Origin of the sequence: Spiribacter halobius (assembly GCF_020883455.1) — a bacterium.
Classification (GTDB): Bacteria; Pseudomonadota; Gammaproteobacteria; order Nitrococcales; family Nitrococcaceae; genus Sediminicurvatus; species Sediminicurvatus halobius.
Genome location: NZ_CP086615.1, coordinates 677035 through 1130712 on the forward strand (window position 1 = coordinate 677035; position 453678 = coordinate 1130712).

General features: G+C 70.3%; 407 protein-coding genes, 4 tRNA genes, 1 other RNA gene and 1 pseudogene (1 of these 413 only partly in view). 248 read left to right on the forward strand and 165 right to left on the reverse strand.

Annotated features, from left to right (window positions below; translation table 11 throughout):
* Positions 1-166 carry the final stretch of an acetoacetyl-CoA reductase gene (gene phbB, locus LMH63_RS03130; RefSeq protein ID WP_109680311.1) on the forward strand. The gene continues 581 nt to the left of window position 1, outside the view, so the window shows 166 of its 747 coding nt (coding positions 582-747); its start codon lies off the left edge, out of view; the stop codon is at positions 164-166.
* 386 nt (positions 167-552) lie between these two features.
* Here phbB (LMH63_RS03130) and LMH63_RS03135 read toward each other — a convergent pair whose 3' ends face one another.
* From LMH63_RS03135 to LMH63_RS03145, 3 genes are all read right to left on the reverse strand, one after another.
* A complete protein-coding gene (locus LMH63_RS03135; RefSeq protein WP_109680310.1) occupies positions 553-1590 on the reverse strand; it encodes an alpha/beta fold hydrolase in 1038 nt (345 codons plus the stop codon).
* Positions 1587-2348, reverse strand: a complete 762-nt coding sequence (locus LMH63_RS03140; protein WP_109680309.1) for a poly(R)-hydroxyalkanoic acid synthase subunit PhaE — start codon at positions 2346-2348, stop codon at positions 1587-1589. Before LMH63_RS03140 ends, LMH63_RS03135 begins: the two co-directional genes overlap by 4 nt.
* An 80-nt stretch (positions 2349-2428) precedes the next feature.
* Entirely contained in the window at positions 2429-3847 is a 1419-nt protein-coding gene (locus LMH63_RS03145; RefSeq protein ID WP_109680308.1) for a M48 family metalloprotease, read from the reverse strand.
* A gap of 151 nt (positions 3848-3998) precedes the next feature.
* Between LMH63_RS03145 and LMH63_RS03150 the strand changes: the two genes are divergently transcribed.
* A complete protein-coding gene (locus LMH63_RS03150) occupies positions 3999-5135 on the forward strand; it encodes an AI-2E family transporter (protein ID WP_109680307.1) in 1137 nt (378 codons plus the stop codon).
* A 272-nt stretch (positions 5136-5407) separates the two neighbouring features.
* On the opposite strand, the gene LMH63_RS03155 is transcribed toward LMH63_RS03150, so the two are convergent.
* Together LMH63_RS03155 and LMH63_RS03160 are read right to left on the reverse strand one after the other, a co-directional pair.
* On the reverse strand, positions 5408-6694 hold the full coding sequence (locus LMH63_RS03155; protein WP_109680306.1) for a PhoH family protein: 1287 nt from the start codon (positions 6692-6694) through the stop codon (positions 5408-5410).
* A gap of 231 nt (positions 6695-6925) precedes the next feature.
* Positions 6926-7459 carry a glycine cleavage system transcriptional repressor gene (locus LMH63_RS03160; RefSeq protein ID WP_109680305.1) on the reverse strand — a complete coding sequence of 178 codons (534 nt, stop codon included), beginning with the start codon at positions 7457-7459 and terminating at the stop codon, positions 6926-6928.
* A gap of 166 nt (positions 7460-7625) precedes the next feature.
* Here LMH63_RS03160 and dapA point away from each other — a divergent pair, with 166 nt between their 5' ends.
* From dapA to msrQ, 6 genes are all read left to right on the forward strand, one after another.
* Entirely contained in the window at positions 7626-8501 is an 876-nt protein-coding gene (gene dapA / locus LMH63_RS03165; RefSeq protein ID WP_109680304.1) for a 4-hydroxy-tetrahydrodipicolinate synthase, read from the forward strand.
* Positions 8498-9097: an NlpB/DapX family lipoprotein gene (bamC, locus tag LMH63_RS03170; RefSeq protein WP_109680303.1), complete on the forward strand. Its 600-nt coding sequence runs from the start codon at positions 8498-8500 to the stop codon at positions 9095-9097. The genes dapA and bamC overlap by 4 nt, the downstream gene beginning before the upstream one ends.
* Before the next feature lie 61 nt (positions 9098-9158).
* Positions 9159-13061 carry a phosphoribosylformylglycinamidine synthase gene (purL, locus tag LMH63_RS03175; protein ID WP_109680302.1) on the forward strand — a complete coding sequence of 1301 codons (3903 nt, stop codon included), beginning with the start codon at positions 9159-9161 and terminating at the stop codon, positions 13059-13061.
* A 132-nt stretch (positions 13062-13193) separates the two neighbouring features.
* Positions 13194-14216, forward strand: coding sequence for an IS110 family RNA-guided transposase (locus LMH63_RS03180; protein WP_109680427.1), 1023 nt, complete (start codon positions 13194-13196; stop codon positions 14214-14216).
* A 644-nt stretch (positions 14217-14860) separates the two neighbouring features.
* On the forward strand, positions 14861-15838 hold the full coding sequence (gene msrP / locus LMH63_RS03185; RefSeq protein WP_109680416.1) for a protein-methionine-sulfoxide reductase catalytic subunit MsrP: 978 nt from the start codon (positions 14861-14863) through the stop codon (positions 15836-15838).
* Positions 15838-16494, forward strand: coding sequence for a protein-methionine-sulfoxide reductase heme-binding subunit MsrQ (gene msrQ, locus LMH63_RS03190; RefSeq protein WP_109680415.1), 657 nt, complete (start codon positions 15838-15840; stop codon positions 16492-16494). The genes msrP and msrQ overlap by 1 nt, the downstream gene beginning before the upstream one ends.
* A gap of 45 nt (positions 16495-16539) precedes the next feature.
* Here the strand turns inward: msrQ and LMH63_RS03195 are convergent, their stop codons facing one another.
* The gene (locus LMH63_RS03195) at positions 16540-17532 is read right to left on the reverse strand and encodes an IS110 family RNA-guided transposase (RefSeq protein ID WP_229332711.1); all 993 of its coding nucleotides are present in this window, start codon (positions 17530-17532) and stop codon (positions 16540-16542) included.
* A gap of 865 nt (positions 17533-18397) precedes the next feature.
* Positions 18398-19267, reverse strand: coding sequence for an ATP-binding protein (locus LMH63_RS03200; protein WP_109680370.1), 870 nt, complete (start codon positions 19265-19267; stop codon positions 18398-18400).
* Positions 19268-19322: 55 nt separating this feature from the next.
* On the opposite strand from LMH63_RS03200, the gene LMH63_RS03205 reads away from it, so the two are divergent.
* The 8 genes from LMH63_RS03205 (at position 19323) to LMH63_RS03240 (ending at position 25248) form a co-directional block, all read left to right on the forward strand.
* Positions 19323-19886 carry a gamma-glutamylcyclotransferase family protein gene (locus LMH63_RS03205; RefSeq protein ID WP_109680371.1) on the forward strand — a complete coding sequence of 188 codons (564 nt, stop codon included), beginning with the start codon at positions 19323-19325 and terminating at the stop codon, positions 19884-19886.
* Complete coding sequence (locus LMH63_RS03210) at positions 19883-20191, forward strand: putative signal transducing protein (RefSeq protein WP_109680372.1); 309 nt, start codon at positions 19883-19885, stop codon at positions 20189-20191. The genes LMH63_RS03205 and LMH63_RS03210 overlap by 4 nt, the downstream gene beginning before the upstream one ends.
* A gap of 22 nt (positions 20192-20213) precedes the next feature.
* Complete coding sequence (locus LMH63_RS03215) at positions 20214-22118, forward strand: ATP-binding cassette domain-containing protein (RefSeq protein ID WP_109680373.1); 1905 nt, start codon at positions 20214-20216, stop codon at positions 22116-22118.
* Positions 22111-22836, forward strand: a complete 726-nt coding sequence (locus LMH63_RS03220) for a pseudouridine synthase (RefSeq protein WP_109680374.1) — start codon at positions 22111-22113, stop codon at positions 22834-22836. The genes LMH63_RS03215 and LMH63_RS03220 overlap by 8 nt, the downstream gene beginning before the upstream one ends.
* A 251-nt stretch (positions 22837-23087) precedes the next feature.
* Positions 23088-23726: a carbonate dehydratase gene (can, locus tag LMH63_RS03225; RefSeq protein ID WP_109680375.1), complete on the forward strand. Its 639-nt coding sequence runs from the start codon at positions 23088-23090 to the stop codon at positions 23724-23726.
* On the forward strand, positions 23723-24202 hold the full coding sequence (gene ybaK / locus LMH63_RS03230) for a Cys-tRNA(Pro) deacylase (RefSeq protein ID WP_109680376.1): 480 nt from the start codon (positions 23723-23725) through the stop codon (positions 24200-24202). The genes can and ybaK overlap by 4 nt, the downstream gene beginning before the upstream one ends.
* Before the next feature lie 22 nt (positions 24203-24224).
* A complete protein-coding gene (locus LMH63_RS03235) occupies positions 24225-24740 on the forward strand; it encodes a Slp family lipoprotein (protein WP_109680377.1) in 516 nt (171 codons plus the stop codon).
* A gap of 13 nt (positions 24741-24753) precedes the next feature.
* Positions 24754-25248 carry a Slp family lipoprotein gene (locus LMH63_RS03240; RefSeq protein WP_109680378.1) on the forward strand — a complete coding sequence of 165 codons (495 nt, stop codon included), beginning with the start codon at positions 24754-24756 and terminating at the stop codon, positions 25246-25248.
* A 556-nt stretch (positions 25249-25804) separates the two neighbouring features.
* Here LMH63_RS03240 and LMH63_RS03245 read toward each other — a convergent pair.
* Together LMH63_RS03245 and LMH63_RS03250 are read right to left on the reverse strand one after the other, a co-directional pair.
* Positions 25805-26419 (reverse strand): LysE family translocator, encoded by a 615-nt coding sequence (locus tag LMH63_RS03245; protein ID WP_109679413.1) that lies wholly within the window; start codon positions 26417-26419, stop codon positions 25805-25807.
* Position 26420: 1 nt separating this feature from the next.
* Positions 26421-27131 (reverse strand): alanyl-tRNA editing protein, encoded by a 711-nt coding sequence (locus LMH63_RS03250; RefSeq protein ID WP_109679412.1) that lies wholly within the window; start codon positions 27129-27131, stop codon positions 26421-26423.
* A 103-nt stretch (positions 27132-27234) separates the two neighbouring features.
* Here LMH63_RS03250 and LMH63_RS03255 point away from each other — a divergent pair, with 103 nt between their 5' ends.
* From LMH63_RS03255 to LMH63_RS03270, 4 genes are all read left to right on the forward strand, one after another.
* Positions 27235-28632, forward strand: a complete 1398-nt coding sequence (locus LMH63_RS03255; RefSeq protein ID WP_109679411.1) for an aminotransferase-like domain-containing protein — start codon at positions 27235-27237, stop codon at positions 28630-28632.
* A gap of 565 nt (positions 28633-29197) precedes the next feature.
* Positions 29198-30490, forward strand: a complete 1293-nt coding sequence (gene fadI / locus LMH63_RS03260; protein WP_109679410.1) for an acetyl-CoA C-acyltransferase FadI — start codon at positions 29198-29200, stop codon at positions 30488-30490.
* The gene (gene fadJ / locus LMH63_RS03265; protein ID WP_229332712.1) at positions 30490-32661 is read left to right on the forward strand and encodes a fatty acid oxidation complex subunit alpha FadJ; all 2172 of its coding nucleotides are present in this window, start codon (positions 30490-30492) and stop codon (positions 32659-32661) included. The genes fadI and fadJ overlap by 1 nt, the downstream gene beginning before the upstream one ends.
* Positions 32662-32791: 130 nt before the next feature.
* Positions 32792-34009, forward strand: coding sequence for an ABC transporter substrate-binding protein (locus LMH63_RS03270; protein WP_109679409.1), 1218 nt, complete (start codon positions 32792-32794; stop codon positions 34007-34009).
* A gap of 373 nt (positions 34010-34382) precedes the next feature.
* On the opposite strand, the gene LMH63_RS03275 is transcribed toward LMH63_RS03270, so the two are convergent.
* From LMH63_RS03275 to LMH63_RS03290, 4 genes are read right to left on the reverse strand one after another with little or no spacing between them, the layout of a single operon-like run.
* Positions 34383-35315, reverse strand: a complete 933-nt coding sequence (locus LMH63_RS03275; RefSeq protein ID WP_109679408.1) for a branched-chain amino acid ABC transporter permease — start codon at positions 35313-35315, stop codon at positions 34383-34385.
* Positions 35315-36178 (reverse strand): branched-chain amino acid ABC transporter permease, encoded by an 864-nt coding sequence (locus LMH63_RS03280; protein ID WP_229332713.1) that lies wholly within the window; start codon positions 36176-36178, stop codon positions 35315-35317. Before LMH63_RS03280 ends, LMH63_RS03275 begins: the two co-directional genes overlap by 1 nt.
* Positions 36179-36207: 29 nt before the next feature.
* On the reverse strand, positions 36208-36912 hold the full coding sequence (locus LMH63_RS03285; RefSeq protein WP_109679407.1) for an ABC transporter ATP-binding protein: 705 nt from the start codon (positions 36910-36912) through the stop codon (positions 36208-36210).
* On the reverse strand, positions 36909-37691 hold the full coding sequence (locus LMH63_RS03290; RefSeq protein ID WP_109679406.1) for an ABC transporter ATP-binding protein: 783 nt from the start codon (positions 37689-37691) through the stop codon (positions 36909-36911). Before LMH63_RS03290 ends, LMH63_RS03285 begins: the two co-directional genes overlap by 4 nt.
* A 330-nt stretch (positions 37692-38021) precedes the next feature.
* Here LMH63_RS03290 and LMH63_RS03295 point away from each other — a divergent pair, with 330 nt between their 5' ends.
* Both LMH63_RS03295 and LMH63_RS03300 read left to right on the forward strand, forming a co-directional pair.
* Complete coding sequence (locus tag LMH63_RS03295; protein WP_109679405.1) at positions 38022-38576, forward strand: hydrolase; 555 nt, start codon at positions 38022-38024, stop codon at positions 38574-38576.
* 20 nt (positions 38577-38596) lie between these two features.
* Positions 38597-38983: a CBS domain-containing protein gene (locus LMH63_RS03300; protein WP_158280412.1), complete on the forward strand. Its 387-nt coding sequence runs from the start codon at positions 38597-38599 to the stop codon at positions 38981-38983.
* 49 nt (positions 38984-39032) lie between these two features.
* On the opposite strand, the gene LMH63_RS03305 is transcribed toward LMH63_RS03300, so the two are convergent.
* Together LMH63_RS03305 and LMH63_RS03310 are read right to left on the reverse strand one after the other, a co-directional pair.
* Positions 39033-39512 (reverse strand): FKBP-type peptidyl-prolyl cis-trans isomerase, encoded by a 480-nt coding sequence (locus LMH63_RS03305; protein ID WP_109679403.1) that lies wholly within the window; start codon positions 39510-39512, stop codon positions 39033-39035.
* 85 nt (positions 39513-39597) lie between these two features.
* Positions 39598-39948 (reverse strand): PilZ domain-containing protein, encoded by a 351-nt coding sequence (locus tag LMH63_RS03310; RefSeq protein WP_229332714.1) that lies wholly within the window; start codon positions 39946-39948, stop codon positions 39598-39600.
* A 251-nt stretch (positions 39949-40199) separates the two neighbouring features.
* On the opposite strand from LMH63_RS03310, the gene LMH63_RS03315 reads away from it, so the two are divergent.
* The 6 genes from LMH63_RS03315 to LMH63_RS03340 all read left to right on the forward strand — a co-directional run bounded on the left by LMH63_RS03315 (position 40200) and on the right by LMH63_RS03340 (position 49240).
* Entirely contained in the window at positions 40200-40523 is a 324-nt protein-coding gene (locus LMH63_RS03315) for a PilZ domain-containing protein (RefSeq protein WP_109679402.1), read from the forward strand.
* A 217-nt stretch (positions 40524-40740) separates the two neighbouring features.
* Positions 40741-41631 (forward strand): DMT family transporter, encoded by an 891-nt coding sequence (locus LMH63_RS03320; protein ID WP_308443949.1) that lies wholly within the window; start codon positions 40741-40743, stop codon positions 41629-41631.
* 277 nt (positions 41632-41908) lie between these two features.
* A complete protein-coding gene (locus tag LMH63_RS03325; RefSeq protein ID WP_229332715.1) occupies positions 41909-43999 on the forward strand; it encodes a S9 family peptidase in 2091 nt (696 codons plus the stop codon).
* A 136-nt stretch (positions 44000-44135) separates the two neighbouring features.
* Positions 44136-45038, forward strand: a complete 903-nt coding sequence (locus LMH63_RS03330) for an alpha/beta hydrolase (RefSeq protein ID WP_109679400.1) — start codon at positions 44136-44138, stop codon at positions 45036-45038.
* Between the two features lie 78 nt (positions 45039-45116).
* Positions 45117-46301: an EAL domain-containing response regulator gene (locus LMH63_RS03335; RefSeq protein ID WP_109679399.1), complete on the forward strand. Its 1185-nt coding sequence runs from the start codon at positions 45117-45119 to the stop codon at positions 46299-46301.
* A complete protein-coding gene (locus LMH63_RS03340; protein ID WP_158280411.1) occupies positions 46298-49240 on the forward strand; it encodes an ATP-binding protein in 2943 nt (980 codons plus the stop codon). Before LMH63_RS03335 ends, LMH63_RS03340 begins: the two co-directional genes overlap by 4 nt.
* Positions 49241-49382: 142 nt before the next feature.
* Here LMH63_RS03340 and LMH63_RS03345 read toward each other — a convergent pair whose 3' ends face one another.
* Genes LMH63_RS03345 through LMH63_RS03365 form a run of 5 tightly spaced genes read right to left on the reverse strand, consistent with a single transcriptional unit; the run spans position 49383 to position 55193 of the window.
* On the reverse strand, positions 49383-50903 hold the full coding sequence (locus LMH63_RS03345; protein WP_109679397.1) for a malonate--CoA ligase: 1521 nt from the start codon (positions 50901-50903) through the stop codon (positions 49383-49385).
* Positions 50900-52261: a malonyl-CoA decarboxylase gene (locus LMH63_RS03350; protein WP_109679396.1), complete on the reverse strand. Its 1362-nt coding sequence runs from the start codon at positions 52259-52261 to the stop codon at positions 50900-50902. Before LMH63_RS03350 ends, LMH63_RS03345 begins: the two co-directional genes overlap by 4 nt.
* Before the next feature lie 22 nt (positions 52262-52283).
* Positions 52284-53606 carry a TRAP transporter large permease gene (locus tag LMH63_RS03355; protein WP_109679395.1) on the reverse strand — a complete coding sequence of 441 codons (1323 nt, stop codon included), beginning with the start codon at positions 53604-53606 and terminating at the stop codon, positions 52284-52286.
* Positions 53606-54214, reverse strand: coding sequence for a TRAP transporter small permease subunit (locus tag LMH63_RS03360; protein WP_199225703.1), 609 nt, complete (start codon positions 54212-54214; stop codon positions 53606-53608). The genes LMH63_RS03355 and LMH63_RS03360 overlap by 1 nt, the downstream gene beginning before the upstream one ends.
* Complete coding sequence (locus tag LMH63_RS03365; RefSeq protein ID WP_199225702.1) at positions 54192-55193, reverse strand: TRAP transporter substrate-binding protein; 1002 nt, start codon at positions 55191-55193, stop codon at positions 54192-54194. The genes LMH63_RS03360 and LMH63_RS03365 overlap by 23 nt, the downstream gene beginning before the upstream one ends.
* A gap of 144 nt (positions 55194-55337) precedes the next feature.
* Here LMH63_RS03365 and LMH63_RS03370 point away from each other — a divergent pair, with 144 nt between their 5' ends.
* Positions 55338-56036 carry a GntR family transcriptional regulator gene (locus tag LMH63_RS03370; protein WP_109679394.1) on the forward strand — a complete coding sequence of 233 codons (699 nt, stop codon included), beginning with the start codon at positions 55338-55340 and terminating at the stop codon, positions 56034-56036.
* Here the strand turns inward: LMH63_RS03370 and LMH63_RS03375 are convergent.
* The 3 genes from LMH63_RS03375 to dctP all read right to left on the reverse strand — a co-directional run bounded on the left by LMH63_RS03375 (position 56026) and on the right by dctP (position 58298).
* Positions 56026-56577 (reverse strand): DUF2058 domain-containing protein, encoded by a 552-nt coding sequence (locus tag LMH63_RS03375; RefSeq protein ID WP_109679393.1) that lies wholly within the window; start codon positions 56575-56577, stop codon positions 56026-56028. The two genes, LMH63_RS03370 and LMH63_RS03375, sit on opposite strands and share 11 nt — an antisense overlap.
* Positions 56578-56744: 167 nt before the next feature.
* Positions 56745-56921, reverse strand: a complete 177-nt coding sequence (locus LMH63_RS03380) for a hypothetical protein (protein ID WP_158280410.1) — start codon at positions 56919-56921, stop codon at positions 56745-56747.
* Between the two features lie 363 nt (positions 56922-57284).
* Entirely contained in the window at positions 57285-58298 is a 1014-nt protein-coding gene (gene dctP / locus LMH63_RS03385; protein WP_109679392.1) for a TRAP transporter substrate-binding protein DctP, read from the reverse strand.
* Positions 58299-58457: 159 nt separating this feature from the next.
* Here dctP and LMH63_RS03390 point away from each other — a divergent pair, with 159 nt between their 5' ends.
* Positions 58458-59075: a TRAP transporter small permease gene (locus LMH63_RS03390; protein ID WP_229332716.1), complete on the forward strand. Its 618-nt coding sequence runs from the start codon at positions 58458-58460 to the stop codon at positions 59073-59075.
* A 42-nt stretch (positions 59076-59117) separates the two neighbouring features.
* Positions 59118-60404: a TRAP transporter large permease gene (locus LMH63_RS03395; RefSeq protein ID WP_109679391.1), complete on the forward strand. Its 1287-nt coding sequence runs from the start codon at positions 59118-59120 to the stop codon at positions 60402-60404.
* A 3-nt stretch (positions 60405-60407) separates the two neighbouring features.
* On the opposite strand, the gene LMH63_RS03400 is transcribed toward LMH63_RS03395, so the two are convergent.
* On the reverse strand, positions 60408-61304 hold the full coding sequence (locus LMH63_RS03400) for a DMT family transporter (protein WP_199225701.1): 897 nt from the start codon (positions 61302-61304) through the stop codon (positions 60408-60410).
* 284 nt (positions 61305-61588) lie between these two features.
* Here LMH63_RS03400 and LMH63_RS03405 point away from each other — a divergent pair, with 284 nt between their 5' ends.
* Positions 61589-62683 (forward strand): MBL fold metallo-hydrolase, encoded by a 1095-nt coding sequence (locus LMH63_RS03405; RefSeq protein WP_109679390.1) that lies wholly within the window; start codon positions 61589-61591, stop codon positions 62681-62683.
* On the opposite strand, the gene LMH63_RS03410 is transcribed toward LMH63_RS03405, so the two are convergent.
* Together LMH63_RS03410 and LMH63_RS03415 are read right to left on the reverse strand one after the other, a co-directional pair.
* A complete protein-coding gene (locus LMH63_RS03410) occupies positions 62647-63081 on the reverse strand; it encodes a hypothetical protein (RefSeq protein ID WP_109679389.1) in 435 nt (144 codons plus the stop codon). The two genes, LMH63_RS03405 and LMH63_RS03410, sit on opposite strands and share 37 nt — an antisense overlap.
* Positions 63082-63357: 276 nt before the next feature.
* Entirely contained in the window at positions 63358-63930 is a 573-nt protein-coding gene (locus LMH63_RS03415; protein WP_109679388.1) for an SHOCT domain-containing protein, read from the reverse strand.
* Between the two features lie 220 nt (positions 63931-64150).
* Here LMH63_RS03415 and LMH63_RS03420 point away from each other — a divergent pair, with 220 nt between their 5' ends.
* Positions 64151-64756 carry a superoxide dismutase gene (locus tag LMH63_RS03420; RefSeq protein ID WP_109679387.1) on the forward strand — a complete coding sequence of 202 codons (606 nt, stop codon included), beginning with the start codon at positions 64151-64153 and terminating at the stop codon, positions 64754-64756.
* A gap of 78 nt (positions 64757-64834) precedes the next feature.
* On the opposite strand, the gene LMH63_RS03425 is transcribed toward LMH63_RS03420, so the two are convergent.
* The 6 genes from LMH63_RS03425 to LMH63_RS03450 all read right to left on the reverse strand — a co-directional run bounded on the left by LMH63_RS03425 (position 64835) and on the right by LMH63_RS03450 (position 71136).
* A complete protein-coding gene (locus LMH63_RS03425) occupies positions 64835-66592 on the reverse strand; it encodes a sensor histidine kinase (RefSeq protein WP_109679386.1) in 1758 nt (585 codons plus the stop codon).
* Complete coding sequence (locus LMH63_RS03430; RefSeq protein ID WP_109679385.1) at positions 66522-67307, reverse strand: DUF2334 domain-containing protein; 786 nt, start codon at positions 67305-67307, stop codon at positions 66522-66524. The genes LMH63_RS03425 and LMH63_RS03430 overlap by 71 nt, the downstream gene beginning before the upstream one ends.
* The gene (locus LMH63_RS03435) at positions 67300-68418 is read right to left on the reverse strand and encodes a glycosyltransferase (protein ID WP_158280409.1); all 1119 of its coding nucleotides are present in this window, start codon (positions 68416-68418) and stop codon (positions 67300-67302) included. The genes LMH63_RS03430 and LMH63_RS03435 overlap by 8 nt, the downstream gene beginning before the upstream one ends.
* Entirely contained in the window at positions 68351-69679 is a 1329-nt protein-coding gene (locus LMH63_RS03440) for a sulfotransferase (protein WP_158280408.1), read from the reverse strand. The genes LMH63_RS03435 and LMH63_RS03440 overlap by 68 nt, the downstream gene beginning before the upstream one ends.
* Before the next feature lie 490 nt (positions 69680-70169).
* Positions 70170-70481 (reverse strand): HPF/RaiA family ribosome-associated protein, encoded by a 312-nt coding sequence (locus tag LMH63_RS03445; protein WP_109679382.1) that lies wholly within the window; start codon positions 70479-70481, stop codon positions 70170-70172.
* A gap of 91 nt (positions 70482-70572) precedes the next feature.
* Positions 70573-71136, reverse strand: a complete 564-nt coding sequence (locus LMH63_RS03450) for an invasion associated locus B family protein (protein WP_109679381.1) — start codon at positions 71134-71136, stop codon at positions 70573-70575.
* Positions 71137-71482: 346 nt separating this feature from the next.
* Between LMH63_RS03450 and LMH63_RS03455 the strand changes: the two genes are divergently transcribed.
* Both LMH63_RS03455 and LMH63_RS19440 read left to right on the forward strand, forming a co-directional pair.
* On the forward strand, positions 71483-72280 hold the full coding sequence (locus LMH63_RS03455; RefSeq protein ID WP_109679380.1) for a DUF3750 domain-containing protein: 798 nt from the start codon (positions 71483-71485) through the stop codon (positions 72278-72280).
* The gene (locus LMH63_RS19440; protein WP_109679379.1) at positions 72277-73041 is read left to right on the forward strand and encodes a hypothetical protein; all 765 of its coding nucleotides are present in this window, start codon (positions 72277-72279) and stop codon (positions 73039-73041) included. Before LMH63_RS03455 ends, LMH63_RS19440 begins: the two co-directional genes overlap by 4 nt.
* Positions 73042-73236: 195 nt before the next feature.
* Here the strand turns inward: LMH63_RS19440 and LMH63_RS03465 are convergent, their stop codons facing one another.
* The 3 genes from LMH63_RS03465 to LMH63_RS03475 all read right to left on the reverse strand — a co-directional run bounded on the left by LMH63_RS03465 (position 73237) and on the right by LMH63_RS03475 (position 76589).
* Positions 73237-75132 (reverse strand): transglycosylase SLT domain-containing protein, encoded by a 1896-nt coding sequence (locus tag LMH63_RS03465; RefSeq protein WP_109679378.1) that lies wholly within the window; start codon positions 75130-75132, stop codon positions 73237-73239.
* Positions 75133-75343: 211 nt separating this feature from the next.
* Entirely contained in the window at positions 75344-76051 is a 708-nt protein-coding gene (locus LMH63_RS03470) for an anti-sigma factor family protein (protein ID WP_109679377.1), read from the reverse strand.
* Between the two features lie 55 nt (positions 76052-76106).
* Positions 76107-76589, reverse strand: coding sequence for an RNA polymerase sigma factor (locus tag LMH63_RS03475; RefSeq protein WP_199225700.1), 483 nt, complete (start codon positions 76587-76589; stop codon positions 76107-76109).
* 149 nt (positions 76590-76738) lie between these two features.
* On the opposite strand from LMH63_RS03475, the gene LMH63_RS03480 reads away from it, so the two are divergent.
* From LMH63_RS03480 to LMH63_RS03490, 3 genes are all read left to right on the forward strand, one after another.
* Complete coding sequence (locus tag LMH63_RS03480) at positions 76739-78181, forward strand: S8 family serine peptidase (RefSeq protein ID WP_146205235.1); 1443 nt, start codon at positions 76739-76741, stop codon at positions 78179-78181.
* A gap of 255 nt (positions 78182-78436) precedes the next feature.
* On the forward strand, positions 78437-79558 hold the full coding sequence (locus LMH63_RS03485; RefSeq protein ID WP_109679374.1) for a hypothetical protein: 1122 nt from the start codon (positions 78437-78439) through the stop codon (positions 79556-79558).
* Positions 79558-80526: an ABC transporter transmembrane domain-containing protein gene (locus LMH63_RS03490; protein WP_109679373.1), complete on the forward strand. Its 969-nt coding sequence runs from the start codon at positions 79558-79560 to the stop codon at positions 80524-80526. The genes LMH63_RS03485 and LMH63_RS03490 overlap by 1 nt, the downstream gene beginning before the upstream one ends.
* Before the next feature lie 395 nt (positions 80527-80921).
* Here LMH63_RS03490 and metH read toward each other — a convergent pair whose 3' ends face one another.
* Positions 80922-84620, reverse strand: a complete 3699-nt coding sequence (gene metH, locus LMH63_RS03495) for a methionine synthase (RefSeq protein WP_109679372.1) — start codon at positions 84618-84620, stop codon at positions 80922-80924.
* 407 nt (positions 84621-85027) lie between these two features.
* Between metH and LMH63_RS03500 the strand changes: the two genes are divergently transcribed.
* The 3 genes from LMH63_RS03500 to metK are packed head-to-tail and all read left to right on the forward strand — an operon-like array spanning position 85028 to position 87913.
* A complete protein-coding gene (locus LMH63_RS03500; protein ID WP_109679371.1) occupies positions 85028-85852 on the forward strand; it encodes a glycine/sarcosine N-methyltransferase in 825 nt (274 codons plus the stop codon).
* Positions 85845-86702 carry a class I SAM-dependent methyltransferase gene (locus tag LMH63_RS03505; protein ID WP_199225699.1) on the forward strand — a complete coding sequence of 286 codons (858 nt, stop codon included), beginning with the start codon at positions 85845-85847 and terminating at the stop codon, positions 86700-86702. Before LMH63_RS03500 ends, LMH63_RS03505 begins: the two co-directional genes overlap by 8 nt.
* Before the next feature lie 50 nt (positions 86703-86752).
* Positions 86753-87913 (forward strand): methionine adenosyltransferase, encoded by a 1161-nt coding sequence (gene metK / locus LMH63_RS03510; protein WP_229332717.1) that lies wholly within the window; start codon positions 86753-86755, stop codon positions 87911-87913.
* A 193-nt stretch (positions 87914-88106) separates the two neighbouring features.
* On the opposite strand, the gene LMH63_RS03515 is transcribed toward metK, so the two are convergent.
* The 3 genes from LMH63_RS03515 to LMH63_RS03525 all read right to left on the reverse strand — a co-directional run bounded on the left by LMH63_RS03515 (position 88107) and on the right by LMH63_RS03525 (position 90923).
* Positions 88107-89039: a carbohydrate kinase family protein gene (locus LMH63_RS03515; RefSeq protein WP_109680345.1), complete on the reverse strand. Its 933-nt coding sequence runs from the start codon at positions 89037-89039 to the stop codon at positions 88107-88109.
* Positions 89040-89151: 112 nt separating this feature from the next.
* Positions 89152-89928, reverse strand: coding sequence for a gamma-glutamyl-gamma-aminobutyrate hydrolase family protein (locus LMH63_RS03520; RefSeq protein ID WP_109680344.1), 777 nt, complete (start codon positions 89926-89928; stop codon positions 89152-89154).
* Positions 89928-90923 (reverse strand): amidoligase family protein, encoded by a 996-nt coding sequence (locus LMH63_RS03525; protein ID WP_109680343.1) that lies wholly within the window; start codon positions 90921-90923, stop codon positions 89928-89930. The genes LMH63_RS03520 and LMH63_RS03525 overlap by 1 nt, the downstream gene beginning before the upstream one ends.
* Positions 90924-91017: 94 nt before the next feature.
* Between LMH63_RS03525 and LMH63_RS03530 the strand changes: the two genes are divergently transcribed.
* Entirely contained in the window at positions 91018-91779 is a 762-nt protein-coding gene (locus LMH63_RS03530) for a proteasome-type protease (protein WP_229332718.1), read from the forward strand.
* Here LMH63_RS03530 and LMH63_RS03535 read toward each other — a convergent pair.
* From LMH63_RS03535 to LMH63_RS03545, 3 genes are read right to left on the reverse strand one after another with little or no spacing between them, the layout of a single operon-like run.
* The gene (locus LMH63_RS03535; protein WP_109680341.1) at positions 91683-92768 is read right to left on the reverse strand and encodes a zinc-binding metallopeptidase family protein; all 1086 of its coding nucleotides are present in this window, start codon (positions 92766-92768) and stop codon (positions 91683-91685) included. The two genes, LMH63_RS03530 and LMH63_RS03535, sit on opposite strands and share 97 nt — an antisense overlap.
* Entirely contained in the window at positions 92768-93700 is a 933-nt protein-coding gene (locus LMH63_RS03540) for an alpha-E domain-containing protein (RefSeq protein WP_109680340.1), read from the reverse strand. Before LMH63_RS03540 ends, LMH63_RS03535 begins: the two co-directional genes overlap by 1 nt.
* Positions 93700-95154, reverse strand: a complete 1455-nt coding sequence (locus tag LMH63_RS03545; RefSeq protein WP_109680339.1) for a circularly permuted type 2 ATP-grasp protein — start codon at positions 95152-95154, stop codon at positions 93700-93702. Before LMH63_RS03545 ends, LMH63_RS03540 begins: the two co-directional genes overlap by 1 nt.
* Positions 95155-95270: 116 nt before the next feature.
* Here LMH63_RS03545 and LMH63_RS03550 point away from each other — a divergent pair, with 116 nt between their 5' ends.
* From LMH63_RS03550 to LMH63_RS03560, 3 genes are all read left to right on the forward strand, one after another.
* The gene (locus tag LMH63_RS03550) at positions 95271-95606 is read left to right on the forward strand and encodes a hypothetical protein (RefSeq protein ID WP_109680338.1); all 336 of its coding nucleotides are present in this window, start codon (positions 95271-95273) and stop codon (positions 95604-95606) included.
* Between the two features lie 343 nt (positions 95607-95949).
* On the forward strand, positions 95950-96393 hold the full coding sequence (locus LMH63_RS03555; RefSeq protein WP_109677435.1) for a DUF411 domain-containing protein: 444 nt from the start codon (positions 95950-95952) through the stop codon (positions 96391-96393).
* A 15-nt stretch (positions 96394-96408) separates the two neighbouring features.
* A complete protein-coding gene (locus tag LMH63_RS03560; RefSeq protein ID WP_109677433.1) occupies positions 96409-97212 on the forward strand; it encodes a M48 family metallopeptidase in 804 nt (267 codons plus the stop codon).
* A 147-nt stretch (positions 97213-97359) separates the two neighbouring features.
* On the opposite strand, the gene purU is transcribed toward LMH63_RS03560, so the two are convergent.
* A complete protein-coding gene (purU, locus tag LMH63_RS03565; RefSeq protein WP_109677431.1) occupies positions 97360-98229 on the reverse strand; it encodes a formyltetrahydrofolate deformylase in 870 nt (289 codons plus the stop codon).
* 373 nt (positions 98230-98602) lie between these two features.
* Here purU and LMH63_RS03570 point away from each other — a divergent pair, with 373 nt between their 5' ends.
* Positions 98603-99436 carry an aldo/keto reductase gene (locus LMH63_RS03570; RefSeq protein WP_109677429.1) on the forward strand — a complete coding sequence of 278 codons (834 nt, stop codon included), beginning with the start codon at positions 98603-98605 and terminating at the stop codon, positions 99434-99436.
* Positions 99437-99504: 68 nt separating this feature from the next.
* On the opposite strand, the gene uvrA is transcribed toward LMH63_RS03570, so the two are convergent.
* The gene (gene uvrA / locus LMH63_RS03575) at positions 99505-102351 is read right to left on the reverse strand and encodes an excinuclease ABC subunit UvrA (RefSeq protein WP_109677427.1); all 2847 of its coding nucleotides are present in this window, start codon (positions 102349-102351) and stop codon (positions 99505-99507) included.
* A gap of 174 nt (positions 102352-102525) precedes the next feature.
* On the opposite strand from uvrA, the gene LMH63_RS03580 reads away from it, so the two are divergent.
* The 23 genes from LMH63_RS03580 to LMH63_RS03690 all read left to right on the forward strand — a co-directional run bounded on the left by LMH63_RS03580 (position 102526) and on the right by LMH63_RS03690 (position 131373).
* Complete coding sequence (locus LMH63_RS03580) at positions 102526-103716, forward strand: MFS transporter (protein ID WP_109677425.1); 1191 nt, start codon at positions 102526-102528, stop codon at positions 103714-103716.
* Positions 103717-103995: 279 nt separating this feature from the next.
* Positions 103996-105720, forward strand: coding sequence for a bifunctional sulfate adenylyltransferase/adenylylsulfate kinase (locus LMH63_RS03585; protein WP_109677423.1), 1725 nt, complete (start codon positions 103996-103998; stop codon positions 105718-105720).
* 46 nt (positions 105721-105766) lie between these two features.
* Positions 105767-106066 (forward strand): EAL domain-containing protein, encoded by a 300-nt coding sequence (locus LMH63_RS03590; protein WP_199225615.1) that lies wholly within the window; start codon positions 105767-105769, stop codon positions 106064-106066.
* Between the two features lie 158 nt (positions 106067-106224).
* Positions 106225-106524 (forward strand): STAS domain-containing protein, encoded by a 300-nt coding sequence (locus LMH63_RS03595; protein ID WP_109677419.1) that lies wholly within the window; start codon positions 106225-106227, stop codon positions 106522-106524.
* 4 nt (positions 106525-106528) lie between these two features.
* On the forward strand, positions 106529-106891 hold the full coding sequence (locus LMH63_RS03600; RefSeq protein WP_109677417.1) for a response regulator: 363 nt from the start codon (positions 106529-106531) through the stop codon (positions 106889-106891).
* Positions 106892-106902: 11 nt separating this feature from the next.
* Complete coding sequence (locus tag LMH63_RS03605) at positions 106903-108918, forward strand: chemotaxis protein CheA (protein WP_109677415.1); 2016 nt, start codon at positions 106903-106905, stop codon at positions 108916-108918.
* Between the two features lie 12 nt (positions 108919-108930).
* On the forward strand, positions 108931-109518 hold the full coding sequence (locus LMH63_RS03610) for a chemotaxis protein CheW (RefSeq protein ID WP_373317898.1): 588 nt from the start codon (positions 108931-108933) through the stop codon (positions 109516-109518).
* Entirely contained in the window at positions 109475-110224 is a 750-nt protein-coding gene (locus tag LMH63_RS03615) for a ParA family protein (protein ID WP_109677411.1), read from the forward strand. Before LMH63_RS03610 ends, LMH63_RS03615 begins: the two co-directional genes overlap by 44 nt.
* Positions 110225-110346: 122 nt before the next feature.
* Positions 110347-112017, forward strand: a complete 1671-nt coding sequence (locus tag LMH63_RS03620) for a methyl-accepting chemotaxis protein (protein WP_199225614.1) — start codon at positions 110347-110349, stop codon at positions 112015-112017.
* Positions 112018-112019: 2 nt separating this feature from the next.
* Entirely contained in the window at positions 112020-112850 is an 831-nt protein-coding gene (locus tag LMH63_RS03625) for a CheR family methyltransferase (RefSeq protein WP_109677407.1), read from the forward strand.
* Entirely contained in the window at positions 112847-113482 is a 636-nt protein-coding gene (locus tag LMH63_RS03630; RefSeq protein ID WP_109677405.1) for a chemoreceptor glutamine deamidase CheD, read from the forward strand. The genes LMH63_RS03625 and LMH63_RS03630 overlap by 4 nt, the downstream gene beginning before the upstream one ends.
* Positions 113479-114555, forward strand: a complete 1077-nt coding sequence (locus LMH63_RS03635) for a protein-glutamate methylesterase/protein-glutamine glutaminase (protein ID WP_109677403.1) — start codon at positions 113479-113481, stop codon at positions 114553-114555. Before LMH63_RS03630 ends, LMH63_RS03635 begins: the two co-directional genes overlap by 4 nt.
* Positions 114539-115738 (forward strand): methyl-accepting chemotaxis protein, encoded by a 1200-nt coding sequence (locus tag LMH63_RS03640; RefSeq protein WP_109677401.1) that lies wholly within the window; start codon positions 114539-114541, stop codon positions 115736-115738. Before LMH63_RS03635 ends, LMH63_RS03640 begins: the two co-directional genes overlap by 17 nt.
* Positions 115739-115765: 27 nt before the next feature.
* Positions 115766-116077 (forward strand): STAS domain-containing protein, encoded by a 312-nt coding sequence (locus tag LMH63_RS03645; protein WP_373317899.1) that lies wholly within the window; start codon positions 115766-115768, stop codon positions 116075-116077.
* Between the two features lie 3 nt (positions 116078-116080).
* Positions 116081-117772: a SpoIIE family protein phosphatase gene (locus LMH63_RS03650; protein WP_109677399.1), complete on the forward strand. Its 1692-nt coding sequence runs from the start codon at positions 116081-116083 to the stop codon at positions 117770-117772.
* A complete protein-coding gene (locus LMH63_RS03655; protein WP_158280327.1) occupies positions 117765-122585 on the forward strand; it encodes a chemotaxis protein CheB in 4821 nt (1606 codons plus the stop codon). Before LMH63_RS03650 ends, LMH63_RS03655 begins: the two co-directional genes overlap by 8 nt.
* Before the next feature lie 401 nt (positions 122586-122986).
* The gene (ssb, locus tag LMH63_RS03660; RefSeq protein ID WP_109677395.1) at positions 122987-123436 is read left to right on the forward strand and encodes a single-stranded DNA-binding protein; all 450 of its coding nucleotides are present in this window, start codon (positions 122987-122989) and stop codon (positions 123434-123436) included.
* A 232-nt stretch (positions 123437-123668) separates the two neighbouring features.
* Positions 123669-124910, forward strand: a complete 1242-nt coding sequence (locus LMH63_RS03665) for a tyrosine-type recombinase/integrase (RefSeq protein ID WP_109677393.1) — start codon at positions 123669-123671, stop codon at positions 124908-124910.
* Positions 124907-126550 carry a tyrosine-type recombinase/integrase gene (locus LMH63_RS03670; protein ID WP_199225613.1) on the forward strand — a complete coding sequence of 548 codons (1644 nt, stop codon included), beginning with the start codon at positions 124907-124909 and terminating at the stop codon, positions 126548-126550. The genes LMH63_RS03665 and LMH63_RS03670 overlap by 4 nt, the downstream gene beginning before the upstream one ends.
* Entirely contained in the window at positions 126543-128555 is a 2013-nt protein-coding gene (locus tag LMH63_RS03675; RefSeq protein ID WP_199225612.1) for a hypothetical protein, read from the forward strand. Before LMH63_RS03670 ends, LMH63_RS03675 begins: the two co-directional genes overlap by 8 nt.
* Positions 128539-129027 (forward strand): protein kinase, encoded by a 489-nt coding sequence (locus tag LMH63_RS03680; protein ID WP_146205180.1) that lies wholly within the window; start codon positions 128539-128541, stop codon positions 129025-129027. The genes LMH63_RS03675 and LMH63_RS03680 overlap by 17 nt, the downstream gene beginning before the upstream one ends.
* The gene (locus tag LMH63_RS03685) at positions 129024-129494 is read left to right on the forward strand and encodes a hypothetical protein (protein ID WP_146205179.1); all 471 of its coding nucleotides are present in this window, start codon (positions 129024-129026) and stop codon (positions 129492-129494) included. The genes LMH63_RS03680 and LMH63_RS03685 overlap by 4 nt, the downstream gene beginning before the upstream one ends.
* Positions 129487-131373 (forward strand): AAA family ATPase, encoded by a 1887-nt coding sequence (locus LMH63_RS03690; protein ID WP_109677390.1) that lies wholly within the window; start codon positions 129487-129489, stop codon positions 131371-131373. Before LMH63_RS03685 ends, LMH63_RS03690 begins: the two co-directional genes overlap by 8 nt.
* A 906-nt stretch (positions 131374-132279) precedes the next feature.
* Here LMH63_RS03690 and LMH63_RS03695 read toward each other — a convergent pair.
* Both LMH63_RS03695 and LMH63_RS03700 read right to left on the reverse strand, forming a co-directional pair.
* On the reverse strand, positions 132280-132510 hold the full coding sequence (locus LMH63_RS03695; RefSeq protein WP_146205178.1) for a hypothetical protein: 231 nt from the start codon (positions 132508-132510) through the stop codon (positions 132280-132282).
* Between the two features lie 110 nt (positions 132511-132620).
* A complete protein-coding gene (locus tag LMH63_RS03700) occupies positions 132621-135584 on the reverse strand; it encodes a P-loop NTPase (RefSeq protein ID WP_158280326.1) in 2964 nt (987 codons plus the stop codon).
* 608 nt (positions 135585-136192) lie between these two features.
* On the opposite strand from LMH63_RS03700, the gene LMH63_RS03705 reads away from it, so the two are divergent.
* Positions 136193-137206 carry an NUDIX hydrolase gene (locus LMH63_RS03705; RefSeq protein ID WP_109677449.1) on the forward strand — a complete coding sequence of 338 codons (1014 nt, stop codon included), beginning with the start codon at positions 136193-136195 and terminating at the stop codon, positions 137204-137206.
* Positions 137207-137310: 104 nt separating this feature from the next.
* A complete protein-coding gene (nadA, locus tag LMH63_RS03710; RefSeq protein WP_109677386.1) occupies positions 137311-138330 on the forward strand; it encodes a quinolinate synthase NadA in 1020 nt (339 codons plus the stop codon).
* Positions 138331-138442: 112 nt separating this feature from the next.
* Here nadA and LMH63_RS03715 read toward each other — a convergent pair whose 3' ends face one another.
* The 3 genes from LMH63_RS03715 to ppsR all read right to left on the reverse strand — a co-directional run bounded on the left by LMH63_RS03715 (position 138443) and on the right by ppsR (position 141150).
* A complete protein-coding gene (locus LMH63_RS03715; protein ID WP_109677384.1) occupies positions 138443-139075 on the reverse strand; it encodes an HAD-IB family hydrolase in 633 nt (210 codons plus the stop codon).
* Between the two features lie 13 nt (positions 139076-139088).
* Entirely contained in the window at positions 139089-139634 is a 546-nt protein-coding gene (locus LMH63_RS03720; protein WP_109677383.1) for a squalene/phytoene synthase family protein, read from the reverse strand.
* 106 nt (positions 139635-139740) lie between these two features.
* Positions 139741-141150 (reverse strand): transcriptional regulator PpsR, encoded by a 1410-nt coding sequence (ppsR, locus tag LMH63_RS03725; RefSeq protein ID WP_109677381.1) that lies wholly within the window; start codon positions 141148-141150, stop codon positions 139741-139743.
* Positions 141151-141701: 551 nt separating this feature from the next.
* Here ppsR and LMH63_RS03730 point away from each other — a divergent pair.
* Positions 141702-141830, forward strand: a pseudogene (locus LMH63_RS03730) (ferredoxin:protochlorophyllide reductase (ATP-dependent) subunit N); the annotation flags it as partial.
* 90 nt (positions 141831-141920) lie between these two features.
* Here the strand turns inward: LMH63_RS03730 and tspO are convergent.
* Positions 141921-142421, reverse strand: a complete 501-nt coding sequence (gene tspO, locus LMH63_RS03735) for a tryptophan-rich sensory protein TspO (protein ID WP_109677379.1) — start codon at positions 142419-142421, stop codon at positions 141921-141923.
* Positions 142422-142824: 403 nt separating this feature from the next.
* On the opposite strand from tspO, the gene galE reads away from it, so the two are divergent.
* The 23 genes from galE (at position 142825) to LMH63_RS03850 (ending at position 171829) form a co-directional block, all read left to right on the forward strand.
* Positions 142825-143805 (forward strand): UDP-glucose 4-epimerase GalE, encoded by a 981-nt coding sequence (galE, locus tag LMH63_RS03740; RefSeq protein WP_109677447.1) that lies wholly within the window; start codon positions 142825-142827, stop codon positions 143803-143805.
* Positions 143806-143919: 114 nt separating this feature from the next.
* Complete coding sequence (locus tag LMH63_RS03745) at positions 143920-145281, forward strand: UDP-glucose dehydrogenase family protein (protein WP_109677377.1); 1362 nt, start codon at positions 143920-143922, stop codon at positions 145279-145281.
* Positions 145278-146720, forward strand: coding sequence for a mannose-1-phosphate guanylyltransferase/mannose-6-phosphate isomerase (locus LMH63_RS03750; protein ID WP_109677375.1), 1443 nt, complete (start codon positions 145278-145280; stop codon positions 146718-146720). Before LMH63_RS03745 ends, LMH63_RS03750 begins: the two co-directional genes overlap by 4 nt.
* Positions 146721-146945: 225 nt before the next feature.
* Positions 146946-148325, forward strand: a complete 1380-nt coding sequence (gene miaB, locus LMH63_RS03755; protein WP_109677373.1) for a tRNA (N6-isopentenyl adenosine(37)-C2)-methylthiotransferase MiaB — start codon at positions 146946-146948, stop codon at positions 148323-148325.
* A 13-nt stretch (positions 148326-148338) separates the two neighbouring features.
* Complete coding sequence (locus LMH63_RS03760) at positions 148339-149319, forward strand: PhoH family protein (RefSeq protein ID WP_199225611.1); 981 nt, start codon at positions 148339-148341, stop codon at positions 149317-149319.
* Positions 149320-149553: 234 nt separating this feature from the next.
* Positions 149554-150000, forward strand: coding sequence for an rRNA maturation RNase YbeY (ybeY, locus tag LMH63_RS03765; RefSeq protein WP_109677370.1), 447 nt, complete (start codon positions 149554-149556; stop codon positions 149998-150000).
* A gap of 226 nt (positions 150001-150226) precedes the next feature.
* Positions 150227-151114: a CorC family transporter gene (locus LMH63_RS03770; protein ID WP_109677367.1), complete on the forward strand. Its 888-nt coding sequence runs from the start codon at positions 150227-150229 to the stop codon at positions 151112-151114.
* 40 nt (positions 151115-151154) lie between these two features.
* Complete coding sequence (lnt, locus tag LMH63_RS03775) at positions 151155-152660, forward strand: apolipoprotein N-acyltransferase (protein ID WP_229332719.1); 1506 nt, start codon at positions 151155-151157, stop codon at positions 152658-152660.
* A gap of 464 nt (positions 152661-153124) precedes the next feature.
* Positions 153125-153643: a zinc ribbon-containing protein gene (locus LMH63_RS03780; protein ID WP_109677365.1), complete on the forward strand. Its 519-nt coding sequence runs from the start codon at positions 153125-153127 to the stop codon at positions 153641-153643.
* 413 nt (positions 153644-154056) lie between these two features.
* A complete protein-coding gene (gene leuS, locus LMH63_RS03785; RefSeq protein ID WP_109676132.1) occupies positions 154057-156648 on the forward strand; it encodes a leucine--tRNA ligase in 2592 nt (863 codons plus the stop codon).
* Positions 156632-157150 carry an LPS-assembly lipoprotein LptE gene (locus tag LMH63_RS03790; RefSeq protein WP_109676130.1) on the forward strand — a complete coding sequence of 173 codons (519 nt, stop codon included), beginning with the start codon at positions 156632-156634 and terminating at the stop codon, positions 157148-157150. The genes leuS and LMH63_RS03790 overlap by 17 nt, the downstream gene beginning before the upstream one ends.
* Before the next feature lie 211 nt (positions 157151-157361).
* On the forward strand, positions 157362-158402 hold the full coding sequence (gene holA, locus LMH63_RS03795; RefSeq protein ID WP_109676128.1) for a DNA polymerase III subunit delta: 1041 nt from the start codon (positions 157362-157364) through the stop codon (positions 158400-158402).
* Complete coding sequence (locus tag LMH63_RS03800; protein ID WP_109676126.1) at positions 158399-159682, forward strand: glutamate-5-semialdehyde dehydrogenase; 1284 nt, start codon at positions 158399-158401, stop codon at positions 159680-159682. Before holA ends, LMH63_RS03800 begins: the two co-directional genes overlap by 4 nt.
* Positions 159679-160344 (forward strand): nicotinate-nucleotide adenylyltransferase, encoded by a 666-nt coding sequence (gene nadD, locus LMH63_RS03805; RefSeq protein ID WP_109676124.1) that lies wholly within the window; start codon positions 159679-159681, stop codon positions 160342-160344. Before LMH63_RS03800 ends, nadD begins: the two co-directional genes overlap by 4 nt.
* 43 nt (positions 160345-160387) lie before the next feature.
* Positions 160388-160777: a ribosome silencing factor gene (rsfS, locus tag LMH63_RS03810; RefSeq protein WP_109676122.1), complete on the forward strand. Its 390-nt coding sequence runs from the start codon at positions 160388-160390 to the stop codon at positions 160775-160777.
* A gap of 6 nt (positions 160778-160783) precedes the next feature.
* Complete coding sequence (gene rlmH / locus LMH63_RS03815; RefSeq protein ID WP_109676120.1) at positions 160784-161251, forward strand: 23S rRNA (pseudouridine(1915)-N(3))-methyltransferase RlmH; 468 nt, start codon at positions 160784-160786, stop codon at positions 161249-161251.
* Positions 161252-161285: 34 nt separating this feature from the next.
* Entirely contained in the window at positions 161286-161900 is a 615-nt protein-coding gene (locus tag LMH63_RS03820) for a Maf family protein (RefSeq protein WP_109676118.1), read from the forward strand.
* A complete protein-coding gene (rng, locus tag LMH63_RS03825) occupies positions 161897-163363 on the forward strand; it encodes a ribonuclease G (RefSeq protein ID WP_109676116.1) in 1467 nt (488 codons plus the stop codon). Before LMH63_RS03820 ends, rng begins: the two co-directional genes overlap by 4 nt.
* Before the next feature lie 22 nt (positions 163364-163385).
* Positions 163386-167120 (forward strand): YhdP family protein, encoded by a 3735-nt coding sequence (locus LMH63_RS03830; protein ID WP_109676114.1) that lies wholly within the window; start codon positions 163386-163388, stop codon positions 167118-167120.
* On the forward strand, positions 167113-167934 hold the full coding sequence (locus LMH63_RS03835; RefSeq protein WP_199225574.1) for a carbon-nitrogen hydrolase family protein: 822 nt from the start codon (positions 167113-167115) through the stop codon (positions 167932-167934). The genes LMH63_RS03830 and LMH63_RS03835 overlap by 8 nt, the downstream gene beginning before the upstream one ends.
* A gap of 40 nt (positions 167935-167974) precedes the next feature.
* Entirely contained in the window at positions 167975-169435 is a 1461-nt protein-coding gene (gene tldD / locus LMH63_RS03840) for a metalloprotease TldD (protein WP_109676110.1), read from the forward strand.
* 588 nt (positions 169436-170023) lie between these two features.
* Positions 170024-171382 (forward strand): metalloprotease PmbA, encoded by a 1359-nt coding sequence (pmbA, locus tag LMH63_RS03845; RefSeq protein WP_109676107.1) that lies wholly within the window; start codon positions 170024-170026, stop codon positions 171380-171382.
* A 120-nt stretch (positions 171383-171502) separates the two neighbouring features.
* Entirely contained in the window at positions 171503-171829 is a 327-nt protein-coding gene (locus LMH63_RS03850) for a type 1 pili tip component (protein ID WP_109676105.1), read from the forward strand.
* 52 nt (positions 171830-171881) lie between these two features.
* Here the strand turns inward: LMH63_RS03850 and LMH63_RS03855 are convergent, their stop codons facing one another.
* From LMH63_RS03855 to LMH63_RS03885, 7 genes are all read right to left on the reverse strand, one after another.
* Positions 171882-173009, reverse strand: coding sequence for a TRAP transporter substrate-binding protein (locus tag LMH63_RS03855; RefSeq protein WP_146205166.1), 1128 nt, complete (start codon positions 173007-173009; stop codon positions 171882-171884).
* A 62-nt stretch (positions 173010-173071) separates the two neighbouring features.
* The gene (locus LMH63_RS03860) at positions 173072-173908 is read right to left on the reverse strand and encodes a symmetrical bis(5'-nucleosyl)-tetraphosphatase (protein ID WP_109676101.1); all 837 of its coding nucleotides are present in this window, start codon (positions 173906-173908) and stop codon (positions 173072-173074) included.
* A gap of 879 nt (positions 173909-174787) precedes the next feature.
* Positions 174788-175219 carry a universal stress protein gene (locus LMH63_RS03865; RefSeq protein WP_109676099.1) on the reverse strand — a complete coding sequence of 144 codons (432 nt, stop codon included), beginning with the start codon at positions 175217-175219 and terminating at the stop codon, positions 174788-174790.
* Positions 175220-175723: 504 nt separating this feature from the next.
* Entirely contained in the window at positions 175724-176518 is a 795-nt protein-coding gene (gene rsmA, locus LMH63_RS03870) for a 16S rRNA (adenine(1518)-N(6)/adenine(1519)-N(6))-dimethyltransferase RsmA (protein ID WP_109676097.1), read from the reverse strand.
* Positions 176519-177487 carry a 4-hydroxythreonine-4-phosphate dehydrogenase PdxA gene (gene pdxA / locus LMH63_RS03875; RefSeq protein WP_109676095.1) on the reverse strand — a complete coding sequence of 323 codons (969 nt, stop codon included), beginning with the start codon at positions 177485-177487 and terminating at the stop codon, positions 176519-176521.
* The gene (locus LMH63_RS03880; RefSeq protein WP_109676093.1) at positions 177484-178770 is read right to left on the reverse strand and encodes a peptidylprolyl isomerase; all 1287 of its coding nucleotides are present in this window, start codon (positions 178768-178770) and stop codon (positions 177484-177486) included. Before LMH63_RS03880 ends, pdxA begins: the two co-directional genes overlap by 4 nt.
* 30 nt (positions 178771-178800) lie before the next feature.
* Positions 178801-181026 carry an LPS-assembly protein LptD gene (locus LMH63_RS03885; protein WP_158280282.1) on the reverse strand — a complete coding sequence of 742 codons (2226 nt, stop codon included), beginning with the start codon at positions 181024-181026 and terminating at the stop codon, positions 178801-178803.
* A gap of 176 nt (positions 181027-181202) precedes the next feature.
* Here LMH63_RS03885 and LMH63_RS03890 point away from each other — a divergent pair, with 176 nt between their 5' ends.
* From LMH63_RS03890 to LMH63_RS03905, 4 genes are read left to right on the forward strand one after another with little or no spacing between them, the layout of a single operon-like run.
* Complete coding sequence (locus LMH63_RS03890) at positions 181203-182228, forward strand: aminoglycoside phosphotransferase family protein (RefSeq protein ID WP_109676088.1); 1026 nt, start codon at positions 181203-181205, stop codon at positions 182226-182228.
* Positions 182225-182899: an N-acetylmuramate alpha-1-phosphate uridylyltransferase MurU gene (gene murU / locus LMH63_RS03895; protein WP_109676086.1), complete on the forward strand. Its 675-nt coding sequence runs from the start codon at positions 182225-182227 to the stop codon at positions 182897-182899. Before LMH63_RS03890 ends, murU begins: the two co-directional genes overlap by 4 nt.
* A 21-nt stretch (positions 182900-182920) precedes the next feature.
* Complete coding sequence (locus LMH63_RS03900) at positions 182921-184354, forward strand: glutamate-cysteine ligase family protein (protein ID WP_109676084.1); 1434 nt, start codon at positions 182921-182923, stop codon at positions 184352-184354.
* On the forward strand, positions 184354-185385 hold the full coding sequence (locus LMH63_RS03905) for a M14 family metallopeptidase (RefSeq protein WP_109676082.1): 1032 nt from the start codon (positions 184354-184356) through the stop codon (positions 185383-185385). Before LMH63_RS03900 ends, LMH63_RS03905 begins: the two co-directional genes overlap by 1 nt.
* Positions 185386-185543: 158 nt before the next feature.
* Here the strand turns inward: LMH63_RS03905 and lipB are convergent, their stop codons facing one another.
* The 10 genes from lipB to LMH63_RS03955 form a co-directional block, all read right to left on the reverse strand.
* Positions 185544-186182, reverse strand: coding sequence for a lipoyl(octanoyl) transferase LipB (lipB, locus tag LMH63_RS03910; protein ID WP_109676080.1), 639 nt, complete (start codon positions 186180-186182; stop codon positions 185544-185546).
* Positions 186179-186445, reverse strand: coding sequence for a YbeD family protein (locus LMH63_RS03915; RefSeq protein WP_109676078.1), 267 nt, complete (start codon positions 186443-186445; stop codon positions 186179-186181). Before LMH63_RS03915 ends, lipB begins: the two co-directional genes overlap by 4 nt.
* 19 nt (positions 186446-186464) lie before the next feature.
* Positions 186465-187610, reverse strand: coding sequence for a D-alanyl-D-alanine carboxypeptidase family protein (locus LMH63_RS03920; protein WP_109676076.1), 1146 nt, complete (start codon positions 187608-187610; stop codon positions 186465-186467).
* A 134-nt stretch (positions 187611-187744) separates the two neighbouring features.
* A complete protein-coding gene (locus LMH63_RS03925; protein WP_109676074.1) occupies positions 187745-188611 on the reverse strand; it encodes a septal ring lytic transglycosylase RlpA family protein in 867 nt (288 codons plus the stop codon).
* Positions 188608-189630 (reverse strand): lytic murein transglycosylase B, encoded by a 1023-nt coding sequence (mltB, locus tag LMH63_RS03930; RefSeq protein ID WP_229332720.1) that lies wholly within the window; start codon positions 189628-189630, stop codon positions 188608-188610. Before mltB ends, LMH63_RS03925 begins: the two co-directional genes overlap by 4 nt.
* The gene (rodA, locus tag LMH63_RS03935) at positions 189627-190772 is read right to left on the reverse strand and encodes a rod shape-determining protein RodA (RefSeq protein ID WP_109676072.1); all 1146 of its coding nucleotides are present in this window, start codon (positions 190770-190772) and stop codon (positions 189627-189629) included. The genes mltB and rodA overlap by 4 nt, the downstream gene beginning before the upstream one ends.
* A complete protein-coding gene (mrdA, locus tag LMH63_RS03940; RefSeq protein ID WP_109676070.1) occupies positions 190744-192630 on the reverse strand; it encodes a penicillin-binding protein 2 in 1887 nt (628 codons plus the stop codon). The genes rodA and mrdA overlap by 29 nt, the downstream gene beginning before the upstream one ends.
* Before the next feature lie 4 nt (positions 192631-192634).
* On the reverse strand, positions 192635-193123 hold the full coding sequence (mreD, locus tag LMH63_RS03945) for a rod shape-determining protein MreD (RefSeq protein WP_109676068.1): 489 nt from the start codon (positions 193121-193123) through the stop codon (positions 192635-192637).
* Positions 193120-194061, reverse strand: coding sequence for a rod shape-determining protein MreC (gene mreC, locus LMH63_RS03950; protein WP_229332721.1), 942 nt, complete (start codon positions 194059-194061; stop codon positions 193120-193122). The genes mreD and mreC overlap by 4 nt, the downstream gene beginning before the upstream one ends.
* A 102-nt stretch (positions 194062-194163) precedes the next feature.
* Positions 194164-195207, reverse strand: a complete 1044-nt coding sequence (locus tag LMH63_RS03955; protein WP_109676066.1) for a rod shape-determining protein — start codon at positions 195205-195207, stop codon at positions 194164-194166.
* A 121-nt stretch (positions 195208-195328) separates the two neighbouring features.
* Here LMH63_RS03955 and gatC point away from each other — a divergent pair, with 121 nt between their 5' ends.
* The 4 genes from gatC to hslO all read left to right on the forward strand — a co-directional run bounded on the left by gatC (position 195329) and on the right by hslO (position 199807).
* The gene (gene gatC, locus LMH63_RS03960; protein ID WP_109676065.1) at positions 195329-195616 is read left to right on the forward strand and encodes an Asp-tRNA(Asn)/Glu-tRNA(Gln) amidotransferase subunit GatC; all 288 of its coding nucleotides are present in this window, start codon (positions 195329-195331) and stop codon (positions 195614-195616) included.
* 37 nt (positions 195617-195653) lie between these two features.
* Positions 195654-197108 (forward strand): Asp-tRNA(Asn)/Glu-tRNA(Gln) amidotransferase subunit GatA, encoded by a 1455-nt coding sequence (gene gatA / locus LMH63_RS03965; RefSeq protein ID WP_109676063.1) that lies wholly within the window; start codon positions 195654-195656, stop codon positions 197106-197108.
* A 158-nt stretch (positions 197109-197266) separates the two neighbouring features.
* Positions 197267-198703: an Asp-tRNA(Asn)/Glu-tRNA(Gln) amidotransferase subunit GatB gene (gene gatB, locus LMH63_RS03970; RefSeq protein WP_109676061.1), complete on the forward strand. Its 1437-nt coding sequence runs from the start codon at positions 197267-197269 to the stop codon at positions 198701-198703.
* A 228-nt stretch (positions 198704-198931) separates the two neighbouring features.
* Positions 198932-199807 (forward strand): Hsp33 family molecular chaperone HslO, encoded by an 876-nt coding sequence (gene hslO / locus LMH63_RS03975; RefSeq protein ID WP_373317900.1) that lies wholly within the window; start codon positions 198932-198934, stop codon positions 199805-199807.
* 291 nt (positions 199808-200098) lie between these two features.
* Here hslO and LMH63_RS03980 read toward each other — a convergent pair whose 3' ends face one another.
* The 3 genes from LMH63_RS03980 to LMH63_RS03990 all read right to left on the reverse strand — a co-directional run bounded on the left by LMH63_RS03980 (position 200099) and on the right by LMH63_RS03990 (position 202305).
* Positions 200099-200860 carry a HesA/MoeB/ThiF family protein gene (locus LMH63_RS03980; RefSeq protein ID WP_109676057.1) on the reverse strand — a complete coding sequence of 254 codons (762 nt, stop codon included), beginning with the start codon at positions 200858-200860 and terminating at the stop codon, positions 200099-200101.
* A 273-nt stretch (positions 200861-201133) separates the two neighbouring features.
* On the reverse strand, positions 201134-202015 hold the full coding sequence (gene prmC / locus LMH63_RS03985) for a peptide chain release factor N(5)-glutamine methyltransferase (RefSeq protein ID WP_109676055.1): 882 nt from the start codon (positions 202013-202015) through the stop codon (positions 201134-201136).
* A gap of 23 nt (positions 202016-202038) precedes the next feature.
* On the reverse strand, positions 202039-202305 hold the full coding sequence (locus LMH63_RS03990; protein WP_109676053.1) for a Trm112 family protein: 267 nt from the start codon (positions 202303-202305) through the stop codon (positions 202039-202041).
* A gap of 153 nt (positions 202306-202458) precedes the next feature.
* Between LMH63_RS03990 and LMH63_RS03995 the strand changes: the two genes are divergently transcribed.
* Together LMH63_RS03995 and dksA are read left to right on the forward strand one after the other, a co-directional pair.
* Positions 202459-203529 carry a 3-deoxy-7-phosphoheptulonate synthase gene (locus tag LMH63_RS03995; protein ID WP_109676051.1) on the forward strand — a complete coding sequence of 357 codons (1071 nt, stop codon included), beginning with the start codon at positions 202459-202461 and terminating at the stop codon, positions 203527-203529.
* A gap of 205 nt (positions 203530-203734) precedes the next feature.
* A complete protein-coding gene (gene dksA / locus LMH63_RS04000; RefSeq protein WP_109676049.1) occupies positions 203735-204166 on the forward strand; it encodes an RNA polymerase-binding protein DksA in 432 nt (143 codons plus the stop codon).
* A 219-nt stretch (positions 204167-204385) separates the two neighbouring features.
* Here dksA and prfA read toward each other — a convergent pair whose 3' ends face one another.
* A complete protein-coding gene (prfA, locus tag LMH63_RS04005; protein WP_109676047.1) occupies positions 204386-205474 on the reverse strand; it encodes a peptide chain release factor 1 in 1089 nt (362 codons plus the stop codon).
* The gene (gene hemA / locus LMH63_RS04010; protein ID WP_109676045.1) at positions 205471-206760 is read right to left on the reverse strand and encodes a glutamyl-tRNA reductase; all 1290 of its coding nucleotides are present in this window, start codon (positions 206758-206760) and stop codon (positions 205471-205473) included. The genes prfA and hemA overlap by 4 nt, the downstream gene beginning before the upstream one ends.
* 166 nt (positions 206761-206926) lie before the next feature.
* Here hemA and LMH63_RS04015 point away from each other — a divergent pair, with 166 nt between their 5' ends.
* From LMH63_RS04015 to LMH63_RS04055, 9 genes are all read left to right on the forward strand, one after another.
* Positions 206927-208627, forward strand: a complete 1701-nt coding sequence (locus LMH63_RS04015) for a tetratricopeptide repeat protein (protein WP_109676043.1) — start codon at positions 206927-206929, stop codon at positions 208625-208627.
* Complete coding sequence (lolB, locus tag LMH63_RS04020) at positions 208624-209247, forward strand: lipoprotein insertase outer membrane protein LolB (protein ID WP_109676041.1); 624 nt, start codon at positions 208624-208626, stop codon at positions 209245-209247. The genes LMH63_RS04015 and lolB overlap by 4 nt, the downstream gene beginning before the upstream one ends.
* Entirely contained in the window at positions 209244-210134 is an 891-nt protein-coding gene (ispE, locus tag LMH63_RS04025; protein WP_109676039.1) for a 4-(cytidine 5'-diphospho)-2-C-methyl-D-erythritol kinase, read from the forward strand. Before lolB ends, ispE begins: the two co-directional genes overlap by 4 nt.
* Positions 210114-210188: transfer RNA gene (locus tag LMH63_RS04030), tRNA-Gln, on the forward strand. Before ispE ends, LMH63_RS04030 begins: the two co-directional genes overlap by 21 nt.
* A gap of 73 nt (positions 210189-210261) precedes the next feature.
* Positions 210262-211200 carry a ribose-phosphate diphosphokinase gene (locus tag LMH63_RS04035; protein WP_109676037.1) on the forward strand — a complete coding sequence of 313 codons (939 nt, stop codon included), beginning with the start codon at positions 210262-210264 and terminating at the stop codon, positions 211198-211200.
* Positions 211201-211401: 201 nt separating this feature from the next.
* Complete coding sequence (locus LMH63_RS04040; RefSeq protein ID WP_109676035.1) at positions 211402-212121, forward strand: 50S ribosomal protein L25/general stress protein Ctc; 720 nt, start codon at positions 211402-211404, stop codon at positions 212119-212121.
* A 95-nt stretch (positions 212122-212216) separates the two neighbouring features.
* Entirely contained in the window at positions 212217-212810 is a 594-nt protein-coding gene (pth, locus tag LMH63_RS04045; RefSeq protein WP_109676033.1) for an aminoacyl-tRNA hydrolase, read from the forward strand.
* Positions 212811-212936: 126 nt separating this feature from the next.
* Positions 212937-214028: a redox-regulated ATPase YchF gene (gene ychF, locus LMH63_RS04050; RefSeq protein WP_109676031.1), complete on the forward strand. Its 1092-nt coding sequence runs from the start codon at positions 212937-212939 to the stop codon at positions 214026-214028.
* A 76-nt stretch (positions 214029-214104) separates the two neighbouring features.
* A tRNA-Met gene (locus LMH63_RS04055) sits at positions 214105-214181 on the forward strand.
* Positions 214182-214185: 4 nt separating this feature from the next.
* Here LMH63_RS04055 and LMH63_RS04060 read toward each other — a convergent pair.
* Positions 214186-217050 carry a sensor domain-containing protein gene (locus LMH63_RS04060; RefSeq protein ID WP_109676029.1) on the reverse strand — a complete coding sequence of 955 codons (2865 nt, stop codon included), beginning with the start codon at positions 217048-217050 and terminating at the stop codon, positions 214186-214188.
* Between the two features lie 340 nt (positions 217051-217390).
* Between LMH63_RS04060 and LMH63_RS04065 the strand changes: the two genes are divergently transcribed.
* From LMH63_RS04065 to LMH63_RS04080, 4 genes are all read left to right on the forward strand, one after another.
* Positions 217391-218656 (forward strand): DEAD/DEAH box helicase, encoded by a 1266-nt coding sequence (locus tag LMH63_RS04065; protein WP_229332722.1) that lies wholly within the window; start codon positions 217391-217393, stop codon positions 218654-218656.
* Between the two features lie 116 nt (positions 218657-218772).
* On the forward strand, positions 218773-218961 hold the full coding sequence (locus tag LMH63_RS04070) for a hypothetical protein (RefSeq protein ID WP_109676027.1): 189 nt from the start codon (positions 218773-218775) through the stop codon (positions 218959-218961).
* A gap of 103 nt (positions 218962-219064) precedes the next feature.
* Positions 219065-219436, forward strand: coding sequence for a YajD family HNH nuclease (locus LMH63_RS04075; RefSeq protein ID WP_109676025.1), 372 nt, complete (start codon positions 219065-219067; stop codon positions 219434-219436).
* Between the two features lie 79 nt (positions 219437-219515).
* Entirely contained in the window at positions 219516-220382 is an 867-nt protein-coding gene (locus LMH63_RS04080; protein ID WP_109676023.1) for a PA4780 family RIO1-like protein kinase, read from the forward strand.
* 15 nt (positions 220383-220397) lie between these two features.
* Here LMH63_RS04080 and mgtE read toward each other — a convergent pair whose 3' ends face one another.
* From mgtE to LMH63_RS04150, 14 genes are all read right to left on the reverse strand, one after another.
* On the reverse strand, positions 220398-221756 hold the full coding sequence (gene mgtE, locus LMH63_RS04085) for a magnesium transporter (RefSeq protein WP_109676021.1): 1359 nt from the start codon (positions 221754-221756) through the stop codon (positions 220398-220400).
* A gap of 397 nt (positions 221757-222153) precedes the next feature.
* On the reverse strand, positions 222154-222441 hold the full coding sequence (locus tag LMH63_RS04090; RefSeq protein ID WP_109676019.1) for an HPr family phosphocarrier protein: 288 nt from the start codon (positions 222439-222441) through the stop codon (positions 222154-222156).
* Positions 222431-222850 (reverse strand): PTS sugar transporter subunit IIA, encoded by a 420-nt coding sequence (locus LMH63_RS04095; RefSeq protein ID WP_109676017.1) that lies wholly within the window; start codon positions 222848-222850, stop codon positions 222431-222433. The genes LMH63_RS04090 and LMH63_RS04095 overlap by 11 nt, the downstream gene beginning before the upstream one ends.
* Positions 222847-223704 carry an RNase adapter RapZ gene (gene rapZ, locus LMH63_RS04100; protein ID WP_109676015.1) on the reverse strand — a complete coding sequence of 286 codons (858 nt, stop codon included), beginning with the start codon at positions 223702-223704 and terminating at the stop codon, positions 222847-222849. The genes LMH63_RS04095 and rapZ overlap by 4 nt, the downstream gene beginning before the upstream one ends.
* A gap of 3 nt (positions 223705-223707) precedes the next feature.
* Positions 223708-224526, reverse strand: coding sequence for a hypothetical protein (locus LMH63_RS04105; RefSeq protein ID WP_109676013.1), 819 nt, complete (start codon positions 224524-224526; stop codon positions 223708-223710).
* The gene (gene ptsN / locus LMH63_RS04110; RefSeq protein WP_109676012.1) at positions 224523-224993 is read right to left on the reverse strand and encodes a PTS IIA-like nitrogen regulatory protein PtsN; all 471 of its coding nucleotides are present in this window, start codon (positions 224991-224993) and stop codon (positions 224523-224525) included. The genes LMH63_RS04105 and ptsN overlap by 4 nt, the downstream gene beginning before the upstream one ends.
* A gap of 70 nt (positions 224994-225063) precedes the next feature.
* Entirely contained in the window at positions 225064-225390 is a 327-nt protein-coding gene (gene hpf, locus LMH63_RS04115) for a ribosome hibernation-promoting factor, HPF/YfiA family (protein WP_109676010.1), read from the reverse strand.
* A gap of 20 nt (positions 225391-225410) precedes the next feature.
* The gene (locus LMH63_RS04120) at positions 225411-226883 is read right to left on the reverse strand and encodes an RNA polymerase factor sigma-54 (RefSeq protein WP_109676008.1); all 1473 of its coding nucleotides are present in this window, start codon (positions 226881-226883) and stop codon (positions 225411-225413) included.
* A gap of 147 nt (positions 226884-227030) precedes the next feature.
* Positions 227031-227771, reverse strand: coding sequence for an LPS export ABC transporter ATP-binding protein (gene lptB, locus LMH63_RS04125; protein WP_199225573.1), 741 nt, complete (start codon positions 227769-227771; stop codon positions 227031-227033).
* Entirely contained in the window at positions 227768-228286 is a 519-nt protein-coding gene (gene lptA / locus LMH63_RS04130) for a lipopolysaccharide transport periplasmic protein LptA (protein WP_109676006.1), read from the reverse strand. Before lptA ends, lptB begins: the two co-directional genes overlap by 4 nt.
* On the reverse strand, positions 228270-228836 hold the full coding sequence (gene lptC, locus LMH63_RS04135) for an LPS export ABC transporter periplasmic protein LptC (protein WP_109676004.1): 567 nt from the start codon (positions 228834-228836) through the stop codon (positions 228270-228272). The genes lptA and lptC overlap by 17 nt, the downstream gene beginning before the upstream one ends.
* Positions 228829-229389: a KdsC family phosphatase gene (locus LMH63_RS04140; RefSeq protein WP_109676002.1), complete on the reverse strand. Its 561-nt coding sequence runs from the start codon at positions 229387-229389 to the stop codon at positions 228829-228831. The genes lptC and LMH63_RS04140 overlap by 8 nt, the downstream gene beginning before the upstream one ends.
* Positions 229389-230393 carry a KpsF/GutQ family sugar-phosphate isomerase gene (locus tag LMH63_RS04145; RefSeq protein WP_109676000.1) on the reverse strand — a complete coding sequence of 335 codons (1005 nt, stop codon included), beginning with the start codon at positions 230391-230393 and terminating at the stop codon, positions 229389-229391. Before LMH63_RS04145 ends, LMH63_RS04140 begins: the two co-directional genes overlap by 1 nt.
* Before the next feature lie 17 nt (positions 230394-230410).
* The gene (locus tag LMH63_RS04150; protein ID WP_109675998.1) at positions 230411-231379 is read right to left on the reverse strand and encodes a calcium/sodium antiporter; all 969 of its coding nucleotides are present in this window, start codon (positions 231377-231379) and stop codon (positions 230411-230413) included.
* Positions 231380-231623: 244 nt separating this feature from the next.
* Between LMH63_RS04150 and LMH63_RS04155 the strand changes: the two genes are divergently transcribed.
* From LMH63_RS04155 to hisD, 9 genes are read left to right on the forward strand one after another with little or no spacing between them, the layout of a single operon-like run.
* A complete protein-coding gene (locus LMH63_RS04155) occupies positions 231624-232454 on the forward strand; it encodes an ABC transporter ATP-binding protein (RefSeq protein WP_109675996.1) in 831 nt (276 codons plus the stop codon).
* A complete protein-coding gene (gene mlaE, locus LMH63_RS04160; protein WP_109675994.1) occupies positions 232451-233227 on the forward strand; it encodes a lipid asymmetry maintenance ABC transporter permease subunit MlaE in 777 nt (258 codons plus the stop codon). The genes LMH63_RS04155 and mlaE overlap by 4 nt, the downstream gene beginning before the upstream one ends.
* A gap of 16 nt (positions 233228-233243) precedes the next feature.
* The gene (gene mlaD, locus LMH63_RS04165; RefSeq protein WP_109675992.1) at positions 233244-233714 is read left to right on the forward strand and encodes an outer membrane lipid asymmetry maintenance protein MlaD; all 471 of its coding nucleotides are present in this window, start codon (positions 233244-233246) and stop codon (positions 233712-233714) included.
* Between the two features lie 12 nt (positions 233715-233726).
* Complete coding sequence (locus LMH63_RS04170; RefSeq protein WP_109675990.1) at positions 233727-234356, forward strand: MlaC/ttg2D family ABC transporter substrate-binding protein; 630 nt, start codon at positions 233727-233729, stop codon at positions 234354-234356.
* Positions 234353-234667: an STAS domain-containing protein gene (locus LMH63_RS04175; RefSeq protein ID WP_109675988.1), complete on the forward strand. Its 315-nt coding sequence runs from the start codon at positions 234353-234355 to the stop codon at positions 234665-234667. Before LMH63_RS04170 ends, LMH63_RS04175 begins: the two co-directional genes overlap by 4 nt.
* Complete coding sequence (locus LMH63_RS04180) at positions 234664-234909, forward strand: BolA family protein (RefSeq protein ID WP_229332723.1); 246 nt, start codon at positions 234664-234666, stop codon at positions 234907-234909. The genes LMH63_RS04175 and LMH63_RS04180 overlap by 4 nt, the downstream gene beginning before the upstream one ends.
* Before the next feature lie 4 nt (positions 234910-234913).
* Complete coding sequence (gene murA, locus LMH63_RS04185) at positions 234914-236173, forward strand: UDP-N-acetylglucosamine 1-carboxyvinyltransferase (protein ID WP_109675985.1); 1260 nt, start codon at positions 234914-234916, stop codon at positions 236171-236173.
* Between the two features lie 6 nt (positions 236174-236179).
* The gene (gene hisG / locus LMH63_RS04190; protein ID WP_199225572.1) at positions 236180-236821 is read left to right on the forward strand and encodes an ATP phosphoribosyltransferase; all 642 of its coding nucleotides are present in this window, start codon (positions 236180-236182) and stop codon (positions 236819-236821) included.
* A 22-nt stretch (positions 236822-236843) separates the two neighbouring features.
* Positions 236844-238151 (forward strand): histidinol dehydrogenase, encoded by a 1308-nt coding sequence (gene hisD / locus LMH63_RS04195; RefSeq protein WP_109675981.1) that lies wholly within the window; start codon positions 236844-236846, stop codon positions 238149-238151.
* 183 nt (positions 238152-238334) lie between these two features.
* Here the strand turns inward: hisD and LMH63_RS04200 are convergent, their stop codons facing one another.
* Complete coding sequence (locus LMH63_RS04200; protein ID WP_109675979.1) at positions 238335-239516, reverse strand: S1C family serine protease; 1182 nt, start codon at positions 239514-239516, stop codon at positions 238335-238337.
* 281 nt (positions 239517-239797) lie between these two features.
* Between LMH63_RS04200 and LMH63_RS04205 the strand changes: the two genes are divergently transcribed.
* The 6 genes from LMH63_RS04205 to LMH63_RS04230 all read left to right on the forward strand — a co-directional run bounded on the left by LMH63_RS04205 (position 239798) and on the right by LMH63_RS04230 (position 244477).
* On the forward strand, positions 239798-240556 hold the full coding sequence (locus LMH63_RS04205) for a Nif3-like dinuclear metal center hexameric protein (protein ID WP_109675977.1): 759 nt from the start codon (positions 239798-239800) through the stop codon (positions 240554-240556).
* A 207-nt stretch (positions 240557-240763) separates the two neighbouring features.
* Positions 240764-241354, forward strand: a complete 591-nt coding sequence (gene petA, locus LMH63_RS04210) for a ubiquinol-cytochrome c reductase iron-sulfur subunit (RefSeq protein ID WP_109675975.1) — start codon at positions 240764-240766, stop codon at positions 241352-241354.
* 1 nt (position 241355) lies between these two features.
* Complete coding sequence (locus tag LMH63_RS04215; protein ID WP_109675973.1) at positions 241356-242615, forward strand: cytochrome b; 1260 nt, start codon at positions 241356-241358, stop codon at positions 242613-242615.
* Positions 242615-243346 carry a cytochrome c1 gene (locus LMH63_RS04220; protein ID WP_109675971.1) on the forward strand — a complete coding sequence of 244 codons (732 nt, stop codon included), beginning with the start codon at positions 242615-242617 and terminating at the stop codon, positions 243344-243346. The genes LMH63_RS04215 and LMH63_RS04220 overlap by 1 nt, the downstream gene beginning before the upstream one ends.
* Before the next feature lie 31 nt (positions 243347-243377).
* Entirely contained in the window at positions 243378-244010 is a 633-nt protein-coding gene (locus LMH63_RS04225; protein WP_109675970.1) for a glutathione S-transferase N-terminal domain-containing protein, read from the forward strand.
* Positions 244011-244081: 71 nt separating this feature from the next.
* Positions 244082-244477, forward strand: coding sequence for a ClpXP protease specificity-enhancing factor (locus LMH63_RS04230; protein WP_109675968.1), 396 nt, complete (start codon positions 244082-244084; stop codon positions 244475-244477).
* Between the two features lie 153 nt (positions 244478-244630).
* Here the strand turns inward: LMH63_RS04230 and LMH63_RS04235 are convergent, their stop codons facing one another.
* The 3 genes from LMH63_RS04235 to LMH63_RS04245 are packed head-to-tail and all read right to left on the reverse strand — an operon-like array spanning position 244631 to position 247498.
* Positions 244631-245218: a phosphoheptose isomerase gene (locus LMH63_RS04235; protein WP_109675966.1), complete on the reverse strand. Its 588-nt coding sequence runs from the start codon at positions 245216-245218 to the stop codon at positions 244631-244633.
* 25 nt (positions 245219-245243) lie between these two features.
* The gene (locus tag LMH63_RS04240; RefSeq protein ID WP_109676157.1) at positions 245244-245600 is read right to left on the reverse strand and encodes a YraN family protein; all 357 of its coding nucleotides are present in this window, start codon (positions 245598-245600) and stop codon (positions 245244-245246) included.
* Positions 245597-247498 carry a penicillin-binding protein activator gene (locus LMH63_RS04245; RefSeq protein ID WP_158280281.1) on the reverse strand — a complete coding sequence of 634 codons (1902 nt, stop codon included), beginning with the start codon at positions 247496-247498 and terminating at the stop codon, positions 245597-245599. The genes LMH63_RS04240 and LMH63_RS04245 overlap by 4 nt, the downstream gene beginning before the upstream one ends.
* A gap of 135 nt (positions 247499-247633) precedes the next feature.
* On the opposite strand from LMH63_RS04245, the gene rsmI reads away from it, so the two are divergent.
* From rsmI to lpxC, 19 genes are all read left to right on the forward strand, one after another.
* Entirely contained in the window at positions 247634-248455 is an 822-nt protein-coding gene (gene rsmI, locus LMH63_RS04250) for a 16S rRNA (cytidine(1402)-2'-O)-methyltransferase (protein ID WP_229332724.1), read from the forward strand.
* A 503-nt stretch (positions 248456-248958) separates the two neighbouring features.
* Positions 248959-249316, forward strand: an RNA gene (gene rnpB / locus LMH63_RS04255) — RNase P RNA component class A.
* 300 nt (positions 249317-249616) lie between these two features.
* On the forward strand, positions 249617-250069 hold the full coding sequence (mraZ, locus tag LMH63_RS04260; RefSeq protein ID WP_109675959.1) for a division/cell wall cluster transcriptional repressor MraZ: 453 nt from the start codon (positions 249617-249619) through the stop codon (positions 250067-250069).
* A gap of 69 nt (positions 250070-250138) precedes the next feature.
* Positions 250139-251047, forward strand: a complete 909-nt coding sequence (gene rsmH / locus LMH63_RS04265) for a 16S rRNA (cytosine(1402)-N(4))-methyltransferase RsmH (RefSeq protein ID WP_199225578.1) — start codon at positions 250139-250141, stop codon at positions 251045-251047.
* The gene (gene ftsL / locus LMH63_RS04270; protein ID WP_109675955.1) at positions 251044-251343 is read left to right on the forward strand and encodes a cell division protein FtsL; all 300 of its coding nucleotides are present in this window, start codon (positions 251044-251046) and stop codon (positions 251341-251343) included. Before rsmH ends, ftsL begins: the two co-directional genes overlap by 4 nt.
* Complete coding sequence (locus LMH63_RS04275; protein WP_199225571.1) at positions 251340-253058, forward strand: peptidoglycan D,D-transpeptidase FtsI family protein; 1719 nt, start codon at positions 251340-251342, stop codon at positions 253056-253058. Before ftsL ends, LMH63_RS04275 begins: the two co-directional genes overlap by 4 nt.
* Positions 253055-254536: a UDP-N-acetylmuramoyl-L-alanyl-D-glutamate--2,6-diaminopimelate ligase gene (locus tag LMH63_RS04280; RefSeq protein WP_109675953.1), complete on the forward strand. Its 1482-nt coding sequence runs from the start codon at positions 253055-253057 to the stop codon at positions 254534-254536. Before LMH63_RS04275 ends, LMH63_RS04280 begins: the two co-directional genes overlap by 4 nt.
* Positions 254536-255897, forward strand: a complete 1362-nt coding sequence (locus LMH63_RS04285) for a UDP-N-acetylmuramoyl-tripeptide--D-alanyl-D-alanine ligase (RefSeq protein WP_109675951.1) — start codon at positions 254536-254538, stop codon at positions 255895-255897. The genes LMH63_RS04280 and LMH63_RS04285 overlap by 1 nt, the downstream gene beginning before the upstream one ends.
* Positions 255888-256970 (forward strand): phospho-N-acetylmuramoyl-pentapeptide-transferase, encoded by a 1083-nt coding sequence (mraY, locus tag LMH63_RS04290; protein WP_109675949.1) that lies wholly within the window; start codon positions 255888-255890, stop codon positions 256968-256970. Before LMH63_RS04285 ends, mraY begins: the two co-directional genes overlap by 10 nt.
* A gap of 11 nt (positions 256971-256981) precedes the next feature.
* Positions 256982-258328, forward strand: coding sequence for a UDP-N-acetylmuramoyl-L-alanine--D-glutamate ligase (gene murD / locus LMH63_RS04295; RefSeq protein ID WP_109676153.1), 1347 nt, complete (start codon positions 256982-256984; stop codon positions 258326-258328).
* Complete coding sequence (gene ftsW, locus LMH63_RS04300; RefSeq protein WP_109675947.1) at positions 258321-259514, forward strand: putative lipid II flippase FtsW; 1194 nt, start codon at positions 258321-258323, stop codon at positions 259512-259514. Before murD ends, ftsW begins: the two co-directional genes overlap by 8 nt.
* Positions 259511-260590, forward strand: coding sequence for an undecaprenyldiphospho-muramoylpentapeptide beta-N-acetylglucosaminyltransferase (gene murG / locus LMH63_RS04305; protein WP_109675945.1), 1080 nt, complete (start codon positions 259511-259513; stop codon positions 260588-260590). Before ftsW ends, murG begins: the two co-directional genes overlap by 4 nt.
* Positions 260587-262029, forward strand: coding sequence for a UDP-N-acetylmuramate--L-alanine ligase (murC, locus tag LMH63_RS04310; protein ID WP_109675943.1), 1443 nt, complete (start codon positions 260587-260589; stop codon positions 262027-262029). The genes murG and murC overlap by 4 nt, the downstream gene beginning before the upstream one ends.
* Positions 262026-262919 (forward strand): UDP-N-acetylmuramate dehydrogenase, encoded by an 894-nt coding sequence (gene murB, locus LMH63_RS04315; RefSeq protein WP_109675941.1) that lies wholly within the window; start codon positions 262026-262028, stop codon positions 262917-262919. Before murC ends, murB begins: the two co-directional genes overlap by 4 nt.
* On the forward strand, positions 262912-263850 hold the full coding sequence (locus tag LMH63_RS04320; RefSeq protein ID WP_109675939.1) for a D-alanine--D-alanine ligase: 939 nt from the start codon (positions 262912-262914) through the stop codon (positions 263848-263850). The genes murB and LMH63_RS04320 overlap by 8 nt, the downstream gene beginning before the upstream one ends.
* Positions 263850-264623 carry a cell division protein FtsQ/DivIB gene (locus tag LMH63_RS04325; protein WP_109675937.1) on the forward strand — a complete coding sequence of 258 codons (774 nt, stop codon included), beginning with the start codon at positions 263850-263852 and terminating at the stop codon, positions 264621-264623. Before LMH63_RS04320 ends, LMH63_RS04325 begins: the two co-directional genes overlap by 1 nt.
* A 4-nt stretch (positions 264624-264627) precedes the next feature.
* Positions 264628-265866 carry a cell division protein FtsA gene (gene ftsA / locus LMH63_RS04330; protein ID WP_109675935.1) on the forward strand — a complete coding sequence of 413 codons (1239 nt, stop codon included), beginning with the start codon at positions 264628-264630 and terminating at the stop codon, positions 265864-265866.
* 73 nt (positions 265867-265939) lie between these two features.
* Positions 265940-267088: a cell division protein FtsZ gene (gene ftsZ / locus LMH63_RS04335; RefSeq protein ID WP_109675932.1), complete on the forward strand. Its 1149-nt coding sequence runs from the start codon at positions 265940-265942 to the stop codon at positions 267086-267088.
* A 210-nt stretch (positions 267089-267298) separates the two neighbouring features.
* Entirely contained in the window at positions 267299-268213 is a 915-nt protein-coding gene (gene lpxC, locus LMH63_RS04340; protein WP_109675930.1) for a UDP-3-O-acyl-N-acetylglucosamine deacetylase, read from the forward strand.
* 141 nt (positions 268214-268354) lie between these two features.
* On the opposite strand, the gene LMH63_RS04345 is transcribed toward lpxC, so the two are convergent.
* On the reverse strand, positions 268355-268810 hold the full coding sequence (locus LMH63_RS04345) for a DciA family protein (RefSeq protein ID WP_109675928.1): 456 nt from the start codon (positions 268808-268810) through the stop codon (positions 268355-268357).
* A 109-nt stretch (positions 268811-268919) separates the two neighbouring features.
* On the opposite strand from LMH63_RS04345, the gene secA reads away from it, so the two are divergent.
* The 3 genes from secA (at position 268920) to LMH63_RS04360 (ending at position 274013) form a co-directional block, all read left to right on the forward strand.
* Positions 268920-271661 carry a preprotein translocase subunit SecA gene (gene secA / locus LMH63_RS04350; protein WP_109675926.1) on the forward strand — a complete coding sequence of 914 codons (2742 nt, stop codon included), beginning with the start codon at positions 268920-268922 and terminating at the stop codon, positions 271659-271661.
* An 11-nt stretch (positions 271662-271672) separates the two neighbouring features.
* Complete coding sequence (gene argJ, locus LMH63_RS04355; protein WP_109675924.1) at positions 271673-272887, forward strand: bifunctional glutamate N-acetyltransferase/amino-acid acetyltransferase ArgJ; 1215 nt, start codon at positions 271673-271675, stop codon at positions 272885-272887.
* 133 nt (positions 272888-273020) lie between these two features.
* The gene (locus LMH63_RS04360; protein ID WP_229332725.1) at positions 273021-274013 is read left to right on the forward strand and encodes a Nudix family hydrolase; all 993 of its coding nucleotides are present in this window, start codon (positions 273021-273023) and stop codon (positions 274011-274013) included.
* A gap of 529 nt (positions 274014-274542) precedes the next feature.
* On the opposite strand, the gene yacG is transcribed toward LMH63_RS04360, so the two are convergent.
* The 10 genes from yacG to LMH63_RS04410 form a co-directional block, all read right to left on the reverse strand.
* A complete protein-coding gene (yacG, locus tag LMH63_RS04365) occupies positions 274543-274740 on the reverse strand; it encodes a DNA gyrase inhibitor YacG (protein WP_109675922.1) in 198 nt (65 codons plus the stop codon).
* Between the two features lie 2 nt (positions 274741-274742).
* Positions 274743-275531, reverse strand: coding sequence for a cell division protein ZapD (gene zapD, locus LMH63_RS04370; RefSeq protein ID WP_109675920.1), 789 nt, complete (start codon positions 275529-275531; stop codon positions 274743-274745).
* Between the two features lie 66 nt (positions 275532-275597).
* A complete protein-coding gene (coaE, locus tag LMH63_RS04375) occupies positions 275598-276194 on the reverse strand; it encodes a dephospho-CoA kinase (RefSeq protein ID WP_109675918.1) in 597 nt (198 codons plus the stop codon).
* 3 nt (positions 276195-276197) lie between these two features.
* Positions 276198-277067, reverse strand: a complete 870-nt coding sequence (locus LMH63_RS04380) for a prepilin peptidase (protein ID WP_109675916.1) — start codon at positions 277065-277067, stop codon at positions 276198-276200.
* Between the two features lie 51 nt (positions 277068-277118).
* Positions 277119-278348 (reverse strand): type II secretion system F family protein, encoded by a 1230-nt coding sequence (locus tag LMH63_RS04385; RefSeq protein WP_109675914.1) that lies wholly within the window; start codon positions 278346-278348, stop codon positions 277119-277121.
* A gap of 13 nt (positions 278349-278361) precedes the next feature.
* Entirely contained in the window at positions 278362-280080 is a 1719-nt protein-coding gene (pilB, locus tag LMH63_RS04390) for a type IV-A pilus assembly ATPase PilB (RefSeq protein ID WP_109675912.1), read from the reverse strand.
* Positions 280081-280289: 209 nt separating this feature from the next.
* Positions 280290-282086, reverse strand: coding sequence for an EAL domain-containing protein (locus LMH63_RS04395; protein ID WP_109675910.1), 1797 nt, complete (start codon positions 282084-282086; stop codon positions 280290-280292).
* A gap of 155 nt (positions 282087-282241) precedes the next feature.
* Positions 282242-282520: an HU family DNA-binding protein gene (locus tag LMH63_RS04400; protein ID WP_109676149.1), complete on the reverse strand. Its 279-nt coding sequence runs from the start codon at positions 282518-282520 to the stop codon at positions 282242-282244.
* Positions 282521-282906: 386 nt separating this feature from the next.
* Positions 282907-282983, reverse strand: a tRNA-Pro gene (locus LMH63_RS04405).
* Between the two features lie 28 nt (positions 282984-283011).
* Positions 283012-283989, reverse strand: coding sequence for a polyprenyl synthetase family protein (locus tag LMH63_RS04410; protein ID WP_109675908.1), 978 nt, complete (start codon positions 283987-283989; stop codon positions 283012-283014).
* Between the two features lie 221 nt (positions 283990-284210).
* On the opposite strand from LMH63_RS04410, the gene rplU reads away from it, so the two are divergent.
* The 4 genes from rplU to proB all read left to right on the forward strand — a co-directional run bounded on the left by rplU (position 284211) and on the right by proB (position 287040).
* Entirely contained in the window at positions 284211-284525 is a 315-nt protein-coding gene (rplU, locus tag LMH63_RS04415; RefSeq protein ID WP_109675906.1) for a 50S ribosomal protein L21, read from the forward strand.
* 20 nt (positions 284526-284545) lie between these two features.
* Positions 284546-284806: a 50S ribosomal protein L27 gene (rpmA, locus tag LMH63_RS04420; RefSeq protein ID WP_109675904.1), complete on the forward strand. Its 261-nt coding sequence runs from the start codon at positions 284546-284548 to the stop codon at positions 284804-284806.
* 76 nt (positions 284807-284882) lie between these two features.
* The gene (cgtA, locus tag LMH63_RS04425) at positions 284883-285932 is read left to right on the forward strand and encodes an Obg family GTPase CgtA (RefSeq protein ID WP_109675902.1); all 1050 of its coding nucleotides are present in this window, start codon (positions 284883-284885) and stop codon (positions 285930-285932) included.
* Complete coding sequence (gene proB, locus LMH63_RS04430) at positions 285919-287040, forward strand: glutamate 5-kinase (RefSeq protein WP_109675900.1); 1122 nt, start codon at positions 285919-285921, stop codon at positions 287038-287040. The genes cgtA and proB overlap by 14 nt, the downstream gene beginning before the upstream one ends.
* A gap of 41 nt (positions 287041-287081) precedes the next feature.
* On the opposite strand, the gene rpsT is transcribed toward proB, so the two are convergent.
* Complete coding sequence (gene rpsT, locus LMH63_RS04435) at positions 287082-287348, reverse strand: 30S ribosomal protein S20 (RefSeq protein WP_109675898.1); 267 nt, start codon at positions 287346-287348, stop codon at positions 287082-287084.
* A 212-nt stretch (positions 287349-287560) separates the two neighbouring features.
* Here rpsT and murJ point away from each other — a divergent pair, with 212 nt between their 5' ends.
* From murJ to ispH, 5 genes are all read left to right on the forward strand, one after another.
* A complete protein-coding gene (murJ, locus tag LMH63_RS04440) occupies positions 287561-289126 on the forward strand; it encodes a murein biosynthesis integral membrane protein MurJ (protein WP_109675897.1) in 1566 nt (521 codons plus the stop codon).
* A 48-nt stretch (positions 289127-289174) separates the two neighbouring features.
* Positions 289175-290137 (forward strand): bifunctional riboflavin kinase/FAD synthetase, encoded by a 963-nt coding sequence (locus tag LMH63_RS04445; protein ID WP_109675895.1) that lies wholly within the window; start codon positions 289175-289177, stop codon positions 290135-290137.
* Complete coding sequence (gene ileS / locus LMH63_RS04450) at positions 290134-292959, forward strand: isoleucine--tRNA ligase (RefSeq protein WP_109675893.1); 2826 nt, start codon at positions 290134-290136, stop codon at positions 292957-292959. The genes LMH63_RS04445 and ileS overlap by 4 nt, the downstream gene beginning before the upstream one ends.
* Before the next feature lie 397 nt (positions 292960-293356).
* On the forward strand, positions 293357-293836 hold the full coding sequence (gene lspA, locus LMH63_RS04455; protein ID WP_109675891.1) for a signal peptidase II: 480 nt from the start codon (positions 293357-293359) through the stop codon (positions 293834-293836).
* Between the two features lie 570 nt (positions 293837-294406).
* Complete coding sequence (gene ispH, locus LMH63_RS04460; RefSeq protein WP_109675889.1) at positions 294407-295396, forward strand: 4-hydroxy-3-methylbut-2-enyl diphosphate reductase; 990 nt, start codon at positions 294407-294409, stop codon at positions 295394-295396.
* Positions 295397-295507: 111 nt separating this feature from the next.
* Here ispH and LMH63_RS04465 read toward each other — a convergent pair whose 3' ends face one another.
* From LMH63_RS04465 to LMH63_RS04505, 8 genes are all read right to left on the reverse strand, one after another.
* Positions 295508-296071, reverse strand: a complete 564-nt coding sequence (locus LMH63_RS04465; protein WP_109676147.1) for a GspH/FimT family pseudopilin — start codon at positions 296069-296071, stop codon at positions 295508-295510.
* A gap of 89 nt (positions 296072-296160) precedes the next feature.
* Complete coding sequence (locus LMH63_RS04470; protein WP_109675887.1) at positions 296161-296625, reverse strand: type IV pilin protein; 465 nt, start codon at positions 296623-296625, stop codon at positions 296161-296163.
* 31 nt (positions 296626-296656) lie between these two features.
* A complete protein-coding gene (locus LMH63_RS04480; RefSeq protein WP_109675882.1) occupies positions 296657-297025 on the reverse strand; it encodes a hypothetical protein in 369 nt (122 codons plus the stop codon).
* A gap of 17 nt (positions 297026-297042) precedes the next feature.
* Positions 297043-300777: a pilus assembly protein gene (locus LMH63_RS04485; protein WP_158280280.1), complete on the reverse strand. Its 3735-nt coding sequence runs from the start codon at positions 300775-300777 to the stop codon at positions 297043-297045.
* Between the two features lie 34 nt (positions 300778-300811).
* Complete coding sequence (locus LMH63_RS04490) at positions 300812-301405, reverse strand: pilus assembly PilX family protein (RefSeq protein WP_109675878.1); 594 nt, start codon at positions 301403-301405, stop codon at positions 300812-300814.
* A gap of 7 nt (positions 301406-301412) precedes the next feature.
* Positions 301413-302477 carry a PilW family protein gene (locus LMH63_RS04495; protein ID WP_158280279.1) on the reverse strand — a complete coding sequence of 355 codons (1065 nt, stop codon included), beginning with the start codon at positions 302475-302477 and terminating at the stop codon, positions 301413-301415.
* A 41-nt stretch (positions 302478-302518) separates the two neighbouring features.
* Positions 302519-303049 (reverse strand): type IV pilus modification protein PilV, encoded by a 531-nt coding sequence (pilV, locus tag LMH63_RS04500; protein WP_109675877.1) that lies wholly within the window; start codon positions 303047-303049, stop codon positions 302519-302521.
* Positions 303050-303052: 3 nt separating this feature from the next.
* Positions 303053-303613, reverse strand: coding sequence for a GspH/FimT family pseudopilin (locus LMH63_RS04505; protein ID WP_109676142.1), 561 nt, complete (start codon positions 303611-303613; stop codon positions 303053-303055).
* A 153-nt stretch (positions 303614-303766) separates the two neighbouring features.
* Between LMH63_RS04505 and LMH63_RS04510 the strand changes: the two genes are divergently transcribed.
* A tRNA-Thr gene (locus LMH63_RS04510) sits at positions 303767-303842 on the forward strand.
* A gap of 85 nt (positions 303843-303927) precedes the next feature.
* On the opposite strand, the gene LMH63_RS04515 is transcribed toward LMH63_RS04510, so the two are convergent.
* The 3 genes from LMH63_RS04515 to LMH63_RS04525 form a co-directional block, all read right to left on the reverse strand.
* Positions 303928-304410 (reverse strand): hypothetical protein, encoded by a 483-nt coding sequence (locus tag LMH63_RS04515; RefSeq protein WP_109675875.1) that lies wholly within the window; start codon positions 304408-304410, stop codon positions 303928-303930.
* Between the two features lie 81 nt (positions 304411-304491).
* Complete coding sequence (locus tag LMH63_RS04520) at positions 304492-306003, reverse strand: methyl-accepting chemotaxis protein (RefSeq protein ID WP_109675873.1); 1512 nt, start codon at positions 306001-306003, stop codon at positions 304492-304494.
* A 79-nt stretch (positions 306004-306082) separates the two neighbouring features.
* Positions 306083-306478, reverse strand: coding sequence for a hypothetical protein (locus tag LMH63_RS04525; protein ID WP_109675871.1), 396 nt, complete (start codon positions 306476-306478; stop codon positions 306083-306085).
* A gap of 135 nt (positions 306479-306613) precedes the next feature.
* On the opposite strand from LMH63_RS04525, the gene LMH63_RS04530 reads away from it, so the two are divergent.
* Complete coding sequence (locus LMH63_RS04530; protein ID WP_109675869.1) at positions 306614-307057, forward strand: arsenate reductase ArsC; 444 nt, start codon at positions 306614-306616, stop codon at positions 307055-307057.
* Positions 307058-307084: 27 nt separating this feature from the next.
* On the opposite strand, the gene nadC is transcribed toward LMH63_RS04530, so the two are convergent.
* The 11 genes from nadC to LMH63_RS04585 are packed head-to-tail and all read right to left on the reverse strand — an operon-like array spanning position 307085 to position 315436.
* Positions 307085-307924, reverse strand: a complete 840-nt coding sequence (gene nadC / locus LMH63_RS04535) for a carboxylating nicotinate-nucleotide diphosphorylase (protein WP_109675867.1) — start codon at positions 307922-307924, stop codon at positions 307085-307087.
* A gap of 23 nt (positions 307925-307947) precedes the next feature.
* Positions 307948-309627: a Na(+)/H(+) antiporter subunit D gene (locus LMH63_RS04540; RefSeq protein WP_109675865.1), complete on the reverse strand. Its 1680-nt coding sequence runs from the start codon at positions 309625-309627 to the stop codon at positions 307948-307950.
* Positions 309620-309928, reverse strand: coding sequence for a hypothetical protein (locus LMH63_RS04545; protein ID WP_109675863.1), 309 nt, complete (start codon positions 309926-309928; stop codon positions 309620-309622). Before LMH63_RS04545 ends, LMH63_RS04540 begins: the two co-directional genes overlap by 8 nt.
* A gap of 32 nt (positions 309929-309960) precedes the next feature.
* Positions 309961-311424 carry a proton-conducting transporter transmembrane domain-containing protein gene (locus tag LMH63_RS04550; RefSeq protein ID WP_109675862.1) on the reverse strand — a complete coding sequence of 488 codons (1464 nt, stop codon included), beginning with the start codon at positions 311422-311424 and terminating at the stop codon, positions 309961-309963.
* Positions 311421-312911 (reverse strand): monovalent cation/H+ antiporter subunit D family protein, encoded by a 1491-nt coding sequence (locus LMH63_RS04555; RefSeq protein ID WP_109675860.1) that lies wholly within the window; start codon positions 312909-312911, stop codon positions 311421-311423. Before LMH63_RS04555 ends, LMH63_RS04550 begins: the two co-directional genes overlap by 4 nt.
* Positions 312908-313276, reverse strand: a complete 369-nt coding sequence (locus tag LMH63_RS04560; protein ID WP_109675858.1) for a cation:proton antiporter subunit C — start codon at positions 313274-313276, stop codon at positions 312908-312910. Before LMH63_RS04560 ends, LMH63_RS04555 begins: the two co-directional genes overlap by 4 nt.
* Positions 313273-313737: a Na(+)/H(+) antiporter subunit B gene (locus LMH63_RS04565; protein ID WP_109675856.1), complete on the reverse strand. Its 465-nt coding sequence runs from the start codon at positions 313735-313737 to the stop codon at positions 313273-313275. Before LMH63_RS04565 ends, LMH63_RS04560 begins: the two co-directional genes overlap by 4 nt.
* Positions 313734-314279, reverse strand: a complete 546-nt coding sequence (locus tag LMH63_RS04570; RefSeq protein WP_229332726.1) for a DUF4040 domain-containing protein — start codon at positions 314277-314279, stop codon at positions 313734-313736. The genes LMH63_RS04565 and LMH63_RS04570 overlap by 4 nt, the downstream gene beginning before the upstream one ends.
* A gap of 29 nt (positions 314280-314308) precedes the next feature.
* A complete protein-coding gene (gene mnhG / locus LMH63_RS04575; protein WP_109675852.1) occupies positions 314309-314653 on the reverse strand; it encodes a monovalent cation/H(+) antiporter subunit G in 345 nt (114 codons plus the stop codon).
* Positions 314646-314942: an MrpF/PhaF family protein gene (locus LMH63_RS04580; RefSeq protein WP_109675846.1), complete on the reverse strand. Its 297-nt coding sequence runs from the start codon at positions 314940-314942 to the stop codon at positions 314646-314648. Before LMH63_RS04580 ends, mnhG begins: the two co-directional genes overlap by 8 nt.
* Positions 314939-315436 (reverse strand): Na+/H+ antiporter subunit E, encoded by a 498-nt coding sequence (locus LMH63_RS04585; protein WP_109675844.1) that lies wholly within the window; start codon positions 315434-315436, stop codon positions 314939-314941. The genes LMH63_RS04580 and LMH63_RS04585 overlap by 4 nt, the downstream gene beginning before the upstream one ends.
* Before the next feature lie 193 nt (positions 315437-315629).
* On the opposite strand from LMH63_RS04585, the gene LMH63_RS04590 reads away from it, so the two are divergent.
* The 12 genes from LMH63_RS04590 to arsB all read left to right on the forward strand — a co-directional run bounded on the left by LMH63_RS04590 (position 315630) and on the right by arsB (position 328485).
* Entirely contained in the window at positions 315630-317852 is a 2223-nt protein-coding gene (locus LMH63_RS04590; protein ID WP_109675842.1) for a DUF1631 domain-containing protein, read from the forward strand.
* Between the two features lie 201 nt (positions 317853-318053).
* Positions 318054-318908: a lysophospholipid acyltransferase family protein gene (locus tag LMH63_RS04595; RefSeq protein ID WP_158280277.1), complete on the forward strand. Its 855-nt coding sequence runs from the start codon at positions 318054-318056 to the stop codon at positions 318906-318908.
* Positions 318877-319566: a phosphate regulon transcriptional regulator PhoB gene (phoB, locus tag LMH63_RS04600; protein WP_109675838.1), complete on the forward strand. Its 690-nt coding sequence runs from the start codon at positions 318877-318879 to the stop codon at positions 319564-319566. Before LMH63_RS04595 ends, phoB begins: the two co-directional genes overlap by 32 nt.
* An 86-nt stretch (positions 319567-319652) precedes the next feature.
* On the forward strand, positions 319653-320987 hold the full coding sequence (gene phoR / locus LMH63_RS04605; RefSeq protein ID WP_109675837.1) for a phosphate regulon sensor histidine kinase PhoR: 1335 nt from the start codon (positions 319653-319655) through the stop codon (positions 320985-320987).
* Between the two features lie 139 nt (positions 320988-321126).
* Complete coding sequence (locus LMH63_RS04610; RefSeq protein ID WP_109675836.1) at positions 321127-322140, forward strand: PstS family phosphate ABC transporter substrate-binding protein; 1014 nt, start codon at positions 321127-321129, stop codon at positions 322138-322140.
* 142 nt (positions 322141-322282) lie between these two features.
* Positions 322283-323530, forward strand: a complete 1248-nt coding sequence (gene pstC, locus LMH63_RS04615; RefSeq protein WP_109675834.1) for a phosphate ABC transporter permease subunit PstC — start codon at positions 322283-322285, stop codon at positions 323528-323530.
* Positions 323531-323539: 9 nt separating this feature from the next.
* Positions 323540-324712 (forward strand): phosphate ABC transporter permease PstA, encoded by a 1173-nt coding sequence (gene pstA / locus LMH63_RS04620; RefSeq protein ID WP_109675832.1) that lies wholly within the window; start codon positions 323540-323542, stop codon positions 324710-324712.
* Positions 324713-324766: 54 nt separating this feature from the next.
* A complete protein-coding gene (gene pstB, locus LMH63_RS04625; protein WP_109676140.1) occupies positions 324767-325579 on the forward strand; it encodes a phosphate ABC transporter ATP-binding protein PstB in 813 nt (270 codons plus the stop codon).
* Between the two features lie 20 nt (positions 325580-325599).
* Positions 325600-326322, forward strand: a complete 723-nt coding sequence (phoU, locus tag LMH63_RS04630) for a phosphate signaling complex protein PhoU (protein WP_109675826.1) — start codon at positions 325600-325602, stop codon at positions 326320-326322.
* A 96-nt stretch (positions 326323-326418) separates the two neighbouring features.
* Positions 326419-326772, forward strand: a complete 354-nt coding sequence (locus LMH63_RS04635) for a metalloregulator ArsR/SmtB family transcription factor (RefSeq protein ID WP_109675825.1) — start codon at positions 326419-326421, stop codon at positions 326770-326772.
* A gap of 136 nt (positions 326773-326908) precedes the next feature.
* A complete protein-coding gene (locus tag LMH63_RS04640) occupies positions 326909-327358 on the forward strand; it encodes an arsenate reductase ArsC (RefSeq protein WP_109675824.1) in 450 nt (149 codons plus the stop codon).
* Positions 327355-328485, forward strand: coding sequence for an ACR3 family arsenite efflux transporter (gene arsB, locus LMH63_RS04645; RefSeq protein WP_109675823.1), 1131 nt, complete (start codon positions 327355-327357; stop codon positions 328483-328485). Before LMH63_RS04640 ends, arsB begins: the two co-directional genes overlap by 4 nt.
* Positions 328486-328504: 19 nt before the next feature.
* Here the strand turns inward: arsB and LMH63_RS04650 are convergent, their stop codons facing one another.
* On the reverse strand, positions 328505-329299 hold the full coding sequence (locus tag LMH63_RS04650; RefSeq protein WP_158280276.1) for an HAD-IIA family hydrolase: 795 nt from the start codon (positions 329297-329299) through the stop codon (positions 328505-328507).
* A gap of 230 nt (positions 329300-329529) precedes the next feature.
* Here LMH63_RS04650 and phnD point away from each other — a divergent pair, with 230 nt between their 5' ends.
* From phnD to phnE (LMH63_RS04670), 4 genes are all read left to right on the forward strand, one after another.
* A complete protein-coding gene (gene phnD / locus LMH63_RS04655) occupies positions 329530-330537 on the forward strand; it encodes a phosphate/phosphite/phosphonate ABC transporter substrate-binding protein (RefSeq protein WP_109675821.1) in 1008 nt (335 codons plus the stop codon).
* Positions 330538-330613: 76 nt separating this feature from the next.
* On the forward strand, positions 330614-331420 hold the full coding sequence (gene phnC, locus LMH63_RS04660) for a phosphonate ABC transporter ATP-binding protein (RefSeq protein WP_109675820.1): 807 nt from the start codon (positions 330614-330616) through the stop codon (positions 331418-331420).
* Positions 331417-332220, forward strand: a complete 804-nt coding sequence (phnE, locus tag LMH63_RS04665; protein WP_109675818.1) for a phosphonate ABC transporter, permease protein PhnE — start codon at positions 331417-331419, stop codon at positions 332218-332220. The genes phnC and phnE (LMH63_RS04665) overlap by 4 nt, the downstream gene beginning before the upstream one ends.
* Positions 332217-333035 carry a phosphonate ABC transporter, permease protein PhnE gene (gene phnE / locus LMH63_RS04670; RefSeq protein ID WP_109675815.1) on the forward strand — a complete coding sequence of 273 codons (819 nt, stop codon included), beginning with the start codon at positions 332217-332219 and terminating at the stop codon, positions 333033-333035. Before phnE (LMH63_RS04665) ends, phnE (LMH63_RS04670) begins: the two co-directional genes overlap by 4 nt.
* Positions 333036-333169: 134 nt before the next feature.
* Here the strand turns inward: phnE (LMH63_RS04670) and LMH63_RS04675 are convergent, their stop codons facing one another.
* The 3 genes from LMH63_RS04675 to LMH63_RS04685 are packed head-to-tail and all read right to left on the reverse strand — an operon-like array spanning position 333170 to position 336814.
* A complete protein-coding gene (locus LMH63_RS04675; RefSeq protein WP_229332727.1) occupies positions 333170-334549 on the reverse strand; it encodes a sigma-54-dependent transcriptional regulator in 1380 nt (459 codons plus the stop codon).
* Positions 334488-335930: a sensor histidine kinase gene (locus LMH63_RS04680; protein WP_109675813.1), complete on the reverse strand. Its 1443-nt coding sequence runs from the start codon at positions 335928-335930 to the stop codon at positions 334488-334490. Before LMH63_RS04680 ends, LMH63_RS04675 begins: the two co-directional genes overlap by 62 nt.
* Positions 335927-336814 (reverse strand): substrate-binding domain-containing protein, encoded by an 888-nt coding sequence (locus LMH63_RS04685; RefSeq protein ID WP_109675811.1) that lies wholly within the window; start codon positions 336812-336814, stop codon positions 335927-335929. Before LMH63_RS04685 ends, LMH63_RS04680 begins: the two co-directional genes overlap by 4 nt.
* A gap of 319 nt (positions 336815-337133) precedes the next feature.
* Between LMH63_RS04685 and LMH63_RS04690 the strand changes: the two genes are divergently transcribed.
* Together LMH63_RS04690 and LMH63_RS04695 are read left to right on the forward strand one after the other, a co-directional pair.
* Positions 337134-337667 (forward strand): arsenate reductase (azurin) small subunit, encoded by a 534-nt coding sequence (locus tag LMH63_RS04690; protein ID WP_109676136.1) that lies wholly within the window; start codon positions 337134-337136, stop codon positions 337665-337667.
* Positions 337664-340135, forward strand: coding sequence for an arsenate reductase (azurin) large subunit (locus LMH63_RS04695; protein ID WP_109675809.1), 2472 nt, complete (start codon positions 337664-337666; stop codon positions 340133-340135). The genes LMH63_RS04690 and LMH63_RS04695 overlap by 4 nt, the downstream gene beginning before the upstream one ends.
* Positions 340136-340280: 145 nt before the next feature.
* On the opposite strand, the gene argF is transcribed toward LMH63_RS04695, so the two are convergent.
* From argF to LMH63_RS04710, 3 genes are all read right to left on the reverse strand, one after another.
* The gene (gene argF / locus LMH63_RS04700) at positions 340281-341180 is read right to left on the reverse strand and encodes an ornithine carbamoyltransferase (RefSeq protein WP_109675807.1); all 900 of its coding nucleotides are present in this window, start codon (positions 341178-341180) and stop codon (positions 340281-340283) included.
* 21 nt (positions 341181-341201) lie between these two features.
* Positions 341202-342401 (reverse strand): acetylornithine transaminase, encoded by a 1200-nt coding sequence (locus tag LMH63_RS04705; protein ID WP_109675804.1) that lies wholly within the window; start codon positions 342399-342401, stop codon positions 341202-341204.
* Between the two features lie 124 nt (positions 342402-342525).
* On the reverse strand, positions 342526-342750 hold the full coding sequence (locus LMH63_RS04710; RefSeq protein ID WP_109675802.1) for a hypothetical protein: 225 nt from the start codon (positions 342748-342750) through the stop codon (positions 342526-342528).
* Positions 342751-342942: 192 nt separating this feature from the next.
* Here LMH63_RS04710 and LMH63_RS04715 point away from each other — a divergent pair, with 192 nt between their 5' ends.
* Positions 342943-343716 carry a PHP domain-containing protein gene (locus LMH63_RS04715; RefSeq protein ID WP_229332728.1) on the forward strand — a complete coding sequence of 258 codons (774 nt, stop codon included), beginning with the start codon at positions 342943-342945 and terminating at the stop codon, positions 343714-343716.
* On the opposite strand, the gene LMH63_RS04720 is transcribed toward LMH63_RS04715, so the two are convergent.
* The gene (locus tag LMH63_RS04720) at positions 343701-343964 is read right to left on the reverse strand and encodes a hypothetical protein (protein ID WP_146205165.1); all 264 of its coding nucleotides are present in this window, start codon (positions 343962-343964) and stop codon (positions 343701-343703) included. The two genes, LMH63_RS04715 and LMH63_RS04720, sit on opposite strands and share 16 nt — an antisense overlap.
* A 127-nt stretch (positions 343965-344091) precedes the next feature.
* Here LMH63_RS04720 and LMH63_RS04725 point away from each other — a divergent pair, with 127 nt between their 5' ends.
* The 3 genes from LMH63_RS04725 to LMH63_RS04735 all read left to right on the forward strand — a co-directional run bounded on the left by LMH63_RS04725 (position 344092) and on the right by LMH63_RS04735 (position 347367).
* Entirely contained in the window at positions 344092-345369 is a 1278-nt protein-coding gene (locus LMH63_RS04725) for an HD-GYP domain-containing protein (RefSeq protein ID WP_158280275.1), read from the forward strand.
* A gap of 244 nt (positions 345370-345613) precedes the next feature.
* Positions 345614-346603, forward strand: a complete 990-nt coding sequence (locus LMH63_RS04730; protein ID WP_109675796.1) for a serine/threonine protein kinase — start codon at positions 345614-345616, stop codon at positions 346601-346603.
* Positions 346600-347367, forward strand: a complete 768-nt coding sequence (locus tag LMH63_RS04735) for a M48 family metallopeptidase (protein WP_109675794.1) — start codon at positions 346600-346602, stop codon at positions 347365-347367. The genes LMH63_RS04730 and LMH63_RS04735 overlap by 4 nt, the downstream gene beginning before the upstream one ends.
* Before the next feature lie 377 nt (positions 347368-347744).
* On the opposite strand, the gene typA is transcribed toward LMH63_RS04735, so the two are convergent.
* From typA to LMH63_RS04760, 5 genes are all read right to left on the reverse strand, one after another.
* Positions 347745-349562, reverse strand: coding sequence for a translational GTPase TypA (gene typA / locus LMH63_RS04740; protein ID WP_109675792.1), 1818 nt, complete (start codon positions 349560-349562; stop codon positions 347745-347747).
* A gap of 126 nt (positions 349563-349688) precedes the next feature.
* Entirely contained in the window at positions 349689-351155 is a 1467-nt protein-coding gene (locus tag LMH63_RS04745; RefSeq protein WP_109675790.1) for a TrkH family potassium uptake protein, read from the reverse strand.
* Between the two features lie 3 nt (positions 351156-351158).
* Positions 351159-351830 (reverse strand): potassium channel family protein, encoded by a 672-nt coding sequence (locus LMH63_RS04750; protein WP_109675788.1) that lies wholly within the window; start codon positions 351828-351830, stop codon positions 351159-351161.
* A 212-nt stretch (positions 351831-352042) separates the two neighbouring features.
* On the reverse strand, positions 352043-353017 hold the full coding sequence (locus LMH63_RS04755) for a PA2778 family cysteine peptidase (RefSeq protein ID WP_109675786.1): 975 nt from the start codon (positions 353015-353017) through the stop codon (positions 352043-352045).
* A complete protein-coding gene (locus LMH63_RS04760; protein WP_109675784.1) occupies positions 353017-353424 on the reverse strand; it encodes a PA2779 family protein in 408 nt (135 codons plus the stop codon). The genes LMH63_RS04755 and LMH63_RS04760 overlap by 1 nt, the downstream gene beginning before the upstream one ends.
* Before the next feature lie 221 nt (positions 353425-353645).
* Between LMH63_RS04760 and ttcA the strand changes: the two genes are divergently transcribed.
* A complete protein-coding gene (ttcA, locus tag LMH63_RS04765; protein ID WP_229332729.1) occupies positions 353646-354530 on the forward strand; it encodes a tRNA 2-thiocytidine(32) synthetase TtcA in 885 nt (294 codons plus the stop codon).
* Between the two features lie 364 nt (positions 354531-354894).
* Here ttcA and LMH63_RS04770 read toward each other — a convergent pair whose 3' ends face one another.
* Positions 354895-356118 carry an ATP-grasp domain-containing protein gene (locus LMH63_RS04770; RefSeq protein ID WP_109675780.1) on the reverse strand — a complete coding sequence of 408 codons (1224 nt, stop codon included), beginning with the start codon at positions 356116-356118 and terminating at the stop codon, positions 354895-354897.
* Between the two features lie 250 nt (positions 356119-356368).
* Between LMH63_RS04770 and LMH63_RS04775 the strand changes: the two genes are divergently transcribed.
* Positions 356369-356992: a retropepsin-like aspartic protease family protein gene (locus LMH63_RS04775; protein ID WP_229332730.1), complete on the forward strand. Its 624-nt coding sequence runs from the start codon at positions 356369-356371 to the stop codon at positions 356990-356992.
* A gap of 141 nt (positions 356993-357133) precedes the next feature.
* Here LMH63_RS04775 and ispA read toward each other — a convergent pair whose 3' ends face one another.
* Positions 357134-358018 (reverse strand): (2E,6E)-farnesyl diphosphate synthase, encoded by an 885-nt coding sequence (ispA, locus tag LMH63_RS04780; RefSeq protein ID WP_109675776.1) that lies wholly within the window; start codon positions 358016-358018, stop codon positions 357134-357136.
* Positions 358008-358265 (reverse strand): exodeoxyribonuclease VII small subunit, encoded by a 258-nt coding sequence (locus LMH63_RS04785; protein WP_109675774.1) that lies wholly within the window; start codon positions 358263-358265, stop codon positions 358008-358010. The genes ispA and LMH63_RS04785 overlap by 11 nt, the downstream gene beginning before the upstream one ends.
* A 138-nt stretch (positions 358266-358403) precedes the next feature.
* On the opposite strand from LMH63_RS04785, the gene parE reads away from it, so the two are divergent.
* From parE to htpX, 3 genes are all read left to right on the forward strand, one after another.
* A complete protein-coding gene (parE, locus tag LMH63_RS04790; protein ID WP_109675772.1) occupies positions 358404-360296 on the forward strand; it encodes a DNA topoisomerase IV subunit B in 1893 nt (630 codons plus the stop codon).
* Positions 360297-360471: 175 nt separating this feature from the next.
* Positions 360472-362736 (forward strand): DNA topoisomerase IV subunit A, encoded by a 2265-nt coding sequence (gene parC / locus LMH63_RS04795; protein ID WP_109680047.1) that lies wholly within the window; start codon positions 360472-360474, stop codon positions 362734-362736.
* A gap of 81 nt (positions 362737-362817) precedes the next feature.
* Positions 362818-363702, forward strand: coding sequence for a protease HtpX (htpX, locus tag LMH63_RS04800; protein ID WP_109680048.1), 885 nt, complete (start codon positions 362818-362820; stop codon positions 363700-363702).
* Between the two features lie 206 nt (positions 363703-363908).
* Here htpX and LMH63_RS04805 read toward each other — a convergent pair whose 3' ends face one another.
* Together LMH63_RS04805 and LMH63_RS04810 are read right to left on the reverse strand one after the other, a co-directional pair.
* Positions 363909-365288 (reverse strand): sigma-54-dependent transcriptional regulator, encoded by a 1380-nt coding sequence (locus LMH63_RS04805; RefSeq protein WP_109680049.1) that lies wholly within the window; start codon positions 365286-365288, stop codon positions 363909-363911.
* Complete coding sequence (locus tag LMH63_RS04810; protein ID WP_109680050.1) at positions 365281-366774, reverse strand: sensor histidine kinase; 1494 nt, start codon at positions 366772-366774, stop codon at positions 365281-365283. Before LMH63_RS04810 ends, LMH63_RS04805 begins: the two co-directional genes overlap by 8 nt.
* A 585-nt stretch (positions 366775-367359) precedes the next feature.
* On the opposite strand from LMH63_RS04810, the gene LMH63_RS04815 reads away from it, so the two are divergent.
* Positions 367360-367710, forward strand: coding sequence for a DUF4168 domain-containing protein (locus LMH63_RS04815; protein ID WP_158280472.1), 351 nt, complete (start codon positions 367360-367362; stop codon positions 367708-367710).
* Between the two features lie 175 nt (positions 367711-367885).
* Here the strand turns inward: LMH63_RS04815 and LMH63_RS04820 are convergent, their stop codons facing one another.
* The 3 genes from LMH63_RS04820 to epmB all read right to left on the reverse strand — a co-directional run bounded on the left by LMH63_RS04820 (position 367886) and on the right by epmB (position 372812).
* Positions 367886-369964, reverse strand: a complete 2079-nt coding sequence (locus LMH63_RS04820) for an EAL domain-containing protein (RefSeq protein WP_109680052.1) — start codon at positions 369962-369964, stop codon at positions 367886-367888.
* An 18-nt stretch (positions 369965-369982) separates the two neighbouring features.
* The gene (locus LMH63_RS04825; RefSeq protein WP_109680053.1) at positions 369983-371689 is read right to left on the reverse strand and encodes a cyclic-di-GMP receptor FimW-related protein; all 1707 of its coding nucleotides are present in this window, start codon (positions 371687-371689) and stop codon (positions 369983-369985) included.
* A 73-nt stretch (positions 371690-371762) separates the two neighbouring features.
* The gene (gene epmB / locus LMH63_RS04830) at positions 371763-372812 is read right to left on the reverse strand and encodes an EF-P beta-lysylation protein EpmB (RefSeq protein WP_109680054.1); all 1050 of its coding nucleotides are present in this window, start codon (positions 372810-372812) and stop codon (positions 371763-371765) included.
* 86 nt (positions 372813-372898) lie between these two features.
* Here epmB and efp point away from each other — a divergent pair, with 86 nt between their 5' ends.
* The gene (gene efp, locus LMH63_RS04835; protein WP_109680055.1) at positions 372899-373468 is read left to right on the forward strand and encodes an elongation factor P; all 570 of its coding nucleotides are present in this window, start codon (positions 372899-372901) and stop codon (positions 373466-373468) included.
* Positions 373469-373473: 5 nt separating this feature from the next.
* A complete protein-coding gene (gene epmA, locus LMH63_RS04840; RefSeq protein WP_109680056.1) occupies positions 373474-374424 on the forward strand; it encodes an EF-P lysine aminoacylase EpmA in 951 nt (316 codons plus the stop codon).
* Between the two features lie 126 nt (positions 374425-374550).
* Here epmA and LMH63_RS04845 read toward each other — a convergent pair whose 3' ends face one another.
* The 3 genes from LMH63_RS04845 to LMH63_RS04855 form a co-directional block, all read right to left on the reverse strand.
* Complete coding sequence (locus tag LMH63_RS04845; protein WP_109680057.1) at positions 374551-376560, reverse strand: hypothetical protein; 2010 nt, start codon at positions 376558-376560, stop codon at positions 374551-374553.
* A 247-nt stretch (positions 376561-376807) separates the two neighbouring features.
* Complete coding sequence (gene asd / locus LMH63_RS04850) at positions 376808-377695, reverse strand: archaetidylserine decarboxylase (RefSeq protein ID WP_373317929.1); 888 nt, start codon at positions 377693-377695, stop codon at positions 376808-376810.
* On the reverse strand, positions 377692-378330 hold the full coding sequence (locus LMH63_RS04855; RefSeq protein WP_109680058.1) for an SCO family protein: 639 nt from the start codon (positions 378328-378330) through the stop codon (positions 377692-377694). Before LMH63_RS04855 ends, asd (LMH63_RS04850) begins: the two co-directional genes overlap by 4 nt.
* A gap of 124 nt (positions 378331-378454) precedes the next feature.
* Between LMH63_RS04855 and prmB the strand changes: the two genes are divergently transcribed.
* The 19 genes from prmB (at position 378455) to LMH63_RS04950 (ending at position 401683) form a co-directional block, all read left to right on the forward strand.
* Entirely contained in the window at positions 378455-379372 is a 918-nt protein-coding gene (prmB, locus tag LMH63_RS04860; RefSeq protein ID WP_109680059.1) for a 50S ribosomal protein L3 N(5)-glutamine methyltransferase, read from the forward strand.
* Between the two features lie 124 nt (positions 379373-379496).
* A complete protein-coding gene (gene aroC / locus LMH63_RS04865) occupies positions 379497-380600 on the forward strand; it encodes a chorismate synthase (RefSeq protein ID WP_109680060.1) in 1104 nt (367 codons plus the stop codon).
* 1 nt (position 380601) lies between these two features.
* Positions 380602-381774, forward strand: coding sequence for an MFS transporter (locus tag LMH63_RS04870; protein ID WP_109680061.1), 1173 nt, complete (start codon positions 380602-380604; stop codon positions 381772-381774).
* Between the two features lie 407 nt (positions 381775-382181).
* Positions 382182-383591: a 3-isopropylmalate dehydratase large subunit gene (gene leuC, locus LMH63_RS04875; protein WP_109680062.1), complete on the forward strand. Its 1410-nt coding sequence runs from the start codon at positions 382182-382184 to the stop codon at positions 383589-383591.
* 2 nt (positions 383592-383593) lie between these two features.
* On the forward strand, positions 383594-384247 hold the full coding sequence (gene leuD, locus LMH63_RS04880) for a 3-isopropylmalate dehydratase small subunit (protein ID WP_109680063.1): 654 nt from the start codon (positions 383594-383596) through the stop codon (positions 384245-384247).
* Positions 384244-385326 (forward strand): 3-isopropylmalate dehydrogenase, encoded by a 1083-nt coding sequence (leuB, locus tag LMH63_RS04885; RefSeq protein ID WP_109680064.1) that lies wholly within the window; start codon positions 384244-384246, stop codon positions 385324-385326. The genes leuD and leuB overlap by 4 nt, the downstream gene beginning before the upstream one ends.
* A 67-nt stretch (positions 385327-385393) precedes the next feature.
* Positions 385394-386506 carry an aspartate-semialdehyde dehydrogenase gene (gene asd / locus LMH63_RS04890; RefSeq protein WP_109680065.1) on the forward strand — a complete coding sequence of 371 codons (1113 nt, stop codon included), beginning with the start codon at positions 385394-385396 and terminating at the stop codon, positions 386504-386506.
* A gap of 649 nt (positions 386507-387155) precedes the next feature.
* Complete coding sequence (locus LMH63_RS04895; RefSeq protein ID WP_109680175.1) at positions 387156-390005, forward strand: motility hub landmark protein FimV; 2850 nt, start codon at positions 387156-387158, stop codon at positions 390003-390005.
* A gap of 95 nt (positions 390006-390100) precedes the next feature.
* Positions 390101-390889: a tRNA pseudouridine(38-40) synthase TruA gene (gene truA, locus LMH63_RS04900; RefSeq protein WP_109680176.1), complete on the forward strand. Its 789-nt coding sequence runs from the start codon at positions 390101-390103 to the stop codon at positions 390887-390889.
* 70 nt (positions 390890-390959) lie between these two features.
* Entirely contained in the window at positions 390960-391580 is a 621-nt protein-coding gene (locus LMH63_RS04905) for a phosphoribosylanthranilate isomerase (RefSeq protein ID WP_109680177.1), read from the forward strand.
* Complete coding sequence (gene trpB / locus LMH63_RS04910) at positions 391564-392796, forward strand: tryptophan synthase subunit beta (RefSeq protein ID WP_109680178.1); 1233 nt, start codon at positions 391564-391566, stop codon at positions 392794-392796. Before LMH63_RS04905 ends, trpB begins: the two co-directional genes overlap by 17 nt.
* Positions 392793-393620, forward strand: coding sequence for a tryptophan synthase subunit alpha (trpA, locus tag LMH63_RS04915; RefSeq protein ID WP_109680179.1), 828 nt, complete (start codon positions 392793-392795; stop codon positions 393618-393620). Before trpB ends, trpA begins: the two co-directional genes overlap by 4 nt.
* Positions 393617-394504, forward strand: coding sequence for an acetyl-CoA carboxylase, carboxyltransferase subunit beta (accD, locus tag LMH63_RS04920; RefSeq protein WP_109680180.1), 888 nt, complete (start codon positions 393617-393619; stop codon positions 394502-394504). Before trpA ends, accD begins: the two co-directional genes overlap by 4 nt.
* Position 394505: 1 nt before the next feature.
* A complete protein-coding gene (locus LMH63_RS04925) occupies positions 394506-395804 on the forward strand; it encodes a bifunctional folylpolyglutamate synthase/dihydrofolate synthase (RefSeq protein WP_109680181.1) in 1299 nt (432 codons plus the stop codon).
* 140 nt (positions 395805-395944) lie between these two features.
* Positions 395945-396535 carry an SPOR domain-containing protein gene (locus LMH63_RS04930; protein WP_229332732.1) on the forward strand — a complete coding sequence of 197 codons (591 nt, stop codon included), beginning with the start codon at positions 395945-395947 and terminating at the stop codon, positions 396533-396535.
* A gap of 380 nt (positions 396536-396915) precedes the next feature.
* A complete protein-coding gene (locus LMH63_RS04935; RefSeq protein ID WP_109680182.1) occupies positions 396916-397509 on the forward strand; it encodes a CvpA family protein in 594 nt (197 codons plus the stop codon).
* 5 nt (positions 397510-397514) lie between these two features.
* Complete coding sequence (gene purF, locus LMH63_RS04940; protein WP_109680183.1) at positions 397515-399035, forward strand: amidophosphoribosyltransferase; 1521 nt, start codon at positions 397515-397517, stop codon at positions 399033-399035.
* Positions 399036-399236: 201 nt separating this feature from the next.
* Entirely contained in the window at positions 399237-400439 is a 1203-nt protein-coding gene (locus LMH63_RS04945) for an O-succinylhomoserine sulfhydrylase (RefSeq protein WP_109680184.1), read from the forward strand.
* The gene (locus LMH63_RS04950) at positions 400436-401683 is read left to right on the forward strand and encodes a DUF4147 domain-containing protein (RefSeq protein WP_109680185.1); all 1248 of its coding nucleotides are present in this window, start codon (positions 400436-400438) and stop codon (positions 401681-401683) included. Before LMH63_RS04945 ends, LMH63_RS04950 begins: the two co-directional genes overlap by 4 nt.
* Here the strand turns inward: LMH63_RS04950 and rlmKL are convergent.
* Positions 401637-403844 (reverse strand): bifunctional 23S rRNA (guanine(2069)-N(7))-methyltransferase RlmK/23S rRNA (guanine(2445)-N(2))-methyltransferase RlmL, encoded by a 2208-nt coding sequence (rlmKL, locus tag LMH63_RS04955; protein ID WP_109680186.1) that lies wholly within the window; start codon positions 403842-403844, stop codon positions 401637-401639. The two genes, LMH63_RS04950 and rlmKL, sit on opposite strands and share 47 nt — an antisense overlap.
* Before the next feature lie 340 nt (positions 403845-404184).
* Between rlmKL and proV the strand changes: the two genes are divergently transcribed.
* The 5 genes from proV (at position 404185) to LMH63_RS04980 (ending at position 409568) form a co-directional block, all read left to right on the forward strand.
* On the forward strand, positions 404185-405384 hold the full coding sequence (proV, locus tag LMH63_RS04960) for a glycine betaine/L-proline ABC transporter ATP-binding protein ProV (protein ID WP_109680187.1): 1200 nt from the start codon (positions 404185-404187) through the stop codon (positions 405382-405384).
* A complete protein-coding gene (locus LMH63_RS04965) occupies positions 405384-406229 on the forward strand; it encodes an ABC transporter permease (protein ID WP_109680188.1) in 846 nt (281 codons plus the stop codon). The genes proV and LMH63_RS04965 overlap by 1 nt, the downstream gene beginning before the upstream one ends.
* Positions 406230-406310: 81 nt before the next feature.
* Positions 406311-407174 carry a glycine betaine ABC transporter substrate-binding protein gene (locus LMH63_RS04970; RefSeq protein WP_109680189.1) on the forward strand — a complete coding sequence of 288 codons (864 nt, stop codon included), beginning with the start codon at positions 406311-406313 and terminating at the stop codon, positions 407172-407174.
* Positions 407175-407864: 690 nt separating this feature from the next.
* Positions 407865-409091, forward strand: a complete 1227-nt coding sequence (gene ltrA / locus LMH63_RS04975; protein ID WP_229332588.1) for a group II intron reverse transcriptase/maturase — start codon at positions 407865-407867, stop codon at positions 409089-409091.
* A gap of 201 nt (positions 409092-409292) precedes the next feature.
* Complete coding sequence (locus LMH63_RS04980; protein WP_109676862.1) at positions 409293-409568, forward strand: Lrp/AsnC family transcriptional regulator; 276 nt, start codon at positions 409293-409295, stop codon at positions 409566-409568.
* 177 nt (positions 409569-409745) lie between these two features.
* Here LMH63_RS04980 and LMH63_RS04985 read toward each other — a convergent pair whose 3' ends face one another.
* Complete coding sequence (locus tag LMH63_RS04985; protein WP_109676860.1) at positions 409746-410507, reverse strand: SDR family oxidoreductase; 762 nt, start codon at positions 410505-410507, stop codon at positions 409746-409748.
* Between the two features lie 225 nt (positions 410508-410732).
* Between LMH63_RS04985 and LMH63_RS04990 the strand changes: the two genes are divergently transcribed.
* Positions 410733-411527, forward strand: a complete 795-nt coding sequence (locus tag LMH63_RS04990) for a hypothetical protein (protein WP_146205173.1) — start codon at positions 410733-410735, stop codon at positions 411525-411527.
* Positions 411528-411778: 251 nt separating this feature from the next.
* Here the strand turns inward: LMH63_RS04990 and tenA are convergent, their stop codons facing one another.
* The 3 genes from tenA to LMH63_RS05005 form a co-directional block, all read right to left on the reverse strand.
* The gene (gene tenA / locus LMH63_RS04995; protein ID WP_109676856.1) at positions 411779-412459 is read right to left on the reverse strand and encodes a thiaminase II; all 681 of its coding nucleotides are present in this window, start codon (positions 412457-412459) and stop codon (positions 411779-411781) included.
* A 14-nt stretch (positions 412460-412473) separates the two neighbouring features.
* Complete coding sequence (locus LMH63_RS05000) at positions 412474-415389, reverse strand: sensor domain-containing protein (protein WP_158280306.1); 2916 nt, start codon at positions 415387-415389, stop codon at positions 412474-412476.
* A 509-nt stretch (positions 415390-415898) separates the two neighbouring features.
* Positions 415899-416834: an AEC family transporter gene (locus LMH63_RS05005; protein ID WP_109676852.1), complete on the reverse strand. Its 936-nt coding sequence runs from the start codon at positions 416832-416834 to the stop codon at positions 415899-415901.
* A 386-nt stretch (positions 416835-417220) separates the two neighbouring features.
* Between LMH63_RS05005 and LMH63_RS05010 the strand changes: the two genes are divergently transcribed.
* The 7 genes from LMH63_RS05010 (at position 417221) to LMH63_RS05040 (ending at position 423499) form a co-directional block, all read left to right on the forward strand.
* A complete protein-coding gene (locus LMH63_RS05010) occupies positions 417221-417592 on the forward strand; it encodes a phasin family protein (RefSeq protein WP_109676884.1) in 372 nt (123 codons plus the stop codon).
* A 214-nt stretch (positions 417593-417806) separates the two neighbouring features.
* Positions 417807-419171, forward strand: coding sequence for an SLC13 family permease (locus LMH63_RS05015; RefSeq protein ID WP_158280305.1), 1365 nt, complete (start codon positions 417807-417809; stop codon positions 419169-419171).
* Positions 419172-419192: 21 nt separating this feature from the next.
* Complete coding sequence (locus tag LMH63_RS05020) at positions 419193-419621, forward strand: YqaA family protein (RefSeq protein ID WP_373317905.1); 429 nt, start codon at positions 419193-419195, stop codon at positions 419619-419621.
* 286 nt (positions 419622-419907) lie between these two features.
* Positions 419908-420318 carry a hypothetical protein gene (locus LMH63_RS05025; RefSeq protein ID WP_109676848.1) on the forward strand — a complete coding sequence of 137 codons (411 nt, stop codon included), beginning with the start codon at positions 419908-419910 and terminating at the stop codon, positions 420316-420318.
* 4 nt (positions 420319-420322) lie between these two features.
* Positions 420323-421072 carry a type 1 glutamine amidotransferase gene (locus LMH63_RS05030; protein ID WP_109676846.1) on the forward strand — a complete coding sequence of 250 codons (750 nt, stop codon included), beginning with the start codon at positions 420323-420325 and terminating at the stop codon, positions 421070-421072.
* Between the two features lie 8 nt (positions 421073-421080).
* A complete protein-coding gene (locus tag LMH63_RS05035) occupies positions 421081-422511 on the forward strand; it encodes an RsmB/NOP family class I SAM-dependent RNA methyltransferase (RefSeq protein ID WP_109676844.1) in 1431 nt (476 codons plus the stop codon).
* Positions 422512-422521: 10 nt separating this feature from the next.
* Positions 422522-423499, forward strand: a complete 978-nt coding sequence (locus LMH63_RS05040) for an NAD(P)H-quinone oxidoreductase (RefSeq protein WP_109676842.1) — start codon at positions 422522-422524, stop codon at positions 423497-423499.
* A 166-nt stretch (positions 423500-423665) separates the two neighbouring features.
* Here the strand turns inward: LMH63_RS05040 and LMH63_RS05045 are convergent, their stop codons facing one another.
* The 4 genes from LMH63_RS05045 to zwf are packed head-to-tail and all read right to left on the reverse strand — an operon-like array spanning position 423666 to position 427705.
* Positions 423666-424559 (reverse strand): SIS domain-containing protein, encoded by an 894-nt coding sequence (locus LMH63_RS05045; protein WP_109676840.1) that lies wholly within the window; start codon positions 424557-424559, stop codon positions 423666-423668.
* The gene (gene glk / locus LMH63_RS05050) at positions 424556-425545 is read right to left on the reverse strand and encodes a glucokinase (protein ID WP_109676838.1); all 990 of its coding nucleotides are present in this window, start codon (positions 425543-425545) and stop codon (positions 424556-424558) included. Before glk ends, LMH63_RS05045 begins: the two co-directional genes overlap by 4 nt.
* Complete coding sequence (gene pgl, locus LMH63_RS05055) at positions 425526-426242, reverse strand: 6-phosphogluconolactonase (protein WP_109676836.1); 717 nt, start codon at positions 426240-426242, stop codon at positions 425526-425528. The genes glk and pgl overlap by 20 nt, the downstream gene beginning before the upstream one ends.
* Positions 426242-427705, reverse strand: a complete 1464-nt coding sequence (gene zwf, locus LMH63_RS05060; protein ID WP_109676834.1) for a glucose-6-phosphate dehydrogenase — start codon at positions 427703-427705, stop codon at positions 426242-426244. The genes pgl and zwf overlap by 1 nt, the downstream gene beginning before the upstream one ends.
* A 220-nt stretch (positions 427706-427925) precedes the next feature.
* Here zwf and edd point away from each other — a divergent pair, with 220 nt between their 5' ends.
* The 9 genes from edd (at position 427926) to LMH63_RS05105 (ending at position 437029) form a co-directional block, all read left to right on the forward strand.
* Positions 427926-429788 carry a phosphogluconate dehydratase gene (edd, locus tag LMH63_RS05065; protein WP_109676832.1) on the forward strand — a complete coding sequence of 621 codons (1863 nt, stop codon included), beginning with the start codon at positions 427926-427928 and terminating at the stop codon, positions 429786-429788.
* 4 nt (positions 429789-429792) lie between these two features.
* The gene (gene eda, locus LMH63_RS05070) at positions 429793-430518 is read left to right on the forward strand and encodes a bifunctional 4-hydroxy-2-oxoglutarate aldolase/2-dehydro-3-deoxy-phosphogluconate aldolase (protein WP_109676830.1); all 726 of its coding nucleotides are present in this window, start codon (positions 429793-429795) and stop codon (positions 430516-430518) included.
* A gap of 410 nt (positions 430519-430928) precedes the next feature.
* A complete protein-coding gene (locus LMH63_RS05075; RefSeq protein ID WP_109676828.1) occupies positions 430929-431408 on the forward strand; it encodes an SUF system Fe-S cluster assembly regulator in 480 nt (159 codons plus the stop codon).
* Positions 431392-432840 carry a Fe-S cluster assembly protein SufB gene (gene sufB / locus LMH63_RS05080; RefSeq protein WP_109676826.1) on the forward strand — a complete coding sequence of 483 codons (1449 nt, stop codon included), beginning with the start codon at positions 431392-431394 and terminating at the stop codon, positions 432838-432840. The genes LMH63_RS05075 and sufB overlap by 17 nt, the downstream gene beginning before the upstream one ends.
* 58 nt (positions 432841-432898) lie before the next feature.
* Positions 432899-433654, forward strand: coding sequence for a Fe-S cluster assembly ATPase SufC (gene sufC, locus LMH63_RS05085; protein ID WP_109676824.1), 756 nt, complete (start codon positions 432899-432901; stop codon positions 433652-433654).
* A gap of 13 nt (positions 433655-433667) precedes the next feature.
* Positions 433668-434996 (forward strand): Fe-S cluster assembly protein SufD, encoded by a 1329-nt coding sequence (sufD, locus tag LMH63_RS05090; protein WP_109676822.1) that lies wholly within the window; start codon positions 433668-433670, stop codon positions 434994-434996.
* Positions 434993-436249 carry an aminotransferase class V-fold PLP-dependent enzyme gene (locus LMH63_RS05095; protein WP_109676820.1) on the forward strand — a complete coding sequence of 419 codons (1257 nt, stop codon included), beginning with the start codon at positions 434993-434995 and terminating at the stop codon, positions 436247-436249. The genes sufD and LMH63_RS05095 overlap by 4 nt, the downstream gene beginning before the upstream one ends.
* Positions 436250-436251: 2 nt before the next feature.
* Positions 436252-436698 (forward strand): Fe-S cluster assembly sulfur transfer protein SufU, encoded by a 447-nt coding sequence (sufU, locus tag LMH63_RS05100; RefSeq protein ID WP_109676818.1) that lies wholly within the window; start codon positions 436252-436254, stop codon positions 436696-436698.
* A gap of 7 nt (positions 436699-436705) precedes the next feature.
* Positions 436706-437029, forward strand: a complete 324-nt coding sequence (locus LMH63_RS05105; protein ID WP_109676816.1) for an SUF system Fe-S cluster assembly protein — start codon at positions 436706-436708, stop codon at positions 437027-437029.
* A 136-nt stretch (positions 437030-437165) separates the two neighbouring features.
* Here LMH63_RS05105 and LMH63_RS05110 read toward each other — a convergent pair whose 3' ends face one another.
* A complete protein-coding gene (locus tag LMH63_RS05110; protein WP_109676814.1) occupies positions 437166-438275 on the reverse strand; it encodes a helix-turn-helix transcriptional regulator in 1110 nt (369 codons plus the stop codon).
* A 120-nt stretch (positions 438276-438395) separates the two neighbouring features.
* A complete protein-coding gene (locus LMH63_RS05115; RefSeq protein WP_199225601.1) occupies positions 438396-438629 on the reverse strand; it encodes a DUF1127 domain-containing protein in 234 nt (77 codons plus the stop codon).
* A gap of 101 nt (positions 438630-438730) precedes the next feature.
* On the opposite strand from LMH63_RS05115, the gene LMH63_RS05120 reads away from it, so the two are divergent.
* Positions 438731-439672: a LysR family transcriptional regulator gene (locus LMH63_RS05120; RefSeq protein WP_109676810.1), complete on the forward strand. Its 942-nt coding sequence runs from the start codon at positions 438731-438733 to the stop codon at positions 439670-439672.
* 53 nt (positions 439673-439725) lie between these two features.
* Here LMH63_RS05120 and LMH63_RS05125 read toward each other — a convergent pair whose 3' ends face one another.
* On the reverse strand, positions 439726-440178 hold the full coding sequence (locus tag LMH63_RS05125) for a hypothetical protein (RefSeq protein WP_109676808.1): 453 nt from the start codon (positions 440176-440178) through the stop codon (positions 439726-439728).
* 442 nt (positions 440179-440620) lie between these two features.
* Here LMH63_RS05125 and LMH63_RS05130 point away from each other — a divergent pair, with 442 nt between their 5' ends.
* The 5 genes from LMH63_RS05130 to LMH63_RS05150 are packed head-to-tail and all read left to right on the forward strand — an operon-like array spanning position 440621 to position 445561.
* Entirely contained in the window at positions 440621-442021 is a 1401-nt protein-coding gene (locus tag LMH63_RS05130) for a c-type cytochrome (protein ID WP_109676806.1), read from the forward strand.
* On the forward strand, positions 442021-443820 hold the full coding sequence (gene ctaD, locus LMH63_RS05135; RefSeq protein ID WP_109676804.1) for a cytochrome c oxidase subunit I: 1800 nt from the start codon (positions 442021-442023) through the stop codon (positions 443818-443820). Before LMH63_RS05130 ends, ctaD begins: the two co-directional genes overlap by 1 nt.
* Complete coding sequence (locus tag LMH63_RS05140; RefSeq protein WP_109676802.1) at positions 443817-444485, forward strand: cytochrome c oxidase subunit 3; 669 nt, start codon at positions 443817-443819, stop codon at positions 444483-444485. The genes ctaD and LMH63_RS05140 overlap by 4 nt, the downstream gene beginning before the upstream one ends.
* Before the next feature lie 24 nt (positions 444486-444509).
* A complete protein-coding gene (locus tag LMH63_RS05145; RefSeq protein WP_229332733.1) occupies positions 444510-445223 on the forward strand; it encodes a heme-copper oxidase subunit III family protein in 714 nt (237 codons plus the stop codon).
* An 11-nt stretch (positions 445224-445234) separates the two neighbouring features.
* Positions 445235-445561 (forward strand): cytochrome C oxidase subunit IV family protein, encoded by a 327-nt coding sequence (locus LMH63_RS05150; RefSeq protein ID WP_109676800.1) that lies wholly within the window; start codon positions 445235-445237, stop codon positions 445559-445561.
* A 61-nt stretch (positions 445562-445622) separates the two neighbouring features.
* Here the strand turns inward: LMH63_RS05150 and LMH63_RS05155 are convergent, their stop codons facing one another.
* The gene (locus LMH63_RS05155) at positions 445623-446195 is read right to left on the reverse strand and encodes an NAD/FAD-utilizing enzyme (protein ID WP_109676797.1); all 573 of its coding nucleotides are present in this window, start codon (positions 446193-446195) and stop codon (positions 445623-445625) included.
* Between the two features lie 269 nt (positions 446196-446464).
* Here LMH63_RS05155 and LMH63_RS05160 point away from each other — a divergent pair, with 269 nt between their 5' ends.
* Positions 446465-446905, forward strand: coding sequence for a DUF6789 family protein (locus LMH63_RS05160; protein ID WP_109676795.1), 441 nt, complete (start codon positions 446465-446467; stop codon positions 446903-446905).
* Positions 446906-447220: 315 nt separating this feature from the next.
* Here LMH63_RS05160 and gshA read toward each other — a convergent pair whose 3' ends face one another.
* Positions 447221-448792, reverse strand: coding sequence for a glutamate--cysteine ligase (gshA, locus tag LMH63_RS05165; RefSeq protein ID WP_109676793.1), 1572 nt, complete (start codon positions 448790-448792; stop codon positions 447221-447223).
* Between the two features lie 110 nt (positions 448793-448902).
* On the opposite strand from gshA, the gene mscL reads away from it, so the two are divergent.
* The 3 genes from mscL (at position 448903) to phbB (LMH63_RS05180) (ending at position 451361) form a co-directional block, all read left to right on the forward strand.
* The gene (gene mscL / locus LMH63_RS05170; RefSeq protein WP_199225600.1) at positions 448903-449403 is read left to right on the forward strand and encodes a large-conductance mechanosensitive channel protein MscL; all 501 of its coding nucleotides are present in this window, start codon (positions 448903-448905) and stop codon (positions 449401-449403) included.
* A gap of 93 nt (positions 449404-449496) precedes the next feature.
* Positions 449497-450441: a ring-cleaving dioxygenase gene (locus LMH63_RS05175; RefSeq protein WP_109676789.1), complete on the forward strand. Its 945-nt coding sequence runs from the start codon at positions 449497-449499 to the stop codon at positions 450439-450441.
* A gap of 197 nt (positions 450442-450638) precedes the next feature.
* Positions 450639-451361 carry an acetoacetyl-CoA reductase gene (gene phbB, locus LMH63_RS05180; protein ID WP_109676787.1) on the forward strand — a complete coding sequence of 241 codons (723 nt, stop codon included), beginning with the start codon at positions 450639-450641 and terminating at the stop codon, positions 451359-451361.
* Between the two features lie 34 nt (positions 451362-451395).
* Here phbB (LMH63_RS05180) and LMH63_RS05185 read toward each other — a convergent pair whose 3' ends face one another.
* Together LMH63_RS05185 and LMH63_RS05190 are read right to left on the reverse strand one after the other, a co-directional pair.
* Positions 451396-451692, reverse strand: a complete 297-nt coding sequence (locus LMH63_RS05185; protein ID WP_109676785.1) for an HlyU family transcriptional regulator — start codon at positions 451690-451692, stop codon at positions 451396-451398.
* Positions 451693-452215: 523 nt separating this feature from the next.
* On the reverse strand, positions 452216-452770 hold the full coding sequence (locus tag LMH63_RS05190; protein ID WP_109676783.1) for a carboxymuconolactone decarboxylase family protein: 555 nt from the start codon (positions 452768-452770) through the stop codon (positions 452216-452218).
* Positions 452771-452874: 104 nt separating this feature from the next.
* On the opposite strand from LMH63_RS05190, the gene LMH63_RS05195 reads away from it, so the two are divergent.
* Positions 452875-453522, forward strand: coding sequence for a TetR/AcrR family transcriptional regulator (locus LMH63_RS05195; RefSeq protein ID WP_109676781.1), 648 nt, complete (start codon positions 452875-452877; stop codon positions 453520-453522).
* The last annotated feature ends 156 nt before the right edge of the window (positions 453523-453678 follow it).

A 453678-nucleotide genomic window follows, 5' to 3' on the forward strand; every position in this document is an offset into this window, starting at 1 on the left:
GATTCCGGATAAGGTGCGCGAGGCGATCATCGGCCAGATCCCCGCCGGCCGCCTCGGCGAGCCGCAGGATATCGCCCGTGCGGTGGCCTTCCTGGTGGCGGATGAGGCCGGCTACATCAACGGCGCCAACATTCCGGTGAACGGCGCGCTGTTCTGCAGCTTCTAAGCACGCACCCGGATGGCCGGCCTGCCGACGTCAGCGGCGGCAGGCCCGGTAAGCCAAGCCGGCCGGTGTTGCAGAGCAACATCGGCCGGGGAAAAAAACGGGAGACCTGGTCTCCCCGTTGAGTCAAGGCGCTCTTCTCCTCGGACCCGTCTGATCAGGGCTCAGCTCGTCCGATTTGGAGCGCTTCGGGGGCGATGGCTGCCTTCGCTCGTGTTGTTATGGCGGCAGCCGCCTCTCCTCCTCCCGGCCGCACGCACCTGGGGTTTCCTGGTGCCTCGATCGGCACTCTCTTATCGACCCGGGCTGTGTTTACTGCTGGGCATTGTAGCTGCAGACCCCTGCTCCGCAAGGGTTTTCGTTGCTGCGTCGCAGCAGCGGCCCGGCAGTCATTGCGCGGGCTGGTCAGGTCCAGCGGTGTGCAGCCAATCGACGAGCGCCGGATACAGCTCGCGATGGGCGCGGCCGCCGATGAAGAGCCCCAGGTGACCGCCGGGCAGGGCGTGGTCGCGGCAGGGGCCGCGCACCAGCTCCGTCACGGCCCGCGCCGCCGCCGGGGGCACCAGATGGTCGTCCAGGGCGTAGGCGTTGAATACCGGGCAGCGCACCGCCTCCGGCCGCACCGGCATGCCATCCAGACGCAGCTCGCCCTGGGCGAGGGCATTGCGCTGGTAGATGTCGCGCGCGAACTGGGCAAAGGCCTGGCCGGCCTGGTCCGGGCCGTCGTACATCCAGCGCTCCATGCGCAGGAACTCCGCGAGCGTCTCGTCGTCGGCATCGGCGAGCCGGGCGAGGCCGGCGTAGCGCTCGATGCCGAGGGCGAAAGGCTTGAGCGCGGAGAACACCGCGGCGAGGCCCGGTCCGCTCGGATTGCCCGCGGCGCCGACCAGGGCATCGAAGTCGATGCCGCGGGCGAGCCGCGCCAGCGGGTCCCCCGGCGTGCCGGTATCCACGGGCGTGGCGAGCAGGGTAAGGCTGCGGACGCTGGCCGGTGCCAGGGCGGCATGGCAGAGGGCCAGCACGCCACCCTGGCAGACGCCGAGAAGATGCGGGCGCTGCCCGCCGTGGCGGCCGGCAATGTGCGCCACCGCCTCGGTCAGGTCGCCGAGGATGTAGTCCTCCAGGCCCAGAAACCGGCGCGCGGGACCGGGTGGATGCCAGTCCAGCAGGTACACGCTATGGCCCCCGGCAGCCAGCCGGCGCAGCACTGATCGCTCGGCGCTCAGGTCCAGCAGATGCGGCCGGTTGACCAGGGAATACACCACCAGCAGCGGGGTGGCGCCTGCCTCGCCGTAGCGGTGGAGCACCGCGTTCTCGGTCTCGCCGGCGCGCACGGCAGGGGTGACGCCCTCGCCCGGTTCCGGCAGGCGACCTAGCCGGCCGACCGCCCGGGCCAGGCGTTGCAGGGAGGCGTCCGCCGCGGTCATTGCCCTGGGGGTTCCCCGGCCATCTCCCGGCGCAGGGCGTGGATCTCCTCGCGCAGCGCGGTGATGTCGCGGCGGTGCCGCCGACGCTGCCGCTGCAGCTCGGCGGCGAGGTCGTCCAGGCCACGCGCCGAGGGCAGGCCCAGGGCCTCGAGGCCGTCGTCGGTAATGCTGCGCAGCGTGCCCGTCAGCTCGCTCCAGCGGTTCACAAGGGCGGCCATGGCGGACTGGGTTGCGTCCTCGGCGAGCCAGCGCTCGTACCGCGGCTCGGCGGTGTCGCACCACAGCCGGGCCAGGGTGAGGGCATCGGCGTCCGGCGGTGCCTCATCCAGCGCGCGCCGGTAGGCACCGACGCATTCGCCGGTGAGCACGGTTACCCGGTCGAGGTAGGTGGCCAGGGCCGAGCGGTAAGCCTGCAGCTGCACCGGCAGGCGCGCATAGCGTTCGCTGCGCGCGCCGCCCGGCCCGAGGGGCGGCAGTCCCTCCCGTCCGAGGGGGCTGGCCTGCGCCAGGGCCTCCATGGCCTCCAGCCAGCGCGCGACCCCGGTGTGCAGTGTCTCGGCGCCGGCGTCCTGGCGCTCGCGCGCGGCTGCCAGCGCCGCTTCCACCCGCTCGGCCGCGCTCTGGCCGTCACCCGCGCGCAGCGCCTCGGCACTGTCCTCGAACAGCCGCCATACCCCGAGCGGGTCGGCGGTGTTCGGCCACAGCGCCTCCAGCATCTCGGCCCAGCTGCCCAGGCGTTCGCCGCTCTGCGCCGTCATGAGTGTCCCCAGCCAGAGAGGCCGACATCCTACCACTGGGCGGGTGGCCGCACCGATGCGCAGCAGCACCCGGGTGCCGGCTACCCGGGCGGGGCGATGGCCGACTCCCAGCGCTCGCGCAGGGCATCGGCCCGCGCGCGCTGGCTGCCCGAGGCCGATGGACTGATCCGGTCCAGCTGCGAGAGGCCCGCCCGCAGGTCGCCCTGGACGGCGTAGTACTGGGCCATGGACAGGGCGGACTCGGCCTCGTCGTTGGCGGCGCTGGCCGCGCGGGCCCGCAGCCGCCAGAGTTCCGGGGCGTCGGGATTGTCGCGGGTCAGCTGGCTCGCCACGGCCAGCCCCTGGGCGGGGCGGCCGGCCGCGAGCAGGATCTCCACCCGGCGATAGGCGAGGGCAGGATCCTCGGGGAACAGGCTGAGCCCCTCCTCGAGCCAGTCCAGTGCCTCCTCGCTGCGCTCGGCTGCGCTGGCGGTCTCCGCCAGCGCCAGGTAGTAGGCCGCATGCTCGCCGTCCTGTGCGAGCAGTGCCCGCAGGCGCTCGCTGGCGGCCTCGGTCTCTCCGAGGCGCCGCTGCAGCACAGCCAGCCCGTACTGCGCGCCGGGGTCGTCCCCGGACTTCTCGAGGCGGGCCCGGAAGCGGGCCAGCGCCTCGTCCGGATCCTCGGCGAGCAGGGCCTCGAGCCGGGCGCGCATCAGTGCAAAGCCCGGGCTCTCGAAGGGATCGGACACCGTCATCTCCCGCGCGATGGAACGGGCATCGGCGATGCGCGCCTCGGTAAGGGGGTGGGTGCTCAGGAACGGGGGCGGGGCGCTGCGGTAGCGTCCGCTCTCCAGCAGGGTGGCGAAGAAGTCCGGCATGCCCTCTGGGTCGAAACCGGCGTCCGCGAGCATGCGCAGGCCGACCCGGTCCGCCTCCCGTTCGTGGTCCCGGGAATAGGCGAGCTGGCTCTCGATGCCGCTGGCCATGCCGGAGGTGGCGGCGGCCATGCCGGCCTGGGGGTCCTGGGTGCTGAGCAGCAGCCCCGCGAGGACCAGTGCCGCGGTGCGCAGGCTGGACTGCTGGCCGGCGGCGATGCGCCGGGCGATGTGCCGCTGGGTGACGTGGGCGAGCTCGTGGGCGATGACCGAGGCGAGCTCGCTTTCCGTGCGCGCGGCCGTGATCAGGCCGCTGTGGAGCCCGATGTAGCCGCCGGGCATGGCAAAGGCGTTGATGCGCGGGTCGTCGATGACGAAGAACTGGTACTCACCGGCCGGGGCGCTGCTGCTCCCGGCGATGCGCCGGCCGAGGTCGCGCACGTAGGCGGCTACCGCCGGATCCTCGACCAGATCCACCTCACGCCGGATCTCGCGCATCATCTGCTCCCCGATGCGCGCCTCGTCCGTCGGCGAGAGCACGTCGGCCGCCGGTGTGCCCATGTCCGGGAGCGAGAGGTCGAGCTGGGCCGCCGCGGGCGGCGGTGCCAGCAGCAGTGCAGCGAGTAGCAGAGTGACGATACGCATAAGTGCTGTGCCGTGGGTGCTGTGCGATGGACTCCGGCGGGCCGGGCCACGTTCCCCCGAGGCCGTCGCCTGTGGGAAAGTATAGCGACTGGGCCCGACGGCCGGCGCCGTCTGGCCACGGCAGCAGGGGGCTCCGCGCTTGGCATCGCCGATGTACACCGTCCGGGACTGGATCTATCGCCACCTGAGCGACCCACAGGTAGTGGCGCTCACCGTGGTGCTGCTGGTGGGCTTCGGCATCATCACGTTCTTCGGCAGCATGCTGGTGCCGGTATTCGCCTCGGTGGTGCTCGCCTATCTGCTGGAGGGCGTGGTGCGGGTGCTGGCCCGCTACGGGGTGCCGCGGCGGCTGGCGGTGCTGCTGATATTCACCGTGTTCCTGTTCTGCCTGACGCTGGTGCTGTTCGCCCTGGTGCCGACCATCATGCGCCAGATCCTGCAGCTGGTGGAGAATCTGCCGGCGATGCTGGAGCAGGGCCAGGCGGCGCTGCTGCGCCTGCCCGAGCGCTATCCGCACCTGTTCTCGACCGAGCAGATTTCGGCGCTGCTGGACGGCATCCGGCGCGAGGCGGTGGCCTACGCCCGTGGCGTGGCCTCGTCCATATCGCTCGCCTCGGTGGTGATGGTGCTGACGATCGTGGTCTACGCGGTGCTGCTGCCGGTGCTGATCTTTTTCTTCCTCTGGGACAAGGACAAGATCCTCGGCTGGCTCGGGCGCTTCATGCCCCGCCACCATGGCCTGGCGAGCTCCGTCTGGCGCGAGGTGGATCTGCAGATCGGCAACTACGTGCGCGGCAAGTTCGTCGAGATCGCCATCGTCTGGGCGGGCAGCTACGTGACGTTCCTGTTCCTGAATCTCGATTTCGCCATGCTGCTGGCGCTGCTGGTGGGGCTGTCGGTGATCATCCCCTACGTGGGCGCCACCGTGGTCACCCTGCCCATCGCCATCGTCGCCTACTTCCAGTTTGGCACCAGCAGCGAGTTCGTATGGGTCCTCGTGGCCTACGCCATCATCCAGGCCATCGACGCCAACATCCTGGTGCCGGTGCTCTTCTCCGAGGCGGTCAACCTGCACCCGGTGGCGATCATTGTCGCCATCCTGATCTTCGGCGGCATCTGGGGCTTCTGGGGCGTGTTCTTCGCCATCCCCCTGGCGACGGTGATCCAGGCCGTCCTCAACGCCTGGCCCCGCGCCACCGACGAAAGCCGCGCCGCCGCCCGCGACGACGAGGCACCGCTCCGCCCCCGGGAGATCAAGGCCGACGAGGCCCTGGCGGGCAAGCGCTAGGCAATGCCGGCCCGGTATCCGCGGTGCCGCTAGCGGGTTTGAGGCCGTGCCGGGTGTGTCGTGGGGCGGGAGCGCCCGGGACACGCCGTGAATCCGTCCCTGGAGGCTCGTAGGCGAGATCCCTCTCGCCTACGGTCCCGGCCGCTCCCACCCCACGCCACCCTGCCGGCGCCTGCACCGTCTTCCGCGGGCGGCGATGCCGTAACGCTGGCTGGGGCAAGTGCGTAATCACTTTGAACTTTGAACTGTCAACTTTGAACGCGCAGGCGCTGTCACAGCGCCTGCGAGGCGAAGTCCGCCAGCCGCGAGCGCTCGCCGCGGGTCAGGGTCAGGTGGCCGGCGTGGTCCCAGGGGCGGAAGCGGCGGACCACGTAGGTCAGGCCCGAGGTGGTGGGAGTGAGGAAGGGCGTGTCGATCTGGCCGATGTTGCCGAGGCAGACCACCTTGGTGCCGGGGCCGGCGCGGGTGATGAGGGTGCGCATCTGCTGTGGGGTCAGATTCTGCGCCTCGTCCAGCACGACGTAGCGGTTCAGCAGGGTGCGGCCGCGCATGAAGTTCAGCGAGCGCACCCGGATCCGGCTCTGCAGGACATCCCGGGTGGCGGCCTGGCCCCAGCGGCCGGCGCCGGCCGGCTCGGCGAGCACTTCCAGGTTGTCCATGAGCGCGCCCATCCAGGGCGTCATCTTCTCCTCCTCGGTGCCGGGCAGGTAGCCGATCTCCTCGCCGATGGCGACCGTGGCCCGGGTCATGAGGATCTCGCGGTAGCGCTGGCCCTCCAGGGTCTGGGCGAGCCCGGCGGCCAGCGCCAGCAGCGTCTTGCCGGTGCCGGCCGGCCCGAGCAGGGTGACGAAGTCCACCTCCGGATCGAGCAGCAGGTCGAGCGCCAGACACTGCTCGCGGTTGCGGGCGTGGATGCCCCAGACGGAATCGCCCGTCTCCGTGGTGTCGGGCACCGCCTGCAGCCGGGCGCCGTTGTCGCCGACCGCGACCGCCCGCGCCAGGCGGCCGTTGCCGTCGATCAGGAACTCGTTCGGTGCCACGCCCTCCGCCGGGTGCAGCCAGGGCGGCTCGTCGTCGCCCGGCAGGGCGGCGACCTCGTGCATGCCGGTGGGCAGGAGCTCGGGGTCGTCCAGGCGTGCCTCGCTCTCGTGGTCCTCGGCGTGGACGCCGAGGACCGTGGCCTGGATGCGCAGGTTGATGTCCCGGGCGACCAGGGTGAGGCGCACATCCGGGCGGGTGTGGGCGAGGGTCTCGGCGGCCTCGAGGACAGCGTCGCTGCCCTCGTGCCGGGTCTCGGCGGTGAGGAAGTGCAGCCGCCCGAGGCCGTCGCCCAGAGGCAGGCCGCGCTCCAGCGCCTGGGGTCCGGCGCCGGCCAGCAGCCCGTCCAGGAAACGCGCCGCCTGGAGCGCGTTGCGGGCCTCGTCACTGCTGCCGTGGCGGGCGGCATCCAGCCCCCGCAGCACCGCCAGCGGCAGATAGAGGTCGTCGCCCCCGAACCGGAACAGCGCCGCCGGGTCGTGCAGCAGCACGGAGGTATCCAGCAGCCAGGCCCGCCGCATCAGGGGAGCGCCCCCAGGGGGGTGACGATGGGTCTGGCGGGGGCGGCGTTGGGGGCGTCTGTGGCGATGGTGGCCATCCGGGCTCCTTCGGGGGCGCAGTTCAAAGTTCCGAGTTCAAAGTTCAAAGAGTGCCGCAGGGCGCGGAAGTGCCCGCAAGTCCCGTCCGGGCTTTGAACTTTGAACTTTGAACCTTGAACTGGCTAGCGGGCTGCGGCCAGCGGCCGCAGCCCGCTAGCCTTTCACCGGCTCGATGATCGCGTCCAGGTTGAGCTGGTCGCAGAAGTCCATGAAGTCCTCGCGCAGACGGGCGATGTGCATGGCTGCGGGGACGTCCACCGTCATCTGTACCTGGAACATCGGCGTCCCGGTGTGGGCGGCGGCGTAGCTGGTGGTGGCCATGTCGCGGATGTTGATCTCGCGGCTGGAGAAGAAGTTGGCCAGCTGGTTGACGATCCCCGGATGGTCGATGGAGACCACCTCCACCGTGTACGGCAGAAGGTTGCCCTCGCGGCGGGCCGGTGTCGTGCGCTTGGCGTGCACGGCGAGTCCCAGCCGGCGGCCGACACCCGGCAGGGTGGCCTCGAGCTTGGCGAGCTCGTTCCAACGGCCCTCCACCAGCAGGATGATGGCGAAGTCCCCGCCGAGCACGGTCATCCGGCTGTCCTCGATGTTGCAGCCGGTATCCGAGATCACGCGCGAGAGCTCGTTGACGATGCCCGCCCGGTCTTCGCCGAGCGCCGAGATGACGAGGAAATTGTTCTGCATGCCTGCCGGCGTCGCCCGCCCCGCTGGTGCCCGTTTCAGCCGCGGGAGTGTAGCACGCGCCTGCGGCGCGCAGCCCGGGGCAGCGCCCGTCGGCGCTGCTTGTCAGCCCCGGGCCGCATCGCTACCATCCCGGCTTCTCATCTCATCGTCGTCGGAGGGCAAGCGCATGTTCCGGGGCAGCATGGTGGCGATGGCCACGCCCATGCTCGACGACGGCGCCCTGGACGAGACCGCCCTGGCGCGCCTGGTCGAGTTCCACATCGAGAACGGCACCGACGCCATCGTTGCCGTCGGCACCACCGGCGAGTCCGCGACCCTCGATTATGACGAGCACTGCTACGTCATGCGCCGGGTGGTGGAGATGGCCGCGGGGCGCATCACCGTGATCGGCGGTACCGGCGCGAACTCCACCTGGGAGGCGGTCAAGCTCACCCGCTGCGCGATGGAGGGGGGCTGCGACGCGGCGCTGCTGGTCACCCCCTACTACAACAAGCCTACCCAGGAAGGCCTCTACCGGCATTTTCTCACGGTGGCCGACGAGGTGCCGATCCCGCAGATTCTCTACAACGTGCCGGGGCGCACGGCGGTGGACCTGCTGCCGGATACGGTGGAAAGGCTCGCCAGCGTGTCCAATATCGTGGGCATCAAGGAGGCCTCGGGGAACGTCCAGCGCACCGAGGACATCCTCGAGCGCTGTGGCGACCGCATCGATGTGTTCTGCGGCGAGGATGCCAAGAACCTGGCCCTGATGCTCGCCGGCGCCAAGGGCTGCATCTCGGTGACCGCCAACGTCGCGCCACGGCTGATGCACGAGATGTGCGCCGCCGCGCTGGCTGGCGACCGCGCCGAGGCCGAGCGCATCGACGCCCTGCTCGCGGCCCTGCACAAGGCGCTCTTCGTCGAGACCAATCCGATTCCGGTGAAGTGGGCACTGCAGCAGATGGGGCTGATCGGGCCCGGCATCCGCCTGCCCATGACGCCGCTCTCCGATCAGCATCATGAGACCGTGCGGCAGGCGCTGAAGCTCGCGGAGATCCTGTGACGCGGCGGCCGCTCGCGCCGCCGGCGGTCTTCGTCGGCCTGCTGCTGCTCACCGGCTGCAGCGGCCTGCCGTTCTTCGGCGACGACGAACCCGAGACCGAGGCCGAGCGCCTGTTGCGCCCGCCGAATATCCTCTCCGGGGACGGCGCCGGCGGGGAGCCCGTGGCCGGCGGCGATGGCGGCGACGATCGCGTCCGCGTGGAAGCCCGAAGCGACGACCGTGATCCCACCGAGCTGCTGGACCGGGCCGGCGGCGAGCCGGTGCTGGACAGCGGTCTGCCGCCGGACGTGGCCTGGCGCGTGACCGGGCGCATCCTGCAGCGCAGCGCCTTCGCCGTGGAGGCGCGGGATGCCCAGGCGCGGGCCTACACGTTGCGCTACGATGCCGCCGAGGGGCCGGAAGAAGAGGACGGGTTTTTCGCCTCCCTCGCGTTCTGGCGCGACGATCCGGTGCCACCGGTGGGGCGTTACCGCCTCGAGGTGGCACCGCGTGGCGACGGCTCGCGGCTGCGGTTGCGTACCGCCGACGGCGACCCGGCCAATCCGGGGGTGGCGCGCCAGGTGCTGTCCGTGCTGGCGGAGCGCCTGCGCCCCTGAATCGGATCCGCGCCATTCACCGCCGGCCTCCGGGCCGGCGGTGCTCGTCAGGGATACCGCCATGATCAGCCTGCTCGCCCGTGATGCTCTGCCTGGCTTCCGCCGGCAACGCCTGCTGGAGAAGGCGCGCGAAGCCGCGCCCGCCGTCGCCGCCCTCGAGGCGCGGGAGTGCTACTTCGTGGACACGGAGGAGCGCCTGGACGCTGCCGGAGCGCGGCAGCTGCGCGCGCTGCTCGGCTGCGCGGATGCCGGGCCCGTTCCGGAGGCAGAGCCCGGCAGCCTGCTGGTGGTGCCGCGCCTCGGCACCTTCTCGCCCTGGGCGAGCAAGGCCACCGACATCGCCCACAATTGCGGCCTCAGCGCCGTGCACCGGATCGAGCGCGGAATCCTGTATCGGTTCTCCGACGCCGAGGGGCGGCCGGTGGGCGATGCCGCGCTCAACCGGCTGGCCCCCCTGCTGCACGACCGCATGACCGAGTCCGTGCTGTTCGATGCCGCCGAGGCCGAGGGTCTGTTCCGTACCGAGGCGCCGCGCCCGCTTGCCAGCGTCGATGTGCTCGGGAGCGGGCGTGAGGCGCTGGAGGCCGCGGACCGCGACCTCGGGCTGGCACTGGCCGCCGACGAGATCGATTACCTGCTGGAGAACTACCAGACGCTCGATCGCAACCCGACGGACATCGAGCTGATGATGTTCGCCCAGGCGAACTCCGAGCATTGCCGGCACAAGATCTTCAACGCCGACTGGGTCATCGACGGCCGGCCGGCGCCGCGGTCGCTGTTCGCCATGATCCGGCACACCCACGCCAACCGCCCCGAAGGCGTGCTCTCCGCCTACAGCGACAACGCCGCCGTGGTCGAGGGCGAGATGGCCGAGCGCTTCCTGCCCGATGCCGACAGCGGCCGCTACCGGCGCCAGCGCGAGCCCTCGCATCTGGTGATGAAGGTGGAGACCCACAATCATCCCACCGCCATCTCGCCCTTTGCCGGCGCGGCCACCGGTGTCGGCGGGGAGATCCGGGACGAGGCGGCCACCGGCCGTGGCGCCCGCAGCAAGGCGGGTCTTGCCGGCTTCTCCGTGTCCAGTCTGCGCATCCCCGGCTTCGAGCAGCCCTGGGAGGCGGACCACGGCCGCCCGGCACGCATCGCCTCGGCGCTGCAGATCATGCTGGACGGCCCCATCGGCGCGGCGCGCTACGGCAACGAGTTCGGCCGTCCACAGCTCGCCGGCTACTTCCGCAGCTACGAGCAGAGCGTTCCCGGAGTCAGCGGCCGTGAGCTGCGCGGCTATCACAAGCCGGTGATGATCGCCGGGGGCATGGGCAGCATCCGTCCGGGGCAGGTGGACAAGGGCACGGCGGCCCCCGGTGCGCCGCTGGTGGTGCTGGGCGGGCCGGCGATGCTCATCGGCCTCGGCGGCGGCGCGGCGTCCTCGGTGGCAAGCGGCGCCAGCGAGGAGGCGCTGGACTTCGCCTCCGTGCAACGCAGCAATCCCGAGATGGAGCGCCGCTGCCAGGAGGTGATCGACGCCTGCTGGCGGCTCGGCGACGACAACCCCATCGTCTCCATCCACGACGTCGGCGCCGGCGGGCTCTCCAACGCCCTGCCCGAGCTCCTCGACGATTCCGGCCGGGGCGGGCGCATCGAGCTGCGCACCGTGCCCAGCGCCGAGCCCGGGCTCTCGCCGCTGGAGCTCTGGTGCAACGAGGCCCAGGAGCGGTACGTCATCGCCCTGGATCCGGAGCGGCTGGCGGTGTTCGAGGCACTCTGCGCCCGCGAGCGTGCCCCCTATGCGGTGGTCGGCGAGGCCACCGACGAGCGGCGGCTGGTGGTGGGCGATGGCTACTTCGACAACCTGCCGGTGGACCTGCCCATGGAGCTGCTGCTCGGCAAGCCGCCGAAGATGCTGCGCACGGTCAAGCGCCGGGCGCCCGCGCGCGAGCCGCTGGCGCTGGCGGGCATCGACTTCGCCGAGGCGGCCACCCGGGTGCTGCGCCTGCCCACGGTGGCCTCCAAGGAATTCCTCATCACCATCGCGGACCGCTTCGTCACCGGCCTCGTCGCCCGCGATCAGATGGTCGGCCCCTGGCAGGTGCCGGTGGCGGACTGCGCGCTGACGCTGGCCGACTACGACGGCTACGCCGGCGAGGCGATGGCCATGGGCGAGCGCGGGCCGGTGGCCCTGCTGGATGCCCCAGCCTCGGGCCGACTCGCCGTGGGCGAGGCGATCACCAACCTGATGGGGGCGCCGGTGGGTGCGCTGCGGCGGGTGAACCTCTCCGCCAACTGGATGGCGGCCTGCGGCCATCCCGGCGAAGACGCCCGCCTCTACGACACCGTGCACGCCGTGGCCATGGAGCTCTGCCCGCGCCTCGGGCTCGCCATCCCGGTGGGCAAGGATTCCCTCTCCATGAAGACGGTCTGGCGCGAAGGGGACGCGGAGCGTGCCGTCACGGGGCCGCTAACGCTGGTCATCTCCGCCTTCGTCCCGGTGGCCGACGTGCGCCGGACGGTGACGCCGGCGCTGCAGCCCGGCGGCGCCGGGACGCGGCTGCTGCTGCTGGACCTGGGCGGCGGGCGCAACCGGCTCGGTGCCTCGGCGCTCGCCCAGGTCCATGGACAGCTCGGCGACAGGCCCGCGGACCTGGAAGACCCGGAGGCGCTCGCCCGGGCCTTCGCCGCCGTGCAGGACCTGCTCGCGGAGGGCCGGATTCTCGCCTGCCACGACCGCTCCGACGGCGGACTGTTCACGACCCTGGTGGAGATGGCCTTCGCCGGGCGCTGCGGTCTCGAGGTGGACCTTGCGCCCGCCGGGGCGGAGGCGCTGGCGGCGGGCTTCAGTGAGGAGCTCGGCGTGGTGCTGCAGGTGCACGAGTCGGAGCTTCCGCGGGTGCAGGCGGTGTTCCGGGAGGCCGGGCTCGCCCGGCATCTGCACGACATCGGCACGCCCCGGGACGATCAGCGCATCCGCCTGTGGCACGGCCAGCACCTGCTCCTCGACGACACCCGCGCCGGGCTGGAGCGCACCTGGGCGGAGACGAGCCATCGCCTGCAGTCCCTGCGCGACGACCCCGATTGCGCGCGCGAGGCGTTCGAGGCATTGCTGGACGACGACGATCCGGGGCTGCACGCGGCGCTCTCCTTCGACCCGGCCGAAGACGTGGCGGCGCCCCATGTCACCCGCGGCGCCCGCCCCCGGGTGGCGGTGCTGCGGGAGCAGGGGGTGAACAGCCAGGCGGAGATGGCGGCAGCCTTCGAGCGCGCCGGATTCGATGCCGTGGACGTCCACACGACCGACCTGATAGCGGGCCGCCGGCAGCTGGCGGACTGCCAGGCCCTGGTGGCCTGCGGCGGCTTCTCCTATGGCGACGTCCTCGGCGCCGGTGCCGGCTGGGCGCGCACGATCCTGTTCAACCCGGTCCTGCGCGAGGCCTTCGCGGCGTTCTTCGAGCGCCCCGACACGCTGGCGCTCGGCGTGTGCAACGGCTGTCAGATGCTCGCCGAGCTGCGCGAGCTGGTTCCCGGCAGCGAGCTCTGGCCGCACTTCACCCACAACCGCAGTGCCCAGTACGAGGCGCGCCTCGCCATGGTGGAGGTGGTGGACTCCACCTCGCTGCTGCTGGAGGGCATGACCGGATCGCGCCTGCCCATCGTGGTGGCCCACGGCGAGGGCCAGGCGGTGTTCGCCGCTGACACGGGCCCGCGCAAGGCGATGGCGGCCGGAGCAGTGGGCCTGCGCTACGTCGACGGCCGCGGCCGGCCGGCGGCGCATTATCCGGCCAACCCCAACGGGTCTCCCCTTGGGGTGACGGGCTTCAGCAGCCGGGACGGCCGCGTCACCATCATGATGCCGCACCCGGAGCGCGTGTTCCGCACGGTCCAGCACTCCTGGCACCCAAACGAGTGGGGCGAGGACGGCCCCTGGATGCGCCTCTTCCGCAACGCCCGTCGCGCCCTCGGCGACTAGCGGCCATCGGCCGGGTGTGGGAGATGGAGTAAAGCGGCCTGCGGCTTGAGTGGAGTGGGAAGGAGGAGACAACCTCCCGAGCAGATTCACGAGGTCGCCGAAGGCGCCTCAACGGAAAGGGAGGTTGTCTCCATGCTCTACGCTGGCATCGATGTGGCGAATCGGGCAAGCACGGTTTGCGTGGTGGACGCGAACGCCGAGGTGATCCTCGAGCGCACGGTGGCGACCGAGGCGGGGGCGCTGATGGAGGCGTTCTCGGGCCTTGAGGCGACGCGGGTGGTCATCGAGAGCACGCCGCTAGCGGAGTGGGTGGCGTTGGTGGTCGAGGATGCTGGCCATGAGGCGGTGGTGATCGATGCGCGCTCGGCGAAGCGGCTGATGGATGCCTCGAAGAAGACCGACCGGCGGGACGCCCGGACGCTGGCGCGCATGGCTCAGGCGGGCTGGTACACGGCGGTGCACCGCAAGTCGGCTGAGGCGCGGTTGCAGCGCTCGCGGCTGCAGGCGCGTCAGGGGCTGGTGGAGGCCTACAAGGGCTTCGCGGCGCGGGTGCGGGGGCTGCTGCGCGCGCACGGGGTGCGGGTTGGCCGGGTGAGCAAGGGCGAGTTTGCGCCGCGGGTGCGTGCGCTGTGCGCCGAGCACGTGCCGGGGCTGGCGGCCTACCTGGAGCCGCTGCTCGCGGCCTACGAGCATGCGCTCGGTGAGGCGCGGCGCCTGCGCCGGGAGATCGAGCGCGAGGCGCGCGAGCATGCGGTGGCGGAGCGCCTGGCGAGCGTGCCCGGAGTGGGTCCGCTGGTCAGCCAGGCGTACGTGGCCACCATCGATGACCCGCGGCGGTTCGCCAGTGGTGATGAGGTGGCCGACTACGCGGGGCTCACGCCGCGGATCTACCAGTCCGGCGAGCTCCAGGTACAGGGGCGCATCAGCCGTGAGGGCGACAAGCTCCTGCGCTGGCACCTGGTGGAGGCCGCGCATTCGCTGCTGGTCCGCGGTCGGGACTGCGCGCTCAGGCGCTGGGGCTTGCGGCTTGCCGAGCGCAAGGGCCAGGCGAAGGCGAAGGTGGCGCTGGCGCGCAAACTGGCGGTACTCCTCCACCGGCTCTGGGTGAGCGGTGAGCGCTTCAAGGCCTGGCCCGAGCGGGCGGTGGGTGCCTGATCACGACCGCCGGGAGGTAGCGCAACGCGCAGCACAGCGCTCAAAGCGAGCGCTCAAAGCGAGCAAACAGGTTGGCCGGGGTATCGAGGACGCCGATCCTGCAGACCGCTTGGGGCAGTGACCCCGTGTTTGGGAGATTCCGGACGGCGTTCTCGTACATCCCATCCTGTCGGCGCCCCCACGGGGGCGACCACGTAGAGAAGCCTGAGGCCTCGGCCAGCCTTCCTTTTACAACCCGGGAGGTTGACTCCGGGGGCCGCTTTAGAGAAGCGGTCTCCGACCGCGAGACCGCGCGCAGCCCGGTGACATGGACCTGAAGGCAGCGATGGACGCCGTGCCCGGGCGGGGAGCGGGCGCCTCTCCCGGGACACGGCGTGAATACATCCATGTAGCCTGCACTGCGGCATCCCTGCCGCAGAGCGTCCCGGGAGAGGCGCCCGCTCCCCGCCTGCAACCCGCCGGGGCTGTTTCAGGGCGGGCGGCGCTTCCGGTGCCTGTTACCACGCTGCGCGCGGTCTCGCGGTCGGAGACCGCTCCTACGGGGCATCGGGCGGGCGTGTCCGTAGAAACCCCATGGCGGCGAACTAGAGCGGGGCGGGGGCAGTCCGAAACATTGAATCACCGAGACAGCGGGGCCTGCCATCATGTTGATCCGTATTCCCAGATCGTGGGAGGTCAAACCTTCCGAAATCACGCCGGAGTCTGTGTATCGGGATCGCCGGCGGTTCCTGCGCACGTCGGCGCTGGCCGCGGCGGGTTCCCTGGTAGCGCCGGGCTTCGTTACCGCGAAGCCGATGGACGCCCTGGAGCCGCTGGGGGAGCTGCCGGATAGCCGCTTCAGCACCGACGAGCCGGCCAACGACTACGACGAGATCACCAGCTACAACAACTTCTACGAGTATGGCACCGGCAAGTCCGACCCCATGGCCCGGGCGCCGGAGCTGCTCCAGCATCGGCCCTGGACGGTGGAGGTCACCGGCGAGGCCGAGAATACCGGCACCTATGACTTCGACGACTTCCTGCGGGGGCTGACCGTCGAGGAGCGAATCTATCGCCTGCGCTGCGTCGAGGCCTGGTCCATGGTCGTGCCCTGGGCCGGAGTGCCGCTGGCGAGTGTCCTCGAGCGGGCACGGCCGACCTCGCGGGCGAAATACGTCAAGTTCTATACGCTCCTCGATCCCGAGCAGATGCCGGCCCAGAGCAGCAGCGGCTTTTCCTTCCTGGCGAGCATCGACTGGCCCTATACCGAGGGCCTGCGCATGGACGAGGCCATGAATCCGCTGACCATTCTGGCAACGGGCCTCTACGGTAAGGAGATGCCGTCCCAGAACGGCGCGCCGATTCGGCTGGTGGTGCCCTGGAAGTACGGTTTCAAGAGCATCAAGTCGGTGGTGCGCATCCACCTGCAGGAGACCGAGCCGGAAACCACCTGGAATCTCATCGCCCCCGAGGAGTACGGCTTCTACGCCAACGTCAATCCCAACGTGGACCATCCGCGCTGGAGCCAGGCCCGGGAGCGGCGCATCGGCGAGTTCTTCAAGCGCGATACGCTGATGTTCAACGGCTACGGCGAGCAGGTGGCGGACCTCTACGCCGGCATGGATCTGGAGAAGCACTACTGATGGGCGCAGCCTCGCTGCGAGTGCCGACGCAGCTCCCGCCTCGGGTGCTGCTCGCGCTGCGCATCGTGGTCTTCGGCCTCTGCCTGGCGCCGGCGGGCCTGCTGCTGCGGGATCTGTTTACCGGGGGGCTCGGTGTCAATCCGGTGGAGACGCTGCTGCGTGAGCTCGGCGACTGGGGGCTGCGGCTGCTGCTGGTGACGCTGGCCATCACGCCGTTGCGCTGGCTCACCGGCGCCGCCTGGCTGATCCGGCTGCGCCGGATGCTGGGGCTGTTCGCCTTCAGCTACGTGGTGCTGCACCTGTCCGTGTTCGTGGTCTTCGAGCATTCCCTGCGGCTTGCAGGCATTCTCGACGACATTGCCAACCGTCCCTACATTCTGGTCGGCTTCTCGGCCTTCCTGCTGCTGGTGCCGCTGGCCGTGACCTCGACCCAGGGCTGGATGCGCCGCCTTGGCCGGCGCTGGAAGCAGCTCCACTGGCTGGTCTACCCGGCAGCCATTCTCGGCGTCGCGCATTTCTTCCTGCTGATCAAGGCCAACCGCTGGACCGAGCCGCTGATCTACGCGGGCATCCTCGCCACCCTGCTCGGCTATCGCCTCGCCCGGCGGGCCGGACCGCTGCGCCGAAGCCTGGGCGCTCCGGCTCTGCGCTCATGAGTGTGTGGGCGTTGTCGGCAGCACCGTAGATACTCCCTTGCCGGGTCAAGCCTTCTGCATGTGGTTGCTGCTGAACAGCTGGCTACTGTCGAAGGGCTGTTGGGTGCGAAGGCACGCCCAGATGCCGGTGAGATACTTGCGCATGACCGCGCAGATGGCCTGGATGCGCTTTTTGCCGCGGGCGATGAGCGCCTCGTAGAAGGCCTTGGCGTAGGGATCGTTCTGGATGGCGACCATGGCCGGCATGAACAGCGCCGCGCGCAGGTAGGCGTTGCCGGCCTTGCTGAGCCGCCCGGGGCGGGCGACGCTGGTACCGGATTGGTTGAGGCGCACGTCGAGCCCGGCGTGGCGGGCGACCTGCTTGGCCTTGAGCTGCTCGGGGAGCGTGCAGAGCTCGGCGATGAGCGTGATGGCGCTGACCTCGCCGACGCCGACGGCGGCGGTGAGGGCGCGGAACTGCGCCTGGAGGGTGGCATCGGCGTTGATCAGCTCGAGTGCCGCGGCGCGCAGGCGCTCGATGCGCCGATCGAGCGCGGCGATGCCCTCGCGCTCGTCGTCGATGACCAGCGCCGGCGTGGCCTGCTTGGCGCCGAGGGCGTGGAGGCGGTTCTTCGCCTGGGTGCGCTCGCCGACGAGGCGGTTGACCTGGCGGCCGAGCTCGCGCAGGGCGAGGGCGCTCTCGCGCGGGGGCTGCCACAGGGGCGGGCGCATGCACTCGGCGTAGTCGGCGAGCAGTGCCGCGTCGATGGGATCGGTCTTCGAGCCGGTGAGCTTGAGCTCGGCGAAGTGCTTGAACGCGCGCGGGTTGATCACGCACACGGGCAGCCCCGCCTGGTGCAGCGCGAGGGCGAGATCGAGGAAGTACACGCCGGTGGCCTCGAGCACGATGCGCTCGGGGGCGAGGCGCTGGAGGTGGGCGATGGCGCGGCGATGGCCCTGTGGGGTCTGCTCGAAGCGCTTCGAAGGGCTGTTGCGCCCCGCCTTGCGTGTGACCAGCTCAAAGCTTGCAGCGGCGATATCGACCCCGACGTTGCACATCCTCTTGGCCTCCTGAAGGTGACTGAGAGAGACTGGCTACCAGGCTCCCCGACCTCGCAGTTGTTGCCGCTTCGACCTTGTGATGCGAAGTCCAGCGCGGCTGGCTTCCGGATACTCCTCGAAGTTGGCAATGAGGCGGGGAGCCGCTCTACGTACGAGGTCAGTCGGCGACTGCCTCCAGGTCGGCGCGGCTTCCCCGGTAACCGGTTCGTGAAGCTCGAAAAGCTTCAAGCGCAGCATACAAGGTCGGCATCCGCCAAAGGCGGACGCCGACATCCTTCATCCGCGACGCCGGGGGTTGTCGTGCGCTGGTGCCCGGGGCGGAGCGTGGTGGCCGCTTCCGGGACACGCCGTGAACCCATCCCTGGGGGCTCGTAGCATCGTAGGTCGGCATCCGCCGCAGGCGGACGCCGACATAGGCCTGGCGATGGTGCCATGGGGCGGGGAGCGGTCCCCTCTCCCGGGACACGCCGTGAATCCGTCCCTGGAGGCTCCACTGCGGCATCCCTGCCGCAGAGGGTCCCGGAAGAGGGGACCACTCCCCGCCCACCATCCGCCGGGGCGCATTCAGCGTTACTGGTGACCCGTACTTGCCTCGTGCCGATGACCAAATGCCGTTGGTCGCGGATCAGCCCGGGCGCGTTCGGGGCGGAGCGTGGTGGCCGCTTCCGGGACCGTAGGCGACAGGGATGTCGCCTTCGAGCCCCCATGGATGGGTTCACGGCGTGTCCCGGAAGCGGCCACCACGCTCCGCCCTGGGCACCGAAGGAGCAATCCTGTGCCAGCGCCGCGGACCCGGGATGTCGGCGTCCGCCTGCGGCCGATGCCGACCTACGGCTTTGCACGGCCGCCAGCGCCTGACCGCTCAGGTCAGGCCCTGGCGGCCGGCCCAGTCGCGGGCGAACTGCCAGGCCACGCGACCGCTGCGGGAGCCGCGGGCGAGGGCGAACTGGAGGGCGGCGCGGCGGACCTGCTCGTCCTCGGGATGGGCCTCGGCCCCGAGCTGGGCGAGCCAGGCGAAGCAGATGTCGAGATATCGCTGCTGGTCGAAGGGGTAGAAAGACAGCCAGAGGCCGAAGCGCTCGGACAGCGAGATCCTCTCCTCCACGGCCTCGCCGTGGTGGATCTCGCCGTCGACGTTGCGGGCCTGCTCGTTGTCGCTCATGTACTCCGGCAGCAGGTGCCGGCGGTTGGAGGTGGCGTAGAGGATGAGGTTGTCCGGCGGGGCGGCGACGGAGCCGTCCAGCACCGCCTTCAGGGCCTTGTAGCTCGGGTCGTCGGCCTCGAAGGAGAGGTCGTCGCAGAAGAGGACGAAGCGCTCCGGGCGCTGGTGGACCAGGCCGACGATCTCGGGCAGATCGATGAGGTCGTGGGCCTCCACCTCGATGAGCCGCAGACCCTGCCCCGCATATTCGGTGAGCAGTGCCTTCACCAGCGACGACTTGCCCGTGCCGCGGGAACCGGAGAGCAGGACATTGTTCGCCGGCAGACCGGCGAGGAACTGCCGGGTGTTGCGGTCCACCTCCGCCTTCTGGCGGTCGATGTGCTGCAGGTCCGCCAGGCGGATGTGGTGGGTCCGCGGCAGCGGCTCCAGCCGGCTGCCTCCGGTCCGCCGCCGCCAGCGGAAGGCGACGCCGGCGCCCCAGTCGGGGGCCGGGTCGGTGTCGGGGATGAGCGGCTCCACGCGGTCGAGGAGGGCTTCCAGGCGTCGGGCGAGATCGTCGAGGGCTGTCATGGGCGCTATGTTAGCCTCTCGATCCCGAAGGCCGAAGCCCGGAGGCGCCTGCCCCATGGTCAGCGACCGCCCCTGCTGCTATTTCGCCTATGGCTCCAATCTGCATCCGCTGCGGCTCGGGCTGCGTACGCCTACCGCGGAGCTCGTGGCCGTGGCGGAGCTGCCCGGGCACGTGCTGCGCTTCCACAAGCGTAGCGATGCCGATGGCTCCGCGAAGGCGGATGCCCACGGCACCGGCGAGCCCACGCATCGCCTTCCCGGCGCCGTATACCGTCTCGATCCGGCGGATTTCGCGGCCCTTGACCGGGTCGAGGGCCTCGGCCCCGGTGGCTACGAGCTCGCCCTGGAGACGGTGGAGACCACCGCCGGGGAGGCGCTGGAGGTGTTCCTGTACCGTGCCCTGCCGAGCCATGTGGTCACCGGCTGGCGTCCTTTCGACTGGTACCGGGATCTGGTGCTGCGCGGTGCCGAGTGGCACGGGCTGCCGGCCGCGCATCGGGAGGCGGTCGCCGCGATGCCGGTGCGCCGTGATCCGGACCCCGAGCGTCGCGACCATCACGACCGGTTGCTCCGCGGGCTCGCCGCGTGGCAACCGGGGGCGGGCTACGCGCTGCCATGAAGCGTGTCTACACGGCAGCGGATCCGCTCCTCGTTGGCCACGTCGCGGCCCTGCTGGAGGGCCGCGGCATCGACTGCGTGGTGCGCAACCGGCACCTGGCCGGCGGTGTCGGCGAGCTGCCGCCGAACGAGGTCTGGCCCCAGGTGTGGGTGGCGGACGAGGACGCGTTCGCCGCCGAGCGGCTGGTCGCCGAGCTGGAGTCCGCGCCTGCGCCCGGCACGGGCTGGACCTGCCCGCGCTGCGGCGAGCAGGTCGAGGGCCAGTTCGCGGTGTGCTGGAACTGCGGGGCGGAAGCGCCGGAGTGACGGCGCCTGAGTTGGCGGCCATATGATCCGATTCGAGAATCTCGCCCTGCGCCGCGGACCCGACGTGTTGCTGGAAGGGGCCGATGTGACCCTCCATGCCGGGCAGAAGGTCGGGCTGGTGGGCGCCAACGGCACCGGCAAGAGCTCCCTGTTTGCGCTGCTGCAGGGCGAGCTCGGGGCCGATGCCGGGGCGGTGCACGTGCCCGGGCACTGGACCATCTCGCACATGGCCCAGGAGACCCCGGCGCTGGCACGGCCGGCGCTGGAGTTCGTGCTCGATGGCGACAGCGAGCTGCGGGCCGCGGAGGCGGAGGTGGCCGCGGCTCACGAGGGCGGGGACGGCGAGCGCATCGCCCACGCCCATGCCCGCCTCGAGGCCGCCGGCGGCTATGACGCCGAGGCGCGGGCGGGGGAGCTGCTGCACGGGCTGGGCTTCGCCCCGGAGACGCACCAGCGCCCGGTGGCGGAGTTCTCCGGCGGCTGGCGGGTGCGGCTCAATCTGGCACGGGCACTGATGTGCCCCTCTGATCTGCTGCTGCTGGACGAGCCCACCAACCATCTGGATCTGGAGGCGGTGCTCTGGCTCGAGCAGTGGCTGCGCAACTACGGCGGCACCCTGCTGCTCATCGCCCATGACCGTGACTTCCTGGATGCGGTGGTGGACGGCATCCTCCACATCGAGCACCGCCGGCTGACGTTCTACCGCGGCGGGTACACGGCCTTCGAGCGCCAGCGAGCGGAACGGCTGGCACAGCAGCAGGCGCTGTTCGAGCGCCAGCAGCGCGAGATCGCCCATATGGAGCGCTTCATCGAGCGCTTCCGGGCCAAGGCCACCAAGGCGCGAGCGGCCCAGAGCCGGATAAAGGCGCTGGAGCGCATGGAGACGGTTGCCCCCGCGCACGTCGACTCGCCGTTCCGGTTCGAGTTTCCGCCGGCGCCGCCGGCGGGCAACCCGCTGCTGGCGCTGGAGAATGTGAGCCTCGGCTACGGCGGCAAGCCGCTGCTGGAGGGCCTTCGCCACACCCTGGCGCCGGGCGACCGCATCGGCCTGCTCGGACCGAACGGGGCGGGCAAGTCGACCCTGGTGCGGGCCCTCGCCGGCGAGCTCGAGCCTCTGCGTGGGGAGATCCAGCGCGCCCGGAACCTCGCGGTCGGCTACTTCGCCCAGCATCAGCTCGAGCAGCTGGACCCGGCGGCGAGCCCGGCGCTGCATCTCTCGCGGCTGTCGCCGCGGGCGGAGCCGCAACGGCTGCGTGATTTCCTTGGCGGTTTCGGCTTCCACGGCGAGCAGGCGCTGGCGCCGGTGGCGCCGCTCTCGGGGGGTGAGAAGGCACGCCTGGTGCTGGCGCTGCTGGTCTGGCAGGCGCCCAACCTGCTGCTGCTGGACGAGCCCACCAACCATCTGGACCTGGAGATGCGTCACGCGCTCAACGTGGCGCTGCAGGGCTTCGAGGGGGCGGTGGTCGTGGTCTCCCACGACCGCTACCTGCTGCAGACCACGGTGGCCGATTACTGGCTGGTGGCGGATGGCCGGGTGCGCGCCTTCGACGGCGATCTCGAGGACTACCGCCGCTGGCTGGGTCGTCAGCGGCGGGAGGGCGCCGCCGCGCCGGCCGCGCGCGCCGCGCCCCGGCCGCGTGCCACCGGTCGGCGTGACGATCGCCGCGCCGAGGCACAGCGCCGTCAGGCCCTGCAGCCCCTGCGGCGACGGGTGGAGGATGCAGTGCGGGCGCTGGAGCGCACCCACGGTGAGCTCGCCGAGATGGAGAAGGCGCTGGCCGATCCCGCGCTGTACGCGCCGGAGCGCAAGGGCGAGCTGAACGATCTGCTGCGCCGCCAGGGCCGGCTGGAACAGCGCCGCGACGAGCTGGAGCAGGAGTGGATGGCCGCCGAGGAGGCCCTGGAGCAGGCCCGCGTGGATGGCTGAAGTGCGGCCGCCGCCCTTGCCGGTGCTCTACCGGGACGAACGGCTGATCGCGGTGCACAAGCCCTCCGGGCTGCTGGTCCACCGCACCGGGCTGGACGGCACCCGCGAAGTCGCGCTTCAGCGTGTGCGCGACCAGCTCGGGCAGCGCATCTACCCGGTGCATCGGCTGGACCGGGCGACCTCCGGCGTGCTGCTCTTCGGCCTCGACCCCGGGGCCGCCGGCGCGGTAGCCGAGCGCTTTCGCGAACATCGAATGGGCAAGCTCTACCTGGCCCTGGTGCGCGGCTGGCCGCCGGCGAGCGGGCTCATCGCCCGGCCTCTGGCGCGGCACAAGGGCGGCGAGCCGCGCCTGGCCCGCACGCGCTTCCGTACGCTGACCCGGGTGCAGCTGCCGATTCCGGTGGCGAAATGGCCGACGGCCCGCTATGCGCTGGTGGCCCTGGTGCCGCTCACGGGGCGGCGGCATCAGCTGCGCCGGCACATGGCCGGCATCAGCCATCCCGTGGTCGGGGACACGACCCACGGCGACGGGCGCCACAACCGTCTGGTGCGTGCGCACTTCGACAGTCACCGTCTGCTCCTGCACGCCTGGCGCATCAGCTGGTGCGAGGCCGGCCTGCGCCGGCGGGTGACGGCGCCGCTACCGGAGGACTTCGCCGGACCGCTCCTGGCGATGGGCCTGCTGGATGCGGCAGCGGTGAGACTGGCGAGCGCCTGATCGACATCATGTAGCGTTGCTTCCCCAGCCCGGATATCTTACCGATTCACGGCTGCGGTCGCGGATCTGGCGGGCAGTCCGGCGTTTCGCTCGGTCCGGGTGCTCGACGTACTGTCGAGTACGCCTGCGCGCCCGGACTCTCCCGCGCCTTGTCCTGCCCGCCATCTCCACGCCCTCGCTTCGCGAATCGGTAAGATATCCGGGCTAGGGCTATAGTGCCGTGCGCAGGAAACCGCAGCGAGGTGAGGGTCATGCGGCTGCTGCCCCAGCTCTTCGACAACAACCGGCGCTGGTCGGAGCGATTGCGCGCCCGCGAGCCTGAGTTCTTCCACCGCCAGGCCCGGCAGCAGAGCCCTCCATATCTATGGATCGGCTGTGCCGACAGCCGCGTGCCGGCGAACGACGTGGTGGACCTGCCGCCCGGGGACGTCTTCGTCCACCGCAATATCGCCAATCAGATCGTGCCGAGCGACCTGAACGCGCTCTCGGTGCTTGCCTACGGTGTGGACGTGCTCAAGGTGCGCCACGTCATCGTCTGTGGGCATTACGGCTGCGGCGGGGTGCGGGCGGCCCTGGACTCGGCGCCGGCCGGCCTGGTGGAGCACTGGCTTGGCCACGTCAGGCAGGTCTACCGGCTGCACCGGAACATGCTCGACCCCCTCGAGCCGGAGGCGCGGGTGCACCGCCTCTGCGAGCTCAACGTCCTCGAGCAGGTGCGCAACGTCGCGCGCACGCCCGTGGTGCGGGACGCCTGGGCCCGCGGCCAGCCGCTCGCGGTGCACGGCTGGGTCTATGATCTCGAGGACGGCCGGCTGCACGACCTGGACGTGACCGCCGAGTCCCCTGGCGACTTCGAGGCCGCCTACGACCGGGCGCTGGCGAGGCCATGACCCCGGCGGTGGCCGCTCTGCGCCGGGCGCGCGTGGCCCACCGGCTGCTCGAATACCGGCACGACCCGGCCGTCGCCTCCTACGGCATGGAGGCTGTGGAGGTGCTGGGCCTGCCCGCGGCGGCCGTGTTCAAGACCCTCGTGCTCAGCGCGCCGGACTCTCGGCTGGCCGTCGCCATGGTGCCGGTGACCGCGGAGGTGGACCTCAAGGCAGCCGCGGCCGCCCTGGGCTGGAAGCGGGCGGCCCTCGCCGAGGCGGCCACTGCCGAGCGTGCCACCGGCTACGTCCTGGGCGGCATCAGCCCCTTCGGCCAGAAGCGCCGGCTGCCTGCGGTGCTGGATCAAAGCGCCCGCGCTCAGGCGCTGGTGTACGTGAGCGGCGGTCGGCGCGGCCTGGAGATTGAACTGAGCCCGGCTGCGCTGATCGAACAGACAGGCGCCGCGCTTGCGGCACTGGCGCGTCACCGCGCCCGATGAGGCCAGGCTGGAGCGGGATGCTATGCGTGTCTTCGTTGCCCTGATCACCACACTCCTGCTCGCCGGTTGCGCCAACATGCCCGAGGCGCTCCAGGGCGTGCCGGAGTCGGCGCCGATGCCTGCCGCGGTGCGTGCCGACCCCGATGCCTTCGCGGGCGAGCGGGTGCGCTGGGGCGGGCGCATCGTCGAGGTGGAGAACACCTCCGGAGAGACCCGCATCGCCGTTCTCGCCCGTGCCCTGCAGGGCGGCGGGCGGCCCGGCGACACGACCGCCGGCGGGCGTTTTCTCGCGCGCTTCGAGGGGTTCGTGGATCCGGCGGAGTATGCCGCCGGCCGCGAGATCACCGTGGTGGGCGAGGTCGTAGGCGCCGAGACCCGGCGGATCGGCGACTACCCCTATCGCTATCCGGTGGTGGCGGTGGAGCGCCACGTCCTCTGGGCAGAGCCGGCGCCGGCGCCGCCGCCGCGGTACTATGACCCCTGGTACGGGCCGTACTACAGTCCCTTCTACCCTCATCGCTACCCCTGGTATTACTGATGTCGGGAGAGGAATGGCACCCGTGACTCGAGCCCTCCTCGCCGTGCTGGCCGCCATCGCCCTTGTCGGCTGCGCCACGCCGCCGCTGGATGCGTCGAACGCCGACCGCGACCTGCAGCCCCGGGACGCGGTGCTGGGCGACGGCGCCGAGGGCCGGCGGGTGCTATGGGGCGGCACCGTGGTAGGGGTGACCAACGAGGCCGAGGAGACCCTGCTGGAGGTGCTGGGTTATCCCCTGGCGCGGGACCAGCGCCCGGACACCGACCGCAGCGCCACGGGTCGTTTCCTGATCGTGGAGGAGGGCTTCCTCGACCCGGCGGATTACGCCCCGGGCCGGGAGGTCAGCGTGGTCGGCCCGGTCACCGGTACCCGGGACGGCCGTGTCGGTGAGCATGCCTACACCTACCCGGTGGTGGCCGCCGAGCAGCTGGAGCTCTGGCCCCGCCGCCGGGACACACCAACCCCGCCCAGGGTCCGCTTCGGCGTGGGCGTCATTTTCTCCAACTAGTATCCGTGCGAGCTCGGCTGCACCAGGCGAATGCCGGAAATTGCAGGCGCCTTCACGCGCCGGGGCAGGGCCGGAGCCGGCAGCGCCTCCCGGGACACGCCGTGAATACGTCCCTGTAGGCTCGTAGGCGAGGTCCCTCTCGCCTACGGTCCCGGGAGGCGCTACCGGCTCCGGCCCTTCAACCGCCGTGGCACATTGACGCCTGATAAGCCCCGGCGGGTGAAGGTCCGGGCGTGGTGTCTTCTGCCGGGACCGTAGGCGACAGGGATGTCGCCTTCGAGCCCCCAGGGATGGGTTCACGGCGTGTCCCGGCAGAAGACACCACGCCCGGACCTGCCTCGGCGGCCCGAGCAGCCGCCGCTTTCCGGGCGACACAGGGATGTCTCCACGGCGTGTCCCGGGAGGCGCTGCCGGTTCCTGCCAAGCCTCGGCGCGTGAAGCCTGGCCTTCATGCCCGCAAGGGATTTGCTCGGCATAACCGGGCTCCCAGCGCGGTGTTGCCCATCTAGCCCGCATATCTCCACCCCCATAGGCGTGAAGCGGTGAGATATGCGGGCTAGCGGGCGGCGATGAGCCAAACGCAGCTGGCGGTGAGCAGGCCCATGGTGACGTTGAAGGCCCGCCAGGCGGCCGGAGTGCGCAGGAGGCGCGCGATGGCGACGCCGAAACCCGCCCAGAGACTCACCGAGGGCAGGTTGACCAGGGTGCAGACCACCGCGACCGCGGCGGCGGAAGCGACGTAGCCGTCGCCGGCGAGGGTAAAGGTGCCCACCGCCGTGATCGCCATCACCCATGCCTTCGGGTTCACGTACTGGAATGCCGCCGCCTCGTGAAAGCGCAGCGGCCGGCCCTCGCCGGGGGCCCGCTCCGAAGGCGGCGCTGCGCGGGCAATGCGCCAGGCGAGATAGAGCAGGTAGGCGCTCCCCGCCATCCGCAGCGCGGTCTGCAGCTCCGGGTAGCGGATGAACAGGGCGCCGAGGCCCGCGGCCACGATCAGGATCAGGCTGCAGAAGCCGAGGCTCACCCCGAGCATGTGGGGCAGCGTGCGGCGGAAGCCGTAGTTGGCCCCCGAGGCGGTGAGCATGATGTTGTTCGGCCCCGGCGTCACCGACATGGTGAAGGCGAACAGCGCGAGCGGCAGCAGGAAGCCCTGCACGGTGAGCCCGGTCATGTCACGGGGCCTCGAGGGCGAGGGTCACCCGGCGGTTGCGCCGGCCCTTGCTGCGGATGGCGGTAACGCGAACCGGGCCGATCTCGCCGGTGCGGGCGACGTGGGTGCCGCCGCAGGGCTGGTAGTCCACGTCCTCGCCGATCCGCACCATGCGCAGCTGCCCGGTGCCCCGGGGTGGCTGCACGGACATGGTTCGCACCAGCTCCGGGCGCTGGTCGAGCAGCGTCTCGTCCACGTACTCCACGCGCACCGGGTGGTCGGCGGCCACAAGGGCCCGCAGGCCGGCGGTGAGCGCTTCGACATCGAGCGCAAGGTCCGCGGCGTCGAAGTCCAGCCGGCCCTCGGCCTCGCCGATGGCGCCACCGGTGACGCCGGCGGGAATGAGCGAAACCAGCAGGTGCAGCGCCGTGTGCACGCGCATGTGCCGGTGGCGGCGCGGCCAGTCCAGGCTGACCGTCACGCGCTCCCCTGGCGCAGGCATCCCCGCGTCTGCCGGGAGCACATGGCGCGGCCGGCCGTCGGGGCCGCGCAGGGTGTCGGTGACGGCGACCTCCCCGGCCGCCATGCGCAGGCGTGCCCGGTCCCCGGGCTGGCCGCCGCCTCGCACGTAGCAGACGGTGCGGTCGAGGACGAGGCCGTGCTCGTCCGCCGCCAGCACCCGCGCCGCGGTCTCACGTGCGTAGGGATCCCGGTAGTAGAGCAGCTCGGTCATGGCAGCGCCCTTTTGTATCGATACAAATTGAGAGATATTGGTACGATATTGCGGTCAAGCCAGCTTCCAGCGGCCAAATTTCCGCGTCAAGTGTTTTATTGTAATGAATACAATATGGTGCCCTGAGCTTGCCGCGCGGTCCGGCCCGCGCTACCGGGCGATCGCCGCCGCCATCGCCGAGGCCATCGAGGACGGCCGGCTGGCTCCTGGTGAGCGCCTGCCTACCCACCGCGCTCTGGCCGAGGCGCTGGGAGTGACCGTGGGCACCGTGACCCGTGGCTATGCCGAGGCCGAGCGCCAGGGACTGGTCCGTGCCCGGGTGGGCAGCGGCACCTACGTGCGTGGTGGCGAGGCGGACCCGCCGGAGTTTGCGATTGCCGGGGATGAGGCGGCCTCCAGCCTGATCCCGATGGGGCTGAGCCTGCCCGCACCGATTGCCCGGGAGGGCCTGCTGGCCCAGGCGCTGCGGGAGATCGCCGGCGACCGGGCGGCGCTCGCCGACGCCCTCGGCTATCACCCGGAGGCTGGCATCGCGCGCCACCGGGAGATGCTGGCGGGCTGGCTGCGCGAGGCCTGGGGCGTGCCGGTGGCGGCGGACTCGCTGCTGCTGAGCCTTGGCGGCATGCACGGCGTCTACCTCGCCCTGCAGGCGCTGCTGCGCCCGGGCGAGACGCTGGCGAGCGAGGCGCTCACCTACCCGGGGCTGATCGCCGCCGCCCGGCAGCTCGGGCTGCGCCACGTGGGCCTCGCCATGGACGACGAGGGCCTGATCCCGGAGGCCCTCGAGGCGGCCTGCCGGCAGCAGGGTGTGCGTGCGGTCTACTGCATGCCCAATCAGAACAACCCGACCACGGCGGTGATGTCCGAGGCCCGGCGCCAGGCCCTGCTTACGGTGGCGCGTCGCGAGGGCGTCACCGTGATCGAGGACGACGTGCATTTGGTCGCCGCCAACGAGCGCCCGCCGAACCTGCTGGAGCTGGACCCGGAGCGGGTGGTCTACGTCACCGGCTGCTCCAAGGTGCTCGCCGGGGGGCTGCGGGTGGGGATGGTGCACGCGCCGGCGGCGCTCCTTGCCCGGCTGGCCGAGGTGCTGCGCAGCCACTGCTGGATGGCGCCGCCGCTCAACGCCGAGGTGGCCTGCCGCTGGATCGGCAGCGGTGTGGCCGATGAGCTGGCTGCGGCCCAGCGTGACGAGCTGGGTGGCCGGCAGGCTCTGGCTGCCGAGAAGCTGGCGGGCAGTGGCGCCCGCGGGCAGCCCTACGGCTTCAATCTCTGGCTGCCGCTGCCCGAACCCTGGCGGGCCAGCGCCTTCGTGCGCCGCTGCGAGGCGGAGGGTCTGTTGCTGCGCAGTGCCGAGCCCTTCACGGTGGGCAGCCTGCCCGCGCCTCAGGCGGTACGCCTCAGCTTGAGCGCGCCGGCCTCGCGGGAGGCCGTCACCCGCGGGCTCGATATCGTCCGCCGGGTGCTGGCGGAGGCCCCGCCAGTGCAGGCGCTGGTGTGACAAATGCGCACACACCCCGCCGCAGGAGTTCGGCGGCGCGGGGCGAATGCTGTTCGGTAGCTTGAGATGAGGCCGCAGCTTCACGCGCCGGGGCAAGGCGGGAGCCGGCAGCCCCTCCCGGGACACGCCGTGAATACGTCCGTGTAGGCTCGAAGGCGACATCCCTGTCGCCTACGGTCCCGGGAGGGGCTGCCGGCTCCCGCCCTCGGACCGCCGGGGCGCATCGACGCGTGACAAGCCCCGGCGGTCGAATGGTCGGGTGTGGTGGCCTCTTCCGGGACCGTATGCGGCATGGATGCCGCATTCGAGCCCCCATGGACGGGTTCACGGCGTGTCCCGGAAGAAGCCACCACACCCGGCCCTGCCTCGGCGGCCCGAGCAGCCACCGGTTTCCGCACTGCGAAGAATTCGCCCGGCGCAGCCGGGCTCCTGAGGCGCAGACAACGAGAGGCGGCTGGGTGCCGCTTTGCCTTGGCGGCGCCGCGGCTTGAAACTGCGCGCAGAGCGCGGCCCAATACGCTACCGTACGGCGCGTAGGGCATGAACGTGGAAGAGGGGAGGCGTCATGGCGACTGGCCCAGGCGAGCGGCTCGCGGTGGTCGGGGGGTTGCGCACGCCGTTTGCGCGCCAGCTCACTGCCTACCGGGACATGGACGCCATCGAGCTCGGCACGCTGGTGGTGAGCGAGCTGGTGGCGCGGCTTGATCTCGACCCGGCGCTGGTGGAGCGGCTGGTGTTCGGGCAGGTGGTGATCCGGCCCGAGGCGCCGAACATCGCCCGGGAGGTGGTGCTGGGGGCAGGGCTGGACCCGGCCACCGACGCCTACAGCGTTTCCCGCGCCTGCGCGACCAGCTTCCAGACCGCCGCCGACGTGGCCGCCGCGGTGCACCGCGGGGAGATCGAGCTTGGCATCGCCGGCGGCGCGGACTCCACCTCGGTGCTGCCCATCGGCGTCTCCCGGCGCCTCGGCGGGGCCCTGCTGCGGGCCTCGAAGGCGAAATCCCTGGTTGAGCGGCTGCGGGCGTTCCGCGGCGTGCGGGCCGGAGATCTGGTGCCGCGGCCGCCGGCGGTGCGGGACTACTCCACCGGTCTTGGCATGGGCGACATCGGCGAGCAGATGGCGAAGAGCCATGGCATTTCCCGGGAGGACCAGGACGCCTTCGCCCTGCGCTCGCATCGCATGGCCCATGCGGCGTGGGAGGCGGAGAAGCTGGACGGCGAGGTGATGCACGTCTTCCCGGGGCCAAAGGCCGAGCCCCTGCACCGGGACAACAACATCCGCGCGGATGCGAGCCTGGAGAGCCTCGCCAGGCTGAAGCCCGCCTTCGACCGCCGTCACGGCACCGTGACCGCCGGCAACGCCACCCCGCTCACCGACGGCGCCGCGGCACTCGCGATCACCACGGAAAGCCGCGCCCGCAGCCTCGGCCTCGAGCCGCTGGGCTATCTCCGTTCCTGGGCATTCCGCGCCGTGGACCCCTTCCACGACGGGCTCATCGGGCCGACCTGGGTAACCCCGATGGCCCTGTCCCGGGCCGGTCTGCGACTCGCCGACCTGACGCTGATCGACATCCACGAGGCGTTTGCGTCGCAGACGCTGGCGAACCTGCGCCTGTGGCCGGACCGGCGCTTCTGCCGGGAGCGGCTCGGGCTTGATGACGCCATCGGCGAGGCGGACGAGGCGCGGCTGAACGTCAACGGCGGCTCCATCGCCTACGGCCACCCCTTCGCCGCCACCGGCGCGCGGATGATCGTGCAGACCCTGAACGAGCTGCGCCGCCGTGGCGGCGGCACCGGGCTGGTGACCGCCTGTGCCGCCGGCGGTCTCGGCGCGGCGATGGTGCTGGAGGTGTCCTGATGGGCGAGATGACTGACCGGACCGGAGCCCAGGCACCGCTCACCCTGGAGCGTCGCCACGACGGCGTCGCGGTGATCCGCATCGACACCCCGGGGCACCGCCAGAACACGCTGGACCGGGCGCTGATCGACGCAGCGTCGCGGCTGCTGGATGAGCTGGATGCCGACCGCGGCGTACGCGGCCTCGTGTTCGCGAGCGGCAAGCCCGGCTCCTTCATCGCCGGTGCTGATATCGACATGATCCGCGAATGCCCTGACGCTGCGGCCGTGAGCGAGCTGGCCCGCACGGGCCAGCGCATCCTTGCGCGCATCGCGGCCTTCCGGGTGCCGGTGGTGGCGGCGATCCGTGGCACCTGCCTGGGCGGCGGGCTGGAGCTCGCGCTTGCCTGCCGGGCGCGCGTGGCGAGTGACGAGCCCGCCACGCGGCTCGGTCTGCCGGAGGTGCAGCTCGGGCTGCTGCCCGGAACCGGCGGCACCCAGCGTCTGCCGCGGCTCATCGGCCTGCCGGCGGCGCTGGATCTGATGCTCACCGGGCGGCAGGTGGACAGCCGCCGGGCGCTGCGTCTCGGCCTGGTGGATGAGCGGGTGCCGGCATCGATCCTGGAGGAGGCGGCGGCGCGCATTGCCCTGGGAGATGCGCCGCCCCGGCGGCGCGAGTTGCGCACGCAGCTGGTCCGCTGGGCCACCACCGGCAATCGGCTGGGGCGTCGGCTCGTGCTCGGTCAGGCACGCAAGCGGACGCTGGCGAAGACCCGCGGCAACTACCCGGCGCCGCCGCGCATCCTCGAGTGTGTGGAGACCGGCCTCGCCCAGGGGATCGAGACGGGGCTCGCCGCCGAGGCCGAGACCTTCGGCGAGCTCGCCATGACACCGGCGGCGCGCGCGCTCATCGGGCTCTATTTCGACTCCACTGCCGCCAAGAAGGACACCGGCGCGACCGGCGTCCGCGAGCCCAAGCCGGTGCAGCGCATCGGCGTGCTCGGCGGCGGGCTGATGGGGGCCGGTATCGCCACGGTCAGCGCGGACCGCGCCGGGGTGTCGGTACGCCTGAAGGACGTGCGCCCGGAAGGGCTCGGCAACGCGGTGCGCCATCTCAGGGAGCACGTGGCGGGCCGGCGCCGGCGGCGTTCGCTGACCGACTTCGAGGCCCGGCTCACGGAGCGGCGGCTGACCACCACGCTCGACTGGAGCGGCTTCCGCCGGCTGGACGTGGTGATCGAGGCCGTTTTCGAGGACCCGGAGCTCAAGCACCGCATGGTGGCCGAGGTCGAGGCCAACGGCGGGGCGGAGACGATCTTCGCGAGCAACACCTCGTCACTGCCCATTGCGCGTATCGCGGAGGGGGCGGCCCACCCGGAGCGGGTGGTGGGCATGCATTACTTCTCGCCGGTGGAGCGCATGCCCTTGCTCGAGGTCATCCCGCATGCGGGCACGGCGCCCGAGGTGGTGGCGACGGCGGTCGCCTTCGGCCGCGCCCAGGGCAAGACGCCCATCGTGGTGGGCGACGGTGCCGGCTTCTACGTCAATCGCATCCTCGCGCCCTATCTCAACGAGGCCATGCGCCTGGCGGCGGAAGGCGTGGCCATTGACCGCATCGACGGCGTGCTGCTGGACTTCGGCTTCCCCGTGGGCCCGTTCAAGCTGCTCGACGAGGTGGGCATCGACATCTGCGCCCACGTCGCCCCGATTCTGCACGAGGCATTCGGCGAGCGCATGGCGCCGCCCGCCCAGGCGGCGCGGATGGTCGAGGCCGGCCGGCTCGGGCGCAAGAGCGGCCGCGGCTTCTATCGCTGGCAGGGGCGCAAGGCGGGCCGCGAGGTGGATGATTCGGTCTACGGCGTGCTCGGCGTGCGCCCGGGGCGGACCATGGGGGAGGAGGCCATCGTCGATCGTACGGTGCTGCCGATGGCGAGCGAGGCCGTGCGCTGCCTCGACGAGGGCATACTCCGGAGCGCCCGGGACGGTGACCTGGCAGCGGTGTTCGGCATCGGCTTTCCGCCGTTCCGCGGCGGGCCGTTCCGCTATCTCGACGAGCGCGGCGTCGCCACCGTGGCCGGGCGGCTGCAGGACCTGGAGGCCAACCACGGGGCGCGGTTCGCACCGGCGCCGGGGCTTGCCCGCCGGGTGAGCGAGACGCGCCCCTTCCGGAGCGGCGAGGCGGATGAGCCGTGAATAGGTCAGATATGCGGGCCTCAGAGCGAGAAGGAACCTGCGAAACGGGACACTCGAGTGCTTTGCGCTGCCACCGGCCTCTGCGTATGCTCCAGTCGGAACCCACAGACAACCCGCGGGGGGAGTTGACATGACAAGAACCGGAAAGCTCACGGGGGCCCTCGGGGCCCTGTCCCTGATGGTGGCCGCCACGGGCGTCGCCGAGGCACAGCCACTGCGCATCGGCGCGCTGATGCCGCTGACCGGCGACCTGCAGGCCTACGGCGAGAGCTCGCGTAACGGCGTCCAGCTTGCCGTGAAGGAGATCAACGCCGCCGGCGGCGTGCTCGGCGAGCCCATCGAGCTGCAGATCTCGGATACGCAGACCGAACCACAGGCCGGTGTCGACGCCGCCCAGCGGCTGGTGTCCGTGCAGGGCGTGCATGCCATCGTCGGCGCGCTGTCCAGCGGCGTGACCATCCCCGTGGCGAGCAGCGTCACCAGCAGCGAGGGCGTGGTGCAGATCTCCAACGCCTCCACTTCGCCGGTGATCACGGACCTCGACGACAACGACTTCCTGTTCCGCTCCGTGCCGTCGGACGCCTTCCAGGGCACCGCGCTGGCGCAGGTGGCGATGGAGGAGGGGGTCGACAGCGTCGGTATCCTCTACATCAACAACGATTACGGCGAAGGCCTGGCAGACGCCTTCGAGTCCGCCTTCGAGAGCCAGGGCGGCGAGGTGGTCGGCCGCAGCGGCTATGCCCCGGGGCAGTCGTCCTACCGCGGCGAGCTCGGCCAGGTGTCCGACGGGGATGCTGCACTGCTACTGATCGGCTACCCCGAGAACGGCCAGACCATCCTGCGTCAGGCCCTCGAGGGCGGCCATTTCACCGAGTTCGTCTTCACCGACGGCATGAAGTCCCCCGAGATCATCGAGAACCTCGGTGCCCAGTACCTGAACGGCAGCTTCGGCACCGCCGCCCAGGCCCGCGACGACACCGACGCCGCTCAGCACTTCGCCAGCGCCTACGAGGCGGAATATGGCGAGCTGCCGCCGGTGCCGTACATCGATACCGCCTACGATGCCGTGTACACCATTGCCCTCGCCGCCGAGGCCGCGGGCACGACCGATCCGGAGCTGATCCGCGACCACCTGCGCGAGGTGGCGAGACCCGGTGGCGAGCCGGTGGGCCCGGGCGAGTTCGAGCGTGCGCGTGACCTTCTGAGCCGCGGGGAAGATATTGACTACCAGGGCGCTTCCGGCAGCATCAACTACGATGCCAACGGCGACGTCCCCGGCACCTTCGCCCACTGGGCCATCCAGGATGGTGAGATCGTGACGGTGAAGATCTTCGAGCCGTCGATGTAGGCAGGGTGACTGGTGGGGCCGCGTGTGGCCTCGCCAGCGCCAGTCTGATCAGGGCGCCCCGGCTTCGGTCGGGGCGTCTGCTTTACGACGCATGCGGGAGCATTCGCCGCGGCGTCGCGGGCAGTGCGCACGCCGTGCCCAAGCGGGACGGGGTCCGAGCGCCCGGGACACGCCGTGAACCCATCCCTGGGGGCTCGTAGGCGAGGTCCCTCTTGCCTACGGTCTCGGACCCTCGCACCCCGTCCCGCATCGCGGACGTCGGTGTCCTCTTCCGCGACGGGAGGGGTGTAGGTGTGGCGGAGTCGCGTACGTAATCGGGCGAACCGGTGAGATATGCGGGTTAGGCTAGAAACTGCGCCCTGGAAGGGGCGCCCTATCGGCTGGCGCCCGGCAGCGGCGGGCGCTTCTCCGGCAGCAGGCCGGCGGGGCGGGTGACCAGGATCACCTGCAGCAGGACGCCGATGAGCAGCACGCGGAAGGCGCTGGGGCTGCCGATGAGGGCCTGCGGGATGAGGCCGGCCAGCATCTCGGTGGCGGACCAGATCATCCAGACGATAAGCGCGCCGAGGAGGGCGCCGTTGTTGTTGCCGCTGCCGCCGGCAATGAGCATCACCCAGACGAGAAAGGTGCCGTAGAGCGGGCGGAAGGATTCCGGGCCGACGAAGCCGAGGAAGTGGGCGTAGAGGGCACCGCCGACGCTCATGATGCAGGAGCCGACGACGAAGGCCTCGAGCCGGAAGCGAGCGATATCCTTGCCGGCGGCGGCGGTGGCCGCCTCGTTGTCGCGGATGGCCCGCAGCACGCGGCCCCAGGGCGAGCGGCGGGCGAGCTCCACGAGCACGTAGATCAGCGCCACGAATGCACCGACGATCACGAGATAACCACCGTTGCCGACGCCAAAGGGCTTGGCGACGCCGGGGATGCCGCGCACGCCGTTGGACAGCCAGTCCTCGTTCTGGAAGATCAGACGGATGATCTCGGCGATGCCGATGGTGGCGATGGCGAGGTAGTCGGCACGCAGCCGGGCGGTGATGCGGCCCACCAGGAGGGCCACCGGGATGGTGATGAGCACCGCGCCGATGATGCCGACGAAGAAGGGCAGACCGAAGCCGCCGAGCCAGTCCTCCGAGGGGCCGGTGGTGAGAATGGCCGCGCTGTAGGCGCCGACGGCGAAGAAGCCGGCGATGCCGATGTTGAACTGGCCGGTGAAGCCCCACTGCATGTTCAGCCCGAGGGCCAGGATGGCATAGATGCCCACGAGGTTGAGGAAGAACAGCGCGTAGGAGAGAAGGCCGAGCAGTTCCATCAGAGCGTCCCCCGGATGATGCCCTGCGGGCGCACGATGAGCGTCAGCACCATGATGGCGAAGGCGACCCCCGGCTTGTAGGCCCCCGGGATGATCAGGGTCGAGAGCTCCATCGCGCAGCCGATCACGAAGCCGCCGAGGATAGCCCCGTAGGGCCGGCCGATGCCGCCGAGGATAGTGGCGGCAAAGATCGGCAGCAGCAGGGTCCAGCCCATGTTCGGGTGCAGCCGCGTGTCCATGGCGAGGAACACGCCGGCGGCAGCGGCGAGCGCCCCGCCCACGGCCCAGGTCCACATGATCACGCGTTCTGCGGGGATCCCGGTCACCAGGGCCAGGTCCATGTTGTCGCTCATGGCCCGCATGGCCTTGCCCATGCGGGTGCGGGTGAGGAAGAGGTGGGTCAGCACCACCAGGACCACGGCGGCGGCGAAGATGATCAGGTGATCGGGCTTGAGGGTGATGGGGCCGAAGCGCCAGGGCAGCTGAATGCCGGAGACATACACCTGGTTGCTGCTGCCCCAGATCATCTGCACCAGGGACCGCAGGATCAGCGCCGTGGCGAAGGAGGAGATGAGCAGAATCACCGGCGCGACGCGGCGGATGCGCCGGTACACCACCTGATCCACGGCAACCGCCACGCCGGCGGTCATCAGCATGGCCACCGGCAGCGCGGCGAGCACCGGCAGCCCGAGGGCGCTGACGAAGAGCAGCGCGCTGTAGGCGCCTACCGTCATGAAATCGCCATGGGCGAAGTGGGCGAAGCGCAGGATCCCGAAGATCATGGTCGCGCCGACGGCGCCCAGGGCCAGAATGCTGCCGAGCAGAAGGCCGTTGATCAGCAGCTGCAGGGTTTCGCTCATCATGGTCGCGTTCGCGCTCCGCTGTCTCGGCCTCAGCCGCCGAGGAACATCTCCGCCACCTCGCGGTTGGCGAGCAGGTTGGAACCGGTATCCTCGTAACGGTTCTCGCCGGTGGCGAGGACGTAGCCGCGATCGGCGATGCCGAGGGCCTGCTTGGCGTTCTGCTCCACCATGAGCACGCCGATGCCGAGGGCGTTGATGCCCCGGATCCGCCTGAAGGTTTCGTCGATCAGCTTCGGTGACAGCCCGGCGGTGGGCTCGTCGAGCATGAGCAGCTGTGGCTCCACCATCAGGGCCCGACCCATGGCGACCATCTGCCGCTCCCCGCCGGACATGAGCCCGGCCTGCTGCGCCCGGCGCTCGCGCAGCCGCGGGAAGACCTCGTAGACCTTCTCCAGCCGCGGGCGCAGATCCCCCTTCAGGGCGTAGGCGCCGAGCTCAAGATTCTCCAGCACGGTGAGCGAGGGGAAGACATTGCCCTCCTGCGGCACGTAGGCGATGCCTCGGGTGACCATCTGCTCCGGCGCGGCGTTGGTGATGTCCTCGCCCTGGTAGGTGACTCTGCCGGCGCGCACCGGGACGAGCCCGAACACGGCCTTCATGGCGGTGGACTTGCCGGCGCCGTTGGGGCCGACGATGACCACCACCTCGTCGGCCTCCACCCGCAGGTGCAGGCCCCGCAGGATGTCGACGCCGCCGTAGCCGGCGTAGAGGTCGTCGGCCCGCAGCAGGCTCATGCCGAGGCCCCCGCCTGGCCGCTGCTGCCGCTGCCGAGATAGGCCTCCAGCACGCGCTCGTCCTGGCGCAGGGTCTCCATGCTGCCGGAGGCGATCAGCTCGCCGTTGGCCATCACCATGACCGGGTCGCAGAGGCGGGCGATGAGGTCCATGTCGTGCTCGATGACGCAGAAGGTGTAGCCGCGCTCGCGGTTAAGGCGCTCGATGGCCTCGGCGAGCTTGCCGAGCAGAGTACGGTTGACGCCGGCGCCGGGCTCGTCGAGGAGCACGGCCCGGGCGTCGGTCATCATGGTGCGGCCCAGGTCCAGCAGCTTTTTCTGCCCCCCCGAGAGATTGCCGGCGAGCTCGTCGGCCAGATGGCCGATCTCGAGGAAGTCCAGCACCTCATCGGCGCGGCGCAGGATCTCCCGGTCCTGGCGCACGATTCGTGCCCAGCGCAGCCAGCTCTGCAACAGGCTCTCGCCCTGCTGACCGGCGGGGACGATCATCAGGTTCTCACGCACGGTCATGCGCGAGAACTCGTGCGGGATCTGGAAGGTGCGCACGAGCCCGCGGTGAAACAGCTGATGGGGCGGCAGACCGGTGATGTCCTGCCCATCCAGCGCAATACGGCCTTCGTCCGGCGGGATCACGCCTGCGACGATGTTGAACAGGGTGGATTTGCCGGCCCCGTTGGGCCCGATGAGCCCGGTGATGCTGCCCCGCTCCACGGTGAAGGAGACGTTGTGCACCGCCTGCAGGCCGCCGAAGGCCTTGGAAACGCCGTCGATCTCGATCAAGCCCGTTTCCCCCGCATGCCGGTCGTGTTCTCGAAGGGCAGCCGGCGCTGTCCGGATTACCCGGCCCGTGCAAAAGCCCGCAATTCTATCGGATGCGCGGCGGAGTGCAATGCAGGGGGGCCTTGGGCACTGGGTGCAAGGTAACACTCGGTGGCCTACCTGAGTGCGCGGGCGTTGACGAGTTTGGATCCGCGGCGCCGTCGGCGAGTCTGTGTCCGTGCAGTGTGCGAGGCGGTATCCGCTTCCGCGACGATCTAGCTTGCGCCGGTGACGGACACCGTTGCGTGATCCCCAGGTACCATGGCGCTGGATGCGGTGAGGAGTGTGATCATGAGTCGACTGCTCGAGCGTGAACGCAGCGAGCTGCTGGTCGTGGACGTGCAGGAGCGGCTGCTGCCCGTGATGAGCGACCCCGACGGCGTGCGGGATGCCGTGGCCTGGCTGCTGCGGCTTGCCGCCGAGCTGTCGGTGCCGGTGACGGTCTCTGAGCAGTACCCGCGTGGGCTCGGGCATACCGACCCGGCGCTCAAGGCAGCGCTGGCGCCGGACGCGCGGGTGCTCGAGAAGGAGCACTTCTCCTGTGCCGCCGAGCCGTCCCTGCGCCAGGCCCTGGCCGAGACCGGCCGGGATTGCTTCGTCATCGCCGGTATCGAGGCCCACGTGTGCGTGTTGCAGACGGCCATCGGTCTGGGTGAGGCGGGCTACCAGGTTGCGGTGGTGGCGGATGCCGTGGGCTCAAGGCGCAGCGGCGACCGGGAGCTGGCGCTGGCACGGCTGAGAGAGGCCGGCGTGGACGTGGTGAGCCGGGAGATGGTGGCCTTCGAGTGGCTGCACCGGGCCGGTACCGAGAGCTTCCGTCGGGTCAGCCGGGCACTGCTGCGCTAATGGGGCACATCGCAGAGGTCATGACCCGCCGGCCGGTGGCGCTGGCGCCGGACGATACGGTGGAGACCGCCTACCGCCTGTTCGAGCGCGAGCACTTCCACCATCTGCCGGTGGTCGACGGGCAGAGACTGGTGGGGGTCGTGAGCGACCGCGACGTGCTGCGGGCCGTCAGCCCGTTCCTCGAAACGGGCTCCGAGCGCGACCGCGACCGCTATACGCTGCGTCGCGCGCTGCATATGGTGATGACACGCAAAGTGATCACGGCCTCGCCGCAGGATACGCTGGCCGCCGCCGCGGATCGGATGATCGTGGCACGGGTGGGCTGTCTGCCGGTCTGCGAGGCTGAGCGGCTGGTGGGGATCGTCACCCGCAGCGATCTGCTGAAGGTGCTGGTGGCGGGGCGGTGACGGTGGTGCGGGTGCCGGCGGTGGCCGGCACCCGCACCGGGGAGCCGGGCTAGCCCTGCGTCTCGCCGTCGTGCACGTGGCCGTGCTCGAGCTCCTCCTCCGAAGCCTCGCGCACGTCGGCCACCTTGACCTCGAAATTGAGCGTCTGCCCCGCCAGTGGATGGTTGGCATCCACGGTCACGGTGTCGCCGCTCACCGCGGCCACGGTGACCACCTGGGCGCCGGCCTGGGTCTGGGCCTGGAAGCGCATGCCCGCCTCGACCTTGTCCACGCCCTGGAACATGCTGAGCGGAACGTCCTGCTGCAGGCGGTCGTCACGCTCGCCGTAGGCCTCTTCCGGCGGAATGGTGACTTCCACGTCCTCGCCGGGCGCCTTGCCTTCCAGCGCCTTTTCCAGACCGGGGATGATGTTGCCGGCGCCGTGCAGGTACTGCAGCGGCTGGCCCTCGGGGGAGGCGTCCAGCACCTCGCCGTCGGTGTCGCGCAGCGTGTAGTCGATGGCGACCACCGCGTTCTTGGCAATCTGCATGCTGACCTCAAACCGGGAAATGAATTGATCGAGCAGTTTAACCCCCGCCTCGGGTCACGACCAACACCGCTGCCGATTCCGTCCGTCAGCCGGAGACCGCCAGGCGGTAGCGCTCGGCGAGCTCCGCGATGCGGTCGCGCAGGTTGTCATCCACCTTCAGGAACTGGAGCCCGGCATGGTGGAACACCGCGTTACGCCCCTTTCGGCTCCAGACGCAGCGGCCGTCGACGTCGATGTAGGCATCGCCTTCGATCGGCTCGGCGGCCTCGATGCGTAGCGCGAGGGTCTGTCCCTCCTCGAGCGGCGCGTCCGTCTGGATCATGCCGCCGTCGATGGTGATGTCCGTGAGGTAGCCGATGAGATTGCCGCTGCTGCGGTCGATGACCGGCATGTAGTGGTCCACGACCTCTCTGTGACGGCGCCTTGCGTCCTTCATTGCCTCTCCCGCCAGCTCAGGTACCCAACGTCTCGACCGTAACAACGCCCCCAGAGGCGCGCCGTTACTGCATCTCGTGCTTGCTCGGACACTATGGTCGGCCGTCCGGGGTTTGTCCATATCGGCCACCGTCCGGCGGCAGGGCGCTCGTCGCCGTCGCCCTGCGGTTATGCTCTGGGAGGCGGGTGGAGCCCCGCGGTCGCGAACCGGCGGCCGCGTGACGCGGGGCGCCCGGCACGGGGGGCGGAGCGGTGACGGAGCGAAGGCGGCGGGCGCGGACGGCCCCGGATGCGGTGGTCGAGGTGCGGCGGCGTCCTGGCGGCGAGCCGCTCGGACGCATCATCAATCTCTCGCGCCATGGTTTTCTCACCCTCGGTCCGGCGGCGGTAACCCCCCATCAACGCCTGGCCTTGTGGCTGGAGCTCGGGCCCGGAGAGGGGGAGCCCATTGCCCTGGTGGCCGAGGCGGTGTGGTGCCGGCCCTCTACGCATTCCTCCGAATACGGCGCCGGCTTCCGGATCTGCGAGATCGACGAGGCCGACGCGGAGCGGATCGAGCGGGCGGTGGGGGGTTAAGGAAGCGCTGATCGATCAGCGCTTCCTTCAGCGCCCTTCGGGCGAGTTTCGGGTTTCAGGTTCAAGGTTTAAAGTTCGGCTCATCGCGCGCCTGGCCCGTCGTGACCAGCGGGCTGCTCGAGTGAGGCTGCAGCGCCGGCAGTTGACGAGAAGTTGCCTCGAGTCCCGGCATCGGATGGTCCGGACCTTAAACCCGAAACTCGCCCAGAGCGTAGCCTTGAGCACACGCACCACAGCAATCCCCGGGACCCGACCTACCGACCACGCCCGCGGCATGACCATCGCCTTCTGCGGCGTGCTCGCGATCAGCTTCGATGCGCTGCTGGTGCGGCTCGCCGACGCCGGGCAGTGGGAGGTCGTGTTCTGGCGCGGCTGGCTCATCTTCGCCGCGCTCGCCGTGGTTTCCGTGGTGCGCGGCGAGGCCGTCTCGCTGCCGGCGAGCCGCCGTGGCCGGCTCGCCATCGCCGTGGCGGTGCTGCTGATGGGGGGCAATACGGCGCTGTTCGTGCTCTCGGTGTCCAATACCGCGGCGGCCAATACGGTGGTGATCCTCGCCGCGGCACCTTTCTTTGCGGCGCTGTTCTCCTGGCTTCTGCTGCGGGAGGCGGTGCGGCGGCGCACCTGGATCGCCATCGTCGCGGCCATGACCGGGGTGGTGGTCGTCTGCGCCGGGGGGCTGCAGGTCGGCACCTGGCTCGGCGATTTCTACGCGGTCCTGCTCGCCATCTGCCTCGGCGGTGCGCTGACCCTGCTGCGGCGCTACCCCGGGGTGGGGCGCATCCCGGTGGTCTGCGCCAGTGGGGCGGTGGCGGGACTGCTTGCCTGGCCCTTTGCCGAGCCGCTGGGGCTCGGGCTGCAGAGCTATGCCGCCCTCGGCGTCATGGGTCTGCTGCAGATGCCGCTCGCCATGGTGCTGATGGCCACCGCCACCCGCTACCTGCCCTCGCCGGAGGTCAGCCTGTTCCTGCTGCTGGAGACGGTGCTCGGGCCGGTCTGGGTGTGGCTCGTCCTGGACGAGGGTATCCCGCTGCTGACTCTCTACGGTGGCGCCGTGGTCCTCGCGACCGTTGCCATCCATTCCTGGCTGGCTTTGCGGGATGAGGCCTGACCCGGCTCAGCGTTTTGTGAAGCGAATCGCAGTCCTTCGCCGGCACCCTGGGTAGCGTTCCAGTCGACCGCCGACGGCGGTCAGACGATGCAACCGTTGCTGCGAGTAGCTTTTGGCCCGGTCAATCGACCGGGCCTTCCTTTTGGCGCGCTGCGCGCGCCAGTTCAAAGTTGCAAGTTCAAGGTTCAAAGTAACGGGCAGCCCGGCGGATAACGGCGCCGCCCGATCCGCCTTTGAACTTTGAACCTTGGACTTTGAACGCAACCGAAGGCTGCCCGTGAACGATTCGCACGCACCGACCCCTCCGCTCGCCCCTCGTCGCCCCATCGTCTCCGAACACCACGGCCACCGGCGCGAGGACCCCTATGCCTGGCTTCGGGACGCGGGCTGGCGGGAGGCGATGCGGGATCCGCAGCAGCTTGATCCCGCGATTCGCGCCTACCTGGAGGCCGAGAACCGCTACACCGACGCGATGATGGCGCCCACGGGGCCCCTGCAGGAGCGCCTCTACACGGAGCTGCGCGGGCGGATCCGGGAGGACGACAGCAGCGTGCCGGCGCCGGATGGCCCGTGGGCGTACTACACGCGCTACCGGGAGGGCGGGCAGCATCCGGTGCTCTGCCGGCGGCCGCGGGATGGTGGGGTGGAGACCGTGCTGCTGGACGGCGACGCCGAGGCCGAGGGCAGCGAGTACTTCCGGCTCGGCGGTGCCGACCACAGCCCCGATCACCGGTTTCTGGCCTACGCCGTCGATCGCACCGGGGCCGAGGCCTACAGCCTCTGCTTCCGGGACCTGGCGAGCGGCGCGGACCTGGCGGAGCGTATCGACAATGCCCGCGGGGATACCGCCTGGGCCAGTGACGGGCGCAGCCTGATCTATACCGTGCTCGACGACGAGCACCGCCCGCGCTGGGTCTACCGTCACCGCCTCGGCGACGATCCGGCGCGGGACGTGCTGGTCTACGAGGAGGCGGATCCGGGCTTCTTCCTCGGCGTCGATCGCACCGAGAGCGGACGCTTTCTGCTCATCGACAGCCACGACCACACCACCTCCGAGGTGCGCTACCTGCCGGCCTCCAACATCGCGGCCGAGCCGCGCCTGATCGCGCCCCGGGAGCGGGACGTGGAGTACGAAGTCAGCGACCACGGCGAGCGCTGGCTGATCCTCACCAACGCCGGCGGCGCCGAGGACTTCCGGCTCTGCGAGGCGTCACTGGAGACCCCCGGCCGGGCGCACTGGCGGGATCTGGTCGCCCATCGCCCCGGCTGCCTGATCGAGGGTTTCCTGGTGTTCCGGGACTGGCTGGTACGCCAGGAGCTGGAGGACGCCGAGACCCGCCTGGTGGTGCGCCACCTGGCCGACGGCGATGAGCACGTCATTGCCCAGGACGAGCCCTGCCTCAGCCTCGGCATCGTACCCGGCTACGAGTACGCCACCGACACCCTGCGCTTTGCCTACAGCAGCTTCACCACGCCGGCGCGGGTGTATGACTACGACATGGCGAGCCGTCAGCGGACCCTGCGCAAGGAGCAGGAGATCCCCTCGGGGCACGATCCGTCGGCCTACGTCAGCCGCCGGCTCGCCGCCACGGCCCCGGACGGGGAGCGGGTGCCGATCTCGCTGTTCCACCGCCGCGACCTCGCACCCGGCCCGGAGACGCCGCTGCTGCTCTACGGCTACGGCGCTTACGGCATGAGCGACCTGCCGGCATTCAGCCCGCATCGCCTGTCGCTGGTGGATCGGGGGTTCGTGTACGCCATCGCCCACGTGCGCGGCGGCAAGGAGCGCGGCTATCGCTGGTACCGGGACGGCAAGCTGCGACGGAAGATGAACACCTTCACCGACACCGTCGCCTGTGCCGAGGCGCTGGTGGCCGAGGGCTACAGCAGCGCGGGGCGGCTTGCCCTGCACGGCGGCAGCGCCGGCGGGCTGCTGGTGGGGGCGGTGCTCAACCGGCGCCCGGAGCTGTTCCATGCGGCTGTGGCGGACGTGCCGTTCGTGGACGTGCTCAACACCATGCTCGACCCGAGCCTGCCGCTGACGCCGCCGGAGTGGCCGGAGTGGGGCAATCCCATCGAGGATGCCGACGCCTACTTCGATATCCTCGCCTACTCGCCCTACGACAACGTCGCGCCGCGGCCCTACCCGCACCTGCTGGTCACCGCCGGGGTCTCGGATCCGCGGGTCACTTACTGGGAGCCGGCGAAGTGGGTGGCACGGCTGCGGGCAGAGGGCGAGCCCCCCGGCCGGCTGCTGCTGCGCACCAACATGAGCGCCGGCCACGGTGGCCCCGGCGGACGCTTCCAGTATCTCGAGGAAGTGGCCTTCCGCTACGCCTTCCTGCTTCAGGCCTACGGGCTCGAGTGAGGCGCGCGCCGGCCGTCGGCGCGTCGGCTTGGGCGGGGTGCTGCAACCTGGGCCGCCGCCCGCGGTCTCAGCCCGCGGGCCAGGGCGTTGGCCCGCGGGTGAGGCAAACGGGGCGATGGTGCAGGAAAGATCACTGATGGCGTCCGGGCTTGGCAAGGCAACAGCCCTGTGGCGCGGCCTGCGGCTCTCGGCGCTGGCGGCGACCTCGCTGCTGCTCGGCGGGTGCTCGGGTACGGCGGTGCTCAATGCGCTGACGCCCGAGTCCGGCTATCAGCGCCATGTTGGCCTGGATTACGGCGCCCATGAGCGCCAGCGCCTCGATCTGTATGTGCCGGAGGGGGCGGCGGATGCACCCGTGGTGGTTTTCTTCTATGGCGGGCGCTGGCAGGAGGGCGAGCGTGCGGATTACCGCTTCGCTGCCCAGGCGCTGGCGAGCCGTGGCTACGTGGTCGCCGTGCCGGACTACCGCCTCTACCCGGAGGTGCGCTTCCCCGCCTTTGTCGAGGACGCCGCCGCGGCGGTGGCCTGGATTCACGCACGGGCGGCGGACTATGGCGGCGATCCGGGGCGACTGGTGCTCGCCGGGCACTCGGCGGGTGCTCACATTGCCGCCCTGCTGGCGCTGGATCCGCAGTATCTGGAGTCGGCCGGGCCCGGGCGCGGCGTGGTCCGCGCCTTCATCGGTCTCGCCGGGCCGTACGACTTCCTGCCCCTGCGCGCCGAGGATCTCAAGATCATCTTCGGCCCGTCCGCCGAGCGCCCGCGCAGCCAGCCGATCAACCACGTCGACCCGCAGGCCCCGCCGATGCTCCTGCTGCACGGCCGCGATGATCGCCTGGTGGAGCCCGGCAACAGTCGCCGTCTGGCGCAGGCAGTGACGGAGGCGGGCGGCAGCGCGCGGCTGCGCCTGTTCGACAACCGCGGCCACGTCAGCCTGGTGGCGAGCCTGGCGCGGCCGTTGCGCTTTCACACCCCGGTGCTGGAGGCGATGGGCCGCTTCATCGATGGGCTGGAGGCGCCTGAACGGGAACGGCTTTGATACCCGCCGTCCCTCTGCTCTAATGCCCGCGGGGATCGCTGTTTCCCGAGGGGACTAGGCTAGAGCAAGGAGCGGCGCATGGAGCGCGACATCTGGCGGGGCCAGGTCTACGCCGTGGTCGACGATGACGCCGAGGTGCGGCAGACCCTCGGTCTGCAGCTGCGGCGCCTGGGCGCGGAGGTCGCGGTCTACGACGGCCCGCAGGCGCTGCTCTCCGAGCTGGAGACGGTCCGCCCGCGGGCGGTGGTCATCGATCTGATGCTCGGCCGCCACGACGGCATTCAGGTCCTGCGCCAGCTCGCGGACCGTGACTATCCCGGCTACGTGCTGCTGCTGAGCGGCATGGAGCCGAAGATTATCCGCATCGCCATGCGCGTGGGCCAGACGCTCGGCCTGCGCATGCTGCCGCCGCTTGCGAAACCCTACCGTGCCGCCGCGCTGCAGGAGCACCTCTCCAGCGCCGCCTCGGAGCCGGTGCTGAGCACGGAGGGGCAGGGCAGCGCCGCGGTCAGTCTCGCCGAGATCGATCTCGCGCTCGACGAGGGCGAGTTCGTGCTGCACTACCAGCCCGAATACGATCTCAACAGCGGCACCTTCAAGGCCGTCGAGGCGCTGGTGCGGTGGCAGAACAGGCGCCGGGGGCTGCTCATGCCGGGGCAGTTCCTGCACGCCTTCTCGCCACGGCAGATGAGCAACCTGAGCTGGCTGGTGGTGCAGCAGGCGATACGCGACGCCGAGCGCTGGCGCACCGCCGGACGGCCGCTGAGCGTCGCCGTCAACGTCGGCGCAGACCAGGTCATGGACCCGATCCTGTTCGGCCTGCTCGCGGACCGGCGACGCGCCGACAGCGAGACCGCGCCGCTGGTCCTCGAGATCACCGAGACCGAATCCATGGACGACGAGCTGCTGGGCGGCGAGCTCGCCGCCCGCTTGCGGCTGCATGGCGTGGAGATCGCCGTGGACGACTTCGGCGTCGGCTTCTCGTCCCTGGCGCGGCTGCAGTCGCTGCCCATCAGCGAGCTCAAGATCGACCGCAGCTTCGTGCGTGCCGCCAACGAGGAGCCGGCCGATGCCGCCATCCTGCGCTCGGTGGCCGCCCTCGGCCGCAGCCTCGGCATCCGGGTGGTGGCGGAGGGCGTCGAGAACCTGGCCCTGCTGCCCCTGCTGCGGGACTGCGGCTGCCATCTGGCCCAGGGCTATGCGCTGGCGCGGCCCATGCCCGCGGCCGACATCCTGGCCCTGCCGGAGCACTTGCCTTCGTGAGCGCCACCCAATGGTCCTGGCGGCGCATCTACCGGCGCAATGCGCTGGTGTTCCTGCTGGCGGGCGCGGCGATCGCAGCCTGGGGCTTTGCGACCTTCTCCCTGGATCGCCGCTCCGAGGCGGACGCCGCCTACACTCGCGCCCTCAATCTCGCCGATCTGCTGGCCGAGTACACCGGGCAGCTGTTTCGCGGCATCGACTACGGCCTGGTGGGCCTCGCGGAATCCCTGGACATGAGCCGGCTCGGCGAGCCGAGCTACGCCGGCCCGGCCCACGCCCTGCTGAGCGCGCGGCGCGCGCTCACCGAGGATGTGTTCGCGTTCTTCGTGCTGGACGGTGAAGGGCGGGTGCTCTATAGCTCGCGCACCCCCTCGCCGGAGCCCGTCGACCTCTCCAGCCGCGAGATCTACCAGCGCGCTATCGCCGGCGAGCAGGGTCTAATCATCAGTCGCCCGATCACCGGGGCCGTTGGCTACGCCGAGGGCGAGCCCATACTCAATGTCAGCCGGCCGCTGTATAGCGACGGCGAACCGGTAGGCGTGGTTGCCGCCGCCATCTCGCTCTCGGCCCTGGAGGCGTTCTACGCCGCCCTCGAGCTTGGCCCCTACGGCGCGGTCGGATTGTTCCGCGACGACGGAGTGCTACTCGCCCGCAGCCCGCCGCGGCCCGAGATCATCGGCCGGGATTTCTCGGACGTCCCGCTGTTTCAGGAGCACCTGCCGGCTGCCCCCCGCGGCACCTACTATCGGTCGTACTACAGCGATGGCCGCTACCGCTACAGCGCCTACCGGCGGGCGAGCGGCGAGCCCCTGGTGGCCTTCGTTGGGCTGGATGCCGCGAGCGTGATGGCGAGCTGGCGGCAGCGCACGGCGATCAGCGGCGGCGCGCTGGTGCTGGTGCTTGCCCTGCTCGGCTGGCTGTTCCTGCGCAGTGCCCGTGCCGAGGCCTCGGAGCGTGCGCTGGAGGCGGCCTATGGGGAGCGTCTGGAGACGCTCGCCGGCGAGTCCCGCGAGCTGGTGGCGGCGCCGGACGCGGACACGCTGGCCGGCGGCGTGCTGGCCCTGGCGCTGCGCCTGGTGACGGCGGACCACGCCTGCCTGCGGCTGCGCGGGCTGGGCGCGGAGGGGCATGAGTACCGGCGTTGTGTCGATGGCGACGGCCGGCGGCTCGATGCCGCGGCGCTCCCGGAAGGGGGGTTCGTCGCCAGCGTGCTCGCCGAGGGCAGCCCGCGCCAGCGCATGCTGGCGGACGGGCACTGGCTGGGCGTGCCCGTGCTGACGCCGGACCGGGCCTGCATCGGTGCGCTGGAGCTCTACCGCGGCGGCGGCAGCGCGTTTCGGGACGACGAGTCGCACCTGCTGCAGCAGCTGGTGGCCGTCGCCGGCGCCGTGCTGGAGAACCAGCGGGCACGCGCCGCGGAGCGCCGGGCGCTGGAGGCGAACGTCGCGGCCGCGCGGGAGAAGGAGCGCATCCTCGAGAGCATCTCCGACGCGCTGTTCGTCCTTGATCGCGACTGGCGCTTCACCTACCTCAATGAGCGGGCCTGCCAGCTGCTCGAGCGCGATGACCTGGAGGGCGAGAACGTCTGGGAGGCCTTCCCCGAGGCTCGGGACACGGAAGCGTACCGCCACTATCACCACGCCATGGCGAGTGGCGAGACGGTGAGTTTCGAGTTCTACTACCCGCCGCTGGAGCGGTGGTTCTCGGTGCGGGCGTACCCCTTTGCCGACGGCCTGTCGGTGTACTTCCAGGACGTGAGCGAGCGGGTCGCCATGCAGCAGCAGCTGCAGCAGGCGCAGAAGATGGAGGTCATCGGCCAGCTGACCGGTGGCGTGGCCCACGATTTCAACAACCTGCTGACGGTCATCCTCGGCAACACGGAGATCCTGCTGGAGGAGACGTCGGCGGGCAGCGCGGCACAGGATGCGGCGCGGCTGACCCAGCGCGCCGCGGAGCGCGCCCAGGGGCTGACCCAGCGTCTGCTGGCCTTCGCACGGCGGCAGCCGCTGGCGCCGGAGGCGCTGGATGTGGCCAGGCTGCTGCGGGAGATGGAGCCGCTGGTGCGACGCAGCCTGGGCGAGACGGTGATGCTGGAGACGGTATCCGCCGCCGGCCTCTGGCAGGCCTTTGCCGATGCCGGGCAGCTGGAGGCGGCGCTGCTCAACCTCGCGGTCAACGCCCGCGACGCCATGCCGGAGGGAGGCCGCCTGACCATCGAGGCCGCCAACGCGCATATCAACGAGCGTTACGCCGCGGCCATACCGGAGCTGGAGCCGGGGCAATACGTGGTAGTGGCGGTCAGCGATACCGGTGCCGGCATGGATGACGACACCCGCGAGCGGGCCTTCGAGCCCTTCTTTACCACCAAGGGCAAGCACCACGGCTCCGGGCTCGGCCTGAGCATGGTCTACGGCTTCGCCAAGCAGTCCCAGGGCAACGTGACCCTCTACAGCGAGCCGGGCGAGGGCACCACCGTCAAGGTCTACCTGCCCCGCTGGCACGGGCAGACGGCCAGTGGCGGGCCGAAGCCGCTGGCCCCGCCGGTGCCGGAGGGCAACGCCGGCCGCGGCGAGTGCCTGCTGGTGGTGGAGGACGACCCGATGGTACGCCGATTCGTGGTCAACGCCCTGGCCGGCCACGACTTCCGGGTAATCGAGGCCGCCGATGCCACCACCGCGCTGGAGCAGGCCGCGGCCCTGCCCCGGCCGCCGGAGCTGCTGCTCACCGATGTGGTCCTCGGCGGCGGCATGAACGGCCCGGCCCTGGCGGACCGCCTCACCGACCGCTTCCCCGGCCTGCGCGTGCTCTACATGTCCGGCTATACGGAAAACGCCATCGTCCACCACGGCCGCCTGGATCCGGGGGTGGATCTGCTGCAGAAACCGTTCGGGCGGGCGGAGCTGCTGAGACGCTTACGGACGATCCTCGACCGGCCCTAGGCCGGTCGAGGATCGTTCGTAAGCAGTTCGAAGTTCAAAGTTCAAAGTTCAAAGACCGTCTCAGCACGGTGCGTGTCATCACACCCCGTTGGGCGGGTGTCTTTGAACTTTGAGCTTCGAACTTTGAACTCCGGGAGCGTTTTCAGGACGCGTAAGCGTCCCGAAAACGCTCCCGGAGCTCGTTCTTCTGCACCTTCCCCATGGCGTTGCGCGGCAGGCTGTCGACGAAGAACACGCGCTTGGGCTGCTTGTAGCGGGCGAGCCGTCCCTGCAGGGCCTCAATGACGTCGGCCTCCTCCAGGCTCGCCCCCGGGCGGCGCACGACGACAGCGGTGACGCCCTCGCCGAAGTCGGGATGGGGCAGGCCGATGACGGCGGACTCCTCGACGGCGTCGATCTCGTCGATCACCTGCTCGACCTCCTTGGGGTAGACGTTATAGCCGCCGGAGATGACCAGGTCCTTGTCGCGGCCGACGATGTGCACGTAGCCGCGCTCGTCGATCATGCCGAGGTCGCCGGTGATGAAGAAGCCGTCCTCCCGGAACTCCTCGCGGGTCTTCTCCGGCATGCGCCAGTAGCCGGGGAAGACATTGGGGCCGCGCACCTCCAGCTGCCCCACCTCGCCCCGGGGCAGCTCGCGGCCGGTTTCCCGATCGGTGACCCGCAGCGCCACCCCCGGCAGCGGGAAGCCGACGGTGCCCGCGCGGCGTTCGCCGTCGTAGGGGTTGGAGGTGTTCATGTTGGTCTCGGTCATGCCGTAGCGCTCGAGGATGGCGTGGCCGGTGCGCTCGCGGAAGGCCTCGTGGGTCTCGGCGGTGAGCGGTGCGGAGCCCGACGTGAACAGTCGCATGTTGGCCACGCGCTCGCGATTCAGGCGTTCGTCCTGCAGCAGGCGGGTGTAGAAGGTGGGCACGCCCATCATCGTGGTGCCCTCGCGCATCGCCTCGAGCACGGTGTCGGCGTCGAAGCGCGGCAGGAACAGCATGGAGGCCCCGCTCATCAGGACCACGTTGCAGGCCACGAACAGCCCATGGGTGTGGAAGATGGGCAGGGCGTGTATCAGCCGGTCGGCGGCGGTGAAGCGCCAGCACTCGGTGAGCGCCTCGGCGTTGGAGGCGAGGTTGCCGTGGGTCAGCATCGCTCCCTTGGCGCGGCCGGTGGTGCCCGAGGTGTACAGGATGGCGGCGAGGTCCTCCGCCGCCCGGGGCTCCACGGCCTCGAAGGGGCTGGCCGCCGCCGCGGCCTCCATGACGCTGCCGTCGCGCTTGGTGCCGAGGGTGACCACGCGGGTGCTGCCGGTCTCGCGGGCGATGCGCTCGGCGACGCGGGCGTCCGGCGGGCGGCAGACGAACAGGGCCGGCTCGGCGTCGCCGAGGAAGTAGCGGATCTCCTCCCCGGTGTAGGCGGTGTTGAGCGGCAGCCAGACCCCGCCCATGCGCAGGCAGGCGAGGTAGAGCAGGATCGCCTCGGGGCTCTTGTCCACCTGGGCGGCGACGCGGTCGCCGGGGCGAACGCCGAGATCACGCAGGGTGCCGGCGAGCCGGGCGCTCTCCGCGAGGGCGTCGCGGTAGCGGTAATGCTGCCCCTCGGGGGTGACGATGAAGTCCGCATCGCCGCGTTCCTGCATGCGCCCGGCGAAGCGCTCAAAGAGGTTGTCGCTCATCCCCGCGCTGCCTCCTTCAGGATCTTGCGCGCCCGGCGCGCGAGGTCGCGTACCTCGCTGGAGGTGGCGATGGTGCCGCGCGCGGTGAACTGCTCGTGGTTGCGCTCGATCTCGTCGAGCACGTAGAGGTAGTTGACCATCAGCCCCGCGCCCTGCTGCAGACCCTTCCCCGAGGTGTCGCCGAGCCAGTTGATGCGGTGCAGGCGGGCGCCGTTGCCGAGATGGAAGCGCGCCACCGGGTTCAGCGGCTGGCCCTCCTCGTTGCGGGCGGCCGTCAGGTAATGGGCGGCCAGCGGCAGCATGACCGCCTTGAGCTTGCCGGAGAGGGTCTCGTCACGGTGCCAGTCCGGCGTCTCGAGGCCCGCGAGGAGGGTCCGGGTATCGTCGTCGAGGGGCTCGGACGGGTCGTCGACGAGCTCCTGCAGCCAGCGCCGGAAGCCTGGTACCGGCGAGAGGGTGACGAAGTTCCGCAGGTTGGGCAGCTCCTGGGCGAGCTCCAGCACCACCTGCTTGATCAGGAAGTTGCCGAAGGAGATCCCGCGCAGCCCCCGCTGGCAGTTGCTGATGCCGTAGAAGGCCGCGGTATCGGCCCGCTCCGGGGCGTCCACCGCCTTGTGCTGCTGGTTGAGGATGCCCTGGACCTGATCGGGGATGCCCTTGTGCAGGGCCACTTCCAGGAAGATCAGCGGCTCGTCCCCGATGGCCGGGTGGAAGAACGCGAAGCACCGGCGGTCCTTCGGGTCCAGCCGCCGGCGCAGGTCGCTCCAGTCGCTGATGGCGTGCACCGCCTCGTAGTCGATGATCTTCTCCAGAATCGCCGCCGGGGTATGCCAGTCGATCCGCCGCAGCACCAGGAAGCCGCGGTTGAACCAGGACCCGAACAGATGCGCGAAGTCCGCGTCCACGGCCTCGAACTCCGGGTGCTCGGGGAGCAGCCGGAGCAGGTCCTCACGCATGCGCACCAGCTCGAAGGTGCCGCCGGCGGGCAGGTTGAGCCGGCGCAGCAGCTCCTGACGGCGCGGCTCGCAGGCCTGGAACAGCGCGCTCAGGGACCGGCCGTCGCCACGCTCGCGGTAGGCCTGGTAGGCGGCATCGATGGCGGCCGGGTCGGCGGAGAAGTCCTCCGCCAGCACCTGGAAGAACCGCTCCCGCTCCGCCGCCGGCAGCAGCTCGTAGAGATCCAGTGCACGCTGGGCGAGGGCGATGCTGGAGGCCTCGCCGTCGCTCTCCATGAGCTCGGTGCAGGCCTCGACCATGCCCTGGTGGTCCTTCGGCAGCCGGGCCGCTGCCTGGCGGCGGGAGAGGGCGTCCCGCTGGGTAATGGTCTGGATCAGGTCCTGCAGGAAGCTGACGTTCATTCGGGTCTCCGTGGCGGCTGCCTCAGCCCATCATGGCGCTGGGCAGCCAGGTGGCGAGCCCCGGGAAGAAGCAGAGGATCACGATGGCGAGGACCATGCAGAGGGCGTAGGGCAGGCTGCCCAGCAGCACGTCGCGCAGCGAGATCTCCGGGGCGATGCCGTTGATGATGAACAGATTCAGGCCCACCGGCGGGGTGATCAGCCCGATCTCGAGGTTGATGGTGAGGATCACCGCGAACCAGTAGGGGTCGAACCCGGCGTTGAGGATGATCGGCATGAGGATCGGCGCCGTCATCACGATCACCGCCACCGGCGGCAGGAAGAACCCGGCCAGCAGCAGGAACAGGTTGATCACCGCCATCAGCACCCAGCGGTTGACGTCCATGTCGGCGATGGCGTTGGCCAGGGTCTGGGTGATGAACATCGACGACAGCGCGAAGGCGAAGATCTCCGCGGCGGCGATGATGAGCATGATCATCACGCTCTCGCGCAGGGTGTCGCGGAAGATCAGCTTCAGCGGCTTCCACTGCCACATGCGGTAGATGATCACCGCCAGGGCGATGCACAGGAAGGCGCCGGCACCGGCGGCCTCGGAGGGGGTCGCCACGCCGCCGTAGAGCGTGTACAGGATACCCACCACCACGGCCAGGAAGGGCAGCACACGGACCATCGAGTCGATGTTCTGGCGCAGCGTGCGCTTGACCTGGCTGGCCGCGCGGGCAGCCTCGTCACCGTAGCCGCCGGCGATCTTGCAGGCGATGATCGTCCAGATGATGAACAGCCCCGCCAGCATGAAGCCCGGGATGATGCCGGCGATGAACAGCCGCCCGATGGAGGTCTCGGTGGCGATGCCGTAGACGATCATGGTCACCGACGGCGGGATGAGAATGCCGAGCGTCCCGCCGGCGGCGATGCAGCCGGCGGCCACCCCATCGGGATAGCCCCGGGCGCGCATCTCGGGGATGCCCATCTTGCCGATGGCCGCACAGGTGGCCGGCGAGGAGCCCGAGAGCGCCGCGAAGATCGAGCAGGCGCCGATGTTGGAGACTGCGAGCCCCGCCGGCACCCGCGCCAGCCAGACGTCCAGCGAGCGGTAGAGATCGCGCCCGGTGGGGGACGACGCCACCGCCGCGCCCATCATGATGAACATCGGGATGGCGACGAAGCCGAACTCGGCGATGCTGTCGTAGAAGGTCTCGCCGAAGTAGGTGAGCTCCGGCATGCCGCGGTTGATGACCAGGGCGGCCAGAGAGACTGCGCCCAGGGCGAAGGCGATGGGGGTGCCGATGGCCATCAGCGCGAACAGGGCGATGACCACCAGCAGGCCACTGGTGAGAGGGTTCATCAGAAGTCTCCCCGCAGGAATTCGGCCACGTACTGCAGGCAGAGCAGCGTCGCACTGATGCCGAGCGGCAGCACCGGGATCCACAGCGGCGGATTCCAGACCGTGCCCGTGCCCCAGCCGAGGGTGTAGGCCTCAATGATGTAGTGCCAGGCGGCGTAGGTGAGCGCGGCGCAGAATACGAGGCTCACGAGCGCGCCGAGGCGCAGCATCAGCCAGCGGGCGCGGCCGCCGAGGGCGTCCGGCAGCGCCGTCACCGCCACGTGGCCCCCCGTGAGCAGTACATACGGGGCGCCCAGCAGCATCGCCGCCGTTACCGCGTACACCGTGTACTCCGTCTGCCAGACCGTGCTCTGGTTGAGGATGTAGCGCACGAAGATCATGTGGCAGACGCTGAAGACCCCGGAGATCAGCAGCGCGGTGGCCAGCACGGCGACGGCAGCCGAGACGCGGTCGATGGTCCGGATGTAGGCGCCGGCGAACCCGCCCCGGCGCACCTCGATCTCCGGCTCGGGCATGCCGGTGGCGGCGAGCCCGGCGGAGCCGGTGGCCGCCCCCGAAGGGGCGGCCGTGGCCTCGTCGTCGCGGCTACTCGACTGCGAGGGCCGCATCGATCAGCTCCTGGCCGTTCGGCACTTCCTCGGCGAAGGTCTTGTACGAGCTCTCCTGGGCGAGCTCGAGCCAGGCCTGGTAGTCGTCGGGGGACATGGTGACGACCTCGACGCCGTTCTCGCGGAAGACCTCGACCATGGTCTCGTCGAGCTGGGCGGCCTGCTCGGCGAAGTACTCCTCTGCGGCCTGGCCCGCGGCCATCAGGGCCTCCTGCTGCTCCGCGTTGAGGCCGTCCCAGGTGCGCTCGGAGATCAGGATCGGCTCGTACATGAACCAGAGCGCGTTCTCCCCGGGGGCCGTGAGGCAGGTCACCTGCTCGTAGATGCGATAGGAGACGAACGAGCCCGAGGACGTGTTGGCACCGTCCAGCACGCCGGTCTGCATCGCCGAGTAGATCTCAGAGCTCGGCATGGACGCGATGGAGGCACCGGCCTCGGCCAGGAGCTGGTCGAAGGCGGGGCCCGCGGCGCGCATGGTCTGCCCCTCGACGGTATCCGGCGAGGTGATGCAGCGCTCCTTGGAGGCGAAGCCGCCGGCGAGCCAGGCGTCGGAGAGCACGCGCACGCCGCCTTCCTGGATGACGTCCTTGATCATGTCCATGAACTCGGAGTCATTCAGGCGCTGGGCGCGCTCGTGGTTACGCACCAGGCCCGGCATGAGCGTGGCCGAGAACTCCGGGTGACGGCCGCTGGCGTAGTCCAGCGGGAAGGCGCTGATGTCGAGACGCCCCTGGGCCATGGCACCCCATTGCTCGCGCGGGCTGAACAGGGACGCCCCGGGGTAGACCTGGATCTCCAGGCCCACATCGGCCGCGGCCACTTCCTCGGCGAGGATCTGGACCATCTCGTCGCGCACGTCGCCCTGGCCGCCTGGCCACTGATGGGAGGCGCGCAGGGTGGTCTGGGCGGCGGCGGTGCTGCCGATGGCGGCGGCGAGGGCAAGGGCCCCGGCAAAAGCGAGGTTGGAACGCTTCATCATCTCTCTCCTCCTGGGATGGTTCTGCTCTTCTGTCTGCTCGTATACATCTGCATCGCTGATGTATACATCGGTATAGGCGTGGCTATACTTCCTGTCAACAACGTCTTGTGTTGCGATGCAACCCTCCGCGGCACTGGAGTCAGTATGGGTCAGGATGGCCGCTCGCGCGCGCAGCGCCTGCGCGACGGGCTCGAAGAGGCGATCATCAACGGCGAGCTGCTCCCGGGCGCCCGGCTCGACCCGGAGGCCCTGGCGAGCCGTTACGGCTGCTCGCGCACACCCATACGCGAGGCCATCCAGCAGCTCGCCGCCAGCGGCCTGGTGACGGTGGTGCCCAAGCGCGGGACCTTCGTCGCCGAGCTTGGCATCACCGAGCTGGTGGAGCGGTTCGAGGTGATGGCGGAGCTGGAGGGGATGTGCGGGCGGCTCGCCGCGCGGCGCATCTCACCGGCCGAGGCGGCAGCGCTGCAGCAGGCGCTGGAGGCCTGCGGGGCGGCGGCCGCGAGCGACGATGCCGACGCCTACTACTACGAGAACGAGCGCTTTCATCATCTGATCTACGCCGCGAGCCACAACGGCTTCCTGGAGCGGGAGGCGCGGCGGCTGCACGCCCGGCTGAAGCCCTACCGGCGCCTGCAGCTGCGCCTGCGCAACCGGGTGGCCCGCTCCTACGCCGAGCACGAGGCGGTAGTAGCGGCCATCCTGGATGGCGACGGGTCCGCCGCCGAGGCCGCGCTCAAGGCCCACGTTCTGGTTCAGGGCGAGCGCTTCAGCGACTTCGTCGCCTCCGTGCATGCGCTCACCGGCGACCGCCGCTCCGCGGGCGGCAGCGCTACCACATGAGGTCGTCGGGGATGGGGAAGTCCGCGTAGGCGGGATCCTCCGGCTCGCCGGCGGCGGCATCGGCGGCGGTCCAGGCGATCAGGAAGGGGGCCCGGGCCCGGACCCTGTCCACGATCTCCGCCGGAATCAGGCGGTAACGGCCCCGGGTGCGGGCGATGGCGAGCCGTCCGGCAGCGAGCTCCCGGCGCTGGGCCTCGCTCACCTGGATCTTGCGCACACGCTCGCCGTGCTGGAAGTTGAATGGCACCTCGCCGTCGTGGGGCACCTCGCGGGCGATCACCATTTCCCGGGCGGCGTGCTCGTCGGCCTGGCGCCGGCGTTCTTCCTCCCGGCGGCGGTTGAGCGTGCGGTCCCGTGCCCGCTTGTCCGCCTCGCGCTGTGCGGCCAGGCGTGCGGCCTCGTCCTCGGGCCCGTCAGCGGCCTTTTGCCGGCCCTTTTTGCCGCCGCGCCGCTTCTGGCGCTTCTCGGTGGTCGCGCGGCGCGCGTCCTGCTCGCGGGCGAGTCCGCTCTTGACCAGCTGGTCGCGCAGGCTGTCGCTCATGGGGATACCGTCGTGGCTGCCGGCGGATGGGTATGGATAGCGGTCGGTCCTCGGACCGATGCCGTCAGGCAGAGGGTAATGCGCGAGCGGGGATGAGGGAAGACGATGCCACAGCAGGGTGCCCGTGGCCTTCGGCGGGCACCCTGTCAGGCAGGCTCAGTCAAGGCTCAGGCTGCTGCGGGCAGACCGGCCCGACGCCGGCGCACGCGGTCCATCAGCCGGCTGCAGCCGCGGATGCACTCGGCGAGCACCTCGCCGCGCATCATCTCGGCCTCGAGCCGGACCTCCCCCAGATTGCGCAACCGGACGTCGCCACCGACACCGATTCCGTTGTTCCCACGCATGATCCACCTCCACGATAACGACGCTACGACACCTTGCCGCACGCGGTGACCTTTTACCGCAATGCGGGAAAATCGCTCTACTCAAGCCCCGCCGAGCGGGTGGTCTTTACCCCGCGCAGCGGGCCGCTGCACGGGGTCGGGGAAGGACACCCCGTTTCAAGACGTGAGAATTGTAGCGAGGGAGCTGGTGCCCTGCCTAGGGGGTGACGCGCTGCAACATGCGTCCGGAACGCAAACTGCCTCACAGTCCGACGAACGGCCAATCAAGTGCCGATGGACGGTGGGTTCGCCACGAAAAACCCCCGGCCGCCGCAGGGCGTGCCGGGGGTGGTCGTCAGCGGCGCGGGGCCGCTTGCGACGCCGTTACATGCGGTCCTCTTCGAACAGCTGATCGATCAGATCCAGAAGCTCCTGCCCGCGCTCGCCGACCTCGTCGACGAACACCTGGCGCACCGGCTGGGCGAGCTCCTCGAATGCGGCGCGCTCCTCGTTGCTCAGGCGGATGATCTCGATGTCACTCTCGCTGGTGATGGTGTCCAGACGCTCGTTGTTGAGCTCCTGCTGAACGTCATGGATGTAGCGCACCAGCTCGTCGGTGGTCTCGTCGATGACCTCCCGGTAAGTGTCCGGAAGCCCCTCGTACCAGTCCTGGTTCGCCATCACCGTGGCGATGAACTGCGCCTGGTTGGCGAAGACCATGTAGTCCTGGACCTCGTAGAAGCCCATCTCCTCATGGGCGAACACCGGCTGGATGTTGCCCTCGGCCTGGCCCTGCTGGAGCGCGCTGTAGAGCTCCCCATACTCGATGCTGGTGGGCTGCGCGCCGTAGGCGCGATAGGTCTCGCGCAACAGGAGGTTGTCCATCACGCGGATCTGGACGCCCTCCATGTCCTCGGGCGTGCGGATCGGCTCGTTGAAGGTCCAGACCTGGAAGCCCTCGGGCACGATGGCCAGCGGCACCAGGCCGCGGTCACGGAAGCTGTTCTGCCAGGCGTCGCTCTCGATGAAGGTGTCGGAGTTCAGCTTGCGCGTGGTGACCCACTCATCCTGGGGCAGGATGAAGTTCAGCGAGAAGAGCTGGCTCTCGGGTACGGTGCCGCCGAGGAAGCCGGAACCGAAGGCCAGCTGGATGGCGCCCGCCTGTACCGCGTCGTAGATGTCGGTCAGGCCGCCGAGCTCGCCGTAGGGGAACAGCTGGACGTTGACGTCACCGTCGGTCTTCTCGTTGACCAGCTCGGCGAACTCCGCCGCATACTCGTACTGGACACTGCCCTCGATCTCCTCGAGGCCGAAGCGCCAGGTCTCCTGGGCCGTCGCCGTGCCTGCAAGCGCCAGACCGAGACCCAGCGCCACGGGGTAGGTGTACTGCAACCGCATCGGAACCTCCTTCTTAGGCTCGTTTGATGTCATCGGGAACCGATCATCTTTAACCCTAACACAGCGTTTGCGGGCGTCTACGCGAGCGGGCGACGAGTAGGCAAAGCGTCGGGCGTGGGTTAAGGTCCGTGAACGGCGCATGACACGGTGGGGGACCTCATGACGGCATCGGAAGCAGGTGGCGGGGCGGGAAGGCATGGCCTGCTGCGCGCACTGGCGGCGCTGGACTGGGCCATCGGCGCCATCGAGAAAGGCGTCATCGGCGGGGCGGTTCTGCTCATGGCCGCGGTCATGACCGGCCACGTGCTGGGCCGCACGTTCCTCGGCCAGGGCATACCGGGCACCACCGAAATCGCCGAGCTGCTGATCATCATCATGACGTTTATCGGCGTCAGCTACGGCGTACGCTGCGCGCGCCACATCAGCATGTCGGCGATCTACGACCAGCTCCAGGGCACGGCGCGGAAGGCGCTGCTGGTCACCATCTGCCTGGCCACTGCCATGCTCATGTTCTATTTCGCTTACCTGGCGCTGGACTATACCACCACGATCTACGAGCGGGGGCGCGTCAGCGGGGCACTCACCATTCCCCTGTGGACGGTCTACGCCTCCGCGCCCATCGGCTTTACCCTGGCCGGCATCCAGTACGTGCTGACGGCGGTGCGCAACCTGACCAGCCGCGAAATCTACCGCTCGTTCACCGAGAAGGAACAGTACGCCGAGGTCCCCGTGGAGGGGAACGGGGAAGCCGGCACCGGTACCGGCCAGCAGGGCTGATTCCACGCCCCGAAGGCAAGAAGAACACCAGGAGCTCGCCCCATGCTGACGCTGATGGCCCTGCTGATGATCGTCCTGCTGCTCATGGGCTTCCCCATGATGGTGCCGCTGGCGGCGGGGACGCTGTTCATGATGCTCACGGGGATGACCTTCTTCGGCCCCGACATGAGCATCAGCTGGATGTTCTCCGGCATCGGCACCTGGGTGCTCGCCGCGGTGCCCATGTTCATCTTCGCCGCGGACATCATGACCAAGGGCCACACGGCCAACCGCCTGCTGGACCTGGTTTCCGCGTTCACTGGCCATCTCCGCGGCGGGCTGCCCATCACCACGGCGGCGAGCTGCGCCCTGTTCGGCGCGGTGTCGGGCTCCACCCAGGCCACGGTCGTCGCCATGGGCGGGCCCATGCGCCCGCGCCTGCTCGAGAAGGGCTACTCCGACGGCTTTACCCTGGGCCTGATCGTCAACGCCAGCGACATCGCCCTGCTCATTCCGCCGAGCATCGGCTTCATCGTCTATGGCGTGATCATGCCGAATTCCTCCATCGGCGATCTGTTCCTCGCCGGCATCCTGCCCGGGCTGATGATCCTGCTGATGTTCGCGGTCTACTGCTGGATCTACTCGCGGATCAAGGGCGTCCCGGTGGAAACGCGCACGCCCTGGCGCGAGCGGCTGCTGGCACTGCGCGGCGCAGTGCTGCCGCTGGGGTTCCCGGTGATCGTGGTGGGCGGCATCTACACCGGCACCTTCAGCGCCGTGGAGGCCTCGGCCATTGCCGTCGCCTACGCCCTGATTCTGGAGATGATCATCTACCGCCAGGTCCGGATCCGTGACCTGTGGGACATCGCCCTGTCCACCGGCCTCATCACCGCGGTGGTGTTCATCCTGGTGGCCATCGGCGCGGCCTTCTCCCAGACCCTGACCACCGCCGGGGTGCCGCGGGAGGTGCTCGGGCCCATCATCGACGGCCTGGGGGATTCGCAGTTCCTCGCCCTGCTGGTGATCGCGGCGGCGTTCTTCATCGGCTGCATGTTCGTCGACCCGATCGTGGTGATCCTGGTGCTGGTCCCGCTGTTCAAGCCGCTGGTGGACCAGGCCAACCTGGATCCGACCCACGTCGGCGTGATCGTGGTGCTGCAGGCCGCCATCGGCTCCGCGACGCCGCCCTTCGGCTGTGACCTGTTCACCGCCATGGCGGTGTTCCGGCGGCCTTATCTGGAGGTGATCCGGGGCACGCCGCCGTTCATCCTCATCCTGCTGCTGGCGACGCTGATCCTGATCACCTTCCCGCAGATCTCGCTCTGGCTGCCGTCGCTGGGCGGGCAGTAGCGGTCAGCGCATGGCATCGCGGGGCCGGATGTTGACCAGTGCGACGCCGGCGACCACCACTGCCAGGCCGGTCAGCGCCGATACCCCGAGGCGCTCGTCGAACAGCAGGTAGGCGAAGATCACAGTGAACGGCGGCGCCAGATAAAACAGGCTCGCCACCCGGTAGGCGGCACCGCGCCGGATCAGCGCGAACAGCAGGCCGATTGCTCCCACCGACAGCACCAGCACCAGCCAGGCGAGGGCGAACAGGAACTCTCCGGTCCACTGGATATGCATGCTCTCGGTGGCACCCGCCAGCACCAGCAGGGCCACGCCGGTGACGGCGAACTGTACCGTGCCGCCGGTGCGCAGGTCCGTCACCGGGCAGAAACGCTTCTGGTAGAGCGTGCCCAGGGTGATGCCGAGCAGCGCCAGCAATGCACTCGCCACCGTCGCCGGCGTGGCGTCGCCGGCCTGCAGTCGCCCGGAGATCACGAGCGCGACCCCGGCGAACCCCGCGAGCAGGCCGAGCCACTGGCGGAGGCTCACCCGCTCGCCCAGCGTCGCCCCCGCGAGGGCGGCGGTGAGCAGCGGCTGCACCGAGACGATGATGGCGGTCACGCCCGCGCCCTGGCCGCGGTCGATAGCCCAGAACACGCCGCCCAGATAGACGCCATGCACCAGCAGCCCGGCGACGGCGACATGGCACAGCGCCCGTGCGCCGCGGGGCCAAGGCGCCCGGGTAAGCAGCGCGACGGCGAACAGCAGCGCGGCCGCGAGCACCATGCGCAGCCCGAGGAAGGTCATCGGCTCGGCGTGAGGCAGACCGAGCCGGGCACCGATGAAGCCGGTGCTCCAGAGCAGCACGAACAGGGCCGGCAGGAGCAGCGTGCTGGCAGCGGCGGTTGTGCGCTCGGCCACGGAGGTCTCCGGTGCGTACGGGGCGCACAGGATACCGGGGAACCGCGGACAGGCAACCGCAGCCTATGGTGAGTACGTATCTGCCTCAGCCACTGTTGCGGCATCACCGCCCGCGTCACCCCCGGCACGGCCTTGAAACCGCTCGCGGCACCGCGGATACGCGCCAGGCAGCTACGGCTGAGGAAGATGCGTAATCAGGTGGCCTATGGCCGACCTCGCCCCGGAGCGGGCCGGCGGCCCGGCCGCTCGCTCCGGCCAGCGGGCTCGTCGTAGAGGGAATCGGCATGCGTCTACTGCTCGTACTCGTGACCCTGGGCCTTGCCGGCTGCGCCAGCTATTACCAGGGGCCGCCCTCGGATCACTTCGACGGCCGCCGCTTCCACAATCCCGAGCCGCGCATCGAGCGCCCGCCCTTCGCGTTCCTGCGCTGGCTTCTGACCCGCGACCCGGGAGCCTGGCCGGAGCACGTGCCGCTCGCCCAGGCCGACCGGCCGCCGCGGCGGGTCGAGGGCGGCATGCTGCGGGTGAGTTTCGTGAACCACGCGACGCTGCTGCTCCAGACCCGGGGGCTGAACATCCTCACCGATCCCGTCTGGTCCGAGCGGGCCAGCCCGGTGAGCTGGGCCGGGCCGCGCCGGGTGCAGCCGCCGGGCATCGCCTTCGATGATCTGCCGCCCATCGACGTGGTGCTGGTCAGCCACAACCACTACGACCATCTGGACCTGGCCACCCTGGCCCGGCTGCAGGCGCGCGACGCCCCCCGAGTGCTGGTACCCCTCGGCAATGACGCCATCCTCGCCCGGCACGACCCGCCCATCGCCGCCGACGCGCTGGATTGGGGGGACCGCGTGGCGCTCTCCAGGTCGGTTGCGGTGACCGCGGCGCCCATGCGGCACTGGTCGGCGCGCGGGCCGTTCGACCGCAACGCCGCGCTATGGGCGGCGTTCGCCATCTCCACGCCCGAGGGCACGATCTATTTCGTCGGCGACAGCGGCTACGACGCGGCCATGTTCCGCGAGGCGCGGCAGGCATTCGCGCCGATCCGGCTGGCGCTGCTGCCGATCGGGGCCTACGAGCCGCGCTGGTTCATGCGCCCGGTGCACATGACACCGGCGGAGGCGGTGCAGGCCCATCGGGACCTGGCTGCACCACGGAGCCTGGGCATCCACCAGGGGACCTTCCGGCTCGCGGACGAGGCCTATGATGCCCCCCGGCAGGCGCTGGCACGGGCACGCCAGGCGGCGGGCGTCCCCGCCGCCTGCTTCCCCGCGCCCGCCAATGGGGAGGTATTCACGCTGCCGGCGACGGCGGCGCTGGCATCGCCGTGCAAGGTGCCGGCGGCTCAGTCGTCCCAGCGGTCGTCCCAGTCGCCACCGTGACGTCGGTACCGGCGCTCGTCGTGCCGGCCATAGTGGTGGCGCGGGCCGTGCCAGCGGTGGCCGCCTCGATGCCAGCGCGGGTGCTGGCGATGATAGCCGTGGGCACGGGCGTGGGGCGGCAGTCCGCCGTGGTAGCGCCGGCTGTAGCGGCGCTCGCGGTGGTGCCGGGGCTTGTGCCGGCGCTCGTAATGGCTCTCGGTCAGCGCCGCGGTGCCAAGGCCGGCCCCCAGGGCGCTGCCGAGGATGGCGCCGTTGCGGCCGTCGAGCTCCTGTCCGACATAGGCGCCGAGGGCGCCGCCCAGGGCACCGCCGAGCACGGCATCGCCGCGATCACGGTCGCCGGCGGCAGCGGTGCCGGCAGCGAGCAGCAGGGTGAGGGCGAGGATCAGCTTGCACATGGTTCGGGCTCCAGTGGCTGGGAAGACGCCCTGAGTCTCCCGCAGCGGGGCTGAACGCCCGCTTAATCGGCTCGCCCGCCATCTCCACGCCCTCACTTCGCGAATCGGGACACTAGGAGTCTGCGCCGTAGAACGTCTCCCGGCTGCGGCGGCCCCACTGCGGCCGCTTTGACCGCTCGCGCTCGTTACATAGTTACCACTATGCGCCTCGCACGAGCGGCCCAATCGCCTCGCAGTGGGACCGCCTCGCTCGGAAGATTTCTACGGCGCAGACTCCTAGTAAGCCTGGTCGAGCACCCGCTCGCGCAGCTGCTCATACTCGTCGGCGGTGATCAGGCCGCGCTCGCGCAGGGCCTCGATCTCTTCCAGCCGGGCCGTAAGGCTGTCCCGCTGCGTGGTGGTGCGGCCGGCTCCCTCCGACGAAGACGTGTCGTCGGCCGGTTCGCTGCTGGCGCCGCCGCCGGAATCTGCGCGCAGCCCGGGGCGGTAGCCGAGCCCCGTGAGACGGAAGATATCCTCGTCGCAGAAGCCGCGCGTCTCCAGGGGCCCGGTGCCGAGGACCCGCAGATAGGTGGCGCCGTCCTCGCTCGCCGCCCGGCGCAGGCGCTCCAGCGCCTCCTCGAAGGCCTGGTTGCGCTCGTTCTGGGACGTGCAGCGCGCATTGACCGTGCGCGTGTAGCGGCCGAGCTGCTCCGAGCCGCGGGGAGGGGCGCCGGCGCCTACCTCGAGCTCCGTCAGCGGCGTAGCCTCGACAGGCCCGTCGGCATCGCCGCTGCCGCCACCTAGGAGGCTGCAGCCGCCGAGCAGCAGGGTGGCGGCGGTGCCGGCGAACAGGGATCGGACGCTCATGGGGTCTCCTCAGCCACGGATTGGGTACAGGGCGCGAGTATTGCCGATGAGGCGGCCCCCTGGCCACCCGCGTGCGGCCCTGCCGGTGCCGCGAAGCCGGAATCCGTCGGCGGGCGGTTGATCCCAGGCGTTGGCGGCCCCATCACGGAGGATGACGCGGGCGCCGGCGCTGGCTGGCGTGCGCTCGCCGCTTACCCGAAGAAACCAGAGGAGACCGCACATGGCGTTCACGCTGCCGGATCTGCCCTACGACTACAACGCGCTGGATCGCGCCATCGACGCGCAGACGATGGAGATCCATCACACCAAGCATCACAACACCTACGTCACCAAGCTTAATGACGCCGTGTCGGGGACCGCGCATGAGGGCAAGTCGCTGGAAGAGCTGCTGGCGGGCGTCTCGGCGCTGCCGGTGGCAGTGCGTAACAACGGCGGCGGCCATTACAACCATTCGCTGTTCTGGCGGATGATGTCGCCGGACGGCGGCGGTGAGCCGGACGGCGCCGTGGCCGATGGCATCCGACAGGCCTTCGGCTCCTACGAGGAATTCCGCAAGGCTTTCACCAATGCCGCTCTGGGTCGCTTCGGCTCGGGCTGGGCCTGGCTGATCGTCACGCCTCAGGGCCTGAAGATCACCTCCACCCCGAATCAGGACAACCCGATCATGGATGTGGTGGAGGATCGCGGCACGCCCGTGCTCGGGCTGGACGTCTGGGAGCACGCCTACTATCTGCGCTATCAGAACCGCCGCCCGGACTACGTTGAGGCGTTCTGGGACGTGGTCAACTGGGATGAGGTGAACCGGCTCTACCAGGCGGCCAGGTAGACGCCGCGACCCGCGGTTCGCGGGCGACGCCCGGCCGGCCTCCGGCCGGGCGTCGTTATTAGTCGTTTCGGAAGTATTTCAGCCGCCCGGTTTCCCCGGATCCGCCGGCAGCAGCCAGCGCACGTGGGCCCCCCCTTCCGGCGCCGTCTCGACCCAGGCGTGCCCGCCGTGGCGGGCGATGATGCGCGCAACCAGCGTGAGGCCCAGACCCGAGCCGGCCCCTCTGCCCCGGAGCCGCACGAAGGGGCGGAACACGGAGTCACGATCCGGCACATCGATGCCGGGGCCGCTGTCGGCGACCCCGAGCACGTCACCCGCCTCGCGGCGCTCGTGGCTGAAGCGGATCCGCGGAGCCTGCCCTGCGTGCCGCAGGGCATTGCTGATCAGGTTCTGGTAGACCGCCCGCAGCAGGGTCGGATCGGCCCGCACGGTGGCCTCCGGTGGCGGCGACAGCTGTGCCCCGCTGTCGCGCAGCGTCCGGTCGAGGTCGGCCAGCACCTGCCGCACGCACTCGGCCAGCGCGACCGGCTCCACCGCCAGCTCACTGCGGCCGACGCGCGAGAGCTCGCGCAGCGCGCCGATCAGCTCGCCCATTCGCCCGGCGGCCTCGCGGATGCTCCGCAGGTCCTCCAGCGCCTGGGGCGAGAACCGCTCGGCGCCCTCGGCCTCGATCAGCTCCGCGTAGGTGTCCATCTGGTTGAGTGGCTCGCGCAGGTCGTGGGTGACCGCCTGCAGGAACTCCTCCAGCGCCCGGGTGCGTTCGCCCACCTCCCGCTCGAGGGCAGCGGTGCGCTCCCGCGCCGCCTGCTCCACGCGCGCCTGCTGCACGGCCTCCCGGCGGGCAGCAACCTCCGTGCGCAGGGCCCTGAGCCCGGCATCGAGGCGCTCCGCGGCCGCCTCGCCGGGCTCGGCGTCGATCCGCTGCAGCACCAGAGCCGGAGCATGGCGGCCGGCGGCGACCTGGATCGGTGCGGAAAGGCGGCCGCGCACCGTCTCGGCCCAGCCGTCGGCGAGGTGCTCGGCCTGGCGTGCCAGCATGAGCGCGCCGTCGGCGGCCACGCCGATGAGATCTTCCTCCCGCGCCTCTCGGCCGAGGCGTTCGGCCAGTGCCTGGCGCAGGGTGGCCTGCTCGCCGGCGAGCGCGCCCCGCGAGAGATCGGACATCTCCGCCAGCAGGAGAATGGCCAGTGCGCCGGTCGCGGCCGCCCGGCCCGCCAGACGGTGCCTGAACAGCTCCTCGCCGGGCAGCCCCGTCGCCGGGTCGAACAGCGCGTCCTCGGCCAGGCGGCGAAAGCGCTGGTTGAGCTCCGCCTCACGCTCGATCTCGGCCTCGGCGAGCTCGGCCAGCCGGCGGAGGCTGGCGCGCTCCCGGGCGTCCAGACGCCGCGGGCGGCGGTCGGCGATGCACAGGGTGCCGAGGGCCTGACCCTCGGGGCCGCGGATGATGGCCCCGGCATAGAAGCGGATATACGGCTCGCCGATCACCAGCGGGTGCTCCGCGAAGCGCGGATGCTGGAGGGTGTCCTCGATCATCATGAGATTCGGCTCGTTCAGCGCATGAGCGCAGAACGAGACCTCCCTCGAGGTCTCGCGGACCTCGAGGCCGCACACTGACTTGAACCACTGGCGGTGCTCGTCCACCAGGCTCACCAGGGCGATGGGCACTTCGAAAAGCTCGGTGGCGAGCCGGGTCAGGCGGTCGAAGCGCTCATCCGCCGCAGTGTCGAGGACGTGGAGATCATGCAGGGCCGCAACCCGGTCGACATCACCGGACGGCGTCGGCGGAGCGAACGTTGCCCGCGGACTCTTGGGCCCGCTTGCGGAATGTAGGGTCATGGCTGCCCTCCCGGCGCGCACGCATCATGGTAACGCGGGGGCGGGAAGGGGCGAAGCGCGCCATATCGGCCGCCAGGTCACCGGCCAGTGCCAACCGGTCATCAAACGGATGCAGCGCAAGCCGTGGCCGGCGCCGCCGCGCCAGCAGGCGAGCGGCGGCGTTGCCGAGCCGCAGCGCCCGGGCCCGACCCGGTGTGTCCGCCTCGTAGCCGAGCAGGGGCAGGGGCGTGCAGCGGCTCCGGCGGGTGTCGTACACGCCGGCGAGCGTCTCCACGAAGCGGAACGGCTGCTCGGCCAGCCGCCGCCGTGGTACCGGGCCGAGGGCCCAGGCCGGCGGCACGTACAGCCGCGGCGCGCGCAGGCCGACCTCTTCGAACCAGCCATGACAGTCCCGCATGAGCGTGAGAATGCCGTCGGCGTCCCGCGCAAGGTGCTCGGCAACGTCGCGGGAGATCAGGCGGCTGTGCAGGCGATGGCGCAGCCCGCGCACCGCGTCGACGCGATGTCGCCAGCCGTGCCCCGCGAGCCGGTGGCCGGCCTGCTGCCAGGCGCGCAGGCGGTCCAGCGCCGCCGGCGGCCAGGCCCGCCCCGGGACCACCAGCAGCGTCACCCGCCGCCAGTCCGCGGCCTCCGCCAGCGCCAGCAGCCGCGTGACCCGGGTCAGCGTCTCGGGCATGACGTCGTGGATGCTGAGCCAGCCCGCCGCCTCAGGCATGGCGGCGCTCCCCGGCAGCCTGCCCGGCGAGGACGTCGAGCCACGGCGTGATGCCGGACTCGGCGCAGGCAAGCACCGCCGCGCGACCCTGCCCGGCCTTGTGGGCGAGCACGGCCGGGTCGAGGGCCGTCACCCGGGCGAGGGCGTCGGCAACGTTCTCGCCCGCGCCGATGCGGTGCAGTCCGCGCGCCAGCTCGGGCCAGTCGAGGATGCCGCAGCCGCGGGCGGCCAGCGTGATCCGCCCCCGGGCCAGGGCCTCCAGGGCCACGGTGCCGAACGCCTCCACCACCGAGGGCAGCACCAGGAGGTCGCTGCTATCCAGGGCATCGAGAATGGCGTCCCGGTCGAGCCAGCCCAGGGCCTCGAGATTGGGCAGCCGCGCAGCGGCGGCATCGACCCAGGGCCGTTCCGGGCCGTCTCCGGCGATGCGGAACTGCAACCCCGGCAGCCGCTCCGCGGCCTCGATGACGGCATGCACGCGCTTCTCCGCAGCCAGACGGCCGACGAACAGCACGCTGCGTGGCGGGCTCTGCAGCGCCGCCGGCGGCCGCTCGAGGAACGGCCGCGGCAACGGCGTACCCAGCAGGTGGGCGCGGCGCGCTCCGAGCTCCTGGGCCAGCCGGTGCATGCCAGGTGCGTTGGTAATGACCGCATCGGCCTGGCGGAACAGCCGGCGATTGGTGCCGGCGAGCCACCACCGGTTCAGCGGCGCCAGGACGCGGCCCCAGTAGAGCCCGGTGAGGGCCTCGTAATGGGTATGCAGGCCGAACAGCAGCCGCGCGCCGAGGCGCCGCGCCGCGCGCGCCCCCAGCAGGCCGTAGGGGCCTGGCGTGGCGACGATGATCACATCCGGGGCGAAGGCGGCGAGGCGCTGCTGCAGTCGGCGCGGCGAGGGCAGGCCGAGGCGCTGGGTAGCGTCGCCAGGCAGTGGCATCTCCAGCCAGTGCGGCAGCGGCTGGCCGCTGCCGGGGCAGAGAAGGGTCAGTGCCTGCACACGCGGTTCCAGGTGTGCCGCGAGATCCCGGTAATAGGTGCCGACGCCGTTACGCTCCGGCGCGGCATCCGAGACGATGGCGACGCGCAGGGGCAGGCGTGATGACGGCGATGCCATGGTGGTCCCTCGGGGGCTGCGGTGGACGGGACGGGAGCCGATGGGCCGGGACCGCATACTCGCCCGTGAGGTCGAGCAGGGCGGTCACGTCGGCGAAGCGATGGCGCACGCTGGCCGCGTCCAGGTTCCAGTGCGCCAGCTGGTGCCGGTGTCCGGAGCGGTGGTGCCGGGCGGCCGCGTCGGCTGCGGCCAGCCGGTTCTTCAGGGGTGGCGCGAGCGGCAGCCCGAGTTCCCGGTAGCAGGCGCGGACCGCCGCGGCGAGTCCGCGTCGCTGTGCCGGCAGGGGCAGCAGCACGGCGCGACCGGCCGGCAGGCGCGGCAGCTGCTCGAGCAGGGTGTCGTAGCCGAGGCCAAGCTGGCTGATCATCCGCTCCCGCAGCACGTCGCGGCGGTAGGGGCCATGCAGGCTGCTGAGCGCAGGGTCGAGGCTGGCCAGCTGGGAGGAGAGGGCGCCGGCGGGCTCGCGCAGGCAGGCGATGACGCGAGCGTCCGGAAAGGCCTCCAGCAGGCTGCCAGCCAGCGGGGCGAAGGCCGCATTCTTGGCGAGGTAGCGCCGGTGGCCGCCGTGGAAGTACAGATGGCGCTGGATGCAGCGCCGGTAGGCCGCCATCAGGCGGCGTCGCTCCGGACCGGTGAGGCCGTGGTCTCCGCGGCCGAGACGCCAGAGGCCCGGGGCATCCGGAAAGGCCACCACGAGGATGAAGCACGAGAGCCGCGGCAGCAGCGCCAGGTAGTCTTCCTCGGGGGCGTCGAGGCCGATGGGGTGGACGCCCTCGAGGCCTCTGGAGAGGCGGCTCGCAGCCCGGTTGACGAGCCACGCCCCGGGCGATCCGAGCCGGGCATCGAGTCGGGCGATGCCACGCCATAGGTAACGCCAGCTGATGGCCGGCGCGAACAGGCACTCCCAGGTGCGCATGGTGGTGAGGCGTGGGTCGTGGGCGAGCAGATGGTGCAGCGCCGTCGTGCCACTGCGGGGCACCCCGAGGATAAACAGCGGCGCCCGCACGGGCAGGCGCCGGTAGCCACGAAACAGGATCTCGTCCAGGGCGAAGCCAAGCCAGTGGTAGGCGAGGCCGATCGGCAGCAGCACCAGCAGCGCCAGGGTAGAGAGCGCATGCCGGAGCGTGAGCCGGGCAATGCCGTCACGCGGCGGCAGCAGGGCGCTCACAAGCAAATCCAGCGCTCGGCCCCAGCCAGCAAGGCGTGCAGCGCCCAGGGATGGCTCGGCGGCGGTCTGATCCTGGCGGGTGCGTGTGCTCACTACCCCCACACGGTGGCAGGGCACTGCGACACGCGCCTTGCACGGATGTGACGACGCGGTGACAGCACCGTCGCCGGCGACGCCGAGACCCGAGGGCACAACGCGGCTCGGTGTTAGAGGCGCACCCGTAGACGTGTAGGTCGGCAAGCGCGCAGCGCTCGCCGACAATTGCGCCTCGGCGGGACCCCTGCCGTTCGCCTGCCGGCGGGTCGGGTACCGCCTCGCGGCGGTTCCCGACCTACGATGGCTGCCGGCACACGCCAGGTGGCCGCCTCCGCGGGCCATGAAGAGGGCCGGGGGCGCCGCAGCCGTTTAGCGCGGTAGGTCGTGCGCGGCGAAGCCGCGTGCGACGTTCCCGGTTTCAGCGGAATCGCGGCCCGGCCACCGCGCGTGCCGCCCCGGACACGATGTGGGCCCTGTTACGGCGACCAACTCGCTCACGGTGAAGCGGAGCTGGTCATCCCCCGGCTCCTGAGCGTGCGGGTTAGGGTCAGCGGTCGTTACGGCGGCCGATGCGGTGATCCAGGGCGCGCTCCAGCTTGCCGGCGGCGGCGTGGGCCGCGCTGTAGGCGTCCTCGGCCAGCGCCTCCACGGCCACCGGTGGCATGCCGCGGGGATGCGCCTCCATGGTGCAGGTGGTGTCGGGTCCACCCTTGCCGGCGTTCACGTCCTTGAAGTGGACCTCGAGGCGGGTGATGTCGTCACCGTGCTTGCGGGCCACCGTCGCAAGTTTGGCGTGCACGTGCTGCTCCAGGGCCTCTGATACGTGGACCCCTTCGCCGGGATTCACCTCGATCTGCATGGGTTCGCCTTTCTCCTGCGTGCCTTGCTGCTGTAACAGATGGTGACGACGCCGGCCCGCCGCAAGGGTCGGCGTGCGCCGGCCCGGGCCATCAGCGCGAGACGTGGTCGAGGGCGGCGGTGAAGCCGAGCAGCGAGATCGGCAGCTGCACGCCCCGGCCCTGCGGATCGGCGATGGTGATGGTGGCCTGGGTGCCGGCCTTCATCTGCTCCACCAGCCCGGACTCCAGCTGGACGTCAGCGCGGCAGCCGTTGCGGATGCAGAGCTGTACGGGAAACCGGATAGGCTCGTTGTCGTCCACCTGGAGCTGAACCCCGGGGGGCAGGCGCATGCCAAGGGGCAGGTTGAAGAGCGCCACCGGCTGGTCTTCACCCTGGGGGTAGCCGATGACCACCTCCATGACGCTCTGGCCGCTCTCCTGATGGGTGACCTGCTGGTACATCTCGCACAGCTCGGCGGCGCCGAACTCGTCTTCCGGCGGCGGCTGGCAGCGCACTACCCAGTCTTCGTACTGATCGGCGACCTCGGCCTCACTCTGGTCGGTGCCGGCCGGGCCTTCGGTGTTGCCATCGCCGTCGCCGAGCTGCTGGGCAATCGCGGGCGTTACCGCCAGCAGCAGGGCGAGGAGCAATGCCAGAGGTGTGATGCGTCGCATGGGTCGGATCCTTTTCGGCGTCTGTGGGCGGCGGCGTCGCTGCGGGCGAGCTGCGGGCGATCAGTGTAGGCCGGCAGGCGCAGGTCGCAAGCCGTCGCGCCCTGGACACTCTCCCAGCTTCGGGTGTTCCCGTAGGTGCAGGGAAAATTCCCCGGCTGGCCGGCTAGCTAGATGGTTGGCTGCACTGCGTGGCCCCGCGGTGCCGGTAATGGATTCGCGGCCGTGCCCGGTGCGGCCTGAGGCGGGAGCCCAATCGCAGCACCGCGGAGGCTGCACCAGAGCGTCGGCCGTGTCTGGGTTGCGGCGGGGTTAGACTGCCAGTTCTTAAAGGGCAGGATGGGAAGCCATGCACTGGTTGCGTCGGATGCTGATCGTGTTGCTCGTCATGCTGGCGGGGCCGGCGACGATGTTTGCGCGAGGCGGGTTCGAGCTGGAGGGGAACTGGGCGACGGCGGATCGCTCTCCAGTAGGGCTGGCGCCGGCCCCCGCCGAGCATCCAGAGGCGCTGGTGCAGGTTTATGCGGCGCGCGCCTTCGAGTGGCGCGGGGTATTCGCCGTCCACAGCTGGGTGGCCACGAAGCCGGCGGGGGCGAGTCACTACACCGTGCATCAGGTCACCGGCTGGGGCCGTCCCGCCCTGACCTCCCGCATCGGGCGCCCGGATCGGCAGTGGTTCGGCAATCCGCCCTCGCTGCTGGCGCAGCTGGCCGGGGCCGATGCGGCGGCGGTGATCCCCCGTATCGAGGCGGCGCTGGCGGAATATCCGTTCCGGCAGCGCTATCGCATCTGGCCCGGACCCAACAGCAACACCTTCACCGCCTGGCTGGCGCGGCGCATCCCTGAGCTCGGGGTGACCCTGCCGGGGACGGCCATCGGCAAGGACTACCTCGCGGGTGGCGTGCTGGCGCCGGCGCCGAGCGGCAGTGGCTATCAGGTGTCGCTGTTCGGGCTGCTGGGCGCCACGGTGGCGCGGCGCGAGGGGCTGGAGCTGAACCTGCTGGGCCTGGTGTTCGGGTTGCGGCCGGACGGCCCGGCGCTGGTGCTGCCGGGGCTGGGCCGATTGGGGCCGGCGGCGGGGTTGCCGGATGGGGCGCACTCCGGCACGGTTGCCGGCGAGTTGGCTAACGAACAGGGGGCTCAATGACCACGCCACGCTGGCCCGCCCTGCTGCTCTGTCTCGCCCTGGCGGGGCCCGCACTGGCCGGGCATGGTGGGCAGCTGGAGGCGGACGAGCTCGGGGCCGCCCTGGATGGCGACCGCGCCCATCGAGCGGCGGCGGTGGATTTTGTGCTCGCCGAGCCGGCGCCAAGGACGTCCCTGGAGATGCTGGTCGCGGCGGCACGGGCGGTGCAGCTTGGACGGGTGGAGGATGCCGGCGTGCTCTACTACGGCGGCGAGATGCGTGCCCGTTACGAGCTTGACGCCTATCGCAGCGAAGGCCCGGACCCCGGGTCGCCGGCGGCCACCGTGCGTCAGCTCAGCCATCAGCTCGGCCAGGCCATCCATCCGGCGACCCTCGACAACCCGGAGCGCCTGGAAGCGGTGGTCGGGCGTCTCGAGGACTGGCCGGTGCGGCCGCCGGAAGGTTACCGCCCGGCGTGGCCGGTGCAGAGCGAGGTGCTGCCCGAGGTGGCGGACCGCATCGCCGGCGAAATCCGGGAAACGCGCCTCGGCGTGCTCCGGGACTATCTCGTGGCGGTGCGTGACGACGTCTGGAAGCAGGCACTGGAAGACATCCGCGCCTACAACGGCCTCTCCAGCGACCGGCGTGACACCGAGGCCGCCCGCGAGCGCCTGGCCGATGCCCAGCGCCGCATCGAGCGCGCCGAGGAGCGCCTCGACGTCTGCCTGCTCAGCGCCGGCTGCCGTCCCGAGCAGCCTGTGAATCCGGGTGGGCGCGGCTGAGCGCTGAGGGGATTGACCGCAAAGGCGCAAAGGGCGCGAAGACGGAGGTGTTTTCGTACCTGATGCAGCCGGTCCGCGGCGACCTCAGCGGGCGGGAGCGGCCGTGTGCCCGGTGCGGAGCGGGGCGTTCACAACTCTTCGTCTTCGCGCCCTTCGCGCCTTTGCGGTTAATCCGGTTGTCAACTCAAACGATTGCTAGCGATCCGCCCGCAGCACCTCGCTCAGGCGCTGGGTGTCGCCGGTGAGGCGGAGGCGGTAGACGGTGCGGTTGAAGAGAATGGCCTGGACGTAGTCGCGGGTCTCGCCGAAGGGCAGGGTCTCGATCCAGCGGGCGCTGCCCGGTGGCGGGCCGCTCCCGGCCTCGAGCCAGCCGGCGACGCTGCCCGGGCCGGCGTTGTAGGCGGCGATGGCGAGGACGGGATCGTCGAAGCGTCCGAGGAGGTGGGCAAGGTAGCGGGCGCCGAGGCCGATGTTCATCTCGGGGCGCTCCAGCACCCGGGGCAGGGGCTCGCTGTCCGCGCCGTCCCGGTCCAGCAGCCAGCGGGCGGTCGCAGGCATGAGCTGGGCGGGGCCGCAGGCCCCGCGATGGGAGCAGCGGCCCAGGCCAAAGGCGCTTTCCTGGCGGATCAGCGCGTACAGCCAATCGGCGTCAACGTCCGCCTGCCTCGCCGCCGCCTCGACACTGTCCCGGAAACCGAAGGGGAAGCGCAGCCGCGAGGCGTTGCTCGTTCCGGCTCGGCCACTGGCGTGCATGACGGCCCAGGGCCAGTCTTCGGCCTGGGCCCTGCGGGCCGCGGCGAGTCGCTCCGCCGGCGTGAGCAGAGCCATGGCCGCACGCCATTCCAGGCGGGCGTACGCCGTCTCGCCGGCGGCATGCAGCTGCTGCGCGCGGACCAGCGCCGGCAGTGCCGGTAGCTCCGACGCGGCCTCCGGGCCCTTCTGACCCCAGCGGTAGGGCCGGCCCAGGGCGTCCGCGGCGAGAAACCCGTAGTAGCCGAACTCGCTGGCGGCGCCCTCGTAGGCACGGCTCGCGGCCGCGGTGCGGTCCTCGGCGGCCAGCGCACGACCAAGCCAGTACTGCCACCTGGCGCGCTGCCCCTGTTCCGGTGGCATGCGGCCGATGGCGCTGCGTACCGCCGGCCAGTGGCCGGCGCGCAGAGCCGCGCGCACGCGCCATGCGCGAGCCACCTCGTCGCTGTCGGCATCGCTCAGGGCACGCAGCCAGGTGAGTCCGTCGGGGTGGTCCCGGTAGGCCGCCCAGAGCGCCGCGGTGCGCTCGATACGGCCGCGTGCCCGGGGCTTGAGCCCATGCCGCTCGGCCACGGGCAGCAGATCGCGGGCCGCCTCGGGGTCGCTGCGGGCGAGGCGCTCCAGGGCGGCCACCAGCACGCGGCTGCGCTCCGCGGCCGGGCCCAGGGCCTTTGGCTCCAGCCCCCGGGCCTTGGCCGGCTGTGACCATACCGTGAGCCAGTGGTCCAGCCAGCGCTGCTGCTCCGTCGGCAGCCGGTCGCGGTAGGCACGGGCGAGGCCGGGGTTTCCGGCCTCCAGGGCCAGCAGCATGCGCGCCCGCAGACGCTCGGCGGTGAGCTCGCCGCGGTCGTGGAGATAGTCGAAGGCGTCATTGCAGGCGCCCGGCTGACGGTAGCCCACGTGCCACAGGGCGAGGGCGACGCGGGCCGCCGAATCGTGATCGTCCGCCTGGCGGTGGGCCTCCACCAGGGCGCAGCGCACGTGGACATCGCGCTCGCCGGCGTAGCGGCTGCGCAGCGCCGCCCAGTCTTCGCGACGCGCGAGCTCGCGCAGCCAGGCCACCCGAAGGCGCTGCGTCACGGCGAGATCCGCGTGGCGATCCAGGAACGCGTTCACGCGTGCCGGCGAGGCCTCCTCCAGCTCCGCCCGCAGCACGGCGTAATCCAGATACGCCCGGATGGGCTCGCCCGCCAGGGCCTTCCGGGCGGCGTCGACGGCGGCCGTGTCGCCGGCCTCCAGGGCCCGCACGCCGGCCCGGTACTGCTCTGCCGGAGAGGCCGCGGCCGCCATGCCCGCCATCGCGAGCAGTACGCTGGCTAGCGTCGTCGCCACTGTGCGCATGCCCGCTCCTGTGCGCGCCGAGTCGACGCATCAGGGTACACCGGGGCGCCTGGCCGGGGGCATGGCCTGCGCCGGCGCGCCCCCACAGACGGACAGGTTTCGGCGGTAAGCCGCCTCCCTCGGCCGCCGCACCGATACCGTCGGGCTGCGCAGCTGACGCTCGTTGCCCGCCTTGTCGACGCCCTGACCCGCGACGATCAGCGCAGCGGGATCAGTCGTGCCCGCCGTGGCCCAGGTTGTCGAGTGCCGCCTGCTCCTCGGCGGCGTTCAGGGTCCGTGCGTCGCCGGCGCCGATCAGCGCGCGCAGCCCGTCGCCGGCGCTGGCCTGGCGATAGCTCGTGCCGGCCGCACCGCCGGCCAGGGCGATGTTCCGCCACTGCCCGGACTCACTGCAGGCTACGGCCACGGTCACCGCCTCGCCGGCCTCCCGGGCCTGGTATTCCCGGCAAAGTCGGCCGTCATCCGTGCGGAAGGTGACCAGCGGCGCAATCTCCAGCGTGCCCGCCCGAGCGACCTCCCCGCTCGGCGTGGCCGCGAGCGCAGCCGCCAGGGCGCTGTCGACGGGGACCGGCCCCGCGGCGAGGGGCGACGCCTCGGGGGCAGACGGGGCGAGCAGGCGTCCGAGGGCGAGCCCGAGCACCAGCGCCGCGGCGGCGGCGAGCGCGGGTGCCTGGACACGGCGCCATAGCGGGATCACCGCCGCGGGTGGCCTGGCTGCGGCCTGCAGCCGCTCCGGTACCGGGGTGTTCTCCACCTCGTCGAAGGCCGCGCATAGCAGATCGTCGTTGCGGCGCAGCTGTTCGAGGCGCCGGCGCAGGCCGGCATCGTCCGCCAGTGCCGCCTCCACGCGTTCACGCGTGCCGGCGTCCAGCTCGCCGTCCAGATAGGCGCTCAGCATTTCGTCATCGATCCCCGTCATCGTGCTACCCCCTCACCCGCCCCGTCTTCGCCGGACCCGGCGGGCACTCCGCCATTCATGCCCCGGGATCCGCGATGGCCTCGGCGAGCCGCGCCCGGGCCCGGGCCAGCCGGCTCATGACGGTGCCCGTGGGCACTCCGATCTGCTCTCCGGCCTCGCGGTAGCTCAGCCCGGAGATGGTCACCAGGGCCACCACCTCGCGCTGCTCAGGCGGCAGCTGCGCCACCAGCGCGCGCACCCGCTCCAGGGTGGCGGAGGCCTCCAGCGCCGCACTGCCGTCGAAGCCCCGGTCGTCGCTGTCCGGGTCGTAGGCCACTTCGGCGCGCCGGCGTCGGCTGCGCAGCCCGTCGATCCAGAGATTGCGCGTCAGCGCCATCATCCAGTGGTCGAGCCGCGTTCCCGGCTGCCAGCGCTCGGCCCGGCTCAAGGCGCGTTCGCACGCGGCCTGGAGCAGGTCGTCGCCCTCGTCCACGGAGCCCGTCAGGGCACAGGCAAAGCGGCGCAGCCGTGGCAGCAGGGCGACCAGTTGCTCTTGCAAGGCCTCTTGACCGGTGGCGTTCATGGACTCCCTGTCTACACTAACGCTTGCGCTGGGCATCCTATTCCCTCGAATCGCTCTGCAGCGTGTCCGACGGATCCGGGAACCGGATCATCCGCCGTGGCCACCGGGTTGAAAGGAGATCGACCTTGTACCAGTCCCCAGGCGAAACGGGCCACCGCCCACCGTGGGCGCGCTGGTCGCGACGGCTCATGGCCGCAGCCCTGGCCGTGGCGCTGGCCTTGTTGCCGCTGGACGACGGCAGCCGCTCCTCCTGGCTGGCCCTCGCCCAGGCCGACGACGACGGCGGGGACAGCGACGGTGACGGTGGGGACGGGAACGATGGTGGTGGTGACAACGGCGGCGGTGACGGCGGTGGCGACAGCGATGGTGGGCGCGGCGGCGACAGTGACCCGACGGGTCGCGAAGAGGACCGCGACGGCGATGACGATGACGATGACGACGAGGGGGAAAGGGACGACGCCGCCGAGAGCGAGGAAGCATCTGCGCAAGGCAATGCCGAGGCGGTAACGGACCGTCTTATCCGTCAGGGCGGCATCGAGCATCTCGAGCGCGAGCTCCTCGCTCTGGAGGCGTCGCCCGGCGCCCTCGCCGCCGCGCGTCGGCTGGGGGCCGAGGTGCTCGAGGAGCGCGAGCTGGCGCGGCTCGGCCTGCGGGTCGCGCGTCTCCGGGTGCCGCCGTCGGCATCGCTGGCGCGCCTGAAGTCGGCGCTCAATGACCTCGACCAGGGTCGGTTCGACTTCAATCATGCCTACCGTCCGGCCGCCTGCAGTGGTCCGGGCTGTGATGCCCTGGGCCGCCTCGGCTGGGCGGGCCGGCCCGCGGCCTGTGGCGGTGGCCTGCGCCTCGGAATCGTGGATGGCCCCGTGGACGGCGCCGCGGCCGGCATTCCGGGATCCCGCCTGCAGCAGCGGCGCCTCGCGGATGGCCCCGCCCATGGTGACGCGCATGGCACCCGGGTGGCGGCCCTGCTGGCCGGCGCCGGTGCCGGAGTGCTGCCTGCCGCGCGCGTCCTCGCGGCAGATGTCTATCGCGTGGACGTGGATGGCCGCAGCCTGGCGCTGACCGACGATCTGCTGGACGCCATGGACTGGCTCGCTGGCGCAGCGGTGGATGTCGTCAACATGAGCCTGGCCGGGCCGCCCAACGAGGCGCTGCGGGCGGGGATCGGCGCGCTGGAGGCGCAGGGGATCGGCGTGGTGGCCGCGGCCGGTAACGGCGGCCCGCTGGCGCCGCCGGCCTATCCCGGCGCCTATCCGCCGGTCCTGGCCGCCACGGCGGTGGACGAGCGCCTGCAGGTCTTTCCGCGGGCGAATCGGGGACCTTATGTGGCGCTGGCCGCGCCGGGCGTCGATCTGCCCACGGTCGATGGTGCCCGCGTGAGCGGCACCTCGTTCGCCTCGGTCTTCGTGGCCGCGGCACTGGCCGATGCGCAGGCGCGGGAGGGTGGTCTGCAGGCCGGCCGCCGGGCCTTGCGCGCAAGCGCGCGGGATCTCGGCCCGCCCGGGCCGGACGAGACCTACGGCGCCGGCCTGCTGGGCTGGCGGCTGTCCTGTCTGGCCGATGGATGATTCCCGCGAAGGCGTTCAGCTACCCCCGCGTCAGGGACCCGCGAGGCCAGGGGGTTGTACCGGCCGTGCCCGCCTCGCTCAGGCGACTCGGTTGCCCGCCGCCGCGAAGATCATGGCTGGCAGTGCGGCTGAGCCTCGTTGCCAGTGCGGTGAATGGTCGATGACACCGGAATAGATTGGTTGCCGCCGTCGTTATCCCCCGTGAAAGCCGGGCCGGGGCGCCCGGCAGAATCGCCATCAGCGGAGGGATAGACGATGAGCAACGAGCTGCAGCCGGTCGACCGCGTGCATCAGGCCAAGCACGCCTTCACCACCCGCCGGGTCGATTTCCGCGAGGTGGCGTCGCTGCTGGACACGGCGACGCCGCGGGCCGGAGACCTGGTGCTCTGCGAGGTGCAGGCCGTAGGCCAGCACAAGACGCTGCACAGCCACGACGGCCGCCGCATGGATCTCTACGGCGGAGACCTCATCGTCGTGGCCTTCGGCAACCGCTACGCGCCGGACCAGTTCGAGGCGGAGGTGCCGGCCGAGCTGGGGGACTGCCACCTGATCGCCGCCGGCGGCATCGCCGGCGAGATGCGCAGCTGCCATGCCCGCATGGCGCCGCCCACCCGCATTCGGGCGCGGGGGCTGCTGCAGCGTGCGAACGGCGAGGTGATGAACCTCGCCGACTATGCCCTGCCGCGGCGCGTGATCAGCCGCCGCCCGCCGGTAATCGCGGTGTTCGGCTCGAGCATGAACTCGGGCAAGACCACCGTGGCGGCGCGGCTGGTGCACGGGCTGGTGCGCTCCGGTCATCGGGTCGGCGCCGCGAAGGTGACCGGCACCGGCGCGGCGGCGGACGTCTTTCACTTCCGCGACGCCGGAGCCGCCGAGGTGCTCGACTTCACCGATGCCGGACTCGGCACTACCTATCTCGCCGGACTGCCGGCTGTGCTGCAGGGTTTCCAGAGCCTGGTCGCCGAGCTCGCCCTGCGGGCGGTGGACAGCATCGTGCTCGAGATCGCCGACGGCGTGTTTCAGCCGGAGACCGAGGCGCTGCTGTCGGAGCCGGTGTTCCGCCGGCACGTGGATCGGGTGGTCTTCGCGGCACAGGACAGCCTCGGCGCGGTGCTTGGCGATCGCACCCTGACCGTGGCCGGGATGCCCCTGGTGGCGCTGAGCGGCGTGTTCACCCAGTCCGTGCTCGCGGTGCGCGAGGCAAGCGCCCGCGCCTCGGTGCCGGTGCTGCATACCGACACCCTGGCCGAGCCGGGGCGCGCCCTGTCGCTGCTGCACGGGGCCGGTGCCGTTGCGGGGCCTGCGCAGGGTCAGGCTCACGCCGGCCTGACGTCTCCGGCGCCTGTGGTGTCGGCAATGGCGGCGGTGGGCGTCTGATGATCCGCCTGCCGCCATTGCTCTCGGGGCGGCGGCGCTGGCTGATGGCCCGGCTCCTGCTCTGGGGGCTCGGTCAGGCCGGTGCCGCGGTGGCGACGGCCCTGCTCATGGAGCGGGTGTTCAGTGGCTTCGAGTCGGGTGGGCGACCGGTGACTGCCGTGGCCGTGCTGCTTGCGGTGGCGCTGGGGGCCTTCGGCCTGCGGGTGCTGGAGCGCACGGATGCGGAGCGCCTCGGGCAGCGCTACGTCGCCAGCTGCCGACTGTGGATGTACGATCGCCTCGCCGACCCGGAAGCGGCCGGCCTCTCGCCGCGCCGGCGTGGCCTGATGATGGCGCGCTTCGTCAGCGACCTGTCCGCCGTGCGGCTGTGGGTGAGCCAGGGCATCGCCCGGCTCGTCACGGGCAGCGTGGCCGCCACCGGGGCGCTGCTGGCCGCGGCGCTGATCGACCCCCGTCTCGCCCTGGCGGTGCTGGGGCCGTTCGCGCTGGCCGGTGTGGCGGTGGCCGTGCTCCGCCCCCGGCTTGCCGGCGCCGTGGCCGAGATGCGCCGCCGCCGGGGGCGGGTGGCCGCCCACGTCGGCGAGGTGCTGGAGTCGTTGCCGGACTGGGAAGCGCACATTGAGGCGAAGGAACGGCGACGCCTGAACCGGCGCAGCCGGTTCCTCCGCGACGCGGCGGCGCGGCGCGCGCGCTTCTCGGAGGCGGTGCGCGCGGCCCCGCAGCTCGCCGCGGCGCTGGCGGCACCGGCGGTGCTGGCGGTGGCGGCTGCGGATCCGGCCCTCGGCGCCGGCGCGGTGGTGGGCGTGCTCTCGGTGCTGGGCTTCCTCGCCCAGAGCACCGGCGACCTGGCCCGCGCCCTGGACTACCGCCTGAACTTCCGCATCGCCCGCGGCAAGCTGGAGCAAAGCCTCAACCGCCGCGCCGCCCCCGCCGGCAATCCTTCACCGGAGGCTCGCGAGTGCGCCTGAGGACGAGGCAGGTGGAGAACCGGCTCGCTCTGCGGCGGCCGGTGCCAGCTTCCGCGACAGGGCAGTTTGCCGCAGGGCCTGCCCTCTGCGTTTCTCTTCGTTGTGCCCGTTGTGCCCGTTGTGCCCGTTGTGTCGTTGTGTTGAAACGCCAGTCCCTCGAATCCGCGATGCCGGGGCCGCAGGATGCCAGGCCCACACACCGCCAAACCGGGCGCTGAACCCGCCGCCGCGACGGCGTTTGCCAGCCCGAAACCTTCAACCCGAAAAACGGAACGCGCCTGGGACGTCGCACACGGCTCAGCCGTGCACGACCTACCTTCTTCCACCGCTGCGCTAGTTCATCTCAACCTTGAACTTCAAACCTTGAACTCGAAACTGGCGCCGTCCCGGCGCCCTCAATCCTCCGGCTCGTAGCCGAGGTTGGGGGCGAGCCAGCGTTCCACCTCGCGGCGCTTCATGCCCTTGCGCCTGGCATAGTCCTCGACCTGATCCTGGTAGATCCGACCGATGCCGAAGTAGCGGCTTTCCGGGTGGCCGAAGTACCAGCCGGAGACGGCGGCGGTGGGGAACATGGCGCGGCTCTCGGTGAGTCGCAGGCCGATACGCTCGTCCACGTCCAGCAGCTCCCAGAGGAGGTCCTTCTCGGTGTGGTCGGGGCAGGCCGGGTAGCCGGGGGCCGGGCGGATGCCGGTGTAACGCTCGGCGATGAGGTCCGCGTTGCTGAGGTCCTCGTCCGGCTGATAGCCCCAGTATTCCCGGCGCACGCGCTGATGCAGCATCTCGGCGAAGGCCTCGGCGAGGCGGTCGGCCAGGGCCTTGACCATGATGCTGTTGTAGTCGTCGTTGTCCGCCTCGAAGTGGGCGACGTGCTCGTCGATGCCGATGCCGGTGGTCACCGCGAACGCACCCATCCAGTCCTCCAGGCCGGTGTCCTTCGGCGCGACGAAGTCGGCGAGGGACTGGTTGGGTCGCCCGGCCGGCTTCTCGTTCTGCTGGCGCAGGTGGTGCAGGGTCAGCAGCGGCCGGTCGCGGTCCTCGTCGGCATAGAGCTCGGTATCGTCGCCCACGGCATTCGCCGGGAACAGGCCGTAGACGCCCCGGGCGGTGAGCCACTTCTCCTCCACCAGCCGGGCGAGCATGGCCTCGGCATCGGCCAGCAGCTTGCGCGCCTCCTCGCCGACGACCTCGTCGTCGAGGATTTTCGGGTAGGAGCCGGCGAGCTCCCAGGCATGGAAGAACGGCGTCCAGTCGAGATAGGGCACCAGCTCCTCGAGCTCCGGCTCGATCAGGTGGACGCCCGGCTCCCGTGGGCGCACCGGCTCGTAGCCTGACCAGTCGATGGGGGTGCGGTTCTCGCGGGCGGCGTCGATGCTGATCCACTTCTGCCGCTTCTGGCGCCCGGCGTGCTGGCGGCGGACGCGCTCGTACTCCTCGCGGATGCCGGCAGCGAAGTCCTCGTAGCGGGTCTCGCTCACCAGGTTGGAAGCCACCCCCACGGCGCGGGAGGCGTCCTTGACGTACATGCAGTCGCCTTCGTACTGGGGGGCGATCTTGACCGCGGTGTGCACGCGGGAGGTGGTGGCGCCGCCGATGAGCAGCGGAGTCTTCATCCCCCGGCGCTGCATCTCCTTGGCGACGTTCACCATCTCGTCCAGCGAGGGGGTGATGAGCCCGGAGAGGCCGATGATGTCGACGCCCTTCTCCTCGGCGGTGTCCAGGATCTGCTCGGCGGGCACCATGACGCCGAGGTCGGTGACCTGGAAGTTGTTGCACTGGAGGACGACGCCGACGATGTTCTTGCCGATGTCGTGGACGTCGCCCTTCACCGTGGCGAGCAGGATGCGCCCGGCCGGCTCGTCGTCCCCGCCACCGCGGGCCGCCTTCTCCTCCTCGATGTAGGGCAGCAGGTAGGCCACGGCCTTCTTCATCACCCGGGCGGATTTCACCACCTGGGGCAGGAACATCTTGCCCTCGCCGAAGAGGTCGCCGACGACGTTCATGCCGTCCATGAGCGGCCCCTCGATCACCTCGATGGGGCGGTCGAACTGCTGCCGCGCCTCCTCGACGTCCTCCTCGACGTAGTCGGTGATGCCTTTCACCAGCGCGTGTTCCAGGCGCTTCGCCACCGGCTGCTCGCGCCAGGCGAGGTCCTCCTCCTTCTTCCGGCCGCCCTGGCCCTTGTAGCGCTCGGCGAGGTCCAGCAGGCGCTCGGTGGCGTCCTCGCGGCGGGCGAGGATGACGTCCTCCACGTGCTCGCGCAGCTCCGGGTCGATGTCGTCGTAGACCTCGAGCTGGCCGGCGTTGACGATGGCCATGTCCAGCCCCGCCTTGATGGCGTGGTAGAGGAACACCGAGTGCATGGCCTCGCGCACGGCGTTGTTGCCGCGGAAGGAGAAAGAGAGGTTGGACAGCCCGCCGCTGACCTTGGCCTGGGGCAGGTTCTCCTTGATCCAGCGGGTGGCGGCGATGAAGTCCACCGCATAGCGGTCGTGCTCCGGGATGCCGGTGGCCACCGGGAAGATGTTGGGGTCGAAGATGATGTCCTCGGCCGGGTAGCCGGCCTTGTCCACCAGCAGCCGGTAGGCGCGCTCGCAGATCTCGATGCGCCGCTCGTAGGTGTCCGCCTGGCCCTGCTCGTCGAAGGCCATGACCACCACCGCGGCGCCGTGGCGCCGCAGGTCCCGGGCCTGCTCGAGAAATGCCGCCTCGCCCTCCTTGAGCGAGATGGAGTTCACCACCGACTTGCCCTGCAGGCACTTCAGCCCTGCCTCCATGGCCGGCCACTTGGATGAGTCCACCATCACCGGCACGCGGGCGATGTCCGGCTCGGAGGCGACCAGGTTGAGAAAGGTCACCATGGCCTCCTCGGCGTCAAGCATGCCCTCGTCCATGTTGACGTCGATGACCTGGGCGCCGCCCTCCACCTGCTCCTTGGCCACCTCCAGGGCGGTGTCGTAGTCGCCCTCCTTGATCAGGCGCTTGAAGCGCGCCGAGCCGGTGACGTTGGTGCGCTCGCCGATGTTGAGGAACAGCGCGTCGGCGCCGACGTTGCAGGGCTCCAGCCCGGAGAGACGCAGTGCCGGCTCGGGTTCGGGGATCTCCCGCGGCGGCAGCCCGGCGACGGCCTCGCGCAGGGCCGCAACGTGCTCCGGCGTGGTGCCGCAGCAGCCGCCGACGATGTTGACGAACCCGCTTTCGGCGAACTCGCGCACGATCTTCGCCATGAACTCCGGCGAGTGGTCGTACTCGCCGAACTCGTTGGGCAGGCCGGCGTTGGGGTAGACGGTGACGAAGGTGTCCGCGACCCGGCTGATCTCCTTGACGAAGGGCCGCATGAGGTCGGCGCCGAGGGCGCAGTTGAGCCCCACCGTGAATGGCCGCGCATGGCGCACCGAGTTCCAGAAGGCCTCGGTTGTCTGCCCCGAGAGGGTGCGCCCGGAGTTGTCGGTGATGGTGCCGGAGATCATCACCGGCCAGCGCTGGCCGCGGTCCTCGAACAGCCGCTCCAGGGCGTAGATGGCGGCCTTGGCGTTGAGCGTGTCGAAGATGGTCTCGATCAGCAGCAGATCGGCACCGCCCTCCACCAGGCCCTCCGCCGCTTCGCGATAGGCGGTGACCAGCTCGTCGAAGGTGACGTTGCGCTTGCCCGGGTCGTTGACGTCCGGGGAGATGGAGGCCGTGCGGTTGGTGGGGCCGATGGCGCCGGCCACGAGCCGCGGCCGCGATGGGTCTTCCGCCTCGAACTCGTCGCAGGCCTCCCGCGCGAGCTGCGCGGCGGCGACGTTGATCTCCCGGGCGCAGGCCTCGAGGCCGTAGTCCGCCTGGGCGATGGTGGTGGCGCTGAAGGTGTTGGTTTCCACCACGTCGGCGCCCGCCGCGAGGTTTTCGCGATGGATCTGGCGGATCACCTCGGGGCGCGTGAGCACGAGCAGATCGTTGTTGCCCTGCAGATCCTTCGGATGGTCCGCAAAGCGCTCGCCCCGGAAGTCCGCCTCCTCCAGCTCCTGGTTCTGGATCATCGTTCCCATGCCGCAGTCGAGCACCAGAATTCGCTCGGCGAGGGCGGCCCGGAAACGGTCGATGCGCTCGGTCATAACACCACTGATCGGGTCGTGCGAAGCCTTGCAGGATAGCACGGGAGGGCCCTGCAAGCGGGATCTGCAGCTGATCCCGGCTCACAGTGCCAGCTTCCTGCGCTTATTTGAAAGCGACCTGTACTTTGCAAAATACGACATTCTGAACCAACCTCAAGGGACGGCGGTGCACGGGGCCGGCTTCCTCAGGGTGTCCAGGGCACCGTGCAGTTCGCGAGGGGGCCGGCGCATGGGCCGGGCTTCCGCGCATCACGTCGGCACCCGAACGATGGAGGAGGCGAGGGCTTGCCCGGGCACGGCAACGAAGTAGTGCCGGCCGTCGGGTTCGGCGCCGCGCCGCCGGTGTCGGCGGCAGGCGGGCGCAGGGCGTCCGCCGTGGGTTCAAAGAGGCAAGAGGGGATGCATTGATGGATGCGATTCGATCACGCCAAAGGCAGGACTTCGGTTCCGACCCGGTCGAGTGCCGGGAAACCGATCACTATCAGTTCGAGTACATCGAAGGCTTCGTCGACAAGTGGGACGAGCTCATCGACTGGAAGAGCCGGGCCGAGAGCGAGGGGGACTTCTTTATCGACGTCCTCCGCCAGCACGGCGCGCGGCGCGTACTGGACGTCGCCACCGGCACCGGCTTCCACTCGGTACGCCTGATCGAGGCCGGCTTCGAGGTCGTGAGCTGCGACGGCAGCCCGCAGATGCTCGCCAAGGCCTTCGAGAACGGCCGCCAGCGCGATCTGATCCTGCGCACGGTGCAGGTGGACTGGCGCTGGCTGAACCGGGACATCCACAACCACTACGACGCCATCATCTGTCTCGGCAACTCCTTTACCCACCTCTTCTCGGAACACGACCGCCGCAAGGCGCTGGCCGAGTTCTACGCCACCCTCAAGCACGATGGCGTGCTCATCCTCGACCAGCGCAACTACGACGCCATCCTCGACGTCGGCTACTCCAGCGCGCACACCTACTACTACTGCGGCGACAACGTCTCCGTGTACCCGGAGCACATGGACGAGGGCCTTGCCCGGTTCCGCTACAGCTTCCCGGACAACTCCGTTTACCACCTGAACATGTACCCGCTGCGCAAGGACTACACCCGCGGCCTGCTGCGGGACGTGGGTTTCCAGCGCGTGGATACCTACGGCGACTTCCAGGAGACCTACCGGGACACGGAGCCGGACTTCTTCATCCACGTCGCCGAGAAGCGCTATCGGGAGGCGGACGATCATGAGTAGCGTAGTGAAGAGCCGTTACGCGTCGGCCGAGGAGACGGCCCGCGAGTACTACAACAGCCCCGACGCCGACAACTTCTACTTCGAGGTCTGGGGCGGCGAGGACATCCACGTCGGGCTCTACCGGGACGCGCAGGAGCGCGTCTACGATGCCAGCCGCCGCACGGTGGCCGAGATGGCGAAGCGGGTGCCCGGGCTCGGGCCCGGGACCCGGGTGCTGGACATCGGCTCCGGCTACGGCGGTTCCGGGCGCTATCTCGCCCACGAGTACGGCTGCCCGGTGACCGCGCTCAACATCAGCGAGACCGAGAACGAGCGCGGCCGGCAGAAGAACCGGGACCAGGGTGTGAATCATCTGGTCGAGATCATCGACGGCAGCTTTGAGGATCTGCCGTTCGAGGATGCGAGCTACGACGTGGTCTGGTCCCAGGACGCCATCCTGCACAGCGGCGACCGCCGCCGCGTGCTGGAGGAGGCGGTGCGGGTGCTGCGCCCGGGCGGGTATTTCGTGTTCACCGACCCGATGCAGGACGACCGCTGCCCGCAGGAGGCGCTGGCGCCGATCCTCGAGCGCATTCATCTCTCGACCCTCGGCTCGCCGGGGTTCTACCAGCGGACCCTCACCGAGCTCGGGCTCGAGGACCTCGGCTTCGAGGATCATTCCGAGATGATCGCGCGCCACTATGGCCGGATCCGCGAGGTGCTGGTGAACGAGGAGGACAACCTTGCCGGCACCGTCAGCGAGGGCTACATCGAGCGCATGAAGCGCGGGCTCCAGCACTGGGTGGACGGCGGCCGCGCCGGCCACCTGCGCTGGGGCATCTTTCTGTTCCGCAAGCCGGAGGAGGCGTGACGGTGGCACTGCCGTTGCGCCCGATCATTCATCAGGACTGAGGGGAGTCGATGAGTACGACACAGCTATTCACCTCGGAGTCGGTATCCGAGGGTCATCCGGACAAGGTGGCCGATCAGATCTCGGACGCCGTGCTGGATGCGATCATTGCCGAGGACCCGAACGCGCGGGTGGCCTGCGAGACGCTGGTGAAGACCGGCATGGTGATCATCGCCGGGGAGATCACCACCAGCGCCTGGATCGATCTCGAGGAGCTCACCCGGCGCACGGTCTCGGAGATCGGCTACGACAGCGCGGACGTGGGCTTCGACGGGGCCACCTGCGCGGTGCTCAACGCCATCGGCAAGCAGAGCCCGGACATCGCCCAGGGCGTGGACCGCGAGCGTGACGAGAGCCAGGGCGCGGGCGATCAGGGGATGATGTTCGGCTACGCCTGCAACGAGACCGACGTGCTCATGCCCGCGCCGATCACCTACGCCCACCGCCTGGTGCAGCGCCAGAGCGAGGTGCGCCGGCGCGGGGTGCTGCCGTGGCTGCGCCCCGACGCCAAGAGCCAGGTGACCTTCGTCTACGAGGACGGCCGCCCGGTGGCGGTGGACACGGTGGTGCTCTCCACCCAGCACGACGCCTCGATCTCCCAGGCCGACCTCAAGGAGGCGGTGATGGAGGAGATCATCCGCCCGGTGCTGCCGGCGCAGTGGCTGGGGGAGTCGACGCGGTATTTCATCAACCCCACGGGGAAGTTCGTCATCGGTGGCCCGGTGGGCGACTGCGGGCTGACCGGGCGCAAGATCATCGTCGACACCTACGGCGGCATGGCGCGCCACGGCGGCGGGGCGTTCTCGGGCAAGGACCCCTCGAAGGTGGACCGCTCGGCGGCGTATGCCGCGCGCTACGTGGCGAAGAACATCGTCGCCGCGGGGCTGGCGGACAAGTGCGAGATCCAGCTCTCCTACGCCATCGGCGTCGCCGAGCCGACCTCGATCAGTGTCGAGACCTTCGGCACCGGGCAGATCAGCGAGCAGCGCCTGGTGGAGCTGGTGCGCGAGCTCTTTGACCTGCGCCCCTTCGGCATCCTGCGCATGCTCGACCTGGTGCGCCCGATCTACCGCCCGACCTCGGTGTACGGCCACTTCGGCCGCGAGGAGGAGAGCTTCACCTGGGAGCGCACCGACAAGGCCGAAACCCTGCGCCAGGCGGCGGGGCTGTAGGCCTTCCCGTTATTCGAGCGGGGTTTTTAAACACAACGACACAACGGACACAACGGTTCACAACGTCTAAGAGTTCTTACTTCAAATCTCTTGCGTTGTGCTTCCGTTGTGCCCGTTGTGTCGTTGTGTTCAGGAGCAGCGCAGATCCGTGGCATAGCCTCACGGATCGACACCCAGCCCCGGCGATGGCCGCCTACCAGAGCTCGCCGAACTCGCGCTCGTAGCGCCGGCGGAATTCATCCATCGTGAAGTGGTGGTTCTGGGTGCCGTGCCGGGCGACCTTGAGGGCGCCCATCAGCGCCGCGATGCGGCCGGTGTGATGCCAGTCGAGGCCGTGCTGCAGGCCGTAGAGCAGGCCGGCGCGGTAGGCGTCGCCGCAGCCGGTGGGGTCGAGCACCGCCTCCGGGGTGGCCGCCGGAATCTCCAGACGCTCGCCACCGGCATAGATCCAGGAGCCCTCGGCGCCGCGGGTCACGATCAGTGCCGCCACCCGCTCGGACACCTGCTCGGATGACAGTCCCGTGCGCTCGCACAGCAGCCGGCATTCATAGTCGTTCACGCTGACCCAGCGTGCCTGGTCGACGAAGCGCAGCAGCTGCTCGCCGTCAAACAGTGGCATGGCCTGCCCGGGATCGAAGATGAAGGGCGTGCCGGCCTCCGCGAGCTGCGCGGCGTGGCGCACCATGCCCTCGGGGCCGTTGGGGGCGACGATGCCGATGTCCTCCGGCCCGCAGGGCGGCAGCGGCACGTCGTGGGCGGCCCCCATGGCACCCGGGTGGAACGCGGTGATCTGGTTGTCGTCCAGGTCCGTGGTGATATAGGCCTGTGCGGTGTAGTGCTCGGGGAGCTCCTTCACGTAATCCCGCGAGATGCCCCAGCGGTCCATCCACTCGGCATAGGGCCGGAAGTCGGCGCCGACGGCAGCCACCGTCACCGGCTCCTCGCCGAGGAGCTTGAGCGAGTAGGCGACGTTGCCGGCGCAGCCGCCGAACTCGCGGCGCATCTCGGGGACCAGGAACGAGACGTTCAGGATGTGCACCTGGTCCGGCAGGATGTGATTCCCGAACCGGTCCTGGAACACCATGATGGTGTCATAGGCGACGGAGCCGCTGATAAGAATGCTCATACGCGGGTCGCTAACCTCCTGATGGCTGAACGGAACGGCGCCGCGACACAGGCATGCCATGCCGACGCGCAGCGTCGCGTCCCTGGAACCTACGGGGCGTCGCGCCGGGGGGTCAAGTTGGCGGACTGCCGGCGGCGGCGGCCACCAGGGCGGCAAACAGGGCCCGCTGTTCCGGGCGCTGGGGCAGATATTCCGGGTGCCACTGCACGCCGATGACGAACGTCTGCGCCGGATCCTCCACCGCCTGGATCACCCGGTTCGCCTCCCGTGCGCTCACCACCAGGCCCTCGCCGAGGCTGGCAATGGCCTGCCGATGCAGGGCGTTCACGCGGCAGCGCCGGCGCCCGAGAATCTGCGCCAGACGGCTGTCGGCGGTGATGTCCACGGTCTTCTGCGGCAGCAGGGTGCGCAGCTGCGGGGTCTCCACGTAGAAGTCGGCGAGGTCGCGGTGGAGGCGCCCGCCGCGGACGACATTGAGCAGCTGAGCGCCGCGGCAGATGCCGAGCACCGGCCGCCCCTCGGCCAGGCAGGCGTCCAGCAGGCGCTGCTCCAGGCGGTCGCGGTCCGGGTCCGGGCTCGGCGAGCGCAGGGTGCTCAGTGCCCGGCGCAGCAGGTAGAGGAGCGGCGCCAGCAGCAGTGGCAGCCAGCGCCGCCAGGGGCGCGCAACGTGCACGGAGGCCGAGGCGGCATCCGGCGGGTCCGGATGCAGCAGCCCGGAGACGTCGGCGCCGCCGCCGACGATGAGCCCGTCCAATGCCACGCCCTCCCGCGGCCGCCCGGGGCGCAGCCGCAGCGGTCGTCCGCCGGCCCGGCGCACCGCCCAGGCTGCCGCAAGCCAGGCCGCCAGCCCGCCGCGGTCCGGCCCGGTGATTCCAATGAGCGGCCGCATCAGGCCAGCAGCAGGCGGGTGCGGGCGGCCCAGTCCTCGTCCGGACCCGGCAGGGCGGCGCGGGAATGCGCGAGATAGGCCTCGGCGAGGCTGTCCAGGGCCTCGCGATCCGCTGCCAGGCGCTCCACCGCGACCCAGCCGCGCCAGGCCTCGCCCAGGGTCCAGTCCGGCTCGTCGATGGCGCAGTTGGGGAGCCGGTAGTGGAAGGTGGGCCGGGGTTTCAGCAGTGGGTCCTCGCGCACGGCCGTGGGCAGGGCGTCGGCGGCGGCGTGGGCGAGCACCGGCAGCAGATCCAGGGAACGGTTGCGGGTGGCGTTGTCGCGGGCGTAGTCCCGCGCCAGCCCGGCGAGATCCGGCTGGTAGACCGGGGCGACCACGCGGCGCACGTAATCCTCCGGAAAGTCCCGGATGAAGGGCGACAGCCGGCGGGTGAGGTCGATGTTGCCGTCAACGCGCAGGGCGTCCCGCAGCAGCAGGAAGGCGCGCAGGTGACGCGTGAGGCTGTCGGCTGTCAGCGCCGGCACCTCCGGGTTCAGGTGCAGGCCGAAGGCGAACCGCAGCGCCGAGCGCGTGCCCCGGGCCTGGGCGGCCTGCAGGGCCGCGCGCAGGCGCTCCATTTCGTGGGCGTGCGTCAGCGCAATGGGTCCGGAGGAGACCTCGTGCGGGACCACCGTGCCGGCAAGGCGCGCAAGCAGGTCCTCCAGCGGCGCCCGCCAGCCGGCCTCGTCGGTCTCGATACCGAGGCGCTGCAGCACCCCGAGGTAGGTGCGGTCCTTGAGCAGGGCGGTGTCGATCTCGACGGTGAAGTCGCCGAGCTCGGTCCCGCGCACGTGGCGCAGGAACGGCCCCTCGCCCTCGACATCCCCGCCGAAGGTGGTCTGCACCGTGTTGCAGAGGGCGTCCGTGTCGATGCCGGCGAGCTCCAGCTCGAAGCCGAGCCGGCGGGGCTCGCCGGCGGCGTTCAGGGGCTCGGGCGGTGGCGGAAAGGGCATCATCGCGCCTCGCTGAGGGGTGGTAGGGCGGCGGCGGTCAGGCTACGTATCCCCAGGCAGTCCAGCGTAATACACTGGCCGGCGAATCCAACGCCGAATGACAGGCTCCATAATGACCTATTGCCTTGCCGCGGTGGTGGACGAGGGGATCGTGTTCGCCTCCGACTCCCGCACCAACGCCGGCGTCGACCACGTCAGCACCTACCGCAAGATGCACACCTTCGCCTGGCCCGGCGAGCGGGTGTTCGTGCTGCTGTCGGCGGGCAACCTCGCCACCACCCAGTCGGTGCTGCGGGCCATCGAGCGGGATCTCGACCAGGGCGCGGAGACGAGCCTGGCGAGCGTCGCCCGCATGGACGAGGCCGCGGAGTATCTTGGCGGTCTGAGCGTCGAGCGCCAGCATCAGGCCACCCGTTCCGCGGGCGAGCGCAGTCAGGTCTCGGTGGAGGCCACGTTCATCCTTGGCGGGCAGATCGGTGACGGCGAGGCGGAGGTGTACCTGGTCTATCCCCAGGGCAACTTCATCACCGTGTCGTCGGATCAGTCCTTCTTCCAGATCGGGGAGACGAAGTACGGCAAGCCGATCCTCGACCGCATCATCGCCCCGGATCTGTCCCTGGAGAGCGCCGGCATCTGTGCCCTGTTGTCCATCGACTCCACCATGCGCAGCAACCTCTCGGTGGGGCCGCCGGTGGAGCTGCTGCTCTATCCCCGGGACAGCCTCACCCTCGAGCGGCGCATGAACTTCGAGCAGGACGATCCCTACTTCGTGGCGCTGCGGGAGGCCTGGAGCGAGGGGCTGAAGCGGTTGTTCGAGGGGCTGCCGAGGCTCCCGGACGCCGCGTCCTCGACGATCTGATGCACCAGATGGAGCTTCTCCGCCACCGGCGGGGTGATCACGAAGGGGTAGGGGTCGGCCACGCCGACGCTGCGTGAGAGGGCGTTCAGCGCCTGGCTGAGCTCGCCCCAGCGCTCGAGCTCGGGGGTAAAGTCGTCCTCGCGCTCGCCCGGGGCCACCAGCCCGAAGTCCCGTGCCGTCTCCATGGCATCGGTGATGTGCAGATAGTGGGCCCAGCTCTCGGCCCAGTCCTCCCAGGGATGGGCGCTGGCGTAGGCGCTGATGTGGCGCGCGCGCCAGTCCGCCGCCGGCCCATGGTCGTAGTAGGCGCGCATGGCGTCGGCGTAACGGCGGCGCTCGTCGCCGAAGCGCTCGCGGAACGCCGCAAGCCAGGGGCCGCCGTCCACCAGCCGCATCCAGTAGTAGTGGCCGCTCTCGTGGCGCATGTGCCCGAGCAGGGTGCGGTAGGCCTCGCCCAGGGTGATTCGCACCCGCTCGCGGTGGACGTCGTCGGCCTCGGCGATGTTGATGGTGATGCGGCCGCGGTCGTGTCCGGTGGTGATGCGGCGTACCCCGTCCGGCGTCTCCTGGTCGGCGAGGAAGTCGAAGGTCAGTCCCCGTTCCGGATCGCGGTGACGGTCCACCACCGGCAGGCCGAGGCGCACCAGATCGCAGATGAGATAGCGCTTCGCCGACTCCAGCCGCCGCCAGTAGAGGCGGTTGTTGCCCACCGAGAGGTCCGGGATGGTCTGGGTGAGGCGGCAGGCGAGGCAGAGGCGGTCGCTGCTGGCGCCGGCGACCAGCCAGTCACAGTGGGCGCTCTGGTGGTTGGCGCAGCGTCGTACCTCGGGCTGGTCGGGCAGGGCCAGGGCATGCAGCCGGCCCGTGTCGTCCTCCAGCGGGGTGAGCAGGCGCCACTCCGGCACGAAGCCGAGGCTGCGCCGGCAGGCGAGGCAGCGGGTGTTGCCGAAGTGCAGGCGGTTGCCGCACACGCAACGATAGGTGCGCATCAGGGAGGCTCCGGGAAGTAGGTCTGGGTCACCGCGCGGTGCAGCTGGCCGAGCCCGCTCTGCAGCTCGTCGATGTAATCGTGCACCTCGCCGAGGGCCAGTGCGCCGGGGGCCACGACCTCCAGCGCCTGCTCCAGCCGCGCCAGCTCGGCCAGCGGCGGGTCCGAGCGCGGCAGCGCACGCAGGGCCCGTGCGGTGCGCTGCAGGCAGTAGCGAACCGAGCGCGGGAACTGTTCGTCGCGCAGCAGGAAGCTCACCACCGAGCTGCCGCGGATGCGGATGTTCATGCTCTGACGGTACATGATGTAGGCACCGAGGGAGCGCAGCACCGTCATCCAGCCGGCGTCCTGCCAGGCGTCCAGGGCGTCCTCGTCCTCGTCCACCAGCTGGCTGGCGCGTACGTCGAGGATGCGGCTGGTCATGTCCGCCCGCTCCAGGTGCTGAGCGATGGTGACGAACTGATACGGTGCGCCTCGGCTCAGAGTGCCCTCGATGACGCCGGTGATCTGCTGGTTGTGGCCGATGACCCGGCGCAGGAAGTCGAAGCGCCGGCGCCGGCCGCCCTGGCCGACGGCATTGTCCCGCACCAGGAAGTAGAGCTCGTTGATGCCCTCCCAGACCTCCGCCGGCAGCAGCTCGCGCACCGTGCGGGCGTTCTCGCGGGCGGCCCGCACGCTCGCCTGGATGGAGCCGCCGTGGGCGGGCTCGTCCACCAGAAAGCGCATCACCGAGCGCTCGTCGTCGGCCAGGCCCTCGGCGTCGAAGCGCGGGCGGGAGCCCAGGATGTCCACCAGCGAGCGCCAGCTCACGGGCACGTTGCGCGGGCCGTCCAGCACCATCTGGCTGGTGGTGTTGATCAGCCGGGCGGTGTTCTCCGCGCGCTCCAGATAGCGGGTCATCCAGTAGAGGTTCTCGGCGACGCGGGAGAGCATCAGGCGTCCTCCTCGGTGTCCACGACCCAGGTGTCCTTGCTGCCGCCGCCCTGGCTCGAGTTCACCACCAGCGAGCCGCGGGGCAGGGCGACCCGGCTGAGGCCGCCGGTGGTGACGTACATGCGGTCGGCCTGAAGGATGAACGGCCGCAGGTCGACATGGCGCGGCTCGAAGTGGTCGTCCACCAGGGTGGGAACCGTGGAGAGCTGCAGCGTGGGCTGGGCAATGTAGTTGCGCGGGTTGGCCTCGATCAGCCCCGCGAAGTGCTCCCGCTCGGCGCGGCTGGCCCGCGGGCCTACCAGCATTCCGTAGCCGCCGGACTCGTTGGCGGGCTTCACCACCATCTCCGCCAGGTGCTCCAGCACATAGGCGCGCTCCTCCGGAAACATGCAGCGCCAGGTGGGGACGTTGGGCAGCAGCGGCTCACTGTCCAGGTAGTAGCGGATGATGTCGGGCACGAAGGCGTAGACGACCTTGTCGTCCGCGACCCCGGCCCCCGGGGCGTTGGCGATGCCGACATTGCCCGCCTTCCAGGCCCGCAGCAGGCCGCGGACACCGAGCTGGGAGTCCGGCCGGAAGGCCTCGGGGTCGAGGAAGTCGTCGTCGATCCGGCGGTAGATGACGTCCACCCGCGCCGGGCCGGAGATGGTGCGCATGTAGACACAGTCGTCCCGGTCGACGAAGAGGTCCCGGCCCTCCACGAGCTCCGCGCCCATCTGCTGGGCGAGGTAGCTGTGCTCGAAATAGGCGGAGTTGTAGATGCCGGGGGTGAGCACCACGATCTCCGGGTTGCTCACGCCCGGGGGCGCCAGCCGCGCCAGCATGTCCAGCAGCTGCCCCGGGTAGTCGTCCACCGGCAGGATGGACTGGTGCTCGAAGAGCTCCGGCAGGATGCGCTTCATGACATGCCGGTTCTCGAGCATGTAGGACACGCCTGAGGGCACGCGCAGATTGTCCTCCAGCACGTACAGGGTGCCGTCGGCGTCGCGCACCAGGTCGGTGCCGCAGATGTGCGCCCAGACCCCGAAGGCCGGGCGCATGCCGCGGCACTGGGGGCGGAAGTTCTTTGACTCCGCAAGCACCGCCTCCGGGAAGACGCCGTCGCGGATGATGCGCTGCTCGCCGTAGAGGTCGTCGATGAACAGGTTCAGCGCTGTCAGCCGCTGGCGCAGGCCGCGCTCCGTGCGCTCCCACTCGCGCCGGTCGATCACCCGCGGGACGATGTCCAGCGGCCAGGCGCGGTCGATGTTCTCGCCGTCGCTGTAGACGGTGAAGGTGATGCCCATCGCGCGGATCGCCGCCACCAGGGCGTCGCGCCGGTCCGCCAGCTCCGCCGCGGGGAGCGCCGCGAGGTAGTCCACGAGGGCCCGGGAGGCGGGGCGCGGCCGGTCCGGACCGGCCAGCAGCTCATCGAAAAACGGCGTATCCTCATAGCCTTCGAACGGCGTCGCCATGCTGCCTCCGCGCTGAGTGATCCGGAGTGGGGCGGGTGCCCGCGGTGGAACCCGCGGTGGAGCCCACTGCCTATACTGTAGCGAACATCCCTTCCGCGGCGATCCCCGAGGCATTCATGACCCGAGGCCTGCTCTGGCTTGCCAGCTACTTTTTCGCGCTCTGGCACCTGCGCCGGTCACCGCTCGTGGAGCAGGACCGCCTGGAGCGGGCGCGCTGGTGCCGCGATCACTGCGGCACCTTCGCCGCCCGCTGGTTCGGCCTGGGCGCCGCCCTGTGGCTGACTTTCACCACGCCCTTCGTGCAGGCGCCGATCTTCGCCATGGCCGGGCTGGTGGCCCTGTGCTTCGGCATCTGGCACATCACCTGGCAGATCGTGGCGCAGTCCCGGGCGGGGCCGCCGCACATCGAGCCCCCGGCGGATTTCCCGCGGCGGGATGACGACGATCGATGAGTGCCCCGAGTGGCAACGACCTTCAGCCATCGCGGCGGCACCTCCCGCCGCGGCGGCGGGCACTCACGGCGGTCAGGCGAGGGCGGGCAGGAGCAGCCGGGACCGTAGGCGAGACGGACCTCGCCTACGAGCTTACAGGGACGTATTCACAGCGTGTCCCGGCTGCTCCTGCCCGCCCTCGTCCCCGGCACCGCGCGTACATCGCCCGCAGCGTCGCGGATCCACGACGCCGCGACGTCTGCAGGCTGTGCCCGATCGCGATCAGTGTCCACCGGCGGGCTTCGTTTCCGCCCCGGGTTTGCGTATCTTTCGGGCATAAGTCATAGGAACCGACGGAGGCACCATGCGTCGTCCACTGCTCGCCCTGGCCCTTGGGCTCGGCCTCGCCGGCGTGGCCGCGGCCGAGAGCGCCACGCTCACCGTGCACAAGGATCCCAACTGCGGCTGCTGCGGCGCCTGGGTCGAGCACATGACCGCGGCCGGCTTCCGCGTCGAGGTGCGCAACACGCACGATCTCGTCAGCGTCAAGCAGGCCCACGGCGTGCCCCGTGGGCTTGCCTCCTGCCACACGGCGGTGATCGAGGGCCACGTCATCGAGGGGCACGTGCCGGCGGAGGATGTGCGCCGCTTCCTGGCCGAGGCCCGCTCCGGCGAAGGGCTCGCGGTGCCGGGCATGCCCGTCGGCTCCCCGGGCATGGAGGTGCCGGGCCACGGTACCGATGACTACCAGGTGGTGCGCTTCCGCGCCGGCGAGTCCGGCGGCGAAGTGTACAGCCGCCACCCCTGATCGAGGTCATCGCCCGTGCTCCGCCGCCTCTCCACCCTCGCCGTCGCGGCCCTGCTGGCCGCGGCCTGTGCCACCTCCCCCACCGGGCGACAGCAGCTCCAGCTCTTCCCCGCCTCCCAGCTCGAGGAGATGGGCGTGCAGGCCTATCGGCAGATGCGCGAGGAAGAGCCGGTACTGGAGGAGGGTCCCGCCGTTACCTACGTCCAGTGCGTGACCGACGCGCTCCTGCCCCAGGTCCCGGAGCGCTACGCCCGGGACGACTGGGAGGTGACCGTCTTCGACAGCGAGCAGATCAACGCCTTCGCCCTGCCCGGCGGCAAGATCGGCGTGTACACGGGGCTGCTGGAGGTGGCGGAGACGCCGGCCCAGCTCGCCACGGTGATCGGCCACGAGATCGGCCACGTCATGGCCGAGCACGGCAACGAGCGCATGTCCACGCAGATGGCCACCGTGGCCGGGCTCACGGCGTTGCAGATCATGGCCGGTGGCAGCCGCGAGCGCCAGCAGGCCCTGGCGGTGCTCGGCCTGGGCGCCCAGGTGGGCATCATCCTGCCCTTCAGTCGCCTGCACGAATCCGAGGCCGACCAGATCGGTCTCGAGCTCATGGCCCGCGCCGGCTTCGACCCGCGTGAGAGCGTCCAGCTCTGGCGCAACATGGCCGAGGCTGGCGGTGACGGCCCCCCGGAATTCCTCTCCACCCACCCCTCCAAGGACACCCGGATCCGCGACCTCGAGGCGCAGATGGATGGGGCGCTGGGGTTGTACCGGCAGGCTCAGGCGCGGGGGCGCGATCCGGACTGTCGGCCGCCGCGCGGCTAGTGGCGCGGCGCGCGCAGTTCAAAGTCCAAAGTTCAAGGTTCAAAGACCGACTCCGCACGCCAGGTGCAATGTCGCAAGGTTTGGCGGGTGTCTTTGAACTTTGAACGTTGAACTGGGAACTCGACTGAGGCCCCCGTTGAGGGGGCCTCAGTCGAAGACGACCGTCCGGTTCCGGTACACCAGCGTCTTGCGCTGCAGATGCGCCCACACCGCCCGGGCGAGCACGAGCTTTTCCAGGTCCCGGCCCTTGCGGACGAGCTCTTCCACGGAGTCGCGGTGGGAGATGGTGGTGACGTCCTGCTCGATGATCGGTCCGGCGTCCAGCTCCTCGGTAACGTAGTGGCTGGTAGCGCCGATGATCTTCACGCCCCGGGCGTGGGCGGCGTGGTAGGGGCGGGCGCCGGCGAAGGCGGGGAGGAAGGAGTGGTGGATGTTGATGATGCGCTCGGGGAAGGCATCGATCAGCGTCGGCGTGACCACCTGCATGTAGCGGGCGAGGACGACGAACTCGACCTCCATCTCCTGCAGCAGCTCCAGCTCCCGCGCCTCCTGCTCGGCCTTGTTGCCGGCGGTGACCGGGAAGACGTGGAACGGCACCCCGAACTGCTCCGCCACCGGCCGCAGGTCCTCGTGATTGCTCACGATCACCGGAATCGACACCCGCCACTCCCCGGACTGCCAGCGCGAGAGCAGATCATAGAGGCAGTGCGGCAGGCGGGAGACAAACACCGCCATGCGCGGCCACTCCTCGGAGAGATGCAGCCGCCAGCGGATGCCGAAGCGCTCCCCCAGCGCCTCGTCGAAGGCCGGCCCGATGGCCTCGGGCGCCAGCCCGAACCCCGTCAGCTCCCATTCCACGCGCATGAAGAACACCCCCTCGGCGGTGTCCACGTGCTGGTCCAGATAGACGATGTTGCCGCCATGCCGGGCAAGAAACTCGCTCACCCCTGCCACCAGCCCCCGCTGGTCCCGGCAGTGCATGAGCAGCGTCGCGGTATGGCCGTCGAGGGCAGGCATTGCAGGGCATCCTTAGTTCAGGCCGGCGCGGGAGTATAGCCCTGCCGGGCTTCGGCGGGGTGGAAATGGCGTCTTCTGATCCCAACCTGCCGTGGGGGTAGACAGCGGCTGGACACGTTCGCACGGTCGGCTTTTATCAGCCTCGATCCGCTTCCGCGAGCCCGCGGATCGACCCGAGGCGGCGGCTGGCCGGGGAGCGGCGGGGGTGCGCGGGACCGTAGGCGAGAGGGACCTCGCCTACGAGCCTACAGGGATGTATTCACGGCGTGTCCCGCGCACCCCCGCCGCTCCCCGGCCTGGGCACAGCAGCTGATGAAGCTGCGGCCTCGCGGCTCACAGGATCAGCGATGACTCAGAGAAATCAGGAGGTCTCATGGAAACGCTCGAGGTCCACGGCGCCCGCATCCCCAAGCTCGGTTTCGGCACCTTCCAGCTCGACGACGAGGTCGCCTATGCACGGGTTCGGGATGCGCTTGATGCCGGCTGCCGGCATATCGACACCGCCCAGATGTACCGCAACGAAGAGGCAGTGGGCGAGGCCATCCGCGACGCCGGCGTGCCCCGGGATGCGGTGTTCCTGACCACCAAGGTGTGGGTGGACCGCTTTCGCGACGGGGATCTGCAGCGTTCCGTGGAGGAGAGCCTCAAGCGTCTCGGCTTGCCCGCCGTCGACCTGGTGCTGCTGCACTGGCCGAACCCGGACATCCCCCTCGCCGAGACCATCAGCGCCCTGAACGACGCCCGCGCGCATGGCCTCACGGCTCACATCGGGGTCAGCAATTTCACCGTGGCCCTGCTGCGCGAGGCCGTGGCGGCCTCGGCAGAGCCGCTGGTGACCAACCAGGTGGAGTACCACCCGCGCCTCAACCAGGATCCCGTGCGCGCCGAGCTCGCCCGCCACGGCATGGCGCTCACGGCCTACTGTCCCCTCGGCCAGGGCAGCCTGGTGGACGACCCGGTGATCCGCCGCATCGCCGACGCCCACGACCGCACGCCGGGCCAGGTCATCCTGCGCTGGCACTACCAGCAGCCGGATGTCATCGCCATCCCGCGGACCTCGAAGGCCGAGCGCGTGCGCGAGAACCTGGACATCCTTGATTTTCGTCTGAGCGACGAGGAGATGCAGGCCATCCACGGCCTGGCCCGCGAGGACGGCCGTATCATCAGCCCCGCCTCGCTCGCCCCGGCCTGGGACAACGCCGGATAAGTCGGCCGGATCCGTAAACGTCTAGCCGGGGCGCAGCCGAGAGCACGGCCAGCCCGGCGTCCGTGCCCTCAGGCACGGCGCTGGGCGCCGGTCCGCGGCAGCAGCGGCGCGAGGAACCGCCCCGTGTGGGAGTCCGCCACCGCGGCCACGTCCTCGGGCGTCCCGGTGGCGACCACCCGCCCGCCGCCGCTGCCGCCCTCCGGGCCCAGGTCGATCAGCCAGTCGCAGGTCTTGATGACGTCCAGGTTGTGCTCGATGACCACCACCGTGTTGCCCTCGTCGCGCAGGCGGTGGAGCACGGAGAGGAGCTGGGCGATGTCGTGGAAGTGGAGCCCGGTGGTGGGCTCGTCGAGGATGTAGAGGGTGTTGCCGGTCTCCCGGCGGGAGAGCTCGCGGGCCAGCTTCACCCGCTGGGCCTCGCCGCCGGAGAGGGTGGTGGCGCTCTGGCCGAGGCGCACGTAGCCGAGGCCGACGTCGATCAGCGTCCGCAGCTTGCGTGCGAGCACCGGTACGGCGCTGAAGACCTCCAGGGCCTCGTCCACCGTCAGCGCCAGAACCTCCTGGATAGTGCGCCCGCGGTAGCGGATCTCCAGGGTCTCCCGGTTGTAGCGCGCCCCCTGGCAGACGTCGCAGGGAACGTAGACGTCGGGCAGGAAGTGCATCTCCACGCGCAGCACGCCGTCGCCCTGGCAGGCCTCGCAGCGCCCGCCCTTGACGTTGAAGCTGAACCGCCCCGGACCGTAGCCCCGCGCCCGCGCCTCCGGCGTGCCCGCGAAGAGCTCGCGGATCGGGGTGAACAGCCCGGTGTAGGTGGCCGGGTTGGAGCGCGGCGTGCGGCCGATGGGGCTCTGGTCGATGTCCACCACCTTGTCGAAGTGCTCCAGGCCCTCCACCGCCTGGCACGCTGCGGGCTCCAGGCTCGCGCCATTGAGGGACCGCGCGGCGGCGGGGTACAGGGTGTCGTTGACCAGGGTCGACTTGCCCGAGCCCGAGACCCCCGTCACCCCGATCATGAGGCCGGCCGGAAAGGCCACGTCCACGCCCTGCAGGTTGTGGCCACTGGCCCCGCGGAGCACCAGCTCGCGCCCGGCCCGGGCCGGGGCGCGCCGCTTCGGCACGGCGATGGTGCGGCGCCCGGTGAGGTAGTCGCCGGTGATCGACTCGCGGCAGGCCTCGATCGCGGCGACGGGACCCTCGGCCACCACCCGGCCGCCCTCGATGCCGGCCCCCGGGCCCATGTCCACCACGTGGTCGGCGGCGCGGATGGCGTCCTCGTCGTGCTCCACGACGATCACCGTGTTGCCGAGATCGCGCAGCCGCAGCAGCGTCTCCAGCAGGCGGCGGTTGTCGCGCTGGTGCAGACCGATGGAGGGCTCGTCGAGGACGTACATCACCCCCACCAGCCCGGCGCCGATCTGGCTCGCCAGCCGGATGCGCTGGGCCTCGCCGCCGGACAGGGTGTCCGCGCTGCGGTCCAGGGAGAGGTAGTCCAGGCCGACGTTGAGCAGGAATGACAGCCGGTCGTCCAGCTCGCGGACGATGCGCTCGGCGATGGCGCCGCGGGCGCCTTCCAGATTCAGCTCGCGGAAGAAGGCGTGAGCCGCGGCCACCGACAGGGCGCTCACCTCCGGCAGGCTGCGCCCGGCGACGAAGACGTGCCGTGCCGCCCGATTCAGGCGCCCGCCGCCGCAGTCGGGGCAGGTGCGCACTGCGAGGTACTTGCCAAGCTCCTCGCGCACGGCGGCGGAGTCGGTTTCCCGGTAGCGCCGGGCCATGTTGTTCACCACGCCCTCGAACGGATGCTGGCGGGCCTCCGTGCCGCTACGCCCGCCGGCGTAGTGGAAGGTGATCGCCTCCTCGCCGCTCCCGTGGAGGACGACCTCGCGCACCCGCTCCGGCAGCTCGCGCCAGGGGGTGTCGACGTCGAAGCCGTAATGGGCGGCGAGGTCGGCGATGATGCGGCCATAGTAGGCGTTGCGCCGGTCCCAGCCGCGCACGGCGCCGCCTGCGAGGGACAGTTCCGGATGGGCCACGATGCGCTCGGGGTCGAAGAGCTGGTGCACGCCGAGCCCGTCGCAGGTGGGACAGGCGCCACGGGGGTTGTTGAACGAGAAGATCCGCGGCTCCAGCTCAGCCAGGGCATAACCGCAGACCGGGCAGGAGAAGCGCGAGGAGAACACGGGCTCCTCGGCATCCGGCCGGTCGATCCAGCCGAGGCGGGCGACGCCGTCCGCGAGCGCGAGGCAGGTCTCGAGCGAGTCAGCCAGGCGCGTTGCGAGATCGGGGCGGATGCGGAAGCGGTCCACCACTGCCTCGATGTAGTGGGCGCGCTTCGGGTCGAGGGCGGGCACCTCATCCAGCTCGTAAACCGTGCCGTCCACGCGCACGCGGACGAATCCCTGGCTGCGGAGCTCCGCGAGCACGTCCCGGTGCTCACCCTTGCGCCCGAGTACCAGCGGTGCCAGCAGCATGGCGCGCGTGCCCTCCGGCAGCGCCAGGATATGGTCCACCATCTGGCTCACGGTCTGGGCGTTGAGCTCGGTGCCGTGCTCCGGGCAGCGGGGCGTGCCGGCGCGGGCATAGAGCAGGCGCAGGTAGTCGTGGATCTCGGTGACGGTGCCCACCGTGGAGCGCGGGTTGTGGGAGGTGGCCTTCTGCTCGATCGCGATGGCCGGTGACAGCCCCTCGATATGGTCGAGATCGGGCTTGTCCATCACCGAGAGGAACTGCCGCGCGTAGGCCGAGAGCGACTCCACGTAGCGGCGCTGGCCCTCGGCGTAGATGGTGTCGAAGGCGAGGGAGGACTTGCCCGAGCCGGACAGCCCGGTGATGACGATCAGCCGCTCCCGCGGCAGCGTCAGGTCCACGTTGCGCAGATTGTGGGTGCGGGCACCCTGGATGCGGATGGAATCCATGCCTCTCCTGAAGGGCGGCGTCGGCGCCGCAAAGCCGGAGCCCGAAACTCCGACGGCAAACGCCATCCCGCTTCGGGCCGAAACCCCAAGACCAGCCTGCTAGTATATCGGTTTCCCAGGCGAGACCCTTGGAGCGATCCGGTGCACAGACGGGCAGGCGGTTCGGGTGTGGCGATGAGCGCCGGCGAGCGGCGGGCGACGGTCGGCCTGGCCGTCATCTCCGGTGTGCGCATGCTTGGCCTGTTCCTGCTGCTGCCGGTGTTCAGCCTCTACGGCATGGAGCTCGCCGGGGCCACGCCGTTGCTGGTCGGCTTCGCCATTGGTGCCTACGGGCTCACCCAGGCGCTGCTTCAGATCCCCGCGGGCTGGCTCTCGGACCGCATCGGGCGCCGTCCGGTCATTGTCGGGGGGCTGGTCCTGTTCGCCGCGGGCAGCGTGCTCGCCGCGATCTCGGAGGGCATCTGGGGTGTCATCGCCGGGCGCGCCCTGCAGGGTTGCGGCGCCATCATGGCTGCCGTGATGGCGCTTGCCGCCGACCTCACCCGGGTGGAGCAGCGCACCAAGGTGATGGCCTTTATCGGCATCAGTGTCGGTGGGGCGTTCCTGGTGGCGCTGGTGGCGGGCCCCGCAATCGCTGCCCAGGCCGGGCTCGCCGGGGTGTTCTGGGCCACCGCGGGCCTGGCGCTGGTGGCCATGGCCCTGCTCTGGGTCGTGGTCCCCGCCGGGGGCGAGGCCACCGCGCGCCCGGAGGTCAACGCCCGCAGCGGCGCCCTGCCGCTGGTGCTGCGGGATCCGGACCTGCTGCGCCTCGACTTCGGCATCCTCGTATTGCACTTCGTGCTGACGGCGAGTTTCGTGGCGCTCCCCATCGTGCTCGAGCGTGACCTCGGCATCCACCGCAGCGACCACTGGCAGCTCTACGTGCCCGTGCTGGTGCTGTCGGTGTTCGGGATGTGGGCGGTGCTCGCCGTCGGCGAGCGGCAGCGGATCCTGCACCGGCTGCTGGCGGCGCTGGCACTGCTGCTGGTGGTGGCCGATCTCGTCCTCGCCGCCTTCAGCGGCTGGGGGCCGGCCTTGGTGGTGGCGCTGTGGCTGTTCTTCGTCGGTTTCAATTCCCTCGAGGCCGGGCTGCCCTCGCTGCTCACCCGCTTCGCCCCGGCCGATCTGCGGGGCACTGCCCTGGGCGTCTACGCCACCTCCCAGTTCATCGGCGCCTTCCTCGGCGGCGCCCTGGGCGGCCTGCTCTACGGCATCGCCGGCGTGCAGGGTGTGTTCATCCTCTGCGCCGCCGTGGCCGCCCTCTGGTTTCTCTCCGTCCGCAGCCTACGGGCCCCGGAAGCCTGCCAGCCGTCGGCCGAGGCCTGATCCGCTCGCCCTTGGCAGTGCCGCGCAGCCGGCCAGACCGGACCGGGGATTCAACACAACGACACCACGGGCACAACGGTGCACCACGTAGAGATCCACTTGGCTCTCGACGTTGTGGGCCGTTGTGTCTTTGTGTCGTGGTGTTGGAAGCGGCGTCCCGATGAGTTCCTCCTGCACTGCGCAACCGCGGTGACTTCCACTAGGTCCCCAGCGCGCGAACGGGATTCGGGTTTCTGGTATCTTCCGCGCTCCGTGACCGGCAACTGGGGAACCGGGGACATGACTGATCTGATCGCGCCGCACGGCGGGACGCTGGTGGAGCTGCAGCTGCCGGCGGAGGAGGCCGAGGCCGAGAAAGCTCGGGCGGCGGAGTACCCCTCCTGGGACCTCACCGAGCGTCAGCTCTGTGACCTGGAGCTGCTGCTCAACGGCGGCTTCTCCCCGCTCACGGGCTTCCTCGGGCGCGCCGACTACGAGCGCGTGGTCCAGGAGATGCGGCTCACCGACGGCACCCTCTGGCCCATCCCCGTGACCCTGGACGTCTCCGAGGCCTTTGCCGGGACGCTCGCTCCCGGCAGCCGCGTGGCGCTGCGCGATCCCGAGGGCGTGGTGCTGGCCGTGCTCACCGTCGACGAGCTCTGGCGTCCGGACCGTGAGGCCGAGGCGGCGAAGGTCTTTGGCACCACTGACGGGGCGCATCCCGGAGTGGCTCATCTCCGCGAGCGCAGCCACCCGGTGTACGTGGGCGGGCGCGTGGCGGGCCTTGCCGAGCCCGTGCACTACGACTTCACCCATCTGCGCCTCTCGCCGCGACACCTGCGCGAGCGCTTCGCCCGCAGCGGCTGGCGCCGGGTGGTGGCCTTCCAGACCCGCAACCCGATGCACCGGGCCCATGTCGAGCTGACATTCCGCGCCGCGCGCCAGGCCGAGGCCAACCTGCTCATCCACCCGGTGGTGGGCATGACCAAGCCCGGGGACGTGGACCACTTCTCCCGCGTGCGCTGCTACGAGCACGTGCTCAAGAAGTACCCGGAGCAGACCACCGCGCTTTCGCTGCTGCCGCTCGCCATGCGCATGGCCGGCCCGCGCGAGGCCCTGTGGCACGCGATCATCCGCAGGAACCACGGCTGCACGCATTTCATCGTTGGCCGCGACCACGCCGGCCCGGGCAAGGGCAGCAACGGCGAGGACTTCTACGGCCCCTACGACGCCCAGGAACTGGTGCGCCGCCATGCCGATGAGCTCGGTATCGAGATGGTGCCCTTTCAGATGATGGTCTACGTCAAGGAGCGTGCCGAGTACGCGCCCATCGACGAGGTGGACGAGAGCCGCGAGACCGTGATGCAGATCTCCGGCACCGAGTTCCGGCGGCGCATGCGCGAGGGGCTGGAGATCCCGGACTGGTTCGGCTACCCGGAAGTGGTGGAGGAGCTGCGCAAGACCTATCCGCCGCGGGCCCGGCAGGGCCTCACCCTGTTCTTCACCGGGCTGTCCGGGTCCGGCAAGTCCACCCTGGCCAATGCGGTCATGGTCAAGCTCATGGAAATCGGCGGCCGGCGGGTGACCCTGCTCGACGGCGATATCGTGCGCAAGCACCTGTCCAGCGAGCTCGGCTTCTCCAAGGAGCACCGCGATCTCAACATCCGCCGCATCGGTTTCGTCGCCGCGGAGATCACCAAGAACGGTGGCGTCGCCATCTGCGCGCCCATCGCTCCCTACGCGGCGACCCGCCGCGACGTGCGGGCGATGGTGGAGGAGACCGGCGGCGGCTTCATCGAGATCCACGTCTCGACGCCGCTGGAGGAGTGCGAGCGGCGGGACCGCAAGGGCCTGTACGCCAAGGCCCGCGCCGGCCTGATCAAGGGGTTTACCGGTATCGACGACCCCTACGAGGCCCCGGAAACGCCCGAGCTCGCCATCGACACCACCGACTGCTCGCCGGACGAGGCGGCGCAGCAGGTGATCCTGAAGCTCGAGCGGCTGGGCTTCATCGACCTGCGCTGAGGCGCTTGCCGCCAACCCGGCGCCGTGCCACCGCCGAACCGTGGCGGTGCGCCCGCGCGCGTTCGCCCCGAACCGCTTCGGCTCGAGGCACACCGCCTGCCACCACCTGCACCTGTCCCTGCTCCGCTGCCGCAAGGTCAACGGCCGCTTCGTGCGCCCGTGGGGCCGCCGGGCCTCCGGCCACGCCCTGCGCCGGATCATCCGAATGATTGCCGGCGTCATGGGGCTGCACACGGTGGCGGAATTCGTGGAGACGGCCCCTGTCGCCAGGGCCCTGCGCCGGATCGGCGTCGGTCTCGGCCAGGGGTTTGGCCTGCACCGGCCGGAGGACTGGGTCTCGGGGTGAAACCGGCGCCTGGCTGGCTGAGGCACGGCGCACAGTTCCGCGAGCGCCCGGCACGGCCGGCCGTGCGGCTGCAGCACCAGCGCTAAAGACGGCGGTGCCAGTGCCGATAGGTCCAGTGCCCGGCAGGATCCGGCCGGGCGCCGCCGGGAGAGCGCCACATGGCCGAGGCCGATATCACCCTGGAATCCCGGGTCGACGTGACCCTGGCCGCCGAGCTGCGCAGCACGCTGGATATGGCGCTGAGCGGCGAGGGCACGCTCAGCGTGGATGCCGCCGCCGTCGAGCAGGTGGACACGGCCGGGATTCAGCTGCTGCTTGCCCTCCGCCAGGAGGCTGAACGGCGAGGTCGCGCCTTCGCCTGGCAGGCGGCCTCTCCCGCCCTGCAGGATACCGCCCGGCGGCTCGGCCTGGAGGCCCAGCTTGGCCTCCCGCCGGCCGCCGTGAGCACGGAGGACTAACCCCATGGCCGCGATACTCGCCGTCGACGACTCTGCCTCCATCCGCCAGATGGTGCGCTACACACTCACCCAGGCTGGCCACCAGGTGGCGGATGCCGCAGACGGCAACCAGGGCCTGGCCGCGGCCCAGCGCCAGGGCTTCAACGCCGTGATCACCGACGTCAACATGCCCGGGATCGACGGCATCGAGCTGGTCCGGCGCCTGCGCGCGCTGCCCAACTACCGCTTCACGCCCATCCTGCTGCTCACTACGGAGTCGGCTCCGGAGAAGAAGCAGCAGGGCAAGGCCGCTGGCGCCACCGGCTGGCTGGTCAAGCCGTTCGAGCCGCAGAAGCTGCTCGCCACCCTCGACCGCGTGCTGCGCTAGGAGCGTCCGCCATGGACATGCAGCCGTTCCTGGACACCTTCTTCGAGGAGAGCTTCGAGGGCCTGGACATCATGGAGCAGGCCCTGCTGGCGCTGGAGCCGGGCGTCGCCCCGGACCGGGAGACCCTGGATGCGGTATTCCGCGCCGCGCACTCCATCAAGGGCGGCAGCGGCACCTTCGGCCTGCCGGCGGTGGCCGGCTACACCCACGACGTGGAGACCCTGCTGGACCGGCTGCGCGAGGGCGAGACCACGCTGGGCGAAGAGGTTCGCGGCGCGCTGCTGGAGTCGGTGGACGTTACCCGGGGGCTGCTGGCGGCGCTGCGCGATGGAGTGGAGCCCGACGCGGCGGCGGTAGCCGCGAGTACGGCGCGCCTGCAGGCGCTGCTGGGGGCGTCCTCGGGCGCTACGGATGCGCCGGGCACCGCGATGCCGGCCGCGGCCGCGGACGCGGAATCCGCCGACGGCCCGGGCTGGCGGGTCCGCTTTGCCCCGCAGCCGCATCTGTTCACCACCGGCAACGACCCCGCCCGGCTGATCCGGGATCTGGAGGCGCTGGGCCCGGTGGCGGCCGAGTGCGACAGCTCGGCGCTGCCGCCGTGGTCCGAGCTGGATCCGGAAGCCTGCCATCTGCAGTGGACGCTCACGGTTCACGGCGGCAGCGAGGCGGCCATCCGCGACATCCTCGAATGGGTGGAGGACGACGCCGAGATCGCCATCGAGCCGCTGCCCGGAGCTGCCGAGGAGCCGCCGGCCGGCCCGGCGGTGGAGCCCGCGCCGGCAGGCACGGCCGGCGAGCCTGCGACGGAGCGCGCGGCGCCACCGGCTCGCGGCGGCAGCTCGGTGCGCGTGCAGACCGAGAAGATCGACGCCCTCATCGACCTCGTGGGCGAGCTGGTGATCACCCAGTCCATGCTGCTGGACACGGCGCGGGGCTGTGACGAGGTCACCGCACGCCGGCTGCGGGACGGCCTGGCCCAGCTCGAGCGCAACACCCGCGAGCTGCAGGAGGGGGTCATGCGTATCCGCATGGTGCCCATCCAGTTCGCCTACGCACGGCTGCCGCGGCTGGTGCACGACACGGCGGGCCAGCTCGGCAAGGACATCCACCTGGATCTCGCCGGCGAGCAGACCGAGGTGGACAAGACCGTCAGTGAACGCCTCACCGACCCGCTGGTCCATCTGCTGCGCAACGCCGTGGATCACGGCATCGAGCCCCCCGAGGCCCGGCGCGCCGCCGGCAAGCCGGAGCAGGGCACGATCCGCGTGGCCGCGGAGCATCGCGGCGGCAACGTGGTCATCGAGATCGTGGACGACGGCAAGGGCCTGGACCGCGAGCGCATCCTCGCCCGGGCCCGCGCGCAGGGGCTGCCCGGTGCGGAGCGCGAGGACCTGGACGACGCCGCGGTATTCGATTTCATCTTCGAGCCGGGCTTCTCCACCCACGAGGAGGTCACCGAGGTCTCCGGCCGGGGTGTCGGCATGGACGTGGTCCGTCGCAACATCCGCGAGCTCGGCGGCAGCCTGCAGGTGGCCTCGACGCCGGGTGAGGGCAGCCGCTTCATCATCTCGCTGCCGCTGACGCTCACCATCGTGGATGGCCAGCTGCTTCGCGTGGGCGAGGAGATTTACGTGGTGCCGCTGCCGGCGGTGCTGGAATCGCTGCAGGTCAATCCGGAGCAGCTGCGCGACGTCGCCGGCCAGGGGCGGGTCTGCGCCTGGCGGGACGGCTACGTGCCGGTGGTGGGCTTGGACCGGCTGTTCGGCCTGGAGCGCCGGCCCGACGAGCACGGGCGCACGCTGATGATGGTCCTCGAGAGCGAGGACGCGCGGGTGGGCGTGCTGGTGGACGAGCTGCTTGAGCAGCAGCAGGTGGTGGTGAAGAGCCTTGAGGCCAACTATGCGCCGGTGCCCGGGAGCATGGGAGCGACCATCCTCGGCGACGGCCGGGTGGCGCTGATTCTTGACGTGGCGGGACTGCTCGCGCTGAGCCGCGAGCGCCCGGCGATCCCGCTGGCGGCGGGCTGACGGAGGATGCCGATGGATACCGAGACCGGAACCGGCGGCGCGGCCGCCGCCATGCAGGATCCCCTGGCCATGGGAGGCGACGGCGAGCAGTACCTTACCTTCCGCCTGGGGGACGAGGAGTACGGCGTCGACATCCTGCGGGTGGAGGAGATCAAGGGCTGGGAGGGGGCAAGCCGCATCCCGAACGCCCCGGAGCACGTGCGCGGGGTGATGAACGTGCGCGGCAGCATCGTGCCCGTGATCGACCTGCGCCTGCGCTTCGGCCTGCCGGGCCGGGAATACGACCGCTTCACCGTGGTGGTGATGGTGCGCGTGGAGAGCGACGGCCGCACCCGCGTGGTGGGGCTGGTGGTGGATGCCCTGGCCGAGGTGTACGCGCTGCCCGCGGACAGCATCCGCCCGGCGCCGGATCTCGGCGAGAGCGTGAAGACCGATTTCATCCGCGGGCTGGCGAGCGTCGAGGAGCGCATGGTCGTGCTGCTCGAGGTGGACCGCCTGCTCGATGCAGAGACCCTGGCCGTCGGCCCGGCGCTCTCGGCGGCGACGGAGGACAGCCATGCGCACCATCGCGGTGGTGAATCGCAAGGGCGGAGTGGGTAAGACCACCACCGCCGCCAACGTTGCCCATGCGCTCGCCGCCGACGGCTACCGGGTGCTCGCCCTGGATCTGGATCCCCAGGGGCACCTGGCGAGCGCGCTGGGCGCGGACGGCGGCGGCCCCGGTATCGACGGCTGCCTGCTGCGGGACGCGCCGCTGGCGCAGGCCGTGCGCCCGGCCCGGGACAACCTCTGGCTCGTGCCCGCCGGTGCCGAGCTCGCGGAGGTGGAGGGGCTCGCCGGCGGCCCCGAGCGCGGCACCCGGCTCGCCCGGGCGCTCACTGGGCTCGGCGAGGACTTCGACCTGGCCGTGGTGGATGCGCCGCCCTCGGCGCGGCTGCTGGCCGCGAATGCCCTGCTCGCCGCCACCGACGCCGTGCTGCCGGTGCCCTGCGAGTACCTGGCCCTGGATGGGCTGGCCGGGCTGCTGGCGACGCTGGAGCGCTTGGAGCGGGTGCATGGCCGTGTCACCCGGCGCTGGCTGGCGGTGACCCGCTACCAGGGCCGCCGACGGCTCTCGCGCGAGGTCCGCGAGCTGCTGGTGGCGCGCTTCCCGGACCAGGTGCTGGCCACCGCGGTGCGGGAGAACGCCGCGGTGGCCGAGGCGCCCGGCTTCGGGCGCACGGTGCTTGAATACGCGCCCCGCAGCCACGGGGCCCAGGACTACACGCGGCTTGCCGCGGATCTGATGACCGGGAGGACGCTGTAGCAATGAGCAGCAGAGGCAGCCGGCTTGGACGGGACCCCTTCGGCGGTTCCGGCACCGGGCAGCACGACTCCGGGGAGGCGCCTGCCGCCCCGCCAACACCGACAGAGCGAGAGGACGAGGCCATGGCAACGGCACGACAGGCGACGACGGAGGATCCGGCTGCCCGGCTGGCGGCGGCGGATCTGCTGAGCGGGCTCTCCGCCCCGCTGCTGGCGCTGGATGCGGAGGGCGTGATCCAGCGTGTCAATCCTGCCCTGGAGGCGCTGGCCGATGCCCGGCGCCGCGACCTGGCGGCCGAGGCGCCGGGGTTCGCCGGCTTTGCGCCCGGGGAGCGCCTCGACGAGGTGCTGCCAGTGCTGCGCCGGGCGCTGCGGCGCATCGAGCGCGGCAGGGCCTTCAGCGAGACGCTGGAGACCGGCGAGGCGCTGCTGGAGCTCGCCATCGCCCCGGTTACCGACGCCCGCGGCGAGGTGGTGGGCGCCACCATCGAGTGGGACGATCAGACCGAGAAGCGCGCCCGTCAGGCCCAGCAGGCCGAGGCCGAGCGCCAGATCGAGGGCCTGATCGAGGAGATCCTCGAGGGCCGCCTCGACGAGCGCATGGACACCGACGGCCTGGACGGCTTCGTGGAGCGCCTGGCCGGGGGCATCAACCGCATCATGGAGGGCATCGCCCGCCCGGTGCGCGACGCCGCCCACGTCCTCGACGGCCTTGCCGAGGGCGACCTGGAGCGGCAGATGGCTGGCGACTACAAGGGCGAGTTCGGCCGCCTGCAGGAGAGCCTGAACCAGTCCGTGGGCAACCTGCGCAAGATCGTGCGCGAGATCACCGAGGCCACCGGCAACGTCGGCTCCGCCGCGGCGGAGATCAGCCAGGGCAACCAGGATCTCAGCCAGCGCACCGAGGAGCAGGCATCCTCCCTCGAGGAGACGGCCTCGAGCATGGAGGAGCTCACCTCCACCGTGCGCCAGAACGCCGAGAACGCGCGCCAGTCCCGCCAGCTCGCCGGCGGCGCCCGCGAGCAGGCGGAGAAGGGCGGCGAGATCGCCGACCAGGCGGTGACCGCCATGGCCGGCATCAAGGACTCCAGCAAGCGCATCGCCGACATCATCACCGTGATCGACGAGATCGCCTTCCAGACCAACCTGCTGGCGCTGAACGCCGCCGTGGAGGCGGCCCGTGCCGGCGAGCACGGCCGCGGCTTCGGGGTGGTGGCCGGCGAGGTGCGCAACCTCGCCCAGCGCAGTGCCGAGGCGGCGAAGGAGATCAAGGGCCTGATCCAGGACAGCGGCGAGCGCGTGGACGAGGGCACGCGCCTGGTGGACGCCGCCAACGAGGCGCTGCAGTCCATCGTCAAGGCGGTGAAGCAGGTGAGCGACAACGTCGAGGAGATCAGCGCCGCCAGCGACGAGCAGTCCGCCGGCATCGAGCAGGTGAACAAGGCCGTCACCCAGCTTGACGAGGTCACCCAGCAGAACGCCGCGCTGGTGGAGCAGGCCGCCGCTGCCTCCGAGTCCCTGGACGAGCAGGCGCGCAGCCTGAGCAGCATGATGGCCTTCTTCGGCGACGCCGAGGCGCCGCAGCCGGCGGCGGCGCCGTCGCGCAAGGGGGCTGCCGGGGCCGCCTCGAAGCCGCGGGCCGGCAGCGGCGCGGGGAACGGCAAGGCCCGTAGCACCGGCAACGGCAGTGCCCGGGCCCCGGCGAGGCGCCAGGCCAGCGGTGGCAACGGCGGCGGTGCCCAGGCCCCGCGTGCCGCGGCCGCCGGTGGCGACGAGGAGTGGGAGGAGTTCTGAGCGTGGCCACGGCCGCCCGGGAGTTTCCCTATACCCACTCGGACTTCGAGGCCGTGCGCGGGCTGCTGGCGGAGGCGGCGGGGATACACCTGCCCGATGCCAAGCGGGACATGGTGTACTCCCGCCTCGCCCGCCGCCTGCGGCGCCTGCGGGTGCCCGACTTCGCCAGCTACCTGGAGCACGTGCGCGCGGACACCGACGGCGAGCGCCGCGAGTTCCTCAACGCGCTCACCACCAACCTCACCGCCTTCTTCCGCGAGGGCCACCACTTCGAGCACGTGGCGCAGACGGTGCTGCCGACGCTGCCCCGGGGCGAGGACACCTGGCGCTTCTGGTCGGCCGGCTGCTCCACCGGCGAGGAGGCCTGGAGCCTCGCCATCGCGCTGCGCGAGGCGCTGCCCGCGGCGGACTACCAGCGCTGCCGCATCCTTGCCACGGACATCGACAGCAGCGTGGTGGAGCGGGGCGCTGCCGGCGTGTACACCGAGGAACGGGTGGCCGGGCTGGACGCGCACCGGCTGCGGCGACACTTCCTGCGCGGCCGTGGCCGCCAGGCAGGCAAGGTGCGCGTGCGCCCGGAGCTCACGGACATCGTGCGCTTCCGCCAGCTCAACCTGATGGATGCCTGGCCCTTCCGGCGCCGCTTCCACGCCGTGTTCTGCCGCAACGTGGTGATCTACTTCGACCGCGACACCCAGCGCGAGCTGTTCGACCGCCTGGCCGAGGCCATCGAGCCCGGCGGCTGGCTCTACATCGGCCACTCGGAGACGCTGTGGACGGTCTCGGAGCGCTTCGCCCCGGAAGGTCGAACCGTCTACCGGCGGCTGTCATGAGCGCGGCGCAGCGATTCGAAATGCCGCCCCGGCCCCGGCCGCTGCCGGGCTTCGATAGCGTCAACCGCTATTGGGACCCACGCCAGCGCTGCTGGACGGCGAAGCTGCTGCCCGGTGAGCACGTGGTAACCGACGGCGGCGAGGTGCTGACGACGACGCTCGGCTCCTGTGTGGCGGCCTGCATCCGCTGCCCGGAGACCGGTGTCGGCGGCATGAACCACTTCATGCTGCCGGACGGCGACATGCACCGCCTCGACAGCGTCGCCCTGCGCTACGGGAACCACGCGATGGAGGCGCTGATCAATGACGTGCTGCACTACGGCGGCCGCCGCGAGACGCTGGAAGTGAAGCTCTTCGGCGGCGGCGCGGTGCTCGGGATCCACAGCGACGTCGGCGAGCGCAACGCCCGCTTCGCTCTCGGCTACGTGCGCCTGGAGGGGCTGCAGCTGCTCGGCCACGACCTCGGCGGGCGGCTGCCGCGCAAGATCCGCTATCGCGTGAGCGACGGCCGCGCGCGCCTCAAGCGCCTGCGCCGGCTGGCCAACGACACCCTGCAGCGGCGCGAGCAGGCGCTGCTGGAAACCCTGGAGCCGTCCGCGACCGGTGGCGGCGATGTGGAGCTGTTCGAATGACGACCACGCAACGCCCCGCGCGCGTCCTGGTGGTGGACGACTCGGCCCTGATCCGCCAGCTGCTCACCGAGCTCATCGATCGCGCCCCGGACATGGAGGTGGTGGGCGCCGCCCGCGATCCCTACGACGCCCGGGAGCAGATCAAGGCCCTCAATCCGGACGTCCTGACGCTGGACGTCGAGATGCCGAAGATGGACGGCCTGGTGTTCCTGCGCAATCTCATGCGCCTGCGGCCGATGCCCGTGGTGATGGTCTCGAGCCTCACCCGCGAGGGGGCGGACGAGACTCTGGAGGCCCTTGCCCTCGGCGCGGTGGATTTCCTGCCCAAGCCGCAGGTGGACATCGCCGAGGGCCTCGAGGCCTACGCCGAGGACCTGCTGGACAAGCTCCGCGCCGCCGCCCGCGCGCGGCCACGGGCGTTGCCGGATGTCCGGCCCACCGCCATGCGACGGCGGGTGCGCACCACCGAGCGGCTGCTGGCGGTGGGCGCCTCCACCGGCGGCACCGAGGCGATTCGCGTCTTCCTGCAGGGCCTGCCCCGGAACTGCCCCGGCGTGGTGGTCACCCAGCACATCCCGCCGGGCTTCAGCGCGGCCTTCGCCGAGCGCATGAACCGCCAGACGGGTCTGGTGGTGAGCGAGGCCCAGGACGGCCAGCGGGTGCTGCCGGGCCACGTCTGCATCGCCCCCGGGGACCGGCATCTCGAGATCGAGCGCGACGGGGCCCGCTACGTCTGCCGGCTCTCCGACGCGCCGCCGGTGAACCGTCATCGCCCGTCGGTGGATGTGCTGTTCCGCTCGGTGGCGGTGGCCGCCGGGCCGCGGGCGGTGGGCGTGCTGATGACGGGCATGGGCGTGGACGGCGCCGAGGGGCTCGGCGCCATGCTGGCCGCCGGCGCCGACACTCTGGCCCAGGACGAGGCCACCAGTGTGGTCTGGGGGATGCCTGGCGAGGCGGTGCACCGCGGCGCAGCGGCCGAGGTCCTGCCGCTGGAGCGGCTCGCGGAGGCGGCGCTGGCCCGCGCCAGCGCCGAGGAGGGCAGAGGAGGAGCGCACCATGAACGCACTGCGTAGCCGCCGTGGCATCATCGCCGTGACCGTCGCGGCGGTACTGGCGGGTCTCGCGCTCGCCCTGTGGCAGCCGGGCCTGGGCTGGCTGGCGGTGCTGCTCGCCGCCGGCGGCGTCGGCCTTGGCGCAACACTGTGGCCGCCTGCGGAGCGGGTCGGCCCGGGCAGCGAGAGCCGGGCGCTGGAAGAAAGCCTGCGCGGCCTGCTGCAGGATATCGATCAGAGCCTGAACGCCGAATTCGAGTCCGTGGCGGGGGACCTGGCGCAGATCGACGAGCTCGTGCGCGACGCCGCCGCCACCCTGCAGCAGAGCTTCAACGGGGTGAGCGAGCTCACTGCCGAGCAGAGCCGGAGTGCGCAGGCTGCCCTGAGCGCCCACCATGAGGAGGGGGATGCGGCGGTCACCAGCATCAACGACTTCGTCCATGAGACCGAGTCCCTGCTCAGCGACTACGTCGAGCTCATCGTCGCCATGAGCCGCAACGGCGTGGAAACCGTCAACCGTGTGGACGATCTGGTCACCGAGATGGATCGCATCGAGGCCCTGGTGGGCGATCTCAAGGGCATCGCCGGGCAGACCGATCTGCTGGCGCTGAACGCGAGCATCGAGGCCGCCCGGGCCGGCGAGGCCGGGCGCGGCTTCGCGGTGGTGGCGAGCGAGGTGCGCAAGCTCTCGATACGGGCCAACGAGCTCAACGACGACATCGGCGGCGCCGTCGGCGGCATGCGCCAGCGCGTCGACCAGGCCCGGGCCACGGTATCGGATACCGCGTCCCAGGACATGAACCGCGCCCTGGAGGCAAAGGACCGCATCACCGGTATGATGCGCGAGCTCTCCGAGCTGGACCAGCGCGTGCAGGCCCGCGTGAGCCGGCTCTCGGAGCTTGCCGCCGGGATCGACGGCCACATCGCCGAGGCGGTGCGCTCGCTGCAGTTCGAGGACATCAGCGGCCAGCTCATCGCCGGCGCCCGCGCCGGCGTGGCGGGGCTGGACGATTACCTCGCCGGCGTGCGCGGCACCTTGCAGCAGGTGGCGGAGGCAGGCGATCGTGGCCGGGACTATGCCTCGCGCCTGGAAGACGCCCGCGCGCACCTGGCCGAGCAGCGCGCGGCCCGGGTGCAGGCGCGCGCGCAGGCGCGCACCGTCGAGCAGCAATCCATGGACGCTGGCGACGTCGAGCTCTTCTGACGCGCCGGCCAGCAGGGGGAAACAGGCGTGACACAGATCCAGAGCGAGAGCGGAAGTGATCCGGGAGAGCTGCGCATCCGCGTCAATGGCCGCTTCGACTTCGAGGGCCACCGCGCCTTCCGCGACGCCTACGAGCAGGCGGACGGGGTGCGCCGCTTCGTGGTGGACCTGAGCGCTACCGACTACGTGGACAGTGCCGGGCTTGGCATGCTGCTGCTGCTCCGCGAGCATGCCCGCCATCACGGGGCGGCGGTGGCGATTGCCGGGGCCAACTCCGCGGTGGAGCGCATTCTGCGCATCGCCTGCTTCCACGAGCTCTTCGAGATGAGCCGGGCCTGAGCCTTGCTCGACGCGCATCTGCTCGTGGTGGACGACGAGGCGCCCAACCGGCGCCTGCTGGAGCGTCTGCTCACCGCGTCGGGCTGGCGGGTGACTCTCGCCGAGGACGGCGAGGCGGCGCTGGCGGCCTTCGCCCGGGAGCCCTTCGATCTGGTGCTCATGGACGTGCGCATGCCCGGCCTCGACGGCTACGAGACCACCCGCCGGCTGAAGGCGGCGAGCCAGGGGCTGGTGCCGGTGCTGTTCGTCACCGCGCTCACCGACGACCGCGACCTCGCGGCCTGTGTCGAGTGCGGTGGCGACGACTTCGTGGTCAAGCCGATCCGTCGCGCCACGCTGCTCGCCAAGGTCCACGCCTGGCTGCGGCTCGCCGAGCAGCAGCGAACCATCGAGGCCCAGCGCGATGCGCTGCTCGTGCGCGAGGCGGAGCGGCGGGAGGAGCACCGGCTCGCCGCCGCCATGCTGGCGGCGGTCACCGACAGCAGCGCCAGCCTGCCCGCCGGCTTCAGCGCCTGGCAGCGGCCCATGGGCGAGATCGGCGGCGATGTCCTGCTCGCCGGGGTCACGCCACGCGGCACCCACGTCTGCCTGGTGGGGGACTTTACCGGCCACGGCGTGCCGGCCGCCCTCGGCATCCTGCCGGTGGCGGCCGACTTCCGCCGCCGTCTGAGCCGTGGCGACAGCCCCGCGGCGATCCTTGGCGCCCTCGACGACCAGCTCTCCGAGGTGCTGCCGCCGCAGATGTTCCTGGCGGCGGCGCTGATCGAGGTCAGCGCCGGGCGTGACCGGGTGCGGGTCTGGAATGCGGGGCTGCCGCCGGTGCTGCTGTGCGCACCCGACGGCCGTGTGAAATACCGCTTCGAGGCGAGCCGGCCACCCCTCGGTATCGCCCTCGGGCGCGGCCCGTTGCCGGAGCAGACGCGGGCGCTGGCGCCGGGCGAGCGTCTGGTGGCCTTCTCCGACGGCCTTATCGGCGAGACCGAGGGCGGTCTGGAGGCGGCAGAGGCGCTGGCCGGACAGGGATTCCGGGCGGCGCGGGCACACCTCGAGGCGGCGACGTCACCGCCCGCGGACGACACCCTGCTGGTGGAGATCCGCGTCGACGAGCTGGCCGAGCTGCCGCGGGAGGAGGCGGGGGCCCTGGCCGGCGCCGGCGGCGAGCCGGCGGGCGGGCGCTGGCGCCTGGCGCTGACGGTGGACGCGGAGTCACTCGCCGGCGGCAATCCCCTGCCGCCGCTGAACGACCTGCTGCAGCGCTTCCTCGGCGAGGGAGCGCTGGCCCAGGACACTGCCGTCGTGGCGGGGGAGCTGTTCCAGAACGCCGTCGACTACGGCCTGCTCGGCCTGGAGGCGGCCCATCGCGATGATCCCGAGGGCCTCGAGCGCTATCATAAGGAGCGGGCGGCACGGCTCCAGGCCGGCGAGGGTGTGGGCCGGGTAACGCTCACCCTGCACGGCGCCAGTGGCGGCGAGGCCCCCGGGGTGGTCGTGGAAGTCGCCCAGAGCGGGCCAGGCTTCGACTATGCCGAGGCCCTCGCCAAGGCCCAGGATACCGGGCAGACCCACGCCCACGGGCGCGGCCTGCGTCTCGCCTCGCAGTTGAGCGGGGACCTCGCCTTCAGCGCCGGCGGCCGGCGCGTTCGGGCCCGCCTGGGCGGCAGTGCCGGCGGGGAGGGAGCAAAATCGGTTGAGTGACGACCATCGGGCGCTGGTCCCAGTGCTGCAACCGCCCGGCGACGCGCTCTGGGTCGTCGCCCTGGGCGCCTCCGCCGGCGGGCTGGAGGCGCTCAAGGCGCTGCTGGCGGCAGTGGAGCCCGCGCACGATCTTGCCTTCGTCGTGGTCCAGCACCTCTCGCCGGATCACGAGACGCTGCTCGGGCAGCTGCTCGCACGCGAGACCCGCCTGCGCGTGCAGACCGCCGAGGACGGCGGGGCGCCTGCCGGCGGCCACGTCTACATTACCCCCGCCAACCGCCATATCACCCTGGAGGCCGGGCGGCTGCGCCTCGCGGAGGCGCCCCGGGCCCCGACCCCGAAACCCTCCATCGACCGCTTCCTGGACAGCCTCGCCCGCGAGTGCCACGAGCATGCGGTGGCGGTGATCCTCTCCGGTACCGGTTCCGACGGCTCCGCCGGTGTGCGCGCCATCAAGGCCGCCGGCGGGGCGGTATTCGTGCAGGATCCGGAGTCGGCCAAGTACGATGGCATGCCGCGCTCGGCGCTCGGCACCGGCTGCGCCGACCGGGTCGGCGCGCCGGCGCGGATTGCGCGTTTCATCCAGCGGCTCCAGGCGATGCCGCCGGGCAGCGAGCTGGATCCGGACGCGGAAGACGGCCCCCTCGGTCAGGTTCTGCGGGTCGTCCAGAGCCGCACCGGCATGGACCTCTCGGCGTACAAGCCGAGCACCCTGCGCCGGCGCCTGCACCGGCGGCTCGCCGCCACCGAGAGCCGCGACCTGAAGGACTACCTGACGCGACTGCAGCGCTCCGAGGCCGAGGCCCGGGCGCTGGGCCGCGAGGTGCTGATCAGCGTGACCCGCTTCTTCCGCGATGCCCAGGCCTTCGAGGCCCTGCGCACGGCGCTGGCTGCTTCGCTGCGCGAGCGCGGCGACGGCCAGCCGCTGCGCATCTGGGTGCCGGGCTGCGCCACCGGCGAGGAGGCCTATTCCATCGCCTTCCTGGCCGTGGAGCTCATGGGCGGTACCGCCCAGGCACAGCGCCTGCGCATCTTCGCCACCGATCTCGACGGCGAGGCGGTGACCCGCGCCCGCGGCGGGCTGTATCCGGACTCGGCGCTGGCAGAGCTCTCCGAGGAGCTGGTGGCGCGCTGCTTCGAGTGGCGCGGCGGCGCGCGGCGCGTGCGCCGGGACATCCGCGACCTCATCACCTTCGCCCGCCACGACCTGCTGGCGGACCCGCCCTTTCACCGCATCGACCTCATCTCCTGCCGCAACCTACTGATCTACTTCAGCGAGGAGGCCAAGCGTCGGGCCTGCCGCCGCTTTCACTACGCCCTGCGGGAGGGGGGGCTGCTCTTCCTCGGCCGCGCGGAGACGCCGCCGGTGCCGGACCTGTTCGAGTCCGTTGACGATCGCGCCCGCCTCTATCGCTGTCGCGGCGGGGCGCTCGCCGGGCCGCTGGAAGCGGGTAGTACCCTTGGCCCCGGCGGCGAGACGGCGCCGGCAGCGGCAGCGGGCGTCCACCGCCAGGCGCCGCGGGCCGCACCCCTGGAGCAGTCCGTCCTGCGGGCCGCCGCCCACACCTATGCACCGCCGGGGCTGCTGGTGGACGACGGCCTGCGCATCCTGCACTTCCTCGGCGACAGCTCGCCTTTTGTGAGTCTGCCCGAGGGGCAGCCGTCGTTCGGCGCCCGCGAGCTGCTGCGCCCGGCGCTGCGCACGGAGTTCGTGATGGTGGCGACCCGCGCGCGGCGGACCGGCGAGCGCGAGGTGAGCCGCGTTATTGCCGAGGCGGGGGCCGGCGGCGAGAACGTGCGGCTGGTCGCAACGCCCTGCGGCGAGGCTGGCGGCGGGCACGTGCTGGTGTTCTTCGAGTCCGCGGATACGCCGGCGGTGGCGGCGGACCCACCGGACGCCGAGGGTGGCGGCAGCACCATCAGCACCCTCGAGTACGAGCTTGCCGACACCCGGGGCGCGCTGGAGACGGTCAAGGGCGAGTACGAGGTCACTACCGAGGAGCTCCAGTCCACCAATGAGGAGCTGCAGTCGGCGAACGAGGAGCTCCAGTCCGCCAACGAAGAGCTGCAGACCTCCAACGAGGAGCTGCAGGCCACCAACGAAGAGCTCACCACCGTCAACGAGGAGCTCAATCAGAAGAGCGCCGAGCTCGAATCCGCGTGGCAGGCCCTGGACAACGTCCGCAACAGCCTCGCCGATGCGCTCGTGGTGGTGGACCGCGGGCTGCGGGTGATGCTCTGGAACCCGGCTGCCGAGGAGGTTTTCCACTGGTCTGACGACCCCACCGGCAGTGACCTGACCGGCATCCCGCGGGCGGTTAACCTGCCGCATTTCCGGCGCGATCTGCAGCGCGTGCTGGCGAGCGGTGAGCCGGTGGAGCGCGAGGTGCGCGGACGCCAGCGTCGTAACCGCGAGGCGCGTATCTGGCGCCTGCGCCTGCTGCCGTACCTGGATGCGCGCCAGTCCATCGCGGGCGTGATCGTGACGCTGGTCGAGGTCACGGCGCTGCGCGCCGCGGAGGCGAGTCGCCAGGAGAGCGAGCAGCGCCTCGCCAGCATCCTGCGCCAGGCCTCGGTGGCGGTGGTGCTGCGCGACCGCTGGCGGCGCTACGTCTACGTCAACGAGGCCTTCAGCCAGGCCTTTGGCGCCGAGGCGCCGCCACCGGAGAGCGAGCAGCCGCCGCCCGGCCTTGATGGCGAGACTGCCGCCGCGCTGGACGCGCTGGATGCCGAGGTCCGTGCCGGGCGCACGGTGGCAGAGCGCGAGCTCGCCACGCCGGCGGGCGAGCGGCACTTTCTCTTCGAGGCCTTCCCGGTGAGTGCGGGCGAGGGTGGCGCGGAATGGGTCTGCGCCCTGGGCGTGGAGATCACCCAGCGCCGGCGCAACGAGGCGCGCATCCGGCTGCAGGCGGCAGCGCTGGAGGCGGCGAGCTTCGGCATCAGCGTGGTCGACTGCCGCCAGCCGGACCAGCCGCTGAGCTACGTCAACCACAGCTTCGAGCGCATGACCGGCTACCCGCGCAGCGAGATTCTCGGCCGCAACTGCCGCTTCCTGCAGGGCGCCGAGACCGATCCGGACCATCGGGCCCGGCTGCGCGAGGCCATTGCCGCCGGCCAGTCCTGCGAGGTGCGCATCCTCAACTACCGTCGTGACGGCGCGCCGTTCTGGAACGAGGTGAGCCTGTCGCCGGTAAGGGACGACAGCGGCCGGGTGACCCATTACGTGGGCATCCAGAACGACATCACCGCCGAGATCCACGCCCGCGAGTCGCTCGCCCGCAGCCGCGAGCGCCAGCGCAAGGCGCTGGAGTTCGCCGGCGTGGGCAATTTCGAATGGCAGCCGGGGCCGGATCGGGTGACCGGCTCGCCAAGGTTCTGGGAGCTCTTCGGGCTCTCGGGCAGCGAGGCGCGACCGCTGCCGGCGCTGCTGGGGCGTCTCGGCAGCTCGCCGCGTCGGGTGCTGGAGCAGCGCCTGCACGAGGCACTGGATACCGGCGAGGAGATCGACGAGCGCCTGCAGGTGATCGCCAGCGGCGGGGGTCAGCGCTGGCTGCGGCTGCAGGCACGCATCGACCGGGACGACCGGGAGGGTCCGCGGGTGCTCGGGCTGGTGGCGGACGTCACCCTGGAGCGCGAGATCGAGACCGCCATGGCCGAGGCCCGCCGTACCGCGGAGGCGGCGAGTCGCGCGAAGAGCCAGTTCCTCTCCAGCATGAGCCACGAGCTGCGCACGCCCCTGAACGCGGTGCTCGGCTTCTCCGAGCTGCTGCTCGAGGAGGATCGGGAGGCGCCCCTCGCCGAGGCGCAGCGCGAGTCCGTGGAGCATATCCGCCAGGCCGGCGACCATCTGCTGCGACTGGTGAGCGAGATCCTGGATCTGGCGCGCATCGAGTCCGGGCGTCTTGCCCTGAGCCTGGTGCCGGTGAGCCTCGCCGAGGCGCTGACCGAGAGTGTGCAGATGATCCGCCCCGCCGCCGAGGAGGCTGCGCTGACGCTGGACATCGCCGAGGCGCCGGCCGGCCTGCGGGTGCAGGCGGACCCGACGCGGCTGCAGCAGGTACTGCTGAACCTCCTCTCCAATGCGGTCAAGTACAACCGGCGGGGCGGCCGGCTTGCGGTCACCCTGCGCGAAGAGCCGGGGCGCGTCGGCGTCGCCGTCACCGACACCGGCGAGGGCATTGCACCGGAGGACCAGTGGCGGGTGTTCGAGCCCTTCGACCGCCTCGGCCGGGACCGCGAGGCCATCGAGGGCACGGGTATTGGTCTGGTGGTCGCGCGGCGCCTGCTGGAGGGCATGGGTGGCGAGCTCTCCATGGAAAGCGTGCCCGGGGAGGGCAGCACCTTCACCGCCTGGCTTGTCTCGGTCACGGCGCTGCTGCCCGAGGACGCGGGCTCCGCGCCGATACTGGCCGAGGCACGCCTGCCTCCCTGCCGGCTGCTATGCATCGAGGATCAGCCCGCCAACCGCGCGCTGCTGCGGCAGTGGGCGCATAGCCGCCCGGCGGTCACGCTGGTGGAGGCGGCGGACGGCGCGGAAGGTCTGCGCGAGGCCCGCGAGCAGGGGCCGGATGCGATTCTCCTCGACCTGCATCTTCCCGGCGCGAGCGGCTGGGAAGTCCTGCGCCAGCTGCGCGCCGACGCCGCCACCCGGGATATCCCTGTGCTCGCGGTCACTGCGGACGTCCGCGAGGACCGCGAGGAAGCGACCCACAGGGCAGGCTTCGACGGTTTCCTGGGCAAGCCCTTCCAGTTCCGCGAGCTGGAGCGGCTGCTGGCCGACCTGCTGGGCTCGTGCGGCAAGGCGGCGGGCTGAACGTTGCCCCCGATATGTGTGAGCGCTCCGTGCTTGGGTGCTGATCTTTCAGTTCCACGCGGGGCAGGGTGACGGCAAGCTTCTACCGACGGCGACACCATTCGGGCATCCCCCCTCGTCGCGGCTGGGGGCAATCCGGCTAGATAGGTCGGTCTGGGGCGGACGCCCCCGGGACGCTCGGCGGCAGGGATGCCGCCGTGCAGCCTACAGGGACGTATTCACGGCGTGTCCCGGGGGCGTCTGCCCCAGACCGACCCGGCACGGCGGTGATGCGGTAAACAGGCCGCGGCTGCGCAAGGCCGCAACGCCCAGGGATCGCCAAGTGCGTTTTCCGGCCCCGGCAAACGCGGTAGCATGATGGCCTTTCCAGGGACGGCAGACCCACCAAGCGGAGGCGGAGCATGGCGCGCGGCGTAAACAAGGTCATCCTCATCGGCAATCTGGGCGCGGACCCGGAGGTGCGCTACTCGCCGGCGGGCAGTGCCGTGACCAACGCCCGGCTGGCCACCACGGACCAGTGGCGGGACCGGCAGACCGGCGAGCAGCAGGAGCGTACGGAATGGCACCGGCTGGTGTTCTTCGGGCGCGTCGCCGAAGTCGCTGGCGAGTACCTGAAGAAGGGCTCCAAGGTCTATATCGAGGGCCGGCTGCAGACCCGCAAGTGGCAGGGCCAGGACGGCCAGGACCGCTACACCACCGAGGTGGTGGTCAATGACATGCAGATGCTCGATGGCCGCGGCGAGATGGGCGGCGGGGCGCCCCGCAGCGGCGGCCAGGCGAGCCGCCAGCCGGCCGAGCCCGAGCCCCAGGCCGGCCCGGCGGACGACTTCGACGACGACATCCCGTTCTAAAGAAGCCCAAATTTCATCTGGCAGGTTACAAGTGGGTCGAATACACCATTTAACCTGAGAAATCCGGTGTTTATTGCGACCTTCTGCCCGTCCTCCGGTGTAAAGCTGGAGGACGGCGTGTACTCCACATCCCTTTAGCGCAGCTTGGCGTAAGACTTCCAATTTGAAGTTGTCAGGTTGCGGAACCCCGCCTATATTGCGCGTGAGCTTATGGGCCGGGGTGCTTGGGAGTATGAGGGTCGAGATCATCACACTGGAGAACGGCGAGCAGTTGCCTCTCTTGGTGGACGCGGATGGGCTCCCCGTGCCCAGCGCCAATGAATGGCTGCTCACGCGACGTGATCGGGCAGCTAATACTCTTACCCGTAACCTGTCGGAACTCATTCCCCTCTTCGGTTGGCTTGAGCGTCAGCAGTTCGACCTCTGGGAGCGGATTAGCAGCGGGAAAGGGTTCACCGAGGCAGAAATCCGAGGCAGCCTCTTGGAGTATTTGCGGCGCGCCCGCAACCGCCGCTCCGTCCACAGACTCTCGGTCGCACCGGATACGTACAATAAGCGGCTCGATACCATCGCCGACTTTTTGAAATCGATGTTTTATACTTGCCTCTCTCATCTTCCCACCGATGACAATAAGTACGATCGGATACAAGCTAACCTCGATATGATGCTGAGCTGGTTCTCAAGTGGTCGAATGTCGCCCGAGCCAGCAAAACGCACCGCCAAGGGGCTTGAGACAGATGAAAGGGACTACCTCCTGAGATGTCTCGATCCCTCAAAGAAGGGGTACGATAGCTACGGAAAAAGAATGTCGCGCAAGACGGAAGCATCTTCGGAGTCTTACGAAGTTTCCCAAGCCCTCCGCCATCGAAACTACGTGATGACCGTCCTGATGCTGTTCTGCGGGCTCCGGCGCGGTGAGCTTCTGTCTCTGCGAGTCGACGATGTAGTCACAGGATCAGCGATTCCACAGGTTAACGTGATCAGGCGACCGCCTGATCCGCATGACGCCCGCCAGCCCCGCCCCCAAGTAAAGCGCTTGTCCAGGGTGCTCCCGATAGCCCCTTATTGGGCACGCCCTATTGATGAGTATATTACTGAGTGGCGCGACGTATTGCTTGCGCGGTCGGGAAACGATACCGACTATCTAATGCTCGCACGCAGCGGGCGGCCAATATCACTATCGCAAGTCGACAAGATATACAGGCGCATCCGGGATGCTCACTCGGATAATTTACCAAGCCATCTTTCGCCCCATGCTCTGCGTCACACCTTTTCACAAAACGTGTTTACCGATCTGAAAGCGGCGGGCCTTACAGAAGAGCAGGTGCGTCGCCAAGTAGCCCTATTACGCGGAGACGCCAGCGAGGCATCGCAGGATGAATATCTTCGCAACGAGGTTGCTAAGCAAGCGTCCAGTCAGTTGCTCCGTTATCAGAACTCACTGAGTGAATCGTTCAAGGATGTTCCGTTTTGAGTATTAGCAACGGCCAGCGCGGCACAGGGCCCGGCACACTCCAGCACCTGATCGCACATCACGGTTGGATGGATATCCCCGATAGAGTCGTCACTCGAGAGGGTCACGCCCTCAATACGGCCGGCGACCAGTGGAGAGTTTATCTTCCAACAGGGGCAAAGACACTACACTTTGAGCGGGCTCAAAATGACCTACTGAAGTGGGCACTCATGCGATTTGTGTTGCAGTATACCCAGTCTGTGTCATCGATGGAGGGATTTAATAGCTATCGTGATGTCGGCCTGAATGTGCTTTCGCGACAGCAAGAGTTCGGAATCACGCCGAATATTGAACCGCCGGAGCTCAGGGAACGGCTAAGGGACCTGATGCAAACTATCGTTGTGGAGGCTCGAGAGAATCGGCGGCTGTGGGCGATGTATCGGCCTGTGCGTTGGTACATCTGGTGTGCGGACAATATTCCGGAAGTGGGCTTTTGTCCGACGTATGCGAATGAGCTTGACGGCATTCCAATACCCGGAAATCCAAAAGGTGAAGCGGTGCGGGCTAACGACCCAGAGGCAGGGCCGCTTGATCGTGTCTATGAGCTTCCCCTGCTACGCCGCGTGCTGGACGACGACAATAGCCAGCAGTGGGAACATCTGCAGCAAAAGGCGGCGCTGGCACTTTCGCTAGCCTTCGGTCGGAATCCAGCCAATCTTGTTTGGCTGGATGAGGATGACCTCAGCGTAGAGCTGCAGGAGGTGCCCGGATTAGATCCGTTCTATACGCTGCGTATACCGCGCATCAAGAAACGGCAACGAAATCCGCGCGGTGACTTCAAGGTCGAGCCATTGGATGAGCCTTTGGCAAAGCACGTGCAAGCGCTGGTGGAGGCTAATCAGCAGGCGCAGGCGGTTGTCCAAACGGACGAGGGGGTGGTCGAGGTGGAAAGGCCCCTGTTTCGCAGGCGTCGGCCGCAGCGTGCGGTCGTGCCCATTGGGAATGCCGATACGGCGCTGCGGATGGACAGTAGCGCCATGTCTGCGATGCTTCAGCGCTTTGTTGAGCGACACGAGCTCGTGTCCCCGTTGACTGGTGAACCGATGGTGATCACGGCTCGTCGGCTGCGTTATACCGTGGCGACCGCGTTAGTCGCGGAAGGCATAAGCCGGCGTGAACTCGCGGAGTTTTTAGATCACACGGACACTCAGCATGTCGAGATCTATTTCGATCTTAAGGGCGAGATGGTCAAATACCTTGATGCTGCTGCAGAGCCGCACCTCGCGAACCTGATTGGGTTCTTCAAGGGCCGTGTTGTTCAATCCGACGCAGACGCGGTGAATGGCGACCGCGCCGACAAGCACTTAAGCTATGTCAATGACGAAGACCCTCGGGACCAGATCGCGATTGGCGTCTGCGGTGAATCCGCACTGTGCAATCTGGATCCGCCATATAGCTGCTATCTATGTCCCAAATTCCAACCTTACGAGAGCGCTGACCACGGACATGTAAAGGAATGCCTGCTGGCGAGCCGGAAGACACGCCTTCAGCGGTATGAGAACTCCCGCCTCGGAGTCCAATTGGATGACGTAATCATGGCGGTATCTAGTGTGATTAGCGCATGTTCAGAAAAAACTGCTGGGGGGCGTCGCAATGGCTGACGGGCGGGGGCAGAGGAAGCCGAATGTTGTGCCCTTCCTCTCTAAGCTGGACCGCAGCTGCGCCGCGAACCTCGAATCACTGGTGGCGCGAGCGAAGCAGGTTTTAACCGCGATGCCAGGCGCGGAATGGGATGAGGCAGTTTGGCTTATTTCTGGGGGCAGGTTAACGCGGTTGTCGGGGAAAAACGTGAGAACTCCGACGCTTGCGTTCTGCTATGCGAAGAAACTCGGCGGAGAACCTCTTGAAGGCGAGTGGGGCGAGTTGGCGAAGGCTCTGACGGTCCTACGATTCCACCGTCACAATCAAAACATCGTCAACTTGAGAACATTTGTGCATGGGACTAGCTACGTTGCTCACGCGGCGGCCCAAGGTGATCCGAGAGTAGCGACAATCAATAGGGGAGTGTTGGACCGTGCCTGCGATCTGATACGCGAGCACTACACGGCGGGCAGCGCCTACAACCTCCATAAGGGCGTCAACGAGTTGGCGGCCCATTTGGATCAGAACAAGCTCGTGAAGGTGCTGCTCGATTATCGCTACGCGAGGCTGCGACGGCCAGATAATACGGGAGGGGTGGGCTTTAAGCGGCTCGATAGTAACGAGGCCAAGGAGGAGACAAGGTCCGAAAAGATGGCTGATGGCTCAGTCTATGAGCTGATTGGCGAGCTATATCGGACGGTTCCTCTGGAACATCCGGGCCGGGTATATGTGTTGATGCTTACGCTGCTCGCCTGTTTGGGGAGGCGGTTCAGCGAAATTGCCCTTATGCCGCTTCAATCGCTGAAACGGGATGAGGAGGGGCGGGGGTACGTGGAGGTGTTCGGGCGGAAGCAGAGCGTGGGCGAAGTGTTTACGCCCAGCCGACAGGTGTTCTGCATGTCAGAAGCGGTCGACGTGGTAGCCGAGGCACTGATAGAGGCGCAGGTGGTGTGTGCGCCGCCGAGGGAAGTGGCTGCCCAGATGCGCTTGCAGCAAGGGCCAGATTTGCGGTTCTTGGAGGACGAGCCAAAAGAGCGCCGCTACCGTAACGCCGACCTCGCGGCGCTTGGCCTCCCAGGACAGTTGCTGAGCACTAACGGCTGGATCAGGCGCAGCAACCTCGCCACGCCGCAAGGGGAGCGCAACAAGAGGGGCCAGAAATGGGTTACAGACAGGCACGGGGTCGAGGCGTATTGCCGGAAGGCGTTCACCGAGCGGATGCTTGAGCCTGTCCACATCGACCAATTTCAGAAACGATATTTTCTGGACGACCTACTATTTTGCCAGTTTCTTTACCTTGGAGGGAGGCATGGGGAGCGCGCCTTTTGGCTGGCGACGCCTATTTCGCATGAGATGATGCGGAAGTGGGTAGAGCGCAGCCTTCCGGAGATGGCGGAGCAGTATGCGCCAAACGTGTCAGCAAACAACAATATTCGCTCCCACCAATTCCGACATACCATTAATACGTTACTGGATGAAGGCGGCCTCCCGGAGCTTTTGCAGACACGGTGGTTTCTCCGCAAGACCCCTCGGGATACAAAAGCATACCAGAATACCAGCCGCGAGAAGAACGTCCTTGAGGTGCGTGCGGCAATTCAGGCCGGTAGGGCGAGCGGGACGATTGTCGAGGAGCTTGAATATATACCTGTCGATAAGCGGGACGCGTACCTAAAAGCCCGCGTGAAGGCAGTGCATGACGTGGGTACGGGCATCTGCGTGCATAATTTCTCGCAGTCTCCGTGCCCACGGCACCTTGAGTGCCTCGCTAATTGTCGTGACTATCTTCACGTAAGAGGCGACGCGGGACGCATTGAAGAGATCAAGCACAAGTGGGCGATGACCAAGATTGCAAAGGAGACGGCCGAGAAGAATGCCGCCGGAAAGCTTCCCAAGAAGAGTGTTGATTGGATAGCGCACAACGAAAAGAAGCTGCAGACGCTTGAACGACAACTTGCGGAGAATGGCGTGGAGCGCTTCGATCCTCACGCCTACCTCGAGGAGGTCACCGATGGCCAAGCAGAGTAAGTATGCGCGCATAAGTGACACGGATAAAAAACGCATAATTAGGGATCTTGAGCGCTGGGGGAGGGGCGAGATCGCGCAAAAACTCACATGGGATGCATTGACGAAGCGCTATGGGTTCACGCGTCAGTCGCTTTCAGATCATACAGATATCAAGCATGCCAAAAGGTGTGCAGAGGCGGCCCTGCGTAGCCTGCCTGTGGCGCGACAGACAACGGCAGATGAGGTGGCGCAGCTGCGGAGCGAAATCGAGGCCCTGAAACAGCGTGTGGCGGAACATGAGCGAAGGGAGAGGCTTTGGAAGGCACGCTGGCAACGTATAGCGTTCCATGTCCGGCAAAAAGGGATGCAAATGAGTCTGGTGGATCGCCCGGCAGAGGGAGATGTGCCGAGCGAGCGTGAATCTGCCAGAATTCTCAAGATGTTCGACAGGCCGATTCCACCGGTACGGGCGAGGGAGGAGCCGAAGAAATGAAAAGCACGCGGAAGCGGGACATCTATGCGGATGCGCTTGAGCGTTACCGCGAGGAGGTGCCAATGGAGAGATGGCCGGTGTATGCGGGCGCGATAAGCAGGTCTGGTTTAGCGCGAGAGATACAGGCGCGCGGCTTTCCAAGCTTTGAGCGCAAGCGGCTTCAAAGTGCGAAATGCAAGCCACTGGTCGAAGCTATGGATGCAGCGGTTAAGGACGCGACGGCAGCCGCGACGACAGTAGCTGCTGCGGGTGTACGCGCAACGTCAGGCGCTAGCGATAATGCTGAGATCCGCCGGCTCACTCGTAAGGTCGAGCGACTGGAAACGGATCTCAAAAATGCTGAGCGTCGGGCAGCGCGATATCGGGATCGGTGTGCGGTGTTGGAGTCTGAAAAAGAGGAAATGAGACGACAGCGCGATGTGTTTGAGGAGCATTGCCAGAGCAGTCTGAGAACGCTACATGTCTGAGAACGGGAACTTGGCGCGACTGCTTTCCGGCAATGCCTTCCCGGGTGTTGGGAGGGCAACGGTAAGTCGCCTTATTGATACGCATGGAGACGAGTTATACGAGATTCTGGAGCGACAAGACGTCGGCGCCCTTCTGCGCACCGTGGGTGCGCGCAAGGCGGATGTCATTGTCCAGGGTTGGTCCATCGTCCGGGCTCGGAGGGAGGTTGCACGGTGGCTGGATAAGCAGGGGATTGATCCCGGCCTAGGAGGAAGCGTCTATAAAGCTTGGCCAACGGAGACAATCGAGAGGCTCGAGGAGAATCCGTATCGACTGTTGGCGCTGATGGGATGGAAAGCGGTCGACAGGCTCGCCAAGGGTTTGGGCATCGCTTGGGATCACCCTGTGAGGCTTGTGGGCGCCGCGGAAGCGGCGTGTTACGCCTGGATCGACGACAGGGGGTCTACATGGGTGCCGCGCATTGCTCTGGAGCAGGACGCCGCGGCACTGCTTAGCGGAGCGCGTGATGCGCGTGCGGGATCGCAGACGCTTGCTCGTCAGGCGATTGAGTATGCCGTTGAAACGCGCGCGCTTATCTCTGTGCGCGATGGCTACCAGGTGCCGGGGGCGTATTTCGCAGAGCGCCTAGTCGAGAGGTGGCTGCGTGAGAGGGTCGATAATGCACCGAGCAATGATGCGCTCAGAGAGGCTCTCAGGGCGGCAGAGAGGCGAAAAGAGGTCGAGCTGACCCCCGAGCAAAAGGAGGCCGCCATGAACGCTCTCAGGAGTCGCGTCAGCGTGTTTTACGGCGGGGCAGGGGTCGGCAAGACCACGGTTGTGAGCAGTATTTGTGAAATGGCTGAAGCGCGCGGCAAGTTGCCTGTCCTCCTGGCGCTCGCCGCAAAGGCCGTACGAAAGCTGGCACTGAGTACTGGGCGTGAGTCGATGACACTTGCGCGTGCGCTCTACCAAAGAAGCTCAGAAGACTTCAGAAACACCGTTGTAGTGATCGACGAGTTCTCCATGGTCGACCTGCTCGGGTTTCGTCAATTGATCAAAAAACTGCCGGAAGATGCACACCTGGTGCTTTGCGGCGACGCGGCGCAATTGCCAAGCATCGGCCCGGGCAGGCTTCTCTACAGCTTCATTCATGCCGGGAGCCTGCCGACGCAGGAACTCACCGTCACGCACCGCCAGGCTGCCGAGACCGGGATTCCGGAGAAGCTTCAATCTATCCGCGACGGCGTGTGGCCGAATGTCCCCGCATTCGATTGGGGTGCGCCCGAGGCGGATGGCGTATATATGCTTCATTGTGAGAGGAAGGACGATCGTACGATCAGATCTATCATTGCGAGGCTGCTTGACGTCTACGAGGGCGAGGCACAGGTGATCTCGCCGTTAGCCCGTTACGCGCTTGGCGCCAAGGCACTCAACGCGCACATCCATCATCATCTCACCGGGGGCTCTGAATATACCCGAGGGGCGCCCGTGGTTTTTACGGCGAACCAGACGCTTGACTCCGGCCAGGAGGTGGTAAATGGTTTGCAGGGCACGATCCGCCGCATGCTTGTAGCGGAGCCTCGCTTAGGAAGTACACCCTATCTCGAAGTCGCAACCGATGAGGACGTACTCACTGTCTCCCTCGCCGAAGCCGAAACTTGTTTGGAATTGGCCTACGCCTTAACTGTCCACCGTGCCCAAGGCAGTGACTGGGAAACGGTTATTGCTGTGCTACCGCCTTCAAGATTACTCGAACGAGCGATGGTGTACACGGCCTTAAGTCGGTGCAAAAGGCGGTGTGTGGTCGTGGTGCCGAAAGCAGGTGCGTTGCGAGACGCAGTCGCTCGCGAGCCAAGTTACGAACAACGGACTGATGGGCTTTTCACGGCTGACACGTAGGCAGATCGAATACAGTAGAAACAAAAGCGAAGGGACTGACGCAGTTCTTGGATTTGTACCCCATACATGGCTCAGATCTGATTAGAAGTTGATGCGCATGAAAAAGACATTGATGGCGGGAGATACTCCGTCCGCACCACTCCCCATCCGAAGCCCGACACATTGAAGCTCTGGGTGCAATCGTGGCGCGCAGTCAACCCGCAATCAGAACCGAGCCCAATATTTCAATGCAAAGCTGGCCTCTCCCTAATTACTTTTGGTTCAGGAACAATTTGCTGGGCTACCGCATACAGTCAAAGTGAATGAAGTACCCACACAAACCGGCCGTTCAACGGAATATGTACGCGTTTTCGAAGACTGGCACGATCTCTATGCGCCCGTCTGTCAATGTAAGCGGGGCATTCCGGGTGTATCGGCCGATGACCAAGACGCCGGTATTCAGGCGCACGTCGTCTTCCACGTAAACAGGGTTGAGTACTATAGCGCCCGCGTCCGGCATGGTTGGATCCAGGTCAGGCCACCACGACACATATCTGGTGCCGCGATTGTACGTGATGTAGGTGCGAATTTCGTAATATTTGCCATCGCCGCCATTGACGCGGGGTGCAAATAGGAGTTGCGGATCCTTCGCGGGGGAGTATCGGATCCTTGCCTCCCCACTGTAGTGATTTCGCGCTGGCCTAACTCGATTTCGCGACGTACGGCGCTCTCGTTTTGTCCGTGCGCTTCCGCCTTGGCTTGGTTTGCACGCATCTCAGCGACCTCGTTCGCCACCACGCGCCTAGTGGCATCAGTGCATCGGCGGCCGCCAGCCGCAGTACTTCTGGGGAAGTCTGGCATCCGGTCCTGGCAGTACCGATCGAACGCGCGAAGGCTGACTGTTCTCCCCCGCTCGTCGAGATAGTCTTACAGGTAACGTTCGGAGAGTATCGTTGCCGCGGCCTCTAAAGCGTCACGGAGCTCGTCGGCGTCCCGAGCATCGGTGCTGACCCCTTCGTTAATAATTGCCTGCACCCTGCTGGCATCGCCATCTTCGACCGCAGCATGGAGTTTGTCTGCGTCAGACCGGAAGTCACCCATGACACACCCAATAAGCGTGGCACTAAAAGCAAGAAGGTACGAGAAACGATAATTCATGGGCGAGCTGTCCCGGCTAAAGTGGCAGCGGTGCTGAGAACAGATGATACATGCGTGCACAAAAAGGCAGCATGGAACGTGATTGGCTCGCGTAGGCTATCGCCCTGTGCTCATAGCAGCTCTATGTTCAAACAAACGAGCCCGGTGTAGCGAAAACCGATGTGACAGGTGAACTCGTCACCTGGATCCAGTAGCGCCCACGTCTCGGAAGATAAGTCATTCTCATGAATAAATGCCGAGATGGGAAATTCCGCGACTTCGGCAAATCCGAAGAATGGTCCGCGGCGCTGGAGGCGGGCGCGGACTCGCTTCGGCGCGACAGACCCTCCGTAGTAATCCCGGACCGCTATGCGGGTGTCAAACGGGATTGGAACGTCTCTAAGACGGTTAAAGATATCTCTAGCTTTGTCGACCCCTTGATCATCACCCGCCTCTATTGAATAACGCGCGAACCAGAACTGGGCTTGAAAATTGTCGTCGCCAGGAGTGAAAGCCCTTCGGTAGAAGTACATTAGCTCTTGAGACGTGGATGTTCCAGTCTGACGGAGCAGTTCGGCATATGCGAAGTTCAGTTTATGGTCTGCGCGCCTTGCATCCAGCGCCTTCTTCAATGTTGCCCTGGCAAGCTCGGTGTCCCCACGATTCCAATAGATGTTAGAGAGGCGCGAGGCGATGAAGGAGTCATGACTATCTTGGCTAAACGCCTGTTCAAGGGCCCTTATAGCCCTCTCTGTGTCGGAGATAAGACTTGCCAGCGACGATTCCAGCCTGAGCAGAGAGTCTTCAGTCGGGAAACGTTTCTTGCTCTCACCCAATATCTTCTCCGTCTCCCTGATGGCGTCGTCAATTACCCGGTCAGGGCTATCTTCGTCATTTAGAACATCCTTTAGGTGCGCGAGCGCGAGTTCGCCTAACACCGTGTCGATGTATGGCGTGTGGCCTTCGGTTAATATCAGCTCTTGCAAGAGCGCACGAGCCTCGCGGCGGAACTGTTGTCTTTTCTCTTCGGTTTCTTCGCGATTGGCTCGGTCGCGCCAGACGACGGCTAAACTGTGGAGGATAGATGTGTCTTGGGGGGCTCCTTCTCGTGCCTCTTCAAGTAATATCAATGCCGTCTGGAGACTGCCATTAGATCTCAGGCGCTCAAAGTTGGCGATTTGCTGAAGGAGGTAGGGCTCTCGGCCAATAGATGTTAGTGCGATGTCGTAGATGCTTCGGACGTTTTGGTAATCCTTGAATATTTCCATTAGGTTCTTTGCGCGCACCATGCCTCGAAACGATTGGCGGTCAGACGCAAAAGAGATATTTAAGGCCTGTAAGATGCGGACATACTCGTGATAGCGGTCCTCTTCTGTCTGGAACGCTCGCTGGAAGACGATCTCCGCAATCTCGGGATGACGGGAAACGTACTGGGCATCGCGGCCTTCTCGTTGGGATGTGAGGACGACTTTCTGTAGCGGTCTGAAAAAGCGCTCGGCAAAGTCGGTGAACGTGATGCCGAATACGCGGGCAATCAAGCCGGCGCGCACGGGCACGCGGAGCCGATTCAGGCAGCAGATCGTTCTGTAGAGTTGTTTGGCTAAGTCCGGCGTCAGTGAAGAGTACTCATCTTCGATAATGTCTTCGAACGACTCGCCCATGGTTACCTCGTGCAGAGCCACCAATATCTGGCGGTCAAACGCGTTGTGAAAGCGATCGACTATCTCTCCATGCGGCAGGCCTTGTAAGGCGGGGCCCAGGCAATCATAAGTCTCGAGTAGCGTTACCAGTGCCTCTATCTCGTGTGGACCGAGGTAGGCAAGGTTATGCTTGGCGGATACTACAGATTCTAAGTCTTGGCACCGCGTATTCCATTCAGAATATCGCTCACAGGTTATTATGGTTATCGGTAGCCGTTTTTTCTTCGCTTGGCGAATGGTTTTAAGAAGTGGCGCGATGTTGTCGGATGCGTTGTCCCAGAAGAGAAAAATGCGTTCTCGGGTTAAAGTGTGCAACTCGAGCAGATGATCGAACGCTGGGGTTGCGGGGTCGTTAACGAACAGTGCTAAGCGGTCATATGTCGTGCCGGTCTCCCATGCCAGCCGGCGAAGTAGAACTGTTTTTCCCGAGCCGGCTTCACCACGGATTACGTGGAGTTCAACCGGGTTAGAGCGTTCCGCATCCGCAATGGTAATAACGCCCGACAGTAATTTCCGGGTGAGCGTCCGGTTGGCGTCTAGGCCTTGGGAAACAGGATACCAACCCTGATTTGCACCGCTGTAGAAAGAACGGGGCGATCCATCGGTGGTGGCGAGTGAGGTGCAAATGTGATCAACGTCGCTCGTGAGGAACGACATCATGTCGCCGCGTACGGGGACCGCTGTGACGAAGCGTCGTTGAATTGGGTGCGATGTTGCGGGACGTGCGAGAGTAAGTGTCCGTTCACTGCCGGTGATACTCTGGTCGAGACAAGTGAGGAAATCTTCAAAAGTGAGGTCGAGTGCGGTAATTCGTTTGGTGGCCCAGAAATCACGCTCAGTCGGCGTAACTCTGGGCTTTAAAAGATAATAGCGAGGCCGCCCCTCTGGAATATTTTTGTCGATTCTTTGAATGATATGTCGGATGTCCGGATCTTGGAGGCTGTGACCGACAAAGACGAAAGTATTTTCGAAGCCGATTTCGTATAGAAATTTGAATAAACGGTCACGGTTTGTGTCGTAGTCGTTGTACTGGTCAACACTTAAGATGAAGGGTAGGTTTTTGTCGCGCTTGCGAGATATGCATCCGTGCAGCTTGACGAGCGGCACCTGGTGATTGTCACGGTTAACCTTATCGAGGGGATCGTCATTAGAGATTATTGGATGGCACTGCTGAAGCGCATGGGATGCCGAACGATAAGTGTCCTCTATCAGTTGATCATAGTTTGTTGTAAATAGAGCTCGCCAAGGGAATTGGGGTAAAAGGTGATGAAACGTGGCGGGTTGGATTCCGGCGAGGCGATCCGCGATGAAGTCTTGGACTTCGTATAGGCCGGCCGTACTTGTGGCTAGATCGGCGATGTAAGGCAGCGGTTCTTCGTAGTATTCTGGGCTCAAAAATTGGTCGCACAGAGCGCGTTTTAGTTCATTCCCGGACGAAAAATGAGTGCTAGAGGGAGAGGATGCCCCGTGAAGAGCGCCGGCGCCTAAAAAAAGGGCGACGGTCCCGCGCTTAAGTTCCGCTAGAAGGTGGGGCTCGAGAGTCACTGCATCACCATAGAGTCGAGGGGAGATCGGGCCGCACGCAGGCGACCTGTATAAATCTATCGATGTAGTTGGTTCCCGTAGCGTTAGGATGCATCCTTAGGTAGCTTGAGGGAAGCGTGGTGACGGTGGCTACCAAGATGATGTGCAGCAAAGAAGGGTTAGCGGAACGGTGGGGTAGTGGTGACTCCAGGGGAACTACTCGTGGACATGCGTAGTACGCGGAATGGTGACTAGCGCGGCCGGATAGAGAGTGAGTATGTGGTGTCACGGTGGCTCGCTAACCTGTCAAACGGCATGTTGGCGGCTTCGGAGGATGGGTGAAATGTTCGGGAAAACGGGAAGATGCACTAACCCACCCAGGTGGACGTGGGGGGTTTGGTCCCCACTCCCGTTCTAGTGTCCTGTAACACAGGAACCTGTGTTACAGGACACTAGGTAATATCTGCCTGGTGGGCCGCATGTGTGCCCCAGGCCATGAGCCTGACCTGCCGCCCGTACCCGCGGGGGAGAGTCCGGTCACCGTCGACCTCACGGCGGTGGTCGTCACCGTGGATGCGGAGCACCCCAGCGTGCTGGTGCGCCGGCTCGCCGCGGTCGCCAGCGACTCCCTCCCGTGGGGGCCGCTGCGCCCCGAGCACCGGACCCTTCAGGCCGGTCTGCGGGCTTGGGTGGAGCAGCAGACGCGCCTCTCGCTCGGCTACATCGAGCAGCTCTATACCTTTGGCGACCGCAATCGTGCCCAACTCACCAATGCCGAGGCCGATGCGGACCGCCGGGCGATCTCGGTGGCCTACCTGGCGCTGGTGCGGGCCTCGGAGTCGGAGCCCGTACCGGAGGCGACCTGGCAGCCCTGGTATGCCTATCTGCCTTGGGAGGACTGGCGCGCCGGTGTGCCCGAGGCCCGCGCGCAGCTGCTGGCCTCCCTCGAGCAGTGGCGGGACGCGGCGGATACGCCGAGAGAGCGGCGCCAGCGCGGCGAGCGACTGTCGCTGGCCTTCGGGGCTGACGGCATGGCCTGGGACGAGGAGCGGGCACTGGAGCGCTATGAGCTGCTGTACTCGGCGCGCCTGGTGCCGGAGGCCTGGTACGACGCCGGGCAGTCCCCGCCGGCCTGGCTTGGGGCGCTGCCCGGGCGGCCCATGGCCGCCGATCACCGACGCATCCTGGCTACGGCGATCGGTCGCCTGCGCGGCAAGATCAAGTACCGCCCGGTGCTCTTCGAGCTGCTGCCGCCAACGTTCACCCTGCTGCAGCTGCAGCGGACGGCCGAGGCCATTTCCGGCGCCCGCCTGCACAAGCAGAACTTCCGCCGCCGGGTGAGCCAGGAGCGCCTGGTGGAGGAGACCGGCGGCGTCGCCACGGACACCGGCGGCCGGCCGGCACGGCTGATGCGCTTCCGGCGCGAGGTCACCCTGGAGCGCCCGGCGCCGGGGGTACGCGTCACCGCGACGCGTCGCGCCAGCCGGGTGTGATCTTGACTTCCTTATACTCAAAGCTAGCATAAGAGCGGTCCGGCGTGCTCTGGGCACGTCACGGCGACCGCATTTAATGCTCGCTATGAGCATAAGGAGACGCCATGCCATCCGGTCTCGATGCCACGCCGCGTGCTCCGGCCTACACCCCCGAGGTGGCCGCCCGCACCGCACACCTCTACGAACGGGTGAAGGGGGTTATCCCGGAGCCCGAGTGGCCCGTGCATGCCGCCGAGATCGATGCGATCCAGCGCCTCAAGCGCGAGCGCAACGCGGTGGTGCTGGCGCACAACTACCAGACGCCGGAGATCTTTCACGGCGTCGCCGACATCGTCGGCGACTCGCTCGCCCTCGCGCGCCAGGCTGCGGCGACGGAGGCGGATGTCATCGTACAGGCCGGCGTCCACTTCATGGCGGAGACCTCGAAGCTGCTGAGCCCGGAGAAGCGGGTGCTCATTCCCGATCCCCGGGCGGGCTGCTCGCTGGCCTCGTCAATCGGCGCCGAGGACGTCCGGCGCCTGCGCGAACGCTACCCGGACGCCCCGGTGGTGAGCTACGTGAACACCTCGGCGGCGGTGAAGGCGGAATCGGACATCTGCTGCACCTCGGGCAACGCGGTGCAGGTGGTGGAGTCCCTGGGCGCCCGGCGGGTGATCTTCCTGCCCGACCAGTACCTCGCGCACTATGTCGCCCTGCAGACCGACGTGGAGATCATCTCCTGGCAGGGGCAGTGCGAGGTGCACGAGCGCTTCACGGGGGCCGAGCTGGAGGCCTACCGCCGGCAGTTCGACGAGCTCGCCGTCATCGCCCATCCCGAGTGCCCGCCGGACGTGCTGGCGGCCGCGGACTACGTGGGCTCCACCGCGCAGATGATCCGCTTCGTGGAGGAGCGGCGCCCGCGTCGGGTGCTGCTGGTGACGGAATGCTCGATGAGCGACAACGTTGCCGCGGGAGTGCCGGAGGTGGAGTTCGTGCGCCCCTGCAACCTCTGCCCCCACATGAAGCGCATCACCCTGCCCGGGATCCGTCGCGCGCTGGAGACCCTGGCCCCGGCGGTGGAGATCCCGCCGGCGCTGGCCGCCCGCGCCCGCCGGGCTGTCGAGCGGATGCTGGCCGTCGTGTAGCTACGGGGTTGGCTGGGACCTTCTGCCTGTGCCCCGCCCCGCGCCGGCCACGGCCACAATATCGCTTGCTACCCCGCGGGTGCCCGGGACCGGTGTGCCCCGGTCGGCGCCGTCAGTCGGTGGCCGCTGCCGGCGCCGGCAGCCGTCCGCGCAGGCCGCGATAGACCGGATGATGCGCCAGGGCGAGCATGGCGTGGTCGCCCGAGGTGTCGCCGTAGGCGTGGATCGGGTGGTAGGCGGCGGGGTCCAGCAGCGCCTGCACGCGCTTTACCTTTTCCCCGCCACGGCAGTTCTCGCCGTCCAGGTAGCCGGTGAGGCGGCCGTCGCGCCGCTCGAGTCGTGTTCCCAGCACCTCCAGGCCCAGTGGCTCGGCCCACGGTCGGATCCAGTCCTCCGCGGAGGCGGAGACCACCACCACGCGATCGCCGCGCTGCAGGTGCCAGAGCAGCCGCGCCTCGGCGGCCGGGCGCAGCAGAAGAGGCAGGTGGGCGCGCGCGTAGTGGCCGGCGAGGCGCCGGAACGTCGCGCACGCCATGCCGCCGAAGAAGTGCCGCAGCAGCCGGACCTTGGCGACGTCCCGCTCGACCGCGCCGATGGCAGCGCCGAGGAGGTCCGGCGCGAGGACCAGACCCGCTCGCAGGCAGGCGGCGACACCGAAGCTGCGGTAAAGCAGGTCGCTAAGGGTGTCCCGCCGGGTCAGCGTGCCGTCCAGATCAAACAGCGCCAGGGCGCGGCGTTCGGTCATTGTCACAGCCTCGTCACCATTCTCGCTGCATCGACTGCGGGACACTCGCGGGGTTCCCGCGCCCCTGCGGGCCAGCTGCGCGGCCGTGTCCACAGCACGCTGCGAATATGCTGGCCTCCGTCAGCCAGCGCGCGGGTAGGCAGCAGCGGCCCATTACCGCGTTATGGACGACGGCGCGGGTGATGTTGGCGAGCTGCATGGTGATGCCGAGGTCGCTCGCCTGGTCGAGCGCATCGTCCCCGCGCGCGTTCATCTCCATCGCTATCATCACCCCCACCACGCCGGTCACATGGTAGGCGTAGTCCAGCGTGTCCGCGAGCTCGGCGTAGCGGCGCGCCTGCGACGTCCATGCGGAAACCGGCGAGCAGCTCGACAAGGCAGCGCTCTGGGATGTCTTGGCCGCGGACGACGCGCTGCCTAGCCTGCGGCACGTGTGCCTCGGCCCGGCCGCCGCGCAGCGCCTGCCGGATCCCGGCCTCGAGACGGTCGAGCCTCTGCTGTGCCGAGCTATCCCCGCGGCTGCCGTGCCGCCGACGCCGAGTGCCTGAACGTCCCCCATGTCATCGCAATGGCGGTAGCAGGCATACAGCGGCGAGGCGCTGTGGACATTCACCTCGTTAGCGCCGGATTTCGGAGAGCGGTCATCCAGGTCTCCGAAGCGGTATTCATTCTGGCGGCTCGGTGTCCATCAGCCCGTAGCGGCGCATTTTGACGTACAGGCTCTGGCGGCTGAGGCCAAGCAGCGCAGCGGCGGCAGCCCGGTTGTCCCCTGTGAGCCGCAGCGCCGCCTGGATGCACAGGCGCTCGATTAGGCCGGTGGATTCCCGTACCAGCTCCTTCAGCGGCACCTGCCCCACCAGCTCGGTCATCTGTTCCGCCGAGCGCGGGTGGCCGGCCTCGGGCGGCAGCTCGGATTTGTTGCTGCCAACGCGCTTGTCCACGTGCCGGACGAACACGCCATAGAGCCTTCGGCCCCCATCGGGCGCGGTGCAGGCCGAGACCTCCACCTTGACGCTGCCGCCGTGGGCACTGCGCAGCGTGGTGGGGTAGCGGCGGAGGGAGCCGTGCCGGCGCAGGCTGGCCAGGATGATCTCGAGGTCCACGCTCTGCCGGCCGAGCCAGCAGTCTAGGCTCTGCTGTCGGGCCTGATCCAGGTGGGTTAGCCCGACGAGATCGAGAAAGCTGTGGTTGGCGTGCAGGATAATGCCGTCGGGGTCGGTGATCAGCACCGCGTCGGGTGCGTTCTCCACCAGCTGCACGAGTTGCTGACGGGTGTCCGTCTCGCCGCCACCGGCTGAATTTCCCGCCGGAGTCAGGTGCACCAGCAGCACCGCGCCCCGCTGCTGGCGCAGCAGCGAGGCAGAGACCCGGAATGCCGCGCCGTCGGCCTCGCGGCGAATGTCCACCGCCTCGCGACGGCCCGTCGCGGTGACCGTCTCGATAAGCCGCTCGAGTCGGCGCTGGCTGGAGGCGTCGAAGCCGCGCGGGAAAGCCTGGCCGGCGAGCCGTCCGCGACCGCCGCCGAGATGCTCCACCGCCGCCGGATTGGCGTCCTGGATGCGGCGGCTCTGGGCGTCGACGACCAGCACCGGCCCGGACTCCACCTCAAACAGCACCCGGTAGCGCGCCTCGGCCTCGCGCAGCTGCCAGTAGTCGCGTTCCAGCGACTGCTGAATGTCCACCAGTTGCTGCTGGAGCGACGCGGTGCCGCGGAGGTCACGCCCGACGGCGATCAGGCGTCCGGTGGGGTCGAGGGGCAGGACACAGTAGCTGATCGGCACGTCGGCGTTGTCATCCGCAACGGGGTGGTTGACCTGGCGCCAGCGCGGCTGCGGGTCACGCGCGCCCTCGAGCAGCGCCTCAATCTTGGGTCGGCTGTCGCCGGTCACCGTGTCGATCCACCGCCGGTCGATCCAGTCCTCGGTGAAGGCGGCGTTCCCGGCGCTGGCAACGTCACGGATCGTGCCATGGCCGTCGAGCACCAGCACGACATCGGCCGCGGTCGCCAGTAGCCGCGAGACCACGTCGGCGTCGAGGTGCCTGAGCCAGTGCTGGGGCGCTTGAAAGGTTCTCACAGTGACGGCGCGCCTCCGGGCTGCAGGGCGTGATACTCAGCCGGGTTGCAGGTTCCGCCGCGCAAGCGCGCCACGCCGGACCCGCGCGGGGGGTGTTGCGATCGCCCGCGACAGCGCCGTCTGCCCCGAGGACGGCCACCAGCTTGGGGCGGTCATCGGTAAGCCGACCTCGACCAGCAGGGCCCGCTCCCCGGCAACTGCGGTGCACAGCGCCGCCCGGCTGCGGCAGGGGCCTCCGCTCACGAGCCAGCAGTGCTGACGGAAGATCTCCGGCCATGACCTACACACCAAAGGGGTGTTGCTCTCCATCCCTGCCTCCTCCATTGGTTTCTCGCGCCCGATACGGCGCGGTGGCGCGCTTGTTGTTAATCCCGGAACTGCAGTATCTGGCGGCAATCGTCAATTAAACGAGGCGTCAACTCATGATCACACATGAGCGGGTGCAGGCATTGCCAGCCCAGCGATTGCAGAGGTGGCGGGATGAGTTGCCTCCCGGGCATCGGGCCCGCGGCCGCGGCAGGGAGAGCGGCGGCTGCAGTGCCCGTGCCGTCATCCACGAGTGCGGCCAGCGCGAGGTTATCTGCGGGCCGACCAGCATCGTCTGGCTGCACCGGCGCATTCAGGACGCGTTTTCCCTGGTGCCCGGCTCGTGCACCTGCGCCCACCTGCTAGGGTCTAGTTGCGCATGCCGTGGAAATTCGACTGGACAGAGTCATGCATCAATCGTACTTGGTAATGGTCGGCGGACCCTTGCCTGCACCGCTGCGCCGTTACTCCGTGGCGGGTGACGCCTCGGACGGCACCAGTGGCCGCTCGTCGGGATTGCGCTGCCACACCGAGCAGTTCAGGACACCGGCATAACTCACCCAGACCACGTAGGGGACGAGCAGCCAGCCGGCCAGGGGTTCGACCGCGAAAAAGGTTACGGTGGTCGCCAGCACTGCTAGCCACAGCAGCGCCAGTACGGCGAGCCCGCCGCCGAGCCGGCGCAGGCCGAAGAAAATGGGCGTCCAGATGGCGTTGAGGGCGATCTGGCAGGCCCACAGCGCCAGCGCCAGCGGTATCAGCGCCGAGCCCGAGTAGGCCACCCGCCAGGCGGCCACCGCCATGCCCAGATAGAGCAGCGTCCAGGCCACCGGGAACAGCCAGTCCGGCGGTGTCCAGGCGGGCTTGTCCAGGCGCCGGTACCAGGAGCCGGGCGGGAACAGCGACCCGGTGGAACCGGCGGCGGCGCAGGCGGCCACGAAGGTAAGCAGGGTGATCCAGGTCATGCCGTCTCCACGCTACTGATCGTTTCGGCAGTATCGTCAGGTCTCAGGGCCCCGCAGGGCGGTTCTGTGTGGGAGCGGCCTCCGACCGCGACAGCGCGCGGAGCGCGGTACGGTACGCCGCGGCGCGGCGTGGCGTTTCGCGGTCGGAGACCGCTCCCACTGGGCGCAACGGCCCACTGCGACCTGACAATGCTTTCGATAGGATCAGTAATACTGGCGTCGGCGGTGCGGCGGTGCAACGGGCCGGCAGGCAGGGTCCGGGCCCGCGGCGAGCCCGTGCATCGCCGCGGCGCCCGGGTTAAGGTTGCGCGCGATCTGCCGTTCACAATGTCAGCGCGCCAGCGGGGACGAGCTCTTGCCATCCAGTCAGCCACAACCGGGCCGCCCGGGATCCGGCGCGGCGCTGAATCTCCTGGTCACCGGAGGTGCCGGCTACGTCGGCTCCCATGTCACGCGCCAGCTGCTGGCGGCGGGGCACCGGGTCACGGTGCTGGACAACCTCTCCACCGGCCACGCCTGGGCGGTGGGGGATGCCCGGCTGGTGGCCGCGGATCTCGCCGACGACGAGGCCCTGGAGGCAGTGCTCGGCGAGGGCATGGACGCCATCCTGCATTTCGCGGCCAGCGTGGTAGTGCCGGAGTCGGTGAGCGACCCGCTCAAGTACTACGGCAACAACACCCGCAACACACTGGGGCTGTTCGCGGCGGCCCACCGGCACGGGGTGCCGGCGGTGATCTTCTCCTCCACGGCCGCGGTCTATGGTCTGCCGGAGACCGAGCGGGTGGACGAGTCGGCGCCGCTGGCGCCGATCAATCCTTACGGCGCCTCGAAGATGATGAGCGAGCGCATCCTGATGGACCTGGCGGCGGCCTCCCCGCTGCGCTACGGCATCCTGCGCTATTTCAACGTCGCCGGCGCCGAGCCGCAGGCCCGTCTCGGACAGGCCACGCCGGAGGCGACCCATCTCATCAAGGTGGCCTGCGAGGCCGCCGCCGGGGCGCGCGGCGGAGTGTCGATCTTCGGGACCGACTATCCCACGCCCGATGGCACCGGCGTGCGTGACTACATCCACGTGGAGGACCTGGCGGCGGCCCATGTGCGACTGCTCGACCACCTGGCCGCCGGCGGCGACTCGCGGCTCTACAACTGCGGCTACGGCCATGGCTACAGCGTGCGCGAGGTGGTGGAGGCCGTGCGCCGGCGCTCGGGGGTGGACTTCCAGGTCAACGAGGCGCCCCGCCGGGCAGGCGACCCGGCGTCACTGGTCGCGGATGCCGGGCGGCTGCGCCGGGAGCTCGGCTGGACGCCCCGGTACGACGACCTCGACACCATCGTCGACCACGCGCTCGCCTGGGAGCGGGCCTGGCAGTCCCGGCGCCGCTGAGCGCCGGGAGTGCCAGGCCCGGTTTCGGGTTTCGGGTTTCGGGTTTAAAGTTCGGCTCCGGCGCAGATCGCGAAACCCGAAACGCGCCCGGATCGCACCGTCGCAGGGGAACCCATGAGAATCACCATCTTCGGCACCGGTTACGTAGGCCTCGTGACCGGCGCCTGCTTCGCCGAGGTGGGCAACCACGTCGTCTGCGTGGACGTCGACGGCGACAAGATCGCGCGGCTGAATCGCGGCGAGGTGCCCATCTACGAGCCCGGGCTGGAGGCGCTGGTGGCGCGCAACCGGGCGGCCGGACGGCTGGTGTTCACCACCGATGCCGCCGAGGGGGTGGCCCACGGGCGCTTTCAGTTCATCGCCGTCGGCACGCCGCCGGACGAGGACGGCTCGGCGGATCTGCGCCACGTGCTGGCGGTGGCGGGGACCATCGCCGAGCACATGGAGGACTTCAAGGTCGTGGTGGACAAGTCCACCGTGCCAGTGGGCACCGCGGACCGGGTGCGGGAGACGGTGGCCGCCGGGCTCGCCGAGCGCGGCACGCAAGTGCCCTTCGCGGTGGTCTCCAACCCGGAGTTCCTCAAGGAGGGCGCCGCGGTGGAGGACTTCATGAAGCCCGATCGGGTGATCCTCGGCACCGACGACGAGCGCTCGGCGGAGCTGCTGCGGGCCCTCTACGCGCCGTTCAACCGCAACCACGACCGGCTGATCGTGATGGACGTGCGCTCCGCCGAGCTCACCAAGTACGCGGCGAACGCCATGCTCGCCACCAAGATCAGCTTCATGAACGAGCTCGCGAACATCGCCGATCGCGTCGGTGCGGACATCGAGCGGGTACGCATCGGCATCGGCTCCGACCCGCGCATCGGCTATCACTTCATCTACCCGGGCGCGGGCTACGGCGGCTCCTGCTTTCCCAAGGACGTCAAGGCCCTGGCGCGCACGGCCTATGACGTCGACTACACGCCGCAGCTGCTGCAGGCGGTGGAGGACGTCAACGACCGGCAGAAGCATTACCTCTTCAGCCGTATCCGCGAGCATTTCCGCGGCGAGCTCGCCGGGCGGACGTTCGCGCTCTGGGGGCTCGCCTTCAAGCCCAATACCGACGACATGCGTGAGGCCGCGAGCCGGCGGCTGATGGAGTCGCTCTGGGAGGCCGGCGCCCGGGTGCAAGCCCACGACCCCAAGGCCATGGCCGAGACCCGGCGCGTCTACGGCGAGCGCCCGGAGCTCGCCCTGGTGGACAGCCCCGAGGCGGCGCTGGAGGGTGCCGATGCGCTGGTGATCCTCACCGAGTGGAACCTCTTCCGCAGCCCGGATTTCGAGACCATCCGCGAACGCCTATCGGCACCGGTGATCTTTGACGGCCGCAATCTCTACGATCCGGAGATCCTCGCCGGCCTCGGCTTCCATTACTATGCGGTGGGCCGTCCGCTGCGGGCGCCGGCCGTCGACGGGGCGGAGGAGCGGGCATGACCGAGGTTCCGACGCTTGGCGCCACCGTGCCGGTGATCCTCTCCGGCGGCGTGGGCTCGCGGCTGTGGCCGCTATCTCGCGAGCTCTACCCCAAGCAGTTCCTCGATCTGACGGCGAGCGGCAGCACGCTGGTGCAGGAGACGGTGGCGCGGCTCGCGGGGGTGCCGGGCCTGACTGCGCCGCTGGTGGTCTGCAACCAGGAGCACCGCTTCCTGGTGGCCGAGCAGCTCCGGGAGAACCCTCTGGGCCCCGCGCGCATCCTGCTGGAGCCGATGGGCCGCAACACCGCGCCGGCGGTGGCCGTGGCCGCACTGCAGGCGATGCGCGAGGACCCCGAGGCGGTGCTGGCGGTGTTCCCCGCCGATCATCGCATCGAGCACCCGGAGGTGCTGCGCTCGGCGCTGGGCAACGCCGTGGCGGCGGCGCGCGATGGCTGGCTGGTCACCTTCGGCATCGTGCCGACGCGGGCGGAGACCGGGTTCGGCTACATCGCCGCCGGGGAGCCCGTGGACGACGACGAGGCGGTGCTGCGGGTCGAGCGCTTCGTGGAGAAGCCGGATCGGCGGCGGGCGGAGGAGTACCTGCAGAGCGGCGGTTTCTACTGGAACAGCGGCATGTTCGTCTTCCGCGCCAGCCGCTATCTGGAGGAGCTGGAGCGGCTCGCGCCGGAAATGCTGAACGCCTGCGAGGCCGCGCTGGAGACCGCCACCGCCGATCTCGACTTTATCCGCCTGGGGGCGGCCGCCTTCGAGGCCTGTCCGGGGGAGTCCATCGACTACGCGGTCATGGAGCACACCGAGGCGGCCGTTACCCTGCCGCTCGCCGCCGGCTGGAACGATCTCGGCTCCTGGGGCGCGCTGCTGGACAGCGGCGAGGCGGACGAGGCCGGCAACGTGCTGCTCGGTGACGTCATCAGCGAGGACAGCCAGGGCAACTATGTCCGCGCCGACAGCCGCCTGGTGGCGCTGGTGGGGCTGCGGGACCATGTGGTGGTGGAAACCAGCGACTGCGTCCTGGTGGCCCCGCGGGAGCGGGTCCACGAGGTGAAGGGGGTGGTGGCGCGGCTGCAGCGGGAGGGCCGGCCCGAGGCGAGCCTGCATCAGCGGGTGCACCGCCCCTGGGGCAGCTATGAGGGTCTGGCGCTCGGCGAGCGCTTTCAGGTCAAGCGCATCGTGGTCAATCCCGGCTGCAGCCTGTCGCTGCAGATGCATCACCACCGGGCCGAGCACTGGGTCGTGGTCCGTGGCACGGGCCGCGTGGTCCGCGGCGAGGACAGCTTCCTGCTGAGCGAGGACCAGTCCACCTACATCCCCCTCGGCACGGTCCACCGCCTGGAGAATCCCGGTGTCATCCCCCTGGAGATGGTGGAGGTGCAGTCCGGGAGCTATCTGGGGGAGGACGACATTGTGCGGCTCGAGGACCACTTCGGCCGCGCCTGAGGGCGCCGCCGAGTGGCAAGTTGCAAGCGGCAAGTTGCAAGCTGCGGGAAAGAGGCCATTCAGATGCGCGACCGTGGCCTGATCGGCCAGCGTGTCCACTTAGCGTCGAGACAAGACGCCGGGGTCTTTAAACTTTAAACTTGCAACGTGAAACTGAATCCCAGAGCTGACGTTATGTCGTCGGAGATCGAAAGCGCCGCTAGAGCAGGAGCGAAGCCCGCCCGAATGCCCCGCAAAGTGTTTATCCGCACCCACGGCTGCCAGATGAACGAGTACGACTCGATGAAGATGCTGGACGTGCTGGCCGCCGAGGGGGACTACGAGCGGGTGGCGGAACCGGACGCGGCGGACGTCATCCTGCTCAATACCTGCTCCATCCGCGAGAAGGCCCAGGAGAAGGTCTTCTCCGAGCTCGGCCGCTGGCGGGCGCTGAAGGCGGAGAACCCCGATCTGCTGATCGGCGTCGGCGGCTGCGTGGCGAGCCAGGAAGGGGCGGCCATCGTCGAGCGCGCGCCTTTCGTGGACCTGGTGTTCGGCCCGCAGACCCTGCACCGGCTGCCGGACATGGTCGCCCGGGCGCGGGAGAGCCGGCGTCCGGTGGTGGATGTCTCCTTCCCCGAGATCGAGAAGTTCGACCGCCTGCCGGAGCCGCGGGCCGAGGGGCCGACGGCCTTCGTCTCCATCATGGAGGGCTGCAGCAAGTACTGCAGCTTCTGCGTGGTGCCCTATACCCGCGGCGAGGAGATCAGCCGGCCGTTCGATGACGTGCTCGCCGAGTGCGCGCTGCTCGCCGAGCAGGGCGTGCGCGAGGTCACCCTGCTCGGGCAGAACGTCAACGGCTACGACGGCCTCACGCACGACGGCGGCCGGGCGGATCTGGCGCTGCTGGTGCAGTACCTCGCCGCCATCGACGGTCTCGAGCGCATTCGCTTCACCACCTCGCATCCGCTGGACTTCAACGACGCCCTGGTGGCGGCCTATGCCGAGGTGCCCGAGCTCGCCGGCCACCTGCACCTGCCGGTGCAGAGCGGCTCGGACAACGTGCTGCGGCTGATGAAGCGCAATCACGGCCGCGCGGAGTTCCTCGATCTGGTGCGCCGGCTGCGCGCCGCGCGCCCGGATCTGACCCTGTCCTCCGACTTCATCGTCGGCTTCCCCGGCGAGATGCGCCAGGACTTCGAGGACACCATGGCGCTGGTGGAGGAGGTCGGCTTCGACCAGTCCTTCAGCTTCATCTACTCCCGCCGTCCCGGCACGCCGGCCGCGCAGCTCCCGGATGCCACCCCGCGGGAGGAGAAGAAGGCCCGCCTGCAGCGGCTGCAGGCAGTGCTGGACGCCAACGGCCAGCGCATCAGCGAGGCCATGGTGGGCAGCGAGCAGTCCGTGCTGGTGGACGGCGTCTCGAAGAAGCGCTCCGACGAGATCGCCGGCCGCACGGAGAACAACCGCGTCGTCAACTTCCCCGGGCATCCGCGCCTCATCGGCCGGTTCGTGCGGGTGCGCATCACCGAGGCCCTGTCGCACTCCCTGCGCGGCGAGCTGCTGGGCCTGGATGCCGCCCGCGAACCCGAGCTCACCGGGGCGGCCCGCGCCCGCGCATCATGAGGGTCTGCTGATCTTGGCAGCGCAACCCGAAGCCATCGATTTCACCCTGAATCCCCCGGACAACAACCGTCTCGCCAATCTCTGCGGCCAGTTCGACGAGCACCTCCGCCAGGTGGAGCGCCGGCTGGGCGTGGAGATCAAGAACCGCGGTCACCGCTTCCGAATCATCGGCGAGGATGCCGCCGCCGAGGCGGCGACGCGGGTCATCCGGGCGCTCTACGAGACCACCGCACGCGAGACCATCGGCGCCGAGAGCGTGCACCTGCAGCTGCAGACCGCCGACCCGCCGGCCGTCGCGGCGGACGGGGGGCCGGACTGCGACGTCACCATCCGCACCCGAAAGGGGCTGGTGCGGGGCCGTGGACCGAACCAGCGCGCCTACCTGGACCAGGTACAGCGGTTCGACCTCAACTTCGGCGTCGGCCCCGCCGGCACGGGCAAGACCTACCTCGCCGTTGCCAGCGCGGTGGATGCCCTGGAGCGGGATCTGGTGCAGCGGCTGGTGCTGGTGCGCCCGGCGGTGGAGGCGGGCGAGCGCCTCGGCTTCCTGCCCGGGGACCTTGCGCAGAAGGTGGACCCCTACCTGCGCCCGCTCTACGACGCGCTGTTCGAGATGCTCGGCTTCGAGCGGGTGAACAAGCTCATCGAGCGCAACGTCATCGAGGTGGCGCCGCTGGCCTACATGCGCGGGCGCACCCTGAACGGGGCCTTCATCATCCTCGACGAGGCCCAGAACACCACCGTGGAGCAGATGAAGATGTTCCTTACCCGCATCGGCTTTGGCTCGACGGCGGTGGTCACCGGTGACGTCACCCAGATCGACCTGCCGGCGGGCAAGACCTCGGGCCTGCGCGACGCCATCGATGTGCTGCGGGACGTGGAGGGGGTGAGTTTCACCTTCTTCAATGCCACCGACGTGGTGCGCCACGATCTGGTGCAACGGATCGTGCGCGCCTATGACCGCCGGGACGGTCCGCAGGAGGGTGGTGGGTAGGCAGCGGCGCGATGTTCTGCGTTGGAGGTTTCGGGTTTAACGTTTCGAGTATAAAGTTCGGCTCCGGTCCGCGCGGTCGCCGTGGCCTGCGCTCATGCTGTCGTCGGCGGTTCACGGCAAGCCCGAACAGGCATACCGGCGAGTGCCACTCCCAAGCCTGGAATTGCCGACCCTTCAACTCGAAACGTTAAGCCCGAAACCTCACACCAGAAACCTGTTGCCAGCCGCGGTTCCATGTCCAACGTCACCATGCAAATCGCCAGCGAGCACGGTTCTATTCCCGGTGCCGCGGATTTCCGCCGCTGGGCCGCGGCCGCTCTGGGGGAGGCGCATGCGGAGGCGGAGATGACCATCCGCGTGGTGGACGAGGCGGAGGGGCGGGCGCTGAACCGGGACTACCGGGGCAGGGACTACGCCACCAATGTGCTCTCCTTCCCGGTGGAGCTGCCGGCGGGGGTGGAGCTGCCGCTCGTCGGCGATCTCGTGATCTGCGCGCCGGTCGTGACCCGCGAGGCGGCGGAGCAGGGCAAGGCCCCGGAGGCCCATTGGGCGCATCTTGTGGTACACGGGGTCTTGCACCTCCTTGGCTACGACCATATACGGGAGGACGAGGGCGTGGTGATGGAGGCCCGTGAGCGGGAGATTCTCGCGGGACTGGGCTATCCTGATCCCTATGCTTAGGCCGGACACCGCACCGCCGCGGGCGGTGACGACCGGCGTGACAGCGACAGCTGGCCGTTGCAGGAGCGCGCGGCCGGCGGGGCGGGAATGCCGGTTCCGGCGAAGCGCCGCCAGGGCCATGGAGGGCGCGCGGGAGATCCGGCGGTTGATCGGTTAGGGCGCTGGCGCTGCCAGCGGGCTAACCCATCGACCGGGGGATTTCTTCCGCAACCACTGACGGGGATGCATGAGCGAGGATCGACCTAGCAGTAGCAGCGCCAGCCAGAGATCCTGGCTGGAGCGGATCGGGCAGGCGCTCGGCGGCAGCGAGCCGCGCGACCGCGAGGATCTCGTGCAGATCCTGCGCCACGCCAACGAGCGGGGCATCCTGGATGGCGACGCGCTCGCCATGTTCGAGGGCGTGCTCCACGTCGCCGAGCTGCAGGCGCGGGACATCATGATCCCGCGCTCCCAGGTAGCGGTGCTCTCGCGGGCCGAGTCGGTCTGGGCGCTGCTGCCCACCATCATCGAGAGCGGGCATTCCCGCTTTCCGGTGACCGGGGACAGCCGCGACGACGTCATCGGCATCCTCATCGCCAAGGATCTGCTGCCCTATCTGGATCCCCAGCACCAGCGGGAGTTTCGCCTGCGCGAGCTGCTTCGCCCGGCGCTGTTCATCCCCGAGAGCAAGCGCCTGGACGCGCTGCTCAAGCTGTTTCAGGAGAGCCGCAATCACCTCGCCGTGGTGGTGGACGAATACGGCGGGCTCGCGGGCATCGTGACCATCGAGGACGTCATCGAGCAGATCGTCGGCGAGATCGACGACGAGCACGATCTCGACGAGGACAGCTGGATCCTGAGCCGCGGCGAGGACGGCCGGACGGTGGTGAAGGCGCTGACGCCCATCGAGGACTTCAACGAGCACTTCGGCACCGACTTCACCGACGACGAGTTCGACACCATCGGCGGCCTGGTCGCCAACGGCTTCGGCCACGTGCCCCGGCGCGGCGAGGTCATCACCCTCGGCGATCTGCGCTTCGAGGTGGTGCGGGCCGACAGCCGGCGTATCCATCTGCTGATGGTGACGCGCTCCGTCCCCGCCCCGGCGGAATCTGCCAACGGTGCGACCCACTAGTGTCCCCGGAGGGCATGCGAACCGGCATTAAGGGATCCTAGTGCGCGCGCTCCTCGCCGCGCCGTGGGCGTATCCCCTGGCGCTCGCCGCCGGGCTGCTGATGCCCCTCGGCCTCGCGCCGGTGGGCCTTGCCTGGGCCCCGTTCGCCGGGCTGGCGGTGATCTTCGCCGTGGTCTGCGCGGCCCCGTGGCGGCGCGCGGCGCTCGCGGCCTACCTGTTTGGTCTCGGCTACGCCGGGCTCGGTGTCTACTGGATCTTCATCGCGGTGGGCGAGTACGGCGGCGGCCTGCTGGCGGCGAGCCTGGTGACGCCGCTGTTCGTGGCGCTGTTCGCGCTGCTGCCCCTGGCGGCGCTGCTGCTCGGACGGCTGCTGGGGCGCGGCCGTCCCGCGGTGACCACGCTGCTGGCGCTGCCGCTCGCCTGGATCCTGGTGGAGTGGGTGCGCAGCTGGCTGCTCACCGGCGCCACCTGGCTGTCCATCGGCTACAGCCAGCTGGAGACGCCGCTGTCGGGGCTCGCACCGGTGCTCGGGGTCTACGGCGTCGGCCTCGCCATCGCGCCGGTGGCCGGGGCGCTCGCCTGGTGGCTGCTGTCGCCGCTGTCGCTGCGTCTGCTGGCGCCGGCGCTGCTGGCATTGCTGGTGTTCGGCGTGGGGCTGCTGCTGCCCGGCCGCTGGACCGAGCCCGTGGGCGAGCGGCTCGAAGTGGCGCTCATCCAGGGCAACGTCTCCCAGGATCAGAAATGGCTCGAGGCGAACCGCGACCGGACCCTCGAACACTACATCGACACCAGCCGCGAGCACTTCGGCCGCGACCTGGTGATCTGGCCGGAGACCGCCGTGCCGGCCTTCTTCCATCAGGTGCGCGATTCCCACCTGGCGCCGCTGGCCGAGGAGGCCCGCGCGGCGGGGACCACGCTGCTGGTGGGGGCACCGGTGGCGGATGTCGCCGGCGAGGGTCTGTTCAACGCTGTCGTCTCCCTGACCGACCCGCCGGCGTTCTACTACAAGCGCCATCTGGTGCCCTTCGGCGAGTACGTCCCGTTGCGCGATGCCTTCGGCGGCGTCCTCGACTTCGTCGGCGCTCCCCTCGGCGACTTCAACGCCGGCACCGACCCGTCGCCCCTGCCGGCGGCAGGACGGCGCATCGGCGTCAGCATCTGCTACGAGGTCACCTTCGGTGCCGAGGTGGCGGAGGCGCTGCCGGCGGCCGAGCTGCTGCTGAACGTCAGCAACGACGCCTGGTTCGGCGATTCCTTCGCCCCCTGGCAGCACCTGGAGATGGCCCGGATGCGGGCGCTGGAAACGGGGCGGCCCATGCTGCGGGCCACCAACACCGGCGTGACCGCCCTCATCGACCACCGCGGCCGCCTCCGGACGGTCGGCCCCCTGTTCGAGCAGGCGGTGGTCACCGGCACGGTGCAGCCCCACCAGGGCGCGACGCCCTACGTCCGCTGGGGCGACTGGCCGGTGGTCGGGGTGGTGGCGGCCGGGCTGCTGGTGGTTGGACCGCTTGCGGGGCGGCGCCGCAAGGGCCTGTTCCGGTAGCGGCCGGGCCGGGGCCGGCCCGGCGGTTTCGGGTTTAAGGTTAAGGAAGCGCTGATTAATTCCCGCGGGCCTCTGCGCTCCAGAGCGGCGGCCTGGCAAGGCGGCGTTCGCAGTGAATGGCCGTCGCCCTTTACAAGAACGCCAACGCAGTCCAGGGCGCCGCTCTGGAGCGCCCTTCGGGGCCGCAGGTCGCGCGCGCAGCCGGCGTTGCGCTGCTTGACTGTACCCCCGGTACAGCGCTGCGCAGCGTGCCTTGTCTGCGCACGCGACCTGCGGCCAGAGGCCCGCGGGAATTGATCAGCGCTTCCTTAACGTTGAAGGTTGGCGGAAGGGGCGATACCACCGCCAGGGTTCTGGTTGGGCACGGCATCCTCCCAAACCTTAAACTCGAAACGTGAAGCTCGAAACGCGAAACACGAAACTGAATGGCGAAGCCATTCCGCACGACCCCGGAGATCAGACGCATGTCCGACAGCGACCCGAAGGACCGTCAGGTACGCGGCTACGAGCGCATGCTCGACCGCCTGCGCCATCGCCTCGAGGATACCGAGCAGGCCTGGGGCGAGAATCTGCGCGAGGCCCTCGAGCATGCCCGCGACCGCGCGGTCGAGCTCGGCGAGCTGACCCGGGAGGAGGCCGACCGGGTCGCCGCCTGGCTGCGCCGCGATCTCGACGAGGCTGCCCAGTACACCGCCCACACCCAGCGCGACCTCGCCGACTGGCTGCACATGGACCTGCAGCTGGTGGAGAACTGGATCTGGGACCGCTTCTCCTCCGTGGCCGACCGTACCCGCCTCGAGTGGCTGCAGTTCCAGCGCGAGCTGGGCGAGGCGGCCACCTACCACACCGGCGAGATCGCCGCCCCCGGCGCGCTGGCCTGCCGGGAGTGCGGCGAGGTGCTGCATTTCGAGCGGGCCGGCCACATCCCGCCCTGCCCCCGCTGCCACGGCACGGCGTTCGAGCGCCAGGCGCAGCCGGCGTAGCCCCGGCATCCCTGGTTCGGGGGGCTTGCGGCGGTGGCCACCTTGGACAGGTACAGCTAATGGTGCCCTTGTCGCCGTAGCCCTCGCGGAATCCGCCACCAGCGTCGGCGGTGCGGGGCGGGGCAGGAGCGCCCGGGACCGTAGGAGAGAGGGCCCTCGCCTACGAGCTTACAGGGACGTATTCACAGCGTGTCCCGGGCGCTCCTGCCCCGCCCCGCGCAGGGCACGGCGGTAACGTCAGCCGCGGCACCGCGGACCACGCGCGCCCGTGATTGTCCTCGTCCGCGGGCTTCCGGCTCCGGGCAGGCAGGCCCGCACGGATGCACGGCGGCCCACCCTCACGGTATCCTTGCGCCCTTCACCGGGCCGCGCGGCGGCCCGCCGACCCCTGAACACCGGACCAGTCCACGCCCATGCAAGCGAACTACGATCCCGCCAGCATCGAGACCGAGGCGCAGGCCTTCTGGAACGAGCAGGACAGCTTCCGGGTAACCGAGGAGCCCGGGCGGGAGACCTTCTACTGCCTCTCCATGCTGCCCTACCCGAGCGGGCGGCTGCACATGGGCCACGTGCGCAACTACACCATCGGCGACGTCATCAGCCGCTTCCAGCGCATGCAGGGCCGCAACGTCCTCCAGCCCATGGGCTGGGACGCCTTCGGCCTGCCGGCGGAGAACGCCGCGATCAAGCGGGGCGTGCCGCCGGCGCAATGGACCTACGACAACATCGCCCACATGCGCCGCCAGCTGCAGCGCATGGGCTACGGCTACGACTGGTCCCGCGAGGTCACCACCTGCAGCCCGGACTACTACCGCTGGGAGCAGGCCATGTTCACTCGCCTGTTCCGCAAGGGCCTCGTCTACCGGGCCAAGGCAGTGGTCAACTGGGACCCGGTGGACCAGACCGTGCTCGCCAACGAGCAGGTCGTTGACGGCCGCGGCTGGCGCTCCGGGGCGCCGGTGGAGCGCCGGGAGATCCCGCAGTGGTTCCTGCGCATCACCGACTACGCCGACGAGCTGCTGGAGGGCCTGGACACGCTGCCGGGCTGGCCCGAGGCCGTGAAGACCATGCAGCGCAACTGGATCGGGCGCTCCGAGGGCGTGGAGCTGGATTTCGCCCTGGCCGACGGCGGCGAGCCCCTGCGCGTCTACACCACGCGGCCGGATACCCTCTACGGCGCCACCTACATGGCGGTGGCCGCCGACCACCCCCTGGCCAGGGCGGCCGCGGAGCGCGATCCGGAGGTGGCGGCGTTCCTCGAAGAGGCGCGCCGCGGCGCGGTGACCGAGGAGGCGCTGGAGACGCTCGAGAAGCGCGGCGTGCCCCTCGGCGTCGACGCGGTCAACCCGCTCTCCGGCGAGCGCATTCCGGTCTGGGTCGCCAACTTCGTGCTGATGGGCTACGGCACCGGCGCGATCATGGCCGTGCCCGCCCATGACGAGCGGGACCACGAATTCGCCGTGAAGTACGGCCTACCCATCCGCCAGTCCGTCGGCCCGGCCGACGGCAGCGCCATCGACGTCCAGGCCGAGGCCTGGAGCGCGAAGGAGAACCTCGTCACGGTCGACTCCGGCGAGTTCACCGGGCTCGATTTCGCCGCTGCCTTCGAGGCCATCGCAGATCATCTGGAGCAGCGCGGCATCGGCCAGCGCCGGGTGAACTACCGCCTGCGGGACTGGGGGGTCTCGCGTCAGCGCTACTGGGGCTGCCCCATCCCGATGATCCACTGCCCCGACTGCGGCCCCGTGCCGGTCCCGGAGGACCAGCTGCCGGTGGTGCTGCCGGAGGACGTCCGCTTCATGGGCGTGCAGTCGCCGCTCAAGGCCGATCCCGAGTGGCGGCGCACCAGCTGTCCGCATTGCGGCGGCCCCGCCGAGCGCGAGACCGACACCTTCGATACCTTCGTGGAGTCTTCCTGGTACTACGCCCGCTACTGCTGCCCGGACGCCGGCGACATGGTTGACGCCCGCGCCGACCACTGGCTGCCCATCGACCAGTACATCGGCGGCATCGAGCATGCCGTCATGCATCTGCTCTACTTCCGGTTCTGGCACAAGCTGATGCGCGACGAGGGCCTGGTGACGAGCGACGAGCCGGCCACGCGGCTGCTCTGCCAGGGCATGGTGCTGGCGGAGTCGTACTACCGCGACGGTGCCGATGGCGGCCGCGAATGGGTGCCGCCGGCAGAGGTGCGCACCGAGCGCGACGACAAGGGCCGCATCGTGAGCGCCGTCTGGGAGCAGGACGGCGAGCCCGTGACGCCGGCGGGCTGGACCACCATGTCCAAGTCCAAGAACAACGGCGTCGATCCGGAATCCCTGGTGCAGCGCTTCGGGGCGGACACGGTGCGGCTGTTCACCATGTTCGCCGCGCCACCGGACCAGGCTCTGGAGTGGCAGGACAGCGGCGTCGAGGGCGCCGCCCGCTTCCTGCGTCGCCTCTACGGCCTGGTTTCGGAACATGTGGCTGCGGGGCCCGCGCCGGCGTTGGAGCCGGCGGCGCTGGGCGAGGACGAGCGCGCTCTGCGCCGCAAGCTGCACGAGACCCTGCGCAAGGTCACCGACGACGTCGGCCGCCGCTACACCTTCAACACGGCCGTCGCGGCGGTGATGGAGCTCTGCAATGCCCTCGGCCGCTTCGAGGGCAGTGGCGCCGCCGCCCGCGCGGTGCGCCAGGAGGCGCTGGAGACCGTGGTGCTGATGCTGCAGCCCATCACGCCGCACATCAGTCACCACCTCTGGCAGGCCCTCGGTGGCAGCGGCGCCGCCGTGGACGCGCCCTGGCCGGCGGTGGACGAGAGCGCGCTGGAGCGCAGCGAGCTGGAGCTCGTGGTTCAGGTCAACGGCAAGCTGCGCAGCCGCCTCTCGGTGGCCGCCGATGCCGACCGCGAGACCATCGAGGCCGCGGCCCTCGCCGACGAGAACGTGCAGCGCTTCACCGAGGGCAAGACCGTGCGCCGCGTGGTGGTGGTACCCGGGCGTCTGGTCAATGTGGTGGCGAACTGAGCCCGCGGCCGTGGCACGGGCGCTGATCCTGCTCGGCCTCTCGCTCGCGCTGACGGCCTGCGGCTGGCAGCTCCGCGGCGCGACGGGCGGTGGCTTCGAGGGCACGGTGCTGCGGCTGCAGGGCGACGTGGACACGCCGGTCCTGCGGCTCGCCGAGGCCGAGCTGCTCGATCTCGGCGCACAGGTCGCTGCCGCCGGCGCGGCCGCCGATGCCGTGCTGGTGGTCACCGGTGCCGACACCCGCCGCCGCACCGTCTCCGTGGACGACCGCGGCCGCGCCCGGGAGTACGAGCTGACCTACCGCCTGAGCTTCCGGCTGGAGCCGCCGGACGAGGCGGCGGAGCGCCCCCGCCTCGCCCCCCAGACCGTCACCACCAGCGCCGCCTACGCCGTGGACCCCCTCGACACGCAGGCCGCCGACGCCCGCGAGACCCAGCTTGGGCGGGAGCTGCGGGTGGATGCGGTGAGGCTCATGCTGGCGCGGGTCGCCCGGGCGCTCTGAGCGCCCGGGCCACTATAAGTTGCAAGTGGCAAGTGGCAAGTGGCAAGTAGCAAGTTCCAAGTGGAGACGGAGCAGGAATCTGGCTCCGGTGAAATGCTGCCCGCACGACGGACAAAACTGGGCAGCGGGGGGAGCATCGCATGGGATCATGATCGAGGCGTGCGGCCACTCGCTTTGAACTTGTAACTTGCCACTTGCAACTGCGAACTAAATGTCTTTCATCTCCACCGACCAGCTCCCCAACCGCCTGGCCCAGCGGCTCGACCCGGTGTATCTGATCGCGGGCGAGGAGCCGCTGCTGGTGGAGGAGGCGTTGGGGGCGTTGCGGGAGCGGGTGCGGGCGGCCGGGTTCGGGGAGCGAGAGGTGCTCTCGGTGGAGGCGGGGTTCGACTGGTCGCGGCTGGCGGGGGCGGCGGAGAATCTTTCGCTGTTCGCCGAGCGGCGGCTGATCGAGCTGCGCCTGCCCCAGGGCAAGCCGGGGCAGGAGGGCACGCGCGCCCTGCAGGCCTTTGCCAAGGCACCGCCGGCGGACACCGTGCTGGTGGTGATCTGCGGTCGCCTCGACAGCCGCCAGCGCAGCGCCGCCTGGGTCAAGGCGCTGGCCGGGGCCGGGGTGGTGGCCTACGCGTGGCCGGTGCGCAGCGAGGCGCTGCCGCGCTGGGCCGCCGCCCGTCTGCGCCAGCGCGGGCTCACGGCCGATCCCGAGGCGCTGGACCTGCTCGCCGAACGCGGCGAGGGCAATCTGCTGGCGCTGTCCCAGGAGATCGACAAGCTGGCCCTGCTCGCCGGGGGCGGGCACCTGGACGTCGCTACCGTGCGCGGCGCGGTGGGGGACAGCGCCCGCTTTGCCATCTTCGATCTGCCAGAGGCCGCGCTGGCCGGCGGCCTGGCGCGCACGGCGCGCATCTGCCGCGGGCTGCGCGAAGAGGGGGAAGAGCCGGTGCTGGTGCTCTGGGCGCTGGCGCGGGAGCTGCGGGTGCTGGCGGAGCTGCAGGAGAGCGCCCGGCTGCGCCGCTCGCCGGACGCCGTGTTCGGCCGCCACCGGACCTGGCGCAATCGTCAGGGCGCGCTCTGGGAGCTGGCGCGGCGCGCTCCGGCCGGCGCCTGGGTAGAGCTGGCCCGACGCACGGCCACCGCTGATCGGGTGGTCAAGGGGGCGGCAGCGGGGCGGCCGTGGGACGAGCTGTTACAATTGAGCACCGATATCGCCAGGCTCGCCGCTGCGGCGGGCAGTGACGGAAAGCGCCCATGAGTGCCCAGGCCGAAACCCTCATCAGCGACATCCCTGCCTACGTTCGCCGCGTCGGCGAGCAGGCCCGCGCCGCCAGCCGTGCGCTGGCCCGCGCCGAGGGGCGCGCCCGCGACGACGGGCTGCGCGCCATTGCCGCCGTCATCCGCCGCGAGGCCGCCGCCCTGCGCGCCGCCAACGCGGAGGATCTGGCCGCCGGGCGCAAGCGCGGTCTGGACACCGCGCTGCTGGACCGCCTCGAGCTCACCGACGCCCGCATCGAGGCGATGGCCCTCGGCCTCGAGCAGATCGCCGAGCTGCCGGATCCGGTGGGTGCCATCAGCGGCCTCCAGGCGCGCCCCTCGGGGATTCGCGTCGGCCGCATGCGGGTGCCGCTGGGCGTGGTGGCGATCATCTACGAGTCGCGGCCGAACGTCACCGCCGATGCGGCCGGGCTCTGCCTGAAGTCCGGCAACGCCTGCGTGCTGCGCGGCGGCTCCGAGGCGATCCGCTCCAACCGGGCCATCGCCGCCTGCATCGCCGAAGGCCTGGCCGCGGCCGGGTTGCCGGCGGCCGCCGTGCAGATCATCGAAACCACCGATCGCGCGGCCGTGGGCGCGCTGATCACCCTGGACGAGCACGTGGACGTGCTGGTGCCGCGGGGCGGCAAGGGACTCATCGAGCGCATCATGCGCGAGGCCACGGTGCCGATGATCAAGCACCTGGACGGCGTCTGCCATGTCTACGTGGACGCCGGTGCCGATGCGGCCATGGCCGAGCGCATCGCCATCAACGCCAAGACCCAGCGCTACGGCACCTGCAACACCATGGAGACGCTGCTGATCCATCGGGACGCCGCCGCCGGCCTGCTCCCGGGCCTGGCCGAGCGATTCCGGGAGCTCGGTGTGGAGCTGCGGGGCTGCGAGGAGAGCCGGGCCCTGGTGCCGGCGATGGCCGCGGCCACGCCCGAGGACTGGGACGCCGAGTACCTGGCCCCGGTGCTTGCCGTGCGCGTGGTGCCGGATCTGGACGCGGCGATGGCGCATATCGCCCGCCACGGCTCGGGTCATACCGAGGCCATCGTCACCGAGAGCTGGTCCCGGGCCCAGCGCTTCCTGCGCGAGGTGGACTCGAGCTCGGTGATGGTGAACGCCTCCACCCGTTTCGCCGACGGCTTCGAGTACGGCCTCGGTGCGGAGATCGGCATCAGTACCGACAAGCTGCACGCCCGCGGGCCGGTGGGGCTCGAGGGGCTCACCTCAGAGAAATACGTTGTGCTGGGCGAGGGGCACGTGCGCGAATGACCGTGGCCGTGCGGCGGGCGCCGGTGGCGGTCCTGGGCGGCACCTTCGATCCGGTGCACTACGGCCATCTGCGCCCGGCCATCGAGCTGTTGGAAGGGCTCGGGCTCGCCGAGGTCCGGCTGGTGCCGGGGCGCGTGCCGCCCCACCGCGCCACGCCGTCCCGGCCACCGGCGCTGCGCCGGGCGCTGGTCGCCGCGGCGGTGGACGGCGTGCCGGGGCTGGTGGTCGACGACCGCGAGCTCCAGCGCCCCGGACCCTCCTACACCCTGGACACCCTGCGCTCGCTGCGCCAGGAGCTCGGTCCGGAGCGCCCGCTGTGCTTCGCCCTCGGCAGCGACGCCTTTCGCGGCCTCGCCGGCTGGCATCGCTGGCGTGAGCTCATCGACTATGCCCATCTCGTCGTCATGACCCGGGCCGGGGACCGCGGCGTGCTGCCGACAGCGCTCCGCGACTGGCTCAGCGACCGCGAGACCGCCGACCCTGCCGCGCTACGCACTGCCCCTGCAGGCCGGGTCCTGTTCCATCCGGTGGCGCGGCTCGAGATCTCCGCCACCCAGATCCGGCGGCTGCTCGCCCACGGCCGCTCGGCCCGCGGCCTCATGCCCGAAGCGGTGTGGCGGCGGGTCGCCGAGGAAGGGCTGTACGGGTACCCGCAACCATGAGCGCCCTGCCGCCACGCGGGGCACGGGAGGTTTTCACCACGTCATGAAGGCAATCGCCGACACGCCGGAAGCGGCCCGCGACCTGGTCCGGGACGCGCTGGAGGAGATGAAGGCCGAGCACCCGGTCATTCTGGATGTGCGCGGGCGCACGGCCATTACCGATTTCATGGCCTTCGCCACCGGCAACTCCCGCCGGCACGTGAAGTCCATCTCCGAGCGCCTGGTGGAGCGCGCCAAGGCCGCCGGCTGCCCGCCGCTCGGGGTCGAGGGCCTGGAAGGCGGCGAATGGGTCCTGGTGGACCTGGGCGACGCCGTGGCCCACGTCATGCTCGAGGAGGTGCGGGATTTCTACCGCCTGGAGCGCATCTGGGGCGTGGACGACGACCTGGACGCCCTCGGCGAGGACGATGCCGCCGGGCAGGGCGGCGGCTGAGGCGCCATGCGCCTGCGCCTGCTCGCCGTGGGGCGCCGGCCGCCGCGCTGGGTGCGCGAGGGCATGGAGAGCTTCGCCGAGCGTCTGCCCGGCTACCTGCGCTTCGAGCTCGTGGAGATCGCCCCGGGCGAGGCGCGCCGGGGCGGTGATGTCGCCCGCGCACGGTTGCAGGAGGCGGAACGCCTGCGGGCGGCGGCGGGCGAGGCGTGCGTCGTTGCCCTGGACGAGCGGGGCGACGCCTGGAATACGGACCAGCTGGCCCGGCGGCTGCGCGGCTGGCTGCAGGAGGGACGCGACACGGCCTTCCTCGTGGGCGGTGCCGACGGCCTCGACCCGAGCTGCCTCGCCGCCGCGGAGCATGCCTGGTCGCTGTCGGCGCTGACCCTGCCGCACATGCTGGTGCGCGTCATCGTCGCCGAGCAGCTGTACCGCGCCTGGACGCTTCTCGAGGGACATCCTTACCATCGGGGCTGAACCGCTTCGCGGCCCCCAGCCAACGAGGCCCGCCATGCCCGCTCAGGACGACATCCACATCTACCTTGCCTCCGAATCGCCCCGCCGCCGCGAGCTGCTGGAGCGCATCGGCGTGCGCTTCGCCACGCTGCCCCAGGGCGTCGACGAGACCCCCCACGACGGCGAATCCCCGGAGGTGTTCGTGATCCGCCTCGCCCTCGAGAAGGCCCGGGCCGGCCTCGCCCACCGCCCCGCGGGCGACCCGCGCCCGGTGCTGGCGGCGGACACCGCCGTGGTGGTGGACGACCGGATCCTCGGCAAGCCGCAGGATCGCAGCGAGGCGATGACCATGCTGCAGCGGCTCGCCGGCCGCGCCCACCGCGTGCTCACCGGCGTCGCCATGGTGGACGGCGAGCAGGAGGCGACGCGCCTGTCCCTGAGCGGCGTGACCCTGCGCCCCATCGCCGAGGCGGAGATCCAGGCCTACTGGGCCAGCGGCGAGCCCCAGGGCAAGGCCGGCGGCTATGCCGTCCAGGGCCGGGGTGGTGTCTTCGTCGAGCAGCTCGAGGGCAGCTACTCCGGCGTCATGGGCCTGCCGCTGTTCGAGGCCCACGATCTGCTCACCGAGTTCGGTGTCGACTACCAGGCGAGCTGGCGCGAAGGCCGGTGAGCCAGGAGGTCCTGATCAATGTCACCCCGCGCGAGACCCGCGTGGCGGTGGTGGAGAACGGCAGCCTGCAGGAGGTCTTCATCGAGCGCTCCCGGCGCCGCGGGCTGGTGGGCAACATCTACAAGGGACAGGTCTCCCGGGTGCTGCCGGGCATGCAGGCGGCGTTCATCGACGCCGGGCTGGCCCGCACGGCCTTCCTGCATGCCTCGGACATTGCGGCGGTGGACGCCGCGCTGGAGGCTGGGCCGCAGCCGACGCCGGATATCGGCCGCCTGCTGAAGGAGCAGCAGGCAGTGCTGGTGCAGGTCATCAAGGACCCCATCGGCTCCAAGGGCGCGCGCCTGACCACCCACATCACCGTGCCCTCGCGCTACATGGTCCTGCTGCCCGGCAACCCCACCGTCGGCATCTCGGCGCGCATCGAGGACGCCGGCGAGCGGGCACGCCTGCGGGCGCTGGGGGAGTCGTTCCTGGAGGGCAGCGAGGGCTGCGGCTTCATCCTGCGAACCGCCGCGGAGGGCGTCAGCGAGGAGGCGCTGACCCGGGACCGGGAGTTCCTGCTGCGATTGTGGCGCTCGATTCAGGTTCGCGCCGCCGCCGCTCAGCCGGGCACGCTGGTCCACGGCGATCTGCCGCTGGTGCTCCGGGTGCTGCGCGACCTCGTCTCCGACGACATCGAGCGCGTGCGCATCGACTCGCGGGAGAATTTCGACCGCGTGGTGGCGTTCTGCGAGCAGTTCCTGCCGGATATCGTGCCGCGGCTCGAGCACTATCCCGGGGAGCGCCCGATCTTTGACCTCTACGCGGTGGAGGACGAGATCCAGCGGGCGCTGGAGCGCAAGGTGCCGCTCAAGTCCGGGGGCTATCTGATCATCGACCAGACCGAGGCGATGACCACCATCGACGTCAACACCGGCGGCTACGTCGGCCACCGGACCCTCGAGGAGACCATCTTCAAGACCAACCTCGAGGCCGCCCAGGCCATCGTGCGCCAGCTGCGCCTGCGCAATCTCGGCGGCATCATCATCATCGACTTCATCGACATGGACGAGGCCGAGCACAAGCGCCAGGTGCTGCGCGCCCTGGAGAAGGCGCTGGAGCGCGACCATGCCAAGACCCAGATCAGCGGCGTTTCCGCCCTGGGCCTGGTCGAGATCACCCGCAAACGCACCCGCGAGTCCCTGGAGCATGTGCTCTGCGAGCCCTGCCCGGCCTGCGGCGGCCGGGGCAACGTCAAAAGCGCCGAGACCGTCTGCTACGAGATCGCCCGGGAGATCCTGCGCGAGGCCCGGCAGTTCGACGTCGAGAAGCTGCTGGTGCTGGCGGCCCAGGAGGTGGTGGACCTGGTGCTGGACGAGGAGAGCGACAGCTTCGCCGAGCTGGAGGAGTTCATCGGCAAGCCCATCGAGTTCCAGGCCGAGCCGCTGTATACCCAGGAGCAGTTCGACGTCGTGCTGATGTGAGGGGTGGAGCGCCGTCGCGGTAATGCGCCAGTTCCTGTCTCCGCGCGGCCGCGAGCGGCTGCGCGCCGCACTGTTGTACAGCGTGGTCGGCCTGCTGCTGGTCGCGGCGCTGAGCCTCACCGCCACCCGTCTGGTGCTCGCGGCAGCCCCCGGCCTGCGCGGGGAGCTCGAATCGCTGCTCGGCGGGATGCTCGATCGCGAGGTGGCGATCGGCCGAATGGACGCGCGCCTCGACGGCCTGCGCCCCTCGCTGGTGCTTGAGGACGTGGTCATCAGCGGCCCGGGCGGGGCCAATCGTATCCGCTACCTGGCGGTCACGGTGGCGCCCTGGGGCTCGCTCACAGGCGGTGAGCTGCGCCTGCATCAGGTCGCCCTGCGCGGGGCGGCCATCGAGCTGGTGCGCACCGGCGAGGAGGAGTTCGACCTGCGGGGTCTGCCGCCCCCGCAGGCGGAGGTGCCCCCGCGCTATATCACCCTCGACGACCTGAGCATCGACCTGGTGGACCGAAGGCGCGGGGGCCGGGTCTCCCTCGCGCCGGCGGCGATACGCATCGAGCGCGGGGCAGACGGTCTGCGCGTAGGTGTGGTAGCGCGCCACGCCGGAGATGGCGACGGCCGCCTCGACCTGCGTCTGCACGCCGCCGGCGTCGACCGACTCCTGGACGGAAGGCTGTACGCCCGTCTGGAGGCCTGGCCGGCGGCAGGCCTGGGCCCCTGGCTGCCTGCCGACTTCCCCGAAGCCGGGGGCGACGCCCGACTGGCCGGCGAGCTGTGGGCCACGCTGGACGGCGGCAAGCTGCGGGCGCTGCGCGGCACCGCCCGGGCCCGCGGGCTGGCACCAGCGGATGGCGCCTTCGACCGGCTGGCCGGCGACTTCCAGTGGCGGCCGCTCGGCGACGGCTGGGAGCTGGCGCTGGGTCGTATCGACGTGCGCAGCGCCGGCGGGGAGCCACGGGCCGTTGGTCCCCTGCGCCTCGCCTCCGGTCACGGCGGTGCACCCTGGCGCCTGGCACTCGAAGGGCTCGATCTCGGACTGGCCGCCGATATGGCGCCCTTCGTGCCCGACCTCCCGGCGGCGTGGCGGGAGCGCCTGGCGGCCCTGGACCCGCGGGGCCGGCTCGCCGTTGCGCAGGTGGTAGCGGGGCCGGATGACTGGCGCCTGAAGGGGCGGCTGGAGGAGGTGAGCGGCCAGCCCACCGGTGCCTGGCCGGGGGCGAGCGCCGTCTCCGGGGAGCTCGCCGTCGGCCCGCGCGGGGGGCGTCTGCAGCTGCGGGCGGGGGCTGGCGAGCTGCGCCTGCCGCGACTGTTCCGCGGCCCGCTCGGCTATGACCGCGTGGCCGGCAGCGTCGCCTGGTGGCGCCCGCCCGAGGGCACGCTGAGGGTCGATTTGGACGGGCTGCAGGCCCGCATCAGGGGGGCACTGCTCACCGGCACCGCCCGCGTGTGGCTGGATCCGGAGCGGGGGCCGTTCCTCGACATCCGCGCCCGCGCCCGGAACGGGGACGCCGCCCACACCGGGCGCTACCTGCCGGCGGGGATCATGCCGGCGCGGCTGACGGACTGGCTCGACAGCGCGGTGGTCAGCGGCCGGGTGCCGGAGGCGGAACTGCTGCTGTTCGGCCCGGCGCGGGACTTCCCGTTCGCCGAGGGGGGCGGCAGCTTCCTCGTGCGCGGTCGGGCGGAGGACACCCGCTTTGCCTTTCATCCGGACTGGCCGGCCCTGGAGGGCGTCAGCGGCGAGCTCGAGTTCCGCAACGGCGGCCTGCGCATCGACGCCAGAGAGGGCCGGATCTACGACGCCGCCATCGCCGAGGCGACGGCGACCATCGAGGACCTGCGCGATCCCCGGCTGCAGATAGAGGGCCGGGTGGAGGGGCCGGGCGCCGCTCTGCTGCGCTTTCTCGCCGAAGCCCCGCTGTTGCGCAACCCGGAGCGTCTCGACCCGCTGCGCCTGGAGGGCGACACGGTGCTGGATCTCGCGCTGACGCTGCCGTTCCGGGGGCGTCCGCCGCAGGTCAATGGGCGGCTCGACGTCACCGGCGCCGCGCTTGCCCTGACCAACGCGCCGCTGCGGCTGGAAAACCTTCGGGGCACCGTGGGCTTCGACAGCCACGGCGTCGCCTTCGAGCGGCTGCTGGCGGATTACGCGGGGCAGACGATCCTCGCGCGGGCCCGCACCGACGGTGAAGGCGAGGCGGCCCGCATCATCGTGGATGCGGTGGCGAACCTGGAGCCCGCGGATCTCCCCGGCGGCGAGCGCCTCGAGGAGCGCATCCAGGGGCGCTCGGAGTGGCTGCTGCGCATGGAGCGCCCGGGCTTTCGTGCGCCCCCGGGGCCGACCCGGTTCCAGGCGGAGTCGGGGTTGCAGCAGACGCGGGTGGAGGCGCCGCTCCACCTGGGCAAGCCGGTCGGCGAGGCGCGGGCCACGCGCCTGGATGTCACCCTGGCGCCGGGCGGTGACCTTTCGCTGGTCCTGCGTTATGGGGAGACGCTCAGCGCTGCGGGCGAGCGGCCCGCCGCCGGCCGGCCGCGACTGGCGGTCAACCTCGGGCCCGAGCTGCCGCAGCCGCCGGGGGAGCCGGGGCTGGTGCTTGGCGGCGAGCTGCCGGTGCTGCCGCTGTCAGAGCTGGCCGCCCTGCGTGGCGGGGCTGAAGAGGTCAGCGGCCTGCCGCCACTGCGCCGCATGGATCTGGCGCTTGCCGGGGTGGAGACGGCGAGCTGGCGCCTCGGTGCCACCCGGATGCAGGCCGAGCCGGCCGGCGCCGGCTGGCGGGCAATGCTGGATGGCGCGGCGAGCGGTCGTGTAGAGCTGGCTCCGGACCTTGATCCGGTGCGGGCCGAGCTGGAGGCCCTGGCCCTGGAGCGCCGGGAGGCGCCCGCCGCGGGTGAGGCGAGGGCGGACGGCGACGACGGGCTCGCGCTCCCCCGGCGCCTCGCGCTGATCCTGCAGGCGCGTCGGTTCAGCGTCGCGGAGCAGGATCTCGGGCGTCTTGACCTGCAGCTGGATGCCCGGGACGGCCGGGCCAGGACCCTGGTAGTCGACCTCGACGGCGAAGAGGTGGCTCTGCAGCTCAGCGGCGAAGGCGCGAGCGGCGAGGGCGCGAGCCGTCTGTCACTGTCCCTCGAAACCGGCGATGCGGGGGCCTTCCTCGGCGCCCTCGGCCTCGGCAGTGCGCTCCGCGGTGGCAGCGGCGAGGCCGATGGCCGTGTGACCTGGCAGGGCGCGCTGCTGCAGCCGGACCTGACGACGCTGGCGGGCGAGGCCCGCTTCGACCTGCGCGATGGCTCGCTGCCTGCGGTGGAGCCGGGAGCCGGACGCGCCGTCGGGCTGTTCAGTCTCTCGCTGCTGCCGCGGCGGCTCGCCCTGGACTTCTCCGATCTGGTGGACACCGGTCTTGTCTTCGATCGGCTGCAGGGGCGATTCCGCATCGCCGACGGCGTGATGACCACCGAGCGCCTGCGCCTGGAAGGTCCCACCGCGAATCTGCGCCTCGGTGGCACCATCGACCTCGTCCAGCGCACCTATGACCAGTGGGCGAGCGTCACGCCGCAGCTCTCCGCCACGCTGCCCCTGCTCGGGGGCCTTGCAGGTGGCCCCGCTGCCGCGGTACTCCTGCTGCTCGGGCAGGAGATGCTGGAGCCGGGCCTGGACCGCCTGGCGCAACTGAACTACCGCATTACCGGGAGCTGGGAGAATCCGCGGGTGACTCCCGTATCCGCGGTTCCGGCCGGCTCGGGAGATGGCGACAATGGCTGAGCGCAGCGGCCTGGCCGCGATACAGATGGTCTCCGGCGACGATGTCGCCAACAACCTCGACTCCGCCGGTGCGCTGGTGGACCGCGCCGCCGCGGCGAACGCCGGCCTGGTGGTCCTGCCGGAGAACTTCGGCTTCCTCGGCCGGCGCGAGCGCGACAAGCTGGCGGTGGCGGAGGACGACGGCGACGGCCCGATGCAGGCCTTTCTGGCCGACGCCGCCCGCCGCCATGGGATCCACCTCGTCGGGGGCACGGTACCCCTGCGCGGCGAGGATCCCAACCGCGTGCGCGCGGCCTGCCTGGTCTACGGGCCGGACGGCGCGCGCGTGGCCCGCTACGACAAGATGCACCTGTTCGATGTGCGCCTGGAGGACGGCCAGGCGTATCGGGAATCGGCAAGCCTCGAGCCGGGTGAGGGCCTCGCCTGCTTCGACTGCCCCCTGGGCCGTGTGGGGCTGTCCATCTGCTACGACCTGCGCTTCCCCGAGCTTTACCGCGCCCTGGTGGACCGCGGTGCGGAGATCCTCGTGGTGCCCTCGGCCTTCACCGCCACCACGGGTGCCGCGCACTGGGAGATCCTGGTGCGGGCGCGGGCGGTGGAGAACCTCTGCTACGTCGTGGCGTCTGACCAGGGGGGCGAGCACCCCACCGGGCGCCATACCCATGGCGAGAGCATGGTAGTGGATCCCTGGGGCCGGGTGCTGGCGCGGCGCAGCCTCGGGCCGGGCGTGGTCCAGGCGACCATGGAGCGGGAGGTGCTCGCCGACCTCCGCCAGCGCTTCCCGGCACTGGAGCATCGCCGTACCCTGGCCTGAGACCGGTGCGGCCGCCGGCAACGGACACGGGAGAGGATCCATGAGCAGCGAACTGACGGCCCGGAATCTGGAAACGGCCCGCGATGCGCTGCTGGCGCCCGCGGGGCTCGCGGAGAGCGACCTGGAGCGCGCGTTCGGCACGCTCATGAGCCCGGGCGTCGACGCCGCGGACCTCTACTTCCAGGTTCGTCGCAGCGAGTCCTGGGTGCTCGAGGACGGCATCATCAAGCAGGGCAACCGGAATCTCGATCAGGGCGTGGGCGTTCGCGCCATCGCCGGCGAGCAGACCGGCTTCGCCTACTCCGACGAGATCGTGCTGCCGGCGCTGCTGGAGGCCTCCAGCGCCGCCCGGGCGATCGCCCGGCAGGGCGGCAGCCAGCGCGTCCAGGCCTGGCAGGGCGGAGGCGGCCGGGCGCTCTACGAGCCCCTGAATCCCCTCGACAGCATGACCGCCGACGACAAGGTGGCCCTGCTGCGGGAGGTGGATGCCGCGGCCCGCGCCGCCGACCCGCGCGTCGATCAGGTGGTGGTCAGCCTGGTGGGTGTGCAGGACGTGGTCCTGGTGGCCGACGCCGACGGCTGCCTGGTGGGCGATGTCCGCCCCATGGTCCGGCTCAACGTCAGCGTCATCGCCGAGCAGGATGGCCGCCGCGAGAGCGGCAGCGCCGGCGGCGGCGGCCGCACTGGCTACGATTTCTTCCGCGAGTCCGGCCGCGCCCTCGGCTACGCCCGTGAGGCCGTACGGCAGGCGCTGCTGAACCTGGAGGCCGTGCCCGCGCCCGCGGGCACGCTGCCGGTGGTGCTCGGCTCCGGCTGGGCCGGCATCCTGCTGCACGAGGCGGTGGGCCACGGCCTCGAGGGCGACTTCAACCGCAAGGGCACCTCGGCCTTTGCCGGGCGCCTGGGTGAGCGGGTGGCCTCGCCGCTGTGCACGGTGGTGGATGACGGCACCCTCGCCGGACGCCGAGGCTCGTTGAACGTCGATGACGAGGGCACGGAGAGCGGCTACAACGTCCTCATCGAGAAGGGGGTGCTGCGCGGCTACATGCAGGACCGGCACAACGCCGCCCTGATGGGCACGGCCCCCACCGGCAACGGCCGCCGCGAGTCCTACGCTCATCTGCCCATGCCGCGGATGACCAACACCTACATGCTGCCCGGGCCGCATGATCCGCAGGAGATCATCGCCTCGGTGGACCGCGGCCTCTATGCGGTGAACTTCGGCGGCGGCCAGGTGGATATCACCTCGGGCAAGTTCGTCTTCTCGGCCAGCGAGGCCTACCTGATCGAGAACGGCCGGGTCACCCGCCCGGTGAAGGGCGCGACGCTGATCGGCCACGGCCCCGACGCGCTCACCCGGGTGAGCATGGTGGGCAACGATCTCGAGCTCGACACGGGCATCGGCACCTGCGGCAAGGAGGGCCAGAGCGTCCCGGTGGGCGTGGGCCAGCCCACGATGAAGATCGACGGCCTCACGGTGGGGGGGACCGAGGTCGGTTGAGCGATGGGCTGCGAGTCTGAGGATCCGGGATCCGCGGCGTGGTCGTAATGGTCGAGCACGGTGCCCATGCCGGGATCGTGCACCGCCTGGCGGGACACGCTGTGAATACATCCTTGTACGCTCCATGGCGGCATCCCTGCCGCCAAGGGTCCCGCCAGGCGGCGCACGATCCCGGCAACCCGGGCGCCGGGTGGCCGATCCGCGGGAGCATTGGTGACCCGGGGCTTGCCTCGGTGCGAATTGTTGTAGGTCGTGCGCGGCACCGCCGCGTGCGACATCCGGTGGCCCCGCGGCGCTCCGGTAGCGCCAACGCCCGGTGCCAGGGCCGGCATCGTGTACGGGTTGGCGGGACACGCCGTGAATACATCCGTGTAGGCTCCACTGCGGCATCCCTGCCGCAGAGGGTCCCGCCAACCCGCACACGATGCCGGCCCGGAACGCGTGGCGGCTGATCCGCGAACCACTGGGGCAGCGGATGTCGCGCGCGGCGGTGCCGCGCACGACCTACGCCCGAGCCGGCTCGCGAAACCTTGAACTCGAGACGCGAAACGGGGCCCTCAAGGGGCCCAGAACCGCCGAGGTGATGACATGACCGAGCAGAGCCATCTCGCCGCGAGCCGTGAGCTGCCCCCGGTGGGGGAGATCGAGGGGCTGGTGCGGTTTGCGCTGGCCGAGGCGAAGCGTGCGGGAGCGGACGCCGCCGAGGTCTCCGCGAGCGCGAGTCGTGGGCTGGCGGTGAAGGTGCGCCGGGGCGAGGTGGAAACCCTCGAGCACATGCGTGACCGCGGTCTGGGCGTCACCGTGTACTGCGACGGCCGCAAGGCCTCGGCGAGCTCCGCGGACTACAGCGAGGCGGCGATCCGCGAGACCGTGCGCGCCGCGCTGGACATCGCCCGCCATACCTCCGTCGACCCGTGCGCCGGCCTGGCAGATCCCGAGCATCTGGCCGCCGAGGTGCCGGATCTCGATCTCTATCACCCCTGGGACATCACCCCGGAGGCGGCCATCGAGCTCGCGCGGGAATGCGAGGCCGCGGCGCTGGCGGTGGACTCGCGGCTGACCAACTCCGACGGCGCCGAGCTCTCCACCGGCGAGGCGGTCAACGCCTACGGCAACAGCCACGGTTTCGTCGGCGGCTTCGCCGCCTCCCAGCACGGGCTCGGCTGCGTCGTGGTGGGCCGTGAGGGCGAGCAGATGCAGCGCGAGCACTGGTTCAGCGCGGCCCGGGCGGCAGGGGACATGGAGGCTGCGGCGGATGTCGGGCGCGAGGCCGGCGAGCGCACGGCGCGTCGGCTCGGGGCACGCCGGCTTGGCACCACCTCGGCGCCCGTGCTGTTCGCTGCGCCGGTGGCGCGCTCGCTCATCGGCCACTTCGTCGGGGCTGTCTCCGGCGGCAGCCTCTACCGCCGGGCCTCGTTCCTCGTCGACAGCCTCGGCAGCCGGATTTTCCCCGAGTTCGTGCAGATGCACGAGGCGCCGCACCTGCCCCGGGCGCTCGGCAGTGCACCCTTCGACGCCGAGGGCGTGGCCACGCGCCCCCGGGCGCTGGTGGAGGACGGGGTGCTGCAGGGCTATGTGCTCTCCAGCTATTCGGCCCGCAAGCTCGGCATGATCACCACCGGCAACGCTGGAGGCGTGCACAATCTCACCGTCAGCGGCGGCGAGCGCGGGCTTGAGGCCCTTATCCGCGACATGCACCGCGGCCTGCTGGTGACCCAGCTCATGGGGCAGGGCGTCAACCCGGTGACCGGGGACTACTCCCGCGGCGCCGCGGGCTTCTGGGTCGAGGACGGGGCCATAGCCTATCCGGTGGAGGAGATCACCGTCGCCGGCAACCTGCGGGAGATGTTCCGCAACCTGGCGGCGGTGGGCGCCGACATCGACCGCCGCGGGAATATCCGCTGCGGCTCGCTGCTGGTCGAGGGGCTCACCATTGCCGGGGAATAGGGTACCGCTGGTCCTTGCCGCTCCCTGCGGGGGATGGGATGCTTGGCAGGCGCCGGCCGGCGTGCGGTGTCCCCGCCCGCGGCCGGCGTGTCGATGTCCTGACCAGCGGCGAGGAGTGCTATGAAGATCCGTGATCTCCTGGAGGCCTGGGAGCGATCCGCCGGTGAGCGGCGTACCCGGGAGTTCTACAGCGTGCGTCTGCCCGTGCACGACGCGGCCAAGCTCGCCGCGCTGGCCGAGATGTATCCGGGGCGCTCCGAGCAGGACATCATCACGGACCTTCTCTCCGCGGCGCTGGACGAGGTCGAGGCCGCGTTCCCCTACGTGCCGGGCCGGCGCGTGGTGAGCGAGGACGAGCACGGCGACCCGATCTACGAGGACGCCGGCCTGACTCCCCGTTTCCAGTCACTGACCCGGGAGCACCTGCGCCGCCTCGAGGAGGAGTAGCGTTTTCCCCGGGGCTCCGGGTGCTGAATGCACCTCCGACCGGGGTGCCCCCTCAGTCGGCTTCCAGGTAGAGGCGCTCGTAGACGCTCGCGGGAACGTGGGCACGGTTGTCCCAGGGGACGTAATCGGCCATGAATTCGCGTTGCGCCGCCCACACCCGGGCGAACGCCTCGTCCGCCTCTGCCTGCTCGCGGATGACGGTCTGCGCCACGTCCGCAAGCTGGTGCAGCACACGCTCCGGAATGCTCGCGATGCGCACGCCGTAGGCCTGCTGCTGGCGCAGGCTCTCGGCGTTGGCGGATTCCGCCTCGGCCAGCGCCCGGCCGGTGGCCGCCTGGCAGGCAAGCCGGATGAGTCCGCGCTGCCGCTCAGTAAGCGCCTCCCAGCGCGCGCGGTTCACCATCAGGTACTGGGCACTGGAGGGCTGGTGCCAGCCGGGGAGCAGATTGAACTTGAGCAGCTGGTCGAGACCGAGGCGCTGGTCCACCACCGGAATCGAGAACTCGGTGGCGTCGATCACGCCGTCCTCGAGAGCCTCGTTGATGGCGAAGTCCGGCAGCCGGTGCACATCCGCGCCGAGGCGGGCGAGGACGTCCCCGCCGAGGCCGGCGAAGCGGATATCCAGGCCATCAAACGCCTGCAGGCTCTCCACGGGCCCGCGGAACCAGCCGGCCGTCTCCGGACTGACCAGCCCGCACAGCTCCAGGTGCACCGCGTAGCCCGCCCCGGCGTAGACCTCCTGCATCAGCGCCTCACCGCCGCGGAAACGGTACCAGGCCTGGAACGCCCACGGCTTCATGCCGAAGGGGACCGCGGAAAAGAGCACCGCGGCCGGCAGATGCTGGCGGTCATAGCCGGGCCAGGTATAGGCGGCGTCGAGCTCGCCGGCGCTCACGGCCGGCAGCAGGCCCTGGGGCGGCGGGGCCTCCCCCGGCTCCTGCAGGGCGAGGGTGAGGCTGCCGTCGGTGAGGGTCTCCAGGCGCTCGGACACCCACGCCGCCGGGCTGCCCAGCGCCGGCAGTCGCGAGGAGAACGCCATGCCCACCGTCAGCTCGGCGGGCTGGGCACTGGCAGCGCCGACGCTCGCGAGCGCCAGCGCCGCGGCCATCCCCAGCCGCAGCGGTCGGCCAAGCCGGCCCACAGGCACCGCAGCGCTCGCCTCTGCCGTCTCTCTTCGCACGGGTGCTCCTCCTCGTCTCACCCTCGGATCCGGATCTGTCTGGCCCGCAGATCGTCCGGAAACTACCCGGGTGTTCGCGCCGCCGGACAGGGCAGCGCGGTTACCGGTATCCGCGGGTCGTCCAGGCGCACCGCGGTCAGCTGGCCGCCCCAGAGGCAGCCGGTATCCAGCGTGATGTAGCCGGGGCCGCGGCGCAGCCCGAGGGTGGACCAGTGGCCCGTGATCAGGGTGCCGTCCTCCGGGCGATGCCGTCGCCCCGGTGCGGCGTACCAGGGGTAGTGATCCGCCGGCGCCTGTTCCGGCGGCCCCTTGTAGCGAAACAGCAGGCGGCCCTCGGCATCGCAGAAGCGCAGCCGGGTGAAGGCATTGATGATGTAGCGCAGCCGCTCCCAGCCGGTCAGCGATTCCTGCCAGCGGTCCGGCTGGTCGCCGTACAGATGCGCGAACAGCGGGTCACTGTCCGGCCCGCGCAGCGCTGCCTCGGCCTCGCGGGCGAGCCGTCGGGCGGTGGCGATGTCCCACTGGGGCGGCAGCCCGGCGTGCACCAGAACGAACGGCAGCTCGGCGTCTTCGTGCAGCAGCGGCCGCTGCTGGAGCCAGTCCAGCAGCTCATCCCCGTCCGCCGCGCGCAGCAGCGGCTCCAGAGTATCGCTGCGGCGCAGCTCGCCGTGACCCGCCCGGACCGCGAGCAGATGCAGATCGTGGTTGCCGAGGACGACGTGGGCCCTGCGGCCGAGGCCGCGGACGAAACGCAGGGTGCCGGCGGAGTCGGGTCCGCGGTTCACCAGGTCCCCCGTAAACCAGAGCGTATCCGCCGCGGGATCGTACCCGAGCCGGTCCAGCAGCCGCCGCAGGGGATCGAGACAGGCGTGAACGTCGCCAATGGCGTAGACCGCCATGCAACCTCCCGTTGGCCGGAAACCGCCCTGGGGCGGTGGTATGGCGCAGCGCAACAACGCTTATTCTAGCCCGCATATCTCACCGATTCACGGCTGCGGGCGCGGATCTGGCGGGCAGTACTGCGTTGCGCTCGGTCCGGGTGCTCGACGTACTGTCGAGTACGCCTGCGCGCCCGGACTCTCCCGCGCGTTGGGCAGCGCGGAGCCCTTCCCGCGGGCCTCTGCGCTTCAGAGCGGCGACCTGGCAAGGCGGCGTTCGCAGCGAATGGCCGTAGCCCTTTGCAAGAACGCCAACGCAGTCCAGGGCGCCGCTCTGAAGCGCCCTGCGGGGCCGCACGGCGCGCGCGCAGCCGGCGTTGCGCTGCTTGACTGTACTCGCGGTACAGCGCTGCGCAGCGCGCCTTGTCTGCACGCGCGCTGTGCGGCCAGAGGCCCGCGGGAAGGGCTCCGTGCTGCCCATCTCCTGCCCGCCATCTCCACGCCCTCGCTTCGCGAATCGGTGAGATATGCGGGCTGGTGCGCCGGCGGGGCCGGGCGCACCCCGCGTGGGTGCCGGTCGTTCGCCTAGCGGAGCCGCTGGGCCGGTGCCGCCGGTGCCCGGGGCGACGGGATCGCCGGAATGTGACGGATTTTGCGAGGAAACGCGGGGGCTTGTGCTAGGTTTCGGACGTCAGTCATGATTGGTGGTCACCCGCCGGGTGTACCGGATCCGTCCAGCATTACGTTGCGAGGCTATCCATGTCCGAATCCCGCCGTCGCTTCCGCAGGCCGGACCTTCTCACTTCCCTGAGCATCACCGTCGTCCTGGCGATGACGGTGTCCATGCTGCTGCCCTACATCTGAGCACGGCCGCGCCGGGGCCAGCCTCGGCGCCCGACCCTAGAGCCGCACCGCGAGCACGTCGCACTTGGCGCCGTGCAGGAGGGCGTTGGCCGTGGAGCCGAGCAGCAGCGCGAGCCCGTGGCGGCCGTGGCTGCCGACCACGATCAGATCGACGCCGTTTTCCTCGGCGAAGGTCACCACCTGATACTTGGTCTGGCCGACAGTGACATGCTGGCGCTCGGCCGGGATGCCGAGCCGTCTGCCCAGTTCCGCGAGGCGCCGTTCGGCGTTCTCCAGCAGCTCCGACTCCACCGTCGTCGCCGGTGGGATCATCAGCTCGTTGCCGGGCTCCACGGGCAGATTCTCCACCACGTGCAGCAGCGTGAGCGAGGCGCCGTAGCGCTCGGCCACGTCCACCGCCCGTTCCGCCACGCGCTCGCAGTCCGGCTGGAAGTCCACCGCCAGCAGGATCTCCCGATAGGCCGCCATCGCGCTCCCCTCCGCTCGGATCTCTGCCTGTCGCTGCTTGCAGACTAACGCAGTTTTCTGCGTGCGCAGAATGCCGCGTCGTGCCGTGAATCACGCCAGTGCCGACGCGGATCCGGCGCTCCCATGAATTCGGCGTCAGGTCGGCAAGCGCACAGCGCTCGCCGACCGCCGCGCCTCGGCGCGGCATCCGCTGATGCCGATGTCGCCGATTCGCCTGCCCGGCGTGTCGGGTACCGCCTGCGGCGGTTCCCGACCTGCGATGGCTACGAACCCGGGATGTCGCACGCGGCTTCGCCGCGCACGACCTACGCCCATGGGATCTCTCGTGCCCGCGGCGGCTGGCACCGATGTCGGGAGGCACACGGTTCCGTCCTCGGGCACCACGCGCTGGTGTACCGAGCGGTCGCGGAACCCATGCCGGGAAACCGCCCTGCGCACTGCCGCAGGCGCCATGCGCGATGCGCCGCAGCGTCGCGGGAACGTCAGTCCGAGCCTGTCGCATCCTCACGACGTGGCAGCTCCGGGCAGTGCCCGGGCGAGGGCGGCGAAGTCCTCCAGGGACAGGCGCTCCGCGCGGGTGCCCGGGTCGATGCCGGCCGCGGCGATGCGCTCGGCGGGGAGCAGCGCGCCGAGGCTGTTGCGCAGGGTCTTGCGGCGCGCCGCGAAGGCGGCGGCGACGACGCGCCCGAGGGCGGCCTCGTCCGGCACCACCACCGGCGGTTCGCTGTGGGGCACGAGCCGCACGAAGGTGGAGGTTACCCGCGGCGGCGGCCGGAAGGCACCGGGGCCGATGTCGAACAGCGGGATCACCCGGCAGCGGTACTGCAGCATCACCGACAGCCGGCCATAGTCGCGGCCGCCCGGACCCGCGGCCATGCGCGTGACCACCTCGCGCTGGAGCAGCAGGTGCAGATCAGTGACCAGCAGGGGGCTGGCCGTGAGATGGAACAGCAGCGGCGTGGACAGGTTGTAGGGCAGATTGCCGACGATGCGCAGCCGCCGGCCGTCCGCCGGGGCCAGCTCGGCAACCGGGTAGCCGAGGGCGTCCCCGGCATGCAGCGTCAGCGCACCGCGGTCCGCTGCCGCCGTGCGGAGATGTTCGATCAGATCCCGATCCAGCTCGATGGCGGTGAGCGCGCCGGCGCGCTCGAGCAGCGGCAGGGTAAGGGCGCCCTGGCCGGGGCCGATCTCCAGAAAGGCGTCGCCGGGGGTGGGGTTGATGGCCGCCACCATGCGGCGCAGGACGCCCGGGTCGTGCAGGAAATTCTGGCCGAAGCGGCGCCGGGGCCGGTGCGCCATTCAGGCGGCGACCCGAGCCAGCGCCACCGCCTCGGCGATTGCTGCCCGCAGGCTGCCGCCCTCCGCCCGGCCGCTGCCGGCGAGATCCAGGGCGGTGCCGTGATCCACCGAGGTGCGGACGATGGGCAGGCCGAGGGTGACGTTCACCGCCCGGCCAAAACCCGCGTGCTTGAGCACGGGCAGGCCCTGATCGTGATACATCGCGAGCACGGCGTCCGCGCCCTGCAGGCTTCGGGGCGTGAACAGGGTGTCCGCCGGCAGCGGACCGACCAGGTTCAGGCCCTCGGCCCGCAGGCGCTCCAGCAGCGGGATGATCAGCTCGATCTCCTCGCCGCCGAGGTGCCCGCCCTCGCCTGCATGGGGGTTCAGGCCCGCCACCAGCACCCGGGGAGCGGCGAGGCCGTAGCGGCACTCCAGGTCACCCACCAGGATGCGGATAACGGTCTCCAGGCGTTCGGCGGTGATGGCGTCCGGCACGGCCCGCAACGGCAGGTGCGTGGTGGCGAGCGCGACCCGCAGGCTACCGGCAGTGAGCATCATCACCGGCATTCGGGCACCGGTGAGCTCGGCGAGGAACTCGGTGTGGCCGCTGAAGGGCACGCCGGCCTCGTTGATCACGCCCTTGTGCACCGGGGCCGTGACCATGGCCGCGAAGCGCCCCGCGAGGCAGCCCTCGCCGGCGCGGCGCAGCGTCTCCAGCACGTAGGCGGCGTTGGCGGGATCGAGCCGCCCCGGCACCGCCGGGCGCCGCAGCGACACCGGCAGCACCTCAAGTGTGCCTGCCCGGGGCTCCCGCTCGGGATCGAATGGCACCAGGCCGGTCGCGCCCCGGGCGCCCAGCAGCTCCGGATCGGCCACCGCCACCACCCGTGCCCCCAGGTCCTCGCCGGCCAGGGCCGCCACCAGCTCCGGGCCAATGCCGGCAGGCTCGCCGGGGGTGACCGCGATACACGGCCGCGGGGTGTTCACGAAGCGAGTCCCTCGCCGAGGCGGTATTCGACGAAGGCCTCCTCGCGCAGCTCCCGCAGCCAGAGCTCCGTCTGTTCCTCCTCCTTGCGCTCGCGGATCGCCTCGGCGGCCTCGGAGCGCGCGATCTCCTCGGTCACGTCGCGCTGGCGGCGCTCCTCGAGCAGCACCAGGTGCCAGCCGGACCCGGTGCGGAAGGGCTCGCTAAGCTCGCCGGGCTCCAGCGAGCGCAGCACCTCCTCGAACTGCGGCGGCGTCGCCGCGGGGTCGATCCAGCCGAGGCTGCCGCCCTCGGAGGCGCTGGCGGCGTCATCGGAGTTCGCCTGCGCCAGCTCCGCGAACGACGCCCCGCCCTGAATGCGCTCGCGCAGTGATTCCAGGCGCAGGCGGGCGTCGGTATCGGTCACCACTTCGTTCGGCTCGATCAGGATGTGGCGGACTCGCGTCTGGGTCACTAGGCGCTGCTCGGTGCTGCGCCGGTCCTGGAGCTGGAAGACGTGAAAGCCCGCGGGGCTGCGCAGGACCGGGGTGATGTCACCCGGTGACATCTGCGCCACGCGGTCGGCAACGGGCTCGGGGACCTGGGCGGCGCCGCGCCAGCCGAGGTCGCCGCCCTCCAGGGCGTTGCGGGCATCGGAATAGGTGGCCGCCACGGTAGCGAAGTCGGTACCGGCCTCGAGCTCGGCGAGAACGGACTCCGCCTCGTCCCGGGCCCCTTCGATGGCCTCCGCCGACGCCGCCTCGGGCACGGAGATCAGGATCTGGGCGAGCCGGTACTCGGTGCTGTCGTCCCGGTTCTGGGCGAGGAACTGCTCGATCTCCTGATCGGTGACGTTGACCCGCCGTTGCATCTCCCGCTGGCGCAGGCGCGAGAGCAAGATCTCCCGGCGCAGGCGCTCGCGGAACTCCGCCATGGTCAACCCCTCGGCCGACAGCGCATCCCGGAAGCGCGACAGGGACATGTTGTTCTGCTCCGCCACCCGCCGCACCGCGGCGTCCAGCGTCGCGCTGTCCACGGTGATGCCCTGGCGCTCGGCGACGTTGAGCTGCAGCGTCTGCATCACCAGGCGCTCAAGCACCTGTCGGCGCAGTTCCTCCGCCGGCGGCATGCGTACGTTGCGCTGGCGAAGCTGGGCGCGCACGGCGGCGAGCTCGGCCTCGAACTCCGAGAGCAGGACGACGTCGTCGTTCACCACGGCGACAATGCGATCAAGCAGCTGCTCCTCGGCCTGGGCGGGGAGCAGGCTGGCAGCGAGCAGCAGCGGGACGAGCAGGGCGCGGACCATGGGTCCTCCGGACAGCGCGGGTCGGGGTTTTCAGTAGCCGAACGGACCGGGGCGATAGCCGCGGATCTCGTTCTCCAGGAAGCTCACTATGCTATCACCGATGCCGCCCAGGCCTTTGAGTTCCAGCTCCAGCAGGATCTGGCTCTCCAGGGTGGCGCCGTCGCGCCCGGGGTCGCGGTCAAGATACTCGCGGTGGGTGAGCCGCAGGGCATGGCAGCAGGCATCGTACTGCAGGCCGGCGAAGCGCTGCTGGGGCTGATCGAGCTCGAAGTCCTGGATGACGCCGCCGAACACCCGCCAGCGCGGGCCGATGGGCAGGGCGAAGCTGAGCTCGCCCTGATCCAGGGTGCGCACACCGTCCACCTCGCGCCGGCGCAGCCCGAGGTTGATCACCTGGGTGGCGCTGCCACGCCACTGCAGCAGCGTGCGCAGGTCGGAGTTGCCGCTCGCCTCCGGATCCCAGCGATAGTCTGCCTGGGCGCTGAAACCGCGCGGCAGCGACAGCCGCAGCTCGGTGACGTACTCCGAGCGCTCGCGCCGGTCCGGCTCGCCGGAGAGGGTCACCTCCCGATCCTCGAAATAGAGGATCTGCCCGCCGGAGGCGCGCAGGTATTCCCGCCCGCTGCGCTCGTCGACAAAGCGGGTGGTGAGGCCGAGGCTCAGGCGCTCGCCGTCCTCCACCCGATCCGGCCCGGTGAAGGCCGACTCGCGGAACAGCTGGCCGAAGGTGGTGGCGCTGCGGCCGGTGTCGAACCGCGGCAGCTGGTCCTGATCCCGCGTCGGGGCGGCGCGGTAGAACGCCCGCGGCTCCAGGGTCTGGCGCACACCGGTGAACAGCTGCGAGGGCCGCTCCAGGAACAGCCCGGCATCCACCGTGTACACCGGCAGCGAGCGTTCCGGGCGCTCCGGCAGGCTGGCATCCGGGCGGTCCAGATCGTAGGCCGTGTAGCGCCAGGTCACCGCGGGCTCCACGTAGTAGCCGAGGGTGCGCAGGGGCAGCGCCACGCGTGGCGAGAGGTCCAGCCGGCTCCCCGTGTCCCGGGCCTCGGGCGCGGGATGGGTGAATTCCGTGAGCTCGCCGCTGATGCTGAACGCCAGTGGCAGCGGCGAGCGCAGCGGGTCGTAGGCCGCCTGCAGGCGTGGCTCCCGGGCATAGGGCTCACTGGCAGCGGCGATGTCCGGGTCGAGGCTCTGCCAGGCCTGGGCGTCCAGGCTGGCCCGGAAATCGCCGGCAGCCCAGGACACCGTGCCGAAGCTCTCGAGGAAGGAGGCCGAGCGGCGGTCGAAATCGGTGCTGAAGTCGTCCACGTAGAACGGGTCGCTTACCCGCTGCTGCTCGAGCTCGATGCGGACCCGGTCACCGGCGCGCCAGCGGTGGCGCTGCTCGATGGACCAGCGGTCGTCACCGAAGACGTTGTCCCCTGGCAGATAGGCGCCCCCCACTTCGCCGCGGCCCCAGCGTTCGAGATAGCGCACCTCGCCGCCGAGCAGCAGGCCGCGCTCGGCGAAGATCTCCGGGGTCAGGGTGGCGTCGTAGTTGGGGGCGATGTTCCAGTAGTAGGGCAGGCTGAAGCTCGCGCCGCCCTCGTCCGATCGCCCCAGCGTAGGGGCGAGGAAACCGCTCTTGCGATCAGTGCCCACCGGGAACGTGATATACGGCGTGTAGAAGACCGGCACGTTCCAGATCGACAGCCAGGCGTTCCAGGCCGAGCCCTGACGGGCCTCACGGTCGATGCTCACCTCACCGGCATGCAGCCACCAGACCTCCTCGCCGGGATTGCAGGTAGTGAGGCTCACGCCCTGATACCGGCTGCGCATTGGGCCGTCAGCGATCACCGCCTCGGCTCGGCCCTGAAGGTGGCCGGCGGCGATGCGGTATTCCGCCACGCCTTCGAAGCGGCCGCTGTCGCTGTCGAGGTCATAGTCCAGGCGCTCGCCGCGGACCAGCGTGCCGCGGTCCAGCAGCTCCACGCCCCCGCGGGCACGCAGCTCCCCGGTGGCGGCCCGGTAGCGCAGTCGCTCGGCGCGGATACGCTGGTCGGCCCGGGTCAGCTCGGCGTCGCCGGTGAGGACGTAGACGCCCTCGTCCGCCTCCACCACCGCCCGCTCGGCACGACCGCGAACGGGTGTATCCGGGGCGCTGCGGGCGGCTGGATCGCCCTCCACCGGCGGTACCAGCAGCGCGCCGCACAACGCCCAGCGCCCGCCCTCCTGGGCGTGGGCACTGCTGGCGGCGACCAGCGCGGCGAGTGCCACCGACCCGCCCAGCCCGGGGATCCGGCGCTGCGGGCCGGGCCGGGGCCGGGGCGGGGCTATCCGGGCTGGGCGTTTGGCGGTACTGGCGTTCACGTTTACTGTTCCGGAACAGGCTGCCCGGGCCCGGAACCCGGGCGGCATAGCTTCCCCCACGTGAGTCCGCGGAACTGTATACGTTGAGCAGCGAACCCGAAACTCCCGGCGCCGGTCCCGGCGACGCCACCGATCCCCGCCTCGCGGGCCTGCACACCTGGCTCACCGAGGTTCTGGGCAGCCGCGCGATACGGCTCGAGGTGGCCTCGGCGGACGCCAGCTTCCGGCGCTACTTCCGGGTCCACCATGGCGGCGGCACCGCCATCGCCATGGACGCGCCGCCGGAGCGCGAGCCCTGCGAGCCGTTCCTGCGGGTGGCGCGGCTGCTGCGGGTGGCGGGGCTGCACGCCCCGGCGGTGCTGGCCGCGGATGCCGGGCGCGGTTATCTGCTGCTGGAGGATCTGGGGGGGGACACCTACCTGGACGTGCTGCTGGCCGGCGAGGCCCGGCCGGAGCCGCTGCTGGACGATGCGGTGGACGCGCTGGTGCGCTGGCAGGCGGCGAGCCGGGACGGGGTGCTGCCGCCCTACGACCGGGCACTGCTCGAGCGGGAGCTGGATCTCTTCCCCACCTGGTACGTCGGGCGGCATCTGGGTCTCACCCCGGGCAGCGACTGGCAGGCAGCCTGGCGGGCGGGGCGGGCGGCACTGGTCGACGCGGCGCTGGCGCAACCCCACGTTTGGGTGCATCGGGACTACATGCCGCGCAATCTGCTGCCTGCCGACCCCAATCCCGGCGTTATCGACTTCCAGGACGCCGTGCATGGCCCCATCACCTACGACCTCGCGAGCCTGCTGCGGGATGCCTTCATCGAGTGGTCGCCGCAACAGGAGGCGCGCTGGGTCCGGCGCTATCAGGCGGCGGCGATGGCCGCCGGGCTGCCCGTACCCGAGCCGCTGGCGCCCGCCCTGGACCTCATGGCGGCGCAGCGGCACCTGAAGGTGCTGGGGATCTTCGCCCGGCTCTGCCACCGCGACGGCAAGCCGCGCTACATTGCCGAGGCGCCGCGCTTCCTGCGCTATCTGGACCGGGAGTTCGCGCCCTATCCGGAGCTGGCCGACCTGCGTGAGGCCGTCGCCGCCCTGCCGTCACCGGAGGGCAGGGCATGAACGCCATGATCCTGGCCGCGGGTCGCGGCGAGCGCATGCGCCCGCTCACCGACCACCGCCCGAAGCCGCTGCTGGAGGTGGGCGGGAAGGCGCTGATCGACTGGCACCTGGAGGCACTGGCGGCGGCGGGGGTGCAGCGTGTGGTGGTCAATGTCGCCTGGCTCGGTGAGCAGATCCGCGCCCACGTCGGGGACGGCCGGGCCTGGGGTCTGGAGGTCTGCATCTCCGATGAGGGTGCCACGGCCCTGGAGACCGGCGGAGGCATCCACCGCGCACTGCCGCTGCTTGGCGACGCCCCGTTCTGGGTGGTCAACGGCGACGTCTGGAGCGATTTCGACCCGGCCCGGCTGCCGGCGGCCCCGCAGGGGCTGGCGCACCTGGTGCTGGTGGACAACCCGCCGCACCATCCGGCGGGCGACTTCGTGCTGAACGGCAACCGGGTTCGCAACGACGGGCCCGGGCGGCGTCTGACCTTCGCCGGTATCGGCTGCTATCGCCCGGCGCTCCTGGCCGACCATGCCACCGGGGCTTTCCGCCTGGCGCCGCTGCTGCAGGCCGCCGCGGCGGCGGGGGCGGTCACCGGCGGCTACCATCACGGGGCATGGAGCGATGTGGGCACGCCGGAACGGCTGCAGGCGCTGCGGCGCCGGCTGGCGGCGCCGTCGGTCTGAGGCACGCGCAGGGAGATCGCCATGGGCACGGAGATCCGCGGCCGACGCTTCACGGAGTCCGATTTCCGCCGTTTCCGCCAGGCCCTGACCGAGGAGACCGAGCGCCTGCGCCAGTGGCAGCGGACCGGTCGGCTCGCCGCGGAGCCCGCCTGCATCGGCGCCGAGGTCGAGGCCTGGCTGGTGGACGCGCTCGGGCGGCCGGCAGCGCTCAATACCGAGGTGATCGATGCGGTCGCTGACGGGCGGGTGGTGCCCGAGCTCGCGCGGTACAACCTGGAGCTGAACACGCATCCGCGACGGCTCGCCGGCCGCAGCCTCTCCGCCATGGCCGACGAGCTGGGCGCGCTTGCCGGGCGCGTCGCCGAGATCGCCCGCGGGCGCAACGGCGCACTGGTGTTCGTTGGCATCCTGCCGTCGCTGCGCCACGAGGATCTGGACGTCGCCCACATGACGCCGCTGGCCCGCTACCGGGCGCTGAACGAGCAGGTGCTGCTGCTGCGCAACCGCGAGCCCCTGGGCCTGGAGATCGACGGCGCCGAGCCGCTGCGCTGCGCTCAGTCCGACGTCATGCTGGAGGCAGCGGCCACCTCGCTGCAGGTCCACCTGCAGGTGGCGCCGGCGGAGGCCGCGCGGGTCTATAACGCGGCCGTGGTGCTGTCGGCGGCCACCGTGGCACTGGCCGCCAATGCGCCGGCGCTGTTCGGGCACTCGCTCTGGGAGGAGAGTCGCATTCCGCTGTTCGAGCAGGCGGTGGAGATGGGCCCCCCGCGGGACGGCCACGCCGGCCCCCGGGCGCGGGTGACCTTCGGCTCCGGCTACGCCCGCGAGGGACTGTTCGAGCTGTTCCGGGAGAACCTGGAGCGCTATGCGGTGCTGCTGCCGGTCACCGCCAGCGATGACCCGGCGCGGCTGCCCCACCTGACTCTGCACAATGGCACCATATGGCGCTGGAACCGGCCGCTGGTGGGCTTCGATGGCCAGGGACGGCCGCATCTGCGGGTGGAGCACCGGGTGATGTCCGCTGGCCCGACGGTCACGGACATGGTCGCCAACGCGGCGTTCTTCTTCGGCGCCGCCTGCGGGCTTGCCGCACGCTCGCGGCCCATCGAGAGCGAGCTCTCGTTCGCCGTGGCCGAGGACAACTTCTACCGCGCCGCCCGCGAGGGGCTGGCGGCCACGGTGCGCTGGCCGGGCGGAGAGCGCCCGCTGCGCGGGCTGATCCTCGACGAGCTGCTGCCGCTGGCGCACCTCGGGCTGCAGGCCCGCGGCGTGCCCGCCGGCGAGGCCGAAAGCTGGCTCGCCCCGGTGGCGGAACGGGTGGCCCGCGGGCGCACTGGTTCCGCCTGGCAACGGGCCTGGCGCGCGCGTCATGGGCGTGACCGTCAGGCCCTGGTGCTGGCCTACCTGGCGCGCCAGCGCACCGGGGTGCCGGTGCACCGATGGGATGTGGACTGATGACCCCGCAACTGCGTGAGCTCGACCATCTGCCGGAGGCCCTGCTGACGGCCGCGCCGCAGCGGCTGGCGGGGCTGCTCGGTGGCCCCACCCTGATCCACCTCAGCGGGCGGCGGCAGCCGCCACTGTTCGTCAGCGTGCTCGCCCACGGCAACGAGCACACCGGCTTCGCTGCCGTGCAGCGGCTGCTGCGCCGCTACGCCGGCCAGGCCCGGGAGCTGCCGCGGGCGCTGTCGCTGTTCATCGGCAATGTCGACGCAGCCGCGGCCGGCGTTCGCCGGCTGGACGGGCAGGTGGACTACAACCGGGTGTGGCCGGGCACGCTCACGCCGAGCGCGCCGGAGGCCGGCATCATGGCGACGGTCACCGAGCGCCTGCAGGCGCGGGGCTGTTTCGCCAGCGTCGACATCCACAACAACACCGGCATCAACCCGCACTACGCCTGCGTCAACCGCCTGGCGCCCGACTTCCTGGCGCTGGCGTCGCTGTTCTCGCGCACGGTGGTGTACTTCACCCGGCCCCAGGGGGTGCAGTCCCTCGCCTTCGCCCGCTTCTGCCCGGCGGTGACCCTGGAATGCGGGCAGAGCGGTAGCGCCGGGGCGGTGGATCACGCCGAGGACTTCCTGCGCTCGGCGCTGGCGCTGGAGCACGTGCCGGCGCACGTGGTGCCGGGCGACCTCGGGGTCTATCACACCGTGGCGGTGGCGCGAGTCGCGCGGGACTGCCGCTTCGGGCTGGAGCCCGAGGGCGAGGATCTGAGCCTGCTGGAGGACATCGACCGGCTGAATTTCCGCGAGCTGCCGGCCGGCACCGAGCTCGGCCGCGTGCATGGCCATCGCCGACCGGTGATCGTCACCGACAACGACGGCGCCGACGTGACCCCGCACTACCTGGAGTGTCGCGACGGCAGCCTGCGCACCCGCCGCCGGGTCTTCCCGGCCATGCTGACCCGCGACGTCCGCGTCATCTACCAGGACTGCCTCTGCTACTTCATGGAACGCATCCGCCTGGAGGAACAGGCCACCGGGTAAGTCAGAGTTCTGCTGGCCTGATTCGGTGGGTGTGGAAAACACAACGACACCACGGACACAACGAGGCACAACGGATAAGTGGATCAATCTCTTACGTTGTGAATCGTTGTGTCCGTCGTGTCGTTGTGTTTTCTCGAGCGTCGGCTGAAGTCGGACACCTACGTCCCCGAAATCGCTTGGCGGGTACCGAGGCGCTCAAGGACATGCCCGGTCAAAGCATCCGCGGCCTGTTGGCAGTCGAGGTTGGCGCCGAGGGTGCGCAGGTCGGTGACGGCCATGCCGGGGTGGCCGCAGGGGTTGATGCGCTGGAAGGGTTCCAGGTCCATGGCCACGTTCAGGGCAAGGCCGTGGTAGCTGCAGCCGCGGCGGATGCGCAGGCCGAGGGCGGCGACCTTGGCGCCATCGACATAGACCCCGGGCGCATCCGCCCGCGCGGCCCCGTCGATGCCCTGTGCCGCCAGCAGGTCCACCACGCTCTGCTCGAGCAGGGTCACCAGCCGGCGCACGCCGAGCCCGTAGCGGCGTAGCTGCAGCAGCGGGTAGAGCACCACCTGGCCCGGACCGTGGTAGGTCACCTGGCCGCCGCGGTCGGTGGCGACCACGGGGATGTTCCCCGGATCGAGCAGGTGCTCCCGGCGCCCGGCGAGGCCGAGGGTGAACACCGGCGGGTGCTCCACCAGCCAGAGCTGATCGCGGTCGGCCTCGCCGCGGCGCTCCGTGAAGGCGCGCATGGCCTCCCAGGTGGGGGTGTAATCCGCCTGCCCGAGCTGGCGGACGCGGGGCGGGGGCGTGCTCACAGCGTGGCGAGCACGTCGCCGTGGGACTGCAGCTCGTGGTAGATGGCGTCAAGCTGCGCCCGGCTCTCCGCGGTGATGGTGACGGTCACCGAGACGAAGCGGCCGTGCCGGCTTGGCGTGGTGCGCAGCGCCTCCGCCGGCGTCGCCGGGGCGTGGCTGCTGACGATGCGCCAGACCAGCGCCGCCAGATCGGCATCGGTACGCCCCATGGCCTTGATCGGGAACTCGCAGGGGAAGTCCAGGGGGCTGTCGTCGTCGCTCATGCTGCCTCCCGTGCCGGCGTTATTCGAACCAGAGCAGCACCTCGTCCACCAGCCGGCTCCACAGTCCGCCCTCCGGCACCGCCTCCAGGGCCACCAGCCGGGTTTCTGCCAGCGTGCTCTCGCCCAGGCGCACGCTGACGCTGCCGAGCACGGTGCCCTCGTCCACCGGCGCGTCGATGCGGCTGTCCAGGCTCAGGCTCGCGTCGAGGTTGTCGTACTGACGCGCCGGGATGGTGACGTAGAGGTCCTCGGTGAGACCCACGCCGAGGCGGTCGCTGGCGCCCTTCCACACCCGGGCCTCGGTCAGCGGTTCGCCGGCGGCGTAGAGCCGGTGGGTCTCGAAGAAGCGGAAGCCGTAGTTGAGCAGCGCCTGGGACTGCTCGATGCGGGCGCTGGGGCTCGCCGCGCCCATCACCACCGAGATCAGCCGCATGTTCTCGCGCTGGGCCGAGGTGGCCAGGCAGTAGCCGGCGGATTCCGTGTAGCCGGTCTTCACCCCGTCCACCGAGGCATCGCGCCAGAGCATGCGGTTGCGGTTGAACTGCTCGATGCCGTTCCAGGTGAAGCTGCGCTCCGAGTAGAGCTGGTACAGCTCGGGGAAGCGCTGGATCAGCGCCCGCACCAGCAGGGCCGTGTCCTCCGCGCTGGAGTAGTGCTCCTCGCCTGGCAGGCCGGCGGCGTTGGTGTAGTTCGTGTTCTCCATGCCGAGCTCGGCGGCGTACTGGTTCATGAGCTCGGCGAAGGTCTCCTCGGTGCCGGCGATGTGCTCGGCGAGCGCCACGCTCGCGTCGTTGCCCGACTGGATGATCATGCCCCGCAGCAGGTTCTCCACCGTGACCCGGTCGCCCACCTCGATGAACATGCGCGAGCCCCCGGTGCGCCAGGCGCGCTCGCTCACCAGGACCTCGTCATCCATCGCCAGGTTGCCGGCGCGCAGCTCGCTGAAGACGATGAAGGCGGTCATGATCTTGGTGAGGCTCGCCGGGTCCCGGCGCAGGTCGCTCTGATGGTCCACCAGCACCCGCCCGCTGTGGAAGTCGAGCAGCAGATAGCTCTCGGCGCCGAGCTGCGGCGGCGAGGGCACGGGGATGGGCTGGGTCTGCGCGGTGGCGGCGCCACCGAGAAGCAGGAAGACCAGCAGAATCAGGAAACGGAAGGCCTGCATGGGTGCGCTCTCGAATCGGTGGTTGTGGCGGGCTGGCGGGGTATTCTAACCGCGGCGGCGGTTCCTGCGACCGCGTTGCCGGCGGGCGACAGGGTATCGGGCCGGGCTGCGGATCCGCCGGGCGTCCGGTAACACTAGTCCGGGATCACCACATGCCCCGGGCCATGGCCGGCCTCCGCGAGCCGGTCACTGATGCGGTCCACGGCGGCGATATCCGTCAGCGGACCGAGCTGCACACGGTGGAAGCCGTCGTCGCCGGACTCCACCCGCACGTCGGCACGGAATGCATCCGCCTGCAGCCGGTCTGCCAGCCGGCGGGCATTGCCGGCCTCGCGAAAGGCGCCCACCTGCAGGAAATAGCTCACGGCCTCGGCAGCTTCCGGCTGCGCCGGAGCGGGATCGGCAGCGATCGCCTCGGCTGCGTTGGCCGTGACGTCCTCGCCGGTCTCCGTGTCGTGTTCGCTGCCTGCCCCGGAGGCGGCCGCCTGGCGGTCAGGCGTCACCGTGCGCACCTCCACCGGCGCAGTGCCGCTCTCGAGCATGCCGAGCTTGGCCGCCGCGGCGTAGGAGAGGTCGATGATGCGATTGTCGGCAAACGGGCCGCGGTCATTGACGCGCACCACGATCTCGCGCCCGCTCTCCAGATGGCGCACGGCGACGTAGGTGGGCAGGGGCAGCGCGCGGTGGGCGGCAGTCATCGCGTACATGTCGAACGGCTCGCCGCTGGAGGTGCGGCGGCCGTGGAACTTGCTGCCGTACCAGGAGGCGATGCCGCGCTCGCGGTAGCCATCGGCGCTGTCCAGCACCTGGTAGGTGCGTCCGAAGACCTCATAGCGCTCCGGGTTGCCGTAGCGGCTCTTCGGCTCGCTCCGGGGCTCGGCGTCCGGGATCGCGCCCGGGTCGGCGATGGGCTCGCCCGGCCCGTCCCCCGGCTCCGGCGGGAGGCTGCTGCAGCCGGCCAGCAGCGCCAGCAGCAGCGCCGGCAGCAGACGGCGCGTCATCGGTAGCCCTCCCGGATCTCGCGGCTCAGCTGCAGTACTGCCATGGCGTAAAGCGGGCTGTGGTTGTAGCGGGTGATCACGTAGAAGTTCTCCAGGGTGACCCAGTGCTCGTCGCCGCGCTGGCCCTCCAGCACCAGCAGCCGGGCGGCCGCGTCGCCGTCCGGGAGGCGGCGCCGGGGCGTGACGCCGGCCGCGCGCAGGGCCGCGATGGTGTCCTGCGGGCGCAGGCCGTCGCGCTGCAGCGCCTGCCAGTCGCTGCCGGTGACGTCGCCGCGCACGGCGATGGGCGCGTCCGCCTGCCAGCCGTGGCGGCCGAGGTAGTTGCCGACGCTGCCGATGGCGTCCGCGGGCTCGGACCAGAGGTCGCGGCGGCCGTTGTCGTTGAAGTCCACCGCGTACTCGCGGTAGCTGCTGCTGATGAACTGCGGAATGCCCATGGCCCCGGCATAGGAGCCGCGGGGCTCGCGCGGGTCGAAGCCCTCCTCGCGGGCGAGCAGGAAGTAGGCTTCGAGCTCGCGGCGGAAGAAGTCCGCCCGCGGCGGGTAGTCGAAGGCCAGCGTGCGCAGGGCGTCCAGCACCCGATGGCGGCCGCGGTGGCGGCCGTAGCGGGTCTCCACGCCGATGATGGCGACCACGATCTCCGGCGGGACGCCGAAGCGGCGCTCGACGGCGGCGAGGGTTCCCGCGTGCTCACGCCAGAACGCAACCCCCTCCTCGATGCGCGCCGGCTGCAGGAATATCGGCCGGTAGCGATACCAGGGCAGGGCCTCCGCCGGGCTGCTGATGGCGTCGATGATGTCCTGCTGGAGGCGGCTGTCCTCCCGCAGCAGACGCTCGATGCGCTCGGCCTCGAAATCGTGGCGTTCGGCCAGGCCGCGGGCGAACGCCACGAACGCGGCCTCGGTCTCGGGAGAGGTTTCGGCCCCGCTGGAGGGCAGCACGGCGCAGCCGCCCAGCGCGAGCAGGGCCGCAAGGAGCGCTACCGCAAGGCGGCGCAGGCGGATCGGACTGGCTATCACGAGGACCACAGGCGGCGGTGGGTATGGATGGACATGAGAATACCGAAGGCCGCCAGCAGGGTCACCAGCGACGAGCCGCCGAAGCTGATCAGGGGCAGCGGCAGCCCCACCACGGGCAGCAGCCCAGAGACCATGCCGATGTTGACGAAGAAGTAGACGAAGAAGGTCAGCGCGAGCCCGCCGGCGAGCAGGCGCCCGAAGCTGTCCTGGGCATGGTGGGCGATCCACAGCCCGCGGGCGACCACGGCGAAGTAGAGCGCGAGCACCAGCAGCACGCCGATGAACCCGAACTCCTCGGCGAGCACGGCGAACACGAAGTCCGTGTGGCGCTCGGGGATGAAATCCAGATGCGCCTGGGTGCCGTTCAGCCAGCCCTTGCCATAGAGCCCGCCGGAGCCGATGGCGATCTTGGACTGGATGATGTTGTAGCCGGCACCCAGCGGATCGCGCTCCGGGTCGAGGAAGGTCAGCACCCGCTGGCGCTGGTAGCCCTGCATGCCGAAGTACCAGAGCATCGGCGCGGCGGCCGCGAGCAGGGCCAGCAGGCCCGCCATGATGCGCCAGCGCAGGCCGGCCAGGAACAGCACCGAGCCGCCTGCGGCGGCCACCAGGATGCTGGTGCCAAGGTCCGGCTGCACGGCGATCAGACCGACGGGCAGGGCGATCAGCAGCAGCGCCAGCATGGTGCGCCCGAAACCCGGTGGCAGCTCGCGATCGGCCAGCAGCCAGGCGACGAGCAGCGGCAGGGCGATCTTCATGAACTCCGAGGGCTGGAATCGCACCACGCCGAGATCCAGCCAGCGGCGGGCGCCGCCGCCCAGCTCGCCCGCGACCAGCACTGCCACCAGCAGCGCCAGGCTGGCGGCATAGACCCACGGGGCCCAACGGCGGTAGACCAGCGGCGGGAACTGGGCAAGCACCACCATGACGGCGAACGCGATGGCGAGCCGGATGAGCTGGCGCTCGACCTGAACCAGGCTCTCGCCGAAGGCGCTGTAGAGCACCACCAGACCCACCGTCGAGAGCAGCAGCAGCATCCCGAGCAGGGTGGCGTCCAGGTGCAGCCGCCGCTGCACCAGACCGAGGCCGGCGGCGCCACCGCCGCCGCTGGACTCACCGTTCGCCGACGTCGGCAGCCACATCGGGCAGCTCTCCCTGTTCCAGCAGCCAGGCGTCGATCACCTGGCGGGCGATGGGCGCGGCGGTGCCGCTGCCGCTGCCGCCGTGCTCGGCGATCACGGCGACGGCGATACGCGGTGCCCCCACCGGGGCGAAGGCGATGAACAGTGCATGGTCGCGCAACTCCCGCGGGATCTCGTCCTCATCGTATTCCTCGTCCGGCGCCAGGCCGAAGACCTGTGCCGTGCCGGTCTTGCCGGCCATGCGATAGGGCATGTCCTCGGCCACGGCGCGGGCGGTGCCGCGGCGCCCGTGCATCACCTCGGCCATGCCCCCGATCGCCTCCTCCCAGAGTGCCGGGTTCTGCAGCGTCACCGGCGCGACCAACGGCTCTGCCGGCGCCAGGCGCGAGGCGCTGTCCTCGCCGGGCGCCTCCGTGGCCGCGACCAGGTGCGGGCGCACCGGACGCCCGGCGTTGGCGAGCATGGCGGTGGAGGCGGCGAGCTGCACCGGCGTGGCGAGCATGTACCCCTGACCGATGCCGGTGTTCACCGTCTCGCCGTGGTACCAGGGCTCACCGCGGTTCGTCCGCTTCCACTCCCGGGAGGGCATGACGCCGGTGAGCTCCCCCGGCAGATCGATGCCGCTGGGGCGGCCGAAGCCGAAACCGGTCATCCACTCGTGCATGGCGTCGATGCCCATCTCGTAGGCGAGGTCGTAGAAGTAGATGTCGCAGGACTGGGCGATGGCCTGGGTCAGGTCGATCTCGCCGTGGCCGCCACGCTTCCAGTCGCGCCAGGGCCGGCTGACGTTGGGCAGCCGGTAGAGCCCGTTGCACTGGAACTCCTCGTCCGGATCCACGGTGCCGTGGGCCGCGGCCGCGAGGCCGAGAAACGGCTTGATCACCGACCCCGGCGGGTAGCGCCCACGCAGGGCGCGATTGAACATGGGCGTGCCCGGCTGGCTCTGCAGCCCGCGGAAATCCTCCAGGGTGATTCCGGTCACGAACAGGTTGGGGTCGAAGCCGGGCTGGCTCGCCAGGGCCAGAACCGCCCCGTCCCGCGGGTCGATCGCCACCACCGCGCCGCTGTGCTCGCCGAGGGCCGTCTCGGCCACGCGCTGCAGCTCGATGTCCAGCGTCAGATGCAGATCCTCGCCCGGAACCGGCGGATCCCGCTCCAGGGTGCGCAGGGTGCGGCCGAGGGCGTTGGTCTCGAGCCGTACCAGGCCCATCTCCCCGTGCAGCCGCTCCTCGTAGAAGCGCTCGACGCCGCTCTTGCCGATGACGCTCGAGCCGCGGTACTGGCTCGCATCCACCTGCCGTAGCTCCTGCTCGCTGATGCGGCCGACGTAGCCGATGGCGTGGGAGCCGATGGCGCCGTAGGGGTAGAAGCGGGTCAGGTGCGCCTTGACCTCGACCCCCGGGAAGCGATGGCGGTTGACCGCCAGGCGGGCCACCTCGCTCTCGCTCAGGCGCAGCTTCAGCGGGATCTCCTGGAAGCGGCGCTGGCGCTCGCGCAGATCCCGGAACCGCTCGATATCGGTGGCCGAGAGCTCGACGATCTCCTGCAGGCCGGTGAGCAGGGCATCCATATCCTCAACCTGCTCCGGAATCACGGTGAGGCGGAACGCCGGAACGTTCTCGGCGAGCAGGCGGCCGTCGCGGTCGTAGATGAGGCCGCGGGTGGGCTCCGCCGGGGCGATGCGGACCCGATTCTCCTGGGAGAGGCTCGCATAGTGCTGATAGCCCGCTACCTGGAGCATGGCGATGCGCCCGGCGAGCAGGCCCATCAGCAGCAGCACGGCGATGCCCGCCACGAGCAGACGCCGGCGCACTACGCGGCTCTCTCCGGCCTTGTCGCGCAGCAGATCGAGGCTCATGCGGTCACTGCACCTGGAAGAAACGCCGCAGCTCGCGCAGCAGCACGAACACCACCGGCCACGCCACGGTGCCTGCCACGGCCGGCAGCCAGTAGGCCCAGTCCGCTCCGGGCTGCCCGGTCAGCCCGCGGATCCAGAGCAGCACGAGCTGCACCGTGAGCAGCAGCATGAGGACCGTCAGGGCCTGCTGCCAGAGCGGGAAGACGCGGATCCGCTGGTAGAGCTTCATGGTCAGAAAGGCCACCAGTGCAAACGCGAGGGCATGGGCACCCAGCAGGGTGCCCTGCAGGACGTCCTGCAGGATACCGACGAGCCAGGAGACACCGACGCCCACCCGCTGCGGCAGGGCGAGGCTCCAGTAGATCAGCACCAGCGCCGTCCACTCCGGGCGCAGCTGCTCGGCGGCGGTCGGCAGCGGCACCACCGTGAGCACCAGCGCGAGGAACAGGCTCGCCACGATGACCCAGCCGCCCTGGCGTACCGTTGCGTTCATGGCCGCGCCCCGGCGTCGTCGGTGCCGGATTGCCCCTCGTCCGCGGCGAGGGCAGCCCGCTCACCCTGCTCGCGGCGGATCAGCAGGACCTCCTGAATGCGGTTGAGGGCACCGCTCGGCTCCACCGTGATGTCGGCGAAGGCCTCGCCCGGGTCGGTGTCGACCGCGCTGACGCGGCCCACGGGATAGCCCGCCGGGAAGCGGCCGCCAAGGCCGGAGGTCACCAGCAGATCGCCGGGGCGGATGTCGGCGTTGTTGGGCAGGCTGGTCAGGTCCAGCGTGTGCAGGTTGCCGTTGCCCACGGCCACGCTGCGCAGACCGTTGCGGTTCACCTGCACGGGAATGGCGTGGCTCGGGTCGCTGATCAGGCGCACCGTGGCGCTGAAGGGGCCGGCCTCGTCCACCTGGCCGATGATGCCGTTGGCGTCGATTACCGGCTGGCCGGCGTAGACGCCGTCCCCGGTGCCCTTGTCGATCTGGATGAGATGCGTGTAAGGGTCGAGGTCCACCGCCACCAGCTCGGCGATCAGCACCGGCTCCTCCAGCTCGTAGGCGGAGTCCAGCAGGTCGCGCAGACGGATATTCTCCACCTCGAGGGCGTCCAGCCGCTGCAGGCGAGCCTCGTAGAGGAGCTGCTGGTTGCGCAGGCGGGCGTTCTCCTCGATCAGATCGCGCCGGCTCGTGAGCTGGGTGGAGGCGAGCCCGGTGAGCTCCAGCGGCAGACTGGCGGCAACACGCACCGGATGCACCACGGCGGACAGGGTGTGGCGGACAGGCTCGAGCAGGTTCTGCCGGTGATCCAGGGTCATCAGCACCACCGACAGCAGTCCGAGCAGCACCAGGCGCGCGGTGATGGAGGGACCTTGTGTGAACAGCGGCTTGATGGGCCGTCGCCTCCTGGGCGGGCGCCGCCGGCGGTCGGCGACGGGTCGCCCCAACCCGCAGCGGTGCAGAGATGCCCGCCCGCACAGTGAACCAGTGAACCGGGCCTTGGCGGCGCGAACCGGGTCTCGGTATGCGAGCGGCGGGGCCGGGTGCCGCTACTCGCTGACGAACAGGTCCGTGCCCTTCTCGTCCATGAGCTCCAGCGCGCGGCCACCGCCACGGGCGACGCAGGTGAGCGGATCCTCGGCGATGACCACCGGCAGGCCGGTCTCTTCCATGAGCAGGCGATCGATATTGCGCAGCAGCGCGCCGCCTCCGGTCAAGACGATGCCGCGCTCGGCCACGTCCGCACCGAGCTCCGGAGGGGTCTGCTCCAGGGCCGTCTTGACGGCCCCGACGATGCCGGAGAGCGGTTCCTGCAGGGACTCCAGGATCTCGTTGGAGTTGAGGGTGAAGCTGCGCGGCACGCCCTGGGCGAGGTTGCGCCCCTTGACCTCAAGCTCCCGCACCTCGGTGCCCGGAAAGGCGGTGCCGATCTCGTGCTTGATGCGCTCGGCCGTGGCCTCGCCGATGAGGATACCGTAATTGCGCCGCACGTAGTTGGTGATGGCCTCGTCGAAGCGATCGCCGCCGATGCGCACGGAAGACGAGTAGACGATGCCGTTCAGCGACAGCACCGCCACCTCGGAGGTGCCGCCGCCGATGTCCAGCACCATGGAGCCGCGGGCCTCGTCCACCGGCATGTTGGCGCCGATGGCCGCCGCCATCGGCTCCTCCACCAGGTAGACCTCGCGAGCCCCCGCGCCGGCGGCGGACTCCTTGATGGCGCGGCGCTCCACCTGGGTGGAGCCGCAGGGCACGCACACCAGCACCCGCGGGCTCGGCCGGAAGAAGCGCGCCTCGTGCACCTTCTTGATGAAGAACTGGAGCATTTTCTCGGTCACGGTGAAGTCGGCGATGACGCCGTCCTTCAGCGGCCGGATGGCGCGGATGGTGCCCGGCGTGCGGCCCAGCATGAGCTTGGCCTCGTGACCCACGGCGGCGATGGTCTTGGGGCCGCCGTCACGGTCCTGGCGGATGGCCACCACCGAGGGCTCGTTGAGCACTATCCCCTGACCGCGGGAGTAGATGAGCGTATTGGCCGTCCCAAGATCAATGGAGAGATCGTTGGAAAAAATGCCCCGAATGCCCTTGAACATGCAGAAATTCCAGCCGGTCAGAGAAAGGCGGGTAATCTAACAACGGGTAGGGGTTTGGGCAAGCGAGCGCCTGTGCTACTTTTTCGGGTTTGTGACCGTTGTGGCCGTTCAGGAGTGACCCATGTCCCTCGATGCCTCCCAGGTGCGGGAGATCGCTCATCTGGCGCGGCTTGCGGTGGATGAGGCGGACACCCGCGAGTATGCGGCGTCGCTGTCGTCGATCCTCGAGTTCGTGGAGCAGCTCGCAGCGGTGGAGAGCAGCGGCGTCACGCCACTCGCCCATCCGCTGGAGATGAACCAGCGCCTGCGCCCGGACGAGGTCAGCGAGAGCGACCAGCGCGAGCGCTTCCAGGCCATCGCCCCGGCCGTCGAGGACGGCTACTACCTCGTGCCGCGCGTCATCGAGTAGGCTCCCGCCCCCGCGCCGACCAGCCAGGACAGGCAGCATGCATACGTACACCATCGCCGAGCTTTCCGCGGCCCTGGCGGCCGGAGAGGTCTCGAGCGTCGAGCTCACCGAGGCGACCCTGGCGCGAATCGAGCGCCATCAGCCCGCGCTCAACGCCTTCATTACCGTGACCGCCGAGCAGGCCATGGCGCAGGCCCGCGCGGCGGACGCCCGGCGCGCCCGTGGCGACGCCGGCCCCCTCACCGGCGTGCCCATCGCCCACAAGGACATCTTCTGCACCGACGGCGTGCGCACGAGCTGCGGCAGCCGGATGCTGGACAGCTTCATCGCCCCCTACGACGCCTTCGTCGTGGAGCGACTGCGCGAGGCCGGCGCGGTGATGGTGGGCAAGACCAACATGGACGAGTTCGCCATGGGCTCTTCCAACGAGACGAGCCATTACGGCCCGGTGCGCAACCCCTGGGATGAGGATACCGTGCCGGGCGGCTCCTCCGGCGGCTCCGCCGCGGCGGTGGCCGCCCGCCTGGTGCCCGGCGCCACCGGTACCGACACCGGCGGCTCCATCCGCCAGCCGGCGGCGCTCTGCGGCATCAGCGGGCTCAAGCCCACCTATGGCCGGGTGTCCCGCTACGGGATGATCGCCTTTGCCTCCAGCCTCGATCAGGCCGGGCCGATGGCGGCCAGCGCCGAGGATCTGGCACTCATGCTCGAGGCCATGGCCGGCTTCGACCCGCGGGACTCCACCTGTGTCGAGCGACCGGTGCCCGCCTACCGGGAGGTGCTCGACCAGCCGCTCGCAGGCCTGCGCGTCGGGCTGCCGAAGGAGTACTTCGGCGAGGGCCTGGAGCCCGGCGTGGCCGCCGCGGTGGAGGCGGCGGTGGCGGAGCTGCGCGGGCTCGGCGCGGAGATCCGCGAGGTCTCGCTGCCCAACAGCGGGCTGGCGGTGCCGGTGTACTACGTCATCGCCCCCGCGGAGGCCTCCTCCAACCTCTCCCGCTACGACGGCGTGCGTTTCGGCCACCGCTGCGAGTCGCCGCGGGACCTGGAGGATCTCTACAAGCGCAGCCGCGGCGAGGGCTTCGGCGCCGAGGTGAAGCGCCGCATCATGGTGGGCACCTACGCGCTCTCCGCCGGCTACTACGATGCCTACTACCTCAAGGCGCAGCAGGTCCGGCGCATGATCCGCGACGACTTCGTGCGCGCTCTGGAGGAGGTGGACGTCCTGGTGGGGCCGACGGCCCCCGGCGTCGCCTTCGCCCTCGGCGAGAAGTCCGACGATCCGGTACAGATGTATCTGCAGGACATCTACACCATTGCGGTGAACCTTGCCGGCCTGCCGGGCGTGTCGGTGCCGGCGGGCTTCGCCGACGGCCGCCCGGTGGGTCTGCAGCTCATCGGCAACTACTTCGACGAGGAGCGCCTGCTGGCGGTGGCGCACCGCTTCCAGCAGGCCACCGACTGGCACCGGCAGGTGCCTGAGGGCTACGCGTAGGTCGGCAAGCGCGCAGCGCTCGCCGACACGCCGGCAGGCGAATCCCGGTTACCGCGCGCGAAGCGCGGTTGTCGGCGAGCGCTGTGCGCTTGCCGACCTACGCCGGAGCTGCCCCGTCGACGCCGCAACCGAACAACCGACCGAGGATGACAGACGCCATGCAATGGGAACCGGTCATCGGCCTCGAGATCCACGCGCAGCTGGCGACGCGCACCAAGATCTTCTCCGGGGCGTCCACTGCCTACGGGGCGCCGCCGAACAGCCAGGCCTGCGCCGTGGATCTGGGTCTGCCCGGCGTGCTGCCGGTGCTGAACGAGCAGGCGGTGCGCTTCGCGGTGCGCCTCGGCCTCGCCCTGGACGCGGAGCTCGCCGGGCGCTCGGTGTTCGCGCGCAAGAACTACTTCTATCCGGATCTGCCCAAGGGCTACCAGATTTCCCAGTACGAGATCCCCGTGGTAGGTCGCGGCCATCTCGACATCGAGCTCGAGGACGGCAGCACCAAGCGTATCGGCGTGACCCGCGCCCACCTGGAGGAGGACGCCGGCAAGAGCCTGCACGAGGGCTTCGCCGGCATGACCGGCATCGACCTCAACCGCGCCGGCACGCCGCTGCTCGAGATCGTCTCCGAGCCGGACCTGCGCTCCGCCGCCGAGGCCGTGGCCTACATGAAGAAGCTGCACTCGCTGGTGCGCTATCTCGGCATCTGCGACGGCAACATGCAGGAGGGCAGCTTCCGCTGCGACGCCAACGTCTCCGTGCGCCCGGTGGGGGAGAAGCGCTTCGGCACCCGCGCGGAGCTCAAGAACCTCAACTCCTTCCGCTTTGTCGAGCGCGCCATCAACTACGAGATCGAACGCCAGATCGAGCTCATCGAGGATGGCGGCACGGTGGTGCAGGAGACCCGCCTGTACGACTCGGACCGGGGCGAGACGCGCTCCATGCGCACCAAGGAGGAGGCCAACGACTACCGCTACTTCCCGGATCCGGACCTGCTGCCGCTGGAGGTTACCCCGCAGCTCATCGAGGACGTCCGCGCCGAGCTGCCCGAGCTGCCCGACGCGAAGAAGGCCCGGTTCGTGGAGCAGTACGGGCTGCCGGCCTATGACGCCGGGGTGCTCACCTCGAGCCGCGAGCTGGCCGACTACTACGAGGCGGTGGCCGCCGAGGCCGGCGATGCCAAGCTCGCCGCCAACTGGGTCATGGGTGACCTCGCCGGCGCCCTCAACAAGGCCGGGCTCGACATCACCGAGAGCCCCGTGGGTCCCGAGCGGCTTGCCGGCATGCTGCGCCGGGTGGTGGACGGCACCATCTCCGGTAAGATCGCCAAGGACGTCTTTGACGCGCTGTGGAACGGTGAGGGCGACGCCGACGCCGTCATCGAGGCCAAGGGCCTCAAGCAGGTCACCGACACCGCCGCCATCGAGGCGATGGTGGACGAGGTCATTGCCGCTAACCCCGAGCAGCTGGAGCAGTACCGCGCCGGCAAGACCAAGCTCATGGGCTTCTTCGTCGGCCAGGTGATGAAGGCCTCAAGGGGCAAGGCGAATCCGCAGGCGGTGAACGAGGTGCTGCAGCGCAAGCTCAACGGTGAGTAACAAGTTGCAAGTTTCAAGTTGCAAGCGGAGGCCTCAGCATCCCGCGAACTCCCGTTGGGAACCCTGAGTCGGCAGATTTGCCTACACGAGCGCGATATTCGATGTCGCGGCCCGATCGACTTGGTGCTACGCAGAGCCCTTTTCGTAGCCCGGTTGCGACAACGCGTCCGCCTCGCTCGCACTTGCCACTTGCCACTTGTCTCTTGCAACTGAGCAACGCGAATCCCTATGCCCGACCGTCTACACCGTTTCCTGTTCGAGCACGCCGACGTCCGTGGCGAGGTGGTGCAGCTGGATGACGCCTTTGCCGAGGTGGTGCGGCGCACGGATCATCCGCCCGCCGTGCAGCGGCTGATTGGCGAGGGGCTCGCGGCGGCGGCGCTGCTGGCGGCGACGCTCAAGTTCCGCGGCTCGCTGAGCCTGCAGCTGCAGTCCGCCGGGCCGCTGTCGCTGCTGCTGGTGCAGGCGGGCAGCGACGGCTCGCTGCGGGCGATGGCGCGAACCAACGGCGAGGTGCCCGCGGACGCGCCCCTGGACCGCCAGGCGGCGGGTGGGTCGCTCGCCATCACCATCGATCCGGAGGATGCCGGCGAGCGGTATCAGGGCATCGTCGATCCGGGCGGGGGGCGGCTCGCGGATGCGCTGGAGCGCTATTTCCGGGAATCCGAACAGCTGGCAACCCGCGTCTGGCTCGCCGCCGGGGAGGGCCACGCGGCGGGCATGCTGCTGCAGCGCCTGCCGGGCGGCGAGGGGGGCGATGCCGACGCCTGGAACCGCGCCGGGCACCTCGCGGATACCGTCACCGAGGCGGAGCTGCGGGAGCTTGCACCGGGCGAGCTGATCCGGCGACTGTTCCACGAGGAGGATATCCGCCTCTTCGACCCCACACCGCTGCGCTTCCGCTGTCGCTGCGACCGCCGGCGGGTGGCCTCCATGCTCCACGGCCTCGGCGCCGAGGAGATGCGCGACATCCTGGCCGAGCAGGGCCAGGTGGAGGTCCACTGCGACTTCTGCAACGAGCCCTACCGCTTCGACGCCGTCGACATCGAGGAGCTTTTCGCCGACCCCGCCACCCGCGCCCCCGACAGCCCGGCCCGGCACTGAGTCGGTCGGCGGCCCGCGGGGCGCGAAGGCGGCTCGGCGTTGGGATTAAACACAACGACACAACGGACACAACGGATCACAACGAGGAGAAGCCTGAGGGATAGGGGAGAGCGAGGTTCTTGCGGCAGGCGCCTGCAGCTGCGGTCGGCACGCAGGCTGGATCTGCCGAAACCGCTTCCCGAACAGCCAGCCTCTTCCGTTGTGATCCGTTGTGCCCGTTGTGTCGTTGTGTTTAATCCCCACCCAGCCCACACCCTTGGCGCCTTTGCGGTTATTCCCCGTCCCGCAGGTTCATGAAACCCGCGTGCGGGCAGCCGAGCAGACCGGGCAGGCCGGGTCGCGGCGGAGGTTGAGGCGGCGCCAGGTCTGGGTGAGGGCGTCCACCACCAGCAGGCGGCCGTTGAGGGGCTCGCCGAGGCCGGTGAGGACCTTGACCGTCTCCACTGCCTGCAGGCTTCCCAGCACGCCCGTGAGCGGGCCGAGCACGCCGGTCTCGCTGCAGCTCTGGGCCTCCTCGCCGGTGTCCGCGTACACGCAGCGGTAGCAGGGGCTGTCGTCGCGGTCCGGGCGGAACACGGCGAGCTGGCCGTCCATGCCGATGACCGCCGCCGACACCAGCGGCCGCCGCTCGGCCACGCAGGCGGCGTTGACGGCAAAGCGGGTGGCGAAGTTGTCCGAGCCGTCCAGCACCACGTCCACCCCCCGCACCAGCGCCCGCAGGTTGTCCTCGCTCAGCCGCTCGGCGACGGTCTCCACCTGCGTGCCCGGGTTCAGGGCGGCGATCCGCTCCCGCGCAGAGTCGGTCTTGGCACGGCCGACGTCGCCCGTGGTGTGGATGATCTGGCGCTGCAGGTTGGTCAGCTCCACCCGGTCGAAGTCGGCGAGCACGAGCGTGCCGAGCCCGGCGGCGGCAAGATAAAGGGCGGCCGGCGAGCCGAGGCCGCCGAGCCCGACGATCAGCGCCCGACTCCGCAGCAGCCGTTCCTGCCCCTCGAGATCGAGCCCGGGCAGCATGATCTGGCGGCTGTAACGCAGCAGATCCTCGTCTTCCATCCTTTCTCCGTGGGTCATGGCCGGTGCGCTTCCGGCCTGCCAAGTACGCTGTCTGCTTATCGAAGAGTGGGGATTCAACACAACGACACAACGAGCACAACGGAACACCGCGAGATCAATCCAAGGGTGGCCCCGTACCACGTTACCGCAGCAGCCGGCGCGAACTACTTACGGCACGCAGGCTCGGCAGGCCGAGCGACTGCTCCAAAAAACAACTTCTTCCGTTGTGACTCGTTGTGCTCGTTGTGTCGTTGTGTTGAATCCCAACCCCGCTCATGCCCCCTGCGGCGCACGGTCGTGATCGAAGTCCCTCGGCCCCGCGAGTTGCCCGGCCGTGACGCGTTCGTGGCCGGCGAGGTCGCGGTGGGTGGTGATCTCCAGGAACTCGGCGGCGGCGAACAGGGCGCGGACCGGTGCGCCCTGGCGGTAGCCGTGTTCCACCAGCAGGCGGCCGGCGGCGAGCAGGTGCGCCGGAGCGCCGGCGATGACCTGCTGCAGGGCCTCCAGGCCGGTGGGGCCGGCGATCAGGGCGGCCCGTGGCTCGAAGCGGGCGTCGCCCTGGTGTGGCTCCGGCTCGGAGTCGGCAATGTAGGGCGGGTTGGCGACGATCAGATCGAACCGCTCGCCGGCCACGGGTGCATACCAGTCGCCGGCGCGCCAGTCGATGTGTGCGAGGCCGAGACGCTCGCCGTTGCCCCGTGCGACCGCGAGTGCCCCGGTGCTGCGCTCCACCGCCGTGATGCGCGCCCGGGAATGCCCGCGGGCCAGCCCGAGGGCCAGCGCCCCGCTACCGGTGCCGAGATCCAGCGCCCGGCGGAACGGCTCGGCCAGGGCCAGCTCCAGCAGCAGCTCGGTCTCCGGGCGCGGGATCAGGACCTCCGGGGAGACCGTCAGGTCGAGGTCCCGGAACCCCTGCCGGCCGAGCAGATAGGCCACTGGCCAGCCTTCCGCGCGACGGGCGACCAGCGTCCGGAAGCGGGCGAGGGCGTCGGCATCCAGGAGACGCTCCGGATAGGCCCGCAGCGCGACCCGGCTGGCCCCGCTTACCGCCAGCAGGAGCAGCTCGGCATCCCGGTCCGCGCTCGGACTGGACCCCGCCAGCGCGCGCCGGCCCTCGCCGAGGGCGTCGCCGAATGAGCGCGTCCTGGCCCGCATCCGTCACCGATTCGCGGCGGCGGTCACTTCAGGCCGGCGGCGCGCAGCGCGATGGCGCGGTCCTCCAGCATCACCGGAATGCCGTCGTCAACGCGGTAGACGCGCTCCTCGTTCTCGGTGATCAGCCCCTCGTCCAGCGGCTGCTCAACCGGCGTGTCGTCCAGATAGCGTACGCCGCCGCCGGCGATGGCCTCGTTCAGGCGTTGCAGCTCGTCCCGGGTCATGGGGCGCACCGGGTGCTTGGTCACCGGGCAGCAGAGCACGTCCAGCAGCTTGCGATCGATCGCCATCGAACCCCTTCCCGCGGCCTCCGGGGCCGCCCGCCATCGGTTTCCCGGCAGGATACCAGAACCCGCCGCCCGCACCCCCGCGCGTAGCCAAGGCGGGGCGCGACCATTACTATGGACGCCCCGCCCGCGGCGACGAGAGCGAAGAGATTCCCCATGAGCGACGCCCCTATCGACAACCTCAACGTCCTTGCCCAGGAGCTCCTGCCGACGCCGGCCGAGGTCAAGGGCCGCCTGCCGCTGTCCGCGCGCGCCCGGGAGACGGTGGAGCAGGGCCGCAACGTGGTGCAGGACATCCTCGATGGCCGCGACCCTCGGCTGCTGGTGGTCATCGGCCCGTGCTCGATTCACGACGTCGAGGCCGCCAAGGACTATGCGCGGCGCCTCAAGGCGCTGCACGACGAGCTCGCCGACAGCCTGTACGTCGTCATGCGGGTCTACTTCGAGAAGCCGCGCACCACGGTGGGCTGGAAGGGGCTCATCAATGACCCCTACATGGATGACTCCTTCCACATCGAGGAGGGGCTCTACCGCGCTCGTGAGCTGCTGCTGCACATCGCCGAGCTCGGCCTGCCCGCCGGCACCGAGGCGCTGGATCCGATCACTCCCCAGTATCTGGGGGACCTGATCAGCTGGACCGCCATCGGCGCCCGCACCACCGAGAGCCAGACCCACCGCGAGATGGCGAGCGGCCTGTCCACGGCGGTGGGCTTCAAGAACGGGACCGACGGCAGCCTGGACGTGGCGATCAATGCCCTGCGCTCGGCGTCGAGCCCGCACAGCTTCCTGGGCATCACCCAGGAGGGGCGTTCGGCGGTGATCCGCACCCGCGGCAACCGTTACGGCCACGTGGTCCTGCGCGGCGGCAAGCAGCCGAACTACGACTCCGTGAGCATCGCCCTGTGCGAGAAGGAGCTGGCCGATGCCGACCTGCCCGTCAAGCTCATGGTCGACTGCAGCCACGCCAACTCGAACAAGGACCCGGCCCTGCAGCCCCTGGTGCTGGACAATCTCGTCAACCAGATCATCGAGGGCAACCGCTCCATCGTCGGCGTGATGATCGAGAGCAACATCGGCTGGGGCAACCAGAAGCTCGGCGACGACCCGGCCGCGCTCGAGTACGGCGTCTCCATCACCGATGCCTGCATCGACTGGCCGACCACCGAGCGCATTCTGCGCGACGCCAACGAGCGTCTTGCAGAGCCGCTGCCGGCAAGGGCCGGCTAGCGTTGCGCGGTACCCGATCCCAGACGCGCGGGGTTGACGCTATGCACGCACCGGAGGTTGAATCAGCCCTCGCATGGCCCGTGCCGCGGCCCCGGGGTGAGGCACGGCAGGCATGCGGCGCCGGTCGCGCGGGGCGCGGCCGTGTTGCGACAGGACCCGGTGTTGACCGGGAGGCGGGCCACCGCCCGAACGGAGGACCATAACGATGGCCGACAAGACCTCTCTGCCGATCAGGGGCATTGCGCCTTACGAGCCCGCTGAGGGCGAGGAGTACATGAACGAGGAGCAGCTGGAGCATTTCCGCCAGATCCTGCTCGCGTGGAAGCGCCAGCTCCAGGAGGAGGTCGAGCGCACGGTGAGCCACATGCGCGATGACGCCAACAACTACGCCGATCCGGCGGACCGGGCGACTCAGGAGGAGGAATTCGCGCTGGAGCTGCGCACACGGGACCGCGAGCGCAAGCTCATCCGCAAGATCGACGAGACGCTGGAGCGCATCCGAAAGGACGACTACGGCTTCTGCGACCAGTGCGGCGTCGAGATCGGCCTGCGCCGGCTGGAGGCGCGGCCCACGGCAACGCTCTGCGTGGACTGCAAGACGCTGGAGGAGATCAAGGAGAAGCAGCGCGTGGCGTAACCCGCCATCACGCCTGCTTTATCAGGCCGGCCGTCCTTCGGGGCGGCCGGCCTTTTTACTACGGGCCACTGCCCGGCGACATCCGTGCCCTGCATTGGGGCATGGGAGGGCGCGTCCCGCGAGGCCGAGTGTCCCGGCGGGAGATACACCGCTTCGCCCCGCACCCACCCCCAAAAGCGTTCTAGGCCTCGCGGATCCGGTGGAAAGACCGAGGGCTGGTCAGGCCTCGTCGGCGAGCGCCGCCAGCTGGTCCGCCTGGTGCTCGCTCACCAGCGGGTCGATGACCGGGTCCAGGTTCCCTGCCAGGATCTCCTCCAGCTTGTAGAGCGTGAGGTTGATGCGGTGGTCGGTGACCCGGCCCTGGGGGAAGTTGTAGGTGCGGATGCGCTCCGAGCGGTCGCCGCTGCCCACCAGCAGGCGCCGGGCCTCGCTGCGCTCCTGCACCGCGGCCTCGCGCTCCCGGTCCATCAGCCGCGCCTGCAGGAACGCCAGCGCCTTGGCGCGGTTCTTGTGCTGCGAGCGCTCGTCCTGGCACTCCACCACGATGCCCGTGGGCAGGTGAGTGACGCGGACCGCCGAGTCCGTCTTGTTCACGTGCTGGCCGCCGGCGCCCGAGGCGCGGAAGGTGTCCACCTTGAGCTCGGCGGGGTTCACGGTGATCTCGTCCAGCTCCTCGGCCTCCGGCAGCACCGCCACCGTGCAGGCCGAGGTATGGATGCGGCCCTGGGACTCGGTGGCCGGCACGCGCTGCACCCGGTGGGCGCCGGACTCGAACTTCAGCCGCGAGTACACGCCGTCGCCGCTGATGCGCACGATCACCTCGCGGTACCCGCCCTGCTCGCCGTGGCTCTCGCTGATCATCTCCGTACGCCAGCCGCGCTGCTCGGCGTAGCGCAGATACATGCGCAGCAGATCCCCCGCGAACAGCGCCGCCTCGTCGCCGCCCGTGCCGGCGCGGATCTCGAGATAGGTGTTGCGCTCGTCGTTCGGGTCGCGCGGAAGCATGAGCACCTTCAGCCGGCGCTCGAGCTGCTCGAGGCGCGCGCGTGCATCCCCCGCCTCGTCCTCGGCGAGCTCGCGCATGTCGGCATCGGCATCCCGGGCCATCTCCTCGGCGGCGGCAAGGTCCGATTCCGCCGCGCGGTACTCGGCCAGGGCCTGCACCAGCGGCTGCAGCCGCGAGTATTCCTGGGACAGGCGGGTGAAGCGCTTCTGCTCGCCGATTACGTCCGGGTCCGCCAGCAGCGCCTCGATCTCTTCGTGGCGCTCGCGCAGCTGCTCGAGCTTGTTGCGAAGGCTTGGATTCATGCGTCCTGTCCGTTGCCGTCCTCGTCGGCGTCGTCCTCCACGCCGAGGGTACGGTGGCTGATGCGAATGGTCAGCGGGTCGCCGCTGCGGGCCGCCTCGCGCAGGCCCAGGGTGGGCGCATGCAGCAGCTTGCGGGTGAGCCGGCGCGAGAGCTCCTGCATGACCTGCTCCGGATCATGCCCGGCGGCGAGCTGGCGCCGGGCCCACTGCAGCACCTGCTCGCGCTCGCGCTCGGCCTGCTGGCGGTAGCGCCGGATGGCGCCCACGGCGTCCAGGGTACGCAGCCAGTCCATGAAGCGCTCGGTCTGGGCGGTCACGATGGACTCCGCCTGACGGGCCGCCGCCTCGCGCGAGCGCAGGCTGTCGTCGATGACGCTGCGCAGATCGTCGATGGTGTAGAGGTAGACATCGGCGAGATCGCCCACCTCCGGCTCGATGTCCCGGGGCACCGCCACGTCCACCATGAACATCGGGCGGTGCTTGCGCTGGCGCAGGGCGCGCTCGACGCTGCCCTTGCCGAGAATGGGCAGCGCGCTGGCAGTGGAGGCGACGACGATATCGCACTCGGTGAGCCGGCGGGGAATGTCCGCGAGCTCGAGCGCCTCGCCACCATAGCCCTCGGCGATGCGCCGCGCCCGCTCCAGGCTGCGGTTGGCCACCAGCAGCCGGGTCAGACCCTGCTCGCGCAGGTGCCTGGCCGTGAGCTCCACGGTCTCGCCGGCGCCGATGAGCAGCGCCGTGCGCCGGTCCATGTCGCCGAAGATCTGGCGCGCCAGCGTCACCGCGGCGAAGGCCACGGACACCGGATGGGCGCCGATCTCGGTATCGGTGCGCACCTGCTTGGCCACCGAGAACGCGTGCTGGAACAGCCGCTCCAGGGTGCGCCCGAGCAGGCCGTGGCGATTCGCGGAGTGGTAGGCGAGCTTCGCCTGGCCGAAGATCTGCGGCTCCCCGAGCACCAGCGAGTCCAGCCCTGCCGCCACCGAGAGCAGATGGGAGACGGCCGCCCGGCCGCGGTGCACGTACAGATAGGGCGAGAGCCACTCCGCTGCCAGGCGGTGCTCGTGCTCCAGCCAGCGCTGCAGCACGGACGGCGTCGCCTCCGGGGCGAGCACGGCGTAGATCTCGGTGCGGTTGCAGGTGGACAGCACCGCAGCTTCCCGCACGCCGGGGCGTCGGGAGAGTGCAGCCAGGGCTTCGTCGAGCCGCTCGGCGGGGAATACCACCTGCTCGCGAACCTCGAGCGGGGCAGTCTTGTGATTGAGACCGAGGGTGACGACTGGCATCGAACTGTGGCCGAAAGATGAGTCGCAGATTGTAGGGGAGCAATGGTCGAACACAAGGGACGGATCAACCGGGCACCCGGTCGTCGCGGCACCGGTGGGCCGGTATAGTGGCGACGCGGGCCCCCGCCCGGGTCCGCTGGAACATCCACCCGCTCGAGGCGCAGGCATGCACCGCCCGTTGCTCGCTCTACTGTTCCTGGCCCTGCTCGCCGCATGTGCCGCCGGACCAGCCGACCAGGCCGCCCCCGACACCGGGCCGGTGCCGGCGCCGGACTCTCTCGGCCCGCCGCCGGAGGAGTCGGTACTCTACAACGTCCTGGTAGGCGAGCTGGCCGGCGCCCGGGGCGACGTCGCCCTGGCGGCGGAATCCTACCGGCGCGCCGCCGAGCGCAGCGGCGATCCGGCGGTGGCCGAGCGGGCCGCCCGCATCGCGCTCTATGCCGAGGCGCCGGAGCAGGCCCTGGCGGCGACGCAGCGCTGGCTCGAGCTGGAACCGGAGTCCGCGGACGCACGCCGCCTGCTCGGGCTGCTGCACCTGCGTGAGGGTGACGCGGATGCCGCCTTTGCAGCGCTGACCGAGACGCTGCCCGAGGCAGCGGAGGAGCGCGAGCAGGCCATCGCGCAGATCGGCGGCCTGCTGGCCGACGACGCGCGCAGCCGCACGGCGCTGGCTGTGGCCGAGCGGCTGGCCGAGACCTATCCGGATTCGCCGGGCGCGCAGCTTGCGCTGGCAAGGGTGGCGCTCGCCCTGGAGCGTCCGGCGCGGGCCCTGCAGGCGGTGCGTGGCGCCCTCGAGCAGCGGCCCGACTGGACGGCGGCACGGCTGCTCGAGGTGGACGTGCTCATGGCGCTGGAGCGCGAGGACGCTGCCGTCAGCGCCGTGCGCGCGCTGCTGGACGAGGCGCCGGATAGCGAGCAGCTGCGTCTGCGTTACGCCCGGCTGCTGGTCGGCCTGGGGCGCAACGTCGACGCCCTCGATCAGTTCGAGCGGCTGGTGGCGGCGCGGCCGGACGACCCGCAGGTGCTCTACTCGGCGGCCCTGCTCGCGCTGGAGAGCGGGCGGCTCGACTTCGCCCGGCAGACCCTGCAGCGGCTGCGCGAGCAGCGCGGACAGGAGGACGTGGCCAGCTACTACCTCGGCCGCCTGGCGGAGATCGAGGGCGATCTGTCGACGGCACTGGCGCGCTACGAGCGCACGGGGGGCGAGTACCGTGGCGAGGCGCAGCTGCGCATCGCCGTGGTGATGGCAGGGCAGGGGCGGATTGCCGCGGCGCGGCGCCATCTGGCCGAGCTGCGCGACGGCAACGGCAGCCTGGCCCCACGGGCGTGGGCCATCGAGGGCGAGGTGCTGCGCGAGGCCGGCCGCCTTGCGGAGAGCGTGGAGGTCCTGAGCCGCGGGCTCGAGGCCTATCCCGATGATGCCGATCTGCTCTACGGCCGGGCGATGAGCAACATCATGCGCGAGCGGCTCCCGACAGCGGAGGAGGACCTCCGGCGGATCATCGAGCAGGATCCGGAGAACGCCCACGCCCTGAACGCCCTCGGCTACACGCTTGTGGACCGCACCGAGCGCATCGCCGAGGGCAGTGAGCTCATAGAGCGCGCCTATGCCCTGCAGCCGGGCGACCCGGCGATCATCGACAGCATGGGCTGGGCCGCCTACCGGCGCGGGGATCTGGAGGAGGCCCGGGAATACCTCGAGCGCGCCTACGACATGGCCCCGGACCCGGAGATCGCGGCGCATCTCGGGGAGGTCCTCTGGCAGCTCGGCCGCCGCGAGCAGGCCCGCGAGATCTGGCAGTCCGCGCTCGCCGAGCACCCCGATCACCCGGTCCTGCGGGAGACCATGGAGCGGTTGCTGCCATGAGCGGCCACCGGCGGCTCCGGGCGCTGTGGCGTGCCGTGCTGCCGCTGGCGGCGACGCTGCTGCTCGGCGGCTGCGCCGTGGTGGCACCGCAACCGGATCGGGATGGCGAGCGGCTCGCCGTGGAGGACTGGGCGCCGCCCCTGGCGCCGGACGCCTGGCAGCTGCAGGGGCGCACGGCGCTGCGGGTTGGCGGCGACGGCGCCACCGCGAGCCTGTTCTGGCGCGAGGCCCCGGACCGCTACCGCATCGATCTGCGGGGCGCCTTCGGCGCGGGCGCGGTGCGTGTGGAAGGCGAGGCGGACCAGGTGACGCTGCGTACCGGGGACGGCAGCGTCCACCGCGCCGGCAGTGCCCGCGAGCTGGTGCGGGCGGTAACCGGCTACGACCTTCCGGTGGAATACCTGCGCTGGTGGGTGCGTGCCCGGCCCGTGCCCTGGCTCGGGGGCCAGGTGCGCGTGGGCGCCGAGGGCCTGCCCCAGCGCCTGGAGCAGGAAGGCTGGGTGGTCCGCTACGAGGGCTTCACGGAGGTGGGCGAGTATCGGCTGCCGCAGCGCCTGGAGGTCAGCCGTGAGGACGTGCTGGTGCGGCTGGTGGTGCGGCAGTGGGAGCTGGCCGAGTGAGTGCTGGCGGCTGGTGGCCCGCGCCCGCGAAGATCAACCGCTTCCTGCACGTTACCGGCCGTCGCCCGGACGGCTACCATGAGCTCCAGACCCTGTTCCAGTTCGTCGAGCCGGTGGACTGGCTCGCCTTCGAGCCCACCAGGGATGGCCGCATCTCCCGCCGTGGCGGGCTGACCGAGGTGGCCGAGTCGCAGGATCTGGTGGTACGGGCGGCGCGGCTGCTGCAGGCGGAGGCCGGGGTGGACCGGGGCGTGCGCATCCACCTGCGCAAGCGCATCCCCGCGGGCGCAGGGCTCGGCGGCGGCAGCTCGGACGCCGCCACCACGCTGGTGGCGCTCGACCGGCTCTGGGGCCTGCAGCTCGGGTCGGCGCGGCTCGCCGCGCTGGGTCTGCGTCTCGGCGCCGACGTGCCGGTGTTCGTCCACGGCCGCGCCGCCTGGGCGGAGGGCGTGGGCGAGCGCCTGACGCCGCTGACCGTGGACGAACCCTGGCTGCTGCTGGCCGACCCCGGTGTTCCCGTGGCCACCGGCGCGGTATTCGCTGACCGCAAATTGACACGTTCTCGAGGCCATATAACAATACGCGCCCTTGACGCGGGGGAGGCCGGCAACGACTGCGAGCCGGTGGTGCGTCGCCTCTATCCGGAGGTGGCGCGAATGCTGGATGCGCTCGCGCGCGTCGGCGAGCCGCGCCTGACGGGCACCGGAGGCTGCGCGTTTGTCACCTTTGGCGACGCGGCCGCGGCCCGCGCAGCGCAGGCGCGCCTGGGGGCAGGTCTGCGGACCTGGGTGAGTCGCGCCGTGAACCGCTCGCCGTTGCGGGACGGCCCGCAAGGCGCCGAGTCGGCGGGTGCGTGTACCGACCACTGGGGCGTAGCCAAGCGGTAAGGCACGGGGTTTTGATCCCCGCATTCGCAGGTTCGAATCCTGCCGCCCCAGCCAATTTCCGAATCGCCGTCAGGCCCATCGACGACAGCAGACGCCACAGGGTTTCACCGTGATCGAAAACGGACGCATGATGGTGTTCTCCGGGAACGCCAATCCCGTGCTGGCCCGTTCCGTGGCCGCTCATCTCAAGATCCGCCTCGGCGACGCCATCGTCTCGCGGTTCAGTGACGGCGAGGTGCAGGTAGAGATTAACGAGCACGTCCGCGGGCGCGACGTGTTCATCATCCAGCCCACCTGCCAGCCCACCAACGACAATCTCATGGAGCTGCTGGTGATCGCCGATGCGCTGCGCCGCTCCTCGGCCGCGCGCATTACAGCGGTGATCCCTTACTATGGCTACGCCCGCCAGGACCGCCGCCCGCGCTCCCAGCGCGTGCCGATCTCGGCCAAGCTCGCCGCGGACATGATCACCACCGCCGGCATCAACCGGGTGGTCACCGTCGATCTGCACGCCGACCAGATCCAGGGCTTCTTCAATATTCCGGTGGACAATGTCTATGCCTCGCCGGTGCTGCTCGGCGACATCTGGCGCCAGGTCCACCCCCGCAAGATCGTGGTCTCGCCGGACGTGGGCGGCGTGGTGCGCGCCCGCGCCATCGCGAAGCGCCTGGACGACGCCGAGCTCGCCATCATCGACAAGCGCCGCCCGCGGGCGAACGAGCTGCAGGTGATGAACATCATCGGCGATGTGCGCGACAAGACCTGCATCATCGTCGACGATATCGTGGATACCGCCGGGACCCTGTGCGAGGCGGCCAAGGCGCTGAAGGACAAGGGCGCTGATCACGTGGTGGCGTATATCACCCACGCCGTGCTCTCGGGCCCGGCCATCGAGCGCATCAGCAACAGTCACCTGGACGAGCTTGCGGTCACCGACAGCATCCCGCTGTCGCCGGCGGCGGAGGCCTGCCCCAAGATCCGGCAGCTCCCCCTCGCGGAGATGCTCGCCGAGACCATGCGGCGGGTGAACAACGACGAGTCGGTAAGTGAGCTCTTCGTGGACTGATGTCCACGAAGAGAGTTGCAAGTTCAAAGTCCAAAGTTCAAAGACCGCCTCCGAACGCCCCGATAAGGCTTGCGGCCGCGCGGAGCGAGTCTTTGAACTTTGAACTGGGAACCTTGAACTTTCCCGAAGGCCCACCTCTGGTCGCGGGGGTGGCCGGCCGCCAATGCGCGGCTCATTGACCACAACGGAGATCCACAACCCATGACGGTCGAACTCAAGCTCGACGCTACCGTTCGCACGGACCAGGGCAAAGGTGCGAGCCGCCGCCTGCGCCGTGCGAAGCAGATCCCGGGCATCATCTATGGTGCCGGCAAGGACCCGGTGTCCCTCACCTTCGACGAGGAGCAGGTGCTGCGCCTGATGCGTGAGGAGGCCTTCTTCTCCCAGCTCCTGGACGTCAAGGTGAAGGGCAAGCGGACCGAGCGGGTCATCCTCAAGGATCTGCAGCGCCATCCGTTCAAGCCGCTGGTCACGCACATGGACCTGCTGCGCATCCGCGCCGGCGAGAAGATGCGCCAGCACGTGCCGATCCACTTCCTCAACCAGGAAGACGCCAAGGGCGTGAAGCTCGAGGGCGGTCTGGTCCACCACGACCTTATCGAGCTCGAGGTGGAGTGCCTGCCCGAGAACCTGCCGGCGGCCATCGACGTGGACATCGCCGAGCTCGGCCTCGGCGAGTCCATCCATCTCTCCGACATTACCCCACCCGAGGGTGTCGTGTTCCCGGGGCTGGACCCCGAGAGCGATCACGACCCGGTGCTCGTCAGCATCCACCAGCCGCGCAAGGTGGTGGAAGAGGACGAGGAAGCGGCCGCCGAGGAGGCCGCGGGCGAGACCGAGGCCGAGGGCAGCGCCGAAGAGGGCTCTGCCAGCGAGGAGGCCGAGGGCGGCGAGGACGAGGCGAAGCGCGACGAGGGCTGAGCCCCCGTTGCGGGATGCCGCGGTCCGGGGCAATGCGCCGGACCGGCCGCCGGATCCCCGCCTGCAGTGGCGGATCGGTGCGATAGGTGAACCCCATGTCAGCCGTTTCCGCCAATGCGCCCATAAGCCTTGTGGTCGGCCTGGGCAATCCCGGGCCGCGCTACGAGGCGACACGGCACAACGCGGGCTACTGGCTGCTGGACGAGCTGTTGCGCCGCCACGGCGGCGCCCTGCGCAGCGAGCGCAAGTTCCACGGCGAGCTCGGGCGCATCCGCGTCGCCGGCCATGAGCTGCCTCTGCTGCGGCCCTCGACGTACATGAACCACAGCGGCCGGGCGGTGGCGGCCTATGCCGGCTTCTTCCGGCTGGCTCCGGCCTCGATCCTGGTCGTCCATGACGAGATCGACCTGCCCCCGGGCAGCGTCCGCCTCAAGCGTGGCGGTGGTCACGGCGGCCACAATGGCCTGCGCGACATTGCCGCGGCCCTGGGCACGCGTGAGTTCGCGCGCCTGCGCCTCGGCGTCGGCCATCCCGGCAGCAGCGACCTGGTGGTCCCCTACGTTCTCAGCGCCCCGGGCAAGGCCGAGCGCGCCGCCATCGACGACGCCATCGCCGAGGCCTGCGAGGCCCTGCCCTGGCTGCTCGAGGGCGAGTGGGATCGTGCCTTTCAGGCGCTTCACAGTGGATGAAAGGCAGGAGTTCAAGGTTGCAGGTTCAAAGTTCAAAGACCGCTGGAGCGGGCGCCTCGGCACTGGCTATGCCATGCGGTCTTTGAACCTTGAACTTTGAACTATCAACTACGCGGTGGCGTCCCTATGGGCTTCAAATGCGGCATCGTCGGCCTCCCCAACGTGGGCAAGTCGACGCTCTTCAATGCGCTCACGCGCAACGAGATTCCGGCGGAGAACTATCCGTTCTGCACCATCGACCCCAACGTCGGCATCGTGCCGGTGCCGGATCCGCGCCTGGAGCGGCTGGCGGCGCTGGTGCGGCCGCAGAAGGTGGTGCCCACCACCATGGAATTCGTCGATATCGCGGGGCTGGTCGCCGGTGCCTCGCGCGGGGAGGGGCTCGGCAACCAGTTCCTCGCCAACATCCGCGAGACCGATGCCGTAGCGCACGTGGTGCGCTGCTTCGAGAGCGAGGACGTGCATCACGTCGAGGGCCGCGTGGACCCGGTGGCGGATATCGAGACCATCAACACCGAGCTCATGCTCGCCGACCTGGAGACCGTCGAGCGGGCCCGGCAGCGCTATGAGCGCCGGGCGAAGTCGGCGGAGAAGTTCGCCATCGCCGCCCGGGACAGCCTGGCCGCCGTGGCCCGGGGCCTTGATGCCGGGGTGCCGGTACGTGCCCAGGAGCTGGACGACGCCGGGCGCGAGGCCCTCGCGGAGCTGCATCTGCTCACCGCCAAGCCCGTGCTGTACGTCGCCAACGTCACCGAAGACGGCTTCAGCGACAATGCGCAGCTCGACGCCGTCCGCGAGCTGGCAGCGCGGGAGGGCGCGCCCGTCGTTCCGGTCTGCGCCGCCATCGAGGCCGAGCTTGCCCAGCTCGACGATGCCGAGAAGGCCGAGTTCCTTGCCGAGTACGGGCTCGAGGAGCCGGGGCTGAATCGCGTCATCCGCGCCGGCTATGAGCTGCTCGGGCTGCTGACCTTCTTCACTGCCGGGCCCAAGGAGGTGCGCGCATGGACCGTGCCTCGCGGCGCCACGGCGCCGGAGGCCGCCGGGCGTATCCACACCGACTTCCAGCGCGGCTTTATCCGGGCCGAGGTCATCGCCTACGACGAGTTCATCGCCGCCGGCGGCGAGCAGGCCGCCAAGGACAGCGGCCGCATGCGCCTCGAGGGCAAGGAATACGTGATGCGGGAGGGCGACGTCTGCCACTTCCGCTTCAACGTCTGAGCCGGCACGGCCGAGAGCCGGCGCCGCGGTTGACACCCCATGACCCCGTCTGGATACTTCGCAGCCTGCCTTTCGTGGCTACGTAGCTCAGTTGGTTAGAGCACCACACTCATAATGTGGGAGTCGGTGGTTCGAATCCACCCGTAGCCACCACTACTCACTCCTCCAGCCCACGTACCACTCGCGGTCGCGCGAACAGGAAGCCCTGGGCGAGGGTGACCCCAATCTGCCGCAGGGCGTCCGCCTCGGCCTCGGTCTCCACGCCCTCGGCCACCACCAGCAGACCGAACTGCTCGGCGAGCGCGTAGGCGGTGCGCACGATGGTGAGGTTGTCCCGGTCCTCGGGTATCCCGTGCACGAAGGTGCGGTCGATCTTGAGCTTGTCCACGGGCAGGCGCTTCAGGTACTGGAGGGAGGCGAAGCCGGTGCCGAAGTCGTCGATGGCGACGGTGACGCCGAGCCCGCGCACGCGATCCAGGGCGTCGATGATCGCCGATTCCCGCCGCACGAAGGCCTGCTCGGTGACCTCCAGCTCCAGGCCCTCGGGGCGGGCGCCCGTCGCCTCCAGCACCGCCTCGAGCCGGGCCACGAAGTCGGGCCGTTCCAGCTCGCGCGGGGAGACGTTGACGCTCACGCGGTAGCCCCGTGGCAGGTCGTGGGTGGCGGCCAGGTGGCGGCCGACGGCGTGGAGCATGGCCTCGCCCAGGGGCTGGATGAGGCCGGTGGCCTCGGCCATGGGGATGAAGCGCCCGGGCGAGATCCAGCCCTCCGCGGGGTGGTGCCAGCGCACCAGCGCCTCGGCGCCGGCGACGCTGCTGTCGGCAAGGTGATGGATGTCCTGCAGGGCCAGACGCAGGCCGGTGCCGCCAAGGGCATGGCGCAGCTCGCCCTCCAGGTGCACCCGGTCCAGGGCCTCCTCGGTGAGGGCGCGGCGGTACCATGCGGTGCCATTGCCGCCCTCGCGCTTCGCCTGGTAGACGGCGGCGTCGGCGTACTGCAGCAGCCGCTCGGCGTCGCGCGCATCCGCCGGGAAGCAGGCCGCGCCGATGCTCACGCGCAGCGCGAAGCCGTGCCGGCCGGCGGTGACCGGGCGCTGAAGGCTTGCCCGCAGCCGCTCGACCAGCGCGGTAACGGCCCCCTCACGGGCCGGCTCGAGCACGAGCACGAGTTCGTCGCCGCCGATGCGCGCCAGCCAGGCCTCTGCCGGCATCACGTCCGCCACTCGCTCGGCGAAGGCCCGCAGGGCGTCGTCGCCGACGCCGTGGCCCCAGCCGTCGTTGATGTTCTTGAAGTCATCGACATCCAGATAGAGCACGGCCACGGTGGCCGCCGCGCGCCGTACCCGCGCCACCGCCTGGGCCAGGTGATCCTCCAGCATCAGGCGGTTGGGCAGCCCGGTGAGGCTGTCGTAATAGGCGAGCTGACGCAGCTCCGCCTCCATGCGCTTGCGCCGGGTGACGTTGGTGAGGAAGCCGCGCCAGACCTGCAGGCCGCCCGCGCGCACTTCCGCGGTCGCCACCGCCTGCAGCCACTCCCGGCGCACCGCGCCGTCGGCCTCGGCGAAGTCGATGCGGAAGTCCAGCGGCTCGCCCGGCGGGGCATCGGCGCGGTCGCGCAACACCCCGAGCAGGGTGTCGCGATCCTCGGGTACCACCCGTTGCAGCAACGGGCCGATATCGCCCGCCACCTGCTCCTGGCTGACCCCGAGGATCTGCGGCGCGCGGTCGCCGAGATAGGGCAGCCAGGCCCTGCCCGTGTCGCGCTGGCAGTGGAGCTCGAAGGGCACGCCGGGGGCGTGGCGTGAGATTCCGGCAAGGCGCGCCTCGCGCTCGCGGCTCGCGGCCTCGGCCGCGCGCAGGTCGGTGATGTCCTGGATGGCGCCGAGAACCCGCACCGGCCGCGTGCCGTCGTATTCCGGCTCGCCCAGCACGCGCACCCGGCGCTCGCCGCCCCCGTTGGTCTGCAGCGGCAGTTCCAGGTCGTAGTGCAGCCCGGAGCGCAGGCAGCGCCCGAAGGCGGCCAGCAGCTCCTGGCGAGGGCCGCCTTCGGGGAAATGGCCGAACGCCTCGTCGAGACCGGGCTGATGGCCCGGCGGGTGGCCGAACAGGCGGCAGGTGATGTCGGACCACCACAGCTCGCTGGCATCGATGTCGTAGGACCACGCGCCCACCCGCGCGAGCCGGTTGGTCTTCTCCAGCAGGCTGTGGTAGCGGGCGAGGCGGCCCTGCTGGGCGCGCTCCTCGGTGAGGTCGCGCAGCGCGATCACCGCCCCCGCCGCGGTGCCGTCGGCGTCCCGCAGCGGCGTCGCCTGCAGGTCGGCCGGGAAGCGGTCACCGTCCGGCCGGGTGACGATCACCGCCTCGGCGGCGTCCGTGCCGCCCTCGGCGAGGGCGTGAGCGACCGGGTCATGGGGCGGTCGGTGCTCGTCGGCCGTGCTTATCCGGAGCACCTCCCGGTAGTGTCGACCCCGCACCTCGCCCTCGTCGGTGCCGAGGAGTGCCAGGTACGCCCGGTTGGCGAACCAGATGCGGCCGCCTCGATCGACGCGGCAGATACCCTCGCCCACGGTGTCGAGGATCAGCCGCAGCTCGTGCTGGGTCTCGCGGGCCTGATCCCGCGCGGCCTCGCGCTGATCGGCGAGCTCCTGCAGCTGGTGATGGCTCGGTAGCGCGATGGCCTTGGGCATCAGCCGCCAGAGGGCGACGGCGGTGGTGGCGGAGACCGCCGCGGTGGCGAGCTTGACGAGGCCCTCGCTGTAGTAGAGCGGCTGCCAGATGGTCACCGCCCCCAGCACGTGCGTGACCCCGCAGAGCAGAATGAACGCGGCGAACATCAGGAATACGCGATCGAACACCACGTCCCGGCGCCGCAGTACCAGATGCCCCATGGCGAGCGGGATCGAGAAGTAGGACAGGGCGATGACGGCGTCGGCGCCGAGGTGCAGCGAGAGCAGGTCGGCTCGCCAGTAGTAGCAGTGGCCGTGGGGCATGAAGGCGGGCAGCGTATCGGCAAACCAGGACATCAACCGGATCTCCGGGCAACAGACGTACCTTCCGCGACCCGGGGGCCGCAGCACGCCTGAGGCGGTGCGAGGTTCAGAGGTGCTGTGCGGCCCGGCGGACAGCGGGCCGCGCGTACTACGCAAGAGGTATCGGCCGCCGGCCCGGCGGGTAAAGTCGCCGCAGCGCGTCGGCAGGATGGACCGGATTAGGCAGTTGGGGGTTCAACTGTTATGCTTCCCCGGCCTGTCACGCCGCGTCTCTCGCCCCTGTCCAGCCGACTCCTGGCCGCCGGTAAGCGACGTCTAAGCGCCCTCTCGGCGCCGTGCCTTGCCGGTTTCTGCCATTTCCCGATTTGCCGCCATGGCGGCCATGGAGTTCGTGTTGTCCTTCGATAGCCTCAATCTCGATCCGATCCTGCTGCGCGCGGTGACCCGCTGCGGCTTCGACACCCCCAGCGACATTCAGCGCGAGGCCATCCCGCTGGCGCTTGCTGGCAAGGACCTGATGGCCTCGGCCCAGACCGGCACGGGCAAGACGGCCGCCTTCGTGCTGCCGGCCCTGCAGCGCCTGCTGACCCCGCCGGCCCGCGCCGGGCGCGGCCCCCGGGTGCTGGTGCTGACGCCGACCCGCGAGCTGGCGACCCAGGTCTCCGAGGCCATCGGCGAGCTGGGCCGCTTCACCCGCCTCAGCGGCGGCGCCGTGGTGGGCGGCATGCCCTACCCGCCGCAGCAGCGGCTGCTGCGCCAGCCCCTGGATCTGCTGGTGGCGACCCCCGGGCGCCTGATGGATCACATGGAGCGCGGCCGCGTCGACTTCTCCCGGCTCGAGCTGCTCGTGCTGGACGAGGCCGACCGCATGCTCGACATGGGGTTCGTCGACGCCGTCGAGCGCATCGCCGCGGCGACGCCGCAGGACCGCCAGACGCTGCTGTTCTCCGCGACCTTCGAGGGCGCGGTGAAGCGGGTCGCCGACCGCCTGCTGCGGGAGCCGGTCCGCCTCGAGATGACGGCGGTCACGGCCCGCCACGAGGACATCACCCAGCGCGTGCATCAGGCCGACCACCTCGACCATAAGCATGCCCTGCTGGACCGCCTGCTGCGGGAGGGCAGCGAGGGCCAGGCGCTGGTGTTCACGTCCACCAAGCGCGGCGCCGACGCCCTGGCCTCGCGGCTGCGCGACGAAGGGCATCGCAGCAACGCGCTGCACGGCGACATGAGCCAGCACGAGCGCCGGCGTGCCGTCGAGCAGCTGCGCGGCGGCCGGGTGCGGGTGATGGTGGCGACCGACGTCGCCGCGCGCGGGCTGGATATCCGCACCCTGGGTCTGGTGATCAACTTCGATCTGCCGAACTCGCCGGAGGACTACGTCCACCGCATCGGGCGCACGGGGCGGGGCGGCGATCAGGGCACGGCGATCTCGCTCATTGGCCGGCAGGACTGGCCGCGCCTGGCGCGCATCGAGCGCCTTACCGGGCAGCGCCTCGAGCGGGCCGTGCTGAGCGGCCTCGAGCCCCGCTATCCGGAGCCGCGGGGCGGCAGTGAGCGCCCGGGGCGTGGCCGCGGCGGCCCCCGCCGGGGGAGCGGCCCGGCCCGGGGTGCGCCCCGTCGTCGCCCCGCCAGCGCCTGAGATTCATGGCGTCGGGCCGGCGCTGTGCCGGCTCGACCAGCCCTGGAGATCCGCGCCCGCAGCCGTGATTCGCTGGGATATCCGGGCCAGACCCTGCATTGGGAGGCGAGAGCCCTATGGCCAAAACGAATTTCCGTTTCGAGAAGCGCCAGCGCGAGCTGGACAAGCAGCGCAAGAAGGACGAGAAGGCCCAGCGCCGCCTCGCCCGCAAGGGCACCGTGGAGGAGGGCGACGAGCAGGCCGCCGGGGATGCCCCCGGGGAATCGGCCCCGACGGCGCCAGCCGTTGAGCCGTCCGGCCACTGAGCCGTCCCGGCAGGGCGCCGTCCGGCGGCATCGGTCCTGGGGCTCCGCAGCGCACCGGCAGGCGCGTTAGACTGCCTACGGAGCCGCTTGCGGAGGGTTCATTATGCCCCGTCGTCGTCAGCCGGACAGTGCGCGTCTGGATGCGCTGGTCGCCCAGACCCAGCGGGCCCGGACCGAGCGCGCCCAGGGCTATCGGGAGCAGGCCCTGCAACGGCTGCCCTGGGTGTGCGGCCGCTGCGGTCGCAGCTTCACCCGTGCCAACGTGCACGAGCTCACGGTGCACCACCGCGATCACAACCACGACCACAATCCCCCGGACGGCAGCAACTGGGAGCTGCTCTGCCTCTACTGCCACGACGACGAGCACCGCCGTGCGGTGGAGGCCCGCGGCACGGATGCCGACGGCACGGGCTCTGCCACCGGAACCCACAAGGGCCTGGCCGGGCTGGCGGAGCTCCTCGGGCGCAAGCCCTGAGTGGCGGCCTCCCGCGGGCGACAGCCCCGGCACCACCCGCATTGCGGCGACAGGCTCGCCGCGCGACCAGCGATAGCGAATGAAGACACCGAAACGCCTCCAGCCCCTGATCGAGGACGGCCTCGTCGACGAGGTCGTGCGGCCGTTGAAGAGCGGCAAAGAGGCGGCCGTCTACGTGGTCCGCGCCGGCGGCGAGGTGTGCTGCGCCAAGGTCTACAAGGCGGCCCAGGAGCGCGGCTTCCGCCAGCGCGCCGAGTACGGCGAGGGGCGCCGGGTGCGCAACACCCGGCGCGCCCGGGCCATGGCGCGGGGCACGCGCTATGGCCGCGAGGCCGAGGAAGCGGAGTGGCAGAGCGCCGAGGTGGGGGCGCTGTACCGCCTGGCCGACGCCGGCGTGCGGGTGCCGCGGCCCCACCTCTTCGTCGACGGCGTGCTGCTCATGGAGCTGGTGACAGATGCCGATGGCGCCGCGGCGCCGCGCCTCGACACCATCCTGCCGAGCGCCGATCAGGCCCTGGCGTGGCACCGGACGCTGATGCACGAGGTGGTGCGCATGCTCTGCGCCGGGCTCATCCACGGTGACCTTTCCGAGTACAACGTGCTGGTGGATGCCGCCGGACCGGTGATCATCGACCTGCCCCAGGCGGTGGACGCCGCGGGCAACAACAACGCCTGCCGGCTGCTGGTGCGGGACGTCGACCATCTCACGGACTATTTCGCCCAGTTCACGCCGGATCTGGCGGATACCGACTATGCAGGGGAGATCTGGTCGCTCTACGAGGCCGGCCGGCTGACCCCGCACACCGAGCTCACCGGCCGTTTTGAGGCCGAGGTGCATACCCCCGACGTCGCCGCGGTGCTGCGCGCGATCGAGGCAGCGCGGGCCGAGGCCCTGCTCGGCGATCGCGCCTTTGACGAGGACGACGAGGACGAGGAGACCGGCTGATACCGGGGCGATCCCTCAGAGCAGGAAGAGCGTCGCGAGCCCGAGGAAGGCCAGGAACCCCACGACGTCGGTCACCGTGGTGAGCACCACGCCTCCGGCCAGCGCCGGGTCGATGCCCAGGCGTTTCATGCTGAGCGGGACGACCACGCCGGAGAGCGCGGCACAGGCCAGGTTGATCACCATGGCGGTGGCGATGATGACGCCGATGGCGGGGCGCCCGAACCAGAGCGAGGCCACGCCTCCCACCACCAGTGCCCAGAGCACACCGTTCAGCGCGCCGACGCGCAGTTCCTTGAGCAGCAGTGCGCGCGCGTTGCGCGTGGCCACCTGGCCGAGGGCGATGGCGCGGATCACCAGGGTGAGGGTCTGGGTGCCGGCAATGCCGCCCATGCTGGCGACGATGGGCATGAGCACGGCGAGTGCCACCACCTGCTGGATCGTGGCCTCGAACAGCCCGATGACGTAGGCGGCGAGAAAGGCGGTGAGCAGGTTGATGCCGAGCCACAGGGCCCGCCGGCGTGCGCTCGACCACACCGGCGCGAACAGATCCTCCTCCTCGGCGAGACCGGCCATGTTCATGATCGACCGCTCGGCCTCGTCGCGGATCACGTCCACCACGTCATCGATGGTGATACGGCCCACCAGCCGCCCCTCCCCGTCCAGCACCGGGGCGGAGATCAGGTCGCGGTCCTCGAAGGTCTTGGCGACGTCCACCGCCGGCGTGTCGGCGGCAATGGGCTCGAAGTCCCGGTCCAGGATCTCGGCGACGGTGCGGTCGGGCTCGCGGGTGAGGAGGTCGCTCACCCGCAGCACGCCGAGGAAGCGGTCGAAGCGGCTGACCACGAACAGCTTGTCGGTGAACTCGGGCATCTCCCCGCGCATGCGCAGGTAGCGCAGCACCACGTCGAGGCTGACGTCCGGGCGCACCGTCACCGTGTCGGTGTTCATCAGGCCGCCGGCACTGTCCTCCGGGTAGGACAGGACGGACTCGAGGCGCTGCCGGTTCTGCTTGTCCATGGACCGCAGGACTTCCCCGGTCAGGGTCGCCGGCAGGTCCTGGAGGAAGTCGGCGAGGTCGTCCATGTCCATGCCGGAGGTGGCGGCGAGCAGCTCCTCGTCGTCCATCTCCTCGATCAGGCCGCTGCGCACCTCGTCGTTGACGTGCAGCAGCACCTCGCCGTCGTTCTCCTCGTCCACCAGCTCCCAGAGCAGCTTGCGCTCGGCAGCGGGGAAGGACTCGAGCAGATGGGCGATCTCGGCCGGATGCAGCGCGTTCAGCATGCGCCGCGCCTGCTGCACCGTGCCGCTCTCCAGCAGCTCGGAGACGGCCTCGACCAGGTTGGCCGGCTTCTCCTCGACGGCTTCCTCGGCCATGGGGTGCTACTCCTTCTGCGCCCCGGGCGGTTGCGCTGCCAGGGGATGAACGGTGCCCCATTGTCCGGGCACACGGCCGCCTTGGCGAGTGCGGCGCGGGCATCCAGCTCGGCAGGATTAAAGGCAGAACCGCAAAGGCGCAAAGGACGCGAAGGCGGGAATGGCGGATGGTCTGCCAGCGGGCGGCGAGGTCAGCCGCTGCCAAGCGCCCCCCGGAACGACCCTCTTGGCGTCTTCCTTTGCGCCCTTGGCGGCTTTGCGGTCATCTCCGGGCGCAAGGCATTCAACACAACGACACAATGATCACAACGATGCACAACGAACAGATTGCTCTGCGTTGTGAACCGTTGTGCCCGTTGTGTCGTTGTGTTTAATCCGGCGGTCGCAACGAAAGCGGTCAGACGTCCTCACCGAAGCGATCGGCGACGAGCGCCTCGAGGGCGTCCAGGGCCTCGGGTGCGTCCTCGCCCTCGGCCTCCACCAGCAGCTCGGTACCGCGGCCGGCGGCGAGCATCATCAGGCCCATGATGCTCTTGCCGTTGACCCGCCGGCCGTCCAGCTCCACATGCACGCTGGCCTGGTACTCGGCGGCCACGGCCACGAAGCGCGCCGCGGCGCGGGCATGCAGACCGAGGCGGTTGACGATGGTGAGCCGCCGTCGCACGGGCGCGGATTCAGCCCCCATGGTCCTGCCTGAGCAGCGGCGAAGGCTCCACCAGCAGGATGCCGTCGCGCCCGCCGGAGAGGGCCTTGGCGCGCAGCTCCTCCAGCGGCAGCTGCGGGTAGTTCAGCACGCGCAGGAGCATGGGCAGGTTGACCCCGGAGATCACCGGCGCGCCGGCCTGCTGGCCGAGGCGCACGGCGACGTTGCTCGGTGTCGAGCCGAAGGCGTCGGTGAGGATCAGGGCGCCGTCGCCGTCGTCGAGCTGGCCGAGGAGGGTAAGGCCGCGCTGCAGCGCCGCCGACGGGTCGCTGTCCTGGGGCACCCCCAGCGTGCCCGTGGCGAGCGGGTGGCCGCCGAGGATGGTGCGCGCCGTGCGCAGCAGCTCCTCGCCGAGCCGGTTGTGGGTGACGAGCAGCACGCCGACGCTCATGACAGCTCCCGATGGCGGACGGTGACGGCGACGCCTTCCTCGCGGAACCGGCGCGCCAGATGCTCGGCGAGGTACACCGAGCGGTGCTGGCCGCCGGTACAGCCGATGGCGATGGTGAGATAGCTGCGGTTCTCCCGGCGGAAGGCCGGCAGCCAGTGGGAGAGGAAGGCGCCGACGTGCTCGAGGTAGTCGCCCACCAGCTCGCTCGCGCCGAGATACTCGGCGACCGCCGGGTCGCGCCCGGTGAGAGGGCGCAGGTCCGGCTGCCAGTGGGGGTTCGGCAGGCAGCGGGCGTCGAACACGAAATCCGCGTCCGGCGGCGTCCCATGCTTGTAGCCGAAGGACTCCAGCAGCAGCGACAGGCTGTGCGGCGCCCGCGCCAGCCGGTCGCGGACGATGTCCCGGAGCTGATGCACCGTGGTATGGGTGGTGTCGAGCGTGAGATCGGCGCGCTCCAGCAGCGGCATGAGCAGCTCCCGCTCGCCGGTGATCGCCTCCCCCAGGGGGACCTCCGGGCCGCTCAGCGGATGCCGCCGGCGGGTCTCGCTGAAGCGCTTCAGCAGGGTGTCGTGAGCGGCATCCAGGAAGACGATCTCGCAGGCGATGCCATGATCCTCCAGGGTCGCGAGGATCTCGGGAAAGCGGGCCAGGTCCTCCGGGCGGTTGCGCGCGTCGATACCCACGGCGTAGCGCCCGGACTGCCCGTCGGCGGTGATGTGTGCGCCGAAGGCCTCGAGCAGCGCCACCGGAAGGTTGTCGATGCAGTAGAACCCCGCATCCTCCAGCGTGGCGAGGGCGACGCTCTTGCCGGACCCCGAGAGCCCGCTGATGATGACCAGTCTCCGCTCCTGCATGGATCAGCCCGTCACCCTGTCGCTGGCGGCGACCAGCGGATGCGGTGCCTGCACGCACCGCCGCCTGATCGCTGTGAACTGTTCGGCAGCGAAGGCCTCGGCGGTGTTCCCGCGCCGGTTGCGGGCCTGCAGCTCATGCACGGCCGCGGTCACCAGGCTCGCGAGGGGGCGACCCGGTGCCAGTCGCAGGCGCGGCAGGCTACGCCCGAGCAGCCCCGTGCGGGCCCAGTCCCCCTCCAGCCCGCCGGCGGCGGCCGCGGCGGTGAGGTCGATCACGAGCCCGATGTCGCTGTGGGGAAGTCGGGCGGCCGGGCCGAACTGGGCCTCGGCGTCCAGCAGTCCGAGGCCCCGCACGCAGAGCCGGCCCCGGAGCAGGGGCGGGCAGCAGCCTTTCAGCCGGCCCTGTGGCCGGGGCTGCAGGGTCACGGCGTCGTCGGCGACCAGCCGCTGGCCGCCCTGCAGCAGGGCAAGCGCGGTCTCGCTTTTGCCGCTGCCGGCCTCCCCCCGGATCAGCACGCCGGTGCCGTCGATCTGCACCAGGGTGCCGGGCAGGGTGACGATGGCATGCCGCGCGAGCCAGCGATCCAGCCGGCGGGAGAGATCCTGATCGCCGAGCGGGGAGTGGATGATCGGCGCGGCGCCGCCGGCGAGTGGCGGCAGGCGGAGGTGGTCCGGTGCCTCCGGCAGGCGCCGGACGGGGCAGTCGCCACCGTCGCCGAACCACCGGCCCACGGCCACGGGCAGCCCGGCGGTGGCGTCGCCGGCCGCGTGCCTGCCCGCCAGCGCCCTGGCGAGCGCCGGAATGCCGAGGTGCACGATCATGAGCCGCTGCGGCTGTCCTGCCAGGCAAGCACCGTCTCGTAGAGCTCGGTCTCCGAGCCGCAGGTGCGCAACCGCTCGCAGAGATCCGGGTCGCTGAACATCTCGGCAAGGCGGGCAAGGATGCGCAGGTGTTCGTCGGTGGAGTGCTCGGGCACCAGCAGGGCGAACAGCAGATCCACCGGCTGGCGGTCGATGGCGTCGAAGTCCACCGGCTTGTCCAGCCGCAGCAGGGCGGCGGTGGCCTGATCGATGCCCGGGGCGCGGGCATGGGGCAGCGCCACGCCCTTGCCGAGCCCCGTGCTGCCGAGGCGCTCGCGGCTGATCAGGCTCTCGAAGACCGCGCGCGTCGACGGATCGGCGTCGTCGCCCGTGAGCAGCTCGCTCAGCAGCTCCAGGCAGCGCTTCTTGCTGGTGGCAGTGGCCCCGCAGCGGGTGCGCTCGGGTGCCAGCAGGTTGGCGATGTTCATGTCGACCCCGTGTCGCGGATGATGGCGGGGCGGCCGCCGGGCGCTTGGGTGCCCGGCGGCCGCCCCGCGCTCACGGCTCCAGTGTCTGGCCCACCGCGCCCTCGCTGCGATGGTGGTCGGTGCGCTTCTCCTTGTGCTTGACCACCTGGCGATCGAGCTTGTCGACCAGGGCGTCGATGGCGGCGTACATGTCCTCCTGGAGGGCGTCGGCGAACAGCTTGGCACCGCTAAGCGCCAGTGTGGCCTCGGCCTTCTTGGCCACCTTCTCCACGGTGAGGATCACGTGCACGTCCACCACGTTGTCGAAGTGCCGCTCGAGGCGCTGGAACTTCTCGTGGACATAGTCGCGCAGCGCATCGGTGATCTCCACGTGGTGGCCGGTGACGTCGATCTGCATAAGGCCCTCCTTCCTGGCGCTCAGGCCAGCCGCTTGCGTTCGGTGGACGAGGCGATGGCCATGGCCTCTCGGTACTTGGCCACCGTCCTGCGTGCCACGTTGATGCCCTCTTCGCGCAGGATCTCGGCGAGCCGCGAGTCGCTCAGCGGGCTCGCCGGATCCTCGTCGGCGACCAGGCGCCGGATGCGCGCGCGAATCGCCGTGGCGGAGCATTCGCCGCCGTCCACGGTCTGCACGTGACTGGAGAAGAAGTACTTGAACTCGAAGGTCCCGCGCGGGGTGTGCATGTACTTCTGGTTGGTGATGCGCGAGACCGTGGACTCGTGCATCTCGATGGTTTCGGCCACCTCGCGCAGCACCAGCGGCTGCATCGCCTCCTCGCCCTGCTCGAGGAAGCCCCGCTGGCGCTCGACGATGCACTCCGCCACCTTGAGCAGGGTGTCGTTGCGCGATCGCAGGCTCTTGATCAGCCATCGCGCCTCCTGCAGGTGCTGGCGCATGAGGCTGTTGTCGCGGCTGTTGTCGGCCCGGCGCACCAGGCTGGCGTAGTAGCTGTTCACCCGCAGCCGCGGGCAGGCGTCCGGGTTCACCTCCACCTGCCAGTCGCCGTTGACGCGGCGCACGAACACGTCCGGCACCACGTACTCGGTGCGCTCGGTGCTGAAGCGCGCGCCGGGGCGGGGGTCCAGGGTCTGCACCAGCGCCAGGGCCGCCTGCAGGGTCTCGAGGTCGAGCCGCATGCGGCGCTTGAGCTGGGCGAACTGGCGGCTGACCAGCAGCTCCAGGTGCTGGTCCACGAGCTCGCGGGCCGCCGCCAGATGGGGCGTGGCCGGGTCCAGCTGGTCCAGCTGCACCAGCAGCGCCTCGCGCACGTCCCGGGCCGCCACACCCACCGGGTCCAGCCGCTGCACCCGGGCCAGCACCGCCTGCAGGTCGTCCGGCTCCACCTCCAGCTCCGGCGGCAGGCCGGCGCCGATCTCCTCCAGCGGCTCGCCGAGGTAGCCGTCGTCGCGCACGGCGTCGACGATGGCCTCGGCGATGGCCATGTCCCGGGGCGAGATCGGAGCCATCTGCAGCTGCCAGATGAGGTAGTCGCGCAGGGATTCCTCGCCGCCGGACTGGTTCTCGAAGAGGTCGCGCTCGTCGTCGGAACCGGAGTGGCTGTAGGTGGTGCTGCCGTCGTAGACGTCCTCCCAGCTGGAGTCCACCGGGAGGTCCTCGGTGAGGCGCGCGGCATCCGGCTCCTCGCCGCCGAGATCCTGTTCCGTGCGGTCCGGTGCGGCCTCCGACGCCTCGGCCCCGTCCTCGTCGCGCTCCGCGGCCGCCTCGAGCTCCGCTTCCTCCGCGGCCTCGAGCATCAGGTTGGACTCCAGCGCCTGCTGGATCTCCATGCGCAGTTCGAGGGTCGGCAGCTGCAGCAGCCGGATGGCCTGCTGCAGCTGCGGGGTCATGGTGAGCTGTTGCCCGAGTCGGAGCTGTAGCGACTGCTTCATCGTCGTCAGTGGCCACCCGGGGAAGTGGAGTGCGTCGGGCGCCCCCCCGGCACCCTTTTGCTGTGCTTCATCGTAGTGCAATTCCCCCTGTCCGGAAACGGCAGGGTAACGCCGTCGGCATGAAACCTGCTAACGCCGGTCGGGCGCTCACAGCCGGAAATCCTCGCCGAGGTAGACGTCTCGCACCTGGCGGTCGGTCAGGATCGTGTCGGCATCGCCTTCAACGATGACCCGGCCGTCGGCGAGGATGCAGGCGCGATCCACCAGCCCCAGCGTCTCGCGCACGTTGTGGTCGGTGATGAGCACGCCGATGCCGCGGGCGGCGAGGTGGCGCACGATGGCCTTGATGTCCCCCACCGAGATCGGGTCGACGCCGGCAAAGGGCTCGTCGAGCAGGATGAACCGCGGCTCCGCGGCCAGGGCACGGGCGATCTCCACCCGCCGGCGCTCGCCCCCGGAGAGGCTGATGCCCTGCTGGTCGCGCAGATGGGCGACGTGGAATTCCTCCAGCAGCGCCTCCATGCGCTGGTGCCGCGCGCGGGCATCGAGCCCCGGGCGCGTCTCCAGGATGGCGAGCAGGTTGTCCGCCACCGAGAGCTTGCGGAAGACCGAGGCCTCCTGGGGCAGATAGCCGATGCCGAGGCGGGCGCGCTGGTGCATCGGGGCGGTGGTGAGGTCGCGGTCGTCCAGGCGGATGCTGCCGGCGTCCAGCGGGATCAGGCCCACGATCATGTAGAAGCTGGTGGTCTTGCCGGCGCCGTTGGGGCCGAGCAGGCCGACGATCTCGCCGCTCTCGAGATCGAGGCTGACGTCATCTACCACGCGCCGGCCGCGGAAGCGCTTGCTGAGGCCGCGGGCCTCCAGGCGGCTCGGCGCGGTGGCGCTCACCCGCCCTCCTCGCGCTCGGGGAAGACCGTCACCTCGATGCGGTCGTCGCCATCGGCGCCGCGCTCCGCCTCCACCCGCTCGTCGGCGACGAAGTAGGTGATGGTCTCGCCGCGCACCTGGTTCTCGCCCTGCCAGAGGCGCCCGCCCTGCAGCAGAAGCACGCGCTCGGGGCCGCTGGCGTAGTACTCCATGCGCGGCGCCTCGGCCTCCACCAGCTGGCCGTCGCCCTCGGGCTGCTGGCGGTAGGTGGCCGGCTCGCCCTCGACCTCGACGCGCTCGAGCTCGCGCTGCTCGTTGGTGTAGACCCACATGACCTCGCCGGTGATGCGGGCCGGGCCGCGGGTGAGCACGACATCGCCGCGGTAGACGCTCGTGCCGCTGCGGTTGTCCACCTCGGCGCGGTCGGCGCTTAGGCGCACCGGACCCTGCTCCTGGGCCGTGGCCGGCGTCGCGGGGAGCAGCAGCAGGGCGAGTGCCAGCGTGCCCAGCCCGCCTAGCTCACGGAGCCGGGTCATGGCGTCCTTCCACCTGCGAGAGCAGCTGCATGCGTTCCTCCTCCAGCCAGGCGCGGGCGCCGACCCCCTGCACGCGGTAGTTGGGCCCGGTGATGGTGACGGGGCGGTCGGTCTCCGCGTAGCGCCGCGCCGGCTCCAGGTCGAGATGCTCGGTGCGCAGGACGCTGCCGCCGTCGGCGCCTGGCCGGCGCAGCCGCACGTCACCGGTCAGGCTTGCCCGGGTGCCGTCCTGCCAGCTCTGCCCCTGCTCGGCGCGGCCGTGCCAGGCAACGCCCTCGTCACCATAGACCTGCCAGCGTGGCTCGGTGAACCGCCAGCGGTCCGCCTCATCGAAATAGGCGCCCTGCGGCGCACGGATCCGGTAGTCCGGGGCGCCCGCCGCGTTGGTGACCAGCAGCTCGAAGTCCCGTGCGTAGTAGGCGGCGCGTGGCTCCTCCACCGCCGCCTCGTCGGGCAGGGTGGCGGGCTCCCGCTCGGCGAGGCCCCACCAGGCGAGGGCGGCCAGCAGCCCGGTGGCGACCGTGGGGAACAGCCAGCGGCGTTCAGCCATGGGCGTCCAGGCTCGGCTGCAGGCGACCCTGGGCCGCGAGAATCAGCTCGCAGACCTCGCGGACGGCGCCCCTGCCACCGGCGCGGGCGGTCTGCCAGTGGCAGGCGCGGGCGAGGCGCGGATGGGCGTCCGCCACCGCCACCGCCAGACCGGCGAGGCGCGCGGCGGCGAGGTCGACCAGGTCATCCCCGACCCAGGCGCAGGCCGTCATCTCCAGACCGCGGTCGGCGGCGATCCCGGCCAGGGTGGCGGCCTTGTCGCGCACCCCCTGGCACACCGGATCGATGCCGAGCTCCCCGGCACGCCGGCGTACCGCCGGCGAACGCCGGGCCGTGAGCACCGCGACGCCGACGCCGGCGGCCCGGAGCATGGCGATGCCCTTGCCGTCGTGGATATGGAAGCGCTTCAGCGTCTCGCCCTCGGCACCGGTGAATACGCTGCCGTCGGTGAGCACGCCGTCCACGTCCAGCGCCAGCAGGCGGATGCCCGCGGCGCGGGCGACCACCGGGGCAGGGGGTTCGTCGCAATAGGCGTCGCGGAAGGCGTCCGTCATCAGACGACGCCCGCGCGCAGCAGGTCGTGCATGTTCAGGGCGCCGATCAGCCGGTGCTCGTCGTCGGTGACCAGCAGGGCGTTGATGCGGTGGCGCTCCATCAGCTCCAGTGCCTCCGCGGCGAGGCTCTGGCGTGGGATCTGGCGGCCACCGGCGGTCATCACCTCGCGCACCCGCGTGCCGTGGACGTCGACGCCGTGATCCAGCGTCCGGCGCAGATCGCCGTCGGTGAACACGCCGAGCACCCGGTCGTCGTCGTCCACGACCGCGGTCATGCCCAGACCCTTGCGGCTCATCTCCACCAGGGCCTCGCCGAGCAGCGTGTCCGGGCCGACCCGGGGCAGGCGCTCACCGGTGTGCATGAGGTCGTCGATGCGCAGCAGCAGCCGCCGGCCGAGGCGCCCGCCCGGGTGGGAGAGGGCGAAGTCGTCGCGGGTGAAGCCGCGGGCGTCGAGCAGGGCGATGGCGAGGGCGTCGCCCATGGCCAGCGTCGCCGTGGTGCTGGAGGTGGGGGCGAGTCCGAGCGGGCAGGCCTCCTCGGCGACGCCGACGTCGAGGTGCACCGTCGCTGCGCGTGCCAGGGTAGAGCCGGGGTTGCCGGACAGCGCCACCAGCGGGACGGCGAGACGTTTGATCAGGGGCAGCAGGAGGTTGATCTCGTCGGTCTCGCCGGAGTTGGAGAGGCCGATGACCACGTCCTCCGCGGTGATCATGCCCAGGTCGCCGTGGCTCGCCTCGCCGGGATGGACGAAGAAGGCCGGCGTGCCGGTGCTCGCCAGGGTGGCGGCGAGCTTGCCGCCAATGTGCCCGGACTTGCCCATGCCGATGACCACCACCCGGCCGCGGCAGTCGAGCAGCAGCCGGCAGGCGCGGGCGAAGTCCGCGCCGATGCGCTCGCCGAGTGCCGCCACCGCGGCCGCCTCGGTCTCGATCACGGCGCGGCCGAGGCGGCAGAGGTCCTCGTCCGAGTGCTGGGTCGCGGGTTGCCGGGCGGTCCGGGACATTGAGGTTTCCTCGCGCGCTAGCGTCCGCTGGCGAACAGCAGGCCCTGGTAGCCGGCGAAGGCGGCGAGCAGCAGGCCACCCTCGATACGCGTGATCCGGCCCGGCCCGCGCAGGCCGAAGGCCATGGCCGCGAACAGCACCGTCAGCGCCGCCATGATGCTGTAGTCGCGCACCAGCGCCACGCGCTCCAGCGCGAATGGCGCGATGGCGCCGGCGATGCCCAGCACGGCCAGCAGGTTGAACATATTGGAGCCAATGATGTTGCCGATGGCAATGTCGTGCTCGCCGTGGCGGGCGCTGGCGATGCCGGCGGCGAGCTCCGGCAGGCTGGTGCCCACGGCCACGATGGTGAGCCCGATCACCAGATCGCTCACGCCAAGGGCCTCGGCCACCCCGACCGCCGCCCACACCAGCAGGCGCGAGCTCGCGAGCAGCAGGGCCAGCCCCGCCACCAGCCAGAGCAGCGCCCTGGACAGGGGGACGTCGCTCGGAATGGTCTCCTCGAATTCGGCGCCGATGACGTCCGGCGGCTCGTCACTGCGCTGGGCCTGCCAGCCCATCCAGACCACCACCGCCAGCATGCCGAGCAGCAGCAGGCCACCCTCCAGGCGGCCCACCTGCAGATCCAGCAGCAGCACCGCCACCACTGCGGTGATCAGCAGCAGCATCGGCAGCTCCCGGCGCAGCAGCCCGGAGCTGACCGTCAGCGGCGTGATCAGCGCGGTGATGCCGAGGATGAGCCCGACGTTGGCGATGTTGGAGCCGATGGCGTTGCCGACGGCGATGCCGGCGTTGCCATCCAGCGCCGCCATGGTGGACACCAGCATCTCCGGCAGCGAGGTGCCGATCCCGACCACCGTGAGGCCGACGATGAGCGGCGGCACGCCCAGGCTTCGCGCGGTGACGGAGGCCCCGGCGATGAAGCGGTCCGCGCTCCAGGTGAGCACGGCGAGGCCGACGATGATGCTGACAAGGTAGATGGTCACGATGTCTGGTTTCGGCTTGGAAGGTTGCTGCCCGTAGGCAAGAGGCGCGACCGCTGCCCGCCTTCTGCCCCCATCAGGTGTGTTGCGGCGCAACCTTAACCCTTAAACCCGAAACCCGAAACGCCCCGAGTCCCGAAACGGGAAACCCGCGGTGCGCTGCGTGGCGGGCCGTTTGACCGGCAGCACGGTGCATCGGATACTGCCGGCGCCCTGACGCCAACGCCCTCCAGGATCTGCACCACGCATGGCCAACGCTGACGACCCCGCGCAACCGGAGGCGCTGATCGATATCCGCGGGCTGGTCTTCAGCCGCGGCGGGCGCCGCCTGTTCGACGGCGTGGATATCACCATCCGTCGTGGCGAAGTCACGGCCATCATGGGCCCGAGCGGAACCGGCAAGACCACGCTGCTGCGGCTCATCGGCGGCCAGCTCCGCCCCCAGGCCGGCAGCGTGCGCGTGGCGGGGGCGTCGGTGCCGCAGCTCTCCCGGCGCGCGCTCTACCGTCTGCGACGGCGCATGGGCGTGCTGTTCCAGAGCGGGGCGCTGTTCACCGACCTCACCTGCTTCGACAACGTCGCCTTTCCGCTGCGTGAGCACACCGATCTGCCGCCGGTGCTGATCCGCCATCTGGTGCTGATGAAGCTGGAGGCCGTAGGCCTGCGGGGCGCGCGGGATCTCTATCCGGCCCAGCTCTCCGGCGGCATGGCGCGCCGCGTGGCGCTGGCCCGGGCGCTCGCCCTGGATCCCGAGATTATGCTCTATGACGAGCCCTTCACCGGCCAGGACCCGATTTCCATGGGCGTGCTGGTGCAGCTCATCCGCCGCCTGAACGATGCCCTCGGCCTGACCAGCGTGGTGGTCTCCCACGATGTGCGCGAGACCCTCGCCATCGCCGACCGTGTGCACGTCATCTCCGAGGGGCGCGTGGTCGAATCGGGCACACCGGCCGAGCTCGAGGCCAGCGCCTCGCCCTGGGTACGCCAGTTCATCGACGCCGCACCGGACGGTCCCGTGCCCTTCCACTACCCGGCGCGGGATTTCGCCAGCGACCTGCTGGACGGGGAGGGCCGGTGACCGGCGCCCTCCAGCGCCTCGGTGCCGCCACCCTGGCGGTGATCGCCAAGCTCGGGCGCGGCACGCTGTTCCTGCTGCGGGTGCTCGCCGGCAGCGGCGAGCTGCTGCGCCGGCCGGGGCTGCTGGTGCGCGAGCTTTACTCGGTGGGCGTGCTCACCCTGCTCATTATCGTGGTCTCCGGGGTGTTCGTCGGCATGGTGCTCGGCCTGCAGGGGTACTACACCCTGGTGGACTTCGGCGCCGAGCAGTCGCTCGGCGTGCTGGTGGCACTGTCGCTGACCCGCGAGCTCGGCCCGGTGGTCACGGCGCTGCTGTTTGCCGGTCGGGCCGGATCGGCGCTCACCGCGGAGATCGGCCTGATGAAGGCCACCGAGCAGCTCGCCGGCATGGAGATGATGGCGGTGGACCCGGAGCGGCGGGTGGCGGCGCCGCGGCTGCTGGCGGCTTTCCTCTCCGTGCCGCTGCTGACGGCGGTATTCACGCTGCTCGGTATCTTCGGCGCCTATGTCGTCGGCACCAGCCTGCTCGGCGTCGACGGCGGCGCCTTCTGGTCGCAGATGCAGGCCCAGGTAAGCTTCAGCGACGATGTGCTCAACGGCCTCATCAAGAGCCTGGTGTTCGGCCTGGCGGCGGGCTGGATCGCCGTATTCGAGGGCTACGACTGCCTGCCCACCTCCGAGGGCGTGAGCCGCGCGACCACGCGCACAGTGGTGGTGACGTCGCTGGTGGTGCTGGGGCTCGATTTCGTGCTCACCGCCCTCATGTTCGACTGATGGAGGCAAGACGCTGATGGGCAATTCACGCACCATCGAGATCGCGGTCGGCGTGTTCGTGGTGGCCGGGCTGGCGGCGCTGTTCGTGCTGGCCATGCGGGTCAGCAACATCACCGCCTTCCAGAGCACCGAGGGTTACACCGTGGTGGGCTACTTCCAGAACGTGGGCGGCCTGCGCGAGCGCGCCGAGGTCACCCTCGGCGGCGTGCAGATCGGCCGCGTCACCGCCATCGCGCTCGACCAGGAGCGGCTGGAGGCGCGAGTGGAGATGACCATCGACGGCCGCTACGACGACCTGCCGAGCGATACCAGCGCGAGCATCCGCACCTCCGGCCTGCTCGGCGAGCAGTACGTCGGCCTCGAGCCCGGCGGCATGCCCGATGCGCTCGCCGAGGGTGACGAGATCATGCTCACCCAGTCCGCCCTGGTGCTGGAGGACATCATCGGCCAGTTCCTCTACAACCAGGCCTCCGACAGCGACAACTGAAGGAGCACCGCGATGCGAATCCTGACCGTCCCGGCCCTGGGCCTGGCCCTGGCCCTTGGCCTCGTGCTCGGTTCCGGGGCGATGGCTGACGCGGGGGACCCTCGCGACATGGTTCGCGAGACCACCCGCGAGGTGCTGACGGCGCTGGACGAGAACCGCGAGCGGATCGAGGGCGATCCGCGCGCCGTCTACGAGCTGGTGGGGGATATCGTCCTGCCGCGCTTCGACTTCGAGCTCATGAGCCGCTTCGTGCTCGCGCGCAACTGGCGCACGGCGAGCGAAGCCCAGCGCGAGCAGTTCACCGAGGCCTTTCGGCAGCTGCTGGTTCGCACCTACGCCCGTGCGCTGGCCGAATACAGCGGCGAGGAGGAGGTGCGCATCCCCTCCCAGCGCATCGATACCAGCCGCGACCGGGTGACCGTGAAGACCGAGATCGTGCAGCCTGGCGGGCCACCCATCCCGGTGGACTACACCCTGCTGCGCCAGGAGGATGACTGGCGCGTCTTCGATGTCACCATCGAGGGGGTCAGCCTGGTGCAGAACTACCGCAGCCAGTTCGACGGCGTGGTGCGCCGGGAGGGAATGGACGCCCTCATCGAGCAGCTTGCGAGCCGCAATCGCGAGGTGGGGGAGGGCGGATGAGCGGCGCCCGGCTGCACGCGCTGGACGACGGCGGCTGGCGTTTGGAGGGGCCGCTCGGCTTCGGCGAGGTCACGGGTGTGCTGGAGGCGCTGTCGCCCAGTGCCGACAGCGTGCGCGTGGACCTCGGTGCGCTGGAGGCCGTGGACAGTGCCGGCCTCGCGCTGCTGGTGGAATGGCAGCGCCGGCTGCAGGCCGCCGGCGGGCGGCTGGAGCTGCGCCAGGCGCCGGAGCAGCTGCGGCGGCTCGCCGAGATCAGCGGAGTTGCTACACTACTCGGCCTTTCTGAAGCCGAGCCGGATGCTTCGACATGATGGAACCCGATGCGATCAGGAGCCTGCTCGAGGCCGGGCTCACCGAGGCCCACGTGGAGGTGGCCGGTGACGGCCGCCATTTCCAGGCGCTGATTGTCACCTCCGATTTCGACGGCCTGCCACTGCTGCGCCGCCACCGTCTGGTTTACGACCTGCTGCAGTCGCACATCGACGCCGACGTCCTGCACGCCATCTCCATGCGCACGCTCACCCCCGAGCAGTGGGCGGCGGAGCGGGGCTGAGGGCATGGAGCGTCTGCTCATCCGCGGCGGCCGGCCCCTGGCCGGCGAGATCCGCATCTCCGGGGCGAAGAACGCGGCGCTGCCGATCCTCGCCTCGACACTGCTCGCGGATGGGCCGACCAGCGTCGGCAACATCCCCGACCTGCACGACATCACCACCACCATGGAGCTGCTCGGGCGCATGGGCGTGCGCCTCACCGTGGACGAGCGCATGCACATCGAGGTGGACCCCACCGCCATCGAGAACTGCCACGCGCCCTACGAGCTGGTGAAGACCATGCGCGCCTCCATCCTGGTGCTGGGCCCCCTGCTGGCCCGCTTCGGCGAGGCCGATGTCTCGCTGCCGGGGGGCTGCGCCATCGGCACGCGCCCGGTGAACCTGCACGTGGACGGGCTGCGCGCCATGGGCGCGGACATCAGCGTGGAGAACGGCTACATCCGCGCCCGCTGCAGCCGCCTGCGCGGCGCGCGTCTGGTGATGGATCTGGTGACGGTCACCGGCACCGAGAACCTGATGATGGCGGCGACCCTAGCCGAGGGCACCACGGTCATCGAGAATGCCGCCCGCGAGCCCGAGGTGGTGGATCTCGCTAACTGCCTGAACGCCATGGGCGCGCGCATCCGCGGCGCCGGCACGGACACGATCACCATCGACGGGGTCGAGCGCCTCTCCGGCGGCCATTACGACGTCCTGCCCGACCGCATCGAGACCGGGACCTACCTCGTCGCCGCGGCCATGACCCGCGGCCGGGTCAAGGTCAAGAACACCGCGCCGCAGCTGCTGGAGGCGGTGCTGGTCAAGCTCGCGGAGGCGGGCGCCGAGGTGGAGACCGGGGCCGACTGGATCTCGCTGGACATGCACGGCGCCCGGCCGCGGGCGGTGAGCGTGCGCACGGCGCCTTACCCGGCCTTCCCCACCGACATGCAGGCCCAGTTCTGCGCCATGAATGCCGTCGCCGAGGGCGTGGGCATGGTCACCGAGACGGTTTTCGAGAACCGTTTCATGCACGTGCTGGAGATCCAGCGCATGGGGGCGGAGGTGCGCCTCGAGGGGCATACCGCCATCAGCACCGGTGTCGAGGCCCTCACCGGGGCGCCGGTCATGGCCACCGACCTGCGCGCCTCGGCGAGTCTGGTGCTCGCGGGCCTGGTGGCGGAGGGCGATACCCTGGTGGACCGTATCTATCACATTGACCGCGGCTACGAGTGCATCGAGGAAAAGCTCGCCCAGCTCGGTGCCGATATCCGCCGCATGCCGGCCTGATCCGTGATGAGCGAAATGCTGACCATCGCCCTCTCCAAGGGCCGTATCCTGGAGCAGACACTGCCGCTGCTGGCAGCGGCGGGCATCGTGCCGGCGGAGGACCCGGAGGCCAGCCGCAAGCTCGTGCTGGAGACCAGCCGGGACGATGTCCGCCTGGTGATCGTCCGCGCCAGCGACGTGCCGACCTACGTCGCCCACGGCGGCGCGGATCTCGGTGTTGCCGGCAAGGACGTGCTGCTGGAGCACGGCGGCCAGGGGCTGTACGAGCCGCTGGACCTGCGCATCGCCCGCTGCCGGCTGATGGTGGCGGGCCCGCCGGGGGCGGCCATGGATCGGCGCCGGCTGCGGGTGGCGACCAAGTTCGTCAATATCACCCGCCGGCACTTCGCCGCGCGTGGCCGCCAGGTGGAGCTGATCAAGCTCTACGGCTCGATGGAGCTGGCCCCCCTGGTGGGGCTCGCGGACTGCATCGTGGACCTTGTGGACACGGGCGGCACGCTGCGCGCCAATGGCCTCGAGCCGCTGGAGCACATCGCCGACATCAGCTCCCGGCTGGTGGCCAACAAGGCATCCATGAAGATCAAGCACCGCCGCGTACAGCCACTGCTGCAGCGTCTGCGCGAGGCCGTGGCGGCGGCGGCGGCCTAGCAAGGAAACAGGAAGCCGGAGCATGCTCGAGATCCAGCGCCTCAGCACCACCCAGCCCGACTTCGAGGCCGGGCTGGCCGCGCTCACCGACTGGGACGACGGCGCCACCCACCGCGTCGAGGCCGCGGTCGGCGAGATCCTGCAGCGAGTGCGCCAGGAGGGCGATGTCGCCCTGCTGGAGTACAGCGCCCGCTTCGATCGCCTGCGCGCGGAGACGGTCTCCGCGCTGGAGGTGGAACGGGCGCGCCGGCAGGCCGCGCTGCAGGGCCTGGAGGCCGACGACCGCGCCGCGCTGGAGGAGGCCGCCGAGCGGGTGCGTGCCTACCACGAGCACCAGCTGGAGAGCAGCTGGCGCCAGGAGGAGGCGGACGGCACCGTTCTCGGCCAGCAGGTAAGCGCGCTGGAGCGGGTCGGTGTCTACGTGCCCGGCGGCAAGGCCGCCTATCCCTCGTCGGTGCTCATGAACGTCATCCCGGCCCGGGTCGCCGGGGTGGACGAGGTGGTGATGGTGGCGCCGGCGCCGGACGGCGAGATCAGCCCTATGGTGCTCGCCGCCGCCGAGGTGACCGGGGTGGACCGGCTGTTCCTGCTCGGCGGGGCCCACGCGGTGGCGGCGTTGGCCTACGGCACGGAGACGGTGCCCGGGGTGGACAAGATCGTGGGCCCCGGCAATGCCTTCGTGGCCGAGGCCAAGCGCCGGGTCTACGGCCATGTCGGCATCGACATGGTGGCCGGGCCCTCGGAGATCGTGATCATCTGCGACGGCCAGACCGATCCGGAATGGATCGCCATGGACCTATTCTCCCAGGCCGAGCACGACGAGGACGCGCGCGCCATCCTGGTCTGCCCGGAGGCGCGCTACCTGGACGAGGTGCAGACCGCCATGGAGCGGCTGCTGCCGGATATGGAGCGCTCGGAGATCATCCGCGCGGCGCTGGCGCGGCGCGGCGCGCTGATCTGCGTGCGCGACCTGGCCGAAGCGGCCCGGGTGGCGGACGCCATCGCCCCGGAGCACCTGGAGCTCTCGGTGGTGGAGCCGGAGCGCATGGCGGCGACGATCCGCCACGCCGGCGCGATCTTCCTCGGCCGGCACACCGCCGAGGCGCTGGGCGACTACTGCGCCGGGCCGAGCCACGTGCTACCGACCTCGCGCACGGCGCGCTTCGCCTCGCCGCTCGGCGTGTACGATTTCCAGAAGCGCACGAGCCTGATCCAGTGTTCCCCCGCGGGCGCCGAGCGCCTCGGCCGAATCGCCGCACGCCTCGCCCGCGCCGAGGGCCTCACCGCCCACGCCCGCTCGGCGGAGTACCGCTACGGGTCCGGCGATTAGCCGACGTCCTGCTGCTGCATAGTCTGGATTGAACACGACGACACCACGAGCACCACGATACACAACGAAGAAAAAGCATTTCTTCATCGTTGTGTTCGTCGTGTCGTTGTGTTCAATCCCGCGCGCCCATCTCCCGCCCGCCATCTCCACGCCCTCGCTTCGCGAATCGGTGAGATATGCGGGCTAGCGGCGTGGGGTCGACTGTTGCAGGTCTGTCGGGCGTTCCTCGACCTCGACCTGCCACTCGCGGGGCTCGCCCTCGCGCAGGCCGGTCAGGATGATGGTGCTGCCCGGGGGCTGGTCGGTGACTCGGGTGAGCAGCGCGTCGACGTCCGCCACCGGCTCGCCGGCGACCTCCAGCACCACGTCGCCGGGGGCGAGGCCGGCCTCGTCCGCCGGACCGCCGCGGAGCACGCCGGCGATGAGCACGCCCTCAGGTGCGTCGAGGCCGAAGGAATCGGCCAGCTGCGGACTCATGCCCTGCACCTGCACGCCGATCCAGCCCCGGATCACGCGCCCCTCCTCGATGATGCTCTGGAGCACGCCGCCGGCCAGGCTCGCCGGAATGGCGAAGCCGATGCCCATCGAGCCGCCGGACTGGCTGTAGATGGCCGTGTTGATGCCGATGACCTCGCCCTCGGCGTTGACCAGTGCACCGCCGGAGTTGCCGGGGTTGATGGCGGCGTCGGTCTGAATGAAGTTCTCGAAGGTGGTCAGGCCGAGCTCGCTGCGGCCCTTGGCGCTGACGATCCCCTGGGTCACCGTCTGACCGACGCCGAAGGGGTTGCCGATGGCCAGGACGACGTCCCCCACGCGGATGGACTCGGAATCGCCCATCGTCACCGCCGGCAGGTCCGGCAGCTCGATGCGCAGCACGGCGAGGTCGGATTCCGGGTCGGTGCCGACCAGCGTCGCCGGGGCGGTGCGGCCGTCCGCGAGCAGGACCTGGATCTCATCCGCGTCTTCAATGACGTGGTTGTTGGTCAGGATGTGGCCGTCGTCGCTGACGATGACGCCCGAGCCGAGGGAGGTCTCGCGCCGCGGGCCGGGCGTGGGCAGCCGATCCTCGAAGAAGCGGCGGAACAGCGGATCGTCCGGCAGGCCGAAGCCCTCCGGGCGCGCGGCGCGGGCGCTGTAGACGTTCACCACCGCCGGCGCCGCAGCGGCGACGGCATCGGCATAGGAGACCGGGCCGCTGCCGGCGGTCATCGTCGTCGGGCTGGTGCGTTGCGGGGCCTCCCGCACCTCCACCACCGGGCGATGGCCGTCCAGCAGGCCCGGCGCGAGCCAGACCACGGCCCCGGCCACGATCAGCCCCACGATGACGTAACTGGCGATGAAACGACTGACGCGGCGGGGTGCCATCGGTGCTCGATCCCTTGCGCTATCCGGGTCTAGCCCGGATGGCGCACCGATTCACGGCTGCGGCCGCGGATCTGGCGGGCAGGCCGGCGTTGCGCTCGGCCCGGGTGCTCGACGTACTGTCTAGTACGCCTGCGCGCCCGGACTCTCCCGCGCCTTGTCCTGCCCGCCATCTCCACGCCCTCGCGTCGCAAATCGGTGCGCCATCCGGGCTGGCGGTTGCGGAGGTCCGGCGGACGCCGGAACATCAGCGCTTCCCGAACCGCCGGCCGCCGGAGGCCCTTATGGTACAGATTTCCAAGCTGGTTGATGACTGCGACGCCCGGCTGGACGCCGCCGCGATCGCCGATTTCTGCCCCAATGGCCTGCAGGTAGCCGGGCGCGACGACGTCCGGCGGCTGGTCAGCGGCGTCACCGCGAGCACGGCGCTGCTGGATGCCGCGCTGGCGTGCGAGGCGGACGCGGTGCTGGTGCACCACGGCTACTTCTGGAAGGGCGAGGATGCCCGCATCGTCGGCATGAAGGCGGCGCGCATCCGTCGGCTGATCCGCCACGACGTCAGCCTCATCGCCTATCACCTGCCCCTGGACGTGCACCCTGAGCTCGGCAACAACGCCTGCCTGGCGGAGGTTCTCGGGGTGCCGTCGCCGGCGCGCGAGCCGGCCATGGGCGTGGCGGGACTGCTCTGGCACGGGGCGCTGGCCGAGGCCCTGAACGCCGATGCGCTCGCCGCCCGCATCGGTGAGGCGCTGCAGCGCCCGCCTGTGCATGTGGGCGACGGGCCGGCGCGCATCCGGCGCATCGCCTGGTGCAGCGGCGGCGCGCAGAAGCTGCTGCCGCAGGCGGCGGCCCTTGGGGTGGACGCCTTCGTCAGCGGCGAGATCTCGGAACAGACCACCCACGAGGCGCGCGAGCTCGGGGTGCACTATTTCGCTGCGGGGCATCACGCCACTGAGCGGGGCGGCGTGCAGGCCCTGGGCCGCTGGCTCGCGCAGCGCCACGGGCTCGAGCACCGCTTCATCGACATCGACAATCCGGCGTGAGATGAAATTACGCAAGCATCTGATTTGAAGAAGAATATAGTAGCCCGTCGTACCCAGCCTGAAACGGTTCCGGCTTGACGCCCGAGGGGGGATGTAAGATCCTAATGCGCCGCCAAATGGGGCTTTCATCGGATCCCGGGAAGCCGGCCGCCAGGCCGTTTTCTTTTGTCGGGAAGTCGTGGTCAGAACCCAAGCAGGGGAACGTGGATGAATCAGGAAGGCGCGAACCGGAACCGACGCCGCTTCCTTACCGGTGCCGTGTCGGTTGTCGGTGGCGTGGGCGTGGCCTACACGGCCGTACCGTTCCTCGCGTACTGGAATCCCAGTGCCCGTACGCGCGCGGCCGGCGCCCCCGTGGAGGTGGACGTCAGCTCGCTAGAGCCCGGCCAGCGCATCACGCTGGAATGGCGCGGCAGCCCGGTATGGGTGGTGCGCCGCTCGGAAGAGGCCATCGCGGCGCTGGAAGAGATGAGCGACCGTCTGCGGGATCCGCAATCGCAGGTGGAATCCCAGCAGCCGGCCTATGCGCAGAACGTCTACCGCTCCGTCGACCCCGAATTCCTGGTAGTGGTACCGATCTGCACCCACCTTGGCTGCATCCCCTCGTTCCGCCCGGAGCCCGGCTCCATGGGCGCGGACTGGAACGGCGGCTTCTTCTGCCCCTGCCATGGTTCCCGCTTCGATCTTGCGGGGCGCGTGTACGCCGGCGTGCCGGCGCCGACCAACCTGCGAGTACCTCCCCATCGCATGGCCGGTGAGAACCGCATCGTGATCGGAGAGGACCAGGAGGCCGCCTGACATGAGCAACGCCACTACCGCCAAGGGCAGCAACGGGCTGCTCGGCTGGATCGACGCCCGCTTCCCGCTGACCAAGCTCTGGAACGAGCACGTCGGCGAGTACTACGCGCCGAAGAACTTCAATTTCTGGTACTACTTCGGCGCACTGTCGCTGTTCGTGCTGGTCAACCAGATCCTGACGGGCATCTGGCTGACGATGAACTACAACCCGTCCGCCGAGGGGGCGTTTGCCTCGGTGGAGTACATCATGCGCGACGTCGAGTGGGGCTGGCTGATCCGCTACCTGCACTCGACCGGCGCCTCGTTCTTCTTCATCGCCGTCTACCTGCACATGTTCCGGGCCCTGCTCTACGGCTCCTACCAGAAGCCGCGGGAGCTGATCTGGATCTTCGGGATGCTGATCTACCTGCTGCTCATGGCGGAGGCCTTCATGGGCTACCTGCTGCCGTGGGGGCAGATGTCCTACTGGGGCGCGCAGGTGATCATTTCCCTGTTCGGCGCGATTCCGGGCATCGGCGAGGATCTGGCGCTGTGGATCCGCGGCGACTACAACATCTCCGGGGTCACGCTGAACCGCTTCTTCGCCCTGCACGTGGTGGCGCTGCCGCTGGCGCTGGTGTTCCTGGTGATCTTCCACATCATCGCGCTGCACGAGGTGGGCTCGAACAACCCGGACGGCGTCGAGATCAAGAAGAACAAGGATTCCGCCGGCCGGCCGCTGGACGGCATCCCGTTCCATCCCTACTACACGATCAAGGACACCTTCGGTCTCGGGGTCTTCCTGATCTTCTTCTCCGCGGTGGTGTTCTTCGCCCCGGAGATGGGCGGGCTGTTCCTCGAGCCGCCGAACTTCGAGCCGGCCAACCCGTTGCAGACGCCGGAGCACATCGCGCCGGTGTGGTACTTCACCGCCTTCTACTCGATCCTGCGCGCCATCCCCGACAAATTCGGCGGCGTGATGGCGATGGGCGGGGCGATCTTCCTGCTGTTCCTGCTGCCGTGGCTTGACCGGGGGCGGGTGCACTCGATCCGCTACCGCGGCCTCTGCCACAAGATCGCCCTCGGCCTGTTCGCAGTGGCCTTCGTGTGCCTGAGCTATCTCGGTCTGCAGGCCCCCTCGGACGTGATCCTCGGGCTGACGGTGACGGCCTGGGCCCGTATCTGGACCGTGGTCTACTTCGGGTTCTTCATCTTCCTGTTCGTCTACACCGCCTTCGGGCTGGAGAGGACCAAGCCGGTGCCGGAAAGGGTGACCCACTGATGCGGAAGATCGCGCTCGCAATGCTGCTGACCCTTGCCCCCGGGGCGGCCCTCGCGGCCGCTCCCGCCGGCGACCTCATGGACGCCCGGGTGGACGTCTCCGACGAGGCCTCGCTGCAGCGGGGGGCCAAGCTGTTCGCCAACTACTGCATGGGTTGCCACTCGGCGAAGTTCGTCCGCTGGAATGCCATGCCGGACGCCCTTGGCGTGCCCATGGAGACCATCGAGGACAACATCATCTTCGGCGAGTACCAGGCCGGCGACGTCATCCGCGCGGCGATGCCGGCGGACGACGCCGAGGAGTGGTTCGGCGTCGCGCCGCCGGATCTCTCGCTGACCGCCCGCTCCCGCGGGGCGGACTGGGTCTATACCTACCTGAACAGCTACTACCGTGATCCGGAAGCCAGCACCGGCTGGAACAACCTGGTGCTCGAGAACTCGGCCATGCCGCACGTGCTCTGGCGACTGCAGGGCGTGCCCGAGGCCGACTACGAAGAGACCGACGATGGTGTCCGGGTCGCCGGCATCCGTGTGCCGGAGAGTGCGGCGGGTACCATGAGCGAGCGGGAGTACCATCAGGCAACGCGGGACATCACCAATTTCATGGCCTGGATGGCCGAGCCGGCCCGCGAGACGCGCCAGACCCTTGGCATCTGGGTCATTGGCTTCCTGATCGTCTTCACCGGGCTCGCCTACCTGTTGAAGCGCGAGTACTGGAGGGATATCCACTGAACGCCGCCGATCGCAACGACGTCGCCCGCCGATGGCAACCGTGAGCCGCCGCGGCGTCATGAGCCTCTACTCAGGCCCGGCCTGCGCGTACAGTCATCGCGTGCGCCTGGTTCTCGCGGAGAAGGGCATCAGCGTCGAGATCATCGACGTCGAGCCTGGCGAGGTACCGCCGGAGGATCTGGCGGACCTCAATCCATACGGCGAAGCGCCCACGCTCGTGGACCGGGACCTCGCCCTCTACGACGCCCGGGTGGTCTGCGAGTACCTGGACGAGCGCTTCCCGCATCCGCCGCTGATGCCCGTTGATCCGGTGTCCCGGGCCAAGGCGCGGCTGGTGATCTCGCGCATTGAACGGGACTGGTATCGCCTGCTGGACCGGCTCGAACGCGGCGACGCACGGGATACCGCCGGCGTGCGCCGGGAGCTTGCCGAGGGCCTGGCGGCGAGCGACGAGGTCTTCGCCGCCGGCACGCCGTTCTTCCTGAGCGACGAGCTGACCATGATGGACTGCACGCTGGCGCCGCTGCTCTGGCGGCTGCCGCATTACGGCGTCGAGCTCCCGGCGGAGGCCGAGGGCGTGAGCGCCTACGCCGAACGGCTGTTCGCCCGGGACGGCTTCCGGCGTAGCCTGAGCGACGTCGAGCGGGCGATGCGCGGCCTGTAGGCCGACGCGGGCAGGATCCCGCATCGGCGCGGTGCGCCGCCCCCATTCACGCCGACCGCAATACGGACAACATGACCCCGAGTCGCCCCTATCTGATTCGTGCCCTGCACGAGTGGATCGTCGACAACGACTGCACGCCCTATCTGCTGGTGGACGCCTCCCGCGCCGACCTGGACGCGCCGCTGGAGTACGCCGATAACGGCAAGCTGGTGCTGAACGTTGCCCCACGCGCCGTGCGCGGGCTTGCCCTGGGCAACCAGCTGATCGCCTTCAACGCCCGCTTTGGTGGCGCCCCGCGTGACGTCAGCGTGCCGGTGGACGCCGTGCTCGCGATCTACGCCCGGGAGAACGGCCAGGGCATGCTCTTCAGCGACGACGACGGCGGCGGCGACGAGCCGCCGCCGGACGGCGGCAGCGGCCCGGACGATGGCCGCGAGCGTCGGCCCAATCTGCGCGTCGTCAAGTAGCGGGGCGGCGCGTGGCGCCGCTCCGCAGTTCCGAGTTCAAAGTTCAACGTTCAAAGACCGCCTCCGCTCCGCTCAGACGCGATCGGCCGTGCGGAGGGTGTCTTTGAACGTTGAACTTTGAACTGAGAACTCGGCCGCCTTCGGCGGCCGGCGTCAGCCGCCGAACAGCTGGCGGTCGATCAGATCGCACAGGCAGTGGATCACCAGCAGATGCACCTCCTGGATGCGGGCGGTGATCTGGGCGGGGACGCGGATCTCGACATCGTTCTCGCTGAGGTGGGCCGCCATGGCGCCGCCGTCGTGACCGGTGAGGGCGACGATCCGGGCGCCGCGCTCGTGGGCCGCATCGATGGCCGCGATCACGTTCTCACTGTTGCCACTGGTGCTGATGGCCAGCAGCACGTCGCCATCGTGGGCCAGTGCGCGCACCTGCCGGGCGAAGACCTCCCGGAAGGCGTAATCGTTGGCGATGGAGGTGAGCGTCGAGCTGTCGGTGGTGAGGGCAAGTCCCGGCAGGCCCGGGCGCTCCATCTCGAAGCGGTTCAGCAGCTCCGAGGAGAAATGCTGGGCGTCGCCCGCGGAGCCGCCGTTGCCGCAGGCGAGGATCTTGCCCTCGCGCTGAAGCGTGTCCGCCATCAGCGCCGCGGCGGCGGCGATGCCGGGGCTGAGCCGGTCGAGCGCCTTCTGCTTGGTGCGGATGCTCTCGTGGAATTGCTGGGCGATGCGCTCGTGATGGTCCATGGCGATGGCGGCGTGTCTCCGGGGTTCAGTCGTCGAGGGTGAAGGCATTCTGCAGCCACTCGAGGCCGCCGTGCTCGTCTACGGCGACGACGTCGAAGCGGCACGGTGGCTCGTCTCGGCGGCGCTGGAGGTAGGCCGCCGCGGCGGCGGCCAGGCGGCGGCGCTTGGCCGCGCTGATGCTGTCGATGCCATCGCCGAAGCGTGAACGCCGCCGGCGCCGCACCTCGACGAAGACCAGCATCCGCCCGTCCGCCATCACCAGGTCGATCTCGCCACGGCGGGTGCGGAAGTTGCGCGCGAGGCAGCGCAGCCCACGGGCCTCCAGGTGGGCACAGGCCCGGGTCTCCGCCGCCTCGCCGCGGGCGGCGGTGGAGGGTGTCAGCGCAGCCACTCGGGCACCTCTGCGGAGGGAAACACCAGCGATTCGATGCGGCCGCTGCGAATGCGTGCCGGAAGCAGCTCGCGGCGCACGCGCCCCTGGTCATCGACGCTCAGCTCCCCGGTAGCGCCCTCCAGGGTGAGCCGGGGCTCTACCGCCAGCACGTCCACCGGCGCGCTCAGCCGCAGGGCGTCGACGCCGAGGGCGGCGAGGCGCGGGTAGCGCGCAGCCGTGTCCGGCCAGGTCTCGGCCAGGGTCCGGGCGGTTCGTGTCAGCTCCGGAGTCTGGAGCTCGCCCAGCACCCAGGGCGTCTCCACGAACATCAGCCCGTTCATGTCGGCATCCGCGTCCGGGGCCGGGGTGCCGCTGTAGGCATGGGAAGTGGCGAGCACCGGCAGCCCGAGCCCGCGATGGAAGCGCACCTGCGGAATGATCAGACGGGCCATGTCCGGGAAGGCGGGGGCGAACAGGGCCTGCATGTCCGCCCGGCGCCGGGGCTCGAACTCCAGGCCGCGTCCGATGACGCCCTGCAGGCGGCGGTGACGGGCCTCGCTCGCGTCCAGATCGAACAGCGCCCGCAGCGGCTCCGAGAGATCCTCGCCGTCCGGTCGGTAGCTCTGGACCTCCAGGGCACGTCCGCCGGCGGCATGCAGCCCCGCGACAAAGCTCGCGGCCACCCGGTCGCCCCAGTCGCTGTCCGGCACCAGCACCGTGAGACGACGGTGGCCGAGCTGCACCGCGAGCCGGGCGGCGGTCATGGCGTCGTCCTCCGGTGCCAGGCCGAACTGGAACAGCCCGGGCTGGCCCCTCACCTCGTCGCGGCGATTGAGGGCCAGCACCGGCACCGGGTAGTTGTCCCAGATGGCGAGCTGCTCGAGGGCCGACTTGGTCAGCGGGCCCACCACCAGATCCGCACCCCATTCCTGGGCGCGCCGGTAGGCCGCAATGACGTTGCTGCCGTCCTCGCCCACGTCTTGGAACTGCAGCGTCGGCCGCTCGTCGGCGGGCATGTCGTAGAGGGCGACCAGCATGCCCCGCTGCACCGCCTCGGCGACGGACCCGAGCCGGCCGGTGAACGGCAGCATCACGGTGATCCGCTCCGGCGGGCGCAGGCGCTGCAGCTGCTCCGCCAGCCGCGCCTCGCTGAACTCGCCGGCGGCGGGGTGTTCCGGGTAGCGCTCGCGCCAGCCGGCCACGGCCTCCTCGGTGGCGGCCGCATCGAGGCGGTTAACGCGCAGTGCGTGGGCGAGCTCGAGCCAGGCGCCGAAGCGGTCGGGCGCGGCGGGCACGAGCTCGCGCAGCTGGGGCAGTGGCAGCGCCATGAGCGCAGACCAGAGCCGTTCGCGATTGATGCGGCGGTCGCGTTCACTCGCCAGCAGCGGGGTCTGGCGGTCGAGCACACGGGCCGCCTCCAGGGGGTCGTCCGCCGCGCGATGGGCGGCGGCCAGCGCGCCGAGCCACCAGGCCTCGACCCGGGGGATCAGGTCCGCGGGTACCGGCCGCAGGCGCTGCACCCAGTCGGCAGCGTCCTCCGGCAGCGCCAGGCGGGCGCGCACGATGGTCGCGAGCGGAGCGACGGCGGGCGCGTCTACGTCCGCGAGCATGCCGAGAAGTGCCTCGGCACGCTCGCGGTCGCCGACATCCAGATGGACCAGTGCTGCCTGCAGGCGGAGCCGATCGGCGGTCTCGCCCTCGGCGAGGTCCGCCGCCCGCTCGAACAGCTCGGCGGCGTTGAACGGATCCCCCAGGCGCAGGGCGATCTCCGCCTGGCGGACCCGCAGATCACGCTCGGCGTCGGCTTCCGCGGCGTCGTCCGGCGGCGCCACCGCGCAGCCGACGAGCAGCAGCAGCGCGAGCAGGACACCGCCGAGGCGGCAGGATGAGGCAGGGGAAACGGGCACGGGCTGTCCTCGACTGGGCCGGTGCGGACATCGCCGCGGGTAGGCTGGCCCGGTAGACTGCGTCGGGCCCGCCACGCCGGCGAGGAGTATCGAGTCGGGGGATTTGTCGTGTCAAACGCGCCCGGATGCCTGTACGTGGTGGCCACCCCTATCGGCAATCTGGATGACATCACCCGGCGCGCGGTGGCCGTGCTCGGCGCCGTGGACGCCGTCGCCGCGGAGGACACCAGGCGCACCGGCCAGCTCCTGACCCATCTCGGGCTGCGCCGGCCGCTGGTGAGCCTGCACGAGCACAACGAGGACCAGCGGACGGTCGCCCTGGTGGGCCGACTGCAGGCGGGGGAGAGCCTGGCGCTGGTGAGCGATGCCGGTACGCCCCTGGTCAGCGACCCCGGTTACCGGCTGGTGCGCGCCTGCCGGGAGGCCGGTGTGGCCGTGCTCGCCGTGCCCGGGGCGAGCAGCATCACCGCCGCGCTCTCGGTGGCCGGCCTGCCCACCGATCGCTTTCTCTATGAAGGTTTCCTGCCCGCCCGCCCGGCGGCCCGGCGGCGCCGCCTCGCCGAGCTGGCCGGCGTCACCTGCACGCTGGTGCTGCTGGAGTCGAGCCACCGCGTCGCGGCGTCGCTGGCGGATCTCGCGGCGGTATTCGGTGGCGGGCGCGAGGCCGCCCTGGCCCGCGAGCTGACCAAGGCTTTCGAGACGGTACGCTTGGACCGCCTGGATCGGCTGGCCGAGTGGGTGGCCGCGGATCCCGACCAGCAGCGCGGCGAGCACGTGATCCTGGTGGCTGGGGCGGAGGCGGCCGCCGCTGCGCCGCCGGCACTGGCGACCGAGGCCGTGCTCGCCGTCCTGAGCGAAGAGGGTATCGGCGCCCGCCAGGCCGCCCGCATTGCCTCCCGTCTCACCGGCGAGCCGAAGAACGCCCTCTATCGTCGCATCATCGGCACCGGGAACTGAACAAGGTCGCGCCAGGAGATTTGAGCGCTGGATTAAACACAACGACACAAAGGACACAACGATTCACAACGGATGAGAGTTTCTGGCAGACGTAGGTCGGCAAGCGCCTTGCGCTCGCAGACGGCCGCGCTCCAGCGCGGCTTCCCGGGGACTCGCCTGCCGGCGTGTCGGGTACCGCCTGCTGCGGTTCCCGACCTACGGCTACTCACATGCAAGCGCCGGATTGAACACAACGACACCACGGACACCACGATGCACAACGTACGGAATGGGCTGATGCCGGCGTAGGGTCGCGATCGGGGAAGACGGAATCTCAGCGATGCGTCTCGGGAGACACCCGCCAGGCGGACGGCGGCTTCGGCCTTGTCTTTCACAGCATTCTCTCCCCGTTGTGAATCGTTGTGTCCTTTGTGTCGTTGTGTTTATTCCCTCTCCCTCCCTCGCTCGCCCCCCGATGCACGTCCTAACGCCTCGCCACGGAATGCTGATAAAATAAGCAACAGGAAGTCGGCCGGGCAGCCGCTGCGCCTGTTCGCAGGCGTGGAGGAAAGTCCGGGCTCCACAGGGCAGGGTGCCAGGTAACCCCTGGGCGGCGTGAGCCGACGGAAAGTGCCACAGAGAACAGACCGCCGATGGCCCGGTTCGCCGGGCACAGGCAAGGGTGAAAAGGTGCGGTAAGAGCGCACCGCGCGGGTGGCAACACGCCGCGGCACGGTAAACCCCACCCGGAGCAAGACCAAATAGGGGAGCGCACGTGTGGCCCGCACGGCTCCCGGGTAGGTCGCTGGAGGTGTGCGGTGACGCACACCCAAGAGGAATGGCTGCTCTCGACAGAACCCGGCTTACAGGCCGACTTCCCCCTTTCATCGCTTCCTGCCGGTGCCATGCCGCACGCCGCCGTTGCCAGCCGGCGACGGCGGCTGGCCGCTTCCTTAGAGCGAATTCTCGCATCTCCCGTTAACGCGATGTTTTGAAAGTCGATTTGGATCCCGATTCGGCGTTGCTGTCAGGCGACGTCGGAGGCGTTTCGTAAGTTGCTGTCGGTAAAGGAAGAATCGTGGTCCGTTTGCTTGACGGGGGGTGGGGCCGTGGCTAGAGTGTGTAGCCAAGTGGGAAGAAGTGGTAAGAAATGGAGTTCTGGGGAAGGAGAAGGGCAAGGAAGTGTTTCGCGGTGTCACTCATATCAACCTGGACGCGAAGGGGCGGATGGCCTTCCCCAGCCGCTATCGCGACCGTCTGCAGTCCCTCTGCGACGGCCAGGTCGTGGTGACGGTGGACCGCGATCACTGTTTGCTCGTCTACCCGCTGCCGGAGTGGGAGCACATCGAGCAGAAGCTGGTGCGCCTGCCGAGCCTCAATCGGACCGCGCGTCGGCTGCAGCGGCTGCTCATCGGCCATGCCACCGAGTGCCAGCTCGACGGCAACGGCCGCATCCTTCTGCCGCCGCCGCTGCGGGAGTTCGCCGGGCTGGAGAAGAAGACCGTGCTCATCGGCCAGGGCAACAAGTTCGAGCTCTGGGATGAGGCCGCCTGGACTGCCCGGCGCGACGAGTGGCTGGCCGAAGCGGCCGAAGAAGAGGAACTGCCGGGCGAGCTCGAGTCGTTGTCGCTGTAACGCGGGCGCGGCCGATGCCGGGCCCCGCAGACAGGTGGGGACGTGACGCAGACAGAGCACCGGCCCGTCATGCTGGGGCCGGCATTGGAGGCGCTCCAGGTGCGACCCGAGGGCACATACGTGGATGGCACCTACGGCCGCGGCGGCCACGCGGCGGCGCTGCTGGAGCATCTCGGCCCGGCCGGGCGACTGTGGGTGGTCGACCGCGACCCCGACGCCGTCGCCCTGGCGCGGGCGCGCCACGGGGACGACCCGCGCGTGACCATCGTCCACGACTCTTTTGCCGGGCTCGGTGAGCACCTGCACCGGGCCGGCCTCAGCGGCGCGGTGTCGGGTCTGTTGCTGGACCTGGGTGTCTCCTCGCCCCAGCTCGACGATGCCGCGCGGGGATTCAGCTTCCTGCGGGACGGACCGCTCGATATGCGTATGGACAACAGCCAGGGCCAGACCGCCGCGGAGTGGCTCGCCCGGGTGGATGCGCGCACCCTGGCCGGGGTGCTGCGTGACTACGGCGAGGAGCGCCACGCCCGGCGTATCGCGCGGGCCATCGTTGCGGCGCGGGACCGCGGCGAGCTGCCGAGCACCACCGCGCGGCTCGCGGCCCTGATCGAGTCTGCCGTGCCCGGGCGCGAGCCGGGTCGCCATCCCGCGACCCGCAGCTTTCAGGCCATCCGCATCCATCTCAACGCCGAGCTCGAGGCCCTGGACCGGCTGCTCGAGGGGGTCTGCGACCTGCTCGAGCCGGGCGGGCGCTTCGTCGCCATCAGCTTCCATTCGCTGGAGGACCGGCGGGTGAAGCGCTTCATCCGCCGCTACAGCGAGGTTGGCGATCTGCCGCCGGGCGCCGGCGCCGTGCCGCCGGAGCGGGAGCCGCGGCTGCGCCGCATCGGCGGCGCCCGGCGCGCCGATGCCGACGAGGTGGCGGCCAACCCGCGGGCGCGCAGTGCGGTCATGCGGGTGGCGGAGCGGTTGCCATGAGTCTGCGCTGGCTCGCGATCGTCGTTCTACTGGGGGCCGCCGTGGCGGCCTCCGCGGTGGCGGTGGTGCAGGCCAAGCACCGCAGCCGCACCCTGTTCGTGGAGCTGCAGCAGCTCGAGCGGGAAGTGGATGCGCTGAACGCGGAATGGCGGCGGCTGCGCCTGGAGCAGGGGACGCTGGCGACCCACGGACGGGTCGAGCGTATCGCCCGGGAATCCCTCGGGCTGCGCGAGCCGCAGCCCGGCGAGGTGATCGTTCTGCGGGTGCCGTCGGCGGACGGGGAGGGCCAGCCGTGAACGCCGGACCCCGCCGCGATGCCACGCCGCCGCGCTGGCGGTGCCGGCTGGTGGCCGCCGTCTTCCTGCTGCTGCCGGTGGCGCTGGTGGGCCGGGGTGTGGAGCTCCAGCTCACCGAGAGCGATTTCCTGCAGGGCCAGGCCGAGGCCCGTCACCTGCGGGTGGAGGCGCTGCCGGCCCACCGCGGCGCCATCACCGACCGGCACGGCGAGGTGCTCGCCATGAGCGCGCCGATGGACTCGGTCTGGGCCGACCCGGGGCCGCTGCTGGCCGCCGAGGGCGGTGTGCAGCGGCTGGCCGCGGCGCTGGAGATGGATGCCGGCGCGCTGCAGCAGGCCCTGAGCGAGCGCGCGGAGCGGGAGTTCGTGTACGTCCGGCGTCACGTCGACCCGGAGCTCGCCGAGCGGGTGATGGCGCTGGACCTGCCGGGGGTGGCACTGCGCCGCGAGTACCGCCGCTTCTACCCCACGGGGGAGGTCACCGGCCACCTGCTCGGCTTCACCAACATTGACGACCGCGGCCAGGAAGGCCTCGAGCTCGCCTATGACGACTGGCTCTCCGGCACCCCGGGGGCGAAGCGCGTCCTGCGCGACCGCCTCGGCCGCACCATCGAGGACGTGGAGCGTCTGAGCGAGCCGCAGCCCGGCCGCGAGCTGGCGCTGACGGTGGATCGCCGGCTGCAGTACCTCGCCTATCGCGAGCTCAAGTCCGCGGTCCGGGCGCACGACGCGCGCAGCGGCTCGCTGGTGCTGCTGGATGCCCGCAGCGGCGACGTCCTCGCCATGGTCAATCAGCCCGCCTTCAATCCGAACCGCCGCGGCGGGATGCGGGCCGAGCAGTACCGCAATCGCGCAGTGACGGACCTGTTCGAGCCGGGCTCCACGATCAAGCCGTTCACGGTGGCGGCGGCGCTGGAAAGCGGCCGCTACACGCCCTCCACCCCCGTGGACACCGCCCCCGGCTGGATGCGCGTGGGCCGCCACCAGGTCCGGGACGTGCGCGACTACGGCACGCTGGACGTGGCGTCGGTCATCAGCAAGTCCAGCAACGTCGGCGCCGCGCGTATCGCGCTGGATCTGGAGGTCGGCCGGGTATGGGAGCTGCTTGCCGCCGCCGGCCTCGGGCGGCCGACGGGCGTCGCCCATCCCGGTGAGGCCTCCGGCTACCTCGCGATCATGCCGCCGGAGCGGCCCATCGAGCGGGCCACCCTTGCCTTCGGCTACGGTCTCTCGAATACCAGCCTGCAGCTTGCCCGCGCCTATGCCGCCATCGCCAACGACGGGCTGCTGCCGCCGGTGAGCCTGCTCGCCGGTGCCGAGCGCGGCGACGCCCGGCGGATCATGTCGGCGCGGACCGCCCAGGCCGTACGCGGGATGATGGAAGGTGTGGTGCAGCCCGCGGGCACGGCGCCCGCCGCCGCCGTGCCCGGGTATCGGGTGGCGGGCAAGACCGGCACGGTGCGCAAGGCGGTGGCCGGCGGCTACGCGGAGGACCGCTACACCGCCACCTTCGCCGGCCTCGCCCCGGTGAGTGATCCGCGCTTCGTCTGCGTGGTCACCCTGGACGAGCCCGGCGGCGAGGCATACTACGCGGGCGAGGTGGCGGCGCCCGTGTTCGGCGCAGTCATGGCCGACGCGCTGCGCCTCTACAACGTGGCGCCGGATGCGACGCCACGCGAGTCGCGGCTTGTGGCCGCGGGGAGAGACGGCGGATGAGCGGGGTACGCGAGCTCACCGCACTGCTCGCCCCCTGGGCGAGCCCGCCGGCGCCGGTTCCCCTGACCGGCGTCGCACTGGACAGCCGGGCGCTGCGGCCCGGTTCGCTGTTTCTGGCGGTCCCGGGCGGGGCGCGCCACGGTGCCGAGTTTCTCGACCCGGCGCTGGCGGCCGGGGCCGCCGCGGTGGCCTACGAGCCGGCGCCGGGGCTGGATGCCGCGGCGCTGGAGGCGCGTTGCGCCGCAGCGGGCGTGCCCGCCGTCGCCGTGTCGGGCCTGGGTGCCGCTGCCGGCGCCATCGCGGCGCGTTTCCACGGCGAGCCTTCGCAGGCCCTCACCGTGATCGGCGTCACCGGCACCGACGGCAAGACCTCCGTCAGCCACTACACCGCCCAGCTGCTGGACGGCGTCGTCGGCCGCTGCGGCCTGGTCGGCACCCTGGGGCATGGCTTCGCCGGGGCCCTCGAGGCCGGGAGTCTCACCACGCCGGATGCGACCCGGCTGCAGGCGGCGCTGGCGGAGCTGCGGGATCAGGGCGCCCGCGCCGTGGTGATGGAGGTGTCCTCCCACGCGCTGGCTCAGGCCCGGGTGGACGCCGTGGCCTTCGACGTCGCCGTGCTCACCAACCTCGGCCGGGATCATCTCGACTATCACGGCACCCTGGCCGCCTATGCCGAGGCCAAGTCGCGCCTGTTCGCCTGGGCGGGGCTGCGCGCCCGCGTGCTCAATCTGGACGATGCCCTCGGTGCACGTCTCGCCACGGGCCATGAGGGGGTCATCGGCTATGGCGAGGCCGAGGGCGCCGCCCTGCGGCTGGAGGCCGTGACCGCCCGGGAGACCGGGCTGGCGGTGTCGGCGCGGGTCGGAGGCCGGCGGCTGGACTTCGAGCTGCCGCTGCTCGGCCGCTTCAACGCCTGGAATGCCCTCGCCGCCGTCGGCGTGCTGCTGGCGCTGGGCGGCGATCCGGAAGCCGCACGGCCTGCGCTGGCCCGACTGCGGCCCGTGCCCGGGCGCATGGAGCGCTTCGGCGGCGGCGACCGGCCGCTGGCGGTGGTGGACTACGCCCACACCCCCGGCGCGCTGGAGGCGGCGCTGATCGCCGTGCGCCGGCATTGCACGGGGCGGCTCTGGTGCGTGTTCGGTTGCGGCGGTGAACGCGACACCGGCAAGCGCCCGCTCATGGGCGGGGTTGCCAGCCGCCTTGCCCATCAGGTCGTGCTGACCAGCGACAACCCCCGCGGCGAGGACCCGCGGGCGATCCTCGAGGACATTCGCCAGGGCTGTGACGGACCCGCCGAGGTCGCTGTGGAGCCGGACCGCGAGGCCGCCATCGCCCGGGCCCTGGGCCAGGCCGCACCGGGTGACGTAGTGCTCGTCGCCGGCAAGGGGCACGAGGACTACCAGATCGTCGGCGAGCGCCGGCTCGCCTTCAGCGACCGCGCCACCGTGCGCACGCTGCTGGCCGGGGAGGTGGTGTGATGGACCCGGTCCGGCTGCGCACCCTGGCGAGCGAGCTCGGTGGCGAGGTCCGCGGCGAGGACAGCGAGATCACCGCGGCCGGCATCGACAGCCGCCGCCTGCCCCCGGGCGCGCTGTTTGTCGCGCTGCCCGGCAGCCGCCATGACGGCCATGAGTTCGTCGCTGCCGCCCGGGAGGCGGGCGCCGCCGCCGCGCTGGTGACGCGCTTCGTCGACGATCCGCTGCCGCAGTGGTGTGTCGAGAGCGCGCCGCGGACCCTCGCCGAGCTCGGCTGCCGGGCGCGGTCCCGGAGCCCGGCCCTGCGCATCGGGGTTACGGGCAGCAACGGCAAGACCACGGTCAAGGGGATGCTCGCCGCGATTCTGGCGGGCGAGGGTGAAACCCTCGCCACTGCGGGCAACCTCAACAACGAGCTGGGCGTGCCGCTGACGCTGTGCCGGCTCGCCGCCCACCACCGCTACGCCGTGCTCGAGCTCGGCTGCAGCCGCCCGGGGGACATCCGCCTGCTGGCGAGCTGGAGCCGCCCACAGGTGGGGCTGGTCAACAACGCCGCCCCCGCGCACCTGGAGGGGTTCGGCAGCGTCGAGGCGGTGGCGCGGACCAAGGGCGAGCTGTTCGAGGCGCTGCCGGCGGATGGCTGGGCCATCATCAATGCCGATGACGCCCACGCCGGACTCTGGGAGCAACAGGCCGCCCACTGTCGTGTGCTGCGCTTCGGGCTCGCCAGCCCGGCAGCGGACGTCAGCGGCGAGGCGACGGCGGACGGCGGCCTGCGCATCGCCCTGCCCAGTGGCGTCATCCTGGTGCGGCTCGCACTGCCTGGCCGGCACAACCGCGCCAACGCCGTGGCGGCGGCCGCCGCCGCCTGGGCCGCCGGGGCGCGGCCGGAGGCGATCGTCGCCGGCCTGGAGCGGGTGGCGCCGGTACCGGGTCGGCTCGCGCCGCGCACCGGTCTGCACGGCAGCGAGATCCTGGACGACAGCTACAACGCCAACCCGGCCTCGCTGGAGGCGGCCCTGGAAGCGGCGGCAGCGGACGACCGCGAGGTGTGGCTCGCGTTGGGGGACATGGCGGAGCTCGGCGATCAGGCCGAGGCCCTGCATGCCGAGGCCGGCCGCCGGGCGCGGCGCCTCGGCGTGACACGCCTGGACGCCTGCGGCGCGCTCGCGGCCCACGCCGCCGCGGCCTTCGGCGACGGTGGCTACCGGCATCCCGACCAGGGCGCCCTCATCGCTGCGCTGCAGGCGGCGCTGCATCCCGGCGTGCGGCTGCTGGTCAAGGGGTCCCGCTCTGCCGCCATGGAGCGCGTGGCCGATGCCCTCGCCCACGATCGTGGCAGGGAGGGCGTGCCATGCTCCTGATGCTCGCCGAGCAGCTGCAGGCCCTCTACAGCGGTTTCAACGTCTTTCAGTACCTGACCTTCCGGGCCATCCTCGGCACGCTCACCGCCCTCGGCATTGCGCTGCTGGTGGGGCCGCGGCTGATCCGCCGCCTGGTGCAGCACCAGATCGGCCAGTTCGTGCGCGACGACGGCCCCGAGTCGCATCTGTCCAAGGCCGGGACCCCGACCATGGGCGGCGCCCTCATCCTCGTGAGCATTGCCGTCGCCACGCTGCTCTGGAGCGACCTCGCCAACCGCTTTGTCTGGGTGGTGCTGCTGGTCACCCTCGCCTTCGGCGTGGTCGGCGGCGTCGACGACTGGCTCAAGCTCACCCGCGCCAGCAGCAAGGGGCTTTCCGCCCGCGCCAAGTACCTCTGGCAGTCCGTGGCCGGCGTGGTCGCGGCGCTGGTGCTTTACTTCACGGCGGCGAGCCCCATCGAGACGGCGCTGATCGTGCCGCTGTTCAAGGACGTGATGCTCCCGCTGGGCTGGCTGTTCGTGCCGCTCACCTACCTGGTGGTGGTGGGCTCCTCCAACGCCGTGAACCTGACCGACGGGCTGGACGGCCTCGCCATCATGCCCACCGTGCTGGTGGGCGGAGCCCTCGGCGTCTTCGCCTACGTCAGCGGCAACATCAACTTCGCGGAGTACCTCGGCATCCCCTACGTCCGCGGCGCGGGCGAGGTGGTGGTGTTCTGCGGCGCGCTGGTCGGCGCCGGCCTCGGCTTCCTCTGGTTCAACACCTATCCCGCGCAGGTGTTCATGGGCGACGTCGGTGCCCTCGCCCTGGGTGCTGCGCTCGGCATCCTGGCGGTGGTAGTCCGTCAGGAGCTGGTGCTGTTCGTCATGGGCGGCGTGTTCGTCGCCGAGACGGTATCCGTGATGCTGCAGGTGGCCTCCTACCGCCTCACCGGGCGGCGGATCTTCCGCATGGCGCCGCTGCATCATCATTTCGAGCTCAAGGGCTGGCCGGAGCCACGCGTGATCGTCCGCTTCTGGATCGTCACCGTGGTGCTGGTGCTCGTGGGCCTTGCCACCCTGAAGCTGCGCTGATGGCACGGGCGATGACGGCAAAACGGCCAGGCTGGGATGCGGTGATCGTCGGGCTCGGCGAGACCGGCCTCGCCTGTGCGCGGCATCTGGCGGCGCGCGGCCGCCGGGTGGCGGTCACCGACAGCCGGGCGACGCCGCCGCGGGCCCGGGCGCTGGCCGCGGAACACCCGGAGATCCCCCAGGCGCTGGGGCGGCTGGATGCGTCGCTGCTGGCGGACGCCGGCGAGATCGTGCTGAGCCCAGGGGTCGATCCCCGGCTGCCGGAGCTGCAGGCGGCGCGCGAGGCGGGCGTGCCCATGGCGGGCGAGATCGAGCTCTTCGCCCGGGTCGCCCGTGCCCCGGTGGTCGCGATTACCGGCTCCAACGGCAAGAGCACGGTGACGAGCCTGGTGGGCGCCATGGCCGAGGCCGCCGGGCTGCGGACCGCAGTGGGGGGCAACCTCGGCACGCCGGCCCTGGATCTGCTCGCCGAGCCGGAGTCCGAGCTGTACGTGCTGGAGCTTTCCAGCTTCCAGCTGGAGACGGTGGCGAGCCTGGACGCCCGCGTGGCCACGGTCCTCAATCTCAGCCCCGACCACCTGGACCGCTACCCGGACATAGCCGCCTACGCGGCCGCCAAGCAGCGGATCTTCCGCGGCCACGGTCTGATGGTGCTGAACGCCGACGACCCCCAGGTCGCCGCCATGGCGCTGGCCGGCCGTGAGCGCCGCTGGTTCGGGCTCGGGCCGCCGGCGGGGGACGAGCACTACGGGCTGGTGCGGCGTGCCGGCGAGACCTGGCTTGCCCGCGGCGAGACGCCCCTGCTGCCCACCGGCGCGCTCGCGCTCCCCGGCCGCCACAACCAGGCCAACGCGCTGGCCGCGCTCGCCCTCGGCGAGGCGGCGGGACTGCCGGAGGCCGCCATGCTGGCGGCACTGCGCGAGTTCCGCGGCCTGCCCCATCGCAGCGAGCCGGTGGCCGAGCGCAATGGCGTGCTCTGGGTCAACGACTCCAAGGCCACCAACGTTGGCGCCGCCGTGGCCGCCATCGAGGGCATGGAGCGCCCCGTCGTGTTGCTGGCGGGGGGCGACGGCAAGGGGCAGGACTTCGGCGCCCTCGCCACGGCCCTGCGCGGGCGGGCGCGGGCGGCGGTGGTGTTCGGGCGCGACGCGCCGCGGCTTGTGGCCGCCCTCGGCGACGCCTGCCCGGTGACGCGGGTGGCGGATCTGGACGCGGCGGTGACGGCGGCGGCGGCGCTGAGCCGGGCCGGCGATGCCGTGCTGCTCGCGCCGGCCTGCGCCAGTCTCGATCAGTTCCCGGATTACCGCGCCCGGGGCGCGGCGTTCCGGCGCGCGGTGGAGGGCCTCGGCGATGGTTGACGTGCTCGCCGCCCAGCCCCTGCGCACGGCCGCCCGTCGCCAGCTCGACCTGCTCGAGGACAGCGACCGTGGCCTGCTGCTGGCGCTGGCCGCCATCGTCGGCCTTGGTCTGGTCATGGTGGCCTCCGCCTCGGTGGCGGTGGCCGAGCGCACCGTGGGCGACCCCACCCACTACCTCGTGCGGCAGCTCGTGTATCTCGGCCTCGGCGCGGCTGCCGCCGGCCTGGTGCTGCGTGTCCGCCTTGCGGTCTGGCAGGCCCTGGGCAGCCCGCTGCTCGGCTTCGGCTACCTGCTGCTGGCCCTGGTGCTGGTGCCAGGGGTCGGCCATGAGGTCAACGGCGCCAGCCGCTGGCTCGACCTCGGCCTGTTCAACCTTCAGGTCTCCGAGGTGGCGCGAGTGTGCGTGCTGGTCTACCTGGCGGCCTACCTGGTGCGCCGCGCGCAGGCGGTGCAGGCCACGGCCCGCGGCTTCCTCATCCCGGTGGCCCTGATTCTGGTGGCGGCGGCGCTGCTGCTCGGCGAGCCCGACTTCGGCGCCGCCGTGGTGCTCACTGCCACGGGGCTCAGCCTGGTCTTCATTGCCGGGGCGCCCCTCGGGCGGTTTGCGCTGCTCGCGCTGGGCTGCGTCGGCGCCGGCGTGCTGCTGGTGGTGACCTCGCCCTATCGCTGGCAGCGGCTGGTGGCCTTCCGCGACCCCTGGGCGGACCCGTTCGACTCCGGCTTCCAGCTCACCCAGTCGCTGATCGCCGTGGGGCGCGGCGAGTGGTTCGGCGTGGGCCTCGGCAACAGCGTGCAGAAGCTCTTCTACCTGCCGGAGGCGCACACCGACTTCCTGTTCGCCGTTCTCGCCGAGGAGCTCGGTTTCGTCGGCATGGCGGTGGTGATCGGGCTGTACGCGTTCGTGGTCTGGCGGGCCTGCGCCATCGGCGCGGCGAGCTTTGCCGCCGGGCGCCCGTTCGGCGGCTACCTCGCCTACGGCGTCGGCGTCAGCCTGGGGCTGCAGGCCTTCGTGAACATGGGCGTGAACCTGGGCCTGCTGCCCACCAAGGGGCTGACCCTGCCGCTGATGAGCTACGGCGGCAGCAGCCTGGTGATGACCTGTGTCTCCCTCGGGCTGCTGCTGCGGGTGGACGTGGAGCGGCGCCGGGCCGGAAGGGCGGCGAGCGCCCCGGAGGTGCCGGCATGAGCGCGGCGCCCGTGATGATCCTCGCCGGTGGCACCGGCGGCCACGTGTTTCCGGCGCTGGCCGTGGCCGAGGCCCTGGCGGCGCACGCCGTGCCGGTGGTCTGGATGGGCACCGCCCGCGGCCTCGAGAGCCGGGTGGTACCAGCGGCCGGCATTACCCTGGAGCCGCTCAGCGTGCGCGGGCTGCGCGGCAAGGGCCGGCTGGGCTGGCTGACGGCACCCCTCATGCTGGCACGGGCGCTGTTTCAGGCGCTGGCGGTGCTGCGCCGCCACCGCCCGCGCGCCGTGCTCGGCATGGGTGGCTATGTGGCGGGTCCGGGCGCGGTGGCCGCCTGGCTGCTGCGCCGGCCGCTGGTCATCCACGAGCAGAACGCCATTCCCGGCTTTACCAACCGCCATCTCGCGCGCCTCGCGCGGGCCGTGCTCACCGGTTTCGACCGACCGTTTCCGGGCGCACCCGCGGCACGCTTCGTGGGCAATCCGGTGCGTCGGGCCATCGCCGAGCTGCCGCCGCCGGAGGTCCGCATGGCGGGGCGCGAGGGCCCGCTGCAGGTGCTGGTGGTGGGCGGCAGCCTCGGGGCATTGGCGCTGAACCGTGCCGTGCCCGCCGCGCTGGCCGCGTTGCCGGCGGGGCAGCGCCCGCGGATCCGCCACCAGGCCGGCGAGCGCACCCAGGCCGTGGCGGATGAGGCCTACGCCAGTCACGGCGTCGACGCCGAGGTGGTGGCCTTCATCGAGGACATGGCCGAGGCCTACGCCTGGGCGGATCTGGTCATCTGCCGGGCCGGCGCGCTCACCGTCTCCGAGCTTGCCGCCGCCGGCGTGGCGGCGCTGTTCGTGCCCTTCCCGCATGCGGTGGACGACCATCAGGCCGCCAACGCGGCCTTCCTGGTGGACGCCGGGGCGGCGGAGATGGTGCGCGAGGCGGAGATTCCGGAGGGCCGGCTCGAGGCCGCGCTGACCGGGCTGCTCGGCGACCGGGCCGGTCTGCTGGAGCGGGCCCGGCGCGCGCGGGCCCTGGGGCGGCCGCAGGCGGCGGAGATGGTCGCGCAGACCTGCCTGGAGGTAGCGCCATGAGCGGCGAGGCCATCGACCCCCGGCTCGGCGGCCCCGGTGCCATGGGTCGGGTGCAGCGGCTGCACTTCGTCGGCATCGGCGGCGCCGGCATGGGCGGTATCGCCGAGGTGCTGCTGAATCTCGGCTATCAGGTGAGCGGCTCCGACCTGCGGGAGAATCCGGTGACCCGGCATCTGGCGGACCTGGGCGCCGCCGTGCACATCGGTCATGACGCGGGCCACGTCGAGGGCGCCGACGCCGTGGTGATCTCCAGTGCCGTCACCGGCGACAACCCCGAGGTGCAGGCGGCCCGCGAGCGGCGTCTGCCGGTGGTGCCGCGGGCGGAGATGCTCGCGGAGCTGATGCGCTTCCGCTACGGCATCGCCGTCGCCGGCACCCATGGCAAGACCACCACCACGAGCCTGGTGGCGAGCATCCTCGCCGAGGCGGGGCTCGATCCCACCTTCGTCATCGGCGGGCGGCTGAACAGCGCCGCAAGCCATGCCCGCCTCGGCGCCGGCCGCTATCTGGTGGCGGAGGCCGACGAGAGCGACGCCTCGTTCCTCTATCTCAACCCGATGATGGCGGTGGTCACCAATATCGACGCCGACCACCTCGGTACCTACGAGGGCGACTTCCAGCGCCTGCGCGCGACCTTCCTGGAGTTCCTGCATCACCTGCCGTTCTACGGCCTCGCGGTGCTCTGCGAGGACGACCCGGAGGTGCGCGCGCTGCTGCCCTCGCTGAGCCGCCCGGTGCGCACCTACGGCTTTGCCGAGGGCGCCGATCTGCGGGCGGTGGACGTCAGCCAGGACGGCATGCGCAGCCGCTTCCGGGTGCTGGCCCCGGACGGCGACGCCCTCGACGTGGAGCTCAATCTGCCGGGGCGGCACAACGTCCTCAATGCCCTCGCGGCCATCGCGGTGGCGCGCGAGCTGGGCGTCGAGGACGCGGCCATCGCCCGGGCGCTGGCGGGCTTCGCCGGCATCGGCCGGCGCTTCCAGGTCTACGGCCCGGTGGCGCTGCCCCGCGGCACGGTGGAGCTGGTGGACGACTATGGCCACCACCCGCGGGAGATCGCGGCGGTACTCCAGGCCCTCCGTGCCGGCTGGCCGGGGCGCCGGGTGCTGGTGGCCTTCCAGCCGCACCGCTACAGCCGCACGCGCGATCTGTTCGAGGACTTCGCCCGCGTGCTCTCCCAGGCCGACGCCCTGGTGGTGAGCGAGGTGTACCCGGCCGGGGAGGCGCCGCTGCCGGGCGCTGACGGCCGCAGCCTGTGCCGCGCCATCCGGCTCCGGGGTCAGGTGGATCCGGTGTTCGCCGGCAGCGTCGCGGAGCTGGAGACGCTGCTGGCGGACGTCGCCGAGCCCGGGGATCTGGTGGTGACGCTGGGCGCCGGCAGCATCGGCGGTGTCGGCCCCGCCCTGCTCGAGCGCTACGGGCCCGGGGGGACGCCATGACCCGTCTGCGCGGACGCCTGCGCCACGACGAGCCCCTCGCGCGCTACACCACCTGGCGCGTGGGCGGTCCGGCGGAGCGGCTGTTCGAGCCGGCGGATGCGGCCGATCTGGCCGCCTATCTGCACGCCCGTCCGGACGACGAGCCGCTGTTCTGGCTTGGCCTCGGCAGCAATCTGCTGGTGCGAGACGGCGGTCTGCGCGGCTCGGTGATCCGCACCCAGCGGGGGCTGGGCGCGCTGCAGGAGCTCCCCGACGGCGGCGTGCGGGCCGGTGCCGGCGTGCCCTGCGCCAAGCTCGCCCGGCTCTGCAGCCGCCGCGGGCTCGTCGGTGCGGCCTTTTTCGCCGGCATTCCCGGCACCGTGGGCGGGGCGCTCGCCATGAACGCCGGCGCCTGGGGCGGCGAGACCTGGACGCATGTGGAGAGCGTGGAGACGGTGGACCGCAGCGGCGCCTGCCGCGAGCGCGGGCCGGAGGCGTTCCAGGTCGGTTACCGGCGGGTCGAGGGCAACCCCGGCGAGTGGTTCACCGCCGCCACCTTCCGTTTCCGCCCGGGGGGCGATCCGGGGGCGCTGGCGAGCCGCGTTCGCGAGCTCCTCGCCGAGCGCGCCGAGCGCCAGCCCACGGGCCTCGCCAGCGGCGGCTCGGTGTTCCGCAACCCGCCCGGGGACCACGCCGCGCGCCTGATCGAGGCCGCCGGCCTGAAGGGCACGGTCCGTGGCGGCGCCCGCATCTCCGAGAAACACGCGAATTTCATCGTCCACGAGGGCGACGCCACGGCGGCGGACATCGAGGCCCTGATCGAGCTGGCCCGGGAGCGGGTGGCGGCGGTGCACGGGGTCACGCTGGAGCCCGAGGTGCGCATCGTGGGGGAGGCGAGAGTCCATGACTGAATCGAGGACACCCACGGTCGCCGCGATGGGGCGCGTTGCCGTGCTCGCCGGCGGTGGCTCGGCGGAGCGGCCCATTTCGCTCAAGAGCGGCGGCGAGTGTCTGCGTGCGCTCCAGGCCCTGGGCGTTGCCGCCGAGCATTTCGACCCGGCTGAACGCCCCCTCGCCGAGCTCGCCGGGTTCGATCGCGCGTTCATCGCCCTGCACGGCCGCGGCGGCGAGGACGGCGTCATCCAGGGGGCGCTGGAGGCCCTGGGCGTGCCCTACACCGGCAGCGGCGTGCTCGGCTCGGCCATCGGCATGGACAAGCTGCGCAGCAAGCTGGTCTGGAAGGGGCTCGGCCTGTCGACGCCGGAGCACCGGGTGCCCGCCAGCGCCGAGGCGCTGCCGGAGGTGATCGATGCGCTCGGTCTGCCGCTGTTCGTCAAGCCCGTCCGCGAGGGCTCGAGCCTCGGCACGACCCGGGTGGACGACGCGGCGGCCCTGCGCACCGCCTGGGAGGCGGCGCGACGCTATGACGCCGAGGTGCTGGTGGAGCCCTGCGTGGTGGGCGAGGAGTACACCGTCGCGGTGCTGGACGGCGAGGCACTGCCCGCCATCCGCATCGAGGCCGAGGGGCGCTTCTACGACTTCGAGGCCAAGTACCAGTCCGAGGCGACGCGCATGGTCATCCCCTGCGGCCTGGCGGCGAGCGAAGAGGCGGCGCTCGGCGAGCTCGCACTCGCCGCGTTCGACGCCATCGGCGCCTCCGGCTGGGGGCGGGTGGACGTGATGCGCGACGGCGCCGGGCGTTTCTGGCTGCTCGAGGTGAACACCATCCCGGGCATGACCGACCACTCGCTGGTGCCCGCGGCAGCGCGGGCAAGGGGGTTGGATATGGCAGCGCTGGTCTGGCGGATCCTGCTGACGAGCCGGAGGCCGGGTGAGGGCTGATGGCGGCCGTGGCGGACTGGAACGGCGAGCCGGAGGCGCCGCGGGCGTCGGTGCGCGCCGGCGCCCGGCTGCTGCTGTGGCTGGCGCTGGCCCTGGTGCTGGCCAGCGGGCTGTCGCTGGCGCTGGAGCACTGGCTGCCGGAGCGCTGGTTTCCGCTGGCGGCTGTGCGCTTCGACGGCGATCTGAGCCGGGTGCGGGAGGCGGATCTGCGGGCCGCGGTGGCGCCGCATCTGGATGCCGGCCTGCTGAGCGTGGACGTGGGCGCGCTGCGGGGCGCCGTCGAGGCCCTGCCCTGGGTGTCCGGAGCTGCGGTGCGCCGGGTCTGGCCGGATGCGGTCCGCATCACGGTGACCGAGCAGGTGCCGGTGGCGCTCTGGGGCGGCGGCGCGCTGATGAACGCGGACGGGGAGGTGTTCCGCCCGGAGCGGCTGCCCCAGGGGCTGCCCCGGCTGGCCGGCCCGCCGGGCAGCGCCGATCGGGTGCTGACGCGCTTCCGCGAGCTGCGCCCGCGGCTGGCCGCGGTGGGGCTGGAGACCCGCGGCCTGACGCTGGACGAGCGTCGCTCCTGGACCGTGCACCTCGCGGGCGACGCGTCGCTGCGACTCGGCCGGGAGCAGGTGGCCGAGCGTATGGCCCGTTTCCTGGCGGCGTGGCCGCGCATCGCCCCGGAGCCGGGGCGGCGGCTCGTCGCGGCGGACCTGCGCTATCCCAATGGTTTCGCCCTGCAATGGCAGGACCCGGTTTCGGCAAAGGGGGAGTCCCGAGGGGACTGATTCGATGACGCGCAAACAGGAACGCAATCTGCTGGTGGGCCTCGACATTGGCACCTCGAAGGTGGTCGCCATCGTCGGCGAGATGCAGTCCACCGGCGACGTCGAGGTGATCGGCATCGGCTCGCACCCCTCGCGTGGCCTGAAGAAGGGGGTGGTGGTCAACATCGAGTCCACGGTGCAGTCGATCCAGCGCGCGGTGGAGGAGGCCGAGCTCATGGCCGGCTGCCAGATCCACTCGGTGTATGCGGGCATCGCCGGCAGCCACGTGCGCTCGCTGAACAGCCACGGCATCGTCGCCATCCGCGACAAGGAGGTGACCCAGAGCGACGTCGACCGGGTGATCGACGCCGCCCGCGCCGTGGCCATCCCGGCGGACCAGAAGATCCTCCACATCCTGCCGCAGGAATTCATCATCGACAGCCAGGAGGGCGTGCGCGAGCCGGTGGGGATGTCCGGCGTGCGCCTCGAGGCCAAGGTGCACATGGTCACCGGGGCAGTGAGCGCAGCCCAGAACATCATCAAGTGCGTGCGCCGCTGTGGGCTCGAGGTGGACGACGTCATCCTCGAGCAGCTCGCCTCGAGCCATGCCGTGCTCACCGACGACGAGAAGGAGCTCGGCGTCTGCCTGGTGGACATCGGCGGCGGCACCACGGACATCGCCGTGTTCACTGACGGCGCGATTCGCCACACCGCGGTGATCCCCATCGCTGGCGATCAGGTCACCAACGACATCGCCGTGGCCCTGCGCACGCCCACCCAGCACGCGGAAGAGATCAAGGTGCGCTACGCCTGCGCGCTGTCCCAGCTCGCCGGCGCCGAGGAGACCATCGAGGTGCCCTCGGTGGGGGACCGGCCGCCGCGGCGGCTCTCGCGCCAGACCCTGGCCGAGGTGGTGGAGCCCCGCTACGAGGAGCTGATGACCCTGGTACAGGCGGAGCTGCGGCGCAGCGGCTTCGAGGACCTGATCGCCGCCGGCATCGTGCTTACCGGCGGCAGCGCCAAGATGGAGGGCGCCATCGACCTCGCCGAGGAGGTCTTCCACATGCCCGTGCGGCTGGGCCTGCCCCAGCACATGACCGGGCTCACCGACGTGGTCCGCAACCCGATCTACGCCACCGGCGTCGGGCTGCTGCATTTCGGCCATCGCCACCGCGGCCAGATGAGCGCGGAGCTGGCCAACCCGGAGGGCGGCTTCGCCGCGCTCTGGTCGCGCATGAAGAGCTGGTTTCAGGGAAATTTCTGAACGGACTTAAGGGCAACAACGCCGGTGCGGCACCGGCGACGATCGCACGCAGAGTGTCACAGGAGGCGCAGCAATGTTCGAACTAATGGACTCCTTCAGCCAGAACGCCGTGATCAAGGTCATCGGCGTCGGCGGTGGCGGCGGCAACGCCGTCCAGCACATGGTCTCGGCGGACGTGGAGGGCGTGGACTTCATCTGCGCCAACACCGACGCCCAGGCCCTCAAGAACAGCTCGGCGCGCACCGCGCTCCAGCTCGGCTCCGGCATCACCAAGGGGCTCGGCGCCGGTGCCAACCCGGAGGTGGGCCGCGACGCCGCCGAGCAGGATCGGGAGCGCATCGCGGAGGTGCTCGAGGGCGCCGACATGGTGTTCATCACCGCCGGCATGGGTGGCGGCACCGGTACCGGCGCGGCGCCGGTGGTGGCGCAGATCGCCAAGGAGATGGGCATCCTCACGGTGGCCGTGGTCACCAAGCCGTTCCCGTTCGAGGGTGCCAAGCGCATGAGCGTGGCCAAGGAGGGGATCCGTGAGCTGTCCCGTCACGTGGACTCGCTGATCACCATCCCCAACGAGAAGCTGCTCTCGGTGCTCGGCAAGGAGCTGACGCTGCTGAACGCCTTCAAGAGCGCCAACGACGTGCTTCTGGGGGCGGTCAAGGGCATTGCCGAGCTGATCACCCGCCCGGGGCTGATCAACGTCGACTTCGCCGACGTGCGCACCGTGATGTCCGAAATGGGCATGGCGGTCATGGGCTCAGGCCAGGCCAGCGGCGAGGGCCGCGCCCGCGAGGCCGCGGAGCGGGCCATCGCCTGCCCCCTGCTGGAGGACGCCAACATTGCCGGCGCCCACGGCATCCTGGTGAACGTCACCGCAGGGCTGGATCTGTCCATCGGCGAGTTCGACGAGGTGGGCAACGCGGTCAAGGAGTTTGCCTCGGACGACGCCACCGTCGTCGTGGGCACGGTGATCGACCCCGAGCTGGAGAACGAGCTGCGGGTGACCGTGGTCGCCACCGGCCTCGGCATGCCGCAGTCGGCGCAGGAGCCGGTGGCCCCGGCCCAGACGGTGGCCCGCAAGGCGAGCGGGGAAGTGGACTACGGGCAGCTGGAGCGGCCGACGGTGATCCGCAAGAAGGCTGCCAACGACCGCCATCCGGTGCAGGGCGAGGGCGACATGGACTACCTCGACATCCCCGCGTTCCTGCGGCGCCAGGCGGACTGAGGCTGGCGCCGCGGCCGCAGGTGCGGTGCATCGCTCCGACGAACGGGGCGATGCTGCACGCGGGCGGTGTTGCAGTGCAATGACAGGGAGATGCGCATTTGGTTACACTGCGCAACTTAATTGTCGCCGGTCCGGACGCTTCCAGCACGTGCATGGTGCGCGCTAGGCTATCGGGTTTGGTGGCGCGTGCCGGTCAGGGAAACAGTGCCGATGATCCGACAAAGAACCCTTAAGAACAGCATCCGGGCCACCGGCGTCGGCCTGCATACGGGGGTCAAGGTGTACCTCACCCTGCGCCCGGCTGCCCCGAACACCGGTATCCGCTTCTGTCGCGTGGACCTGCCCGAGCCGGTGGAGATACCGGCCCATCCGGAGAACGTGGGCGACACCGTGCTCTCCACCTGCCTGGTGAAGGACGGCGTTCGCGTCGCCACGGTGGAGCATCTGCTCTCCGCCATGGCGGGGCTCGGCATCGACAACGCCTATGTGGACCTCTCGGCCCCCGAAGTGCCGATCATGGACGGCAGCGCCGGACCGTTCGTGTTCCTGATCCGCTCCGCGGGCATCCTCGAGCAGGAGGCGCCGAAGCGCTTCGTGCGCATCCTCGAGCCGCTGCGCGTGGATGGCGAGGACGGCAAATGGGTCAGCTTCGAGCCCTACGAGGGCTTCAAGGTGGGCTACACGCTGGAGTTCGACCACCCGGTGTTCAAATCCGGCTCGCGCAGCGCCGAGGTGGACTTCTCCTCGACTTCCTTCGTCAAGGAGGTGAGCCGCGCGCGGACCTTCGGCTTCATGCGCGACATCGAGCACCTGCGCCAGAACAACCTGGCCCTTGGCGGCAGCCTGGACAACGCCATCGTGGTGGATGACTACCGCATCCTGAACGAGGACGGCCTGCGCTACCACGACGAGTTCGCCAAGCACAAGATTCTCGACGCCATTGGCGACCTCTACCAGCTCAATCGCAGCGTCATCGGCGCCTTCCACGGCCACAAGTCGGGCCACGAGATGAACAACCGGCTCCTGCGCGCCATGCTCCAGCGGGACAGCGCCTGGGAGGAGGTCACCTTCGAGGACACCGAGAACGTCCCCATCGCCTTCGACCGCCCGGTGCCGGTGGCCTGACCGGGCGCGAGGTCCTCCGCTGGGACTAACCGCAAAGACGCGAAGGGCGCAAAGGTTCACGCAGAGGAATTGGCTTTCTTTGCGAATCCTTCGCGCCCTTTGCGCCTTTGCGGTTAGCCCAACCAGCGCTCGGTAACCCTGCTAGCTATCCTCGTGTCGCGAGCGGGAGGCCAGGCGAAGCAGGGCGGAGCGGAGCTGCGGGTTGTCGGTGGCGGCGGCGGCCTCGCGGAGGTTGTCGCGGGCGGACGCGGTGAGCTCCCGGGGCTCGCGCTTGCGGGCGAGGCGCGGCGGCTCCACGCTGATCCGGCAGCGGGTTGGCCGGTGCCCGGTGGCGCGGGCGGCGGCCTCCAGCAGGGCCCGCTGGTGGTAGCGCAGCTGGGAGGCCCATACCGGGCCTTCCGCCACCAGCACCACGGCCTCCTCATCCACCCCGGCGAGCTGCCAGTGCCCGCGCAGGCGGGCCGGCAGGGCGGCCTGCAGGCGACGCTGCAGGGTGGCGAGTGAGCGCGCCCGCTCGGCGATGCTGCCGAGCGTGCTGCGGTCACCGCGGAGGATGCCCCGTACCGCGCGGGGACGCGAACGGCGTGCGCTGCTCATCGGGCTCCTGAATTCGGCCGAGCATTTACGCTATAGTACCGCGTCGCCCGACGGCCCGTCCGTGACCGGGCGGGTCGTCATTTCGCCGCAACCCAATCCGGACCCCTCCATGCTGAGCGCGATCGCGAAGAAGGTATTCGGCAGCCGCAACGAGCGTGTCGTCAAACGTATGCGGCGCGATGTCGAGCGCATCAACGCCCTCGAGCCCGAGATCGAGTCTCTCGACGATGCCGCCCTGCGGGCGAAGACGGACGAGTTCCGGGAGCGCCTGGCTGCTGGCGCCAGGCCAGACGATCTCCTGCACGAGGCCTTCGCCGTGGTGCGCGAGGCCTCCCGCCGCACCCTCGGCATGCGCCATTTCGACGTCCAGCTCATCGGCGGCATGGTGCTTCACCACGGCAAGATCGCCGAGATGAAGACGGGCGAGGGCAAGACCCTGGTGGCGACCCTCGCCGCCTATCTGAACGCTCTCTCCGGCGAGGGTGTGCACGTGGTGACCGTCAACGATTACCTGGCCCGCCGCGACGCCGAGTGGATGGGGCGGGTCTACCGCTTCCTTGGGCTCGAGGTGGGCGTGGTGGTGCCCGGGATGGACGGCGAGGCGAAGCGCGCCGCCTACCAGGCCGACATCACCTACGGCACCAACAACGAGTTCGGCTTCGACTACCTGCGGGACAACATGGCCCTGCGCGCCGAGGACCGGATGCAGCGGGCCCGGCACTTCGCCATCGTCGACGAGGTGGATTCCATCCTCATCGACGAGGCCCGCACGCCGCTGATCATCTCCGGCAAGGCCGAGCAGTCCAGCGAGCTCTACCAGCAGATGAACCGGCTCGTCCCCCACCTCACCCGCCAGGAGGAAGAGGACGGCCCCGGGGACTATTACCTGGACGAGAAGGCGCGCCAGGCCTTCCTCACCGAGGAGGGGCAGGAGAGCGCGGAGCGCCTGCTCAAGGAGGCGGGGCTGCTGAAGCCCGAGGAGAGCCTCTACGACGCCCGCAACATCGCCATGGTGCACCATCTCAACGCCGCGCTGCGGGCGCACACGCTGTTCCAGCGCGACGTGCACTACCTGGTACGGGACGGGCAGATCGTCATCGTCGATGAGTTCACCGGCCGGGCCATGCCCGGCCGGCGCTGGTCCGAGGGCCTGCATCAGGCCATCGAGGCCAAGGAAGGGGTCGAGATCCAGGCCGAGAATCAGACCCTCGCCTCGATCACCTTCCAGAACTTCTTCCGCATGTACGACAAGCTCTCGGGCATGACCGGCACCGCCGATACCGAGGCCTACGAGTTCCAGCACATCTACGGGCTCGAGGTGGTGGTCATTCCCACCCACATGCCCATGGTCCGGGAGGACCACCACGACCTGGTTTTCCTGAACCAGGAGGACAAGTACAAGGCCATCGTCGACGACATCAAGGACTGCCACGAGCGAGGCCAGCCGGTGCTGGTGGGCACCACCTCCATCGAGAGCTCGGAGCTGCTCTCCAACGCCCTGCGCAAGGCGAAGATCCCGCACGAGGTGCTGAACGCCAAGCAGCACGAGCGCGAGGCCGGCATCATCGTCCAGGCCGGCCAGCCGGGGGCCGTCACCATCGCCACCAACATGGCCGGTCGCGGCACCGACATCGTCCTCGGCGGCAACCTGGACGCCGAGCTTGCGGCGCTGGGGGACGATCCGGATCCGGCCGAGGTGGAGCGCGTCAAGGCCGACTGGCAGCAGCGCCACGATCGGGTGATCGAGGCCGGCGGCCTGCACGTCATCGGTACCGAGCGCCACGAGTCCCGCCGGATCGACAACCAGCTGCGCGGCCGCTCCGGCCGCCAGGGCGACCCGGGCTCGACGCGCTTCTACCTGTCCCTGGATGACAGCCTGCTGCGCATCTTCGCCTCCGAGCGCGTGTCCTCGCTGATGCAGCGCCTTGGCATGCAGGAGGGCGAGGCCATCGAGAGCGGCATGGTCTCGCGGGTGATCGAGAACGCCCAGCGCAAGGTGGAGGCGCACAACTTCGACATCCGCAAGCACCTGCTGGACTTCGACGACGTCGCCAACGACCAGCGGCGGGTGATTTACGCCCAGCGCAACGAGCTGCTGGAGAGCGAGGACATCTCCGGCACCGTCGTCGCCATGCGGGACGACGTTCTCGAGGGCGTCATCGACGAGTACATCCCCCCCGGGAGCATCGACGAGCAGTGGGACGTCGCCGGGCTGGAGGAGGCGCTGGCGGGGCAGTTCGGCGTGCGCCTGCCGGTGCAGGAATGGCTCGACCAGGACGATCGTCTGGATGAGGAGGGGCTGCGCGAGCGCCTCAGCGAGGCCATCGCCGAGCGCTACGCGGCCAAGGAGCAGGAAGTCCAGGCCATCGGCGTGGACATGCGCCAGGTGGAGAAGAGCTTCCTGCTGCAGGTGCTGGACAATCAGTGGAAGGAGCACCTGGCGGCCATGGACTACATGCGCCAGGGCATCGGCCTGCGCGGCATGGCTCAGCGCAACCCCAAGCAGGAGTTCAAGAAAGAGGCCTTCCAGATGTTCCAGGAGATGCTGGAGGGCATCAAGCGCGAGACCGTCCGCATCCTCTACAACGTCCAGGTGCGCAGCCCCGAGGACGCTAGGGCCGCGGACGAGCAGCGCGCCGCCGAGCGTGAGCGGGCGCTGCGCTTCCAGCACGAGCAGAGCGACGCCCTCGGCCAGGCGAGCGCCGCCCAGGGGGGCGGCGCGGCCGCCGCCGGCGGCGGCGACGACCGCCAGCCCTACGTCCGCGGCGAGCGCAAGGTCGGGCGCAACGAGCCCTGCCCCTGCGGTTCCGGCCGCAAGTACAAGCACTGCCACGGCCGTCTCGACGGCTGAGCAGGCACCTGATGGCCGTCGGTGACGATCCCCTGCCGCTGCTGCGTCCGGTGCCCGGCGTGCGCCTCGGCGCCGCCGAGGCGGGCATCCGCAAGCCCGGCCGCCCCGACCTCGTCGTGCTCGAGCTCGCCGCCGGCAGCGAGGTGGCCGCCGCGTTCACCCGCAACCGCTTTCGCGCTGCGCCGGTGCGCCTTGCCGAGCACCATCTTGCCGTGGACGAGCCGCGCTACCTGCTCATCAACACCGGTAACGCCAACGCCGGCACCGGCCGCGAGGGCGAGCGGGCCGCGACGGAGACCTGCGGGATGCTGGCGGCCCTCGCCGGCTGCCGCCCGCAACAGGTGTTGCCCTTCTCCACGGGCGTGATCGGCGAGTCACTGCCCGTGACGCCCTTCCGGCGCGCCCTGCCGGGCCTCCTCGGGGAGCTTGCCGAGGACCGCTGGGCCGAGGCCGCCACCGGCATCCTCACCACCGACACCCGGCCGAAGGGCGCGAGCCGCAGCCTCGAGGTGGACGGCAGGACGGTGACGCTCACCGGGATCGCCAAGGGCGCCGGCATGATCCGACCCGACATGGCGACCATGCTCGCCTTCATCGCCACCGACGCCGCCTTCGAGCCGGGGCTGGCGCGGCGCCTCCTGCGCGAGGCGGTGGCAGGCAGCTTCAATCGCATCACCGTGGACGGCGACACCTCCACCAACGATGCCTGCGCCCTGGCGGCCACCGGGGCCTCCGGGGCGCGCCTGCGCTCGGACAGCCCCGAGCTCGCCGCCTACCGTGATGCCCTGCAGGGCCTTTGCGGCGATCTCGCCCGGGCCATCGTGCGTGACGGCGAAGGGGCAACCCGGATGGTGAGCATTGGCGTGACCGGTGCCGCCAGCGAGGCGGAGGCCGAGCGCGTCGGCTTCACCGTGGCCGAGTCGCCCCTGGTGAAGACCGCCGTGTTCGCCGGCGATCCGAACTGGGGCCGCATCCTCGCCGCCGTCGGCCGCGCCGGCATCGACGACCTCGACGTCGAGCGCGTGCGCATCCACCTCGACGACTACCTCATCGCCGAGCACGGCGGCCGCGCCGCCACCTACGAGGAACACGAGGCCGCCACCCGCATGGCCGGCGAGGAGGTCACCATCGGCATCGACCTCGGCCGGGGCGCCGCGGCGGCCACGGTATGGACCTGCGACCTGTCCTATGAGTATGTGCGGATCAATGCCGAGTACCGCTCGTAGCGAGCGGTACTCGAGTTGCAAGTGGCAAGATGCAAGTTGCAAGTTGTGACCGGCGATCGGTGAGGGGGAAGCCGGAGCGAGTGCTGGCCCAGGTCGAGCGTGGTGACGCGCTTTGCCGGAAGAGACTTGTAACTTGAACTTGCCACTTGATACTCCGCCCTCGAAGGGGGCGGTCTCAGTCGCCGCCGGCGTCCTCCGCGACCGGCAGGGCCGCGTGCTGGTGACCCGCCGGGCCGACCATCGCCATCAGGGTGGGCTCTGGGAATTTCCCGGCGGCAAGATCGAGCCCGGGGAGAGCGTCGAGGCGGCGCTGGCGCGGGAGCTGGCCGAGGAGCTCGGCATCCGGGTGCAGGCGAGCCGGCCCCTGATCCGGGTGCCGTACCGCTATCCGGACAAGCAGGTGTGCCTCGAGGTCCACGAGGTGACGCAATTCGAGGGCGAGCCGCAGGGCCTGGAAGGGCAGCCCCTGCGCTGGCTGCCCACGGCGGCGCTCGAGGCGGGCCTCTTTCCGGCCGCCAACCGGCCGATCATCACGGCCGTGCGCCTGCCGGGTGTCTACGTCATCTCCCCCGACGCCGACGATCCGCAGCGCTGGCTGGCGGCGCTGGAGGCCACGCTCGCCCGGGGTGCACGGCTGCTGCAGATGCGGGTGCGCGGTGCGCCGGGCGAGCGCCGCCCGCTGGCCGAGCAGGCCCTTGACCGCACCCGTGCCGCTGGCGCGAAGCTGCTCATCAACGGCGACCCGCCGCTTGCCGCGGCGCTGGGAGCCGACGGCGTCCACCTGACCGCACGCCAGCTCGCGGAGTGCGACTCCCGCCCCCTGCCCACCCCGCACCTCGTGGCCGCGTCCTGTCACGATCCCGCCGAGCTGGCACGTGCGGCGCGGCTCGGCATCGATTTCGCCGTCCTGGGCCCGGTGGCCGCCACCGCCAGCCACCCCGACGCCGACCCCCTCGGCTGGGAGCGCTTCGCCGCCTGGACCGCCGATGCCCCTCTGCCGGTCTACGCCCTCGGCGGCCTGAGCCCCGCCGACCGCGACACGGCCCGCGCCCAAGGCGCCCAGGGCGTCGCCGGCATCCGCGCCTTCTGGGGGCCCGACACAGGCGATGCTCATCTTCCCAGGTAGGTCGGCATCCGCCGCAGGCGGACGCCGACATCCCACGGCCGCGACGCTTGCAGCATGTCGCGGGCATGGGCAGCGGTAGTTCAGGGTCGAGCGTGACCGCTGAGGTGGACGCAGCCGTGGTGCCCAGGGCGGGGAGTGCCCCCCTCTCCCGGGACACGCCGTGAATCCGTCCCTGGAGGCTCCACTGCGGCATCCCTGCCGCAGAGGGTCCCGGGAGAGGCAGCCACTCCCCGCCCACCACCCACCCGGCCAGCTTCAGCGTGGGCGACTGATCCGCCTCTGCCACGAACCTTGCCGCGGTAAACTCCCTCGCGGATGAACCTCGGTGCGTTCGGGGCGGAGCCTGGTGGCCGCTTCCGGGACCGTAGGCGACAGGGATGTCGCCTTCGAGCCTACACGGATGTATTTACGGCGTGTCCCGGAAGCGGCCACCAGGCTCCGCCCTGGGCACGGGTCGAGCGGTTGCCTGCCGGGGTCGCGGATGAGGACGGATGAGGAATGTCGGCGTCCGCCTTTGGCGGATGCCGACCTACCGGGGATCGTCCTCTTCCCGCCACTCCGAATCCAGCGTGGTCTCGTCGGCGGGTTCACCGGGAATGCGGTGGCGCTCGTCGAGCCATTCGCCGAGATCGATGAGCTTGCAGCGGCGGGAGCAGAAGGGGCGGTAGCGGGCGGCGTCGGTCCACTCGACCGGCGTGCCGCAGGTCGGGCAGTGCACGGTGGTCATGGTTACACCACGCAGCGTTCGAGGATGAACTCCACGTCGCCCTCCACCTGGCGCGGGCGTTCGCCGGCCTCCGGCTGCTCCAGGAAGCGGATGGTGCAGAAATGCTTGCTGCCGCTGATCTCCGGGAAGCAGGTGGCGTCCCGCGGGAGGGAGACACGCAGCATCTGGTACGGCGTGGCCCGGTCCAGGGTGCCCTGGTAGCCGCCGCCACGGGCCACCTCCGTCACCGGATCGGCGCTGTCCCGGAGCAGGCGCAGGATCAGCCGGGTGCCCTCGCGCAGGATCTGGAAGCCGCTGAACCAGCGTTCCAGGTGGGCGCGGCGCTCGCTGTGCGGCGCCTGCAGCCAGAGATGGTATCCCGGCAGGTCGAAGGCGCAGGTGCCGCCGAGTATCCCCGAGCGCTGGATGATGGCGCCGAGGAACTCGTTGTCCTTGACGAAGCCCGGGATGCCCGGAGGCGCCTCGCGCAGGCGCTCGTTCACCGAGCGGCATTCGTTGAGCACGGGCTCCAGCCGCCGGCCATCCACCCCCGGGCGCTCCTGCAGGCTCTCCAGGGTGGTGACCAGGCGCTCCAGCTCCTTCTGGATCTCCGAGCGCAGGTCGCCGCGGGAGAGCAGGGAGACCAGGTCCACCAGGGCGTTGACCGCCATCCGGCTGTGCCACTCGCTCTCGCCCGCGGTGCCGAACTCGCCCTGGGCGAACAGGTACTCCAGGCGCAACAGCGTGCGTATCCGCTCGTTCAGCGGATGCTCGAAGAGGATGCGGTCTTCCCGGTCCGGCGTGTCCGCCATCAGGAGCTGCTCAATGCCTATGATGATCTCCCATTGTCACCCAGGATCACGAGGAACCCAACTGGCCTAACCGGAAAGTCTCCGATAGCGCTGGTCCAGCGCCGCGACGGCGGCCTCCAGGGCGGCGCGATCGCCGTCGTTCTCGATGACGTCATCCGCCGCGGCGAGCCGGTCAGCCCGCGTGGCCTGACGGGCGAGGACGGCATCCGCGGCGTCGCGATCGATGCCGTCGCGGGCCATCAGCCGCTGTCGCTGGGTAGCGACGGCGGCGTCCACCACCAGTACCCGGTCCACGAGGTGCTGCCAGCCTTTCTCCACCAGCAGCGGCACCACCAGGATCGCATAGGGGCCCGTGGCCGCGGCCAGCCGCTCCCGGGCCAGGGCCTCTATCCGCGGATGGGTGATGGCCTCGAGGCGGGCGAGCGCCGCCGCGTCGGCGAACACCCGCTGGCGCAGGCGGGCGCGATCGAGGGTGCCATCGGCGGCGAGGACATCCTTGCCGAAGGCGTCGACGACCTCGGCAAGGCCGGCGGTGCCCGGGGCCACCACCTCGCGTGCCAGCTCATCGGTGTCCACCACCGGCACCCCGCGGCGGGCGAAGGCCTCGGCGGCGGCGGTTTTGCCGCTGGCGATGCCGCCGGTCAACCCCACCACCAGCACCATCACTCAGCGGAGCCCCGAGAAGCCGAGGTAGGCATCGATCAGCGGCTCACCCCAGAGCAGGGCGATCCAGCCGGCGGCGGCGAGGTAGGGGCCGAAGGGGATGGGCTGATCGCGATGGCGGCCGAGGCCGAGGATCATCCCCACCCCCACCAGCGCCCCCACGAGGGATGACAGCAGAATCACCAGCGGCAGCTGGCTCCAGCCGAGCCATGCGCCAAGCAGCGCCAGCAGCTTGAAGTCGCCGTGGCCCATGCCCTCCTTGCCGGTGAGCAGGCGGAAGCCGTGGTAGACGAGCCACAGGGTCAGATAGCCCGCGGCGGCGCCAACGATGGCGGTGGCCGGGGCCACGAACACGCCGCCGACGCTGAGCAGCAGTCCGAGCCACAGCCCCGGCAGCGTCAGCGAGTCCGGCAGCAGCTGGTGGTCCAGGTCGATGACGGTGAGGGCGATCAGCAGCCAGGTGAGCACCAGCGCCGCGAGCCCCGCCGGGGTGGCGCCGAAGTGCAGGATCACCACCACCGAGAGCAGCGCAGTGACCGCCTCGATCAGCGGGTAGCGGGCGCTGATGCGCGCGCCGCAGTCACGGCAGCGCCCGCGCAGCAGCAGCCAGCCGAGCAGCGGGATGTTGTCCCAGGGGCGGATGGCGTGACCGCAGGCGGGGCAGCGGGAGCCGGGGTGGACGAGGCTTACCGCCTCGCCTTCGGGGGGCGGGGCACCGGTGAGCTCGGCGCACTGGGCCTGCCAGTCGCGCTCCATCATCACCGGCAGGCGCAGGATGACCACGTTCAGGAAGCTGCCCACCAGCAGTCCCAGGACGGCGGTCGCCACGGCGAGCAGCAGCGGATCGGCAGCCAGGATGTCGAGCAGGCCCATGCGGACTCCTCTGCGGCCCGCGCACAGCGCGGGCCGGGGCACCGCCCGGCGTCAGACCACCGAGCCGAGCTTGAAGATCGGCAGGTACATGGCGATGACCAGGCCGCCCACGAGCACGCCGAGCACCGCCATGATCAACGGCTCCAGCAGGCTGCTCAGGCTGTCGATGGCGTTGTCCACCTCCTCCTCGTAGAAGTCGGCGACCTTGGCAAGCATGGCGTCGAGGGAACCGGCCTCCTCGCCGATGGCGATCATCTGCACCACCATGTGCGGGAAGAGCTTGGTCTGCTCCACCGACCACTGCAGCTGCTGGCCGGTGGCGACCTCGTCCTGCATGCCCCGCACGGCCTCGCCGTACACGGCGTTGCCCGTGGCGCCGGCTACCGAGCCCAGCGCCTCCACCAGCGGCACGCCGGCGGCGAACATGGTGGAGAGGGTGCGGGCGAAGCGGGCAATGGCCGCCTTGCGCAGGATGCTGCCCACCACCGGGATGCGCAGGGCCACCCGGTCGAGAAAGTGAGCGAAGCGCCGGGAGCGTTTCTTCGCCTCTAGGAAGAGCACCACCCCGCCGATCAGCCCGCCGAAGATCGCCCACCACCAGGCGCGGAAGAAGTCCGAGAGATTCAGCACCATCCGGGTGAAGGCCGGCAGGTCGGCGCCGAAGCCGCGGAACAGGCTCTCGAACTGCGGCACGACGAAGATCAGCAGGATGGCCGTTACCGCGAACGCCACCACCAGCACGGCGGTGGGGTAGAACAGGGCCTTGCGGATCTTCTTCTTGATCGACTCGGTTTTTTCCTTGTAGGTCGCGATCTTGTCCAGCAGCGTGTCCAGCACGCCCGCCTGCTCGCCGGCGTTGACCAGGTTGCAGACCAGCTCGTCAAAGTAGAGCGGATGCTTGCCGAGGGCCTCGGAGAGCGCGGTGCCGGACTCGACGTCGTCCTTGATCGCCATCACCAGCTTGCGCATGGACGGGTTCTCGTGGCCCCGTCCGATGATGTCGAAGGCCTGCACCAGCGGCACGCCGGAGTTCAGCATGGTGGAGAGCTGGCGGGTGAACACGGCGATGTCGCCGGGGGTGATCTTCTTGCTGCGCTTGCCCTCGAGCAGCTGCGAGAGGCTCGACTTGCGGCGGATCTTCTGCGCGGCGATGCCCTGCTGGCGCAGCGTCAGGCGCAGCCGGGACGGATTCTCCGCCTGGCTGTCGCCCTTGACCTTGCGACCCTGACGGTCGACGCCCTCCCAGGTGAAGCTTGCGAGCTTCGCTGCTTTCTCGGCCATACCTAGCCCAACCTCAGTCCACGGTCACGCGGTTGATCTCCTCCAGGCTCGTCACACCCTGGCGGACCTTCATCAGCCCGGAGGTGCGCAGGTCCCGGATCCCTTCCTTCTCCGCCTGTTCGGCGATCTGCATGGCGTTGCCGCCCTCGAGGATCAGCCGCTCGGTGGCCTCGCTCACCGGCATCACCTGATAGATGCCGACGCGGCCCTTGTAGCCGTTGGTGCACTGGTCGCAGCCCTTGGCGGTGTAGACGGTGAGGTCATCCAGCTCGTCCTCGCGGAAACCCTCCTTCAGCAGGGCCTCGCGCGGGATGTCCACCGGCTCCTTGCAGTGCTTGCACAGCCGCCGCGCCAGGCGCTGGGCGATGATGAGGTTCACCGAGGAGGCGATGTTGTAGGGCGGCACGCCCATGTTGGCGAGTCGCGTCAGCGTCTGCGGCGCATCGTTGGTGTGCAGGGTGGAGAGCACCAGATGGCCGGTCTGAGCGGCCTTCACCGCGATCTCCGCGGTCTCCAGGTCGCGGATCTCACCCACCATGATGATGTCCGGATCCTGGCGCAGGAAGGCACGCAGGGCGGTGGGGAAGGTGAGCCCCGCCTTGAGGTTCACGTGCACCTGGTTGATGCCGGTGACGTTGATCTCCACCGGATCCTCGACCGTCGAGATGTTGCGGTCGGCGGTGTTGAGGATGTTGAGCGCGGTGTAGAGCGAGACCGTCTTGCCGGAGCCGGTGGGGCCGGTCACCAGCACCATCCCGTAGGGCCGGTGGATGGCCTCCATGAACAGCGCCTTCTGGTCCTCCTCGTAGCCGAGCTGGTCGATGCCCATCTGGGCCGTGCTCGGATCGAGGATACGCAGCACGATCTTCTCGCCGTAGATCGTCGGCAGCGTGTTGACGCGGAACTCGATGGCCCTGCGCCGGGAGATGTTCATCTTGATGCGCCCGTCCTGGGGCACCCGACGCTCGGCGATGTCCATGCGCGCCATGACCTTGATGCGCGCGGACATGCGCAGGGCGAGGCCGATGGGCGGCGCGGCCACCTCCCGCAGCACGCCGTCCTGACGGAAGCGCACCCGGTATTCCTTTTCGTAGGGCTCGAAGTGGATGTCCGAGGCGCCCTTGTTGATGGCGTCCAGCAGCACCTTGTTGATGAAGCGCACGACCGGCGCGTCGTCCTCGTCGCCGGAGGCTCCGGCGTCGTCCTCGCTGCGCTCCTCGCCGCCGCTGACGTCCAGGTTCTCCAGGTCCTGGTCCAGGTCCATGTCCGAGAAGGCCGCACCGCTGTCTTCCAGCGCCTTCTCGATGACGGTGCCGAGCTTGTCGTCCTCCACCAGTACCGGGTCGGTGCTGAGCCCGGTGTGGAACTTGAACTCGTCCAGGGCCTCGAGGTTGGTGGGGTCGGAGACGGCGACGAACAGGCGCTTGCCGCGCTTGACCAGGGGCAGCGCGCGGTGGTGGCGGATCAGGCGCTCGCTGACCAGGGATACCGAGGCGTGGGAGAGGTCCAGGGCGGCGAGGTCGAATACCGGCACGCCGAACTCGGCCGCGGCGGAGCCCGCCACTGCCGCTGCCGGCACGAGCTTCTGTTCGACCAGATAGGTGACGAACGACTGCTTCGCCGTGCGCGCGTCTTCCAGCGCCTGGCGTGCATCGTCCTCGCTGATCAGTCCATCCCGCGCCAGCCGGCCGGCAAGGCCGCCGAGCCTGACGGAAGGGTTCGCCGTCGCCATGAGTGGAGTATCCCCCTTTGCACTGCGCTTGGGCCTTCAGGCCGCGCAGGCGCCCCGTTCCGGCTCCGTCGGCCCGCCCCGCGACCTGCAGCCGGTCACTATACGACAGGCAGTTCGGGCTTCGGAACGCGGACCCTGGGGACCGATGGCACCACGCGCACGACGGACGGTCCGTGCCTCAGTTCGCAAATCCGGCGTGTGCCCGCCGCTCAGGCCCCCTCCTGCGGGGCGCTGGCGAAAATCGCCTCCGGCGCCTGCATGAAGTAGCCCTGGATATAGGCCACACCCGCCTGCCAGAGCACGGAGAGATTGGCCGCGTCCTGTACCAGACAGGCGATGGTGCGGATGTCCCGGTCGGCGGCGCTGCGGGCGATCTCCCGCACGCGCTCCACCCGTTCCGGATGCTGGACGAGCTCGTCGGTCAGCCGGTGGGAGAGCTTGAGGAAGTCGAAGGCCGGGCCCTGCAGGGTCTGCTCCGCGGGCTCCAGGCTGTCGTCGTAGTGCTCCACCGCGAGCCTGCAGCCGAGCCGCCGCAGCGCCTGCATCGCGGCCTGCGATCGCTCGCGCCGGGCGCACAGGGTGGGGTGGGAGAGCTGCAGCACCAGGCGGGCGGGTGCCACGCCATGCGCCTCCATGCGCTCCCCCAGCCAGGCGGTGAGCTCCGGGTCCTCCAGGCTCTCCGGAAACAGCTTCACGAACAGGGTCGGGCCGTCGGTGTCGTGGGTGGCCAGCACCTCCAGCGCCCGCTCGAGTACGCCGCGGTCCAGCGCCGGCGCATGGCCGCCCTCGCGCACAGTGCGCACGAAGTCCGCCGGCAGGGCATCGCCGCCGCCGTCGGCGAGGCGCACGAAGACCTCGAAGAAGCTCCCGGGATGGCCGCTAAGGCTCGAGATCGGCTGATAGACCAGGCGCAGCGCATCGTCCTCCAGGGCCCGGCGGATGCGCCGCTCCAGAGCCCGGTCCACCGGCCCCTGGGCGTTGCCGCCGTCGTCGGCGCCGGAGAACAGCGTCTCCGGCAGGGGCAGCGCACCGTCGATCACTGCGTGCCCGACCCGAAGGCCGGGCAGCTCGGCACCGGCCGCCTCGCGCACCGCCCGCACCTGGCGGGCAAGCGCGGCCTCGTCCGCCGCCGTCAGTGCCGCCGCTGTTCGCTCGCCGAGCACGACCGTCGCGGCGAGCGCCGGCAGTCGCGCCCGCAGCAGGTCGAGCCCGGCAGCCAGCGTTGCCTCGTCGGTATCCAGGGCAATGACCGCAGGCACCTCGCCCACGGCGGCCGCCCGTTCGCGCAGGGAAGCGGCCGCAACCGCCGCCGGTGCCGGCGGGAGGCCGCCGCTGGCCAGATCATGGCGGGCCGCGAGCGCGGCCACGGCACGCCGCCGGCCGAGGGCCGCGGCGCGCTGGACCAGGGTGAGGGCGGGCGTATCCCCGACGGGGCGCACCTCGGCGCCGGCGAGGCCGGGTGTCTGCTCGATCAGCCGTGCCAGCCGCCGGGCGATGCCGGTGCGCAGCAGGACAAGCTCGGGCGCGCTCGCAACAAGTTCGCCAAGCAGTGCATCGCCCACCCGTAGGACGCGTACCTTGCCGCCTGCCTCCTCCAGCCGCTCGGCCAGTGCGTCGTCGTCCCCGCGATCGGTGACCAGGGCGATCGTGGGTGCCCCGGCGTTGAGCAACGTCCAGACCAGATCGCGCAGGACGCCGACGGGCAGTCCGGGGTCGAGCACGGCATCGACACCGGCCTCACTGGCCGTCAGCGCGAGGTTGAGGTCCGTCTGCGGTACCCGTGCCACCAGGCAGGGCGCCCCTGGCAGCCCGGCCAGGTGTGCGGCAGCGGCCTCGTTCCAGTCCGCCACAATGGCGGCCGGCGCCTGGGCGCGTGCGGCGTTGGCAAGCACGGAGCAGCTGGCGAAACCGCGCGCGCGCAGGCCGAAGGTGCGCAGACCCGTCACCAGGCGCTGTCCGTCCGCGGCGTCGCCGGTGCAGACGTACACGGGGTGTGCAGCCGTCATTGCGGCATCCTTGTAGCTCGTGCTGGTGCTGTGCTGTCCCGAGGGCTATCGGCGCCCCTTGGGGTCGCTTGAGGGCGGGGCGTGTATCAGGGGGGGTTGGGCGCGGCCGGACCGGCCGATACGGCCGGCGGCGGGCGCCGCCGGCCGGGGCGCGCTCAGCGGTTGACCTGATCCTTGAAGGCCTTGCCGGGCCGGAAGGCCGGCACCTTGCTGGCGGCGATGCGGATGCTCTCGCCCGTCTGTGGATTGCGCCCGGTGCGGGCGGCACGCTCGCTGCGGGTGAAACGGCCGAAGCCCGTGATGCTGACATCGGTGCCGTCCGCCACCGTGTCCTGAATGGTGTCGAACAGTGCGTCGACCACCTCCGAAACCGTCTTGCGGGTCACCCCATCCGTGTTGTCGCGCACGGCGTCGATCAGCTGGCTCTTATTCATGACAGGCTTCATCTCGCGTCTCCCTTCAGCGCTAGTGCAGGCAGGTATGGGGATCGCCGGGCCGCACCCGGCCGGTCCTGACGCGGCAGTTGAGCAGACTCGGGAGCGGCGTGTCCAGGAGCGCCCGCGGCGCACCGCGCCGCGGGCGAGGTCATGGGCGAGTTCAAAGTTGCAAGTTCAAAGTTCAAAGGGGGAGGGCGCCGGAGTCGTCGACAACCTTTGTCTTTTTAATTCCGACGCTTAAGACTGATTGCGTGCAGGCCGGCGGCGATCCCCTCGGCCTTGGTGTCGCCACCCGACGTCAGAAGGTGCTGCTTCCGAACTTTGGACTTGAAACTTTGAACTTGAAACTAAAAATCCCGCGCCGGAGGCGCGGGATTTTTGACTGGTCGGGGTGACTGGATTCGAACCAGCGACTCCTGCCTCCCGAAGACAGTGCTCTACCAAGCTGAGCTACACCCCGGAAACTCCCGGCGGCCACTGGTCGGGGCTCAGTGGTCGCGGCTGATGGCGAAGTCGGCGAGCGTCTCGAGGGCGTTGCGGAACTCGCCTTCGGGCAGCTCGCGCAGGGCCTCGCGGGCCTTCCCGGCCTCTGCCTCAGCGAGGGCGCGAGTATAGGGAATCGCCCCCGCGCGCGCAATGGCCTCGCGAACGGCGGCGATGTCGTCGCGACCCCCCTGCTCGATGACGCGGCGCAGCAGTGCCCGGGTGTCCTCGTCGGTGGTGGCGAGGGTGCGGATGAGCGGCAGCGTCGGCTTGCCCTCGGCGAGGTCGTCGCCCAGGTTCTTGCCGATGTGCTGCGGGTCGCCGTCGTAGTCGAGGGCGTCGTCGATGAGCTGGAAGGCGTTGCCAAGGTGGCGGCCATAGGCCGCCGTGGCATCGGCGAGGGCACCATCCCCCGGTGCCGCGAGATGGGCGCCGAGCCGGCAGCCGGCCTCGAACAGCGCCGCGGTCTTGCGGTAGATCACCTCGCGGTAGCGCGCCTCGGTGACATCCGGGTCGTGCACATGCAGCAGCTGGAGCACCTCGCCTTCGGCGATGGTGTTGGTGGTGCGCGAGAACACCTCCATGACGTGCATGTCCTGCAGCTCCACCATCATCTGGAACGAGCGCGTATAGAGGAAGTCGCCCACCAGGACGCTCGCCTCGTTGCCCCAGATCTGGTTTGCGGTCTCCCGCCCGCGGCGCACCTCGGAGTCGTCCACCACGTCGTCGTGCAGCAGGGTGGCGGTATGGATGAGCTCGACAATGGCAGCCAGCAGGGCGTGGTCGTCGCGCTCGCCGGCCAGCCCCGCGGCACGCGCGGTGAGCACCACCACCAGCGGGCGCAGGCGCTTGCCGCCGCCGCCGATGATGTAGTTGCCGAGCTGATTGATCAGGGAGACGTCGGAGCGCAGGCGCGCGCGGATGAGCTGGTCCACCGTCGCCATGTCGTCGGCGACGAGGGCGCGGAGCGGTGCGAGGTCCATCGCGGCTGATCCGATCGGTAGGTGGCTGGCGCGCCGGCGCGGCAGCGCCGGGCGTGGACTGGGCAGGCTAGGCGGGGCGTGTGAGGGTGTCAAGCGCGGCGCTCCGCGGTGGCCGTTGACGCCCGTCGGGCAGCGGGCTATCCTTCGCGCCCTTGTCGAGACCGCGCCTGTCCGCCCCGGATGGGGCGCGGGCACGAGCCAAACCCGTTGGAGAATACGAGATGTACGCGGTGATCAGGTCGGGGGGCAAGCAGTATCGCGTCGCCGAGGGCGACGTCCTCCGCGTGGAGAAGCTGGACGCCGAGGCCGGTGCCACGGTCGAGTTCGACCAGGTGCTGCTGGTCGCCGGGGACGGCGACGTCAAGGTCGGCACCCCGCTGCTCGACGGCGGGCGCGTCTCCGCCGAGGTGCTCGCGCAGGGCCGTGGTCGCAAGATCGAGGTGGTCAAGTTCAAGCGGCGCAAGGACTACCAGCGGCACTACGGTCACCGCCAGCACTACACCGAAGTCAAGATCACCGGCATCCAGGCCGGCTGAGTTCCGGAGGTCAGCAAGGCATGGCACACAAGAAGGCAGGCGGCAGCACCCGTAACGGGCGCGACTCGCATTCCAAGCGCCTCGGCGTGAAGCGCTTCGGCGGCCAGCAGGTGCTCGCGGGCAATATCCTGGTGCGCCAGCGCGGGACGCACTTCCATGCCGGCGAGAACGTGGGCATCGGCAACGACCACACCCTGTTCGCGAAAGTGAACGGCCAGGTGGTCTTCGCCCGCAAGGGCCCGCACAAGCGGCGCTTCGTGAGCGTGCAGCCCGCCGGCTGAGCACATCCCGCGAAGCGCACCGAAGCCCCGCCCTCGAGCGGGGTTTTTTGATTCCGCTACAGCGGAGCGCCCTGCGATGAAATTCGTAGATGAAGCGACCATCAAGGTCGCCGCCGGGGACGGCGGCAACGGCTGCGTGAGCTTTCGCCGGGAGAAGTACGTCCCGCGCGGAGGGCCGGACGGCGGCGATGGTGGCCATGGCGGCAGTGTCTGGCTGGTGGCGGACGAGGGGCTGAATACCCTGGCCGACTTCCGGCACGCCCGCTTCTACGCCGCCGAGCGTGGCGCCAACGGTCAGGGCCGGCAGATGACCGGGCGCAGCGGCGAGGATGTGCTGGTCGCCGTGCCCATCGGCACCACCGTGTTCGACGTCGAGACCGGCGAGCGCATCGGCGACCTGACCCGGAACGGCGAGCGGCTGCTGGTGGCCGAGGGCGGCCGCGGCGGTCTTGGCAATATCCACTTCAAGAGCTCCACCAATCGCGCGCCGCGCCAGTCCGTGCCCGGCACCGAGGGCGAGCGTCGCGGCCTGCGCCTGGAGCTGCGGGTGCTCGCCGACGTCGGCCTGTTGGGCCTGCCCAATGCCGGCAAGTCCACGCTGCTGCGGGCGGTGTCCGCGGCGCGGCCGCGGGTCGCGGACTATCCCTTCACCACGCTGCATCCCGGCCTCGGGGTGGTGAGCGTCAGCGAGGGGCGCAGCTTCGTCATGGCCGACATCCCCGGGCTGATCGAGGGTGCCGCTGAAGGGGCAGGGCTCGGGGTGCGCTTTCTCAAGCACCTGGCGCGCACGCGGCTGCTGCTGCATCTGGTGGATACCGCCCGGCTCTACGAGGACGCCGATCCGGCCGAGGACGCGCGCTCGGTGGTCCGCGAGCTCGAGCGCTACAGCGCCGAGCTCGCCGCCCGCGAGCGCTGGCTGGTGCTGAACAAGGCGGATCTCTTCCCGGCCGACGAGCGCGAGCGCGTCGCCGCCGACATCCGTGCCCGCCTCGGCTGGGACGGGCCGCTCCACTTTATCTCCGCGGAGACCGGCGAGGGCACGCGTGCGCTGAGCCAGGCGGTGATGAACAGGCTCGAGGCGATGGCGGAGCAGGCGCGGGAGGAGGCCGGCCATGGCCGTGACTGAGGGCGGCCGGCGCCGCTGGGTGGTGAAGGTTGGCAGCGCGCTGGTGACCGCCGGCGGCCGCGGACTGGACCACGAGCGCATCGGCAGCTGGGTGGAGCAGGTGGTGGCCGCGCGCCGCCGCGGCACCGATGTGGTGCTCGTCTCCTCGGGCTCGGTGGCCGAGGGCGTCAAGCGGCTCGGCTGGCGGCGCCGACCGAGCGAGCTGCACCAGCTGCAGGCGGCGGCGGCCGTCGGCCAGATGGGTCTGGTGCAGGCCTACGAGTCGGCGTTCCAGCGCTTCGGCCTGCACACCGCGCAGATCCTGCTCACCCACGAGGACCTGGCCGACCGCCGGCGCTACCTGAATGCCCGCGGCACCCTGCGGGCCCTGCTGGAGATGGGCGTGGTGCCGGTGGTCAACGAGAACGACACCATCGCCACCGACGAGATCCGCTTTGGCGACAACGACACCCTGGCGGCCCTGGTCAGCAACCTGGTGGAGGCGGACCTGCTGCTGATCCTCACAGATCAGGAGGGCCTGTACGACGCCGATCCGCGCCAGCACCCCGACGCCCGCCTCATCCAGGAGGCCCGCGCGGATGATCCGCGACTGCTGGCCATGTGCTCCGAGGCCCCCGGCGTGCTCGGCAGTGGCGGCATGCGGGCCAAGGTGCAGGCGGCGGTGCGGGCGGCGCGCTCCGGGGCGACGACGGTGATCGCCTCAGGGCGCGGGGACGATACCCTCGCGCGCGTTGGCGCGGGCGAGGCGGTGGGTACCCGGCTCACCCCGGCGCGGGAGCGCATTGCCGCCCGCAAGCAGTGGCTCGCCGGGCAGCTGCAGGTGCGGGGGCGGCTGCGGGTGGACGCCGGCGCCGCGCGGGTGCTGCGGGAGGCCGGGCGCAGCCTGCTGCCGGTGGGGGTCACCGCGGTGGAGGGGCGCTTCCGGCGCGGCGAGATGGTGTCCTGTGTCGACCCGGAAGGGCGCGAGGTGGCACGCGGGCTGGTCAATTACGACGCCGACGAGGCGGCACGCCTGTGCGGCGTGCCGAGCCAGCGCATCGAGGCCGTGCTCGGCTACGTCTCCGAGCCGGAGCTGGTGCACCGGGACAATCTGGTGGTGCTGGAATGACCGCCGGCGCGCGCTCCGCGCCGACGATACGTTCGGTGGAATCAGGACGCGAGTGACTTGATCTTCTGCGCCAGGCGGCTCTTGTGGCGAGCGGCCTTGTTCTTGTGGATCAGGCCGTGGGTGGCCATGCGGTCCAGCACCGGCACTGCCGCCTGGTATGCCGCTTCCGCCGCCGCCTTGTCGCCGCGCTCGATCGCCTTGACCACGTGCTTGATCTTTGTGCGCATCATCGAGCGACGGGCCTGATTGTGCTGGCGACGGTGCTCCGCCTGGCGGGCGCGCTTCTTTGCGGAGGCGATGTTAGCCAAAATTCCACTCCTGCCTGATTTTCGGGGTGCGAGAAAAGGCGGGTAATATGCGAATTTCGGGCCGGGGTGTCAACCGCGCCCGCCCGCGCCCGAGCCGCAGCCGATTTCTCCCGACCGCGCAAACCGTTACATTGCCCGATTCCGTTCTCGCTCCCGCTTCCGCGCCGGCCGCCGCGGATCGGTGAGATCGAACCACCGGGAGATTCGCCATCGTGCGCCAGCGCCTGCTGCAGTCCGTGTTCACCTTCGGCGGCTGGACGCTGCTCTCGCGGGTGCTGGGCCTGGCCCGGGACGTGGTGCTGGGGGTCGTGTTCGGGCCCTCGGCGGCCACCGACGCCTTCTTCGTCGCCTTCAAGATCCCCAACTTCATGCGCCGGCTGTTCGCCGAGGGGGCCTTCGCCCAGGCCTTTGTGCCGGTGCTCTCGGAGGTGCGCAGCCGCGAGGGTGACGCCGGGGTGCGCCAGCTCGCGGCGCGGGTGAGCGGTTGCCTGGGGGTGGTGCTGCTGGGCCTGACGGTGCTCGGCGTGGTCGGGGCGCCGGGGGTGGTCAGGGTCTTCGCCCCGGGCTTTACGGACGACGCCGAGAAGCTCGCCCTGGCAAGCGAGCTGCTGCGCCTGACCTTCCCCTACCTGATGCTGATCTCGCTCACCGCCTGCGCCGGGGCGGTGCTCAACACCTACGGCAGCTTCGGGCCGCCGGCGTTTGCGCCGGTATTCCTCAATCTGTGCCTGATCGGCGGCGCCCTGGTGCTGGCGCCGCGGCTCGAGACCGGGATCATCGCGCTCGGCCTCGCGGTGCTCGCCGCCGGCGTGCTGCAGCTGCTGCTGCAGCTGCCGTTCCTCTGGCGGCGCGGCCTGCTGGCCTGGCCGTGGCCGCGCTGGCGGGACCCCTGGGTGCGACGGATCCTCCGGCTGATGGGCCCGACGCTGTTCGGCACCTCCGTGCAGCAGATCAACCTGCTGTTGGATACGCTGCTCGCCTCGTTCCTGATCACCGGCTCCATCAGCTGGCTGTACTGGTCCGACCGGTTGATGGAGTTTCCGCTGGGGGTGTTCGGGATTGCGCTCGGCACGGTGATCCTGCCCCGGCTCTCCGCCGAGCATGCCGCCGCGGCGCCGGCCGCCTACAGCCGCACCCTGGACTGGGCACTGCGGGTGACGACGGTGATCATCCTGCCGGCGGCCGCGGGCCTTGCCGTGCTCGCCGTGCCGCTGCTCACCACCATGTTCCAGTACGGGCGCTTCGAGGCCCACGACGTCCTGGCGGCGAGCTTCAGCCTCATGGCCTACGGCCTCGGGCTAATCGGCTTCGTGCTGGTGAAGGTGCTGGTGCCGGGCTATTTCGCCCGCCAGGACACCCGCGGGCCCGTGCGCTGCGCGGTGATCGCCATGCTCGTGAACATGGTGCTGAGCATCTCGCTCATCCTCTGGCTGCACGACACCGGCGTGGGCCACGCGGGCCTTGCCTTCGCCACCGCTGTGGCCGCTGGGGTGAACGCGACGCTGCTCTACCGGGGGTTGCGCCGGTTGGGCGTCTACCGGCCGGAGCCCGGCTGGCCCTGGCTGCGCCGCCGGGTGGGCCTGGCGACGCTGGCCATGGTGGCGGTGCTCGGGTGGCCGGCGAGCCAGCAGGCCTTCTGGGGCGGACTGGGGATCGCCGGCCGGGTCAGCGCACTGCTGGCGGCGGTGGCGGGCGGAGCGGCGGTTTACTTCGCCGTGCTCTGGCTTGCCGGCCTGCGCCCGCGGCATCTGCGCGAGCCCGCCGCCGAGCATGGCTGAGACCGGCGCCGCTGCCGTATACTTCGGGATTTTCAACGGGTGAGGTTCATGGAATTCGTCCGGGGCAGCCACAATCTGCGCCCGCGCCACCGCCCCTGCGTGGCCACCATCGGCAATTTCGACGGCGTCCACCGCGGCCACCAGGCCGTGCTGTCGGCGCTGGGCGAGGCGGCCGCACGCCACCGGCTGCCGGCGACGGTGATCACCTTCGAGCCCCATCCCCGGGAGTTCTTCGCCCCGGAACGGGCGCCAGGGCGGCTCACCCGGCTGCGCGACAAGCTGCGCCTGCTGGCCCGGGCGGGGGCGGAGCGCGTGCTCTGCCTGCGCTTCGACCAGCGCCTCGCGGCGCAGCCGGCGGAGGCCTTCATCCGCGAGCTGCTGGTGGAGGCGCTGGGGGTGCGCTACCTGATGGTGGGGGACGACTTCCGCTTCGGCCGCGGCCGCCAGGGGGACTTCAACCTGCTGGCGCAGGCGGCCGGCGAGCTCGGCTACGAGCTCGAGCGCATGCCGACGGTGCGCGACGAAGGCGGACGGGTGAGCAGCACCCGGGTGCGCGAGGCCCTGGCCGCCGGTGATCTAGGCACCGCGGCGTCGCTGCTCGGACGGCGCTACCAGGTCTCCGGCCGGGTGGCGCGGGGCGAGGCGCTGGGCCGCGAGCTTGGCTGGCCGACAGCCAATCTGCGGTTCGGCGGGCGCCCGCCGCCGATGCGGGGGATCTACACCGTCGCCGTGCACGGCCTTGGCGCGCCGCGGCCGGGCGTCGCCAGCCTCGGCGTGCGGCCGACGGTCAACGGGCGCGAGACGCTGCTCGAGACCCATCTGTTCGATTTTTCGGGCGATCTCTACGGCCGGCACCTGGTCGTGGAGTTCCTCGCCCACCAGCGGGAAGAGCTCCGCTTTGACGACCTCGAGGCCCTGCGCACGCAGATCGCGCGGGACGCCGAGCAGGCCCGGGACTGGTTCCGGTGCCATGGACTGCCAGAAGACAACGACCGCAGGATGACCCCGTGAGCGACTACAAGGACACGCTGAATCTGCCGCGTACCGAGTTCCCGATGCGCGCCGGCCTGGCGAAGCGCGAGCCGGAGCGCCTGGCGCGCTGGCGCGAGCAGGATCTCTACGCGCGCATCCGCCGGGCTCGGCAGGGCCGGGAGCGCTTCGTCCTGCACGACGGCCCGCCCTACGCCAACGGCGACATCCACATCGGCCACGCCGTCAACAAGATCCTCAAGGACACCATCGTCAAGGCGCGCACCCTGGACGGCTACGACGCCCCGTACGTGCCGGGCTGGGACTGCCACGGCCTGCCCATCGAGCACAAGGTGGAGCAGGAAATCGGCAAGGCCGGCGAGGCGGTGAGCGCCAGGGACTTCCGGGCGGCCTGCCGGCGCTTCGCCGAGGCCCAGGTGGCCGGTCAGAGTGAGGACTTCCAGCGCCTCGGCGTTATCGGCGACTGGGGCAACCCCTACCTGACGATGAACTACCGCACCGAGGCGGACATTCTCCGGGCGCTGGGGCAGATCGTCGCCCGCGGCCATCTCAAGCGCGGCTTCAAGCCCGTGCACTGGTGCACGGACTGCGCCTCGGCGCTGGCTGAGGCGGAGGTGGAGTACGAGCAGCACACCTCCCCGGCCATCGACGTGCGCTTTCCCGCAGTGGACGGGGCGGCGCTGCGCCGGGCCTGCGGCGCCGAGGGCCAGGCGCCGGAGGCACCGGCCTCGCTGGTGATCTGGACCACCACCCCCTGGACGCTGCCGGCGAACCAGGCCGTGGCGCTGCACCCGGAGCTCGACTACGTGCTGGTTTCCGTGGAGCACGGCCGCGAGTTGCTGCTGCTGGCCGAGGCCCTGCACGAGACGGCGCTGGCCCGCTACGGCGTGCAGCACTTCGGCATCGTCGGCCGCTGCCGCGGGGCGGCCCTGGAGCATCTGCAGCTGCGGCATCCGTTCCTGGAGCGACAGGTCCCGGTGGTGCTTGGCGAGCACGTGACCACCGAGGCCGGCACGGGGGCGGTGCACACCGCGCCCGGTCATGGCGCGGACGACTTCGTCATGGGCGAGCGCTACGGCCTGCCACTGGAGAACCCGGTGGGGGACGACGGCCGCTTCCTCCCGGGCACCGAGCATGTGGCCGGTCTGTTCGTGCATGACGCCAACCGCGACCTGGTACGCCTGCTCGACGAGCGCGGGATGCTGCTCAACCATGAGCCCTACACCCACAGCTATCCCCACTGCTGGCGCCACAAGACGCCAATCCTGTTCCGCGCCACGCCGCAGTGGTTCCTGAACCTGGAGGCCAACCGCACCCGGGAGCGCACGCTCGAGGCACTGCCCCGGGTGCGCTGGTTCCCGGACTGGGGCGAGCAGCGCATGGAGGCGATGGTGCGCAACCGCCCGGAGTGGTGCATCTCGCGCCAGCGCAACTGGGGCGTGCCCATCGCGCTGTTCGTGGACCGCGAGAGCGGAGAGCCGCACCCGGACACCGAGCGGCTGATCGAGGCCGTCGCCGAGCGCATGGAGGCCGAGGGGATCGATGCGTGGTTCGACCTCGATCCGGCGGAGCTGCTGGGCGACGAGGCCGGACGCTACGACAAGGTCACCGACATCCTCGATGTCTGGTTCGACTCCGGCACGACCCACGACAGCGTCCTGCGCCAGCGCGCCGAGCTCACCTGGCCGGCGGACCTCTACCTGGAGGGCACCGACCAGTATCGGGGCTGGTTCCAGTCCTCGCTACTGACGGCGATGATGATCCACGGCGAGCCGCCGTACCGGGGCACGCTCACCCACGGCTTCACCGTGGACGAGCAGGGCCGGAAGATGTCCAAGTCCCGCGGCAACGTCATCGCGCCGCAGACGGTGATGAACGAGCTCGGCGCGGACATCCTGCGGCTATGGGTGGCGTCCTCGGACTACACCGGCGAGATCGCCGCCTCGGACGACATCCTCAAGCGCACGGCGGATGCCTACCGGCGCATGCGCAACACCGCGCGCTTTCTCCTCGCCAACCTGGCGGGCTTCGACCCGGCGCGGGATGCGGTGGCGCCGGAGCGCATGCTGCCGCTGGACCGCTGGGCGGTGGACCGTGCGCAGCAGGTGCAGGAGGCCGTGGTCGCCGCCTTCGACCGCTACGACTTCCACCACGTCTACCAGCGCGTCCACCACTTCTGCGTGCTCGACATGGGCGGCTTCTACCTGGACGTCATCAAGGACCGCCAGTACACCACCCAGGCCGACAGCCTCGCCCGGCGCTCGGCGCAGACCGCGCTCTGGCACATCGCCGAGGCCCTGGTGCGCTGGCTCACGCCGGTGCTCTCCTTCACCGCCGACGAGATCTGGGAACATCTGCCCGGGGAGCGCTCGGGCAGCGTGTTCGAGGCGGAGTGGTACGACGGCCTGTTCGCGCTCGAGGACGATACCTTCGACCGCGGCTTCTGGGGCCAGATCCTCGAGCTGCGCGATGCCGTGGCGAAGCGCGTCGAGGCGCTGCGCAACGAGAAGACCGTCGGCGCCACGCTGGAGACGGAGATCGACCTCTACTGCCCGGAGAGCCTGCGCGCCCGCTGGGCCCAGCTCGGAGAGGAGCTCCGCTTCGTGCTGATCAGCTCGGAGGCGCGGGTGCACCCGCTCGAGCAGGCCCCGGCCGACGCCGATTCGGCCCGACTGGAGGACGGCACCGAGTTCCGCTTCACCGTCACGCCGACCGCCGCGCCGAAGTGCGCCCGCTGCTGGCACCGCCGGGCCGACGTCGGTGCCAGCCCGGAGCACCCCGACCTCTGCGGCCGCTGCGTGGAGAACGTCGCCGGCGCCGGCGAGCAGCGGCGGTTCGCCTGACGGTGGCCGGGCGCTGCGGCATGCCGGATGTCGCACACGGCTGCGCCGTGCACGACCTACGGGTGCCCGTCACCGGCACTCCGCCGATCACCGGTGCCCCCTGTAGGTCGGCAAGCGCACAGCGCTCGCCGACAGCCGCGCACGGCGCGGCCCCTCCGGATTCGCCGGCCGGTGTGTCGGTGGGTGGCGCGTCGATCGCCAATGCCCCTGGTAGGTCGGCAAGCGCGGAGCGCTCGCCGACAGCCGCGCATAGCGTGGCCTCTCCGAATTCGCCTGCCGGCGTGTCGGCGAGCGCTGCGCGCTTGCCGACCTACGGCGCCGCCTTCCCGCGTAGGTCGTGCACCGCCGCGGGCGGTGGGCGACATCCCCGCCCGCGGCGGTCCGCCGGCACGCCCGCATGACGCCGCTGCTGCGCCTGGGCCTGCTTACCGCAGCCGCGGTGCTGCTCCTCGATCAGGCGACCAAGCTTGCCGCCGAGGCCTCGCTCGCCCCTTACCAGCCCGTGGCGGTGCTGCCGTTTCTCAACCTCATGCTGGCCTTCAACCCCGGCGCCGCCTTCAGTCTGCTGGCCGACCAGCCCGGCTGGCAGCGCTGGTTCTTCAGCGCGCTGGCGCTGGCGGTGAGCGGCTATCTGGTGTGGTGGCTGCGCACGCTCCCGCCCGGGGAGCGGCTGCAGGCGATGGCACTCGGCCTGATCCTCGGCGGTGCCATCGGCAACCTCGTGGACCGCCTGCGCCTCGGCGTTGTGGTGGACTTCATCGATCTGCACCACGCCGGCTGGCACTGGCCCGCCTTCAACGTCGCCGATGCGGGCATCACCGTCGGTGTCGGCCTGATCCTGCTCGCCGTCTTTCGGGACTGGCGCAGGGGGCGGTAGCCCGCATCTCTCACCGATTCGCCGCTGCGGGCGCGGATCTGGCGGGCAGTCCGGCGTTGCGCTCGGCCCGGGTGCTCGACGTACTGTCGAGTACGCCTGCGCGCCCGGGCTCTCCCGCGCGTTGGGCAGCGCGGAACCCTTCCCGCGGGCCTCTGCGCTTCAGAGCGGCGGCCTGGCAAGGCGGCGTTCGCAGCGAATGGCCGTAGCCCTTTGCAAGAACGCCAACGCAGTCCAGGGCGCCGCTCTGAAGCGCCCTGCGGGGCCGCACAGCGCACGCGCAGCCGGCGTTGCGCTGCTTGACTGTACTCGCGGTACAGCGCTGCTCAGCGCGCCTTGTCTGCACGCGCGCTGTGCGGCCAGAGGCCCGCGGGAAGGGCTCCGCGCTGCCCATCTCCTGCCCGCCATCTCCACGCCCTCGCTTCGCGAAGCGGTGAGAGATGCGGGCTGGCCCGCCTGGCTCCTCTCCTGTGGGAGGCGCGGACGCCCGTCACACCCAGACGCCCGGCGCTTGGTCGCCTTCCGCCGCCCGTGAGACACTTACACCTCCGAAATCAACGGTTCGCCCAGCCCATGCAGGACATCCTCCTCGCCAATCCCCGCGGCTTCTGCGCCGGCGTGGACCGCGCCATCAGCATCGTCGAACAGGCCCTGGAGGCCTTCGGCGCGCCCATCTACGTCCGCCACGAGGTGGTGCACAACCGCACGGTGGTGGAGGACCTGGGCGCCAAGGGGGCGGTCTTCGTCGAGGAGCTGGAGAACGTGCCCGAGGGCTCGACGCTGATCTTCAGCGCCCACGGCGTCTCCCAGGCCGTGCGCGACGAGGCCAAGGCACGGGGCCTCCGCGTCTTTGACGCCACCTGCCCCCTGGTAACCAAGGTGCACATCGAGGTGCGCAAGCACGCCCGGGCCGGGCGCGAGGTGATCCTCATCGGCCACGACGGCCACCCGGAGGTGGAAGGCACCATCGGCCAGTACGTGGGCGAGGGCGCCGACCGGGGCGCGATCTACCTGGTCGAGACCCCGGAGGATGCGGAGCGCCTCGAGGTGCGCAACCCGGACGACCTCGCTTTCGTCAGCCAGACCACGCTCTCCATGGACGACACCGCGGCGGTGATCGAGGCTCTGCAGGCGCGTTTCCCCTGCATCGAGGCGCCGCGCAAGGACGACATCTGCTACGCCACCCAGAACCGCCAGGACGCCGTCCGCGAGCTGGCCCGGCAGGTGGACTTGATGCTGGTGGTTGGCTCGCAGAACAGCTCCAACACGCGCCGCCTCACCGAGCTCGCCGAGCGCATGGGTGTCGCCGCCCATCAGATCGACAGCGCCGAGGAACTGCAGCGCGCCTGGGTGAGCGACGCCCGCCGCATCGGCGTCACCGCCGGGGCCTCCGCCCCCGAGGTGCTGGTGCAGTCGGTCATCGACCGCCTGGTGGAGTGGGGCGCCCGCCGCCCGGACACCGGCGGCTCCTACACCGAGGACGTGGTGTTCTCCCTGCCCAGGGATCTGATGCGCGCCATCCCGAAGCGGGGCGAGATCACCCAGGCAGTGGAGGACCGCTGAACCTGCGTTTCCCAGCGCAAGACGTCGAATTCCTCTACGGGCGGATGGATGCGTGCCTGTTTCCGACGGCGCTGCACAGCCGGTATTGCGCGGCGCGATGATTCCGGGTCGTCAGGGACATTGCAGTGAATCGGTCGACGGATCGGCCTGCCGCAGCCGCCCCGTCATGGACAGCACAAGACCCCGCGCGTGCGCAATGCCGCGGGCATCACAGAAGGTGAACGTCCCCGGATAGCCGTCGGCGAAGCCGGTGGGCTCGTAGACGATCCGGGTGGCCGTATTGCCGGCCCCGGCGTCAATCGCAAGACCGCCTGTCACAGCCCCGCTGGCGCGAACAATCTCTCCGCTGTCGCCATCGCAGGTGCCGTCGCCGTCCCCGTCCTCGCAGTGGCGATCGCGATTGTTGTCCCGGAAGATCATCCATCCTTGGTGCCAGCCGGCGGAGGCATCGCAACGCAGGGTTCGATTGCGTTTGCAGATGACCACTTCCCAGCCGCCCTTGATCGCCTCGGCCCGTGCCAGCTGAAGTGAGGCGTTGAAGCGGTTGCTGAGCGCGATCAGGCGCTGATCACGCACCAGGTCCGAGAATGACGGGATCACCGTGACGGCGAGGACCGCCGCGACGGCAAGGGTGACCAGCAGCTCGACGAGTGTGAAGGCCCTTTCCCTGGCCATGTCTGCCTCCGTGCCGATAAGGGTGCTCCGGTTCCGTGGAGCACCGCCATTGCGTAGGGGCTACCAGCCTATCCCAGCCTCGCCACGAATCAACTGCAGCTGCGCTCCCAGCATTCCTCGCCGCTGCCAAAGCTACCGTCGTTATTGGTGTCCCAGCGCCGGGCGCCGGTGGAGTCCAGCTGAAGCGCGCCATCGTCGGACTGGGGGCCCTTGGGGCTGGCCTGGATGGTATAGCTGTTGCCGTCGGCGGAGACGATCGTGAGGTCGTAGTACTTGGTGCCCCCGTCGATCGGTGCCTCGGTCGGAAAGATCGCCGGCGCGCCCGTGTCGCTCCCCCCGGCCGCCGCGCCTTCGTAGGTGAGCTCTTCGGTGTAATGGCGCTCCATGGCGTTGCCGAAGGCGGACAGGGCGGCCTGGGCGTCGGCGCGGCGGCTCGAGCGCACCTGCTCCTGGTAGGCCGGATAGGCTATGGAGGCGAGGATCGCGACGATGGCCACCGTGATCATCAGCTCGATGAGCGTGAAGCCTCGCGCGCGCCGGGTTCGTCGCATCATCACTGTGTCCCTCCAGTCACCGGTGTGGCCGTCAGCTCGGCTCGATGTAATTCTCGGGCAGCACCCAGATGGCCACCACGACGGGCTGTCCCTCGCGATCGCGACGCACCGTCAGCCCCACCGGCACGCCCGCTCGGAGCGCATGGATCGAGGCATGCCGGGTCGCGGGCGTATGCACGCGGACGTTCGTGTCCAGGGCGTACCAGTCGGCGCCGACGTTGATGCGCCCGCTGCGAAGCTCGCTGCCGTTGACGAAGCCGATGCGGTCGAACTCGCGCGGATAGTCGTCGGGCAGCGTTGGCCTTGGCGCGGTCGGCGGCTCGGCCGCGAGGGCGGGTGATGCCGCCCAGAGGCCCGCCGTCGCGACGAGCACGAGGGTGAATAACAGACGCCAGTGCATAGTGCTCACTCCTGCCATTAGAGGCTCGGGATGACTTCGCGCCAGGAGCGGCGGCCAACCGGTCCGGTGCCCCCGGTGTTCGTGCCCATGCTGCGCACCTCGTCGCCGACCTGGGTCACCCGGAAGTTCTCGATGAAGCCGGAGTCAGTGGGGACGCCACCCTCGAAGCGCAGTCCGGTGACGCGGTTCAACTGGCCCTCGAGGCCGCCAACGTTGTCGTTCACGTCGAAGACACCGTCGCCATTGGTGTCGAAGACCACCACCTCGGGCGTACTTCCGGTCAGGGGATCGAAGCCCAGCTCGAAGCCTCCCACGATCGTGCCGCAGGCTGCGTCCACCTTCGGGATGACCGTGTTGACGAAGGCGATGCCGCCGCGCAGCTGCATGTTGCGCACGGCCCGCTCGCCCGGGAATTCCGGCGAGCCCGTCGACGAGCCTGCGGCGGGGGCATCGAGGTCGATGTACCAGCCCATGTCGGTGCTCCAGTCGACCTCGTTGTTCGTCAGCGTGCGCACGACGAAGCCGTTCACCGGATCCACCTCGTTGATGAACTGCTGCTCGATCAGCTCCGAGTGGGTGACGGCGTTCAGGTTGCCGAGCGGATCATCGTCCCAGATGCCGTAGATGGACTGTATCTCGTCGCTGGTAGCGTCGGCGTTGGTCATCCAGCTGCCAGTTCCCTGGACGAGCACCAGTCCCCCATCCGGGTGACGGACGGCCACCGGGGCCTTGGTAATAGGCTGGCGGTCGCCGCTGCCGTCCGCGTAGCTGGCCTGGAACAGCGTGCCATCCAGGTCCCACTGATTGGTGTTGCTGCTGGACAGGTCGAATCGGTGCAGGTTGCCCTGCAGGTCGCCGGCATAGACCACGTCGACGGTGCCGTTGCCGTCATAGTCGATGGCGCGGATGTCGCCGATGCCGTTGGGCGTGGTGCTGGTGAGGTGAGGCATGGTCGCGCTGTTGTAGTCATCGAACCCGATCCCGGTGTCGAGGCGGAAGTAGTCGGTGCCCTCGGTCCACACGCCGTCGGTGCCGCCATCGAGGAAGAGCACGAACAGCGAGGCGTTGCCGTTCGGGTCATCGCTGTTGTAGCCGTTGCCGAAGATCGCCACCCAACGCTTCTCGCCACTGGCCTCATCATTGGACATGGCGATGACTGGCTCGCTGAAGGTGAGCCCGAGCGAGGCATCGTCGGCCTCGGCGCCGGTGCCGCCGACGAACTCCCAGAGCACCTGCCCGGCCGCACCGGTCTCGGTGGTGAAGTCCGAGGGATCCGTGATATCCAGGGCGAAATAGCCACGCCCGCCCGCGCCGAGGCCGCCGATCAGGGTCGTCTGCCAGCTGCCGCCCATGAACACGTCGTTAACCTGCGGCGAGGCGTCGACGAAGAAGCGGTGGTTGTACTCGGGGCTGGCGAGGTCGGGAAGATCGTCGATCAGGATGCTCGGCACATAGGCGAAGAGCTCCTCGCCGGTGTCCGTGGAGAAGGCGTGCAGCATGCCGTCGTTGGCGCCCACGTACACCACGCCGTCGCGGCTGGCGTTGGCCTCCTGGAATTCGGGGTAGGTGTCGCCGCTGCTGGCCGGCCAGGCACCGCCATTGCGGCCCGAGAACGGCGGGCGGCCGACGAAGACCGGCGAGGAGTGGGTGATGTCCCCGAGCCGGCCCTCGTTGACCTCACGCTCGCGGAGTTCGCCCTCGTCGATGGCAATGCCCTCGTCGACCGAATGCCCGCGCACCCAGCCCAGGCGCTCGTCGCCAACGCCGCCGTTGTCCTGCCGCGCCGTGGTCAGCGCCGGCGGCACCGGGACGTGCAGCGCACCCTGCTGGTCGGTGGTCAGCGAGCTCCAGTCGAAGGCGATTCCACTGAGGGCGTCCGGGTCGTAGGTGACGATCCGGCGCGTGTCGCTGCTCTCGGAGGTGCGGCCGTCCAGCTGCTCGGCCGCCCTCCAGGCCGTGGATCCGAGGGTGCCATCGTCGTTGACCTGCTGGGCGATAAGATCGCCGGTGTTGGTCTTGGTGTCGTAGAAGGCCCGGAACACCAGGGAATCGCTGCGGATGTTCTGGGTGTTGAAGGCCACCGCGGAACCCGCGCCGACGCCGGCGGCGATCTCGGAAAAGATCTCCTCCAGAGAGGTAGCGAGCTCGTCCGGGTCGCGTGCGCTGAGATAGCTGCCACGCCCGTTGAAGGCGGCATGGCGGAGGTCGTCGATGCGACCGTCCCCAGAGGTGCCCGGCCAGAATTTCGTGTCGGGGTCATCGGGTCCACCGGGCATCTCGTCAAGGGTGCCATTGACGCCGAAGCCGATGGTGTAGGTCGCCATGTGCTGATGCATTACCTCGCCGAGTTCGTCCGAACCGCGGAACAGGTTGCGGTCGCGGGCGGTGGTCGGCACCAGATCCGTCAGCGTGTCGTGGAGATCCCGCTCGTAGTAGTACATGGCCACGTCCGCGAGCGTATTCGATAGGCCGTCTTCAAAGGCGCCGCCGTCGAAGTCGCTGTCGTTGTCGCCATCAGCGTTGCCCACGGAGGGATCGTTCCCGTTGTAGTAGCCGTCGGTCATCAGGATGGCGTAGTTCTGCCTGCAGGCGGCACCGCTTTCGTTGTTGCCGTCCTCGTCCTGTGTCTGCGGGCAGATCGCATCACCGAAAATACTGTTTGACTCGCAGGCGAAATACCGTCCGATCTCCTGCAGATTCTCACGCAGGGGCGTGCCACTGGCGGACCGGGTCTCGTAGAGCTGATCGAGCAACGAGCGCTTGTTGCCGCTGCTGGGGGAGACATTCATGGTGGCGACCGGGATCCGGTTGTTGCTGTTGTTATTGATCGTCGCGTAGCCGATGCGCGCGGAGGTGTTGTCCCGGATGGTGCGGCTCAGGCCGGCCTTGGCGGCAAACTCGCGGCTGCGGTAGTAGCTGAACCAGTTGGCGAAATTCTGCTGAATCTCGTCGGTGCTGGCGTACTGTTTCGCGTCGGCGGCGTAGCGATTCTGTAGCCAAGCGTTGAGGTCAGCGAGGTCCGTGGCGGATAGGCTGCCGATCTCGTACTTCCGCTCCTCACCGTTATCGAAAAGACCATCGCCGTCGTCGTCACTCCAGGTGAAGAAGCGGAAGCCGCCGGTCAGCGCCTGGTGTGAGGTGCCGCCGTCCCAGCCGGAGCCCTCGCTGGTGAGATCCTTGTAATCAGCGGGGTCGTACGGGTCGTCCGGCGCATTGGTGGCGTCGATATCGGTGAACGCATCCCCGTCGGCGTCGACGCCGGCCCAGGGCGTGTAGGTCTGCTGGGGATTGAAGTAGAGCCGGTTGAAATCGCTATTGCGCGCGCGCCAGGAATCGTCGTCGGCCGTGTTGCAGTCGAGGCCGTTATCGCCATAGGTGTTGCTGGCGAACTCCGCGATGTAGAGATAGCCCGGCCGACCGTTGCTTGCGAAGGTGCAGTCGGGGTTGCCATCGTTATCGGCGTCCCGGTGCACCGGGTCCCCCGCGTCGGCAGGGCTGGTGCCGTCCGGCTGGGTGCCCGAGAACAGGAATTCCGCACCGACGTCGGTGGTCATGACTTCCCAGTCCATGCTGCCCGAGTCGTCGTTGAGCACGACCACGTTCGGCTCCACGGGCGTCAGCGCCTCCAGCGCGTTCTGGGAAATGTCCAGCTGGGCCAGGGCCGCCGGGCTGAGCGCGCAGGCGCCGAACACAGCCACCCAGAGGGCGCGGCGGCTGGCCGCAGTGGCAAGGCGGTTGCTCCCCAAGGTCATGACAGACCTCCTGTTGGTCATCGTGCCCGGCGCTCTAGAGGCGCTTGCCGAAGGTCGATTGCAGGATCACGGTGGCAGACTCGGATCCGCCGGTGGCCCGTACGGTGATCTCGAAGAGATCGGTCTCGCCGGCGCCGGTGCCTTCGCCGTAGTTGCCCAGATTGAGCTCGTCCTCGGCGGCCTCCACCGTGCCCTCGTGGCGGATCACGTAGGCCGGCGCGCTCGCCACGTTGCCGGAGAAGCCGGTGTACGTGCGCGCCTTGTTGCTGTTGCCCGAGGCCGTTCCAGCCCAGTCGATGTGACGCCAGATGGCCTCGTCGTCGGCATCGACGTCACCGTCGCCATTGAGATCCGCGTCTTCGTCATAGAGGCCGTCACTGCCGTCACCGTCGAAGCCCGCGAGGGTAATGACGTTGTTCTCGATGTCCTGCTCGGCAGCGTAGAGCGCGGCTTCGGCCGCATCGAAGGCCATTTGCCGGTCGCGCTGATTGGCGGCCATGCGCTCCTCCAGCGAGGTGTTGCGCAGCGTCACCACGCCGAGCAGCGTCATCACCAGCAGGAGGATGAGGCTCACGACCAGCGCCGCGCCGCGCTGGTTGGCGCCCGGGCCAATCGCCGGCCTGACCATGCTGCCGCTACTCGAAGCCACCGTTGCGGATCCTCACCGTTGTGTTGAAGGCGTACCGGAGGCGCCGGTCCCCCGCGTGGGAGACGGTCGTGCTTGGGCCGATCTGTGTTTCCGCGACCACGTATTCACGGTCGTCGTTGTTGTTGGCGACGGCTTCGGGAGTCTGCGCGAGCAGTCCGAGGCGAACCGCGACGACGTTGTTCCAGTCCGACACGCTCCCGGCCTCCACGTAACGCTCGGGGGAGCCGTCGTCGTCGTCGTCCTCGCCGTAACGCAGCTGCATGTTCTCGATATGTTCCACCAGCTCACGGCTACTAGCGCTGATACCCCCGGAGCTGATGGAGGCCCGGCGCTCGTAGAGGGACGTCGTCTCGCCGGAACGGCTGACGCCGATGTAGTAGCCGACCGCCTCGAACTTGACCATCTGCGCGTCGTCGCCATACGTGTAGGGCGTTCCGGTGGACGTGCAAGTTACCGGTGAGCCCAGGCCCTTCGTGCAGTTGCCTGGAGAGACGCTGCCGCCGGTGTTGTGAACCACGGTGACATTGGCCGAGTTGGCGTTCGTTACCTGAAACAACGAAGACTGTTCGGTATCGCAGACGAGCACGATGTCGCCATCCTGGAGATCGTGCAGATCGTTCAGGAAAAAGGCCGCGGACGACGCAGCGGGCTGGTGGTTGTTCACCGCGTAGGTGGTGTCACCGCCGCCACGCAGGATGAAGGCCTCGGTACCGTTGACCCGGTCGCCCGGCGAGGATCCGAAACTCACGCCGGGGAAGGTGTCGTCGCCCTCCGCGTAACCGGTGATGGGGCCGCCGGCGAAATCGGTCAGCGTGTTGCCGCTGCCGCCATTGAGCACGTTGGCGAAATTGCCGGTCTTGCGGCAGGGCATGAAGCCGGCCATACGGAGCTCACGCGAAAGCAGATCCGACGCGAAGCGGGCGTTCTCCTGCATGCGGCCGAGGTTCTCCGTGGTCCGCTGGCTTTGCCGGCTCCCGAGATAGACCTGAACGACGCCCGCCAGCAGCACGAGGCCGATCAGCATCGCCACCATCAACTCGACGAGCGACAAGCCGGACTGTCCGTGTGCACGCGGCCGATACTTCATGTGCCTCAGTCCCGAATCTCGGTTTGATAGTCCAGGCTGACAGTACTGACGCCGTCGCCATCGTCGTCACGTCGGTCCGTCCACTGGATGGTCACCGTGAACGAGTTACCCGCGCGCTGAATGGCGCCCCGGCCGTCGGGCAGAATGCCGGCATCGATCCCGAGCCCTGCACAGGCGCTCGAGCTGCTCCAGTTGCCGAGCTGGCACTGCCAGGTGGCGAGGTCGTAGGCCGCCAGCTGGCCGGCGGAACATGAGCTCGAACTGGTATTGCACGCGGTGACACTGGCCGGCGCGTCGGTCAGCGCGACATCGTAGTCTCCGGCCACGGCGGCGGAGGGATTGGCCCGCATGCGCTCCATGACGTCGTAGGCGAGCAGGGAAGCCTGTGAGCGCAGGTATGCGCTCTGGTTGTACTGGAGGGCCCTAACCTGCATGGCGGCCAGCCCCAGAAGACCAATCGACAGGACCAACACGGCCACCAGCACCTCGGTGAGGGTGAAGCCGGCCTGGCGATCCTGGCGAAGTGCGTGCTGCATGCCTTAACAACTCACTGCATTGCCGTCATGGTTCTCGACGACCCCGTCTCCGTCCTGATCCAGGGCCTGGCTCGGGCGTCCGGAGGCGTTGAGGTTGATGGCTCGCGCCTCACCTGCCCCGCGGTCATCACAGAAGACGAAGCTGCCTTCGTCCGCGCCGGCGATGAAGCCGCTGGCCATGTACTGTATTGCCCCGGCGCTTCCGAATCCGGTGGTGGAGATCGCCACGCCGGTCGGCGCGCTCGCCTGACTCCGCAGGATGGATTCGGAGGCATCGCGGGTGCCGTCACCGTCGGCGTCCGCGAACAGAAGCCAACCGCCATCCCAGTCACTGCCACCGCAACTTGATGCGTCGGTGCTGGCACACAGCGTCATCGTCACACCCTGACGCACGGCCTCCGAGCGGGCGGCGTTGATGGCCGTCACCAGCTCATTGTTGGCGCCGGTGAGACGGTTGTCCCTGATCAGCGCCTGGAAGGAGGGCACGCCCACGGACAGCAGAATTGCCGCCACGGCCAGCGTGACCATCAGCTCAACCAGGGTGAATCCGCCTGTACGTGTCATGGATCACATTCAACGCGCGATGATGGCGTCCGTGCAGAGGGCGGGAGACGAGCCGCCGAGGCCGTCCGACGAGTGGCGAAAGGCCTCCGGACATCGTTGAGACACCGCCGATTGTCTGGCGCAGACGGCTCGCTTATACTCCGCGGTCGCGTTGCCGGTGTAGCTCAGTCGGTAGAGCAACTGATTCGTAATCAGTAGGTCCGCAGTTCGAGTCTGCGCACCGGCACCACTTCTTGCCCTGGTGCTCTCCCGCCTGTAACGGCCGGTTTTGCGTTTGCCGGCGTCTCTCGGGCTTGGGCTGCTTACTCCCGAAATCAGTCGATGAGATTGGGTGTCTTGCCGATCACCCGCTGCTCGGGCTCGGGCTCCTCCGGAGGGTCTGGTGAGGCCTTGGGAGGGTGTGGTCGGTGGGGAGGGTGCGGGAATGGCGGATAGCCATAGCCGTAGCCATAGCGCACCCAGCGTGGCTCCCGGGGCGGCTGGGGATCGGTACGTGCCGGCGTGGGGGCAGCCGCGGCGGCCTGTTCCGCGGCCCGGCGTTCGCGCTCGGCTTCCCGGGCGCGGCGGGCCTCCGCCAGGGCCTCTGCGGACTCCGCCAGGGCCTCGGCACGCTCGCGGGCGGCGGCGGCCGCGCCGGCGGGGGGCGGCTCCGGCAGCTGGACGCGCTCGCCACCGGCGCAGGGCTCGTCGGTGAAGGTGATGGCGCCTTCGTCGCCGGGGCAGCGGTAGACGGGGCTGCCGGTTGCCGGGCCGGTGGCGGCGATCAGTAGCGCGGTGACCAGCAGCAGGCTGCGCATGGCGAACCTATCCGTTGCGGGCTCACTGTCACCATGGGGCCGGCCCGCCGCGCGTGCAATGCGGAAATAGCCCTCGCTGAGTTACCCCTCGCTGCCGCTGGTGACGAAGCGCTCCACTCGCCCGGAGAGATGCTCGGCCAGGGATTCGAGCTCGCCGGCCTCGCGGGTGACGGCCGCGACTTCGCCGGCGGTCTCGCTGGTGAGGCTGCGGATCTGGCCGGTCTGGCGGCCGATGTCCTCGACCAGCCGGTCCTGGTCGCCGGTAGCGCTGCGGATGGCACCGACGGCGCTCTGCATGCCGGCCATGGCCTCGCCGATGGCCTGCAGGGCCTCGCCGGCCTCCTGGCCGCGCTCGGTCATGGTGCGAGCGAGCTGTTCGCTGCCGCCGACGGCCTCCGACAGCTTGCCGATACGGCCCTGCAGGCCCCGCACGACGTCGTTGATCTCGCTGGCGGACTGGGCCGAGCGCTCGGCGAGCCCCCGGACCTCCTCGGCCACCACGGCGAAGCCGCGCCCCTGCTCGCCGGCGCGGGCCGCCTCGATGGCGGCGTTCAGCGCCAGCAGGTTGGTCTGCTCGGCCACCTCGCGGATGACCTTGAGCGCTACGCCGATGGCGTCCCCGTCGCTACCGAGCTCGCGCATGTGCGCGGCGGCGCTGTCCACGGCGCGAGCCAGCTCCCGGCTCGCGTCGATGGCCGCGCGGGTCGCGGCATCGGCCTCGCCATGGCGCTGGAGGGTGTCGGCGACCGTGGCCTCTGCCTCGGTCGCGGTGCGGGCTACGTGGGCGGCGGCAGCGGCGACCCCGGCGATACCCTCGTCCAGCCGCTCGGTGCCCTTACTCTGCGCGGTGGCGCGGGCGTCCAGGTCGCGCGCCCGGCGGTTGAGGCTGTCGGCGGTCCCGGTGAGGGCACGGGTCGCGCTCACGGCGCCACCAATGGCCTGATCGACAGACTCCATGTAGGCGTTGAAGCCCGTGGCGACCTCGCCCGCGCCGGCGGGCACGCGGCGGGTCAGGTCGATGGTGTCGCCACCCTGGAAGAGAATGCGCCCGAGGTCTGCCACGGACTCCGAGGCGCGGGCTTCCAGCTCGAGGCGGCGCGCCATGTACATCAGCAGACCCGCCTCGATGACGACATAACCGGCGTGGACAAGCACCATCCCCCAGGATGGCTCGGGGAAGACATGAACCCCGACGCCGCTCGCCTGCAGCCAGTTGAACAGGATGTGATGCACGGCGACCGTCGCCGCGCCGGCCAGCACCACGGCCCAGTCGCGGTAGAAGAGCAGCGGCGCGAGCAGCACAAATACCCCGAAATGCACCACCATCAGGCCGCCGGCCTGGTGGATGTGCAGGGCGGTGAACACCATCATGGCGGCGCCGACGAGCAGCCGCGTGGGGCGGCTCCCGGGAGCGAGCGCCACGGCCGCCGTAATCGCGAGCGCCGCAGGCAGGCCGACGAGCAGGGCGGCCGCCCAGGTTCCGCGCCAGGGCGCGAGGCCGAGCGCTGCCAGGAGCAGCAGCCAGGTGATGACGAGAAACAGCCGGTCTGCCCGCCGACGGGTCAGGCTGAGCGACGCGTTGACTGCCTGCACGATTGGCCCCTCCACGCGGCGCGGATGCGCCGGTACCGGTGGAGGTATCGGCCGCGGCAGCGGCGGCTTGAGACTGTGGTCAGTCCGGTCCGGGGTCGCCGGTGCCGCCGCCACGGCGGGCCCGCGCGCGCTCGAGCAGGCGCATGCGGCTGACCCAGTAGCGGTGGGTGAGGCGGATGAGCGCGGCGATGTCGTCCCAGTCGACCTCGAAGGGGGAGTCGATGCGCAGGCGCGTGTAGGGCGGTGGGCTGCCGGCGTCCACGTGCACGGGGACCCAGCGCTCCGCCCCGGGGGGCAGGATCTCGAGGGTCATGGCCCCTTCCGGCTCGGCCTGCGCGCGCTGCGCCTCCCGCAGTCTCTGGATGGCGCGGCTCACTGCGCCGCGCACGCCGGCATTGGTTGCATCCGCGTCCAGTGCGGCCTCTCCGCTTGGGCCGCCGTCCGGTTCCGTCAGGGGCAGGGCACGCACGCGCATGGGTTGGCTCCGTCACGACTCCCGACCCTCAGAGTACCGTTGCAGGCGCCGCTACCGCCAGCGAAAGACGGCCTTGGCGGCAATGCCAATGCATGCGACATTGCGTATATATGGATTAACGAATAGGAGATCGTGATGCACCGGGACATCCTCTTCATCTGTGTCCACAACAGCGCCCGCAGCCAGATGGCGGAGGCCTGGTACAACCATCTCTGCGCCGACGAGGCGCAGGCGCACAGCGCGGGCCTGGAACCGGGCACGATCCATCCGCTGACGGTCCGCGTGATGGCCGAGGTGGGCATCGATCTGAGCGGGGCGAAGACCCAGTCGGTCATGGACTGCGTGCGCAGCGGGCGCTTCTACAGCTACGTCATTGCCGTCTGCGACCAGGCGGAGGCGGAGCGCTGCCCGATATTCCCCGGTCGTGCCCGGCGGCTGGACTGGAATCTGCCGGACCCCTCCGCCGTTACCGGCGACGAGGAGACGCGCCTGCAGGCCTTCCGCAAGGTGCGCGACACCATCCGCGAGCGGGTCGAGGCTTTCTGCGCCGAGCACGGCGGCACCTGCCGCGCGGCGTAGGTCGTGCACGGCGCAGCCGTGTGCGACCTACGGCAGCTCGAAGCGCATCGAGAGATCGATGGCACGGACGTGCTTGGTGAGAGCGCCGATGGAGATGAAGTCCACGCCCGCTTCGGCCAGGGCGGGGAGGTCCGAAAGCTCCAGGTTGCCCGAGGACTCGAGGGTGGCCCGTCCCCGGGCGCGGCGCACGGCCTCGCGGGTGTCCGCAAGGCTGAAATTGTCGAGCAGCAGGCGCGGGGCGCCGGCGGCGAGGGCCTCGTCCAGCTCGGCCAGGGTTTCCACCTCCGCCTCGACGGGCCGGCCCGGGTAGAGCGCGAGGGCCTGCCGGATGGCGGCGGTGAGCGAGCCCGCCGCGATGACGTGGTTCTCCTTGATCAGCACTGCGTCGTGCAGGCCCATGCGATGGTTCTGGCAGCCCCCGCAGCGGGTGGCGTACTTCTGGGCGTAACGCAGGCCGGGAAGGGTCTTGCGGGTGTCGAGGATGCGGGTTGAAGTGCCGGCCACGGCATCCGCGTAGCGCCGGGCCACGGTGGCCGTGCCGCTCAGGAATTGCAGGAAGTTCAGTGCGCTGCGCTCGCCGGAGACCAGTGGCCGCGGCGGGCCGGTGAGCTCGCAGAGCAGGCTGTCCGCCGCCACCCGCTCACCCTCGCCGACGTGCCAGCGCACGGCGATGCGCCGGTCCAGCGCAGCGTAGACGGCGTCGAACCAGGGCCGGCCGCAGACTACGGCGGGCTCGCGGGCGATCACCCGGGCGCGGGCGGTGCCTGCCTCGGGCAGGAGCGCGGCGGTAAGGTCGCCCGTGCCGACGTCCTCCGCCAGCGCGCGCCGCGCATCGTCGGCAACGCGGGCGGGGTCGATGGGGTCCATGCGGCCGCCTGCTCCCGGGCGCGTCAGAGTACGCCGAAGACGACCATCGCCGCGAGCACGAGCGCCGTCCACAAAGCCATGGACCCGGTCGGCCAGCTCTGGGCGAGGCGGCCGCTGGTCCGGGCATGGATCGCCGCCTCCCGGGCGCGATGGAAGGCGCTGAGGAATTCCCGCCGTGCGGCGCGGTCCGTGGCGACCACCGCATCCCGCACGCGCGTCACCACCAGCGGGCCCAGCCGGCGGTAGAACCAGTCCGTGTCCACGCTGATCTTGGCCTCGCCGCCGACGTGTTTCAGCAGCAGGAAGAAGCCGAGCCCGGTGAACAGCAGCAGCTGCATCTCCTTCAGCAGATGCCCGGCGGTGTAGGCGTGGTAGTCCACGGCGTTCGGCAGGATCGCATAGAGCGCCCCGGGGAAGACGCCGATCAGGAAGCAGAACGCCGCGGCGATGCCCATGGCGACGAGCATGTTGCGCGGCGCCTCCTTCGGCCTCAGCCCGGAGTCCTTGCCGAGGAAGGTGAAGTACGGGAGCTTCAGGCCCGTGTGCAGGAAGGTGCCGGCGGAGGCCATGGTGAGCAGCAGGTACACCCAGGCGCGGTAGTCCACCGCTGCGGCCTCGACGATCATCGTCTTGCTGACGAAGCCGCTGAACAGCGGGAAGGCGGAGATGGACAGCCCGCCCACCATGTAGAGCAGGAAGGTGATGGGCATCCAGCGGTAGAGGCCGCCGAGCTCGGTGAGCTTGCTGCGCCCGGTCATGTGCAGCACGGCACCGGCGCCCATCAGCAGCAGCGCCTTGTAGAGGATGTGCGTGAACGCGTGGGCGGCCGTGCCGCTCAGCGCGAGCGTCGTCCCCATGCCGACGCCAGCCACCATGTACCCCACCTGGCTGACGATGTGATAGGCGAGCAGCCGGCGGATATCGTTGGCGAGCACGGCGTAGACGACGCCCCAGAGCGCCATCACGACGCCGAGCCAGATCAGCAGCTCGGTGCCCGGGAAGCCGCGCACCAGGGTGTAGACGGCGGTCTTGGTGGTGAGCGCGCTCAGGAACACCGTGCCGGTGACCGTCGCCTCCGGGTAGGCGTCGGTGAGCCAGGCGTGCAGTGGCGGCACGGCGGCGTTGATCAGGAACGCCACCAGGATCAGGTAGAACGCCCAGCCCTCGGGCTCGAAGGCCTCGAAGGCGATGGAGCCGGTGCTCTGGTAGTGGGCGAGCAGCCCGGCCAGCAGCAGCATGCCGCCGAAGGCGTGCACCAGCAGATAGCGCATGCCGGCCTGGTAGGACACCCCGCTCTGGCGCTGCCAGATGAGCCAGACCGAGGAGATGACCATCAGCTCCCAGAAGACGTAGAGCGTGACCAGATCACCGGCGAACACCACGCCCAGCGCCCCGGCGGCGTAGACCATGGCCGCCACGTGCTGGATCCAGTCGGTGACGTGCAGGGCGTAGATGTTGCCGATGACCAGGATCAGCCCGAACACGTAGGCGAATACGAGGCTGAGCTTGTCCACCCGCCCCGGCATGAGCTCCAGGGTGCCGAGGGTGAGCTGGCCGTACTGCCCGGGTTCCAGCCCGAGGATGATCAGCAGCACGAAGCCGGGCAGGGCGACCTGCCAGATCTGGCGGGAGCGCCCCTCGAGGAAGGGCAGCAGCAACGCGCCGACGATCAGCACCAGCGAGGGATGGATCCACTCAAGCATCGCCGTCATCCCCCCTGGCGTTTCGGCCCGTGCCCTGGGGGGCGTCGTCGTAGTAGTCCTCGCGCCGGTAGAGGAAGGCGTAGCCGAGCGCCTTGGAGACGACGATGATCAGCACGCAGGAGATGAAGCCGTAGAAGGCGATGAACCCGCCAATGCCGTCCCAGGGGAAGCGCTCGTAGGCCGGTTCCTTGAACAGGTCCACCAGCACCAGCAGCGCCATGACCACCAGCGTCGCGTTGCGCAGCGGCCGGCGCCTGGCCACCAGGGCCTCGAGGATCCTGCCCGTTCTGCCCGTGCTCATGGTCGTGATCGCTCCTCAGTCCAGCCGCCGGGTCAGTTGATGCCGAGGGACAGCAGCGCGAAGGCCTCGCCGGCGAGGAAGAACAGCACCACCGTCCCGATGGCCGTCAGGCAGAGCGGTACCACGCACAGCATGGGTGCCTCGCGGATGCCGGCGGGCTCACCCTCCGGCAGCGGCTTCAGGAAGGCCCGCATCACCGGCGGCAGCAGATAGCCGATGTTCAGCAGCGTGCTCAGCACGAACGCCGCCACCACCAGGAACTGCCCGGTGTCGTAGGCGCCCATGATCAGGTGCAGCTTGCTCCAGACCCCGCCCGTCGGCGGCAGCCCGATGACGCACAGCGCCCCGATGAAGAACGCCAGCATGGTGAACGGCATGCGCCGGCCGATGCCGTCCAGCTCGCTGACGTTGGACTTGTGCGCGGCGACGTAGATGGCCCCGGCGCAGAAGAACAGCGTGATCTTGCCGAAGCCGTGCATGAGCATGTGCATGCCGCCGCCGATGGCCGACCACTGGCTCGCCACCAGCGCGCCGACCACGATGTACGAGAGCTGGCTCACCGTGGAATAGGCCAGCCGTGCCTTGAGGTTGTCCTGATGCAGCGCCACCAGGGAGGCGGCGAGCATCGTGAACACCGCTACGTAGAGCATCAGCGGGTGAGTGGCCAGGGTGCGCAGGTAGTCCAGCCCGAAGACGTACAGCGCGATGGTGAGCGCGACGAACACGCCCGCCTTCACCACGGCCACGGCATGCAGCAGGGCGGAGACCGGGGTCGGCGCCACCATGGCCGAGGGCAGCCAGCGGTGGAACGGCATCAGCGCCGCCTTGCCGGTGCCGAAGAGGAACAGCACCAGCAGTGCCGCGCCGGCGCCGGGGCCGACGTTGCCGGCGAGGATGCCGCCCTCGCTGAGGGTCAGCGTGCCGGTGGCCTGCCACGTCCACAGGATCGCGGGCAGCATCAGGCAGACGCTGGTGACCAGCAGCAGCGCGATGTAGACGCGCGCGCCCTGGCGGGCCTTGTCGGTGCCGGTGTGGGCCACCAGCGGGTAGGTGGAGATGGAGAGGATCTCGTAGAAGACGTACAGCGTCAGCAGGTCGTCGGCGAAGGCGATGCCCGCCGCCGCGCCGAGGGCGATGCTGTAGCAGGCCATGAAGCGGCCGAGATTGCCGTAGCCGCCGGCCTTCATGTAGCCGAGGGCATAGGGCGTGGCGACCAGCCACAGGGTCGAGGCGAGCAGCGCGAAGACCATGCCCAGCGGGCCGACGCTGAAGCCGAGCCCGAGCCCCGGCAGGATCTCCAGTAGCGTCTGCCTGGCGCCCGCGCCCTCCAGCACCGGCCCGAGCTGGCCGACCACGCCGAGGAAGAACGGCACCGGCGTGATCCAGCAGAAGAGGTCGCGCAGGCGCTCGTTGCCGGCGGCGAGCGCAATCGCCAGCGCCCCGATGAAGGGGATCAGCACCACGGTGAACGGGGAGAGCTGCGGCAGGATGCTCATTGCAGCCCCCCGCTGACAGTCCCGCCCATGAGTGCCTCGGCGGCCGCGGTGGCCGTGCCGAGGGTGAGGCGGGTGTCGATGCCGAAATAGAAGTTCGCCGCGACCATGACCCAGACCGGGATGAGCAGCTGCAGCGGCGCCTCACGCACTGCCGCCGCGCCCTCCGGCCGCGGCTGGAACCAGACCGTCTCCACCACCCGGGCGATGTAGATCACTGCCATCATGGAGGTGATGACGATCAGCGCCACCAGCCAGCCCTGGCCCGCCTCCAGCGCGGCGCTGATCAGCGTCCATTTGCTGATGAACCCGGCGGTGGGCGGGATGCCGATGAGGCTCAGCCCCGCCAGGGCGAAGGCGGCGAAGGTCCAGGGCATCTCGCGGCCGAGGCCGCGCAGGTTCGCCAGCTGCACGCCGCCGGTGCGGTAGATCACCGCTCCCAGCGCCATGAACAGGGCGGCCTTCATGAGGGCGTGATTGAACAGATGCAGCAGGCTCGCCGTCAGGCCGAGCACGGAAACCAGGCTGACGCCGAGCACCATGTAGCCGACCTGGGCCACCGACGAATAGGCCAGCATGCGCTTCAGGTTCTGCTCGAACATCGCCACCCAGGAACCGGCGAACATGCCGGCGAGCGCCAGCAGCAGGAACACCGTCGCCAGCGGCAGGGCGACGAAGCTGTAATCCGGCGCGAACACCGTGAAGATGAAGCGCAGCATCACGTACAGCGCCACCTTGGTGGCCGTGGCGGCGAGGAAGGCGGTGACGAAGGTCGGCGCGTAGGTGTAGGCGTTGGGCAGCCACAGGTGCAGCGGGAACATGGCGAGCTTTAGCGCCATGCCCACCACGATGAAGGCCAGCGCCACCCGCACCGTGCGGGTATCCGCCACCGCCGGCAGGCGCTCGGCGAGGTCTGCCATGTTCAGGGTGCCGGTCATGATGTAGAGGAAGCCGACCCCGATCAGGAAGAACGTCGCCCCCACCGTGCCCATCACGAGATAGCGGAAGGCGGCCAGCAGGGCGCGCCGGTCCCGGCCGTGGGCGATGAGGCCGTAGGTGGCAAGCGAGGAGATCTCGAGGAAGACGAAGACATTGAAGGCGTCGCCGGTGAGGGTGATGCCGAGCAGGCCTGCCAGCACCAGCAGGAACAGCGCGTAGAAGGTGCCCTGGCGCTCGGGTACCTCCTGGTCCACGGTCAGCCGCCCCCAGGGCAGGATGAGCGTGGCCATGGCGGTGAGCAGCAGCGCTACCAGCGCGTTGGCCGCGTCCACGCGGTACTCGATACCGATGGGCGGATCCCAGTTGCCGAAGGCGTAGGAGAGCGTGCCCTCGAGGGCCGCGGGCAGTGTCAGCGCGGCGATGACCAGCGAGGCGAGGGCGCTCACCTGGCAGAGCAGCCAGGGCAGCCGCCGCCCCGGCAGCAGGGCGCAGACGGGTGCGGCGATCAGCGGCACCAGCACGCTGAACGGCATGATGTCGGCGATGTTCATTCCCCGCGCGCGTCCTCTTCTTCTTCGCTGCTGAGCTCGTCGTCCTCGATGGTGCCGTAGGCCTCCTGAATGCGTACGGCCAGCGCCAGCCCTACGGCCGTGGTCGCCACCCCCACCACGATGGCGGTGAGGATGAGGACGTGGGGCAGGGGGTTGGAGTAGAGCTCGACGCCGTCACGCAGCACCGGCGTCGAGCCGCCGATGATCTTGCCGGCGGAGATGAACATGATGAAGACCGAGGTCTGGAAGATGCCGAGACCGATGATCTTCTTGACCATGTTCCCGCGCACGATCACGCAGTAGTAGCCGATCATCATCAGCACCACCACCGCCCAGTAGTTGAAGAAGCTGAGGAAGGTGGTCATTCCTCCTCCCCCGGCCACTCGACATCGAGCCCGGCCTCTTCCACCTGGGAGCGGCGGCGCGAGAAGTACAGGAAGATCAGCATCACCACCGAGGCGACCGTCACGCCGACGCCGAACTCGACGAGGATGATGCCGGCCTGCTGCCCGGCATGCTTGCCCGGCAGCAGCGGGTAGAAGTCGAGATACCGGCCGCCGAGCAGCACGCCCAGCAGGCCGATGAAGCAGTAGAGCAGCACCCCCAGGCAGGCCAGGGTATAGATGAGCCGCTCCGGGATGATGCGCAGGCCGGTCTCCAGCCCGTAGACCAGCACGAACAGGATCCAGGCGGCGCCGAACATCACCCCGGCCTGGAAACCGCCCCCCGGCGAGTACTCGCCATGAAACTGGACGTAGAGCGCGAACAGCATGATCAGCGGGATGGTGAAGCGCGCGACGACGACGAGGATGGCGTTGTCTCTCATCCGGACTCCTCCTCGCCGTCGCTGGCGCCCCGCTCGCCCGTCCGGTTGCGCCGCTGGCGGCGCACCGGCGGCGCGGCAAGCAGCGCGAAGACGATGATGCCCGCCGTCAGGATGACGATGGCCTCGCCCATGGTGTCGATGGAGCGGTAGCTTGCGAGGACCGCGGCCACCAGGTTCGGCACGCCCATGTCGGAATAGGTCTGCTCGATGTAGTAGGGGGCGACATGCTGATGGACCGGGTTGTCCGGGTCACCGAAGGCCGGCAGGTCCAGCGAGGCGTACACCAGACCGGCACCGGTCACGAGCACGATGGCGAGCGCCGGCAGATCATGCCCCCGGCGATGGCGCTCGCGGCGGTGGGTGAGGGCGAGCACCGCGAGCACGAGGATGGTGCTGATGCCGGCGCCCACCGCCGCCTCGGTGAGGGCGACGTCGCCGGCGTCGAGCACGGCGAACAGCCCGGCCGAGAGCAGTGAATAGATGGCAAACAGCATCGCTGCCGCGAACAGATCCCGCTGGCGCACCACTGCGACCGCGACCACGATCAGGAAGAGCAGCAGGACGATGTCGATCAGCTGTTCGATGACGCCTCCTCCCCTTTCCGGGTGGCCTTGTCCGTCTGCGGCTGGATGCCCTCTGCCAGCGCGGCGCGGGCGAGGGCATGCGAGGCCGTCGGCGTGGTGAACAGCAGGAACAGCAGGATCAGCAGCAGCTTCAGGGAGAGCAGGCTGAACCCGGACTGCAGCACCAGGCCGGCGACGATCAGCAGCGGCGCCAGGGTGTCCGTTACACCGCCCGCGTGCAGACGGGTGTAGAAATCCGGGAAGCGCAGCAGGCCGAGCCCGCCGATGACGGCGAACACGCCGCCGGTCAGCAGCAGCACCGCCGAGAGGATGTTGACCAGCAGCTCAACCATGGGACCGGTCCCTTGGCGGCTGGGCGGCCGCGAGGTCGCGCTGGCGCACCAGCTTGAGCACGGTGACGATGGCGATGAAATTGATCAGCGCGTAGACCAGCGCCACGTCGATGAGGTCGGCATGACCGGTGATGTAGACGATGAGCGCCACCAGCAGCACCGTCTTGGTGCCGAAGACGTTCACCGCGACGATGCGGTCATACACCGTGGGCCCGCGCAGGGCCCGCACCAGCGCCAGGGCCATGGTGGCGAAGATCGCCAGGGTGGCGAGCAGCAGGACCACGCTCATGCGTTGCGCTCTCCCCACTGTGGCGGATGCCCCTCGAGCCAGGCGATGCGCTCGGCCATGGCGCCGCCGCGCAGATCCTCAGCGGCCTCCTCCAGGAGCGCGTGGACGATCATCTCGTCCCGGGAGAGCGCCAGCGTGACCGTGCCCGGGGTCAGGGTGACGGAATTGCCGTAGGTCACCTTCGCCACCGGCGTGTGCAGCGGCACCGGCACCCGCACCACCTGCGGTCGGATGCGCTCCGGGTTCAGCACGCTGCGCGCCACGGCGATGTTGGCCAGCACGATCTGCCACACCAGCCACGCCCAGTAGCCCGGCAGCCGCCAGGAGAACAGCCCCGGGTCGTGCTCGGCGCCGAGCACCTCCATGCGCTCTGCCAGCCAGACCACCAGCGCCACGGACGCCGCCCCGAGCAACAGGATCAAGGGCTTGTAGACCCCGGAGATCCCGAGCCAGAGCAGAGCAAGCAGCAGCGACAGCGTGATGAGGTAACGCATAAGCGGCGGAGACTACCAATCCCCCTGCCCGGCGGCCAGAATTGACGACCGGCAGAGTCTGCCACGGTAACCGGCGCGTCTCCAGATTCCGGTCACCGAACGGTCATGGGTCGCTGTGATTGGGATCACAGTCGTCAGCCCTGGGGTGGTCTACAACTACACAGACTGAGAACTCCCGCACGGAGTAGCGAGCATGGCACCGTCGGACAACGTCGTTTACCTGGGCGCCGGGCGCAGTCCCCGGGCCGCACTGGAAACGCTCGATGCCCTGCGCGGACTGGCCTCCCGGGAGCTGGAGGGCCTTCTGGGGCGGCTGTTCGAGGAGGTGGACGACGCCTTCTTCGACCGTGCCGAGCGTGCCGGCAGCGATTCGGAGCAGCAGCGCTACTTCGTGGCCATGCGCCAGGTGCGCCTCGGCCGCCCGCAGATCCAGACGCGATTCCAGGAAGCACTGGACGAGCGCTTCGCGGCGCTGACGCGTGCGCAGGCCGGAGCGGGCCCGGACCCGCAGGACAACGTCATCGAGCTGGAGCTGATGGACGATACCCGGGTGGAGGAGGGCGTCGCCCGGGACAACGCCAGCAGTCGCGCCCGCGCCCGGGCCAGCCTGCCCCTGGCCCAGCTCTGCCAGCGACTGGACCACCTGGTCGCCGAGCGCACCGTGGACGAGGAATCCAATCCGCTGGACCCCCGCCAGCTGGCGGAGGCGTTTGGCGAGGGTGTCTCCGCGCTGGATATCGACATCCAGCCGAAACTCATCCTCTACAAGCTGTTCGAGAAGCAGCTGCTGCAGCACCTGCCCCGGCTCTGCGAACAGGCCAACCGCCAGCTGGCGGAGGCCGGCGTGCTGCCGGACCTGCGCACCGGGGGCCAGGTCTCCCGCCCCGCTTCCGGCAGCCGTCGTGGCGGCACCGGCGTGACGGCCCCCGCCACTGGTGACGCTGCCGGCCACGGCGCCGGCAGCTGGGCCGGCGACGCCACCGGCACGGCGCTCCCGGACGAGGATCGCGAACTCCTGGGCGTGCTGCGGGAGCTGCTCGCCGAGGGCAAGCCGCGGGAGCCGGGAGCCCAGGGCGGCGCGCAGCCGCAGGCGGCCGTGGCCGAGGTCAGCCAGGCGCTCGGCCAGGTTCAGGGCCAGCTCGGCGGCGCCCCGCGCGCCCTCGATGCCGGCGAGATCCGGGCCGCGCTCGGGCAGGTGCTGAGCGCCGGGCAGGGCATCAATCGCGCGGCGGACGACACCATCGACATCGTCAGCCTGCTGTTCGACGTCATCCTGGACGATCATCGGCTGAGTCCTTCGGTGAAGGCGCTTATCGCGCGGCTGCAGATCCCCGTGCTGCGGGTGGCGCTGCAGGATCGCAGCCTGTTTGCCAGCCGCCAGCACCCGGCGCGCCAGCTCATCAACGAGCTCGCCCACGCTGCCGCCGGCTGGACCGAGCCGGAGGACCCCGAGCGCGACGGGTTCTACACGCGCATGGCCGCCGTGGTGGAACAGGTTGTCGATCACCGGGAGCAGGGTCCGGAGGTGTTCGCCGAGGCCCTGGCCGGCTTCCGCGATTACCTCGAGCAGGAGCGCGAGCGCGCACGGCTGATCGAGGAGCGCACCCGGCAGGCCGCAGAGGGTCAGGCCAAGGTCGAGGATGCCCGGGAACGGGTGCAGGCGGCGATCGACCAGCGCCTCTCCGCCGATGCGCCGGACGTGGTGCGCCGGTTGCTGCAGGAGGCCTGGTACAAGGTGCTTTTCATCACCGCGGTGAAGGAGGGCACCGAGGGGGAGCTCTGGGCCGAGCGGGTCGCGGTGATGGACCGCCTGGTGTGGAGTGTCGAGCCGAAGACGGACCCCGCGGCGCGCAAGCGCATGCTCACGGAGATGCCGGGCCTGCTGCACGACCTGCGCGAGGGGCTGAACGCGGTCATGTTCAATCCGCACGAGATGGCGCGGCTGTTCCGTGAGCTGGAAGCCGAGCATCTCGACCGCCTGGCGAGCCCCCCGGCGCCCGCGACGCCGACGCCTGCGCCGGAGCGCGTGGCGGAGCCCGCCGCAGGCTATGGCGACCGCACCGAGCCGCCGGCCGTTACCAGTGACAAGGCGGATGGCGCCGGCGAGCCGATGGACCCGGATCTTGCGGCCGCACTGGAGCGCCTGCGTGGCGTGGATCTCGGCACCTGGTTCGAGCTGCGCGACGGCGAGGGGCGCGAGCTGCGGGCGAAGCTCTCGGCACGGCTGAACCGCGGCAGGCGTTTCATCTTCGTCAACCGTGCCGGCTTCAAGCTCGCCGACCGCGAGGCCGAGCCGCTCGCCGAGGACTATGTCGGCGGCCGCGTGATCATCCTCGACGACGACACCCTCTTCGACCGCGCCCTCGAGAGCGTGGTGACCTCCCTCCGCGAGATGCGCGCCGGCCAGGAGCGGTAGCCCCGCGCACCCCTTGCGGTTAATCAGCCGCTGTTTTTCAACACAACGACACCACGGACACAACGTTACACAACGCCGGAAAGTTTGATTCCCGACGTGGTGTCTCGTTGTGTCCGTGGTGTCGTTGTGTTTAAAGGCGGCGTTAATAAAGGCCATGGCGCTTGAAGCGCAGGCCGGCGTGTGCCGGTAGGGAGGATTTCGGTGCTGCGTGCTCTGCGGGTCGTGACCTTGGTGCTGCTGGTGGTCTTCGGGGGCCTGGGGATCCTGCTGGGGGTCGGGGTCGACCGCTTGCGCGGGCGGGATCCGCTGGCCGGGGCCGGGCGGTGGGCACAGGCGTTGTGGTGCCGGACGTGCTGCCGGGTCCTTGGCGTGCGGCTGCGCACCACCGGTGAGGGGATCGCCCCCGGCCCCGTGCTGCTGCTCGCCAACCACATCTCCTGGCTCGACATCATCTGCCTGGCCGCAATGGCCCCGGTGACGTTCCTCAGCAAGTCCGAGGTGCGGGGCTGGCCGATCGTGGGCCGCGTGGCGAGCGCGCTCGGCACGGTGTACATCGATCGCGGCCGTGACCGTGCGGCCGAACGCGCCCGGGCGGCCATCGCCGAGAGCCTCGCCGCCGGCCGGCGATTGGTGCTCTTCGCCGAGGGCACCACCGGGCCTGGTGATACCGTACGACCTTTCCGACCGCGACTGGTGCAGGCGGCGCTGGACGCCGGCACGCTGGTGCAGCCGGTGACGATCTGTTACCGCAATGCCGCGGGCGGCGCCTGCCGCAGCGTGGCCTTTCTCGACGACCAGGGGCTGCTGGCGAGCGTCTGGGGCGTGGCCGGGGAGGCCGGGCTGGAGGCCGTGGTGATGCCGCACGCGCCGCTGACGCCGGAGGCCGGGCGCACGGCGGTCACCCGGGAGAGCCACCGTCGGGTCAGCGAGGGGCTGAATGCCCTGCTGGACGGCGCCGCACTGTCACAGTCGCGTCATATGTCATTTCCTATAATGCGCCCGGAATCGACAGCAGGGGACCGTAATGGCTGCGAGCATTCTGATCGTCGAGGATGAGGCGGCGATCCGCGAGATGATCGCCATGGGGCTGATGCGCTCGGGCTTCGATGTCCGCCATGCCGAGTCCGCCGAGGACGCCGACGCCGCCATTCGGCTGAACCGCCCCGATCTGATGCTGCTGGACTGGATGCTGCCGGGGCAGAGCGGGCTTGACCTGGCCCGGCGCCTGAAGCGCGAGCCGGCCACCAAGGACATGCCCATCATCATGCTCACCGCCAAGGGCGAGGAGGAGGACAAGGTCCGCGGCCTCGATACCGGCGCCGATGATTACATTACCAAGCCCTTCTCCCCGCGCGAGATGATCGCCCGCATCAAGGCCGTGCTGCGGCGGGTGCAGCCCACCAGCGCCGACGAGCCGGTGGAGGTGGACGGCCTGCGGCTTGACCCGGTGAGCCATCGCGTCAGTGCCGGCGACCGGGGCGTCGATCTCGGGCCGACCGAGTTCCGGCTGCTGCACTTCTTCATGACCCATCCCGAGCGGGTGTTCACCCGCACGCAGCTGCTGGACAACGTCTGGGGCACCAACGTCTACGTCGAGGAGCGCACCGTGGACGTCCACGTGCGCCGCCTGCGCAAGGGGCTGACGCCCACCGGCCACCACGAGCTGGTGCAGACCGTGCGCGGTACCGGCTACCGCTTCTCCGCGCGGCGCTGAGCGGCCCTCGGGCCGCGTCCGCCGGCCGTGAATCGGTGCGATATGCGGGCTAGAATCAGCGCCGCCGGCGAACGCGGAAGGGCGTGATGCTCACCACCAGCCCCTGGCCAAGCTATCTGCTGCGCGTCGCTCTGGGCGCAAGCGCGCTGCTGCTGATCGGCCTGATCAGCGGCCGGCCTCTGCTGGTGTGGCTGGTCGCGGCACTGGGGGTGCTGGCCTACCACGGCCGTCAGATCGTGCGTCTCGAGCGCTGGCTGCGGCATGGGCGGCGGCTGCGTCCGCCCGAGGCGGGCGGCCTCTGGGGCGCCATCTACGACAGCCTGTACCGGCTGCAGCGCCGTCACCGCCGGCGCCGCTTCCGGCTCGCCCAGCTGCTTCGCCGCTTTCGCGAGAGCGCCAACGCCATGCCCGACGGCACCGTGGTACTGCGCGATACCGGCGAGATGCAGTGGTGGAACGGCGTGGCGAGCCGTTACCTCGGCCTGCAGTGGCCGCGGGACCAGGGGCAGCGCATCGCCAATCTGCTGCGGCATCCGGATTTCGCCGAGTTCCTTCAGCGGGGTGACTGGCATCAGGCGGTGAAGGTGCCCTCGCCGGCAGACTCGCGCCGCGTGCTGGAGATTCGCATCGTGCCCTACGGCGAGCATCAGCAGCTGCTGCTGGCGCGCGAGGTCACGCGGCTCCACCGGCTCGAAACCATGCGCCGCGATTTCGTCGGCAACATCACCCATGAGCTGCGCACCCCGCTGACGGTGCTGCGGGGCATGTCCGAGCAGCTCGGTGACCTCGAGGAGCCCACGGCGGAAGAGCTGCGCCGGCCACTGCAGCTCATGGACCAGCAGATCGAGCGCATGGGGCGGCTCGTGGACGACCTGCTGCTGCTCTCCCGACTGGAGACGGCTGCGCCCGATGCCGACCAGGAGCCGGTGGACGTACCCGCCGTGCTGCGCGGACTGCTGGACGAGGCCCGGACCTTGAGCGAGCGCCAGCACCGCTTCTCGCTGGAGGTGGACGAGTCGCTGCTGGTGGAGGGCGACGAGAACGAGCTGCGCAGCGCGTTCTCGAATCTGCTCACCAATGCCATCAAGTACACCGACCCGGGCGGGCGGGTCGATGTGCGCTGGTTCGTCGCCAGCGGTGCCGCCTGCCTGACCGTCGCCGACACCGGCCGCGGCATACCGGCGCACCATCTGCCACGGCTCACCGAGCGCTTCTATCGCGTGGACGGCGGTCGCGCCAGCAGCAATGGCGGCACCGGCCTCGGCCTCGCCATCGTCAAGCATGTCCTCTCCCGGCACGACGCCCATCTGGAGGTCACCAGCGAGGTCGGCGTCGGCAGCACCTTCTCCTGCGTGTTCTCGCGCTACCTGCGCCGCGCCGACGGGCACGCCTCCCGGGAAGTGGCCCGCCGCCCGTCGTGAACCGAACCCTGGGCGATGGACGGGTCATGGAGCTGTCACATTCGTCCTTTAGCCTTCGCGGCGAACGTGGCCCGAAAGGGGGGCCGGGTTCGTAAACCGAGAACGAACTGACGCAATCGACCAACTCAGGAGTTGCCTCATGCAGACCTGGAAGACTTCGGCCATCGCGGTTGCTGCGATCGTCGGCATGACTTCGGTGGCCAGCGCCCAGGAGCGCGAGCAGATCCGAATCGTCGGCTCCAGCACCGTGTACCCGTTCGCGAGCTACGTCGTCGAAGAATTCGGCGCTACCACCGAGTTCCCCACCCCGGTGATCGAGTCCACCGGTTCCGGCGGCGGCCTGCGCCTGTTCTGCGAGGGTGTGGGCGTGAGCACGCCGGACATCAGCAACGCCTCGCGGCGCATGAAGCCGAGCGAGTTCGATCGCTGCCAGGAGAACGGTGTCGAAGAGATCACCGAGGCCAAGATCGGCTCCGACGGCATCGTCATGGCCCAGAGCGTGGACAACGAGCCGGTGGCGCTGACCCGCGAGCAGATCCTCCTCGCGGTGGCTGCGCAGGTGCCGCAGGACGGCGAGCTCGTCGACAACCCCTACGACAACTGGAACCAGATCGACTCCAGCCTGCCGGACCGCGAGATCGAGATCCTGGGTCCGCCGACCACCTCCGGCACGCGGGACGCCTTCGAGGAGCTGGTGATGGAGGCCGCCAGCGAGTCGGCCGGCTACCCTGAGGCGTACAGCGACGTGCGCGCCGACGGCGCCTACGTGGATTCTGGCGAGAACGACAACCTCATCGTGCAGCGCATCCGCGAGAACACCGACGCCTTCGGCATCTTCGGCTACAGCTTCCTCGAGGAAAACAGCGACACCATCGAGGCGGCCACCATCGACGGCGTCGAGCCCACGCCGGAGTCCATCTCGGAGGGCGAGTATCCGGTGGCCCGGAGCCTGTGGTTCTACATCAAGAAGGCCCACGAGGGCGTGGTCCCGGGCATCGACGAGTACGTCAGCCTGTTCATGGACGACCTGATGATCGGCTCCGACGGCCTGCTGCGGGACATCGGCCTGATCGTGCTGCCCGAGGGCGAGCGCAGCGAGTGGCAGGAGCGCGTGGCGAACCGCGTCAACCTGCAGCGTAGCGACCTCGAGTAGGCACAGGTAGGATGCCGGCCACCCGAACGGGTGCGCCGGCGGTCACGGAGGAGACCCGACCGGCGCGCCGCCGGTCGGGTCGACTGTTTCCTGGGCGCGGCTGGCAGCCGCGCAGGCGTGAACACGATCCCGGAGGCGCATCTTGGGCGTAGGCGAGACAATCCTGTTGCTGCTGGGCGGGCTGATCCCGCTCGGCTACGCCGCCTATTACCTGGGCCGGCGCAAGGCGCTGGTGGCGACGGCGGAAGGCATCCGCATGCATTCGCGGCCGCAGCAGTACGGCTGGTACTCGGTGGTGTCCATGGCCCTGCCGGCCATGGGGGTGGCCATCGCCGCCTCGCTGCTGAACCTGCTGGGCGTGGTCACGCCGCCGCGGGAGATTGTGCTGCTGATGGCGCTGGTGACGGCCGCCGTCGGCCTGGCCGTGGGCCTGCGGGTGATCCGTCCGAGCCTGCGGGCGCGCAATATCCTCGACAACCTCATCCGCTGGCTGCTGCTGGGCGCCGCGCTGATCTCCATCATCACCACCATCGCCATCGTGCTCTCGGTGATCTTCGAGGCGATGCGCTTCTTCCGCGAGGTCAGCGTCTGGGAGTTCGTCACCGGCACGGTGTGGTCGCCGGGGGATTCCTTCCTCGAGGCGGCCGGGCGCGGTGACGAGGTTACCGAGGGCAGCAGCTCCTTCGGTTCGGTGCCGCTGTTCGCCGGCACGTTCATGGTCACCGCCATCGCCATGGCGGTGGCTCTGCCCATCGGGCTGCTGTCGGCGATCTTCATGTCGGAGTACGCGAGCCCGCGTATCCGCGGCACCGCCAAGCCGCTGCTGGAGATCCTCGCCGGCATCCCCACCGTGGTCTATGGCTTCTTCGCCGCCATCACGGTGACGCCGGTGGTGGTGGACATCGCCAGCTTCTTCGGGCTCGACGCCTCCTACAGCAACATTCTCTCGCCGGGCATCGTCATGGGGATCATGATCATCCCCTTCATCTCCTCGCTCTCGGACGATGTCATCAACAGCATCCCGCAGAGCCTGCGCGAGGGGGCCTATGCCCTCGGCACCACGCGCTCGGAGACGATCCGCCAGGTGGTCCTGCCGGCGGCCCTGCCGGGCGTGATCTCGGCCTTCCTGCTCGGCGTCTCGCGGGCGCTGGGGGAGACCATGATCGTGGTCATGGCCGCCGGCGTGCGGCCGAACCTTACCTGGAACCCGCTCGAGGACATGACCACGGTCACCGTGAACATCGTGTACTCCCTGACCGGGGACCAGGCCTTCGACAGCCCGCAGACGCTGTCCGCCTTTGCCCTCGGGCTGGTGCTGTTCCTCGTCACCCTGGCGCTGAACCTGGTGTCCACGATACTGGTTCGGCGCTTCAAGCAGCGATACGACTGAGCGACTGTTATGGCCACCCGACGACTTACCGGTTCGGTCAACGATGCCCGCCTGCAGCGGCGCTACCGCGCGGAGCAGCGATTCCGGATCTACTGCGCCTCGGCGGTGCTGCTGGCGCTCGCCATCATCCTGACCTTCTTCAGCAACATCATCAGTCAGGGCTACACGGCGTTCTGGCATCACGAGGTGCAGGTGACGCTGGACTACAACGAGCGCGCCGCCCGCATCGGCACCTTCGCCCTGGACGAGGATCTGCGCGACATCGCCTCCCGCGGCGCGACGCGGGCGATCCCGCTACAGATGCGCAACAACCCCGAGCTGGCCGGTACCACCGAGACCACCTGGGTGCCCGTGCGCGGCGAGATCGATCAGTACCTGAAGGGCGGCCGGGACCTCGAGCCCGAGCTGCGGCGGCAGGTGGACGCGCTGATGGAGCAGGGGGTGATCCAGAGCGGCTTCAACACGCGCTTCTTTACCGCCGGCGACTCCAAGCTGCCGGAGCTGGCGGGCATCCTGTCCGCCGCCATCGGCTCGCTCTATGTGCTGTTCGTCACGCTGCTGTTCGCCTTCCCGGTGGGGGTGATGTCGGCGATCTACCTGGAGGAGTTCGCCCCGGACAACCGCTTCACCCAGGCCATCGAGGTCAACATCAACAACCTCGCGGCGGTGCCGTCGATCATCTTCGGCCTGCTCGGCCTGGCGGTGTTCATCAACTTCTTCGGCGTGCCGCGGTCCTCGGCCATGGCCGGCGGCCTGACTCTGGGCCTGATGACGCTGCCCATCATTATCATCAGCACGCGTGCGGCGCTGCGGGCGGTGCCGGATCCGATCCGCCTGGGCGCCTTCGCCATGGGCTGCTCGCGCTGGCAGGTGGTGCGTGACCATGTGCTGCCGGTGTCGCTGCCGGGCATCCTTACCGGCACCATCATCGGGCTGGCCCAGGCCATGGGCGAGACGGCGCCGCTGATCATCGTGGGCATGATCGCCTACATCCCCGAGGCCCCGACGGGTCTGTTCGAGTCGGCCACGGTGCTGCCCGCGCAGATATTCACCTGGGCCGGCGAGCCGGAGAAGGCCTACGTGGAGAAGACCGCGGCCGGCATCATCGTGCTGCTGGCCATCCTGCTCAGCCTGAACGCTGCCGCGGTGCTGCTGCGGCGGAAGTTCGAACGTCGCTGGTAGCGACAGTCGAGGTGCCCCATGTACTCTGATGCCACCACTGCCACGTCGCCCAAGATGACGGTCAAGACTGATACCGAAGCCGCCGGCCGCCGCCGAGCCTCAGGTACACGCGACATCAAGGTCCGGGCCGAGAAGCTGAATCTCTGGTACGGCGATACCCAGGCCCTGTTCGACGTGGACCTGGACGTCTATGCGCGCGAGGTCACCGCGCTCATCGGCCCCTCCGGCTGTGGCAAGTCGTCGTTCCTGCGCTGCCTCAACCGCATGAACGACCTCATCCCCAGCGTGCGCGTAGAGGGCCGGGTGACGCTGGATGACGAGGACATCTACGACCCGAGCGTGGACGTGGTCCAGCTGCGCAGCCATGTGGGCATGGTGTTCCAGAAGCCGAACCCGTTCCCGAAGAGCATCTACGAGAACATCGCCTATGCGCCACGCCTGCACGGCATCGTCAACGGCCGGGCGGCGCTGGACGAGCTGGTGGAGAGCTCGCTGAAGCGTGCCGGGCTCTGGCGCGAGGTGGCGGACCGGCTGGACACGCCGGGTACCGAGCTCTCGGGCGGCCAGCAGCAGCGCCTGTGCATCGCCCGCGCAATCGCGGTGAATCCGGAGGTGATCCTCATGGACGAGCCGGCCTCGGCGCTGGATCCTCTGGCCACGGCCACCATCGAGGAGCTCATCGACGAGCTCAAGGACAACTACACCATCGTCATCGTTACCCACAATCTGCAGCAGGCGGCGCGAGTGGCGGGCTACACGGCCTTCTTCCACATGGGCCGGATCATCGAGTTCAACGACACCGACACGCTGTTCACCAATCCGCGCGAGCAGCGCACCGAGGACTACATCACCGGCCGCTACGGCTGAGCCGGCAGGGAGTGGCGGTCATGGACAAGAAGGGTTTCTCCCAGCACATCTCCCAGCAGTACAACGAAGAGCTGGAGCAGATCATCAACCGCGTCATGACCATGGGCGGCCTCGTGGAGCAGCAGCTCGAGACGGCCCTGGTGGCGCTGGTCGAGGGCGACTCCGAGAGCGGTGAGCGCGTGGTCACCTCGGACTACCGCGTCAACGCCATGGAGGTGGAGCTCGACGAGGCCTGTACGCACGTGCTCGCCCGCCGGCAGCCGGCGGCCAGCGACCTGCGCCTGGTGCTCGCGGTGATCAAGACCATCACCGACCTCGAGCGAATCGGCGACGAGGCCGAGCGGGTAGGGCGCATGGCCCTGCATCTGCTGGAGGAGGACCGGCGCCGCAGCCCCATGGGCGAGATCCAGTCCCTCGGCGAGCAGATCAAGAAGATGCTGCACGGCGCCCTGGACGCCTTCGCCCGAATGGACGCCGAGCAGGCGGTGAAGGTCGCCCAGGAGGACATCAAGGCCGATGCCCAGTACGACGCCATCGTCCGGCATCTGGTGAAGTACCTGGAGGACCATCCGAAATCGGTGCCCCCGGTGCTGGATATCATGTGGGCGGCACGCTCGCTGGAGCGCATCGGCGACCGCTCCCGCAACATCTGCGAGTACGTGGTCTACTTCGTCCGCGGCAAGGACGTGCGGCACACGAGCTTCGAGCAGATGGCGGCGGAGGCGACGGGCGACCGGCGCTGAGACCGGACAATACTTCCGAAACGATCAGTGATGCGGGGCGGGGCTGCAATCACGGCGTCATCGTGATCCAATATATTCGTTGATACGGATATATGAATGGATGGATCGATGGTGCCGGAACAGCTCTTCCATGCCCTGTCCGACGGTACGCGGCTGCGTGCACTGGCGCTGCTGCATGCGGAGGGCGAGCTCTGCGTCTGCGAGCTCACCCATGCGCTGGAGCTCGCGCAGCCGAAGGTCTCGCGGCATCTCGCCCTGCTGCGGGATACCGGCGTGGTAAGCGACCGCCGCTCGGCGCGCTGGGTCTACTACCGCCTGGCCCCGGAGCTGCCCGCCTGGGCCCGCGCCGCCATCGGCGCCGCCGCCCAGGGCACCGCCGCGCAGCTGCTGGAGGACCGGGAGCGGCTGGCGACCATGCCCGGACGGCCTGAGGTGGGCCGCTGCGCCTGAGCAGGCACCTGCCCGGTGCTCGCCGCACCAATCCGAGCGCGTAGGAGCGGCGCCCTCGCCGCGAGCAGTGCTGAACCGCAAGGAATTGCGCGCCGAGGGCGCCGCTCCTACGGGCTGATATGACTATGGAGGCAGCATGACCCGTCAACGCCCCCGCGTCCTGTTTCTCTGCACGGGCAACGCCTGCCGCTCGCAGATGGCGGAGGGCTTCGCGCGGGCCCATCTGGGTGACGCCTTCGAGGTGCATTCCGCCGGCACCAGCCCCCACGGCGTCGACCCGCGGGCGGCCACGGTGATGGCCGAGCGCGGCATCGACCTCTCCGCGCACCGCTCGAAACACGTGGACGACCTGCACGGCCTGGATTTCGACTGGGTGGTGACCGTCTGCGACCGCGCCGCAGAGGCCTGTCCGGTGTTCCCCGGGGCCGCCCGCCGCCTGCACCGAAGCTTCGAGGACCCGCCGCGGCTGGCCCGCGAGGCGGCTACCGAGGCCGAGGCCCTCGCGCCCTACCGCCGGGTGCGTGACGAGATCGAGGCGTTCGTGCGCACCCTCCCGGAAACCCTGGCACAGGAGCACACCGCATGAGCGAAGCCGTGGGCAAGCGCATGGGTCTGCTGGACCGCTATCTGACCCTGTGGATCCTGCTGGCGATGCTGGCGGGCGTGGCACTGGGGCGGCTGGTACCGTCGATTGCCGATCTGATCAACCGCATGGAGGTGGGCACCACCAACCTCCCCATCGCCATCGGCCTCATCCTGATGATGTACCCGCCGCTGGCGAAGGTGCGCTACGAGCTGCTGCCGGCGGTATTCCGCGACCTCCGCATACTCGGCATCTCGCTGTTCCAGAACTGGCTAGTGGGTCCGGTGCTGATGTTCGCCCTGGCCCTGCTGTTCCTGCACGACTACCCCGAGTACATGACGGGGCTGATTCTGGTGGGGCTCGCCCGCTGCATCGCCATGGTGCTGGTTTGGAACGACCTCGCGGACGGCAGCAGCGAGTACGGGGCCGCGCTGGTGGCGCTGAACAGCCTCTTTCAGGTGTTTCTCTACGGGGCCTACGCCTGGGTGTTTATCACCGTGCTGCCCACCTGGTTCGGCATGGCCGGCTCGGTCGTGGACATCTCCATCGGCGAGGTCTTCCAGAGCGTGATGATCTACCTCGGCATCCCCTTCGCCGCGGGGATCGCGAGCCGGGTCGTCCTCACCCGCACCCACGGCGAGCGCTGGTACGACGAGGTCTTCATTCCGCGCGTCTCGCCGATCACGCTGGTGGCGTTGCTGTTCACGATCATCGTGATGTTCAGCCTCAAGGGCGAGGCCATCGTCGAGATTCCGCTCGACGTCGCCCGCATCGCGGTACCGCTGGCGGCCTACTTCGCCCTGATGTTTCTGGTGAGCTTCTGGCTCGCCTGGAAGGCCGGCGCCGACTACCCCCGCAGCGCCACGCTCGCCTTCACCGCCTCCGGCAACAACTTCGAGCTGGCCATCGCCGTCGCCATCGCGGTGTTCGGCATCAACTCCGGTGTGGCGTTCGCGGCCGTCATCGGCCCGCTGGTGGAGGTGCCGGTGCTGATCGGCCTGGTGCACGTCGCGCTGTACTTCCGGCGCCGGTTCTATGCCGGGCGGGAGGAGGCCGGCGCTGAACCGGCGGGCGCCGGACGCACGAACGCCGAGCCGGCGCGTGCCGGCGGCGGTGACGCCCCGCGCTGAGGCGGCGTCCCGGTGCCGGTTACGCCGTGCCGGTGCCGCCAAGGGCTGCGGTGAGGCGCTCGGTGACCGCGCGGATATCGGGAAGCCGAAGCGCCGGGGCCACCGGCGTGACGCGGGGTATCGGGCTGCCGGTCTCCACCAGTACGGAAGGGACGCCGGCCGCCCGGGCGCCGACGATGTCCGTATCCACGGTATCGCCAACCATCACCGCCTGCCCCGGGGCGATGCCCAGCTGCTCCAGGGCGTAGCGGAAGATCCAGGGATTCGGCTTGCCGATGGTGGGGATGAGCCGGCCGGTGGCGTACTCCAGGAAGGCGATAATGGCGCCGCACTCCGGCTCGTAGCCGCCGGCCACCGGGATCAGGCGGTCGGCGTTGGTGGCCACCGCCTGCGTGCCGGGCCGCAGCAGGTGGTTCACCGCTCCGCAGAGGTCGCGGTAAGCGAGATCAGCGTCTATACCGATGATCAGCATGTCCGCGTCCGCGCGCTCCTCGAGCCCGCGGGCGAGCAGACACTCGCGGAGGGGAGCGCTGCCAAGCATGGCGAACCGCCCATGACTGTGACGGACCAGCCACTCCGCCGTCGCGCTGCCGGCGGTGACGATGCGTGCCGCGGGCAGCTCGATGCCCATGCCGGCGAGCTTGCGCTCGTAGGCCTCGGGGGTCGCCCGGGCGTTATTGGTAAGCGCGCAGCAGGGCAGGCCGTGTTCGGCCAGTACCCGGAAGAACTCCCGTGCCCCGGGCAGCACCGCGCCGCTGCGGTAGATCACCCCGTCCAGGTCGAGCAGCACGCCCCGGACCCTGCTCCATTCCATCACCACCTCGCCTCCCGCGCCTGCAAGCCGCCGAGCATAGAGCCGGCGTGGCCGCCGCGAAAGCGGGCCGTGCGGCATCGCCGGCCTGTCATCGGATCGCAATCAAACCTTCAGCCCACTGTCACGGGAGTGGCTGCGGCGGCCTTCTACACTACGGCGCGTGGCGCCCGCAGCCGCGGCGCCGCTATCCGCAACCGGCCTGTCCAACGTCAGCAACGGAGACCGACATCATGTTCTCGATGCGAGCCGAGGGGAGCCTCCCCGCCAGCCTGTTCGGCGCCGCCATTGCCGGTGCGCTGCTGTTTGGCGCCTCGCAGGCGCCCGCGCAGATGACCGAATGCGTGCACCGCGGTGACCTGGCCGAGCGCTACTGCGACGACGACCTCGACCTGGTGGCGGATCTGCCGCTGGACGAATCCGAGTGGGAGGATCCGGACACGCTGTTCTTCTCCTACGTGCCGGTGGAGGACCCCGCCATCTACGCCGACGTCTTCGAGCCGTTCATTGCCCATCTCGAGGAGGTGACCGGCAAGGACGTGCGCTACTTCTCCGCCCAGTCCTATGCGGCACAGATCGAGGCCCTGCGCAGCGGCCGGCTGCACGTGGCGGGCCTGTCCACCGGTTCCGTGCCCTTCGGCGTGAACATCGGCGGCTTCGTGCCGTTTACCATCATGGGTACGGACGAGGGTCAGTACGGCTACCGCATGCAGGTGATCACCCACCGCGACAGCGGCATCGAGTCGCTGGACGACCTGCGTGGCGAGACGGTCGCGCACACTGAGCAGGCCTCGAACTCCGGCAACCAGGCGCCGCGGGCGTTGCTCGCCGAGCAGGGCGTGGTGCCGGGCGAGGACTACGAAGTGGTCTACTCCGGCGGCCACGATCGCAGCATCCTGGGCGTGGCGAACCAGGACTACGTGGCGGCGCCGGTGGCCTCCTCGGTGCTCGACCGCATGGCCGACCGGGGCGTGGTGGACCGCGAGGACCTGCGGGTGATCTTCGAGACCGCCTCCTTCCCCACGACCGGCTTCGGGCACGCGCACAACCTGCACCCCAGGGTGGCGCAGCTCGTGAAAAAGGCCTTCTTCACCTTCGACTTCGAGGGGACCAGCGTCGGCGAGGAGTTCACGGACGCCGATCAGTTCATCCCCATCACCTATCGTCAGCACTGGGTGGATATCCGCACCATCCAGCGCGCCAACGACGTCGAGTACACCCAGGACGCCCTGTCCGAGTAAGGGGCCATGCGAACGGGGCCGGCGGCGGCTGAAGCCACCGCCGGTTCCCGTCGTTGCCGCCCCCGGGAGCCGGCTGATGCTTGAGATCAATGACCTGGTCAAGACCTACCCGGATGGCCAGCAGGCGCTGCGCGGCTGCAGCCTCACGGTGCCGGCCGCCGAAGTGGTGGCGATCATCGGCCCCTCGGGCGCCGGCAAGAGCACGTTCATTCGCTGCATCAACCGTCTGGTCACCCCGACCGGCGGCAGCATCCGCCTCGATGGCGAGGAGCTCACCACGCACCGCGAGCGCCGCCTGCGCGAGACACGGCGCCAGATCGGCATGATTTTCCAGGAGTTCAACCTCATCGAGCGCCTGACGGTCATGGAGAACGTCCTCGCCGGGCGGCTTGGCTCCGTGGGGTTCCTGCAGGCGTTCCTGCGCCGGTTCCCGGCGCAGGATGTGGAGCGTGCCTTCGAGCTGCTGGAGCGGGTCGGCCTCGGCGGCTACGAGAACAGCCGGGCGGACGCGCTCTCCGGCGGCCAGCGCCAGCGCGTGGGCATTGCCCGCGCGCTTATGCAGGAGCCCCGCCTGCTGCTGGTGGACGAGCCCACGTCGTCGCTGGACCCGAAGGTGGCACGCTCGATCATGGCGCTGATCTGCGAGCTTGCCGGCGAGCGGCGGATCCCGGCGCTCATCAACATTCACGACGTCGGGCTCGCCCTGGGTTTCGCGCAGCGCGTCGTCGGGCTGAATGCGGGCAGCGTGGTCTTCGACGGACCGCCGTCCGCGGTGGACGAGGCCGTGCTCACCCGCATCTATGGTGCCGACGACTGGCGTGACGCCTTCCGCCAGGAGGGCGAGGAGGATCGTCACCTGGGCTCGCGGGAGGCGGTCTCGTGAGCGTGACCGCCGCCGCCCCGCGGCGCTGGCGCCGGCCGCCGCTGATCGCCAGTCCGCTGCTGCGCTGGCTCGCGCTGGCGGGCACCGTCGCCTATCTCGTGTTCGCACTCCTGGACATGGAGTTCGACTACGCGCGCTTCGTGAGCGGCATCCCGCGCGGCGTGGACATGCTCGCGTCCATGGTCCCGCCGGACTTCAGCCGCTGGCGCCTGCTGCTGGACGGTCTCCTGGAGAGCCTGCAGATGGCTTTCTTTGCGACCGCCATCGGCGTCGTGCTCAGCATCCCGATCGCGGTGGGCGCCGCCACCAACGTCGCTCCGCGCTGGCTGTACGCGGTCTGCCGGGCCTACATCGGGCTCTCGCGGACCTTCCCGGAGGTGCTGATCGCCATCTTCTTCGTCAAGGCCTTCGGCTTCGGCGCGTTTGCCGGGGTGCTGACACTGGTGATCGCCTCCACCGGCTTCGTCGGCAAGCTCCTCGCCGAGGAGATCGAGGCCATCGACCCCGGCCAGGTGGAGGCCATGCGGGCCACCGGCGCCGGCCCCCTCGGCGTGCTCCTGTTCGGCGTCGCGCCACAGGTGATGCCGCGCTACATCGGGCTCGTCATCTACCGCCTCGACATCAACCTGCGGGAGTCCACGATTCTCGGCATCGTGGGTGCGGGTGGCGTCGGGGCCGTCCTCTACAACTCCTTCGCCCGCTACGAGTACGACTTCTCGCTCGCCATCCTGCTCGCGATCATCGCGGTGGTCCTGGTGGCCGAGTGGTTCAGTGGCTTCGTGCGGGCCCGGATCAAATGAGCAGCGCAGCAGAGATCCGCCAGCGTGCCGGCGCCAAGGCCTGGCAGCGGCACACACCGCGCGAGCGGCTGGCCCGTTTCGCCGCCTATCTGGCGGCGGTGGCGGTCATCGTCTGGTCGGCGACCACGCTGGATATCCACTGGCCGTTCGTGCTCGACGCCCCGGCCCAGGTGGCGGACCTCGCCGACCGCATGGTGCCGCCGGACTGGCCGTACTTCCTGCAGATCATCGCCCCGATGGTGGAGACCATCAACATCGCCACCCTGGGCACCATCCTGGGGGCGGCGCTGTCGGTGCCGGTGGCCCTGCTCGCGGCGCAGAACACGACGGTCAACCAGGCGACGCTGTGGCTCGCGCGGGTCATCGTCGTTGGCTCACGCTCGGTGAACGAGCTGGTCTGGGCGCTGCTCTTCGGCGTGGTCTTCGGGCCCGGGCCGACCGCCGGCATGGTGGCCATCGCCGTCTCGTCCGTCGGGTTCACCAGCAAGCTCATCGCCGAGGGCATCGAGGAAATCGACGAGGGGCAGGTGGACGCCATCCGCGCCACCGGTGCCGGGCGTGGCCAGGTGCTGATCTACGGCGTGCTGCCACAGGTCATGCCCACCATCATCGGCGTGCTCACCTTCCGCTGGGATATCAACATCCGCCAGTCCTCGATCATCGGCCTGGTGGGCGCCGGCGGTATCGGCATTACCCTCAATAACCAGATGAACAGCTTCGCCTGGGACAACGTGACGGTGATCCTGATCGCCATCTTCGCCGTGGTGATGGCGAGCGAGTGGGTGTCTGCGAAGCTGCGCGCGCGGGCAACCTGAGGTCAGCCCTCGGGTCGGAGCGCAGCTGCGCTGCGCCAGGGTGCCTGCAACGGCGCTCTCCAGAGAGACGCGTGCAGCGCAGCCACGCCGCCACCGGGCGAGACGGGGTTTCTGTGCCACTTTGGCGCCGATCCTCAGCGCCCGCCCGCACGCGGCACCTGCAGGCCATGGCGCCGCATCTTCTGCCAGAGCCCCTTGCGCGAGAGCCCCAGGGCCTCGGCGGTGCGGGTGATGCGCCAGCCGTTGGCCGCCAGCGCGCGCTCGAGGTGGGCACGCTCGGACGCTCCCAGGCGTTCACTGAGCGAGGCCCCCGCCTGGCCGTCCGGCGGGCGCTCCAGGAACAGATCCTGCGGCGCCAGCACGGGGCCGGCCGCGAAGACGCAGGCGCGCTCGATCGCGTGCTGCAGCTCGCGCACCTGCCCGGGCCAGTCGTGGGCGAGCAGGGCCTCGCGGGCGGCGGGGGAGAGCTGCCGCGGCTCGGCCGGATAGCGCCGTCGGTGCTGATCGAGGAAGCCCTCGGCGAGCCAGAGTATGTCGTCGGGCCGCTCCGCAAGCGGGGGTACCCGGAGGCTCACCACGTGGATGCGGTAATAGAGGTCCTTGCGGAAGCGCCCGGCGGCAACATCCGCCTCCAGGTCCCGGTGGGTGGCAAAGACCAGGCGGGCCCGCACCGGGATCGGCTCGCTGCCGCCCACCGGCGTCACGGTGCGATCCTGAAGCACCCGCAACAGCTTGGCCTGCATGGCCTCGGGCATGTCGCCCACCTCGTCAAGCAGCAGCGTGCCGCCGGCAGCCTGCTCGAAGACACCGGGGCGACTGTGCTCGGCGCCGGTGAACGCGCCGCGGCGCTGGCCGAAGAGCTCGGTCTCGACCAGCCCCTCCGGCACCGCCGCGCAGTTGAGCGCCACCAGCCGCCCGGTGCCTCCCTGCAGCTCGTGCAGGCGCCGGGCGACGACTTCCTTGCCGACGCCGGTGGGGCCGAGGATCAGCACCGGCATGTCGCGGTAGCGGGCGATAGCCTGCAGCCGGGCCTCGAGTTCCCGCATGGCAGGCGATACGCCCATGGGGCTCGGGTCGCGCGCTGGGGCGCAGCCAGCGCAACGGCAGATCTCTCGCAGCCGGGCGACCAGGCGCTCCGGGTCCACCGGCTTGGTGAGGTAGTCCGCCGCGCCCAGCTTGAGCAGGGCGACGGCATCGTCGATGTCCGCGTACGCGGTGATGAAGATCGCCGGCGGCAGATTCTCGGGCGCGTCTGCCTGCAGCCGCTCGTAGAGATGCCGGCCGTGGCCGTCGCCGAGGCGGACATCGCTCAGCAGCAGATCGTGTCCGCCGGCGGCGATGCCGCAATAGCCCGCCGACGCCGTCCGGTACCAGTCGACGCGGAAGCCCTCGAGCTGCAGATGCTCGGCCAGCGACTCGCCGAGGATCGGGTCGTCCTCGACCAGCGCCACCCTAGGCGGCGGCGCGGCGCCGGCGCCCGGGGATGCGGACGTGGAAGGTCGTACCATGGTCATCGCTGGTCACCTCGATGCTGCCCTCGAGCTCGCGCACCAGGCGCTCGATCACCCACAGGCCGAAGCCACCCCGGACCGGACGCTCGGACGGGGCGCGGAACAGGACCTCGGGCCGTGTGTCCGCAAGCGGCGGGCCGGGGTTGGAGACCTGCAGCTCGAGGTTGTGGTCTTTATCGCTGCGCACCCGGCAGCGGACGGTGCCGTGCGGCCCGGCGGCGTCGACGGCGTTGAGCAGGAGGTTGAGCAGGATCTGCCGCACCGGGGTCGCCTGGACCGGAACCGCGGACTTCAGCCCGTTGTGCCAGTCCAGCGCTGCGCGCCGCCGCTGGGCGCTGACCAGGGTGCGCACGTCCTCGATGTCCGCCGGCGTCAGCGGGTGGCCATCCACCCGCGCCTCCTCGAGCAGGGCGGCGACCGTGTCCTGGATCTGGCGCAGGCCGCGCTCGAGCAGATCGGCGCTGCGCAGAACGGCCGGATCGTCGCTGCGCCGGCGCAGGTTGCTGACCGCCAGCAGCAGCCCGCTCAGCGGATTGTTGATCTCGTGGGCGACACCACCGGCGAGCTGGCCCACGGCAGTCAGCCGCTCGCGCTCGATCAGCCGTGCCTCCAGCTCGTCCTTCTCCTGCAGCGCCTGGAGCATGTGCCCGAACTGGGTGGCGAGCTGGCCGATCTCGTCGTCGCGTACGCGCCCGGGCTGCCGGATCGCCTCCGGTCGCTCGCGGCCCACCCTGGACATGGCGTCCGCAAGCTCGCCGAGGGGGCGCGTCATGCGCTTGCCCCAGAGCCAGCCGAGGGGAGCGAGCAGGGCCATCAGGGCAAGTATCGAGACCGCCGCGGTGCCGGTGATCTCGCGAAAGCGGGGCCACATGAGCGTGTCGGGATACAGCATCAGCAGCCCGCCGACGCTTACCCCGTCCTGGCGGATGGGCGTGTATAGCGCGCGGTGGCCGGAGATGACATCGGGGGCATCGACGAAGCGTGCCGGCAGCTCCGGGCCAAGGCGATCGGCGAGGGCGGAGAATTCCTCGCCGGCCGCCGCCAGCGGGGTGGCCACGGGGAAGCGTTGCGGCTGGTTGGCCGCGAACACCTGCTGCTCGTCATCCAGCACGATCAGCAGCGTGCGCTCGTCGAACAGGCTGCCGTGGCTGCCCCGCAGCGCGGCGTAGGCGCGCCAGACATCGTCGTGCCGCAGCGCGGGGCTCACCGCCGTGGCCAGCGCGTCGCTCAGCTGCCGGCCGGTGGTGACGAGGTCACGCTCGACGTTGCGCCAGGTCTGTACGGCGATGGCGAGGCCGAGCACCAGCGCCGTGACCCCGGCTGCTGCCAGCAGGCTCAAGGGCAGCCGGATGCGATAGCTGCGCAGCCGCCGGCCGAGGCTCATGGCGGCACTGGTGTCCCGGCCATGAGGGCGATCTCCCGGAACAGCGCCGGCTCGCCCCGGGTGAAGGCGTCCAGATTGAGCCGCTGCAAGAGCTCCCGCCCCCGGGGGCGCTCGTCCATGGAAAGCAGTGCCGAGCGCAGGCGCTCGGCCAGCGCCGGGTCGAGATTCTCACGCACCACGACGGGCGGAAAGCCGAAGGCCGGCGAGCGTTCCACCACCCGCGTGCGCTCGGTGAGCTCCGGCTCGAAGCGCTGCAGCGTCTCCCAGACGTAGCCGTCGACGGCGCCGGCCTCGGCCAGGCCGCTCGCCACCGCTTCCACCACATTGCGGTGCCCCCAGGCGTGGAAGCTCTCGCGGAACAGGGCGTCCGGCTTGAGGCCGCGCTCCGCCATCGCCGTGCGCGGATAGAGCGAGCCGGAGTTCGAGTCCGGGTCCGAGTAGGCGAATACCTTGCCCCGGAGGTCCGTCCAGCCCTGCGTTTCCTCGTCCTCCGCCGGCACGATCAGGTAGGAACGGTAGCGGGGTTCGCCGTTGAACACTGGCACCGCCAGCAGCTTGAGCTGATCCTGCCGCCGCACGTAGGGCGCGCCGCAGATCCATGCGGCGTCGATCTCGCCGCGGGCGAGCAGGTCGCTGATCTCCCGGTAGCTGGTGCGCTGAACAAAGTGGACGGGATGGCCGGTCTCGCGCTGCAAGTCCGCCTGCCAATCGCGCAGCAGCGAAAGCTGGTCATCAAGGAATACCGGTGTGAGGCCGATGCGCAGCGGGGTTTCGGCCGCCGGCAGCGGCGCGATCACCGCGAGCCAGAGCAGCGCGGCGAACAGCGCCAGCAGCGCCGCGCGCAACCTGCGCCGGCACCGTCGCTCGGGTGGCAGGCTCACCATGGGTATCCCTCCTCCCGGGCGCTCGACGCTGCCCCAGCGTCGCCGCCCACTTTGCAGCTGTTTCAGTATAGGCCGCCACGGCTGGGTGGCGGGCACGTTACCGACGGGTAACGTCGCGGCCCGCGGACATTACCCGGGGGTAACGTCGCAGCGGGTCCGGACCGACACCGGAAGCCCGCAGACCGCGGCGGGCCCGGCCCTTGCCGTCTCTGGTCCGGTCCTTGCTCCTGCGCAGGGTAGCGACCGGCGGGGCAAGCCTCTGGGCCGAGTGGCCGCCGGAGCCGGCATAACGATGGCAGCCCTGGAGGAGGGGGATCGCATGAGTGGTATCTCGCGACGGAATTTCCTGAAGCTCGGCGGCGGTGCTGCCGCCGGCTCCGCCTCGCTGGTGTTCTGGGGCGGCGCCCGGGCCCAGTCCGGATCTACCGGGGCCGCCCGCACGACCCTGGATTACCCGGAGCAGTCCATCGGCGCGGCGAGCGAGCTGGCGGTGGGCAGAACCCGAAGCTTCACCTATCCCGATCGCAGCTCGCCCTGCGTGGCGATCCGGCTCGGCGAGTCCGTACCCGGCGGCGTGGGGCCTGACGGGGACATCGTCGCCTACAGCAGCCTGTGCACGCACATGGGTTGCGGCGTGCAGTACGACGGCGAGGCCCGCGTATTCAAATGCCCCTGCCATTTCAGCATGTTCGATCCGGGACGCGAGGGTCAGCAGGTCTGCGGCCAGGCCACGGTGGATCTGCCGCGGATCCAGCTGAGTTACGACAGCGACAGCGATGAGCTGTACGCGGTGGGCGTGCAGGGACTTATCTACGGCCGCCAGTCGAACATCCTGCCGGAGGCGTCGTCATGAGCCGCTATCACGATCGCATTGCACTGCCGCCCGCGGATGCTCAGCGCACCAATCTGGTCTGCCATTTCTGCATCGTCGGCTGCGGGTATCACGCCTACAAATGGCCGGTGAACCGGGAGGGCGGACTCGCCCCGGAAGACAATGCGCTGGGCCTGGATTTCCGCCGTCAGGTGCCGCCGCTGCAGGCCACGATGACCCAGGCGATGACGTCGGTTGTCAGGGACCGGGACGGTTCCGAGCATCGCGTCATGATCGTGCCCGACCATGAGTGCGTGGTGAACGATGGCCAGGCCTCCACTCGCGGGGGCCAGCTCGCCTCGGTGCTGTACGGGGATACCGCCGTGTCCTCCCACCGCTTGCTGCATCCACGCCTGCATACCGGTGACGACTGGGTGGATACCACCCGGGATCATGCGGCGGAGCTGTACGCCGCCGTCTCCCAGCGCGTGCTGGACTCGGAAGGGCCGGACGGGCTGTACTTCAACTGCTCCGATCACGGCGGGGCCGGCGGCGGCTTCGAGTTCACCTGGGGTACGGGCAAGCTGATGTTCTCCGCCATCGGTACCCAGATGGTCCGCATCCACAATCGGCCCGCCTACAACTCGGAATGCCACGCCAGCCGGGACATGGGCGTTTCCGAGCTGAACAGCGCCTACGAGGATGCGGAGCTGGCGGACACCCTCCTGGCCATCGGCACCAACCCCTACGAGTGCCAGACCAACTATTTCCTCGTGCACTGGTTGCCGAATCTGCAGGGGCAGACCCGCGAGCGGAAACGGGAGCGCTTCGGCGAGGAGTCCACGGGACCCGGGCGCATCATCATCGTCGACCCGCGACGCACGCCGACGGTGGCCGTCTGTGAGCACGCGGCGGGCCGCGACAATGTCCTTCACCTGGACATCGAGCCCGGCACGGACACGGCGCTCTTCAACGCCCTGTTCACCCATGTGGTCGACCAGGGCTGGCACGACGAGGCGTTCATCGAGCAGCACACCCGCGGATTCCGGGATGCCGTCGAGGCAAACCGGATCAGCCTGGAGGAGGCCGCGCAGATCACCGGGGTAAGTGCCGAGCGGATCCGCAAGGCGGCGGAGTGGGCGTATGCGCCGAAGGCGTCGGGGCATCGCCCGCGCACGCTCCACCATTACGAGAAGGGCGTGATCTGGGGCAACGACAACTACCGCATCCAGAGCGCCATCGTGAATCTTGCGCTTGCCACCCGCAGCTTGGGGCGCGAGGGCACCGGCGTCTCGCGCATGGGCGGGCACCAGGAGGGCTATGCCCGGCCGCCCTATCCGGGCCCGAGGCCCGCTCCGTTCATCGATCACGAGATCATGCAGAACCGTGGCCGCATGCTGACCGTCTGGGGGTGCAATGCTTTCCAGACCACGATCAACGCGGACAGCTACAAGGCCGCCATCCACCGGCGCTCAGGGATCACCCGTGCCGCCATGGCCCGGGCGCGCGGGGCTGATCTGGAGACCCTGGCCGATGCCATCCATGAGTCCACGCTCCAGGGCGGACTGTTCATCGCCGCGGTGGATCTCTACCCGACGAAGTTCGCCCAGGCGGGCCACCTCATGCTGCCTGCGGCCCATCCGGGCGAGGTGGAAATCACCGCCATGAACGGAGAGCGGCGGATACGGCTCTCCGAGCGCTTCATGGACCCCCCCGGCGAGTGCGAGGGGGACGCCCTGATCGCCGCGCGGCTGGCTCGTGCCCTGCAGCGTCGCTATCGGGAGGCGGGCAACGAGGAGATGAGCGAGCGCTTCAGTGGCTTTGACTGGTCCACCCACGAGGACGCCTTCAACGACGGCTTCCGCAAGGCCCACGAGAAGGAGGTCGCGAGCCAGGGTGGCCCTACCGGCGAGCTGGTGACCTACGACCGGCTGCGCCAGGCGGGTAACAACGGGGTGCAGCTACCGGTGCGGGAGTATCGGGACGGAAAGCTCATCGGCACGCCGCGCCTGTACACCGACGGCGAGTTCGATACCGAGGATGGCCGCGCCCGCTTCCAGGCCGCACCGTGGAACGGCATGCTGGAGGCCGCTGCGCGCCAGCGCAGTCGCTACCCGTTCTGGGTGAACAACGGGCGCACCAACCACATCTGGCAGTCGGCCTACCACGACGAATACATCGTCTACCGCAACCGTCGCTATCCGATGACGCCGCTGGAGCTGAATCCGGAGGACGCCGCGGAGCGCGGTATCGAGAACGGGGACATCGTGGAGGTGCACAACGATTACGGCTCCACCATGGGGCTGGCCTACCTGGTGGAGGAGATCAAGCGGGGTCACGTGTTCCTGATGTTCGGCTACTTCAACGGCGTGGCCGGAGAGGTGGTGACCGACGCCGTGGACGAGAACATCATCCCCTATTACAAGGGCACCTGGGCCGATCTGCGGCGCATCGGGCACAGTGAGGCCTACGCACGGGGGACCTCGTTCAGGTCACGGCGCTACGTCTGAGCCGTAGGCGGGTCTGGGCACCCGGCAGGCGCCGGTGCCCCGACCTTGCGCGTGGGAGCGGTCTCCGACCGCGGTAGTGGCCGCAGACTCCTCGCGTACGGCGCTGCGCGCCGTCTCGCGGTTGGAGACCGCTGCCCCGGCGTTGCTACTCCCCCAGCAGCAGCAGCTCCAGCAGCGCCTTCTGGGCGTGCAGCCGGTTCTCGGCCTCGTCGAAGACCACGCTCTGGGGGCCGTCGATGACCTCGGCGGTGACCTCCTCGCCGCGGTGGGCCGGCAGGCAGTGCATGAACAGCGCATCCGGCGCCGCCAGGCCCATCAGCCCGGCATTGACCTGGTAGTCGCGGAACGCCGCGAGTCGGGCCTTCTGCTCGTCCTCCATGCCCATGCTCGCCCAGACGTCGGTCACAACGAGATCGGCGCCGCGCACGGCCTCGGCGGGGTCGGGCACATGCCGCACCCCGGTGGCCCCCGCCAGGTCCGGGGGCTCGTAGCCCTCGGGGCAGCCGATGCGCAGCTCGAAGCCGAGCAGCGCCGCGGCCTGCATCCAGGAGCGGCAGACGTTGTTGCCGTCCCCGAGCCAGGCCACGCGCCTGCCCGCAGGCTCGCCCCGGTGCTCGCGCCAGGTCTGCAGGTCCGCCAGCAGCTGGCAGGGATGGTGGTCGTCGGTGAGGCCGTTGATTACCGGCACGCGGGAGACGGCGGCGAAGCGCTCCACGTTGTCATGGGCGAAGGTGCGGATCATCACCGCGTCCACCATGCGCGAGAGGACCTGGGCGGTGTCCTCGATGGGCTCGCCGCGGCCGAGCTGGCTGTCCCGGGGCGAGAGGAATATCGCCGCCCCGCCGAGCTGCGCCATGCCGGCCTCGAAGGAGACGCGGGTACGGGTCGAGGACTTCTCGAAGATCATGCCGAGCACCCGGCCGCGCAGCGGCTGATGCAGCGTGCCGGCACGGTGCAGCTCGCGGAGCTCGCTGGCCCGCCGCAGCAGACGGTCGAGCTCGGTGGCGGTGAGGTCGTCCAGGGTCAGGAAGTGGCGCAGCGGCATCGGCGGGGCGCTCCGGTGGGTTCAGGCGGGGGTGGTGCCGCGGTCGGCCGCGGCGGCGGCAAGGTGCTCCTTCACCAGGGCGATGACCGTGTCGGCGATCTGCTCGGCCTCGGCATCGCTCAACACCAGGGGTGGCAGCAGCCGGATCACCCGACCGGCGGTGACGTTGATCAGCAGCCGCCGCTCCAGCGCCCGACCGACCAGCTCAGGGCAGGGCGTCTCCAGCTCGATGCCGATCATCAGCCCGCGGCCGCGGATCATGCGCACGCCATCGAGCGGTGCCAGTGCCTCGTGGAAGCGCCGCCGCAGGCGCTCGCCGAGCAACTCGGCGCGCTCCAGCAGCCCGTCCCGCTCCAGGGTGTCGATCACCGCGAGCCCGGCGCGGCAGGCCAGGGGGTTGCCGCCGAATGTGGAGCCATGGCTGCCCGGGCCCAGCACGTCCGCGGCAGGGCCGCCGGCGAGGCAGGCACCGATGGGCACGCCGTTGCCGAGGGCCTTGGCGAGGGTAACCACGTCCGGGCGTATGCCGTCGTGCTGAAAGGCGAACCAGCGCCCGGTGCGCCCCATGCCGCTCTGGACCTCGTCCAGCATGAGCAGCCAGCCGTGCCGGTCGCACAGCTCGCGCAGTGCCTGCAGATAGCCGGGCGAAGGGACGATGATGCCGCCCTCGCCCTGAATCGGCTCCACCAGCACGGCGACGACGTCAGCATCGGCGGCTGCGGCCGCTGCCGCGGGATCATCATAGGGGATGCGCCGGAAGCCCTCGGGCAACGGCCCGAAGCCCTCCTGGGCGCTGGCGTTGCCGGTGGCGGCGAGTGCCGCCAGGGTGCGCCCGTGGAAGGCGTTGCCGGCCACCAGGATCCGCGGCGCCGCGACCCCGCGGCGGTGGCCGTAGAGGCGGGCCAGCTTGATCGCCGCCTCGTTGGCCTCGGCGCCGCTGTTGGCGAAGAACACCCGCTCCAGCCCGGCGAGCCGGACAAGGCGCTCCCCGAGCTGCTCCTGCACGGGAATGCGGTACAGGTTGGAGGTGTGCACCAGCGTGCGGGCCTGATCGGCCAGCGCGTCGGCTACCGCCGGATGGGCATGGCCCAGGCCGCAGACGGCGATGCCGGCGAGCGCATCCAGATAGCGCTCGCCATGCTCGTCCTCCAGCCAGGTGCCCTCGCCGCGGCGGAAACTGACCGGCAGACGCTTGTAGGTCGGCATGAGGGGATCGGACACCGGACCCTCCCGCAAAAACAAACGGCAGCCAGTGGCTGCCGGAGCTGCAGAGTATAGAATCGGGCCGGTAGCCGGACAAGCCGGCGGGGGTGACCACCCCCGCCGGCGCGCCCTCGCGGATTGGTCAGTGGCCGCGCAGGCGCTGTCTCAGGTCCGCGAAGGGTTGATAGGTGGGCGGTCGTCGCAGGGACCCGCTGGCGTTCGTGGTCCGGCGCCCACCCTCCGCCCGACCGCGGCGCTCGCCGTCCTCGTCGAGTGGTTCCAGGGCGTCCAGGATGTCGTCATCCAGGCGGTTGCCGGCCACGGGCATGTCGTGCAGCTTTCTCGGGTCCGTACGCTTGATCGCCATGCTGGGGATCCTCCTCGTGGGTTGGGTCCACCCCTGAGCGTAGTCAACCGGGGCAGCTCTGCCACTTCCCTGTAACACGGGCGAAGACGTGTCCAGAGGTCTGTTTTGTCGATAAAAAACACGCCTGTCAGCCGGGTGGATCTGCATCTGCACAGCACGGCCTCCGATGGGCGGCTGCCCCCGGCCGATGTAATGCAGCGAGCCGCCGACGCCGGCGTCGGGCTCGCCGCGCTCACCGATCACGATACCGTGGCCGGGCTGGACGAGGCCGCCGCGGCGGCGCGGCGGTTGGGAATTACGCTGGTACCGGGCAGCGAGCTCTCCGCCCGCTGGGCTCGCGGGACGCTGCACATCGTCGGACTCGGGCTGGACCCGCAGGCGCCCGGCCTGGAGGCGGGCCTCGCGCGGCACGCGGCGGTCCGCCACGAGCGTGCCCGACGCATGGCCGAGCGGCTGGCCCGTCACGGGGCCCCGGCGCTGCATGAGCAGGTTCTGGCCATGACGGGCGGCGCGCCACCCGGCCGGCAGCACTTCGCCCGGGCGCTGGTGGCGGCGGGGGTGGTCGCGGACAGCCGGGCGGCGTTCCGGCGCTTTCTGGCCCGCGGCCGCCCTGCCTACGCCCCGGCGGAGTGGGCGCCTCTGGCGGACGTGGTGGGCTGGATTCATGGGGCCGGGGGGCTCGCCGTGTTCGCCCATCCGACCCGCTACGGTCTCTCCCGCGGCGCGCTGCGGGAGGCGCTAAAGGCCTTCGTCGCCGCCGGCGGCGACGCGGTGGAAGTCGCCTGCGGCGGCTTCGGGCCGGGGGACGTCGGCCAGGCGGCGGCGCTGGCGCGGCGCCACGGCCTGGCTGCCTCCGTGGGCTCGGACTTCCACGACCCGGAGTTCCCCTGGATCGGCATCGGCCGGCTGCCGCCGCTGCCGGGGGATCTGGAGCCGGTGTGGCGGCGGCGCTACCTCGGCCGCTGACCCACGTCCCCGTTCCGCCGGTATTCGCCCTCGATCACCCTTCCGTCGGGCGCCGGCGTGCGGCGCCGGCGCACCTGCCAGCGCACCTGTCCGCCGCGCAGGATGCCGACTACCGCCAGCAGCAGGCCTGCCCCTAGAACCAGCAGGAACAGCAGGGCCCCAAAGGCGAAAGCCGCCAGCGCCAGCACCGCGAACGCGACCAGCGCCAGAAGCTGTATCAACGGATTCGGACCGGGTGCACTGCGCATGGTGGGCTCCGCGGCTGGCTGCGTTGGTGGTTCCGCCGGCTGGTTCACGGTGCCGGTGGCGGTGAGGCCCTAGTCTACGCGCGGGGTGTCAGCGTGGGGAGCGGAGCCGGCGATGATGAGGCGGTGCGTGGCGGTCGATGACCTGGTGCCGGGGCTCTATGTGGCGGAGCTCGATCGCCCGTGGCTGGAGACGCCGTTCCTGTTCCAGGGCTTCGTCGTGGAGGACGAGGCGGCGCTACGGACCCTGCGGGAATACTGCCGCCATGTCTACGTCGACCCGGAACGCTCCCGCCCCGAGGCGCTGCGGCGGGTGCCGCCGGCGGCCTCGCCGCCGCCGGCCCGCGTCACGCGGTTGCGCGGGGCGCCCCGGGTCGTGGAGCCGGGTCACGCTGACGTGGTGCGGGCCTTCGGCGAGGCGCCGCAGCCCTCCGGCAACGAGTTCCGGGCACTGCTGCGCCTGGCACGGGACGTCCGCGGGCGCAGTCGGCGCATCGTCGACCGCATCTTCCGGGACGTCCGGCTCGGCCGCAGTGTGGATACCGCCGAGGTGCGCGAGATCATGCGCGACCTGGTCGCCGTGGTGACCGAGAACGCCAGCGCCTCGCTGTGGCTGACCAACCTGCGCAAGCGCGACGAGTACACCTCGATCCACAGCATGAACGTGTGCGTGCTGGCGCTGGCCTTCGGCCGCCACCTCGGCCTGCGCCGACACGATCTCGAAGAGCTGGGCACCGGGGCCATACTGCACGACGTCGGCAAGGTGCGTACGCCGGACGAGATCCTCAACAAGCAGGAACGCCTGACCGAGGCGGAAATGGCCATCGTCCGCCGTCATCCGGAGGACGGCTACCGGCTGCTGCAGCCCACCGGGGCGCTGCCCGAGGCGGCCTTGCAGATCGTGCGCCTGCACCACGAGCGGATCGACGGCAGCGGCTATCCGCTCGGCCTCGCGGGCGAGCAGATCCCGCAGCCGGTGCTCATCGCCGGCATCTGCGATGTCTACGATGCCATGACCAGCGACCGGCCCTACCGCAAGGGCGTGCCGGCGGATCGGGTGCTGCGCATGCTCTACGATCGCGCCGAGTTCGACTTCGGTCAGGCCCTGACGGAGGGATTCATCCGCTGCCTGGGCATCTACCCGCCGGGCTGTCTGGTGCAGCTGGACGACAATGCCCTGGCGGTGGTGGTGACCGCGGACCCTCATGCCCGGCTGCGCCCGGTGGTGATGCTGGTGCGCGATGCCGAGGGGGCGCTCTGCCGCCGCCGGACGCTGCGCAATCTCGCTGCCATGGCCGCGGAGAGCGATCGCCCCGGCCGGGGCTGCAACGTCCGCCGGGTGCTCAACCCCGCGGACCACGACGTCGACATCGCCGCGGTTCTCGCCGCCGACCTCGCCACGCGCTAGCCCGGATCGCTCACCGATTCGCGGCTGCGGCCGCGGATCTGGCGGGCAGGCCGGCGTTGCGCTCGGCCCGGGTGCTCGACGTACTGTCGAGTACGCCTGCGCGCCCGGACTCTCCCGCGCCTTGTCCTGCCCGCCAGATCCGCGCCCTCGCTTCGCGAATCGGTGAGCGATCCGGGCTAGTGCACAGCCGTGAGTCGGTGAGAGATGCGGGCTGGCGGAGGCCGCGCCTGCTATCCTCGCGGCCATGAGCGCCGAAGCCCCGACCCATCCGTTTGCCAGCCTCGGCCCGGATACCCTGCTAGGGGCCGTTGAGGCTGTGGGGCTCGAGCCGGACGGCCGTCTGCTTGCCCTCAACAGCTACGAGAACCGCGTCTATCAGATCGGTCTCGAGGAGGCCGCGCCGGTGGTGGTCAAGTTCTACCGCCCCCGGCGCTGGAGCGAGGACGGGCTGAGGGAGGAGCATGCCTTCGCCGAGGAGCTCGTCGGGCACGACATCCCGGTGGTGCCGCCGCTGCGGCTGCAGGGAGAGACGCTGCATCGCCACGACGGCTTCCACTTCGCGGTCTACCCGCGGCGCGGCGGCCGGCCCCCGGAGCTGGACGACCCGGATACCCTGGAGTGGCTCGGTCGGTTCCTTGGCCGTATCCACGCCGTCGGCGAGGTGCGCGGCTTCGTCCATCGCCGTGCCATCGACGTCGCGGGCATGGGGCAGGGCTCGCGAGACTATCTGCTCGCCAGCGGATGGATCCCGGCGTACCTGGAACCGGCCTACGCGAGCGTCACGCGGGACCTGCTGGAGGCGGTGGAGGCGGCCTGGCAGCGCGCCGGGGCGTTCCAGCAGCTGCGCCTGCACGGCGACTGCCACCCCGGGAATATCCTCTGGACCGACGCCGGGCCGCACTTCGTGGATCTCGACGACTGCGCCACCGGCCCCGCCGTGCAGGACCTCTGGATGCTGCTCTCGGGCGAGCGGGAGGAGCGCACCGTGCAGCTCTCCGATCTAATCGCCGGTTATGAGGACTTCCACGACTTCGACCGTCGCGAGCTGCATCTGGTGGAGCCGCTGCGCACCCTGCGCATCATGCACTACGCTGCCTGGCTCGCCCGGCGCTGGGACGATCCGGCCTTTCCCACCGCGTTCCCCTGGTTCGGCACGGACCGCTACTGGGAGGAGCACCTACTCGCCCTGCGCGAGCAGGCGGCGGCTCTGCAGGAGCCGCCGCTCGTGGTATGAACCGGCTGCCGGCGGAGCTTGAGGTCGCCGGGCAGGCGCTGCCGATAGTCCTGCGCCGCAGCCGCCGCCGCACGGTGGCGCTGCATCTGCTGCCCGGCCCGGAGCTGCAGGTGCGGGCACCGCGACACTGTCCGGAGTCGGTGCTGGTGGGTTTTCTGTTCTCGCGCCGGGGGTGGATCCAGCGCCATCTGCAGCGCCTGCCGCCGCCGGCGCCGCAGAACGAATACCGGGCCGGCGAGGCGCATCCGCTGCTCGGGCGGGCCTACCCCCTGGCGCCGCTGCAGGCGCCGCGGCGTCGGGTGCGGCTGGCCGACGGCAGGCTGCGGGTGGCGGTGCCGGCGCCGGGGGATTCGGAGCAGGTGGCGCGGGCGCTGCAGGCCTGGTATCGGGCGGAGGCGGCCCGTGTCTTCCAGGAGCGCCTTGAGCACTGGGGGCCGCTCGCCGCCGCGCGCATCGGCACGCCACCGGCGCCCAGGCTGCGCCTGCGGCGCATGCGCCGGCGCTGGGGCAGCTGCACCGGCAGCGGCGTGGTCACCCTCAACACGCGGCTGGTGGAACGCTGCCGCTGCCTGATCGACTACGTCCTGGTCCACGAGCTCTGCCATCTGCGCGAGCTCAACCACTCGCCGCGCTTCCACGCCCTGGTCACCGAGCTCATGCCCGACTGGCGCACCCACAGCGAGGCCCTGGACCGCGGGGCGCTTGTCCTGTCTCCGGGTTGCACCGGGACGGCCTGCACTGTGCCCGGAACCGTCGGGGATTGAACACAACGACACAACCGACACAAAGGTGCACAACGGGGAATTGGGTGGGACTAGGTCGGGCACGGCCGAAGGCAGTGTTCGACGTCTTCGGCCGCTATGCCCAGAGTCCCCTGAGTCGCACACCGCTGCGAGGTGCACCAGCTACCTCTGCATTTTGCCCGGGGCCGTCGGGGATTAAACACAACGACACAACGAGCACAAAGGTGCACAACGTGGGAAGCGGGTTGGATTCGGTCTGGAACGGCCGAAGGCAGTGTGCGACCTGGTCCAATCCAATTCTCCGTTGTGCACCTTTGTGTCCGTTGTGTCGTTGTGTTTAAAGCCCCACGCCGGAGCACGACCCGGCGCCCGGCAAGGGGTCGGACGGGGTCGAAGGGTCAGGCGCTCCGGCGGCTGGCGCGTTTGCGCTCGTGCTCGAGGAGGAGCTTCTTGCGGATGCGCACGGCGGCCGGGGTGACCTCCACGAGCTCGTCGTCGTCGATGAATTCCAGGGCCTGCTCCAGGCTCAGGCGCTCCGGAGGGGTGAGGATGATGTTCTCGTCCGAGCCGGCGGCGCGCACGTTGGTGAGCTGCTTCGCCTTCATCGGGTTGACCACGAGATCGTTGTCGCGGTTGTGCAGGCCGATGACCATGCCCTCGTAGACCGCCTCCCCCGGGCCGATGAACAGCTTCCCCCGCTCCTGCAGATTGAACAGCGCGTAGCCCAGGGCCTTGCCGGCGGCATTGGCGATGAGCACGCCATTGTTACGCTGGCCGAAGTCGCCGCTGCGCACCGGGCCGTAGTGGTCGAAGACGTGGAACATCAGACCCGTGCCCGAGGTGGCAGTGAGGAACTCGGTGCGGAAGCCGATCAGCCCGCGGGCCGGGATGATGTAGTCGAGCCGCACGCGGCCGCGGCCGTCGGGTGCCATGTCGGTGAGCTCGCCGCCGCGCTCGCCGAGGTGCTGCATCACCGCGCCCTGGTAGTCTTCGGCGACGTCCACGGTGAGCTGCTCGTAGGGCTCCTCGCGGCGTCCATCCACCTCCCGGGTGATCACCTCGGGGCGGGAGACGCCGAGCTCGTAGCCCTCGCGGCGCATGTTCTCGATGAGGATGCCGAGATGCAGCTCGCCGCGGCCGGAGACGCGGAAACGCTCCGGGTCCTCGGTGTCCTCCACGCGCAGGGCGACGTTGTGCTGCAGCTCGCGCATCAGCCGCTCGCGCAGCTGCCGCGAGGTGATGAACTTGCCCTCGCGCCCGGCGAAGGGCGAGGTGTTGACCTGGAACGTCATCGACACCGTAGGCTCGTCCACGGTGAGCGCCGGCAGCGGCTCCACCGCCGCCGGATCGCACAGCGTATCCGAGATGTGCACGCCTTCGACCCCGGTGAAGGCGATGATGTCGCCGGCCTCGGCCCGTTCCACCTCCACCCGCTTCAGCCCGAGGAAGCCGAGCACCTGCAGCAGGCGCACGTTGCGCCGGCGCCCGTCGCGGTCGACGCAGGCCAGCGGCTGACCCGGCCGCACCTGGCCACGCTCGATGCGGCCGATACCGATGACACCGACATAGCTGCTGTAGTCCAGAGAGCTCACCTGCATCCGGAACGGCCCGTCCGGATCCACGGCCGGTGCCGGCACCCGATCCCGGATGACCTCGAACAGGGGCGTCATGTCGCCGTCGCGCACGTCGTCGTTCAGCCCGGCGTAGCCGTTCAGCGCCGAGGCGTAGACCACCGGGAAGTCCAGCTGGTTGTCGTCGGCGCCGAGATTGTCGAACAGATCAAAGGTGCGGTTGAGCACCCAGTCGGGACGCGCGCCGGGGCGGTCCACCTTGTTGATCACGACGATCGGCTTCAGCCCCCGGGCAAGTGCCTTCTGGGTGACGAAGCGTGTCTGCGGCATGGGCCCGTCCACGGCGTCCACCAGCAGCAGCACCGAGTCCACCATGGAGAGCACCCGCTCCACCTCGCCGCCGAAGTCGGCATGGCCGGGGGTGTCGACGATGTTCACCCGCAGCCCGCGCCATTCGATGGCGGTGTTCTTGGAGAGGATCGTGATGCCGCGCTCACGCTCCAGGTCGTTGGAGTCCATGATGCGTTCGGCCATCTCGCCTCGGCTTTCGAGGGTGCCGGACTGCTGCAGCAGACGGTCGACGAGGGTGGTCTTGCCATGGTCGACATGGGCGATGATGGCGATGTTGCGCAGATTCTCGATCACGATGGGGTCGGGCTCTTGGGCAAGGGCAAAGTGGGGCCGGAAAAGGATCCGGCGCAGCCGGCCATGATCCGGTACCCGCAGGGTTTTGTCGAGTAGTTTGTTGCAGTGCGGCAGTCCGCCGATCCCTTAGCGCCGGCCGGCGGCCCAGGCGGCGAGCACCAGCAGCGGGAAGATCTCCAGGCGCCCGAGCAGCATAAGCGCGCTCAGGACCGTGGCGGCGGGGCCGGAGAGGTCCGCGCCGGCCACTCCGGTGGAGAGGCCGGAGTTGAACAGCGCCGAGGCCGTGTCGAAGAACACATGGGCGAGTCGCGTCTCCGCCGGCAGCAGGTGAAGCAGCACGAACACCCCCAGCAGCCAGAGCAGCATGAACGTGCCCACCAGCTGTGCCGAGGCCCGGGCGAGCCCGGCGACCTCGTCCAGGGACAGGCGACGGCGGTCGTAGCCGATGCGCACCACCTCGTGGGGGCTCGCCCGGAGGCGCAATAGCTGGGCCCTCAGGTCCGTCAGCAGCAGGCTGACGCGCAACAGCTTGACGCCGCCGCTGGTGGATCCGGCCATGCCGCCCACGAGCACGGCGGTGAGCAGCAGCAGCAGCGGGGCGTCGGCCCAGAGGGAGAGATCGGCGCTGGTGAAGCCGGCGGTAGTGATCGCCGAGACCCACAGGAACACCGTGGCCACGCCGCCCTCCGCGCCATCGAACAGCCAGCGCTCCAGGATCAGCAGTCCTGCGCCGCCGATGACGATCCAGCCCAGCAGCCGGAGCTCCGCCGAGTGCCTGAGCGCCGCCAGGCGCCGGCGCTCCACCAGCAGGCGGTAGTGGACGAGGAAGCTCACCGCCCCGGCGAGCATCACCGGGATGTAGGCGAGCTGCACCCGCGCCGGGGCGCTGATCATGCTGTCATCGGTGATGGAGAAGCCGCCGGTGGCGATGGCGGTCATGCCGTGGTTGAGCGCCCGCCAGGTCGGCTCCCCGGCGAGCCACAGCAGGCCGACGGCGAACACCGTATAGCCGAGGTAAATGGCCCAGATCGCACGCACGGTGGACTTGACCGTGGGCAGGATCTTCTCCTCCCGGGCCTCGGAGAAGTAGAGGTGCAGGGCCCCGCGCTCGGCGGGCAGCACGGCGAGCAGCAGCAGGATGACGCCGATGCCGCCCACCCACTCGGTGAAGCTGCGCCACCACTGCAGGTGCGCCGGCAGCGCGGAGGCGTACTCGACCACGGTGAGCCCCGTGGAAGTGAACCCGGATACCGACTCGAAGAGCGCCTTCGTCGGGCTCAGGAACGCCGCCATGCCCAGGGCCTCCGCGTCCGCGACGGCGTGCGCGGAGGCGACGAAGGGCAGCGCCCCGAGCAGCGAGATCAGCACCCAGCTCACGCCGGCGATCTGCATCGAGTGGTAGCGCTGGAAGTGGGTGGCCCCCCGGGTGCTCCAGACCAGGGCCTGGCCGCTGCCGAGGGCGATGGCGGCGGTGGCGAGCAGTCCCGGCAGGCCCCAGGGCTCGCCGGCGGCGAGCGCTACCGGCACTGTGAGCAGCGCCATCAGCCCCGGCACGTGCAGCATGAAGCCGACGCCGTGCAGGACCTCGCGCAAGGCTCAGCTCCGGCCGCCGTTGAAGACGTCGAGATCCTCGCGGCGGATGGCGCTGCGGGAGAACACGATCAGCTGGTCGCCGCCCTCCAGGCGGGTGGCGTGGCGAGGGAAGAAGGCCTTGCCCTTCCGCGCGACGGAGATGATGAACAGCCCGGGGCCGAGCAGCTCGCGCTCGGCGATCTCCTCCAGGGTCAGCCCCGCCAGCGGCGAGCCGGGGGCGAGGGTCAGCTCGATCACCTGCTCGCTGTCCTGCAGGGTGGTGACGTCCGTGGTCCGGGGCAGCAGGGTGATGTCCAGCAGGTGCTGGGCGACAAGCCGCTCCGGGTCGGCCAGCACCCGTACGCCGAGCCGGCGGAAGAGCTGGACGTGGCTGTCGTGGTTGACGGTGCTCGCCAGGGTCGCCACGCCGGTCTCGCGGCCGAGAAAGACCGCCATGAGGTTGGTGGAGTCGTCCGTGGTGGTGGCGATCAGGGCGTCCGCCTGCTCCAGTCCGCTCTCCTCGGGGAACTCGTCCTCGGCCACGTCCATCGCGAGCACCCGGACGTCGTGCCGGTCGGCGCAGTGCTCGGCGCGCGCCGCATCCGGCTCCACCATGACCACATCGTGCCCGGCCTCCAGTGCCAGCTCGATCAGGCTGTTGCCTACCGGGCCGGCGCCGACGATCACCAGATACATGGCTGTGAACCTTCCAGTAACCTGATTACGTACCTGAATCAGCCACGCTTGCGAGGCCTTCGCCGCGACGCTGCGGGTGGATCGTCGGCCGTGCCGGTGCGGGGCGATGACGTAGCCCCTCTCGCCCCGCCTTGCACAGCCAGCGCTGATGCCCGCCGCCGCGCAGCCTTGGCTGAGGCAGCCACGTCATCAGGCCGCCCTTTGCCAGCCGTTCAGTCGGTCCCTCTGCAGTCTGCCGGGCTATCCTCGCAGCGCACGCGCTCGAGCGTGCGGCGATAGGTGGACATGCGCTCGCCACCTACGGCCACGGCGCTGCGGGCAGCCTCCAGGGCGGCATCGGTGTTGCCCAGGGCGAGCTCCAGCCGGGCGAGGTTGTTGAGCACATCACCGCGGTGGTCTTCGGCGGTTTCCGCGGCCCGGGCCAGGGCATCGCGGGCGGCGGCCGTGCGCTCGCGGTCATGCAGGGCGTTGGCGAGGCCGAGCGCCAGGAGGCCGCTACGCGGCCAGCGCGAGACCGCGGCCTGCCAGTAGGGCAGGGCGGCGGCGGTGTCGGCGGATTCCTCCAGGGCCGCCAGGGCGCGGAACAGCGGACCGGGCTCCGCGGTAGCGGGGAGCATGCCGGGCGCCGGGGTAACCATCGCCCAGCGCTCGCCGCGGGCCCAGGTGCGGGCAAAGCGCGGCGTCTCGGTGAGATGCCGCCGATGCTCGCCGGAGCGCAGGATTACCTGCTGCGAGTCCGGGTCTATGCCCACTGCCACCGCGTAGTGCCAGTACGGCACCCAGTCGAGACCGAGATTCTGCAGAACGATCACCGGCTGGCCGCCCAGCAGCTCGCGGGTGAGGGCGTGCAGATCGGGCTCGATGACGTAGGCGAGCCGGCCATTGCTGCGGGCGGTGGCAAGCATCTCGGGCTGCAGCGTGCCCCCGCGGTCAGGCACGATCAGGCGTCCGGCCAGGTCCTCCGGAGTGGTCTCCACACCGCTCCAGACCAGCGTCGTGGCCAGCGCGGCGGGGCCGCAGTAATAGCTCGTGTCCGGAAAGAACGGCACATCGGTGAGCTCGGCAGCCGGGGCCCGGTCGGACAGCGCCGTCTGCTCCCGCGGCAGGCTGCCGCAGCCGGCCAGCGCGAGGGTCAGCAGCAGGCAGAGGGCGGCGGACGGCCACGCCGCCCGCCGGTGGGGCGCCATCAGCGTGCGGTGCTGGTCACGAACGGGAAGACATCCGTAAAGCCGAGGATGTCGGTCAGCAGCAGCACCAGGAAGATGAGCACGGCGGCGCCGATGACGCTGCTCGAGCCCGCCGGGAGCTCCTCCATGCGTGCCGCCATCTGCCGGGCCTCGGCATCGGACAGGGCCGCCACGCGCTCCTCGGCCATCGCCGGGTCCACGCCCAGGCCGACCAGCTGGTCGCGGACGTCATCACGCTCCAGCAGGCTGTGGATGCGCTCGCGCGCTTCGGTGGCGGACTGCGCCTCGGCCAGGGTGGCGGTGTCGATCATGGAGGCCTGGGCGGCCGGCAGAGCCAGGCTCACCGAGATCAGGGCCATGGCCAGCAGTACGGCGATCCAGCGGGTTGCTTGGGGGAGCTGAGTCATTGCGCGTTCTCCTTCTCTTGGGTGGCAACCACGGGGATCATAGCCCACGCCCGCGGTGCGGCGTCGAGTGCCGTGGCCGCGAACGCGAGGCAAGCGTCAGCCTGCAGGCCCGGTCTGCAAGACGCCAGCCCGTCATGCCGCCGATTCGCGGTGACGGCCATGGCCTGCCGGGACAGTCCGGCTACACTGTCGCGCATTCCCGACAGCCGACGCCTCGAGCCATGAACCTGAAGACCCTGGAACGCCGACTGACCTATCTCACCGGCCGCGCCATCCGCGACTACCGCATGATCGAGGAGGGCGACCGGATCATGGTCTGCCTCTCCGGCGGCAAGGATTCGTACACCCTGCTCTCGGTGCTGCGCCTGCTGCAGGCGCGGGCACCGGTGCGCTTCGAGCTGGTGGCGGTGAACCTGGACCAGAAGCAGCCGGGTTTCCCCGCCCACGTGCTACCGGAGTATCTGGAAGGCCTGGGCGTGCCCTACCGCATCGTCGAGGCGGACACCTACAGTACCGTGAAGCGCGTGATCCCCGAGGGGCAGACCGCCTGCAGCCTCTGCTCCCGGCTGCGCCGCGGCATCCTCTACGGCACCGCCCGTGAGCTCGGGGCCACGCGCATCGCCCTCGGCCATCATCGCGACGACATCCTCGAGACGTTCTTCCTGAATCTGTTCTACGGCGGGCGTCTGGCGGCGATGCCTCCCAAGCTGCGCAGCCAGGACGGGGACAATGTCGTCATCCGTCCGCTTGCCTATGTGCCGGAGCGCTACACCGAGCGCTATGCCGAGCGCATGCAGTTTCCCATCATCCCCTGCGACCTCTGCGGCTCGCAGCCGAACCTGAAGCGCCAGGCCATCAAGGCGATGCTCCGCGGCTGGGAGGACGAGGACCCGCGGCGGCTGAAGAGCCTGTTCAGCGCCCTGCAGAACGTCCAGCCCTCGCAGCTCGCCGACCGCAACCTGTTCGATTTCCGGGGGCTGGAGGCGCTGGCCGGCGCCGCCGGGCGGCAGTCACCGGCGGCGGAGACTGCACCCGAGGAGTCCGAGGACGACCCCCTCGCAGCCGTGGAGGCGGTGCCGCTGGCATTCGGCGGGGTGCGGCCCTAAAACGACTATCTCAACGCCCTCGCTCCGCGAATCGGTGAGATAGGCGCGTCAAGCCCTTCCGCGGCGGATCGGGACGGTCGCGTTTGGTGCCGGGACAGGCGCCGCGTACCTCCCGACGGGACACGCCGTGAATCCGTCCATGGAGGCTCCACTGCGACATCCCTGTCGCAGAGGGGCCCGTCGGGAGGCACACGGCACCTGTCCACCAGACGCTGGGTGGCCGCCGCCGCGGGTCTGTAGGTCGGGAACCGCCGCAGGCGGTACCCGACACGCCGGCAGGCGAATCCCGACAGGGCCGCCTGCGTCGCAGGTTTCGGGGGCGGGAAGGCGCATGCGGGGGCGGATGCCCCCGCATGCCGATCGCTTAGACGTAGAAGTCCAGCTCTTCCTGGTGCTTCAGCAGGTCGCGCAGCTTGTGCGGATCGTCGCCGAAGAAGAATACCAGTCCCCAGTGGGTGCCGAAGGCGGTGCGCTTGGTCACCGTCTCTTCCGCGGGCGGCGTGAGCTCGTGGAAATCGAAGTACGGGTGGTTCTCCGTCTCCTCCGGGATCTCCAGCTTGCTGACTACGCGCCGGCGCGGGTAGACGCCGAAGCAGCCTGCATAGCCCTTGGCCCCCTTGACCGGCTCCGGGAAGAAGTTCTCCACCTCGTCCTTGGTGGTCTTCGGATCCATCACCAGGATGGAGGCCTGGTAGGCGTTGAACCCGTAGGCCCGCTCCATGAGCTCGAAGGCCTTGAACCCCGGCGGCCGATAGGCCACCTCACCGAAGTACATGGTGCCGTCACTGGTGACGAAGTACTCGGGATGAATCTGACCGAACTGGATGTCGAAGGTCTTGATGAGCTTCTCGATCTCCTTTTCGATCAGCGGCCGCCAGCTCTCGAGCTCCGGGGTCGCCGGCACGAATACCGAGTAGCCCAGCGTCACGTACTCGGAGATGTTCAGGAAGGCGATCTTGCCGTCGTGGATCCAGGCCTCCACGGCGAACTCCCAGCCGTCCAGATGGCTCTCCATCAGGACCGGGAATTCCTCCTCGGGGATCAGGTCCACCTCGTCCGGCGTGCGGATCACCCGGTGGCCGAGGCAGCCGGCCTTGTCGAAGGCCTTGAGATGGATCGGGTCGTTGGGGTCGCCGTCCAGCTTCAGCAGCGTCTGGTTGACCCGCTTCAGGAAGCGGATGACGTCGGCCTTGTCGTGAGCCTCCTCGAAGATGCCCACGCGGATGCCGCCGAGCTGCGCGCGGCGCTTCATCAGCGCCTTGTCGCGGAACAACACGGCCTGGCCGTGCAGGCGCGGATTGCCCATGAGCACGGCGTTGATGGCGCCGGCCCACTCCACGGTTTCCTCGTACAGCGGGATCGCGACGTCCACGCCCTTGTCCTTGAGCAGCTCGGCGATCTCCATGGAGCGGTCGTTCAGCCGCTCGAAATTCCAGGGAATGAAGGGGATGTCGTGCTCTTCTGCGTAGTCCTGCGCCCACTCGGGGGCGACCACGACATAACGCCGGTCGAAGTTCTCGGCAGCGTCGATGGCGCCAAGCGCCCATCCGAGCAGGGCGACGTAGCCCTTCTCCGGGTTCTTCTCCATGGTGCGGAACTCCAGTTTGGGCGGAGATGTGTGGCGCGCGTGGAGCGCGACCACACCTTGAGCCTAGCACGGGGTTCCGGGGGCGCCGAACTGTGCGCCAGGCCTCGCTCCGGTCCGGGAAGCGGTGCGACGATACCGGAAAACAGGCCTGCGGAGCTCCGGCATGGGTCGATGGCCAGCCCGCACATGCCACCGGTTCGCGGCCGCGGGCCGCAGGGCGAGAAGGGCGTTGTCAAACGGAACACCAGCGTTGCTGGCGCTGGCCTTCGCTGTTGCCGCGACGGCCGCGGACCTGCCGCGGGTGGCGCTGGTGGGGCTCTTCCCGGGCAAGGCGGTGCTGGAGATCGAGGGCGAGCGCTACGTCCTCGCCGAGGGTGAGCGCAGCCCCGAGGGCATTACGCTGATCCAGGCGGGCGAGGGCAGCGCCGTCATCAGCCACGAGGGCCGCCGGCACGAGGTTGCCCTGAGTCGGGCCGTCGGCGGCCGCTACGCCGAGCCCGAGCGGCGCACCGTGCGCATCGCCCGCGACGGCCGTGGCATGTATTCGGCGAGCGGCAGCATCAATGGCCGCGGTGCGTCCTTCCTGGTGGACACCGGGGCGACACTGGTGGCCGTCAATCGCAATGACGCCCGGCGCTTCGGTATCGACTTCGAGCGCGAGGGCACCCGTGTCATGGCGGAGACGGCCAGCGGCCAGACCGCGGCATGGCGGGTGCGTCTGGACCGCGTACGGGTCGGCGAGATCGAGCTGCGCGACGTCCCGGCCCTGGTGGTAGACGGCGGCAGTCCGCGCACGCCGTTGCTGGGCATGTCCTTCCTGGGCCGCCTGAGCCTGCGGGAGGAGGGCGGGCTCCTGTTGCTGGAGCAGCGTTGAGCGCTGCTCCAGCAACAGGAGCCCAGTTCAAGGTCCGCAGTTCAAGGTTCAAAGTCCGCATCCGCACCGCCGTGCGGAGAGAATCTTTGAACTTGCAACCTTGAACTCGGAACTCGCGATCACTGACCGCGCCTTGCGCGGTCAGTGATCGCGCTCCACGACGTACTCCGCCAGCGCCCGCAGCGTGTCCGCCTCCGGGCCGAACCGCTCGAGGGCGGCGAGGGCGCTGTCGCGGAGCTCGCGGGCGAAATCCCGCGCCTCGGCGAGGCCGATGAGGGCGGGGTAGGTGGGCTTGTGGTGGCGGGCGTCGGCGCCGCTCTCCTTGCCGAGGACGCTGGCATCGCCGGCGACGTCCAGGATGTCGTCCTGGACCTGGAAGGCGAGACCGATGCACTTGGCATAGCGGTCCAGGCGCTCCAGGGCCGTGGCGTCGGCGCCCGGCGCGCACAGCGCCCCGAGCCGGACGCTGGCCCGAATGAGCGCGCCTGTCTTGTGGATGTGCATGTCTTCGAGCTCGGCGGCGTTGAGCTCACGGCCCACGGCGGCGAGATCCAGCGCCTGGCCGCCCACCATGCCGCGGGAGCCGGCGGCCAGCGCCAGCTCGTCGATCATCTGCAGCCGCCGCGCCGGTGCCGGCTCGCTGGCGTGGGCCAGGGTGCGGAAGGCCAGCGTCTGCAGGGCATCGCCGACCAGAATCGCCGTGGGCTCGTCGTAGGCGCGGTGCACCGTGGGCCGCCCGCGGCGCAGGTCGTCGTCGTCCATGGCCGGGAGGTCATCGTGAACCAGGGAGTAGGCGTGAATCAGCTCCACCGCGCAGGCCGGCGTGTTCAGCACCGGGCCGTCCACGCCGAGGGCCTCGCCACCGGCGTACACCAGCAGCGGCCGCAGCCGCTTGCCATCGCCGAGGACGGCGTAACGCATGGCCTCGTGCAGGCGCGCCGGGTGCAGGGTCGGGGCCGGCAGCAGACGCTCCAGTGCGGCCTGAACGCGGCCCTGGCTCTGCTGCAGGCGGCGCTCAAGCGTCATCGCCGGCGCCTGGCCCGGTGTCCCCCTCGAAGGGCTCGGCCCGCGCCTCCTCGCCGCTGCCGATCAGCACTTCCACCTTCTGCTCGGCCTCGCGCAGGGCGCGCTGACATTCCCGGGTGAGCCGGATGCCGCGCTCGAAGGATTGCAGGGACTCCTCGAGGGTGAGGTCACCGCGCTCCATGCGCTCGACCAGCGCTTCCAGCTCCTTCAGCGATGCCTCGAAGTCGAACGGGTTGTCTTCGGCCATGGGTGGGCAGTCGTGGTCGCTGGCGACGGGGCGCCAGTGTAGCGTGGCCGCGGCCCGGGCGCACTGGCGCTGGGCCGGCGCCGGGCGGCACGGTACACTGCCGCCGGCCCGACAGCCCTGGAGGGAATGCACCCCGCGATGACCGCCCGCTACGATTCCGCTGCCATCGAGGTCCTCACCGGCCTCGACCCCGTGCGCCGCCGGCCTGGGATGTACACCGACACCAGCCGGCCGAACCATCTCGCCCAGGAGGTCATCGACAACAGCGTGGACGAGGCGCTGGCGGGGCATTGCCGGCGCATCGACGTGGTCCTGCACCGGGACGGCTCGCTCTCGGTCACCGACGACGGCCGCGGCATGCCGGTGGACATGCACCCGGAGCAGGGGCTGCCGGGTGTCGAGGTCATCCTCAGCAAGCTGCACGCCGGCGGCAAGTTCTCCCGCGAGAGCTACCAGTTCTCGGGCGGGCTGCACGGGGTCGGCGTCTCCGTGGTGAATGCCCTTTCCACGCGGCTCGAGGTGAGCATCCGGCGCGACGGGCGCGAGTGGCGCATGGCCTTCGCCAACGGCGAGAAGCTCTCGGAGCTGGAGCCGGTCGCCGATGTCGGCCGGCGCAACACCGGGACGCGCCTGCATTTCTGGCCGGACGCCCGTTATTTCGACTCGCCGAAATTCTCGCTGCCGCGGCTGAAGCACGTGCTGCGGGCCAAGGCCGTGCTCTGCCCGGGCCTGACCGTGCGCTTCCTCGAGGAGGCGAGCGAGGAGGAGACGGTCTGGTACTACGAGGCGGGTCTCACCGACTACCTGCAGGGGGCCCTGGCCGACTGCGAGCGTCTGCCGGACCCGCCGTTCACCGGCGAGTTCGGTGCCGCCCACGAGGCGGCGGAGTGGGCGGTGACGTGGCTGCCGGAAGAGGGTGAGCCGGTGCAGGAGAGCTACTGCAATCTTGTGCCCACGACCCAGGGCGGGACGCACGTCAACGGCCTGCGCACCGGCCTCACCGAGGCCATCCGCGAATTCTGCGAGTTCCGCAACCTGCTGCCGCGGGGGGTCCGCATCGCCCCGGAGGACGTCTGGGAGCGCATCAGCTACGTGCTCTCGGTCAAGCTCGAGGACCCGCAGTTCTCGGGGCAGACCAAGGAGCGCCTGTCCTCGCGGGAGTGCGCCACCTTCGTCTCCGGCGTGGTGAAGGACGCCTTCAGCCTGTGGCTGAACCAGCACACCGCCGCCGCCGAGCGCCTGGTGGAGCTGGTGCTCGCCCACGCCCAGCGCCGCCAGCGGGCGGCGCGCAAGGTTACCCGCAAGCGCGTCACTTCCGGCCCGGCGCTGCCCGGCAAGCTCGCCGACTGCACCACCCAGGATCCGGCACGCAGCGAGCTCTTCCTGGTAGAGGGGGACTCCGCCGGCGGCTCCGCCAAGCAGGCCCGGGACCGGGAGTTCCAGGCGGTGATGCCGCTGCGCGGCAAGATTCTCAACACCTGGGAGGTGGATCCGGCGGAGGTGATGGCCTCCCAGGAGGTGCACGACATCGCCGTGGCGCTGGGCATCGAGCCCGGCTCCGAGGACCTTGCGCGCCTGCGCTACGGCAAGGTCTGCGTGCTCGCCGACGCCGACCCGGACGGCGCCCATATCGCCACGCTTCTTTGCGCCCTGTTCCTGAAGCACTTCCCGGCGCTGGTGCGCGCGGGGCACGTGTTCATGGCGATGCCCCCGCTCTACCGCATCGACGTCGGCAAGGAGACCTACTACGCCCTGGACGAGGACGAGCGTCGCGGCGTGCTCGACCGCATCGCCGCCGAGAAGCGCAAGGGCAAGGTAGCCACCACCCGATTCAAGGGCCTGGGCGAGATGAACCCCCTGCAGCTGCGCGAGACCACCATGGCCCCGGACACCCGTCGCCTGGTCCAGCTCACCGTGGACGCCCCCGAGGAGACCGAACGCCTCATGGCCATGCTCCTCGGCAAGCGCGCCGCCGCCGAGCGCCGCGCGTGGCTCGAGCAAAAGGGCGACCTCGCGGAGGTGCTGGTCTGAGCGCAGTGCGCTCAGACCAGCACCTCCGCGAGGTCGCGAGCTACAAGTGGCAAGTAGCAAGTTGCAAGCAGAGATCGAGCCGAGAGTGTCTGTTCCGTGACTTGTAACTTGCCACTTGCAACTTGCCACTGAGCGGCCGGCTTCGCATTAGCCGTAACAGTCGAATAGTGAGCTTATGTCTGACTCGACCACCACCACCACCGAATTCGAAAGCCGGCCGCTCCACACCTTCACCGAAAAGGCCTACCTCGACTACTCCATGTACGTCATCCTCGACCGGGCGCTGCCCAATGTCGGGGACGGGCTGAAGCCGGTGCAGCGGCGGATCGTCTACGCGATGTCGGAGCTCGGGCTTTCGGCGCTGGCGAAGTACAAGAAGTCGGCGCGCACGGTGGGCGACGTGCTCGGCAAGTATCACCCGCATGGGGATTCGGCCTGCTACGAGGCCATGGTGCTCATGGCCCAGCCCTTCTCCTACCGCTATCCGCTGGTGGACGGGCAGGGCAACTGGGGCTCGCCGGACGACCCCAAGTCCTTCGCCGCCATGCGCTACACCGAGGCGCGACTCGCGCCCTACGCCCAGCTGCTGCTCCAGGAGCTTGGCCAGGGCACGGTGGACTGGCAGCCGAACTTCGACGGCACCATGGAGGAGCCGGTGGTGCTGCCGGCACGGGTGCCGAACGTGCTGCTGAACGGCGGCACCGGCATTGCCGTCGGCATGGCCACCGACATCCCGCCGCACAACCTTCGCGAGGTGGTGGCGGCCTGCATCCGTCTGCTGGAAGAGCCGGACAGCGAGGTGGCCGTGCTCTGCGAGCACGTCCAGGCCCCCGACTTTCCGACGGCGGCGGAGATCATCACCCCGCGCGAGGACATCCGCCGGGTCTACGAGACCGGCCACGGCGGCCTGCGCCTGCGGGCGCGCTGGGAGCGCGAGGGGCGGGATATCGTGGTCACCGCGTTGCCGTTCCAGGTTTCCGGCAGCAAGGTGCTGGAGCAGATCGCCGCGCAGATGCAGGCGAAGAAGCTGCCGATGGTGGAGGACCTGCGCGACGAGTCCGACCACGAGAACCCGACGCGGCTGGTGATCACGCCGCGCTCCAGCCGAGTGGATGCCGAGGAGCTGATGCAGCACCTCTTCGCCACCACCGACCTGGAGAAGACCTATCGGGTGAATCTCAACGTTATCGGTCGCGACGGCCGGCCGCGGGTCCGCAACCTGCGGGAGATCCTCACCGAGTGGCTCGCCTTCCGCCGGGACACCGTCCGCCGGCGCCTGCAGTGGCGCCTGGACCGGGTGGAGGCGCGCCTGCACGTGCTGGAAGGCCTGCTGGTGGCCTACCTCAACATCGACGAGGTGATCGCCATCATCCGCGCCGAGGACGAGCCGAAGCCCGTGCTCATGGAGCGTTTCGGCCTCACCGATACCCAGGCCGAGGCGATCCTCGAGCTGCGCCTGCGTCATCTGGCGAAGCTCGAGGAGATGAAGATCCGTGGCGAGCAGGACGAGCTGGAGCAGGAGCGTGACCAGCTCCAGACCATCCTGGGCTCCGAGGCCAAGCTGACCCAACTGATCCAGGACGAGCTCGCGGCCGATGCCGAGAAGTACGGCGACGACCGGCGCTCGCCGCTGGTGGCCCGCGACAGCGCGCGGGCGCTGAGCGAGACCGAGCTGGTGCCGAGCGAGCCGGTGACGGTGGTGCTCTCGGAAAAGGGTTGGGCGCGCGCGGCCAAGGGCCACGACGTCGAGCCCGAGAAGCTCTCCTACCGGGCAGGCGATGCCTTCCGCGCCGCCGCCTGCGGGCGCACCAACCAGCTCGCCGTGTTCCTGGACGACACTGGCCGCAGCTACAGTCTCCCCGCGCACTCGCTGCCCTCGGCCCGGGGGCAGGGTGAGCCCCTCACCGGCCGCCTGCAGCCGCCGAGCGGCGCACGCTTTATCGAGGTGCTCTGCGGTGAGCTGGCGAGCCGCTGGGTGCTCGCCTCCGACGCGGGTTACGGCTTCGTCACCGCGCTCGGGAGCCTGATCGCCAAGAACCGCGCCGGCAAGGCGGTGCTGACGGTGCCGGCCGGCGCCGCCGTGCTGCCGCCGGCGCGGGTCCCGGAGGCGGCGGAGGGTGCGCTGCTGGCGGCGGTGACCAGCGCCGGGCGGCTGCTGGTCTTCCCCCTCGCGGAGCTGCCGGAGCTCGCCAAGGGCAAGGGCAACAAGATCATCCATGTGCCGAAGGAGCGACTCGCCGACGGCAGCGAGCGCGTGGCCGCACTGTGTGCCCTGGCGGCGGGGCAGCCGCTGGTGGTGCAGGCCGGGCGCCGCACGCTGACGCTCAAGGGCGGCGACCTCGAGGCCTACGCCGGAGAGCGCGGTCGCCGCGGCCGCGCCCTGCCACGGGGCTTTCAGCGTGTGGACGGCCTGCGCGCCGGCGACCTGCCGGGCGCTTGAACCCGGGCCGGCCGGACCCTATCCAAGCTTTCGACGCCGCGGCGCGGGGCCGCGGCCCGGGATCAGGCTGCTGGAGTGGTCATGAAACGCATCCTGCTGTTCCTCGGCACCAATATCGCGATCATCGTGGTCCTCGGCACCGTGCTGCGCCTCCTTGGCGTGGACCGGCTGCTGGAGGAGCAGGGCGGGGGGCTCAACTATCAGGCCCTGCTGATCTTCGCCGCCGTCTTCGGCATGGGCGGCAGCTTCCTGTCGCTCGCCATCTCCAAATGGATGGCGAAGCGCATGATGGGCGTGCGCATCATCGAGCAGCCGCGCAGCGCAGTGGAGCAGTGGCTGGTGGAGACGGTGCGCCGGCAGGCCCGGGAGGCCGGCATCGGCATGCCGGAGGTGGGCATCTACGACTCGCCCCAGGTGAACGCCTTCGCCACCGGCATGAGCCGCAACAACGCGCTGGTGGCGGTGAGCTCCGGCCTGCTGCAGACCATGAGCCGGGACGAGGCCGAGGCGGTGCTGGCGCATGAGGTCACCCACATCCAGAACGGCGACATGGTGACGCTGGCGCTGATCCAGGGGGTGGTGAACACCTTCGTGATCTTCTTCGCCCGGGTGATCGGGCACTTCGTCGACCGCGTGATCTTCAAGAATGAGCGCGGTCACGGCATCGGCTTCTGGGTGACCACCATCGTCGCCGAGATCCTGCTCGCGGTGCTGGCCTCGATCATCGTCATGTGGTTCTCGCGCCAGCGGGAGTTTCGTGCCGATGCCGGGGCCGCGCGCCTGGCCGGCCGCCAGAAGATGATCGCCGCCCTCCAGCGTCTCGGCGGCACGCCGCCGGCGGAGGACCTGCCCGACCAGATGGAGGCCTTCGGCATCTCCGGCAAGATCGCCAGCGGCGGCTTCAAGCGCCTGTTCATGTCCCACCCGCCGATAGAGGAACGCATCGCCGCCCTACGCGGTGGTTGAGCGCGCGCCGCACGGGGATTTACCGCGAAGGCGCAAAGGACGCTAAGAAGACGCAAAGAAAACGCGATGAATTCGGATAGCTCCGTGGCCACGGCTAGCCCGTGGCGAGGGCGAATGGCCGAAGTCCCCGAAAGCAATCGCTTTCTTGGCGTCCTTTGCGTCTTTGCGGTTGTCCCTTTCCCCGTTCAGGCGCCTGAAGGCGCGGCCTAGGCCTCGTCGCCGTCGAGCTTGCGGTAGAGGGTGCGGCGGCCGATGCCGAGGATGTCGGCGGCGCGGCGCTTGTTGCCGTCCACGGCCTCCATGACCTGCTGGATGTAGCGGCGTTCCACCTCGGCCAGCGGCGGCAGCTCGCTGGCCGGGGTCAGGCCGTCCGGCAGGGCAGAGGGCTCGCTGGTGCCAGGGCGGCGGACCCGCTCCGGGAGATCGGCGGGCTGGACGCTGTCGCCATCGGCGAACGTCACCGCCCGCTCGATGGCGTTGGCGAGCTCGCGCACATTCCCCGGGAAGGCGTAGCGTCGGAGGCAAGCCAGGGTCTCCGGGGCGAGGCGCGGCGTGGCGCGGCCGAGGCGCTGGGCGAACCGGGACACCAGCCGGGCGGCCAGCAGGTCGACGTCGTCTCCGCGCTCGCGCAGCGGCGGCACCGGCAGGCGGAAGGTCTCGAGGCGGTAGAACAGATCGGCGCGGAAGTCTCCCCGCTCGACGGCCGCCTCCAGGTCCTGATGGGTCGCCGCGACGATGCGCAGATCCACCGCCTGCTCGCGGTCGGCGCCGACCGGGCGTACACGGCTGTCCTCCAGCACCCGTAGCAGCTTTGCCTGCAGCGCCGCGGGCATCTCCGCGATCTCGTCCAGGAACAGGGTGCCCCCGTCGGCGGCCTGGAACAGCCCGGCCCGGGCACGGTGGGCGCCGGTGAAGGCACCCTGCACATGGCCGAAGAATTCGCTCTCCAGCAGCTCGGCCGGCACGCCGGCGCAATTGACGGCGATGAAGGGGCCCGCCTGTCGCGGGCTCTCAGCATGCACCGCGCGCGCAACCAGCTCCTTGCCCGTGCCGCTCTCGCCGGTGACGAGCACCGGCCCCTCGCCGGCGCCGATGCGGCGGATGCCGGTGAAAAGGGCCTGCATGGGCCGGCTGCGGCCGATCAGGCCGTGGAAGTCGTCTCCGCCGAGCAGCGCCTCGAATTCACTCACCCGCCGGCGCAGCCTGCGATGCTCCAGCACGCGGCCGACGCCGAGCAGCAGGTGCTCGAGATCCAGCGGCTTGGTAAGGAAGTCGTCGGCTCCCGCCTTCAGCGCCTCCACCGCCTGGCTGATGGTGCCGAAGGCGGTGATGACGATAAAGCCGACGGCATCGCCGCCGCTGCCCTCGCGGGTCGCCCGCAGCAGGGCCATGCCGTCGCTGCCGGGCAGCCGCAGGTCGCTGACAACCAGCTCCACCGGGTCCGAGTCGAGCACCTCCCGGGCCGCCGGCGCGGTTCCGACCGCTGTCACCGTGTAGCCGGCCTCGCGCAGCTCCTCCACCAGCAGGCCGCGCAGGCTGTCGTCGTCCTCCACGACGAGGATGCGGGCGCCATCGGTCTCACTCATGCTCGGGTTCCTTCACGTCTGCGGCCCGGCCCTCGGCCGGCAGGATGATCTCGAAGCGGGCGCCGCCAAAGGGACTCTCGCCCACGCGGATACGGCCGCCATGGGCCTCCACGGCCCCGTGGACCACCGCGAGCCCGAGCCCCGTGCCGCTGCCGACGGGCTTGCTGGTGAAGAAGGGCTCGAACAGCCGTTCCTGGGCATCGGGGTCGATGCCGGGGCCGTCGTCGTCCACCCGCAGCACGCACTCCGCCCCGTGCTGCGCGACCCCGACGCGTATCTCGCCACCGGGGCTTGCCTGGAGCGCGTTCTGCACCAGGTTGGCCAGGGCCTCCTCCAGCCGCGTGGGGTCGGCGTGAAGGGTGAGCCCCTCGCCGCCGTCGTCCAGCGCGAGGCGCGCGCCGGCGGCCTCCGGCATGGCCTGGGCTCGCTCGATCACGCCCTCCAGCAACGGGCGGATCTCCAGCCGGCGGGGTCGCAGCGGGCTGCGCCGGGCGAAGTTCATCAGCTCGCGGACGATCCGGGACATGCGCTGGACCTCGCCACGGATCGATTCCAGCGCCTCGCGTACCGGCGGCGCCAGGTCCGACCGGCGCAACGCGCGCTGGGCGCGCCCGTCCACGACGCTCAGGGGCGTTCCGAGCTCGTGGGCAACGCCGGCGGCGAGCTCGCCCACGGCGGCGAGCTTGCGCGACTCCCGCAGGTCCGCCTCCAGACTCTCCTGCCGCTCCCGGCGGCGCGCGATCTCGGCCTCGGAGCGGGCCAGGCTCTCCAGCATGCTGTTGAAGCCCCGGGCCAGCTCGCGGATCTCCGCCGGCCCCCCGGGCCGGGCCCGATGCGAGCGCGCACCGGTGGCGACTGCCTCCATGCTGCGGCTGAGCTCCCGCAGCGGGCCGCCAATGGCCCAGCGGTGGCCGATGATGACCACCGCGGAGAGCAGCAGCGCCAGGAGCCCGAGCCCGATGGCGCCGCCGCCACGGATCAGCGCCAGGGTGTCGCGGAAGTCGTCGGCGTGGCGCGTGATCTGGAGCAGGGCGGCGAACCGGCCGCCGGCGTCGCTCAGCGGGAGGAAGTAGACGTACAGTGCCTCGCCGTCGACCCGGGTGTATTCGCTGCCCTCCTCGCCACGGAGGGCCAGGGCCTCGATCTCGCGGGTGGGGAGGGCCCTGGCGCCCGCACCGGCGCCGGCGACCAGCTGCCCCTCGCGCCCGAACACATGCACGCCATAGACCCGGCCGAAGGAGAAGGCCGAGCGCAGCATCTCCTGCATGCGGTAAGGCTCGCCGCGCTGGATGGCGCGGCTCAGCGGGAACTGCAGCGCCCGGGCGATCAGCTCGATATCCTCGCGCATGCGCGCCTCGGCCTGACGCTCCAGCACAGACAGACCCACCGAGCCCACCGCGCCTATCATGAAGGTGAGCGGCACGACGACGAAGGCGATGAGGGCGGCACTGAGGCGCAGCCGGGACAGCATCAGGCTAGCCCGCATCTCTCACCGATTCGGGGCTGCGGTCGCGGATCTGGCGAGCAGTACTGCGTTGCGCTCGGTCCGGGTGCTCGACGTACTGTCGAGTACGCCTGCGCGCCCGGATTCTCCCGCGCGTTGGGCAGCGCGGAGCCCTTCCCGCGGGCCTCTGGCCGCACAGCGCGTGTGCAGACAAGGCGCGCTGCGCAGCGCTGTACCGCGGTACAGTCAAGCAGCGCAACGCCGGCTGCGCGCGCGCTGTACGGCCCCGCAGGGCGCTTCAGAGCGGCGCCCTGGACTGCGTTGGCGTTCTTGCAAAGGGCTACGGCCATTCGCTGCGAACGCCGCCTTGCCAGGTCGCCGCTCTGAAGCGCAGAGGCCCGCGGGAAGGGTTCCGCGCTGCCCCTCTCCTGCCCGCCATCTCCACGACCTCGCTTCGCGAATCGGTGAGAAATGCGGGCTACTGTGTCATGCTGGCAGTATGTGTCAATAAGGCACATTCACATCGGCACATTGTGGCTGGCAGGTGATGGCACGACGCCGGTGGCACGTCGCGTGCAAGGATCGCACCCGACAGTTGGGCAATCACTGCATCGAGGGAGGAACGACATGACTCTGCGACCCATGATGGCGGCCCTGGCACTGCTGCTCGCGCTCGCCCTCGGCGGCCCGGTGCTGGCCCAGAACGACGAAGGCGGCGCCGGCGGCTACTCCGAGGAAACGCTGCAGCAGTTCGTCGAGGCCCACAGCGGGGTGCTGGCCATCCGCGACGAGTACACCCAGCGGCTTCAGGAGGCCGACGACCGCGAGCAGGCAATGGCGCTCCAGGAGGAGGCCAACGAGCGCATGGTCAACGCCGTCACCGACACCGGTCTTTCGGTGGAGGAATACGGCGAGATCGCCCGCGCCGCCTCGGGTGATACCGAGCTCTCGGAGCGCATCCAGGACATGATGGAGTAGCGTCTTGCGCTACTCCATCATGAGTTGCAAGTGACAAGTAGCAAGTTGCAAGGGACGGCCTCGATCAGGAATCGAGGCACTCGGGGCTCCCGGCGGCGCTCTCGTCTTGCAACTTGCAACTTTGAACTTGCAACTACGACTTCACCGGCATGGTGATCTAGGCCGCACCAGCGGCCTAGATCACCATGCCGGTGAAGTCGTACCCCATGTCCGGCAAAGGCTCCTGCAGGAAGTGGCCCTGAACCAGGTCGACCTGGTACTGCCATAGCATGGCAAGCACCGTGGCCTCCTCCAGGTAGCCCGCGATGACGCGCTTGCCCATCTCGTGGCCGGTGGCGATGAGCTCGCGCACCTGCTGCTGGTGCCGGTCGTTGCTGCCGAGGTCTTCGGTGAGCTCGCGGGCGATCTTGAGGTAGTCCGCCGGCAGGTGCTGGATGAGCTGGGTGGTGTTGCCGGTGACGCCGAAGCCGTCCAGTGCGAAGCCGCAGCCGAGTGCCCGGGCCCGTTCATGAAACGCCTTGGCCTGGTTGAGCTGTGTGACCGCGACGCTCTCGGCGATCTGCAGCACCAGCCTTTCCCCCGGGATCTCCAGGCGCTGCAGCGTCTCGGCGAGCTGCTCCACCACCGCCTGCTCGCCGAGGCTCGCCCCGCCGATGCGCACGAACAGGGTGGTCTCGTGGCCGCGTTGCTGGCGCGCCGCCACGGCGGCAGCGGCCTGATCCAGCACCCAGCGGTCGATGGCCGCAGCCAGCCCGTGGCGCTCGGCATGGGGCAGAAAGGCCCCGGGCTCCAGCATCTCGCCGTCGGTGGCCCGTAACCGGAGACTCACCTCGTAGCGCTCGGTCTGGTCACCGTCCAGCGCCACGAGGGGCTGATAGTAGAGATCGAAGCCCTCGCCGGCCAGGGCATCCTCGATCAGTGTGCGCCAGTCGTCCCCGCCCTCGGGCTCTTCGCCGGCATGCAGCTGGACCCGGTTGCCGCCCTCTTCGGCGGCCGCCTCGCAGGCGGCGGAGGCGAGGTTGATGGCCTGCTCCGCGGTGGCGACCCCGTCACCGAGCACCGCGACGCCGAGGCTGCAGGTCTTGGTGATGGTGCGATTGCCGGCTTCGGTGACGTGATCCTCGACGCTCTTGCGGATCGACTCCGCCACCGCCAGCGCCTCGTGCACGCCGTGATGGCGCAGCAGCAGGGTGAACACCGCGTCGCTGTAACGGGCGGCCAGGCCGCCGCCGCCGGCCTGGCGTTCCACCAGCGTAGCCACGTCCCCGATGACCATGTCCAGCACGGTAATGCCGTGGGTGGCGCGTACCGCCTCCAGGTTGTCGAGGCGGACGTAGAGCAGGGCGCTGGTACTGCCGTCGTCGGCGTCCAGCTGCTCGGCGAGTGCGCGGTCGAGCACGTCGACGAAGTAGTTGCGGTTGAACAGACCGGTGAGCAGATCCTTGCGGCTCAGGTCCTCGAGCCGCTCCTCGAGCTCGGCGCTGGAGCTCTGCTCGCGGATGAGGATCTGGCTGCAGTCCTCCCCGTCCCAGCTGGCCGCGGAGAACTCCATGTGCACGCGCTCCACCTCGCCGTCCGCGGCCTGGATGTGGACGTCGATCGCCTGCTGGTCGCTGTCGCCGCGCATGTAATGACGGAAAAAGGTCTTGAAGCGGTCCTGGTCTTCGCTGGCGATGAGGTCGAGCACCGGCAGGCCCTGGATCTCGTCGAGATCGCGTACGCCGAAGCGCTCGAGATAGCTGCGGTTGGCATACACGTGCATGCCTTCGTGGACGTAGGCGATGGCGTCGCGGGAGCTGTCGAGCAGCGCGTGGCAGCGGCGCTCGGTCTCCCGCAGGGCTGCCTCGACGCGGCGGATGCGGCGGCGCTCGTGCAGCCCGGCGAGCTCGCGGGCCACCACCAGACGGAAGTGCTCGGGATCGGCCTTGCTGACCAGATCCACCGCGCCCTCCGCCATCACCTCGCGGCGGCGCTGCGGCTCCTCGCCGTCCGCGAGGACGAGCAGCGGCAGATCGCGCCCGGCCTGGTGGAGGACGCGGATGGCACTGGCGAGGGGCAGCTCCTCCAGGCCGTCGGCGCAGAGGAAAAGGTCGTAGCTGTGACCGGCGAGCGCCTCGCCGAGGGACTCCGCGTCCGCCACTGCGGTGGCGCGCACCGCCAGCCCTGCGTTGCGCAGGACGCTGGTCAGCTGCTCGACATCGTTTCCGGCGGCGTCGGCATACAGCAGCCGCAGCAGCCCGTTGTCGCTTTCCATGCTCCCCCTTGCGAAAAATCAGCCGCGGAACAGTGTCTCGATGCCATCACTGTCGCCGGCGTCGCTGTGGCGGCGGAACTCGAGCTGGACGTAGTGGGCACTGCCATCGCGCTCGCGCAGCAGGTCCAGCTCGGTTTCTCGATTGCCATGGCACAGGCGTGCCCGCCGGCCGGAGACGAAATGCGGCCCGGGCGCCAGCAGCGTCGGCGGCTGATCGCGCCCCTCGACCCGCGGCAGCAGCAGCGCCCGCTCGGCGGGCCCGAAGCGCCCGTCGTCCAGCTCGGCGCGGAGCTCCAGCGGCACCGGGTCGCTGCCGAGGATCTCGATGCCCACTTCGAGCCCGTGCCGCGGGGCGGCACGCAGCCAGCGGACGGCCCCGAGCTGCATGGGCAGACCGCGCCCCGCCAGCTCCCGCATCAGCAGCAGCTCGCCGACGGTGAGCCGCCGTGGCGCTTGATCCCCGGACAGCAGACAATAGCCGCTGGCACTGATGTTGACCAGCTGCCAGATGTCGTCTTCGGCGTGCTCCGAGGGCGGCGCCGCGGGGACATCGTCTGAGACGCGGTCGGCCTCCCGCAGCGAGGCCAGCAGCTCGCTCGGGTAGAGCACGCTCCATACATCCGGCCGCGCCGACTGTTCGGCGCGGGGGGTGCCGGCCTCAAAGCGGCTGCGCTCGCGTTCGGCGGCGTCCGCCCGCCGTCCGAGCCGCTCGCAGAGCGTCGCGTGCACCTGGCGGAACCCGGCCTGGACCTCGGCGCGAGCCTCGGCGCGCAGGCGCCGGTGGCGGCGCGTCGGCACGGCTGCCAGGGCGAGAGCGATCCGCCCGGAAAGCTCCGGGTCCAGCCGGGACAGCTCCCCGCTGCGGCCCTGGCCGCCGGACAGGGCCCGGCGCAGGCGTTGCAGCAGGGGTGTGGTCTGCAGCGTGCGGTCGTCCGCCCGGTCCAGCTCAGGGATGGCCGCGTGGGGCGGACCGTCGGCGCTCCGCGGCACCCGGTAGACGGCGTCATCGGTGCCCTCGTCCGCGCCTGCCTCGCCCAGGCGGGCGCTGTCGGCGAGACGCCCGAGCAGCTCCCAGACCTCGACGATCTCGTGCTGGTCCAGTCGGTGCGGGCCGATCGCGGCGCACAGCAGGAGCTGCTTGTAGGCCTCCTCGGGGCTTGCGCCGCCGCCATCGCTCGCGCGCACCCGCACGCCGGCAACCCCCTCGGCCTCCGCCAGGGCGAACAGGCGATGCACCCGCGCCCACAGGCCCTCGCCCGGGGGGGCGTAGGCCAGCCAGTGCTCGAGCAGCTCGCGGCCGCGCAGGCGCAGGGCATGCTCCAGCGCCAGCGCCACCCGCCGCCGGCGGCGCAGGCCGGACGGCACCTCGGTGGCGGCGATCTCGTGGCCGAGGGCCGCCTCCGCCAGCAGGCGGCGGGCCAGCGTGGCCGCGCCGGCCGCGTTGCCGCGCAACGGCAGCGGCCGACCCAGGCAGTGCCGGCGCAGCGCGTGCACGAGGTAGTCGATCAGCGGCAGCAGGCGCTCCAGTGCCGCGAGGCGCTCGCCCACCGGCAGCGACCAGCGATTGAGCCGGTTCAGCGCACGGAAGACCTGCGGTCCGGTCTCGGCGAGATTGGCCAGGGGGAGGCCGTCGATCCAGCTGCCGATGGCTCGCGGATGCCAGTCGAACTCCTCTCGCTGCGGGTGCGAGCGCGCGGGCAGCTCCAGTGCCGGAGGGGTGGTCATCGGTCTGCAAGATCCCATGCGTATTGGGGCGGCCGGTCGCCCGTTCGCGGCGAGTATAGCAGTGAGAATTGCGTCACTCCGCGTCGTCGCCGTTGCGGTCCCGGGTCCAGTCCACCGGGGTCTTCCAGGGGCGTCCGGCGTCCTCGCGCACGAGCCGCGGCAACAGATACCCGGGCACGCGCTCGGCCAGCGCCCGCATCAGCGCCCGCGCCTCGCGCTCCGGCACCTCGAAGTGCGCGGCACCGCGGACGCGGTCCAGGAGGTGGAGGTAGTAGGGCTGCACGCCGAGCTCGAAGAGCCGCTCGCCCAGGGCTTCCAGGGTGTCGACCTGGTCGTTGACGCCGCGCAGCAGAACGGCCTGATTGTAGAGCGCGACCCCGGCCCCGCGCAGCCGTGCGACGGCATCGGCCACCGCGGCGTCGAGCTCAGCGGGATGATTGGCGTGGAGGACGAGCACAGGGCGCAGCCGGCCACCGGCCAGCCAGGCGAGCAGGGCGTCGTCCACCCGTTCCGGCAGGACCACGGGGAGACGGCTGTGCACCCGCAGCCGCCGCAGGTGCGGGATCCCGTCCAGCGCGGCGGCGAGGTCCTGCAGACGACGGTCGCTCAGGCTAAGCGGGTCGCCGCCGCTCAGCAGCACCTCCTGGATGTCCGGGCGCTCGCGCAGGTAGGCGAGTGCGCCCTGCCACCGGTGTACGGCGGCGTTTTCCTCGGCGTAGGGGAAATGCCGCCGGAAGCAGTAGCGGCAGTGAATGGCGCAGGCGCCGGTGGCGATCAGCAGCGCCCGGCCGCGATACTTGTGCAGCACGCCGCCCCCGACCAGGCTCTGCGCATCGCCTACCGGATCCTCGATGAAGCCGGGCGTATCCGCGGCCTCGGCGTCCAGGGGCAGCACCTGGCGCAGCAGGGGGTCAGCCGGGTCGCCCCGGCGCATCCGCCGCACGTAACCCCACGGTACCCGCAGCGGGAACAGCCGGGCGCCGTGGTGGGCACCCGCCAGCAGCGCGGGGTCAAGATCCAGGGCCCGCAGCAGCTCAGCCGGGTCCCGGATAGCCGCCGCGAGGGCCTGCTGCCAGGCGGGTGGCCCGTCGGTGGCCTGGCGGCGCGCGGTCTCGGCGCTCATGTTCTATCGCTCCCGCATTTCCGTTAGCATGCGCCAGTTTCGGCCCCGGGCCGCCATCAGCGGCCGCTGCAGAGAACGGAGAGGGCATGGCGACCTACAGCACCAACCAGTTCAAGTCGGGCCTGAAGATCATGCTCGACGGCGAACCCTACACCATTGTCGAGAATGAGTTCGTCAAGCCGGGCAAGGGCCAGGCGTTCAATCGCGTGAAGGTGCGCAACCTCAAGACCGGCAAGGTCATCGACCGGACCTTCAAGTCCGGCGACAGCGTCGAGGCGGCGGACGTCCTCGAGACGCAGATGCAGTATCTGTACACCGACGGCGAGTTCTATCACTTCATGGCGCCCGAGTCCTTCGAGCAGCATGCCGCCCCGGCCGCGGCAGTGGGTGACAACGCCAAGTGGCTCAAGGAGCAGGAGCTTTGCAGCGTCACCCTGTACAACGGCGCGCCGCTGTCTGTGGAGCCGCCGCCCCATGTGACCCTGAAGGTGGTGCAGACCGACCCCGGTCTCAAGGGCGACACCAGCAGCGGCGGCAGCAAGCCGGCCACGCTGGAGACCGGGGCGGTGGTGCAGGTGCCGCTGTTCATCCAGGAGGGCGAGGTGCTGAAGGTGGACACGCGCACCGGCGAGTACATTTCCCGCGCGAAGGACTGAGCCGCGTGGGCGCGGCAGGCGGCGCCGACTGGCGCCCGGCCGCGAGCCGGGAGGCGCTGCGCCGGCGCGCGGCGCGCCTGGCCAGCATCAGGGCCTTCTTTGCGGAGCGCGCGGTCACCGAAGTGGAGACGCCGGTGTTGGCGGCGGCCGGTGTCACCGACGCCCAGCTCGATGGCTTCCCGGTCCCCGCCGCCGACAGTCGCTGGCTCCAGACCTCGCCCGAATACGCCATGAAGCGCCTGCTCGCGGCAGGCTTCGGCGACTGCTACCAGATCACCCGGGCATTCCGCGCCGGCGAGCGCGGGCGCCGGCATAACCCCGAGTTCAGCCTGCTGGAGTGGTACCGGGTCGGGTTCGACCATCACCGGCTGATGGCCGAGGTGGCGGCCCTGGTGGCCGAGGTGCTGGGCCCGGGGACCACGGCAACCCTGAGCTATGCGGAGGCCTTCCGCCGGGCCGGCCTGCCGGATCCGCTCACCGCGCCGACGGCGCGCCTCGCCGCCGCGGCGGAGGACCATCATGGTGCCCTGACCGCGCCACTGGAGCGCGATGAGCTCCTGGATCTGCTGTTCGGCACGATGGTACAGGCGGCGCTGCCGGCGCGCTGTTTCGTTACCGAATTCCCGGCGAGTCAGGCGGCGCTGGCCCGGCTCTCCCCGGCCGACCCGCGCGTGGCCGAGCGCTTCGAGCTCTTCGCCGAGGGCATCGAGCTCGCCAACGGCTTCCACGAGCTCACCGACCCCGAGGAGCAGCGCGCCCGCTTCGCCGCCGATACCGCCCGCCGCCGGGCCGCCGGCCGGCCCACGCCCGCCATCGACGGGCGCCTACTCGCCGCCCTGGAGTCCGGCCTCCCCCCCTGCGCCGGCGTCGCCCTGGGCCTGGACCGGCTGTTCATGCTGGCGGAGGGCGCGGATTCGGTGGACGCGGTGATGGCCTTCCCCTGGGAGCGCGCCTAGCGGGCGAGAGTTGCAAGTTGCAAGTTGCAAGTGACAAGACCAGCTTGGCCTGTCGCTCTGTGGGAGGGTTTCGCCCCCAGCTCGCAACCTGTTACTCGCCACTTGCAACGTGCAACTTGCAACTTGTTACTCGGATCCGGAGCTGGGGGCGCGCCCGCGCCCCCAGCTCCGCACCACCATGTCCCGGACGCGCGCCACCGCGTCCTCGGGAACGGCGGCCGGGTCGCCGGACTCGCGGGGGTCGTAGTGGAAGATGTAGAGCCGGGAGACGAACTGCTCGAAGGGCAGGGAGCCCTCGCCGAAGCGCTCGCCGTGGCCCTCGATGGCCACCTCGACCCCGTTCCCCCAGTCCTGGCCGCTGTCGTTGTTGGGGTTGAAGAAATACACCCGCATCCCGCCCTCCGGGTCGAGGCCGACCCGGTGCAGCGAGATCGCGTGCCAGCCGATGAAGCGCGCGGCGCTGTCGGTCATGGCGAGCCCGACCGGCTGCGGGTGAATCACCGGCATGTTGCCGTTGTAGAGCGGGTGGTAGGCGGCATGGAACTGGCGGATGAAGTCATCCAGATCCACCAGCTTGCCAGTGGGCACGTCCACCGCGATGGCAAAGCCGTGGCTCACCCACCAGCCGTGGAACTGCGGATTCACCCAGCGGTGGAAGTCGCCCTCGCGGTGGGCGCAGCGCCGGCCCATCTCCTCGTAGAGGGCGTCGAGGTGCGGCACCGTCACCGCCGAGACCGCATCCACATCCGACAGCAGCGGCGGCAGATCGGCGGCGAGCAGGGGACCGGAGTGCAGCGGCTTGCCCTCGAAGGCGATGACGATGTCGTCGTGCCGTGCCGCCCACGCCACCAGCTGCAGGAGGTAGTCCGGGTCGTTGCTGGACCACATCGACAACGCACGCGCCGACTGGCAGGTGGGGTTGTTGCCCTGCCCCACGCCGAGCGGATGGCCCAGCATGCAGAGCACGCCCTCCAGGAGCGTCGCCTCGGGCCCGGGGTGGTCCTCCGGCAGCCAGCCGAGGCGTATGCGCGCCGGCTCGCACAGCGGCAGCTGCATCTGCCGCCACAGCGCCGGCGCCACCGGCGGGTCGTACAGCACGCCGCGCTCCAGCAGCCCCGCCAGGCCAAAGACCGCCTGCGGCGTCTCGGGCCAGACGGCCCGGCGAATGAGCTCGCGCACCAGCTCGCCATAGCAGGCGAAGCCGTCCGTGCCGGTCGCGCTCAGGCCAAGGGCGGTGGGGATGAGATCCTCGTTCTGGCCCACGACGTGCCGCAGGAACACCGGGTGATAGGGGGAGACCAGCCCGGTGTCATGCATGGCGCGGGCGAAACCCAGCGCCTCCTGGCGCAGCGCCTGATAGTCCATGCCCTCCAGGCGCTCGGCATAGGCCGCGAGGCCCGGGTCCTCGCGGCAGCCGTTGGTGGGCGCGAACAGGGCGCTGATCAGCCGCTCGGCGCCGCGGCCCTGCCCCGGGCCGAGCTCGGTGGCGTCCTCCCGGGCCAGGAACGCCGCCACGCCGGTGATCATCTCCTTGACCGGCGTCACCATGATCGGGCGCTGCGCGAGGATGCGCCAGATCTCGCGGATCAGCTCCTCGAGCACGTCGCCGAAGCCCACGTGCTCGACGACGAAGCGGAAGTGGCGCTGCACCGGCTCCGCCAGATTCCCAAGATGAACGCGTTCTGCCTCGGTGAGCTGGCCGAACAGCAGGCGCAGATTGAGCGCGAGTATCTGCGAGAGCAGGTGCCGGGCCTGCTCGGCCGACAGGTTCGGGTGCGCGTATCGGCCTACGGCCACCGCGGTCAGCCGCAGCTCGTTGAGGCACTCCAGCACCACGTCCGCGGGGCTGCCCTGGTGCAGCGTATTGGCGCAGAGCGTTGGCTGCAGACGCACCGGGTGCTCGTAGTCGCCCCCGGCAAAGACGCCCGCCCGGTCGAGCCTCGCGATGCGCTCGAACAGGGCCTCCTCGCCACCGGGCATCGCCAGCAGCCGCCTGATGGCGTCCAGCACCCGGGCGCTGCGGGTGTGCTTGGCGAAACGCTGGGCACTCTCGAGCTGGGCGATGCCCTCGTCCAGGCGCTCGAGAAGCCGCTCCAGGCGCTCGCGCTCGCCGGCTGCCGGGTCGGTGTCGGTCATGGTCGTCCTCCGGCCAGCGGTCGCCCCGCGGCCCACGGCCGCTACGGTCGTCGAAAGCGCGCGGCCGTGCAACCGGCGTGGCGCTCAGCCCGCATCTCTCACCGATTCACGGCTGCGGCCGTGGATCTGGCGGGCAGTCCGGCGTTGCGCTCGGCCCGGGTGCTCGACGTACTGTCGAGTACGCCTGCGCGCCCGGACTCTCCCGCGCCTTGTCCTGCCCGCCATCTCCACGCCCTCGCTTCGCGAATCAGTGAGAGATGCGGGCTAGCGTCTCGCCGAGGCGAACCGGCGCTTCGGGCCGCAGGCCGGCGTTCCAGCGGACCTGGCCCGGGCCGAACGCGAGGATCACCGTGGAGCCGAGATTGAAGCGGCCGAGCTCCTCGCCGCGCGCGAGTGCCGGACCGCGGTCGCCGTAGTCCCAGGTGCGCAGCGTCTTCGCGGCGGGCGGCGTGATCTCGCCTGCCCAGACCGTCTCGATGCTGCCGACACCGATGGCCCCGACCAGCACGACGGCGAACGGCCCGCGGGCCCCGTCGAACAGGCAGACGACGCGCTCGTTGCGGGCGAACAGCTCCGGCACCGCGCGCACCAGCGGTGGCGAGACGCCGAACAGCCGGCCGGGTACGTGCAGCATGCGCCGCAGCCGTCCGGCGCAGGGCATGTGCACCCGGTGGTAGTCCCTGGGCGAGAGGTAGAGCGTGGCGTAGGCGCCATCCCGCAGTCCTGCGGCGAGGCCAGGGTCACCGCCGAGGAGCGCGGTGAGGGTGTAATGCTGGCCCTTCGCCTGCATGAGCTGCTCGCCCTCGAGGCGCCCGTGGGCGCTAAGGCGGCCGTCCACCGGGCTCGTGACCGCATCCGCGGTCGCCGGCTGCGGCCGCACGCCGGGGCGCAGCGCCCGGGTGAAGAAGGCATTGAAGCTTGGATAGGCGGCCGGGTCCGGCTCCGCCGCCTCGCCGAGGTCTACGGCATAGAGCCGGCGGAACGCGCCGATCAGCACCGACTTCCACGGCCGCCAGGGCCAGCGCGCGGCCCGGTGCACGCAGCGGGAGAGGGCGTGCTGAGGCAGCATGGCCAGAAGCCGGGCGAACAGGCGGTCGGCCGCGCTTGCGGCCTCGGGAGCGGGCACCGGGCTCAGCCCTCCTCGCCGTAGCGCTCGCGCATGCGCAGGTAATCGCCGGCGAGAACGCGGCGCCCGTGCGGCGGCTGGAATACGGCCTGCAGCCGGCCCGCGGGGTTGATCAGCAGGACTGCCGAGCTGTGATCGACGCTGTAGCTATCGCCGCCGCCCTCGTCGTGCACGGTGTAGGCGATGCCAAGGGCCTTGGTGAGCCGGTCGAGGGCGGCGCGGTCACCGGTGGCGCCGGTGAATTCGGGATGGAAATGGGTGACGTAGCTGGCGAGCCGCTCCGGCGTGTCGCGGGCTGGATCCACCGAGATGAACAGCATGCCGGTATCGGCCGCTACGCCTTCCGCTTCCAGTCGCTCCCACGCGCCGGCAAGGTCCGCCAGGGTGACCGGGCAGACATCGGGGCAGTGGGTAAAGCCGAAGAACAGGAAATGCCACTCGCCCTGGAGGTCCCGGGTCGAGAGCGGCTCCCCGCGGTGGTCGATCAGTGTGACTTCGGGCAGCGGCCGGCCGCCCGGCAGCCAGGTGCCGTTGAGCGGCGGCTCGGGCTCGCTCGTGAGCCAGAGCACGGCGCCCACGGTGCTGGCGGCCCCGGCAATGAGGGCCACGGCGAGCAGCAGGGTCATCAGGCGAAGGCGTGTCATCGTTGAGCGGTCCCGGCCGACCCGTGAGACGGCACACGCCGCCGTGGCGGCATGGCATCATTCAGCCCGACATCCTAACCCTGGGCCGCGGGCGCGGAAAGGCGCCCCCGATGAGGCCGCAACGATGACCGGACTTCCCGAATCGCCGCCGCCGGAGCTGGAAACGGTGGGCGATTACGTGCGCTGGGCGGCGAGCCGGTTCCAGGCCGCCGGGCTCGCCTATGGCCACGGCACCGACAACGCCCTGGACGAGGCAGCGGCGCTGGTGCTGGCGACGCTGCAGCTGCCACCGGATCTGCATGCCGCCTATTTCTCGTGCCGGGTGACGGCGCCGGAGAAGGCGGCCCTGCTGGCGGCGGTGCGCGAGCGGGTGCAGGTCCGCCGGCCGCTGCCCTATATCACCGGCGAGGCCTGGTTCTGTGGGCTTGCCTTCCGGGTGGACGAGCGCGTGCTCATCCCCCGCTCGCCCATCGCCGAGCTGATCGAGGCCGGCTTCCAGCCCTGGCTGGATCCGGACCGTGTGCAGCGCATCGCCGACGTCGGTACCGGCAGCGGCTGCATCGCCATCGCCTGCGCACTGGCCTTCCCGGGGGCGGAAGTGGCTGCGCTGGATCTCTCGGAGGCGGCGCTGGCGCTGGCACGGGAGAACGCCGAGCGGCACGGCGTCACGGAACGCGTGCGCTGCGCGCGCTCCGACCTGCTCGCGGCCGTGCCGGCGGAGCCGGCGTGGGACCTGATCGTGAGCAATCCCCCTTACGTGGACAGCGAGGCCATGGCGGCGCTACCCCCCGAGTACCGCCACGAGCCGCGCGACGCCCTCGCGGCCGGCAGCGACGGCCTCGATCTGGTGCATCGCCTGCTGCCCGAGGCCGCCCGGCGCCTCAGCGACCATGGCCTGCTCGTGTGCGAAGTCGGCCACAGCCGCCCGGCTCTCGAGGCCGCCTACCCGGATCTCCCGGTGACCTGGGTTGAGCTGGAGCGGGGCGGCACGGGGGTCTTCGTCGCTGACGCAGAGGCGCTGCGTCGGCAGTTCATACAATGAGTTCAAGGTTCAAAGTTCAAAGTTCAAAGGCCGCGGGTTAGAGTACGGGGCCGGTAGCCGCCGCGCCCTCTCGCTTTGAGCTTTGAACCTTGAACTTTGAACTTCCCACTTTGAACTCACGCTAATGTCCGGCAACACCTTCGGCCGCCTTTTTACCGTGACCACCTTCGGCGAGAGCCATGGGCCTGCGCTGGGGGCGGTGGTGGACGGCTGTCCGCCGGGGCTGGCGCTCAGTGAGGCGGATCTGCAGGGGGATCTGGACCGGCGGCGGCCGGGGACGTCACGGCATACCTCCCAGCGGCGGGAGACGGACAGCGTGCGCATCCTCTCCGGGGTGTTCGACGGGCGCACCACCGGCGCGCCCATCGGGCTGCTGATCGAGAACGTCGACCAGCGCTCGCGGGACTACGCGAAGATCCGCGAGCAGTTCCGCCCCGGGCACGCCGACTACACGTACTGGCAGAAGTACGGCATCCGCGACTACCGCGGCGGTGGGCGTTCCTCGGCCCGCGAGACCGCGCTGCGGGTCGCCGCCGGCGGTATCGCACGCAAGTATCTGGCCGAGCGCCTCGGGGTGCGCATCCGCGGCTGGCTCGCCCAGCTCGGGCCCATCGAGCTCGCACTGGACGACTGGGAGGCGGTGGACGCCAACCCGTTCTTCTGCGGCGAGCCGGAGCGCGTGCCGGAGCTCGAGGCCTACATGGACCGGCTGCGCAAGGAAGGGGATTCCATTGGCGCGGCGGTGGGCGTGCTCGCCCGCGGCGTGCCGCCCGGGCTTGGCGAGCCGGTGTTCGACCGCCTGGATGCCGACCTCGCCCATGGGCTGATGAGCATCAACGCCGTGAAGGGCGTGGAGATCGGCGCAGGCTTCGCGTCGGTGGCGCAGAAGGGCACCGAGCACCGTGATGAGATCACGCCGGAGGGCTTCCTCTCCAACAACGCCGGCGGGACGCTGGGCGGCATCTCCACCGGCCAGGACGTGGTGGCGCGCATCGCGCTCAAGCCCACCTCCAGCATCCGCCTGCCCGGGCGCTCGGTGAACGTGCGCGGCGAGCCCACGGAGGTGGTCACCACCGGCCGCCACGACCCCTGCGTCGGCATCCGCGCAACGCCCATCGCCGAGGCGATGATGGCGCTGGTGCTCATGGACCACTTCCTGCGCCACCGGGCCCAGAACGCGGACGTCGATTCCGGCACGCCGGTGATCCCCGCCGAACCCGGTCGCTGAGGTGCCCCAAGGGCTGCCCTTCAAGCGCCTCGCTGCGTTCTATTTCTGCTTCTTCGGGGTCCTTGGGGTGCTCGCGCCCTACTGGGGACCTTACCTGCGCAGCCGTGGCTTCGGCGCCGCCGAGATCGGCGAGCTGATCGCCCTGCTGCACGCCACCAAGATCATCGCGCCCAATCTCTGGGGCTGGCTTGCGGATCGCACCGGCCGGCGTATCGCCATCATCCGCGGGGCCTGTCTCGCGGCGCTGGTCGGCTTCGCCGGCGTGCTGCTGCCCGGGGGCTACTGGTGGATGGCGCTGGTGATGGTGGCGTTCAGCTTCTTCTGGAACGCCGCGCTGCCCCAGTTCGAGGCCAACACCATGAGCCATCTCGGGGCGGAGACCCACCGCTATCCGCGCATCCGGCTCTGGGGCTCGGTAGGGTTCATGCTCTCGGTGCTGGTGCTGGGCGAGGCGGTGGACCGGCTTGGCGCGGGTATCGTGCCCTGGGTGCTGCTTGGCCTGTTCGCCCTGCTGGCGGGGGTGAGCCTGAGCGTGCCGCCGGCGGAGCGCGCCATCCGCGCCGGCGGCGACGGCGGCTTCCTGCGGGTGCTGACGACGCCGCGGGTGGCTGGCCTGCTGGTCGCCTGTTTCCTGCTGCAGGCAAGCCATGGCCCGTTCTACGCCCTCTACAGCATCTACCTGCAGGACAACGGCTATTCCGGCGGCACGATCGGCGTGCTCTGGTCCCTCGGCGTGCTGGCGGAGATCGGCGTGTTCCTGCTCATGCCGCGCTGGCTCCCGCGCTTCGGCCCGCGGCGCCTGCTCACCCTGGCCATGGCGCTGACGACGGTACGCTGGCTGGTGGTGGGGGCGTTCCCGGGCTCGCTGGCGCTGCAGGCCGGGGCCCAGCTGCTGCATGCCGCTAGCTACGGGGTCTACCACGCCACCGCCATCTCGCTCATCGACCGCTTCTTCGTCGGCGGCCATCAGGGGCGCGGACAGGCCCTCTACAGCAGCCTGACCTTCGGTGCCGGTGTCGCCGCCGGGAGTCTGCTGGCGGGCCATCTCTGGGAGTCGGCGGGCAGTGCCGCCACCTTCTACGCCGCCGCGGCCGCGGCGGCAATGGGGGCGGTGCTCGCGTTCCGGGTGGCGCCGGTGGCGCATCAGCCCGTGGATGAGTCCCGCCGGGCTTGAAGGGCGGTGGTCGAAAACCTTACCTGACCGGTGTGGTCGCCAAGCCGGTGTCCCGCGATGCCTCGGGCGTATTTTGCAGCCGTGCCCGGTGCGAGGCGGGGCGGAAGCGCTCGGGACACGCCGTGAATACGTCCGTGTAGGCTCGTAGGCGAGGTCCCTCTCGCCTACGGTCCCGAGCGCTTCCGCCCCGCCTCGCACTGCCGACGTTTGCGGCATCTTCCGCGAGAGCGCCAGGGAGGGCACATGCCGGAGTCAAGGACCTGGTGCGCCGACCATCGGCAACGCAGTGCTGCGACTCGCATCAGCGGTTCAGCGCCTGCCCGGGCTGTGGGTATAATATCCGGCTACCCGTGCGGCGCGGTACGGTGACTGTGCAAGCGCCAGGTGCCTGAGAAACGAGGACAGTCATGGCCGGAAAGACTCTCTACGACAAGCTCTGGGATGCCCATGTCGTGCGCGACAACGGCGACGGCACCGCGCTGCTCTACATCGACCGGCAGCTGGTGCACGAGGTGACCTCGCCCCAGGCGTTCGAGGGTCTGCGCCTGGCCGGGCGGGGCGTGTGGCGCACCGAGGCCAATCTGGCCGTGGTGGACCACAACGTGCCCACCATCGGTCGCGAGAGCGGCATCGACGACCCCATCTCGCGCCTGCAGGTGGAGACGCTGGACCGCAACTGCCGCGAGTTCGGCATCGTGCAGTTCGGTCTGCTGGACCGCCGACAGGGCATCGTGCACATCATCGGCCCCGAGCAGGGCGCGACCCAGCCCGGCATGACCGTGGTCTGCGGCGACTCCCACACCTCCACCCACGGTGCGATGGGGGCGCTCGCCTTCGGCATCGGCACCTCCGAGGTGGAGCACGTGCTCGCCACCCAGACCCTGGTGCAGTCGAAGTCGAAGCGCATGCTGGTTCGCGTCGACGGCCGGCCCGGGCCCGGGGTCACCGCCAAGGACATCATGCTCGCCATCATCGGCAAGATCGGCACCGCCGGCGGCACCGGCTACGCCATCGAGTACGGCGGCGAGGCCATCCGCGCGCTGCCCATGTCCGGGCGCATGACCATCTGCAACATGTCCATCGAGGCCGGCGCGCGCTGCGGCATGGTGGCCGTGGACGACACCACCATCGAGTACATGCGCGGTCGGCCCTACGCTCCCCAGGGCGCGATGTGGGACCGCGCGGTGGACTACTGGCGCACGCTGGTCAGCGACGACGATGCCGAGTTCGACCGCGTCGTCGTGCTCGACGCCGCCGAGATCAAGCCCCAGGTCTCCTGGGGTACCTCCCCGGAGATGGTGGTGCCGGTGGACGGCGTGGTGCCGGATCCGGCCGCGGAGCCGGACGAGGTCAAGCGCGCCGGCATGAAGCGGGCGCTGGAGTACATGGGGCTCGAGCCCGGGACGCCGATCCGCGAGATCCGCCCGGAGAAGATCTTCATCGGCTCCTGCACCAACGCGCGCATCGAGGACCTGCGCGCCGCGGCGCGCATCCTGCGCGGCAAGCGCATCGCCGAGGGCATACGCCAGGCCATGGTGGTGCCGGGCTCGGGCCTGGTTAAGTGGCAGGCCGAGCAGGAGGGGTTGGACGAGGTGTTCAAGTCCGCCGGTTTCGAGTGGCGCGATGCCGGCTGCTCCATGTGCCTCGGCATGAACCCGGACCGGCTCGGCCCGGGGGAGCGCTGCGCGTCCACCTCGAACCGCAACTTCGAGGGCCGCCAGGGCCAGGGCGGGCGCACTCATCTGGTGAGCCCGGAGATGGCCGCCGCGGCGGCAGTGGCCGGGCATTTCGTCGACGTCCGTGAGGTGGAGGCATGAGCATGGAGCCCCTGACCCGGGTCACCGGCGTGGTGGCGCCGCTGGATCGCGCCAACGTCGACACCGACGCGATCATCCCGAAGCAGTTCCTGAAGTCGATCCACCGCACCGGCTTTGGCCCCAACCTGTTCGACGAATGGCGCTATCTTGACCACGGCGAGCCGGGGCAGGACAACAGCGGCCGGCCGCTGAACCCGGACTTCGTGCTCAACCAGCCCCGCTACCGGGATGCCCGCATCCTGCTCACACGGCGTAACTTCGGCTGCGGCTCCTCCCGGGAGCACGCGCCCTGGGCGCTGGCGGACTTCGGCTTCCGCGTGCTCATCGCGCCGAGCTTCGCCGACATCTTCTACAACAACTGCAGCAAGAACGGGATCCTGCCGGTGGTGCTGCCGGAGGACACCGTGCAGTCGCTGTTCGAGGCGACCTGGGCGAACGAGGGCTACACGCTCACCGTCGATCTGCCGGAGCAGGTGGTCACCACCCCCGAGGGCGAGCGTCACGGTTTCGACATCGATCCGCACCGCAAGCGCATGCTGGTGGAGGGGCTGGACGAGATCGGCCTGACCCTGGAGCGCGCCGACGACATCCGCGCCTACGAGGCGAAGCGCCGCGAGGTCACCCCGTGGATCTTCGAGGGTGTGGGGCGGGCATGAGCCACCGCATCCTGATCCTGCCGGGAGACGGCATCGGCCCCGAGATCGTCGCCGAGGCGGAAAAGGTCGTCACGGCGCTGCAGGCGGACTTCGGCCTCGATGCCGAGGTCGAGCACGCCCGGCTGGGCGGCCAGGCCGTTGACGCCGAAGGGGCCCCGCTGCCGGAGAGCACCCTGGCCCGCGCCCGCGAGGCCGACGCCATCCTGCTCGGCGCCGTGGGCGGTCCGAAGTGGGAGGCCATCGACCGGCCGCTGCGGCCCGAGCGCGGGCTGCTCGCCATCCGCGCCGAGCTCGGGCTGTTCGCGAACCTGCGGCCGGCGCTGCTGTTTCCCGAGCTGGCCGGCGCCTCGGCGCTGCGCCCGGAGGTGGTGGCCGGGCTCGACATGCTGATCGTCCGCGAGCTCACCGGCGGCATCTACTTCGGCGAGCCCCGCGGCCTCCGTATCCGTGAGGACGGCGTCCGCGAGGGCTTCAATACGCTGCGGTACGGCGAGGACGAGATCGAGCGTATCGGCCGCGCGGCGTTCACGGCGGCTCAGCGCCGCAACGGGCGACTGTGCTCGGTGGACAAGGCCAACGTGCTGGAGTCGAGCGAGCTCTGGCGCGAGGTGATGGAGCGGCTCGCTCCGGAGTACCCGGACGTCAGCCTCTCCCACATGTACGTGGACAACGCCGCCATGCAGCTGGTGCGGGCGCCGAAGCAGTTCGACGTCATCGTCACCGGCAACCTGTTCGGCGACATCCTCTCCGACTGCGCCGCCATGCTCACCGGCTCCATCGGCATGCTGCCCTCGGCCTCCCTGGATGAGACCGGCAAGGGACTCTACGAGCCGGTGCACGGCTCGGCGCCGGACATCGCCGGGCGGGACGCGGCCAACCCGCTGGCCACCATCCTCTCGCTGGCCATGCTGCTGCGCTACAGCCTCGACGAGGGCGCGCTGGCGGACCGTGTGGAGGCGGCGGTGGGCCGCGTCCTTGGCCAGGGCCTGCGCACCCCGGACATTGCCGGCGAGGGTGAGCCGGTGGTGGGCACGACGGCCATGGGGGATGCGGTGGTGGCCGCGCTCGGGGCGGTCTGAGCGGGGCATCCGGAACACTCTCGCGCCCGCGCCCCGGCGCGGCGCGCCGTAAACCATCGAGGTCATCATGAAACGAATCGGATTTGTCGGCTGGCGGGGCATGGTGGGCTCCGTGCTCATGGAGCGCATGCGCGCGGAGGACGACTTCCGCGACATCGACCCGGTATTCTTCTCCACCTCCCAGGCCGGCCAGCCGGGTCCCGACGTGGGCCGCGAGGTGCCGCCGCTGCAGGATGCCCATGATATCGACGCCCTGGCCGGGATGGACGCCATCGTCACCACCCAGGGTGGCGACTACACCGGGGCGGTCTACGAAAGGCTGCGCGCCGCCGGCTGGCAGGGCCACTGGATCGACGCCGCCTCCACCCTGCGCATGGCCGAGGACAGCATCATCGTCCTCGACCCGGTGAACCACGACGTCATCACCCGGGCGCTGGCGCAGGGCACGCGCACCTTCGTCGGCGGCAACTGCACCGTCAGCCTCATGCTCATGGCCATCGGCGGGCTGTTCCATCACAACCTGGTGGAGTGGATCTCGCCCATGACCTACCAGGCCGCTTCCGGCTCCGGCGCCCAGCACATGCGCGAGCTGCTCAAGCAGATGGGCTATCTCGAGAGCGCGGCGCGGGAGCTGCTGGACGATCCCGCCGGGGCCATCCTCGACATCGACCGTCGGGTTACCGAGGCGCTGCGCAGCGATGACTACCCGGACGAGCAGTTCGGCGTGCCCCTGGCCGGCAGCCTCATCCCCTGGATCGACAAGGCCATGGACTCCGGCCAGAGCAAGGAGGAGTGGAAGGCCGGGGTGGAGTCGAACAAGATCCTCGGCCGCCAGGACAATCCCGTGCCCATCGACGGGATCTGCGTGCGGGTAGGTGCGATGCGCTCCCACGCCCAGGCGCTGACCATCAAGCTGCGCCGGGACGTTCCGCTGGACGAGCTCCACGGCATGCTCGCCGAGGCCAACCAGTGGGTCGAGGTGGTGCCGAACGAGCCGGCGCCGAGCCAGCAGCGGCTGACCCCGGCGGCGGTCAGCGGCACGCTGCAGGTCCCGGTGGGCCGCCTGCGCAAGCTGGCCATGGGTCCGGAGTACCTCTCGGCCTTCACCGTCGGTGACCAGCTCCTCTGGGGCGCGGCCGAGCCGCTGCGGCGCACGCTGAGGCTGCTGCTGGCCGCCTGAGCGGGTCGGTACCAGCGCTTCCCCAGGTTACGTATCTGCATCAGCCATGCCGGCGGGGACCTTACCCGCGGCGCCGCGGGTAAGGCGTTTGCCGTGCCGTGCCGAAGCGGGGCGGGGTGGGAGCGCCCGGGACACGCCGTAAACCCTTCCCTGGGGGCTCGCAGGCGAGGTCAGTCTCGCCTGCGGTCCCGGGCGCTCCCACCCCGCCCCGCTTTGCCGGCGTCGGTGGCGTATTCCGCGACGGGCAGCGGGTCGACAGGTGCTTTGCCTCCGGAACGGCTTGGCATTTGCGGCCTGGGGGCCTGTCGGTGCGGTTGTGCGGTCCTCCAAGCTGCGAACCATGACCGGATTTTCCCCCGCGGCCTGGGGCAGCATCCGGCCCAGCGCATTCCCGGCCGGGTGTCGGGTACAGCGGATAACGTCCCGGTAACGGCGGCGGGTTCGGCTGGAAAAGCGCCGGTATCGCCAGGGGTTAGTGCCCGTCTTGTGAGGCCTACTTTAGCGGGCTACTTTATCTGCCGATACCGACAGGGAAGGGCTGCCGCGGCAGTGGTAGCGGGCCGGTTCCGGGCACTGGAGCCCGGGGCTGCCGGATGACAAAGAGAAGCGGGCGGGAGGCACGTTCCCGCCCCGGGCGAAAGGAACCGTCATGACGCGCAAGCTCTTGATCGCCTCGGCTCTGGCCGCGACGGGGTTCGCCTCGGTGGCGGCGGCCCTGGGGCTTGGCAGCATCGATTCGCAGTCGACGCTCAACGAACCGTTGCGCGCGCGCATCGAGCTGCTCTCCGCCGACCCCGACGAAATCGACCGGATCACCGCCCAGCTTGCCTCGCCGGAAGCCTTTGAGCGCGCCGGCCTGGAGCGCCCGTTCTTTCTCTCCCGGCTGGACTTCGACGTGGTGCGCGAGGGGGGCAGCGTCTTCCTCGAGGTCACCACGAACGGGGCGATCAAGGAACCCTTTCTGGACTTCCTGGTGGAGGTGAACTGGCCCAATGGCCGTCTGCTCCGCGAGTACACGCTGCTGCTGGACCCGCCCACCTACACCGATGACATCGCGCCCAACGTTGCCGCAGGCGGCAGCAGCGAGGCCGGCGGCAGCGATGCGCCCGAGCCTGCCGAAATCGCTCAGGCCGCGCCGGCCGCTGCCCCGGGTGCCGCCGCCCGGGGCGAGGCCGTGGCCGACGACGATGCCACCGGCCCCGCGCAGTACGGCCCCGTGCAGGCCAGCGACACCCTCTACAGCATCGCCCAGCAGCTGCGCCCCGACGACCTCAGCATCAACCAGACGATGCTCGCGCTGCTGCGGGCGAATCCCGATGCGTTCATCGACGGCAACATCAACGCCCTGCGTCGGGGCGCCATCCTGCGCGTGCCGGAGCGTCCGGAGCTGACGCGCCTCAGCGTGGCCGAGGCCAACGCCGAGGTGCGTGAGCAGATGGCCCGCTGGCAGGAGCAGCGCAGTGCCCCGGCCGCGGACGAGGGAACCGAGGTGGCTGGCGCCGACGCTGATGCCGGTGCCGATGAGAGCGCGGCCAGCGAGACCGGTGACGAGGCCACGGCGGTGGCGGAAGAGCCCGTCGAGGCGGACACCGAGGCCGCAGCTGGCGGCGACCTGGTGGCCGCGGCGGACGCCGGCGCCGGCGATGGCGAGCTGCGCCTGGTGGCGCCGGACGAGAGCGAGGGGGTCGATGCCACCACCTCGCTTGCCGAGGCGGACCTCGAGGCCACGCCGGAGTCGGTGTCGCGCCTGCAGGCGCAACTGGCCCTGCTGGAGGAGTCCAACACGGATCTGCGCGCCGAGAACGACGACCTGCGCTCCCAGGTGCAGGGGCTGCGCTCGGAGCTCGATGAGCTGCAGCGCATGATCAACCTCCGCCTCGCCCAGGATCTGCCGCTGGACAGCGGCGGTGAGGGCGACGCTGGCAGCGCCGGTGCCCGGGATCCGGGCGCAGGCGAGGCCGCTGAGGGCGTCGAGACGGCGGCTGCCGGCGATGACGGTCTTGACGCACCGGTGGCCGCGGGCGGCGATGAGGCCGCGGGTGACGAGCCTGCCGCAGCCGGGGACACCGGCGAGGCTGCGGGCGAAACGGCTGCCCGGACCGCCGCCGCCGCGGCCGACGAGGCGTCCGCCGCCAGCGAGCCGGAGGCCGCCGAGACGGCGCAGGCGCCGGAAGAGCAGCCCGCCGCGACGATCTCGTTCCTCGAGATGATGCTGGCCGATACCCGGTTGATGACCTATGCCGGAGGTGGCGTGGCGGCCCTGCTGCTGCTTCTGCTGCTCGTGCAGCGGCGACGCCGCGCGGCGGCGGCCGATGCCGCCGACGAGGGTCTGCCGGCGCCGGCGGTGGCGCCTGTCGCCGCCGCCGGTGGCGCGGCTGCGGGCGTGGCAGGTGGTGACAGCGCCGGCATCAGCGCCGAGGCCGGCGACCCCCTGGAAGAGGCCGAGCTGTACATGGCCTATGGCCGCGCCGATCAGGCCCAGGAGGTGCTGGATCGCGCCCTCGGCGAGGAGCCGGATAACATCGAGCTGCGTACGCGCCTGCTGGAGATCCTCGCCGAGCGTGGGGATCGCGGCGGCTTCGAGGCCGAGGCTCAGGTCCTGCACACCCAGCTCGCCAGCGAGGACGACCCGCGCTGGCAGCGCATCGTCGCGCTTGGCCGCAGCGCGGCGCCGGAGCATCCGCTGTTTGCGACGCCGGATGCCGCTGCGGAGTCCGCCGTCACGGGCTCCGCCGAGCATGCCGCGGGGGTGGAACCGGCCGCCGCGGCCGATGCGGGCACCCTCGACGACCTCACCGAGAGCGCCGCGGATACCGTGGATGGCGACGACGACTTCGGCCTCGCCGCGGATGAGGCGGCGACGGAGTATGACGGCGCCGAGGACGACTGGGACGCGCCCGCTGCGAGCCGTGCCGATGCCGACTCGCCTGCGTCGACTCCGGAGGCTTCCGGGGCGGAGGAGGGCGTGTCCGCGGCCGCCCCGGACCGGTCGGCGGACGACGAATTCGGCGACCTCGAATTCGACCTCGGTGACTTCTCCTTCGGCGAGGACGAGGACACCCCGGCCGGGCGTCGCCAGGCGGACGCGGACGATGACGGCGGCCTCGATTTCTCCCTGGACGACACCGAGGAGGAGTTCGCCAGCGGGGACGAGCCGGCCGAGTTCCGGCTCGACGAGGCGCTCGAGTCGGCGGATGGCGGGGTTTCCGGGCGGCCCGGGGATGCGGGGCGCCCGGCGAGCGACGGGGATGACGACGGCGAGCTCGACTTCGGCGACTTCTCCCTGGATGAGCCCGCCCGCGGCGCCGGCAGCGGTGACGCGGACGACAGCGGCGACATCGACGGGCTGGACGAAGTGGGCACCAAGCTGGATCTGGCCCGCGCCTACATGGACATGGGCGATGCCGAGGGCGCCCGGAGCCTGCTGGACGAGGTTGCCGAGGAGGGCAACGAGGCCCAGAAGCGCGAGGCCGAGGAGCTGCTGCAGCGTACCGGGTGAGCCCGCCCCGGCCGCGTCGTCGCCGGCAGGAATGACGCCCTCCGCCGGCGGCGCGGTCCCTGTCTGGGCCGCGCCCGCCTGCGTAGACTGCGCGCATGCCCCGTATTGCACTTGGTCTCGAATACGACGGCACCGCCTTCAGCGGCTGGCAGCGTCAGGCCCATGCCGCCTCCGTGCAGGCAGCGCTGGAGCGGGCCGTAGGCAGGGTCGCCGACGTCGCGGGCCCGCTGGAAGTGGTCTGCGCCGGGCGCACCGACGCCGGCGTGCACGCCACCGGCCAGGTGGTCCACTTCGACACCGATGCCGAGCGGCCCGCCCGGGCCTGGGTGCGGGGCGTCAACAGCCACCTGCCGGCGAGCATCGGCGTACGCTGGGCGGCCTGGCCCGGCGACGACTTCCACGCCCGGTTCTCGGCCACGGCACGGCGCTATCGCTATATCCTGCTGAGCGACCCGCTGCGCCCGGTGCTGCGAAGGGACCGCGTGGCCTGGACCTGGAAGCCCCTGTCGCTCAAGCCGATGCAGGCCGCTGCGCAGTGCCTGCTCGGCGAGCACGACTTCAGCGCCTTCCGCGCGGTGGCCTGCCAGGCGAAACACCCGGTCCGCACCGTCCGCGAGCTGACCCTGCACCGTCTGGGGGACTGCATCGTGCTCGATATCGAGGCCAACGCCTTCCTGCACCATATGGTGCGCAACATCGCCGGGGTCCTGATGGCGGTGGGCGCCGGGGAGCGGCCGGTGGAATGGGTGGCGGAGGTGCTGGCGGGGCGGGACCGCACCCGCGGTGGGGTGACGGCACCGCCCGGCGGGCTCTACCTCACTGCGGTGCGCTACCCCGAGCGCTTTGGCCTGCCGGACCCGGCACCCCCGCCCGCTTTTGCGTGACCTCCGCCCGCGGGGTAGCATGAGCGGTCCATTTCCGCCGTCGGGCAGGGCGGCAGCAGGGGCTGCAGGCGTGCGCACCCGAATCAAGATCTGTGGCATCACCCGGCCGGAGGACGGCGTGGCGGCGGCGGAACTCGGCGCCGATGCCATCGGTCTCGTGTTTCACGCGCCGAGCCGGCGCGCGGTCGCCCCCGAGCAGGCGGCGCGGATCGTCGCGGCGCTGCCGCCCTTCGTCTGCGTCGTGGCGCTGTTCCTCGATCCCGACCGGCCCACGGTGGAACGGGTGCTGGAAACGCTGCCGGTGGACCTGCTGCAGTTCCACGGGCAGGAGTCCGCGGGCTTCTGCACCGGCTTCGGCCGCCGCTACCTGAAGTCCGTGGGCATGGCGGGCGGCGATGCCGAGGCCGTGGCGGCGGCCCATCCTCGGGCAGCAGCCCTGCTGCTGGACGGGCACGCACCGGGCGCCGCCGGCGGCAGCGGCGAACGGTTCGACTGGTCCCGGGCGTTGCCCACGGACCGGCGTCTGGTGGTGGCCGGCGGGCTGACGCCGGACAACGTCGCCGAGGCCGTGGACCGCCTTCGCCCCTGGGGGGTGGACGTCAGCAGCGGGGTCGAGTCCGCGCCCGGGATCAAGGATCATCGGCGTATCGCCACCTTCATCGAAGAGGTTCAACGTGTCCAACGTGATTGAGGCCATCGACGCGCCCGTGGATTACAGCCGCTTCCCGGACCAGAAGGGGCATTTCGGCCCATACGGCGGGCGCTTCGTACCGGAGCTGCTGATGGCGCCGCTGGACGAGCTGGCTGCGGCCTATGCGCGCTACCGCGACGACCCGGCGTTCCAGGCCGAGCTCGATGCCGATCTGCAGCACTTCGTCGGTCGCCCGACGCCGCTGTACTTCGCCGAACGCTGGACGCGCAAGGTGGGTGGCGCCCGGCTCTACCTGAAGCGCGAGGACCTCGACCACACCGGCGCCCACAAGATCAACAACACCATGGGCCAGGCGCTGCTCGCCTCGCGCATGGGCAAGACCCGCATCGTCGCGGAGACGGGGGCCGGCCAGCACGGCGTCGCGACCGCCACCGTGGCCGCGCGGCTCGGCCTCGAGTGCGTGGTCTACATGGGCGCCGAGGACGTGCGCCGGCAGTCGGTGAACGTTTACCGGATGAAGCTGCTGGGCGCCCGGGTGGTGCCGGTGGAGTCCGGCTCGCGCACGCTGAAGGACGCCCTGAACGAGGCCTTCCGCGACTGGGCCGCCAATGTCGACGACACCTTCTACATCATCGGCACCGTTGCCGGCCCGCATCCCTATCCGCTGCTGGTGCGCGACTTCCAGGCGGTGATCGGGCGCGAGACCCGCCGCCAGTGCCTGGAGCAGCACGGCCGGCTGCCGGATGCCCTGGTGGCCTGTGTCGGCGGTGGCTCCAACGCAATCGGGCTGTTCCATCCCTTCCTCGGTGACGAGTCGGTGCAGATCTACGGCGTCGAGGCCGGCGGTGAGGGGGTGGCCACCGGACGTCACGCCGCCCCGCTCGCCGCCGGCCGCCCCGGCGTGCTGCACGGCAACCGCACCTACCTGATGGAGAACGAGGACGGCCAGATCGTCGGCACCCACTCCGTCTCCGCCGGCCTCGACTATCCCGGGGTCGGGCCCGAGCACGCCTGGCTGAAGGACATCGGTCGCGCCCGCTACGTGGCCGTGGAGGACGACGCCGCGCTTGCCGCGTTCCATGGGCTGACCCGCACGGAGGGCATCATGCCGGCGCTGGAGACGGCCCATGCCGTGGCCTATGCCGAGCAGCTCGCGCGCACCATGGACCCGGAGCAGACCATCGTGGTGAACCTCTCCGGCCGCGGCGACAAGGACATCAACACCGTGGCCTCGCTGCAGGGGATGGAGCTATGAGCCGCATCGCACGCCGCTTCGAGCAGTGCCGCAGCGCCGGGCGCCGGGCGCTCGTGCCCTATATCACCGGCGGCGATCCGACGCCGGACGCCACCGTCGGGCTCATGCGCGAGCTGGTGGCGGCCGGCGCGGACATCATCGAGGTGGGAATGCCCTTCTCCGACCCGATGGCGGACGGACCGGTGATCCAGGCGGCCTGTGAGCGGGCGCTGGCCGGCGGCACGGGCATCGCCGGGGTGCTCGAGAGCATCCGGGCGTTCCGCCGCGAGGACAACGACACCCCCGTGGTGCTCATGGGCTACCTCAACCCCATCGAGCGGATGGGCTATGCCGGCTTCGCCCGGGAGGCGGCCGCAGCGGGTGTGGACGGCGTGCTGACCGTGGACCTCCCGCCGGAGGAGGGGGATGACCTCATGGCCGCCCTCGGCACCCACGATCTCGACCCCATCTGGCTGATCGCCCCTACCACGAGCGACGAGCGCATCCGTGCCATCTGCGGTGCTGCCCGGGGGTTTGTCTACTACGTCTCGCTCAAGGGCGTCACCGGCGCGGCGAGCCTGGACGTGGACGACGTCGCCGGGCACGTCGAAAGTATCCGCCGCGCCACCCAGCTCCCCGTCGGTGTCGGCTTTGGCGTGCGCAGTGCCGAGGATGCGGCGCAGCTCGGCCGGGTGGCGGACGCCGTGGTGGTCGGCAGCGCCATCGTCTCCCGCATCGCCGAGCACGCCGACGATCCGGATGCGATGCTGCGCGCCGTGGGCCGCTTCACCCGTGAGCTGCGCCAGGGGCTGGACGGGCTCGCCACCGGGGAGGCTGCCTCATGAGCTGGTTCGAGAAGCTCATGCCCTCGCGCATCCGCACCGAGGCGGCCAACCGCAGCCGCAGCGTCCCCGAGGGGCTGTGGACCAAGTGCGATACCTGCAACGCCGTGCTCTACCGCCCGGAGCTCGAGCGCAATCTCGAAGTCTGCCCGAAGTGCGCGCAGCACATGCGCATCGGTGCGCGGCGCCGGCTCGAGGTGTTCCTGGATCCGGGCAGCCGGGTCGAGATCGGCGCCGAGGTGCAGCCCAGCGACGTCCTGCGCTTCCGCGACAGCAAGAAGTACAAGGACCGCCTTGCCCAGGCCCAGAAGAGCACCGGCGAGCGTGACGCGCTGGTGGCCATGAGTGGCCATGTCCACGGGGTGCCGGTGGTGGCGGCGGCCTTCGAGTTCGCCTTCATGGGCGGCTCCATGGGGGCGGTGGTCGGTGAGCGCTTCGTGCGCGCGGCGGATACGGCGCTGGCCGAGCGCGCCCCCCTGGTCTGCTTCGCCGCAAGCGGCGGCGCGCGCATGCAGGAGGCGCTGTTCTCGCTGCTGCAGATGGCCAAGACCAGCGCCGCCCTGGCGCGTCTGTCCGAGGCCGGCGTCCCCTACGTCTCGGTGCTCACGGACCCCACCATGGGCGGTGTCTCCGCCAGCCTCGCCATGCTCGGCGACGTCAACGTCGCCGAGCCCGGGGCGCTGATCGGCTTCGCCGGCCCGCGGGTCATCGAGCAGACCGTCCGGGAAACCCTGCCGGAGGGCTTCCAGCGCAGCGAATTCCTGCTCGATCACGGCGCCATCGACCTCATCGTCGACCGCCGCGAGCAGCGCGACCGCATCGCCAGCCTGCTGGCCGTGCTGAGCCATCGCCCGTCGCCCCGGGTGAAGCGCCTCGCCAGCGCCTGACGTGAACCGGGCCTCACTCGGGGAGTGGCTGCGCTGGCTCGAGGGCGTGCATCCGCGCGCCATCGACCTCGGCTGCGAGCGCGTCGCCGAGGTGGCGCAGCGCCTGGGGCTGCTGCCGGCGCCGGTGCCGGTCATTACCGTGGCCGGAACCAACGGCAAGGGCAGTGTGGTCGCCTGTCTGGAGGCCCTCTACCGTACCGCCGGCCGACGTCCGGGGGCCTACACCTCGCCCCATCTGCTGGCCTACAACGAGCGCATCCGCATCGCCGGCGAGCCGGCGGACGATACCAGCATCATCCGGGCCTTCGAGGCCATCGACGCCGCCCGCGGCGAGATCACCCTGACCTACTTCGAGTTCGCCACCCTGGCGGCGGCCTGGTGCTTCCGTGAGGCGGGCTGTGACCTCTGGCTGCTGGAGGTCGGGCTCGGCGGGCGGCTGGATGCCACCAACGCCTTCGACGCCGACGTCGCCGTCATCACCAGCATCGACCTGGACCACATGGAATGGCTCGGGCCGGATCGCGAGAGCATCGCCCGGGAGAAGCTCGGTGTCGCCCGGCGGGGGCGCCCGGTGGTCTGTGCCGACCCAGCCCCGCCCGAGAGCCTGGTGCAGGGCGCCGCGGCGCTGAATGCCCCGCTGCTCGCCCTGGGCGAGGCCTTCCGCTATAGCGCCGGGCCGGCGGCCTGGGACTGGACGGGTGAGGGCGAGCAGCTTCGTGGCCTGCCGCGGCCGCCCTGGATGCCCGATGCCGCGCTCGCCAACGCCGCCGCCGCGGTGGCGGTGGTGCGCCTCACCGACCCGCGCCTGCGACTGACCGGCCACAGCGTCCGCGGCGGCATCGCCGCTGCGCGCCTGGCGGGGCGGCTGCAGGCCGTGCCGGCGGCGGGTGGCGGGCAGTGGCTGCTGGACGTGGCGCACAACCCGGGGGCCATGCGGCTGCTGGCCGCTGCCATCGCGGAGCGGCGCGGCGGCGGGCGGGTGCGCGCCGCCTTCGGCCTGATGCGGCGCAAGCCGCTGGGGGAGCTGGTGGGCCTGCTGGCGCCGGTGGTGGACGAATGGTTCGCCCTGGCGCTGCCGGACGACGACGGCTGGAGCACGGCCGAGATCGGCGCCGCCGTAGCCGAGGCCGGCGGCCGGCTGATCGGCGAGGGTGGGCCGGACGGGGCCGTCGCCGCGTTGGACCCGATCACCGCGCCGGACGACCTCACCCTCGGCGTCGGCTCGTTCCGGGTGGTGGAGGCGTTATTGCGCGCCGGGGTCGGCGGAGGCGTGCCTGCCGGCACGCAGTTTCAGGTTTGAAGTTTCAAGTTTAAAGTTGAGGTGGTAGGGGCCGTGGCGGTCGCTGCCTGGATGCAGCGTGGTTGCGGCGGGTGAACCTTCAACATTGAACGCGAAACCGGAAACGGCGCGCAGCAGCGCGCTATCGAGGAGCCACCTGCGTGCAGCAACGCCTGAAACAACGCCTCGTCGGCGCGGTGGTGCTGGTGGCGCTGGCCGTGATCTTCCTGCCCATGCTGCTCTCGGGGCCGGTGGAGCGGACGCGGGTGGACGTGCCGCTGGACGTGCCCGAGGCGCCGGAGCCCATCGCGGCGCCGGCCCTGCCCGAGGCCGATCTGCTCGAGGAGCCGCCCCCGGGGGAGTCCCTGGCCGACATGCCACGCCCGGCACCGGAGGATGCCCCCGCCGTGGGACCGGCCACCACCGAGGGCGGGGACAGCGCGGCGACGGCCCCGGAGGCCGACGACCCGGCGCCCACCGACGAGCCGTCCGCGGATGGAGACGATGGCGCGGCGGCGGAGGGTGGCTTCGCTGTGCAAGTCGGCGGCTTCGGCAGCCGCGACAATGCCATCCGCCTGCGCGACCGCCTGCGCGAGGACGGCTTCGAGACCTGGGTGGACGAGGCCGAGGTGGACGGGCGCACGGTGCACCGGGTCCGGGTGGGCCCGGTGCCGGCCCGCGACGAGGCCGAGGCGCTGGCGCAACGTCTGGCGGAAAGCCACGAGCTGCCGGGGCTGATCATTGCGCGTTAGGCAACGGCCTAACGCGCCCCTATGCCGCCGCAACTGGCGCGGAAGGCGCCACCGGAACAGGCAGTGCGAGGCGGGGCAGCAGCGACCGGGACCGTAGGCGAGACGGACCTCGCCTACGAGCTTACAGGGACGTATTCACAGCGTGTCCCGGGCGCTGCTGCCCCGCCTCGCGCCCGGCACGGCTGCTGCAGCGGCTCCAGCGCCGCGGGTTCACGTGCTGCGGCCATGTCCGCGGCCCGGCGGGATCATGGCAAGTATTCAGCCTGAATAAGAGTGCCAGGCTTCAACAGCGCGCCGTGGTCAGACGCGGTGCCGCCCCTGTATACTTCGCCTCCGCGCCGCCGCGGGGCGCACACGGCGAGGGCAGGCCCCCGACCCGCATGAACTGGCTCGATTTCATCTTTCTCGGCATCATCGCTGCCTCTGTGCTGATCAGTCTGGTCCGCGGCTTTGTCCGTGAGGTGGTCTCCATTCTGGTCTGGGTGGCCGCCTTCTGGCTCGCCCTGCGCTACAGCGACACGCTGGCCGGTTTTCTCGAGCCCTACGTGGGCTCGCCGACCATCCGCCTGGTGGCGGCCTTTGCGGGGCTGTTCATCGTCACTCTCCTGCTCGGCGCGCTGCTCAACTACCTGGCCGGGCAGCTGGTGGGGCGGACCGGGCTGAGCGGTACCGACCGGGCCCTGGGCGTTGTGTTCGGCGGCCTGCGGGGTCTTGCCATCGTGGCGCTGCTGGTGCTGGCGGCGGGGCTGACCGCGCTGCCCGGCGAGCGCTGGTGGCAGGAGTCGCTGCTCGCCGGGCAGCTGCAGCCCTGGGTCTGCCGCGCAGGCGTGGGCGACTGGCTGGACGGCCTGCGGGTCTACCAGCCGCTGGCGAGCGAGCCGGCGGAAGGCACGCCGGCACCGGACTACTGGCGGGATTTCTGCGGGCAGGTGGCCGCCGCCGAGGGCGGTGATTCGAGCACCAACGAGGGCTGAGCGCGATGTGCGGTGTCATTGGCATGGTCGGGCAGGGGCCGGTGAACCAGGCCCTGTACGACGGGCTGACGGTGCTCCAGCACCGGGGCCAGGACGCGGCCGGGATCATGACCTACGATCAGGGCCGGCTCTACCTGCGCAAGGACAACGGCCTGGTGCGGGACGTCTTCAGCGCGCGGGACATGCTGCAGCTGCGCGGGAATGTCGGCATCGGCCACGTGCGCTACCCGACGGCGGGCTGCGCGAGCTCCGCCGAGGCGCAGCCGTTCTACGTGAACTCGCCCTACGGCATCAGCCTGGCTCACAACGGCAACCTCACCAACGCCGACGCCATCAAGCGCGACCTCTACCTGGAGGATCTGCGCCACATCAACACCAGCTCCGACTCCGAGATCCTGCTCAACGTCTTCGCCCACGAGCTCGGCGAGCTGCGCAAGCTGCGCGTGAACGAGAGCGACATCTTCGGCGCCGTGGCGGGCATCCACCGCCGCTGCCGCGGCGGCTATGCCGCCGTCGCCATGATCAACGGCTACGGCGTGCTCGGCTTTCGCGACCCCAACGGCATCCGGCCGCTGTGCTTTGGCCGCCGCGACACCGGCACCGGCACCGAGTACATGATCGCCTCCGAGAGCGTGGCGCTGGACGTCCTCGGCTTCGATCTGGTGCGCGATGTCGCCCCCGGCGAAGCGGTGTTCATCGACCTGCACGGGCGGCTGCACACGCAGCAGTGCGCGGACTCCCCGCGGCTTGCGCCCTGCATCTTCGAGTACGTCTACCTGGCGCGCCCGGATTCCATGCTGGACGACGTCTCGGTCTACAAGTCGCGCCTGCGGATGGGGCGGATGCTCGCCCGCAAGATCCAGCGCGAGTGGGCGGACCACGACATCGACGTGGTCATCCCCATCCCCGACACCAGCCGCACCAGCGCCCTGGACCTCGCCAACGACCTGAACGTCACCTACCGCGAGGGCTTCATCAAGAACCGCTACATCGGGCGCACGTTCATCATGCCCGGGCAGGCGGTACGGCAGAGATCCGTGCGCCAGAAGCTGAACCCCATCGAGCTCGAGTTCCGCAACAAGAACGTCCTGCTGGTGGACGACTCCATCGTGCGCGGCACGACCTCCCAGCAGATCATCCAGATGGCCCGCGAGACCGGCGCGAACAAGGTCTATTTCGCTTCCGCGGCGCCGCCGGTGCGCTACCCGAACGTCTACGGCATCGACATGCCCGCCGCCCGGGAGCTGCTGGCCCACGGCCGCGATGTGGAGGGCATCCGCCGGGTTATCGGCGCCGACGGCATGATCTACCAGGACCTCGAGGATCTGGTGACCGCGGTCCGCGAGGGCAACGACGCCATCCAGGGCTTCGACTGCTCCTGTTTCGACGGCGAATACATCACCGGCGACATCACCGCCGACTATCTGCTGGCGCTGGAGGCGCAGCGTGCGGACGAGGTGCGCCAGGCCCGGGAAGGCGGCATGGGCGACGCGGGTGATCTTGCCCAGGTGCAGGCAAGCCCCTGACCGGTCCGGCGGCGATTGACAGGCGCCCGGCGCTGGCCTAGCGTCGTTGTGACGATCCCGCCGGGGGGCAACCCGGCAGCGCCGATTTGATGTTCAGCTTGCGGGCGCGATAGAAGTACGGCTAAAGCGAAGCGTGCACCTCCCCCTGGGCCGCCCGCTGCCGCCGTCCGCCCGGTAGACGACAGCGAGGTCCGTAGTCCGATGTCCGAGCATGATCACCCCGACTGGGGGCCGGCCACACTTGGCCTGCGCGCGGGCTGGGAGCGAACGCCGGAACAGGAGCATTCCGAGGCGATCTTCCCCACCTCGAGCTTCACCTTCGCCAATGCCGCGGAGGCGGCCGCCCGTTTCGGCGGCGAGGTGCCGGGGAACATCTACTCGCGATTTACCAATCCCACCGTGCGCGCGTTCCAGAACCGGCTGGCGGCAATGGAGGGCGGCGACGCCTGCATTGGTACCGCGTCGGGCATGTCCGCCATCCTTGCCACCTGCATGGCTTTGCTCAACGGCGGCGAGCACGTGGTCTGCTCCTACGGCGTGTTCGGCACCACCGCCTCGCTGTTCAGCAACCACCTGAGCCGGTTCGGCCTGGAGACCAGCTTCGTCCCGCTCACCGACTATGAGGCCTGGGCCGATGCCATCCGGCCGAACACGCGCATGCTGTTCCTGGAGACGCCCTCCAATCCGCTCACCGAGGTGGCGGACATCGAGCGCCTGGCGGCGCTCGCCCACGATCACGGCGCCATGCTGGTGGTCGACAACTGTTTCTGCACACCTGCGCTGCAGCGCCCCCTCGAGCTCGGCGCGGATCTGATTATCCATTCGGCCACCAAGTATCTCGATGGCCAGGGGCGTTGCGTCGGTGGCGCCGTGGTGGGCGACCACGAGCGTGTCGCGGAGAAGGTGTTCGGCTTCCTGCGCAGCGCCGGACCCACCATGAGCCCTTTCAACGCGTGGGTGTTCCTGAAGGGGCTGGAAACCCTGGCGCTGCGCATGCGCGGCCACGGCGAGAACGCGCAGCGCCTCGCCGAGTGGCTGCAGCACCAGCCCGGCGTGCGCCGCGTGCACTACCCGGGGCTGCCCGACCATCCCCAGCACGCGCTCGCCGCGCGCCAGCAGAGTGGCTTCGGCGGCATCGTCTCCTTTGAGGTGGCCGGCGGCCGGGAGGCGGCCTGGCGGGTGGTGGACGGCACCCGGCTGATGTCGATCACCGCCAATCTGGGTGACGTGCGCACCACCATCACCCATCCGGCCACCACCACGCACGGCCGCAATCCGCCGGAGCAGCGTGCCGCCGCCGGGATCACCGAGGGCCTGCTGCGGATTTCCGTAGGCCTGGAGGACTTCGAGGATATCCGCCGCGATCTCGCCGGTGCGCTGGCCGCGGCAGGGGAGGGCGCATGAGCGATGCCGAGCGTGAGCTGCTGCTCGACTGCTACCGGGCGGCGCTGGGAGCCGTAGAGGGTCGCGCCGCCGTGGCCCGGGCGCTGCGGCGCCGGCCGCCGGACCCGGGGCCGGTGCGCCTGGTCGCGGTCGGCAAGGCGGCCGCCGCCATGGCGCGCGGCGCAGTGGACGTGCTCGGCGACGCCATCGTGGGCGGGGTGGTGGTGACCCGCGAGGGCTATGCCGACCCGGAGCTGCCGGGGCTCGCGCCCCTGCGCCAGCTCGAGTCGGCGCATCCCGTGCCGGACGAGCGCAGCCTCGCCGCTGGCGAGGCGCTGGTGCAGGAGCTCGCCGGCTCGCCGCCGGACGCACGCTACCTGTGCCTCGTCTCCGGCGGCGCCTCGAGCCTGGTGGAACGTCTCCCCGACGGCGTGGGCATCGAGGCACTGGCCGCGCTGAACGAGGCCCTGCTGGCCAGCGGCCGCGACATCCACGCCATGAACCGTATCCGCAAGGCCGTCTCCCGGATCAAGGGCGGGCGCCTCGGCCGGCTGCTCGCCGGCCGTCCGGCCCGCGTGCTGCTGATCTCCGACGTGCACGGCGACGATCCCACCGTGATCGGCTCCGGCCTGTTCTTCCCGGACACGACGCCGTCCCGGCCCGAGGATCTGCCCGCGGACCTCGCTGCCCTCTGCCCGCCGGCGGAGCCGGCGCCGGCACCGGGCGACCCCGCGTTTGCCGGCCTCGAGGCAGAGCTGGTGGCAAGCAACCGTGACGCCCTGGACGCCGCGGCCGCAGCCGCCGAGCGCAAGGGGGTTGCGGTGCACCGCCATCGTCGCTTCCTGGAGGGGGACGCGGTTGCCGGCGGTCGCGCGATCGGCGAGACCCTGCGCCGCGGCGAGCCCGGGCTGCACCTGTGGGGCGGCGAGCCGACCGTGGTGCTGCCGGAGAACCCCGGACGGGGCGGCCGCATGCAGGCCCTGGCCCTGGGCGCCGCCACCGCCATCGCGGGCTGCGAGGACGTCTGGCTGCTGGCGGCGGGCACGGACGGTGCGGACGGTCCCGGCGGCGACGCCGGCGCCCTCGTGGACGGCGGCACCGTCGCCCGTGGCGAGGCGGGCGGCCACGCCGCGGAGGCCGCCCTGGCCGCCGCGGATGCCGGCAGCTTTCTGGCGGCGAGCGGTGATCTGATTCGCACCGGTGGGACCGGTACCAACGTCATGGACGTGGTGCTCGGCCTGCGCCGCCCCGCGACGGGTGCGTGATTGCGAACAGGTGGTGCAGCCTGGCATCCCGGCGGAAGTCGGGATCGAGGCTGGCGGCGCCGGTCAGGGGCGTCACCGCCAGGTCCGCCAGCGCCTGCCGGTCAAGCCGGAACCGCCGGTAATTACAGGAGAAATAGAGCGTGCCGTCCGGCGCCAGGCAGCGCATCGCCGCCCGCACCAGCGTCACATGGTCGCGCTGGATGTCCAGCTCCGTGGGCCGGCCGTGGCCCGCCGAGCGGGTGGGCGGGTCCAGCAGGATGAGCTCCCAGGCCGCCGCTGGCGCCCGCTGCAGCCATTGCAGACAGTCGGCCCGGACCAGCGCATGCCCCTCGCCCGGCGCGAAGCCGTTAAGGGTGAGATTCTCCGCCGCCCAGTCCAGATAGCGCCGTGACAGGTCGACGCTGGTGGTGTCGCGGGCGCCGCCCACCGCGGCGTGTACCGTGGCACTGCCGGTGTAGGCGAACAGGTTGAGGAAACGCCGGCCGGCCGCCTCGGCCTGGAGCCGCCGGCGCAGGGGGCGATGGTCAAGGAATAGCCCCGTGTCCAGCTGTCCGGCGAGCTCCACCCGCAGCCGGCAGCCATGCTCCTCGACAACACCGCCGACGGGCTCTGCCCCGGCGCTGCGGTAGCCGGTACCGCGACGGCGTCGCCGGACCTTCAGGATGACCTGTTCAGCAGGCAGCTCGAGCACCTCGCGCACCGCGGCCACGGCGGCCTCTCGCCGTTCCCGCGCCTGGCGCGGCGCAATCTGCTCCGGCGCCTGGTACTCCTGTACGTGGGCCAGGGTCCCCGAGTCCGTGGCGTAGACGTCGACGGCCAGATTGTATTCCGGCAGCTCCGCGTCGTAGAGCCGCCAGGCGGTGATGCCTTCCCGGCGCAGCCAGCGCCGCAGATGGCGCTGGTTCTTGCGCAGCCGGTTGACCAGAGCCTCCGGGGCGGCGGTTGCGGTATGCGGGGGCGTGCCTTGGGCGTTGCCGTACAGCCGATACAGACCGAGCCTGCAGGGCAGGGCCCCGTTGAAGAGCGGATGCGTGCGCTCGGCGCTGAGGCCGAGGGCTGCCAGCAGGCGCGGCTCGCCGGTGAGAACCGCCGCCCGCCAGCCGGGCAGGGCGGTGCGCATCCAGTCCCCCAGGGCCATGTAGAGGTCTTCCACCGGCTCGGCTGCGCCGAGGCGTTCGCCGTACGGCGGATTGGTGGCCAGCAGTCCGGTGCTGTCCACCCGCGGCGCCCGTGGCTGCTCGGCCAGCGGCCGCACGCCAAGGGTGACGAGCCCGTCGACACCGGCGCGGACGGCGTTGCGCCGGGCCTCCTCCAGCACCGCCGGATCGGCATCGTAGCCCCGCAGCCGGGGCAAGGCCCGGACCAGGCCGGCCTCACGCCGGGCGAGCGCGTCGTTGCGCGCCTCGTTCCAGAGCGCCGGGTCGTGACCCCGCCAATGCTCGAAACCGAAGCGGCCACGCAGGAGGCCGGGGGCGATGTCCGCCGCCATCAACGCCGCCTCGATCACAAGGGTCCCGGAACCACAGAAAGGGTCGAGGAACTCGCCGCCAGCTTCGGCTATCTCCGGCCAACGGGCCCGAACCAGCAGGCCGGCGGCCAGGTTCTCCTTGAGCGGCGCCCGCCCGGCGGCGGCGCGGTAGCCGCGGCGATGCAGGCTCTCCCCGGCGAGGTCGATGGCGAGGTTGATCGTGCCGCGGTGCAGGCGGGCATGGATCTGCAGACCGGGCTCGCCCGGGGCGGGTCGGGGCAGTTTGGTGGCGCCAGCGCGGGCGCGATCGAGCACGGCATCCTTGAGCAGGCGCGCGGTGTGGCGGCTGTCCCGCAGCTCGGCGGAGTGGCCGGCGACGTGGAAGGCGAATGCCGCGCCATCCGGGAGATGCTGCTCCCAGGGGATCTCTGTCGCGGCTGCGCGCAGGGTTTCGCCGTCGGGCGCCGGGATCGAGGCCAGCGGCCAGAGGACACGGCTGCCGAGGCGTGACCAGAGACAGAGCCGGTAGGCGAGCGCGAGGTCGGCACGACACACGGCCCCGGCACTGGCCGCCCGCGCGCCCCCGGCGCCGAGGGCCGCGAGCTCTGCGGCCAGCAGATCCTCGAGATTGCGCGGGCAGGTCACCACCAGCGGCAGGCCGCTGGTGTCGGCGAGAGCAGTGGTCGGCAGCATCAATGGATCCGGCATCGCGGTGGTCGGCGGGCATGCGCCCGGCATGGCGGCGATGATACGGCACAGGTCCACCCGTTCGCGCCCCGGCGACCGGGGAGAGCGACGCCGACGCGGGGTTGTCATTGGTGCCGGGGTTTCCTAACCTGAAAAAAGGCGGGGCCGACGATAGACAATATCTATTGAAGCATGCCCGACCGTCAGACCTCGGTCTGACCACGACCCCATCCAGCCGAACTGCGCTCAGGCCGCCGCTGACGCTGCGGTGCGCCGCAACGAGGCTCGCCATGCCGCGTCGGGCCTGGCCTCGCAACCAGTATCCTCCAACGACAGATCACAGCGAATGACCGACAAAATCGTCGTCGACAATCTCTACAAGGTCTTCGGGCCCGATCCGGAAGAGGGCATGCGCCTGACCGAGCAGGGTCTCGACAAGGACACCATCTTCGAGCGCACGGGCAACACCGTCGGCGTGAAGGCCGCGAGCTTCGGCATCCGGGAGGGCGAGATCTTCGTGATCATGGGGCTCTCCGGCTCGGGCAAGTCCACGATGGTGCGCATGCTCAACCGGCTGATCGAGCCCACCGCCGGGCGCGTCCTCATCGACGAGCGCGACGTCACTGCCATGTCGCAGAAGGAGCTCATCGACCTGCGCCGCAACGAGATGAGCATGGTGTTCCAGTCCTTCGCGCTGATGCCGCACCGCACCGTGCTGCAGAATGCCGCCTTTGGCCTCGAGGTCGCCGGTGTCGAACGCGAAAAGCGCGAGGAACGCGCCATGCGCGCCCTGGAGCAGGTCGGGCTCAAGGCCAACGCCAACAGCTATCCTGACGAGCTCTCCGGGGGCATGCAGCAGCGCGTCGGCCTCGCCCGGGCGCTGGCCGCGGACCCGTCCATCATGCTGATGGACGAGGCGTTTTCCGCGCTGGATCCGCTGATCCGCACGGAGATGCAGGACGAGCTGGTCGCCCTGCAGCGTGAGCATCGCCGTACCATCGTCTTCATCTCCCATGACCTCGACGAGGCGATGCGCATCGGCGATCGCATCGCCATCATGCAGGGCGGCGAGGTGGTGCAGGTGGGCACGCCGGAGGAGATCGTCAGCAAGCCGGCCAACGACTACGTCCGCTCGTTCTTCTACGGGGTGGACGTGACGCAGGTCTTCACCGCGAGCGACATCGCCGACAAGCGCCAGGTCACGGTGTTCGAGCGCCCCGGCGTCAGCGTGCGCTCCGCCGTGGAGCGCCTGCAGGCCAATGGCCGGGATATCGCCGTGGTGCTCGACCGGGATCATCGCTACCTCGGCCTGGTCACGGCGGAGACCCTCGGCAGGCAGCTGAAGGACGGTGGCGAGCCGACCTACAGCAAGGCGTTCGTCGACGGGCTCGAGCCCGTCACCGCCGACACGCCCCTCAACGACGTGGTCTCGCGCTCGGCCAACACCCCGTATCCGCTTCCGGTGGTCGACGGTGACGGCCACTACCTCGGCACGATCTCCAAGACCACCGTGCTGAAGGCGCTGGACCGTTCAGGAGAGCAGTAATGGCAACCGACTTCCGTGACTGGCTCGATATCCCGATCGGCGACTGGGTCGAGGCGGGTGTCGAGTGGATCCGCAACAATCTCGCCGCCCCGCTGGACGGCTTCGCCGCCGGCGTCGGCTTCGTCGCCGAGGGGCTGGAGAGCTTGCTGCTGTTCCTGCCGGACTGGATCCTCGGCCCGCTGATCATCGCGCTGGCCTGGTGGCGCGGCGGCTGGCGTTTCGGCGCGTTCGGCGCTGCGGCCATTCTGCTGGTGGCCGGCATGGGGCTCTGGCAGGAAACCATGCAGACGCTGGCGCTGGTGCTCGGCTCGAGCGTCATCGCGCTGGTCGCCGGGATCCCGCTGGGCATTGCCATGGCGCGAAGCGATCGCGTGGCGGCGGTGGTGCGGCCGATCCTGGACTTCATGCAGACCATGCCGCCGTTCGTCTATCTGATCCCGGCGGCGATCTTCTTCGGCCTCGGCAAGGTGCCGGGCACCATCGCGACGGTGATTTTCGCAATGCCGCCGGCGGTGCGCCTGACCAACCTCGGTATCCGCCAGGTGGGCAAGGAGAACGTCGAGGCAGGCCTTGCATTCGGCTGCACTGATCGCCAACTGCTGTACAAGGTGCAGATTCCGCTGGCGATGCCATCGATCATGGCGGGCATCAACCAGACCATCATGCTGGCGCTTTCCATGGTCGTGATCGCGTCGATGATCGGCGCCGGCGGGCTCGGCAACACGGTGCTCACGGGCATCCAGCGGCTGGACGTCGGGCTCGGTTTCGAGGGTGGCCTGGGTGTGGTTTTCCTGGCCATCCTGCTCGACCGCCTTACACAGAGCTTCGGCACGAAGCGCAAGTGACATCGGCGGCGGGCGAATTCTCTCGAAAAGAACCCGGGCTCGCAGGAGCGGGTCCGCTCGAAGCAGCAGAGGAGAACCGATATGTTCGGTAAGACTTCCCGCACGCTACTCGCAGGTGCGCTCGGCCTCGGTCTGGCCACGGGCGCCCAGGCGCAGAACGACACGGTCGAGCTGGGCTGGACTGCGTGGTCCGATGCGGAGTTCGTGACCAAGCTCGCGGCCCGTATCATCGAGACCCGGATGGACACCGAGGTGAACCTCACCCAGACCGACATCGCGCCGCAGTACCAGGGTGTGGCCACCGGTGATCTGGACGCCATGCTGATGTCCTGGCTGCCGGCGACCCATGAGGGGTACTACGAGGAGATCGCCAGCGACGTCGCCAACCTCGGTGTTCTCTATTACGGCGCCAAGCTCGGCTGGGTGGTGCCGGACTACATCCCGGAGGACGAGGTCAGCTCCATCGCCGACCTCCAGGGCATGGCGGACCGGTTCGACGGCACCATTACCGGTATCGACCCGGGTGCCGGCCTGACCCAGCTCTCGGAAGAGGCGATCGAGACCTACGGTCTGGATGACTACACCCTGCAGACCTCCAGCGGCGCTGGCATGACCGCAGCCCTGGACCGCGCCATCAACCGTGAGGAGTGGATCGTGGTCACCGGCTGGAGCCCGCACTGGAAGTTCGGCGCCTACGATCTGCGCTATCTGGAGGATCCCGAGGGCGCCCTGGGTGGCCCGGAGCGCGTGCACGCCATCGCGCGTCAGCAGTTCCACGCGGATCACCCGGAGATCGCGGCCTTCCTGTCGCGCATGCATCTGCCGATCAACACCCTGCAGGACTACATGTTCCAGGCACGTGAGACCTCCTACGAGGAGGCCGTGGAGGCCTTCATCGAGGAGAACCCGGAGCATGTCGACTACTGGGTGACCGGCGAGCTCTGATCGAGGCCGCCCGCTAGCGCCGAAACGACGCCCCGCCCCGTGCGGGGCGTTCTCGTTGTGCGCCGGGCACGGCGCGCCGGCGCCGTGACCGGCGCTGGATAACCGGTGAGCGAAAGCGAGCCGGGAAGTGGCCTGGGGGTGGAAGTCCCCTGCGGGCCCTGGTGACGGGAACCGCGAGCCGAACGGCAAGGGCATCATCGTGAGGTGCTGTCTGAAGGAAGCCTCAGGCGAATCTCCGACCCGACGAACAGGAACCGCATAGGAGGCGTGTCGTCGCGGGCGAGCAGGCAACGATCTGCGAACCCGATGTCACCCCGGAGCGGCGATACGTAGATGCGGCGGGTGTGGAGTGAAGGTCACGCGCCTTACCCCGGGAGGTCTGTCGGGCTGCTGTGAGCTACCGGCGCCGCGAGGTGCCGGGAAGGCCTGGCAGAAGTCAGCCGAGGCCATAGTAGTCGCCGGCACAGGGCGGCGAAGGGCCGAACGCGTGGAGCCGATCCGGCACTGGAGTGCTCGATGGCCGAAGCAGGCGTAGGCGAGGCGGCTGAGAGGTTGCCGCATCCCCGGAGGGCTGACGGCGGAACCGTCGGAGGTACGGGTGATGGACGCCAAGCGGCTGCGGCGCGCTCGAGACGAGCCGGGTCCGAGTCGACGGCGCTGCTGGAGGCGGCGCTGTGTCGCGAGAACCTGATGGCGGCCTACCGGCGGGTGGTGCGCAACCGGGGGGCCCCCGGCATCGACGGAGTGACCGTCGATGAGCTGTGGGCCTACTGCCAGGCGCACTGGTCGTCGATCCGCGAGCGGCTGCTGGAGGGGACGTACCGTCCCTCGCCGGTACGGGAGGTGAAGATCCCCAAGCCCGGGGGTGGCTCCCGGGCACTGGGCATCCCGACCGTGGTCGACCGGCTGATCCAGCAGGCGCTGGTGCAGGTGCTCACCCCGATCCTCGACCCGACGTTCTCGGGTGAGAGCTACGGCTTTCGCCCGGGGCGCAGTGCCCATCAGGCCGTCGAGCGTGCCCGCGGGCACGTGGCGGCGGGGCAGCGCTGGGTCGTGGACCTCGATCTGGCGCAGTTCTTCGACCGGGTCAATCATGACGTGCTGATGGCCCGGTTAGCGCGTCGGATCGAGGACCGGCGGGTGCTGCGCCTGATCCGGCGCTACCTGCAGGCCGGGGTGATGGCCGGTGGCGTGGTCTCGCCGCGGGCGGCGGGGACGCCGCAGGGCGGGCCGCTCTCGCCCCTGCTCTCGAACGTCCTGCTGGACGAGCTCGACCGGGAGCTGGAGCGGCGCGGCCACCGCTTCGTGCGTTACGCCGATGACGTCAGCGTCTACGTGCGCTCGCCCGAAGCGGGTGCGCGCGTGCTGGCATCGCTGGAGCGGTTCCTGTGGCGGCGGCTGCGCCTGGTGGTCAACCGTGAGAAGAGTGCGGTGGACCGCCCGTGGAAGCGCACGCTGCTCGGCTACAGCATGACCGCGCACCGTGAGCCGCGGCTGCGGGTGGCCCCCAGCTCGGTGCAGCGGCTCAAGGCCCGCCTGCGGGCCGCGCTGCGCCGCGGGCGGGGCCGCCACCTGCAGCGGGTGCTGGCGGCGCTGCAGCCGCTCATCCGGGGCTGGGTGGCCTACTTCCGCTTCGCCGAAGTCAAGGCGGCGTTCGAGGCGCTGGACCAGTGGCTCCGGCGCCGCCTGCGCTGCCTGCTGTGGCGGCAGTGGAAGCGCTGGCGCACCCGCGCCCGGCGGCTGATGCAGCACGGTGTCGAGCGCCTGCGAGCGTATCGCTCCGCCACCAACGGGCGTGGCCCGTGGTGGAACGCGGGGGCGGCCCACATGCACGTGGCCATCCCCGCGCGCTGGCTGCACCGTCAGGGTCTCGTGAGCTTCCTCGGCGAGCACCGTCGACTTGCGAGCGCTGCGTGAACCGCCGTATACGGCCCCGTACGTACGGTGGTGTGAGAGCCGGGGCGGGTGACCGCCCCGGCTACTCGATTCGGCATCAGGACTTTAGCCCGCCATCTCGACGACCTCGCTACGCGAATCGGTGAGATATGCGGGCTACAATCCCCGGGGCATCCTACCGGCACGTCCGCGGCGGACGTGTCACGATCCGAGAGGCATCCGATGGTTACTGCAATCGTCCTGCTCAACGCCGCCCGCGGGCGGGTCAACGACGTCGCCGAGACCCTGGCCGGGCTCGATGGCGTCTCCGAGGTCTACTCCGTCGGCGGGCGCTACGATCTCGTGGTCATCATCCGCGTGGCCAGCAACGAGGCCCTGGCCGAGCTCGTCACCGAGCGCCTGCAGGCGCTGGACGGCATCGAGGAGACCGAGACCCTCATCGCCTTCCGCGCCCAGAGCCGGCACGATCTCGAGAGCATGTTCTCCATCGGCCTGTAAGGCCGATGACTTCAAGGTTCAAAGTTCGAAGTTCAAAGATCCCGGGGTCACGTCCGAGTGCCGCGGTTCTGGCGGCCCGGGGGAGTTTTCCGGGCCGTGCGGAGGGAGTCTTTGAACTGAGGACTTTGAACCTTGAACTCGCGCCTGATGCGCTACTGAACGGCGCTTCGGCGCCGTTCAGTAGCGCATCAGGCGCGTCATCCCCCCGTCCAGCACCACATTCTCCCCGGTCAAAAAGCCGCTGCGCTCGCTGTCCAGCAGCCAGGCGACCGCCTCGGCTACGTCCTCGGGTCGGCCGACGCGGCCGGTGGGGTGGAGGGCGTGGTCTTCCGGGTCCAGCGGCGCTGGCGGCGGACCGGCGGGAGAGTGGCGGGTGTCGATCCAGCCGGGGCTGACGGCGTTTACGCGCACTGCCGGGCCCAGGCTCACCGCAAGGGCGTGGGTCAGCGCCAGCAGGCCGCCCTTGCTGGCCGCGTAGGCCTCGCACTCCGGCTCCGACTGCAGGGCCCGGGTGGAGGCCACGTTGACCATGGCACCGCGCTGCTCGCGCAACAGCGGGATGGCGCCGCGGGCGCAGAGAAAGGCACCGGTGAGATTGCTGCGCAGCCAGCGCTCCCAGTCCGCGAGGGCGAGGGCCTCGGGCGGCCCGCTGTGGGGATCGGCGATGCCCGCGTTATTGACCAGGCCCGCGAGGCCCAGGCCGTCCCCGGCCAGCTCCGTGAAAAGCGCGTCGACGGCAGTCTCATCGCCCACGTCCAGGCACCGGCCCGCGGCCCGCGCCCCCGCCGGGAGGGCTCTCAGCGCCTCGCCCAAGGCATCCGCGTCCCGGTCGACGAGCACCACCCGGTGGCCAAGGGCCAGCTGATGGCGGGCGATGGCGAAGCCGATGCCGCGGCCGGCGCCGGTCACGACATGGCGGTGGACAGGGGCTGCGGGCATGACCGGACCTCCGGTGGTGTTCGGGGATGGGCGGTGGGTCGCCGTGCGCATGGCAGATGGCCCGGCGCATGGCCTGCCAGCAACCAACGGGACCTGACGATACTTCCGAAACGATTGGTAACGTGCGCCCGAGGCCGTCCCGACACAAGGGATGGACGCTTGGCGGCGAGCGCCGGCGCGGGCGAGAATGCGCCACGTTGTCACTCATATCACCGGAGTCGTCCCATGCGCCTGCCCCGCCTGCGACGCCCGCGCCTGAGTGACCGTGACCCTGCGGCCCGGCGCGCCGCCGTCGCCCGCCTCGATGCGAAGGGGGACGCCCGGGAGGCGCTTGGCCGGCTGCTGGCGGAGGATCCGGACCCCGGGGTGCGGGCGGCGGCCGTCAAGCGGCTGGAGGATCTCGCCCGGCTGCGGGCCTGCGCCGAGCAGGACGCGGACGCGCTGGTGCGGGAGTCCGCGCGTGCCCGCTACCGGCAGCTCCTGGCCGGTGGCGGTGCCCAGCCCCTGGCCGAACGCGAGGCCGAGCTCGCTCGCTGCGGCGACCTGCAGATCCTTGCGCACGTGGCTCGCAGCGGCCGCGAGGAGGCCTTGCGCGCGGCTGCCCTGGCCCGCATCGAGGATGCGGCCGTGCTCGAGGAGGCGGCACGGCATGACCCGCGCGCCCGGCTGCGCCGGCAGGCGGCCCGGCAGCTGGCCGACGCGGCGGCCCTGCGGCGGCTGGCCTGCGCCGGCCGCGATGTGGATCGGCGGGTCGTGCGCATCGCCCGGGAGCGTCTGGCGGCGCTGGAAGCCGCCGGCGAGGCCGCCAGGGGGGCGGATGCCGAGGCGCATCGCATCATCCGCGAGCTGGAGGCACTGGCCGATCGCCAGCTCCCCGGCGCCGAGGCCGCGCGGGCGCGGCTGATCAATCGCTGGCAGCAGCTGGTACCGCCGCCCGAGCCGCGGCGACAGCAGGCCTTCGACGCCGCCCTCGCCGCGTTCGACGCGGCGGCCACCTCCGCAGACCGCGTCAATCCGTAACCAGGCCGCCCTCGGGCAGCCCTTCCAGCGGCACCAGCCGTCGCGCCACGAGGGCCGTGTCGGCCTGCGCAGGCACGATCCGTGGCGTGGCGTGCACCTCCAGTGGGCCACCCTCCCTCGGCCCGGCCCAAGCGGCTAGCCCGCAGCCGTGAATCGGTGAGATATGCGGGCTAGTGGCAGCCGCATCAGGGCGGGCGCGGCACCGCAGGGGTGGCGCCGCCTGCGGGCGGTGGATGGGAGGGGAAGGCGGGTCACAGCGTCTGCTGCAGGCCCATGTCCCAGAAGCCGATCTCCAGCCGCGTCGCGGCGGTGAAGGTGGCGGCGAGCTCGGGAAAGCGGGTCGGTGCCATGTGCCGTTCGGCCAGCCGGTCCATCTGCGCGGCGACGCTTCCGGCGAGGCCCTGGAACTCGTCGCCGGCATAGGTCTCCAGCCATTCCCGGTAGGGATGATCGGCGAGGGCGGCGCCGGCCTCGGCATGCCGCGCGGCGCCGATTTCCGCGTAACCGATGACGCAGGGGGCGAGGGCGACCAGCAGCTCCAGCAGGTCGCCGGCCAGGCCGCGCTCGATGACGTAGCGGGTGTAGGCCATGTTGGCCCGTGCCTCGGGGGTGCGCTCCAGCGCCTCGGCCTCGATGCCCCAGCGCCGGCAGAGGTCCACGTGCAGCGCCATCTCGTGGTTCAGCAGGCCGTCCAGCACCTCGGTGGCAGCGCGCATGTCGGCCAGGTTGTCCGCCTTGAAGGCGGCCAGCGCCCAGGCCCGGGCGAAATGCTTGAGGAAGACGTAGTCCTGCTGCAGATAGTGGCGGAAGCTCGCCTCCGCGAGGTCGCCCCGCGTCAGGGCGCGAACGAATTCATGATCCGTGTAGCGCGTCCAGTCCTCGCCTGCCGCCGCGCGCAGGCGTGGGAAGAGGTCGCTCTGCTCGAGTGTCATCGGGAAATGGTCCTCTATTCCGTTGGATGCGCGGCCTCGGCGTCAAGCCGTGCCACGAACTCGGCCTCCGGTGCCGGCCGCCCCAGCAGATAGCCCTGGCACGCGGTGCAGCCGTAGGCGGCGAGCATCTCGCGCTGGGCCTCGGTCTCCACGCCCTCCGCCAGCGGTTCCAGGCCGAGAGTGTTGGCCAGGGCGATCACGGTACGCACGATGGCGTCGTCGTTGGGATCCTGCTGTGCCGCCTGGACGAAGCCCTGATGGATCTTCAGCTGATCGAAGGGCAGCCGGCGGAGGTAGGCGAGCGAGGAGTAGCCGGTGCCGAAGTCGTCCAGGGCGAAGCGCAGGCCCAGCGCCCGCAGCGCGTGCATCTTCTCGCTGGTGTCCTCGACGTCGGCCAGCAGCAGGCTCTCGGTGAGCTCGAGGCGCAGCCGCCACGGCGAGGCGCCCGTGCGGTGGAGGATGTCGCGCACGGTATCGACGAAGGCGACCTCGTGGAACTGGCGGGCGCTGACGTTGACCGCCAGCGTGAGCCGACCATGTCCCTGGCGCTGCCAGCGCGCCAGGGCCTCGCAGGCCTGCTCCAGGATGCTGGCGCCGAGAGCGCCGATCAGGCCGCAGTCCTCGGCCAGCGGGATGAACTCCGCCGGCGGGATCCAGCCACGGGCCGGGTCGTGCCAGCGGGCCAGGGCCTCGGCGCCGGTAACGCGGCCCTCGGCGTCGAACTGGGCCTGGTAGTGGACGGTGATCCTGGCCTCGGCCAGGGCCTCGCGCAGGGCGGACTCCTCCCGTACCCGGTTGTGCAGGGCGGCGCGCATGCCCGGGTCGAACAGCCGCAGGCGTCCGCGCCCGGCGGCCTTGGCCTGGTACATGGCCACGTCCGCCCGCTGCATGAGGTCGTCGGCCCCGGCGCAGTCCTCGTCCAGCAGGGTGATGCCGAGGCTCACCGAGCTGTGACGCTCGTGGCCTTCCAGATGATAGGGCCGCGCCAGGGTGGCGCGGATACCCTCGCCGATGGCCTCCGCCTCGCGCAGGGCCTCTTCCGGATCGGTGTCCAGGCCGCTCAGGATGATGGCGAACTCGTCGCCACCGAAGCGGGCGACGGTGTCGGTCTCGCGCACGCTTGCCGCCAGCCGTCGGGCCACCTCCTGCAGCATCCGGTCGCCGACCTGGTGGCCAAGGGTGTCGTTGACGGTCTTGAAGTGATCGAGGTCGAGGAACAGCACCGCGGCATGCCGCGCCCCCGGGCCCCGCCCCGCCAGGGCGAGCTGCAGGCGTTCGTGGAGCAGCCGGCGGTTGGGCAGGCGGGTGAGGGGATCGTAGTGGGCGAGGAACTGCACCGCCTCGCGGGCGCGCCGCTGCTCGGTGATGTCCTGGCACGCACCGCGCACATGGGTCACCCGGCCCTCGGTGTCGTGCACCGGCTCGCCGATCACCCGCACCCAGGCCTTGCGCCCCCGGGCGGTGAGGATTTCGAATTCCTCGTCGTAGGGCCGCCCGTCGCGCACACAGCGATGGAAGAGCGTGCGCACGCGCTCGGACTCGGTGCCCCGGAAGAAGGTCATGCTCTGCGCAACGGTGGGGTGACTGCCGGCGGGCAGATCGAAAATCGCGCAGACTTCGTCCGACCAGCTGACGGTGCCGGTGGCAACGTCCGCGAGCCATCCACCCAGGCGCGCGGTGCGGCCGGCAATCTCGAGCAGCGCCTGGCTCTCCCGCAGCGCGTCCTCGGCCTCGCGGCGGTGGGTGTCGTCGATGGCGAGGCCGTCCCAGACCGTGGCGCCGTTGTCGCCGGGCCGGGGCGTACCCAACGCCCGCACCCAGCGCAGTGCCCCGTCCGGTCGGCGGATCCGGAACTGCACGTCGAGCGGCTCGCGATGCGCTGCGGAGTGGCGCAGGGCCGCGTCGTAGCGCGGGCGGTCCTCCGGCAGCATGATCTCGTACAGCGCCTTGGGATCGCGCCGGGCCCGCTCGACGTCCACGCCGAATACCTCGGCATAGCCGTCGCTGAGGTAGGTGAAGTGCACCCGCCCGTCCGCCTCCATCACGCGGCGCGAGAGCCCGCCCGGGAGATTGCTGCTGATCGCGCGCAGGCGGGCCTCGCTCTCGCGCAGGGCGATCTCGGTGCGCTTGCTGGCGGTGATGTCGACCATCACCCCCACCATCTTGACCGGCCGCCCGCCCTCGGTGATCACGCTGACCACGTCGCGCAGCCAGACCACGCTGCCGTCGGCGGCGAGCATGCGGTAGTCGAAGGTGTGGCTGCGACCCTCCGCGGTGGTGCGGGCGCAGTAGTCCGGCGCCCAGTCCCGGTCCTCCGGGTGGATGTGGCGGACCCAGAAATCCCGCTCCTGGCACCAGCGCGCCGTTGGGTAGCCGAGCAGGGTCTCCGCCTCCTGGCTGACGAAGGTGAACTGGAAGGTCTCCGGATCCCCTTCCCAGAGGATGGCCGACGTGCACTCCACCAGCGTGCGGTACTGCTCGCGTTGACGCTCCAGCTCCATGGTCGCGAGCTTGCGCCCGGTGACGTCCTGTCCGGCGCCTATCCACTCGACGATGGTGCCGGTGTCGTCGTGCACCGGCACCGCGCGGTCCTGGAACCAGCGGACATCGCCCCCGGCACAGAGCAGGCGGTAGGTCTGGGTGAAGGGCCGCCCGGTGGCGATGTGCTCGAGCCAGGCGTCGAGGTAGGGCTGGCGGTCGGCCTCGTGCAGGGCCGGCAGCCAGCCCCAGCCCCGCGCCGCCTCCGCCGAGAGCCCGGCCAGCTCGAGCCAGGCGGCGCTGATCTCGAGCAGCCGGCCGTCCGGGGCGCAGCGCCAGACGAAATCCGAGGTGGCGGCCACCAGACTGCGGAAACGGCGCTCGCTGGCGGCGACGGCGCTGGCGTGGCCGATTTCCGTATCGTTGCGTATGAGCCGTTGTCCTTGATCCATGGCGCTCGGATTCCGCTCGGGCGGTGATGGCCCCCGTCGTTGCCGCGGGAGCTGACGAGGTGGTTCACCGTGCATCCTGCCCTCGAGGCGTACCCGCCGGCGAGTGCCCGGAGCCGTTCTGCCCACTGTGCAAGGGCACGTTACCAAGCGCCCCTGGGCCGTGCACGCTCCACGCGCCGGCCGGCCGGGAAGGCCCTAGGAGTCTGCGCCGTAGAACGTCTCCCGGCTGCGACGGCCCCACTGCGGCCGCTTTGACCGCTCGCGCTCGTTACATAGTCACCACCATGCGCCTCGCACGAGCGGCCGAATCGCCTCGCCGTGGGACCACCGCGCTCGGAAGATTTCTACGGCGCAGACTCCTAGCCCGCATATCTCACCGATTCACGGCTGCGGGCGCGGATCTGACGAGCAGTCCTGCGTTGCGCTCGGTCCGGGTGCTCGCCGTACTGTCGAGCACGCCTGCCCGCCATCTCCACGCCCTCGCGTCGCGAATCGGTGAGATATGCGGGCTAGCCGTACAGGATGCTGATCAGCAGCGAGATGGTGCCCACGCCCACGGCGGTGGATATGAAAATGGCCGTGGAGATGCGGCCCGCATGCAGATCGTAGCGCTGGGCGAGCACGTAGACGTTGGCGGCGATGGGCAGGGCGGCCTGCAGGATGGCCACCGAGGCCCAAACCGGCGGCAGTTCCAGCACCCAAAGCGCCATGACCGCCACCAGCGCCGGATGGACGACGAGCTTCAGCAGCGTCAGGTACAGCGTCTCCGCCGCGCCCTCGTGCATCGGCCGCCCCGCCAGGGTCGCTCCCAGGGCGAACAGGGCACAGGGCCCGGCAGCGTCGGCGAGCAGATTGCCATAGCCGAGCAGCGGCTCCGGTACGGGCACCGACGTGAGGTTGAGGCCGAGTCCGAGCGCGGCGGCGACCACGATGGGGTTGCGGGCGACGCCGCCAATGATCAGCCGCGCCAGCGCCACGCGATCCCGGCCCCGCCCCATGTCGGCCTCGATCAGCGCGGTGGCAAGACCGAGCATGACGATGGTGTCCCCCATGACGATCAGCACCGCCGGCAGAGCGGCGTCGGCGCCGTAGAGGAGCAGGGTCAGCGGCAGGCCGATGAAGCCGACATTGGAGAACGTCGCCGCCAGCGCCTGCAGCGAGGCGGCGCCGGTGCTGATGCGGAACAGCCGCCGGCCGAGCAGAAGGGCCGCGAAGAACAGGGCGAAGCCGGGCAGGTAGTAGGCGGCGAGCAGCGCGGCCACGTCCCCGGAGGCCGATGGGGCCTGGTAGGTCTTCACCAGCAGCAGCGCCGGCAGCGCGAAGTAGAAGACGAAGGCATTGAGCCCGGCGATGGTGCCGCCCGCGAGCAGGCGGGTGCGGCCCGCCGCGTAGCCGGTGAATATCAGGGCGAAGAACGGCAGCGCAAGGTCGATGACGGCCTGCATGGCGGCTCCGGAGCTGTGCGACAGGGCAGGGCGCGCAGTCTAGCCCGCATGTCCCGACGATTCACGGCTGCGGGCGCGGATCTTGCGGGCAGCTCTACGTTGTGCTCGACCTGGATGCTAGCCCGCATATCTCACCGATCCGCGCCCGCAACCGTGAATGGGTGAGATATGCGGGCTACATGAGCCGTCGCGTGCATCTGCGCGCGGGCGCACACTGGTGAGCAATGCAGGCCGGCCTTACCGGGGACGCATGGACCGTCCGTCGGCCGGCCACGGGCTGCCGTGTTGCATCGCAGCAAAGTATGTCCTATGATGCACCGCAACAAGGGTGAACAGAGCGGTTCACCTTGTTCGGAACCGACATGCCAACCCGAGAGGACATCATCATGAGCAACGTGAATCTGAACACCATCCAGGAGCAGACCGAGCAGTTCGTCACCGGTCCGGCCCGCAGCTACGCCGCGCTGGCGCTGGATCACCTCGAGCAGGTGGTCAATGCCCAGATCGAGGCCAGCCGTGCCTACGCCGAGGTCGGCCTGCAGCAGGTCCGCGCTGCGCTGGACGTGCGCGACGTGCAGGGTTTCCAGGCCTATGCCGAGAACCAGCAGAAGGCCGCCAAGGAGATCGGTGAGCGCGTCAAGTCCGACGCCACCCGCTTCGCCTCCCTGAACGAGGAGTTCGTGGGCAAGACCCGCAAGCTCGTCGAGGACAACGTGGCGAGCGCTGGCAAGGCCGCCTCGAAGGCGACCGCCGCGTAACCACGCGGAGCCCTTCCGCGTCTCCCGCCGCCGACGGCCTCCTGGCCCTCGGCGGTTTTTTTCGTCTGGCTACCGCTGCAGGCTCCCATAGCGGCTATCATTCGCGGTTTTCGGCAGTTACGGGGGAGCAGCACCCATGCGCGCCCACCGATTGTCCGGCAGGACACCAGCGATACCGAAACCGCACCGGGGCTGGCTGCGGCCGGGGCCCCTGGTGGCTGTGCTCGCGGCGCTGGCCGCGGCTGCGGTGCTGCTTGCGCCGCCGGTCTGGCTGCCCGACGGCACGGCAGCCACCGCCGCGCTCATGCTGGTGACCATCGGGCTCTGGGCGAGCGGGATCGTCTCCGAGGCGCTGGCCTCGCTGCTGTTCTTTCTCGCCGCTATGCTGTTCGCCGTCGCGCCGGCCGAGGCCGTGTTCGCCGGCTTCGGCGCCAGCGCCTTCTGGCTCATCTTCGCCGGGCTCGTGCTCAGTCTTGCCATCCGTCACACCGGCCTTGGCGAGCGCATCGCCGGCGGGCTGCTGACGCGGGCGCCACGAAGCTACCCCCTGCTGGTGACGGCCAGCGTGGTCGTGGGGACCGTGTTCGCCTTCCTCATGCCCGGCTCCATGGGGCGGATCGTGCTGCTGGTGCCCATCGCCCTGGCCGTGGCCGACCGGGCCGGTTTCGCCGCCGCCGCACGCGGGCGCTTCGCGCTGGTGCTCGGTGTCGTCTTCGGCACCCACCTCACCTCGTTCGCGATCCTGCCAGCCAACGTGCCCAACGTGGTCTGGGCCTCCGCGGTGGAGGCACAGCACGGCTTCCAGGTCGGCTATCTGGAGTATCTCTGGTGGCATTTCCCCGTGCTCGGGCTGCTGCGGGCGGCGCTGCTGGTGGCACTGCTGCTCTGGTGGCTGCCGGATCGCCTCAGCGATGACCAGGCGCACGATACCCCGGCGACGCCGCCCGGTGAGGCGGCGGCGGGCGAGCGCCAGCTGGCCGCCGTCCTGCTCGCCGCCCTGGCCCTCTGGGCGACGGACTTCGCCCACGGCATCGCCCCCGCCTGGGTGGCGCTGGCGGCGGCCTGCTACTGCCTGCTGCCGCCGACCCGGCTGACGCCGGAACGGCCCTACGCGGCCCTGGATGTGGGACCGCTGCTGTTCGTTGCCGGCGTGCTCGGCCTCGGTGAAACCCTCGCCCGCTCGGGCCTGGGCGAGGCCGCCTTCGCCCAGCTCCTGCCGCTGCTGCCGCTGAGCCCGGGTGCCGACACCCTCAACTTCGGTGTGCTCGGCCTCGGCAGTGCGCTGCTGGGCGTGTTCACGACGCTGCCCGGCGTGCCGGCGGTGGCAAGCCCCCTGGCGCCGGCCATCGCCGGCGCCACGGGCTGGCCGCTGGAGGCCGTGCTGGTCACCCTCACCGTCGGCTACGCGACGTTTCTCCTGCCCTATCAGGCCCCTCCGATCCTGGTCGGCGGGCGCCTCGGGGGCGTTCCCTGGGGGGTGCTCACGCGCTTCACCCTTGGCTACGCGGCGGTATCCACGCTGCTGGTGTTCCCGCTGCAGTACCTCTGGCTGCATCTGGTCGGGGTCTATGGCTTCTGAAGGGCGGGCGGACCGGCGCCGGTGATCACCACCCTCGGCGCCTACGCCAGCCTGTTCTTCGCCGGGCTGATCGCGGCCACGTTCTTCCCGGCGCAGTCCGAGGCCGTGCTGGCGGCGCTCTACGTCACCGGGGACTACAACACGCTGGCGCTGCTGGTCGTGGCGACCGTGGGCAACGTCCTCGGCTCGGTGATCAACTGGCTGCTCGGCCGCTTCATCGACCATTTCCGGCACCGGCGCTGGTTCCCGTTCTCCGCACGCAGCATCGACCGGGCGAGCGACTGGTACCAGCGCTGGGGCGTGTGGTCGCTGCTGCTCGCCTGGACACCCTTCCTCGGGGACCCGCTGACCCTGGTGGCGGGGATACTGCGCACCAATATCTGGGTCTTCCTCGCCCTGGTGACCGCCGGGAAGGCCGGACGCTACGCCTTTCTGCTGGCAGTGCTGTGACACTGGGGAGCTTAAGCCGCGAGGCCGCGGTTCTCCCGGGCGCCTCCACCACCCTCCGCACCACGAATGCTGGGAGCGGATTCCGCGGCGCAGGTTGATAAGTGCTTCCCTTGGTACAAGGCGCATAGAACAGCGCGCATTATTGCTCCGCGGGATGTGATCCCGTTCCGAAAATTCCCTTGTCGCCGGGGAGTTGGCGAAGGACAATACAGTCTCGTTGCCCCGGGCCCTGCGGTCCGGGGCGTTCTGGTTGGGGCGGCGGCGACAGCGCGGGGAAGCGGCGGCCATGAGTGATCAATTCTTGCGAGTGGCGGAGGAGCTCGGCTGGGATCTGGAGCAGCAGATCCAGGTTCTGGATGACTTCGTGGCGGGGTTTGGCGTCTCCAGCCGGCTCGATGCCTGGCTCGCGGAGCGCTCCCTCGGGGTGCATCAGCGCTGCAATCGCGCCGGCCTGCGCGACGGGATGCTGCGCTTCGTCGGCGAGCTGGGCGCCGCCGGGGCCTTCTCCCATTATCTGCAGCGCGAGCTGCGGCTGGCGGCGGAGGCGGCGCTCGCGGCTGCCGCTGCCGAGCAGGAGGCCGCGGCGGCACCGGCGGCGGAGGCCCTTGCCGCCGAGCCGCCGGCGCCGCACCGGCGGTGGGGCTGGTGGCCGTTCCGCCGGCAGACTCGTTCCCTGCGCGAGAGCGTGGCATCCTGAGGGTATGACCGAGCCTGTCCCGCGCCCGATCCGCGTAGGCGTACTGCTTTGCGACGACCTCCATGAGGGGCTCGTCTCCCGCTGGCGGTCGTATCTCGCCCTGTTCCAGGATCTGCTGGCCGACGCGGCCGGGGATCTGCAGGCCACGGGCTGGCGGGTGCATGCCGGCGAGTGGCCGGACAGCCCCGAAGCCGCGGATGCCTGGCTGGTCAGCGGCAGCCGCGCCAGTGTTCACGAGGTGCCCGAGTGGGTGCCGCCGCTGCAGGACCTGGTACGGGAGATCGAAGCCGCCGGCCAGCCACTGGTGGGCGTGTGTTTCGGCCATCAGCTGGTGCACTCCGCCCTGGGCGGGCGCATCGGCCGCGCCACGGTGGGCTGGGGTCTCGGTGTCTATGACGTCCGCCTCGAGGCCGACCTGGCCGGCCGGCGTGCGGGCGAGCCGCTGCGGCTGCTCTCTGTCCATCAGGACCAGGTGCTGACACCGGCGCCCGGCTTCCGGCGCCTCGCCACCAGTCCCTTCTGCCCGTGGTACGCGAGCCGGCGCGGCCCGGTGCTCACCGTGCAGGGCCACCCGGAGTTCGACCGCGAGTTCTTCCAGGCGCTGCTCCCCCAGGTTCGCCCCAAGGCCGGCGACGCGGTCGTCGATCGGGCCCTCGCGAGCCTGCCGCCCGAGGACGATACCGGCGCCTTCCGCCGCCTGCTGCGTGACTGGCTGCGGGGCAACGCCGCGGCCGATCTCCAGCCCACGGGCTGAGCCGGGCGATGGATGCTGCCCGCCAGCGCGCCGAGCGCGCCTTCCAGCGCTATCGTGGGCTGATCCCGGACTGGCCCGCCTTTCTCGACTGCATGACCCGTCCCTTGCCGGCCACGGTCTGGGCCAACCCCCTGCGCACCAGCCGCGACGCGGTGGCAAGCCTGCTCGCCGAGGCCGGCTACCGGTCCCAGCCGCTGGCCTGGGATCCACTGGCCCTGCGGCTGCCGGCGGATTTCGCCGCCGGCAGCCACTGGGGCCTGCTTGCGGGCCTGTACCAGTCCCAGGAGGAGGTCTCGCGACTGCCGGTGCACCTGCTCGACCCGCAGCCCGGAGAGCGGGTGCTGGATCTCTGCGCCGCGCCCGGCAACAAGACCGCGCAGATGGCGGTCGCCATGGCCAATACGGGTACCGTCGCGGCGAACGACGTCCAGCGCGGCCGGCTAACCGCCGTGCGGCAGGTGGTCAAGCGCCTGGGGCTCGTCAATGTGAGCACACTGGTACGCCCGGGGCAGGAGTTCCCGCTGCGGGCGGGGGCGTTCGACCGGGTGCTCGTGGATGCGCCGTGCAGCTGCGAGGGCACCTGGCGCAAGGGTGCCTGGCGCCGGGAGGATCCGCCGCGAGAGGTGGATTCCGCCGAGCGCGAGTGGCTCGCCGCCCGCCAGCTGGACCTGCTGCGTCGCGCGCTGCAGATCTGCAGTCCGGGCGGACGCATCGTCTACTCCACCTGCACCTTCGCCCCGGAGGAGAACGAGGCGGTGGTGGACGCCCTGCTCCGGGAGGCCGGCGCATCGGTGGCGCTGCGACCGGCCCGCGTGCCGGGCTTCCCGGGTGCCCCGGGCATCACCGACTGGCAGGGGCGCCGCTACGATGTCCGCCTTGAGGGTGCGCTCCGTGCCTGGCCGCACGCTGCCGACAGCGGCGGCTTCTTCGTCGCCGTGCTGGAGAAGCTCGACGGCCGGGCGCTGGCGAGGGTCGGCCCCGGTCCGGTCCCCCCGAGCCACCCCGTCCTGGAGCGCATCCAGGCGCGCTTCGACCTGCCTGCGGACGCCTTTGCCGGGCTCGTCTGCCATGGGGGCGAGGGCCGGTATCTGAATCTGCTCGCCGCGGATCACCGCTGGCCGCGATGGCCGGCCCCCGAAACCACGGGGTTGCCGGCCGTCGGGCTGCAGGTGAAGCCGCCGAAGCCCACCACGGCGCTGGCCATGGCCCTCGGCGACCGTGCGCGATGCAACCGGGTGGAGCTCGGCGCGGCGGCGGCGGAGGCGTTCCGCCAGCGTCGCCCGCTGTCCGGCGAGACCATCGCGGGCGGGCAGATCACCGGCCCGGGCCATGTGCTGGTGGCGCATCGCGGCTACACCCTGGGTGTGGGACGCTGGACCGCCGAGGGTATGCTGGAGAGCCAGTTCCCCAAGGCGTGGAAGCGCAATCTGCCGGTTTGAGGAGACGATCATGGAGGCCTGGACCATCACCGAGCACGGCGGCCCCGAGGTGCTCAGCCGCGTGCAGCGGCCGACCCCGGAGCCCGGTGGCGACGAGGTACGCGTCGCCGTGCGCGCGGTGGGTATCAACCGCGCGGACCTCCTGCAGCGGCTTGGCCATTATCCGGCACCGCCCGGCGCGCCGCCGGACGTGCCGGGTCTCGAGTTCGCCGGCGAGGTGGACGCGGTCGGACCCCGCGTCACGCGCTGGCAGCCCGGCGACCGGGTTATGGGCATCACAGGCGGCGGCGCATACGCCGAGGCGGTGTGTGTGCACGAGGGTGAGCTCCTGGCCGTACCCGACGGTCTGGACTGGCCGCAGGCGGCCGCCTTCCCGGAGGCATTTCTCACCGCCTGGCAGGGCCTGGTCACCGTCGGTGGCCTTGCGGCGGGGGATCGCTGCCTCATTCGAGGGGCGAGCTCCGGCATAGGCATCGCCGCAGTGCAGCTTGCGGCGGCGCTGGGGGCCGAGCCCATCGGATCGAGCCGCAGCGACGAACGCCTGGCGCGGCTGCGGGCTCTCGGGCTGGCGCATGCGCTGCCGGGGTCGGAAGGCGTCGATCGGGAGGCCCTGAAGGCAGTGGCCCCCGGCGGCGTCGCGCTGGTGCTGGAGCTGGTGGCCGGCGAGCGCTTCGACGAAAGCCTGGCGGCGCTGGCTCCCGAGGGCACGCTGGTGCTGGTGGGGCTGATGGCCGGCATGGAGGCGCGGCTGCCGCTGGCGCGGGTGCTCATGCGCCGGCTGCAGATCCGCAGCTTCACGCTGCGCAGCCTGCCGCTGGAGGGCCGCCTGCGCCTGGCCCGGGAGGCCCGGCGCCATCTGCTGCCGCTGCTCGCGGCGGGCCGCCTGCAGCCGGTGGTGGATACCGTCCTCCCGTTCGCCGAGGCCCCGGAGGCCCATCGCCGCATGGCCGCCGGCGGGCACTTCGGCAAGATCGTGCTGAGTCACTAATGCGCGGTGCTGTGTGGAAGCCGCCGCGATCACGTAGTGGTGTCAAGGGCCGTGCCAGACCCCAGCCCAGCCGACTCCGGTGCACGCCGCCGTGGGGCTAGTGGGTGTGGGGCGGGGCACGGCGGCCCTGAACCGTTCCGGTCGCGGACTCAAGTTGCCGGTCGCGCTACTCCGGCAGCCGCTTGTCGCGCAGCGCGCGTTTGCCGCGGCGCAGCTCCCCCTGCAGCCCGGGGCCCCGGCGCAGGGCCAGGCCGAGGGCGAGGATATCCAGGATCGCCAGATGCGCCAGGCGGGAGGCCATGGGCATGTAGGTGTCCGTGTCCTCCTGCACGTCGGCGAACAGCGCCACCGTGGCCCGTTCCGCCAGCGGCGAGCCGGGGGCGGTGATGGCGATGACCGTGGCACCGCGTTCCCGGGCCGTGGCGACGCTCGCCAGCAGGTCCTGGCTGCGGCCGGTGTGGGAGATCGCGATCACCACCGCGCCTGCGCCGAGGACGCTGGCGGCGATGCCGTGAACGTGGGCGTCGCAGTAGGCGGTGACGGGGATTCCCAGGCGCATGAGCTTCTGCTGGGCATCCTGGGCCACCACGCCCGAGGCACCATGGCCGTAGAGCTCGATCCGCTCGGCCTGTGCCAGCCGGTCGATGGCGGCCTCCAGCGGCGCCGCGGCGATGTGGTTGCGTGCCTGCAGCAGGGTCGCGATATGGCGGTCCAGGACCTTGGCCGCGAGATCCTCGGTGGGTTCGTCCTGGCTCACCCCCTCCAGTACGTAGGGCACGCCCACCGCGAGGCTGCGGGCGAGGGCCAGCTTGAAGCGCTGGAAGCCGGGATAGCCCAGGCTGCGGCAGAAGCGCACGACGGTGGGCTCGCTTACCCCGGCACGCTGGGCCACCTGGGCAATGGGGGAGTCCACCAGCGCATGGGGGCTCGCCAGTACCAGCTCGGCCACCTTGCGCTCCGAGCGCCGCAGGCCGGGGGTCAGGGCGCGCACGCGCCCGAGCAGCGTGTACTCGCCGCCGGACTCCGCGACCTCGACGCCGGCGTCGTTGGCCTTGCTCATGCCGGATGCTCCTCCTCCTGCGAGCGCGCCGCCACCTCGGCGGCCAGCCCGATCAGCGCCGGCGCCTCGGCACGCATCAGCCGCACCGGAATCTGCGCGAGATAGCCGCTGAAGCGCCCCTTGTCCGTGAACCGGCGGCGGAAGGCCGCGGCATCGAACAGCGTGCCGAGGCGCGGCAGCAGGCCGCCGCCGAGGGCGACGCCACCGAGGGCGCCGACGCTCAGTGCCAGATTGCCGGCGGTGGTGGCGAGGGCCGCGGTGAAGATGTCGACGGTTTCGCGGGCACGGGCATCCCCGGCGCGCGCCCGCTCGGCAATGTCGGCGGCAGCGAGGGCCTCGGGGTCCGCGCCGTCCAGCTGCGTCAGCGCCCGGTGGACGGCTTCCAGGCCCAGACCGGAGGCGACGCGCTCGGCGCTGCAGTGCCCGTGCTCGGCCCGGATCACGGCGGCGAGGGCCGCCTCCCGCTCCGTCATCGGGCTGAAGCTGACGTGCCCGCCCTCGCCGGCCACGGCGTGCCAGCCGCGCGCGCAGGGCACCAGCACCGCGGCACCGAGCCCGGTGCCGGGGCCGAGTACGGCCATGGGGAAGCCCGCCCGCGGTTCGCCCGGGGCTACGGTCTGCCACTGGTCCGCGGACAGGTGCGGCACCGCCAGTGCCTGGGCCGCCCAGTCGTTGAGGAACTCGAGGCGCTCGAGGCCCAGCGCCTCGCGGCTGGCACGCACCGAGAAGCGCCAGCCGAGGTTGGTCATGGCGAGCTCGTCGCCGAGCACGGGCGTGGCGATGGCGCAGAGCCCGGACGCCGGGGCGGGGACGCCGACGGCCTTCAGATAGGCCCGGGCCGCGGCGGTGAAGTCCGGGTAGTCCGCCGCCGGCAGGTTGCGCACCGCCTCCGGGGTGCCGCGTCCCGGCCGCACCAGGGCGAAGCGCGCGTGGGTGCCACCGATGTCGGCGATCAGGTGCGGGGTATCAGGGCGACCAGTAGACATGCACCGGCACTCGCCGCTGGCGGAACAGCGCGGCCACGGGGTAGCGCATCGGGTCACCGGCCTCGAGCGCCCGGGCGAGGGTCTGCCACTTCTCCTGGCCGGTCACGTGCAGGGCGATCCAGCGGCTGTCGAGCAGCGTGGCCAGGGTGAGCGTCAGCCGCTCCGGTGGCTCCGCCGGTGCGGTGATTGCCTGGCAGCAGGCCTCGCGCTGCAGGTCCAGGGCCGCCGGCAGCTCCGGAGCGCCGGGGAAGAGCGAAGCGGTGTGGCCGTCGTCCCCCATGCCGAGGATCACCGCGTCAAACGGCCGCGGCAGGGTGCCGAGGGCGGCGGCACAGGCGGCCTCGTCGGCGCGCTCGTCAGCGCCGTCACGGTGAATCGGGACAAAGCGCGCCGCGGCGGCGGACCCCTGGAGCAGGTGCTCGCGCACCAGCCGGGCATTGCTGCGGGGATCGTCTTCCGGTACGCGGCGCTCGTCGGCCAGGCTGATGCCGACCCGGTCCCAGGGCAGCTCGCTACCGGCGAGGCGCTGGTAGAGGGTGATGGGGGTGCGCCCGCCGGAGACGATCAGGCTCGCCCTGCCGCGGGCGCCCGCGGCGTAGGTGATGATCTCCGCCACGCGCCGGGCGAGGGCGTCGGCCAGGGCCTCGGCCGTGGGGAAGCGTTTGGCGTCGTCGAGGGGGGCGGGTTCTCGGGGCATCAGGCCTCCTCGTGCCAGCTGGCACCCTCGCGGCCGAGCAGGGCGCTGGAGGCGGCCGGCCCCCAGGTGCCGGCGGTATAGGGCTTGGGCGCGTCCGCCGCCTGGTTCCAGGCCTCAAGGATCGGCTCGATCCACTCCCAGGCCGCGTACAGCTCGTCGCGCCGCATGAACAGCGTCAGCCGCCCGCGCAGCACGTCCATCAGCAGGCGCTCGTAGGCGTCCGCCTGGCGCTGCTTGAAGGTCTCGGCGAAGTCCAGGTCCAGCGCCGCCGGGCGCAGGCGCATCTGGTCGCCCCGGGCCTTGGCCATGAGATGCAGGCGCAGGCCCTCGTCCGGCTGCAGCTGGATAACGAGCTTGTTGGGCAGCCCGGTGCCGTAGGTGACGTCGAAGATGGAATGGGGCACTTCACGGAAGTTGACCACGATCTCCGCGTTGCGCTCCTGCAGCCGCTTGCCGGTGCGCAGGTAGAAGGGCACCCCGGACCACCGCCAGTTGGCGATCTCCGCCTTGATGGCGACGAAGGTCTCGGTGCGGCTGTCCTCGTCGACGCCGTCCTCGTCCAGGTAGCCGGGCACCGGCTGGCCGCCGATGGCGCCGGCGCGGTACTGGCCGCGCACCGTGTTCTGCAGGGCGCTGCGGCCCTCGAGACGGGTCAGGGCGCGCAGGACCTTGAGCTTCTCGTCGCGCACGGCGTCCGCCTCGATGCTCGTGGGCGGCTCCATGGCGATGATGCAGAGCAGCTGCAGCAGGTGGTTCTGCACCATGTCGCGCAGGGCGCCGGTGCGGTCGTAGAACCCCGCGCGGCCGGCGACGCCGACCTGCTCGGCGACGCTGATCTGCACGTCGCGCACCCACTCGCGCCGCCACAGGGGCTCGAACAGCGTGTTGCCGAAGCGCAGCGCAATGAGGTTCTGCACCGTCTCCTTGCCGAGATAGTGGTCGATCCGGTAGATCGCCTCCTCGGGGAAGATCGCGCCGATCTGCTCGCTGATCGCCCGCGCCGAGGCCAGGTCGTGGCCGAGGGGCTTCTCCAGCACGACGCGGGATCGCGGCGTGACCAGATCGTTGGCCTGCAGATTCCGGCAGATGTCCACGAACAGCCCCGGTGCCACCGCCAGGTAGAACACCCGGCAGCGCCCGTCACGGCCGGCCAGCGCCTCGGCCAGCTGCGCGTAGCTGTGGCTGTCGGTCGCATCCACCGGCACGAAGGCGAGCCGCTCGGCGAAGCGCCGCCACTCGGTTTCGTTCAGCTCGTCGGCGTCGAGGCGTTCCCGGTAGCTGTCATGGACCCGATCTAGGAAGGCCTCCCGGCTCATCGGCGTGCGCGCGGTGGCGATGATGCGGCCGTCCTCAGGCAGCTGGCCGGCCCGATGCCGACGGTAGAGAGCCGGCAACAGCTTGCGCAGGGACAGATCACCGGTGCCGCCGAAGAGGACGATGTCGAAGGGGGATAGCTGTTCCACAGGGCCTCCCTTGGCCGGTGTGTAGCCGCGCTACCGAAGTCTAGCGCAGTCGACGGCGGTAACGAGCGGACCACGGGGGCCCCGGTGCGTTCCGGCCGGACCTGCGGCGCCCGACGTGGAACCGGGATCCGCCAGGGGTCCCCGGGCTGGCACTTAGGTAGTAAAGTTACCGCAGTGGCTGTGTTCCAGCCCAGTCCGCCGAGGCTTCCGGGAGATTCTCATGCCCCCCTGCCATCCCGTCGTTGCCCGTGTCACGGAGCGCATCGAGGCGCGCAGCCGCCCCGGGCGAGAGGACTACCTCCGCCGGCTGCAGGCGGCCGCAGACGAGGGCCCGGTCCGGCGCGGCCTGTCCTGCACCAACCTGGCGCACGCCTTCGCCGCGGCGCCGGAGGCCGACAAGGAAGCGCTGAAGGCGCTGCAGCGCCCCAATGTCGCCATCGTCTCCGCCTACAATGACATGCTCTCGGCCCATCAACCGCTGGAGCGCTTCCCGGCGCTGCTCAAGCAGGCCGTGCGTGAGGCGGGCGGCACCGCGCAGTTCGCCGGCGGTGTGCCGGCCATGTGCGACGGCGTCACCCAGGGGCAGCCGGGCATGGAGCTGTCGCTTTTCAGCCGCGACGTCATCGCCATGGCCACGGCCGTGGCGCTGTCCCACAACGTCTTCGATGCCGGGCTCTGCCTTGGCGTCTGCGACAAGATCGTGCCGGGTCTGCTCATCGGGGCGCTGCACTTCGGCCACCTGCCGTTCATCTTCGTCCCCGGCGGCCCCATGACCTCCGGGCTGCCCAACGAGGAGAAGGCGCGCATCCGTGCCGAGTTCGCCGAGGGCAGGGTGGGGCGCGACGCGCTGCTGGAGTCGGAGGCCAAGTCCTATCACGGCCCCGGCACCTGCACCTTCTACGGCACCGCAAACAGCAACCAGATGATGATGGAGGTGATGGGGCTGCACCTGCCGGGGGCAGCGTTCGTGAACCCCAATACGCCCCTGCGCGATGCCCTGACCATCGCCGCCGGCCATCGGGTGATGGCGCTCACCGCCCGCGGCGAGACCTACACCCCGGTGGGCCGGGTGGTGGACGAGCGGGCGCTGGTCAACGCCATTGTGGGTCTGCTGGCCACCGGCGGCTCCACCAACCACACCATCCATCTCGTCGCCATCGCCCGGGCGGCCGGAATCCAGGTTACCTGGGACGACTTCCACGAGCTCTCGTCGGTGGTGCCGCTGCTTACCCGCATCTACCCCAGCGGCAAGGCCGACGTGAACCACTTCCACGCCGCCGGCGGCATGGGCTTTCTGGTGCGCGAGCTGCTCGACGCGGGCCTGCTGCACGAGGATGTGCTCACCGTCGCCGGCGAGGGGTTGCGCCGCTACGCGGAGGAGCCCTGGCTGCACGACGGCGGTGTTGCCTGGCGCGCCGCGCCGGCCGCCTCGGCTGACCCGGAGGTGCTGCGCCCCGTATCGGAGCCGTTCAGCGCCGACGGCGGCCTGCGGGTCCTCGACGGCAACCTGGGACGGGCGGTGATCAAGGTCTCGGCGGTGAAGCCGGAACACCGGGTGGTGGAGGCGCCGGCCAGGGTGTTCGAGGACCAGCAGCAGGTGCTGGACGCCTTCCGCGCCGGCGAGCTGGACGGCGACATGGTGGCCGTGGTGCGCTTCCAGGGGCCGCGGGCAAACGGCATGCCGGAGCTGCACAAGCTGACCCCGGAGCTCGGCGTGCTGCTTGGCCGGGGACACAAGGTGGCGCTGGTGACCGACGGGCGCATGTCGGGCGCCTCCGGCAAGGTGCCGGCGGCGATCCACGTCACGCCGGAATGTCTCGCGGGCGGACCGCTCGGCAGGGTGCGCGACGGCGACATCATCCGGGTGGATGCCGAGCGGGGTCGGCTCGAGGCGCTGGTGCCCGAGGCCGAGTGGCAGGCCCGCGAGGGCGTCGCCGCCAGCGCGGTGAGCCAGCACGGCATGGGCCGGGAGCTGTTCGGCCTGTTCCGGGCCGCGGCTACCGGGGCCGAGGACGGGGCGCGCAGCTTCGGGCTCGATGCGGACAGCCTGCGCACGGCACTGGACCACGAACGGGTAGGGTAGTGATATGACGCCGACAATTGCCGAGGTCATGGGCCGGGCGCCGGTTATTCCGGTGCTGGAGATCGAGGACCGGGCGCAGGCGGTGCCGCTTGCCCGCGCGCTGGTGGCGGGCGGACTGCCGGTGCTGGAGGTGACACTGCGCACCGGGGCCGCGCTGGAGGCGGTGGCCGCCATCCGGCGCGAGGTGCCGGAGGCGCTGGTGGGCGTCGGCACGGTGACCCGGGTCGGCCATTGCCGGGAGGCGGCGGACGCGGGGGCCAGCTTCCTGGTGAGCCCCGGCGTCACGGAGCGCCTGCTCGCCGCCGCCGAGGCCGCCGGCCTGGGACTGCTGCCGGGCATTGCCACGGCCTCGGAAATCATCCTCGCCGGCGAGGCCGGGCTGCGGCATCTCAAGTTCTTTCCGGCGGAGGCCAATGGCGGCACGGCCGCCCTGCGCGCCCTGCGCGGCCCGTTCCCGGACGTGCGCTTCTGCCCGACGGGCGGCGTTCGGCCCCAGAATTTCCTCGACTACCTGAGCCTGCCCAACGTCCTCTGCGTCGGCGGCAGCTGGCTCGCCCCGGCCTCGGCCCTGGCCGCGGGGGACTGGGACCGCATCACCGACCTCGCGCGCCAGGTCAGCGGCGAGCGCCCCCGCGCCCTGGCCGCCGGTCAGCCCTGGGACGACGATGCGCTTTCCTCGGTGGCCGGCGAGGAAGACCCCGGCGCCGCCGCCGAGGACCTGCGCGGCTGATCCTCGCCTGTTCCTGTTTGGCCGGGGCTGTGAAGCGAGCGCGCGCCGGCGATAAACACAACGACACAACGGGCACAACGATTCACAACGAGTAGAGAATTCAAGAAGTTCCGCAGAGACGTAATAGGCGAGGCGCTTTGATGGCTGCGTGAACCACCGTTCTGCGTTAATCGGACTCACTTTCGCCTCTGCGCCCTTCGCGTCCTTAATGCTTATCCCTCTCTCGCGTTGTGAATCGTTGTGCCCGTTGTGTCGTTGTGTTTAATCCCCACGCTCGGCGACCCCGCCCCACGCTCGCGACCCCGTGCCCACGGCCTCACAAGGAACTCGACCCCGCCCTGGACGTCTCACCGGATGCGCGCTAGTTTAAAACGTACCAAAGCAGTCCAGTTTGAGGTACACTGCCGCCGATGATCAGGATCAACCGCGAAACCGACTACGGCATCGGCGTGCTCACGCTCATGGCCCGGGCCCCGGAGCAGCGCTACAACGCGGCGCGACTGGCCGAGGAGCGGGGGCTGCCACAGCCGATGGTGAGCAAGATCCTCAAGCATCTCGCCCGGGCCGGGTTGCTGGTCTCCTACCGCGGAGCCAAGGGCGGCTACGGCCTGGCCCGCTCCCCGGAGGCGATCAGCGTCGCCGAGATCATCGGCGTGCTGGAGGGGCCCATTGCCCTGACCGACTGCGTCGAGGACGGCCCCGATGCCTGCCAGTACGGCAGTCACTGCAACGTGAGCGCCGTCTGGAACCGGATCAACGGCGTGGTGCAGGACGCCCTGTCCCGCATCAGCCTTGCCGAGATGTCCGCCGCCGACAGCAACGGCGCGGAGATCGACAGCAACGTTCATCCCCTGGAGTTCACCGGAGTGCGTCATGTCCGCGAGCACTGAGACCATCGAGGAGCTCACCAACCGCAAGTACGAGGCGGGCTTCATCACCGATATCGAGGAGGACCGGGCGCCGCCGGGCCTCAGCGAGGACACCATCCGCTTCATCTCCGCCAAGAAGGGCGAGCCGGAATGGCTGCTGGAGTGGCGGCTGGAGGCGTATCGCGGCTGGCTCGAGATGAAGGAGCCGGACTGGCAGTACGTCCACTACGACCCCATCGACTTCCAGGCGATCTCCTACTTCGCAGCGCCGAAGCGCGACGAGGACCGGCCGCAGAGCCTCGACGAGATCGACCCGAAGATCAAGGAGACCTACGACCGACTGGGCATCCCCCTGCACGAGCAGGAGATGCTCGCCGGCGTGGCCGTGGACGCGGTGTTCGACTCGGTCTCCGTGGCGACCTCCTACAAGGAGAAGCTCAAGGAGAAGGGCATCATCTTCTGTGCCATCTCCGAGGCGGTGCAGGAGTACCCGGAGCTGGTGCAGAAGTACCTGGGCACGGTGGTGCCGAAGGGTGACAACTACTTCGCCGCCCTCAACTCGGCGGTATTCACCGACGGCTCCTTCGTCTACATCCCCAAGGGCGTGCGCTGCCCGATGGAGCTCTCCACGTACTTCCGCATCAACGCGGCCAACACCGGGCAGTTCGAGCGCACCCTGATCATCGCCGAGGAGGGCAGCTACGTCTCCTATCTGGAGGGCTGCACGGCGCCGATGCGCGACGAGAACCAGCTGCACGCCGCGGTGGTGGAGCTGGTGGCCCTCGACGATGCCCAGATCAAGTACTCCACGGTGCAGAACTGGTACCCGGGTGACGAGTACGGCAAGGGCGGCGTCTACAACTTCGTCACCAAGCGTGGCCTCTGCGCCGGTAAGAACTCGAAGATCTCCTGGACCCAGGTGGAGACCGGCTCCGCCATCACCTGGAAGTATCCGAGCTGCGTGCTCAAGGGCGACAACTCCACCGGCGAGTTCTATTCCGTCGCCGTGACCCGCCACCGCCAGCAGGCGGACACGGGCACGAAGATGATCCACATGGGCAAGAACACGAAGAGCACCATCGTCTCCAAGGGCATCTCTGCCGGCGAGGGCCAGCAGGTGTACCGGGGGCTAGTGCGCATCGCGCCGACGGCGGACAACGCGCGCAACTACTCGCAGTGCGACTCCATGCTCATGAGCTCCACCTGCGGCGCGCACACGTTCCCCTACCTGGACGTGCAGAACACCACCGCGCAGCTGGAGCACGAGGCCACCACCTCGAAGATCGGCGAGGACCAGATCCTCTACTGCACCTCCCGCGGCATCTCCGCGGAGGATGCGGTCTCGCTGATCGTCAACGGCTTCTGCAAGGAGGTCTTCCGCGAGCTGCCGATGGAGTTCGCCGTGGAGGCGCAGAAGCTGCTGGAGATCACCCTCGAGGACTCGGTGGGCTGAGCGCCCGCCGGTCCCGCGCGGTTCAACAGACAACGACTTTCAGACCCAGGGAGGCAGCATGGCACTGCTGGAGATTCGCAATCTGCACGTCTCGGTGGAGGGCACCGAGATCCTGAAGGGCATCGACCTCAGCATGGACACCGGGCAGGTGCACGCCATCATGGGGCCGAACGGCTCCGGCAAGAGCACGCTCGCCAAGGTCCTGGTGGGCGACGAGGCCTACGAGGTGACCGAGGGGCAGGTGCTCTTCGAGGGCGAGGACCTGCTGGAGATGGACCCGGAGGTGCGCGCCCGGGTCGGCGTGTTCCTCGGCTTCCAGTACCCGGTGGAGATCCCGGGTGTCTCCAACACCTACTTCCTCAAGGCGGCGGTGAACGCCATCCGCAAGCATCACGGCAAGGACGAGATGGATGCGATGGAGTTCCTGCAGCTGGTCAAGGAGCGGGCGAAGACCGTCAAGCTCGACGAGACCCTGCTGCAGCGCCCGGTCAACGAGGGCTTCTCCGGCGGCGAGAAGAAGCGCAACGAGATCTTCCACCTCTCGGTGCTGGAGCCGAAGCTGGCGATCCTCGACGAGACCGACTCCGGCCTGGACATCGACGCGCTGCGCATCGTGGCCGACGGCGTCAACAACATGCGTGGCCCGGAGCGCGGTTTCCTGGTCATCACCCACTATCAGCGGCTGCTGAACTACATCGTGCCGGACGTGGTGCACGTGCTGGTGGACGGCCGCATCGTGCAGACCGGTGACAAGACCCTGGCCGAGGAGCTCGAGCGCAAGGGCTACGAGGGCTACGAAGAGGCCGCGGCCTGAGGGGGATCGGCAGATGGAAGCACTGGCAGAAACCAAGAGCGTCTATCTCGAGGAGTTCGAGGGGCGCGGCGCCGCGGGTCCCCAGTGGCTGAGTGCCCTGCACCGGCGCGGCATCGACGCCTTCGAGGCCCGCGGATTTCCGGGTCCCCGGGAAGAGGCCTGGCGCAAGATGAAGCTGCGCCCGGTCACGGACGACCACTTCCGCGCCGTGGAGGCCGCCGGCACGGTGCCCCAGGCGCTGGCGGAGCGCCTCGGTGACGTCGGCGAGGGCTATCGCCTGGTGTTCGTGGACGGGCACTTCGACGCCGGCCTGTCGGATCTGGACGACCTGCCCGCCGGGCTCACGGTCACGCCGATCAGCGCCTACAGTGACGCCGCCCCGCAGCGGCTGGCGGAGCTGCTGGGCGCCCGCGCGGACATCGACGGGCATCCCTTCGCGGCGCTGAACACGGCCTTCTTCGTCGACGGCGCCTTTGTCCATGCCGCCCGCGGGGCGCTGGTGGAGAAGCCGGTGATCGTGGTCCACGTCACCACCCCCGACGCCGACCGCCGCGCGGTGTATCCGCGGCTCGCGGTGCGCGTGGAGCCGGGTGCCGAGGTGCGTGTCGTGGAGCGCTACATCGGCGACGATCAGGCCGGCACGCTGATCTGCCCGGTGAGCGAGCTCGCCGCCGACGAGGACGCAGTGCTCGACTACAGCCGCCTGCAGGAGGACGGCATCGCGTCGATGAACATCGGCACGGTCAACCTCGCCGCGGCGCGCAACACCTCCGTGCGCGGCGCCTTCGTCGGCACCGGCGCCTGCATCGCGCGGCTGGACCTGACGGCGGATCTGGAAGGCCCCGGCGGCGAGATCGACTGCAACGGCATCTATCTCACCGACGGCAAGCAGTTCCAGGACTACCACAACTGGTTCAACCACCGTGCCGAGCACTGCTACAGCCGCCAGCGCTTCAAGGGCATCCTGCAGGGCCGCTCGGAGACCGTGTTCGACGGTCTGGTGAAGGTCTTCGAGGGCGCCCAGAAGACCGATGCGGAGCAGGAGAACCGCAACCTGGTGCTGGGGAAGATGGCGCTCGCCCACTCCAACCCGCGTCTCGAGATCTTCGCCGATGATGTCCGCTGCACCCACGGCTCCACGGTGGGGGAGCTGGACGAGCAGGCGTTGTTCTACCTGCGCACCCGCGGCATCGGCGCCCGCGGCGCCAAGGGTATGCTGACGCTGGCCTTCGCCGGCGAGATCGTGGACATGTTCAAGGTGCCCGGGGTGCGTGACCACGTCCGCCGCGTGCTGATGGAGCGGCTCGCGGTGGAGGATGCGAGCATCGGAGACATCCTATGAGCACACGCCCGGTGGATGTGACCACGGCCGGCGGCGCCCTCGAGGTCGCCCGGCTGCGCGAGGACTTCCCGGTCCTGGCGCGGCCCATGAACGGCCAGCGTCTGGCCTTCCTCGACAGCGCCGCCAGCGCGCAGAAACCGCAGGCGGTGATCGACGCCGAGCGGCGCTGCTACGAGGAGTACTACGCCAACATCCACCGCGGCGTATACGCGCTCTCCCAGCGCTCGACCCAGGCCTACGAGGGCGTGCGCAAGACGGTGCAGCGCTTCCTCAACGCCCCGGATGAGCGCGAGGTGGTGTTCACCCGCGGTACCACCGAGGGCATCAACCTGGTGGCCCAGTCCTTCGCCCGGCCGCGCCTGCAGCCCGGGGACGAGGTGCTCATCACCGGCATGGAGCACCACTCCAACATCGTCCCCTGGCAGCTGGTCACCGAGGCCACCGGTGCGAAGCTGGTGGTGGTGCCGGTGACCGATCGGGGCGAGGTGGACCTGGACGAGTACCGGCGCCTGCTCGGGCCGCGTACGAAGATGGTCGCCGTGGTGCACGTCTCCAATACCCTCGGCACGATCAACCCGGTCACCGATATGACCCGCCTTGCCCATGAGGCGGGCGTCCCGGTGCTGGTGGACGGTGCCCAGTCGGCGCCGCACATCCCGGTGGACGTGCAGGCCATGGGCTGCGATTTCTACGCCTTTTCCGGGCACAAGACCTACGGGCCCTCCGGCGCCGGCGTGCTCTGGGGCCGGTTCGAGCATCTCTCGGCCATGCCCCCCTACCAGGGCGGCGGCGACATGATCCGCACGGTGCGCTTCGAGGGCACGGAGTACGCGGCACCGCCCCAGCGCTTCGAGGCGGGCACGCCCAACATCGCCGGCACCATCGCCCTCGGCGTGGGCCTCGAGTACATCGAGAGTGTCGGCCGGGAGCGTATCGCCGCCCACGAGCAGGAGCTGCTCGCGTATGCCGACGAGCGGCTGGCCGAGATCGAGGGGCTGCGGGTGATCGGCACCGCGCCGGAGAAGGCCGGGGTGATCTCCTTCGTGCTCAAGGGCGCGCATCCGCACGACATCGGCACCATCCTCGACATGGAGGGCGTGGCCATTCGCGCGGGGCACCACTGCACGCAGCCGCTGATGGAGCGCTACGGCGTGGCGGCCACGGCGCGCGCCTCCTTCGGCCTGTACAATGACCGCGACGACGTGGACGCCCTGGTCCGTGCCCTGCATCGCGTGAAGGAGTTCTTCGGCTAGCCATGTCCGATCTGCGCGAGCTCTACCAGGAGGTCATCCTGGATCACAACAAGCGGCCGCGGAACTTCCACCCGGTGGAGCCGCACTCCCACGAGGCGGACGGCTACAACCCGCTCTGCGGGGACAAGGTCACCATCCAGCTGCGGCTGGACGACGCCGGCCGCATCGAGGACATCGGCTTCCAGGGCGATGGCTGCGCCATCTCCACGGCCTCCGCCTCGATCATGACGGAGATGCTCAAGGGGCATACCGTGGACGAGGCCCGGGAGACCTTCGACCGCTTCCATCATCTGGTCACCGACGACGACGCCCAGCCCGACCCCTCTCTGGGCAAGATCGGCGTCCTGGCCGGCGTGCGCGACTATCCCATGCGCGTCAAATGCGCCACGCTCGCCTGGCATACGCTGCAGGCGGCCCTTGAGGAGCGCGAGAGCGTCAGCACGGAGTAGTGCGGCCATGAGCGCCACGGCCGATGTCGAGCGCCTGCGCGGGGAGATCGTCGCGGCCCTGCGCTGCGTCTACGACCCCGAGATCCCCGTCGATATCTACGAGCTCGGCCTGATCTACGGCCTCGAGATCGACGAGGACGGCTTCGTCGACGTCACCATGACCCTCACCTCCCCCGCCTGCCCGGTGGCCGGCCAGATGCCCGGCATGGTGAAGGCCGCCGTGGAGCAGGTAGCGGGCGTCAACGCCGCGGAGGTGGAGCTCACCTGGGATCCGCCCTGGACCCAGGAGCGAATGAGCGAGGCCGCCAGGCTGCAGCTGGGGTTCTTCTGACCGGATCCTGCTCGCGGAGGCCGTTCGCGGCGAGGGCGCCGCTCCGACCGGCTCCGATCCGGTGCCAGGACCCGGTGACGCCTGTGGGAGGCGCACCCCCGCGCCGAATCCCCGGGGCGCGCGACCGTCAACCGGCTCAGCGCGCGCTGGGGCAGAACCCGATGCTGCGCCAGCCAAGCGCCACCAGCTGCGCCTGGCTCGAGCAGGCCAGCTTGCGGCGCAGCGTCTTCAGGTAGGAGCGGATCGTCGCCAGCGTGCACCCGCGCATCTCGGCGATGGCTGCCACGTCGCGCCCCATCATCAGGTGGCCGAGTACCTCGGCCTCGACGCGGGTCAGGGCCAGTCGCTGGCGCAGGTGGTCGAGGTCGACGCGGTCGGGGCCGGAGGCGTCGCGGATCATCACCAGCCGCGCCTCGGCGTCAGCGTCCGCGCCGTCGGCGAGGATCGTCAGTTCCAGGGCCTGACCGCCCTGCACCGAGGCCAGGGTCAGGCTGTCGCCACGGGAACCGGCCCGGCGATGCGGGTCGCTTAGCAGTTCGGCGAGCCGACGGTTCGCTCCCCGCTCGCCCAGCCGCAGGCGGCCGGCCTCGAGTCTCAGCGCCGGCCCCGAGGCTCGCAACAGCGCCTCTACCGCACCCTGCATGTCCAGCACCCGGCCGTCCGGCCGGCAACGGAGCAGTCCCACACGCCACTGCGCGAGCAGCTGATCCGACGCTGCCACCCGCCCGCGCGCCAGCGCCAGTGTGTTGGCCAGGTGCACGGCGCGGCGCAGATGGGCGGTCAGCCGGGCGGCTCGCTCCAGCGCCGCGGGCGGGATCGGACCCGCCCGCCAGCCGTTCTGCACGCTGATGCCAACCAGGCGGCCCCCGGGCAGGGACGCCTTGGCGAGGCCCTGATGCGCGATGCCAAGGGGCTCGTAAAACCCCTGAAAGGCGTCGGTCGCCTCCAGCGACCGACGCGGCAGGGCCTGCGTGTCGGTGCAGACCCGCCGCGGGTGCTCGAGCATGGCGCGGGCAGGGGCATCGTCAGCGGCCCACTGCTCCAGGTACGTGACCCGGTCGCTTGCCGTCAGAGCCGAGCAGGCCCCGCCATAGACCACGTTGTCGGCATTGATCAGACAGACATTCGCGCAGTCGGTGCCGACCCACCCACGGATGGCGTCCATGGCCCACGGTCGGCCTTCGATGGCACTCGCGTAGAGCCCGTCGAGAATGTCGGCGAATGCCTCCGTGCCGCGCTGCGTCATGCCGGGTCCCGTGCGCCGCGTCCCCTCGCCAGCAGCATAGACCGCCGCGGCCAGGCTGCCAGTGCACGGCGCTAAGCCGTACCGCCGCGCCGAGGCCCTGGCCCCACGCCGGTGTCCTCGTCACTCCCGCCAGAAGGGCCGATAGGCCTCCCGTACGAGGTCCTCCCGCCGCACGCCGATGTCCCGCAGCAGGTGGGCGTCCAGGCGCGTGAGGTCGGCTCGCAGGCGGGCGCGGGTGCGGCGGCGGGCCAGGCCGGCACGAAGCCACCCCAGGGCCCGCCGCATCCGCCCGCTGTCGCCCTGCCTCTTCGGCGTTTGTATCCGCTGAACGCAGTGTTCGCTCTTCGTGATCATGGCGGCGCCCTCCGTCGTTGCCTGCGTGGGCTATTCTTCCGAGGGAGGGGGAGGCAGGGCCATCGACAATCGGTGAGCAAAGCGTTCAGGGAATCTGAAGGATGAATCTCAACTTCAATCAGCTGCGGTCGTTCCTGCTGGTGGCCGAAGAGGGCAATCTCACCCGGGCGGCGGCGCGCCGGCACAGCACGCCCTCCGCGGTAACCGCCCATCTGCAGCAGCTGGAGGCGAGGCTCGGGGTCGTGCTCTTCGAGCGCGGCCACAGCGGCATGCGGCTGACCGAGGCTGGCGAGCACCTGCTGCCGGCGGCCCGCCGCGTCCTGGCCGCGGCCCGGGAGCTGGCAGACGCGGCCGCCACCCTCACCGGGGACAACGCCACGCGCAGCATCTCCCTCGGCCTCAATGCACCGCCCGAGCACCTCCACGTCGGCCGCATCATGACCGTCGGCGCCCGGGGCACCCCGCCGCTGGTGATCCATCTGGAGTCGAGCATGAGCGAGCGGATCATCGCCGACGTCGCGGCCGGGCGCCTGGACGCGGGCTTTGCCTACGGGGCGGTGGAGGAGCCGGCGCTCGCCCGGGAGCCGCTCGGGCAGCGGCGCCTGCGCATTGCGGCGCCGGCGGGTTACCCGATCGAGCACTTTCCGGACGATCCGGCCGAGCGTGCCGCGCTCCCCTGGATCTGGCCCGGCGTGGCCGGCTGTCCGTTTCGCCGGCTCATGCCGGAGATTCTCGGTGCAAGCGCCGCCGACGCCAACATCATCAATCGTGTGGACGGCGAGGAGAGCATTCGTGCGCTGGTGCGCGCCGGGATGGGGTTCGGCCTGCTGGAGGAGCGCTATGCGCAGGAAGCGGCGGACGACGGTGGCCTGAAGCTGCTGGCGCCGGCCTGGGAGATACCGCTGGGCCTCGTTTACCGGGCGGATCGGGCCGCGGAGCCTGGCATCGCGGCCCTGCGCGCGGCGGTGCGGGAGGCGTGGCAGCAGGTGTCAGAGGGCGAGGACGAGGCGCGTGCCCCTGCGTCGTGGCAGATCAGGGCCTGACCCGACGGGCCCGCCCGGCGCCGCGTGGGCACCGGTGAGGGGGCGGCCCGGAATCAGCCCTCGAGCGCCGAGTCGTCGCTCGGCGGCTGGCTGGTCGGGCGTTCCGCCGCCGGCGCCTCGGGGATCTCCAGGGCGGCCAGCCGGTCGGCGCAGAGTCGGGCGGCGCCGCTCAGCTGGATGTCCGTGCCGTCCACGGCGAGCCAGCCCTGATCGGCGATCAGGCGATGGCGCTTCCAGCTGGTCTCGGCCTCCAGCTCGGTGAGCCGGGCGGCCAGGTTGTCGGCGCTGGTGAAGCGCTCCACGCAGACACTGGCGAGCAGGGTGTCCCGGGCGTCGTCGGCCGCCCGCTGCGTCATCTCCGCAGCGGTACCGCCGGTAACCCAGCCGCCGAGCGTGAACCCGAGGACCACGGTAGCGGCGGCCGTGCCGGCCATGGACCAGAACCACTGGGGCTTGCTGGGCCGGAAGGCCTCCCAGCGCTTTGGAAGGCTGTTTTCGTTCGTCATGAGTGCTCCGTGGGGTTGGGTGCCCGGCCCGTGAAGGGGCTGGACGGCGCGCCGATGGGCGCGATGCGGTCGTCATCCGAGTCTCACGCCACAGTGCGCGCAATGGCGGCGGATGTCCGCGCGGTCTGATTGACGGTGGACGCCTACGGCTCCCCCGGGGCGCCGGCGCCCGATGGCGCCTTTGCTACACTGTCTGCCAGGAGCCTGGGCCCGGGGGCGGGGAACGTTCTCCGGCGCAGGCTCCGGGGAGCGGTGGTGTAGCCGCCGTCCGTAGCCGGGGCCACATGGCCCGGGAGCGTGGGCATGACGGTGCTGGCCCGCATTCCTGTTGTTGCCGGCGTATCGCGGCGCCGGCCCGGCGCGAAGTCGAGTCGTCCAGTCAGTCGGTCGGCTTCGCCAGGGACGCTTGTGGCCAGCGCCAATGGTGGCGGAGGACGCTGACATGGTCCTCGCCATTGTCCTGCTGCTGCTGGTCCTCGGCTCCATCGCCTTCTACTTCCTGAGCCCCTGGCACCTCACGCCCCTCGCCTCCAACTGGGCAGCGGTGGATACCACCATCCAGATCACCTTCGTGGTGACGGGGCTCGTCTTCGCTGCGGTCAACCTCTTTCTGGTCTACGCCATCGTGCGCTACCGCTACCGGCGGGATCGGCGGGCGCTCTACGAGCCGGAGAACAAGCGGCTCGAGGCCTGGCTCACCGGGCTCACCACCGTGGGCATCGCCGCGCTGCTGGCGCCGGGGCTGTTCGTCTGGGAGCGCTTCATCGCCGTGCCCGAGGACGCGCAGCGGGTCGAGGTCGTGGGGCAGCAGTGGCACTGGAGTTTCCGCTTCCCGGGCGAGGACGGGGAGCTCGGACGCGTGAGCACGAGGCTGATCAGCGAGGAGAATCCGTTCGGCATGGATCCGGAGGATCCCCGCGGCCGGGACGACGTGCTCGTGCAGAGCCCGCGCGTGCGCCTGCCGGTGGACCAGCCGGTGCAGGCGCTGCTGCGCTCGAAGGACGTCATCCACAATTTCCAGGTGGCGCAGTTTCGCGCCAAGATGGATCTGGTCCCGGGCCACGTGTCCTACGTGTGGCTCACTCCCACGCGCACCGGGGAGTTCGAGATCCTCTGTGCCGAGCTCTGCGGCATCGCGCACTTCGCCATGCGTGGGATGGTGGAAGTGGTGGAGCCGGCGGAGTTCGAGGCCTGGCTCGCCGAGCAGCCCACCTGGGGCGAGATGATGGCGCGCCCGGAGCCGGACCTGCAGGCCGGGCGCGAGCACTACGCCACCTGCGTCGCCTGCCACGGGGAGCAGGGGGGCGGCAACCGGCAGCTAAACGCGCCCGCCCTCGGCGGCCAGGACGCCTGGTATGTGAGCCGCCAGCTGCAGAATTTCCGGGCCGGCATCCGCGGCCAGAACCCGGACGACCCCTACGGCGGGCAGATGACCGCCTTCGCCCGACAGCTCGAAGACCGCGCCGCCATCGCGGATCTCGCGGCCTACATCGAGAGCCTGCCCGTGGCCGATCCCGAGCCGACGGTGAGCGGCGATCCGGAACGCGGGCGGCGGCTGTATCGCACCTGTGCGGCCTGTCACGGTGCCGACGGGCAGGGCCATCACGCCTTCAACGCGCCCCGACTTGCCGGCATGAGCGACTGGTATCTGGTCCGTCAGCTGGAGCACTTCAAGGTGGATGTCCGCGGCGCCCACGCCGAGGACTTCTATGGCAATCAGATGGCGCATATGGCGCGGATGCTGGTGGATGACGAGGCCGTGCGGGACGTCGTCGCCTACATCAACACGCTACCCCGGCGGTCCGGTACCGAGGTGGCAGCCGCCGGGGGGAGGGACGAGTGATGGTGCAGCGGGCCCACGATGCCGTATCCCACGTGCCGCCGGCGGAAACCGAGGACATGGAGCTGGTCCATCCGCACAGCTTCGTCACGAAGTACATCTGGAGCCAGGACGCCAAGGTCATCGCGATCCAGTACGGCCTCACGGCCACGGCCATCGGCCTGGTGGCGCTGGTGCTGTCGCTGCTGATGCGCCTGCAGCTGGGGTTCCCGAACACGTTCTCGCTCATCGACCCGAGCAGCTATCTGCAGTACGTCACCATGCACGGGATGATCATGGTGGTGTACCTGCTCACCGCGCTGTTCCTCGGCGGGTTCGGCAACTACCTGATCCCGCTGATGTGCGGTGCCCGGGACATGGCCTTCCCCTACCTCAACATGCTGAGCTTCTGGGTCTACCTGCTGGCGGTGCTGATCCTGGTGGCGAGCTTCTTCGTGCCGGGCGGGCCCACCGGCGCCGGCTGGACGCTGTACCCGCCCCAGGCCATCACGCCGGGGAGCCCGGGCACGGACTGGGGCATCGTGCTGATGCTGCTCTCGCTCGCCGTGTTCATCGCCGGCTTCACCATGGGCGGGCTGAACTATGTGGTCACGGTGCTGCAGATGCGCGCGCGGGGCATGACCCTGATGCGCCTGCCGCTGACCATCTGGGGCATCTTCATGGCCACGGTGCTGGCGCTGCTCGCCTTCCCGGCGCTGTTCGTGGCCGCGCTCATGATGCTGCTGGACCGCGGCCTCGGCACGAGCTTCTTCCTGCCGGAGATGCTGGTGGCGGGCGAGCCCTCGGACAGCACCGGCGGCAGCCCGCTGCTCTTCCAGCACCTGTTCTGGTTCTTCGGTCACCCGGAGGTGTACATCGTCGCGCTGCCGGCCTTCGGCATCGTCTCCGACCTGATCGCCACCCACGCGCGGCGGAATATCTTCGGCTACCGCATGATGGTCTGGGCGATCATCGCCATCGGTGCGCTGAGCTTCGTGGTCTGGGCGCATCACATGTATGTGAGCGGCATGAGCCCGGGCTTCGGCTTCCTGTTCGCCACCACCACGCTGATCATCGCGGTGCCGACGGCGATCAAGGTCTACAACTGGGTGCTCACCCTCTGGCATGGCAACATCCGCCTGACCGTGCCCATGCTGTTCGCCATCGGCTTCATCTTCACCTTCGTCAATGGCGGGCTGAGCGGGCTGTTCCTCGGTAACGTCACCGTGGACGTACCGCTCTCGGACACCTACTTCGTGGTCGGCCACTTCCACATGGTGATGGCGGTGGCGCCGATACTGGTGATCTTCGGGGCGATCTATCACTGGTACCCGAAGATCACCGGGCGCATGCTCAACGACACCCTGGGGCAGGTGCACTTCTGGATCACCTTCCTCGGCACCTATGCCATCTACTATCCGATGCACTTCATCGGCCTCGAGGGCGTGCCGCGGCGCTACTACGCCTACGGCGAGACGGCGTTCATCTCCGACTCGGTGCAGGGCCTGAACGCGGGCATTACCGTTGCCGCCATCACCGTGGCGGCGGCCCAGCTGCTGTTCCTGTTCAACCTTGCCTGGAGCCTGCGCCATGGGCGCGAGGCAGGACCCAACCCCTGGCGGGCCACGACGCTCGAGTGGCAGACCCCGGACACGCCGCCGCGGCACGGCAACTGGGGTGACGAGCTGCCGGTGGTCTACCGCTGGCCCTACGACTACAGCGTGCCCGGGGCGAAGGAGGACTTCATCCCGCAGAACGTGCCGCCGGAGGGCGTGGAGCCCGCCGGGACGGCACCCGACACGCCCGCGGGAGGCCGGCCATGACCGTCACGCTGGTCTTTCTCGCCCTGCTCATGGCCGGGTTTGCGGGCTGGCTGGTGAGCCAGTCGGTGAACGTGCGCCCATGGGTCGCCGGACCGCTGGCGGCGGAGGCGGTGCCCCCCGAGCGCGTGCTGCGCACCGGCCGGCTTGGGCTCGCGGTGTTTCTGGCGGTGGTCACCTCGCTGTTCGCACTGGCCATCAGCGCCTACCTCATGCGGATGGAGCACGGCGCGGACTGGCGCGCGCTGCCCGAGCCCGGGCTGCTGTGGGTGAACAGCGCCTGCCTCGTGCTCGCGAGCCTGGCGCTGCAGCGGGCCTGGGGCTCGGCGGCCCGGGGCGGCGGCCGTGAACTGAAGCGCAGCCTGGCGGTGGGAGGGGCACTGACCGTCCTGTTCGTGGCCGGGCAGCTCCTCGCGTGGCGCCAGCTCGTTGACGCCGGCTACTACCTCACCGCCAACCCGGCGAATGCCTTCTTCATGTTCCTGACGGCGCTGCATGCCGCGCACCTGATCGGCGGGCTGCTGGTCTGGGCGCGGCTGCTCCGGCGCGCCCGCGCGGGGACGACGACGCCGACGCAGCTCGCCGAGGGCGTTGGCCTCTGTGCCCTGTACTGGCACTACCTGCTGCTGCTCTGGGCGATCCTCTTCGCCCTGCTGCTCGCTACCTGACGGGACGCCCCGGAGGAGGATGCGGTGGCTGCTGGACCCAACCCTCACGGCACGACGCTGGAGCCCGGCCTGAAGGGGCTCGTCGCGGACTGGTCGTCGGACCAGCGGGCCTTCAAGGGCGTGCCCTGGGGCAAGGCGATGATGTGGATCTTCCTGCTCAGCGACACCTTCGTGTTCGCCTGCTTCCTCGTGGGCTACATGACGGTGCGCATCGCCACCGCCGAGCCCTGGCCGAACGCCAGTGAGGTGTTCGCCCTCACCGTCGGCGGCGAGCACGTGCCGCTGCTGCTCATCGCCATCATGACCTTCGTGCTCATCAGCAGCAGCGGCACCATGGCGCTGGCGGTGAAGTACGGCTATGAGCGCAACCGCCGCGCCACGGCCATGCTGCTGGTGCTCACCGCCGTGCTCGGCGCCACCTTCGTCGGCATGCAGGCCTTCGAGTGGACCAAGCTGATCCACGAGGGCGTGCGGCCCTGGGGCAACCCCTGGGGGGCGCCGCAGTTCGGCGCGGCGTTCTTCCTGATCACCGGCTTCCACGGCACCCACGTAAGCTTCGGGGTGCTGTTCCTCGTGATCATGGCGGTAAAGGTCGCCCGCGGGGCCCTGGACGACCAGCGGCCGGGCTTCCTCACCGGTCGGCGCGGGCGCTACGAGATGGTGGAGACCCTGGGCCTGTACTGGCACTTCGTGGATCTGGTGTGGGTTTTCATCTTCGCCTTCTTCTACCTGTGGTAGGAGGCACGGTCATGGCCAGCGAACAGGCAGAACACGCGCAGCAGCATCCGATCCGCATCTATCTGATCATCTGGGGGCTGCTGTTCGTGCTCAGCGTCTTCTCGTACCTGGTGGACTACGCCGGCTTCGAGGGGCTGCTGAAGTGGACGCTGATCACCCTGTTCATGCTGCTGAAGGCAGGGCTGATCGTCGCGGTGTTCATGCACATGATCTGGGAGCGGCTCGCGATCATCTGCGCGGTGCTGATCCCGCCCGGGGTGCTGCTGGTGCTGATGGCCCTGATGGCGCTGGAGGCGAACTACACGCTGTTCACGCGCCTGCGCTTCTTCCTGCAGTGAGCGCCGGCAGCCCGGGTGCCGCAGGACCGCCGCCGCGAAGCCCTCCGCCCGCGGGACTCGATCAGGGGAAAACCTCCACGAAGAAGCGCTTGATACGGTACTGCGCCCGAACGATCCAGTGGGGTGCCGCCGGCCCCGTGCCGGCTCGCTCCACCGCGGGATGGCGCTTGAGCACCTCGTCCATCAGGGCCGTCTGCCGTGGCTCCAGATCCACGAAGAATACGTGCCGGCCCCGCTCCAGGGCCTGCTCGAAGCCCCGAAAATGCACGTTCGGTGTCTCGATGCCCAAAAGGCCGCCCTCCCAGGTGAAGAACCCGAGCAGGATGATGGCGAGGAAGATGAACGGGATACGCCCGGCGGGCGTATCCGTCCAGCCCGCCAGCTCCGCGATCAGCAGTACGAGTATCGCCGCGGCGATGCCGATGCCGAGGCCGACCAGCCCCGAATGCACCAGATCCTTCTTCATCAGCGCCGATACCGTGTGCAGATGCGGGTGCTTCGCCGCCTCGGCATCGTCCAGGGTGAGCAGATGGATCTGCGAGAACACGATTCCGGAGCGCTCCAGATCCTCCTCGAGACGCTCGAGGTCGTCGAGATCGTCACTGATCAGAAAGTGCCGAGTGAGCTTCTGCATCGTGCTCCCTCCCGGCTGCGGGCAGGTTACTGGCCTGGCGGAAGTATAGTGCGCGTGTGCCGGCTCCGCTGCGGGCGCAACGGTACTGCTCGTCGCCGGCCGGGTCAGACGCCTGGCGGCGTGGGGATTCTCCGGGCGAGGTGGGGCTGCCGCCGCCGGGCAGGAGTCTGCGGCACAGAGTCCCGGGCTTGCAGGGTGTGCCTTCCTGGTCCATACGTTGACTTGGGAGCAGCCATGCCCGGATCGGCCGGGGTTGCGGGAGGACTGCCATGCTGGACCTGAGCAGAGGCGTGATCGCCGGCTTCGTGGCCACGCTGTTCATCTCGCTGCTGATGCTCCTGCGCTTCGCAGCCAACCTCATGACCTGGTTCGACCCGATCGAGGTGATGACGCTGAGCGCGGAGACCATCCTCGGCGTCTCCGGGGGCGAGCTGCTGGGCTGGGGGGTGCATTTCTTCGTCGGCTCGGTGATATGGGGCGTGCTCTACGCCCTGCTGCACGGCCGTATTCCGGGCGCCACGCCGGTCCGGCGGGGCATGATATTCGGGGTGGTCGCGTGGCTGGTGGTGATGGTCACCGTGTTCCCGCTCGCCGGCTCCGGGTTCTTCGCCCTCGGCTTCGGCGGCACCGTCATGTTCACCACCCTGCTGGCGCACCTCATCTTCGGCGCCATCCTCGGCTGGTGCTTCAGCTGGCTGAAGAGCCTCTGAAGGCACCGCCGGTCCGGCTCCCGAGCGCGGCTCCCCCGCCGATCGGCCAGCGTTGCGCGGTGTTGTCGGAGTGCTAGCTTTACGGGTGCTACGGGCCGGAAGCACGTAATAGTCCCGGAAGCGTTCGGGACGCCCTGCATGTCGGGGCCCTCAGGTCACCCAACACGTTGCGTCCAAGACCAGCGAACAGGCTCCTGATTGAACCTCACCGTGCAACGGGTTCGTGGCGGCCCCGGTGGCGGTCGCGCCGCGCGACGCCCGCACCGGGGCCTTATCCGCTCCTACAGGCGTCGTTCCAGCCGCCGGGGCGGCCGGTCAGCCCTGGGCGAAGTAGCGCTGGAGATACGCCTCGAAGGGCAAGGTGTCTGCGGCCTCGATCTCCCGCTGGGCCTCCAGGGACGCCCGCGCCTCCGCGGCGAGGCGCTGGCGGAGGTCTTCGGGGAGCTCGCGGCGGCGAAAAGCGGCGGCGTGGGCGCGGGAGACGCGCAGGGCGAACTGCACGAATTCCTCGCCGCGGTCCTGCATCTCGGCGAGCACCCGGGCGGAGGGCGTGCACCCCGGATCCTCGGCACAGCGGCGGTATTCGGCGAGGACGTCCCGGTAGCGATGGTCGCCGTGGACCTCGTCAAGCAGCTCCGCGGGGCCGGCCATGGCGTCGAAGAGCTCAGCGGCCCAGTCCAGCAGGCGCACCCGGCCGCCGTCACCGCGATGCAGGGTGAGCCGCGGGTCGCGCCCCTGGCGCGCCACCAGACCCTGGTTGGCGTTGATCCAGCCGCGTTCGCGGGCGTCGATAGGCGGGCTCTCCTCCAGCAGGCAGTAGACCAGCAGGATCTCCATGAAGGCGAGCTGACGGGCGTTGACGCCCAGGGGCTCGAACGGATTCAGGTCCAGGGCGCGGATCTCCACGTACTCCACGCCGGCCCGTCGCAGGGCCAGCGTCGGCTGCTCGCCGGACCGGGTCGCGGCCTTCGGGCGCACGAAGCTGTAGTACTCGTTCTCGATCTGCAGCACGTTGGTGTTGAGCTGGCGCCACTCGCCGTCGACGCGGGTGCCGATGCGCTGGTACTCCGGATCCGGCGTGGTAATCGCCCGCCGCAGGCTGGTGACGTACTCTTCGAGATTGTTGTAGGAGATCGAGAGCGCCGCCTGCGCCTTGTTCTTGTAGCCGATGTCGCTCATGCGCAGCGACGTGGCCCAGGGCTCGTAGAAGGTGTGGGCGCCGAGCTCCTGGAAGTGCAGATTCTGGCCGCCGGTGAACGACTTGCAGATGGCGGGAGAGGCCCCGTGCAGAAACGGCACGAGCCAGCCGAATCGCTGGAAGTTGCGGATCAGCCGGAAGTAGAGCTCTGAGCGGAAGGTGCGGAAATCCCCGCGATCCCCCTCGGCGGCCTGCACGGCAGCGAGGAAGTCCTCGCTCAGGGAGTAGTTGAAGTGGATCCCCGAGATGGCCTGCATCGCCCGACCGTAGCGCCAGTCCAGGCCGCGCCGGTAGACGTGTTTCATGCGCCCGACGTTGGAGCATCCATACTCGGCGATGGGTATGCTGCTGTCACCGCCGACGATGCAGGGCATGCTGGTGGCCCAGAGCAGCTCGTCGCCGATGTGGTGATAGGTGTAGTGGTGGAGGCCGTCGAGGAAGTCGAGCAGGTCGGCGGTGTCGGAATACGGCGGGGTGACGAACTCGAGCAGCGCTTCCGAGTAGTCGGTGGTGATCGAGGGATGCGTCAGCGCCGAGCCGAGGGCCTTGGGATGGGGCGTGCGGGCGATATGGCCGTCGCTGGTGACCCGCAGGCTCTCCTTCTCCAGGCCACGGCGACTGCCGCGCAGCAGGCCGCGCTCGCCGTTAAGCTGCAGGTGCTGCACCCGGCCTTCGGCACTCCGCTTCATTCCGCTCCCGGAGGTGGCTGCATGGAATGCGGAATTGTGCCCGCGCGGACGCCGGATTGAAACGACCGCCGCGGCGCGCCAGCGGCGCGCTCGGCAACGGAGGGTAGGTCATGAGAGGCATGCTCGAGGAATTCCGTACCTTCGCGGTACGCGGCAACGTGGTGGACATGGCCGTCGGCATCATCATCGGCGGGGCCTTCGGGACCATCGTCCAGAGTCTGGTGCGGGACGTGATCACGCCGCCCATTGGCCTGCTGCTGGGTGGCGTGGACTTCACCGACCTGTTCGTGACCCTCAAGGAGGGCACGCCGGCGGGCCCCTACGCCACGCTGGCGGCGGCCAACGAGGCTGGGGCGGTGACCATCGGCTACGGCGTGTTTGCCAATGCGGTAATCAGCTTCCTGATCGTTGCCCTGGCGGTATTCCTGCTGGTGAAGGGGGTGAACCGGCTGCGGGCCGCCTACGAGGAGCCCTCCGCACCGGCAACGCCCACTACCCGGTCCTGCCCCTATTGCTGCTCGGTCATCCCGCTGCCGGCGACGCGATGCCCGCACTGCACCTCGACGCTGCCGCCGGGGCCCGCGGCGGAGGCGACGGAATCCGGACCGTGACGGGGCGGCACTGAACCGGATGGCGGCTGCTACGGTCGACTACCTCACCCCGGACGGGCCGGCAGCGGCCCGCCACCGGCCACGGAGAGTCCGATGACGTTACAGGGCATGCATCACCTCACGGCGGTCACCGCCGACCCATCGGCCAATGTCGAGTTCTATACCCGCACACTCGGCCTGCGCCTGGTGAAGAAAACGGTCAATCAGGACGACACCACCGCCTACCATCTCTTCTACGGCGACGGCGTCGCGAGCCCCGGCTCGGACATCACCTTCTTCGATTTTGCCGTGCCGCTGGAGCGTCGCGGCACCCATAGCATCGTCCGAACCGGCTTCCGGGTGGCGGGAGAGGCGTCCCTGAGCTGGTGGCGGGAGTGGCTGGAGCGGATGGGCGTGGTGCATGGCGAAATCGAGACTCGCGGCGGGCGTCGCGTGCTGGATTTCGAGGACCCCGAGGGGCAGCGTCTCGCGCTGGTGGATGACGGCGGCGAGGGCGAGGCCCACCCCTGGTCCGGAAGCCCGATTCCGGCAGAGCACCAGATCCGCGGCCTGGGCCCGGCAGCGCTCAGCGTGCCCGAGGCGGCGCCGACCCATGCCCTCCTGACGCAGGTCCTCGGCATGGAGCAGGTGGCCGAGGAGGCACTGCCCGCCGGCGAGGTGGGCACCCTGCGGCTCTATCGCATGGGGCAGGGCGGCGCGCACGCCGAGCTGCACCTGCGCGAGGAGCCCGGGCTGTCACCGGCACGCCCCGGCGCTGGCGGTGCCCACCACCTTGCCTTCCGCATCGCCGACGGCGACTACGATGCCTGGGCCGCCCATCTGCGTGCCGCCCGGGTACCGAACAGCGGTCCGGTGGACCGGTTCTACTTCCGCAGTCTCTATTTCCGGGAGCCCAACGGCATTCTGTTCGAGATCGCGACCGAGGGGCCCGGGTTCGCCGTGGACGAGCCGCCGGAGCGTCTCGGCGAGAAGCTCTCGTTGCCGCCGTTTCTGGAGGCGCAGCGCCGCAGCATCGAGGCGCGGCTCAAGCCGCTCTGAACGCGGGGCGGGCAAAGGCGGCGCGACTCCTAGCCCGCATATCTCCACGCCCTCGCTTCGCGAATCGGTGAGATATGCGGGCTAGCGTCTATGCTTGACGGGAGTCAGGGAAAACGGGTCCGCGGCTTGGCCCAGCGCCGGCCAGCCCTCACCATGGAATGGCAACGCGAACGCTCGACACAGGAGGAGACAACAAGATGGCGAGAAACGCATTGGTCACCGGCGGCACCCGGGGTCTGGGAGCCGCGATCGCGAAGGAGCTGAAAGCCGCGGGCCATAACGTGGTGGTTACCTACGCGGGCAATGACGACGCCGCGGCGAAATTCACCCAGGAGACCGGGATTCACGCCGAGAAGTGGGACGTGGCCGACTACGAGGCCTGCGAGAAGGGCGTGGCCCGGGTCGAGGAGCGGATCGGCCCGATCGACGTGCTCGTCAACAACGCCGGCATAACGCGCGACGGCACTCTGCACAAGATGGCGCCGGATGCCTGGGAGGCCGTGATCCGCACCAATCTGAGCTCGGCGTTCAATATGTGTCGGGTAGTAATCAACGGCATGCGCGAGCGCGGCTTCGGCCGGCTGATCCAGATCTCCTCGATCAACGGCCAGAAGGGCCAGATGGGGCAGGCCAACTACGCCGCGGCCAAGGCCGGGCTGATCGGCTTCACCAAGTCCATCGCCCAGGAGAACGCCCGCAAGGGCATTACCGCGAACGTCGTTGCGCCGGGTTACTGCGAGACGGACATGGTGGCCGCGGTGCCCCAGGAAGTGCTGGACAAGATCGTGGGCCAGATCCCGGTGGGGCGGCTCGGCCAGGCCGAGGAGATCGCCCAGGCGGTGCGCTACCTTGCGAGCGACGAGGCCGGCTTCATCACCGGCTCCACGCTGTCCATCAACGGCGGCCAGTACATGGTCTGACCGCACGCCCCCGGGCGCGGGTGTGCCCGGGGGCTCAGCCCTTGCCCGTGAACAGGTCCTGGCCCTGCTCGTCCACCAGCCGCCGCGCCTTTAGCAGGCTCATGGCCACCGCGTCTTCCCAGTCTCCCTGAACGTCCGCGCGCACGAATTCCACGGTCTCCCATTCGCCGTCGCGCTCCCGCGCAATGCGCCCGGCGATGCGCCAGCCCTGGGCATCCTTGCGCGGCATCGCCTCCAGGCGGAAACCGGCGTAGTCCTCACTGCCGCCGATTCGGGGCTCGTCGGCCTCACCGGCGCCGCCCGACAGGCGCCGCAGCCATCGCATGATCATCGTCCGCGTCCTCCCGCGCCAGTTACCGCCATTGACGGTAGCACGCCGAGGAGACGCCTCGGCGGCGCGACAACCGCCCGGGATACCACGTGTACCTGTGAGCGGATGAGAGCTTCAGGCCGATTACTCAACACAACGACACAACGGGCACAAAGTTTCACAACGGCGAGAATCTCTTGCCCTCACGTTGTGCACCCGTTGTGCCCGTTGTGTCGTTGTGGTTAATGCCGGCCCTGTATTCGGCAACCTGATTACGCATCTCTTTCCAAGCCGTACCTTCCGGGCGCGTATCCACGGTGCCGTGAGCGATCTTGAGGCCGTGCCGGGGGTGACGCGGGGCGGGAGCGCCCGGGACACGCCGTGAATCCGTCCCTGGAGGCTCGTAGGCGAGATCCCTCTCGCCTATGGTCCCGGCCGCTCCCGCCCCACGCCACCCTACCGACGCCTCTGCCATCTTCCGCGGGCGGTGTTGCCGCAGCTGAGGCTGAGGCACGCACGTAATCAGGTTCGAGGATGACTGCAGCTACGCCGCCGGCTGCCAGGCGTGCTTCTCGAAGGGCTCGTCCAGGGGCGTCTCGGCGATGGCGTTGATGTAGTTGCTCATCACCTTCTGGGCGATGCCGAGGATGACCTCGAGCACGTGGCGGTCCGTGTAGCCGGCGGCCTTGAACGCGGCGATGTCCTCGTCGCTGACGCGGCCGCGCTCGCGGACGAGCTTCAGGGTAAAGCGGCGCAGCGCCTCCAGGCGTTCGTCCGCCAGCGGCTGCCCGTTGCGCAGTGCCTCGATCACGTCTTCCGGGACGTCAGCGCCCTGGGCGATCACGGTGTGCGCCGGCACGCAGTAGTGGCAGTGGTGTTCCACGTTAATGGTCAGCCACACCACGTTCTGCTCCACGGTGCCGAGGCTCGTCTCCTGGAACAGGCCGTGCAGGTCCTGGTAGGCCTTGAGCACCTGAGGCGACTCGGCCATCACGGCATGCAGGTTCGGGATCATGCCGTAGCCCTTCTCCGAGGCCGCCAGCAGGGGGCGGCTGCCCGCGGGGGCGGTGGTCTTGTCGTGCAGGTTGAACTCGGCCATGACGGATCTCCTCTTGAGTGAATGCTCAATTACGAAGCCTACATGGCGTTGAGCGATCACTCAAGTTATGATTGAGCAATCACTCAGGCGAGCGGGAGCACGCCATGGCAAGGGGCCCCCGGCAGGTTCGCGGCGAGGCCGTGGACCGCGCGATGCAGCTGTTCTGGCGGCGCGGCTATCACGCGACGTCGCTGAAGGCGCTGGAGCAGGCGCTGGACATGCGCCCGGGGAGCATCTATGCCAGCTTCGGCAGCAAGGAGGGGCTTTTCCGGGAAGCGCTGGCAAGCTATGCGGAGCGCGGCCTGGCGCGCCTGCGGGAGACCCTGGGAGGGGCGCCGTCGCCCCTCGCCGGGCTGCGCGCCTATGTCCGTGAGCTGGCAGCCGGCTGCCGGGACGGCGCTGCGCCGCCGGCCTGCCTGCTCGTGAAGACCGTGCTCGAGCTCGGCGAGGGCGATGCGGCGGCCCGCCGCGAGGCGGATGCCTTCCTGGCGGCGATGGAGTCGGAGTTCGAGCGGGCGTTCGCCGCCGCCCGTGCCGCCGGCGAGCTCCCCGACCACGTCGACCCCACCCGCCGCGCCCGCCAGCTGCAGATGCAGATCATCGGCCTGCGCAGCTACGCCCAGCGCGCCGTCCCCCGCGAGCAGGTCACCGAGCTCGCCGAGGAAATCATCGCGACGCTTCTGCCTGAACCGCGGGATGGGAACAACCGCAAAGACGCCAAGGGCGCGAAGGTGGGAGGGGCGGGTCGTTGAACACAACGACACAACGGACACAACGATACACAACGCGGGAATGAAGGATTCAAAACGTTGTGTACCGTTGTGCTCGTGGTGTCGTTGTGTTTAATCCCGCGCTATCAACCCTATTCCAACCTTCCGATTTCCTTCGCGCCCTTGGCGTCTTTGCGG

Bases quoted from the DNA above. Each gene is read 5' to 3' on its own strand.
- LMH63_RS04825 (WP_109680053.1), bottom strand. From the start codon at position 371,689: ATGACCACCCCTCCGGCACTGGAGCTGCCCGCGCGCTCGCACCCGCAG.
- LMH63_RS05190 (WP_109676783.1), bottom strand. From the start codon at position 452,770: ATGGCCGAGTTCAACCTGCACGACAAGACCACCGCCCCCGCGGGCAGC.
- murB (WP_109675941.1), top strand. From the start codon at position 262,026: ATGACCCGTCTGCGCGGACGCCTGCGCCACGACGAGCCCCTCGCGCGC.
- purL (WP_109680302.1), top strand. From the start codon at position 9,159: ATGATCAGCCTGCTCGCCCGTGATGCTCTGCCTGGCTTCCGCCGGCAA.
- LMH63_RS03235 (WP_109680377.1), top strand. From the start codon at position 24,225: ATGCGTGTCTTCGTTGCCCTGATCACCACACTCCTGCTCGCCGGTTGC.
- LMH63_RS03205 (WP_109680371.1), top strand. From the start codon at position 19,323: ATGGTCAGCGACCGCCCCTGCTGCTATTTCGCCTATGGCTCCAATCTG.
- ctaD (WP_109676804.1), top strand. From the start codon at position 442,021: ATGGTGCAGCGGGCCCACGATGCCGTATCCCACGTGCCGCCGGCGGAA.
- hisG (WP_199225572.1), top strand. From the start codon at position 236,180: ATGAGCGAAATGCTGACCATCGCCCTCTCCAAGGGCCGTATCCTGGAG.
- LMH63_RS04015 (WP_109676043.1), top strand. From the start codon at position 206,927: ATGCACCGCCCGTTGCTCGCTCTACTGTTCCTGGCCCTGCTCGCCGCA.
- gatC (WP_109676065.1), top strand. From the start codon at position 195,329: ATGTCCCTCGATGCCTCCCAGGTGCGGGAGATCGCTCATCTGGCGCGG.
- LMH63_RS04560 (WP_109675858.1), bottom strand. From the start codon at position 313,276: ATGACCACCTTCCTCAGCTTCTTCAACTACTGGGCGGTGGTGGTGCTG.
- LMH63_RS04680 (WP_109675813.1), bottom strand. From the start codon at position 335,930: ATGAGCCTCGGCCGGCGGCTGCGCAGCTATCGCATCCGGCTGCCCTTG.
- LMH63_RS19440 (WP_109679379.1), top strand. From the start codon at position 72,277: ATGACCACGCCACGCTGGCCCGCCCTGCTGCTCTGTCTCGCCCTGGCG.
- LMH63_RS03680 (WP_146205180.1), top strand. From the start codon at position 128,539: ATGGCCAAGCAGAGTAAGTATGCGCGCATAAGTGACACGGATAAAAAA.
- ftsL (WP_109675955.1), top strand. From the start codon at position 251,044: ATGAGTCTGCGCTGGCTCGCGATCGTCGTTCTACTGGGGGCCGCCGTG.
- LMH63_RS04070 (WP_109676027.1), top strand. From the start codon at position 218,773: ATGGCCAAAACGAATTTCCGTTTCGAGAAGCGCCAGCGCGAGCTGGAC.
- LMH63_RS05140 (WP_109676802.1), top strand. From the start codon at position 443,817: ATGACCGTCACGCTGGTCTTTCTCGCCCTGCTCATGGCCGGGTTTGCG.
- LMH63_RS03425 (WP_109679386.1), bottom strand. From the start codon at position 66,592: ATGACCCTACATTCCGCAAGCGGGCCCAAGAGTCCGCGGGCAACGTTC.
- gatB (WP_109676061.1), top strand. From the start codon at position 197,267: ATGCAATGGGAACCGGTCATCGGCCTCGAGATCCACGCGCAGCTGGCG.
- mgtE (WP_109676021.1), bottom strand. From the start codon at position 221,756: ATGGCCGAGGAAGCCGTCGAGGAGAAGCCGGCCAACCTGGTCGAGGCC.
- LMH63_RS04040 (WP_109676035.1), top strand. From the start codon at position 211,402: ATGACGGTCGAACTCAAGCTCGACGCTACCGTTCGCACGGACCAGGGC.
- LMH63_RS03200 (WP_109680370.1), bottom strand. From the start codon at position 19,267: ATGACAGCCCTCGACGATCTCGCCCGACGCCTGGAAGCCCTCCTCGAC.
- LMH63_RS04075 (WP_109676025.1), top strand. From the start codon at position 219,065: ATGCCCCGTCGTCGTCAGCCGGACAGTGCGCGTCTGGATGCGCTGGTC.
- petA (WP_109675975.1), top strand. From the start codon at position 240,764: ATGAATCAGGAAGGCGCGAACCGGAACCGACGCCGCTTCCTTACCGGT.
- truA (WP_109680176.1), top strand. From the start codon at position 390,101: ATGCCCCGTATTGCACTTGGTCTCGAATACGACGGCACCGCCTTCAGC.
- aroC (WP_109680060.1), top strand. From the start codon at position 379,497: ATGTCCGGCAACACCTTCGGCCGCCTTTTTACCGTGACCACCTTCGGC.
- ssb (WP_109677395.1), top strand. From the start codon at position 122,987: ATGGCGCGCGGCGTAAACAAGGTCATCCTCATCGGCAATCTGGGCGCG.
- LMH63_RS03140 (WP_109680309.1), bottom strand. From the start codon at position 2,348: ATGACGGCGCAGAGCGGCGAACGCCTGGGCAGCTGGGCCGAGATGCTG.
- LMH63_RS03215 (WP_109680373.1), top strand. From the start codon at position 20,214: ATGATCCGATTCGAGAATCTCGCCCTGCGCCGCGGACCCGACGTGTTG.
- LMH63_RS03180 (WP_109680427.1), top strand. From the start codon at position 13,194: ATGCTCTACGCTGGCATCGATGTGGCGAATCGGGCAAGCACGGTTTGC.
- LMH63_RS03345 (WP_109679397.1), bottom strand. From the start codon at position 50,903: ATGAGCGACAACCTCTTTGAGCGCTTCGCCGGGCGCATGCAGGAACGC.
- LMH63_RS04530 (WP_109675869.1), top strand. From the start codon at position 306,614: ATGCACCGGGACATCCTCTTCATCTGTGTCCACAACAGCGCCCGCAGC.
- LMH63_RS04285 (WP_109675951.1), top strand. From the start codon at position 254,536: ATGGACCCGGTCCGGCTGCGCACCCTGGCGAGCGAGCTCGGTGGCGAG.
- LMH63_RS04785 (WP_109675774.1), bottom strand. From the start codon at position 358,265: ATGGCCGAAGACAACCCGTTCGACTTCGAGGCATCGCTGAAGGAGCTG.
- LMH63_RS04980 (WP_109676862.1), top strand. From the start codon at position 409,293: ATGGTTACTGCAATCGTCCTGCTCAACGCCGCCCGCGGGCGGGTCAAC.
- LMH63_RS04385 (WP_109675914.1), bottom strand. From the start codon at position 278,348: ATGGCCGAGAAAGCAGCGAAGCTCGCAAGCTTCACCTGGGAGGGCGTC.
- LMH63_RS03435 (WP_158280409.1), bottom strand. From the start codon at position 68,418: ATGGCATCGCCGTCATCACGCCTGCCCCTGCGCGTCGCCATCGTCTCG.
- LMH63_RS03355 (WP_109679395.1), bottom strand. From the start codon at position 53,606: ATGAACCCTCTCACCAGTGGCCTGCTGGTGGTCATCGCCCTGTTCGCG.
- LMH63_RS03880 (WP_109676093.1), bottom strand. From the start codon at position 178,770: ATGGTCCGCGCCCTGCTCGTCCCGCTGCTGCTCGCTGCCAGCCTGCTC.
- LMH63_RS03580 (WP_109677425.1), top strand. From the start codon at position 102,526: ATGAGCGCCGGCGAGCGGCGGGCGACGGTCGGCCTGGCCGTCATCTCC.
- lpxC (WP_109675930.1), top strand. From the start codon at position 267,299: ATGATCCGACAAAGAACCCTTAAGAACAGCATCCGGGCCACCGGCGTC.
- proV (WP_109680187.1), top strand. From the start codon at position 404,185: ATGACCGACAAAATCGTCGTCGACAATCTCTACAAGGTCTTCGGGCCC.
- LMH63_RS04820 (WP_109680052.1), bottom strand. From the start codon at position 369,964: ATGGAAAGCGACAACGGGCTGCTGCGGCTGCTGTATGCCGACGCCGCC.
- purU (WP_109677431.1), bottom strand. From the start codon at position 98,229: ATGCCTGCCCTCGACGGCCATACCGCGACGCTGCTCATGCACTGCCGG.
- mrdA (WP_109676070.1), bottom strand. From the start codon at position 192,630: ATGAGCCTCGATCTGCTGCGCGACAAGGCCGGAGAGAGCCGCGTAGTG.
- ttcA (WP_229332729.1), top strand. From the start codon at position 353,646: ATGAACCTGAAGACCCTGGAACGCCGACTGACCTATCTCACCGGCCGC.
- ispH (WP_109675889.1), top strand. From the start codon at position 294,407: ATGCAGGACATCCTCCTCGCCAATCCCCGCGGCTTCTGCGCCGGCGTG.
- LMH63_RS03900 (WP_109676084.1), top strand. From the start codon at position 182,921: ATGGGCACGGAGATCCGCGGCCGACGCTTCACGGAGTCCGATTTCCGC.
- LMH63_RS03585 (WP_109677423.1), top strand. From the start codon at position 103,996: ATGACTGATCTGATCGCGCCGCACGGCGGGACGCTGGTGGAGCTGCAG.
- rlmKL (WP_109680186.1), bottom strand. From the start codon at position 403,844: ATGCTGCCGACCACTGCTCTCGCCGACACCAGCGGCCTGCCGCTGGTG.
- gatA (WP_109676063.1), top strand. From the start codon at position 195,654: ATGCATACGTACACCATCGCCGAGCTTTCCGCGGCCCTGGCGGCCGGA.
- prfA (WP_109676047.1), bottom strand. From the start codon at position 205,474: ATGAATCCAAGCCTTCGCAACAAGCTCGAGCAGCTGCGCGAGCGCCAC.
- uvrA (WP_109677427.1), bottom strand. From the start codon at position 102,351: ATGGATTCCATCCGCATCCAGGGTGCCCGCACCCACAATCTGCGCAAC.
- ltrA (WP_229332588.1), top strand. From the start codon at position 407,865: ATGGCGGCCTACCGGCGGGTGGTGCGCAACCGGGGGGCCCCCGGCATC.
- arsB (WP_109675823.1), top strand. From the start codon at position 327,355: ATGAGCGAAGCCGTGGGCAAGCGCATGGGTCTGCTGGACCGCTATCTG.
- prmC (WP_109676055.1), bottom strand. From the start codon at position 202,015: ATGCGGGCCAGGACGCGCTCATTCGGCGACGCCCTCGGCGAGGGCCGG.
- LMH63_RS03990 (WP_109676053.1), bottom strand. From the start codon at position 202,305: ATGGCGATCGATCGCAAGCTGCTGGACGTGCTCTGCTGCCCGGTGACC.
- LMH63_RS03380 (WP_158280410.1), bottom strand. From the start codon at position 56,921: ATGCGTGGGAACAACGGAATCGGTGTCGGTGGCGACGTCCGGTTGCGC.
- LMH63_RS03920 (WP_109676076.1), bottom strand. From the start codon at position 187,610: ATGCAGGCCTTCCGTTTCCTGATTCTGCTGGTCTTCCTGCTTCTCGGT.
- LMH63_RS04280 (WP_109675953.1), top strand. From the start codon at position 253,055: ATGAGCGGGGTACGCGAGCTCACCGCACTGCTCGCCCCCTGGGCGAGC.
- LMH63_RS04690 (WP_109676136.1), top strand. From the start codon at position 337,134: ATGAGTGGTATCTCGCGACGGAATTTCCTGAAGCTCGGCGGCGGTGCT.
- LMH63_RS04755 (WP_109675786.1), bottom strand. From the start codon at position 353,017: ATGGCGCCCCACCGGCGGGCGGCGTGGCCGTCCGCCGCCCTCTGCCTG.
- LMH63_RS04990 (WP_146205173.1), top strand. From the start codon at position 410,733: ATGCGCCTGCCCCGCCTGCGACGCCCGCGCCTGAGTGACCGTGACCCT.
- parE (WP_109675772.1), top strand. From the start codon at position 358,404: ATGACCGCCCGCTACGATTCCGCTGCCATCGAGGTCCTCACCGGCCTC.
- mreD (WP_109676068.1), bottom strand. From the start codon at position 193,123: ATGAACGCAACGGTACGCCAGGGCGGCTGGGTCATCGTGGCGAGCCTG.
- LMH63_RS03285 (WP_109679407.1), bottom strand. From the start codon at position 36,912: ATGAGCCTGCTGCGGGCCGACGACCTCTACGCCGGCTACGGCGGCGTC.
- LMH63_RS05105 (WP_109676816.1), top strand. From the start codon at position 436,706: ATGAGCGCCACGGCCGATGTCGAGCGCCTGCGCGGGGAGATCGTCGCG.
- LMH63_RS04175 (WP_109675988.1), top strand. From the start codon at position 234,353: ATGAGCGGCGCCCGGCTGCACGCGCTGGACGACGGCGGCTGGCGTTTG.
- LMH63_RS03715 (WP_109677384.1), bottom strand. From the start codon at position 139,075: ATGACCGAACGCCGCGCCCTGGCGCTGTTTGATCTGGACGGCACGCTG.
- LMH63_RS03275 (WP_109679408.1), bottom strand. From the start codon at position 35,315: ATGGAACTGCTCGGCCTTCTCTCCTACGCGCTGTTCTTCCTCAACCTC.
- LMH63_RS04695 (WP_109675809.1), top strand. From the start codon at position 337,664: ATGAGCCGCTATCACGATCGCATTGCACTGCCGCCCGCGGATGCTCAG.
- LMH63_RS03430 (WP_109679385.1), bottom strand. From the start codon at position 67,307: ATGCCTGAGGCGGCGGGCTGGCTCAGCATCCACGACGTCATGCCCGAG.
- LMH63_RS05125 (WP_109676808.1), bottom strand. From the start codon at position 440,178: ATGACGAACGAAAACAGCCTTCCAAAGCGCTGGGAGGCCTTCCGGCCC.
- LMH63_RS03220 (WP_109680374.1), top strand. From the start codon at position 22,111: ATGGCTGAAGTGCGGCCGCCGCCCTTGCCGGTGCTCTACCGGGACGAA.
- LMH63_RS04090 (WP_109676019.1), bottom strand. From the start codon at position 222,441: ATGGGGGCTGAATCCGCGCCCGTGCGACGGCGGCTCACCATCGTCAAC.
- LMH63_RS04490 (WP_109675878.1), bottom strand. From the start codon at position 301,405: ATGGTCAGGCCGGCGATTGGCCCGGGCGCCAACCAGCGCGGCGCGGCG.
- epmB (WP_109680054.1), bottom strand. From the start codon at position 372,812: ATGAGCGCCGAGACCGCGCGCCGCCAGGCCACCGACGGGCCACCCGCC.
- fadI (WP_109679410.1), top strand. From the start codon at position 29,198: ATGGCGACTGGCCCAGGCGAGCGGCTCGCGGTGGTCGGGGGGTTGCGC.
- sufB (WP_109676826.1), top strand. From the start codon at position 431,392: ATGTCCGCGAGCACTGAGACCATCGAGGAGCTCACCAACCGCAAGTAC.
- LMH63_RS03270 (WP_109679409.1), top strand. From the start codon at position 32,792: ATGACAAGAACCGGAAAGCTCACGGGGGCCCTCGGGGCCCTGTCCCTG.
- LMH63_RS04540 (WP_109675865.1), bottom strand. From the start codon at position 309,627: ATGCTTGAGTGGATCCATCCCTCGCTGGTGCTGATCGTCGGCGCGTTG.
- nadA (WP_109677386.1), top strand. From the start codon at position 137,311: ATGCCATCCGGTCTCGATGCCACGCCGCGTGCTCCGGCCTACACCCCC.
- LMH63_RS04770 (WP_109675780.1), bottom strand. From the start codon at position 356,118: ATGGAGAAGAACCCGGAGAAGGGCTACGTCGCCCTGCTCGGATGGGCG.
- LMH63_RS04550 (WP_109675862.1), bottom strand. From the start codon at position 311,424: ATGAGCATCCTGCCGCAGCTCTCCCCGTTCACCGTGGTGCTGATCCCC.
- LMH63_RS03915 (WP_109676078.1), bottom strand. From the start codon at position 186,445: ATGAGCGACGACGACAGCCCCCTGGACTTCCCCTGCGAGTTCCCGATC.
- LMH63_RS04810 (WP_109680050.1), bottom strand. From the start codon at position 366,774: ATGCGGGCTAGCCTGATGCTGTCCCGGCTGCGCCTCAGTGCCGCCCTC.
- LMH63_RS03745 (WP_109677377.1), top strand. From the start codon at position 143,920: ATGAGAATCACCATCTTCGGCACCGGTTACGTAGGCCTCGTGACCGGC.
- LMH63_RS05185 (WP_109676785.1), bottom strand. From the start codon at position 451,692: ATGATCATGCGATGGCTGCGGCGCCTGTCGGGCGGCGCCGGTGAGGCC.
- LMH63_RS05025 (WP_109676848.1), top strand. From the start codon at position 419,908: ATGAGTGATCAATTCTTGCGAGTGGCGGAGGAGCTCGGCTGGGATCTG.
- LMH63_RS05005 (WP_109676852.1), bottom strand. From the start codon at position 416,834: ATGCAGGCCGTCATCGACCTTGCGCTGCCGTTCTTCGCCCTGATATTC.
- LMH63_RS03445 (WP_109679382.1), bottom strand. From the start codon at position 70,481: ATGCAGATCGAGGTGAATCCCGGCGAAGGGGTCCACGTATCAGAGGCC.
- LMH63_RS04545 (WP_109675863.1), bottom strand. From the start codon at position 309,928: ATGAGCACGGGCAGAACGGGCAGGATCCTCGAGGCCCTGGTGGCCAGG.
- LMH63_RS05150 (WP_109676800.1), top strand. From the start codon at position 445,235: ATGGCCAGCGAACAGGCAGAACACGCGCAGCAGCATCCGATCCGCATC.
- hslO (WP_373317900.1), top strand. From the start codon at position 198,932: ATGCCCGACCGTCTACACCGTTTCCTGTTCGAGCACGCCGACGTCCGT.
- trpA (WP_109680179.1), top strand. From the start codon at position 392,793: ATGAGCCGCATCGCACGCCGCTTCGAGCAGTGCCGCAGCGCCGGGCGC.
- LMH63_RS04580 (WP_109675846.1), bottom strand. From the start codon at position 314,942: ATGAGCGTGGTCCTGCTGCTCGCCACCCTGGCGATCTTCGCCACCATG.
- LMH63_RS03515 (WP_109680345.1), bottom strand. From the start codon at position 89,039: ATGAGCATTCTTATCAGCGGCTCCGTCGCCTATGACACCATCATGGTG.
- LMH63_RS03610 (WP_373317898.1), top strand. From the start codon at position 108,931: ATGGATACCGAGACCGGAACCGGCGGCGCGGCCGCCGCCATGCAGGAT.
- LMH63_RS03310 (WP_229332714.1), bottom strand. From the start codon at position 39,948: ATGAAGGACGCAAGGCGCCGTCACAGAGAGGTCGTGGACCACTACATG.
- LMH63_RS04200 (WP_109675979.1), bottom strand. From the start codon at position 239,516: ATGGCACCCCGCCGCGTCAGTCGTTTCATCGCCAGTTACGTCATCGTG.
- sufU (WP_109676818.1), top strand. From the start codon at position 436,252: ATGTCCGATCTGCGCGAGCTCTACCAGGAGGTCATCCTGGATCACAAC.
- msrP (WP_109680416.1), top strand. From the start codon at position 14,861: ATGTTGATCCGTATTCCCAGATCGTGGGAGGTCAAACCTTCCGAAATC.
- LMH63_RS03620 (WP_199225614.1), top strand. From the start codon at position 110,347: ATGGCAACGGCACGACAGGCGACGACGGAGGATCCGGCTGCCCGGCTG.
- LMH63_RS03550 (WP_109680338.1), top strand. From the start codon at position 95,271: ATGACCCGAGGCCTGCTCTGGCTTGCCAGCTACTTTTTCGCGCTCTGG.
- holA (WP_109676128.1), top strand. From the start codon at position 157,362: ATGTCTTTCATCTCCACCGACCAGCTCCCCAACCGCCTGGCCCAGCGG.
- phbB (WP_109676787.1), top strand. From the start codon at position 450,639: ATGGCGAGAAACGCATTGGTCACCGGCGGCACCCGGGGTCTGGGAGCC.
- LMH63_RS03415 (WP_109679388.1), bottom strand. From the start codon at position 63,930: ATGAGCGTCCGATCCCTGTTCGCCGGCACCGCCGCCACCCTGCTGCTC.
- LMH63_RS03330 (WP_109679400.1), top strand. From the start codon at position 44,136: ATGGCGTCCGGGCTTGGCAAGGCAACAGCCCTGTGGCGCGGCCTGCGG.
- miaB (WP_109677373.1), top strand. From the start codon at position 146,946: ATGCCCCGCAAAGTGTTTATCCGCACCCACGGCTGCCAGATGAACGAG.
- LMH63_RS03360 (WP_199225703.1), bottom strand. From the start codon at position 54,214: ATGCGGCCCTCGCAGTCGAGTAGCCGCGACGACGAGGCCACGGCCGCC.
- LMH63_RS04590 (WP_109675842.1), top strand. From the start codon at position 315,630: ATGGCACCGTCGGACAACGTCGTTTACCTGGGCGCCGGGCGCAGTCCC.
- LMH63_RS03615 (WP_109677411.1), top strand. From the start codon at position 109,475: ATGCGCACCATCGCGGTGGTGAATCGCAAGGGCGGAGTGGGTAAGACC.
- nadD (WP_109676124.1), top strand. From the start codon at position 159,679: ATGACCGTGGCCGTGCGGCGGGCGCCGGTGGCGGTCCTGGGCGGCACC.
- LMH63_RS03470 (WP_109679377.1), bottom strand. From the start codon at position 76,051: ATGACGGGGATCGATGACGAAATGCTGAGCGCCTATCTGGACGGCGAG.
- LMH63_RS04525 (WP_109675871.1), bottom strand. From the start codon at position 306,478: ATGCGCGTGCGTGCCCTGCCCCTGACGGAACCGGACGGCGGCCCAAGC.
- LMH63_RS05160 (WP_109676795.1), top strand. From the start codon at position 446,465: ATGCTGGACCTGAGCAGAGGCGTGATCGCCGGCTTCGTGGCCACGCTG.
- LMH63_RS03630 (WP_109677405.1), top strand. From the start codon at position 112,847: ATGAGCGCGGCGCAGCGATTCGAAATGCCGCCCCGGCCCCGGCCGCTG.
- LMH63_RS04145 (WP_109676000.1), bottom strand. From the start codon at position 230,393: ATGTCCCGGACCGCCCGGCAACCCGCGACCCAGCACTCGGACGAGGAC.
- pstA (WP_109675832.1), top strand. From the start codon at position 323,540: ATGGCCACCCGACGACTTACCGGTTCGGTCAACGATGCCCGCCTGCAG.
- LMH63_RS03280 (WP_229332713.1), bottom strand. From the start codon at position 36,178: ATGATGAGCGAAACCCTGCAGCTGCTGATCAACGGCCTTCTGCTCGGC.
- LMH63_RS05120 (WP_109676810.1), top strand. From the start codon at position 438,731: ATGAATCTCAACTTCAATCAGCTGCGGTCGTTCCTGCTGGTGGCCGAA.
- LMH63_RS03195 (WP_229332711.1), bottom strand. From the start codon at position 17,532: ATGTGCAACGTCGGGGTCGATATCGCCGCTGCAAGCTTTGAGCTGGTC.
- LMH63_RS03455 (WP_109679380.1), top strand. From the start codon at position 71,483: ATGCACTGGTTGCGTCGGATGCTGATCGTGTTGCTCGTCATGCTGGCG.
- LMH63_RS05110 (WP_109676814.1), bottom strand. From the start codon at position 438,275: ATGACGCAGCGCGGCACGGAGGCATTCGCCGACATTCTCGACGGGCTC.
- LMH63_RS03675 (WP_199225612.1), top strand. From the start codon at position 126,543: ATGGCTGACGGGCGGGGGCAGAGGAAGCCGAATGTTGTGCCCTTCCTC.
- ybeY (WP_109677370.1), top strand. From the start codon at position 149,554: ATGTCCAACGTCACCATGCAAATCGCCAGCGAGCACGGTTCTATTCCC.
- LMH63_RS04345 (WP_109675928.1), bottom strand. From the start codon at position 268,810: ATGAGCAGCGCACGCCGTTCGCGTCCCCGCGCGGTACGGGGCATCCTC.
- LMH63_RS05130 (WP_109676806.1), top strand. From the start codon at position 440,621: ATGGTCCTCGCCATTGTCCTGCTGCTGCTGGTCCTCGGCTCCATCGCC.
- purF (WP_109680183.1), top strand. From the start codon at position 397,515: ATGTGCGGTGTCATTGGCATGGTCGGGCAGGGGCCGGTGAACCAGGCC.
- murC (WP_109675943.1), top strand. From the start codon at position 260,587: ATGAGCGGCGAGGCCATCGACCCCCGGCTCGGCGGCCCCGGTGCCATG.
- LMH63_RS05095 (WP_109676820.1), top strand. From the start codon at position 434,993: ATGAGCACACGCCCGGTGGATGTGACCACGGCCGGCGGCGCCCTCGAG.
- ychF (WP_109676031.1), top strand. From the start codon at position 212,937: ATGGGCTTCAAATGCGGCATCGTCGGCCTCCCCAACGTGGGCAAGTCG.
- LMH63_RS03690 (WP_109677390.1), top strand. From the start codon at position 129,487: ATGTCTGAGAACGGGAACTTGGCGCGACTGCTTTCCGGCAATGCCTTC.
- LMH63_RS04395 (WP_109675910.1), bottom strand. From the start codon at position 282,086: ATGACGGCTGCACACCCCGTGTACGTCTGCACCGGCGACGCCGCGGAC.
- LMH63_RS03780 (WP_109677365.1), top strand. From the start codon at position 153,125: ATGTCCGACAGCGACCCGAAGGACCGTCAGGTACGCGGCTACGAGCGC.
- LMH63_RS03865 (WP_109676099.1), bottom strand. From the start codon at position 175,219: ATGGCGGCCTATCGGGAGATCCTGCTGGCGGTGGACTTCCAGCCGGAC.
- LMH63_RS03720 (WP_109677383.1), bottom strand. From the start codon at position 139,634: ATGGGGGACGTTCAGGCACTCGGCGTCGGCGGCACGGCAGCCGCGGGG.
- LMH63_RS04065 (WP_229332722.1), top strand. From the start codon at position 217,391: ATGGCGGCCATGGAGTTCGTGTTGTCCTTCGATAGCCTCAATCTCGAT.
- leuB (WP_109680064.1), top strand. From the start codon at position 384,244: ATGAGCCACCGCATCCTGATCCTGCCGGGAGACGGCATCGGCCCCGAG.
- tenA (WP_109676856.1), bottom strand. From the start codon at position 412,459: ATGACACTCGAGCAGAGCGACCTCTTCCCACGCCTGCGCGCGGCGGCA.
- LMH63_RS03395 (WP_109679391.1), top strand. From the start codon at position 59,118: ATGCTGACGCTGATGGCCCTGCTGATGATCGTCCTGCTGCTCATGGGC.
- efp (WP_109680055.1), top strand. From the start codon at position 372,899: ATGGCGACCTACAGCACCAACCAGTTCAAGTCGGGCCTGAAGATCATG.
- LMH63_RS04120 (WP_109676008.1), bottom strand. From the start codon at position 226,883: ATGAAGCAGTCGCTACAGCTCCGACTCGGGCAACAGCTCACCATGACC.
- leuD (WP_109680063.1), top strand. From the start codon at position 383,594: ATGGAGCCCCTGACCCGGGTCACCGGCGTGGTGGCGCCGCTGGATCGC.
- secA (WP_109675926.1), top strand. From the start codon at position 268,920: ATGCTGAGCGCGATCGCGAAGAAGGTATTCGGCAGCCGCAACGAGCGT.
- LMH63_RS04470 (WP_109675887.1), bottom strand. From the start codon at position 296,625: ATGATGCGACGAACCCGGCGCGCGCGAGGCTTCACGCTCATCGAGCTG.
- LMH63_RS03695 (WP_146205178.1), bottom strand. From the start codon at position 132,510: ATGAATTATCGTTTCTCGTACCTTCTTGCTTTTAGTGCCACGCTTATT.
- asd (WP_109680065.1), top strand. From the start codon at position 385,394: ATGAAACGAATCGGATTTGTCGGCTGGCGGGGCATGGTGGGCTCCGTG.
- ftsA (WP_109675935.1), top strand. From the start codon at position 264,628: ATGACGCGCAAACAGGAACGCAATCTGCTGGTGGGCCTCGACATTGGC.
- LMH63_RS03600 (WP_109677417.1), top strand. From the start codon at position 106,529: ATGGCCGCGATACTCGCCGTCGACGACTCTGCCTCCATCCGCCAGATG.
- LMH63_RS03595 (WP_109677419.1), top strand. From the start codon at position 106,225: ATGGCCGAGGCCGATATCACCCTGGAATCCCGGGTCGACGTGACCCTG.
- LMH63_RS04095 (WP_109676017.1), bottom strand. From the start codon at position 222,850: ATGAGCGTCGGCGTGCTGCTCGTCACCCACAACCGGCTCGGCGAGGAG.
- LMH63_RS04945 (WP_109680184.1), top strand. From the start codon at position 399,237: ATGTCCGAGCATGATCACCCCGACTGGGGGCCGGCCACACTTGGCCTG.
- LMH63_RS04640 (WP_109675824.1), top strand. From the start codon at position 326,909: ATGACCCGTCAACGCCCCCGCGTCCTGTTTCTCTGCACGGGCAACGCC.
- LMH63_RS04170 (WP_109675990.1), top strand. From the start codon at position 233,727: ATGCGAATCCTGACCGTCCCGGCCCTGGGCCTGGCCCTGGCCCTTGGC.
- LMH63_RS03405 (WP_109679390.1), top strand. From the start codon at position 61,589: ATGCGTCTACTGCTCGTACTCGTGACCCTGGGCCTTGCCGGCTGCGCC.
- LMH63_RS05115 (WP_199225601.1), bottom strand. From the start codon at position 438,629: ATGATCACGAAGAGCGAACACTGCGTTCAGCGGATACAAACGCCGAAG.
- coaE (WP_109675918.1), bottom strand. From the start codon at position 276,194: ATGGTGCTGGTGGTGGGGTTGACCGGCGGCATCGCCAGCGGCAAAACC.
- LMH63_RS04710 (WP_109675802.1), bottom strand. From the start codon at position 342,750: ATGGCGATCAAGCGTACGGACCCGAGAAAGCTGCACGACATGCCCGTG.
- gshA (WP_109676793.1), bottom strand. From the start codon at position 448,792: ATGAAGCGGAGTGCCGAAGGCCGGGTGCAGCACCTGCAGCTTAACGGC.
- glk (WP_109676838.1), bottom strand. From the start codon at position 425,545: ATGTCTACTGGTCGCCCTGATACCCCGCACCTGATCGCCGACATCGGT.
- ftsW (WP_109675947.1), top strand. From the start codon at position 258,321: ATGGTTGACGTGCTCGCCGCCCAGCCCCTGCGCACGGCCGCCCGTCGC.
- LMH63_RS04565 (WP_109675856.1), bottom strand. From the start codon at position 313,737: ATGAGAGACAACGCCATCCTCGTCGTCGTCGCGCGCTTCACCATCCCG.
- LMH63_RS03850 (WP_109676105.1), top strand. From the start codon at position 171,503: ATGAAGATCCGTGATCTCCTGGAGGCCTGGGAGCGATCCGCCGGTGAG.
- LMH63_RS05010 (WP_109676884.1), top strand. From the start codon at position 417,221: ATGAGCAACGTGAATCTGAACACCATCCAGGAGCAGACCGAGCAGTTC.
- murD (WP_109676153.1), top strand. From the start codon at position 256,982: ATGACGGCAAAACGGCCAGGCTGGGATGCGGTGATCGTCGGGCTCGGC.
- LMH63_RS04970 (WP_109680189.1), top strand. From the start codon at position 406,311: ATGTTCGGTAAGACTTCCCGCACGCTACTCGCAGGTGCGCTCGGCCTC.
- LMH63_RS03365 (WP_199225702.1), bottom strand. From the start codon at position 55,193: ATGATGAAGCGTTCCAACCTCGCTTTTGCCGGGGCCCTTGCCCTCGCC.
- ftsZ (WP_109675932.1), top strand. From the start codon at position 265,940: ATGTTCGAACTAATGGACTCCTTCAGCCAGAACGCCGTGATCAAGGTC.
- leuC (WP_109680062.1), top strand. From the start codon at position 382,182: ATGGCCGGAAAGACTCTCTACGACAAGCTCTGGGATGCCCATGTCGTG.
- hemA (WP_109676045.1), bottom strand. From the start codon at position 206,760: ATGCCAGTCGTCACCCTCGGTCTCAATCACAAGACTGCCCCGCTCGAG.
- sufC (WP_109676824.1), top strand. From the start codon at position 432,899: ATGGCACTGCTGGAGATTCGCAATCTGCACGTCTCGGTGGAGGGCACC.
- LMH63_RS03210 (WP_109680372.1), top strand. From the start codon at position 19,883: ATGAAGCGTGTCTACACGGCAGCGGATCCGCTCCTCGTTGGCCACGTC.
- LMH63_RS03335 (WP_109679399.1), top strand. From the start codon at position 45,117: ATGGAGCGCGACATCTGGCGGGGCCAGGTCTACGCCGTGGTCGACGAT.
- phnC (WP_109675820.1), top strand. From the start codon at position 330,614: ATGCTTGAGATCAATGACCTGGTCAAGACCTACCCGGATGGCCAGCAG.
- LMH63_RS03490 (WP_109679373.1), top strand. From the start codon at position 79,558: ATGATCCGCCTGCCGCCATTGCTCTCGGGGCGGCGGCGCTGGCTGATG.
- LMH63_RS04650 (WP_158280276.1), bottom strand. From the start codon at position 329,299: ATGGAATGGAGCAGGGTCCGGGGCGTGCTGCTCGACCTGGACGGGGTG.
- phnE (WP_109675815.1), top strand. From the start codon at position 332,217: ATGAGCAGCGCAGCAGAGATCCGCCAGCGTGCCGGCGCCAAGGCCTGG.
- LMH63_RS03255 (WP_109679411.1), top strand. From the start codon at position 27,235: ATGAATACAATATGGTGCCCTGAGCTTGCCGCGCGGTCCGGCCCGCGC.
- LMH63_RS03980 (WP_109676057.1), bottom strand. From the start codon at position 200,860: ATGGAAGACGAGGATCTGCTGCGTTACAGCCGCCAGATCATGCTGCCC.
- murA (WP_109675985.1), top strand. From the start codon at position 234,914: ATGGAGCGTCTGCTCATCCGCGGCGGCCGGCCCCTGGCCGGCGAGATC.
- prmB (WP_109680059.1), top strand. From the start codon at position 378,455: ATGACCGGACTTCCCGAATCGCCGCCGCCGGAGCTGGAAACGGTGGGC.
- LMH63_RS04035 (WP_109676037.1), top strand. From the start codon at position 210,262: ATGATGGTGTTCTCCGGGAACGCCAATCCCGTGCTGGCCCGTTCCGTG.
- LMH63_RS04235 (WP_109675966.1), bottom strand. From the start codon at position 245,218: ATGGACCATCACGAGCGCATCGCCCAGCAATTCCACGAGAGCATCCGC.
- LMH63_RS03155 (WP_109680306.1), bottom strand. From the start codon at position 6,694: ATGCGGCGGGCCTGGCTGCTGGATACCTCCGTGCTGCTGCACGACCCG.
- phoU (WP_109675826.1), top strand. From the start codon at position 325,600: ATGGACAAGAAGGGTTTCTCCCAGCACATCTCCCAGCAGTACAACGAA.
- LMH63_RS03390 (WP_229332716.1), top strand. From the start codon at position 58,458: ATGACGGCATCGGAAGCAGGTGGCGGGGCGGGAAGGCATGGCCTGCTG.
- lspA (WP_109675891.1), top strand. From the start codon at position 293,357: ATGACGCCGCTGCTGCGCCTGGGCCTGCTTACCGCAGCCGCGGTGCTG.
- yacG (WP_109675922.1), bottom strand. From the start codon at position 274,740: ATGACCACCGTGCACTGCCCGACCTGCGGCACGCCGGTCGAGTGGACC.
- dksA (WP_109676049.1), top strand. From the start codon at position 203,735: ATGGCCGACAAGACCTCTCTGCCGATCAGGGGCATTGCGCCTTACGAG.
- LMH63_RS04585 (WP_109675844.1), bottom strand. From the start codon at position 315,436: ATGCGTTACCTCATCACGCTGTCGCTGCTGCTTGCTCTGCTCTGGCTC.
- LMH63_RS03925 (WP_109676074.1), bottom strand. From the start codon at position 188,611: ATGACGCGCCGTCTGCTGCCGGCGCTGCTGCTGGCGCTGCTGGCCGGC.
- LMH63_RS04080 (WP_109676023.1), top strand. From the start codon at position 219,516: ATGAAGACACCGAAACGCCTCCAGCCCCTGATCGAGGACGGCCTCGTC.
- LMH63_RS04230 (WP_109675968.1), top strand. From the start codon at position 244,082: ATGACCCCGAGTCGCCCCTATCTGATTCGTGCCCTGCACGAGTGGATC.
- LMH63_RS04220 (WP_109675971.1), top strand. From the start codon at position 242,615: ATGCGGAAGATCGCGCTCGCAATGCTGCTGACCCTTGCCCCCGGGGCG.
- LMH63_RS04505 (WP_109676142.1), bottom strand. From the start codon at position 303,613: ATGACACGTACAGGCGGATTCACCCTGGTTGAGCTGATGGTCACGCTG.
- LMH63_RS03450 (WP_109679381.1), bottom strand. From the start codon at position 71,136: ATGCGACGCATCACACCTCTGGCATTGCTCCTCGCCCTGCTGCTGGCG.
- LMH63_RS04730 (WP_109675796.1), top strand. From the start codon at position 345,614: ATGAGCGCCGAAGCCCCGACCCATCCGTTTGCCAGCCTCGGCCCGGAT.
- leuS (WP_109676132.1), top strand. From the start codon at position 154,057: ATGCAAGCGAACTACGATCCCGCCAGCATCGAGACCGAGGCGCAGGCC.
- dapA (WP_109680304.1), top strand. From the start codon at position 7,626: ATGTTCCGGGGCAGCATGGTGGCGATGGCCACGCCCATGCTCGACGAC.
- LMH63_RS04855 (WP_109680058.1), bottom strand. From the start codon at position 378,330: ATGACACGCCTTCGCCTGATGACCCTGCTGCTCGCCGTGGCCCTCATT.
- LMH63_RS03800 (WP_109676126.1), top strand. From the start codon at position 158,399: ATGAGTGCCCAGGCCGAAACCCTCATCAGCGACATCCCTGCCTACGTT.
- murU (WP_109676086.1), top strand. From the start codon at position 182,225: ATGAACGCCATGATCCTGGCCGCGGGTCGCGGCGAGCGCATGCGCCCG.
- LMH63_RS04845 (WP_109680057.1), bottom strand. From the start codon at position 376,560: ATGACCGACACCGACCCGGCAGCCGGCGAGCGCGAGCGCCTGGAGCGG.
- LMH63_RS04675 (WP_229332727.1), bottom strand. From the start codon at position 334,549: ATGACCATGGTACGACCTTCCACGTCCGCATCCCCGGGCGCCGGCGCC.
- LMH63_RS03770 (WP_109677367.1), top strand. From the start codon at position 150,227: ATGAGCGAGGATCGACCTAGCAGTAGCAGCGCCAGCCAGAGATCCTGG.
- tspO (WP_109677379.1), bottom strand. From the start codon at position 142,421: ATGACCTGGATCACCCTGCTTACCTTCGTGGCCGCCTGCGCCGCCGCC.
- LMH63_RS04715 (WP_229332728.1), top strand. From the start codon at position 342,943: ATGCAGCGAGCCGCCGACGCCGGCGTCGGGCTCGCCGCGCTCACCGAT.
- edd (WP_109676832.1), top strand. From the start codon at position 427,926: ATGCCCCCCTGCCATCCCGTCGTTGCCCGTGTCACGGAGCGCATCGAG.
- can (WP_109680375.1), top strand. From the start codon at position 23,088: ATGCGGCTGCTGCCCCAGCTCTTCGACAACAACCGGCGCTGGTCGGAG.
- LMH63_RS03375 (WP_109679393.1), bottom strand. From the start codon at position 56,577: ATGAGCGACAGCCTGCGCGACCAGCTGGTCAAGAGCGGACTCGCCCGC.
- fadJ (WP_229332712.1), top strand. From the start codon at position 30,490: ATGGGCGAGATGACTGACCGGACCGGAGCCCAGGCACCGCTCACCCTG.
- LMH63_RS03995 (WP_109676051.1), top strand. From the start codon at position 202,459: ATGAGCGACGCCCCTATCGACAACCTCAACGTCCTTGCCCAGGAGCTC.
- LMH63_RS03635 (WP_109677403.1), top strand. From the start codon at position 113,479: ATGACGACCACGCAACGCCCCGCGCGCGTCCTGGTGGTGGACGACTCG.
- LMH63_RS03665 (WP_109677393.1), top strand. From the start codon at position 123,669: ATGAGGGTCGAGATCATCACACTGGAGAACGGCGAGCAGTTGCCTCTC.
- metH (WP_109679372.1), bottom strand. From the start codon at position 84,620: ATGACCGAGCGCATCGACCGTTTCCGGGCCGCCCTCGCCGAGCGAATT.
- LMH63_RS03835 (WP_199225574.1), top strand. From the start codon at position 167,113: ATGGCTGAGCGCAGCGGCCTGGCCGCGATACAGATGGTCTCCGGCGAC.
- LMH63_RS05035 (WP_109676844.1), top strand. From the start codon at position 421,081: ATGGATGCTGCCCGCCAGCGCGCCGAGCGCGCCTTCCAGCGCTATCGT.
- LMH63_RS04950 (WP_109680185.1), top strand. From the start codon at position 400,436: ATGAGCGATGCCGAGCGTGAGCTGCTGCTCGACTGCTACCGGGCGGCG.
- LMH63_RS03370 (WP_109679394.1), top strand. From the start codon at position 55,338: ATGGGTCAGGATGGCCGCTCGCGCGCGCAGCGCCTGCGCGACGGGCTC.
- LMH63_RS03465 (WP_109679378.1), bottom strand. From the start codon at position 75,132: ATGCGCACAGTGGCGACGACGCTAGCCAGCGTACTGCTCGCGATGGCG.
- LMH63_RS03820 (WP_109676118.1), top strand. From the start codon at position 161,286: ATGCCCGCTCAGGACGACATCCACATCTACCTTGCCTCCGAATCGCCC.
- LMH63_RS03545 (WP_109680339.1), bottom strand. From the start codon at position 95,154: ATGGCGACGCCGTTCGAAGGCTATGAGGATACGCCGTTTTTCGATGAG.
- LMH63_RS04225 (WP_109675970.1), top strand. From the start codon at position 243,378: ATGGCAACCGTGAGCCGCCGCGGCGTCATGAGCCTCTACTCAGGCCCG.
- LMH63_RS03505 (WP_199225699.1), top strand. From the start codon at position 85,845: ATGAGTAGCGTAGTGAAGAGCCGTTACGCGTCGGCCGAGGAGACGGCC.
- LMH63_RS03240 (WP_109680378.1), top strand. From the start codon at position 24,754: ATGGCACCCGTGACTCGAGCCCTCCTCGCCGTGCTGGCCGCCATCGCC.
- phoB (WP_109675838.1), top strand. From the start codon at position 318,877: ATGGCTGCGAGCATTCTGATCGTCGAGGATGAGGCGGCGATCCGCGAG.
- proB (WP_109675900.1), top strand. From the start codon at position 285,919: ATGGCCGTGACTGAGGGCGGCCGGCGCCGCTGGGTGGTGAAGGTTGGC.
- zapD (WP_109675920.1), bottom strand. From the start codon at position 275,531: ATGGCGGACACGCCGGACCGGGAAGACCGCATCCTCTTCGAGCATCCG.
- LMH63_RS04485 (WP_158280280.1), bottom strand. From the start codon at position 300,777: ATGACCTTGGGGAGCAACCGCCTTGCCACTGCGGCCAGCCGCCGCGCC.
- mlaD (WP_109675992.1), top strand. From the start codon at position 233,244: ATGGGCAATTCACGCACCATCGAGATCGCGGTCGGCGTGTTCGTGGTG.
- LMH63_RS03750 (WP_109677375.1), top strand. From the start codon at position 145,278: ATGACCGAGGTTCCGACGCTTGGCGCCACCGTGCCGGTGATCCTCTCC.
- LMH63_RS03305 (WP_109679403.1), bottom strand. From the start codon at position 39,512: ATGCAGATTGCCAAGAACGCGGTGGTCGCCATCGACTACACGCTGCGC.
- accD (WP_109680180.1), top strand. From the start codon at position 393,617: ATGAGCTGGTTCGAGAAGCTCATGCCCTCGCGCATCCGCACCGAGGCG.
- LMH63_RS05195 (WP_109676781.1), top strand. From the start codon at position 452,875: ATGGCAAGGGGCCCCCGGCAGGTTCGCGGCGAGGCCGTGGACCGCGCG.
- LMH63_RS03135 (WP_109680310.1), bottom strand. From the start codon at position 1,590: ATGACCGCGGCGGACGCCTCCCTGCAACGCCTGGCCCGGGCGGTCGGC.
- LMH63_RS03245 (WP_109679413.1), bottom strand. From the start codon at position 26,419: ATGACCGGGCTCACCGTGCAGGGCTTCCTGCTGCCGCTCGCGCTGTTC.
- pilB (WP_109675912.1), bottom strand. From the start codon at position 280,080: ATGGCGACGGCGAACCCTTCCGTCAGGCTCGGCGGCCTTGCCGGCCGG.
- LMH63_RS04155 (WP_109675996.1), top strand. From the start codon at position 231,624: ATGGCCAACGCTGACGACCCCGCGCAACCGGAGGCGCTGATCGATATC.
- LMH63_RS04105 (WP_109676013.1), bottom strand. From the start codon at position 224,526: ATGATCGTGCACCTCGGCATTCCGGCGCTCGCCAGGGCGCTGGCGGGC.
- LMH63_RS05030 (WP_109676846.1), top strand. From the start codon at position 420,323: ATGACCGAGCCTGTCCCGCGCCCGATCCGCGTAGGCGTACTGCTTTGC.
- LMH63_RS03685 (WP_146205179.1), top strand. From the start codon at position 129,024: ATGAAAAGCACGCGGAAGCGGGACATCTATGCGGATGCGCTTGAGCGT.
- LMH63_RS04515 (WP_109675875.1), bottom strand. From the start codon at position 304,410: ATGCGCAGCCTGCTGCTGGTCACCGCGCTACTGATCGCCGCCACCGGC.
- LMH63_RS04735 (WP_109675794.1), top strand. From the start codon at position 346,600: ATGAACCGGCTGCCGGCGGAGCTTGAGGTCGCCGGGCAGGCGCTGCCG.
- LMH63_RS03160 (WP_109680305.1), bottom strand. From the start codon at position 7,459: ATGCAGAACAATTTCCTCGTCATCTCGGCGCTCGGCGAAGACCGGGCG.
- LMH63_RS04720 (WP_146205165.1), bottom strand. From the start codon at position 343,964: ATGCGCAGTGCACCCGGTCCGAATCCGTTGATACAGCTTCTGGCGCTG.
- LMH63_RS03295 (WP_109679405.1), top strand. From the start codon at position 38,022: ATGAGTCGACTGCTCGAGCGTGAACGCAGCGAGCTGCTGGTCGTGGAC.
- LMH63_RS03640 (WP_109677401.1), top strand. From the start codon at position 114,539: ATGAACGCACTGCGTAGCCGCCGTGGCATCATCGCCGTGACCGTCGCG.
- LMH63_RS04750 (WP_109675788.1), bottom strand. From the start codon at position 351,830: ATGTATCTGGTGATCGTCGGCGCCGGCCCGGTAGGCAACAGCCTGATC.
- phoR (WP_109675837.1), top strand. From the start codon at position 319,653: ATGCTCACCACCAGCCCCTGGCCAAGCTATCTGCTGCGCGTCGCTCTG.
- pilV (WP_109675877.1), bottom strand. From the start codon at position 303,049: ATGCAGCACGCACTTCGCCAGGATCGCCAGGCCGGCTTCACCCTCACC.
- msrQ (WP_109680415.1), top strand. From the start codon at position 15,838: ATGGGCGCAGCCTCGCTGCGAGTGCCGACGCAGCTCCCGCCTCGGGTG.
- LMH63_RS04465 (WP_109676147.1), bottom strand. From the start codon at position 296,071: ATGGCCAGGGAAAGGGCCTTCACACTCGTCGAGCTGCTGGTCACCCTT.
- ptsN (WP_109676012.1), bottom strand. From the start codon at position 224,993: ATGAACATCGCCAACCTGCTGGCACCCGAGCGCACCCGCTGCGGGGCC.
- LMH63_RS03410 (WP_109679389.1), bottom strand. From the start codon at position 63,081: ATGTGCAAGCTGATCCTCGCCCTCACCCTGCTGCTCGCTGCCGGCACC.
- LMH63_RS04400 (WP_109676149.1), bottom strand. From the start codon at position 282,520: ATGAATAAGAGCCAGCTGATCGACGCCGTGCGCGACAACACGGATGGG.
- LMH63_RS04140 (WP_109676002.1), bottom strand. From the start codon at position 229,389: ATGACGGACGCCTTCCGCGACGCCTATTGCGACGAACCCCCTGCCCCG.
- LMH63_RS03145 (WP_109680308.1), bottom strand. From the start codon at position 3,847: ATGCGTATCGTCACTCTGCTACTCGCTGCACTGCTGCTGGCACCGCCG.
- LMH63_RS03150 (WP_109680307.1), top strand. From the start codon at position 3,999: ATGTACACCGTCCGGGACTGGATCTATCGCCACCTGAGCGACCCACAG.
- htpX (WP_109680048.1), top strand. From the start codon at position 362,818: ATGAAACGCATCCTGCTGTTCCTCGGCACCAATATCGCGATCATCGTG.
- ispA (WP_109675776.1), bottom strand. From the start codon at position 358,018: ATGACGCTTGAGCGCCGCCTGCAGCAGAGCCAGGGCCGCGTTCAGGCC.
- hpf (WP_109676010.1), bottom strand. From the start codon at position 225,390: ATGCAGATCGACGTCACCGGCCACCACGTGGAGATCACCGATGCGCTG.
- rplU (WP_109675906.1), top strand. From the start codon at position 284,211: ATGTACGCGGTGATCAGGTCGGGGGGCAAGCAGTATCGCGTCGCCGAG.
- LMH63_RS04935 (WP_109680182.1), top strand. From the start codon at position 396,916: ATGAACTGGCTCGATTTCATCTTTCTCGGCATCATCGCTGCCTCTGTG.
- LMH63_RS03500 (WP_109679371.1), top strand. From the start codon at position 85,028: ATGGATGCGATTCGATCACGCCAAAGGCAGGACTTCGGTTCCGACCCG.
- ybaK (WP_109680376.1), top strand. From the start codon at position 23,723: ATGACCCCGGCGGTGGCCGCTCTGCGCCGGGCGCGCGTGGCCCACCGG.
- LMH63_RS04685 (WP_109675811.1), bottom strand. From the start codon at position 336,814: ATGGTGAGCCTGCCACCCGAGCGACGGTGCCGGCGCAGGTTGCGCGCG.
- LMH63_RS05040 (WP_109676842.1), top strand. From the start codon at position 422,522: ATGGAGGCCTGGACCATCACCGAGCACGGCGGCCCCGAGGTGCTCAGC.
- LMH63_RS04610 (WP_109675836.1), top strand. From the start codon at position 321,127: ATGCAGACCTGGAAGACTTCGGCCATCGCGGTTGCTGCGATCGTCGGC.
- LMH63_RS04060 (WP_109676029.1), bottom strand. From the start codon at position 217,050: ATGTCCTGGTTTGCCGATACGCTGCCCGCCTTCATGCCCCACGGCCAC.
- LMH63_RS04205 (WP_109675977.1), top strand. From the start codon at position 239,798: ATGGTACAGATTTCCAAGCTGGTTGATGACTGCGACGCCCGGCTGGAC.
- LMH63_RS03350 (WP_109679396.1), bottom strand. From the start codon at position 52,261: ATGAACGTCAGCTTCCTGCAGGACCTGATCCAGACCATTACCCAGCGG.
- LMH63_RS03790 (WP_109676130.1), top strand. From the start codon at position 156,632: ATGTGGTGGCGAACTGAGCCCGCGGCCGTGGCACGGGCGCTGATCCTG.
- LMH63_RS03300 (WP_158280412.1), top strand. From the start codon at position 38,597: ATGACCCGCCGGCCGGTGGCGCTGGCGCCGGACGATACGGTGGAGACC.
- LMH63_RS04325 (WP_109675937.1), top strand. From the start codon at position 263,850: ATGGCGGCCGTGGCGGACTGGAACGGCGAGCCGGAGGCGCCGCGGGCG.
- lptC (WP_109676004.1), bottom strand. From the start codon at position 228,836: ATGGCTGAACGCCGCTGGCTGTTCCCCACGGTCGCCACCGGGCTGCTG.
- lptA (WP_109676006.1), bottom strand. From the start codon at position 228,286: ATGACCCGGCTCCGTGAGCTAGGCGGGCTGGGCACGCTGGCACTCGCC.
- LMH63_RS04320 (WP_109675939.1), top strand. From the start codon at position 262,912: ATGACTGAATCGAGGACACCCACGGTCGCCGCGATGGGGCGCGTTGCC.
- LMH63_RS03540 (WP_109680340.1), bottom strand. From the start codon at position 93,700: ATGCTCTCCCGCGTCGCCGAGAACCTCTACTGGATGACCCGCTATCTG.
- LMH63_RS03555 (WP_109677435.1), top strand. From the start codon at position 95,950: ATGCGTCGTCCACTGCTCGCCCTGGCCCTTGGGCTCGGCCTCGCCGGC.
- LMH63_RS04985 (WP_109676860.1), bottom strand. From the start codon at position 410,507: ATGCCCGCAGCCCCTGTCCACCGCCATGTCGTGACCGGCGCCGGCCGC.
- pth (WP_109676033.1), top strand. From the start codon at position 212,217: ATGTCAGCCGTTTCCGCCAATGCGCCCATAAGCCTTGTGGTCGGCCTG.
- LMH63_RS03830 (WP_109676114.1), top strand. From the start codon at position 163,386: ATGCGCCAGTTCCTGTCTCCGCGCGGCCGCGAGCGGCTGCGCGCCGCA.
- LMH63_RS03420 (WP_109679387.1), top strand. From the start codon at position 64,151: ATGGCGTTCACGCTGCCGGATCTGCCCTACGACTACAACGCGCTGGAT.
- argJ (WP_109675924.1), top strand. From the start codon at position 271,673: ATGGCCGTCGGTGACGATCCCCTGCCGCTGCTGCGTCCGGTGCCCGGC.
- LMH63_RS04380 (WP_109675916.1), bottom strand. From the start codon at position 277,067: ATGGGCCTGCTCGACATCCTGGCTGCCGATCCGCTGCTGCTCGCCGTG.
- LMH63_RS03485 (WP_109679374.1), top strand. From the start codon at position 78,437: ATGAGCAACGAGCTGCAGCCGGTCGACCGCGTGCATCAGGCCAAGCAC.
- pmbA (WP_109676107.1), top strand. From the start codon at position 170,024: ATGACCGAGCAGAGCCATCTCGCCGCGAGCCGTGAGCTGCCCCCGGTG.
- LMH63_RS04895 (WP_109680175.1), top strand. From the start codon at position 387,156: ATGACGCGCAAGCTCTTGATCGCCTCGGCTCTGGCCGCGACGGGGTTC.
- LMH63_RS04760 (WP_109675784.1), bottom strand. From the start codon at position 353,424: ATGACTCAGCTCCCCCAAGCAACCCGCTGGATCGCCGTACTGCTGGCC.
- argF (WP_109675807.1), bottom strand. From the start codon at position 341,180: ATGCCGCTGCGCCACTTCCTGACCCTGGACGACCTCACCGCCACCGAG.
- LMH63_RS03530 (WP_229332718.1), top strand. From the start codon at position 91,018: ATGACAGGCTCCATAATGACCTATTGCCTTGCCGCGGTGGTGGACGAG.
- lolB (WP_109676041.1), top strand. From the start codon at position 208,624: ATGAGCGGCCACCGGCGGCTCCGGGCGCTGTGGCGTGCCGTGCTGCCG.
- LMH63_RS05045 (WP_109676840.1), bottom strand. From the start codon at position 424,559: ATGAGCAAGGCCAACGACGCCGGCGTCGAGGTCGCGGAGTCCGGCGGC.
- LMH63_RS04965 (WP_109680188.1), top strand. From the start codon at position 405,384: ATGGCAACCGACTTCCGTGACTGGCTCGATATCCCGATCGGCGACTGG.
- LMH63_RS03605 (WP_109677415.1), top strand. From the start codon at position 106,903: ATGGACATGCAGCCGTTCCTGGACACCTTCTTCGAGGAGAGCTTCGAG.
- LMH63_RS04410 (WP_109675908.1), bottom strand. From the start codon at position 283,989: ATGGACCTCGCACCGCTCCGCGCCCTCGTCGCCGACGACATGGCGACG.
- tldD (WP_109676110.1), top strand. From the start codon at position 167,975: ATGAGCAGCGAACTGACGGCCCGGAATCTGGAAACGGCCCGCGATGCG.
- phnD (WP_109675821.1), top strand. From the start codon at position 329,530: ATGTTCTCGATGCGAGCCGAGGGGAGCCTCCCCGCCAGCCTGTTCGGC.
- LMH63_RS04805 (WP_109680049.1), bottom strand. From the start codon at position 365,288: ATGAGTGAGACCGATGGCGCCCGCATCCTCGTCGTGGAGGACGACGAC.
- LMH63_RS05075 (WP_109676828.1), top strand. From the start codon at position 430,929: ATGATCAGGATCAACCGCGAAACCGACTACGGCATCGGCGTGCTCACG.
- LMH63_RS03525 (WP_109680343.1), bottom strand. From the start codon at position 90,923: ATGATGCCCTTTCCGCCACCGCCCGAGCCCCTGAACGCCGCCGGCGAG.
- hisD (WP_109675981.1), top strand. From the start codon at position 236,844: ATGCTCGAGATCCAGCGCCTCAGCACCACCCAGCCCGACTTCGAGGCC.
- LMH63_RS04635 (WP_109675825.1), top strand. From the start codon at position 326,419: ATGGATGGATCGATGGTGCCGGAACAGCTCTTCCATGCCCTGTCCGAC.
- LMH63_RS05155 (WP_109676797.1), bottom strand. From the start codon at position 446,195: ATGCAGAAGCTCACTCGGCACTTTCTGATCAGTGACGATCTCGACGAC.
- murG (WP_109675945.1), top strand. From the start codon at position 259,511: ATGAGCGCGGCGCCCGTGATGATCCTCGCCGGTGGCACCGGCGGCCAC.
- parC (WP_109680047.1), top strand. From the start codon at position 360,472: ATGTCTGACTCGACCACCACCACCACCGAATTCGAAAGCCGGCCGCTC.
- LMH63_RS04180 (WP_229332723.1), top strand. From the start codon at position 234,664: ATGATGGAACCCGATGCGATCAGGAGCCTGCTCGAGGCCGGGCTCACC.
- rsmA (WP_109676097.1), bottom strand. From the start codon at position 176,518: ATGGCGCACCGGCCCCGGCGCCGCTTCGGCCAGAATTTCCTGCACGAC.
- LMH63_RS05000 (WP_158280306.1), bottom strand. From the start codon at position 415,389: ATGGATCAAGGACAACGGCTCATACGCAACGATACGGAAATCGGCCAC.
- LMH63_RS04215 (WP_109675973.1), top strand. From the start codon at position 241,356: ATGAGCAACGCCACTACCGCCAAGGGCAGCAACGGGCTGCTCGGCTGG.
- LMH63_RS03705 (WP_109677449.1), top strand. From the start codon at position 136,193: ATGTGTGCCCCAGGCCATGAGCCTGACCTGCCGCCCGTACCCGCGGGG.
- LMH63_RS05175 (WP_109676789.1), top strand. From the start codon at position 449,497: ATGACGTTACAGGGCATGCATCACCTCACGGCGGTCACCGCCGACCCA.
- eda (WP_109676830.1), top strand. From the start codon at position 429,793: ATGACGCCGACAATTGCCGAGGTCATGGGCCGGGCGCCGGTTATTCCG.
- LMH63_RS04445 (WP_109675895.1), top strand. From the start codon at position 289,175: ATGGAATTCGTCCGGGGCAGCCACAATCTGCGCCCGCGCCACCGCCCC.
- rsfS (WP_109676122.1), top strand. From the start codon at position 160,388: ATGAAGGCAATCGCCGACACGCCGGAAGCGGCCCGCGACCTGGTCCGG.
- LMH63_RS03520 (WP_109680344.1), bottom strand. From the start codon at position 89,928: ATGCGGCCGCTCATTGGAATCACCGGGCCGGACCGCGGCGGGCTGGCG.
- LMH63_RS03535 (WP_109680341.1), bottom strand. From the start codon at position 92,768: ATGCGCACCTATCGTTGCGTGTGCGGCAACCGCCTGCACTTCGGCAAC.
- cgtA (WP_109675902.1), top strand. From the start codon at position 284,883: ATGAAATTCGTAGATGAAGCGACCATCAAGGTCGCCGCCGGGGACGGC.
- LMH63_RS04480 (WP_109675882.1), bottom strand. From the start codon at position 297,025: ATGCACTGGCGTCTGTTATTCACCCTCGTGCTCGTCGCGACGGCGGGC.
- dctP (WP_109679392.1), bottom strand. From the start codon at position 58,298: ATGCGGTTGCAGTACACCTACCCCGTGGCGCTGGGTCTCGGTCTGGCG.
- sufD (WP_109676822.1), top strand. From the start codon at position 433,668: ATGGAAGCACTGGCAGAAACCAAGAGCGTCTATCTCGAGGAGTTCGAG.
- metK (WP_229332717.1), top strand. From the start codon at position 86,753: ATGAGTACGACACAGCTATTCACCTCGGAGTCGGTATCCGAGGGTCAT.
- pstB (WP_109676140.1), top strand. From the start codon at position 324,767: ATGACGGTCAAGACTGATACCGAAGCCGCCGGCCGCCGCCGAGCCTCA.
- LMH63_RS03905 (WP_109676082.1), top strand. From the start codon at position 184,354: ATGACCCCGCAACTGCGTGAGCTCGACCATCTGCCGGAGGCCCTGCTG.
- LMH63_RS03570 (WP_109677429.1), top strand. From the start codon at position 98,603: ATGGAAACGCTCGAGGTCCACGGCGCCCGCATCCCCAAGCTCGGTTTC.
- LMH63_RS03250 (WP_109679412.1), bottom strand. From the start codon at position 27,131: ATGACCGAGCTGCTCTACTACCGGGATCCCTACGCACGTGAGACCGCG.
- mscL (WP_199225600.1), top strand. From the start codon at position 448,903: ATGAGAGGCATGCTCGAGGAATTCCGTACCTTCGCGGTACGCGGCAAC.
- mnhG (WP_109675852.1), bottom strand. From the start codon at position 314,653: ATGGTTGAGCTGCTGGTCAACATCCTCTCGGCGGTGCTGCTGCTGACC.
- LMH63_RS03860 (WP_109676101.1), bottom strand. From the start codon at position 173,908: ATGGCGGTCTACGCCATTGGCGACGTTCACGCCTGTCTCGATCCCCTG.
- pgl (WP_109676836.1), bottom strand. From the start codon at position 426,242: ATGCCCCGAGAACCCGCCCCCCTCGACGACGCCAAACGCTTCCCCACG.
- rsmH (WP_199225578.1), top strand. From the start codon at position 250,139: ATGCTGGGGCCGGCATTGGAGGCGCTCCAGGTGCGACCCGAGGGCACA.
- rpmA (WP_109675904.1), top strand. From the start codon at position 284,546: ATGGCACACAAGAAGGCAGGCGGCAGCACCCGTAACGGGCGCGACTCG.
- rapZ (WP_109676015.1), bottom strand. From the start codon at position 223,704: ATGCAGGAGCGGAGACTGGTCATCATCAGCGGGCTCTCGGGGTCCGGC.
- rlmH (WP_109676120.1), top strand. From the start codon at position 160,784: ATGCGCCTGCGCCTGCTCGCCGTGGGGCGCCGGCCGCCGCGCTGGGTG.
- LMH63_RS04555 (WP_109675860.1), bottom strand. From the start codon at position 312,911: ATGAACATCGCCGACATCATGCCGTTCAGCGTGCTGGTGCCGCTGATC.
- nadC (WP_109675867.1), bottom strand. From the start codon at position 307,924: ATGGACCCCATCGACCCCGCCCGCGTTGCCGACGATGCGCGGCGCGCG.
- LMH63_RS04815 (WP_158280472.1), top strand. From the start codon at position 367,360: ATGACTCTGCGACCCATGATGGCGGCCCTGGCACTGCTGCTCGCGCTC.
- mraY (WP_109675949.1), top strand. From the start codon at position 255,888: ATGCTCCTGATGCTCGCCGAGCAGCTGCAGGCCCTCTACAGCGGTTTC.
- rodA (WP_109676072.1), bottom strand. From the start codon at position 190,772: ATGTGGCTGCCGACGTCGGCGAACGGTGAGTCCAGCGGCGGCGGTGGC.
- LMH63_RS03955 (WP_109676066.1), bottom strand. From the start codon at position 195,207: ATGTTCAAGGGCATTCGGGGCATTTTTTCCAACGATCTCTCCATTGAT.